319 protein-coding genes, 1 tRNA gene and 1 pseudogene (1 of these 321 only partly in view) are annotated in these 338,765 nt (G+C 61.4%); 176 read left to right on the forward strand and 145 right to left on the reverse strand.

The features are described from left to right. From AC1DON_RS08405 to AC1DON_RS08415, 3 genes are all read right to left on the reverse strand, one after another. On the reverse strand, positions 1–392 hold the 5' portion of the coding sequence (locus AC1DON_RS08405; protein WP_476934336.1) for an FKBP-type peptidyl-prolyl cis-trans isomerase. It extends 64 nt beyond the left edge of the window; the window shows 392 of its 456 coding nt (coding positions 1–392); its start codon is at positions 390–392; its stop codon lies beyond the left edge, outside the window. Between the two features lie 70 nt (positions 393–462). Further along, positions 463–915, reverse strand: coding sequence for an FKBP-type peptidyl-prolyl cis-trans isomerase (locus tag AC1DON_RS08410; RefSeq protein ID WP_476934337.1), 453 nt, complete (start codon positions 913–915; stop codon positions 463–465). Positions 916–919: 4 nt separating this feature from the next. Continuing rightward, complete coding sequence (locus AC1DON_RS08415) at positions 920–2,122, reverse strand: threonine ammonia-lyase (RefSeq protein WP_476934338.1); 1,203 nt, start codon at positions 2,120–2,122, stop codon at positions 920–922. A gap of 220 nt (positions 2,123–2,342) precedes the next feature. On the opposite strand from AC1DON_RS08415, the gene AC1DON_RS08420 reads away from it, so the two are divergent. The 4 genes from AC1DON_RS08420 to AC1DON_RS08435 all read left to right on the forward strand — a co-directional run bounded on the left by AC1DON_RS08420 (position 2,343) and on the right by AC1DON_RS08435 (position 9,131). Beyond that, positions 2,343–4,385 carry an NAD(+) synthase gene (locus AC1DON_RS08420; RefSeq protein ID WP_476934339.1) on the forward strand — a complete coding sequence of 681 codons (2,043 nt, stop codon included), beginning with the start codon at positions 2,343–2,345 and terminating at the stop codon, positions 4,383–4,385. A gap of 482 nt (positions 4,386–4,867) precedes the next feature. Further along, positions 4,868–5,299, forward strand: coding sequence for a hypothetical protein (locus AC1DON_RS08425; RefSeq protein WP_476934340.1), 432 nt, complete (start codon positions 4,868–4,870; stop codon positions 5,297–5,299). A 27-nt stretch (positions 5,300–5,326) separates the two neighbouring features. Next, positions 5,327–7,330, forward strand: coding sequence for a TonB-dependent receptor plug domain-containing protein (locus tag AC1DON_RS08430; protein WP_476934341.1), 2,004 nt, complete (start codon positions 5,327–5,329; stop codon positions 7,328–7,330). Positions 7,331–7,403: 73 nt separating this feature from the next. Beyond that, on the forward strand, positions 7,404–9,131 hold the full coding sequence (locus tag AC1DON_RS08435; RefSeq protein ID WP_476934342.1) for a methyl-accepting chemotaxis protein: 1,728 nt from the start codon (positions 7,404–7,406) through the stop codon (positions 9,129–9,131). 214 nt (positions 9,132–9,345) lie between these two features. Here AC1DON_RS08435 and AC1DON_RS08440 read toward each other — a convergent pair whose 3' ends face one another. After that, positions 9,346–9,756 (reverse strand): hypothetical protein, encoded by a 411-nt coding sequence (locus AC1DON_RS08440; RefSeq protein ID WP_476934343.1) that lies wholly within the window; start codon positions 9,754–9,756, stop codon positions 9,346–9,348. After that, the gene (locus AC1DON_RS08445) at positions 9,753–10,685 is read right to left on the reverse strand and encodes a hydrogen peroxide-inducible genes activator (protein WP_476934344.1); all 933 of its coding nucleotides are present in this window, start codon (positions 10,683–10,685) and stop codon (positions 9,753–9,755) included. Before AC1DON_RS08445 ends, AC1DON_RS08440 begins: the two co-directional genes overlap by 4 nt. Before the next feature lie 71 nt (positions 10,686–10,756). Between AC1DON_RS08445 and ahpD the strand changes: the two genes are divergently transcribed. From ahpD to ahpF, 3 genes are all read left to right on the forward strand, one after another. Continuing rightward, positions 10,757–11,293 (forward strand): alkylhydroperoxidase, AhpD family, encoded by a 537-nt coding sequence (gene ahpD / locus AC1DON_RS08450; RefSeq protein ID WP_476934345.1) that lies wholly within the window; start codon positions 10,757–10,759, stop codon positions 11,291–11,293. Between the two features lie 106 nt (positions 11,294–11,399). Beyond that, positions 11,400–11,963, forward strand: a complete 564-nt coding sequence (gene ahpC, locus AC1DON_RS08455) for an alkyl hydroperoxide reductase subunit C (RefSeq protein ID WP_476934346.1) — start codon at positions 11,400–11,402, stop codon at positions 11,961–11,963. 145 nt (positions 11,964–12,108) lie between these two features. Continuing rightward, complete coding sequence (gene ahpF / locus AC1DON_RS08460; RefSeq protein WP_476934347.1) at positions 12,109–13,695, forward strand: alkyl hydroperoxide reductase subunit F; 1,587 nt, start codon at positions 12,109–12,111, stop codon at positions 13,693–13,695. A 158-nt stretch (positions 13,696–13,853) separates the two neighbouring features. On the opposite strand, the gene AC1DON_RS08465 is transcribed toward ahpF, so the two are convergent. From AC1DON_RS08465 to murI, 5 genes are read right to left on the reverse strand one after another with little or no spacing between them, the layout of a single operon-like run. After that, positions 13,854–14,135 carry a type II toxin-antitoxin system RelE/ParE family toxin gene (locus AC1DON_RS08465; RefSeq protein ID WP_476934348.1) on the reverse strand — a complete coding sequence of 94 codons (282 nt, stop codon included), beginning with the start codon at positions 14,133–14,135 and terminating at the stop codon, positions 13,854–13,856. Beyond that, positions 14,132–14,431 carry a type II toxin-antitoxin system RelB/DinJ family antitoxin gene (locus AC1DON_RS08470; RefSeq protein ID WP_476934349.1) on the reverse strand — a complete coding sequence of 100 codons (300 nt, stop codon included), beginning with the start codon at positions 14,429–14,431 and terminating at the stop codon, positions 14,132–14,134. The genes AC1DON_RS08465 and AC1DON_RS08470 overlap by 4 nt, the downstream gene beginning before the upstream one ends. 53 nt (positions 14,432–14,484) lie before the next feature. Then, complete coding sequence (locus AC1DON_RS08475; protein ID WP_476934350.1) at positions 14,485–15,402, reverse strand: TraB/GumN family protein; 918 nt, start codon at positions 15,400–15,402, stop codon at positions 14,485–14,487. 32 nt (positions 15,403–15,434) lie between these two features. Beyond that, the gene (locus tag AC1DON_RS08480; protein ID WP_476934351.1) at positions 15,435–15,899 is read right to left on the reverse strand and encodes a GNAT family N-acetyltransferase; all 465 of its coding nucleotides are present in this window, start codon (positions 15,897–15,899) and stop codon (positions 15,435–15,437) included. Beyond that, positions 15,899–16,768, reverse strand: a complete 870-nt coding sequence (gene murI / locus AC1DON_RS08485) for a glutamate racemase (RefSeq protein WP_476934352.1) — start codon at positions 16,766–16,768, stop codon at positions 15,899–15,901. The genes AC1DON_RS08480 and murI overlap by 1 nt, the downstream gene beginning before the upstream one ends. Positions 16,769–16,900: 132 nt before the next feature. On the opposite strand from murI, the gene AC1DON_RS08490 reads away from it, so the two are divergent. Continuing rightward, on the forward strand, positions 16,901–19,012 hold the full coding sequence (locus AC1DON_RS08490) for a M3 family metallopeptidase (RefSeq protein WP_476934353.1): 2,112 nt from the start codon (positions 16,901–16,903) through the stop codon (positions 19,010–19,012). 124 nt (positions 19,013–19,136) lie between these two features. Here the strand turns inward: AC1DON_RS08490 and AC1DON_RS08495 are convergent, their stop codons facing one another. Further along, positions 19,137–19,712: a helix-turn-helix domain-containing protein gene (locus AC1DON_RS08495; protein ID WP_476934354.1), complete on the reverse strand. Its 576-nt coding sequence runs from the start codon at positions 19,710–19,712 to the stop codon at positions 19,137–19,139. 215 nt (positions 19,713–19,927) lie between these two features. On the opposite strand from AC1DON_RS08495, the gene dapF reads away from it, so the two are divergent. The 5 genes from dapF to AC1DON_RS08520 all read left to right on the forward strand — a co-directional run bounded on the left by dapF (position 19,928) and on the right by AC1DON_RS08520 (position 24,486). After that, positions 19,928–20,761 carry a diaminopimelate epimerase gene (gene dapF, locus AC1DON_RS08500; protein ID WP_476934355.1) on the forward strand — a complete coding sequence of 278 codons (834 nt, stop codon included), beginning with the start codon at positions 19,928–19,930 and terminating at the stop codon, positions 20,759–20,761. After that, on the forward strand, positions 20,758–22,035 hold the full coding sequence (gene mtaB, locus AC1DON_RS08505; protein WP_476934356.1) for a tRNA (N(6)-L-threonylcarbamoyladenosine(37)-C(2))-methylthiotransferase MtaB: 1,278 nt from the start codon (positions 20,758–20,760) through the stop codon (positions 22,033–22,035). The genes dapF and mtaB overlap by 4 nt, the downstream gene beginning before the upstream one ends. Positions 22,036–22,044: 9 nt before the next feature. Continuing rightward, positions 22,045–22,998 (forward strand): signal recognition particle-docking protein FtsY, encoded by a 954-nt coding sequence (gene ftsY, locus AC1DON_RS08510; protein ID WP_476934357.1) that lies wholly within the window; start codon positions 22,045–22,047, stop codon positions 22,996–22,998. Further along, complete coding sequence (locus AC1DON_RS08515) at positions 22,995–23,708, forward strand: inner membrane-spanning protein YciB (protein WP_476934358.1); 714 nt, start codon at positions 22,995–22,997, stop codon at positions 23,706–23,708. The genes ftsY and AC1DON_RS08515 overlap by 4 nt, the downstream gene beginning before the upstream one ends. A 103-nt stretch (positions 23,709–23,811) precedes the next feature. Further along, a complete protein-coding gene (locus AC1DON_RS08520; RefSeq protein WP_476934359.1) occupies positions 23,812–24,486 on the forward strand; it encodes a MarR family winged helix-turn-helix transcriptional regulator in 675 nt (224 codons plus the stop codon). Between the two features lie 99 nt (positions 24,487–24,585). Here the strand turns inward: AC1DON_RS08520 and AC1DON_RS08525 are convergent, their stop codons facing one another. Next, on the reverse strand, positions 24,586–24,867 hold the full coding sequence (locus AC1DON_RS08525) for a hypothetical protein (protein ID WP_476934360.1): 282 nt from the start codon (positions 24,865–24,867) through the stop codon (positions 24,586–24,588). A gap of 232 nt (positions 24,868–25,099) precedes the next feature. On the opposite strand from AC1DON_RS08525, the gene pbpC reads away from it, so the two are divergent. Together pbpC and AC1DON_RS08535 are read left to right on the forward strand one after the other, a co-directional pair. Then, positions 25,100–27,196, forward strand: coding sequence for a penicillin-binding protein 1C (gene pbpC, locus AC1DON_RS08530; RefSeq protein ID WP_476934361.1), 2,097 nt, complete (start codon positions 25,100–25,102; stop codon positions 27,194–27,196). A gap of 88 nt (positions 27,197–27,284) precedes the next feature. Then, entirely contained in the window at positions 27,285–28,397 is a 1,113-nt protein-coding gene (locus tag AC1DON_RS08535) for an alpha/beta hydrolase (RefSeq protein ID WP_476934362.1), read from the forward strand. A 3-nt stretch (positions 28,398–28,400) separates the two neighbouring features. Here the strand turns inward: AC1DON_RS08535 and AC1DON_RS08540 are convergent, their stop codons facing one another. Together AC1DON_RS08540 and AC1DON_RS08545 are read right to left on the reverse strand one after the other, a co-directional pair. Next, entirely contained in the window at positions 28,401–29,168 is a 768-nt protein-coding gene (locus AC1DON_RS08540; RefSeq protein WP_476934363.1) for a polysaccharide deacetylase family protein, read from the reverse strand. A 2-nt stretch (positions 29,169–29,170) separates the two neighbouring features. Beyond that, positions 29,171–30,826: an MFS transporter gene (locus tag AC1DON_RS08545; RefSeq protein WP_476934364.1), complete on the reverse strand. Its 1,656-nt coding sequence runs from the start codon at positions 30,824–30,826 to the stop codon at positions 29,171–29,173. 410 nt (positions 30,827–31,236) lie between these two features. Here AC1DON_RS08545 and AC1DON_RS08550 point away from each other — a divergent pair, with 410 nt between their 5' ends. From AC1DON_RS08550 to AC1DON_RS08610, 13 genes are all read left to right on the forward strand, one after another. Continuing rightward, positions 31,237–31,503 carry a hypothetical protein gene (locus tag AC1DON_RS08550; protein ID WP_476934365.1) on the forward strand — a complete coding sequence of 89 codons (267 nt, stop codon included), beginning with the start codon at positions 31,237–31,239 and terminating at the stop codon, positions 31,501–31,503. Positions 31,504–31,592: 89 nt separating this feature from the next. Further along, the gene (locus AC1DON_RS08555; RefSeq protein WP_476934366.1) at positions 31,593–32,213 is read left to right on the forward strand and encodes a carbonic anhydrase; all 621 of its coding nucleotides are present in this window, start codon (positions 31,593–31,595) and stop codon (positions 32,211–32,213) included. A 305-nt stretch (positions 32,214–32,518) separates the two neighbouring features. Then, the gene (locus AC1DON_RS08560; RefSeq protein ID WP_476934367.1) at positions 32,519–33,424 is read left to right on the forward strand and encodes an aldo/keto reductase; all 906 of its coding nucleotides are present in this window, start codon (positions 32,519–32,521) and stop codon (positions 33,422–33,424) included. A 194-nt stretch (positions 33,425–33,618) separates the two neighbouring features. Beyond that, the gene (mutM, locus tag AC1DON_RS08565) at positions 33,619–34,485 is read left to right on the forward strand and encodes a bifunctional DNA-formamidopyrimidine glycosylase/DNA-(apurinic or apyrimidinic site) lyase (RefSeq protein ID WP_476934368.1); all 867 of its coding nucleotides are present in this window, start codon (positions 33,619–33,621) and stop codon (positions 34,483–34,485) included. Between the two features lie 111 nt (positions 34,486–34,596). Next, a complete protein-coding gene (locus AC1DON_RS08570; protein WP_476934369.1) occupies positions 34,597–35,613 on the forward strand; it encodes an NAD-dependent epimerase/dehydratase family protein in 1,017 nt (338 codons plus the stop codon). Between the two features lie 175 nt (positions 35,614–35,788). Beyond that, complete coding sequence (gene rpsT / locus AC1DON_RS08575) at positions 35,789–36,058, forward strand: 30S ribosomal protein S20 (protein WP_476934370.1); 270 nt, start codon at positions 35,789–35,791, stop codon at positions 36,056–36,058. Positions 36,059–36,883: 825 nt separating this feature from the next. Further along, the gene (gene dnaA, locus AC1DON_RS08580) at positions 36,884–38,347 is read left to right on the forward strand and encodes a chromosomal replication initiator protein DnaA (protein WP_476934645.1); all 1,464 of its coding nucleotides are present in this window, start codon (positions 36,884–36,886) and stop codon (positions 38,345–38,347) included. A 210-nt stretch (positions 38,348–38,557) separates the two neighbouring features. Next, positions 38,558–39,679: a DNA polymerase III subunit beta gene (gene dnaN, locus AC1DON_RS08585; RefSeq protein WP_476934371.1), complete on the forward strand. Its 1,122-nt coding sequence runs from the start codon at positions 38,558–38,560 to the stop codon at positions 39,677–39,679. 251 nt (positions 39,680–39,930) lie between these two features. Beyond that, positions 39,931–41,043: a DNA replication/repair protein RecF gene (gene recF / locus AC1DON_RS08590; RefSeq protein WP_476934372.1), complete on the forward strand. Its 1,113-nt coding sequence runs from the start codon at positions 39,931–39,933 to the stop codon at positions 41,041–41,043. 12 nt (positions 41,044–41,055) lie between these two features. Next, positions 41,056–43,515, forward strand: coding sequence for a DNA topoisomerase (ATP-hydrolyzing) subunit B (gene gyrB, locus AC1DON_RS08595; RefSeq protein WP_476934373.1), 2,460 nt, complete (start codon positions 41,056–41,058; stop codon positions 43,513–43,515). 80 nt (positions 43,516–43,595) lie between these two features. Beyond that, on the forward strand, positions 43,596–44,279 hold the full coding sequence (locus AC1DON_RS08600) for a DUF4062 domain-containing protein (protein WP_476934374.1): 684 nt from the start codon (positions 43,596–43,598) through the stop codon (positions 44,277–44,279). 18 nt (positions 44,280–44,297) lie between these two features. Continuing rightward, positions 44,298–44,624 carry a hypothetical protein gene (locus AC1DON_RS08605; RefSeq protein ID WP_476934375.1) on the forward strand — a complete coding sequence of 109 codons (327 nt, stop codon included), beginning with the start codon at positions 44,298–44,300 and terminating at the stop codon, positions 44,622–44,624. A 44-nt stretch (positions 44,625–44,668) separates the two neighbouring features. Beyond that, complete coding sequence (locus AC1DON_RS08610; RefSeq protein WP_476934376.1) at positions 44,669–45,199, forward strand: NUDIX hydrolase; 531 nt, start codon at positions 44,669–44,671, stop codon at positions 45,197–45,199. On the opposite strand, the gene AC1DON_RS08615 is transcribed toward AC1DON_RS08610, so the two are convergent. The 3 genes from AC1DON_RS08615 to AC1DON_RS08625 form a co-directional block, all read right to left on the reverse strand. After that, complete coding sequence (locus tag AC1DON_RS08615) at positions 45,196–46,512, reverse strand: OmpA family protein (RefSeq protein ID WP_476934377.1); 1,317 nt, start codon at positions 46,510–46,512, stop codon at positions 45,196–45,198. The two genes, AC1DON_RS08610 and AC1DON_RS08615, sit on opposite strands and share 4 nt — an antisense overlap. A gap of 253 nt (positions 46,513–46,765) precedes the next feature. After that, on the reverse strand, positions 46,766–47,503 hold the full coding sequence (locus AC1DON_RS08620) for a VWA domain-containing protein (protein ID WP_476934378.1): 738 nt from the start codon (positions 47,501–47,503) through the stop codon (positions 46,766–46,768). Between the two features lie 378 nt (positions 47,504–47,881). Continuing rightward, positions 47,882–50,419, reverse strand: coding sequence for a family 20 glycosylhydrolase (locus AC1DON_RS08625; RefSeq protein WP_476934379.1), 2,538 nt, complete (start codon positions 50,417–50,419; stop codon positions 47,882–47,884). A 203-nt stretch (positions 50,420–50,622) separates the two neighbouring features. On the opposite strand from AC1DON_RS08625, the gene AC1DON_RS08630 reads away from it, so the two are divergent. Beyond that, positions 50,623–51,156, forward strand: a complete 534-nt coding sequence (locus AC1DON_RS08630) for a PadR family transcriptional regulator (RefSeq protein ID WP_476934380.1) — start codon at positions 50,623–50,625, stop codon at positions 51,154–51,156. After that, positions 51,156–51,980: a hypothetical protein gene (locus AC1DON_RS08635; protein ID WP_476934381.1), complete on the forward strand. Its 825-nt coding sequence runs from the start codon at positions 51,156–51,158 to the stop codon at positions 51,978–51,980. Before AC1DON_RS08630 ends, AC1DON_RS08635 begins: the two co-directional genes overlap by 1 nt. On the opposite strand, the gene AC1DON_RS08640 is transcribed toward AC1DON_RS08635, so the two are convergent. Continuing rightward, on the reverse strand, positions 51,952–53,520 hold the full coding sequence (locus AC1DON_RS08640) for a RecQ family ATP-dependent DNA helicase (RefSeq protein ID WP_476934382.1): 1,569 nt from the start codon (positions 53,518–53,520) through the stop codon (positions 51,952–51,954). The genes AC1DON_RS08635 and AC1DON_RS08640 overlap by 29 nt on opposite strands. A gap of 356 nt (positions 53,521–53,876) precedes the next feature. On the opposite strand from AC1DON_RS08640, the gene AC1DON_RS08645 reads away from it, so the two are divergent. After that, positions 53,877–55,931 (forward strand): transglycosylase domain-containing protein, encoded by a 2,055-nt coding sequence (locus AC1DON_RS08645; protein ID WP_476934383.1) that lies wholly within the window; start codon positions 53,877–53,879, stop codon positions 55,929–55,931. Between the two features lie 168 nt (positions 55,932–56,099). Here the strand turns inward: AC1DON_RS08645 and AC1DON_RS08650 are convergent, their stop codons facing one another. From AC1DON_RS08650 to AC1DON_RS08660, 3 genes are all read right to left on the reverse strand, one after another. Continuing rightward, entirely contained in the window at positions 56,100–56,828 is a 729-nt protein-coding gene (locus tag AC1DON_RS08650; RefSeq protein WP_476934384.1) for a M48 family metallopeptidase, read from the reverse strand. A gap of 45 nt (positions 56,829–56,873) precedes the next feature. After that, complete coding sequence (locus tag AC1DON_RS08655; protein ID WP_476934385.1) at positions 56,874–58,124, reverse strand: polyhydroxyalkanoate depolymerase; 1,251 nt, start codon at positions 58,122–58,124, stop codon at positions 56,874–56,876. Positions 58,125–58,251: 127 nt separating this feature from the next. Further along, positions 58,252–58,869, reverse strand: coding sequence for an SCO family protein (locus AC1DON_RS08660; protein WP_476934386.1), 618 nt, complete (start codon positions 58,867–58,869; stop codon positions 58,252–58,254). A gap of 56 nt (positions 58,870–58,925) precedes the next feature. Between AC1DON_RS08660 and AC1DON_RS08665 the strand changes: the two genes are divergently transcribed. Continuing rightward, positions 58,926–60,308, forward strand: coding sequence for an ActS/PrrB/RegB family redox-sensitive histidine kinase (locus tag AC1DON_RS08665; RefSeq protein WP_476934387.1), 1,383 nt, complete (start codon positions 58,926–58,928; stop codon positions 60,306–60,308). 66 nt (positions 60,309–60,374) lie between these two features. Beyond that, positions 60,375–60,911: an ActR/PrrA/RegA family redox response regulator transcription factor gene (locus AC1DON_RS08670; protein WP_476934646.1), complete on the forward strand. Its 537-nt coding sequence runs from the start codon at positions 60,375–60,377 to the stop codon at positions 60,909–60,911. Between the two features lie 122 nt (positions 60,912–61,033). Here the strand turns inward: AC1DON_RS08670 and AC1DON_RS08675 are convergent, their stop codons facing one another. Then, entirely contained in the window at positions 61,034–61,603 is a 570-nt protein-coding gene (locus tag AC1DON_RS08675; RefSeq protein ID WP_476934388.1) for a hypothetical protein, read from the reverse strand. Between the two features lie 149 nt (positions 61,604–61,752). On the opposite strand from AC1DON_RS08675, the gene AC1DON_RS08680 reads away from it, so the two are divergent. Continuing rightward, positions 61,753–64,170: a PAS domain-containing sensor histidine kinase gene (locus AC1DON_RS08680; RefSeq protein WP_476934389.1), complete on the forward strand. Its 2,418-nt coding sequence runs from the start codon at positions 61,753–61,755 to the stop codon at positions 64,168–64,170. On the opposite strand, the gene AC1DON_RS08685 is transcribed toward AC1DON_RS08680, so the two are convergent. From AC1DON_RS08685 to sdhC, 7 genes are all read right to left on the reverse strand, one after another. Then, a complete protein-coding gene (locus AC1DON_RS08685) occupies positions 64,167–65,225 on the reverse strand; it encodes an HPP family protein (RefSeq protein ID WP_476934390.1) in 1,059 nt (352 codons plus the stop codon). The genes AC1DON_RS08680 and AC1DON_RS08685 overlap by 4 nt on opposite strands. A 187-nt stretch (positions 65,226–65,412) precedes the next feature. Next, positions 65,413–66,861, reverse strand: a complete 1,449-nt coding sequence (locus AC1DON_RS08690) for a hypothetical protein (protein ID WP_476934391.1) — start codon at positions 66,859–66,861, stop codon at positions 65,413–65,415. Between the two features lie 216 nt (positions 66,862–67,077). Continuing rightward, complete coding sequence (locus AC1DON_RS08695) at positions 67,078–67,398, reverse strand: 2Fe-2S iron-sulfur cluster-binding protein (protein ID WP_476934392.1); 321 nt, start codon at positions 67,396–67,398, stop codon at positions 67,078–67,080. Positions 67,399–67,546: 148 nt separating this feature from the next. After that, positions 67,547–68,323: a succinate dehydrogenase iron-sulfur subunit gene (locus tag AC1DON_RS08700; RefSeq protein WP_476934393.1), complete on the reverse strand. Its 777-nt coding sequence runs from the start codon at positions 68,321–68,323 to the stop codon at positions 67,547–67,549. A gap of 1 nt (position 68,324) precedes the next feature. Further along, a complete protein-coding gene (gene sdhA / locus AC1DON_RS08705; protein WP_476934394.1) occupies positions 68,325–70,118 on the reverse strand; it encodes a succinate dehydrogenase flavoprotein subunit in 1,794 nt (597 codons plus the stop codon). Beyond that, positions 70,119–70,502 carry a succinate dehydrogenase, hydrophobic membrane anchor protein gene (sdhD, locus tag AC1DON_RS08710; protein WP_476934395.1) on the reverse strand — a complete coding sequence of 128 codons (384 nt, stop codon included), beginning with the start codon at positions 70,500–70,502 and terminating at the stop codon, positions 70,119–70,121. Continuing rightward, the gene (gene sdhC, locus AC1DON_RS08715) at positions 70,499–70,903 is read right to left on the reverse strand and encodes a succinate dehydrogenase, cytochrome b556 subunit (RefSeq protein WP_476934396.1); all 405 of its coding nucleotides are present in this window, start codon (positions 70,901–70,903) and stop codon (positions 70,499–70,501) included. The genes sdhD and sdhC overlap by 4 nt, the downstream gene beginning before the upstream one ends. A gap of 373 nt (positions 70,904–71,276) precedes the next feature. On the opposite strand from sdhC, the gene AC1DON_RS08720 reads away from it, so the two are divergent. From AC1DON_RS08720 to AC1DON_RS08760, 9 genes are all read left to right on the forward strand, one after another. Next, complete coding sequence (locus AC1DON_RS08720; protein WP_476934397.1) at positions 71,277–71,777, forward strand: hypothetical protein; 501 nt, start codon at positions 71,277–71,279, stop codon at positions 71,775–71,777. A 117-nt stretch (positions 71,778–71,894) separates the two neighbouring features. Continuing rightward, positions 71,895–72,857: a malate dehydrogenase gene (gene mdh / locus AC1DON_RS08725; RefSeq protein WP_476934398.1), complete on the forward strand. Its 963-nt coding sequence runs from the start codon at positions 71,895–71,897 to the stop codon at positions 72,855–72,857. 130 nt (positions 72,858–72,987) lie between these two features. Continuing rightward, positions 72,988–73,707, forward strand: a complete 720-nt coding sequence (locus AC1DON_RS08730) for an MliC family protein (protein ID WP_476934399.1) — start codon at positions 72,988–72,990, stop codon at positions 73,705–73,707. A gap of 28 nt (positions 73,708–73,735) precedes the next feature. Next, positions 73,736–74,080 carry a hypothetical protein gene (locus AC1DON_RS08735; RefSeq protein WP_476934400.1) on the forward strand — a complete coding sequence of 115 codons (345 nt, stop codon included), beginning with the start codon at positions 73,736–73,738 and terminating at the stop codon, positions 74,078–74,080. Positions 74,081–74,095: 15 nt separating this feature from the next. Beyond that, the gene (locus AC1DON_RS08740; RefSeq protein WP_476934401.1) at positions 74,096–75,097 is read left to right on the forward strand and encodes a GNAT family N-acetyltransferase; all 1,002 of its coding nucleotides are present in this window, start codon (positions 74,096–74,098) and stop codon (positions 75,095–75,097) included. 14 nt (positions 75,098–75,111) lie between these two features. Next, complete coding sequence (locus tag AC1DON_RS08745) at positions 75,112–75,624, forward strand: SRPBCC family protein (protein ID WP_476934402.1); 513 nt, start codon at positions 75,112–75,114, stop codon at positions 75,622–75,624. A gap of 102 nt (positions 75,625–75,726) precedes the next feature. Further along, the gene (locus AC1DON_RS08750; RefSeq protein ID WP_476934403.1) at positions 75,727–76,137 is read left to right on the forward strand and encodes a VOC family protein; all 411 of its coding nucleotides are present in this window, start codon (positions 75,727–75,729) and stop codon (positions 76,135–76,137) included. 36 nt (positions 76,138–76,173) lie between these two features. Beyond that, complete coding sequence (locus tag AC1DON_RS08755; protein ID WP_476934404.1) at positions 76,174–76,707, forward strand: SRPBCC family protein; 534 nt, start codon at positions 76,174–76,176, stop codon at positions 76,705–76,707. Positions 76,708–76,834: 127 nt separating this feature from the next. After that, positions 76,835–77,368, forward strand: a complete 534-nt coding sequence (locus tag AC1DON_RS08760) for an SRPBCC family protein (RefSeq protein ID WP_476934405.1) — start codon at positions 76,835–76,837, stop codon at positions 77,366–77,368. Here the strand turns inward: AC1DON_RS08760 and AC1DON_RS08765 are convergent. Then, complete coding sequence (locus AC1DON_RS08765) at positions 77,365–78,192, reverse strand: LytTR family DNA-binding domain-containing protein (protein ID WP_476934406.1); 828 nt, start codon at positions 78,190–78,192, stop codon at positions 77,365–77,367. The two genes, AC1DON_RS08760 and AC1DON_RS08765, sit on opposite strands and share 4 nt — an antisense overlap. 70 nt (positions 78,193–78,262) lie before the next feature. On the opposite strand from AC1DON_RS08765, the gene AC1DON_RS08770 reads away from it, so the two are divergent. The 6 genes from AC1DON_RS08770 to AC1DON_RS08795 all read left to right on the forward strand — a co-directional run bounded on the left by AC1DON_RS08770 (position 78,263) and on the right by AC1DON_RS08795 (position 87,367). After that, positions 78,263–78,694, forward strand: a complete 432-nt coding sequence (locus tag AC1DON_RS08770) for a DUF2306 domain-containing protein (RefSeq protein ID WP_476934407.1) — start codon at positions 78,263–78,265, stop codon at positions 78,692–78,694. 364 nt (positions 78,695–79,058) lie between these two features. Then, positions 79,059–80,264 (forward strand): ADP-forming succinate--CoA ligase subunit beta, encoded by a 1,206-nt coding sequence (sucC, locus tag AC1DON_RS08775; RefSeq protein ID WP_476934408.1) that lies wholly within the window; start codon positions 79,059–79,061, stop codon positions 80,262–80,264. 6 nt (positions 80,265–80,270) lie between these two features. Then, a complete protein-coding gene (gene sucD / locus AC1DON_RS08780; RefSeq protein WP_476934409.1) occupies positions 80,271–81,158 on the forward strand; it encodes a succinate--CoA ligase subunit alpha in 888 nt (295 codons plus the stop codon). 253 nt (positions 81,159–81,411) lie between these two features. Next, positions 81,412–84,366, forward strand: coding sequence for a 2-oxoglutarate dehydrogenase E1 component (locus AC1DON_RS08785; protein ID WP_476934410.1), 2,955 nt, complete (start codon positions 81,412–81,414; stop codon positions 84,364–84,366). Positions 84,367–84,439: 73 nt separating this feature from the next. Then, entirely contained in the window at positions 84,440–85,978 is a 1,539-nt protein-coding gene (gene odhB, locus AC1DON_RS08790; protein ID WP_476934411.1) for a 2-oxoglutarate dehydrogenase complex dihydrolipoyllysine-residue succinyltransferase, read from the forward strand. Between the two features lie 270 nt (positions 85,979–86,248). Then, the gene (locus tag AC1DON_RS08795) at positions 86,249–87,367 is read left to right on the forward strand and encodes a patatin-like phospholipase family protein (protein WP_476934412.1); all 1,119 of its coding nucleotides are present in this window, start codon (positions 86,249–86,251) and stop codon (positions 87,365–87,367) included. Here the strand turns inward: AC1DON_RS08795 and AC1DON_RS08800 are convergent. Further along, positions 87,319–88,365: a sterol desaturase family protein gene (locus AC1DON_RS08800; RefSeq protein WP_476934413.1), complete on the reverse strand. Its 1,047-nt coding sequence runs from the start codon at positions 88,363–88,365 to the stop codon at positions 87,319–87,321. The genes AC1DON_RS08795 and AC1DON_RS08800 overlap by 49 nt on opposite strands. Positions 88,366–88,474: 109 nt before the next feature. On the opposite strand from AC1DON_RS08800, the gene AC1DON_RS08805 reads away from it, so the two are divergent. The 3 genes from AC1DON_RS08805 (at position 88,475) to lpdA (ending at position 91,528) form a co-directional block, all read left to right on the forward strand. Continuing rightward, a complete protein-coding gene (locus tag AC1DON_RS08805) occupies positions 88,475–89,353 on the forward strand; it encodes a hypothetical protein (RefSeq protein WP_476934414.1) in 879 nt (292 codons plus the stop codon). 102 nt (positions 89,354–89,455) lie between these two features. Beyond that, positions 89,456–89,989, forward strand: a complete 534-nt coding sequence (locus tag AC1DON_RS08810; RefSeq protein ID WP_476934415.1) for a hypothetical protein — start codon at positions 89,456–89,458, stop codon at positions 89,987–89,989. Positions 89,990–90,118: 129 nt separating this feature from the next. Continuing rightward, complete coding sequence (gene lpdA, locus AC1DON_RS08815) at positions 90,119–91,528, forward strand: dihydrolipoyl dehydrogenase (RefSeq protein ID WP_476934416.1); 1,410 nt, start codon at positions 90,119–90,121, stop codon at positions 91,526–91,528. Positions 91,529–91,669: 141 nt separating this feature from the next. Here the strand turns inward: lpdA and AC1DON_RS08820 are convergent, their stop codons facing one another. The 3 genes from AC1DON_RS08820 to AC1DON_RS08830 form a co-directional block, all read right to left on the reverse strand. After that, complete coding sequence (locus tag AC1DON_RS08820; RefSeq protein ID WP_476934417.1) at positions 91,670–92,617, reverse strand: c-type cytochrome; 948 nt, start codon at positions 92,615–92,617, stop codon at positions 91,670–91,672. Positions 92,618–92,671: 54 nt separating this feature from the next. Further along, positions 92,672–93,589: a tyrosine recombinase XerC gene (locus tag AC1DON_RS08825; RefSeq protein ID WP_476934418.1), complete on the reverse strand. Its 918-nt coding sequence runs from the start codon at positions 93,587–93,589 to the stop codon at positions 92,672–92,674. A gap of 251 nt (positions 93,590–93,840) precedes the next feature. After that, complete coding sequence (locus tag AC1DON_RS08830; protein WP_476934419.1) at positions 93,841–94,533, reverse strand: DUF484 family protein; 693 nt, start codon at positions 94,531–94,533, stop codon at positions 93,841–93,843. Positions 94,534–94,624: 91 nt separating this feature from the next. On the opposite strand from AC1DON_RS08830, the gene AC1DON_RS08835 reads away from it, so the two are divergent. From AC1DON_RS08835 to AC1DON_RS08845, 3 genes are read left to right on the forward strand one after another with little or no spacing between them, the layout of a single operon-like run. Further along, positions 94,625–96,823, forward strand: coding sequence for a primosomal protein N' (locus AC1DON_RS08835; protein ID WP_476934420.1), 2,199 nt, complete (start codon positions 94,625–94,627; stop codon positions 96,821–96,823). A 27-nt stretch (positions 96,824–96,850) separates the two neighbouring features. Continuing rightward, positions 96,851–97,108, forward strand: coding sequence for a type II toxin-antitoxin system ParD family antitoxin (locus AC1DON_RS08840; RefSeq protein WP_476934647.1), 258 nt, complete (start codon positions 96,851–96,853; stop codon positions 97,106–97,108). After that, positions 97,105–97,395 carry a type II toxin-antitoxin system RelE/ParE family toxin gene (locus AC1DON_RS08845; protein WP_476934421.1) on the forward strand — a complete coding sequence of 97 codons (291 nt, stop codon included), beginning with the start codon at positions 97,105–97,107 and terminating at the stop codon, positions 97,393–97,395. Before AC1DON_RS08840 ends, AC1DON_RS08845 begins: the two co-directional genes overlap by 4 nt. Here the strand turns inward: AC1DON_RS08845 and AC1DON_RS08850 are convergent. Both AC1DON_RS08850 and AC1DON_RS08855 read right to left on the reverse strand, forming a co-directional pair. Then, the gene (locus tag AC1DON_RS08850) at positions 97,392–98,201 is read right to left on the reverse strand and encodes a hypothetical protein (RefSeq protein ID WP_476934422.1); all 810 of its coding nucleotides are present in this window, start codon (positions 98,199–98,201) and stop codon (positions 97,392–97,394) included. The genes AC1DON_RS08845 and AC1DON_RS08850 overlap by 4 nt on opposite strands. A 124-nt stretch (positions 98,202–98,325) precedes the next feature. After that, on the reverse strand, positions 98,326–99,123 hold the full coding sequence (locus AC1DON_RS08855; protein ID WP_476934423.1) for a TerC family protein: 798 nt from the start codon (positions 99,121–99,123) through the stop codon (positions 98,326–98,328). 285 nt (positions 99,124–99,408) lie between these two features. Here AC1DON_RS08855 and AC1DON_RS08860 point away from each other — a divergent pair, with 285 nt between their 5' ends. From AC1DON_RS08860 to AC1DON_RS08880, 5 genes are read left to right on the forward strand one after another with little or no spacing between them, the layout of a single operon-like run. Then, positions 99,409–99,963 carry a F0F1 ATP synthase subunit delta gene (locus tag AC1DON_RS08860; protein WP_476934424.1) on the forward strand — a complete coding sequence of 185 codons (555 nt, stop codon included), beginning with the start codon at positions 99,409–99,411 and terminating at the stop codon, positions 99,961–99,963. A 5-nt stretch (positions 99,964–99,968) separates the two neighbouring features. After that, on the forward strand, positions 99,969–101,501 hold the full coding sequence (gene atpA / locus AC1DON_RS08865; RefSeq protein WP_476934425.1) for a F0F1 ATP synthase subunit alpha: 1,533 nt from the start codon (positions 99,969–99,971) through the stop codon (positions 101,499–101,501). 22 nt (positions 101,502–101,523) lie between these two features. Further along, complete coding sequence (locus tag AC1DON_RS08870; protein WP_476934426.1) at positions 101,524–102,405, forward strand: F0F1 ATP synthase subunit gamma; 882 nt, start codon at positions 101,524–101,526, stop codon at positions 102,403–102,405. Between the two features lie 9 nt (positions 102,406–102,414). Further along, positions 102,415–103,863 (forward strand): F0F1 ATP synthase subunit beta, encoded by a 1,449-nt coding sequence (atpD, locus tag AC1DON_RS08875; RefSeq protein WP_476934427.1) that lies wholly within the window; start codon positions 102,415–102,417, stop codon positions 103,861–103,863. A gap of 1 nt (position 103,864) precedes the next feature. Continuing rightward, positions 103,865–104,140, forward strand: coding sequence for an ATP synthase F1 subunit epsilon (locus AC1DON_RS08880; protein ID WP_476934428.1), 276 nt, complete (start codon positions 103,865–103,867; stop codon positions 104,138–104,140). A gap of 140 nt (positions 104,141–104,280) precedes the next feature. Here the strand turns inward: AC1DON_RS08880 and AC1DON_RS08885 are convergent, their stop codons facing one another. The 5 genes from AC1DON_RS08885 to AC1DON_RS08905 form a co-directional block, all read right to left on the reverse strand. Next, complete coding sequence (locus AC1DON_RS08885; protein ID WP_476934429.1) at positions 104,281–104,625, reverse strand: DUF1428 domain-containing protein; 345 nt, start codon at positions 104,623–104,625, stop codon at positions 104,281–104,283. 92 nt (positions 104,626–104,717) lie between these two features. Next, a complete protein-coding gene (locus AC1DON_RS08890) occupies positions 104,718–105,200 on the reverse strand; it encodes an RNA pyrophosphohydrolase (RefSeq protein WP_476934430.1) in 483 nt (160 codons plus the stop codon). A gap of 3 nt (positions 105,201–105,203) precedes the next feature. Next, positions 105,204–106,406 (reverse strand): divergent polysaccharide deacetylase family protein, encoded by a 1,203-nt coding sequence (locus tag AC1DON_RS08895; protein WP_476934431.1) that lies wholly within the window; start codon positions 106,404–106,406, stop codon positions 105,204–105,206. A 110-nt stretch (positions 106,407–106,516) separates the two neighbouring features. Then, positions 106,517–107,980, reverse strand: a complete 1,464-nt coding sequence (locus AC1DON_RS08900) for a S41 family peptidase (protein WP_476934432.1) — start codon at positions 107,978–107,980, stop codon at positions 106,517–106,519. Between the two features lie 102 nt (positions 107,981–108,082). Next, positions 108,083–109,234 carry a murein hydrolase activator EnvC family protein gene (locus AC1DON_RS08905; protein ID WP_476934433.1) on the reverse strand — a complete coding sequence of 384 codons (1,152 nt, stop codon included), beginning with the start codon at positions 109,232–109,234 and terminating at the stop codon, positions 108,083–108,085. Between the two features lie 132 nt (positions 109,235–109,366). Here AC1DON_RS08905 and AC1DON_RS08910 point away from each other — a divergent pair, with 132 nt between their 5' ends. Beyond that, the gene (locus tag AC1DON_RS08910; protein ID WP_476934434.1) at positions 109,367–110,608 is read left to right on the forward strand and encodes an ankyrin repeat domain-containing protein; all 1,242 of its coding nucleotides are present in this window, start codon (positions 109,367–109,369) and stop codon (positions 110,606–110,608) included. Positions 110,609–110,668: 60 nt separating this feature from the next. Here the strand turns inward: AC1DON_RS08910 and rlmH are convergent, their stop codons facing one another. The 9 genes from rlmH to AC1DON_RS08955 form a co-directional block, all read right to left on the reverse strand. Continuing rightward, positions 110,669–111,157: a 23S rRNA (pseudouridine(1915)-N(3))-methyltransferase RlmH gene (gene rlmH, locus AC1DON_RS08915; protein ID WP_476934435.1), complete on the reverse strand. Its 489-nt coding sequence runs from the start codon at positions 111,155–111,157 to the stop codon at positions 110,669–110,671. A gap of 1 nt (position 111,158) precedes the next feature. Continuing rightward, complete coding sequence (locus AC1DON_RS08920; protein WP_476934436.1) at positions 111,159–111,578, reverse strand: hypothetical protein; 420 nt, start codon at positions 111,576–111,578, stop codon at positions 111,159–111,161. 23 nt (positions 111,579–111,601) lie between these two features. After that, complete coding sequence (rsfS, locus tag AC1DON_RS08925; RefSeq protein ID WP_476934437.1) at positions 111,602–112,114, reverse strand: ribosome silencing factor; 513 nt, start codon at positions 112,112–112,114, stop codon at positions 111,602–111,604. 179 nt (positions 112,115–112,293) lie between these two features. Then, positions 112,294–112,944, reverse strand: a complete 651-nt coding sequence (locus tag AC1DON_RS08930; RefSeq protein ID WP_476934438.1) for a nicotinate-nucleotide adenylyltransferase — start codon at positions 112,942–112,944, stop codon at positions 112,294–112,296. 7 nt (positions 112,945–112,951) lie between these two features. Further along, on the reverse strand, positions 112,952–114,007 hold the full coding sequence (gene obgE, locus AC1DON_RS08935) for a GTPase ObgE (protein ID WP_476934439.1): 1,056 nt from the start codon (positions 114,005–114,007) through the stop codon (positions 112,952–112,954). Between the two features lie 105 nt (positions 114,008–114,112). Next, positions 114,113–114,694, reverse strand: a complete 582-nt coding sequence (locus AC1DON_RS08940; RefSeq protein WP_476934440.1) for a GNAT family N-acetyltransferase — start codon at positions 114,692–114,694, stop codon at positions 114,113–114,115. A gap of 239 nt (positions 114,695–114,933) precedes the next feature. After that, positions 114,934–115,203 (reverse strand): 50S ribosomal protein L27, encoded by a 270-nt coding sequence (rpmA, locus tag AC1DON_RS08945; protein WP_476934441.1) that lies wholly within the window; start codon positions 115,201–115,203, stop codon positions 114,934–114,936. A gap of 25 nt (positions 115,204–115,228) precedes the next feature. Next, positions 115,229–115,738, reverse strand: a complete 510-nt coding sequence (gene rplU, locus AC1DON_RS08950; protein ID WP_476934442.1) for a 50S ribosomal protein L21 — start codon at positions 115,736–115,738, stop codon at positions 115,229–115,231. 182 nt (positions 115,739–115,920) lie between these two features. Next, positions 115,921–116,217 carry a hypothetical protein gene (locus tag AC1DON_RS08955; RefSeq protein WP_476934443.1) on the reverse strand — a complete coding sequence of 99 codons (297 nt, stop codon included), beginning with the start codon at positions 116,215–116,217 and terminating at the stop codon, positions 115,921–115,923. 206 nt (positions 116,218–116,423) lie between these two features. On the opposite strand from AC1DON_RS08955, the gene AC1DON_RS08960 reads away from it, so the two are divergent. The 5 genes from AC1DON_RS08960 to AC1DON_RS08980 all read left to right on the forward strand — a co-directional run bounded on the left by AC1DON_RS08960 (position 116,424) and on the right by AC1DON_RS08980 (position 123,779). Continuing rightward, positions 116,424–117,593, forward strand: coding sequence for a CobW family GTP-binding protein (locus tag AC1DON_RS08960; protein ID WP_476934444.1), 1,170 nt, complete (start codon positions 116,424–116,426; stop codon positions 117,591–117,593). Between the two features lie 164 nt (positions 117,594–117,757). After that, on the forward strand, positions 117,758–118,744 hold the full coding sequence (locus AC1DON_RS08965; RefSeq protein ID WP_476934445.1) for a WD40 repeat domain-containing protein: 987 nt from the start codon (positions 117,758–117,760) through the stop codon (positions 118,742–118,744). 20 nt (positions 118,745–118,764) lie between these two features. Next, complete coding sequence (gene mtgA / locus AC1DON_RS08970; protein WP_476934446.1) at positions 118,765–119,604, forward strand: monofunctional biosynthetic peptidoglycan transglycosylase; 840 nt, start codon at positions 118,765–118,767, stop codon at positions 119,602–119,604. A 96-nt stretch (positions 119,605–119,700) separates the two neighbouring features. After that, complete coding sequence (locus tag AC1DON_RS08975) at positions 119,701–121,569, forward strand: M2 family metallopeptidase (RefSeq protein WP_476934447.1); 1,869 nt, start codon at positions 119,701–119,703, stop codon at positions 121,567–121,569. A gap of 128 nt (positions 121,570–121,697) precedes the next feature. After that, complete coding sequence (locus AC1DON_RS08980; protein WP_476934448.1) at positions 121,698–123,779, forward strand: methyl-accepting chemotaxis protein; 2,082 nt, start codon at positions 121,698–121,700, stop codon at positions 123,777–123,779. Between the two features lie 136 nt (positions 123,780–123,915). Here the strand turns inward: AC1DON_RS08980 and AC1DON_RS08985 are convergent, their stop codons facing one another. Continuing rightward, positions 123,916–124,914 (reverse strand): alpha/beta fold hydrolase, encoded by a 999-nt coding sequence (locus tag AC1DON_RS08985; RefSeq protein WP_476934449.1) that lies wholly within the window; start codon positions 124,912–124,914, stop codon positions 123,916–123,918. A 142-nt stretch (positions 124,915–125,056) separates the two neighbouring features. Here AC1DON_RS08985 and AC1DON_RS08990 point away from each other — a divergent pair, with 142 nt between their 5' ends. Continuing rightward, positions 125,057–125,824 (forward strand): LytTR family DNA-binding domain-containing protein, encoded by a 768-nt coding sequence (locus tag AC1DON_RS08990; protein ID WP_476934450.1) that lies wholly within the window; start codon positions 125,057–125,059, stop codon positions 125,822–125,824. Here AC1DON_RS08990 and AC1DON_RS08995 read toward each other — a convergent pair. Next, entirely contained in the window at positions 125,811–126,749 is a 939-nt protein-coding gene (locus tag AC1DON_RS08995) for an isopenicillin N synthase family dioxygenase (RefSeq protein WP_476934451.1), read from the reverse strand. The two genes, AC1DON_RS08990 and AC1DON_RS08995, sit on opposite strands and share 14 nt — an antisense overlap. Before the next feature lie 267 nt (positions 126,750–127,016). On the opposite strand from AC1DON_RS08995, the gene AC1DON_RS09000 reads away from it, so the two are divergent. The 5 genes from AC1DON_RS09000 to pseI all read left to right on the forward strand — a co-directional run bounded on the left by AC1DON_RS09000 (position 127,017) and on the right by pseI (position 133,045). Continuing rightward, positions 127,017–128,771: a S1C family serine protease gene (locus AC1DON_RS09000; RefSeq protein WP_476934452.1), complete on the forward strand. Its 1,755-nt coding sequence runs from the start codon at positions 127,017–127,019 to the stop codon at positions 128,769–128,771. A gap of 182 nt (positions 128,772–128,953) precedes the next feature. Then, positions 128,954–129,616 carry a YiaD family glycine zipper/OmpA-like lipoprotein gene (locus AC1DON_RS09005; protein ID WP_476934453.1) on the forward strand — a complete coding sequence of 221 codons (663 nt, stop codon included), beginning with the start codon at positions 128,954–128,956 and terminating at the stop codon, positions 129,614–129,616. A 142-nt stretch (positions 129,617–129,758) separates the two neighbouring features. After that, entirely contained in the window at positions 129,759–130,811 is a 1,053-nt protein-coding gene (pseB, locus tag AC1DON_RS09010; RefSeq protein ID WP_476934454.1) for a UDP-N-acetylglucosamine 4,6-dehydratase (inverting), read from the forward strand. Next, complete coding sequence (gene pseC / locus AC1DON_RS09015; protein WP_476934455.1) at positions 130,804–132,006, forward strand: UDP-4-amino-4,6-dideoxy-N-acetyl-beta-L-altrosamine transaminase; 1,203 nt, start codon at positions 130,804–130,806, stop codon at positions 132,004–132,006. The genes pseB and pseC overlap by 8 nt, the downstream gene beginning before the upstream one ends. Then, positions 131,996–133,045 (forward strand): pseudaminic acid synthase, encoded by a 1,050-nt coding sequence (gene pseI / locus AC1DON_RS09020; protein ID WP_476934456.1) that lies wholly within the window; start codon positions 131,996–131,998, stop codon positions 133,043–133,045. Before pseC ends, pseI begins: the two co-directional genes overlap by 11 nt. Here pseI and AC1DON_RS09025 read toward each other — a convergent pair. After that, on the reverse strand, positions 133,042–133,674 hold the full coding sequence (locus AC1DON_RS09025) for a hypothetical protein (protein ID WP_476934457.1): 633 nt from the start codon (positions 133,672–133,674) through the stop codon (positions 133,042–133,044). The two genes, pseI and AC1DON_RS09025, sit on opposite strands and share 4 nt — an antisense overlap. After that, the gene (locus tag AC1DON_RS09030) at positions 133,674–134,519 is read right to left on the reverse strand and encodes a pirin family protein (RefSeq protein ID WP_476934458.1); all 846 of its coding nucleotides are present in this window, start codon (positions 134,517–134,519) and stop codon (positions 133,674–133,676) included. Before AC1DON_RS09030 ends, AC1DON_RS09025 begins: the two co-directional genes overlap by 1 nt. Before the next feature lie 46 nt (positions 134,520–134,565). On the opposite strand from AC1DON_RS09030, the gene AC1DON_RS09035 reads away from it, so the two are divergent. Both AC1DON_RS09035 and AC1DON_RS09040 read left to right on the forward strand, forming a co-directional pair. Then, positions 134,566–135,195: a trimeric intracellular cation channel family protein gene (locus AC1DON_RS09035; protein WP_476934459.1), complete on the forward strand. Its 630-nt coding sequence runs from the start codon at positions 134,566–134,568 to the stop codon at positions 135,193–135,195. Between the two features lie 161 nt (positions 135,196–135,356). Continuing rightward, a complete protein-coding gene (locus tag AC1DON_RS09040; RefSeq protein ID WP_476934460.1) occupies positions 135,357–135,998 on the forward strand; it encodes a hypothetical protein in 642 nt (213 codons plus the stop codon). A gap of 65 nt (positions 135,999–136,063) precedes the next feature. Here the strand turns inward: AC1DON_RS09040 and pseF are convergent, their stop codons facing one another. Then, positions 136,064–136,756, reverse strand: coding sequence for a pseudaminic acid cytidylyltransferase (pseF, locus tag AC1DON_RS09045; RefSeq protein ID WP_476934461.1), 693 nt, complete (start codon positions 136,754–136,756; stop codon positions 136,064–136,066). Positions 136,757–136,864: 108 nt separating this feature from the next. On the opposite strand from pseF, the gene pseG reads away from it, so the two are divergent. The 3 genes from pseG (at position 136,865) to AC1DON_RS09060 (ending at position 140,668) form a co-directional block, all read left to right on the forward strand. Further along, complete coding sequence (gene pseG / locus AC1DON_RS09050; RefSeq protein WP_476934462.1) at positions 136,865–137,863, forward strand: UDP-2,4-diacetamido-2,4,6-trideoxy-beta-L-altropyranose hydrolase; 999 nt, start codon at positions 136,865–136,867, stop codon at positions 137,861–137,863. A gap of 62 nt (positions 137,864–137,925) precedes the next feature. Next, positions 137,926–138,402, forward strand: a complete 477-nt coding sequence (gene msrB, locus AC1DON_RS09055; RefSeq protein ID WP_476934463.1) for a peptide-methionine (R)-S-oxide reductase MsrB — start codon at positions 137,926–137,928, stop codon at positions 138,400–138,402. A gap of 94 nt (positions 138,403–138,496) precedes the next feature. After that, positions 138,497–140,668, forward strand: a complete 2,172-nt coding sequence (locus AC1DON_RS09060) for a bifunctional diguanylate cyclase/phosphodiesterase (RefSeq protein WP_476934464.1) — start codon at positions 138,497–138,499, stop codon at positions 140,666–140,668. A 7-nt stretch (positions 140,669–140,675) separates the two neighbouring features. Here AC1DON_RS09060 and AC1DON_RS09065 read toward each other — a convergent pair whose 3' ends face one another. Further along, on the reverse strand, positions 140,676–141,077 hold the full coding sequence (locus AC1DON_RS09065; protein WP_476934465.1) for a hypothetical protein: 402 nt from the start codon (positions 141,075–141,077) through the stop codon (positions 140,676–140,678). A gap of 339 nt (positions 141,078–141,416) precedes the next feature. Between AC1DON_RS09065 and AC1DON_RS09070 the strand changes: the two genes are divergently transcribed. Further along, a complete protein-coding gene (locus AC1DON_RS09070) occupies positions 141,417–141,779 on the forward strand; it encodes a hypothetical protein (protein ID WP_476934466.1) in 363 nt (120 codons plus the stop codon). Between the two features lie 132 nt (positions 141,780–141,911). Here AC1DON_RS09070 and AC1DON_RS09075 read toward each other — a convergent pair whose 3' ends face one another. Continuing rightward, positions 141,912–143,345, reverse strand: a complete 1,434-nt coding sequence (locus tag AC1DON_RS09075; RefSeq protein ID WP_476934467.1) for an aldehyde dehydrogenase family protein — start codon at positions 143,343–143,345, stop codon at positions 141,912–141,914. 239 nt (positions 143,346–143,584) lie between these two features. Between AC1DON_RS09075 and AC1DON_RS09080 the strand changes: the two genes are divergently transcribed. The 5 genes from AC1DON_RS09080 to AC1DON_RS09100 all read left to right on the forward strand — a co-directional run bounded on the left by AC1DON_RS09080 (position 143,585) and on the right by AC1DON_RS09100 (position 154,027). Further along, positions 143,585–144,745, forward strand: a complete 1,161-nt coding sequence (locus AC1DON_RS09080) for a DegT/DnrJ/EryC1/StrS family aminotransferase (RefSeq protein ID WP_476934468.1) — start codon at positions 143,585–143,587, stop codon at positions 144,743–144,745. Positions 144,746–145,042: 297 nt separating this feature from the next. Then, positions 145,043–146,362 carry an ammonium transporter gene (locus AC1DON_RS09085; protein ID WP_476934469.1) on the forward strand — a complete coding sequence of 440 codons (1,320 nt, stop codon included), beginning with the start codon at positions 145,043–145,045 and terminating at the stop codon, positions 146,360–146,362. Between the two features lie 349 nt (positions 146,363–146,711). After that, a complete protein-coding gene (locus AC1DON_RS09090) occupies positions 146,712–148,181 on the forward strand; it encodes an NAD(P)-dependent oxidoreductase (RefSeq protein WP_476934470.1) in 1,470 nt (489 codons plus the stop codon). Next, entirely contained in the window at positions 148,181–152,701 is a 4,521-nt protein-coding gene (gltB, locus tag AC1DON_RS09095) for a glutamate synthase large subunit (protein ID WP_476934471.1), read from the forward strand. The genes AC1DON_RS09090 and gltB overlap by 1 nt, the downstream gene beginning before the upstream one ends. 240 nt (positions 152,702–152,941) lie before the next feature. Further along, positions 152,942–154,027: a helix-turn-helix transcriptional regulator gene (locus tag AC1DON_RS09100; protein WP_476934472.1), complete on the forward strand. Its 1,086-nt coding sequence runs from the start codon at positions 152,942–152,944 to the stop codon at positions 154,025–154,027. A gap of 162 nt (positions 154,028–154,189) precedes the next feature. On the opposite strand, the gene AC1DON_RS09105 is transcribed toward AC1DON_RS09100, so the two are convergent. After that, on the reverse strand, positions 154,190–154,969 hold the full coding sequence (locus AC1DON_RS09105; protein ID WP_476934473.1) for an aspartyl protease family protein: 780 nt from the start codon (positions 154,967–154,969) through the stop codon (positions 154,190–154,192). Between the two features lie 193 nt (positions 154,970–155,162). Here AC1DON_RS09105 and AC1DON_RS09110 point away from each other — a divergent pair, with 193 nt between their 5' ends. After that, positions 155,163–155,714, forward strand: coding sequence for a lipocalin family protein (locus AC1DON_RS09110; protein WP_476934474.1), 552 nt, complete (start codon positions 155,163–155,165; stop codon positions 155,712–155,714). 141 nt (positions 155,715–155,855) lie between these two features. Here AC1DON_RS09110 and AC1DON_RS09115 read toward each other — a convergent pair whose 3' ends face one another. The 7 genes from AC1DON_RS09115 to AC1DON_RS09145 form a co-directional block, all read right to left on the reverse strand. Next, positions 155,856–156,602, reverse strand: coding sequence for a phosphoadenylyl-sulfate reductase (locus AC1DON_RS09115; protein ID WP_476934475.1), 747 nt, complete (start codon positions 156,600–156,602; stop codon positions 155,856–155,858). A gap of 37 nt (positions 156,603–156,639) precedes the next feature. Beyond that, entirely contained in the window at positions 156,640–157,161 is a 522-nt protein-coding gene (locus tag AC1DON_RS09120) for a DUF934 domain-containing protein (RefSeq protein WP_476934476.1), read from the reverse strand. Then, a complete protein-coding gene (locus AC1DON_RS09125) occupies positions 157,148–158,788 on the reverse strand; it encodes a nitrite/sulfite reductase (RefSeq protein WP_476934648.1) in 1,641 nt (546 codons plus the stop codon). The genes AC1DON_RS09120 and AC1DON_RS09125 overlap by 14 nt, the downstream gene beginning before the upstream one ends. 18 nt (positions 158,789–158,806) lie before the next feature. Beyond that, positions 158,807–159,112, reverse strand: coding sequence for a DUF2849 domain-containing protein (locus tag AC1DON_RS09130; protein ID WP_476934477.1), 306 nt, complete (start codon positions 159,110–159,112; stop codon positions 158,807–158,809). Further along, positions 159,109–160,503, reverse strand: coding sequence for a siroheme synthase CysG (cysG, locus tag AC1DON_RS09135; protein WP_476934478.1), 1,395 nt, complete (start codon positions 160,501–160,503; stop codon positions 159,109–159,111). Before cysG ends, AC1DON_RS09130 begins: the two co-directional genes overlap by 4 nt. A gap of 103 nt (positions 160,504–160,606) precedes the next feature. Then, positions 160,607–160,879 carry a hypothetical protein gene (locus AC1DON_RS09140; RefSeq protein WP_476934479.1) on the reverse strand — a complete coding sequence of 91 codons (273 nt, stop codon included), beginning with the start codon at positions 160,877–160,879 and terminating at the stop codon, positions 160,607–160,609. Between the two features lie 103 nt (positions 160,880–160,982). Further along, a complete protein-coding gene (locus AC1DON_RS09145) occupies positions 160,983–161,330 on the reverse strand; it encodes a GFA family protein (protein WP_476934480.1) in 348 nt (115 codons plus the stop codon). A 76-nt stretch (positions 161,331–161,406) separates the two neighbouring features. Between AC1DON_RS09145 and AC1DON_RS09150 the strand changes: the two genes are divergently transcribed. After that, the gene (locus AC1DON_RS09150; RefSeq protein ID WP_476934481.1) at positions 161,407–161,823 is read left to right on the forward strand and encodes a group III truncated hemoglobin; all 417 of its coding nucleotides are present in this window, start codon (positions 161,407–161,409) and stop codon (positions 161,821–161,823) included. Here the strand turns inward: AC1DON_RS09150 and AC1DON_RS09155 are convergent. Then, complete coding sequence (locus AC1DON_RS09155) at positions 161,813–162,580, reverse strand: hypothetical protein (protein ID WP_476934482.1); 768 nt, start codon at positions 162,578–162,580, stop codon at positions 161,813–161,815. The genes AC1DON_RS09150 and AC1DON_RS09155 overlap by 11 nt on opposite strands. Before the next feature lie 280 nt (positions 162,581–162,860). Next, complete coding sequence (locus tag AC1DON_RS09160; RefSeq protein ID WP_476934483.1) at positions 162,861–163,961, reverse strand: NAD(P)/FAD-dependent oxidoreductase; 1,101 nt, start codon at positions 163,959–163,961, stop codon at positions 162,861–162,863. Positions 163,962–164,044: 83 nt separating this feature from the next. Between AC1DON_RS09160 and gcvA the strand changes: the two genes are divergently transcribed. Next, positions 164,045–165,007 carry a transcriptional regulator GcvA gene (gcvA, locus tag AC1DON_RS09165; protein ID WP_476934484.1) on the forward strand — a complete coding sequence of 321 codons (963 nt, stop codon included), beginning with the start codon at positions 164,045–164,047 and terminating at the stop codon, positions 165,005–165,007. 182 nt (positions 165,008–165,189) lie between these two features. On the opposite strand, the gene AC1DON_RS09170 is transcribed toward gcvA, so the two are convergent. Then, positions 165,190–166,194: a cysteine synthase A gene (locus tag AC1DON_RS09170; protein WP_476934485.1), complete on the reverse strand. Its 1,005-nt coding sequence runs from the start codon at positions 166,192–166,194 to the stop codon at positions 165,190–165,192. A gap of 309 nt (positions 166,195–166,503) precedes the next feature. On the opposite strand from AC1DON_RS09170, the gene AC1DON_RS09175 reads away from it, so the two are divergent. Then, positions 166,504–166,668, forward strand: a complete 165-nt coding sequence (locus tag AC1DON_RS09175; RefSeq protein ID WP_476934486.1) for a hypothetical protein — start codon at positions 166,504–166,506, stop codon at positions 166,666–166,668. Positions 166,669–166,744: 76 nt separating this feature from the next. After that, the gene (thrB, locus tag AC1DON_RS09180; protein WP_476934487.1) at positions 166,745–167,716 is read left to right on the forward strand and encodes a homoserine kinase; all 972 of its coding nucleotides are present in this window, start codon (positions 166,745–166,747) and stop codon (positions 167,714–167,716) included. On the opposite strand, the gene AC1DON_RS09185 is transcribed toward thrB, so the two are convergent. Next, a complete protein-coding gene (locus AC1DON_RS09185; RefSeq protein WP_476934488.1) occupies positions 167,701–168,960 on the reverse strand; it encodes a tetratricopeptide repeat protein in 1,260 nt (419 codons plus the stop codon). The two genes, thrB and AC1DON_RS09185, sit on opposite strands and share 16 nt — an antisense overlap. A gap of 399 nt (positions 168,961–169,359) precedes the next feature. On the opposite strand from AC1DON_RS09185, the gene AC1DON_RS09190 reads away from it, so the two are divergent. Both AC1DON_RS09190 and AC1DON_RS09195 read left to right on the forward strand, forming a co-directional pair. Continuing rightward, complete coding sequence (locus tag AC1DON_RS09190; protein WP_476934489.1) at positions 169,360–170,586, forward strand: RtcB family protein; 1,227 nt, start codon at positions 169,360–169,362, stop codon at positions 170,584–170,586. Positions 170,587–170,646: 60 nt separating this feature from the next. Continuing rightward, on the forward strand, positions 170,647–171,576 hold the full coding sequence (locus AC1DON_RS09195) for an aspartyl protease family protein (RefSeq protein ID WP_476934490.1): 930 nt from the start codon (positions 170,647–170,649) through the stop codon (positions 171,574–171,576). Here the strand turns inward: AC1DON_RS09195 and thrC are convergent. Further along, entirely contained in the window at positions 171,557–172,939 is a 1,383-nt protein-coding gene (gene thrC / locus AC1DON_RS09200; protein ID WP_476934491.1) for a threonine synthase, read from the reverse strand. The genes AC1DON_RS09195 and thrC overlap by 20 nt on opposite strands. Positions 172,940–173,055: 116 nt before the next feature. On the opposite strand from thrC, the gene proB reads away from it, so the two are divergent. The 5 genes from proB (at position 173,056) to phoB (ending at position 178,874) form a co-directional block, all read left to right on the forward strand. Next, positions 173,056–174,219, forward strand: a complete 1,164-nt coding sequence (proB, locus tag AC1DON_RS09205) for a glutamate 5-kinase (RefSeq protein WP_476934492.1) — start codon at positions 173,056–173,058, stop codon at positions 174,217–174,219. A gap of 281 nt (positions 174,220–174,500) precedes the next feature. Beyond that, entirely contained in the window at positions 174,501–175,775 is a 1,275-nt protein-coding gene (locus tag AC1DON_RS09210; protein WP_476934493.1) for a glutamate-5-semialdehyde dehydrogenase, read from the forward strand. Positions 175,776–175,877: 102 nt separating this feature from the next. Continuing rightward, a complete protein-coding gene (locus AC1DON_RS09215; protein WP_476934494.1) occupies positions 175,878–177,359 on the forward strand; it encodes a histidine kinase dimerization/phospho-acceptor domain-containing protein in 1,482 nt (493 codons plus the stop codon). A 120-nt stretch (positions 177,360–177,479) separates the two neighbouring features. Further along, positions 177,480–178,175 carry a phosphate signaling complex protein PhoU gene (gene phoU / locus AC1DON_RS09220; protein WP_476934649.1) on the forward strand — a complete coding sequence of 232 codons (696 nt, stop codon included), beginning with the start codon at positions 177,480–177,482 and terminating at the stop codon, positions 178,173–178,175. 9 nt (positions 178,176–178,184) lie between these two features. Then, complete coding sequence (phoB, locus tag AC1DON_RS09225) at positions 178,185–178,874, forward strand: phosphate regulon transcriptional regulator PhoB (RefSeq protein ID WP_476934495.1); 690 nt, start codon at positions 178,185–178,187, stop codon at positions 178,872–178,874. Between the two features lie 79 nt (positions 178,875–178,953). Here the strand turns inward: phoB and AC1DON_RS09230 are convergent, their stop codons facing one another. Next, positions 178,954–179,862, reverse strand: a complete 909-nt coding sequence (locus AC1DON_RS09230; RefSeq protein ID WP_476934496.1) for an Hsp33 family molecular chaperone — start codon at positions 179,860–179,862, stop codon at positions 178,954–178,956. 217 nt (positions 179,863–180,079) lie between these two features. On the opposite strand from AC1DON_RS09230, the gene serA reads away from it, so the two are divergent. Beyond that, entirely contained in the window at positions 180,080–182,005 is a 1,926-nt protein-coding gene (gene serA / locus AC1DON_RS09235; RefSeq protein WP_476934497.1) for a phosphoglycerate dehydrogenase, read from the forward strand. A gap of 141 nt (positions 182,006–182,146) precedes the next feature. Here serA and AC1DON_RS09240 read toward each other — a convergent pair whose 3' ends face one another. After that, on the reverse strand, positions 182,147–182,704 hold the full coding sequence (locus tag AC1DON_RS09240) for a demethoxyubiquinone hydroxylase family protein (protein ID WP_476934498.1): 558 nt from the start codon (positions 182,702–182,704) through the stop codon (positions 182,147–182,149). 27 nt (positions 182,705–182,731) lie between these two features. Further along, positions 182,732–183,229, reverse strand: a complete 498-nt coding sequence (locus AC1DON_RS09245; protein ID WP_476934499.1) for a hypothetical protein — start codon at positions 183,227–183,229, stop codon at positions 182,732–182,734. Positions 183,230–183,651: 422 nt separating this feature from the next. On the opposite strand from AC1DON_RS09245, the gene AC1DON_RS09250 reads away from it, so the two are divergent. The 3 genes from AC1DON_RS09250 (at position 183,652) to AC1DON_RS09260 (ending at position 188,113) form a co-directional block, all read left to right on the forward strand. Beyond that, complete coding sequence (locus AC1DON_RS09250; RefSeq protein WP_476934500.1) at positions 183,652–185,466, forward strand: DEAD/DEAH box helicase; 1,815 nt, start codon at positions 183,652–183,654, stop codon at positions 185,464–185,466. 150 nt (positions 185,467–185,616) lie between these two features. Beyond that, a complete protein-coding gene (locus tag AC1DON_RS09255; RefSeq protein ID WP_476934501.1) occupies positions 185,617–187,566 on the forward strand; it encodes a M1 family metallopeptidase in 1,950 nt (649 codons plus the stop codon). A 148-nt stretch (positions 187,567–187,714) separates the two neighbouring features. Next, a complete protein-coding gene (locus AC1DON_RS09260; protein ID WP_476934502.1) occupies positions 187,715–188,113 on the forward strand; it encodes a response regulator in 399 nt (132 codons plus the stop codon). Here AC1DON_RS09260 and AC1DON_RS09265 read toward each other — a convergent pair. From AC1DON_RS09265 to AC1DON_RS09305, 9 genes are all read right to left on the reverse strand, one after another. Further along, on the reverse strand, positions 188,103–189,146 hold the full coding sequence (locus AC1DON_RS09265) for a sugar kinase (protein WP_476934503.1): 1,044 nt from the start codon (positions 189,144–189,146) through the stop codon (positions 188,103–188,105). The two genes, AC1DON_RS09260 and AC1DON_RS09265, sit on opposite strands and share 11 nt — an antisense overlap. A 224-nt stretch (positions 189,147–189,370) precedes the next feature. Then, positions 189,371–192,343, reverse strand: a complete 2,973-nt coding sequence (locus AC1DON_RS09270; protein WP_476934504.1) for a TonB-dependent receptor — start codon at positions 192,341–192,343, stop codon at positions 189,371–189,373. A 290-nt stretch (positions 192,344–192,633) separates the two neighbouring features. Continuing rightward, positions 192,634–193,482 (reverse strand): 2-keto-4-pentenoate hydratase, encoded by an 849-nt coding sequence (locus AC1DON_RS09275; RefSeq protein ID WP_476934505.1) that lies wholly within the window; start codon positions 193,480–193,482, stop codon positions 192,634–192,636. Positions 193,483–193,598: 116 nt separating this feature from the next. Beyond that, the gene (locus AC1DON_RS09280) at positions 193,599–194,363 is read right to left on the reverse strand and encodes an SRPBCC domain-containing protein (protein ID WP_476934506.1); all 765 of its coding nucleotides are present in this window, start codon (positions 194,361–194,363) and stop codon (positions 193,599–193,601) included. Beyond that, positions 194,356–194,712 (reverse strand): ArsR/SmtB family transcription factor, encoded by a 357-nt coding sequence (locus AC1DON_RS09285; RefSeq protein ID WP_476934507.1) that lies wholly within the window; start codon positions 194,710–194,712, stop codon positions 194,356–194,358. The genes AC1DON_RS09280 and AC1DON_RS09285 overlap by 8 nt, the downstream gene beginning before the upstream one ends. A gap of 284 nt (positions 194,713–194,996) precedes the next feature. Further along, positions 194,997–195,755: a 2-dehydro-3-deoxy-D-gluconate 5-dehydrogenase KduD gene (gene kduD, locus AC1DON_RS09290; protein ID WP_476934508.1), complete on the reverse strand. Its 759-nt coding sequence runs from the start codon at positions 195,753–195,755 to the stop codon at positions 194,997–194,999. A gap of 34 nt (positions 195,756–195,789) precedes the next feature. Then, positions 195,790–196,638 carry a 5-dehydro-4-deoxy-D-glucuronate isomerase gene (gene kduI, locus AC1DON_RS09295; RefSeq protein WP_476934650.1) on the reverse strand — a complete coding sequence of 283 codons (849 nt, stop codon included), beginning with the start codon at positions 196,636–196,638 and terminating at the stop codon, positions 195,790–195,792. Positions 196,639–196,715: 77 nt separating this feature from the next. Continuing rightward, on the reverse strand, positions 196,716–198,128 hold the full coding sequence (gene uxaC, locus AC1DON_RS09300) for a glucuronate isomerase (protein ID WP_476934509.1): 1,413 nt from the start codon (positions 198,126–198,128) through the stop codon (positions 196,716–196,718). Between the two features lie 238 nt (positions 198,129–198,366). Next, positions 198,367–199,491, reverse strand: a complete 1,125-nt coding sequence (locus AC1DON_RS09305) for a LacI family DNA-binding transcriptional regulator (RefSeq protein ID WP_476934510.1) — start codon at positions 199,489–199,491, stop codon at positions 198,367–198,369. Positions 199,492–199,761: 270 nt separating this feature from the next. On the opposite strand from AC1DON_RS09305, the gene AC1DON_RS09310 reads away from it, so the two are divergent. Next, positions 199,762–201,195 (forward strand): mannitol dehydrogenase family protein, encoded by a 1,434-nt coding sequence (locus AC1DON_RS09310; protein WP_476934511.1) that lies wholly within the window; start codon positions 199,762–199,764, stop codon positions 201,193–201,195. A 17-nt stretch (positions 201,196–201,212) separates the two neighbouring features. Then, positions 201,213–201,515: a hypothetical protein gene (locus AC1DON_RS09315; RefSeq protein WP_476934512.1), complete on the forward strand. Its 303-nt coding sequence runs from the start codon at positions 201,213–201,215 to the stop codon at positions 201,513–201,515. Here AC1DON_RS09315 and AC1DON_RS09320 read toward each other — a convergent pair. Beyond that, positions 201,512–203,107, reverse strand: a complete 1,596-nt coding sequence (locus AC1DON_RS09320) for a carboxylesterase/lipase family protein (RefSeq protein ID WP_476934513.1) — start codon at positions 203,105–203,107, stop codon at positions 201,512–201,514. The two genes, AC1DON_RS09315 and AC1DON_RS09320, sit on opposite strands and share 4 nt — an antisense overlap. A gap of 101 nt (positions 203,108–203,208) precedes the next feature. Between AC1DON_RS09320 and moaA the strand changes: the two genes are divergently transcribed. The 3 genes from moaA to AC1DON_RS09335 are packed head-to-tail and all read left to right on the forward strand — an operon-like array spanning position 203,209 to position 206,026. Then, positions 203,209–204,231, forward strand: a complete 1,023-nt coding sequence (moaA, locus tag AC1DON_RS09325; protein ID WP_476934514.1) for a GTP 3',8-cyclase MoaA — start codon at positions 203,209–203,211, stop codon at positions 204,229–204,231. A gap of 10 nt (positions 204,232–204,241) precedes the next feature. Next, on the forward strand, positions 204,242–204,811 hold the full coding sequence (moaB, locus tag AC1DON_RS09330) for a molybdenum cofactor biosynthesis protein B (RefSeq protein ID WP_476934515.1): 570 nt from the start codon (positions 204,242–204,244) through the stop codon (positions 204,809–204,811). Next, a complete protein-coding gene (locus AC1DON_RS09335) occupies positions 204,812–206,026 on the forward strand; it encodes a molybdopterin molybdotransferase MoeA (protein WP_476934516.1) in 1,215 nt (404 codons plus the stop codon). Here the strand turns inward: AC1DON_RS09335 and AC1DON_RS09340 are convergent. Together AC1DON_RS09340 and AC1DON_RS09345 are read right to left on the reverse strand one after the other, a co-directional pair. Continuing rightward, positions 206,023–206,475: a group I truncated hemoglobin gene (locus tag AC1DON_RS09340; protein WP_476934517.1), complete on the reverse strand. Its 453-nt coding sequence runs from the start codon at positions 206,473–206,475 to the stop codon at positions 206,023–206,025. The genes AC1DON_RS09335 and AC1DON_RS09340 overlap by 4 nt on opposite strands. Before the next feature lie 2 nt (positions 206,476–206,477). Continuing rightward, entirely contained in the window at positions 206,478–207,347 is an 870-nt protein-coding gene (locus AC1DON_RS09345; RefSeq protein ID WP_476934518.1) for a DUF3034 family protein, read from the reverse strand. A 238-nt stretch (positions 207,348–207,585) separates the two neighbouring features. On the opposite strand from AC1DON_RS09345, the gene AC1DON_RS09350 reads away from it, so the two are divergent. Next, the gene (locus AC1DON_RS09350) at positions 207,586–208,791 is read left to right on the forward strand and encodes a Yip1 family protein (RefSeq protein ID WP_476934519.1); all 1,206 of its coding nucleotides are present in this window, start codon (positions 207,586–207,588) and stop codon (positions 208,789–208,791) included. 36 nt (positions 208,792–208,827) lie between these two features. On the opposite strand, the gene AC1DON_RS09355 is transcribed toward AC1DON_RS09350, so the two are convergent. Both AC1DON_RS09355 and AC1DON_RS09360 read right to left on the reverse strand, forming a co-directional pair. Continuing rightward, a complete protein-coding gene (locus tag AC1DON_RS09355) occupies positions 208,828–210,555 on the reverse strand; it encodes a cation:proton antiporter domain-containing protein (RefSeq protein ID WP_476934520.1) in 1,728 nt (575 codons plus the stop codon). 215 nt (positions 210,556–210,770) lie between these two features. Further along, positions 210,771–211,835, reverse strand: coding sequence for a 2'-deoxycytidine 5'-triphosphate deaminase (locus AC1DON_RS09360; RefSeq protein WP_476934521.1), 1,065 nt, complete (start codon positions 211,833–211,835; stop codon positions 210,771–210,773). A gap of 230 nt (positions 211,836–212,065) precedes the next feature. On the opposite strand from AC1DON_RS09360, the gene apaG reads away from it, so the two are divergent. Then, positions 212,066–212,461, forward strand: coding sequence for a Co2+/Mg2+ efflux protein ApaG (gene apaG / locus AC1DON_RS09365; RefSeq protein WP_476934522.1), 396 nt, complete (start codon positions 212,066–212,068; stop codon positions 212,459–212,461). A 160-nt stretch (positions 212,462–212,621) separates the two neighbouring features. On the opposite strand, the gene gcrA is transcribed toward apaG, so the two are convergent. Next, on the reverse strand, positions 212,622–213,149 hold the full coding sequence (gene gcrA / locus AC1DON_RS09370; protein ID WP_476934523.1) for a cell cycle sigma 70 cofactor GcrA: 528 nt from the start codon (positions 213,147–213,149) through the stop codon (positions 212,622–212,624). Positions 213,150–213,530: 381 nt separating this feature from the next. Between gcrA and AC1DON_RS09375 the strand changes: the two genes are divergently transcribed. Beyond that, a complete protein-coding gene (locus tag AC1DON_RS09375) occupies positions 213,531–214,589 on the forward strand; it encodes a LacI family DNA-binding transcriptional regulator (RefSeq protein WP_476934524.1) in 1,059 nt (352 codons plus the stop codon). Positions 214,590–214,643: 54 nt separating this feature from the next. Next, positions 214,644–214,717 (forward strand) — tRNA-Gly (locus tag AC1DON_RS09380). Between the two features lie 41 nt (positions 214,718–214,758). Here AC1DON_RS09380 and AC1DON_RS09385 read toward each other — a convergent pair. The 3 genes from AC1DON_RS09385 to AC1DON_RS09395 form a co-directional block, all read right to left on the reverse strand. Then, a complete protein-coding gene (locus tag AC1DON_RS09385; RefSeq protein WP_476934525.1) occupies positions 214,759–215,292 on the reverse strand; it encodes an SRPBCC family protein in 534 nt (177 codons plus the stop codon). Next, complete coding sequence (locus AC1DON_RS09390) at positions 215,289–215,588, reverse strand: ArsR/SmtB family transcription factor (RefSeq protein ID WP_476934526.1); 300 nt, start codon at positions 215,586–215,588, stop codon at positions 215,289–215,291. The genes AC1DON_RS09385 and AC1DON_RS09390 overlap by 4 nt, the downstream gene beginning before the upstream one ends. A gap of 123 nt (positions 215,589–215,711) precedes the next feature. After that, positions 215,712–217,748 carry a TonB-dependent receptor gene (locus tag AC1DON_RS09395; RefSeq protein WP_476934527.1) on the reverse strand — a complete coding sequence of 679 codons (2,037 nt, stop codon included), beginning with the start codon at positions 217,746–217,748 and terminating at the stop codon, positions 215,712–215,714. An 86-nt stretch (positions 217,749–217,834) separates the two neighbouring features. Here AC1DON_RS09395 and AC1DON_RS09400 point away from each other — a divergent pair, with 86 nt between their 5' ends. Further along, complete coding sequence (locus AC1DON_RS09400) at positions 217,835–218,671, forward strand: SDR family NAD(P)-dependent oxidoreductase (RefSeq protein ID WP_476934528.1); 837 nt, start codon at positions 217,835–217,837, stop codon at positions 218,669–218,671. A 119-nt stretch (positions 218,672–218,790) separates the two neighbouring features. On the opposite strand, the gene kdsA is transcribed toward AC1DON_RS09400, so the two are convergent. From kdsA to AC1DON_RS09435, 7 genes are all read right to left on the reverse strand, one after another. Then, the gene (gene kdsA, locus AC1DON_RS09405; RefSeq protein WP_476934529.1) at positions 218,791–219,639 is read right to left on the reverse strand and encodes a 3-deoxy-8-phosphooctulonate synthase; all 849 of its coding nucleotides are present in this window, start codon (positions 219,637–219,639) and stop codon (positions 218,791–218,793) included. Next, the gene (locus AC1DON_RS09410; protein WP_476934530.1) at positions 219,639–220,421 is read right to left on the reverse strand and encodes a 3-deoxy-manno-octulosonate cytidylyltransferase; all 783 of its coding nucleotides are present in this window, start codon (positions 220,419–220,421) and stop codon (positions 219,639–219,641) included. Before AC1DON_RS09410 ends, kdsA begins: the two co-directional genes overlap by 1 nt. 101 nt (positions 220,422–220,522) lie before the next feature. Further along, positions 220,523–221,506: a KpsF/GutQ family sugar-phosphate isomerase gene (locus AC1DON_RS09415; RefSeq protein ID WP_476934531.1), complete on the reverse strand. Its 984-nt coding sequence runs from the start codon at positions 221,504–221,506 to the stop codon at positions 220,523–220,525. Between the two features lie 896 nt (positions 221,507–222,402). Next, positions 222,403–222,702, reverse strand: a complete 300-nt coding sequence (locus AC1DON_RS09420; RefSeq protein ID WP_476934532.1) for a winged helix-turn-helix domain-containing protein — start codon at positions 222,700–222,702, stop codon at positions 222,403–222,405. A gap of 3 nt (positions 222,703–222,705) precedes the next feature. Further along, positions 222,706–223,317, reverse strand: coding sequence for a hypothetical protein (locus tag AC1DON_RS09425; protein ID WP_476934533.1), 612 nt, complete (start codon positions 223,315–223,317; stop codon positions 222,706–222,708). Beyond that, a complete protein-coding gene (locus AC1DON_RS09430; protein WP_476934534.1) occupies positions 223,304–224,011 on the reverse strand; it encodes a hypothetical protein in 708 nt (235 codons plus the stop codon). The genes AC1DON_RS09425 and AC1DON_RS09430 overlap by 14 nt, the downstream gene beginning before the upstream one ends. Further along, entirely contained in the window at positions 224,011–225,231 is a 1,221-nt protein-coding gene (locus AC1DON_RS09435) for an acyltransferase family protein (RefSeq protein WP_476934535.1), read from the reverse strand. Before AC1DON_RS09435 ends, AC1DON_RS09430 begins: the two co-directional genes overlap by 1 nt. Positions 225,232–225,399: 168 nt before the next feature. On the opposite strand from AC1DON_RS09435, the gene AC1DON_RS09440 reads away from it, so the two are divergent. Further along, positions 225,400–226,263, forward strand: coding sequence for an alpha/beta hydrolase (locus AC1DON_RS09440; RefSeq protein WP_476934536.1), 864 nt, complete (start codon positions 225,400–225,402; stop codon positions 226,261–226,263). Positions 226,264–226,353: 90 nt separating this feature from the next. Here the strand turns inward: AC1DON_RS09440 and AC1DON_RS09445 are convergent, their stop codons facing one another. Both AC1DON_RS09445 and AC1DON_RS09450 read right to left on the reverse strand, forming a co-directional pair. Further along, complete coding sequence (locus AC1DON_RS09445; protein ID WP_476934537.1) at positions 226,354–227,229, reverse strand: MBL fold metallo-hydrolase; 876 nt, start codon at positions 227,227–227,229, stop codon at positions 226,354–226,356. A gap of 43 nt (positions 227,230–227,272) precedes the next feature. Beyond that, positions 227,273–227,917: a DsbA family protein gene (locus AC1DON_RS09450; RefSeq protein ID WP_476934538.1), complete on the reverse strand. Its 645-nt coding sequence runs from the start codon at positions 227,915–227,917 to the stop codon at positions 227,273–227,275. A gap of 98 nt (positions 227,918–228,015) precedes the next feature. Between AC1DON_RS09450 and AC1DON_RS09455 the strand changes: the two genes are divergently transcribed. Then, positions 228,016–228,912, forward strand: coding sequence for a LysR substrate-binding domain-containing protein (locus tag AC1DON_RS09455; RefSeq protein WP_476934539.1), 897 nt, complete (start codon positions 228,016–228,018; stop codon positions 228,910–228,912). 95 nt (positions 228,913–229,007) lie between these two features. On the opposite strand, the gene AC1DON_RS09460 is transcribed toward AC1DON_RS09455, so the two are convergent. The 3 genes from AC1DON_RS09460 to AC1DON_RS09470 all read right to left on the reverse strand — a co-directional run bounded on the left by AC1DON_RS09460 (position 229,008) and on the right by AC1DON_RS09470 (position 233,975). Next, entirely contained in the window at positions 229,008–229,727 is a 720-nt protein-coding gene (locus AC1DON_RS09460) for a FadR/GntR family transcriptional regulator (protein WP_476934540.1), read from the reverse strand. 117 nt (positions 229,728–229,844) lie between these two features. Continuing rightward, the gene (locus AC1DON_RS09465) at positions 229,845–232,709 is read right to left on the reverse strand and encodes a sugar-binding domain-containing protein (protein ID WP_476934541.1); all 2,865 of its coding nucleotides are present in this window, start codon (positions 232,707–232,709) and stop codon (positions 229,845–229,847) included. 141 nt (positions 232,710–232,850) lie between these two features. Next, positions 232,851–233,975 carry a PA0069 family radical SAM protein gene (locus AC1DON_RS09470; protein ID WP_476934542.1) on the reverse strand — a complete coding sequence of 375 codons (1,125 nt, stop codon included), beginning with the start codon at positions 233,973–233,975 and terminating at the stop codon, positions 232,851–232,853. A gap of 97 nt (positions 233,976–234,072) precedes the next feature. Here AC1DON_RS09470 and AC1DON_RS09475 point away from each other — a divergent pair, with 97 nt between their 5' ends. Next, positions 234,073–234,690 carry a peptidylprolyl isomerase gene (locus tag AC1DON_RS09475; protein ID WP_476934543.1) on the forward strand — a complete coding sequence of 206 codons (618 nt, stop codon included), beginning with the start codon at positions 234,073–234,075 and terminating at the stop codon, positions 234,688–234,690. Here the strand turns inward: AC1DON_RS09475 and AC1DON_RS09480 are convergent, their stop codons facing one another. The 3 genes from AC1DON_RS09480 to AC1DON_RS09490 are packed head-to-tail and all read right to left on the reverse strand — an operon-like array spanning position 234,691 to position 237,821. After that, complete coding sequence (locus AC1DON_RS09480) at positions 234,691–235,668, reverse strand: hypothetical protein (RefSeq protein ID WP_476934544.1); 978 nt, start codon at positions 235,666–235,668, stop codon at positions 234,691–234,693. Between the two features lie 2 nt (positions 235,669–235,670). After that, positions 235,671–236,669, reverse strand: coding sequence for a glycosyltransferase (locus AC1DON_RS09485; RefSeq protein WP_476934545.1), 999 nt, complete (start codon positions 236,667–236,669; stop codon positions 235,671–235,673). A gap of 9 nt (positions 236,670–236,678) precedes the next feature. Further along, complete coding sequence (locus AC1DON_RS09490; RefSeq protein WP_476934546.1) at positions 236,679–237,821, reverse strand: GNAT family N-acetyltransferase; 1,143 nt, start codon at positions 237,819–237,821, stop codon at positions 236,679–236,681. Positions 237,822–238,029: 208 nt separating this feature from the next. Between AC1DON_RS09490 and AC1DON_RS09495 the strand changes: the two genes are divergently transcribed. The 7 genes from AC1DON_RS09495 (at position 238,030) to argF (ending at position 243,795) form a co-directional block, all read left to right on the forward strand. Then, positions 238,030–238,428: a hypothetical protein gene (locus tag AC1DON_RS09495; protein ID WP_476934547.1), complete on the forward strand. Its 399-nt coding sequence runs from the start codon at positions 238,030–238,032 to the stop codon at positions 238,426–238,428. A gap of 16 nt (positions 238,429–238,444) precedes the next feature. Next, positions 238,445–238,924, forward strand: coding sequence for a hypothetical protein (locus tag AC1DON_RS09500; protein WP_476934548.1), 480 nt, complete (start codon positions 238,445–238,447; stop codon positions 238,922–238,924). A 1-nt stretch (position 238,925) separates the two neighbouring features. After that, the gene (locus AC1DON_RS09505) at positions 238,926–239,117 is read left to right on the forward strand and encodes a helix-turn-helix transcriptional regulator (RefSeq protein ID WP_476934549.1); all 192 of its coding nucleotides are present in this window, start codon (positions 238,926–238,928) and stop codon (positions 239,115–239,117) included. Between the two features lie 31 nt (positions 239,118–239,148). Further along, positions 239,149–240,072, forward strand: coding sequence for a TraB/GumN family protein (locus AC1DON_RS09510; protein WP_476934550.1), 924 nt, complete (start codon positions 239,149–239,151; stop codon positions 240,070–240,072). Positions 240,073–240,138: 66 nt separating this feature from the next. Continuing rightward, positions 240,139–241,167 (forward strand): TraB/GumN family protein, encoded by a 1,029-nt coding sequence (locus AC1DON_RS09515; RefSeq protein ID WP_476934551.1) that lies wholly within the window; start codon positions 240,139–240,141, stop codon positions 241,165–241,167. A 339-nt stretch (positions 241,168–241,506) separates the two neighbouring features. Then, a complete protein-coding gene (locus AC1DON_RS09520; protein WP_476934552.1) occupies positions 241,507–242,727 on the forward strand; it encodes an acetylornithine transaminase in 1,221 nt (406 codons plus the stop codon). Positions 242,728–242,856: 129 nt separating this feature from the next. Further along, positions 242,857–243,795 (forward strand): ornithine carbamoyltransferase, encoded by a 939-nt coding sequence (gene argF, locus AC1DON_RS09525; protein WP_476934553.1) that lies wholly within the window; start codon positions 242,857–242,859, stop codon positions 243,793–243,795. A gap of 105 nt (positions 243,796–243,900) precedes the next feature. Here the strand turns inward: argF and AC1DON_RS09530 are convergent, their stop codons facing one another. Beyond that, positions 243,901–244,122: a hypothetical protein gene (locus AC1DON_RS09530; RefSeq protein WP_476934554.1), complete on the reverse strand. Its 222-nt coding sequence runs from the start codon at positions 244,120–244,122 to the stop codon at positions 243,901–243,903. A gap of 226 nt (positions 244,123–244,348) precedes the next feature. Between AC1DON_RS09530 and AC1DON_RS09535 the strand changes: the two are divergent. The 6 genes and pseudogenes from AC1DON_RS09535 to AC1DON_RS09560 all read left to right on the forward strand — a co-directional run. Next, positions 244,349–247,339 (forward strand): annotated as a pseudogene (locus AC1DON_RS09535) (SEL1-like repeat protein); the annotation flags it as partial. Positions 247,340–247,682: 343 nt separating this feature from the next. Next, on the forward strand, positions 247,683–250,625 hold the full coding sequence (locus AC1DON_RS09540; RefSeq protein WP_476934555.1) for an ATP-dependent DNA helicase: 2,943 nt from the start codon (positions 247,683–247,685) through the stop codon (positions 250,623–250,625). Between the two features lie 112 nt (positions 250,626–250,737). Next, on the forward strand, positions 250,738–251,799 hold the full coding sequence (locus AC1DON_RS09545; RefSeq protein ID WP_476934556.1) for a DUF2125 domain-containing protein: 1,062 nt from the start codon (positions 250,738–250,740) through the stop codon (positions 251,797–251,799). Positions 251,800–251,959: 160 nt separating this feature from the next. Then, on the forward strand, positions 251,960–252,760 hold the full coding sequence (locus AC1DON_RS09550; RefSeq protein ID WP_476934557.1) for a chorismate mutase: 801 nt from the start codon (positions 251,960–251,962) through the stop codon (positions 252,758–252,760). A gap of 88 nt (positions 252,761–252,848) precedes the next feature. Next, positions 252,849–253,952: a histidinol-phosphate transaminase gene (gene hisC, locus AC1DON_RS09555; RefSeq protein ID WP_476934558.1), complete on the forward strand. Its 1,104-nt coding sequence runs from the start codon at positions 252,849–252,851 to the stop codon at positions 253,950–253,952. 131 nt (positions 253,953–254,083) lie between these two features. Continuing rightward, positions 254,084–255,178 (forward strand): Rieske 2Fe-2S domain-containing protein, encoded by a 1,095-nt coding sequence (locus tag AC1DON_RS09560; protein WP_476934559.1) that lies wholly within the window; start codon positions 254,084–254,086, stop codon positions 255,176–255,178. Positions 255,179–255,247: 69 nt separating this feature from the next. On the opposite strand, the gene AC1DON_RS09565 is transcribed toward AC1DON_RS09560, so the two are convergent. After that, entirely contained in the window at positions 255,248–255,868 is a 621-nt protein-coding gene (locus tag AC1DON_RS09565; protein ID WP_476934560.1) for a TetR/AcrR family transcriptional regulator, read from the reverse strand. 266 nt (positions 255,869–256,134) lie between these two features. On the opposite strand from AC1DON_RS09565, the gene AC1DON_RS09570 reads away from it, so the two are divergent. Together AC1DON_RS09570 and AC1DON_RS09575 are read left to right on the forward strand one after the other, a co-directional pair. After that, positions 256,135–256,338: a twin transmembrane helix small protein gene (locus tag AC1DON_RS09570; protein ID WP_476934561.1), complete on the forward strand. Its 204-nt coding sequence runs from the start codon at positions 256,135–256,137 to the stop codon at positions 256,336–256,338. Between the two features lie 10 nt (positions 256,339–256,348). After that, the gene (locus tag AC1DON_RS09575; protein WP_476934562.1) at positions 256,349–256,903 is read left to right on the forward strand and encodes a cob(I)yrinic acid a,c-diamide adenosyltransferase; all 555 of its coding nucleotides are present in this window, start codon (positions 256,349–256,351) and stop codon (positions 256,901–256,903) included. Between the two features lie 86 nt (positions 256,904–256,989). Here AC1DON_RS09575 and AC1DON_RS09580 read toward each other — a convergent pair whose 3' ends face one another. Next, a complete protein-coding gene (locus AC1DON_RS09580) occupies positions 256,990–257,238 on the reverse strand; it encodes a hypothetical protein (protein ID WP_476934563.1) in 249 nt (82 codons plus the stop codon). A 262-nt stretch (positions 257,239–257,500) separates the two neighbouring features. Here AC1DON_RS09580 and AC1DON_RS09585 point away from each other — a divergent pair, with 262 nt between their 5' ends. The 6 genes from AC1DON_RS09585 to AC1DON_RS09610 all read left to right on the forward strand — a co-directional run bounded on the left by AC1DON_RS09585 (position 257,501) and on the right by AC1DON_RS09610 (position 262,415). Further along, on the forward strand, positions 257,501–258,247 hold the full coding sequence (locus AC1DON_RS09585; protein WP_476934564.1) for an electron transfer flavoprotein subunit beta/FixA family protein: 747 nt from the start codon (positions 257,501–257,503) through the stop codon (positions 258,245–258,247). A gap of 1 nt (position 258,248) precedes the next feature. After that, complete coding sequence (locus AC1DON_RS09590; protein WP_476934565.1) at positions 258,249–259,181, forward strand: electron transfer flavoprotein subunit alpha/FixB family protein; 933 nt, start codon at positions 258,249–258,251, stop codon at positions 259,179–259,181. Positions 259,182–259,318: 137 nt separating this feature from the next. Continuing rightward, positions 259,319–260,194 (forward strand): 3-hydroxybutyryl-CoA dehydrogenase, encoded by an 876-nt coding sequence (locus tag AC1DON_RS09595; protein WP_476934566.1) that lies wholly within the window; start codon positions 259,319–259,321, stop codon positions 260,192–260,194. Then, positions 260,194–260,637, forward strand: a complete 444-nt coding sequence (locus AC1DON_RS09600) for a hypothetical protein (RefSeq protein WP_476934567.1) — start codon at positions 260,194–260,196, stop codon at positions 260,635–260,637. The genes AC1DON_RS09595 and AC1DON_RS09600 overlap by 1 nt, the downstream gene beginning before the upstream one ends. Before the next feature lie 18 nt (positions 260,638–260,655). Then, a complete protein-coding gene (locus tag AC1DON_RS09605) occupies positions 260,656–261,837 on the forward strand; it encodes a DUF418 domain-containing protein (RefSeq protein ID WP_476934568.1) in 1,182 nt (393 codons plus the stop codon). A 41-nt stretch (positions 261,838–261,878) separates the two neighbouring features. Next, a complete protein-coding gene (locus AC1DON_RS09610) occupies positions 261,879–262,415 on the forward strand; it encodes a hypothetical protein (protein ID WP_476934569.1) in 537 nt (178 codons plus the stop codon). Here AC1DON_RS09610 and AC1DON_RS09615 read toward each other — a convergent pair whose 3' ends face one another. Then, complete coding sequence (locus AC1DON_RS09615; RefSeq protein WP_476934570.1) at positions 262,416–263,165, reverse strand: TlpA family protein disulfide reductase; 750 nt, start codon at positions 263,163–263,165, stop codon at positions 262,416–262,418. Positions 263,166–263,229: 64 nt separating this feature from the next. Between AC1DON_RS09615 and argH the strand changes: the two genes are divergently transcribed. Genes argH through AC1DON_RS09635 form a run of 4 tightly spaced genes read left to right on the forward strand, consistent with a single transcriptional unit; the run spans position 263,230 to position 266,853 of the window. Further along, positions 263,230–264,597, forward strand: coding sequence for an argininosuccinate lyase (argH, locus tag AC1DON_RS09620; RefSeq protein ID WP_476934651.1), 1,368 nt, complete (start codon positions 263,230–263,232; stop codon positions 264,595–264,597). After that, a complete protein-coding gene (locus AC1DON_RS09625) occupies positions 264,594–264,959 on the forward strand; it encodes a hypothetical protein (RefSeq protein WP_476934571.1) in 366 nt (121 codons plus the stop codon). Before argH ends, AC1DON_RS09625 begins: the two co-directional genes overlap by 4 nt. An 11-nt stretch (positions 264,960–264,970) precedes the next feature. After that, positions 264,971–266,290, forward strand: a complete 1,320-nt coding sequence (gene lysA / locus AC1DON_RS09630) for a diaminopimelate decarboxylase (protein WP_476934572.1) — start codon at positions 264,971–264,973, stop codon at positions 266,288–266,290. Positions 266,291–266,316: 26 nt separating this feature from the next. Further along, positions 266,317–266,853, forward strand: coding sequence for a DUF4175 family protein (locus tag AC1DON_RS09635; RefSeq protein WP_476934573.1), 537 nt, complete (start codon positions 266,317–266,319; stop codon positions 266,851–266,853). Here the strand turns inward: AC1DON_RS09635 and AC1DON_RS09640 are convergent. Further along, complete coding sequence (locus tag AC1DON_RS09640) at positions 266,850–267,389, reverse strand: phosphoribosyltransferase (protein ID WP_476934574.1); 540 nt, start codon at positions 267,387–267,389, stop codon at positions 266,850–266,852. The genes AC1DON_RS09635 and AC1DON_RS09640 overlap by 4 nt on opposite strands. Positions 267,390–267,428: 39 nt before the next feature. Next, entirely contained in the window at positions 267,429–268,529 is a 1,101-nt protein-coding gene (locus AC1DON_RS09645) for an MJ0042-type zinc finger domain-containing protein (protein WP_476934575.1), read from the reverse strand. A 110-nt stretch (positions 268,530–268,639) separates the two neighbouring features. On the opposite strand from AC1DON_RS09645, the gene AC1DON_RS09650 reads away from it, so the two are divergent. The 4 genes from AC1DON_RS09650 to AC1DON_RS09665 are packed head-to-tail and all read left to right on the forward strand — an operon-like array spanning position 268,640 to position 271,783. Further along, entirely contained in the window at positions 268,640–269,395 is a 756-nt protein-coding gene (locus AC1DON_RS09650; RefSeq protein ID WP_476934576.1) for a cell division ATP-binding protein FtsE, read from the forward strand. Next, positions 269,392–270,312: a cell division protein FtsX gene (locus AC1DON_RS09655; RefSeq protein WP_476934577.1), complete on the forward strand. Its 921-nt coding sequence runs from the start codon at positions 269,392–269,394 to the stop codon at positions 270,310–270,312. Before AC1DON_RS09650 ends, AC1DON_RS09655 begins: the two co-directional genes overlap by 4 nt. Before the next feature lie 33 nt (positions 270,313–270,345). Beyond that, entirely contained in the window at positions 270,346–271,032 is a 687-nt protein-coding gene (locus AC1DON_RS09660; protein WP_476934578.1) for a YdcF family protein, read from the forward strand. 22 nt (positions 271,033–271,054) lie between these two features. Then, positions 271,055–271,783, forward strand: a complete 729-nt coding sequence (locus AC1DON_RS09665; RefSeq protein WP_476934652.1) for a lysophospholipid acyltransferase family protein — start codon at positions 271,055–271,057, stop codon at positions 271,781–271,783. Between the two features lie 122 nt (positions 271,784–271,905). Here the strand turns inward: AC1DON_RS09665 and AC1DON_RS09670 are convergent, their stop codons facing one another. The 4 genes from AC1DON_RS09670 to secA all read right to left on the reverse strand — a co-directional run bounded on the left by AC1DON_RS09670 (position 271,906) and on the right by secA (position 276,589). Then, a complete protein-coding gene (locus AC1DON_RS09670; RefSeq protein WP_476934579.1) occupies positions 271,906–272,760 on the reverse strand; it encodes a hypothetical protein in 855 nt (284 codons plus the stop codon). 121 nt (positions 272,761–272,881) lie between these two features. After that, entirely contained in the window at positions 272,882–273,460 is a 579-nt protein-coding gene (locus AC1DON_RS09675) for a hypothetical protein (RefSeq protein WP_476934580.1), read from the reverse strand. Between the two features lie 114 nt (positions 273,461–273,574). Then, positions 273,575–273,664 (reverse strand): SEC-C metal-binding domain-containing protein, encoded by a 90-nt coding sequence (locus AC1DON_RS09680; protein WP_476934581.1) that lies wholly within the window; start codon positions 273,662–273,664, stop codon positions 273,575–273,577. Between the two features lie 42 nt (positions 273,665–273,706). Beyond that, entirely contained in the window at positions 273,707–276,589 is a 2,883-nt protein-coding gene (secA, locus tag AC1DON_RS09685) for a preprotein translocase subunit SecA (protein WP_476934582.1), read from the reverse strand. Between the two features lie 239 nt (positions 276,590–276,828). Between secA and AC1DON_RS09690 the strand changes: the two genes are divergently transcribed. The 7 genes from AC1DON_RS09690 (at position 276,829) to AC1DON_RS09720 (ending at position 281,343) form a co-directional block, all read left to right on the forward strand. Beyond that, entirely contained in the window at positions 276,829–277,881 is a 1,053-nt protein-coding gene (locus tag AC1DON_RS09690) for a peptidyl-prolyl cis-trans isomerase (RefSeq protein WP_476934583.1), read from the forward strand. A 110-nt stretch (positions 277,882–277,991) separates the two neighbouring features. Next, a complete protein-coding gene (argJ, locus tag AC1DON_RS09695) occupies positions 277,992–279,392 on the forward strand; it encodes a bifunctional glutamate N-acetyltransferase/amino-acid acetyltransferase ArgJ (RefSeq protein ID WP_476934584.1) in 1,401 nt (466 codons plus the stop codon). A gap of 2 nt (positions 279,393–279,394) precedes the next feature. Beyond that, positions 279,395–279,823: a DUF3806 domain-containing protein gene (locus AC1DON_RS09700; RefSeq protein WP_476934585.1), complete on the forward strand. Its 429-nt coding sequence runs from the start codon at positions 279,395–279,397 to the stop codon at positions 279,821–279,823. A 50-nt stretch (positions 279,824–279,873) separates the two neighbouring features. Further along, complete coding sequence (locus tag AC1DON_RS09705) at positions 279,874–280,131, forward strand: type II toxin-antitoxin system Phd/YefM family antitoxin (protein ID WP_476934586.1); 258 nt, start codon at positions 279,874–279,876, stop codon at positions 280,129–280,131. Continuing rightward, positions 280,128–280,511, forward strand: coding sequence for a type II toxin-antitoxin system VapC family toxin (locus AC1DON_RS09710; protein ID WP_476934587.1), 384 nt, complete (start codon positions 280,128–280,130; stop codon positions 280,509–280,511). The genes AC1DON_RS09705 and AC1DON_RS09710 overlap by 4 nt, the downstream gene beginning before the upstream one ends. Further along, the gene (gene mutT / locus AC1DON_RS09715; RefSeq protein ID WP_476934588.1) at positions 280,508–280,906 is read left to right on the forward strand and encodes an 8-oxo-dGTP diphosphatase MutT; all 399 of its coding nucleotides are present in this window, start codon (positions 280,508–280,510) and stop codon (positions 280,904–280,906) included. The genes AC1DON_RS09710 and mutT overlap by 4 nt, the downstream gene beginning before the upstream one ends. Before the next feature lie 134 nt (positions 280,907–281,040). Continuing rightward, positions 281,041–281,343 carry an excalibur calcium-binding domain-containing protein gene (locus tag AC1DON_RS09720; protein ID WP_476934589.1) on the forward strand — a complete coding sequence of 101 codons (303 nt, stop codon included), beginning with the start codon at positions 281,041–281,043 and terminating at the stop codon, positions 281,341–281,343. A 30-nt stretch (positions 281,344–281,373) separates the two neighbouring features. On the opposite strand, the gene AC1DON_RS09725 is transcribed toward AC1DON_RS09720, so the two are convergent. Further along, positions 281,374–282,261 carry a methyltransferase domain-containing protein gene (locus AC1DON_RS09725; RefSeq protein WP_476934590.1) on the reverse strand — a complete coding sequence of 296 codons (888 nt, stop codon included), beginning with the start codon at positions 282,259–282,261 and terminating at the stop codon, positions 281,374–281,376. A 27-nt stretch (positions 282,262–282,288) separates the two neighbouring features. On the opposite strand from AC1DON_RS09725, the gene AC1DON_RS09730 reads away from it, so the two are divergent. The 4 genes from AC1DON_RS09730 to AC1DON_RS09745 all read left to right on the forward strand — a co-directional run bounded on the left by AC1DON_RS09730 (position 282,289) and on the right by AC1DON_RS09745 (position 284,684). Continuing rightward, positions 282,289–283,095, forward strand: coding sequence for a ComF family protein (locus AC1DON_RS09730; RefSeq protein WP_476934591.1), 807 nt, complete (start codon positions 282,289–282,291; stop codon positions 283,093–283,095). Between the two features lie 82 nt (positions 283,096–283,177). Continuing rightward, entirely contained in the window at positions 283,178–283,432 is a 255-nt protein-coding gene (gene grxC / locus AC1DON_RS09735) for a glutaredoxin 3 (protein ID WP_476934592.1), read from the forward strand. A gap of 2 nt (positions 283,433–283,434) precedes the next feature. Next, a complete protein-coding gene (locus AC1DON_RS09740; protein WP_476934593.1) occupies positions 283,435–284,250 on the forward strand; it encodes a carbon-nitrogen hydrolase family protein in 816 nt (271 codons plus the stop codon). After that, positions 284,247–284,684 carry a DUF1178 family protein gene (locus AC1DON_RS09745; protein WP_476934594.1) on the forward strand — a complete coding sequence of 146 codons (438 nt, stop codon included), beginning with the start codon at positions 284,247–284,249 and terminating at the stop codon, positions 284,682–284,684. The genes AC1DON_RS09740 and AC1DON_RS09745 overlap by 4 nt, the downstream gene beginning before the upstream one ends. A gap of 57 nt (positions 284,685–284,741) precedes the next feature. Here AC1DON_RS09745 and AC1DON_RS09750 read toward each other — a convergent pair whose 3' ends face one another. The 3 genes from AC1DON_RS09750 to ubiG form a co-directional block, all read right to left on the reverse strand. Next, a complete protein-coding gene (locus AC1DON_RS09750; RefSeq protein ID WP_476934595.1) occupies positions 284,742–285,734 on the reverse strand; it encodes a DUF4167 domain-containing protein in 993 nt (330 codons plus the stop codon). Between the two features lie 323 nt (positions 285,735–286,057). Continuing rightward, positions 286,058–286,912: a peptide chain release factor N(5)-glutamine methyltransferase gene (gene prmC, locus AC1DON_RS09755; protein ID WP_476934596.1), complete on the reverse strand. Its 855-nt coding sequence runs from the start codon at positions 286,910–286,912 to the stop codon at positions 286,058–286,060. Between the two features lie 132 nt (positions 286,913–287,044). Next, complete coding sequence (gene ubiG / locus AC1DON_RS09760) at positions 287,045–287,845, reverse strand: bifunctional 2-polyprenyl-6-hydroxyphenol methylase/3-demethylubiquinol 3-O-methyltransferase UbiG (protein WP_476934597.1); 801 nt, start codon at positions 287,843–287,845, stop codon at positions 287,045–287,047. A 122-nt stretch (positions 287,846–287,967) separates the two neighbouring features. On the opposite strand from ubiG, the gene AC1DON_RS09765 reads away from it, so the two are divergent. From AC1DON_RS09765 to AC1DON_RS09780, 4 genes are all read left to right on the forward strand, one after another. After that, positions 287,968–289,224, forward strand: coding sequence for an aspartate kinase (locus tag AC1DON_RS09765; protein ID WP_476934598.1), 1,257 nt, complete (start codon positions 287,968–287,970; stop codon positions 289,222–289,224). A 156-nt stretch (positions 289,225–289,380) separates the two neighbouring features. Further along, the gene (locus AC1DON_RS09770; RefSeq protein ID WP_476934599.1) at positions 289,381–291,069 is read left to right on the forward strand and encodes a methyl-accepting chemotaxis protein; all 1,689 of its coding nucleotides are present in this window, start codon (positions 289,381–289,383) and stop codon (positions 291,067–291,069) included. 270 nt (positions 291,070–291,339) lie between these two features. Then, complete coding sequence (gene ptsP, locus AC1DON_RS09775) at positions 291,340–293,541, forward strand: phosphoenolpyruvate--protein phosphotransferase (protein ID WP_476934653.1); 2,202 nt, start codon at positions 291,340–291,342, stop codon at positions 293,539–293,541. A gap of 128 nt (positions 293,542–293,669) precedes the next feature. Next, positions 293,670–294,140: a hypothetical protein gene (locus tag AC1DON_RS09780; RefSeq protein ID WP_476934600.1), complete on the forward strand. Its 471-nt coding sequence runs from the start codon at positions 293,670–293,672 to the stop codon at positions 294,138–294,140. Between the two features lie 393 nt (positions 294,141–294,533). Here the strand turns inward: AC1DON_RS09780 and hisS are convergent, their stop codons facing one another. Then, entirely contained in the window at positions 294,534–296,006 is a 1,473-nt protein-coding gene (gene hisS, locus AC1DON_RS09785; RefSeq protein ID WP_476934601.1) for a histidine--tRNA ligase, read from the reverse strand. A 201-nt stretch (positions 296,007–296,207) separates the two neighbouring features. Between hisS and AC1DON_RS09790 the strand changes: the two genes are divergently transcribed. Next, positions 296,208–296,381 carry a hypothetical protein gene (locus AC1DON_RS09790; protein ID WP_476934602.1) on the forward strand — a complete coding sequence of 58 codons (174 nt, stop codon included), beginning with the start codon at positions 296,208–296,210 and terminating at the stop codon, positions 296,379–296,381. A 111-nt stretch (positions 296,382–296,492) separates the two neighbouring features. After that, the gene (locus AC1DON_RS09795; RefSeq protein WP_476934603.1) at positions 296,493–297,008 is read left to right on the forward strand and encodes a hypothetical protein; all 516 of its coding nucleotides are present in this window, start codon (positions 296,493–296,495) and stop codon (positions 297,006–297,008) included. Positions 297,009–297,069: 61 nt separating this feature from the next. Here AC1DON_RS09795 and AC1DON_RS09800 read toward each other — a convergent pair whose 3' ends face one another. After that, positions 297,070–299,175 (reverse strand): protein-disulfide reductase DsbD family protein, encoded by a 2,106-nt coding sequence (locus tag AC1DON_RS09800; protein WP_476934604.1) that lies wholly within the window; start codon positions 299,173–299,175, stop codon positions 297,070–297,072. Between the two features lie 201 nt (positions 299,176–299,376). Between AC1DON_RS09800 and AC1DON_RS09805 the strand changes: the two genes are divergently transcribed. Next, on the forward strand, positions 299,377–301,491 hold the full coding sequence (locus AC1DON_RS09805; RefSeq protein WP_476934605.1) for a M13 family metallopeptidase: 2,115 nt from the start codon (positions 299,377–299,379) through the stop codon (positions 301,489–301,491). Between the two features lie 135 nt (positions 301,492–301,626). Here AC1DON_RS09805 and AC1DON_RS09810 read toward each other — a convergent pair whose 3' ends face one another. Further along, positions 301,627–301,842, reverse strand: a complete 216-nt coding sequence (locus AC1DON_RS09810; protein ID WP_476934606.1) for a hypothetical protein — start codon at positions 301,840–301,842, stop codon at positions 301,627–301,629. A 285-nt stretch (positions 301,843–302,127) separates the two neighbouring features. Between AC1DON_RS09810 and AC1DON_RS09815 the strand changes: the two genes are divergently transcribed. Continuing rightward, positions 302,128–302,730 carry a TetR/AcrR family transcriptional regulator gene (locus AC1DON_RS09815; RefSeq protein ID WP_476934607.1) on the forward strand — a complete coding sequence of 201 codons (603 nt, stop codon included), beginning with the start codon at positions 302,128–302,130 and terminating at the stop codon, positions 302,728–302,730. A gap of 115 nt (positions 302,731–302,845) precedes the next feature. Here the strand turns inward: AC1DON_RS09815 and AC1DON_RS09820 are convergent, their stop codons facing one another. Next, positions 302,846–304,972 carry a M13 family metallopeptidase gene (locus AC1DON_RS09820; protein WP_476934608.1) on the reverse strand — a complete coding sequence of 709 codons (2,127 nt, stop codon included), beginning with the start codon at positions 304,970–304,972 and terminating at the stop codon, positions 302,846–302,848. 319 nt (positions 304,973–305,291) lie between these two features. On the opposite strand from AC1DON_RS09820, the gene AC1DON_RS09825 reads away from it, so the two are divergent. Continuing rightward, on the forward strand, positions 305,292–307,133 hold the full coding sequence (locus tag AC1DON_RS09825) for a cation:proton antiporter domain-containing protein (protein WP_476934609.1): 1,842 nt from the start codon (positions 305,292–305,294) through the stop codon (positions 307,131–307,133). Here the strand turns inward: AC1DON_RS09825 and AC1DON_RS09830 are convergent. The 4 genes from AC1DON_RS09830 to gstA are packed head-to-tail and all read right to left on the reverse strand — an operon-like array spanning position 307,130 to position 308,762. Next, complete coding sequence (locus tag AC1DON_RS09830; protein WP_476934610.1) at positions 307,130–307,573, reverse strand: DMT family transporter; 444 nt, start codon at positions 307,571–307,573, stop codon at positions 307,130–307,132. The two genes, AC1DON_RS09825 and AC1DON_RS09830, sit on opposite strands and share 4 nt — an antisense overlap. Positions 307,574–307,576: 3 nt before the next feature. Then, the gene (locus AC1DON_RS09835; protein ID WP_476934611.1) at positions 307,577–307,777 is read right to left on the reverse strand and encodes a tautomerase family protein; all 201 of its coding nucleotides are present in this window, start codon (positions 307,775–307,777) and stop codon (positions 307,577–307,579) included. Between the two features lie 2 nt (positions 307,778–307,779). Further along, complete coding sequence (locus AC1DON_RS09840) at positions 307,780–308,154, reverse strand: nuclear transport factor 2 family protein (protein ID WP_476934612.1); 375 nt, start codon at positions 308,152–308,154, stop codon at positions 307,780–307,782. Then, on the reverse strand, positions 308,151–308,762 hold the full coding sequence (gstA, locus tag AC1DON_RS09845; RefSeq protein WP_476934613.1) for a glutathione transferase GstA: 612 nt from the start codon (positions 308,760–308,762) through the stop codon (positions 308,151–308,153). Before gstA ends, AC1DON_RS09840 begins: the two co-directional genes overlap by 4 nt. Positions 308,763–308,876: 114 nt before the next feature. Here gstA and AC1DON_RS09850 point away from each other — a divergent pair, with 114 nt between their 5' ends. After that, positions 308,877–309,290, forward strand: a complete 414-nt coding sequence (locus AC1DON_RS09850; protein ID WP_476934614.1) for a winged helix-turn-helix transcriptional regulator — start codon at positions 308,877–308,879, stop codon at positions 309,288–309,290. Between the two features lie 7 nt (positions 309,291–309,297). Further along, a complete protein-coding gene (gene cimA / locus AC1DON_RS09855) occupies positions 309,298–310,890 on the forward strand; it encodes a citramalate synthase (RefSeq protein ID WP_476934615.1) in 1,593 nt (530 codons plus the stop codon). Between the two features lie 186 nt (positions 310,891–311,076). Here the strand turns inward: cimA and AC1DON_RS09860 are convergent, their stop codons facing one another. The 7 genes from AC1DON_RS09860 to AC1DON_RS09890 form a co-directional block, all read right to left on the reverse strand. Beyond that, positions 311,077–311,835, reverse strand: a complete 759-nt coding sequence (locus AC1DON_RS09860) for a prephenate dehydrogenase/arogenate dehydrogenase family protein (RefSeq protein WP_476934616.1) — start codon at positions 311,833–311,835, stop codon at positions 311,077–311,079. A 168-nt stretch (positions 311,836–312,003) separates the two neighbouring features. Next, the gene (locus AC1DON_RS09865) at positions 312,004–312,717 is read right to left on the reverse strand and encodes an EF-hand domain-containing protein (protein ID WP_476934617.1); all 714 of its coding nucleotides are present in this window, start codon (positions 312,715–312,717) and stop codon (positions 312,004–312,006) included. A gap of 146 nt (positions 312,718–312,863) precedes the next feature. Beyond that, positions 312,864–313,256 carry a DUF805 domain-containing protein gene (locus AC1DON_RS09870; RefSeq protein WP_476934618.1) on the reverse strand — a complete coding sequence of 131 codons (393 nt, stop codon included), beginning with the start codon at positions 313,254–313,256 and terminating at the stop codon, positions 312,864–312,866. Between the two features lie 172 nt (positions 313,257–313,428). Next, complete coding sequence (locus tag AC1DON_RS09875; protein ID WP_476934619.1) at positions 313,429–316,275, reverse strand: M16 family metallopeptidase; 2,847 nt, start codon at positions 316,273–316,275, stop codon at positions 313,429–313,431. A gap of 156 nt (positions 316,276–316,431) precedes the next feature. Then, positions 316,432–316,866: a pyridoxamine 5'-phosphate oxidase family protein gene (locus AC1DON_RS09880; RefSeq protein ID WP_476934620.1), complete on the reverse strand. Its 435-nt coding sequence runs from the start codon at positions 316,864–316,866 to the stop codon at positions 316,432–316,434. A gap of 94 nt (positions 316,867–316,960) precedes the next feature. Further along, positions 316,961–317,167, reverse strand: a complete 207-nt coding sequence (locus tag AC1DON_RS09885; protein WP_476934621.1) for a hypothetical protein — start codon at positions 317,165–317,167, stop codon at positions 316,961–316,963. A gap of 184 nt (positions 317,168–317,351) precedes the next feature. After that, on the reverse strand, positions 317,352–317,672 hold the full coding sequence (locus tag AC1DON_RS09890; protein ID WP_476934622.1) for a hypothetical protein: 321 nt from the start codon (positions 317,670–317,672) through the stop codon (positions 317,352–317,354). A gap of 193 nt (positions 317,673–317,865) precedes the next feature. Between AC1DON_RS09890 and AC1DON_RS09895 the strand changes: the two genes are divergently transcribed. After that, positions 317,866–318,309, forward strand: coding sequence for a response regulator (locus AC1DON_RS09895; protein ID WP_476934623.1), 444 nt, complete (start codon positions 317,866–317,868; stop codon positions 318,307–318,309). 99 nt (positions 318,310–318,408) lie between these two features. On the opposite strand, the gene AC1DON_RS09900 is transcribed toward AC1DON_RS09895, so the two are convergent. From AC1DON_RS09900 to AC1DON_RS09910, 3 genes are all read right to left on the reverse strand, one after another. Continuing rightward, positions 318,409–319,089 carry a peptidylprolyl isomerase gene (locus AC1DON_RS09900; RefSeq protein ID WP_476934624.1) on the reverse strand — a complete coding sequence of 227 codons (681 nt, stop codon included), beginning with the start codon at positions 319,087–319,089 and terminating at the stop codon, positions 318,409–318,411. Between the two features lie 122 nt (positions 319,090–319,211). Then, entirely contained in the window at positions 319,212–319,547 is a 336-nt protein-coding gene (locus AC1DON_RS09905; RefSeq protein ID WP_476934625.1) for a hypothetical protein, read from the reverse strand. Beyond that, positions 319,544–319,879, reverse strand: coding sequence for a YciI-like protein (locus AC1DON_RS09910; protein ID WP_476934626.1), 336 nt, complete (start codon positions 319,877–319,879; stop codon positions 319,544–319,546). The genes AC1DON_RS09905 and AC1DON_RS09910 overlap by 4 nt, the downstream gene beginning before the upstream one ends. A gap of 87 nt (positions 319,880–319,966) precedes the next feature. On the opposite strand from AC1DON_RS09910, the gene AC1DON_RS09915 reads away from it, so the two are divergent. After that, entirely contained in the window at positions 319,967–320,974 is a 1,008-nt protein-coding gene (locus tag AC1DON_RS09915) for an aspartyl protease family protein (protein WP_476934627.1), read from the forward strand. 3 nt (positions 320,975–320,977) lie between these two features. On the opposite strand, the gene AC1DON_RS09920 is transcribed toward AC1DON_RS09915, so the two are convergent. Further along, the gene (locus AC1DON_RS09920) at positions 320,978–321,175 is read right to left on the reverse strand and encodes a hypothetical protein (RefSeq protein ID WP_476934628.1); all 198 of its coding nucleotides are present in this window, start codon (positions 321,173–321,175) and stop codon (positions 320,978–320,980) included. 148 nt (positions 321,176–321,323) lie between these two features. On the opposite strand from AC1DON_RS09920, the gene AC1DON_RS09925 reads away from it, so the two are divergent. Then, positions 321,324–321,746: a hypothetical protein gene (locus tag AC1DON_RS09925; RefSeq protein WP_476934629.1), complete on the forward strand. Its 423-nt coding sequence runs from the start codon at positions 321,324–321,326 to the stop codon at positions 321,744–321,746. A 4-nt stretch (positions 321,747–321,750) separates the two neighbouring features. Further along, positions 321,751–322,110: a hypothetical protein gene (locus AC1DON_RS09930; protein WP_476934630.1), complete on the forward strand. Its 360-nt coding sequence runs from the start codon at positions 321,751–321,753 to the stop codon at positions 322,108–322,110. 3 nt (positions 322,111–322,113) lie between these two features. Here AC1DON_RS09930 and gnd read toward each other — a convergent pair whose 3' ends face one another. Then, complete coding sequence (gnd, locus tag AC1DON_RS09935) at positions 322,114–323,124, reverse strand: phosphogluconate dehydrogenase (NAD(+)-dependent, decarboxylating) (RefSeq protein ID WP_476934631.1); 1,011 nt, start codon at positions 323,122–323,124, stop codon at positions 322,114–322,116. 275 nt (positions 323,125–323,399) lie between these two features. On the opposite strand from gnd, the gene AC1DON_RS09940 reads away from it, so the two are divergent. Continuing rightward, positions 323,400–323,825 (forward strand): hypothetical protein, encoded by a 426-nt coding sequence (locus tag AC1DON_RS09940; protein ID WP_476934632.1) that lies wholly within the window; start codon positions 323,400–323,402, stop codon positions 323,823–323,825. A gap of 59 nt (positions 323,826–323,884) precedes the next feature. Here the strand turns inward: AC1DON_RS09940 and groL are convergent, their stop codons facing one another. Together groL and groES are read right to left on the reverse strand one after the other, a co-directional pair. After that, the gene (gene groL / locus AC1DON_RS09945) at positions 323,885–325,534 is read right to left on the reverse strand and encodes a chaperonin GroEL (protein WP_476934633.1); all 1,650 of its coding nucleotides are present in this window, start codon (positions 325,532–325,534) and stop codon (positions 323,885–323,887) included. A gap of 37 nt (positions 325,535–325,571) precedes the next feature. Next, positions 325,572–325,859 carry a co-chaperone GroES gene (gene groES / locus AC1DON_RS09950; protein ID WP_192621960.1) on the reverse strand — a complete coding sequence of 96 codons (288 nt, stop codon included), beginning with the start codon at positions 325,857–325,859 and terminating at the stop codon, positions 325,572–325,574. 379 nt (positions 325,860–326,238) lie between these two features. Between groES and AC1DON_RS09955 the strand changes: the two genes are divergently transcribed. Then, a complete protein-coding gene (locus AC1DON_RS09955; RefSeq protein WP_476934634.1) occupies positions 326,239–327,354 on the forward strand; it encodes a hypothetical protein in 1,116 nt (371 codons plus the stop codon). Here the strand turns inward: AC1DON_RS09955 and AC1DON_RS09960 are convergent. The 3 genes from AC1DON_RS09960 to AC1DON_RS09970 are packed head-to-tail and all read right to left on the reverse strand — an operon-like array spanning position 327,341 to position 328,941. After that, positions 327,341–328,189, reverse strand: a complete 849-nt coding sequence (locus AC1DON_RS09960) for an endonuclease/exonuclease/phosphatase family protein (protein ID WP_476934635.1) — start codon at positions 328,187–328,189, stop codon at positions 327,341–327,343. The two genes, AC1DON_RS09955 and AC1DON_RS09960, sit on opposite strands and share 14 nt — an antisense overlap. A 33-nt stretch (positions 328,190–328,222) precedes the next feature. Next, positions 328,223–328,459 carry a helix-turn-helix domain-containing protein gene (locus AC1DON_RS09965; protein ID WP_476934636.1) on the reverse strand — a complete coding sequence of 79 codons (237 nt, stop codon included), beginning with the start codon at positions 328,457–328,459 and terminating at the stop codon, positions 328,223–328,225. Further along, positions 328,459–328,941 carry a DUF2975 domain-containing protein gene (locus tag AC1DON_RS09970; protein ID WP_476934637.1) on the reverse strand — a complete coding sequence of 161 codons (483 nt, stop codon included), beginning with the start codon at positions 328,939–328,941 and terminating at the stop codon, positions 328,459–328,461. The genes AC1DON_RS09965 and AC1DON_RS09970 overlap by 1 nt, the downstream gene beginning before the upstream one ends. Before the next feature lie 240 nt (positions 328,942–329,181). Here AC1DON_RS09970 and AC1DON_RS09975 point away from each other — a divergent pair, with 240 nt between their 5' ends. The 7 genes from AC1DON_RS09975 to AC1DON_RS10005 form a co-directional block, all read left to right on the forward strand. Beyond that, on the forward strand, positions 329,182–329,772 hold the full coding sequence (locus AC1DON_RS09975; RefSeq protein WP_476934638.1) for a gluconate 2-dehydrogenase subunit 3 family protein: 591 nt from the start codon (positions 329,182–329,184) through the stop codon (positions 329,770–329,772). 107 nt (positions 329,773–329,879) lie between these two features. Next, on the forward strand, positions 329,880–331,574 hold the full coding sequence (locus AC1DON_RS09980; RefSeq protein ID WP_476934639.1) for a GMC oxidoreductase: 1,695 nt from the start codon (positions 329,880–329,882) through the stop codon (positions 331,572–331,574). 17 nt (positions 331,575–331,591) lie between these two features. After that, positions 331,592–332,416, forward strand: a complete 825-nt coding sequence (locus AC1DON_RS09985) for a sugar phosphate isomerase/epimerase family protein (protein ID WP_476934640.1) — start codon at positions 331,592–331,594, stop codon at positions 332,414–332,416. Between the two features lie 53 nt (positions 332,417–332,469). Further along, a complete protein-coding gene (locus tag AC1DON_RS09990; RefSeq protein WP_476934641.1) occupies positions 332,470–334,179 on the forward strand; it encodes a GMC family oxidoreductase in 1,710 nt (569 codons plus the stop codon). Next, entirely contained in the window at positions 334,176–334,877 is a 702-nt protein-coding gene (locus AC1DON_RS09995; protein ID WP_476934642.1) for a gluconate 2-dehydrogenase subunit 3 family protein, read from the forward strand. The genes AC1DON_RS09990 and AC1DON_RS09995 overlap by 4 nt, the downstream gene beginning before the upstream one ends. Before the next feature lie 9 nt (positions 334,878–334,886). Further along, the gene (locus AC1DON_RS10000; RefSeq protein WP_476934643.1) at positions 334,887–335,567 is read left to right on the forward strand and encodes a 3-keto-disaccharide hydrolase; all 681 of its coding nucleotides are present in this window, start codon (positions 334,887–334,889) and stop codon (positions 335,565–335,567) included. A gap of 700 nt (positions 335,568–336,267) precedes the next feature. Then, a partial coding sequence (locus tag AC1DON_RS10005; RefSeq protein ID WP_476934644.1) for a TonB-dependent receptor occupies positions 336,268–338,765 on the forward strand: 2,498 nt, incomplete at its 3' end.

Here is a 338,765-nt window from a genome sequence, read left to right on the forward strand (position 1 = left end):
CCCATATCGGCTTCGCCATAGGCCTGACTGGGGGGCGTATAGAGCATGACTTCATCACCCGCTTTCAGCAATGGGATGACTTCCTGCCACGCCGGTACGAGGCGGCCAAGCGGAAACTCGGCGGGCTGATTGCGGGCATAGGACGAATCGAAGACGTGTCCGTTCAGCAGCTTGCCCTCGTAATTGATCGTGACCGTGTCGCTGACCAGGGGTTGTGGGCCGGGGGCCGCGGCGCGCGACACGACCTTGTACATCACGCCCGACGGCAGGACGATCATGCCGGGTTCCTTGGCGCGATCGGCCAGGAACTTTTCGCCTTCGACCAGGTTGGCGGCGGCCATGGAGGTCTGGGCGGCTTCGCGTGCAGCCATTTCCTGTTCGATCTTGTCCATGGATTCACCACAACCGGTAAGCGCCATCGCCATCGCGGCGGTGGGGAGGAGGAAGAGTTTGCGCGCCATATTACTGCTGACCGATGCTGAAGAGACGGACGCGGAAGATCAGGGTCGAGTTGGGCGGGATGTCCGGGCTCATGTCGCGTTCGCCATAGGCTTCAGACGCCGGTGTATAGAGGATGATCTCGTCGCCGACATGCATCTGCGGGATCGCCTGCTGCCACGCGGGAACCAGACGGCCGAGCGGGAAGGTGGCCGGTTCGTTGCGGGCGTAGGATGAATCGAAGACGCTGCCGTTGATCAGCTTGCCTTCGTAATGAAGGGTCACAACGTCCTGGACGGTCGGTTGCGCGCCCGGGTTCTTGGAGCGCGAGATGACGCGGTACATGACGCCCGACGGTAGCTTGACGACGCCCGGCTGCTTTTCGACCTTGGCCAGGAAGTCCTGGCCGGTCTTCAGGTTCTCTTCGGCGGTTTGGGCGATTGCCGCGGGCGCGACGAGTGCCAGAGACAAATTCAATACTTTAATCCATGCGGATCGCATAACCTGTGCTCCTGAGGGCTTCTGCAATTTCAAAGGCGTGGGCGGGGCCTTGGGTTTCGACCATGATATCGAACTCGGCGCCCTTGGCAGGCACGTCGAGAACCAGGCGGTTGTGCGCGACATCGACGATATTGCCCCCTTTGCTGGCGATGGCCGCGGCCATCAGCGACAGCATGCCGGGGCGATCGTCGCCCAGGATTCGATAGGTGACAAGCCGTTTTTCACGTACCAACTCACGTTGTAACACGCTGGCCAGAAGGCGCAGGTCGATATTGCCGCCGCACAGGATCAGGCCGGCCTTGCGGCCCTGGAAACGTTCTGGGAAGCGCATGACGGCAGCGAGGCCAGCGGCGCCGGCGCCTTCGGTCACGGTCTTTTCGATATTGATGAAGGCGGCGACGGCGCGTTCGAAATCGGCTTCGTCGATGACCAGGACGTCGTCGACCAAAGGATTGGCAATGGCGAAGGGGATGTCACCCACGCCCTTGACGGCGATGCCTTCGGCAATGGTCGAGCCGCCGGTGGGCAGGTCAAGGCCATTACGGCGGGCGTGGAAGGACGGGAACATGGCGGCTTCGACGCCGATGATCTGGATCGACGGCTTGATGGTCTTGGCGGCAAGGGCGATGCCGGCGATCAGCCCGCCACCGCCGATCGGTACGACCAGGGTGTCAAGCTCGGGCGCCTGTTCCAGCATCTCGATGGCGATGGTGCCCTGCCCGGTGAGGACGGCGTTGTCGTCGAAGGCGTGAACGTAGACGCCGCCGGCCTTTTGGCACAGGTCGATGGCGTGAGCCGAGGCCTCGTCATAGGTCTCGCCTTCGATGACAACTTGTGCACCAAAGCCTTGCGTCTTCTGCATTTTGACGAAGGGCGTGCCCTTGGGCATGACGATGGTGGCGGGGATGCCGAGACGCCGGGCGTGATAGGCCAGGCCTTGGGCGTGATTGCCGGCCGACGCCGTATAGACGCCGCGTGCGCGTTCGGCGTCGCTTAACTGCAGCAGCTTGTTGAGGGCGCCGCGTTCCTTGAAGGTCGAGGTGTATTGCTGGTTCTCGCCCTTTAGCCACAGCGCAATGCCCGTTGCATCGGTAAGCCTCTGCGAGAAGGTGCAGGGAGTACGGACGACGTGGCCATCAATGCGGCTTGCAGCCGCCTGGATATCGGCAAAGGTAACGCTCATGGCGGCCTCCTTAACAGAGGTGAGGGGTCAGACAAAGAACAACTTATGAGGTGCAGGAGGCCGGGCCTCCTGGATATAATTTCCGTTGAAACTTATTTTCAGAATTTGTCTCTGAATTTTTCCATCTGACGAATTTTATCGCATATTTTCTGATTTCTTACGCGAATGATGGGCAGTTTTGCTCTAGAAATGCCGGATGATTTTTTATTGAGGCCGCCCCATGCCAAATTCCGTCAAAAATTTCGCATCTCCCGCATCGCACGGCTTTGTGCGTGTCGCCTGCGTGACGCCGAAAGTGCATATTGCCGATCCAACGGCGAACCTGGCCGAACATCTCGACCTGGCGCGGCGTAGTGAAGCTGCCGGTGCCGACCTGGTCGTGTTTCCGGAACTGAGCCTCACGGGATATACGCTCGACGACCTGTTCATGCAGGAACTGGTGATCGACGCGGCGAAAAAGGCACTGGATGAGCTGATCCGGGAATCGACGCATATCCGCACCGTCATGGTCGTCGGCGCGCCGCTGCGTATTCTCGAAGCCGTCTATAACTGCGCTATCGTCATCCATCGCGGCCGGGCACTGGGTGTGGTGCCGAAATCCTTCCTGCCGAACTACCGTGAATTCTATGAGAAGCGCTGGTTTGCGACGGCGTTCGACCTCAAGACCGGCTTCGTGACGCTGAACCAGCAGGCAACGGCGGTAGGCGTCGATCTGGTTTTTCAGGCGACGGGGTTCGAGGCTTTCCGGTTTGGCGTCGAAATCTGCGAAGATATGTGGGCGCCGGTGACACCATCGACGCGGCTGGCGCTATCGGGCGCGCATCTGATCGTCAACCTGTCGGCCTCGCCGGTGACGGTCGGCAAGTCCCGAACGCGCAAACGTATATGCGCGGCGATCTCGGAACGGCTGATGTGCGCCTACGCCTTTACGGCGGCGGGGCCGGGGGAATCGACGACGGACCTGGCCTGGGACGGCCAGTCACTGATCTATGAGATGGGCGACCTGCTGGCCGAAGGCGAGCGCTTTCACTCCGGCACGTTGACCCTGGCGGATGTCGATGTGGAACGCATTGCCTCGGAACGCCTGCGCACCGGCACCTTCAACGATGCGCGAAAGGGCGAGGACGTCGTGCCGCGTCCGCTGTTGTTTGCCTGTGAGCCGCACGGTCTGACCGATTTCCATCGCGACGTGCCGCGCTTCCCGTTCGTCCCGGTCGAAGCCGGCCGACTGGATGAAGACTGCTATGAGGCCTTTAATATCCAGGTCCACGGCCTGATGCAGCGGCTGGAAAGCACGGGCACGAAGAATCTGGTCATCGGTATCTCTGGCGGACTGGATTCGACCCATGCCGTGATCGTCGCCTGCAAGGCCTTCGATCGCCTTGGCATTCCGCGCGCCAATATCCACGGCTACACCATGCCCGGCTTTGGCACGACGACGGGTTCGAAGAACGATGCGCTTCGGCTGATGAAGGCGCTGGGGATAAGTGCAGAGACAATCGACATCCGCCCGGCGGCCAAACGCATGCTGATGGACATCAATCACCCCTTTTCGCGCGGTGAGAAGGTCTACGACGTCAATTTCGAGAATGTGCAGGCCGGTCTGCGTACCGACTTCCTGTTCCGGCTGGCGGGCGAGAAGCGCGGGTTTGTCGTCGGCACGGGCGATCTGTCCGAACTGGCGCTCGGCTGGTGTACCTATGGCGTCGGCGATCATATGAGCCATTACAATGTCAATTGCGGCGCGCCCAAGACGCTGATCCAGCATCTGATCCGCTGGGCGGCGGTCAAGGAGTTCGACGTGAAGACCGGCCGTATCCTGCAGTCTGTGCTTGAACGCGAGATTTCACCCGAACTGATCCCTGTCGAAGACGGCAAGTTGCAGAAGACCGAGGACAAGGTCGGGCCATACGAGCTTCAGGATTTTTCGCTCTACTATATCACCCGCTATGGTCTGCGGCCGTCCAAGGTCGCTTTTCTGGCGTGGCGGGCGTGGCGTGATGCCGCAGCCGGCGAATGGCCGGCTGATTTCCCCGAGGCCAAGCGCCGGGCCTATGACCTGGCCGAGATCAAGAAATGGCTTGAGATCTTTGTGTGGCGCTTTTTTGCCACATCCCAGTTCAAACGGTCTGCGGTGCCCAATGGCCCCAAGCTGATTTCCGGCGGTGCGCTGTCACCGCGCGGCGACTGGCGGATGCCGTCGGACGCCTCCGCAAAGCTGTGGCTGGAAGAGCTGCGTATAGGTGTACCGGACGGAGAGTAAAACATTCCATTATTACAATCATTTTTGCGCGAATATTTCCACAAACTCGCCTTTAACGACTTGTTAATTTGATAATGTCATGATTTCACAGTGAAAAGGGGCGGCGGCATACCGCGCAATCAGCGTCATTATGGTACAGTATAGGACGGTATTGCGGGGAGTATGACTCCGGTAGTTCTGCGGGTAATTCCTGGAACTACCGGTAATCCAACGATATTTTTACCCCTGCGGCCATCGTGACCCAAGGGTGGGAAAAACGGGGTCTGCAAGATGAAATCGCCTCTATGCAATCGTTTCTATAATTTATGTCTGATTAACCCTTTCGTTTTACTCATGGCCTCAGTTCAGTTAGTGAGGCTTACATCATGACAAAACGTCATCCGCGTTCCGAGGCTTATATAGCCGTTGCCGGAGCGCTTTTTTTATCCCTCTTATCTTTAGCGGCCGTACCCGCCCTTGCGGACGGCGCGCGTGAAATTCAGGTGGCAGGGCGCACCCTGACCTTCCTGGATGGCGGTCCCACCGGCAAGGTGGTCTTTGCAATCGTTTATGACTCTTCCAAGCCCGCATCTGTCGCCGAAAAGGACCAGATCATGGCCGCGCTCGGGTCCGGCATGGCCGCCGGTGGCGCTACCGTCGTCGGTAAACCTGTCGAAGCCGGCGCAGCCGCTTCCGCCGGTGATGTCGGCGCCTTCTATATGACCCAGGGCGTCAACTACGCCGCGGTCGGCGCCGTCGCCAAGAGCAAGAAGGCCCTGAGCATCAGCTCCGACATGGCCTGCGTCAAATCCGGCGCCTGCGTCATGGGTGTGGCTGCCACGCCCAAGGTCGAAATCGTCGTCAACTCGGCTACTGCCGCCGCCGTCGGCGCCAGGTTCAAGGCCGCCTTCAAAATGATGATCAAGGAAATTTAAGCGCCCGGCGCTTCGGAGTATATTCACATGCGTAAATTCTATACCCTCCTGTCGGCGGCCCTTGCCGCCCTGCCGTTCGTTGCCGGCGCCGCCGGCGCCCAGTCGATCGACTACGGTTCACTGGAAAGCCTGTTCGGCGAAGCCGTCACCACCTCGGCCACTGGATCACCCCAGCGTTCGACCGAAGTCCCGGTTGATATGACGATCATCTCGGCCGATGACATCAAACGCTCCGGCGCCCACGACCTGCAAACCCTGATCGGCCGCGTCCCGGGCATCGACGTCCTCAACTGGTCGACCTACGGTGCCGATGTCGGTGTGCGCGGCTATAACCAGCCAATGTCGCCGCGCCTTCTGGTGCTGATCAACGGCCGCCAAGTCTATCTCGACCACTATGGCTACACCGCCTGGTCGACCATCCCGGTACAGCTGTCGGAAATCCGCCAGATCGAAGTGGTCAAGGGCCCGAACGCCGCCCTGTTTGGCTTCAATGCCGTGTCGGGCGTGGTCAACATCATCACCTATAACCCGAAGTACGACTCTGTCAGCAGTGGTTCGGTCTCCGTCGCTTCGCGCAATGGCAAGGAAGCCTCGATCGTCTCCACGATCCGTCTGTCACCTAAGATTGCCGCCCGCGTCTCGGGCGGTATATCCAAGGCCGACGAATGGGCAGACACGGTCGGCCTGCTCGCTGTGCAGTATCGTGCCGAACCATCGCGCGCCAATATCAATGTCGATGCTGTAGCCTCATTGACGGAAAAGACCGAGCTGCGGTTTGAGTCTTCGCTGTCTAACGTCCAGGTCAATGACGCCGTGTCGAACTACGATCCGGCGGCCAGCAAGTACGTCACGGGTTCGGTCAAGGCCGACCTGACCTCCGACACGAAGCTTGGTCTGGTGACGGCAACCGCCTATCGCAACACCATGCGCAGCACCAGCGATATCGCCGGTACGGTCAGCCTGCGCAATACGATCTCGGTCATGAGCATCCAGGATCTGATCAAGGTCGGTCCGCACACCTTCCGCTTTGGCCTCGAGTCGCGCAACAACGAGATGGAAACGGCGCCGATCACCGGTGGCGAAGTCAGCTATAAAGTCCTGGCGCCGTCGGCCATGTGGAACTGGGCGGTTTCGGACACGTTCAGCACGGCCGTCGCCGTGCGTTCGGACAATCTGTCGCTGAAGCGCACGGGCACCTTCTCCCCCGGCTTCCCGCTGGCTGATAACGCCAACTGGGATCGTGACATAAGTGAGCTCAGCTTCAATGCTGGCGCTGTCTGGCGCCTGAGCGACAAGGACACGGTCCGCCTGATGACGGCGCGTGGTGTCCAGGCGCCGACCCTGATCGAACTGGGCGGCTTCCAGCTGGCCGTGCCGCAGCCCGGCTTCACCCTTGTTGTCATGGGCAATCCGTTCATCGAACCCAGCATCGTCAAGAACACCGAAGTCTCCTACGACCGCAACTTTGGCAAGGTGAAGGCCGGCATCAAGCTGTTCAGTCAGACGACCGACGGCGTCAAGGGCCAGCCTGGCGCCGCCGCTCTGTTCCAGATGCCGACGATGACGACCTATCCGGCCATCAGCTGGACCAATGTCGCCGATTCGAAGATGACCGGCTTTGAACTGTCGGCTTCGGGTACGTTCGGCGCCGGCTTCCACTGGAACGGCGACTACACGGCGACCGACGTCAAGGACACGGCCCTGGCCGGTCAGGACCTCACCGTCCTGCGCGCCAACTTCGCCGACATGACGCCGAAGAGCCGCGGCAACCTGAATGTCGGATGGACTGGCGGCAAGTGGAGCATCGATGCCTTTGTCCACCATACGGACGACTTCAAGTCCTTCGCCCCGCTGACCTACGTCCTGACGACGGTCCCGGCACACACCACTCTGGCCGCCAATGTCAATTACGACCTCGGTCACGCCATGACACTGTCGTTGAGCGGCAAGAATCTCGGCAATGCCAAGGTTCAGACCGCTGGCCTCAAGGTGCCGTCGACCGTTTACCTCTCGGTTAGTAAGCATTGGTAACCTTATTTCGCCGCCGGAGTTACACAGCCCCGGCGGCGGCTCATTCTGCTACAATTCCGATCGCGAGCACGTCATGACCTCCCCGTCACACAGCCAAAAGCCGAACTGGGCCCGTCCGTCGGACTGGCCGTTCATCTGGAAGTTCCTCGTCCCGTCTCTGGTGGCGATGGCCCTGATCGCCGTCCTGGCGACCGCCGCGACCATGGCCCTGCATTCGCAGACCAAACGCATGGACGCCGTCGTCAACGGCGCCATGGAAAACGCCTTGTTCCTGGGTGAGGTCCGTGCCGAACTGCGGGGCGATGCCCGCGATCTCTATAACGCCCTGGCCGCCCGCGCCGGCGGCGACACGACGACGGGCAGCGCGGCCTATACGGCCCAGATCGCTGAACGCCTCAAGGTACTGCAGGACAAGGTCAAGGCGCGCGCCGCCAAGGCGACCGACGCCGAGGACAAGAAGGCTTATGACGAACTGGGCAAGGAGATCGAAGGTCAGAAGGGGGCCATCGAGTTCGTGTCCTCCATGCTGGAAATCGACCTGAATGCCGCCATTTCCTTCCTGGGGCCTTACGCGGCTTCGGAACAGAATACCGATGCCATCGTGCAGAAGGTGCTGAAGCGCACCGACGAACGCGCCAAGGCCATGGCCGCCGAAAGCGTCAAGGGTGCGCAGAACGACACCATGCTGATCATCATTATTGCCGCCATTGCGGCCCTGGGCACCGGTGCTCTGGGTATCTTTATCGGCCGCTCGACCTCCAAGTCGATCAATGTCATTGCCGATGCCACGCACCGCCTGGCCGCTGCCGACATGAGCGTCGATCCGGGTAAGCTTCATCGCGGCGATGAACTGGGCCTGGTCGTCGAAGCGCTTCAGGTCTTCAAGGACGTCACCGGCCAGAGCCGCACATTGAGTGCAGAGCAGGAAGAGGCGGGACGTGCCCGTCTGGAGCGCGCCGCTGAAATGGAGCGTCTGATCAGCAGCTTCAACACCGACTTCGCGGGCCTTATCCGTGGAGTAGAAAAGGCGTCGAGCCATCTCGAGCAGTCCGCTGCCATCCTGACCTCGGCTTCGTCGGAAAACGCCAGCCGGGCCCATTCGGCGGTCAATTCGATCTTCTCGGTGCGCGATTCGATGAGCACGGTCGCGGCCGCGTCGGAAGAACTGGGCGCCACGATTTCGGAAGTCGACCGTCAGGCTTCGGCTTCGGCCGATGTCGCTCGCGATGCCACCAACAGCGCTCAGCAGACCCAGGCCGCCGTCAGCGAACTGACCCACGCCGTGGCGCGTATAAACGAGATCGTCGACCTGATCTCGTCAGTCGCCAAGCAGACCAACCTGCTGGCGCTGAACGCCACCATCGAAGCCGCTCGCGCCGGTGACGCCGGTCGTGGTTTCGCGGTCGTCGCCCATGAGGTCAAGAGCCTGGCCGACCAGACGTCGAAAGCCACCGAGGAAATTCGCAACCGCATCGGCGATGTTCGCCGCGCTGCCGACCGCACAAGCAGTGAAATCGGCAGCATTGCGGGTGTCATCAGCCAGATGCAGGGCATTTCCGAAAATACGTCGGAGTCGGTGCGTCAGCAGGTCCAGGCGACGCGTGAGATCACGCAAAGCCTGTCTACCGCCTTGCAGGGCGCCGGTGAAGCTTCGGCAACCATCGAGCAACTGAACCATTCGGCGGAAGAAGCCGGTATCGTATCGGGTGACGTGACTGAGGCGTCGCACACCCTGGCGCGCCAGGCCGACCAGATGAAGGACGTCGTCGAGACCTTCCTGAAGCGCGCCGCCACGATGTAAGACGCGAATATCGACTAAAGGTCAGTCCCTCCCTCGCACCGCTTTCCCTTCTCCCCACCTGAGGGGAGAAGGTGGTCGAGCTTGCTCGACCGGATGAGGGGTTAACCGCATATTCCGCACGCGTATCTTCTGACAATTTACCCCTCACCTTGGCGCTGCGCGCCTTTCCTCTCCCCTCAAGCGGGGAGAGGAGACGTCTTACCGGCTGGAGGGCTTATTTTGTGCGGGTAACCGTGCCGTTGAAGCTGCATGTCGCGCCGTGATAGGCGCCACAGTCGCCGGCTTCGACCACGGTCAGGGTATTGCCCGCCTTGCGGATATTGATCGTGCAGGTCAGCGCCGGCTCCGGATGCAGGATCAGTTGCAGTTCGTTTTCAGACAGTGCGTTGCTCACCAGTCCGCCTTCGACGACGCCGAGATCGCCCGCACAGCCGTCTGTGGCCGCTTCGATCAGTGTCACCTCGTGCGTGGCGTCGATGCGGACGATCAGATCGCCGGAATATTTGCCGGCCCATGTGTCCTGAACGGGAGGCGGGGCGGCTGAAACCGGTTCAGGTGCGGGGGCTTCCTTGGGCTTGGAGCAGGCACACAGCAGGAGCAGCGGGACAAGGATGAGACGTTTCATGCGGCGGCCTCTTCCGGTTCGGCTTTCTTGAGATGTTGCGCCAGCAGGCGCGCTTCGGCGGCGCGGCTCGATCCGGCGCGCCATACGACGACGATATCGCGCCAGGCGTGGTCGGATTTCAGCGGACGCACGGAAATCTCATCGCTGCGCGCAAGGCCGGCTTCGACCGCCATGGCGGGCAGTAATGAGACGCCAAGGCCCGACCCGACCATCTGCACCAGCGTATTGAGCGAGGTGGCGGCAAACCCGCCGTTCTGCGAACCCAGTGTCTCGATCCCGCCGCCTGGATTGTTCCAGGTGCAGGCCGCCAGGGCGTGATCGCGCAGGCAGTGGCCGTCTTCAAGCAGGATCAGCTCTTCGTTTTTCAGGTCTTCCGGGGCGATACGTTCTTCGTGCGCGAGGCGGTGGTTGAGCGGCGTGGCGGCGACGATGGCGTCCTTACAGATAAAGGCGCAGTCGAGCCCTTGAAGGTCGTAGGGCAGGGCGATAACGGCGGCGTCCAGCGCGCCGGATTTCAGCGCCGCGATCAGCCGCGCCGTCTGGTCTTCGCGCAGGAACAGCCGCAGGTCCGGGAATGCCTCGCGGATCTTCAGCAGCGCCTTCGGCAGCAAAAACGGCGCGACCGTCGGAATAACGCCCAAACGGAAGCGGCCCGTCAACGGCCGGTTGGCGCCACGCGCCGCTTCGACCAGGTCTTCGGTGCGCGCAAGGATGTCTTCGGCGCGTTTCAGCGTTTCTTCACCGACCGCTGTCAGGATGACCTGGCCGCGCGACCGATCGACCAACCGCGCGCCCAAAGCCTTTTCCAGTTCGGCTATGCCCGATGACAGGGCCGGTTGTGACACGAAGGCCTTCTCGGCCGCGGCCATGAAGCTCTTATGCTCGGCAAGCAGCTTTAGATATTGCAGTTGGCGTAAGGTGGGCAGCATGGCTTGAATATAGGCCGAACCGTCATAAATTCAATTTATAGATTTCGCTGAAATACGAAACTGGAGTTCGCATGTCGATCGACGCCCTGCAATCGCTCATCCCTGCCTATGGTCAGGACCTGTCGCGCAACCTGACCGTCCTGCTAGCCGAAACCTTTTTGAACGAACAGCAGAAGTGGGGCACGTTTCTGGCCTCGGCGCATGCCATCGGTGTGCCGCAAGTCGTGCGCAACGTCGAAGCGGCGGCCGCAGTCGTCCTGTCGCCCGAAGCGGTCAATGCCGCTAAGACCGCTTCGGCGATCATGGCGATGAACAACGTCTATTACCGTGCCCTGCACCTGATGGAGAACCGCGAATACCAGACTCTGCGTTCAGGTCTGCGCATGAACCTGCTGACCAATCCGGGCGTCGACAAGCTGGACTTCGAGCTGTGGTCGTTTGCCGTGTCGGCGATCAATGGCTGCGCGGTATGTATGGATAGTCACGAAAAGGTGTTACGCGATCACGGCATTTCGGATGTCCAGGTCCAGACCGCATTGCGTATAGCGGCGACCGTCAACGCCATTTCGGCCGTTGTCCGCGCCGAAGCAGCACTCATCGCAATATAAGAAAAATCTATACAAAAATAAAATAAAACAGATTTGCCTTATTGTGCGCCATGAGCGAATGTCCGCGGCGTCGGACCCGACTCACAACTTGCTAAGGAGATATTTCATGGGCCTCATCAACACCACCATCAAGCCGTTCAAAGCCACTGGCTTCAAGGAAGGCAAGTTTATCGACGTCACGGACGCCGACCTGAAGGGCAAGTGGTCGATCTTCTTCTTCTATCCGGCCGACTTCACTTTCGTCTGCCCGACCGAGCTGGAAGATCTGGCTGACAACTACGACACCTTCCAGAAGCTGGGCGTTGAAGTCTACAGCGTCTCGACCGACACGCACTTCTCGCACAAGGCCTGGCACGACACGTCGCCGGCCATCGGCAAGATCAAGTACACCATGCTGGGCGATCCGTCGGGCGTCGTGACCACCAACTTCGATGTCATGCGCGAAGGCGTTGGCCTGGCTGACCGCGGCACCTTCCTGGTCGATCCGGACGGCGTCATTCAGTTTTCGGAAGTCACTGCCGAAGGCATCGGCCGTAATGCTTCGGAACTGCTGCGTAAGGTGAAGGCCGCGCAATACGTCGCTTCGCACCCCGGCGAAGTCTGCCCGGCCAAGTGGGAAGAGGGTGAAAAGACCCTGGCCCCGTCGCTTGACCTCGTCGGCAAGATCTAATGACTAAGTCATGGGGGGAGCAAGCTCCCCCCATGTACCCCCCTCATTCTCCTTATGCGGGCTTTCGTAGCGCATGACGCTGCAAAACAAACAAGAGCCCGCATATGGACAATGATTTTCCCTAAAGTTTCAAAGGAGTACAGCCATGCTTGACGCGGGTATGAAGACTCAACTGAAAGCCTATCTCGAAAACCTGCGCATGCCGATCGAACTGGTGGCGTCTGTCGATGACGGCCCAAAGTCGCGCGAACTGCTCGAACTGCTGAACGACATCGTTGCGGCATCGGACAAGGTGTCGCTGAAGACCGATGGCTCGGACGCGCGCAAGCCGTCCTTTGCCATCGTTCGTCCGGGTACGGATATTTCGGTCACCTTCGCCGGCCTGCCGATGGGCCACGAGTTTACGTCGCTGGTTCTTGGCTTGCTGCAAGTTGGGGGTCACCCGCCGCGCGTCGAGGCCGATATCATCGAACAGGTCAAGGCGCTGGAGATCGACAGTGAACTGCGGTTCGAAACCTACTTCTCGCTGTCGTGCCAGAACTGTCCTGACGTGGTTCAGGCGCTGAATCTGATGAGCGTGCTGAACCCCAGGATCAAGCACGTCGCCATCGACGGCGCCCTGTTCAAGGACGAGGTCGAAAAGCGCCAGATCATGGCGGTGCCGACCGTCTTGTTGAACGGCGAAGTCTTTGCGCAGGGCCGCATGGGCGTGGAAGAGATCCTGGCCAAGGTCGATACAGGCGCGCAAACGCGTGAAGCGGCGAAGATCGATGCCAAGTCGGAGTTTGACGTTCTGGTCGTCGGCGGCGGTCCTGCCGGCGCTTCGGCCGCCATCTATGCCGCACGTAAGGGCATCCGCACTGGCGTCGTCACTGAACGCTTTGGTGGCCAGGTGCTCGACACGATGGATATCGAAAACTTCATCTCGGTGTCGCGTACCGAGGGACCAAAGCTCGTCGCAGCCCTCGAACAGCACGTCAAGGACTACGAAGTTGAAATCATGAACCTGCAAAAGGCTGTTCAGCTGATCCCGGCCGCAACGCCCGACGGCCTGACCGAGGTCAAGCTCGAAAGCGGCGCCTCTGTCAAAGCCCGCACTGTCATCCTGTCGACAGGGGCCCGCTGGCGCCAGATGGGTGTGCCGGGCGAAGCCGAGTATCGCAACAAAGGCGTGGCCTACTGCCCGCACTGCGACGGTCCGCTGTTCAAGGGCAAGCGCGTGTCGGTCGTTGGCGGCGGCAATTCGGGCGTCGAAGCGGCTATCGACCTGGCCGGCCTGGCTTCGGAAGTCACGCTGCTGGAGTTCGCGGCCGAGCTGCGTGCCGATGCGGTCCTGCAACGCAAGCTCTACAGCCTGCCGAATGTCCGTGTGCTGACGAATGCGCAGACAACCGAAGTTCTGGGCGATGGCAATAAGGTCATCGGCCTGACCTACAAGGACCGTATCCACGAGACGGTGCACACGATCGACCTGGAAGGTATCTTCGTTCAGATTGGTTTGCTGCCGAACACCGAGTTCCTGAAGGGCACGATTGCCTTGTCAAAGCACGGTGAGATCGAGGTCAACGCCAAGGGTGAAACGTCTGTGCCGGGTGTATTTGCGGCCGGCGACTGTACGACCGTGCCGTACAAGCAGATCGTCATTGCCATGGGCGAAGGCTCGAAAGCCGCTTTGTCGGCATTCGATCACCTGATCCGCGTCTCGGCGCCGGTGGACATCGCTGCGGAGTAGGAAGGCCAGGGGTCACAGACCCCTTGACTCCGTAACTCGGTAGAGTCTAACCTATTGAATAACAAAAGACCGGGCACCCTTTGGGCGCCCGGTCTTTTGTTATATAAAGCGATTAAACGCTGTCGCATTCTGAGGTCCAGGAGGCTGTGCCTCCTGGTCTATCCTTCTGGCCATTCCATCGCGTGGTGAATAACGCGCAGGACCAGCACGGCGTCTTCATCTACGCGATAAACGACAGTGTAGGGATAGGCGACCAGCACAAGTTCGCGTGTCGCAGTTACTCGGCCCGGCCGGCCGCTTTCCGGAAATTCCGTAAGTCGATGCGTTTGCGTTTCGATAGCCTCATCGACGCGGAAAGCTGCGTGAATATTGTCCGCGGCGATGAACTCGAATATCCGGATGCGATCTTCAAGGGCGAGAGGTGACCACTCCAGTCTCACGCATCCCCCGCGCGTTTGAGTGCATCAGCTCGGACCTTTGCCATCCTGGCCTTGACCTCATCGTTGGACAGAGCCGGGCGAGGATCGTCCAAAGCCTCCTGCACCTTGGCGCGGAACCATGAGTCATAGGCATCTTGATCCACGGTCAGGCCTGCGGGCAATGCGCCTTCGTTGGCAATCCGAGTTAACAGGATGCGAACGGCGTCAGAAACCGTCAGGCCCATTTTTTCAAGAACGGCCCCAGCGCGATCTTTAACGTCTGAATCGACGCGGGTTTGAACAGGAACAGTCGCCATAGGACACCTCGCTGACACCGAGTGTATTGCAAATGCAATACGATGGCTAGCGCTTAGTCTTCCGGGCTTGTGACACTCACACCGCGCGCCCGCAACCTATCCAACGCGCCGCCTTTTCGCAGCCACGGCGACAGCGGAACGACAGCGATGGTCTTGCCCGGGCGGCTGAGCGCGGCATTGATGGCGAAAGCGGTGTCGCTGACCGACTGTTCAATAAGCGCGGAACCTTTGCCGGAGCCTTCGAGGCAATCGGCCAGGGCCGAGCCACGGTAATTGCCAAGGACGGTGCTCATGTCGCCGGTTGACCAGGCATTGGCCGAGGCCGGCAGTTTATCGAGCACGAAGTCGATATTGTCGAGCGTCCGGCGCATGCAATTGGTTTGCGCGGCCATGCTCATGGCGTTGACGTCCTTCAGGACGGGTTTGAGTTTGTAGCGGCCGAATGGCTTTACCGAGACGCCCTGACGGCGGGCGAGGCGAGTGATGGTGTCGGTGGGTTCATCCCCGGTAACACCGCGCCTTTCCAGCACTTCGCGACGCAGGCGGGCACCAGCCCAGACGGGTTTGTCGCGCTCGAAGTCTTTCACGGAAATACCGGCGCGCGCGGCCGTTGCGGTGTAGCGCGCGTAGAGATCAGTTGGTAGGACCTCTTTCAGCGTACGTTTTTCCGGCAAGCCCTTGCTCGACATCAGGCTGAGCATATCGCCGGTCGTGGCCTTGACGGCTTGCGGCACCATCAGGCCATTGGCGCCTTTGAGCGCATTCTCGATGCGGCGGGTGCGCCAGGTCTGCTTCTTCGGGAAGCTCGGCAGGACGCCGATGACGATGACCTCGGACTGCCCGCGGCGGAGACGCCACATGGCAGGACCCGACGCCTTGGCGGAGATGACGACGTCTTCGCTCCATACCTCCTGGGCGGCGGCGGGTATGGCGAACAGCAGGATTAGCGCAGTAATCAGACAACGGAGCATAGGCGCACCATAGGCTGGGTGTGTGACGCTTTTTATAAACGCCGTTCCATGAAAACGGAAAGCGGATCGGGTTTGTATTCGCCAAATGCGGGAATATTAACGAAACCGAAGCGCGCGTAAAGCCCAAGGGCCTCGGGCTGTGAAATGCCAGTCTCAAGCCGTAACACCGGCAGTTTCAGACGCCTGGCCTCATCGATGAGTGCCTCGAGAATGCGAATGCCCAATCTGTGGCCGCGCAAGGCGGGATCGACCCACATGCGCTTCAGTTCGCCGTAGCCGTCCGCGATCCGGATTGCGCCACAACCGACGGCCGCGTCCGCCCGCTCGACGATCAGGAAACGGATATCCGGCTGGCGAAGAGCATCGACGTCCAGCATGTGGTTGCTTTCGGCCGGATAAAGCGCCGCCATATAGGCGTCACTGGCCGTCAAAAGCGCGATGACGTCGTCGCGCTGCGGGTCACCGAAGGCAAAGCTCAGATCGTCTCCGCCATCCATCAGGCGGCTTGGCCCTTGGAGACGGCGCCGAAGGTCAGGGGTGCGCCCCAAAAGGCTTCGATCAGGGCCGACTGGCTGCGCGGCTCGCCGGTGGTCAGGAAGATGCGGCGGGCCGAAGTCCCGACATCGTATTCGGAGTGGCGCTCGACATACTGCCCCATCGCCCGGGCGACCGAAGGCGGCTGATGAATGATCGGTGTGCCGGCGGGCAGAGCTTCGCGGAACAGGTCGGCGACCAGCTCATAATGTGTGCAGCCCAGGATGGCGCGGTCGGGATAGCGGCCGATGCGCAGGCGCAAGGATTCCACATGGCCCTTGATTTTGGCAGCCAGGGCGTCACGCGGTGCTGCCTGCTCGATCATATCGGCCAGACCGGAACAGGCCTCGGTAAAGACGGCGATGTCCTGGCGGCGCTTGTCGATTTCGATTTCGTAGACGCGCGACCGGGCTGTGGCGACGGTGGCGAAGACGCCGATTACGTCCAGCTTCTCGATCTTTTCGCCGCGTCGTTCGGCTTCGTGTTCCCACGGCAGGCCGGTGGCGGCTTCGATGGTCGGCACGATAATGCCCAACACGTTGACTGGGCGCTTATAGGTTTTGCGGTACTGCGCCAGCCAGTTCGATTGCAGGCGGCGCAGGGCGACTGCGGACGCCGTATTGCACGCCAGGACGACCAGAGAGGCTCCGGCTTCGAACAGGGTCTCACAGCCCTCACGCGTCATCTCGACAATCTGCTCGCCGGACTTGTCGCCATAGGGGGTGTTGGCCTGGTCGGCGAGGTAGATGAAATCGGCCTGCGGCAAACGGTTGACAAGTGCGTGGTGGATGCTCAGCCCGCCCACGCCGGAATCGAAAACGCCAATGGCCATTGAAAGTCGTTCCAGAATGAACAATTGTTAATTAGGTGGACGCAAATATGCGCCTAGCTTGATCAATTACGCTTTTTGGCCCGTGCCGTAAACGCTGATCCTGTAACGTTTGCGACAAAATCCGGAGTTCCGATGTCCGACAATTCTATCGACCGCCGCACTGTTGTGGCCCTGATGGCCGCGACGGCCCTGACCCCCGCCGTGGCCGTGTCCGCGGAGAATGGCGCGGCGCTTTTGCTGACAGCGGAATGGCAGGGGCCGTATGGTGGCGTGCCGCCGTTCGACAAGGTCGACATCAAGACGTTCGAGGCTTCGTTCGATCAGGCGATTGCCTCGCAGCGCCAGGAAATCAACGCCATCACGGCGAATACGGCGCCCGCAACCTTTGATAACACCATCGTGCCCTATGAGCGCTCCGGTCAGGCCCTGGGTCGCGTATCGACCGTATACGGCATCTGGAGCGGCGGGCTGAATAATCCCGAACTCCAGGCCATGGGCAAGACCATCCAGCCGAAGCTGGCGGCGTTCTCGGATGAGATCAGTCAGAACCAGAAGCTCTTCAAGCGCGTGAAGTCGGTCTACGACAACAAGGCGCAGTTTAACCTGACGCCCGAGCAGGACCGCCTGCTGTGGCTGAACTATACCGGCTTCGTGCGCGCCGGTGCTGCCTTGTCGGCCAAGGACAAGAAGCGCGTTGCGGCGATCAATCAGGAACTGTCGCTGCTGTTCAAATCGTTCTCCGACAACCTGTTGCACGACGAAGAACAGGTGATGATCGTCAGCGAGGCCGATCTGGCTGGCGTACCGGATGGCGTCAAGGCGTCGATCAAGCGCTCCGATGGCACCTATGGTATCGCCAATACGCGTTCGGTCATGGAACCGGTGACGACCTTTGGCACCAACCGCGCTTTGCGTGAGAAGGTGTGGCGCGCCTATGTCAATCGCGGCGACAATGGCGATCAGTGGGACAACAATGCGACGATCAGCAAGATCCTGAAGCTGCGTTATGAGCGCGCGCGCCTGCGTGGCTATGAGACCCACGCGCACTGGCGTCTCGAAAACGCCATGGCCAAGACGCCTGAAAACGCCATGGCGCTGATGGAGGCTGTGTGGACGCCGGCCGTGGCGCGCGTCAAGGAAGAGGTGGCCGATATGCAGGCCATCGCCGACAAGGAAGGTGCCGGCATTACGATCGAGCCTTGGGACTATCGTTTCTACGCTGAGAAGGTGCGCAAGGCGAAGTACGACCTCGATGAGAATGAGATCAAGCCGTACATGCAGCTGGAAAAGCTCAGCGAAGGCATGATGTGGGCCGCCGGCCAGATCTATGGCTTTGAATTTACGCCTGTGACCGACGTGCCGGTCTTCCATCCGGACGTGCGGGTGTGGAAGGTGACGCGCAATGGCAAGGCCAATGGCCTGTTCTACTTCGATCCGTATGCTCGCGCGGGCAAGCGGTCCGGCGCCTGGATGAATGCCTATCGCAGCCAGCAGCGCATGGACGGCAAGGATATCCTGCCGCTGGTGTCGAACAATTCCAACTTCGTAAAGGCCGCGCCGGGCGAGCCGATCCTGATTTCCTGGGATGACGCAACGACGCTGTTCCACGAATTCGGCCACGCCATCCACGGCCTGTCGTCGAACGTCACCTATCCGTCGTTGTCGGGTACGTCGGTGGCGCGTGACTATGTCGAGTTCCCGTCGCAGCTCAATGAGCACTGGCTGCCAACCAATGAGGTGCTGTCGCGCTTTGCCACACACTATAAGACCGGCGAGGCTATGCCGCAGGCTCTGCTCGACAAGATCAAGAAGGCCGATACCTTCAACCAGGGCTTTGCGACGGTCGAGTATCTGTCGTCGGCCCTGATCGACATGAAGTATCACCTGGCCGGTGGCGCCGATATCAATGCCGATACGTTCGAGCGTGAGGAACTGACCAAGCTGGGCATGCCGAAGGAAATCGTCATGCGCCACCGTTCGCCGCAGTTCGCGCACGTTTTCTCGTCGGATGGCTATTCGGCGGGCTATTACAGCTATCTTTGGTCGGACACGCTGACGGCCGATTGCGCCGAAGCCTTTACCGAGGCTGGCGGTTTCTACGACAAGGCTGTGGCCGATCGCCTACAGAAACACGTGCTGAGCGTCGGCAATACGATCGATCCGGCGGATGGCTATCGGGCGTTCCGCGGCCGCGATCCGAACCGCGATGCCTTGATGCGCAAGCGGGGATTTCCGGTAACGTAACGGGGTTTGGGGCCTGCGGCCCCAAGTCTTCCCTGCTCCAACATAAAAGCCCCGCCCTTTTAAGGGGGCGGGGCTTTTATGTTGGAAAAGAAAAGGTTTGTGGGGTCGCGGACCCCAAACCCCATTAGTTTCGGGTCTCGACTGTTTGCATGCGCGTAGCGTCATCAAGGAAGTCAAAGCGGCAAAGCGTGGTGGGAAATTGTTGTGGGTGGCCTTCCTGCCAGAACAGCATCCCATGTTTTTCGGCTAAAGAGTTGATTTCACTTACTTGCTCGAGCCAATTGCTCCATGAGGTTTCGGGCTGATACCTGAATTCGTAGGGCCAATCTTGACCTTCGCGAAGCATCTCCAAAAGCCTGCTGGCACCGTATGTAGGCGTCATACCGTTAGCAATATTGAATAGAGCATATCGCCAGCCACCTGGAATTCGCATCCCTGTGTCACGCTCCCACTTTTCAACTGCTTGAGGCGTTAAGCCTAGTTTGCGAGCCAGCTCAGAGCGCGACAAGTTAAGCTTTTGTCGGAAAGCGATAATCTCTATAGAGGATAAAGGATTTTCACCCATATCTTGCATGACATCGACCATATGAAATTTACAACTTAGTTGGTTATATTTACAACTGAGTTGTAAGTCAAGCGTGACGGAAAAATTCGACGGTTCGAGTTTCAGCCGGCTTTCGTCTAATTCATCGACTCTCACGAACTTCGAGTTCGGCGAGTTTGCGGTAGACGTCGCCAAATCGCTCAATGCTTTTCAGGTGTGCCTTCTGCACTTTGCTTAACGTGATTTGGCTGGAAGAAGGTGTGAATGTTCTGGGTGTCTTTGGCATGGCAATTACTCTGAAGCGCAATAGTTGATACGCTAAAGCGTCATAAAGTTCTACCTTTAGCCCGATTTTGCACTATATAGCCCCCATGAACCGTCCGTTTCTCAAGATGAACGGGCTCGGTAACGACTTCATCGTCGTCGATGCCCGCCAGAACGCCTTTGCTCCCGCGCCCGATCAAATCCGCGCGTGGTCCGACCGCGCGTCCGGCGTTGGTTTCGACCAGCTCATCGCGATTGAAGACAGCACAGATGGCGACGCCTTTATGCGCGTGTGGAATGCCGACGGTGGCACGGTCGAAACCTGCGGCAATGCCCTGCGCTGCGTCGCCTGGGTGCTGAACCGCGACACACCGGACCGGATGCTGAAGATCAACACCTTGGGTGGGTTGACGCGGGCTAATATCCTGCGCGCCGATGACACAACCGGCACGGCTAGCGTCGATATGGGCACGCCGCGCCTGAACTGGCAGGACATTCCGCTGTCGGAAGAGATGGACACGCTGCGTCTGGAGCTTCAGGTCGGGCCGATCGACAATCCGCTCTATCATACGCCCTGCGCCGTCTCGATGGGCAATCCCCACGTCGTCTTCTTTGTCGATGATATCGCCAAGGTCGATGTCGCCCCCACCGGTTCGCTGATTGAAAACCACCCGCTCTTCCCGGAAGGTGTGAACGTCGAGTTCGCGCAAATCCTCGACCGCGAAACCATCCGTATGCGCGTCTGGGAACGCGGCTCCGGCATCACCCAGGCCTGCGGCACCGGCGCCTGCGCCACCCTGGTGGCAGCCGCGCGTCGTGGCCTGACGGAACGCTCAGGCACCGTCATCATGGACGGTGGACCACTGCACATCGCCTGGGCCGAAAACGACCACGTCATCATGACCGGGCCGGTCGAGCTTGAGTTCACGGGTGAGCTGTGAGCGACGATAGTAAGCCAATTTCAAGCGTAGATGTGGTCACCTTCGGGTGCCGCCTGAATTCCTATGAGAGCGAGGTCATCCGCAAGACCGCTGCCGACGACGGCCTGCAAGACGCCATCATCTTCAACACCTGTGCCGTCACCGGCGAAGCGGTGCGCCAGGCGCGCCAGGCTATCCGCCGTGCCCGCAAGGAAAACCCCGACCGCAAGCTGATCGTCACCGGCTGCGCGGCCCAGACCGATCCCGGCATGTTCGCCGAAATGACCGAGGTCGATTTCGTCATCGGCAATGCCGACAAGCAGAGGAAGGGCGCCTATGCACTGACGGCCGACAGTGCCCGTGTCGTCGTCAATAACGTCTTTTCGGTCAAGGAAACCGCGGGCCACCTGATCGATGGCCTGAAGGACCGCGCCCGCGCCTTTGTCGAGGTCCAGAACGGCTGCGATCACCGCTGTACCTTCTGCATCATCCCCTATGGCCGCGGCAATTCGCGCTCGGCCGCCGCCGGCGATATCATCAGCCAGACGGAAAAGCTGGTGGCGCAGGGCTATAACGAAATCGTCCTGACCGGCGTCGACCTGACGTCGTGGGGCACGGACCTGCCGGGCACGCCGCAACTGGGCCATCTGGTCGCGCGTATCCTCAAGCTGGTGCCGGACCTGAAGCGCTTGCGCCTGTCATCCATCGATGCCGCCGAAATCGACGAGACCCTGCTGCGTGTCTTTGCCGACGAAGAGCGCCTGGCGCCCTATCTGCACCTGTCCTTGCAACACGGTGACGATCTGATCCTTAAGCGCATGAAGCGCCGCCACCTGCGCGACGACGCCATCAAGCTGGTTGAGACTGTCCGCGCCATTCGTCCGGACATCTCCTTCGGTGCCGACATGATCGCCGGCTTCCCGACCGAAACCGAAGAGCACTTCGCCAATGCCGTGGCCCTGGTTGACGACTGCGACCTCAGCTTCCTGCACGTCTTCCCGTATAGCCCGCGCCCGCAGACCCCGGCGGCCAAGATGCCGCAACTGCCGCGTCCGCTGATTAAGGAGCGCGCCGAACGCCTGCGCGCCAAGGGGACGGAGGCACTGACCCGCCACCTCAACCGCCAGACCGGCCGCACACTAAACTGTGTTGTCGAAAAGCCTGGTTTCGCGCGCGCCGCCGACTTTACCGAGGTCGTGTTTGAAGGTCATGCAGTGCCCGGACAATTGGCCGACATTGCCATCACCGGGCACGACGGCAAGCACGCCATTGGAAACTTAGACAAACTGGGCTAAACGCCGATCATGGCTGAAGAAAAGAAAAAAGGTTGGTTCCAGCGGCTGACCGACGGTCTGTCGAAGACCTCGCAAAACCTGACCGAGCAGGTGACCCAGGTCTTCGTTCAGAAGGAGGCGCTGAATGACGCCGACCTGGAAGAACTCGAAGACCTGCTGATCGAAAGCGATCTGGGTCCGGCGGTCGCCGCCACCATCGCGCAGAAAATGTCGCAGGCGCGTTTCAACTCCGCCAAGGACTCGACGGCCGTGCGCACGGTGCTGGCCGATGCCCTGGCCGACGAACTGGTTGGCCACGAAGGCACTTTCGATCCCCTTTCCGGCCCCAAGCCCTATATCGTCCTGTTCGTCGGGGTGAACGGATCGGGCAAGACGACGACGCTGGGCAAGATCGCCGCCTCACTAACGCGTAAAGGCGCCAAGGTGCTGATCGTCGCCGGTGACACCTTCCGTGCTGCCGCCGTCGAGCAGCTGAAGGTGTGGGCACAGCGCGCCAAGGCTGATTTCATGGGCCGCAAGACGGGGGCCGATGCGGCGGGGCTCGCCTTTGACTCGGTCACCAAGGCGAAGGAAGAAGGCTACGACGTCGTCCTGATCGACACCGCCGGCCGCTTGCAGAACAAGCAGGCGCTGATGGACGAACTGCTCAAGATCGTCCGGGTGATCAAACGGATTGATCCGGAGGCCCCGCATGAGACCCTGCTGGTGCTCGACGCGACGGTTGGCCGTAATGCGCTCAGCCAGGAGCAGATTTTCGGCCGCCAGGCGTTTGTCTCCGGGCTGGTCATGACCAAGCTGGACGGTACGGCCCGAGGGGGTATCCTGATCCCAATCGCCAAGGCCTCCGACGCCCCGATCAAGCTGATCGGTGTCGGTGAGGACATCGAAGACCTGCACGATTTCAAGGCGCGCGACTTTGCCCGTTCGATGGTCGGACTAGAGCCCGTTGGAGACAGTCAATGACCGAGAAGCCGACCGAAGAGCAATTGGTCGCCGCGACCGAAGCCACGGACAAGGCGACGGAAAAGCTGATGGAGACGGCGCTCAAGGCCGATCCGGAACTGGCGATCAATCCGACGCAACCCAAGCAGAACTGGATCAAGACCGGGGTCGATTACGGTCCTTTGCTGGCCTTTGGCGCGGCGTTTTTAGCCGCAAAGGTTTTGAAGCTGGGAGCTGATCCCACGCCTTTGATTTACGCAGCGGGCGCTTTAGCCGTGACCTCGATCATAGCGGTAATTGTCGGGTTCGCCTTCGAGAAGCGCATTGCCTGGATTCCGCTGGTCGCAGCGGTCATTACTATTCCGTTTGCGATCCTCACGGTGGTTTTCAAGGATCCGATTTTCATCAAGATCAAGATGACTATCGTAAATGTTCTGATTGCAGGCGTATTGCTGGGCGGTGTAGCCTTAAAGAAGCAGCCCTTGAAGGCCGTTATTGGTGAGGCGCTCAACCTTCGTGAGGAGGCGTGGCCAAAGCTGACTGTTTATTACGCCCTGTTCTATCTCGCGATGGCAGCGATCAACGAATTCATCTGGCGCACCCAGACCGATAGTGTTTGGACGATCTGGAAAATGGTGTCGATCGTCGGTGGGCCGGTCGTTTTCTCCATAGCGCTTCTGCCTTTCCTGATGAAAAACATGGTGTCAGCGGAAGGCCCGGCGGCCAAATAATCCGTACCCGGATGGAAATGTCGCAAAAATGTTGTATTTGTCTGTCATGGTGCAAATGAGATTTTAGTTTTGCGCGTTTGACCCAGCTATGACAGGGCGTCACATGAAGAAGTCAAAACAGGGCGATACATCGTCTACCCGTGCATTGTTCGAGGATTCGCCCTCGCACCTTTTGCACCGCGTTCTGCAAATCGCACTCGATATCTATAATGCCGAAGCCGGTGAGGGCGCGCTGACCCAGCGTCAGTACGCGGTCCTGAAGGCGCTGGACGGCACCGAAGGCCTGTCACAGACCGACCTGGTTCGTTTGACCGGCATCGATCGCTCGACCCTGGCCGATCTGGTCGCGCGTATGCTGACCAAGGGGCTGCTGAAGCGCGAACGCTCCACCACAGACGCCCGCGCCAACCTGGTTCAGATCGACGAAGGCGGCGCCGCCGCTCTGGCGGACATGGAGCCGCGTGTCGTCGCCGCCGACGGCAAGATCCTGGCCCTGTTGTCGCCACCCAAGCGCGACAGCTTCGTCAAGCTGCTGCGCAAGATTACCTCGGCGCGCGAAGCCGAACTAAGCGGCGAACCGGTTGCCCGTAAGGAGCATTCCGACGCGCAGAAGGTTGCCCGTGCCGAAAAGAAGGCGCGCAAGAAGGGTCACAAGAAGGACGATGGCAAGAAGCTGGCCAAGAAGATTAAGAAGCTGCCGATGCCGGCCATGTCCGAAGGCGCCAGTGGTCAGGTCGAAAGCGACCCTGTGACCGCGCCAGTGGCCGTGGCTGAGTAGGACTTTCTCTTGCCGCGCTCTTTATCCGAAACGCAGTTCGACGCAGCCAAAACCGCTTCACACTTTTGACTGCGTCGAACTGCGTTTCGGAAAGCGCCTTTAGACCACGATATTTAGGAAAGACCCCGGCCGTCTCAGCGGCTGGTTGGGGTCCACGCTGGCTGGCGTCGGATTGGAAACCGGCGCAGCACGCGCGATATCGGCTGCCGTATAGGTCGCCGGCGTGATCTTGGGCTCGGTTACTTGCTGGAAAAAGGCGCGTTGTGCCTGAAGCGCACTCGTAAAGCCGTTTTGCTGCGCGGGTGCTTGCGCAGCCGGGCGCGGCGCCGCTTGCGGCGTGTTCAGCAGTTGGGCGAGGGACGGACGAATCTCTGTAGCCATGGCCGCACACTGCACCAAATCAGGTATTTAAATGGTTAATGGCGGTTAAATACATCCTTCTCCCTGTTTGCGGGGAGAAGGTGGTCCGAAGGACCGGATGAGGGGCAAACTATTTCCGCAAGCGCAACTTTGTTCAAAATGCCCCTCACCCCAACCCTCTCCCCGTAAACGGGGAGAGGGGGCTAAATTGCGACCTTGACACGAACGACCAAAAAACGAGACGGTCCTGCCTGTGAAATTCCAGCCGGACAAATATATCGCACCACTCGTCAAAACCCTGATCGGGGTCTTGGCGGCGCAAGTCGTGCTGGCTGCCGTCAACCTCGTCCTGCCGCCGGATATGACACGGGCCAAAGAGGCGTCGGCCGTGGCGCTCGACCGTAATGGCGCGTGGCTCAGGGCCCTGCCGGTCGAAGACGGGCGCTGGCGTATCCGGGCCGACCTCGATCGTACCGATCCGGCCTTTGTCCACAACCTGCTGAGGGTCGAGGATGAGCGCTTTCATCTGCATCCCGGCGTCGACGGTGCGGCGGTGGTCCGCGCGCTTTTGTCGAACATCCACGCCGGCAATATCGTTTCTGGTGGCTCAACGATCACCATGCAGACGGCGCGCCTGTTGTCGCCGCATCCGCGCGACTACGGCAACAAGGCGCTGGAAGCCTTGCGCGCCCTGCAACTGGAACTTCGCTATTCAAAGCGCGAAATTTTGTCGATCTACCTGTCGCTGGCGCCGTACGGCGGCAATCTCGAAGGTGTGCGTGCCGCTTCGCTGAGCTATTTTGGGCATGAGCCGGAAAGCCTGACGCTCGGCGAGCAGGCCCTCCTTATTTCGCTTCCGCAAGCGCCCGAAGCGCGCCGCCCCGATCGGCGCCCGCAAGCCGCACGCAATGGCCGCGACGACGTCCTGCGCCGCCTGGAACGCGCCAATGCCGCCGGTAGCGCCCTGATCGACGAAGCGATCAACGAACCTCTGCCCGCGCGGCGTTTTGCCTTTCCAGCCGTGGCCTGGCACGCCGCCGGACGATTGGCACACGACGCCAGGGGCTTGCAACCGACTGTACTGACGACGATCGACGCCGACCTGCAAAAGCGGCTGGAACTGATGGCGGCAGCGACGGCACGGCAACAAGGGCCAAGCAGTTCCGTGGCCATTCTGGTCGTCGATATCAAGACGCGCGGCGTGCGCGCCAGCGTCGGCTCAGGCGGTCTGGATCGGCCGGGCGGCTGGGTGGACATGACGCGCGCTTTGCGGTCGCCGGGCTCGGCGCTGAAACCCTTTGTCTATGGCTTCGGCTTCGAGGACGGCGTTATTGCACCCGACACGCGGCTGATGGACGTGCCGACGCGCTTTGGCGACTATCAGCCTGAGGATTTCGAGCGCGTCTTCCACGGCGAGGTGTCGGTCAAGGAAGCGCTGATCAATTCGTTGAATGTCCCGGCTGTGGCCGTGCTCAATCGCGTCGGGCCGGAAGCCTTCGAGGGGCGGCTGGAGGCGGCGGGCGTCAAGCTGGTGCGGCCGAAGTCGCGGCTGAAGCAGGCGGGCCTGGCCCTGGCGCTGGGTGGCAACGGCATCCGGCTCGACGATCTGGCGCTATTGTATACGGCGCTTGGCGATCACGGCGTTGCCAAGCCACTGGCCTATACCCTGGCTGAGGAGCGCAGCCGCGCGCGTGACGGCGGTAGCCGGCTGATGCGTGCCGAAGCCGCCGACAAGGTGATCGACATCCTGCGCGAAACACCGCCACCGGCAGGGCGCCTGCCGGGACCGTTGATGCGCGCCGGCAATCGTCCGGCCTTCAAGACCGGCACCTCCTACGGTTTCCGCGACGCATTGGCGGTGGGTGTCGCCGGGGGTTACGTGGTCATGGTGTGGACCGGACGGCCGGATGGCGGCGCACGCGCCGACCAGACCGGCCGCGAAGCCGCAGCGCCGCTTTTGTTCGACGTCTTCGACCAGATCTATACGCCGTCGCAATTGCCGAAGGCGCTGACGCCAAACGGCGCTCCGCAGGCGCTCAGGGTGTTGGATTCCCAGGACACCAAGGCTTCGATCCTGTTTCCGCCCAAGGGCGCCACCGTCTATGTCGAGCGCATAGGCGGCGGACAATCAGGCTTGAAACTGGCGCGGCCGCTGAAACTGTCGGCGCACGGACAAAGGCCGGTTAACTGGTATGTTGACGGCAAGCCGGTCCTGGAAGACGCCAATGGCGAATTCAGCTGGGCGCCAGCAGCGGAGGGCTTCTACGACCTAACCGTGGTGGATGCGCTGGGCCAGAGGGATCGCAGCCGGGTCCGGATCGTGGCGATCGACGGCGCCCGACCGGAGTAACGCCGATATCGCCGGTTGACCCTGTCGCTGGGCGGTCGTAGCCTCCACCGACACACGCGCGGCAAGACGCTTTCGACGGGGACAACAGATGAGATTGCGATATTGGCTTGCGGCCAGCCTGTCTGTGCTGCTGACGTCTGGATCGGCCTATGCGGTGCCGGAAAGACCGCCGGTGCCGGTGCGGGACCCGTTGGCGCCGGACTTTGTCACGGCGACCGAGTTGCCGGATGGCATGGCTCAGCCTGCCGACAAGAATGGCAACTTCATTATTGGCCCCACCCACACGCCCGCGCCGGAAATGATGGTCTCGGCGGATGCGCTGCAGGGCACAATCCATACCTTTACGATGAGCTCGGCGGACAGCAGGATTTATCCCGGCATAGCCCGGGACGCCGATACGTTCGGCACGGTCGACCCGACAGATCCGGCAAAACTGATCGTCACGACCAGCCGCCCGGCGCCCTATACGCGCAAGGTCACGGTCTACGTGCCGAAACAGTATGTGCCGGGCACACCAGCGCCCTTCATTGTCGGTGCGGATGGCCCTGACATGCTCCTGTTCACGGCGCTCGACAGCCTGATCGCGCAAAAACGCGTGCCGGCGATGATCGCTATTTCAATCGGCAATGGCAGCGGCGACGCCCAGGGCAGCCAGCGCGGGCTGGAATACGACACCATGTCGGGGCTGTACGCCGAGTTTGTCGAGACCGAAGTGCTGCCGCTTGTCGAAAAGCAGTACAATGTGCGGCTGACACGTGATCCTGACGGCCGGGCGACCATGGGCACCAGCTCGGGCGGTTCCGCAGCCCTGATCATGGCCTGGTATCGCAATGACCTCTATCACCGCGTACTGACCTATTCGGGGACCTTCATCAACCAGCAATGGCCGTACGATCCGAAGACGCCGCACGGCGCCTGGGGCTTCCATGAAACCCTGATCCCTAATTCCCCGGTCAAGCCGATCCGGCTGTGGCTCGAGGTCGGTGACCGCGACTTCCTGAATCCGAATGTCATGCGCGACGACATGCACGACTGGGTGGCCGCCAACGAAAACATGGCGAAGGTGCTGGCCGCCAAGGGCTATCGCTATCAGTTCGTCTTCGCGCGCAATGCCGGTCATGGCGACCGTGCCGTCAAGCAACAGACCCTGCCCAATGCGCTGGAGTGGCTGTGGAAGGACTACAAACCCTCCGGCAAATAAGCTTCAGTGCGTGACGACGTAATCCATCACGTCCTGAAATGTCCCGACCCAGATATCCGGGTCGCTGCGCAGATAGTCGACCAGTTCCTGATGCGCTTCGGCGGACACGGACAGGTATTCGCCGCCGACGCCGTGGAACACCAGAATGCTCAGGCCGCCGGCATCCTCGACGCGCTTGACATGGGCGATCAGCTCGGCGCTGTCAGTCGAGCCGGAGGCGGGGATGTTGAGTGGGTCGATCGCGGCGGCATCCGTGATGATGGAAGCGTCCAGATCGCCGCCATTACGGGCGTACTTCACCAGACCTGAACGCCGCAGGGCATCCCGGTAGTCCTGACCGCCGACAAGCGTCTGGGCGCAAGGATAGGCCAGGTTGCGCGGCTTTTTACCGTCGATGGCATTCAGCGCGCTGTTCATTGTGGCAATTTCGCCGAGAATCCGCTGTTGCGTATAGGTGTCGGTGGCGTTTTGCCGTCCGGGCAGGATGGCCAGCGGGCAGGGGTGGGTTTCGGTGTGATTGCCTAGCTCATGACCGTTCTGACTGACGGCCCGCCAGCGCAGAAGATCCGTGGGGGCCTTCATATTCAGAAAGAAGGTGCCTTTCAGGCCTGCTTCGTCGAGCTGTGGGAGCGCATTGTCCAGTTGTGACGTCATGGTGTCGTCATAAGTCAGGACGATGGCGGCCTTTTTGCCGGCCGGCCACTGTATGGGCTCGGCCGCCGCTGGCAAGGCCAGCAACACAAGTGCTGAGACAAAGGCGAATTTCAACATCGTCACTCCACCGTATGCAGGTCGCGGCCCTTGGTTTCTTTCATGAAGATCAGCGCCACCACGACTGCCAGGGCGCCGGTGATGACCGGATACCACAGGCCATAATAGATATTGCCGGCGCCGGCGACCATGGCGAAGCTCAGGGCCGGTTGCAGTCCGCCGAACCAGCCGGTGCCGATATTGTACGGCAGGCTCATGGCCGTATAGCGCACGCGGGTCGGGAACATCTCGACCAGGGCCGAGGCCATTGGGCCATAAAGCGCAGTGGCGGCAAAAGCGAAGACGCACAGTACGGCGAACATGGCCCACAGATTGGCCTTTTTCGGATCGGCTTTTTCGGGGTAGCCGGCGGCCGTGAGTGCCGCCTTGATCTCGGTGGTCGCCTTGGCGCGCAACGCCTTGACGCCAGCCTTGTCCTGGCCTGCGCCAGAGTCGATCGCGATGCGCTGGCCGCCGATTTCGACGACAGCCGTCGCCGTGCCGGCTGCGGCCGCCTGGCTTTCGTAGGGAACGCCGACATTGGACACGACGCTCTTGGCCAGGTCACAGGCGGTGGTGAATTGCGCCGTGCCGGTCAGGTCAAACTGGAAAGTGCATTGCGCCGGGTCGGCGACAATATGCACTGGCGCCGTGCGATAGGCGGCATCGAGATCGGGATTGCCGAATTTGAGCAAGGCCTGGAAGCCTGGGAAGAAGGTCAGGCAAGCCAGGGCAATACCGAAGATCATCACCGGCTTGCGGCCCAACTTGTCCGACAGGCGGGCAAACAGGATATAGAGGGGCGCCGACACCAGGGTCATGCCGATGATCAGCGTGTCCTTTTGCGAAGGATCGAGGCGAACCATCTTTTCCAGGAAGACCTGGGTATAGAAGAAGCTGGTGTACCAGACGACACCCTGGGCGGTCATGAAGCCGAAGAGCGCAATCAGCATGCCTTTCAGGTTCGACCACTTCGTGAATATTTCCGACAGGGGCGACTTGGCGATCTGGCCCTGGTCGTGCAGCGCCTTGAAGGCCGGGCTTTCGGCCGTCTTGGCGCGGATATAGACGCTGACGATCAAAAGGCCTGTCGAGATAAGGAAGGGAATGCGCCAGCCCCAGTCAGCAAAGGCGGGCTCGCCGATGCTCTTGCGCGTGACCAGGATGACGGCCAGGGCGGCGATCAGGCCGAAAGCGGCACTGGACTGAATCCAGCTGGTATAGCCGCCGCGCTTGTCGGGCGGGGCATGCTCGGCGACATAGATGGCCGCGCCACCATATTCACCGCCCAGCGCAAAGCCCTGAACGACGCGCAGGGCAACCAGCAGGATAGGGGCCAGCGGTCCGGCCTGGGCATAGGTCGGCAGACACCCGATCAGGATAGTGGCGATACCCATGACCAGTATGGTCCACAGGAAGGTGCCCTTGCGGCCCTTCTTGTCGCCGATATGGCCAAAGACAAGCGCGCCGACCGGGCGGGCAATGAAGCCGACGGCAAAGGTCAGGAGCGTCAGGATGGTGCCAAGCGTGCCGGACACGCCTGCATAGAAGTTCTGGGCAATGATGCTGGTCAGGGCGCCGAAGATAAAGAAATCGTACCATTCGAAGGTCGTGCCGGCGGCCGATGCCGCCACAATGGTCCTGAGGCCGCTATCCGCGCCCTTTTCCTTATCAGCCATAAGCTGGTTCCCTGTTCTGCCTTGCCTGTATTCAGGCATTACCCTGTTACGGCATTTGACCCAAAGGCAGCCAATTGACAAGGTTCTTGATGGTTTCGGGGGAAAGGAGAGGGGGAGAAAAAGGCCGCCCTCCATCCTGGACAATCAATGGATGGAGAGCGGCAGAACAAGCCAGACTGCATTCGAGGGTGGTGAGGGGGATACAACCCGAATCATGCAATCGTTTTCAATTTGACGTGCATTTGTGAACAAATCAACAATAAAGCGAAGTGCCGGTGGTAAATATCGCGTTTTAGGCGTAAAGCGCTGGAAAGCGTTGTGCTAAAATCGTTTTATGGCGATAGTCACGCCGAAGATGGCCGGCCGTTGACATTAAACTATGTGGCGGCGCATCGCTCCAGGGGGTTGTCATGAAGTTTTCCGAACCGGTTCGTGCGCCTGAAGGGCTGAGCACCTACGCCAGGGTCAATCGCGTCCGCCCCGTGCACCTGCTGATCACCGTATTCGAGGCGCTGCTGGCGCTGCTGGGCGTCATCGTGCTGGTACTGCTGGTCCGTTACGGCTCGTTCGAAGCGGCCGGCCGGGCCATTGATGGCGCTGTCGGCTGTGTTCATGGCCAGGTGACCAAGCTGCTGGGCGGCAAGACTGACCCTGCCAAGGATACGCATTCGATCTGAGGGCTTGCCATCTGGAGAGCTTGCCACATAAGACTTGATTGGCAGGGGCCGCCGGTCCATAAGACGCCGCGTTTTGTGCGGAGTTGGACATGCTGGACGACCTGATCGAGAACAATCGCCGTTGGGCACGGGAAAAGACCCAGGTCGATCCCGATTTCTTCAAACGCCTGGTCCGGCAGCAATCACCGGAATATTTCTGGATCGGTTGCGCCGACAGCCGCGTGCCGGCGAATGAAATCGTCAATCTTGATCCCGGCGAGATGTTCGTTCACCGCAATGTCGCCAACCTGGCGCCGCCGCAGGATGCCAACTATCTCAGCACACTGCAGTATGCCGTTCACGTCCTTAAGGTGAAGCACGTGCTGGTCGTAGGCCATTATGGCTGTGGCGGTGTGCGCACGGCGATCGAGTCGGAGGATCACGGGCTGATCGATCACTGGCTGACGCCGATCCGCGATGTCGCTCATACGCATAAACATGAGCTGGATGCCTGTCCCAGCCTGTCGGCCAAGGTCGATCGCTTGTGCGAGTTGAACGTGACGGCGCAGGTGCGCAATGTCTCTACCAACCCGATCACGGTGGGAGCGTGGCGGTCGGGCCAGTCCCTGACGATCCATGGCTGGGTCTATGAGCTGAGCACTGGCCTTGTGAATGACTTAGGGATCAGCGTCGGAAGTGTGGAAGAGCGCGAGACGCTGTTTGGAATCTAAAGCGATATGTCGAAAAGTGTGCAGAGGTTTTAGCTGCGCCGAACGTTGTTTCGACTAAATATCGCGACTCTCAATGTCTTAAAGACTTATCCACACTTTGGCAGGATTATGCACTTCGCACCGGCGGTACGGTGGGGTAAAAGGCTTCTTTTCCGGTCAAGCGTTTACTATTCCTAACAGCATTTTAATAAAAATTAACGCGCCGCCACACCGGTTTTTTATTTCCCGTCAGAGGTTCGTTAAGACTTACCCGCCAAACTGAAGCCACCTTATGGTTAAGGTTTTCGGTTAAGGCTACGCCCCGTATGGTTGCGACTTTAGGTCTTGGTACAGCACAGTTCGGCCGTGATTACGGCATCTCGAACACACGCGGTCGTGTGGGCGAGGAAGAGGTGCGTCAGATCCTGAGCCTGGCCGGCGACTGCAAGATCAAGCACATCGACGCCGCCCATTATGATGGCGATATCGAACGGATTCTGGGCCGCTGCTGGCCATTTCCATCGCCTTTCAAACCGCAGGTCCGGACCTTGCGTCTGGAAAAAGGTCTCGACTGGCTAGAGTCGCGTCTGCGCCGCTCCGTCGATCATATGGGGCTGGTACGGGTGCATTCGGCCCTGGTCGATTCCGCTGAAGATCTGACGGGGCCCGAAGGCGACGCCCTGTGGGAGCGTCTCGAAAAGCTGAAGGCCGAAGGGCTGATCAACAAGATCGGGATTTCCGCGACCTACAAGGACCAGCCGCTGCTGCTGGCCCGCCGTTTCAAGCCCGATGTCGTCCAGGTGCCATGTTCGATCCTCGATCAGCGCCTGGTGCACAATGGCGATATCAACGCCATGGCCGAGATGGGCATCGAGGTTCAGATTCGCTCGGTCTTCCTGCAAGGTCTGCTGTTCCTGCCGCGCGAGTCGCTGCCGGGCAATCTGGTGGCCATCGGTCCGCACCTGTCGAAGGTCCGCCGGATCATGATGGAGCAGGGCGCCGATCCGCTGCACGCGGCCTTGAGTTTTGCATTGAACCTGAGCGGGGTATCGACGGTTGTGGTCGGTGTGACTTCGGCCGCAGAGCTGCGCGCGATTATCGCGGCATCGGAGCGCAAGGCGCCGAAGCTGAACTGGGACGCCATGGCGCTGAATGATGATATCGCGCTGGATCCGGCGCAGTGGTACGCCGATCTGGGGGATGTCAGCCGTCGGTTGATCCGGGTGGCTTAAAGGATTTGCAGGGGGCGCGGACCCCTGCACCCCGTAACGCGACGGTGTTTAATCATTTCAATAACAAATAGCCGGGCCCCTTAAAGGCCCGGCTATTTGTTATTGAGACAAGTAATCGCTATCGAGTATCGAGGTGCAGGAGCCAAAGAACGTTTCTTGGGCCTCCTGCGAGCCTTAACCCCACGGAACACCCGATGCCCGAACTTCCCGAAGTCGAAACCGTCCGGCGTGGGCTCGACCCCTATCTTACCAGCGCCAAACTCTCGGACACCCGGCTGAACCGCGCCAATCTGCGCTACCCGTTTCCGGAGCGCTTCACGGACCGGCTGAATGGTGCCACGGTGGTGCGCCTTGAGCGGCGGGCCAAGTACCTGCTGGCCTATATGGACACCCAGGAGGTCTGGGTGACACATCTGGGCATGACTGGCCGGTTCCAGATCGACGACAGCGACGACGGCCTGGGCGCCTACTACCACCAGGTCACTCCCGCTGAAAAACACCTGCACTTCCAGACCGTCGCCACACAACCGGATGGCAAAAAGGCGCGCATCGATTTCTACGACCCGCGCCGGTTCGGCTTCATGCTGTTGATGAGCCCGGCGGAGCTTTACGCTTCCAAATGGTACGCCGGCCTCGGCGTCGAGCCGCTGTCGGACGACCTCAATGCCGATTACCTGCTGTCGAAGGCCAAGGGCCGCGGCGTGAACCTCAAGGCGCTGCTGATGGCCCAGGCGGGCATTGCCGGCCTGGGCAACATCTATGTCTGCGAAGCCCTGTGGCGCGCCCGGTTGAGTCCCGACCGCAAGGCGGCAGACCTGAAGCCAAAAGAAGCCGGGGCCCTGACCGATGCCATCAAGACGGTGCTCAGCGACGCCATTGCGTCCGGCGGTTCATCGATCAGCGATTTCGCCGCCGCATCGGGTGAGCTTGGCTACTTCCAGCACCGCTTCTGCGTGTACGACCGCAAGGGTAAGCCGTGCCCGCGTGACGACGGCGGTACGATCGCGCGCAAGGTCCATCAAGGACGATCGACTTTTTATTGCGGAGTATGCCAAATATGATGGAGATGAAAAACACCGCGTTAACAAAGGATTAACCACAAATTTGATAACCGCGTTTTTTCGGCCTATAGTGTTCCGGAAGGCTCTGGGACAGGGCAACGGGGATCGTGAATGGCTAACCGCACGGTACTGGTGACAGGGGCTGACGGTTTTATCGCTCGTCAGTTGATCGTTAATCTGCTTGGCAAGGGCTACGGCGTACGTGGCGCCCTGCGCGACCTCGACCGCTCAGAGGCCCTGAAAGAGACGCTGGCGCCTTACGCACCCGCAAAGACCCTGTCGTTTGTCGCAGCCGACCCGATGTCGTCGGCGGGCTGGGCAGATGCCATGAACAGCGTCGACGCTGTCTTCTACCTGGCTTCCTATGATGACATCCCCGACTGGCTCAATCCGGTGCGGCCGGCGCTGGAAAGCGTGCTCAGGGTCCTCAAGGCCGCGCGCGATGCCGGCGTGACGCGTGTAATCGTCACCTCGTCGGTCGCCGCTGTCGTCTATGGCCATGGCTCCAAGACGCGGATCGACCCGTTCAGCGAAAGTGACTGGTCCAATCTGCACAACGGCCACGTCTCGACCCATCACGAGGCCATGACGCGCGCCGAGCTGGCCGTGTGGGACTTCGCCATGGATTACCCTGAGATGGAGATCACCACCATCAATCCGGGCGAGGTCTTCGGGCCGCTGCTGGGTGAGGACGTCGCCTTCAGCTCGAACATCGTGCGCGATCTGTTGGTGGGCGAATATAACGGCGGCCTGCCGCGCGTCGGCTTCGAAGGCGTTGATGTCCGCGATGTCGCCGAATTGCATGAGCGGGCGCTGACCAATGACCTGAGCATCGGCAACCGCTACCTGTGCACGGCCGGCTTCCTGTGGCTGCGCGACGTTGCCGAGGTCCTGCGCGGGGAGTTCAGCGACCACGCGGACAAGGTGCCAACGCATGACCTGTCGGATATCGCCGTGCGGTTAGGCGCTTTGTTCGATCGCAAGGCATCGCGTACGGCCACCGAGCTTGGGCTTTACACGCCCTGTTCGACGGCCAAGGCATGCAGTGACCTGGGCTGGCAACCCCAGCCGGCGCTGGACGCCGTCCGGGCGACAGCGCATAGCCTGATCGCCGCAAATCTGGTCTGACCTGTTGGATTCTCAAGCCCTGTGCATAAATTTTACGCTGTGGGTGCGAAAAGCGCAGTCCGGCCGTTGACCGGGGGGAGTCTATCAGTTATATCCCGCCGCCTTGAATTTAGCGCTCTGGCTGAGACCAGTCCGGGCCTTTTTGTTACAATCTTCTCGTCCAGTCAGGTGATGAATGGCCAATAACCCCGGCGCCCGCAAGGCAATCCGCAAGATCGCTCGTCGTACCGAAGTCAACAAGGCGCGTCGTTCGCGCGTCCGTACCTTCCTGCGCAAGTTTGAAGAAGCGATCGCTGCCGGTGATGCCTCGATCGCCAAGTCGGCCTTTGTCGAGGCGCAGTCCGAACTTATGCGCGCCGTTTCCAAGGGCGTGGTCCACAAGAACACGGGCTCGCGCAAGGTGTCGCGCCTGGCTGCTCAGCTGAAGAAGCTGGCGACCGCCTAATCCATCGATACGCAGCAATAGGGCTGGTTAATTCCAGCCCTTTTTGTTTGTCCGATATCCGGTTCGCCGGAGGCAATGCCATGCCGCATTGCCTTTTTTTTGCCCGAATTCGCTTGAAATGCCACACGTGGCATTCGAGGTAATTTTTACGTAAGTCATTATTTTATTTAAATAAATGGCTCGTAAGCGTCTTTGTGTCCGTTCACAAAATGGTTAATTAAAGACTAAAAATTGATTAATTCCCGTTGCCAGCGAAGAGGTTGTGAGAGTCAACATATTTATCAGCGCTGGGACGAAAATAACGGGATTGACGCTGGCTCCAAGGTGGCTAATTTGAGGACAGTGCCTCACTGGGTTTCATCACAATACGGATGAATTCAGGAGGCGTCCGCACAGACTGCGCACGCTGGGAGGCTTCAGCCTTTTTTTGGGATGCATCTGGCCGGTCTGGCCACTTTCGTCCTTAAGTCCACCGCTGGTGAGGTTGTTGACCTCTCGAGCGCCGGGATGGCTGTTACGCTGAGTTAGGTTCGCCCGTTGGGCGAAGAAAAGGGGATTAAGCGCCCAGGATGAACGACCTGGGTTGCATTTACAGAGTTTGGCCGTCGTGGCGTCTGGGCAGAAGCTCCGGCGTGCGAAGGCCAGGATGAATGCCCTTGCAAGGGCCGACATCCGAAGCTTGCGCCCAAGGCCTGGGCTAGGGTTTGCGCGGGGGCTAAAAAAGCGGCTGACGTTCAGGAGAATTCCTGACCGGCAGGGAGGTTTAGGTATGTGTAGAGTACAGGGTATTGGGCAAATGGTTGGGGCGATAAAAAAATGCCAAGCATGACAAGCTGGTCGCCGATCCTACCTGAGATGGTATGGTCCAAAGTAGCGCCTGTTCTTCGCCGTGAATTGGGTGAGGGCGCTTATAATTCCTACGTCGCGCCTTCGAGCGTGAGACCCGGCCTTTATGGCGATCCGGTTCTGGTGACGCCAACGGCCTATGCGCGCGACTGGATTTCGCGCAATGCCATTCGCCGCGCGCAGGAGCTGTGGTCCCAGCACGATCCGGACGCAAGAATTCTCGACGTCAAATCGCGCGTCGAATACGAAGATCAGGCGCGCGCCACAGGGCAGGAGCCTGCCCCTGCGCCGGTCAGCAATGTTCAGGCAATCGGGGCTCAGGCCGCCAGCGCAGCCATTCAGATGCCGGGCATTGTCCAGAACATCCAATCCGTGGTGACGACACCGGTATCGCGTATCAACGGTCTGCAGGATCGCCTGACCTTTGAAAGTTTTGTGTCTGGCCGTGGCAATGAATTTGCCTATACCATGTCGCGCCAGGTGGCGTCATGGGCGGACGGGCACTTCAATCCGGTGTTTTTTCACGGCCCTTACGGCTACGGCAAGACCCACCTTCTGAACGCCATCGGCTGGGAAGCGCATGCGCGCCGTCCCGACGCCCGCATCGTCTATCTGACGGCCGAGAAGTTTACCTCGACCTTCGTCAAGGCGCTGATGGACAAGTCGACCTCAGCATTCAAGGACGAGATCCGCAGCGCCGACCTGCTGCTGGTGGACGATGTCCACTTTATCGGCGGCAAGACGTCGTCGCAGGAAGAGCTGTTCCACACCCTGACCTCGCTGATCGAGAACAATCGTCGCGTGGTCTTCACGGCCGACCGTCCGCCGTCGCAGCTGACCGAGATCGAGGCGCGCCTGCGGTCGCACCTGTCGTCGGGCCTCGTGTGCGCACTGGACGTCGCCGACCAATCCTTACGTATCGGCATCATCGAACGTAAGCTGGCGCAACTGGCCCAAAGAGGCCAGGCGTCCGGACAAAATCCCAGGGGGGATGTAATGCAATTTCTGGCCGAGCGTGTGCCGGGGTCGATCCGTGAGCTTGAAGGCGCGGTCAATACCCTGGTGGCGTCCGCCGGCCCTAGACTTGGGAGTTTGACTTTGGAAGAAGCTATGGCCTTGCTGCAACCGAACCTGAAGGTGTCGGTGGAGCGCCGCGTAACCGTTGATGAGATTCAAAAGCTGACGGCTGATCATTTCGGTCTGAAGCAGGCGGACCTTCTGTCGGAGCGCCGGACCCGCAGCGTGGCGCGTCCGCGTCAGGTGGCCATGTGGCTGTGCAAGCAGCATACGACGCGTTCCTACCCGGATATCGGTCGCCGTTTCGGTGGCCGTGACCACACGACGGTTCTGCATGCTGTGAAGAAGGTCGAAGAGCTGCTGACGTCGGATGACCAGATCGCGCGCGATGTTGAGGCGTTGACGCGCAAGCTCAGGAGCAACTAGTGGGGCGTGGGGTCTTGACCCCACAATCTTTAATTTCCTTTGGCTTTTTGGCCCTGAAGGGGCCAGAAGCCAAAGGAAGTGAAAAAGGCTTGGGGCCACGGGCCCCGAACCCCATTAGTCGTTCTTGATCTTTGCCCGTAATGCCTTAATGTCCGCCCCCCGACGGCAGAATACCCTCGGGCGAATCGAGCAAAACAGGACTCCGTAGAGATGCAATTCACGATCGAACGTGGTGCGCTATTGAAAGCGCTGGGCCATGTCCAAAGCGTCGTCGAACGCCGCAACACCATCCCCATACTCTCGAACGTTCTGTTGTCAGCCGAACGCGGCACGGTGTCGTTTTCCGCCACCGATCTCGACATGGAAATCGTCGATACGGCTGACGCCACCGTCCAGGTGCCAGGCCAGATCACAGCCCCCGCTCATACCCTCTACGAAATCGTCCGCAAGCTGCCCGAAGGCGCCGACGTCGAACTGCGCTACGCCGCCGGTGACGATCCCCGCCTGGCCGTTTCGGCCGGCCGTTCGCGCTTCGCCCTCCCGGTCCTGCCGGCCGGCGATTTCCCGATCATGTCGAGCGACCACGAAGGCGTCACCTACCAGATCCTGCGCGACGACCTGAAACGCCTGATCGACAAGACGCGCTTTGCCGTCTCGACCGAAGAAACCCGCTACTACCTCAATGGCATGTACCTGCACACGCTGGCCGAGGAAGGCTCAAGCTACCTGCGCGCCGTGGCAACCGATGGTCACCGTCTGGCCCTGGCCGAAATGCCCGCGCCCGAAGGCGCCATGGGCGGCGCCGGCATCATCGTCCCGCGCAAGACCGTCGACCAGGCGCGCCGCCTGCTCGACGATGGCACAGGTTATGTCGACCTGACGGTCAGCCCGGCCAAGATCCGCTTCCAGTTCGGCAATGCCTCGCTGACGTCGAAGATCATCGATGGCTCGTTCCCGGACTACGGCCGCGTCATTCCGCGCGGCAACGACAAGGTCATGCTGGTCGATACCGGCGTGCTGGCCAAGGCTGTCGACCGGGTCTCGACCATCTCGGCAGAAAAGTCGCGCTCGGTGAAGATGGCGATCGAAACCGGCCGCCTGACCCTGTCCGTACGCAATATCGAAGCCGGCCAGGCCGTCGAAGAAGCCGAGATCGATTATGATAACGAGTCGCTCGATATCGGCTTCAATGCCCGTTACATCCTGGACGTCATGGGCCAGATCGGCGGCGATATGGTCGAACTGCGCTTCTCGGATGCCTCGTCGCCGACCCTGGTGCTCGACCCGTCGGACAATGGCGTCCAGTACGTGCTGATGCCGCTACGCGTCTAAGGACGATAGTGAACAGTCCAAGCCTTCTTCGCCCTCCCTGCTTGCGGGGAGGGGGGACCATCTGCGGAGCAGATGGTGGGCGGGGCTTTCTTACCGACCAACTCACTCCGGCGTATGTTTTGTCTTCCGAGGGGCCCCGCCCACCATCCTGCGGATGGTCCCCCCTCCCCGCAAGCAGGGAGGGCGAAAGCAATCCTGCCTCGAGACAACTAGTTCTTGTGAATGAGTTGCGCGAAGGAAGGGGCTGACCCGTGTCCAGTGCCCTCCAATCCCTCTCGCTGACCGAGTTTCGCTCCTACGAACGGCTCGACTTTGCTGTCGATGGCCGCAGCGTTTACCTCCATGGAGCCAACGGTGCCGGCAAGACCAACCTGCTCGAAGCCATCAGCGTCCTCAATCCCGGCAAGGGCCTGCGTGGCGCCGGTTTCAGCGACCTTGGCCGCCGCCTGCCCCACGAAGCGCATGGCCGCGCCTGGGGCGTCGCAGCCAAGTTCGGCGAAGGCGAGGACGAAACCCATCTCGGCACCGGCTCCGATCCGCGCGACCTGAACAAACGCGTGGTGCGGCTCGACGGCCAAAACGTCACCGCCGCACGGCTGCTGGAACACGTTCGGCTGATCTGGCTGACCCCGGCGCAAGATCGCCTGTTTATCGAATCCCGCTCCGAACGCCTGCGCTTTTTCGACCGCCTGACCTATGCCGCTGAACACCGCCATGCCGCCGTCGTCACCGCCTACGAAAAGGCGCTGCGTGAACGTCTCAAGCTCCTGACCGACGGTCCGGCCGACGACGCCTGGCTGTCGCTGCTCGAGCAAAAACTGGCTGAGACCGGCATCCAGATGATCGAGGCCCGCCGTCGTGCGACCGCCGCGCTCCAGGCCGAGATCGAACTGCACCAGGGGCCGTTTCCCAAGGCAGACCTTATCCTGGCCGGCGACATTGAAGACGCCGATCTGAACACGTATATTATCAATGGCTTCCGGCAATCGCGCAGCCGCGATAGTGCCGCCGGCCGGTCGCTGTTCGGGCCGCATCGCATGGATTTTACGGTCATCCACCGCGATAAGAATCGCCCCGCCGCCGAAGGTTCCACAGGCGAGCAAAAGGCGCTTCTGCTCAACATCATCCTGGCGCAGGGCGCGCGTCTGGCAAAGGATACTTCCGCTGCAAAACCAATTCTTTTGCTGGACGAGGTCGCAGCCCATCTTGACCCTGCGCGACGGCACGCTTTGTTTGACGAGACCCATGCTTTGGGCCTACAAACATTCTTTACAGGGACCGATTTGGGCCTGTTCGACGGCCTTCGTAACCGCGCGCTGGGTGTGCGCGTCGAAGGCGGCCAATTTATTGAATTTACTGAGTAAATGGACCCGCGAATGAGCGATGAAAATTCCCAAGACCATCCTGAGATCGTAACCAATGCCTATGGAGCTGATTCGATCAAGGTTTTGAAAGGTCTGGATGCCGTTCGCAAGCGCCCGGGCATGTATATCGGCGACACCGATGATGGCTCAGGCCTGCATCACATGGTCTACGAAGTCGTTGATAACGCCATCGACGAAGCCCTGGCCGGCCACGCCACGCGCGTTGGCGTCACCCTGAATGCCGACGGCTCGTGCTCGGTGTCGGACGACGGCCGCGGCATGCCGGTCGGCATCCATGAAGGCGAAGGCGTATCGGCGGCCGAGGTCATCATGACCCAGCTCCACGCCGGCGGTAAATTCGACCAGAACAGCTACAAGGTCTCGGGCGGCCTGCACGGCGTCGGCGTCTCGGTCGTCAACGCCCTGTCCGACTATGTCGAGCTGATCATCTATCGCGATGGCAAGCGCTATGAATCGCGCTTCGAGCTGGGTGAGACGGTCACCTCCGTCCACGTCACCGGCGATGCGCCGATCCGCGAAGAAGGCCCCAAGACTGGCGAAGTGCTGACCGGCACGACGGTCAAGTTCCTGCCTTCGCTGAAGACGGGCCCGGATACCGGTACCTTTGCCTTCATCGATTTCGATCGCAAGACGCTGGAACACCGCCTGCGCGAACTGGCCTTCCTTAATTCCGGCGTCTACATTCGTTTCGCCGATATGCGCGAGGCCGAGCCCTACGAAATCGTCCTGCATTACGACGGCGGCGTGGTAGAGTTCGTCAAGCACCTCGACAAGGCCAAGAGTGCGATCACTAAGGCGCCGGTATCGGTACGCGGTGTGCGCGACAAGATCGAGGTCGACCTGGCCTTGCAGTGGAACGACAGCTACCACGAGACGATGTTGTGCTTCACCAACAACATCCCGCAGCGCGACGGCGGCACCCACCTGGCGGCCTTCCGTGGCGCCCTGACGCGGGTGATGACGCAGTACATGGAATCGTCCGGCGCCGCCAAGCGCGAGAAGGTCTCGGTTTCGGGCGAAGACGCCCGTGAAGGCCTGACCTGCGTCCTGTCGGTCAAGGTGCCGGACCCAAAATTTTCGTCGCAGACCAAGGACAAGCTGGTCTCGTCCGAAGTCCGCCCGGCCGTCGAAGGCCTGGTCTACGACAAGCTGGCGCAATGGTTCGAAGAAAATCCGACGGAAGCCAAGGCGATCGTCTCCAAGATCGTCGAAGCCGCCGCCGCCCGCGAAGCCGCCCGCAAGGCGCGCGAACTGACCCGGCGCAAGTCGGCGCTCGATATCTCGTCCCTGCCGGGCAAGCTTGCCGATTGCCAGGAACGCGATCCCGCCAAGTCCGAAATCTTCATCGTTGAGGGTGACTCGGCCGGCGGCTCGGCCAAGCAGGCGCGGAACCGTGAAAACCAGGCCATCCTGCCTCTGCGCGGCAAGGTGCTGAACGTCGAGCGCGCCCGCTTCGACAAGATGCTGTCGTCCGAACAGATCGGCACGCTGATTACGGCCCTGGGCGCTGGTATCGGCCGCGACGACTTCAACATCGAAAAAGTGCGCTACCACAAGATCATCATCATGACCGATGCCGACGTCGACGGCGCGCACATCCGGACCCTGCTCCTGACCTTCTTCTATCGCCAGATGCCGGAGATAATCGAAAAGGGTTACCTCTATATCGCCCAGCCGCCGCTGTATAAGGTCGCCAAGGGCAAGTCGTCGCGCTACCTTAAGGACGATACCGAACTCGACGCCTATCTCATCGAAGAAGGCATCAATGATGCCGTGCTGGAACTGCGCACGGGTGAACGCATTACCGGCAACGACCTCGATGCCCAGGTGCGCGCCGCCAAGTCATTCAAGTCCAGCGTCGATCGTCTGTCGTTGCGCGCCCCGGCCTTCGCCATCGAACAGGCGGCCCTGGGCGGCCTGTTCGGCACGCATCCCGACCTTGAGAAGGTCGCTGTCTCGCTGACACGCCTCAACCAGGAAGGCGATGGTCCGTGGAGTGTCGACACCGGCGTCGGTGGCGGCTATGTCTTTGAACGCATCCGTCGTGGCGTCACCGAAAAGATCGTGCTCGACGAAGCCATGATGCATTCGCTCGATGCGCGCCGTCTGGCGGAACGTACCGACGCACTGGTCAGCATCTACAACCAGCTCGCCATCTTCACGCGCAAGGACAAGGCGACCGACATTCGCGGTCCGCTGGATTTGGTGTCTGCCGTGCTCGATGCCGGCCGCAAGGGCCTGACCATCCAGCGCTATAAAGGCCTGGGCGAAATGAATGCCGAGCAGCTGTGGGAAACCACGCTCGACAAGGACGCGCGCACCCTGTTGCAGGTCAAGGTCAACCACGCCGACGAAGCCGACGAGATGTTCTCCAAGCTGATGGGCGACCTGGTCGAACCGCGCCGCGAATTCATTCAGGAAAACGCGCTCGACGCCGAGGTCGACGCCTAGCCAGGGTCGTAACGACCCTGGACCCATAAGTTGTTCTTTCACCCCGTCAGGCAACTGGCGGGGTGTTTATCGAGGGGAATATGGAGAAGCGATATCAGGTCTTTGTAAGTTCGACTTATGCTGATCTCAAGGAAGAGCGGCAGCATGTAATGCAGACGCTTATGGAAATGGATTGTATCCCCGCGGGGATGGAATTATTTCCTGCTGCTGACGAAGAGCAGTTAAATTTCATAAAGAAAATAATCGATGATTCAGATTATTATTTGCTAATTATCGGTGGACGTTATGGCAGTACGACCTCTGAGGGAATCAGTTACACAGAAAAAGAATATAATTATGCTCTTGATAGAGATTTGAAAGTTATTGCTTTTGTTCATAAGAATCCGGAAGAGCTTGCTGTCAATAAAACGGATAATGATCCTGAAGCTGCAAAAAAATTAATAGAATTCACGGAGCGCGTTAAGGCCGGACGGTTAGTAAAATTCTGGTCGTCTCCTGATCAGCTTCCGGGACTGGTTTCGCTCAGCCTTGCAAAGACAATTAAGACTTATCCAGCTGTTGGGTGGGTAAGAGCCAATATTGTATCCAGTGCCGACACTCTTTCCGAAATTAATGAATTACGTAAAGAAAATCATGAACTAAAGCAGAAGATTGTTGAAAATGAAGAAAATGCGTTGAGTGATTCAATTTTTGAAAATTTAGCTGATCTATCAGAAAAATTTCCCCTTAAAGGAAAACTTATAAAAACAAAGGGCGATGAATGATTAAGATACTCATTAAAGATGTCTTGGCATGACATATTTTTAATAATAGCGCCCCATTTAATGTTTTATATTCAAGAATCAAAGGCGAAAATTGCTTTAAACAAAGGCATTACAGAATTGAAATATCAGTCATATTACTCAACATCTATGGATGACTACACATTTCAAACAATAAGATTGCAATTATCAGCTTATGGGTTGGTAAAAATAACCCAGAGAAATCCAGGATATTATGCTCAGACATTTTGGGAATTGACTGATGATGGTGCTCAATATGCGCTTGAGCATCGAACAATGAAAACGCAGCTCTCCTCAGAAAAGATAATTGAAGATGAGGCTGATTAAGTGCAAAGCGATGTGCCTTGCCACGATCGGGTAAGTAGTGTGCTGTGAACCTTGATATTGGCAGTATCTGCGATCAGTACACCTCCCGCTTTTCCGATGAGCGCGACACTGCGCTGCGCAGTCTGGAGAAGCTTCAAGCCGTGCCAGATATGCTGGCACGGTCGAGCTTTCCTGCTCATGTCACGGCCTCGGTGCTGATCGTCCAGCGCGACGCATTGCTGACCATCTGGCATCCCTATCTCAAGGCGTGGATTCAGCCCGGCGGCCACGTCGATCCTGGTGAAACCGTCGTCGGAGCGGCTTTGCGTGAAGCCCGCGAAGAAACCGGCCTTGCGTGTGAGCTGATCGAGGATGAGCCGTTCGATATCGACTGCCTGTTGGTGCCGGCCAATCCAGAGAAGGGCGAGCCCGAGCACTGGCATATCGACTTCCGCTACTTGATGCGGCCGGTCGCCCAGGTTGGCGAGCCGGAATTGCCGACCGCCTGCATTCCGTTCAGGCATCTGGGCGATATGTCGCCTTCGCTGGCACGGCTGGCGATCAAGATGGAAAGCTACCTGCGCGTACCGGCCTAGAAGCTGACGTCGATCGTGGTGCGGCGGTTTTTCGCATTGGCCACGCCGTCGCGTGTCCGCACGGCCAAGTCCTTTTCGCCCTTCCAGCGGACGGTGATGGCTGAAGACGGAATACCTTCATTTCTGAGCCCGCCAGCCACGACATTGGCACGTTTGCGCGACAGGGCCATGTTGTAGGCCGATGAGCCCGACGTATCGGCGTGTCCGGTAACCGTCAGGGTGGGGGCGGGTGCCGATTTGGCGTACTGCGCGGCAGTGGCGATAACGGACTGGGCCGCAGCGTTAAGGCGCAGGCTGTTGAGCGGGAAATAGACATTATAGCGCTTGGGCGCCGGAATCGCCATGACCGGCGGTTGCGCGTCGGAGCCAGCGGAACCTGACGGCGCTGCCGGAGCGGGCAGGGCGGCGACAGCGACGGGCGGGGACGATGCCGGGCCAGGGGCTTGTGCCACCGGCGCAGAGTTGACCGACAGGCTGTTGGGCACGCCGGCATTGGCAGTGCTAAGCGGAGCGGCAGGGGCCGAGGCAACCGACGAAGGACGCGACTTGACCGGCGCGCCGAAGCTCCAGCGCAGACCGACGCTCAACGAGTGGTCGCTGAAATGACCGGCGGTCTTGGCGGTGTAGATGTCGGTCGCCGGTGCAGATGCGTTCGGTGGTGTGTGCGTATCCGTCACGGCGACGTCATAGGACGTGTTGCCGGTCCGCATGAAGCGGTAGATCATCTCGAAGTTCAGACGCTTGGTGAGGCGCCAATTGGCGCCGGCCAGCGCCTGGGCCGCGGGTACGGCCTGTTCGGACGTTACGCTGTAGGTGCGTGAGTGGCCGTTGGTGCTCGATGGACCCGAATAGCTCGTCCTGGCCTGTACAACACCGGCGCCAATACCGACGAAGGGATGCAGCGGCAGGTCCGGCCGGATATCATAGATCAGGTTGACCATGGCCGACGCCTTGTCGACCTTGCCGATGCCCGGATTGTGCTCGCCCGCCAGGCCGTCGGTGATGACGCCCGGGCGCGTGCCAAACTCGGCCTCGGCGCGCAGATTGGGGGTGAACTGGTAGCCGAGACGGGCGAAGCCGGCAGCGCCGCGATCGATTTTTAGCGAGGCCTCGTCGCCCAGCGGCGAGACGGAGGACGAAGAGGCAGTGCCTTTCAGCGTGACGTCTGTGACGTCGAGCGTCTGGGTCGCGCCCGGCGTCTGGCCGGCTTCGACGGCAGCGTACCAGCCGATATGTGTGTCGGCGGCGGCAGTCTGGGCAAGCGCAGCACCGGCCAGGGTCAAGGCCGTGCCTGCCAGAAGTTTCAGTTTCATCCCCGCCATGCCGCCTAAGTCCATCTACTCATTCAGAAAAATGAGCGGCCAAGATATCACGTTCCCGTCAAATGACACGGCGGGACACGTAACAGCCGAAGAATTCGGCCAAGCGCGGCAAATTTGTTGGTTCGACACCGCAGGCGGGTAAAGTGGCTGGCCGGGTTTCGCCAGCCAGCCGAATCCGTCTCAGATCGGCTTTGAGACACAATAATCCGAGCCGAAACCGCCCGCCTTTCAGCGGATTGCGCGCCTATTTCTTCTTTTTGACCTCTTCTTCCTTGGCGACGGCGCGATCTTCGGCGTTGAAGGTCACCGGGGCTGCTGCGCTATAGCCATAGTCGCGGCTCTTCTTGGCCAGGCGCTGCATGGTCGATTTCATGCCATCCTTGCCGACTGCCATGGTCTTTTCGGTTGTGACGCCCATGGCGCCGGCATCGGTGAACTTGGCGAACTCCGCGCCCAGGAAGACGACCTCCCAACCCTTGGCACGTGCACGGTCGAGCGCTGCGCGGGCGCCGGCTTGCGTGACTTCGCGGCTGGAATTCTCCTCACCATCGGTCATGATGACCAGGACGGCCTTTTTCGGATTGTCCTGCTCGGCGACCGAGACGATGCGGCCGATGGCATCATACAGCGGCGTCATCCCGCGCGGGCTGGCCTCCGCCGTCGTGACATTGCGCCAGCCGGTTGCGGGCACCTTTTTGCGCAGCACATCGAACTGCAGGCCGTTCTGTGCATCGAAGACGGCGAGGGTGACCGAAGCTCGCAGTGCGCCGTCGCCTTCGCCAAGCGCTTCGGCATAGGCGTTGACCGAGGTCAGGGCCTCGTCCCAGATGTCCTGCATCGAGCCGGTCCGGTCGAGCAGGATGTAGGTATTGACGCTGGCATTTGGGGCTATGCGCGTGGTGGGCGCGCTTTCGGCGAACGCCGGGCTTGCGGCCAGCGGCAGTGCCGCCAGCGCCAAGGAAAGCCAAAGGATTTTAGGCATGACGACCTCCTGTTACGGCGAGGTCCATCTGTTTTCCCTGCCCCGCCGACTACAGAAGAGCGCGCCGTTTTCGTCCGGCGCGTGTCCAAATAACGGCGTTCCGCATACATTTTGCAGGCGGAATTGTGTTCGGTGCTGTTGGGCGTGCACGGCTTCGTGCGCGTTTGTGAGTTTCGCGTGACTGGAGAATTTGTTATAGTCAATGCACGGGAAATGACCCGTATTAACTCCCTGGACTCTTGTCAAAGGGCGACACGGCGTCAGAGCAGACGGCCATATCATCAAAGGATATGGAGAAAACGTCAGGCTAAAGCGCCAAATATGAAAGACCCTCCGAGAAATCGGAGGGTCTTCGTCATTTTGGCTGTAAGGCTAAGGCTACTTCACCACGGCTTCGCGGCTGAAGCGCTTGCCGTCTGGCGAGACGGTGCGAACGCGAACCTCGCCCTTGACGGCCGTGGGGCCTGAATATGCCGTCCAGCTGCCGGCCTTGGTGCGGTACTGGATTTTCAGGCTGGCGGGAACCGCATTGGCTTCGAGCCTGCCGTCCTTGACGCGCGCACCCGGCAGGGGCAGGCGGTACTTGACGCCGGCCTTGTCGAGCGCCGGCAGTTGCGCCGAGACGCGCGCCTGGAAGCCCTGCCAGTCGGCCTGGACCGCCGCCTTGTCGACGCTGCCGTCATCGAACGCATAGGACTTGCCGGGGACATAGGTGGGTTCCCACGACGCCCGGTGCCAGGCGCGTTCGGCCACGGCCAGGGTGCGCGGGAACAGCATGTAGTCGGCGATCTGCGGCGTCCGGACGACCTCGCTCCACAGCTGACCCTGCATGCCGGTGATTGTATGGCCGGGCGTAAGCGGGACGGTGTCACTGATCTTGCCCTGCTGGTTGGCAGGGGTAAGCATGACGGCGCCATTGGCCGGCAGGTTCTCCGGCATGAAGGCGAAGATCTTGTAGAGATCCGTAGCGCGCGACGCCCAGTCATAACCGCGTTCATGGCCGTCGGCGGCGTACGGCATGTCGAGATACATGACGTCCGGGTTGGAGAGGACGATGTTCCAGCCCTGGTTGGCTTGTTTATGTGCTTCGGCAATGCCGCCGCTGAACAGGCCGCCCCAGGTGTTAGACTGGACGCTTTTGGGCATTGTGGCCGGATCGACGTGACCCATGCCGTCGCTCCAGCCGGCAGGTTCGATGCCTTTGTCGGTCAGGAGCCTGGTGACGCGGGTGATGAACTGTGGGCCCAGTTGCTCGTACGTCAGATTCTGCCCGGCCATCAGCTTTTTGCAGGACGGAGAGTCCTTCCATGCACCGGCGGTTTCGTCGAGGCCGAGGTGATAGATGTGCAGCGGCGCGCCGGCTTCTTCGTGCATGCCCTTGATGTCGGTCAGCACGGCGTCGATGAAGGTGTAGGTCGATGGGAGGCAGACATCGAGCGTATTGTCGTTATAGCTCTGGATCGAGTCGTAGACGGTTGTGTCGCCTGGATCGACCAGGCGGAAGCGCGCGGCGTCCTCGGGCTTGCCCTCGGCGATCAGGCGACGGGCGCGGGCCTCCATGGCCCGAATCGAGGCGCGGCTGTGGCCCGGCATGTCGAAGGACGGGATGACCTCGATCTGGCGTGCCCTGGCGAACTTGAGCAGCTCGATATAGTCGGCGCGCGTCAGATAGCCATTGACCGAAGTGCTCGCGTCGGGACCGGCGCCCAGTTGCGGCAGCAGGCAGGTATTTTCGGACGGATCGTGGCAACGCTTCGAACCGATATCGGTCAGCTCCGGCAGGCCTGAAATCGCCAGGCGCCAGCCCTCGTCGTCGCCAAGATGCAGGTGCAGGCGGTTGAGCTTATAGGCGGCCATCTGTTCGACGACCTTGAAGATCTGCGCCTTGGGGTGGAAGTTACGCGCGACATCGAGATGCAGGCCGCGGAAGCCGAAGCGCGGGGCGTCCTCAATATGCAGGGGCTTGAGCAGGCCCTTGTCGAAGGCGGCCTGTTGGCTCAGCGAGCGCAGGGCGTAGGAGGCGCCGGCTGCGTCTGCCGCGGTGATCGTAATGGCGCCGTCCCTGGCGACCAGTGTGTAGGATTCCGCTTTACCGGCAACGATAGTTACAGTCAGCGGCACACCGGTGTCGGCCAGCTTGAGACCGGCCAGGGCAGGCGCGACATCGGCAGCAGCAACGCCGTTAAGCTTGACCGCCACACCCTTGGTAAGGTCGAGCGCGGGTCCCTCTAACTGTTCGGCCTTGACCGGGGTCGGCAGGATGATGATTCCGGAGACGGGTGCATTTACTGCCTGGCGTGACGCGGTCTGCTCGAACAGGCGTTCAGGCGTCAGCCACGGTGTCTCAGGATGGTTGTTCTGGCGGGTTTCGTCGCTATAGGCCGTAACGAAGGGCAGGGTTTCTTCGCCGGTCACCGGGTCGACTGTGGTGCGCGCCGAGGCGATAACGCGCGGCTTTAAGCCGTCGGCCAGGACATAGGCGTTGGGAAGCAGGAAATAGGGCGAGTTGACATTGCCCGGCGAAATCAGGCGCAGGGTGTATTTTGTGCCGGCTTTAAGTGTCACGCCTGGCTTGGGGGTGAACCGCACCAGGTCGCCATTGAGAATTTCCATATCGAAGGCGTCGCTTTTCAGCGGCAGCAGCGTGGTGACGAAGCTGGCATAGATGGCGAAGTCACCTGACGCGACCGCCGGCGGCAGGGTCTTCGGCATGGTCAAGTCGAGATCGAGCCGCAGGCAGCCCTTAGGTGTCGGGCATCCGGCCGATGCATGTGTCTCGGCTAAGGTTAGATGGTACCCGAGCCCGCCGGCAAAGGCGTCGATCTGGCCTTGCGTTGCCGCAGGCTTGGCGTGGCCGAGAGACGGAGCGGACAGCAGGGTCGCACCCAGCAGAAGACCACGCAGCAGTTTCGACATTTCGTCCCTCGATCCTATAGTGTGATTGCAGGTAAGGTGACGCAGGGCAGCCGGCTTGTCAATGCACCGAAGCAGGCCAGTGTGATATCATTTAAATACCAATATATATCCAAAAGGCCGAAATATCGCTTCAGGTATCGAAATAACGCCACTTTACAATAATACGATTCGTACTATTGTATCTTTAATACGAAACGTATCAAATGACCAAATCTGTTACCTCCCTGGGCTACGCCCTCCTCGGCCTGATCAATGAAGAGCCGCGATCAGGCTACGCCTTGCGCAAGGTGTTCGAAACGACGCCGATGGGGAGCTATTCGAGCAGTCCGGGCAGTATCTATCCGGCGTTGGAATCGCTGCGCAAGGCGGGGTTGGCCGAGACTTCCGGAGAGGGAAGGGGGAAGGGCGCGTTTCATCTGACGGCCGCGGGCTCAGAGGCTTTTCAGGCCTGGCTGCGGGCGCCGGTGGAAGCCAGCGACCTGTCGCAGGCCATGCTGCGCTTCGCCTTCCTGCACGGTCACGCCGACCGGTCGCTAACGCGCGCCTTTCTCGACTCGTTCGAGGCGGCTGCGGGCGGGGTGGCGGCGTCGCTGGCGGATTTTGTCGCGGGCGAGGCCGGCCAGGCCCTGCCGGTACAGGCGCGGGTGGCGGTCGAACATGGGCGCAGACAACACGAAGCCTCGGCCGCCTGGGCAGCCTGGGCTCGGGAAACACTGGAAGCCAAAGGGGAACTGTAATGAAGGCAAGCATAATTTGGGTGGCAAAGGCCTTTGGTCTGTGGCTGGTACTGATGATCGGCATGGTCGCGGGAGGCATGCTGTTTTTCCGCGACGCGCCGGCGATCGCGCCGGACGGGCCGTTCGATGCGGGTCAGGCCATGCTGGTGGTCAATGCCTGCGTGGCGGTGACGCTGGCCGTGCTGGCGCAGAAGATGCGCCTGCGTGGGCCAGCGCTTGGGCTCACCCTGGCCGCGGCCTTGTTCGGCATAGAGACCGTCATGTCGCTAATCGAGGCGGTGGTCTTCAACAACGACCTGAAGATGTCGATGGACAGTATCTGGAAGGGTGCGCTCAGCAACCTGCTGCGCGACGTCCTGGCAGGGGTGGCGATCGCGCTGATGTGGCGCGGTCAGTCGGTGGAGGCGCCGCCGGTGTTGCGTGGATTTGCCTGGAAGTTTCCGGCCATCGCGGTGCTGTATGTCGTCTGCTATTTCGTGGCGGGCGCCTTCATCGCCTGGCAGAGCGTGGAGGTGCGCGCCTTCTATGCCAATATAGGCGATATTTCCCTGCCGTACCTATTGGCGGTGCAGTTCGTGCGCGGCCTGATGTGGGCGGCAATTGTGCTTCTGCTGGTGCGCGCCATGCGTGGCAGCCTGTGGTCGAAGGCTCTGCTGTCCGGTCTGGCGCTCAGCGTCATCATGGATCTGCAACTGCTCTACCCCAATCCGGTCATGCCGTGGCCTGTGCGCAGCGTTCACATGGTCGAGGTCGGTGTATCCAACTTTGTCTTCGGTGCTTTGGCGGCTCTGATTCTTACCGCAGGGAGGGCGCGATCAGCCTGAGGTCGCCGCGAAACAGCGATTTCAAAAGCGCCGGATCGCGCAGGCCGACGATCGGCATCTTCTCTTGCCACAGGGTTTCCTCGATCACGCCATAGGCTTCGCACAGGTCGAGCGCGTGAGTCAGCACGCCGGCATTATAGGCCTTGGCGATCCCGAACGTCTGCACGCGCGTCGTGAAGTCCGGACCGTTGGCCTTACCCATGACGTGGTCGATCAGCTTCTTGCGGCCGCGCGGACCGTTGAGGCGGTAAAGCGCCGACATCAGCATCTGGGCAGGTTCGGTGACGTCGCTCGACTTGCCGTTGCCCAGGCAGTTGTCGCAGGTGCCGCACGGCCCAATGCCTTCTTCACCGAAATAGCTACGCACGGCCTGTTTGCGGCAGGACTGGCCCAGGACCATCTGGAAGAAGTCACGCGCCTTTTCCTTCTGGATGGTTTGATCGGGTGCGCCCTCGTTCTCGCGCATCGTCATGCGGCGCAGCGCCCAGCCGAGGTCGCCGGAATTGTAGAAGCAGACGCCGGACGCCGGCTTGCCGTCGCGGCCGGCGCGGCCGACCTCCTGCCAGTAGGCCTCCATCGAGGACGGCGGGTCGGCGTGGATGACGAAGCGGACATCGGCCTTGTTGATGCCCATGCCAAACGCGATGGTCGCGACCATGATCTTCGACTTGCCGCTGAGAAACGCGGTCAGCCGTTCGTCACGCGTCTTGGACGGCAGGCCGGCGTGATAGGCGGCGGCGATAAAGCCTTCCTTCTTCAGGGTTTCCGCCAGCTTTTCGGTGCCATCGCGCGATCCGCAATAGATGATGCCGGACGCGCCCTTCTGTTTGGCGATCAGCTCAACGATCGACTTGGCGACCGTCCCCTTGCGGCGAACGAAACGCAGGGAAAGGTTCGGCCGGTCGAAGGTGGCGACGACTTCGACCGCGTCTTCGATATGCAGGGCGGCCTTGATGTCGGCGCGGGTGTGGGCGTCGGCGGTGGCCGTCATGGCCATGGTCGGTACGCCGGGGAAGAGCGCCTTGACCTGGCCGAGCGTCCGGTATTCCGGCCGGAAATCGTGGCCCCACTGGCTGATACAGTGCGCTTCGTCGATGGCGACCAGGTTGATAGGCATGCGTCGCAGGCGGTCCAGCACAAAGGGCTGGTTGAAGGCTTCGGGCGAAAGATAAAGCAGGTCGAGCTGGCCGCCGCGTGCCGCATCCCAGATGTCGTTGCGTTCGCCGAGGTTCTGCGTCGAGTCGAGCTTGGCGGCGCGCACGCCGCGCGCTTCCAGCGCCTGGACCTGGTCGCTCATCAGGGCGATCAGCGGCGAGATGACGATACCTAAACCCGGACGCAGGATGGCGGGGATCTGATAACAGAGACTTTTCCCACCACCGGTCGGCAGGACGGCCAGGACGTCGTCGCCTTGCAGGACGGCGGTGATGACGGCGGATTGCTGGCCGCGAAAGGCGTCATAGCCGAAGACGGATTTCAGCGTCGCTTCCGCGTCACTGAGGGTTGGGGCGTCGGCGAGGGTAAGCAGGTCGGCGGACATTCAGGCCTTACGCGGAGAACAGGGGAATAGCTTCACCCCGCTTTTTGCGGGTATTGTGCCGGAATACACATTCGCGATTGCAAACTGGGCGTCTTCGAAAAATAGCGAGGTCCCAGCAAAGCGCAAGGGGCAGATTAACGATTAACCTGTCGCGATATTTAGCCGAAAACCGCTGCACACTTTTCGGCATATCGCTTTAATTTCGCCAAAAACCTCGGGCTAAGCTTGATGTTTGCGGCCAGGGTGTTGCAAAGGTTTAACGCGACAGGTGCGCAGACATTGGCTATAAAGCTGGCTTATCGGGGCGATGGTTTGGCCGTGCGGATGACGGCCATTTCAGTGAGGATTATATAATTATGGCTATGGGCAAGTTCCCGGGTTCGGGAAAAGGCGGCCGTTCACCGCTGCAGGCCGTGTTGTACTGGGGAACCGTGGGACTGATCTGGATGGTCATGTTCGGCGTCGTCTTCCTGGGCGTCATGGCGCTTGATCTTCCCGATACGTCGTCGCTCTACAAGACCGAGCGCCAGCCTTCGATCACCTATCTCGACCGTTCCGGCGCCTTGATCGCCGTGCGCGGCAGCCAGTACGCGCCGCCGGTCGACGTCACCGAGCTGCCGCACTATGTGCCCATGGCCTTCGTGGTTATCGAGGACAAGCGCTTCTTCCACCATATCGGTTTCGACCCGATGGGCATGGGCCGCGCCGTCGTGCGCAACCTGTTCAAGCGCAAGGGCGCCAACCTCGCCGGCGGCTCGACCATCACTCAGCAGCTGGCGCGCAACCTGTTCCTCAGCGCCAATCAGAATGTGAAGCGCAAGGTCCAGGAACTGATGCTGGCCGTCTGGCTTGAGCACAAGTTCACCAAGAAGGAAATCCTCGGCCTCTACCTCAACCGTGTCTATTTCGGCGGCGGCGCCTATGGCATCGAGGCGGCGGCGCAGCGCTACTTCAACAAGGAAGCCAAGGACCTGACCGTCGGCGAAGCCGCCATGCTGGCCGGCCTGATGAAAGCGCCCAACTCCTATTCGCCGCTGTCGGACAAGGAACGCGCCGGCAAGCGCGCCACCATCGTGCTCAAGGAAATGCTGGATGATAAGGTCATCACGCAGGAAGAGTATGAAGGCGCCCTGTCCAAGCCGATCAATGTCTCGAAGACGCTGGCGACCTCGCACGCCCAGTATTTCATCGACTGGCTCGACTCGAACATCCGTGGCCTGGTTGGCGAACCTAAGGAAGACCTGATCGTCGAAACGACGCTGGACCTGCCGATCCAGACCGACGCTGAGCGCGCCGTCCAGCAGATCATGGCGCGCGACGCCAAGAAGGGCGTCGAGCAGGCCGCCGTGGTCTCGGTCGATGGCGAAGGCCGTATCCGCGCCCTGATCGGTGGCGTGTCCTATGCGGAATCGCAGTTCAACCGTGCTACCAACGCCTATCGTCAGGCCGGTTCGTCGTGGAAGCCGTTCGTCTATCTGACGGCCATGGAGGCCGGGTATCAGCCGACGACGCCGGTGGTCGATGAGCCCTACAGCATCGGTGACTGGTCGCCGGAAAACTACACCAAGAAATATATGGGTCTGATCGATCTCCAGACCGCCCTGGCGCAGTCTATCAATACAGTCGCTGCCCGTCTGGCCAATGATGTCGGCCGCGATCGCGTCGCCTCGGTTGCCCGACGCATGGGTATCACCTCAAAGATCAACACCGACCCGGCCATGGCGCTGGGGACATCGGAAGTGTCGCCAATCGAAATGGCGCAGGCCTATGTGCCGTTCTCCAATGGCGGCTTCAAGGCGACGGCGCACGGCATCATCCGTATCCGCACCGCCCAGGGTAAGCTGTTGTATCAGTACCGCGAGTCGAACCAGGACGGCGGCCGTGTCCAGGTCGTCAACAACCCGCCGCTGGTCTACATGAACCAGATGATGCGCGGCGTCGTTCAGCACGGCTCAGGTTCGGGCGTCAACATGCCGGGCTACGACCTGGCCGGCAAGACGGGTACGACCAGCGACTATCGCGATGCGTGGTTTGCCGGCTATACCGGCGGCTTCGTCACCGTGGTCTGGGTCGGCCGCGATGACAATACGCCGATGAAGGGCAAGGTCACCGGTGGCGGCACGCCCGCGGCGATCTGGAAGACCTATATGAATTCAGCTCTGCGTCGTATCCAGGTCAGCCCGATCCCGGTCGGCCCGGCGGATTCGCAGCTTGGCAATGTGGCCCAGGACGCGCTCGATGCGCTGTTGGGGACGCAGGCCGGCCAGGTCCAGTCGTCACAGGCGGCCAATGACAATGGCCTGCCACCGGTCGTCACAATGAAGCCTATTCCGAATCCGGAAGAGAAGGATGAAAAGAGGGACCCGTCGCTGGACGACGTGTTCTCGAGAGCGCAGCAGGGCAATCAGTAAAGGTTTTGTGGGGCCACAGGCCCCACACCCCGATCGTTGTCCGCGTCTGGTTCATCTGAATAGCTCAATAAAAAACGGATCCTTTTGGGGGTCCGTTTTTTATTGAGCTATTCAGATCATTCAAGCTCCAACAATGAATGGGGTGCGGGTCCGCGACCCCGCGAAGCCTTACTGATACCTGAACAGCTCGTGCCCGCGTTTCTTCAGCCAGTCGCGATGCGGTTTATACGCACCGCCGAACACTTCGGTCACGCAGTTCCAGAAGGCCGGACTGTGGTCGGGATGCCGAAGGTGCGAGACCTCGTGCGCCACAAGGTACTGCCGGACCTGCGGCGGCGCCATGATGATGCGCCAACTATAGCGTATGGTCTTGCGGCTGGGGGTGCACGATCCCCAGCGGCCTTTCGGATCGTTGAGCGATACCTTCACGCCTGACACGCCTAGTCTTAAGGCATAGGTGTCGGTTTCCGTCTGAAGCGTCTTGGCCGCAAGCTGCCGCAAATAGCGCTCGACCCGCTTGGCATAGGTCGCGCCGTCGCCGCTTGAAACAAGCAACCACGTCCCATCCGCGGCCTGCTCAGCCTTGGGCGTAATCACACCGGTCCGTTCTGCCAGGGTCACGGCATGGCCTTTAATCGAAATCACGGTACCCGGCGCAAATGGCTGAGGCCGCTCCTGGCCACGCCGGGTCTGCAGGATCCAGTCGTGACGCGTACGGGCGAACTCAACCGCGTCCTTCAGATGCTTGGGGCGCGGCGCGGTAACGATGGCGTCGCCGGTCTTGTTATCGATGCGCAAGGATATGCGACGTGCGCGGGCATTGACCTTCAGGCGCAGCGTATAATCGCCGAAATCGAGGCTCTCACCAGGTTGATACTCAGTAGAGTTGATTCTCATACGCGCATTCTATCCGAAAACCGCTGCGCACTTTTCGGAATGCGCTTAGCTGAGAACATCATTCTTGGCGATAAAATCGCGGATGCGCGGATAGATCTCGTCGCGGAACCGCCGGCCATTGAAGACGCCGTAGTGGCCGGCGCCCTTCTGGACGTACAGTTCCTTCTTCTCTTCCGGAATGTTCGGACACATGGCGTGTGCTGCCTGGGTCTGGCCGACGCCCGAAATATCGTCCTTTTCGCCTTCAACCGTCATCAGTGCGATGTCGGTGATAAGCTTGGTGTCGACGACACGGCCGTCGTGGACCAGTTCGCCTTTGGGCAGGGCGAATGTCTGGAATACCAGGTTGATGGTCTGGAGGTAGAATTCTTCTGTCAGGTCCAGCACCGACAGATATTCGTCATAGAATTCCAGGTGCTTTTGCGTACCGTCGCCGTCGCTTTCGACCAGCGAATTGAAATATTCCCAGTGGGCGTCGGTGTGGCGCTCTTCGTTCATGCTCATGAACGAATAGAGCTGGACGAAGCCCGGATAGACGCGGCGGCCAACGCCCGGATAGGGCGGCGGCACAGTATGGATCATGTTCGACCGGAACCAGGTGAACGGCTTTTCCTGGGCCAGGTTATTGGTCACGGTCGGGTTGAAGCGCGCGTCGATCGGCGAGCCCATGAAGGTCATCGAGGCCGGGCGGCACGGATCATTATCCTGCGACATCAAGCAGGCGGCCGCCAGTACCGGCGGTCCAGGCTGGCAAACGGCGACAACGTGAACGCGGCTGCCGATGGCGGTTAGTATGTCGCGGATGTGGTCCATGAAGGAGTGGAAGTCAAAACGGCCTTCCAGCACCGGCACCTGACGGGCATTGGCCCAGTCGGTGATGTAGACGTCATGGTCGACCAGGAACTGCTGGACCGTGCCGCGCAGCAGGGTCGCATAGTGGCCCGACAAGGGCGCGACGATCAGGACGGCGGGCGCGGCCGTACTTTTGCCGGCGCGGCGCAGGTCGGAATTGTCACGCTGGAAACGCAGCAGGCGACACCACGGGCTGTCCCAGTCCTGAATGACCGAGACGCGGACGTCCTTGTCATTGATGATGATCTTGTCGAAGCCCCATTCGGGCTTGCCGTAGCGCTTGGTGACGTTGGAGAACAGCTCGGCCGAAGCGTAGAGGGTACGCCCGATCGCCGTGTCCGAAGCCGGATTAAGCTTGGAACCCCAGAAGTCCCGGGTCATCTGCGCCAGGGCGCGGAACGGGGCCGCGCCGTAATAGGCATATTCGTGCAGGGAATAGAGCATCTGGAATGTCACACCGGTTACTGAACGTATAGCTAACACTATCATGGCCGTGCTGCCAAATGGTTACACGGTCGTTCAAATTATATTGTGGTGCAGCATATCGAAAATAAGTGGCGGAATTCTTTGCTCAGTAAGGCGAGCGCATGATTTCACGCAGCATCTTCGCGCTCTTTTCCGGCGGCAGGTCCTCGGTCAGCGGCGCATTGAAATTGCCCTTGGGGTCCATCAGATAGACAAGCGCGGTATGGTTAAACGTGTAACTGTCGGCATCACCCTTGCGGGTGGCGGTGGCGCCGTAAGCCTTGGTGACCGCATCGATCTGGGCTTGTGTACCCGTCAGGCCGATGACGCCCTTCGGGAAGCCACCGCTCTCAAGATAGGCCTTGAGGTTCGCTGGTGTATCGCGCGCCGGATCGACGGAGATAAAGACGATCTGCAGGTCCTTGGCCTTGTCACCCATGGCGGCCTTGGTGCGCGCCAGCGATTGCAGTGTCAGGGGACAGATGTCAGGGCAATAGGTGTAGCCGAAGAAGACCGCCGTCCATTTGCCCTTCAGGATCGATTCGTTGACCGTGCGGCCATTCTGGTCGGTCAGGGTGAAGGCGCCGCCCAGTTGCCGGGCATTAGGGTCGATCTCGCTCGTAACAACGCGCGGTCCGGTCAGGGTCTGGTACCAGCTGAAAGCCGCCAGCCCCGCAAGAAGGACGAAAGCCGCGGCGATGATGCCGATGCGTATTTTTGTCATCTGTTTCACGGGCGCCGCTTCGGTTTATAAGGAAAGATCAAACTAAGGACGTAACGATGTCAGGCCGGACCCTAAATCGCCTTCAGGCCTTTTTCAACGGCGACGATGCCGCACCCCTGACCCTGACCGAAGGCCGTGACCACTTGCGCCTGCGCACCCTGGTGCTGCTGCGCTGGCTGGCGATCCTCGGCCAGACGGGCATGGTGCTGTTGATCGCTTATGTTTTCGGCTTCCAGATCCGGCTGTGGACCTGCCTGGCCATCATCATGGCCAGTGCCTGGCTGAACCTGGTCCTAACGATCAATCGCCGCAACGCCCATCGCATGCACGGCTGGGAAGCGGCGATCCAGCTGTCGTTCGACGCCCTGCAACTGACGGCGCTGCTGGGCGTGACCGGCGGGCTTAACAATCCGTTCTGCCTGATGCTGGTGGCGCCGGCGACGGTCGCCGCCGCCAACCTGCCGACGCGCTTTGCCCTGCCGGTCATCGGGGTTGCCATCGCTTCGGCTTTCGGGCTGGCCTTCTGGTCGCTGGAACTGCCATGGCTGCCGGGCGAAAGCTTTGCCCTGCCTGACATCTACCGCTACGGTTTCCTGAGCGCCATCATCGTCGGCATCGCGTTTACCGCCGGCTACGCCTGGCAGGCGGCACTCGAAGCGACCAAGATGGAGCAGGCCCTCAGCGCCACCCAGGCAGTGCTGGAAAAGGAACACCGCCTGAGCGCGCTTGGCAGCCTGGCGGCGGCGGCGGCGCACGAACTGGGTACCCCGCTTGGCACCATCCAGGTCGTCGCCAAGGAGATGTTGCGCAGCCTGAAGAAAAACGACCCGCTCTATGAGGACGCCCAGCTCCTGGTCTCGCAAAGCCAGCGCTGCCGCGACATCTTAAAATCGTTGTCGACCAAGCCGGAGCAGCGCGATTCGGTCTATGACGAAATTCCGCTCAAGACCTTTCTTGAAGCCGCCGCAGCGCCTTACGCCGCCAGCCGTCGCAAGTTCGTCATTTCTGTCACCTCTGAAGACGGCGACGCTGACGCATACCGTATTCGCCGCCGTCCCGAATGGCTGCACGCCGTCTCGGCCTTTGTCGAAAATTCGACCGACTTTGCCCGCACGACGGTGTTTCTGACCTTTGACGTCACCCGCTCCTTCGTCAGCCTGACGATCGAGGACGATGGCGCGGGCTTTTCGCCGGACATATTGTCGCGTCTCGGCGAGCCCTATATCTCGTCGCGCGTCTATGGCGAGGACGACGAGCTGCCGGCTGGAAAGGCTGCCGGGCAAAGCCATTCCGGTATGGGTCTGGGCTTTTTTATCGCCAAGACCCTGTGCGAACATACCGGGGCCACGGTGACTTTCGGTAACCGCGAAGAAGGCGGCGCCTACGTCCGGGCCTTGTGGCGGCGTGAGCCGATAGATATCTTGTCTACAGATACTTAGCAGGAACACACCATGAGTGACGATCCGCACCACACCGACAGCCTGGCGGCAGCGATTTCTACCCGCATGGCCGAGCTGACCGACAAGTCTCTGTTATTGATGGATGACGACGCACCGTTTCGGAACCGACTGGCGCGCGCCCTGGAAACCCGTGGCTTTGCGGTGACCATGGCCGAAAGCGTCCACGAAGCGCTCGACATCATCGAGAAGACGCCGCCGGCTTTCGCCGTCATGGACATGCGCCTGGAAGACGGCAATGGCCTCAAAGCCGTCGAGGCGCTGAACAAGAAGCGCCCCGACGCGCGGGCGATCATGCTGACGGGCTACGGCAATATCGCTACGGCGGTGGCTGCGGTGAAATCCGGCGCCATCGACTATCTGTCCAAGCCTGCCGATGCCGACGACGTCGTCAAGGCGCTGCTGGTGGTTGAAGACCACGCGCCGCCGCCACCGGAAAATCCGATGTCGGCCGATCGTGTGCGCTGGGAACACATCCAGCGGGTCTATGCCTTATGCGGCCAGAACGTATCCGAGACCGCCCGCCGGCTGAATATGCATCGCCGGACCCTACAGCGCATTCTGGCGAAGCGCGCGCCAAAGTGAAATCCAACCTGACGGGCTGCAAACCGTCATCTTCCTGCGATACGGTGCTCACGTACTTAAGTACGCTCCGCTCCGTTTCTCGGAAGCTAACGGTTTTCGCCTCGCCATCTTGAATTTCTGTCCTATTCGTCCGCGATCACGATGCCCGGATTGTCCGGCGGAATGAAATCGAACAGACCGAAATCCAAAGCCTTCTGCGGCCGGGCGGCAGTCATAGGCGTGTCCATCAGCGCCAGGATCTGCTCGCGCGTCAGCTCCAGGCCTTTGGCGTTTTTGCGCAAACGGCGCGCCTGACCGCTCGGTGCCTGACCTCCAGCCGAACGCGCAGCTGGTTGTGGCTTCCAGTAGCTGACCGACAACTGCCAGACGCTGTCCACCGGCACAGGCACCTTGGGCCAACGCACGCCGTTTTCCAGCACGGGCTCGACCGACACGCGCTTCTTCGGCGGGGACGATTTGCGCCGGCAGGTCAGGACGCAGACCCGGCTGTCATCCAGCACGGATGCATAGGTTTTCCGCGCCTCGTCCTCGCTGTCGTAAAGCGGCCCGATCGACTGGGTGACGAAATCGACCCGGCCGTTCGCCGCGATTTCGGCTTCCTTTTCGCGGGCAAACCGGACGCCGTCGCCCTGCCGCAACTGGGCAAGGGCATCGTGGCCATCAGAAGCGACAGGATAGAGCGGCAGGGCCATGAGTACCGATGTTCATGATTTGATCCGTTGCATCCTAACCCTCTGATCCGTTACGCGCAATCGCGGTTTTCTTTTTTCCAGCCTTGTCAGGCAAGTTGATTTATAGTGAAGGATCAAGTTGATTCGGACGAGTACTGGCGGACGCTTTTATGGCCATGGAGTCAATAGCCTATACGGCGGCAGCGGGAGCCATGGCGCTTGCGCTCTCCACTACCTACCTGGCGTGGCGGTTGCGGAAACGCACGACGGTGGCGCGTGAAGCCCTGCGTGCCGACCTGGCCTTGCGCGATGTGACTTTAAGCGAACTCGATGCCGCGACCTCGGCCTTCGATGAGGCCTTCCTTGCCGTCGAAGGCGATGCCGTCCGCCTGGTCTGGGGCGATGACACCCTGAAACATTGTGCCGAGGCCCTGGGCCTGAAGGGCGTCAAGGAAAGCGAATTTGCGCCGCGCGTCGTCGAAGCGCTGGGCGAGACCTCACCAGAAGCCGCGCAAGGCCTGCAAAACCTGATTTCCGAAGGCCGCTCGTGCCGCTTCGAAGTGTTTGCCGAAGGTTCCGGAACTTTTGTCGGCGCGCCCGCCGGTGTCACCCTGGTCGTCGAAGGCAAGTCGTCCGGCGCCACGGCGTGGATTCGCCTGGCCATCGCCGGCGCCAAGGCGTCGCTGTCGTCGGGTCCGTTCGCCCAGATGGCCGAGCACCTGCCGGCGCCGTGCTGGATCTGTGCCCGCGACAGCCGCATCGTCTGGGCCAATAGCGCCTTCCTGAAGGCAACCGAGATGCCGAACCTGGAAGAGGCGCTCAGGACCAATGCCACGCTTGACCGCAGCGCCGATGCGCTGGTGGAAGAGGCGGTCGGTGGCCATGCGCGCCGCGAAGGTTTCCGCTGGATCACCGTCAACGGCCAGCGCCGGTCCTTCCATATCATCGCCGAGCCGCTGAACGACGCCTATACCTGCGCTTACGCCATCGACGTCACCGAGGCCGAGGAAAGCCGCGAAGCGTTGAAGCGCCACGCCAAGGCGCACGATGAGACACTGGATGCGCTCGAAGACGCCGTCGCCATCTTCGGCCCGGAAAAGCAGCTGACCTTTCATAACCGCGCATTTGAAAAACTGTGGGAACTGGAACCGGCCTGGCTGGCCGAACGCCCGACCCACGGCGAATGGCTCGATCGCCTGCGCCAGAAGCGTCGCCTGCCGGAAACCTCTGACTACAGCGCCTTCAAGGTGCGCGAACTGGAATTCTACGGCCTGACCCAGACGGCCGCCGACGAGATGTGGACCCTGCCTGACGGCCGCTCGATGCGGGTGGTGCGTCAGCCACACCCGCTGGGTGGCTTGCTGTTGCTGTTCAGCGACAAGACTGGCGAGCTGAAGCTCAAGGCTCAGTTCAACTCGCTGATCCAGGTGCAGAAATCGACACTGGACCAACTGAACGACGCCGTCATCGTCTTCGGCAGTGACGGGCGCCTGCGCCTGCGCAACCAGTCGTTCGACAGGTTCTGGGAACTGGGCAGCGACGATATCAATCCGGTCATGGATTTTGGCCAGGTCGCCGAGCTGTGCCTGCCGCTGGTCCACGATCGCGGCTTCTGGTCCGAGCTGAAGGCCCGCGTCACCGACACCGACCCGCTGGCGCGCGCGCCGCAGTTGGGTGAGATTCGCATCTCCGATGGCCGGCTGGCACAATGGCGGACGCAACCCCTGCCGGATGGCGCGACGCTTGTGGCATTTTCCGACATCACCGCGACGCGCCAGCTTGAAAAGGCCATCGATGCCCGCGACGAGGCGCTGAACGAGTCGGTGCGCCTGAAGCGCGACTTCGTCGCCAACGTCTCCTACGAACTGCGCACGCCGCTGACGACGATCGTCGGCTATGCCGACCTGCTGCACGCCCAGAACAAGGGCCAGGACACCAAGCAAAAGGCCTTCCTCGAGTCGATCCAGTCGGCCGCCCAGGAGCTGGCACGATCGATCGATGACGTGCTTGATATGGCGCAGATCGATGCCGGCGAAATGTCGGTCGCGCCGGCCGATGTCCGGCTCCTCAACATCGTCGTGGAATCGGGCACACGCCAGGCCGAGATGTTCAAGGCGCGTGGTGTCAACTTCGACTATGAAGGCGTCCTGGAGGCGGATACCGTCCATGTCGACGCGCGCCGCCTGGGGCAGTGTCTCGATCATCTGCTCAGCAATGCCATCCGCAACGCCGCGTCAGGCAGCACGGTCAACCTCAGGGCCAACAAGCAAGGCGACACTCTCGAGCTTGAGGTTGCCTATGCCGGCCGTGGCATCCCCTATCACGTCCAGGCGCACATCTTCGACCGCTATGTCGGCCGTGAGCGCGGTGGTCCGGGGCTGGGCCTGGCCCTGGTCAAGGCATTGGTCGAACTGCACGACGGCTGGATCACGCTCGAATCCGAGCCGACCGAAGGCGCCAGCTTCAAAATCCACCTGCCGAACCAGAGCCGCGCCGGACAGAGCGTTCCGCAGCCAGAGCACACGCCTGAGCCGCTTAGCATCGTCGATACGCTGGAAGATGGCGGCGACGTCGAGGACGTGGCTTAAGCCGCGTGGAACACGGCGCGCATCAGGTCTGACGTGCTGATAATCCCAACCAGCTTGCGATCCGCGTCCAGCACCAGGACGTGGCGGCGATCGCCCTTTGAGAACAGTGGCATCAGCCCATCCAAAGCATCCGTGTCGCGCGCCGTGACATAGTCTTCGCTCATCACCTGGACGGCGGCTTCCGGCATTTCGGAATGGGCCGTGCCTCTGGGCGCCAGCATCGCCTTGAGCCCGCCGTGTTTTTCAGCCTCGGTTGCGATCATAGCCGGCGTAATGATGCCGTGGACACGGTGCTTGCGGTCGATCACCGGCACGGCCTTGATGTCGTGGGTCTGGAATAGAGCCCAGACGTCGCGAAGATGGCTGCCGAAGTGGGCGGTGTGTACAGGGGAGGTCATGATACCGGCGCAGGTCTTGTTGCCGGCCATGCGCTGCCATGCGCGGACTTCGCTGCGCTCCAGGATGCGGCTAAGCGTATCGGGCGCGATGACCTGGGTTTCATCCTCTTCGGCCAGTGCCAGGGCCAGGTCGGCTTCGCTGATGCGCATAAGGCCGGATGCCGTCGCGGCCGGAGCGGTGGCCACCAGGTGCGGATAGGCCTTCTTGGTGAGGGAGTTATAGGCGACGCCCGCCGCGACCAGCAGTATGGAATTGGTCAGGGCCGGGAAGAGGGCGAACTCCCAGGCCTTGGTGTGCGTCAGGACGACCAGCAAGGCCATGGCGCCACCGGGCGGGTGGAGGCAGCGCGTGGCAAACATAGCCCCTATGGCGCAGCCGACGGCCAGCGCCGCTGCAACGACCGGGTCCGGGATCAGGTTGCACATCAGAAGGCCGACCAGAGCCGAAACCGTATTGCCGCCTACGACGGACCAGGGCTGGGCCAGGGGCGAGGACGGCACGGCAAAAACCAGCACGGCGCTGGCGCCTAAGGGTGCGACCAGCCACGGCGACAGGCCGAGCGACCTGGCGATCGCCAGGCTGAGGAAGGCGGTAACCGCAATGCCGATGCCGCCACCCGCAGCCGCACGTATGCGCTCGGTGGTGCTGACGGCCATGGGGCGGGGCAGGTAAGCTTTGAGAGACAGGGGCATCGCGTGCAATCAGGTGTGGTAAGGCAGGCTTAAAGCGCATTCGGAAAAGTGGGAAGCGAAATTGCACGTGCTCAAAAACCACCCGCCCACGCAGGCCAGAACGACGAACGCCGCCTTGCTGGCGGCGTTGTGTGTGTGACGATCGGTGGGCTTAGACGAACTTTCCAACGACCTTGTCAACGGCCTTGCCGGCTATCGTGTTGCCGTAGGCCGAGCGGTGCAGTGGTACGCCGGTAATGATAAACGGTGACGCCTGAATGTATTTACGGCAGGTGTCGAGCACCGGATTGATGTGCTTTTTGACCATCTCTTCGACACTGTCCATCCAGCCGTTGGCGCCAAAGGTTTCGTACCAGAATGCGACGATGTCCGAGGTGTTGGAGCATGCCAGCATGTAGGCGCCCATCAGGGGCGCCTCAGCAAAGACGCTGGCGTCGAGTTTCGCCGGGTTCTTCAGGATCCTGCGGATACGCAGGGTTTCGCGGATCTTGATGGCGAACATGGTGATGACGCGGATGGCATTGGCTGCGGCGCCGGCGGCAGACACGACGGGGGACAACGCGGAGCCGACCCCATGAGCCGCAGTCAGGGCCAGATTGGCGCCGAACTGGGCGCCATCGATGGCGGCCTTGGCGACCGCATCGCGGGTGTCGCGGCGCAGCAGGATCTGCACGGCTTCGAACGCCTTGGCCGGCGCGCCAGGTTCGATGGCAAACGAATGCTTGCCGAAGCTGCGTTGCTTATAGGCCCGGTAAACGGCTGTGCCGGCCGAGACGAGCGCCTTGATGCCGCCTGAGACCAGCGACAGCAGGGGCAGCATGTCGGCGATCTTCTCAGCCGTATGCAGCAGGCTGCTCATGCCGTTTTCCATCAGCAGATTGCGCAGGAAGCCCATGACATCGCGGACCGGCTCACCAAACATCTCGCTCAGGGCGGAGCGAATTTCACCCAGCTGCGCGGAAAATGCGCCGTTGGCCGCCTCCTTGACGCTTTCCTTGCCGGCTTCCTTGCCGACAGCCTTGATGGCGGTGACCGCCTTCTTGCTGGCTGTCGTGACCTTCTTCACTTCCTTGTAAATCTTATGATTGCCTTGCAAGGACGCCGTGGTGTGCTGCAGTGCGTTTTTCTTGGCCTTTTCCCTGTCGGCCGGATAGTTGCTCTCGACGCTGCCCTTAAGGTCGTTGGACACGGCGCGGACCTGGTTCTGGATGTCCATCATGCGCAGGTTGATCTCCGCGTGGGCAAAGATTTGGCGCATGCGGCGCTCGCGGTCTTCGGCGATATAGTCGAGCGCGGCCTTCTCTTCGGGGCTGAGGCCGGCCGTCGCCGCCGTTTTCAACGCCTGGTCCAGCGCAGAGATCGGCTTGACGGGTGGCTTGTTGCGCTCGGAGCTTTCCCATGCCGCGCCCTTGGTCTTCTTCCAGGCCTCAAGCGCAAAGCGGATATTGCGCAGGTTGGTGGCAGCGGCAGCCGAGGCTGCGGCACCGCTCTTCCAATAGGTGTCGATGGCCTTGTCGATGGCCTTCATCTCGCTGCTGCGCGGTTTCCACGACAGCTTGGTGGTACTGAGCCAGGTATCCAGAGTGGGTATCGTCGCCATGTTTCGCCCCTATTTCCCGCCGCGTTTACCGCGGCGGTGCCCGTCAGGTCTGTTGTTTGTTGAAACGCCTGCGGCTCGCCGGACCGCATACACATAGGCATATGTAGTTGAACGGCAGAGGCCGGATAATGTCAACACAATCAGTGTCGAGTAGTGCGCTTAGCGCAGGCCGCGATATGTCGCCAAATACCGCTTCACACTTTTTGGCATATCGCTTTAGTGCTGGTCCGCCGGCATGCGGACGATCAGGCCGTCGAATTCATCCTTGACGATGATCTGGCATGACAGGCGTGAGGTTGGCTGAAGCTCCTGGGCGAAGTCGAGCATCGACTCTTCCATGACCGAGGCCGTGCCGGTCTTTTCGCTCCAGGCGTCATCGACATAGACGTGGCAGGTGGCGCAGGCGCAGGCGCCGCCGCAATCGGCGTCGATACCGGGAATGTTGTTCTTGACGGCACCTTCCATGACGCTCTGGCCGACCTTGACCTCGATCGTGTGCTCTTTGCCGTTATGTTCGATGTAGGTGATCTTGGGCATGGAAGGTCTCAGACGGTAATGACTGCCTTCCTTCCCTGTTTACGGGGAAGGTGGCATTTGCGTAAGCAAATGACGGAGGATTGCCCCTCCCACCGCCTTCGGCGGTCCCCCCTCCCCGCTGCGCAGGGAGGGAAAAGCGAATAGCGGATTAGCCCTTCGCGGGCATCATCTTCTTGATTTCGGCGATGGCCTTGGCCGGGTTGAGACCCTTGGGGCAGACCTGCGCGCAGTTCATGATGGTGTGGCAGCGATAGAGCTTGAAGGGGTCTTCCAGCGCTTCAAGGCGTTCTTTGGTGTTCTCATCGCGGCTGTCGGCCAGCCAGCGATAGGATTGCAGAAGCGCCGCAGGGCCAAGATACTTGTCCTGGTTCCACCAGTAGCTGGGGCACGAGGTCGAGCAGCAGGCGCACAGGATGCACTCATATAGGCCGTCCAGCTTGTCGCGGGCCTTCGGTGTCTGCAGGCGTTCTTTTTCAGGATCCGGCGTCTTCGACTGCAGGTACGGCTCGATCGAGGCGTACTGGTTGTAGAAGCCCGTCAGGTCCGGGACCAGATCCTTGACGACCGGCATGTGCGGCAGGGGTGCTACGGTAATGTCGCCCGGGAACTCGTCGTGGCCCTTGATACAGGCCAGGGTGTTGCGGCCGCCGATATTCATGGCGCACGATCCGCAAATGCCTTCGCGGCACGAGCGGCGGAAGCTGAGCGTCGAGTCGATCGTGTTCTTGATGTGGATCAGGCTGTCGAGCAGCATCGGGCCGTGGTCGGCCGAATCGACCTCATAGGTGTCCCAGCTCGGGTTCTCGCCGGTCGCCGGGTCGAAACGGTAGATCTTGTAGGTGCGCGTCGTCTTCGTCCGCTTGGCGGCCTTGTACGTCTTGCCTTTTTTGATCTTCGAATTCTTGGGGAGGGTTAACTCTACCATTTTAATAGACCCGTGCCTTGGGCGCGATGTACGCGATGTCGTTGGTCATGGTGTAGGTGTGGACCGGACGATAGTCGATGGTGGTCACGCCCGACTTCAGGTCGATCCAGGTCAGGGTGTGCTTCATCCACTCGTCGTCGTTGCGGTTCGGGAAGTCCTCGCGGGCGTGGGCGCCGCGGCTCTCTTTCCGGTTCAACGCCGAGTCGACGGTGACGACGGCCTGGCTGATCAGGTTGTCGTATTCCAGCGCTTCGACCAGGTCGGTGTTCCAGATCATGCCGCGATCCTTGATGCCGATATAGTCGGATTCCTTGAAGATCGCGGTCAGGCTCTTCGAGCCCTGTTCCAGGGTTTCGCCGGTGCGGAAGACGGCGGCGTCGGCCTGCATGGCGGCCTGCATCTTGTCGCGCAGAACCGCGGTCGGCGTGCCGCCCGAGGCATTGCGGAAGCTGTCGAGGCGGTCGAGGTGGGCATCGACGGCCGTCGAGCCGAGCGCCTTGTGCGGCGTGTTCGGCTGGACCAGTTCCTTGGAACGCAGGCCGGCGGCGCGACCGAAGACGACGAGGTCGATCAAAGAGTTCGAACCCAGGCGGTTGGCGCCATGCACCGACACGCAGGCCGCTTCGCCGACGGCCATCAGGCCCGGCACGACCGTGTCGGCATTGTCGCCCTTCTTGGTCAGGACTTCGCCATGATAGTTGGTCGGGATACCGCCCATGTTGTAGTGGACGGTCGGGATGACCGGGATCGGTTCCTTGGTCACGTCGACGCCGGCGAAGATCTTGGCGCTTTCCGAGATGCCCGGCAGGCGCTTGTGCAGGATTTCCGGCGGCAGATGGTCGAGGTGCAGGTGGATGTGGTCCTTCTTGGGACCCACGCCGCGGCCTTCGCGAATTTCCATGGTCATCGAACGCGAAACGACGTCGCGTGACGCCAGGTCCTTGGCGGACGGCGCATAGCGTTCCATGAAGCGTTCACCGGCCGAGTTGGTCAGGTAACCGCCTTCGCCGCGTGCGCCTTCGGTGATCAGGCAACCCGAACCGTAGATGCCGGTCGGGTGGAACTGGACGAATTCCATGTCCTGAAGCGGCAGGCCGGCGCGCAGCACCATGGCATTGCCGTCGCCGGTACAGGTGTGAGCCGAGGTCGCCGAGAAGTAGGCGCGACCGTAACCGCCGGTCGCCAGGATGACGAGGTGGGCGCGGAAGACGTGGATGTCGCCATTGTCGAGCTGCCAGGTGGTGACACCACGGCAGACGCCGTCGTCCATGATCAGGTCGAGGGCGAAGTGCTCGATGAAGAATTCGACATTGTTACGCACCGACTGGCCGTACAGGGTGTGCAACATGGCGTGGCCGGTGCGGTCGGCGGCGGCGCAGGTGCGCTGGACCGGGCCTTCGCCGAAGTTCTTGGTCATGCCGCCGAACGGGCGCTGATAGATCTTGCCGTCTTCGGTGCGCGAGAAGGGCACGCCCCAGTGTTCAAGCTCGTAAACGGCCTTGGGCGCGTTGCGCACCAGATATTCGATGGCGTCCTGGTCGCCCAGCCAGTCCGACCCCTTGACGGTGTCGTACATGTGCCATTCCCACTTGTCCTCGCCCATATTGCCGAGCGAAGCGGCAACGCCGCCCTGGGCTGCGACGGTGTGCGAACGCGTCGGGAAGACCTTGGTGATACAGGCGGTCTTGAGGCCAGCCTGACCGGCGCCGAGCGCTGCACGGAGACCCGAGCCGCCCGCGCCGACGACGACCACGTCATATTCGTGGTTGATGATATTGTACTTGCCGGCAGCCATTTACGCCCCCTGAGTATACAAGAGATAGAGCGCACCGAGGCTGCCGAACACGACAGCTGCACTCAGGAGAAAGGTGAGGAAGATGCAGACGCCGCGCATCGGGCCCTGCAGGTAGTCGTCGATGATGACCTTCAGGCCCATATACATGTGCCAGACCGCCAGGACGACGCTGACGGCGATGGCCGCCATGTTGAACGGGTTCTCGACGAAGTCGAGCGCGGCGTCGAAGCCGCCGCCTGAGATCGTGTAGGCGCCCCAGGCGGCCCACAGGGTCAGCGGGATCAGGGCCAGCGAGGTAAAGCGTTCGGCCAGCCACTCACCGGCGCCGTGCTTTTCGGATTTTTTCCAGCTCTGCGATGAGCGCGATACGTCGAGATTGCTCACAGCGTCACCTTTCCGGTCGTGAACAGAACCGCCCAGAAGGCGATCGTCAGGGCGACACCCAGAAGCATGGTCCAGGTCGCCAGCGCATCGGCGTCCTTGGGCTTGAAGCTGAGGCCCAGGTCCCAGATCAGGTGGCGCAGGCCGCCGGTCAGGTGGACGAAGCCGGCCAGTGACAGGCCGAACCAGACCAGCAGGCCCAACGGCGAGGCGGCGTACTGGACGAACACCGTGTAGGTTTCACGTCCCAGCGCCAGGCAGATCAGCCAGGCGGCGATCAGGACGATGCCGGCGACCGACGCCGAACCCGTGACGCGGTGCAGGATCGAGCTGAGCATAGTCACGTGCCAGCGCCAGATCTGAAGGTGGGGGGAAAGCGGCCGAGTTGGCGTGGTATTGGACATGTGCAGAGCCCTGGACCCGGAGGTTCTAAGCGACAAACTGTAAAATCTGTGTGACCGGCATGTTACCGGGCGACAAAGTCGGGGCCTTTTTAGCCCCAAAGGGTGTCATGTCAATAAAGCAATGCCCTCTAAAGGGTCTTTTTGCCTTATCTGCTATGCGTTTGCGACAGGTTCTCAATTGCCGCGGTAACGACACGCCGGATGAGGCGAGCAGTCGCGGCGACTGAGGCAAATGTCAAAGCTTCGACAAATTCCTGTTGTTCACTTGTCAGGTGAATGAATTCTTAAGGGACGGGCGCATATGCCTAATAATGCGGTAATGCCGCGTCCCGGAGGCATCATTCGAACCTATTCCTGACAGGTGAGTGTAGACGTGTTTTCTGTTTTGCTGATGGCTGCCGCCCTGCTGGCTCAGGACGGCGCACCCCAGACCACCGAATCCGGTGCTGTCCGGGTCGAAGAATATTCCCGCGATTACGAAGGCCCAAAGAGTGACGCCGAGGCGCGTTACGATTCCACTATCCTGTCGGCCTATTCGTCCAAGGTTGGCCAGATGGAAGGCTCGTGGGAGGTCTCGTCCGCCGATGGCCGTAAGCTGGTGGGGCTTGAGCTGCGCAACGAAGGTGGCGCGCGGGGCCGTCTGGAAGGCGCCTGGCGCTCGATGGTCGCGGGCCTGGGCCTGAACGAGACCGGCTTTGTCTCCGATATCAGCCTGGTCGGCAACGACATGGAGGTCAACTACTTCCAGGGCCGCGCCCGTTCCCCGACCATCCTGCATCTGCGCAAGGAAACCGAGGGCCGCTGGCGTGGTACCCTGATGGATGTCGCCGGCCGCAAGGTGCCGATCGTCATGGCGCGGGCTGTGGTCCGTTAAGCCGCTACGCAACACGCGCGATCAATATCGGCCGCATTGCAGCAAACACTTGCCCTCCGGGCCGTCAGGGTTTAGATGGCCGCAAGTTTAATATAGCTGCATGCAGAGGGAGTTCTCATGGCGCGGGCGAAAATTGCTTTGATTGGTGCGGGCATGATCGGGGGCACTCTGGCCCACATCTGCGCGCGTGAGGAATTGGGCGACGTCGTCCTGTTCGACATCTCGGAAGGTACGCCGCAGGGCAAGGCGCTCGACATCGCCGAAGCCACGACGGTCTTTGGTTCGGACGTTGCCCTGAAGGGCGCCAACGATTACGCTGACATCGCCGACGCCGACGTCTGCATCGTCACCGCTGGCGTGCCGCGCAAGCCCGGCATGAGCCGCGATGACCTGCTGGGCATCAACCTGAAGGTCATGAAGGCCGTCGGTGAAGGCATCAAGAAGTACGCCCCGAACGCGTTCGTCATCTGCATTACCAACCCGCTTGACGCCATGGTGTGGGCGCTGCGCGAATTCTCGGGCCTGCCGCACAACAAGGTCATCGGCATGGCCGGCGTGCTCGACTCGGGCCGCTTCGCCTACTTCCTGTCTGAAAAGACCGGCGTGTCGGTCGAAGACATCCACGCCTGGACGCTAGGCGGCCACGGCGACGACATGGTCCCGATGGTGCGCCACTCGACGATCGGCGGCCTGAGCCTGCCGGAATGCGTCGCGCAAGGCTTCTTCACCCAGGACGAACTCGACGCCATCGTGAAGCGTACGCGCGGCGGCGGCGGTGAAATCGTTGCCCTGCTGAAGACCGGCTCGGCCTTCTATGCGCCGGCGGAATCGGCTGTCGCCATGGCGACGTCGTACCTGAAGGACAAGAAGCGCGTCCTGCCGTGCGCCGCCTACCTGTCGGGCGAATACGGCCTGCGCGGCCTCTATGTCGGCGTGCCGGTTGTGATCGGCAAGGACGGTGCGGAGCGCATCATCAACTTCACGCTGAACGACGACGAAAAGGCGATGTTCGCCAAGTCAGTCGAGTCGGTTCAGGGCCTGATTGCCGCCTGTAAGACGATCGATCCGTCGCTGGCGTAACCTCGGCCTAAGCGTACGAGTATACATAAATCCCCATCGGGATTTTACAGAAGCCGCCCTGAAACCGGGGCGGCTTTTTTATGCGCCGGGTGATAGTCGATTGGGGAAGAGCCGAGAGAGGGTATCCGTCATGAAGTCCATCTGCCTGCTGCCGATCCTGGTCGGCGTCGCCGTGTCAATGACCGCCTGCAATCAACGCGACAGCGCGACTGAGACCAGCACGACGACAACGACAACCACTATGTCGGCGGTAGCGCCCCAGGCGTCGACAAGCGCCAGCATTGCCGCGCGCGCCAGCTTCGACTGCAACCGCGCCCTGCCGGGCGGCGAAACAGCCGTATGCGCCAATCCCGAGGTTGCCGAACTGGATGTCGAACTGGCCCGCCTCTACAAGGTCGTCGACGCCAAGGTGTCGGACGCCGAACGCACGACCCTGCACCGCCTCCAGGGCGGCTGGCTGCAAAAGCGCGACGCCTGCACAGATACGGTCGACGTCAAGGCGTGCCTCAAGACGGCCTATACGGACCGGATCGCCGATTTACGCGCGGGCTACGCGCCGGCGCGTGCCGATACAGCCGGCATCAGCGCCGGTCCGGTCAGCTGGCGCTGTCCCGGTACGACCAGGCTGATGACCTCGACCTTCGTCAACAGCACGACGCCGGTCGTCATCCTGAAGCGCGACGACAGTTCGGTCGTGCTGACCGGATCGGCGGCGGCTTCGGGCGCGCGCTACCAATCGGCGACGCCTGACGGGGCTTATGAGTTCTGGACGAAGGGTTCCGAAACCCAGCTAACCGTGCCTGGTTCCGCGACTGTGACTTGCAGCCTGGCCGATACGGCGGCAGGATAGGTGCAAACAAAGCTGAGGAGGGCTCGATATGAAGGTTTCGCGTATAGTCTTTGCGGCCGGACTGGGGCTCGCCATGATAAGCCTTGCGGCTTGCGCCGAGCGGCCCATGGGACATTCGGGCGATCCCGCCTTTGTACGCGGTCTGATCGACGGGCTGCTGGCGCCGATCTCCTTCGCGCTTAGCCTGTTTTCCGACAGCATCCGCATGTACGCCTTTCCGAATGTCGGGCGGTGGTATGATTTCGGCTTCTTGATCGGGCTTGGCGTCTGGGGTGGGGGCGGCGGGACAGCGGTGCGCTATGTCTATGTCGACCGCGTTTCGCGCCGCCGGATACCGCCCGACGACGTCATTATTGACGACCGCCGGGTATGAGCCTAACCCGGCGTCATGATTAAATCCTCGCCGCTTGGCCCTACGCTTGAAACCGCGCGCCTGATCCTGCGCCCGCCTGTCCGTGCCGACTTCGAAAGCCTGTGCGCCTTCCACGCCGATCCGGAAACCATGAAGCATCTGGGCGGCGTCCAGTCGCCGGCCATGGTGTGGCGGACCATGTGCATGATGGCCGGCGCCTGGCACCTTGACGGCTTTCACATGTTCAGCGTCCTCAACAAGGAAACCGGCGAGTGGCTGGGGCGGATCGGGCCGCTTTATCCGGAGCAGTGGCCAGACCGCGAAGTCGGCTGGGGCCTGATGGCGCGTCACTGGGGCAAGGGCTATGCCCGCGAAGCCGCCGCGGCCGCCATGGACTATGTCTTTGATGTGCTCAATTGGGACCGCGTGGTCCATACGATCGCTCCAGAGAATCTGGCCTCGGCTGGCGTCGCGAAAAGCCTCGGCTCGTACGATCAGGGGCCAGGGCGGCTGCCGGATCCGCATGCCGCCGTAGCCGTCAATATCTGGGGCCAGACGCGCGCGGAATGGCAGGTCAACCGGTTGCGCCCCAAGGCGAAATTCACCGGCATCGAGGTCGTCAATGAGCGGGTGATGGCTCATGCGCCGGAGCGCGTCCGTGACGCCTTTGCTGATCCCGCCAAGCTGGTGCACTGGTGGGGGCCGCATGGCTTTACCAACACGATCGAAGCCTTCGATCTCAAGCCCGGTGGCGCCTTCCGCATCACCATGCGCAATGAAAACGACAAGGACTTTCCGAACGAAAAGACCTTTCACGAAGTCTCGCCCCGCCGCATCGTCCTTGAGCACCTTCAGCCGGTGCATCACTTCCTGATGACCATGACCTTCGAGTCTGAAGGTCCGGGCACGCGGCTTGGCTGGCGGATGCAGTTCGCGCCGTCACAGTACGCAGATGAGCTCGGCGACGATCTGGCGCGTTTTCTCGAGGCCGCCAACGAACAGAATTTTGATCGGCTTGAGGATTTCCTCAGCCGCTGACCAAGGAATATCCGATGTCTGAACAACCCAATTCCGAAACAGAAGTCTTCAAGCTGACGCGCACCTTCGAAGCCGCGCCGATGGTCGTTTGGGCGGTGTGGACCGAAGCCGATCATCTTGCCAAATGGTTCGGTCCCGCCGGCTTGAAGCTGGTGGTGCGTGCGCTCGACCTGACACCGGGCGGCACATTTCTCTATGGCATGCAGATGCCGACCGGCGTGACCATGTGGGGCAAGTGGGTGTTCCGCGCCATCGAGAAGCCCAACCGTCTGTCCTACGTCGTTTCGTTCTGCAACGAGGCCGGTGACCCGGTTCGCCATCCGATGGCGCCGCTGTGGCCGCTGGAGGTGCTGGTCGAGCAGTCGTTCAGCGAGAGCAATGGCAAGACCGTTTTTGAGAGCCGCTCGTGGCCGATCAACGCCACGGCCGAGGAACGCGCCGTCTTTATCGGTGGCCATGCCGGCATGCAGGCGGCCTTTGGCGGGACTTTCGCGCAACTCGATGCCCATCTGGCCAGCCTGGCCTGACGTTTCTACGTCAAATCCCTTATGGGTTGAATATGGGTGCTTGCCAAAACGGCGCTTCGGGCATTGAATACCGAAGCGCCGTTATCGTCAGGAACCGACCCTATGAAGATCAACGCCTATCTCCATTTTAACGGCACATGTGCCGAAGCCCTCGCCTTCTATGAGCAGACGTTCAACGGCAAGGTCATCTTCCAGCAGACCTTTGGCGAGTCGCCCATGAAGGACGACTTCGGGCCGGAAATGCAGAACGGCATCATGCACGCCACCCTGCAGATCGGCGACGACATCCTCCAGGCCAGTGATTCACCGCCGGGGATGTTCAAGCCGCCCCAGGGCTTTTCCATCAGCTACGCCACGACCGATACGGTCGCGGCCGAACGTATTTTTGCCGCCCTGGCCGAGGGCGGCAGCGTCTTCATGCCTTTGGCCCAGACCTTCTGGGCTGAGCGCTTTGGCATGGTGACCGACCGTTTCGGCACACCTTGGATGATCAATTGCGATAAGCCGGCCTGAGACCAAGAGCCGGCGACTTACCGGGAGGAGTCACCGATGACTACGATCATACTTGTTATCCTTGTCCTGCTGGTCGCGTTTTTTGCCTTCGTGGCGACGCGACCCGATACCTTTACCGTCAAGCGTTCCCAGCTTATTCGCGCCAAACCCGCCGACATCTATCCCTTGATCGCCAACTTCCAGCCCGAGGGCTGGGGCAAGTGGTCGCCGTGGGAGGACCTCGATCCGGACCTGCGCCGGGCCTATTCCGGTCCGCCGTCGGGCGTCGGTGCTATTTACGAATGGGAAGGCAATAAGCGCGTCGGCGCCGGGCGCATGGAGATCCATCATGCCGAAGCGCCGTCTTCAGTCGATATCAAGCTCGACTTCCTGCGCCCGTTCAAGGCGACCAATGACACCCTGTTCCATCTGATCGACGAGGGCGAAGAAACGCTCGTCACCTGGAAGATGACCGGGCCGGTGCCCTATCCGGCCAAGATCATGCACCTGTTCATGGACATGGACACTCTGGTTGGCAACGACTTCGAAAAGGGCCTCGGCCGCCTGAAGGCCCTGGCCGAAAAGAAATAGCGACGGACCTGACCTGAGCGCCGCATTGTTTTTTTAGACGGCGGCGCTCAAATCTCTGCCTGGTCGCGCATCTGCTCCAAAAAACCGCTTTCACACTTTTTGGGATGCGCTCGCCGGAGCAAGGACCATGGCTGACACAAGCTTTACCCGCACGGATATTTCTGTCGTGATGAGCCGGACCTTCGACGCCGGGATCGCGGAGGTGTGGCGCGCCTGGACGGACGAGGCACTAATTGGGCGGTGGTGGGGACCGCACGGTTTTACCACAGACGCGAAGCTGGATGTGCGGCCGGCGGGGCGGTTTGCGCTTATCATGTACGGCGCTGATGACGACGCCTATCCGCTTCAAGGGGAATATCTGGAGGTCGCAGAGCAGAGCCGTCTCGTCATGGAGATGCACCACGACGACCATCCGGCCAACTGGCACGACTACCTCGCCTTGCAGTTCACCAGGGCTGGGGGTGACGAAGATACCCTTCCATCCCTGACGGTCATCACAAAGGTCAGCTTCCAGGCGCTCGGTGATCGGGAAACGCAAACGACGGTCGAGCAGGTCTTCGCCACCCAGGTCGAGCGCGACGCCTTTGACGGCATGGGCTCGACCGAAGGCTGGCGGCAGAGCTTCGAGAAGCTCGACAAGGTGCTGGCGCCGTTAGCTTAAAACCAGCCTTCAGCCTTTAACACCTTGGCGTAGCTGCGGCTGACGGGGGCTTCGACCTCGCCCTTGATGTCCAGGGTCAACCGGCCGTCGCCGCGCATGACGTTGCGGACGGCGTCCTTGGCCACCCACCAGGACCGATGCACCTGCGAGCCTTCGATGCCGTCAAGCTCGCGGATAGCATCGTACAGCCGCATCAGGACAAGGGTCTGGCCGGCAGACGTGTGCACCCGAAGATAATGATCTTCCGCCGACAGGGCGTGGATGTCCGCCTTTTGGTACTTGAACGGCAGCCGTTCGCGAAAGGCCAGGGCTGGTTCCGCGCTCGAAGCCGGGTGGACGTGGCTCTGGCGCGGCGTGCGTTCCAGCATATATTGCAGGCCCGACATGGCGAAGGTGATGATAATGACCGGGCCGATCAGAAATCTCAGCGCGGTGGGATTGGGCGCATGGCTGAAATAGAGGCTCTCGGTCAGCCATACGGTCAGTGTCACCGCCGGAAGAGACAGCGCGAACTGCACGATCGCTCCGGTCAGGGGCTCCAGCGTGCGAAAGCGACCCATGAGCAGACTGACCAACTGAACCGCGACCGTGCCGGCCAGCATCACGGTTAGCCAATAACCCATACGCATCAGGATCGGCGCATTATTGCTGCCCATGGCGCCGGTAAAGCTGAGGAACAGCGCCATGGCGATCGTGATCGTATAGACGCGCAGCCACGTCCGTTCGCCCCACGGGCTGGTCACGATGCCGATCAGGCCTGCAAGTGGCGAAGCGCCAACGGCGGGGACGGGCATTTCACGCATCTGGTTGGGTGTTTCGCGCATCGTTTCGGACGTGGGCAGGGAAGACTGTTTCTTATGCGGCAATTCCTTCCGCAAAGAAAGGCCGTTCCCAATGACCGCATTCTTCGATCATTTCGCCCATCCGCACTGGCCAGACCTGACCCCGTTCGCCGAAGCCTCACTGGTTATCAAGGTGCATCTGCTGGCCGCGCTGGTCGCTTTTGTCATCGCCACGATCCAGATTGTTGGACCCAAAGGCACGGTGCCGCATCGCCTGATGGGCTGGATCTGGGTGATCTTCATGTTCACCGTGGCGGTGTCGAGCTTCTTCATTCAGCTGATCAATCCGCACGGCTTCAGTTTCATCCATATCCTGTCGGCTATCACCCTGATCGCGCTGCCGCTGATGGTCTTCGCCGCCCGCCGTCATGACGTGAAGGCTCATAAGCACCACGCGATCCAGCTCTATGTCGGTGCGCTGCTTATCGCCGGAACTTTCACATTCATGCCGGGCCGGCTGATGTGGCAGGTCTTCTTCGGCTAAAAAGATGTTGTCCCGGAATGTCTCGCATAAGCGTTTGAAACTGCTTGCATAGCCTGACAGCGTTGTCTTTGCGATAGCGGTAACATGCTTTACAAATCAACGACATTGCGTTTTCGGCGAAAACTCGGCGTGACTCAAATTTCTGTGATTGAGCGGTTGCACAAAGAGGTCGTGGTCTTTATAAAGCCGCCCATCTTTGGACGAGCAACGGCGTTCGCCCTGATGTCGACGGTGGGAAGTTCGCGCTAACATTAGCGCTTTCGATCTGCCGCCAACGCACACATCAGAGCCTTTCACGCTCAATTTGTCATGAATTGAACGGGACCGGCTCTGCCGTTCATTTCACTATTGCAAGACCGGTTCCATGAACATTCACGAGCATCAAGCCAAGGCCGTCCTGAAGCAGTTCGGCGTGGCCGTCCCGCGCGGCTATCCCGCCTTCTCTCCGCAAGAGGCCGAAAAGGCCGCCAAGGACCTCGCCAAGGAGGCCGGTTCCAAGGTCTTCGTCGTCAAGTCGCAGATCCACGCCGGTGGCCGTGGCAAGGGCCGTTTCGAAGGCCTGGGCCCCGACGCCAAGGGCGGCGTCCGCGTCGTCATGTCGCCTGAGGCCGTCAAGGCCAATGCCGACGAAATGCTGGGTCGCGTCCTGGTCACCATCCAGACCGGCGACAAGGGCAAACAGGTCAATCGCCTCTACATCGAAGAAGGCGCCGACATCGTCAAGGAACTGTACCTGTCGCTGCTGGTCGACCGCGAAACCTCCAAGGTCTCGGTCGTCGCTTCGACCGAAGGCGGCATGAGCATCGAAGACGTTGCCCACGACACGCCGGAAAAGATCCACACCTTCACCATCGACCCCGCCACCGGCGTCTTCCCGACCCACGCCCGCACGCTGGCGGCGTCCCTGGGCCTGAAGGGTGACTTGGCCAAGCAGGGCGCAAAGCTCCTCGGTCAACTGTACGCGGCGTTCAACGCCAAGGACATGGACATGCTGGAAATCAACCCGCTGATCATCACGGGTGACGATCGCCTGCTGGTCCTGGACGCCAAGATGTCCTTCGACAGCAACGCCCTGTTCCGTCACCCGGACATCGTTGAACTGCGCGACACGACCGAAGAAGACGAGAAGGAAATCGAAGCCTCGAAGTTCGACCTGTCCTACATCGCCCTTGACGGCGAAATCGGCTGCATGGTCAACGGCGCCGGCCTGGCCATGGCCACGCTCGACATCATCAAGCTGTATGGCTCCGAGCCCGCCAACTTCCTCGACGTCGGCGGCGGCGCCACGACCGAAAAGGTCACGGCAGCCTTCAAGATCATCACCTCGGATCCCAAGGTCAAGGGCATACTGGTCAACATCTTCGGCGGCATCATGAAGTGCGACATCATCGCCCAAGGCGTGATCGCGGCTGTTAAGGAAGTCGGCCTGAAGGTGCCTCTGGTTGTCCGTCTCGAAGGCACCAATGTCGAGCTCGGCAAGAAAATCATCAATGAAAGCGGTCTGAACGTGATCGCCGCCGACGATCTGGCCGATGCGGCCGCCAAGATCGTCAAAGCCGTCAAGGGTTAAGCGCTTATGTCAGTCCTCATTACCAGAAACACCAAGGTCATCACGCAGGGTTTCACCGGCGCGCAAGGTACCTTCCACTCCGAACAGGCTATCGCTTACGGCACCAAGGTTGTTGGCGGCGTGACCCCCGGCAAGGGCGGCACCACGCACATCGGCCTGCCGGTCTTCGACAGCGTTGCCGAAGCCAAGGACCGTACCGGTGCTGACGCGTCGGCCATCTACGTCCCGCCGCCCTTCGCGGCCGACGCCATCCTGGAAGCCATCGAAGCGGAAATCCCGCTGATCGTCTGCATCACCGAAGGCATTCCGGTGCTGGACATGGTCAAGGTGAAGAAGGCGCTGCAAGGCTCCAAGTCGCGCCTGATCGGGCCGAACTGCCCGGGCGTCCTGACGCCAAACGAATGCAAGATCGGCATCATGCCGGGCAACATCTTCTCCAAGGGTTCGGTGGGCGTTGTTTCGCGCTCGGGAACGCTTACCTATGAAGCCGTGTTCCAGACGACCAATGCCGGTCTCGGTCAAACCACCGCTGTTGGCATCGGCGGCGACCCGGTCAAGGGCACCGAGTTCATCGACGTCCTGGAAATGTTCCTGGCCGACGACGAAACCAAGTCGATCATCATGATCGGCGAAATCGGTGGTTCGGCTGAAGAAGACGCCGCCCAGTTCCTGCGTGACGAAGCCAAGCGCGGCCGTAAGAAGCCGATGGCCGGCTTTATCGCGGGCCGCACGGCGCCTCCGGGCCGCCGCATGGGCCACGCCGGCGCCATCATCTCCGGCGGCAAGGGCGGTGCGGAAGACAAGATCGCAGCCATGGAAGCGGCTGGTATCAAGGTCGCCCCGTCGCCTGCAGCGCTGGGCGAGACCCTGCTTGCAGTCCTGAAGGGCCTGTAACAAACGATAGCTTTGTTTGTCGGACTATTAATACTTTTCCGGCTAAACAGGGCATTAGAAAACTGGTATGCGTACCCTGTACTGCGTGCGGTGAGGAGAAACCGCCTCACCGCGACGCGCGGTACAGGAGCAAGAACGGACGGTGTCGTGATTGGCCGTCCACACCTTGAAACAACTGCATCGGCGTTCCGGTGCATACAAAATGTGTGAAAGGCAGGCGGTGTCGTAGTTGGCCGTCTGACAGGCAAACACCATGGCGGACGATTCCGGCCGGCTCAATCAGGTCTTCGCGGAGACCTCTTTCCTCTACGGCGCAAACGCCGTCTTCATCGAAATGATGCAGGAGAGGTGGGCCGAAGATCCCAACTCCGTGCCGCCGGAATGGCGGGCATTCTTCGATCAGCTGCTCGACCGCCCCGACAATGTGAAGGCCAACGCCAATGTTGCCGCCTGGGCCAATCCTGGCCAGGGTCCGCGCGACGAACTGATTTCTGCCATGGACGGCTTCTGGCCGGCGGTTGCCGCCAAGGTCGAAAAGGGCATCCAGCAGCGCAATCCGCAAGCCTCGGTCGCCGATACGCAGAGCGCCGCGCGCGACTCGATCCGCGCCCTGATGCTGGTCCGCGCCTTCCGTATCCGTGGCCACCTGCAATCCAACCTCGACCCGCTGGGCATCGAGCCGCCGATCCAGAATCCGGAACTGACGCCGGAATACTGGGGCTTCACGGCTGCCGACCAGGACCGTCCGATCTTCATCGACGGCGTGCTGGGTCTCGAGACGGCGACCCTCAAGGAAATCCTCGCCATCGTGCGCCGCACCTACTGCGGCAATATCGGTGTCCAGTACATGCACATTTCCGATCCGGCCGAAAAGGCGTGGGTCCAGGAGCGCATCGAGGGCCGCGATAAGGAAATCACCTTCACCAAGGAAGGCAAGATCGCCATCCTGAAGAAGCTGGTCGAGACCGAAGGCTTCGAACGCTTCTGTCACCGCCGCTTCCCGGGCACCAAGCGCTTTGGCCTCGATGGCGGTGAAGCCATGATCCCGGCGCTTGAGCAGATCATCAAGCGTGGCGGCGCGCTTGGCGTCAAGGACATCATCTTCGGCATGGCCCACCGCGGCCGCCTGAACGTGCTGGCCGGCGTCATGGGCAAGCCCTACCGCGCCATCTTCCACGAGTTCCAGGGTGGTTCGACCCTGCCGTCGGACATCGAAGGCTCGTCGGACGTCAAGTATCACATGGGCGCCTCGTCGGACCGGTCGTTCGACGGCAACAACGTCCACCTGTCCCTGACGGCCAACCCGTCGCACCTGGAAATCGTCAACCCGGTTGTCCTGGGCAAGACGCGCGCCAAGCAGGCGTTCCAGAACAAGGACAAGCACGATGCTTCGCCCGATCGCGGCGGCGCTGTCGGCCTGCTGATCCACGGCGACGCGGCCTTTGCTGGCCAGGGCGTCGGCATGGAATGCTTCGCGCTGATGGGCCTGAAGGGCTACAAGACGGGGGGCACGCTGCACTTCGTCATCAACAACCAGATCGGCTTTACGACAAGCCCACGCTTCTCGCGCTCGACACCGTATCCGTCGGACGTGGCGCTGATGGCGCAGGCGCCGATCCTGCACTGTAACGGTGACGATCCCGAAGCCGTCGTCTTCGCGGCCAAGATGGCGACTGAGTTCCGCCAGAAGTTCGCCAAGGACGTGGTCGTGGACATGTTCTGTTACCGCCGCTTCGGTCACAACGAAGGCGACGATCCTACGTTCACCCAGCCGATCATGTACGCCAAGATCAAGAACCATCCGTCGACGCGCGAACTGTACGCGCAGCGCCTGGTTCAGGAAGGCGTCGTGACGCAGGCCGAAGCCGACGGCTTTGTCGCGGACTTCGACAAGTTCCTCGATGAAGAGTTCGAGGCCGGGAAGGCCTACCGCGCCACCAAGGCCGACTGGCTTGACGGCAAGTGGCAAGGCCTGGGCCTGCCCGAAGAAGACGAGCGCCGTGGCACCACCTCGGTTCCGCGCGCCAAGCTGGTCGAAATCGGCAAGAAGATCACCACCATCCCGAACGATATCGACGCCCACAAGACGTTGAAGCGCGTCATCGAGGCGCGTCAGCAGATGATCGCCAGCGGCGAAGGCCTCGACTGGGCCACCGCCGAATCCCTGGCCTTCTGCTCACTGCTCGATGAAGGCTTTCCGGTACGCCTGTCGGGCCAGGACTCGATCCGCGGCACCTTCTCGCAGCGCCATTCGGGCTTTGTCGATCAGACGACGGAAGAACGCTACTTCCCGTTCAACCACATCCGCGAGGGCCAGGCCCTGTACGAAGGCATCGACTCGGCCCTATCTGAAGAAGCGGTGTTGGGTTACGAATACGGCTACAGCCTCGCCGACCCGAACACCCTGACCCTTTGGGAAGGCCAGTTCGGCGACTTCGTCAACGGCGCCCAGGTCATCATCGACCAGTTCATCACCTCGGGTGAACGCAAGTGGCTGCGTATGTCGGGTCTTGTCATGCTGCTGCCGCATGGCTACGAAGGGCAGGGGCCGGAGCACTCGTCCGCACGCCTCGAACGCTTCCTGCAACAGTGCGCCGAGGACAATATCCAGGTCGCCAACTGCACGACGCCGTCGAACTACTTCCACATCCTGCGCCGCCAGATCCACCGGCCGTTCCGCAAGCCGCTGATCCTGATGACGCCGAAGTCGCTGCTGCGTCACAAGAAGGCGATTTCGTCGCTGTCGGAAATCGCGGAAGGCTCGAGCTTCCACCGCGTCCTGCACGACGACGCCGAGCGCAAGCCCGAAATGGCCGGCATCAAGCTGGTTGCCGACGACAAGATCCGTCGGGTTATCCTGTGTTCGGGCAAGGTCTATTACGACCTGCTGGAAGATCGCGAAAAGAAGGGCATCAAGGACGTCTACCTGATGCGTCTGGAACAGTTCTATCCGTGGCCGATGAAGTCACTGATGACGGAACTGGGCCGCTTCGCCAATGCTGAACTGGTCTGGTGCCAGGAAGAGCCGAAGAACATGGGCGGCTGGTCATTCGTTGACCCGTGGCTGGAACTGACGCTCGAACGCCTCAAGATCAAGGCCAAGCGCGCCCGCTATGTCGGTCGCCCGGCTTCGGCCTCGACGGCAGCGGGTCAGATGAGCCGCCACCTCAAGGAACTCGAAACGTTCCTCAACGACGCGTTCGCATAAACCCTTCTCCCCGAACTTGCCCGCCGCCAATGCGCGGCGGGCTTACAAAACATGCTGAAATTGGAGCCTGACAATGGCTGACATCCTCGTTCCCGTTCTGGGAGAATCCGTAACCGAAGCCACCGTCGCCAAGTGGACAAAGAAGAATGGCGACGCCGTCAAGAAGGACGAAGTGCTGGTCGAGCTGGAAACCGACAAGGTTTCGCTCGAAGTCGCTTCGCCCGCTGACGGCACGCTGCAAATCCTGGTCGGCGAAGGCGAAACCGTCGTTCCGGGCACCAAGCTCGGCACCGTTGGTGGCGCTGGCGCGACAGCTGCGCCTGCGGCTCCTGCCGCTGCTGCCGCCCCCGCTGCCAAGACCGCCGGGCCGGCACCGGCTGCTGCACCTGCCGCTTCGGGTGGCGCGGCCCTGCTCGACGTCAAGACCCCGGTCATGGGCGAAAGCGTCGCTGAAGGCACCATCTCGACGTGGCGCAAGAAGAAGGGCGACGCCGTCAAGAAGGACGAAGTCCTGGTCGAAATCGAAACCGATAAGGTTGCTGTTGAAGTGGCATCTCCAGCCGATGGTACGTTGGCTGACATCCTGGCCGGTGACGGTGCGACTGTGACGCCGGGCCAGGTCATTGCCAAGATCTCGACCGATGGTTCGGTTGCCGCGACTTCGGCGCCTGCCGCAGCCGCCGCTCCGGCACCTGTCGCCGCGGCTGCGACTGCCGATACCGGCAAGCCGCTGTCGCCCGCCGTCCAGCGCATCGTCTCCGAAACCGGTCTCGACCCGAACAAGGTCGACGGCACGGGCAAGGACGGCCGCATCACCAAGGGCGACGCCTTGGCGGCCCTGTCTTCGCCGGCCCCGACGCCGGTTGCCGTCGCGCCGGTGCCTTCGGCTCCTGTCGCGCCGCGCCCGGTTGGCGCCCGTGAGGACCGTGTGAAGATGACGCGTCTGCGTCAGACGATTGCGCGCCGCCTGAAGGAATCGCAGAACACCGCCGCCCAGCTGACGACGTTCAACGAAGTCGACATGACGGCCATCATGACGATGCGCAACGCATACAAGGACGTGTTCGAGAAGCGCCACGGCGTGAAGCTCGGCTTCATGTCCTTCTTTGCCAAGGCGGTTGTCGCCGCGCTGAAGGACATTCCGGCGGTCAACGCCGAAATTGAAGGCACGGACATCATCTACAAGAACCACTATGACCTGGGCGTTGCAGTCGGCACCGACAAGGGCCTGGTCGTTCCGGTCCTGCGCGATGTCGACACCCTGTCGCTGGCCGGTATCGAAAAGGGCATCGCGGCCCTGGGCAAGCAGGCGCGCGATGGCACCCTGTCGATCGACCAGTTGCAAGGCGGTACCTTCACCATCACCAACGGCGGCATCTACGGTTCGTTGATGTCGACGCCGATCCTGAACATGCCGCAGGTCGGCATCCTGGGGATGCACTCGATCAAGGAACGCCCGATGGCGGTCAATGGTCAGGTGGTTATCCGTCCGATGATGTATCTGGCCCTGTCCTACGATCACCGGATTGTCGACGGCAAGGAAGCCGTGACATTCCTGGTCCGTGTCAAGGAAGGCCTGGAAGATCCGCAAAGGTTTGTGCTTGACGTGTAAGCACGAATTAGTATCGGGGTTTGCGGGTGTGCCGAGGCGAAAGTACAGCTTTCGCCCGCCACGGGCCCCAAGTCTTCCCTAATTCAATAAAAAACCTCGCCCTTGAAAGGGCGGGGTTTTTTATTGAAAAAGAAWGGTTGTGGGGTCGCGGACCCCACGCCCCGGTACATATCCGCGCTTCACCGGCCACCCCCAACTATGGTAATCACAGCCATGCAGCGCCTCCTCCTCCTTCTCTGTGCATGTCTCTCGCTGACCGGTTGCCTCAGCATGCCGCGCGAACTCTTCGACGACACGGCGCAGAAACAGGCCCAGCCCGTCGGCTTCACCGCCATCCGCATGACCTCCGACGACAACCAGCTGACCGAACGGCTAGAACAGGATCTGCGCACCCAAAGACAGGCCCGCACCACTTCCGGTCCCTTGTCGATCCTGGCGCTGTCCGGTGGTGGTGCGGACGGAGCCTTCGGCGCCGGCGTGCTCAACGGCTGGACCAAGCGCGGCGACCGGCCCGAGTTCGATGTAGTGACTGGCGTATCGACCGGGGCACTGATCGCACCCTTCGCCTATCTCGGCAGCGCCTATGACGACCGTCTACGCGAAGCCTACACCAGCGGCATCGCGACCGAAGCCATGTCGAAACGGGGGGTCGGCGCCCTGTTCACACCGGGTATGTTCAGCTCACGACGATTTGCTGCCCTGGTCGAATACTTCGTCGATGTGCCGATGATCGAAGCCATCGCCGCCAAGACCGGTCGCGGTGGCCGGCTCTATGTCGCCACGACCAATCTCGATACCCAAAGTGGCGTCATCTGGGACATCGGCGCCATCGCGACCCAAGGCGTTGGCCGCGACAAGCGCGACGGCGGCGACAAGGGCCGAACGGAGGCCTGCACCCTGATCCGCCAGATTCTGGCCGCGTCCGCCAGCGTGCCGGGCGCCTTTGCGCCTGTGATGATCAGCACCCAAACGCCGGACGGCACCCGGATCGAAGAGATGCATGTCGACGGCAGTGTCACCATGCCCTTCTTCGTCCTGCCGGAATCGATGCTGAGCTGGACCGTGCCGCAGGACCTCCGCACCAACGCGCGCATCTATGTCCTGATCAATGGCAATGTCAGCCCGCACTTCGCCGTCACCCGCAATCGCAGCCTGGATGTGGCGGCGCGCAGTCTCGACACTCTGACCCGGGCTCAGGCGCGCACGACGCTGATCTCCATTCGTGGGTTCGCCGCGCGTAACGGGGTGAGTGTACTGACTGCCAGCATTCCGGACGACTTCACCGGCGGCGGTCTGCTGGCCTTTGACCAGAACAGCATGAAGCGCGTTTTCGCGCTGGGCTATGCCCGCGGCGTAGCAGGTGAGGCCTTCACGCCTGACGGCGTATAACCACGGGTAATCGCGTGCCAGGCCAGCGCGAACGGATGAAGCAGGCTGCCGGTCGCGCTGTGCACGTCTTCCTCGCCCGGAGAGCCAAAGCGCAGACGCTGTTTCGCGACGGGGAGGCGCAATGTCCCGAATATCCGGTCCCATACCGCCAGGCACGAGCCAAGATTGCAGTCGTAGTGCGCCGGATCGTCTGAATGGTGCAGGTGGTGGTGGCCGGGGCTAAGGAACCATTTCCCGAGCGTGCCCGTAAACGCAATGCGGATGTGCGAATGCTGTAGGTGGACAATGGTATACATGAACGCCACCAGGATAATGTTCGTTCCGGAAACCTGTGCAACGTGCGCATTACCCAGCATGTATTGCCCCACGCCTTGCACGGTGCCGATCGTCAGCGCCAGGATGTTGGCGAAGATCAGGCTGTCAACCGGATGCATGCGGGCGGCCGTCAAAGGCGTCAGGACTTCGGCCGTATGATGGACGCGGTGAAATGGCCATAACCACGCCGTCCGGTGCTTGAGCCAGTGATCGAACCAGTAGCCGAAATCGTAGGCCAGGAAGGTAGCGACGGTCAGGATGACCATGCCTGCCCAGTCCGGCAGGATGGCCGGAACCGCCCCGAATGTATCCCGCAGCAGGCTGCCGACCAGATGGTTGATGCTGCCCGCCGAGATCAGGCCCCAGCCGATCAGGGTGGCCGTGACGAAGGTGTTGAGCAGGAACATGCCAATATCGGCGCGCGTCGAACGATGCACCCAGATGCTGCCGGGAAATAGCGCCCGCGTCAAGGCCTTGAGGGACAAGGCATGACGGCGCCGCCGGCGCAGGCCGAGAAAAGCTATCGAAATCACCAGGGCGGACATCAGGGACATCAGCGAATAGGTCGACCCCGCGGCCAGGAAAACACGGGCGAGCACGCCACCGACGGCGGCAAGGCGATCAAAAAAAAGGGACGCGGCATCAGGCGGCATGGCGGCACTATAGGGCGTCGTATTTGACATTGACTTAATCGCCACGGTCGCTCGCGAAAAATTCCGGCAACAGAGAAAATTGAGACAAATCCGACGCCTTGTGATTAGTCTATTTGAAATAATAAATCCGGGGAATTGCATGACCATTCGTACTTTTCTGGCGTCAGCCATAGCCGTCGCGACCGTCTTGTCGCTCGCCGCACCACTGCATGCCGAGACCCGGTCGCAGGCTATGCGCCGCAAGGAAGTCTTCACGGACCTGGATGCGGAAAAGGGCCAGGCCCACGTCAAGGCGGCCATGACCGTGCCGATGGAAACGCTCCTGGCCAAGGCCGACATCCAGCACCCGCAGAATATGCTGCAATATGGTCTGGGACTCTATCTTGGCCGCCCGACGGCGACGGCGTCGATGCCCAAGGGCGAGAAGGAAAAGCTGAAGGCCGCCTATCGCGCCCTGCTTGATCAGTACCTGACGGCCAGCGACAAGTTCGGCAGCGTTACCTTCGACGAAGATGCGATGCTCGATAATGGTGACTTCTGGGTCTATCTGGCCCAGCACATAGGCAGACCGAAAGAGCGCCAGCCGGTTAATCAGGTCGGTGCGGGCGTCGATTCGACAGGGGCTGCGACCAATATGTTTATGGTCGACCGGATGGAAAACGATGCCGACGACTATAATCTGGTCACCGAGCCGATCATCCGCCGCCAGGTGGCCAACGCCGCCATTACCTGCTCCACGACGGCGCGTTCGTTCGCGCGCATGAAGAAGGCGCAAACGGTTGCCATCGCCGAGACCAAGCTGACGCCGGAAAAATACGCCGAAATGCGCGTGACGGCGGCGCGGATCTACCGCACCTCCTACGTCCTGGGCGTCCGTGCCTGCGCGACCGAGGCCAACTTCGTGTCTGCCGCCGACTTTGCTGGCCAGAACCTGGGGACGCTGGGCGGGTTGAAGGATGATCCGGAGGCGAAGCTGGCCGAGCTGCAGGGTGCAGACGCGCCGCAACTCGAGGAATAACTCCAAAATACGAGGAATAGCCAGGATGTGCGGTTTAGGTTAATATCGCCGTTAACCGAAACCGCGACGCCCCGTGCGGGCCTGCGACCCGAGGGGGGAATCATGAAGTTTTTCCGGTATTTGCTCGTCGCCATCACGGTACTTTACGCGGCATGGATCGCCTTCCCGGTGGCCAAGAATTTCCTGTTCCCGCCGGATATGGGCCAGTCGGTGCCGTCGATGCAGGCCGATCGCATGGATCATTCGGCAGACTCCGGGCCAATGGACGGTGACTCGGCTATGCCGATCGACTCGATCCAGGGGGACACGGCTGTCGAAGCTATCGAGACACAGAATACGCCGGTGATTGCGCTGTGGGCGGGAGTCATCATGCTCTATCTGGTCGCGGCCCTGCTGCACGCCAACGGCAATGTCCGCGCGGCCCTGACCTATGCCCTCGGTTTCCTGGCTGACCTAGCCCTGACCTACCTGACTTCGGGCAGCCCCCGGTTCGGCATTACCGATAAGATTTTCGACGTCCTGTCGACGTGGGATCCGCGCTATGTGCTGACCCTGCTGGCGCTTGTGCTGGGCTTGATGATCTACGCTTCACGCCTGCGTCCCAAGCCCAAGATGATGCGCGCCGAGCTGGATTAGTTTGAGTTGTTACGTCTTCAAGCCAGTGCCTCGAAGATTCGCCATATCGCTTGAGTTTTGACTTGACCCGATGGCCTTGGGCTCCTACGTGCTGGGCATCCGAATTCCTTGACGTGAGAGGGCTTTGACGTGGCCGAGGATCAGAATTTCGACGTAGTCATCATTGGTGGCGGACCGGGTGGATACAATGCCGCCGTTCGTGCCGGGCAACTGGGTCTGAAGACCGCTATTGTCGAAATGCGCGGCGTCCTGGGCGGCACCTGCCTGAACGTCGGCTGCATGCCGTCGAAGGCGCTGCTGCACGCTTCGGAACTGTTCGAAGCGGCGTCGTCCGAATTCGCCAATATCGGCATCGAGGTGCCGGCGCCGAAGCTCAACCTCGTCCAGATGATGAAGGCCAAGCAGGACAGCGTCACCGCCCTGACCAAGGGCGTAGAGTTCCTCATGAAGAAGAACAAGGTGACCTATTTCGCCGGTCGCGGCACCATCGCCGGCCAGGGCCGTGTAGCGGTTGCGGGCAATGACGGTTCGAACCAGACCCTGATCACCAAGAATATCGTCATCGCCACCGGCTCCGAGCCTACGCCGCTGCCGGGCGTCGATGTCGACCAGAAGCAGATTGTCGATTCCACAGGCGCCCTGTCGCTGTCGGCCGTACCGAAGTCACTGGTCGTCGTCGGCGCCGGCATTATCGGTCTGGAACTGGGTTCGGTTTGGCGCCGGCTGGGCGCGCAGGTCACCGTCGTCGAATTCCTCGACCGCATCACGCCGGGCATGGACACCGAAGTCGCGACCGCCTTCCAGAAGGCGCTGGTCAAGCAGGGCGTCAGCTTCAAGCTCGGCACCAAGGTGACCAAGGCCGTCACCGGTTCGAAGGGCGTTGAACTGACGCTGGAACCGGCTGCTGGCGGTGCGCAGGAAAAGCTGACCGCCGACGTCGTGCTGGTCGCCATCGGCCGCCGCCCCTTCACCAAGGGTCTGGGCCTGGAAGCGGTTGGCGTTACGACCGATCAACGCGGCTTTATCCCGACCAACCACTTCAAGACAGCCGCGCCGGGCGTATGGGCCATCGGTGACGTCATCACCGGTCCGATGCTGGCGCACAAGGCTGAAGAAGATGCGGTGGCTTGTATCGAACTGATCGCCGGCAAGGCGGGTCACGTCGATTACAACCTGGTCCCGAGCGTCGTTTACACCTTCCCGGAAGTTGCCTGGGTCGGCCAGACCGAAGACCAGCTCAAGGCTGCCGGCGTGCAGTACAAGACGGGCAAGTTCCCGTTCATCGCCAACAGCCGCGCCAAGATCAACCACGAGACTGAGGGCTTTGTGAAGTTCCTGGCCGACGCCAAGACCGACAAGGTCCTGGGCGTGCACATGATGGGCCCGCAGGTCGGCGAAATGGTCGGCGAAGTCTGCGTGCTGATGGCATTCGGCGGCGCTTCGGAAGACCTGGCGCGTACCTGCCACCCGCACCCGACGCGTTCGGAAGCGGTGCGCCAGGCGGCCATGGGCGTCGAAGGCTGGACGATGCAAGCTTAACTTATGGGGTTTGGGGCCCGCGGCCCCAAGTCTTACAAAATCAAAGAAAAAGCCTGGCCTCAAAAAGGCCAGGCTTTTTCTTTAATATCAGGAAGGTCTATGGGGACACAGCCCCCAACCCCATAAGTTAGGGCTGTGTCATCACGGCTGCAGGCTCCCGAGATAGGCCGCGATGTTGAGGCGATCCGCAGCCGTCAATGCCTCGGAAATGGGTTTCATGGGCGCACTGCCCGGGTTTGCCCGTGCACCTGAGCGGAAATCATAGAGCTGACGGACAATATAGGTCGGAGACCGGCCGGCAATGCCGGGAACGCCGCCGCTGCCCTTGAGATCATTTCCGTGGCAGCTGATGCATGCGGCGTCTGCCACCCGTGCCTCACCTTTTTGGATGCTGCCGACGGGGACATAGGCGGTGAAGGTAACCCGATTGTCGCGCAGTTCGAAGCGCTCGAAATCATCCGGAACTTCGATGATGCGATCACCCAAGGGCTCGGTGCCGCCTGCGGCCGAGCGCTTTAAAATCCAGGCAGCCAGCTCTGTCTTTGGGGCATCGCGGGTCTCCACCACACGCAGGAAGGATCGTGGTTTAAGCGCTGCGAAATAGTCTGCGGCCGCTTCGGTATCCTTCATGCTGGTCCCGATGGCGGCTTTTGCCATGTTTTCCGTAGGGGCGCGGTGGACGGAAGATGTCCGGCTGCCGTCGCGAAACGCGTCCATCTGCGCGATAATGTAAGACCTCGGCAGGCCGGCGATACTGGCGTTTTCTGGACGGCCCACACCGGTTGGCAGGTGGCAATACCCACACGCTGCTGCGCCATTGCCGCCGCCATGCACGACCACTTCTGGCATGAAGGGGTGGTCTTCCGGATGCCAGTCGGGCGCGGAGGCAAGGTTCTTCACATCCGCCTTGTGGAAAGCCGCTTTGCTGTCGGGCACGTGATAAAGCGCGGTGTCGACCGGGGCAGGGGCGGTCGCATCCGGCTTCATCGGATAGGCCCAATCCGGCGGCCCGCTGGCTTCGGGCTTCGGTGAGCAGCCCCACAGAACACTCACGCACACGAAAATGGCTAGGCGGTGTGATACACCCATGGACGCCCCCTGTTTTTCAGACGAGGAGGCGCCGGTCAGAGGGCTATGTCAAGCCTACCCTTTCGGATGCGCGGCCGCATAGGCGCTGAGCAGCTTTTCGGTATCGACCTGGGTGTACTTCTGCGTTGTCGACAGCGAGGCGTGCCCCAGCAGTTCCTGGATCGAGCGCAGGTCGGCGCCGGAGCCGAGGAGATGGGTGGCGAACGAATGGCGCAGGGCGTGCGGTGTGGCGCGATCGCTCAAGCCCAGGCGCGAGCGCATATGCTGGACGCTGGCCTGAACATGGCGCGGCGACAGCTCGCCGCCGCGTTTGGCGCGAAACACCTTGTCGGACGGCTGCAAAGTAAAGGGCTGCTTGGCTTTATAAGCCTCGATGGCGTCGCGCACTGTCGGCAGGACGGGCAGGACGCGCATCTTGTTGCCCTTGCCGGTAACGCGCAGTGTATCGGTCAATGGCGTTTCGGCCACCGTCAGGGCCAGGGCCTCGGAAATCCGCAAACCAAGCCCGTACAGAAGCATATAGACGGCTTCGTCGCGGAGGTTTTCCCAGTCATCGCGATCGGCGTCCATGTGCGTTTCGGTAATCAGGCCGATGGCTTGGTCCGGATTGAGCGGGCGGGGCAGGGTGGCTTTCAGGCGCGGGCCGCGCAGCATCGCGACCTGGGCATTGGCGAGGTCGTGGTGCAGGTCCAGCCATTTGTGGAAGGTCTTGATCGCCGACACGTGTTGTGCCACCGATCTTGGCGACAACGGCGGGTCCTTGGCGCGCAGATGCGCCATCCAGCCACGCAGATCTGCTGACGATATCGACACGACATCGTCCAGCGTCGGTTCTGCACTCAGAGTCCGCGCCAGATGTCCCAGATACTGTTTGAGGGCATGGCCATAGGCCTCAAGGGTGCGCGGCGAACACCGACGCTGCCCTTTAAGCCATTGGAACCATTGTAATTGCGCGTCGGCGAGGGTGATCATCGGGCCGGCGGACAACGCTTCACGTTTTGGGCGGCCTCCCTGCCCCGCCGCAAAGAATGCCGGAGACGGTGAGAGGGCTTACTCCAAACAACACCTTGTTGGGTCGGGGAGGGAGACCAAAACGACGCAAAGCGCCCGTCCGCTTATACTCCTTACGAGAACAGGTTGGGATAAGTTAAGCGTAAAGAATAAGCAAAGATTTGCTAAGTGCGCGTTACCGAACCGTGATGACGATTACAGAACGCGCAGGATTACAGAACGGGCCAGCGGTCAGCGACACGCTCGACGACGCGGGCGACAAAAGCGACCAGTTCTGCGCCCATTTCCGGCGAGAAGCCGTCAAAGTCATTGGAACCGAAGGCGACTATTCCTGGCCGGCCTTCACGCCACAGAGCGATGCGCAGGACGGCGGCCGATTTGATCCGGCGGACCTCGTCGTCGAAGAGAACGCGGCAGACGCCGTCGGGCCCTAGAAGGCTCAGGCCCTGCTCGCCAATAATGTAATCGACACCACCGTCGTCGAGTGTCTTCCAACCCAGGGGCACAGGGCCGGTATTTTCCAGTGCGATCGACGCGGCGACCAGGCCGAAGCGGTTGCGCGCTTCTTCGTGCAGGCGTCGCGCCAGATCGGACAGATTGCGGGCCTCCATCAGGCTGAGGCTTAAGGCGTGGGTCTGGCCCTGGGCATCGAAATTGGCCTTGGCTGTCGCTTCCAACTGGCGGCGGACATCGAAGTCCTTGAGCGCACGCTGCTCCAGCTTGGCCAGGGCCGCTGGGCCGAAATCGATGAGATGGCGCGACTTGGGCTGGAGCCCCATGGCTTCGAGCAGGGCCTTGTCGTGCAGGATGGCATCGGCGTGCGCGACCATGTGGCGGCGCACGGCCTGCCAGTCGTCGAGATCGAGCGTCGGACTGCCGGTTTCGGTGTTCATCGCTGCCGCCATAAGAAAGTTCCTCGAAACTGTAGCCCGGCATCCGGCATCTGTGAAGCGCTTTTGCAGGTGACCTGTGTCGATTCATGCTAGAGGTGAGCCGATGACTACGTCCGCGCCCCAATTGAGACTGCCGGTTAACCAAAGCCTTAGGGTGGCAAAGGTTGTGGTGCTGGCACCGATGGACGCAGCGCTCGATTATCTGATCCCGGAAGGTATGGATGTAGCGCCCGGCGACCACGTCCAGGTGCCGCTGGGCCACGCGAAAGTGCGGGGTCTGGTTATCGGTTTCGAAACCACTCCAGACGAAGATCTAAAGCTCAAAGCCATCCAGTTGAGGCTTGACGATCCGCCGGTGCCAGAGGCGTCGCTGACCTTCTGGCTGTGGGCGTCGCAATGGACGCTGACGCCGCCGGGCGTATTTCTGGTCGGTTGCCTGAGGGCTCTGCGGGCCACCAAGGGGCAGGCGCGGATGGGCTATGTCCGCAGCGACCAGGCACCGACGCGCATGACCAAGGCGCGCGAGCGGGTGCTGGAAACGGCTGTCCTGCCCATGGGGCTGAGCGAACTGGCCTTTGCTTCCGGTGTGTCACCGGGTGTGGTCACGGCGCTGGAAAAGGACGGCGCGCTCCTAAAGGTCGAGATGCGCGATGAAGACCCGCCGCAACCCAACCCGGACTTTGCGCCGGCCAAGCTCAGCGAAGGCCAGGCGGCGGCGCACAGTCTGATGCGTGACGAGCAGGTGAAGCGGGCGTTCGCGCCAGTGCTGCTCGACGGTGTCACCGGTTCGGGCAAGACCGAGGTGTATCTTGAGACCGTTGCCGATGTGCTGCGCGACGATCCTGAGGCACAGGTCCTAGTCCTGCTGCCGGAAATCGCTTTGACGCAAGCCGTCATGGGCCGTCTGCAGGCGCGCTTTGGCGTCGAGGTGGCGCAATGGCACGCCAACATCTCCAATGGCTCGCGCCGCCGCATCTGGGAAGGCGTGGCGGCCGGCAAGGTTCGGCTGGTGGTCGGCGCGCGTTCGGCCCTGTTCCTGCCCTATAGGCGGCTGGGCCTGATCGTCGTCGACGAGGAACACGACAGCTCATACAAACAGGAAGAGGGCGTGCGCTATCATGCCCGCGACCTGGCGGTGTTCCGCGCCCGGCTTGACGGCGCCATGATCATCCTGGCCTCGGCGACGCCGTCGCTCGAGACCCTGACCAATGCCGAAAAAGGCCGCTATACCTGGATACGGTTGGAGCAGCGCCACGGCACGGCGCAACTGCCTGACATCGCCTTGATCGACATGAAGGCGCACGCCCCCGACAAAGGGCGCTGGCTGTCCGATACGCTGGTGGGCGCCATCATCGCCACCCTGAAACGCGGTGAGCAGGTCATGCTGTTCCTCAATCGCCGCGGCTATGCGCCCTTGGTGCTGTGCAAGGCGTGCGGCGAGAAGATGACTTCGCCCAAGACCGATTCGTGGCTGGTCGAACATCGCTCTTCGGGGCGTCTGGTCTGTCACCTGACAGGCTTTTCGATGAAGAAGCCGGCGCGTTGTCCGCACTGCGGCGCGATGGACAGCCTGATTTCCGTTGGACCGGGCGTCGAGCGTATCCTCGAGGAAGTTCAGGAACGCTTCCCCGAGGCGCGCTCCGAAGTGTTCAGCTCGGACACGACGCCGGATGCCGCGACCTCGGCCGATCTGGTCCGACGGATTGAAGATCATGAGATCGATATCGTCATCGCCACCCAGGCTGCGGCCAAGGGGCACAACTTCCCGAACCTGACGCTTGTCGGCATTGTCGATGCCGATCTGGGCCTGAAAGGCGGGGACCTGCGTGCGGCGGAGCGGACCTTCCAGTTGCTGGCCCAGGCGACCGGCCGGGCGGGACGCAAGGTCAAGGCGGGGCGGGCGATGATCCAGACCTATTCGCCAGAGCACCCGGTCATGCAGGCCTTGGCACGGCAAGACCGCGAGGCCTTCTACGCCTACGAATCGATGTCGCGCGAGATGGCCAAGTTCCCGCCGTTCGGCCGCCTGGGAGCCGTGATCCTTCAAGCCCGCGACCAGCCCCTGCTCAACCGGTTCGCGCGCGAACTGGCCTTGTTTATTCCAAACAGCGAAGGCATCGACGTCTATGGCCCTGCCGACGCGCCGCTGGCGCTTGTGCGCGGGCAGTGGCGCAAACGCTTCTTGGTCCGCGCCGATCGTAACCGTGACCTTCAGGCCTTCCTCAGTCACTGGCTGGGGGCGATCAAACGCCCTAACGCCATTCGCATGATCGTCGATATCGACCCGTACAGCTTTCTGTGATATACCAAGCTTTGGTAATGGAGCGCAATCATGGGAAAGAATACGTCCTTCGCCTTGGGCGATCACTTTGTTAGCTTTATCGATACGCAGGTGGCGGAAGGTCGATATAGCTCGGCGAGCGACGTCGTTCGGGCGGGCCTGCGTTTGCTTGAAGCCGAAGAAGCCAAGCTCAATGCGCTGCGGGCAGCATTGATTGCAGGTGAAGAAAGCGGGCCGGGCGAAGAATTTGATATCGACCAGTTTCTGGCTGAGATGAACGCGGAGCACGCGGCTTTACCGGAATGAGTCGCTTTATTCTCAGGCCATTGGCGCGCAAAGATTTAAGGGCAATCTGGCGTTATAGCGCGGAAAACTGGGGAACGGCGAAAGCCGATGTCTATATCCGCGACATCAATAAGTTCATCGCGCGTACGGCAGCTAAGCCGGATGCCGGGAAATCGTGCGAACACATTCGCGCGGGATATTTCAAAGCCAATATCGGCTCACATGTCGTGTTCTTTACGCAGATACCGGAAGGTATAATGGTTGAGCGCGTGCTCCATCAATCGATGGATTTCACTCGCCACCTTTAAGCGCGCATATCCAGGAACATGCCCGTCTCCGGCGCATCCTGTTTCAGGTCGCGCTCCATGTCGGACATGGCCTTGCGCAGTTCCTTCAGTTCCTTATCCATATCCTCGAAGACCTTATCGGTGTCTTCGTCGGGCTTTTGCGCGGCCTTTTGGATGCGGGCGGGCGCCAGCATCTTTTCGTCGATATGCTTCAGTATGCCTTTCAGTTCCTTCAGGAATTCCATGCCGTCTTCGCCAAGCGACTTGCGCATCGAACCCATCAGTTCGTCGTGCGTAACGGTATTGGCGGCGGCATCTGCTGTCTTGCTCTCGGCTTCAGCGGCCTTGATCTCGTCCTCGGGCTTGGCGGGATCGGCGGCGCCCGGGGTCGTGGGCGGCGCGATCGCTGCGGCGGATGACGCGACCGCGTCCATCTGCGTCTTGCCGGCTTCCTTGAACTCCTTGAGCGCAGCCTTCAGTTCCTTGAAGACCTGCGTCATGGCGCGCGCCATCTCCTTGGCATTACCGGAGAAGAGCTTCTTGAGGATCTTCAGCTTCTCGACAATCGCCTTGAGCTTTTCGCGTGCGCGCGTCTTGGCGTCGTTCTGGACGCGCATTTCCGGCGTATCCATGGCCTTCGACGTCTTGTCCTGCAATTCCTTGCGGTGGTCATCGGCCTTTTTCAGAAGGGCGTATTTTTCGTTGGACATGCCGCGCGCAAGCGGGCGCTCGACCGCCTTCGCGGCGGGGTTGGGCGCCTCCGGGAATGGCGGCGGCGCGGGGCGGCGCACGAATGCGCTGACGATATAACCGTTGTCTACGTTCATGTCCTTCGCCTTCTGCGAATGCTGGCACTGTACAACAACAGCCTTAAAACGATGTTATTGTCGGCAAAAAGAAACGCCCGCTTCGGTGAAGCGGGCGTTTCTCAAGGCAAAATGTCCTGTCTAATCAGTGCAGCTTGGCCTTCGCCTGTGACTTGGCCTTGGCGCTGCGTGACATCATGTTCAGGCCTTCGACCAAGGCCGAGAAGGCCATGGCGGCGTAGATATAACCCTTGGGGACGTGGACGCCGAAACCGTCGGCGATCAGCACCGTGCCGATCATCAGCAGGAAGCCGAGCGCCAGCATGACGACCGTCGGGTTCTTTTCGATGAAGTTGGCCAGTGGGTCCGACGCCAGCAGCATGACGAGGACAGCGATGACGACAGCGGTCATCATGACCGGGATGTGATCGGTCATGCCGACGGCCGTCAGGATCGAATCGATCGAGAAGACGAGGTCGAGCAGGATGATCTGGACGATGGCCGCGCCGGCATTGCTGATGACGGCGTTCTTGGCGTCCATCATGTCATGGGTCGGCGCGGTATCGACCGTGTGGTGGATTTCCTTGGTCGCTTTCCAGACCAGGAACAGGCCACCGGCGATCAGGATCAGGTCTTTCCACGAGAAGGCTGTGTCGAACATCGGCTCGCCGTGTTCGCCGATCGGGCCTGTGATGCCCAGATTGAACACTTCCGCCTTCAGGCCGATGATCCAGCCGATGGTCAGAAGCAGACCGAGGCGCATGATCAGGGCCAGGCCGATACCGATACGGCGGGTTTTCTGGCGATCCTTCTCCGGCAGCTTGTTGGACAGAATGGAGATGAAGACCAGATTGTCGATACCCAGCACGACTTCCATCACGATCAAGGTGACGAGCGCCGCCCATACGCCGGGATCTGCGAGCAGGGCTGTTATAGCTTCCATTTAATAAGTCTCATCTGTTTGATTGCTTTGATAATACATAGAAGAATCGCGTTAAATCTCAAGGCGCGTCGTCAAAAGATATTGCGGCATCGGCAAGAGATATTTTGTCGCACCCTGTTGTTGCCGAATCTTCACAAAGCCCGGCCTTCGTCGGTTGCGGTGCCGAAATCCCTATGCTAATGAGCCCGCGCTCTGAGGCACTTGTAGCGCTTGTTTGCGCTCGCGACCTCGTGTCCGGCGTGTTTCGCGCCGACAGACAATATAAATGCCAATCTGGACGTGCACGTGAACGAACAATTTCGAGAAACGGAAGCCGGCGACCGTTACGCCAAGGCCGCTTTTGAACTGGCCCAGGACCAGAAGGTTCTGGATGCGGTTCACGGCGACCTGACGAACGTCAAGGCCCTGCTGCTGAGCAGCGCTGAGCTGCGCACCTTCGTTTCGTCCTATGTCTACACTTCGGACATCAAGCTGAAGGGCCTGCTGGCCGTCACCGACAAGCTGAAGCTGAACCCGCTCACCAAGAAGATCTTCGGTGTGCTGGCCGCCAATCGCCGTGTCGATCAGCTGTTTCCGCTCCTCAACGCTTTCAGCAAGCTTTACGATGCGCAAAAGGGCATTGTGAACGCCGAAGTCGTTACTGCCGTGCCGCTCAGCGATGAACAGCTTTCCGCGCTGAAGGATCAACTCGGCAAGTCGCTCGGCCAATCGGCCTCTATCGCTACCTCGGTCGATCCGGCCATTCTGGGTGGCCTCAAAGTTCGCGTAGGCTCGCGTCTGTTCGATGCCTCGCTCAAGACCAAACTCGATTCCCTTAAATTCGCCCTGAAGAGAGCGTAACACTCATGGATATTCGCGCTGCCGAAATCTCGGCCATTCTCAAGCAACAAATCGCTGGTTTCGGTGAGGAAGCCGACGTTTCGGACGTCGGTCAGGTCCTGTCGGTCGGTGACGGTATCGCCCGTGTCTACGGCCTCGACAAGGTCCAGGCCGGTGAAATGGTGCTGTTCTCCAAGTCCGGCGTCAAGGGCATGGCTCTGAACCTGGAAAAGGACAATGTCGGCGTCGTTATCTTCGGCGAAGACAGCGGCATCCGTGAAGGCGACGAAGTCCGCCGCCTCGGCGAAATCGTCGATGTGCCGGTCGGCAAGGGCCTGCTGGGCCGCGTCGTCAACCCGCTGGGTGAGCCGATCGACGGCAAGGGCCCGATCGTCTCGGACGAGCGTCGCCGCGTTGACGTCAAGGCGCCGGGCATCATCCCGCGCAAGTCGGTGCACGAGCCCGTGCAGACCGGCATCAAGGCGATCGACACCCTGATCCCCGTTGGCCGTGGCCAGCGCGAACTGGTCATCGGCGACCGTCAGACCGGCAAGACCGCTGTCTGTATCGACGCCATCCTGAACCAGAAGGCCGCCAACGCCGGCACCGACGAAAAGGCGAAGCTGTACTGCATCTACGTCGCCATCGGCCAGAAGCGTTCGACCGTCGCCCAGATCGTCAAGTCGCTGGAAGAAAACGGCGCGCTGGAATACACCATCGTCGTCGCCGCTACCGCTTCGGAACCCGCCCCGCTGCAATACCTGGCGCCGTTCGCCGGTTGCGCCATGGGTGAGTTTTTCCGTGACAACGGCATGCACTCGCTGATCATCTATGACGATCTGTCGAAGCAGGCCGTTGCCTACCGTCAAATGTCGCTGCTGCTGCGCCGTCCGCCGGGCCGTGAAGCCTATCCGGGCGACGTCTTCTACCTGCACTCGCGCCTGCTGGAACGCGCCGCGAAGCTGAACGAAGACAATGGCGCGGGCTCCATGACCGCCCTGCCGATCATCGAAACGCAAGCCAACGACGTTTCGGCCTACATTCCGACCAACGTGATCTCGATCACCGACGGCCAGATCTTCCTCGAAACCGACCTGTTCTATCAGGGCATCCGTCCGGCCGTGAACGTCGGTCTGTCGGTGTCGCGCGTCGGTTCGTCGGCCCAGATCAAGGCGATGAAGCAGGTTGCCGGCGCCATCAAGGGCGACCTGGCCCAGTATCGCGAAATGGCCGCCTTCGCCAAGTTCGGTTCGGACCTGGACGCCGCTACGCAACGTCTTCTCGCACGTGGCGCCCGTCTGACGGAACTGTTGAAGCAGCCGCAATATTCGCCGCTGAAGGTTGAAGAGCAAGTCGCGGTCATCTACGCCGGTACGCGTGGCTACCTCGACAAGGTGGCCGTCGGTGACGTCGGCCGCTACGAAAAGGACCTGCTGTCGCTGCTGCGCACCCGTCACGTCGACCTGCTGAGCGCCATCCGCGACCAGAAGGCCCTGTCGGCCGATCTCGAAGACAAGCTGAAGACGATCGTCACCGACTTCACCGCCAACTTCGCTTAAGGCCTGAAGGGAACCTCACTTCATGCCCAGCTTGAAGGACATGCGCAATCAGATCGGAAGCGTGAAAGCCACGCAGAAGATCACGAAAGCGATGCAAATGGTGGCCGCGGCCAAGCTCAAGCGCGCAACGGACGCGGCGGAAAACGCCCGTCCCTACGCCAAGCGCATGGCGGCGGTGATCGCCAGCCTGGCCAGCCGTATTTCGGGCGGTGACGCCCCCAAGATGCTGACCGGCAATGGCGCGCAACACAATCAACTCGTCGTCGTCGCGACGGCGGATCGCGGTCTGGCGGGTGGTTTCAACACCGCCATCGTCCGCGCCGCCCGCGACTTCATCGATGCCCAGATTGAGCAGGGCCGTAACGTCCGCATTATCTCGGTCGGCCGCAAGGGCCGCGACCAGCTGAAGCGCATGTACGGTGACCGCGTCGTCGAATCCTACGACCTGTCGGGCACCAAGGTGCTGACGCTGGACGTGGTGGCGCCGATCTCGGAACTGGTCACGGCCGAATTCAACGAAGGCCGCGCCGACGTCGTCACGCTGTTCTATTCGCAGTACAAGTCGGTCATCAGCCAGGTTCCGGCGTCCAAGCGCCTGATCCCGGCCGAAATCGACGCGAGTGCTGCGGAAGCGGCCGCCGGTGGTAACGCCGTCTACGAATATGAGCCCAGCGAAGAGGAAATCCTCGAAGTGCTGCTGCCGCGCAACCTGTCGGTACAGCTTCTGTCGGCGTTGTTCGAAAACAATGCCGGCTTCTATGCCGCTCAGATGAGCGCGATGGACAATGCCACGCGCAATGCCGGCGAAATGATCAAAGCCTTGCAGCTGAAGTACAACCGTTCGCGCCAGGCCCAGATCACCAAGGAACTGATCGAAATTATCTCGGGCGCCGAAGCCCTGTAGGAACTGAACATGACCGTCCATCAAACCATTGCTACCGCCAAGGGTCGCATCTCGCAGATCATCGGCGCCGTTGTCGACGTCGAGTTCGACGGCAACCTGCCGGCCATCCTGAACGCGCTCGAAACCACCAACACCGCTTCGGGCGCACGTCTCGTGCTCGAAGTCGCCCAGCACCTGGGTGAAAACACCGTCCGCACTATCGCCATGGACGCGACCGAAGGTCTGGTCCGGGGCCAGGACGTCACCGACCTGGGCAGCCCGATCACCGTGCCTGTCGGCCCGGCAACGCTCGGCCGCATCATGAACGTCATCGGCGAGCCGATCGACGAAGCCGGTCCGATCGACACCAAGTTCTTCAACCCGATCCATGCCGACGCACCGGCCTTCGCCGACCAGGCGACTTCGGCTGAGCTGCTGGTTACGGGCATCAAGGTCGTCGACCTGATCTGCCCGTACGCCAAGGGCGGCAAGATCGGCCTGTTCGGCGGCGCCGGCGTCGGCAAGACCGTTACGATCCAGGAACTGATCAACAACATCGCCAAGGCCTACGGCGGTTACTCGGTGTTCGCCGGCGTTGGTGAACGGACCCGTGAAGGCAACGACCTGTATCACGAAATGATCGAGTCGAACGTGAACCAGCACGGCGGTGGCGGTACCTCGCGCTGCACCCTGGTTTACGGCCAGATGAACGAGCCTCCCGGCGCCCGCGCCCGCGTCGCCCTGACCGGCCTGGCCCAGGCCGAGTACTTCCGCGACGTCGAAGGCAAGGATGTTCTGTTCTTCGTCGACAACATCTTCCGCTTCACGCAGGCCGGTTCGGAAGTGTCGGCTCTGCTAGGCCGTATTCCTTCGGCCGTGGGTTATCAGCCGACGCTGGCGACCGAAATGGGCCGTCTGCAAGAGCGTATCACCTCGACCAACAAGGGCTCGATCACCTCGGTTCAGGCCGTGTACGTTCCGGCCGATGACTTGACCGACCCGGCGCCTGCCACCTCGTTCGCCCACCTTGACGCCACGACCGTTCTGTCGCGTTCGATCGCCGAACAGGGCATCTATCCGGCCGTTGACCCGCTCGACTCGACCTCGCGTATCCTCGATCCGCGCATCGTCGGCGAAGAGCACTACACGGTCGCCACGCGCGTTCAGGAAATCCTGCAGCAGTACAAGGCCCTGAAGGACATCATCGCCATCCTGGGCATGGACGAACTGTCGGAAGAAGACAAGCTGACGGTCGCCCGCGCCCGTAAGATCCAGCGCTTCATGTCGCAACCCTTCCACGTCGCTGAAATCTTCACGGGTACTCCAGGGGTTCTCATGTCGATCGAAGATACGATCAAGGGCTTCAAGGGCATCGCCAACGGTGATTACGATCACCTGCCGGAAGCGGCCTTCTACATGGTCGGCACGATCGAAGACGCTATCGCCAAGGCCGAGCGCCTGGCCGGCGAAGGCAAGTAAGATGGCTGAGAAGCTCCACGTCTCGCTGGTTACACCGGAAGCCGAGCTGTTCTCGGGCGACGTCGATCAGGTCGTCGCTCCGGGCGTTGAAGGCCAGTTCGGCGTTCTGGCGCGCCATGCGCCGTTCATGACTATCCTGGCCGAAGGCGAGGTCATTGTCATGAACGACGGGACGACGCGTATCTTTCAGGTGCGCGGCGGCTTTGCCGACGTTAACGCCGAGGGCATGACCATCCTGGCCGAGCATGCCAGCGAGTACCTCGAAAGCGTGCACTAAAAACGAATGGGGTTTGGGGCCTGAGGCCCCAAGTCTTCCTAGAACCAAAGAAAAAGCCTGGCCTTTTGGGGCCAGGCTTTTTCTTTGGTATCAGCAAGGTTTGTGGGGTCACGGACCCCACGCCCCATTCGTTTATCAGCTCACACTTCGCGCAACGGCTGGAAGCCGCCATAGATCATGCGCTTGCCGTCAAACGGCATCTCCATCTTCGCCATCTCGGGGTCGTTCATCATCTTCTGGTTGGCAGCATCGCGCGTCGCCTTGTCCGGCCATTCCACCCACGAAAACACAACGACTTCGCCTTCCTCAAGCTTCACCGCCATCGGGAAAGAGGTGATCTTGCCATCCGGCACATCGTCGCCCCAGCACTCGACGATCTTGATCGCGCCCAGGCCTTTGCAGTAGTCCGCATAGCCTTTCGACATTTCTATATACTTGTCCTTATTGGCGGCAGGCACTGCCGCGACAAATCCATCGATATACATATGTAGCTCCTTGGGTGAGGTGGGCACCCACACCTATCCGCCGCAACATGCCAGGAACAGTCAGCATTGCCCGCCAAACGGACACAACAGCGTTACCCTTGAATGACAGGGCCGAACTCCGCGATCACCTGGCGGTAGCTGTCGCGCTTGAAATGGACGACGCGATCGATGACGCTGTCGAGCGCGCACCATTCCCAGCGCGAGAACTCCTGCTCGTGATGGCCGGCCAGGTCGATCTCACTGTCGTCGCCGGTAAAGCGCAGGGCGTACCACACCTGCTTCTGGCCAACGAAGTTGCGGCCGATGCGGCCCTGCGCCAGCACCTCGGGTGGGAAATCGTAATAGATCCAGTCGGCGGTCCGGGCCGCGATCTCGACTGAGCGAATGCCGGTCTCTTCAAACAGTTCGCGCAGGGCGGCGGCTTCGAGGTCCTCCCCGTCATCGACCCCGCCTTGCGGAAACTGCCAGCTGTGATCGCCGGTCATGCCGTAACGGTGACCCAGCCAGACCTTGCCCTCTGCATTGAAGACGACGATGCCGACATTAGGGCGGTAGTTCTTAGGCGCTTCGGTCATCGATTAGTGCTTGAGCAGGGCAGAGGCAGGTGCCAGTTGCAGCCCGCGGCCGTCAAGTTCCTGTGTCCACTTCAAGGCCACTGCCAAGGTCACGGGATAGGCGAAGCCGGTGCCGAGTGCCGCGCCACGCGACTTGGCCTGCTGTTCCAACCCCATGAGCTGGGCGCTGATGGCCGTGGCGTTGATCTGGCTGTCGACGACGCGGTCGGCCGAAACCCGGCCCCAGGCGCCGGCTGTGCCGCGCAACTGGCCATCGTCAACAAAGGCGATGCCGCGCGCTTCCAGGTTTTGCATGAAGGTGCCGAGCGCCGCCTTGTCCTTGAAGAAGGCGCCACCCTGATAGTTCGACAGGGCGAAGTAACCGCTGGCGCGGCTCATCACCCAGTTCATGCGCGCCATCAGGTCTTCCATGCGGCTGTTGGCCATCAGGGTCTGCGGGCCGGTATCGTTGTCGGGATAGTTGGTCGGCTGCATTGGCACTTCGACGATGACCTCGTGGCCATTGGCGCGCGCCAGGTCGATCCAGCCTTGCAGGCCCGGCGTGTAGGGCACGAAAGACAGGGTGACCTGTGGCGGCAGGCTCTCGATGGCTTCGCGCGTAGTTGTCGGGTTGAGGCCGAGGCCACCGACGATCAGCGACACCATCGGCCGGCCATCGCTCCTGAACGGACGCGCGTAGGCCGACGACACGGTCATGCCGTTCGCGGCAATGATCGGCATCGGCCCGCCCGGGCTCTGCTGGGACAGGCCGGCGATCGGTGTCTGCGGCAGCGGCGTGACACCAGGCTTGGGCGCCTTGATGGCTTTTTCGGCGAGGTCGCCGGGCAGCGTGATGACGGCGGGGCCATCGGCGGGTGTCGCATAGCCATTGGCGAAGGCATCGGCGCCGGCTTCCGGGAACATGCCCATGGCGTCGAGCGTGAAGGCCTGTTCGGGTTCGGAATTATAGGTGTTGACGTGTGCCGAGGTCGCTTTTTCGCGGTCGAGCTTGATGCGCACCGACGGCGAGGCGGCATCCGGATCGCCGGCCAGGGTCAGGAAGGCAATCAGGCACAGGGCGAATGCGCCCAAGGCCGTGAGCGGCGCGACATAGGGCTTCTTGAACAGCGCGATCGTCTTGTCGAGCACGGCGCGCGGGTCGATCCTGGCGGCCGCTTTAAAGGCGCTGGCGCTTGGAAACGACGGGAGTTTGGGCTTGGCGAACATGACGGGATTCCTCCCCCGCAATGTGCCGGAATTCGGTTAACAAAGACTAACGAATGGAAAAGACGCGGTCTCCACGGACCGCGTCTTTAAGGATAGCTCTAGGCGATCGATCAGTTCTTCGAGGTGCCGGACGACGAAGATGACGACGAAGACGAGGCCGATGAAGCGTCTTTCGGCTTTGCATCGCCCGTGGCGCCGGCCTTGGTCAGGTTCTCAAAGCGCTTGCCCGGCTTGTCGATCAGGTCGGCGTCGGCCAGGGCCTGGCCGCGCGGATGTGCCGCTGCGATTTTGACGTCGCCACCATAACCTAGGACGTCGAGGCCGCGCGTCAGGATGAAGTCCCCGGCCTTGGTATCGAAGCTTTCCGGCGGCACTTCCTGAACGTTGTGCGAAGCGCGGCGCGCCTTGCCTTCGTCGGAATCGAGTGCGTTGCTATAGGCCGCTTCGGAGTACTGCATCGAAGCCGTGGCGATGTACTTGGCCTGCTCCTTCGAAGCCGCGACTTCCAGATCGGGCTCAATGCCCGTCTTCTGGATCGAACGGCCCGACGGCGTATAGTAGCGCGCGGTCGTCAGCTTGACGGCGCGGTTCTCACCGAGCGGAATGACGCTCTGGACCGAACCCTTGCCGAAGGTCGTCAGGCCGACGATCGAGGCACGGTGATGATCCTGAAGCGCACCGGCGACGATTTCCGCCGCCGAGGCCGAGCCCGGATTGGTCAGCACGACCATCGGCATGCCCTTGAGCATATCGCCCTTCTTGGCCTGGTAGCGGATGATGTCCTTGGGGTCGCGGCCGCGCTGAGAGACAATCTCGCCGCCGTCGATGAACAGGTCGGCGACGCCAACCGATTGATCGAGCAGGCCGCCCGGATTGTTGCGCAGGTCGAGGACCAGGCCCTTCATGTTCTTGTTCTCGGCCATCAGCTTGGCCAGGGCGTCGCGTGTATCGTTGGCCGTCGTTTCCGAGAAGCTGGCGATGCGCAGATAGCCGAAATTGCCTTCCATGCGCGCCTTGACCGAGCGGACCTTGATGATTTCGCGGGTCAGGGTGACGTCGAACGGCTCGTCCTTGCCGGTGCGCACCAGGGTCAGAGTGACCTTGGTTTCGGGATCGCCCTTCATCTTGGTGACGGCGTCATTGAGGCGCATGCCCAGGATGCTGGTGCCGTTAATAGCAGTGATGTAGTCGCCCGACTGGAGCCCGGCCTTCTGGGCAGGGGTATCGTCGATCGGCGTGACGACCTTGACCGCGCCGTCCTCGCTCTGGACTTCCAGTCCGATGCCGCCGTAATTGCCGCGCGTCTTTTCCTGGAGTTCCTTGTAATCCTCGTCCGACAGATAGTTGGAGTGCGGATCGAGGCTGGCCAGCATGCCTTCCAGCGCCGACTGGATCAGCTTCTTGCTGTCGGTCTTGACGACATAGTCCTGCTGGACAATGGCCATCACATTGCCGAACAGCTCAAGCTGCCGATAAGTGTCGGAACGAGGCGAAAAGACCGGCTGGTTGGCATAAGCCACGGCGCCGATGCTGAGAGCCAGGGCGGCAACGCCACCCAGAACGTAATTCTTCATGCGATCCTCAGGGGACGGGGTACTCAACTTAACTTCTCATATAAGAGTGTGAGTGTGGCGTAAACGGGGCGGGGCAGGCTGTGAATAAATTCTCTGCAAGTGTCAGCGCGAAGACACTTTCAGCGAGGTCGCGGGATTGACCGGCGTCTCTCCGTGCCTCAGTTCCATATAGAGAGCGACCTTGCGTTCCGAAAGGTTCGGCATGCGGCCAATCGGCTCATGGCGCCGGAGAGTCTGGCCCTTGTCGACGAACACCCGGCCAATACCTGTCAGCACGACGTGATAATTGTTGCCGGCATTGAGAATGACCACCTGGCCGTACGATTCGACCGGGCCGGCGAACTCGACCTCGCCTTCGACCGGCGCCGTGACCTGCGCGCCCGGCTGGACGGCGAAACGCACGCCGCGTTCGGTCCGGCCGCCCCCTGTCTGCCCACCTAAAGCCTGGCCGAAATCCGAGACTTTTTCGCCGACGACCGGCTGCTGCAACTGGCTTGAGTCCTTCTGGCCGACGCCCAGCAGGCCACGCAGGGGCAGGTCGCCGCGCATGCGGTTCTCACGCGCCTTCAGCTCCTCCGCATGGGCCTCCAGCTTGTCGGCCTGGCTCAGCAACTGGTCTTCCAGCGCCAGCTTCTGGCTGATCAGGGCCTCGATCTCGGAACGCTGGCGCGATACGTCGCTTTCGGCGACGAACAGCGATTCGTTCTGCAAGGCGGCCTGCCGGCGCAGGCGGACCAGCTCGGCGTTCTGGGCCGCCAGGGCCTGGGTGCGCTTTTGCAGTTCCGGCGTGATCTCGCGCATGATGATGGCGGCGACGACGGCGTCATTGGCGCGCCGTGTCGAGATGAAGATGGCCGGCGGCGGATTGCGCGTATAGATTTGCAGGGCCGACAGCAGCCGCGCCTCCTTGGCGCGCATCGCCGTCAGCTTACGCGTAATGTCGGCTTCCTGGAGGTTCAGGGTTTCCAGCCGGGCACGGAAGACGGCCGAACGCGTCTCGGACGTGCCTTGCCGGCGTGAAATGTCGATGATGCGCTGCTTCAGGTCCTCGACCTCGCGGCCGATCTGGCGCGCCGTCTGGCGCGTGGCGTCGCGTTTGCGCGTATTGGCGCGGACCTCGGCCGACAGCCGCTCCAGCTCTTCCTGCTCCTGGATCGTCAGGGCGCGCGTCCGCTGCTGGGCATCGCCCTGCGCAACCGTTCCCAGCAGGAACAGGCAGGTGACGGTCAGGAACAGGGCGGAGGCGCGCTTCATGGTTATGAATCTAGGCCAGGCCGCATTAACCTTCAATAAACGTAAGCCACTTGTCACAACAAGTTTGCCTTGCGTCCAGCGTGTTTTCGGCGTTCTCTCCGCTCCCGACCACTGACGATTCCGACAATGCCAATGGACAGCCTGCGTCAGGCGCTCTTTCGCGCCCTAGCCAAATCCCATCTGCCGATGCTGCGCTCAGCGCTGGGGCTGGGTGTGTCTCTGGCCTATGAGCCCGGCGATCCTGCGCCGGTCTTCCATGCGGCCCTGAGCGGTCCGTTTGCCGATTTAGGCGTGCTGCAAACGCTTGAAGCCTCAGGCGCCGACCCGGCCACCTGCGACGCTTATGACGGCACATCACCCCTGCACCTGGCGATCGCCACGCCCGATGAGCGTGTGCTCAGCTGGTTCCTGGCGCAGGGCTTGGACGTCAATGTCCGCACCCACGCCGGCGAGACGCCGCTGATGCGCGCTGCCAGCGTTACGAAAGACGAAGACTGTGAACCCGCCGCTGGCGAATGGGCGCTGCGCGACGCCCGCGCACTGGTCGCGACGGGCGTGGACGTCAACCTGACCGACGACGCGGGCCGTTCGGCCCTGCACCGTGCCTGCGAAGCCGGGGCAGGCGACATGGCGGCGCTTCTGGTCATGGCGGGCGCGGACCTGTCGCTGCCTGACAGCAATGACGATACCGCCCTGCACCTGGCCGTCAGCGGTGGTTATGACGGCATCGTCCGGCTTTTGCTAGAAAACGGCGCCGATCCGTTGGCGATCAACGCCCTGGGCTTCAGCGGCCTGCATATCCTGGCCGAACACACCAGCCTCGACATGACGCCGGCCCATCTGCGCATCGCCGATGCGCTGATCCAGGCGGGCGCCGACCTGATGCAGCACGACAACCGCGGTTTTACGCCGCTTGTGGCAGCGGCTGCCAGCGGCAATATCCCGATCGCAGCGGTATTCGTGGCGCGCCATGCCGATGTCAGCGCCGAAGAGGGCGCGGCTTTGCGTCAGGCCGTGATGTTTGAAGACGACGACATGACCGACCTGCTCATTAAGGCAGGCGCCGGCGTCGCCCAGCCGTCCTTCCCCGATCAGGACCAGCCGCTGCATACGGCGGCCCAGGAGGGCTTCGCTCATGGTGTGAAGGTCCTGCTCGACAAGGGCGCAGACATCGAAGCGCGCAATATCGACGGCGAGACGCCGCTACTGGTCGCGGCGCGTTGCCGCAAGTACGAGGTCGTTTCGCTGCTACTGGCCCGCGGCGCGTCGGCTGCCGCCGAGGACCATTACGGCGTCACCCCTCTGGCGTCGGCCCAGCAAAGGCGCGATCAGGTTCTGCTGCGGCTATTGGCGCCGGTCGAAGAGCTGCATTAGCGTTATTTTTTGCCGCAATGTTAAGCCAAAAACCGCTGCACACTTTTTGGCACATGGCGCTTAATCCCGGTGATACGGCAGGCCGGCCAATATGGTCACGGCGCGGTACATCTGTTCAGCTAGCATGACGCGCACCAAGGCATGCGGCCAGGTCTGCGCCCCGAAGGCGAGCGAAAAGGCGGCTGTGTTTCGCAATTCCGGATCAAGCCCATCGGCGCCGCCGATCAGGAAGGTGACACGGCGCTCGCCGCGGTCCTTGTATTTTTCAACGCGTTGCGCGATGGCGCGTGAGGTCAGCTGTTCACCGCGCTCATCGCAGGCGATCAATATGCCGCCATCGGCCAGGGCCGCGCGGATGGCCTCGGCTTCGGCGGCTTTCAACTGCGCGGATGTAAGATTTTTCGCCTTCTTCGCCTCGACCTCGATCAGGTCGGCGGGACCCAGGCCCAACGATCGGCCTGTTTGCGTGGCGCGGCTGAGATAATCGCGCGCCATGGCGTTTTCAGTGGTCGCGCCGAGCTTGCCGACGGCGCACAGTATCAGCTTCATATCAGTTTTTCAGGACCGAACGGTAAAGGCTACGCAACAGTTGCTCGCGGCCTTCGGTCGTCTCAACCTTGCATCGCAACGGTTCCGCGACGGCCAGAGTGCCTTCGCTGTAGAACTTCTCGACCGCGTTGCAGGTCAGGTTCATTTCCTTGAGCCAGAAGTCATGGGCGGAGTCGAACGTCTTGGCTGCCGTGCCGTCCGGGTCGAACTTGCCCTTAAGCTTGATCTCGCTGATCGTGGATTCCAGCGACGTCGTCGCCTTGTCAAGCCGCGTAGCGTAGCACGCAGCAGCCTGCTGGCTATTGCTGAAGCCCGAGCATGAAGCGGGAAGCTTGATAACCTTGACCGGCCGCCGAGCGGAGAGGGCAGGGGGCGCAGTGCACAGCGCGAAACCTGCCAGCACCAGTGCCAGACGTTTCATAAGCTTCCCTCAACCTTTGCGGATCAGGACAGGCTGTGCTCGGACGGCGACAGCGACCAGATCTTTTCGATATTGTAGAAGGCGCGGACTTCCGGACGGAAGACGTGGACGACGACGTCGCCGGCGTCGATCAGCACCCAGTCGCAGGCCGGCAGGCCTTCGACCTTGGCCTTGCCATAGCCGGCTTCCTTGAGCGCGCGCAGGACGTGGTCTGCAAGCGCGCCGACGTGGCGGTGCGAGCGCCCCGATGCGATGATTAGGGTGTCGGCGACCGATGACTTGCCTTTGAGGTCGATGCAGACAATGTCCTGCGCCTTGTCATCGTCGAGACGATTGACGATCAGCGTTTCCAGTGACATGTCGGAATTCTGGCCTGCGGCCTCCCCTTCGGCCAGCGTGCTCAGAGTGGTGGTCTCAAGCGATTGAGACTCGATAACGGGCTTTTGCGCGTCGTGCGCGGGTTGAAGAGACAGGGTCAGGGTTCCTTTTAAAACTGTATTGAGAGTGACCTTATCACAAACCTGCTTGCTGGTCATCCCTCGTTGACGGCAACAGCTTCACATTTAAGTTCTGCAAGCATTTGCCGTTACTTAGAGCATGCTCCGAAAAGTGGAAACCGGTTTTCGGGCCAAGCATGCGACAAGCATGGAATCTAAACGGTGCTCCGTTTCCTTCAAAATGGAGCACCGTTTAGAGCGTTGAATCAAAGCTGAATTTATTCCACGACGACCTTGCGCTGTGCGCGGATCGCGGATGACGAATGGCCGTGCAGGGGGCCTTTGATGTAGCTCCAGGCTGGTGCCTGGCGATAGGGCAGGATGTGTCCGGCCCGTTCCGGGTGGCGGTAGCGGCCAAAGCGCTTGGCGGCCGGCGACAGGCGGGCCTTCATCAAAACGCCGGGGCGCGACACGACGACGACCGGGACCATGTGCATGATCTGCACCCAGCCGCGCCAGCCGTGGAAGCTGGCCAGCGAGTCGCCGCCCATGATCCAGACGAAGTGCACGCCGGGATAACGGGTCTTCAGGGCGCGCAGGGTATCGAGCGTATAGGTGGCGCCGATCCGGGTCTCAAAATCCGAGATGACGTCGTTCGGGCCGATGAAGGGTTTGAGCTGGGCGATGCGTTCGCTGAGCGGCGCCGTCTCATGGCGGCTTTTCAGCGGATTCTGCGGTGATACCAGCCAGATGATCCGGTCCAGCCCCAGGCGCGCACGGGCTGTGTCGGCAACGTGGCGGTGGCCTTCATGCGCCGGATTGAACGAGCCGCCGAACAGGCCGACTGTCATGCCGCGTTCCAGATGCGGTCCGCTGCGCAGGGCAGAGCCCATGGCGGGCGACATCGGGGCGGGGCCGGCAAACCACATCAGCGGATCATTTGTCCCACGGGCTGTATGGCGTAGAGGCCTGCGTCTCTTCGTCTTTGTCCTTGTCCGTAACCTTGCCCTGGATGGTTTCGAGCGCGGCGAACAGAAGCTCGCGTACGCCTTCGCCGGACACGCCCGAAATCATGTGCGGTGTCTGGCCTGAAGCACGCTTGAGCTTCTGCTTCAGGGATTTGCGCAGCTCGGCATCCATGGCGTCGATCTTGTTGATCGCCACGATTTCCGGCCGCTCGGCCAGGTCCTCGGCATAGGCTTTCAGTTCGCGGCGGATGACCTTGTAAGCCTCGACCGGATTGTCCTGCGTGCCATCGACCAGGTGGATCAGCACCTTGGTGCGTTCGACGTGACCCAGGAACTTGGTGCCGAGGCCGGCGCCTTCGGACGCGCCCTCGATCAGCCCAGGGATGTCGGCCAGGACGAAGCGCTGCTCGGGGCCCAGGTCGATGACGCCGAGATTGGGGACAAGCGTGGTGAACGGGTAATCGGCGATCTTCGGCTTGGCCGCACTCGATGCGGCCAGGAAGGTCGACTTGCCGGCATTGGGCAGGCCAAGCAGGCCAGCGTCGGCGATGAGTTTCAGGCGCAGCCACAGCCACTTTTCCTCGCCGTCCTGGCCGGGCAGGGCGAAGGTCGGCGCCTGATTGATCGGCCCCTTGAAACGGGTATTGCCCCAGCCGCCATTTCCGCCCTTGGCCAGCAGGTAACGCTTGCCGGCTTCGTCGAGGTCGATGATCAGGGTTTCGAAATCTTCCTCGAACACCTCCGTGCCGACGGGAACCCTGAGGACGATGTCTTCGGAATTGGCGCCGTGCATCTGGCGGCCCTTGCCGTGCTCGCCGGTCCTGGCCTTGAAGTGCTGCTGGTAGCGATAGTCGATCAGGGTGTTCAATCCGTCGACGGCTTCGATCCAGACGTCGCCGCCCTTGCCGCCGTCACCGCCGTCGGGTCCGCCATTGGGGATGAACTTTTCCCGGCGGAAAGAGACGCTGCCGGCGCCGCCATTACCGGAACGAATAAAAATCTTGCACTGATCGAGGAATTTCATGGGCGTTACTTGTACGAAAACGAGCACAAGATCAACGACCTTGTGCTCATGGGGAGAATAAGCAGGTAGAAAGCCCCGCCGTTGTTAACGGCGGAGCTGTTAAAACTAAAGAATCCGGATCATGTGCAGCGCCTGATGTTCGCCATCACGCGCCTGCGACGTCTCCATGGTCTTGCGACCGGTGTAGAGGAAGTCGGCACTGACCAGCAGACGCGCCGACGGTTCATTGTCGACAAAGTGCGCCGCCTGGATTATGCGATGCAGCCTGCGCTTTTTGACCCAGCGCAGCAGGCCGTCGATAGCCTCCAGCGCATAACCATTACCCTGATGCGCCGGCGCGATGAAGACGCTCAGGTTGGGGCCGAAAGTGTGCATGCCGGGTGCCTTGCCGCAGGTGGACTTGGTCAGCGAAATGACGCCGATCAGCTGGTCGTCCTCGACGCGGATGGCCCAGTAGGTCAGCCTGGAGGCCGCCATGTCGGTCAGTAGCCGAAAGGCTTCGTCTCGGCTGAGCGGGTGGGGTATGGCATGGGTCATGCGCGCCGCGTCTTCGCCAGCGAACACGGCCATGAAGTTGTCGATGTCGGCGGGCTTCAGCGGTGTCAGGCTGAGACGCGACGTCTCGATGCTGATCTGCTCGGGTCTGCCGGTTGGGGGCTGCCGGTCAATGTCATGTCTGGTGATCATTGCTCATCTCCTTTGGCCTTTTATCCCGCCCTTATGCGGGTGGGATGCGGCCTATTTAGGGTCGAACTGTGTCAGTTCGAGAGGGGGTGTCTCTGAGCGGGATCACTTTTTTGATTTCAGGCTTTTTTTCTGAAATCCAAATGCGAAAACGGGAGCCCGGTAAATCCGGACTCCCGCTCAAATCAAGGTCCGGATCGGCTTAGTTGGCTAAGCACGATCCGAAATGTTCTGATCAGTGCTTATTCGGCGGCCACTGCGGCCGGGATGATCGACACATAACAGCGGTTATCGCGCTTGGTCGTGAACTTCACGGCGCCTGTCGCTGTCGCGAAGAGCGTGTGATCGCGGCCGAGGCCGACATTGGTGCCCGGCCAGAACTTGGTGCCGCGTTGACGGACAAGGATGTTACCGGCGAGAACGTTTTCGCCGCCGAAGCGCTTTACGCCAAGGCGTTTGGCTTCTGAATCGCGGCCGTTGCGCGACGAACCGCCAGATTTTTTGTGTGCCATGAGACTAGCTCCTCAAATCTTGTTCTTACGCTTCGTCAGCGTTGGTTTCGGTCTTCTTCTTCGGTGCGGCCTTCTTCTTGGGGGCCGGAGCCTCCTCAGCAGCGACCGGAGCCGTTTCGACGACCGGGGCTTCAACCGCAGCAGCCAGACCACGCGGAGCGAGGTTACGGGCGCGGGTGTTCAGTTCCAGCTTGGTCGTCAGCGAGACAACGCCATCCCAGTTCGACGTCTTGCCGGCGCCGGAGATGCCGGTGACACGCAGGACGGTTTCGAACTGGCGGTGACCGGTCGTGCGGCGATAGCCCTGACGACGGATCTTCTTGAAGATGCGGACCTTCTCGCCCTTGCGGGTTTCGATCAGGGTCGCGGTGACCGCAGCGCCGTCAACCAGCGGCGCGCCAACGACGTCGCCGAGCATCAGCACTTCGTTGAAGGTCACGGCAGCGCCGGGTTCGCCTTCGAGCTTTTCGACCTTGATCAGGTCGCCGGCGGCGACACGGTATTGCTTACCGCCTGTTTTGATGACCGCGTACATGGTCAAGTGCCTCATATATGGCGCAGGCGTTGTGAGCGATGTGCCCAACTGTCCACGCGAGAAATGGAAAAACCGCCCCATGGACCGGGTAGGCCCTGGGCGAGAGGGCGCGACTTATACCCGGATGCGTCATGGAGTCAACGCTGGATACCGGAATTTCGTCAATTATTGTCGGTTCGGAATCACGCCGGATGGCTGGCCAGCGTGGTCGCCACTTTCATCAGCAGATCGGCATTGGCGTACATGCGCTCATTGGCGAGCTTCAGCGCCTGGGCGATGCGGTCCGCCGGCGCCGGGTGTGCGTCGTCCTTCAGCCAGCGCTCGACCGAGCTTTCCGAGACGCCGATGGCTTCGGATATCTGTTTGGCGAGGCTCTTGCGCGGATCGGTGCGCCAGGCCAGGTCGGCCAGGCGGGCGAATTCGGACGCGGTCAGCAGCAGGGGGCGGTCTTTGGCGGGAAGGGTAATGGTCTCGGTCATAAGCTCTATACGAATAATATTGTGCGGCGCAATATAACGCATGTTCCGTCAAAACCGAAGAAAAATTATATCACGAGGTGATAGGCGCGATGACTTTTACAGTCTGTCCGTCACTTCCGCTTGATTTCATCCGACAAAGGCATACTTAGACCGGATACAAAGTAACACCCCCCAGACTTTCAAGACCTGACATTCAAGAGATGACCATGGCCGACACTGCCGCTGTTTCCCAGAAGACCCCCGTCACCGTGCTCACCGGTTATCTTGGCGCCGGCAAGACGACGCTGCTGAACCGCATCCTGTCGGAAAACCACGGCCAGAAGTATGCGGTCATCGTCAATGAGTTCGGCGAAATCGGCATCGACAACGACCTGATCGTCGGCGCCGATGAAGAAGTGTTCGAGATGAACAATGGCTGCGTCTGCTGCACGGTGCGCGGCGACCTGATCCGCATCCTGTCGGGTCTTATGAAGCGCAAGGGCAGGTTCGACGCGATCATTGTCGAAACGACCGGCCTGGCCGATCCTGGCCCGGTGGCGCAAACCTTTTTCGTCGACGAAGAGATCAAGGCCAAGACCTATCTCGATTCGGTAACGGCCCTGGTCGATGCACGTCACTTCGAACAGGCGCTGAAGGACGGCAAGGAAGCCAAGGAACAGGTGGCGTTTGCGGACCACATCATTCTCAACAAGACCGATCTGGTCAGCCCGGAAAAGCTCGACGAGATCGAAGGGCGCCTGAAGGGCTTGAACCCGCTGGCCTCGATCCAGCGCGCCCAGCGTTCGGACGTGCCGATCAAGAGCCTGCTCAACCAGCACCGCTTTGACCTGGCCAAGATGGAAACGGTCGAGAACCATGCCCATCACGACCATGATCATGACCACCATCATCATGGTCACGCGCACGACAATCCGGCGCACGGCGAGGCGGGCCATGTCCATGACGAGCACTGCGGTCATCACCATCATGACCACGGTCACGATCATGGGCATGACCACCATCACCACAATCCGGCCCATGGCGAAGCCGGCCACGTCCACGACGCGCATTGCAGCCACACTATCAATCCGATCCACGACGAAGAGATCAAGAGCGTGTCGCTCAGCTCGGATCGCCAGGTCGACGGCATGAAGTTCACCCAGTGGCTGGACAAGCTGCTGGCGGAAAAGGGCCAGGACATCCTGCGCGCCAAGGGCATTCTCAACGTCAAGGGCGAGGATAAGCGCCTGGTCTTCCAGGCTGTGCACATGATCCTGGAAGGTGAGCTGCAGCAGGAGTGGCGCGAGGGTGAGAAGCGTGTGTCGCGGGCCGTGTTTATCGGCCGTCATCTAGATGAAGCTGCGCTGCGCGCCGGTTTTGAAGCGTCGTTGGTGTGATTTTACATTCCTTCTCCCCGTTTACGTGGAGAAGGTGTTCGTCTTGGCAACCGGATGAGGGGCAAAAAACGCTTCCCCAGACACTGTCTCCGGTCTATTGCCCCTCACCCTAGCCCTCTCCCCGCACGCAGGGAGAGGGGATTTATGAAGCTATAAGCCCTGACATGACCCTGACGACCAAATCCTACGACGAATTCGTCGTCGCCGCCCTGTTTGATACCGTTGACGAAGCCATTGTCGCGCTTGGCGACGGTCGCGTCGTGTTTCCAGACTCGGACAAGAGCTTCGAGGCTCACCCCAATGCCGGCCTGCTGACCGCCGTCGTCCATCCAACCGGCGTCGGCATCATCACCGGCGGTGACGATGGCCGCGTGGTGTGGACGACGAAAGAGTCCGGCCCCGTCGAACTGGTGGCCCACAAGGGCGCGTGGATTGACCGTGTCGCGGTTGCTGGTGAAAGCCAGACGATCGCCTATGTCGCGTCGAAGAAGGTCTTTGTCCGCGACCTGCTGAAAAAGGCCGAGCACATCTTTACACACGATCATTCGGTGTCGGACCTGGCTTTTTCGCCCGACGGCCGCAAGCTCTACTGCGCTACCTATAACGGTGTGAATGTCTGGTTCACGCGCGTCGCCCAGCAAAAGCCCACCAAGCTGAAGTGGCCAGGATCGCATACACGCCTGGCCATGTCGCCCAAGGGTGACTACGTCGTCACCGCCATGCAGGAAAACGCCCTGCACGGCTGGCGGCTGAAGGACAGCAAGGACATGCGCATGGGCGGTTATCCCGCCAAGATCAAGTCGCTGCAGTTCTTTGCCCAGGGCAAACTTCTGGCTACGTCCGGCGCCAATGGCGCGGTCGTATGGCCGTTCCTTGGGCCAAACGGGCCGATGGGCCAGGAAGCTTCCGAGATCAATCCCGAGACCTCGACCATGGTGTCGGTCGTCGCGGGCGCCGTCGAAGACACGCTGCTGGCCGCCGGCACCGAAGACGGCCGCGTCTGGCTGGGTGAGCTGCAATCGACCGGCATCGAATGGATCAAGCGCGAAAAAGGCAGCGCCATCACGGCGATGGCCTTGTCAGAAACCGGCACGCGCATACTGTTTGGCGATGAGGACGGTTTCGTTTATATCTACGAAGTGGAAGCATAGGGGCTACCAGGGGCGAGTAGATGAGTAACGAAGACGAGGGCGGCGAAGCCAAGGGCGCGCCGGACGCCGAAGTTCTTTACGACAAGGTGCCAGATGACCAGTTATCTGGCGACAAGGTTCAGGAGACGGAGCCGGTGGAGACACCGGAAGCACCCGAGCCTGCACCAAAGCCGAAGCGCAAGATTCGCTGGTTCCGCCTGATCGGGCTGGTGATCGCCGGCTTCTTTGCCTTTTCGATCCTGTCCGTCGCTCTTCACCGCTTCGTGCCGGTGCCGGTGACCTTCCTGATGCTGCAACGCCTGACCGAGGGCAGGGGGTTGGACCATCGCTGGGTGTCGGCTGACGACATCAGCCCGTATCTCAAGGCCGCGGTCATCGCCGCCGAAGATGCCAAGTTCTGCACGCATGACGGCTTCGATTACGAGGCTATAGAGAAGGCGCAGAAGTATAATGCCAGGCACAAGCGCAAGCGCGGCGCCTCGACCATCTCGCAGCAGACGGCCAAGAATGTCTTCCTGTGGCCGTCGCGGTCGTGGGTACGCAAGGGCGCCGAGGTCTATTACACCTTCCTGATCGAGGTCATGTGGCCCAAGGACCGTATCCTCGAGGTCTATCTCAACAGCGTCGAATGGGGCCCGGGTGTCTATGGCGCCGAATCGGCTTCGCGCTACTGGTTCGGCAAGAGCGCCAAGAACCTGACGCGCGCCGAAGCGGCCCGTCTGGCCGCCATCCTGCCCAGCCCGCTGAAGTGGAAGGCCGCCAATTCCGGCAAGTATGTCCGCAAGCGCTCCGGCAGCATCCAGTCGCGCGCCCGCGTCGTCGATGCCGGCGGCTATAATGCCTGCCTGTCTGTAGAGTGATGTTTCATCGGAGACTTTTTTAGGTTCTCCCTTGACGCTTATTCAGAAATAGCCTTCCCTTCCCGCCAATTAACCATTGCGGAAATGAGGGCTGTCATGAAGCATCTGTTATTGTCGGCGGCGTGTATCGCGCTGCTTACCGGTTGTGCCACCACGTCGAACACGACCCCTGCCCCGGTGACTGAGACGCCAAAGCCGGTCGCGCAGGATACAACGCCTCCGGCGCCCGCAAAGCCAACCGCTGCCGAAGCCAAGGCCTATGCCGATGACGCCGAAGCGCAACTGGCAGCCTTGAGCGAAGCCGCCAACCACGCGCAGTGGGCGCGGGCGACCTATATCATCCACGACACCGAATGGCTGGAGACCAAGGCCAATGCGGCGCTGACAGAAGCGACCGTCAAGCTGGCTCTGGGCGCCGCCAAGTTCAACGATGTCGCGGTCGATGCCGATACCCGGCGCAAGCTGGATCTGCTGCGTCTGTCGCAGGTCCTGCCGGCAGCCGATCGTCCGGGCGCGGCCGAGGAACTGGCGGGCCTGACGACCAAGCTCGATTCGATCTACTCGACGGGCAAGTTCAGCTACAAGCAGAAGACCTATAACCTGACGGATGCGTCGAATGTGATGGCGACCAGCCGCGATCCGGTCATGACACGCGCCATGTGGGAAGGCTGGATGGGCATCGCCCGTCCGATGAAGTCCGACTACACCAGGCTGGTCGCCGCGGCCAATACCGGTGCGCAGGGCCTGGGCTATAAGGACACCGGCGCCCTGTGGCGGTCAGGCTACGACATGGAGCCCGATGCCTTTGCCGCCGAAACGGATCGTCTCTGGGGCCAGATCAAGCCGTTCTATAACAACCTGCACTGCTTCACGCGTCGCAAGCTGAACGAAAAGTACGGCGACATGGTCCAGCCCAAGACCGGGCCGATCCGCGCCGACCTGCTCGGCAATATGTGGGCCCAGGACTGGTCGAACATCTATGACGTTGTGGCGCCGAAGACGATCCGGTCGAGCTACAATTTCGACAAGCTGCTGACCAACAAGAAGTATACCGAGGTCAAGCTGGTCAAGACGGGTGAGGGTTTCTACACTTCGTTGGGGCTGAAGCCGCTGCCGCAGACCTTCTGGGAGCGGTCGCAGATCGTCCGTCCCAAGGACCGCGAAGTCGTTTGCCATGCTTCGGCCTGGGACGTTGATAACCGCGAAGACCTGCGCATCAAGATGTGCACCCAGGTCAATGCCGAGGACTTCTATACCGTCCACCACGAGCTGGGTCACAACTACTATCAGCGGGCCTATATGGACCAGCCTTATCTGTTCAAGAACGGCGCCAATGACGGTTTCCACGAAGCGATCGGCGATTTCGTCGGCCTGAGCTCGGTGACTCCGACCTATCTCAACCAGATCGGCCTGCTGGACAAGGTGCCGGCCGAGTCCGAGGACATTCCGTTCCTGCTCAAGATGGCGCTGCAGAAGGTCGCCTTCCTGCCGTTCGGCATAATGGTCGACCGCTGGCGCTGGGAAGCCTTCTCGGGCAAGATCACCGAGGCGGAGTATAACCAGCGCTGGTGGGAGCTGATCAATCAGTACCAGGGCCTGATGCCGCCGGGTGAACGTCCGGCCTCCAGCTTCGATCCGGGCGCCAAGTACCACGTGCCGGCGTCGGTGCCCTATACGCGCTATTTCCTGGCGCATGTGCTGCAGTTCCAGTTCCAGCAGGCGGCGTGCGCGCAGACCGGCTGGAAGGGGCCGCTGCACCGTTGTTCGATCTACGGCGAAAAGGCTGTCGGCGAGCGGCTGGAGAACATGCTGGAAATGGGCCAGTCGAAGCCTTGGCCGGATGCGCTGGAAGCCTTTACGGGCACGCGTGAGATGGACGCCAAGGCGGTGCTCGACTATTTCGCGCCGCTGGATGCGTGGCTGCAGGAGCAGAACAAGGGACAGACGTGCGGCTGGGAGGCGTAAACACGGATAAGTTCCGGGGTTTGTGGGGTCGCGGACCCCACGCCCATAAGCTATTCGTGTTCACACGTTTAAGTCTATGGTAACCATGATCCGCTACCCAAGTGTATAAGTACACCTGGGGTAAAGCCATGTTCGCAAAATCGCTCCCGCTTAAACTCGCGGCTTTTGGTGGTCTGGCGCTTTCGGCCGTGTTCGGTATCGGCGCCTTCGTGATCACCAGTCAGAGCGCCGAGGCACTGCACAAACAGAACGACGAGATCCAGGCGAATGTGGCCGCAAGTCAGGCTCAGGCCGTGTCGCGCCGTCTGGACACGGCCGCCAAGGCTGCCGAAGAGATCGGTTCGGCCGCTCTGGCGCTGAAACAGAGCGGTGCGATCAGCCGCACCACCCAGGACACTCTGCTCAGATCCGTTCTGGAGCGTAATACCGAGCTTATCGGCACCTACTCCGCCTATGAGCCCAATGCGCTTGACGGCAAGGATGCCGACAATGCCAATGTCAGCGGCTCTGATGCCTCTGGCCGGTTTATCTCCTACTGGAACCGTGGCTCGGGCACCATCATTCGCGAGGTGCTTGCCGACTATGACAAGCCGGGGGCCGGAGACTATTATCAGCGGCCGAAAACGGAAGGTCGCGCGGTGGCCATTGAGCCGTATATTTACCCTGTCGCGGGCAAGGACGTCCTGCTGACCTCATTTACTCATCCGTTGAAGGTTGACGGGCAGTTCATCGGTATTTCCGGCGTCGATATCGATCTCAGCAGCCTCAATGCAGAGTTGGCAAAGGCAAAGCCGTTCGGCACTGGTTTCGTGGCACTGGTCTCTGCCGGTGGGCTGGCGATCAGTTATCCGGACGCCAAGGCACTTGGAAAGCCTCTGGCCGGCATAGACGCTGACACCGCGCGCGCTGCCAAGGAAGCGATCACCACCGGCAAGCAGGTCTCGTTCGATGGCAAGGGCCTTGACGGCAAGGCCTGGCGTTATCTGGCGGTACCGATTGCGGCTGGCGAGACGAAAGACACATGGGCAGTTGTCGTCGAAGTGCCGATGGCAACCCTGAATGCTGACATCAATGCCAGCATCCGCAACATGATCATCATCTCGTTGATCAGCATCCTGGGAGCGGTTGTCGCGCTGTATGTATTGGTCAGCCGTATGGTCGGAGCACCGCTTGGCAATCTTGGCCGTGTGATCGAACGCATGGCTGCCGGCGATCACAATGCTGATGTCCCCGAAGCCCGACGTTCGGATGAGGTCGGTACGATCGGCAAGGCGGTGATGACCTTCCGCGAAAGCCTGCGGGGCAAGGCCGAGCAGGACGCCGAGCGCGAACGCGATGCCCGGGGTGAACAGGCCCGTCAACGTCAGGAAGCAATGAATGGTCTGGCCGCACAGTTCGAAGGCGCGGTTGGCGGCATTGTTGAGATGGTATCTTCGGCCGCGACCGAAATGCAGGCGACGGCGCAACAACTGACGTCTACAGCGCAGGAATCAGCCTCTCAGGCACGCTCGGTATCTGTGGCAGCCGAAGAAGCCGGCACCAATGTCACTTCGGTGGCGGGGGCTGCGGAAGAGCTCGGCGCTTCGGTGTCCGAGATCAGCCGTCAGGTCGAGCATTCGCTGACCAAGGCCCGTGAGGCTGTGACCGAAGCAGATACGACCATGGCCATTGTGTATGAACTGTCGGAAGCTGCCGGCCGGATCACCAGTATTGTCGACATGATTTCCGGCATTGCCGCCCAGACCAACCTCCTGGCGCTGAATGCGACCATCGAATCGGCGCGCGCCGGTGAGGCCGGTCGTGGCTTCGCGGTCGTGGCGTCCGAGGTCAAGACTCTGGCGCAACAGACGGCCAAGGCGACCGATGACATTAACCAGCAGATCGCCGCCATCCAGTCAACGACAGACAAGGCCGTCACGGCGATCGAGAATATCTCCACCACCATCCGCATCATCAACGAGTCGTCGTCGACCATCGCGGCCGCCGTCGAGCAGCAGGGCGGGGCGACCAATGAAATTGTTCACGCCGTCAATCAGGCGTCGGTCGGCACGACGGAAGTCACAATGAACATTACGGGCGTGGCCCGGATGGCGGAAGAGACGGGGACTGGGGCTTCACAAGTGCTGAGTGCCTCCTCGGAACTGGCGCAACAGGCGGAACAGCTGCGTTATCAGGTCAACGCCTTTCTGGCGCAGGTGCGTTCGGCGTAGCGCGATAACGTCGGGTTTGGGGCCTGCGGCCCCAAGACTTCCCATTAAAAAGAAAAGCCTGGCCCCAAAAGGCCAGGCTTTTCTATTGAAAAATGAAGGTTTGGGGGGGCGCGGACCCCACGCCCCGGACGTTTTTCTACTTCGCCAACATTTCCCCTGCCGTGTTTCCGACGACTTCCAGCGCTTCCGGCTGATAGACCATGCCCATATGGCCAACACCAGGCAGGAGTGTCACGGGGATATGCGCATTCACCTTGCCCAGTTCCGCCGGATAGGCTTCGGCACGGAACAGTTCGTCATTGGCGCCGATCAGGACACGCGTCGGCGCTGTGATGGCGGCGATCGTGGGTTGCCAGGGGCGCGGCAGGTTGGCCGAGGCCAGCAGCGCGTGCGAATAGCTGCGCGGACGCAGGTTATTGTCGGTTTCCGGCACGGCCATGGCCAGAACCGTCATGTGATCGAAAGCTGAAATGCCAAAGCGGTTGAGGATGCTCAACACCACGATGCGCGGCACGCTGACCGAGGTCCAGCCACCCTGGTTGGGGCGGTCCATCGCCGATCCCGGTGCGATCAGCGGCGATAGGGCCAGATAGCCGTCGAAATTCTTTGCATAGGCGGGCAGACCGGCGGTGCGCAGGATCGTCGCCCCGCCCATGGAGTGCCCGACGAGCAGGCGCTTCTCACCGGGATGTTCGCGTGCCGCCAGTTTGGCGAAGTCGGCAATGTCATCCTCGTACTGGCCGCGATAGACGACATCGCCCAAGCGGCCTTCCGGGCCCTTGCTCAGGCCATGACCGCGCAGGTCGATCGAATAGACGGTGGCGCCGCGCGCCGACAGCGTACTGGCCACGCCCTGCATGGCGACCGTGGTGCCGGACGAGCCGTGAACAGCTACAACCACACCACCGCCGGGTTTGCCAGGATAGAGGCGGTACGACAGCCTGGCGCCGTCGCGCGCCGTCAGATACTGGGCCGGTGGCTGTTGCATGGCAAAGGCGGCCATCGGATCGCTGGCGCTTTCAATGGCGGCGATCGGCGGTGGTGACTTCGGCGCGGTAAAGATCAGAACACCTGCGGCGACAGTTGCCATGACGACCGGTGTAATGATCAGTCCCCGGATAATGTGTTTGAACATGTGGGCTTCCCCTGGATTGGCGTGGTTGACCGGTCTTGCCTAGCCGCCAGAGGACCGCTAAGTCTGCCGTGTTTTCGCCGGTGGTGGCTTTCATGCGCCAGTGGCGGCTTTGTTTCGCCAGTGGCTTTTCCGGGGGATGTCGATGTCGCTGCTGACCTATCGTTCGGCGCCGCTGCTGCGCTGGCAGGCGCTGATCTGGATGCCGGTGGCCGGCATTATCCTGGGGCTGATTGGCCCGTTCGGCAGCTATACCGGCATGACGATCGCCGATCGGATCGGTCACTTTGTCCTGTGTGTGACGCTGATCGGCGGCTGCTCGCTGATCCTATCCTACGACGTGGCGCGGCGCTTCTTTCAGGGCTACTGGCCGCTATGGGCGGCTTTGTGCGTCGATCTGGGCCTGACGCTTCCGGGCGCTGCGGTCGTCTATGGAAGCCTCAGCCTGTTCGCTCCCGGTGTCGTGACCAATGTCCAGCCGGTCAGCCTGATCTGGCAGAACCTGCTGATGACGCTGATCTTCCGCGTGATTAGCCTGGCCCTGTCGTGGCAACGTATCCGCGAAGGCGGCCAGGTCGAGATGCCGCCTGAGGTAGTCCAAGAGGCGCCAGCCTTTCACGCGCGGCTGCCGCGCGGTTTGCGCACTCAGCCGATCCTGGCCCTGTCGTCGGAAGATCACTATCTGCGCGTCCATACGCCGAAGGGCGAGGCGCTGATCCTGATGACCATGGCCGAAGCCGTCGCCCAACTGCCGCATGGCTTTCAGATTCATCGCTCGCATTGGGTCGCGGATACGGCCATCAAGGACACGCGCAACGACAAGGTCGAACTGGTGACGGGCCTCAGCCTGCCGCTCAGCCGCCATCGGCGAAAGGCGTTCGATGCCTGGTTAGATCAGGTTAAGCCAGCTTGATTTCGCGCAGACGCTGCTGCAGGAAGTCCTCTGCCGTAATGGGCTCGGGGAACTGGTTCGGGCGGTCTTCCGAGACGCAGTTTTCCAGGGTCTCAATCACATACGGCGGATTGAAGTGCAGGAAGAACGGCGTCGAATAGCGCGCGAAGTCCTTGCGCGCCTCGGCCGGATTGATGACGCGGTGCTGGGTCGACGGCAAGACGCCATTGGTCAGACGCGACAGCATATCGCCGATATTGCAGACGATGCAGTTTTCCGGCGGGGTGATCGGCAGCCATTGGCCGTCGCGGTCGAGGATCTGCAGGCCGGGCTCTTCGGCGCCGAGCAGCAGGGTAATGACATTGATATCGCCGTGGGCGCCGGCGCGCACGGATTCGCCCGCCGATGTCACCGGCGGGTAGTGCAACAGGCGCAGCACCGAATTGCCGCGATCGACCTTGTCTTCGAAAAAGCCGGGATCGAGTTTGAGATAGAGCGCAATGGCGCGTAGGACCTTCTTGCCGAGGGCATCGAGGTCTTCGTAAAGCGCCAGCACGCTGTCATGGAAGTCGGCGACCTCGGCCGGCCAGACATTGTCCGGCATGAAGTCGCGATACGCATGGCCTTCGGGCAGTTCGCGGCCGGTGTGCCAGAACTCCTTCAGGTCGTGGTGGGTGTGACCTTTGGCGGTCTCGATACCGAACGGCGTATAGCCGCGCGCGCCGCCCTTGCCCTTGACGTGATAGGCGTGCTTGACCTCTTCCGGCAAGGCGAAGAAGGCCTTGGTAGCGGCCAGCGCGCGGTCGAGCAGTTGCGGGTCCAGTCCATGTCCGCCCAGAACCGCAAAGCCGTAGCGCTCGAATGCCGCGCCAAGCTGGGCGGAAAAGGCAGCGAAATCCTCATCGTAGAGGGCGAGCGGGACGGGCGGAATGGCAGAGACGGACATGAGCGGTCCTTACAAAAAAACGGAAGCTCCGCTTAGCGCCGCAACCCGCCGAAGGCAAGCCGTAGCATAGGGCAACATCTATTATGCCACAGTTACTCAAAAGCAGCGCTTGAGGGGTGATTTTGTCACAGAACTCCGCTATTAACCAATCCTAAACACGCTTTCGGTCAAAGCGTGGGGATGGGCATATAGTGTGATCACGCACTGAGCCGGGACAGAGTGGGAATAGTGTCAGTGGCGTCCAGTTCAGACGCAGGTCGAACAAGTGTGAAAGCGCGCTGGATCGCGCTTGCGCTGGTGCTTTGCCTGGGCGTAATCATCGGCATCGGCCTCAACCATCACGCGGCTGCCGACGACGCCAAGACCAGCGCTTCGGCCACCCCGATCGTCAACCCGGACCTGCAACCCGTCAATTCGACCAAGGCGCTCCAGACTGCCGAGCAGTCGGTTGTGCGCGTCCTGGTCGTTTATCGTGGCTATGGCGGCACACCGCTCGATTCGGTCGGCATGGGCTCGGGCTTCGTCGTGGCGCCCGGCTATATCATCACTAACTATCACGTCGTCGAAGTCCCGGCCGAAGCATCGAGCGCCGATGTCTATATCGTGCCGCACAAGGACGCCGGCGCCGGCTATCAGCGCGTCGAGCTGGTCAAGACCTGGACCGAGGGTGATCTGGCCCTGCTGCGCGCTGACGGGCTCAAGATCCCGCCGCTCAAGCTGTTCGCCAAGCCCAACAAGAATGAACGCGTCGTGTCGATGGGCTATCCCGACGCGACCGACCACCTGCTCAACCGCTCAGGCACGCAACTGCTGGAGCCGAGCGACGCCTATGTGACGCAGGGCTCGATCGCGCTGTTCGCATCGACCAATCCGGACGGCAGCCGCATCGACACCCTGTTCCACACGGCGCCCATCAATCACGGCAATTCCGGCGGGCCGCTGATGAACGAATGCGGACAGGTCGTTGGCGTCAACACCTGGACGGCGCCATCCACCATGTCGGCCGGCGGTGATCTCGACATCGCCACGGGCCAATATGTCGCGACGCGCGTGACCGCGGTCCAGACCTTCCTGGCCTCGGCCGGCGTGACGCCGTCTATGGCGGCCAAACCTTGCTACGCCAAGAGCGAAGACGAGATCGTCAAGGATGACGCCCTGACCAACGCGCTGGCCGCCGCTGCCGAGGCCCAGGCCGCCCGCGTCGAAGAGCAGCGCAAGGCGGAAACCGACCGCGCTGCGCTTGAACGCTGGCAACTGGGGACGCTGGTCCTGCTGTCGGTTCTGGTCCTGATCCTGATCGGGCTGATTATCCGCCGCGAAATGCGCCACCGCCACGAGATCCATATGAAGGAGCGCGACGTCGCCCCCACCGCTTTCTCGAACGAGGCGGCGCCCAAGGCCAAGCCGGCGCAGAGCATGCTCGACAAGAAGGTCAAGGTGCCGGGCGTCAAGCATCCCATTCCGTGGGGCTGGATCGCACTGGGCCTAGTCATCATCGCTGCCGTCGCATTCCTGCTGGTCAAGGACCGCGATACAGCCCGCCGGCTGACGGCGCCTTTGGCTGCTACTGCGGCGCCCGCCGGCGTCGTCCATATGGCCTGCACGGTCGATTCTGCGGCTTCGCCCAATCCGATCGCCGCCGCCGGACCGATCGAGTTCGATTTCGACGCCCAGAATGCCTGCGTCAGCGGCAAGACCGCCTATGAGCGCCAAACCGACGGCACCCTGGTGCGTTTTGCCGTCAATGAAGGCACCCAGATGGCCGCGCGCCTGGAACTGTCGGCAGATGGCCAGCTGTTCAAGCGCAGCGAGTTCCGCCTTGAGCCCGATCTGCACAAGGAATATGTCACACAGCGCAACGCGCTCGGTGACCTGCGCTGCGCGTCCAAGGCCGGCAGCGGTGCGGCGACCGCGCTCAACCAGAACCTGGTCAAGGTTCGCCTGCTGTCGCAAAGCTATTTGAACATGCCGCCGGAAACCCAAACGGTGTGGCGGTGTAAGAAGGCCGATGCCAAGTCGTGAACGCAGACGATATAGTCTCCTTCATGCTGCGTTCAGTTTAAAAGATCTACCTTCGCCGTTGTGGTACAGGCTTCGGGTGAAAAGCACTGATTTTTTATCCGGCCTTTGCGTTCATCGCAGTCACGACTTGGAATATGGCCGCGCAAGCGGCGTAAGTATTTGTTTGTGAGAGGACAAATCCTATGCGTAAGTTCATTATGGTTTCCGCCCTGGCCGCCTTTGCTCTGGCCGGCTGTACGACGATCGAAGACAGCAGCGGCATGAAGGTGTCGAGCCGCACCAAGACCGGTGCGCTGATTGGCGCCGGCGTGGGTGCCGCCGTCGGTGCCCTGTCCAACAAGAAGGGCGATCAGGCCCGCAAGAACGCCATGATCGGCGCGGGTATCGGCGCCCTGGCCGGCGCGGGTGTCGGCAACTATATGGACCGCCAGCAGCAGGAACTGCGCGACCAACTGCGTGGCAGCGGTGTGTCGGTGCAGCGCGTTGGCGACACCATCGTGCTCAACATGCCGTCGGACGTCACCTTCTCGACCGCCTCGGCCGATATCGACGCCAGGTTCTTCCCGGTGCTGGACGAGGTTGCGCAGATCCTGAACCAGTACCCGGCGACCTATATCGACGTCGTCGGTCATGCCGACAGCCAGGGCAGCGACGAATTCAACCTCGACCTGTCGGAACGCCGCGCCAACTCGGCGGCGGGCTACCTGTCCAACCACAAGGTCAAGTCCGAACGCATCTACATCGCCGGCATGGGCGAGCGCGTTCCGGTGGCCAGCAATGACACTGCCGAAGGCCGTGCCAAGAACCGCCGCGTTGAAATCACCCTGCGTCCGATGGTCGACTAAGTCCATCGGCCCAATCCGAAAAGAGGAACAGCCCCGCGGTATGCGGGGCTGTTTTTTTGGCGGCACAGGCGTGACGACCATTAACGTCATTTTAGCCGCGATCATTCACCATGCCGGTCAAACAGTTTCGGGTTAGGAACCTATGACCACGCCCTCCCTTCGTGATTTCGCACCCCAGATCGATCCGGTACGTGGCAAGACCGTCCTGATCACCGGCGGCACCGGCAGCTTCGGCCGCAAAATGGTGCAGACCCTGCTCAACGACTTCGATCCGAAGAAGATCATCATCCTGTCGCGTGACGAGCTCAAGCAGTACGAGATGCGCGGTGAGCTGGAAGAGATGTTCCCCGCTGACAAGATGGCGCGCCTGCGCTTTTTCCTCGGCGATGTCCGCGACCGCAACCGTCTTGAGCTCGCCTTCCGGTCTGTGGATATCGTCATCCATGCGGCCGCTCTGAAACAGGTGCCGGCGGCCGAATATAACCCATCGGAATGCATCGCGACCAATATAACCGGCGCCGAGAACGTTGTGGCCGCCTGTTTGTCCAACCGCGTCCAGCGTGTCGTGGCCCTGTCGACGGACAAGGCGTGTTCGCCGATAAACCTCTACGGCGCGACCAAGCTGGCGTCTGACAAGATCTTCGTCGCCGCCAACAACCTGTCGGGCGATATCGGTACGCGCTTCTGCGTCGTGCGCTACGGCAATGTTGTCGGCTCACGCGGTTCGGTGGTGCCCTTCTTCAAGCGGCTGCTGGCCCAGGGCGCCAAGGAACTGCCGATTACCGACGACCGCATGACGCGATTCTGGATATCGCTCGACCAGGGCGTCGCCTTCGTGCTGTCGTGCCTGGAATTGAGCCAGGGCGGTGAGATCTTCGTGCCGAAGATTCCAGCGACCCTGGTGACCGATCTGGCGACCGCCATGGCGCCCAAGCACAAGCAGACCATTGTCGGCATTCGCCCCGGCGAGAAGCTGCACGAGATGATGATTTCGGCCGATGATTCGCGCTCGACCTACGAGCTCGACGACCGCTATGTCATCGAGCCGGAATTCGCCGAATATACCCGCAAGTCCTTCGCCAAGGTGCGCGGCATCAAGAAGGTGCCCGAGGGCTTCTCCTATGCCAGCGACAACAATCCTGAGCGCCTCGATGCCGACGGTATCAAGTCGATGATGAAGGTCTATCTTGAGTAGCTTCCTCCCTTATGGCCGACAATCGATCAGCGACGCCGATATCGAAGCGGTCGTCGAGGTTCTGCGTTCCGACTACCTGACGACCGGCCCCAGCGTCGACCGCTTCGAAGCCGACCTCGCCACCTCGGTTGGCGCCAGGGAAGCGGTGGTCGTGGCTAATGGCACGGCGGCCCTGCATATCGCCGCCCTGACACAGAACCTGACGGCCAATGACGCGGTGGTCGTGCCGTCCATAACCTTTACCGCCTCGGCCAACTGCGTCGCCTTCTGCGGCGCACAGGTCGTGTTCGCCGATGTCGATCCGACGACCGGCCTGATGACCGACGCGACTTTCGATGAGGCGCTCGACGTCCTCAAGACGCACCATCCTCAGCGTCGTTTTGCCGGGGTTATACCCGTGCACTACTCGGGCCGACCGGTAGCACTAGACTACATCTCGAAAGTCTGTGCTGAGCGCGATGCCTTCTTACTCGAAGATGCCTGTCACGCCATTGGGACTGATGGGCCCGACGGCAAGGCTGGCGCTTGCGCAAAGTCCGACATGGCGGTTTTCTCGTTTCACCCGGTAAAGACGCTGACGACGGGTGAGGGCGGCGCGGTCACGACGAATGATCCGGCTTTGGCGCGGCAGTTGCGCAGCCTGCGCAGCCACGGCATCGAGCGCGATCCGTCGCGTTTTGAGGGGCTGGGTTTTGGTGGCGATAACGATACCGGGCCGTGGATCTACGAGATGCACGGCTTGGGTTATAACTATCGTTTGCCGGATTTGAATTGTGCCTTGGGTATCTCACAGCTTAAGCGTCTGCCGCATTTTCTTGCGCGGCGTGAAGTATTGGTAGGTGCTTATCAGGCGGCACTGGCAAAGCGCAACCTTCCGGTTGCGTGGGTTGCGCCTGAAGCCGGCACGCGACCGGCCTTCCACCTGTTCGCAGTCACCATTGATTTCGAAGCCTTGGGCACGACGCGCACCGCAGTTACGGCGGGTCTCAAGGCGCGAGGCATCGGCACCCAGGTTCACTACATCCCGGTGCACCGGCAGCCATGGTGGCGTGATCGCGCACTGGCTAATCGCGACCTGGCCGGGGCTGACCAGTACTACCGCACCACCGTGTCTCTGCCGTTGTATGCCGATATGGGCGACGATGATCCGGAGCGGGTGATCGTGGCTTTGGAGGAGGTGTTGGATGGCCTTTGAAGTCACTATCGATGGCCGCAAGATCGGCGCTGACCACGCGCCCTACATCATCTGCGAGCTGTCGGGGAACCATAATGGCAGCCTCGATCGTGCACTGACCATGATCGACGCTGCGGCCGATACCGGCTGCGACGCCATCAAGCTGCAGACCTATACGGCCGACACCATTACGCTGAAATCCGATCGTCCGGAGTTCCAGCTGAAGGGGGGCTTATGGGACGGCTATTCGCTTTACGCCCTCTACGATGAAGCCCACACGCCATGGGACTGGCACCCGGCCCTGTTTGCGCGGGCAAAGGCCCGTGGGGTCACCATTTTCTCGTCGCCGTTCGACGACACGGCGGTTGACCTGCTCGACAGCCTGGGCGCGCCGGCTTTCAAGATCGCCTCGTTCGAACTTATCGACCTGCCGCTGGTCGCCCATGCGGCGTCGAAGGGCAAACCGCTGATCATGTCGACCGGCATGGCCAACGACGCCGAAATTGCCGCTGCCGCCGCTACCGCGCGCAAATATGGTTCCGGTGAGATCATCCTGCTGCATTGTGTCAGCGAATACCCCGCTAATATCGCCGACGCCAATGTCCGCACCGTGCCCGATCTTGGCCGCAAGTTCGAATGCGTGTCGGGCCTGTCCGACCACACCTTCGGTACCGCGGCTTCTGTCGCTTCGGTGGCGCTGGGTGGGTCGGTGATCGAAAAGCACTTCACCCTGGCGCGCGCCGATGGCGGTCCGGATTCGGGCTTCTCGCTCGAGCCGGCCGAGTTCACCGCGCTTACGCGCGACTGCAAGGACGCCTGGAAGGCGCTTGGCCGCGTCCATTACGATACGCTGGGATCCGAACGCGCCTCCAAGACCTTCCGGCGCTCGCTCTATGTCGTCCAGGACGTGAAGAAGGGTGAGGCCCTGACCAAGGACAATGTACGCTCGATCCGCCCGGGCCTCGGTCTGCCGCCTGTACGGTTGTGGGACGTGCTGGGCAAGACGGCCAGCCGCGACCTGTCGCGCGGCGAACCACTCAGCGACGAGATGATTGGCTAATCAAATTCGGCGAACGCCGCTTCGCAGGTAAAGATGGAGCCGTACCATCTCACAACAAATCTGGGAGAGAAGAGGTTGCTTCCTTTCAGTTGGTAATAACTCACCGCCTGCGAATCGAGATCGGCGCAAATGAAAGCGGCGATTTTATGAGGCGCCTTGGCAACAACGTAGTGCGAACTGCTGGTAAGGACCGCGAACCGGCTGAGTTTGCCCGGCGGGCAGTTCAGGACGTCGCGCGGGCCTAACGCGATGTCGTGATATTGAAGGAAGCTATGCATCCTCGCATACAGGCCCAGAGGATCGGGCAAGGCTGATTGGCATATAATGGAAACTTCCGTCTTGTCCGTCCAATCACCGGGTTCATTAGCCGTGATCGAAAAGTCTTCAAGAACTTCATTGCTGTAAGTTTCGTTCAAGGTGCTAACGACCTGCAAGTCCAACTGCCCGGACTCAATGCCTTCAAATACAAAGCGTATCCGGCCGTCAGAGGTCGGTTGAATAGCGTTTTTCCACCAGGGATAACCTTCTAGGCTCAGACTTACCGTCTTTGATGCGAGTTCAATACCGACGAGTCTCGTTGGATGGCTAATCGCATGCTGATCCAGGAAGCTTTTCAGCTCGACGCGCATCAGCCAAACTTCCCAGCTTGATAGTCAGCATAGGCCTGGTGGATTTCCTGCGCCGTGTTCATAACAAACGGGCCATGGGCCACGATGGGTTCGCGAAGGGCCTCGGCATGGCCGAACAGTACCACCGACTCCGTTGTAGCTTCGATATCGATCAGGTCGCCCTCACCGAATTCGACCAGTTGCCATTTGGCGGCATCGACGCCGTTCACCGCTACGTCGCCGCGCGCCACGTAAAAGAAGACGTCGCGGCCGCTTAAGCCTTCGAAGACGACACGGCCTTCTGCCTTGAGCGCAAGCGTCGTCATGAAGATGCCGGTCAGCGAGGTTATCGGTCCGGTCTGCCCCTGCCAGTTGCCTGAGATCAGGTTGACCATGGCGCGGCCTTCATCGGTTGAGATCGTTGGGATGACCTCCTGCTGCACACCGGTATAGGCGGGCGCGGTCATCTTCAGCCGCGCCGGCAGGTTGACCCACAACTGCAGGATTTCCATCGGCCCGCCGCTGCGCTTGAAACGCTCGGGCGAAACTTCCTCGTGGACCAGGCCGCTGCCGGCCGTCATCCACTGCACGCCGCCAGCCTCGATAATGCTCTCATGGCCGGCCGAGTCGCGGTGCGCCAGTTCGCCTTCGAGGATGAAGGTCACGGTCTCAAAACCGCGATGCGGGTGCGGGCCAAACGGCAGGCCGCGATTATTGGGCTGATAGGTCTGCGGCCCGTGGTGATTGAGAAACAGAAAGGCGCCGATATTGTTCAACTCGCGCGACGGCAAGGGCCGGCGGGTGACAAGATCGCCGATATCGTCGCGATAGGCGCCATGCAGACGCAAAACGGGCTTCTGAGGCATCGAACTATCCTTTGGAACACAGCGACCGCCTGTGATATGGCGCGGCATGGACGCGCTTACAACTGCTTTGTTCTGGCTGGATTACGCCGCCGTTGCCGTATTCGCGGCGACGGGCGCGCTGGCGGCTGCGCACCGCAAGCACGATATCATCACCTTCTGCTTTTTCGCGGCCATTACCGGCGTTGGCGGTGGCACGCTGCGCGACTTGCTGATCGGAGCGCCGGTCTTCTGGGTCAACCGTCCCGGCTATATTATCGTCAGTCTTGCCACCGCCGTTATCGTTTGGCTGATGGGCAAGCGGGGTTGGCGGTTTCGGGCCCTGTTGTGGCTCGATGCCCTTGGCCTGGCCGGCTTCGCGGTGGTTGGTACGGCCAAGGCACTGAACCTGGGGGTGCCCGCGGTGTCGGCGGTCATCATGGGCGTTCTGACGACGACGTTTGGCGGCATTGTCCGCGACGTCCTGGCGGGTGAGCCCAACCTGCTGCTGCGACGGGAAATCTATGTGACGGCGGCTTTGCTGGGCGCCATAGTCTTTGCGGCCCTGCAGGGACTGGGCCTGGCCTTCTGGCCGTCGGCACTCGTGGCCTTTGCCGGGGCTTTTGCCTTACGCGCCGCTGCCATCCGATTTGACCTGGCGCTGCCGGGATTTCCCGGATCGAAGAGCCCGGTCGAGTAGTTTGCTTTGTCGCGATGTTTATGCGGAAAACCCCAGAAACGCTTCTTGGCACTTTTCCGCACATCGCTCCGGCACATAATAAGTTCGCGGAAATGGTTAATAAGGTTTAGTCGTTGGCGGGCGCGTAATAGGTTAACGCGCGCCCATCAGGAGATTGCGACATGACCAGACCCGCCCTCATTCTCGGTATCTCTGCCGCCTTCGTATTGTCCCTCCTGCCACTGGCGGTTTCGGCCGGCGCGGCGCATTCCGGCTATCGCCCCGCGACGTGGCAGCGCTCGCATGACGGCCAGGGCGTGATGCGCGTCTATGGCGGCGATGTCTACCGCACGCCTGAAGCTTATGCCGGTGGCGAGTTCCGTGGTGGGCTGAATGTCCAGACGGCGTCTGAGTACGCCGAAACCCGGGACGAGCGCTACAGTGAAGAATACTATGAAGACTCCGACCGGTATGTCGCGCCTCAGGCGCCGTGCCGTTCGGTGTGCGTGACGGCCTATGCCCCACCTCCGCCTCCGCCGTGCGTCACCGAAGCCCGCCGCGAGGTCCGCTATGCCGGACCCCGGGTCGCGTCGCGCGCCATCGTGGTCGAGGAAGAGGAAAGCCGCGACGACTATCGCGAATATCACCGGTCGTCGTCGCGTGATTACGATGATCGCCGCAACTTTGCTCTTTCCGAAGACTGCCCGTGTCACCACGCGCACCACGACGACCGGTATGATGATCGTCACGATGACAGATACGACGATCGCCACGATGACGATTATCGTGGACGCGGTTCGCGCGACGTCTTCGGGCGGTATTAAAGCATTTCCAGGTGAAGTGCCAAAGACCGCTTCTGGCGGTTCGCCGTTCGGAAATGCGACAGGAACTAAAGTCCTTTGAGGACTCGATAGGTAACCTCGGCGACCTCCCAGTCCTCGGGCGTGTCGACATCGACCACGTGCGTGCGCGGGAGGATGACCGGCGCTGAAATCGGCGAGAAGATGATTTCGCCGTTCAGCCAGGCGTCGGACCAACCCCAGTAGAACTGTGCGGCGTCGTGATAGGCGTGTTCCAGGTCCTGCGACCTTTTTGTGCGGTTTTCCGGCCAGAACATGTCGACGCTGCCGTCGGGTGTCTGTTTCAGGGCGCGCTGGATGGGGAAGGGGAAGGACGTCACCGCGAAGGCGAATCGCCGGCCGGGTTCGCACAGGCGGTCCCAGCCGTTTTTAATCCGTTCCGGATCGATCAGGGGGGCGGTGGCGTAGATGCAGCACGCAGCGTCGAAGACCATACCCTGGTCGCGGAACCAGTTGATGGCGTGGACGACGACAGCATCGGTGCCGATATGGTCATTGCCGAGTTCGGGCGGGCGTACGAAAGGCGTCTCGGCGCCGTGGGCGCGCGCCACTTCGGCAACGTCGTCGTCATCGGTCGATACGACAATGGTGTCGAACAGTCCGCACGCTTGCGCCGCGCGAATCGAGTAGCTAACCATGGGTTGGCCGTGGAACAGCTTGATGTTCTTGCGCGGGATGCGTTTGGAGCCGCCGCGGGCGGGAATGACGCAGAGCTTTTTCAACGGACGGTTTGCCTGCCGGAGTGCGTGCGCGTCTGAAAGTGGCGCGCAGGGTTAATCAAGCGCAGTTGCGTCAACATTCCCTTAAACCGCAGATGCGAGGCTGTTTGCATGAAGTTGTTTATCCGCACGGAAGCCTCGGCGCAGATCGGCATGGGCCATTTCATGCGCTGTTTCGCCGTGGCCGAAGAGGCCCGCCGGCGCGATATTCCGGTTACCTTCCTGATGCGTACGGATGATGCGGGCGTCTCTGCCCGTGCTGTCGCGATCGGCGCCGGGGTGTGCGTGATCCCTGACGCACTGGGTGAGGACGTCGCGGCCATCGCCGCCTCCGGGATAACGGCCGAAGACTGGTTGATCATCGACAGTTACAAGATTAGCGAGGCCTATCTGAGTGGCCTGCATGGGCTGGCGCGGCTGGCGGTGGTTGATGACCTCAATGCCTGCGACGCCTATGACTGCGACTTGCTGATCAATGCCGCCGACGCGGCCTTCGACATGGGCTATGGCCTGAAGACGCGCGCCGGCCTATTGCTGGGCGCTGACTACGCCATGATCCGCCAGGAGTTCCTGGCACCTCGCACCCTTACGGACGCGGCGCGCACAATCGCCGTTACCTTCGGCGGGAGCGATCCGGCTGGGCTGACCGTGGTGGTGGCCGAGCGCCTGCGTCACGCCTTTGCTGATGTCCATATCCGCGCCCTGGCGGGGCCGGCCAACATGCATGTCGGGCTGTTGCGCGACACGGCGCGCGATCTTGGCAATATCGATGTGTGCGTCGATCCGCCCAGCGTGGCAGAGGCACTCGCGGGCGCAACCCTGGTCGTGACGGCCGCCGGTGGCAGTGTCGGCGAGCTTGCCGCCATGGCGCTGCCCGCCCTGGTCCTGGTCGTGTACGATAATCAGGCCGCCTTCCTGCACGCATGCCCGTTTCCGGCGATCGACGTCCGCAAGGGGCTGCCTGACGACCTCGAAACACGTATTGGCGCCATGATGAACGATGTGCAGGGGCTGAAGGACAACGCCGCGCGTGCACATGCCAGGGTCGACGGCCAGGGGGCACAGCGCATCGTCGCTGCCATGTTCGGTAAGCTGAAAAAAAATTCGTGAGGACTGTAACGGTTACTGTGCGGAGACCGTATATAGACGGCTACGCACGAAAGGACCGCGCCATGACCAAGTCCGCCATCGGTTTCGACCTGACCCCGCCAACCTCCGGACAGATTACGGAACTGGCCGCCCGGCTCGATCCCGAAGCCCGCCGGATCCTGCTCGACCACGGCACCGAACCGCCCTTCTGCGGCCGGTTCGACGAGTACGAGGACGAGGGGACCTATGTCTGCAATCTCTGCGGCCTGCCCTTGTTTTCATCCCACACCAAGTTCCATTCCGGCTCGGGCTGGCCCAGCTTTTTCGAATGTATCGACGCCGACCATATCCGTAATATTCGCGACACGTCGCATGGCATGATTCGTATCGAAATCCGCTGTGGCCGCTGCGATTCGCATCTGGGTCACGTCTTCGAAGATGGTCCGCGTCCGACCGGACTGCGCTACTGCCTGAACTCGGTGGCGATGGAGTTCGTCGCCGAAGGTGATCCGTTGCCGGATCGTCTGCATCTCGGCGCGCCGGAAGGCCACGCGATATAAGCCCCGGCTTGTAAGCGAGAAATTCACGTTTTTACCGCATGATGCCCTGAGTATTGAGGACGCGCGAAATGCGTCCTGGCGAATTGGTGGCAGAATGCAGAAGTTGTTCTCGGGGTGGAGAATCGAGCCCAAGGCACGAACCCTGTTTGGGTTGGTGGCGTTGGGCTGTGTCGGCTTCATGGTGGCGATCATCGCTTTGATGTATTCGTCCCTGGCCGTCGTGACCGACAAGGCCAACGAGATCTATGCCGTTCGTTCGATCGAATCCGTTCAGGGCGCGATCCAGACCACCATCGAGCGCATGAATTCGCAGGTCGAGGACAATACGGTGTGGGATGACGCCGTCGAACGCCTTTATGCGCGGAAGCTGGATCGCGCCTGGGTCTACTCGACCTGGGGCGCCGTGGCGCAGGACGACTATGGTTATGACGGCGTCTATGTCCTCGATGAGAATTTTCGCGTGCTTGAGGGCTATCGCAATGGACAGCGGCAGCCTGACGCCCGGCTCGACATGTTCGGCAACGGCTTTGCCTCGCTGATCGGTCTGCACACCGAAGCCCTGCGCACTGGCACTAAGTCGATCGCCGGCCTGACCTATATGAAGGATGGCGTCGCCATCGTCGGGATCAGCCTGGTCCGTCCGACCAAGGGTGGCCTGACAGGTCACGGCACGACAAAACGCTATTTGGTCATGACGCGCCACATGTCGGTCACCATGCTCAAAGACTTGTCGGCGACCTTCCGGATCGACGGCATCAAGCTGACCCCCACGACGACGACGACCGAGCCGTATCTCAAGCTCGTGGACGCCAGCAATCAGGAGGTCGGCCGTCTGACCTGGACTCTGCGCCAGCCGGGCGTCGAAGCCGTGCGCGCCGCCGGTCCGCATATCCAGATGATCGCCTGGCTGATCGGTGGCATTGTCCTGCTGGTCTTCGCCGTCGCCGGCTACAGCCTCTTCAGGCTGGCCAAGAACGAACAGGTGGCGCGGATCTTCGCCCTGACCGACAATCTCAGCGGCCTGCCCAATCGGCGCGCCCTGTTTGAACGCCTGCAGACCTTCGGCGCCATGCGCGGCCCGGTGCACAAGTGCGTCGTCTTCATCGACCTCGACGGCTTCAAGGACGTCAACGACGTCTACGGCCATTCGACCGGCGACAAGCTGATCATGATCGTGGCGGCGGCGCTGAAGGAATTCCTGCCCAAAGACGGTGTCCTGGCGCGCATGGGCGGTGATGAATTCGCCATGCTGCTGGGCGGCAAGAATGCCGATGAAAAGTGCCAGGCCTTTGCCGAAACCGCCCTGAGCTTCCTGACCAAGCCGATCCGTATCGGTGAGCGCACCGTTCAGATCGGCGCCAGTATCGGCATCGCCGCCGGCGACCTGAAGACCTGCCGCAGCCAGGAACTTTTCCGCCGCGCCGACATGGCGATGTATCATTCGAAAAGCACCGGCAAGGCGCGTATCACCTGGTACGATGGCGAACTGGACGCAACCCGGCTGCGCAAACAGGCCATCGAAACGGGCATGCGCAGCGGCTTGACACGCGACGAATTCGACGTCGTCTATCAGCCGATCGTCGAGGCCCGCACGCAAGGCATCATAGCCGTCGAAGCCCTGGTCCGCTGGCCGCGCCGCCCCGAGGGCGAGCTTTATCCCGATCAATTCATTTCCCTGGCCGAATCGAGTGGCCTGATCCATCCGCTGGGTCAGTTCGTGCTGCGCAAGGCATGCCAGGATATTCTTCACATGCCGGGTCTGCGTCTCTCGGTGAACATCTCCCCAGCTCAGTTCCGCGACGCCGAATTTGAAAGCAAGGTCGCGAGTATCCTGGCCGAAACCGGCTTCCCGGCCGAGCGCCTGGAGCTTGAAGTCACCGAAGGCTATCTGATCGAAAATCCGGACCGGGCCATTGCCGCTGTCGGCACGCTGAAGTCACTGGGCGTATCGATCGCGCTCGACGATTTCGGCACCGGCTATTCCAGCATCGGCTATCTGCGCCGCTACAACTTCGACAAGATCAAGATCGACAAGTCGCTGGCCGGCAAGGTCGACCGTGATCCGCAGGCGGCGGCGCTGGTCGCCGGCACCGTCAATATCGCCAACGCCCTGGGTCTGGCCGTGACGGCCGAAGGCGTCGAGACCGAAGACCACGTTCGCCTGCTCAAGCTGGCGGGCTGTCACTTCCTTCAGGGCTATTATTTCAGCCGCCCGAAGGGGCTGGCCGACCTTCAGGACTTGCTGTCAGCCCGCGCGGTCGCGTAAGCTTCAATCAGGGCAGGTTGACCGCCGCGATAACCGCCTTGAAGGTCGCGGCATCCTTGCGCCTTAAATCCAGCAGGTCCCCGACCAACCGGTCCTGACGCGTCCGGCGGGCCTCTGTCTTTTCCTGGTCGATCCGAGCCTTCAACTCCATGAGGTCGCTGACACACTTGTCCTTCGACAGCGCAGGATCTCCTTTTGCTTCGCGTTCGACCAGCAGCGCCACCACGTCCATCAGCCGGCCAATTTGCCGGCCATAGGAGTCCTGCGCCAATATCCGCCGCTCGGTATCGGGCGCCGACGAATTGGCTTGGTTGATCGTCGTGGAGAAGGTGATGGGGAGAATCGGCTGCTCGAGCTTTTCGGGTGCGAGATTCGGCCACATGGGCCAGAAGGCGGACATTGATGGCATGGCAAACTCCAGATTGAGGCAATTCCACTATAGCCTGTGCAGCGAATTTTGGCTTTGCCAACCTGATTTTCGCGATTTTGCCTCAGAATGCGAAGCCACCTTCTGTTGTCATTTTAAAACAAGTTCGTGCGCTCAATCCTAAGATATTCAATATTCTGATAAAAATATTGATCCGTATAAGGATTAAAGCTGCCGATTCAAATTTTCGTGAAAATGTTCCGTTAGCTGACAAAATTTACTTGAAAATCGCCAAAAAGAGCGCAGCCTTAGGGGGCAGTATTCAGGCTGTGCCGGAACAGGCTTTAAGCCCAAGACCAAAAAAATCGGAGTGAAACCCCTATGACGAAATCGGTTCTTCTTGTCTCATTGACCCTTGCGGGCCTCACCGTGGCGTCCAGTCCGGCGTGGGCCGAGTGTGACAGCCGCCAGGAGGAAATGGTCGGCCGCGCCATCGCGCAGAAGGTCGAGAAGAATATTCCGGCTGAGGAACGTCAGGGGGCGCGCGCCATCGATCTCGATCGCTGCGAAGGCGGCAGCACCAAGTTCCGTGCCAAATTCCGCTATCATGTCGAACGCGAAGGCCAGAAGACCTGGGTCGTCGAAGGCGAGGCCAACGGCAAGGATGACGACGTCCGCGACGTGCGCGTGGTGCGTTCGGCGCCGGAAACACCGCGTCAGTACGCGCGCGCCGACAACTGGTAATCTCAAAAGACAAGGCATGGCTTTGTCTTATTTCCGGGCGAACCGGTCTCCACTTCACCGGGAAATGCTTGGCAATAAAAAAGGCGGCGCTTCTTTCGAAGCGCCGCCAGTTTGTCTGGATATTAGGTTCCCTTACAGCGGGAACTGGTACGCGGTCTTCACAATTGTGTAGAATTCCTTGGCGTAGGCGCCTTGTTCGCGCGGGCCGAAGGAGGAGGCTTTGCGGCCGCCGAACGGAACATGGTAGTCAACGCCGGCAGTCGGCAGATTGACCATCACCATGCCCGATTGGATGCGGCGCTTGAACGTCTCGGCGGCCTTCAACGACTTGGTGCAGATGCCGGCCGACAGACCCATTTCGGTGTCGTTGGCGACCTTGATGGCTTCTTCCAGGTCCTTGACGCGGATGACCGAGGCGACGGGTCCGAAGACCTCTTCCTTGTTGATCGACATGTCGGGCGACGTCTTATCGATCAGGGTCGGGGCGTAATAGTAGCCCGGCGTGCCGAACGTCAGGTCTTCGCCGCCGGCGACGACGACGCCGCCTTCGGACTTGGCCTTGGCGACGGCGTCACGCGCGATGTCGAGCTGTTCCTGGGAAGCGATCGGGCCCATCTGGACGCCGTCGGCGCGGCTGTCACCGACCTTGATCGCCTTGGTGGCGGCGGCAAGCGCTTCGACGAACTTGTCAGCGATGCCTTCGGTGACGATGATGCGCGAAGACGCCGTGCAGCGGTGGCCCGATGAGAAGAAGGAAGAGTTCAGCACGGAGTTGACGGCGTTGTCGAGGTCGGCGTCATCGAGGACGACGACCGGGTTCTTGCCGCCCATTTCGCACTGGACGCGCTTGCCCTTGGCCACGGCCTGGTCGCGAACGCGCGTGCCGGTCGGAACCGAGCCGGTGAAGGAGATGGCGTCACAGCCGTCGATCATCAGCGGGCCGGCGACCGAGCCGCGGGCAAAGACAACGTTCAGCACGCCCTTGGGCAGGCCGGCACGGTTCAGGATGTCGGCCAGCTCCCAGGCGCAGCCAGGCGTCAGTTCTGCGGGCTTGCAGACGACGGTGTTACCAAAGGCGATAGCCGGGGCCATCTTCCAGGCCGGGATGGCGATCGGGAAGTTCCACGGGCAGATCAGACCGATGACGCCGACCGGCTCACGGGTGATCTCGACCTTGACGCCCGGACGGACGCTGTCCAGCACTTCGCCGTGGGCGCGCAGGGCTTCACCGGCGAAATACTTGAAGATGTGACCGGCGCGGGTGACTTCGCCGATACCTTCCGGTAGGGTCTTGCCTTCTTCGCGCGACAAAAGCGCGCCGAGCTCGGCCTTGCGGGCCAGAATTTCGGTGCCGGCGTTGTCGAGCACGTCAAAACGCTGCTGCGGCGTCGAGAACTGCCAGGTCTCGAACGCGGCCTTGGCGGCGGCGATGGCGGCCTTGACCTCGGCTTCGCCGGCGGTCGAATAGGTACCGATAACGTCGTTGGTGTCGGAGGGGTTGATGTCGTTGAAGGTCTTGTCCGTTGTGACCCATTCGCCGTTGATCAGGTTGCCTTTAAGCGCCATTTGGCCTCTCCTAGCTATTATATGATGGCATGATGTGTGGCTCTATAGGCCACTATGTTAGCGCTCACAAGAGTCATGTAGGCGCGTTGTTGGCGCTTATATAGTCAGACAATTGCCCTTTGTAACCCCTGTTAACGTACTTACTTGTGAAACCTTGGGTAACGCCTTTTGAGGTGCATTATCCTCACGCCCTGTTTAAAGCCGGAAATCAAATAGTTACCGATCAAAGGCGCTTAATCATGGCTATCCCGTTTATCGATCTCGGCATTCAGCGTCAACGCATCGGAGCTGCGATCGAAGCCTCCGTCCTCAAGGTCATCAACCACGGCGCCTATATCATGGGCCCTGAGGTTAAAACCTTCGAAGCCGACATGAACGTGTTCGCCCAATCGAAGCACTGCCTGTCGTGCGCCAACGGCACTGACGCCATCGAATTGATCCTGCTAGGTCTGGGTGTCGGCAAGGGCGATGCTGTTTTCGTCCCGGCCTTTACCTTTGTCGCCACGGCCGAGGTCGTCCCGATGACGGGCGCTGAGCCCGTCTTTGTCGATATCGAGCCCGATACCTATAATATCGACGTCGCCAAGCTCGATGCCGCCATTGCAGCCGTGGCCAAGGAAGGCCGGCTGAAGCCCGCCGCTATTATCGCCGTCGATCTGTTCGGCCAGCCCGCCGACTATCCCGCCCTGTCAGCTATCGCGAAGAAGCACGGCTTGCCGCTGATCTCGGACGCAGCCCAGGGCTTCGGCGGCACGATCGATGGCAAACAGTCGCTGGAATGGTGCATTGCAACCGCGACCAGCTTCTATCCCGCCAAGCCCCTTGGCTGCTATGGCGACGGCGGCGCGGTCGTCACCAATGACGACGCCCTGATGGAGCGCATGGTGTCGTTCCGCGTCCACGGCGGCGCGACGGCGACCGACATGGCTGAACACAAATTCGACCACGAGGCGAAGTACCTCAATGTCCGCGTCGGCATGAATTCGCGCCTCGACACCATCCAGGCGGCGGTGCTGATCGAAAAGCTGCGTATCTTCGGCGAAGAAATCACGCTGCGTCAAAAGGTTGCCGCGCGCTACAACGCGCTTCTGGCGGGCCGGGTGACCAGTGTTCCAGTCGTCAGGGACGGCTTTGTCTCGACCTGGGCGCAGTACACGATCGAGCACGAAAATCGCGATGCGCTTCAGGTCCATCTGCGCAATGCCGGCGTACCAACAGCGGTCTATTACCCGATCCCACTGCATCAGCAGCCGGGCTATGCCGCGTTCACGGCGGGCCCGCGCGACCTGGGCGTGTCGGAAGCGAAAGCAAAAGCCGTCATCAGCCTGCCGTTCAGCCCATATCTCGACGAGGCGACGCAGGACCAGATTATTGCGGCTGTAACCGCATTCGGTGGGTAATCTTGCCCCAATAGTCGGCGGGGTGCGCAATTTTTGACCTTCGGGGCAACTATTTTTGCCGCCAATTGAGAAAATTTCTCAAAAATTGTCGGGCGGTGGGAAAAATTTCACTTTGACTCCGCCGAGAGTCTTGCTATGGACTGAAAAAATAACGTCACATTTCGCACCTGCACACTGACTGAGACTTCGGTGTGCTTGATGCTGTGGCTTTAGAGCATGCTTCGAAAAAGTGGACACCGGTTTTTCGGACCAAGCATGCGACCACTAAAAATATGCGGCTAGGGATATCGGCGACAGATGACAGTAGCTTCGGCAGTAGCTTCGGTAAGCGCGCAGGCGGCGGTGGCACCGGCCGCGACGGCCACGACTGTGCCGCAACTGCTGGCGCACCAAAAGGTCCTGGAGCTGAGCGCCGGTGACGCCGGCTGGATGATCGTTGCCACCTGTCTGGTCCTGTTCATGACCCTGCCGGGCCTGGCCCTGTTCTACGGCGGCATGGTCCGCAAAAAGAACCTGCTGTCGACCCTGGCGCAGTCGGTCGCTGTGACCGCCGTCGTTACCATCCTGTGGATACTGGTCGGCTATTCGCTGGCCTTTGGTGTCGCGCCAGGCAGCGCCAACCAGTTTATCGGCAGTCTCGACGCCGTCCTGCTCAAGGGCGTGACGACCTCGACGGCCTATTCGGCCGCGCCCCATCTGCCGGAATTCCTGTGGATCGCGTATCAGATGACGTTCGCCATCATCACGCCCGCCCTGATCGCCGGCTCGATCGCCGAACGCATGAAGTTTTCGGCCTTTGTGCTGTTTACCGCCCTGTGGTCACTGCTGGTCTATGCGCCGGTCTGTCACTGGGTGTGGGGCGGTGGCTTCCTGGGCGCCATGGGCGTCCTCGACTTCGCCGGCGGTGCCGTCGTTCACGTCAATTCGGGTGTTGCAGGCCTGGTCTGCGCCCTGGTTCTCAAGCCGCGCCGCGGTTTCGGCCGCGACAACATGGCGCCGCATAATCTGGGCTACACCATGATCGGCGCTTCGATGCTGCTGGTCGGCTGGATCGGCTTCAACGCCGGCTCGGAATGGGCGGCGGATGGTCTGGCCTCGGTTGCCATGCTGAACACCATCGTAGCCTCTATGACTGGCATTATCGGCTGGATCGTGCCGGAGTGGATCGAGCGCAAGCAGCCGACCCTGCTTGGCATGCTGTCGGGCCTGGTCGCCGGCCTGGTCGCCATTACCCCGGCCGCCGGCTTTGTCGGCCCGGGCGGCGCCATGCTGATCGGCCTGATCACCGGCCCGATCTGCTACGTCGCCTCGACCTACATCAAGAACATGTTCAAGTACGACGACAGCCTCGACGCTTTCGGCGTGCACGGCGTGGGCGGTTTCACCGGCGCCCTGCTGACGGCTGTCTTCGTCGACAAGACAATCAATACATCCGACGCTGCCGCCAACGCCACAATCTTCAAACAGTTCATTGGACTGGTGGTGGTGATCGGCTGGAGCGCGGTTCTCACCTTCCTCATTCTCATGGTCTGCAAATACACAACAGGCCTGCGCGTGACAGAGGAAGAGGAAATCGAAGGCCTCGACATGTCGCAACACGGGGAGACCCTGCACTAGAAAAGCAGGGTTCAAAGGCCGGAAAAATGGCTCCCCCTCGATGCGACGAAAGTCCGCCGAGGGGGTTTGCATGTCATGAACCCGAATTTTGACCTCACATTTGGCAAGGTCTTTACCATCAAAGTCTGACTCACCGGGTCATTCCGTGGTAAAAGCCTCACCTGCCAGACAATAGAATTGGTATCTTTTGATATCGGAACGGCATTTTTGCCAACAGACCGGAAAAACCGGCAGGGCACGAAGGCAAGACTACGGAATTCACTTTCCCAGGCGTGGCTTTTCCGCTTTTGGAACGCGCGTGGATAGCGCCGGGACTTCACCCGGAAGTAAAGTAAGAAGGCAGTTGGCCATGACCGGCGAAACGAACCGCTTTGTGATCGAGAAGAAGAAGACGCCGCAGAAGACGGATGCGAAGACACGCATCACGAATTTCAACGAGATCTATGCCGACTTCAAGACAACAGAAGCCTCGCACCAGTCGTCGCGCTGCGCCCAGTGTGGCGTGCCCTTCTGTCAGCACGGCTGCCCGTTGCAGAACAACATCCCTGACTGGCTGCGCCTGACGGCGGAAGGCCGGATCGAAGAGGCCTACCTGATCTCGTCGGCGACTTCGACCCTGCCGGAAATCTGCGGCCGCATCTGCCCGCAGGACCGCCTGTGCGAAGGCTCATGCGTTCTGGAACAGTCGGGCTGGGAAAACGTCACCATCGGCAGCGTCGAGCGCTATATCAACGACATGGCCTTCGAGAACGGCTGGATAGAGCCTATTCAGCCGGATGTCGAACGCAGCCAGTCGATCGGCATCATAGGTTCGGGCCCCGCCGGCATCGCCGCCGCCGACCGCCTGCGTACGCTCGGCTATAAGGTCACCATCTACGATCGCTACGACCGCGCCGGCGGCTTGCTGACCTACGGCATTCCGTCGTTCAAGCTGGAAAAGCACGTTGTCGCCCGCCGCACCGACCGCCTGGCGGAGTCTGGCGTCGAATTCGTCATGAACTGCGACATCGGCAATGATGTCACCTTCGAAGAGCTGCGCGCCAAGCACGACGCCATCCTGGTCGCTACCGGCGTCTACAAGGCGCGCTCGCTTAGCGTGCCGGGCTGTGGGTCGCGTGGCGTCGTCCAGGCACTCGACTACCTGATCACCGCCAATAAGGTCGGCTTCGGCGACGAGATCGCCGACTTCACCTCCGGCCGTCTCAACGCCAAGGGCAAGACCGTCGTCGTCATCGGCGGCGGCGACACCGCCATGGACTGCGTGCGCACAGCGACGCGCCAGGGCGCCAAGGCCGTCTCCTGCGTCTATCGCCGCGACCGCGCCAACATGCCGGGCTCTGACCGCGAAGTCTCGAACGCCGAAGAAGAAGGTGTCCGTTTCGAATGGCTGTCGGCCCCCAAGGCCGTGCTCGGCGATGCCGATAAGGTTGAAGGCCTGAAGGTTCAGCGCATGCGCCTGACGACGCCAGACGCGCAGGGCCGCCAGGGCATCGAAGACATCCACGGCGCCGAAAACGACCTGCCGGCCGACCTGATCATCGAGGCGCTCGGCTTCGAGCCGGAAAACCTGCCGGTCATGTTCAATGAGCCAGGCCTGGAAGTGACCCGCTGGGGCACGCTCCGCGTCATGACGGGCGAGTTCCAGACCATGGTGCCGGGCGTGTTCGCCGCCGGCGACATTGTCCGCGGCGCTTCGCTCGTCGTCTGGGCCGTTCGTGAAGGCCAGGACGCCGCTGCCGACATCCACCACTATCTGAAGACCCAGTTGCTTGCTGCCGCCAACGACGGCGATGCCCAGCTCGCGGGAGTTGCCGAATAATGACCCAAGTCACTGAAAAGTTCGATTCCTATAAGCACTATCTCTCGCAGCGTCAGGCCCTGATCGACGGCAATGCCTACGATCCGGCCATGGAACGCGATGCCTGCGGCGTCGGCGTGGTCTGTTCGATCGACGGCACGCCGCGTCGTGACGTCGTCGAGCTGGCCGTCAAGGCGCTCAAGGCCCTGTTCCACCGCGGGGCTGTCGACGCCGACGGCAAGTCGGGTGACGGCGCCGGCATCATGATCAATGTGCCACAGGACTTCTTCCGCGAGCAGGTCCGCAATATCGGTCACAACCCGCGCCCGGGTCCCGTCCTGGTCGGCCAGGTCTTCCTTCCGCGTTCGGATATCGGTGCCCAGGAATCCGCGCGCACGATCGTCGAATCGGAAATCCTGCGTTCGGGCTTCTACCTCTATGGTTGGCGCCAGCCGCCGGTCGACGTGTCGCAACTGGGCCAGCGCGCCTCGGCGACGCGCCCGGAAATCGAACAGATCATGATGGCGGCGCCGGAAGGCCTGTCGGGCGAAGCGCTGGAACGCGCCATGTTCCTGTGCCGCCGCCGCATCGAAAAGCGCGTCGATGAAGCCAATCTCGACTGCTACATCTGTTCGTTCTCGGCCAAGACCCTGATCTACAAGGGCATGTTCCGCGCAGAACTGGTCGACGACTTCTATCTCGACCTGAAGGACCCGCGCATCGTCTCCAGCGTCGCGATCTTCCACCAGCGTTTCTCGACCAACACCTTCCCCGAATGGCGTCTGGCACAGCCCTTCCGCATGCTGGCGCACAACGGTGAAATCAACACGCTGCGCGGCAATGTCAACTGGATGAAGTCGCACGAAATCCGCATGGCGGCCGCGACGTTCGGCGACAATGACCGCGATGTGAAGCCGGTCATCCAGCCACGCGGTTCGGACTCCGCCGGCCTCGACAACGTCTATGAACTGCTGGTTCGCGCCGGTCGTTCGGCGCCGATGGCCAAGGCCCTGCTGATCCCGGAAGCCGTCGCCCAGAACACGACAGTGTCCGACGCCCATAAGGCGCTCTACGCCTACTGCAATGCCGTTATGGAGCCGTGGGACGGTCCGGCCGCCATTTGCGCGACCGACGGCCGCTGGGTCGTGGCCGGCAAGGACCGCAACGGCCTGCGCCCGCTGCGCGTCGCCGAAACCAATGACGGCCTGCTGATCGTCGGCTCTGAAGCCGGCATGACCGGCGTCTCGGAAGACCGCATCGCGCGTCGCATCCACATCGCGCCGGGCCGCATGATCGCGGTCGACCTCGAGGAAGGCCGCCTCTACCAGGAAAACGAAGTCATAGATGCCCTGTCGTCGAAGAACGATTACAAGGCTTGGCTGGAAAACATCATCGAGCTGGAACCGCTGATCGCACCGGGTCCTGAGCCGCGCGTCCTGCACGGCGAAGAGCTGGCGCGCCGCCAGATCGCCGCCGGCTTCACGCTCGAAGACCTCGACACCGTGCTCGATGCCATGGTCAAGGACGGCAAGGAAGCCATCGGCTCGATGGGCGACGACACGCCTCTGGCCGTGCTGTCGGAGCAGTGGCGCCCGCTGGCGCATTACTTCCGCCAGAACTTCGCCCAGGTCACCAACCCGCCGATCGACCCGTTGCGCGAAGCCTCGGGCATGAGCCTGCGCACGCGCTTCAAGAACCTCGGCAACATCCTGGCCGAAGACGAAGCGCAGACCAATGTCTTCGTGCTCGAATCGCCCTTCCTGACGACGCTAATGTACGAGCGGATGATCCGCTTCGACAGCGCCGGCAAAGTCGCGACTTTGGATGCCACCTTCGCCATTCCGCAAGACGGCGACGTCGCCGGCAACGGCCTGCGCGATGCGCTGGAACGCCTGCGTGACGAAGCCGTCGCCGCCGCCGAAGACGGTTCATCGATGATCGTCCTGACCGACGAACAGCTGGGCACCGACAAGATCGGCGTGCCAATGATCCTGGCCGCCGCCGCGGTCCATTCGCGCCTGGTCGCGAAGGGCCTGCGTTCGTTCGTCTCGATCGTCGTGCGTTCCTCCGAAGCCATGGACCCGCACGCCTTTGCGGTGCTGGTCGGCGTCGGCGCCACGGCCATCAACCCGTACCTGTCGCTGGAACTGCTGCAGGAACGCCTGGCCCAGGGCCGCTATCCAGGCCTGGACGAGCACAAGGCCTTCCTGAACTACAAGAAGGCCATCGAAGCCGGTCTGATGAAGATCCTGGCCAAGAAGGGCATTTCGGTCATCTCGTCCTACCGCGGCGGCTATGAATTCGAAGCGCTGGGCCTGTCGCGCGCCCTGGTCGCCGAATACTTTCCGGGCGTCACCTCGCGCATTTCCGGCATTGGTCTGTCGGGAATAGAGCAGAAGCTGTCGGAACTGCACGCTAAGGCGTTTGCGTCTAAGCGTCCGGTCCCGCACATCGGCGGTTTCTACAAGCTGCGTGCTGCCGGCGAGACCCACTATTATCAGCCCAAACTGATCCACCTGCTGCAGGACGCGACGACGCGCGACGACTACGACACCTTCAAGACCTATTCGGGTCTGGTCGCCAAGATGTCGAAGACCGCGCCGACCTCGCCGCGCGACCTGCTGGCGATCCAGCCCAAGCAACCGGGCATCGCCATCGAGGAAGTCGAAAGCGTCAACGAGATCCGCAAGCGTTTCGTCACGCCGGGCATGTCGCTGGGCGCGCTCAGCCCCGAAGCCCACGAGACGCTGAACATCGCCATGAACCGCATCGGCGCCCGTTCGGTGTCGGGCGAGGGCGGCGAGGACCCCGAACGCTATCAGCGCCGTCCGAACGGTGACAACCCGAACTCGGCCATCAAGCAGATCGCTTCGGGCCGCTTTGGCGTCACCGCGGAATACCTGAACCAGTGCCAGGAAATCGAGATCAAGGTCGCACAGGGCGCCAAGCCCGGCGAAGGCGGTCAGCTTCCGGGCTTCAAGGTCACGGAATTCATCGCCCGCATGCGTCACTCGACGCCGGGCGTCGGCCTGATCAGCCCGCCGCCGCACCACGACATCTACTCGATCGAAGACCTGGCGCAGCTCATCTACGACCTGAAGCAGATCAACCCGACCGCCCGCGTCACCGTCAAGCTGGTGTCGCAGTCGGGCATCGGCGCGGTTGCCGCAGGTGTTGCCAAGGCCAAGGCCGATGCCATCCTGGTGTCGGGTCAGGTCGGCGGTACCGGCGCGTCTCCGCTGTCGTCGATCAAGTTCGCCGGCTTGCCGTTCGAACTGGGCCTGTCGGAAGCCCACCAGGTGCTGACGCTCAACAACCTGCGCGGCCAGATCCGTCTGCGCGCGGACGGCGGTATGCGTACCGGCCGCGACATCGTCGTGGCGGCCCTGCTGGGTGCCGAAGAGTTCGGCATCGGCACGGCCTCGCTGGTCGCCATCGGCTGTCTGATGGTTCGCCAGTGCCAGTCGAACACCTGCCCGGTCGGGGTATGCGTCCAGGACGAGCGCCTGCGCGCCAAGTTCACCGGCACGCCGGAAAAGGTCATCAATCTCTTCACCTTCATCGCCACCGAAGTGCGTGAAATCCTGGCTTCGCTGGGCCTGCGCACGCTTCAGGAAGCGGTCGGCCGCACCGATCTGCTGCAGCAGATTTCGCGCGGTGGCATCCACCTCGACGATCTCGACCTCAACCCGCTGCTGGTCAAGGTCGAGATGGACGAGAACGCCATTATCACCCCGCCGACCGAACGCAATGCCGTGGCCGACACGTTGGACGCCAAGATCGTCCAGGATGCGGCCTACGTGCTTCAGCGCAAGGAAAAGATGACCCTGACCTATGATGTCCGCAACACCATGCGCGCCATCGGTACGCGGACGTCGTCGCATCTGGTGCGTCAGTTCGGCAGCACGCTGGACGAAGGTCACCTGACGCTGGAACTGCGCGGTTCGGCCGGCCAGTCGCTGGGCGCATTTGCCGTCAAGGGCCTGACGATCAACCTGATCGGCGAAGCCAACGACTATGTCGGCAAGGGCCTGTCGGGTGCCACCATCATCGTCCGTCCGAAGGTCTGGCACGAAGGCCAGGCTTTGGCCGGCAACACTATCCTGTACGGTGCGACCTCGGGCAAGCTGTTCGTTGCCGGGTCAGTCGGTGAGCGTTTCGGCGTCCGTAACTCGGGCGCCACGACCGTCATCGAAGGCGTCGGCGCCCACGGTTGTGAGTACATGACCGGCGGCAAGGTGGTCATCCTGGGTAAGGTCGGCCAGAACTTCGGCGCCGGCATGACCGGCGGTATCGCCTATGTCTATGATCCGGATGCGTGCCTGGCTTCGTGCGTCAACGGCGAGGGCATCACGCTTCGTCCAGTGCTTGATGGCAACGTCGCCGGCCTGAAGGCGCTGATCGGCGAGCACTATGAGAAGACCCTGTCGCCCAAGGCCAAGACCCTGCTGGACGACTGGGACAACAGCCTGAAGGCCTTTGTTGAAATCATGCCAAACGAGATATTGGCGATCCAGCAAAAGCAGGCCAAGATCGCCTAGCCGCCCGCCTTGATGAGCTGCAAACCGCAGTCTTGCTGCGATACGATGCTCACGTACTCAAGTACGCTTCGCTTCGTGTCTCGCAAGCCCACGATTTTCGCCACATCATGACGAACAGCGTTAAGATTAAGCGGCTCTTCGGGGCCGCTTTTTACTATGGCCAAAAGCGTGATCGACACGTGACCGGAACCGTATTGCTATCGCGGTTACGCCGCGCCATGATCGCGGCGGAGGTGTGCGATGGGCCTGCCGCTCAGCCAGGATTTGATCTACGAAGCGATTCTCGATGACGAGGCGTTCGCCGAACTGCCGCAGGCCCTGGCCAGTGCCGCCGGCGGCCGGTCGGCGCTGCTGCAGTGGCGTCATGCCCACGGCGGCGCGGAGGTTCTGGCGCACAGCCGCTACTTCACTGACGACATTATGCAGGCCTATGCCGATCATTTTGCCGGTGATGATCTCTGGATGAATTCCGGACTGGCCTCAGGCATCCGCAATCAGGCTGTTTCCATGAACACGCTGGTGGCGGATGACGTCTTCGCCCGCAGCGTCATCTACAATGAACTTATCCGGCCCATGGATGACGACACTTTCCGTTGCATGGGCATTATCTTTGATTCGCCTTTTGGGATGGGTGCCCTGGGTATTCAGCGCGGCCGGCATCACGACGTGTTCGACACGGAGGCGGTGGCCCGCATCAACCAGTACAGTCCCGCGCTCAGGCGGATGATGGCGGTGCGTGGTGAGCTGATGTCGGCGCGAACCGACCGGCATGCCGCGCGCAGCAGCTTTGACAGCATGGAGCTGGCGATCCTGCAGGTTGACGAGGCCGGCAAGGTGCTGGACGGCAATGCCCAGGCCGACGAGTTGCTGCGCGGTCAAATGGGCCTGCGTCAGGTGCGGGGCCATTTGCGCGCCGGTGGCGGAGACGCCGAGGTCCTGAAGCGCGCCATTGCGCGGGCGACGGATTCCACCACTCCGGAGGCATCCCTGCTGTCGGTCGGCGAAGCCCCGCTGAGTGTCACCGTGTCGCCCCTGATGGTGCCGGGGGCAAAGCGGCGGGCCCTGGTCATGGTCAAACGGCCGTTCGGGCGTCAGCGCGACCTCGACCGGCACCTGATGCAGTTGTTCGGCCTGTCGCAGGCCGAGGCGCAAATCAGTATCAGCTTGGCGGAAGGGTTGAGCCCGGCAGACATAGCGGAGCAGCGTCAGGTGGCCGAAGGTACCGTGCGGGTGCAGGTCAAGACGATCATGGCCAAGCTGGGGTGCCGGCGGCAGACGCAAATTGCCGCCGCGGTTCTGTCATTGCCGCCATTGCGGCTGTCCTAGAGCCACGGGCCTCGCGATAAGCAAAAAAGGCGGCCCCGGGAGAGACCGCCTTTTTCTTTCTTCCCGCCGCGTTGAAAACGCGCGGTCGGAACCAGGAAGCTCAATCCGTAAACGGTTGCATGAGGGCCGTCATATCCCAAATGGGATAGGTGGCGTACTTTTTCACTCCAGCCGAACCTTCCGTGCCCGATAATTCAGTGTCACGCGGTAGTCCTTGAGAAACATCGCGCCCAAGGCGGCCTGGGATTTCAATGGAGAAGTACCGAACGCCCCGTAGACAGTCGAAGGATTATACCGCCGGATAGATCCGACAGTGACGTCGGGTGCTTTACCGACCTTCACGGTTTGGGCACCGGCATAGCCGTAGCTGGTGCGCGGTTTAGCGGCTTCGGCATAGGCCTGCAGGCCGGCTGCTCGGATGCCGGCGGGCGTAACCAGCAGTTCATACATGCCGCCGCTGTCGATCAGAGCGGTCATGCGCCGGCCGGCGATTGTCACCGGCACGGTCGGGATGTTGAAGTCCTCACCCATGGCCAGGTCGCAGCCGCAGGGTTCGAGGCGCGTGGTGAACCAGACGCGGTCTTGCGGATAGTCGATGACCACGATCCTGCCTGCCAGGAAGCTGTGGCCCAGCACACCGGCCAACGGCCTGCCGTCCGGCCCGGTCATCCCATCCAGCCGGCTGGCGGCGAAGTCGATGCGGCGCGTAGCTTCGCCCGCGGTGACTTCCGCCTTTGTATTGAAGAACTCGACCGGCTTGTGGCCGATACCCGTGCCCCAGCCTGCCGCCTTGTCGAGCCTGAGGCCCAGGTTGCGGGCATAGTCGAGGCTTATGGCTGATGGCGAGGTGCCGTTGTCGAGGTTCATCCATACTGGTTCGGCGCCGTTGATCGAGATCCTGAGATAGACCAGGCCGTCATGAAAGGCGGCGGGCAGTTCCACCTCGGCGGCCTTGGCAGGACTTATCAGAAAAAGGGAAAGGAGGAGGGCGGCAAGGGCGTGTTTCATGCCGAGAGGCTAAGCGGCCGGGATGCAAGGGAACAATAGGGAGGTTACATCGGCAGTGCAGTCCAGTGATCGCATCCTTATCGCACGACGTACATGGTCAGGATCATCATAACTGGAGTGATTTCCGATGAAGCCGCGCGATTTTGCCATTCCTGTCGCCCTGTTGTCCATTGCCGCAGTGGCGGTTGGGGCCAACATCGCCACCGCCATGCCGGTTGGCAATACGTCCGTCCCACAGCCTGCCAAGCCGGTCGAGCTTAAGTCGTATCTCGGCAAGTGGTACGAACTGGGCCGCTACGAAAACCGCTTCGAGAAGGGCTGCGACGGCGTCACCGCCGAATACAGCCTGGCCGACGACGGACAGGTCACTATCCTCAACACCTGCGGCCAGCGCAATGGCAGGCCGGGTAAATCATCCGAGGGCAAGGCCAGGATCGTGCCCGACAGCAATAACGCCAAGCTGAAGGTGTCCTTCTTCGGCCCCTTCTATTTGGGCGACTACTGGGTGCTGGATCACGCCGACGACTATACGTGGTCGATTGTCGGCGAGCCGTCGGGCAAGTATCTGTGGATTTTGAGCCGCAACGCCCATCCGTCGCAAGGCTTCCGCGATGAGTTGGTCAAGCGGGTTGCGGAACTTGGCTACGACACCAAGCTGATCCGCGAGACGAAACACTGACAGAATTCTGACGGCATCCCCTTCCGTCAGCCTCGCTTATGCTCGCTGCCGCCTTCCCCGGTTGCGCGGGTTTGGCGACAGCGAAAGTATAGCTTTCGCAAGCCATGGGCATTTGCGGAGCAAATGACGAAAGGGGATTTTTTAAATCCCGTCGCCGCCATAGATCGGGTTGTGGATGCCGCATTCGACCTTTTCGGTCCCGGCCCAGCGGCCAGCGCGGGCGTCCTGGCCCTTTTCCACCGGCTTGGTGCAGGTGAAGCAGCCGATCGACGGAAAGCCCTGGTCGACCAGCGGGTGGGCCGGCAGGTCGTGCGCAGCGAAATAGGCGTCGAGATCGGCCTGGCCCCACTTGGCCAGCGGATTGACCTTGAAGTGACGGCCATCCCATTCGACGATGGGCAGGTTTGTGCGCGTCTTCGACTGGTGACGCTTGCGGCCGGAAATCCAGGCGCCGTAGCTCTCCATGACCTTGTTCAGCGGCCGGACCTTGCGCAGCTCGCAGCACTGGTCGGGATGGGTCCGCCACAGCGTGTTTTTGCCATCTTCCTCGACGGCTTCTTTTTCATCCGCCTTGAGGTTGATGATGTTGGTCAGGCCCAGGCGCCCAGCCAGTTCATCGCGGTATTGCAGGGTCTGGAAAAAGTGCCGGTCGGTGTCGAGGAACAGCACCGGCAGGTTGGAATCGATCTCCGACACCATGTGCAGAAGCACGGCCGAGTCGGCGCCGAACGACGACGACAGGGTGATGTCGCCGAAGAACTGGTTACGGATGGCGTCGCGCAGGATCTCCTGCGGCGTCATGTCTTCATAGCGTGCGCTCAGTTCAGCGGCGCGCTGGCCGTTTTCCGACCTTTGCAGGTCGCGGGCAATGTCGATCAGGACCGTCATGGTCTTGCGTCCTTTAAGCGCGTTTCATGCGCCTTGATTAAACCCCGGCGTGGCGCAGAGCCCAGGCCGGACGGGCGGAATCGGCCGCCCCCTGATAGGTCGTTGAAAAGCGTTTGGCCGCCGACGTAATGGCCTCGGCCGGGTCCTTGTCCTTGACCAGGAATTCGTCGAAACCACATCGCAGCATGTAGAAGAGCTGGTCGCGCAGCACGTCGCCGACAGCGCGCAGAACCTGGGTATAGCCCAGGTCTTCGCGCAGGATGCGGGCGGTCGAATAACCACGGCCGTCGCGGAAGCCCGGGAAGGCGACCTCGATCAGGGTCAGCTTCTCAATGAAAGGCTCCAGCAGGCGGACGTCGTCGCCCGGATTTATGCGGACGCCATAGTGTCCGTTCAGTCCGTCGAGTTCACGCAATGCACGGTCGAAGCCGAGCACGACGGGGCCGTCGACACCATGGGTTTCGTCGTCGGCCAGCAGGCGCCAGCCATTGGGGATGACGTCGCCGGCGTTGGTGACCAGCTGCGGATCGTAGGTCGAATTAGCCTTAGGCGTGCTCATGAAGGGCCCCTGCGAAGGCGTCGCGGCCAACGCGTTCCAAAGTGTCAATAAAGCGCTCGGTTTCGTTCAAACGCAGGTCAAGGTACAGGCGCACGACGCGCTCGATGGCGGCGGGCACGGCTTCGGCAGGCATGCCCTTGCCGGTGATCTGACCCAAAGCCGCCTTCTCATCGGCGCGGCCGCCCAGCAGGATCTGGTAGAATTCGATGCCCTGCTTGTCGACACCCAGAATGCCGATATGACCGACATGGTGGTGGCCACAGGCGTTGATGCAACCCGAAATCTTGATCTGCAGATCGCCGATCTGGTCGGTCAGCCTGGCATCTTCGAAACGCTGCGAAATGTCCTGGGCCAGCGGGATCGAACGCGCATTGGCCAGCGAGCAGTAGTCGAGGCCGGGGCAGGCGATCATGTCGGTGATCTTGCCGACATTGGCGGTGCCAAGACCGGCGGCGTCGAGCTTTTCATAGAGCGCGTAGAGGTCGTTCTTCGCGACGTGCGGCAGGATGATGTTCTGCTCGTGGCTGACGCGCAGTTCGGCGTAACCATAGGCATCTGCGACATCGGCCATGACGTCCATCTGGGCCGACGAGGCATCGCCTGGCGGCAGGGCCACCGGCTTCAGCGAGATCGTCACCGAGACGTGGTTGTCGCGCTTGTGCGGGTTGGTGTTGTTCTTCACCCAGCGGGCAAAGCCGGCATCGGCCGTCTTGGCGCGCTCAAAGGCCGCGCTGTCGAAGCCGTCGACAAAGGCCGGATCGGGGAAGAAGCTCTGGATGCGGCTGATCTCGGCAGCCGGAGCATCGACTTTTGCCTTGTCGAGACGCGCCCATTCCTCTTCGACCTGACGGCCGTACTCTGCGGCGCCGAGCGCAGAGACGAGGATCTTGATCCGCGCCTTGTAGATATTGTCGCGACGGCCATAGCGGTTGTAGACGCGCAGGCAGGCTTCGAGATAGCTCAGCAGTTGTTCCGGGGCCAAACCGCTCTTGATCAGTGGCGCGACGTAGGGCGTGCGGCCCATGCCACCGCCGACATAGACGTCGAAGCCCGACGGCTTCAGGTGCAGGCCGATATCATGGACGCGGATGGCGGCGCGGTCCTTGGTGGCGCCAGTGATGGCGATCTTGAACTTGCGCGGCAGGAAGGTGAATTCCGGGTGGTTGGACGACCACTGGCGGATGACTTCGGCCCACGGGCGCGGGTCGGCGATTTCGTCGCGGGCAGCGCCGGCGAACTGATCGGTCGTGGTGTTGCGGATGCAGTTGCCCGAGGTCTGCAGGGCGTGCATCTCGACCTCGGCCAGTTCTTCCAGGATCTTCGGCGCGTCGGGCAGTTTGATCCAGTTGAACTGCAGGTTCTGGCGCGTGGTGAAGTGGCCGAAATCGCGGTCATAGGTGCGCGCGATATGGGCGAACTTGCGCATCTGCTTCGACGACAGCACGCCGTAGGGCACGGCGATACGCAGCATGTAGGCGTGCAGTTGCAGGTACAGGCCGTTCATCAGGCGCAGCGGCTTGAACTGGTCTTCGGTGATTTCACCGGCCAGACGGCGGGCGACCTGGCCGGCGAATTCCGCGTTACGCTCACGGACGAAGGCGTGGTCGAAAGCGTCGTACTGGTACATAGTTGGCGTGGTCATGCCTTAGTCCTCAAAGATGGCGGCGCGGCCATGTTCTTTAGCCACTGCATCGGTCGTCTGACCGATGGTCGGGCCGTTAGCGCGGACGAATTCGCGCACGTGTTCGCGTTGCACCGGATTGCCGGTATCGGTCAGCGGGATCAGATAGGGCGCGACGACTTCGGTCTCGCGCAGCTTCCATGCGATCAGCAGAGTGTCGGCGTCGTCATCAGACAGTTTTGCAGCCTGGGCGGCGTCCTCGACCCAGTCCGAGCCGGAATACCAGAGCGTCAGGCCGTCGGTCAGACGGTTGGCGGTGAGCAGTTTCATGGGTTTACCTGTTGGGCGGTCTCTATGAGGCCGGCGACTTCGGGAGCGTAGAGCGAGGCGACCTCGCCGATGATCAGCAGGGCCGGACCCTGGGGTGGAGTGGCCGCTATAACGGCTTCGAGCGTGTCGAGGTCGGCGAGGGTGCGGCGTTCATCGGCGCGCGTGCCGTTCTCGATGATCAGCACCGGCGTCTCGGGCATGCGGCCGTGGTGCATCAGCTTGCCGGCGATCTCGCTGGCGGTGGCAACGCCCATATAGATGACCAGAGTGTGGTGCGGGGCCGACAGGGCTGACCAGTCGAGCTGAAGCGGATTGCTGTGATCGCCGTCCTTGAGATGGCCGGTGACGAAGGTGACGCTCTGGGCATGGTCGCGGTGGGTCAGCGGCACGCCGGCCGAAGCCGCGCAGCCCAGCGCCGCGGTAATGCCCGGCGTAACATGGACGTCGATGCCCGCCTGGCGCAGGGCTTCGACCTCTTCACCGCCGCGGCCAAAGACGAAAGGATCGCCGCCTTTCAGGCGCACGACGCGCTTGCCGAGGCGGGCCTGTTCGACCAGAAGATCATGAATCTCCTCCTGCGGAACCGAGTGGTTCGAGCGTGCCTTGCCGACGTAGAAGCGTTCGGAATCGCGGCGGGCCAGGTCCATGATCTGGGCGCCGACCAGGCGGTCATATACGATGACATCGGCCTCGGAGAGCAGGCGCAGCGCCTTCAGTGTCAGCAGTTCCGGATCGCCGGGACCGGCGCCGACGAGGTGGACGACGCCTGCACGTTCGATCTTATATTGGGTGGCTTTGACAGCTTCGACGGCCTCGGCAATGCGGCCTTCGCGCGCCAGTTCGGCGGCGGGCGATTGCAGCACGTCTTCCCAGAAGCGGCGGCGGTCATCGACATTGCCGATGGCTTCGCGCAGCAGCGGACTGATGGCCAGGGCAAATTCGGCGATGTGCGTGTCGGACGGCGGCACGGCAGCTTCGATCTTGCGGCGGGTTTCGCGCGCCAAGACGGGCGCGGTGCCGCCGGTGGCAACGCCGATGCTCAACGGGCCGCGATCGATGATCGCCGGGAAATGGAAGTCGCTGAGATCAGGATAGTCGACGACGTTGAGTGGCGCGCGGGCGGTGCGCGCCAGCGCCGCGCCTTGTTCAGCCAGGGCGCGGTCCTCAAACGCGACGACGATCAGGGCGGCATCGCTCAGTTCGGCGGCCTCGGGCCAGCGAGTATGGACCGTGGCTTCAGCTTCGACCTGGGTAGGCTCGATGGGAGTGAAGACGCTCAGTTGCGCCGGCGTGCGGGCAAAAAGATTGAGCTTACGCGTCAGCCACGCGCCTTCGCCGATCAGGACGACCTGACGGTTTTCCAGTGGCCATGACAAGGGGAGGGCTAACATCGCTTATACTCGTACTTCGACAGTCCTGAATGTAAGGTTTCAGAACCGCGAAATAAAGCGATGGTTTGTGGTTGGAAGCTTTAGGGCGACTAACGCGATTTTGTCAGGCCGACCGCGCCGCGTTCCACGTGCCGAACGGCCGGATAGGCAGGGTGTCGGCGTCCGAGACGTGGCTGAACGAATGGGTCAGGCGCTGGCGATTGAAATGCGGGGCGTGAACGCCAGGTACATCGACCGTCAGGCCGTCGCGCGAAGCAAAAGCCAGGAGGCTGGAATGCGGCCGGCACAAGGCGCAACTGCAATCCGTGCCATCTATGAAGTCGGCATCGATTTCGAAGGCGATATTGTTGCCGTGGTAAAACTGTTCATGACGCATGATTCTGGCTCCTGCCCGGACTGTCTGAGGCTAGGAGGGCGGAAATAAGGAAACAATGCGCGCAAACCTTGGCGAACGCAGTTTTGTAGACCGGTGGTGTCGGCTAGTGTTTGGCGCCGTCCCATTTGCGAATCTTCAGGCCGTCGAGATCAAGGTCAGGCAAGCAGCGCAGGTTGATGGCGCGCGTGGCTGTGCCGTCGGGGCGACTTCCTTCTGAAAACGGCGCGACGCCGCAGGTGCCGCAAAAATGGTGCTGAAGCTTGTGCGAATTGAAGGTGTAGGTCTTGAGGTCCGATTCCGGCGTCTTCAACGTAAAGGCCGGAGCGCCAACAAAGGCCAGCAGGCTGCCGCGCCTCCGGCACAATGAACAGTTGCAGTCGATGGCGGTGTCAAAATCACCCTCGACCTCAAAGGCGATCTTGCCGCAATGGCAGCTTCCCTGATGCAACATGGCGCTTTCTTCCTTTTGTTCCGCCGAGACAAGCCGCCGCATGGGCGGGGTCTGATCGGCATGTTATGGTCCGGATATGACGTCAGAACACGCATTGGCCGCAAGGGAAAAGATCCGCCGTGACGCGGCCGCGATCGGCGTAGACGAAGCCTTTATTGACCGGCTGGTCGAAGAGTTCTACGCCCGGGTGCGTACGCACGAACGGCTGGGGCCGGTGTTCAATGGCGCGGTCGAGGACTGGCCGGATCATCTGGCGAAACTGAAATCGTTCTGGGCGTCGGTGGCGCTGCACTCCGGCGGCTATTCCGGCCGGCCGATGCAGGCACATATGCGCGTGTCATCGATCGAGCCGGCACATTTCGGCGAGTGGCTTTACTTGTTCGAGCAGACCCTGCGCGACATTGCGCCGAATGAGGCCGCCGTCGAATACTTCATGGTTCGCGCCCAGCGGATTGGCGAGAGCCTGAAGCTGGGCTTGTTCTTCAAGCCTTGAAGCCTTCTTTTTCGGCCTTTTTGCGGATGTGTTCGATCAGGTGGCGTGCCGGATGTGCGCCTGGACGGTTCAGGTGTACGAATTCCGTGTCATTTGTATTGCAATAAATGACCAGCCGGATCCCATCGTGGATCGTGTAGCGTTCCGCCATGTCCATCCATTCGGCACCCATGATTGCGGTTAATATATTGTACATCCAGGGCAGGACGTGCCGCGGATCCGTCTTTCCGGTCTTGAGAATTTCCGCGTATATTTTGGAATAGATTTTTTCGACCTTGGGAAATTCGGCGTCCGGGAATGTGATGCGATCAAGCGTGCAGTCGTTGAGAAAGGAAACGCCTATGTCTCCTTCCTGCCCAAGACAGAACTGGACATTGCGGAGCTTCGACGTGTTGAACGAGGCCATCATGTGCATTCTGGAAAAGTCGATATCCGTGAACTCACATTGGCTCACGCTCCATCGGCAGAGGATATCACCCTCAAAGCTGCAGTTTCTCATCTGGCAGGCGTGCATGCTCCAGCTCGCAAAGCTGGAAGCCTGAGTGAAGGTGAGGCCTTCGAAAATGCAGTTTCTGAACGCCAGATTATCGAAACTGAATCCGTGAAAATGGGCGTCCTTCAGGTGCAGGTTTTCTGCCTTCCCGCCATTTTGCCCAAGGTATTTTTCCAAGACGATCTGCAAGCCGTGTTCAGGCTTGGCGTCCTTGACCTCAGCGGAAAAAACGATGTTTCCACTGGTGTCGCGAAGATGATGCATCTGTGTCTCCCCCGAAATTTGCACCTTTATTGTATAAGAGAACTCGTAAATACCTACCGTTGACGCATAATGCCGGTGGCGGCGTGGATGGCGATCGCCATAGCCACCATTGTCGCCATTGCGTTGATTGGTGCGGTGTGGCCGTTTTGATCTAAAGTAACGAGGTGTGGGGTCCGCGACCCCACAAAACCTTTCAGAACAAAAAAAGGCCTGCCCCTCAATAGGGCAGGCCTTTTCTTTGTTTTTAAAGACTTGGGGCCTCAGGCCCCAAACCCGACAATTATTTTACGCCGAGCTTCTTCTGCAGGTCGCTCGACGACGTCGTGTACTGGAAACGCAGCTTGCGGTCCGGGTGGACGTAGCGGTGCGCCTGCTGCGCCATCAGGGCTGCTTCGTGGAAGCCCGACAGGATCAGCTTCAGCTTGCCGGGATAGTGGTTGATGTCACCGATGGCGAAGATGCCAGGCGTCGAAGTTTCGAACTTTTCCGTATCCACCGGGATCAGATTTTCGTGCAGGTTCAGGCCGAACTCCGCCACCGGACCCAGCTTCATCGTCAGGCCGAAGAAGGGCAAGAAGGCATCGGCCTCGAGATGCGATTCATTGCCGTCAGCGTCTTCGATCAGCACCGACTCGAGGAAGTGGCCGGTTTCGCCCTTCAAAGCCGTGGCCTGCGAGATAACCAGGTCCATCTTGCCGTCGGCAACCAGCTGGCGCATCTGGGCGACGCTATGCGGCGCGGCGCGGAAGTCGTCGCGGCGGTGGATCAGGGTAACGCGTTCGGCGATCGGCTGCAGGTTCAGCGTCCAGTCGAGCGCGGAGTCGCCGCCGCCCGAAATGACGATCTTCTTGCCGCGGAAGGTTTCCATCTTGCGCACGGCATAGTGGACGCCCTTGCCCGGCCCGATGTTTTCAAAGCCTTCGATGCCTGGGATCGGGGGCTTTTTCGGCTGGAAGGAACCGCCGCCGGCAGCGATGATGATCGCCTTGGCGCGCACGACCGTCTTCTGGTCGGTGGTGACTTCCCACAGGCCGGCGTCGTCTTCGCCCTCTTCGATCTTGCGCACGGCCACGGCCATTTCGCCGAGGTGATACTTGGCGCCGAAGGGATGAATCTGCTCCAGCAGGCGCTTGGTCAGGTCGTCGCCTGAGATGATCGGCCAGGCCGGAATGTCGTAGATGGGCTTTTCCGGATACAGCTCGGCGCACTGGCCGCCGACCTTGTCGAGAATGTCGATCAGGTGGGCCTTGATGTCGAGCAGGCCCAGTTCAAAGACGCTGAACAGGCCGACCGGTCCGGCGCCGATGACGACGACGTCCGTTGTCCAGGTCTGACCCGCTTCCAGCGCGTCGACTTGGTGCAGGGGGTTTACGTCGGTCATTATTTGTCTCCAGAAGCAGATAGATAGTTTTGTTAAACTGAAAAGCGCTATATTAGGGCGCTGAATTTAGCAGGGGTAGAGGCATGTCCAGGGATAGACTGCCGCCGCTGTCGGCGCTTCGCGTGTTCGAAGCGGCGGCGCGGCACGAAAGTTTCAAGCAGGCGGCCGAAGAGCTGTTCGTCACGCCGGGTGCGGTGTCGCAGCAGATCCGCCTTCTGGAAGAACATGTCGGTGTCGAACTGTTCGTCCGCGACGGCCGCCGCGTGGTCCTGAGCGATGCGGGCAAGGCGTCTGCCCTGATCCTGAAAGAAGCCTTCGAGAAGATGTTCGAGGCGACGCGCCTTATGAAGGCCGGCATCAGCAAGGGTCGTGTCACGGTCTCCGCTGCGCCCAGCTTCGCCGCCAAGTGGCTGATGCCGCGTCTCTACGAGTTTAGCGCCGCTAACGAAGACATCGACGTCTGGGTGAGCGCCGACATGCAACCCGTCGATTTCGCTGTCTCCGACATCGACCTGGCCGTGCGCTACGGCAATGGCCACTACAACGGGCTGCACGTCGAGCATCTGCTGGCCGAAGCCGTTGTGCCGGTGTGCTCGCCGCTTTTGTTCGAAGCCGCGCCGATGAAGAAGCCCGCCGACCTGGGCCACCATGTCCTGCTGCACGATGTCGGTTTCGAAGCCGACCCCAGCTGCCCGGACTGGGCCATGTGGCTGAAGGCGCATGGCGTCGAAGGCGTCGATGCGTCGCGCGGTCCGCGTTTCAACCAGTCGTCCATGGTGATCGAGGCCGCGGTTGCTGGTCGTGGCGTGGCCCTGGCCAAGCGCACGATTGCCGAGGCCGATCTCCAGGCCGGGCGATTGAAGGTGTTGTTCGACGAGGCCGATGCGCCCTTGAACTTTGGCTATTACCTGGTGTGGCCGCAGACGCGCGAACCCAGCCCGGCGCAGTTGCGCTTCATGGACTGGCTGCGCAGCGAAGCGAGAAACGCCGAGCCCGTTGCGGGTGGCGCAAAGGAACGCCCGGTCTTCGCGGCTCAGGATATCTAACCTTTTCTCCGCCCCACGAAGTGGGGAGGGGGACCGCAAGCGCAGCGCAGCGGTGGAGGGGTATACGCCGGCAGGAATTACCCCTCCGTCATCCGACGCTTGACGCGTCGGCTGCCACCTCCCCATCGCACGCGATAGGGAGGAGAGAAAGCGCTGATCCTGACGGCGAGACACGCTCACAATTACGCAGCAGCCCCCGTATCCGGGAACCACGGCGGGGTCGGCAGGCCTTTTTCTTTGAGGAAGGCCGGATTGAAGATCTTCGACGCATAGCGGTTGCCGTAGTCGCACAGCACGGTGACGATCGTCTTGCCCGGGCCCAGGTCCTTGGCCATCTTCATGGCGCCAACGACATTCAGCGCAGCCGAGGTGCCCAGACACAGGCCTTCCGTCTGGATCATGTCGTAGAGCACCGGCAACCACTCCTCGTCCGACACCTGATACGAACGGTCGACCTGAATGCCTTCGAGATTGGCGGTGATGCGGCCCTGGCCGATGCCTTCGGTGATCGAGGTGCCTTCGGATTTCAGTTCGCCGGTCGTGTAATAGCTGTAGAGCGCCGCGCCGAACGGATCCGCCAGGCCGATCTGGATGTCGGGGTTCTGGCTCTTCAGATACTGGCTCATACCGCCCAGCGTGCCGCCAGAACCAACGGAGCAGATAAAGGCGTCGAGCTTGCCGTCGAGCGCTTTCAAGACTTCCGGGCCGGTGCCGTCGATGTGCGCCTGGCGGTTGGCGACATTGTCGAACTGATTGGCCCACACGGCCCCCAGCTCCTGCGCCAGGGTGCCGGAATAGCGGACATAGTTGTTCGGATTGGCGTAGGGCACCGCGTCGACTTCGATCAGTTCGGCGCCAAGCTGGCGGATAGCGTCCTTCTTTTCCTGCGCCTGGGTGCGGGGAATGACGATGACGCACTTGTAGCCCAGGGCATTGGCGACCATGGCCAGTCCGATACCGGTATTGCCGGCCGTGCCTTCGACAATCGTCCCGCCGGGCTTGAGGCGGCCATTCTTTTCGTGGTCGCGGATGATCCAAAGCGCGGCCCGATCCTTGATCGACTGGCCGGGATTGAGGAACTCGGCCTTGCCGTAGATGTCGCAGCCGGTGGCGTCCGAGGCCGCCTTCAGGCGGATCAGCGGCGTGTTACCGATCAGGTCGACGACGGAGGTTACAGGTGCGGACATGGGATCAGGTCTCGAAAAAGGTCAGGCTAGCTAACAAATTGGCGCCGTTTGCCCAAGCGATGGATTCTAATCGCGCGATTTAGTCGTCCTGCCACGTTACGGCAATAGGGGGGGCGGCAAGAGGCAGTCGTATTTATGTTACCGGTTACAAAGGCATGGCCTTTTTATTTTTAAGACGGTTATTTCGGCCGGCGGCTGGGCAACATGGTTATGGAGTTGTTAATGGCCGTCCTAAGCTTTATAATATCCATTATCGCCGGATTGGCGGCGGGATGGGTCGTTTACTATATACTGGTGGGAGGGCTTCGCATGTCGGACAACGATAACAAAAACAAGATGGTGCAGGAGAGCGAGAGCCTGCTGGATCGCTTCGGCGTCATGTGCTTCCGTGTGGCCAATCGCTTTGTGATTTCGACGCTTGGCGGCGCACTCGTGAAGCTTGTACTCGGCAATCCAAAAACCCGTAAAGCCTGATTGACCTTGCGCGGACGGTAAGCCTCGCTCTATAGCAGGCGCCATTACGTTCCCATGGATGCAGGTCCGCGCCAAAATGGCTGTTTTCACTCCCGTTTCGCTGGACGATGCCAGGACCTACCTGCGTGATTACGATATCGGTGAGCTGATCCACCTCGAAGGCATCGAGGAAGGCGTTTCCAACACCAATTTCAAGGTCGAAACGACAACGGGCCTGTACGCCCTGACCCTGTTCGAAGCCGCGACGCCGTGGGACGACCTGCCGTGGTTCATGGACTATACGCTGTATCTCGACCGCAAGGGCTATCCGGCGCCGGGGCCTGCGTTGAAACGTGATGGCCAGTCCCTGGGTGAAATCAACGGCAAGCCGTGTGCCTTGATCAAATGGCTGCCGGGGCGGTGGCCGCGCAACCCCGACGTCCGTCACGCGGCCTCGGCCGGCGAATATCTGGCCAGGCTGCACCTGATCGGCGGCGACTTTCCGCAGGTTCGTGAAAACAGCATGGGGCCACAGGCCTGGCCCGGCCTGATCGAACGCTGCGTGCCGAAGGCTGCGACCTCGCCGCGCGCTACGCAGGTGCTCGAGGACTTCCGGCAGGAACTACAATGGTTGCGTGAGCGTTGGCCAGGTGATTTACCGGCTGGCGCTATCCACGCCGACTATTTTACCGACAATGTGCTGATGAGCGACGACGGCGAAGTCACAGGCGTCATCGACTACTACTACGCCTGCACGGATTTTTACGCCTACGATCTGGCGGTGTCGCTCAATGCTTGGGGGTTCACGCCGGGCGGGCAGCCGTTGCCGGAGATGATCAGCGCCTTCGCCAATGCCTATAATGCGGTGCGGCCGCTGTCCGAGGCGGAGATCGCGGCCCTGCCGCTGTTCGCGCGCGGCTCGGCGGTGCGTTTTACCCTGACGCGGCTCTATGACCTGCTCAACCACGATCCGTCATGGGTGGTGAAGCCAAAGGACCCGGAAGCCTTTTATCGCCGGCTGGACTATCACCGCGCAATCAAGAGCGGCCACGATTACTTCAAAGCGTAGGCTGGCGGATCGTAGCGGCCGTGCCAGACGCGCACGGCGCTGGCATTGTCCTGCTTCTGCAAGTCGTTGAGTTGGCTTTGCAGCTTCGCCTGAAGGTCCAATTGATCCGCAATATCGGCCTCGCCGCGATTGTCTAAGCCGAGTTGCAGCCAGTAGTCGGCCTGGGCTTGATCCCCGCTCGCCATCAGAACCTTCGCCAGTTCCAACTGATAGGCCGATACGGCGCGAGCATTGTCGTCGCCGGTCAAGCGATGGCCGTTATTGTTGGCGGCCCGTCTCAGCCAGTCGAGCCCTGCATCTGCGTCCTGTGCTGTGCCGCGACCATTCAGCAGCGCCTGGCCGACGGCAGCTTGCGCTTCGACATCGCCTGAGGCGGCAGCGCGGCTATACCATTGGAACGCCTGGCCGGCCGTGTTGACCGCGCCCAGCCGGTCGTCAGCATAGAGCCTGGCCAGTTGCACCTGCGCGTCGCGGTCGCCGGCTTCGGCGCGGCTGCGGACGCTGTCGGCGGCGCGGGTGTAGTAGATGACCGCCATGCCGCGGCGCTGGTCACCCAACTCGCCGGCTTCGTAGTGCCGGGCGGTGATGAGCTGGTGGTAGTATTCACCGTCGTCGGCCACGGCCTGAAACCATTTTTCGGCGTTTTGGATATCCGGCCTGACGCCTTCGCCTGTCAGGTAGCGATAGGCGACGGCTTCGGCGGCGCGGGCGTCACCGTCTTCGGCCGCCTTCAGGTCTTCGAGATAGGCTGCGCGCCATTCGGCGATGTCGGCGCCGTAACCAGCCGTGTTGAGTGCGGCGATTTCACCGTCGAACCGGGTGTCGTCGCTGTTGGCGTCCTTGACGCGCAAGGCCCAGCGCAGGCGCTCAACGCCGGTCGCGGGCGGTGTATAGGCCTGGGGTGTATCGCAGCAGGTGTTCAGCTCGTAGATGGCGTTGCCGCTGCCCATCAGGGCGGCCTTTTGCAGAAGGCTCATGCCGCCATTCCAGTCGGCGGCGACACCCAGTTCGCCGTCTCTCCGGACTATACCCATCAGATAGGTGGCTTCGGCGTCGCCATGTGCCACCGCCTTGTTAAGCCACGGTACGGCGGCCTTGTCGTCGCGGTTGTAGAGCCAAATGCCGAGTTCTGAGGTTGCGGTGTCATCGCCAGCATTGGCGCGGTCCAGCAGGTTTTCGGGCGCAGCGTCTGCCATAGCCGCAGACGCCGTCAGCCACAGTCCGGCCAGAAGGGCCGCGCGCATAGGTCCGGTTATGGTGTGCAATGTTAAGCCCCGCCCCCGCCGTTAACCATTGGAAACTGACACGGATAGGGGGCAGAGTCCAGATAGTGAGATGCGGCTTTCGCGTCACACTTGTTGCACGTGCAACTTTAGCGGCTTGACCGGTGCTGACGGATGGTAAATAAGGCCCGCATGTTTACGCAAGCTAGCCATACCCAGATGAGCAAAACGACCGTCTCGCAAGAGAACGGCGTCGACGCACGCCTGCTGCGCCAGACCCCCGATTACATTCCGGGCTGTATCCGAAAACCATAGGACCTGTGTCGTCCGATGTTTCGCATCCAGCCCTTTCGACCCGGTCGAAAGGGCTTTTTCCATTTATTTTTATCTTTTGAAAACGAGCAGAAAAGGAGAAAACACATGCAAGTTTTCCAAGGCGCCCGTGGAGGCCTGATCAAGGCGTGGATCGACGGCGTGGCTGTCGAGGACCAGGCGCGCAAGCAGCTCGACAATATTGCCGCCATGCCCTTCATCCATAAGCACGTCGCCATCATGCCGGACGTTCACTGGGGCATGGGCGCCACCATTGGTTCGGTGATCCCGACCAAGGGCGCGATCATCCCGGCGGCAGTCGGGGTCGACCTCGGCTGCGGCATGATGGCGGTGCGGACGACGCTGACCGCTTCGGACCTGCCGGACAACCTGTCGGGGCTGCGGACGGCGATCGAGCAACGGATCCCGCACGGCCGGACCGACAATGGTGGTGCCAACGACCGGGGTGCGTGGGGCGAAGCGACGGAAGGCGCCAATGCCGAATTTTCGAAGCTGTCCGGCGAACTGCAAAAGATCGTCGCCAAGCACCCGAAGATTTCGCAGGCCGCGCAGCGGGCACAGAACCACTTAGGCACGCTCGGCACCGGCAACCACTTCGTCGAGGTCTGCCTCGATGAAAACGATGCCGTGTGGATCATGCTGCATTCGGGTTCCCGGGGTATCGGCAACAAGATCGGCGGGTACTTCATCGAGCGCGCCAAGCATGAGATGAAGCGGTGGTTCGTCAACCTGCCGGACGAAGACCTGGCCTACCTGCCGGAAGGGTCGGAGCTGTTCGGCGACTATATGGGCGCGGTATCGTGGGCTCAGCGGTTCGCACGGACCAACCGGGAACTGATGATGACGGCCGCACTTGAAGCGCTGTCGGTCTCCGTACCGAAGCGGTTCACCTGCGACTGCGAAGCCGTGAACTGCCACCACAACTACGTGGCGCACGAACGGCACTTCGGTTCGGACGTATTGGTGACCCGGAAGGGCGCCGTGCGTATCACGCCGGAGACGCTGGGCATCATTCCGGGTTCGATGGGTGCTAAGTCATTCATCGTGCGGGGGATCGCGGGCCAGCCTATGGCCGAAGCCCTGTGTTCGTGTTCGCACGGGGCGGGGCGGGCCATGTCGCGGGCCGAAGCCAAGCGGCGGTTCACTCTGGAAGACCACGCCCTTGCCACGGCGGGTGTGGAATGCCGGAAGGACTCCGAGGTGATCGACGAAACGCCGGCGGCGTACAAGGACATCGACGCGGTCATGAAGGCCCAGGCCGACCACGTCGAGATCGTCCATACGCTGAAGCAGGTCGTTTGCGTCAAAGGTTGATAGAGGGAGGTGGTAGCAATACCGCCTCCTTTTTGCCGTTTGTGGTGCTATAGTCCGGCCATGCTGTCGCGCCGCCATTGTCTGCTGGGCCTGTCGGGTCTTCTTCTGCCGCAGGTCGCGCAGGCGAAGGGCGTGCTGCGCGTTCCCATCCGGTTCAATGCGGCAGGCCTTCCCCATGTTCCGGTCTCGATCGGTGACAAAGGGCCCTACCGGTTGGTTATCGACAGTGGAGCGGCGGTCAACGGCATCAGCGTCAGCTTGGCGCCGGAGCTGGGTCTGCTGGCCAGAACCAAGGTGCGGATCAGTGGCGTAGGCGGCAGCGAAGCCACACCTGTTTATCTCATTCGCGGTCTGGAGATAGACGCGTCTCATACCTACCCGGAACTGATTTTCGTCGGGCTGCGTAAGCCGCCCTTCGATGGTGCGCAAGGCATGCTGGGCGCGGCCTTCATCACCGGCCGGCCGACAGAGCTCGATTTCGATGCGGCCGAATTGCGTATTTATGAGAGCGGACGTCCGGATTTCAGCGCCTATTACATGCTGCCGTCGCGCCACCTGTCGCCCGGGCCCAGCGATCACAGGGTCCTGGTCGAGGTCACACTCGACAACATGAATTTGACATTGGTCGTCGATACCGGCGCCAGCGCCGAGGTCAGCCTCAACAGCGCTTGCGTTAAGCGCCTGAAGCTATGGGATCGCTATCCGGTCCTGGCGTCGGGGCACACGGTCGACATCAACAGCGCGCGAGTTCAGCGGCGGACGGTCAAGATTCCCGCTTTCAAACTGGGGGATTTTGCCATCGCGGCGACGCCTGTCAGCCTGGCGCCGCCGGGTGTGCAGCGCTCCGACATTTCCGATGGTGTCATCGGCATGCGCACGCTGAGGCGTTTCGGCGTCTGTTTTGACGGTGAGGGCGGTGTCGGTCTCAAGACGCGTAGTGGCGCAAAAACCCTGCCCTATCTCTGGGAATTCAAGCCGAAAAGCCCTTGACGAGGTCGAGGGCTGCGGCCTCGTCCATTTTTAGTTCGGTGATGCGCTCGGGCAGGCCATGGAGTGCCTGGATGGCTTCGGGCACTTCGGGCGCGAAACCAAGCGCCTTTTGCACGAAGTCCGGGAACTTGGCGGCATGGGCGGTGGACAGGAAGATCTGCGGCTTGCCGGGTTCGCGGCGTTCCAACGCGGCGCCCAAAGCCACGGCGGTGTGCGGACAGATGACCTTGCCGTAGGCCTTGTAGGCATGGGCGATGGTGTCGCGCGTCTTGTCTTCGCTGATCGTCGAGGCGGTGACCTCGGCCTTCAGCGCCGATTGCAGTTCGGGCGACAGGGTGACCGCGCCGGTGGTGGCAAAGGTATCGAACAGGCCCTTGGTCGTGGCAGGGCTACGGCCGGACGCTTCGTATACCAGGCGCTCGAAGTTCGAAGGCGCCTGGACGTCCATGCTGACGCTCGCGGATTCCACGGCCTGGCGGCGGATATAGCGCCCGTCATTGATTGCCTGGTTGAGCGCGTCGTTCTGGTTCACCGCGGCGTGCAGGTGGCCGATATTGCCACCGATGCGGCGGGCGACCCAGCCGGCGAAGGCATCGCCGAAATTGCCGGTCGGCACAACGAATTCCGGCTTGTCGGCGCCGGAAGCGGCGGCGGCGGCGAGATAGTAGGGCACCTGGCCCAGCAGACGGCCCCAGTTGATCGAGTTGACCGAGCTGATCAGGCCGCGTTCCTTCAGGGCTGCGTTGCCAAGCAGGGTCTTGACGATCTTCTGGCAGTCGTCGAAATCGCCTTCGATGCCGACATTCAGCACATTGTCGGCCTCGACCGTCGTCATTTGCAGACGCTGGACCGGCGACACGCGGCCGAGCGGATGGAAGACGACCAGGCGGACGCGATCGGCGCCGGCAAAGGCGCGCACGGCGGCGGCGCCCGTATCGCCAGACGTGGCGGTGACAAGAGTCAGGGTCTCGTTGCGTTCACGCAGGGCGCCGCTGGTCAGCTCGGCCATCATCTGCATGGCCATGTCCTTGAAGGCCAGGGTCGGGCCGTGCCACAGCTCCAGCATCCACAGATTGTCGTCGAGCTGCGTCAGCGGCACCTGGCCGTCGGCGCGCAGAAAGGCGTTGGTTGTGGCGGTGACAGCGGCCTTGGCGGCTTCGGCGCCGACCGTATCGGCCTGGAAATCATCGAGCAGGGTCTGGGTCAGCTTGCTATAGTCGCGCGCCAGGTCCGACCATTGCGCAGCATCGCGCGTCGGGTAGCTGTCCGGCAGGTACAGGCCGCCATCGGGCGATAGGCCGTCGAGCAGGGCATCGGCAAAGGTCTTCGAACCCGTAAATCCGCGTGTGCCGATATAGTTCATTTTGTTACCAGTTCCGCTTGATTCCTAAGGCCTTGCGAAGGCTGCGCCATGTCAGTACAAGCGCGCCCAGCACGGCGCCGCCGTAACATTTTCAATCCGCTTAGAAAAGGCGAAACATGGCCGGTCAGACGAATATGGGCGCGCCTGTGCCTCTGCCCGACGTTTTGCTGAACGCGCAACGGATCGTCATCAAGGTCGGCTCGGCCCTGGTGGTCGAAAAGACTTCCGGCGGCACCAACGGTGTGTGGATGGCCGGCTTGGCGCGCGATATCGCATCGCTGACGGCGACGGGCAAATCGGTTGTTCTGGTGTCGTCGGGTGCGGTTGCGCTGGGGCGCCGCTATCTGGGCATTACGCGCGCCAAGCTGAAACTCGAAGAAAAACAGGCCTGTGCTGCCGCGGGTCAGCCACTTTTGATGAGTGCCTGGGACGAGGCGTTTCGCGCCGTGGGGCTGAAAACAGCACAGGTCCTGTTGACGCGCGAAGACACCGAAAAGCGCAAGCGATGGCTCAATGCCCGCGCCACGGTCGAGACCCTGTTCGACGTCAAATGCGTGCCGATCGTCAATGAAAACGACACGGTGGTGACCGAAGAAATCCGCTATGGCGACAATGACCGGCTCGCGGCGCGCACCGCGCAGCTGGTCAAGGCCGAAGCCCTGATCCTGCTGTCGGACATAGATGGTCTGTATACGGACGATCCGCGCCGCAATCCGGACGCCCAGCATATCTCGTTCGTTGAAAAGCTCGACCCGTCGATCGAGGCCATGGCCGGTGGCGCAAATGCGCAGGCCGGTGTCGGTACGGGCGGCATGGCGACCAAGATTGCCGCGGCCAAGATCGCAGGGTCGGCCGGGTGTGCGACCCTGATTGCCTTTGGTGCCGTGGTGCAGCCGCTGTCGTCGCTGAGCGGCCCAATGGGCGCGCGGTTTACCCTGTTCAAGCCGCAGGCTTCCTTGAGCGCGGCTTACAAGGCATGGATCGCCGGGACTGTCGTGCCGGCCGGCAAGCTGATGCTGGATGAAGGCGCCGTGCGAGCGCTGCATAATGGCAAGTCTTTGCTGCCGTCGGGGATTGTCGAGGTCACGGGCAGTTTCGACAAGGGTGATACGGTATCGATCGTCTCATGCGCCGGGCACGAAGTCGCGCGCGGTATTGTCGGTTATAATGCTGAAGACATCCGCGCCATTCGCGGCCGGGGCAGCAAGGATATCGAGGCCATCCTAGGCTACACTTCGGGGGATGAAGTCATCCATCGCGACGACATGGTGATGGTATAATCCCTTCTCCCCGCGGAGAGGAGAGAAGGTGGTTGAGCTTGCTCAACCGGATGAGGAGTTACTGCCGGTTCCGCGTGCGTATCTGCTGACGATTTACCCCTCACCTTGGCGCTGCGCGCCTGTCCTCTCCCCTTTTCATGGGGAGAGGAGAAAGAAAGCGGGATAGAGACAAAGGCGCCAAAACGCCATCAGATTTCCGCCAATCTGCTTGATTTCCGATGAAACGGTCGTTTTTTGCCGCGTTTGCGCTATATAGCCTTTGACTGACAAGGGGTATTGAGATGGACGACCAGAGCACACGCACGCTGAATGACCTGATGACCGACATGGCCGCCAAGGCCAAGCTCGGCGCCGAGGCCCTGCGTCTGGCCGGCCCGGAAGTGCGCACGCGCGCCATTGTTGAGGCCGCCAAGGCCATCCGTGCCCGCGAAGCCGACATCCTGGCCGCTAACGTCAAGGACCAGCAGTTCGCCCGCGACAAGGGGCTGACCGACGCCATGATCGAGCGCCTGATCCTCAACCCGGCGCGCGTCGAAGCCATGGCGAAAGGTCTGGAAGAGGTCGCCGCGCTGCCCGATCCTGTCGGCCGCGACCTGGCGCGCTGGACGCGTCCCAATGGCCTCGATATCGCCCGTGTCTCGACGCCGATCGGCGTCATCGCCATCATCTATGAAAGCCGCCCGAACGTAACGGCCGACGCTGCCGCCCTGTGCATCCGTTCGTCGAACGCGGCCATCCTGCGCACCGGTTCGGAAGCGCTGAATTCGGCGCTGGCCATCTACGCTGCCTTCGAAGACGGTTTCCGCGCCGCCGGCCTGCCCGACACCTGCGTGCAGCTGGTGCCGACTTCCGATCGCGACGCTGTCGGCCTGATCCTCGGCGGACTGAACGGAACGATTAACCTGATCATTCCGCGCGGTGGCCGCTCATTGGTCGAGCGCGTCCAGAAGGAGGCGCGTGCGCCGGTCCTGGCCCACTTGGAAGGCTTGAACCACACCTATGTGCATACCGCCGCCGATCCGGAAAAAGCCGTGGCGGTGACGCTGAACGCCAAGATGCGCCGTGTGTCGGTGTGCGGCGCGACTGAAACCCTGCTGATCGATGAAGCGGTCGCTGAAACGCTCCTGCCGGCCATTGCGCAAGCTTTAGAGGCCAAGGGCTGTGAACTGCGTGGCGATGAGCGCGCCCGCGCCATCCACGCCATGGCGGCCGCGACTGAAGAAGACTGGAAGACCGAATACCTGCTGCCGATCATCTCGATCCGCGTCGTCAAGGACGAAGCCGAAGCCATCGCCCACATCCGGACCTATGGCTCGGGCCACACCGAAGCCATTATCACCGAAGATACGCGCGCCGCCGAAACCTTCCTGAACGAGGTCGATTCGGCCATCGTCATCTGGAACGCTTCGACGCAATACGCCGATGGCGGCGAATTCGGGCTCGGCGCGGAAATCGGCATCTCGACCGACCGCCTGCACGCGCGCGGTCCGGTCGGCGCCGAGCAACTAACGACGTTTAAATACGTCGTGCGTGGGGATGGCCAGGTCAGGCCTTAACCCTGGGTTCCAAATTTTGCCCTTACAATCCTGTCACGGAACTGTCGTGAAATCGCTTTAAGGCCTGCTTCCTTTCCGCCATAATACGGCCAGCGAGGTCTGATGGACGAACGGCGAACCTTTCTGAGCGCAATTCCGGTCGGAACCCTGATTGGGGTCGCTGTGCTGATTGGCATGGCGCTGATCGCACCGCTCCGGCCCTTCGTAATCTTCGCGGCGCTGGCGGTCATTGGCTATACCCTGGTCGAGATGTGGCTGCGCCAGGGCGAACTGCATGAACGGTTTGCACCAAAGCCCTTGCGCTCCGAACCGATCATTCAAAAAGGGCCGGATTTTCGCGAAGCCCTGGCCGCCATGCCCGATCCGGTGGTGATTGTTTCCGGTTTCGAGCCCCACGACATTGCCGGCCGCTGGATCGTCTTCGCCAATTCGGCCGCGCAGAAGGTCTTTCAGATTGAAAATCTCGGTGGCCTGCTGGTCAGCGCCATTCGTACCCCGGAAGTCCTGGAATGCGTCGATGAGGCGCTGTTCGGAGGTATTTCGCGTTCGGCGACCTTCGATACGACGGGCGGGGCCCGTGAACAGTACTGGCGCGCCTTCGCAAGCCCCCTGCCGGTTGAAGGCGAGGAGCAAAGGCTGGCCCTGCTGGTTGTACGCGATGAAACCGACATGCGGCGCATGGAGAAGATGCGCGCTGACTTCCTAGCCAATGCCAGTCATGAGCTGCGCACACCGCTGGCGTCGTTGTCCGGCTTTATCGAGACTCTGCGTGGGCCGGCGCGCGACGACGAGAAGGCGCGTGAGAAATTCCTGACTATCATGGCAACGCAGGCCGATCGTATGGGGCGTCTTATTCACGACCTGCTGTCTCTGTCGCGCATCGAACTGAACGAGCACGTGCCGCCATCGGGCGAAGCCGACCTGGTTCTGGCGGTCAAGGACGTCGTCGATGGCCTGAGCCTGATCGCGCAGCAAAAGGGTGTGGCCTTCCGCATCGAGGCACCAAAGCCTGGCCTGTATCCGATCATCGGCGATCGCGACCAGATACTTCAGGTCGCACAGAACCTGATCGACAATGCGCTGAAATATGCGCCTCGCGGCTCGGAGGTCATCATCGAGATCGACATCGACCGGACGCTGTCGCAGGCTATCGCGGCAACCGACGTCAGGGCTGCCAAACTGGTCTTGCTCAGACCTGACCGCAATGTCCACGAACACTATGCCATCCTGCGTGTGCGCGACGCCGGACCGGGCATTCGCCGCGAGCACCTGCCGCGTTTGGCGGAGCGCTTTTATCGCGTTGAGGGCCAGAAGAGCGGCGACCGCCTGGGCACTGGCCTGGGGCTGGCCATCGTCAAGCACATCATCAACCGCCATCGCGGTGGTCTGGTGGTCGAATCGATCGGTGTGCAAGGAGCCGCCGAAGACCTGGTCATGATCGAGCCAGCCAGCGACAATGTCGCTCCACTTCCGGCATCGGGCATTGCGACCTTTACCGCCTTTACGGCCTATTTCCCGCAGAGCCGTGCGTTCGGCGCGGTGACTGGCCCCCGGCTTGTCGAGCCGCTGAAGGACGCCGGCTAGATCAGGCCGATATTCATCATGTTTTCATGGTTTTTTCACATGCAGCCGTGCGTATAATAAAACTGTCACAGAATTCGCCTACACGCCCGAAGGAATACAGCCGTGGTACAGTTCAGCAAGATGAATCCGCACATCGTCAAGACCTACGAAGAAGAGCTGGATCAGCTGAGCGCTGAGGTGGTTCTGATGGGTGGTCTGGCCGAAGCCCAGGTCGCCGACGCCGTCGAAGCCGTCGCCCGGCGCGATGTCGCCCTGGCGCAAAGCGTCGTTCAACGCGATCATCGCCTCGATGAGCTGGAAAAGGACGTCGAGCGCAAGTGCATCCGTCTGATTGCCCTGCGCCAGCCCATGGCCAACGACCTGCGCAAGACCGTAGCCGCCATGAAGATCGCCACCTCGCTGGAACGTACCGGCGACCTGGCCAAGAATATCGCCAAGCGCGCCATCGTCATTTCCGAAGCCGAACCGATGACGCCGATCACCCGTTCGATCGAGCGCATGGGCAAGCTGGTTTCGTCGCGGCTGCGCGACGTGCTGGATGCCTACAAGGGCGGCAAGCTCGACCTGGCCCAGAGTGTCTGGACGACCGATACCGAAGTCGATGAGCACTACAACGCCCTGTTCCGCGAGCTGCTGACCTACATGATGGGCGATCCGCGCACCATCTCGGCCTGCACGCACCTTTTGTTCATGGCCAAGAACCTGGAACGCATCGGCGACCACGCAACGAACGTGGCCGAGCATATCCACTACGAACTGACAGGCGAAGATTACGTCGAGGACCGCCCCAAAGGCGATACTCTAAGCCCAACCTGATGTGAGACCATGAAGCCCTATATCATCATTGCCGAAGACGAAGACGCCCTGTCGACCCTGCTCAATTACAATCTTGAGAAGGAAGGCTATGAGGTCGGAGTCGCCAGCGACGGCGACGAGGCCTTGATGATGATAAAGGAACGCCAGCCGGACCTTCTGGTCTGTGACTGGATGATGCCCAAGGTGTCGGGCATCGAGGTCTGCCGTCGCCTGCGTCAGCAATCGACCACCCGCAACCTGCCAATCGTCATGCTGACGGCGCGCTCCGAAGAAAGCGACCGCATCCGCGGCCTTGATACGGGTGCCGACGACTATGTCGTCAAGCCGTTCTCGATGGTCGAGCTGATGGCGCGCATCCGCGCTGTCCTGCGGCGCATCCGTCCGGGCCTCAGCGAAGACCGCGTCGAGTTCGGCGAAATTTCGGTCGATCGCCTGTCGCACCGCGTCCAGCGCGCCGGACGCGACATTCACTTAGGCCCGACGGAATACAAGCTGCTCGACCACTTCATGCAGTACCCCAAGCGCGTCTTCTCGCGTGAGCAACTGCTGGACGCCGTCTGGGGCAATGACGTCTATGTCGAAGCCCGCACGGTCGACGTCCATATCGGCCGCCTGCGCAAGGCGCTGAACGACAAGGAAGAGTTCGATCCTATTAGAACGGTTCGCTCAGCAGGCTATTCTTTGGATATACAAGGGTAATTCCTTCTCCCCTCTTGAGGGGAGAAGGTGGTTCGCTTTGGCGAACCGGATGAGGGGCAAGCGCCATTTCCGGGCAAAGCTATTCCGGCACATCCACAAAGAATGTCTTCGAACAATATTCGCAGGTGATGTGCACCTTGCCGTCGGGTTCGAGCATGTCCTTCTGTTCCTGCTCGGTGAAGGATTGCACCAGTCCCTCGACGCGATCCTGTGAACAGCGGCACAGCTTGTAGACGTTTTTAAGCGCGCTGAGGCGCACGCCGTCCTCGTGGAACAGCCGATAGAGCAGACGATCGGCAGGCAGGCTGAAATCAGTCAGTTCCTCTTCACCCAAAGTGGCGAACAGGGCGCGGATATGGTCGAACGACTCTTTCGTTTCACCGCGGGTGGCGTCGCCGGCGATCGCCTGGATAATCGCGCCGGCAGCACGCCATTGCGGCCCGCCGGGGCCTGTGACCTCGCTGACGGCCAGCTTGACCTGGGTCGGCACCTGTTCGGATTGCGCGAAATAATGCTCAGCGCAAAGTGATAGGCTTTCACCTTCGATCGGAGTAATGCCCTGGTAGCGCTCGGCATTGTTTTCCGGATCGAGCGTCATGATGAAGGTGCCCTTGCCGAGCAGTGCCTGCGCGCCCAGGCTCTGGAACTTGCCTTCGTTCGAAGCAATCAGGTCGTTCAACTCGCCTTCGTCGTAACGGCAGAAGCCGCGCAGGCCGCCGCGCGTGTCATAGTCAGCCACGACGTAGCGCACAGCGCCGTCGCCCTGGGCCTGGAGAATCAGCCGGCCTTCGAACTTCAGCGATGCGCCGACCAGCACGGCCAGCACGCAGGCTTCGCCCAAAAGGTTGGCAATGACGTCCGGATAGTCGTGCGCCTTCAGGATCTGGTCCAGCGTGTCGCCCAGCCGCACCAGGCGGCCGTGGACGGGATGCGTTTCGATGACGAAGCGCGCGGAATAGTCTTCAACAACAGGGGACGGATCAGACATGGAAACGCATGAAACCTTTAGGGCCGTTACAGATATTACCTGTTTTCGGGATTTGCCGTCAGACAGGGCCGGAATTTAGAGAATTGCACCGCGAACTGCCACAATAAAGGGTTAAGCCGGTTGTGCAGACCTCGCTTTTATCTTATCTGCGGCGCAAATGTATCGGGGCGGGCACAGCTGCCTGCGCTCGAAGTTTTTCCATATGGGCGTTTCGGTCATGAATGCAAGTTTCAATCAGCCTAACCTTGCCACCCTGGTGCTCGACTTCGATTCGACCTTTACCCAGGTCGAGGCGCTCGACATCCTGGCCGAGTTGCTGTCCGCTGCCGATCCGGCGCGCGCCGCCGATGTCGAACAGATCCGTACCCTGACCGATCAGGCCATGTCGGGCGAGATCAGCTTCTCCGACGCCCTGCAACGCCGCGTCCGCATCCTGAAGCCCACCCGCGACGACATCGCCTCGCTGGTCGAGGTGCTGAAGACCAAGATCAGCGCGTCGATCGAACGCAACCGTGCCGTCTTCGCCGAGCATCCTGGCAAGATCCGTATCATCTCGGGCGGTTTCCATGATTTCATCGATCCGGTCGTCGCCGAATTCGGCATCGCGCCGGAATACGTCCTGGCCAACCGACTGACCTGGAACGAAGACGGCGTGGCCATCGGCCTCGACCTGACCAACCCGCTCAGCCAGGACGGCGGCAAGATCGTCGCCGTGCGCGGCCTGACGCTGGATGGCGACGTCGTCATGGTCGGCGACGGCTGGACGGATTATGAAGTCTATAAGGGCGGCGCGGCCGAGCGCTTCTACGCCTTCACCGAAAACGTGGCGCGCCCCAAGGTCGTCGCTGCCACCGAGGGCTGCGACGCCACGCAAGTGGCAGCTTCGTTCGACGAGGTGCTGCACACCGAAGGTTATCAGGGTCGTTACTCCTTCCCGCGCTCGAAGCTGAAGGTCCTGCTGCTCGAAAACATCCACCCCGAGGCCGTCCGCCGCTTTCGCGAAGAAGGCTACGACGTCACGACCGTCAAGGGCGCCCTCGATGAGGATGACTTGATTCAAGCGTTGCAGGGTGTGCACATCCTGGGCCTGCGCTCCAAGACCAATCTGACGGCCAAGGCGGTCGAGGCCGCCGACAAGCTGATGGCCGTTGGTGCCTTCTGCATCGGCACCAACCAGATCGATCTCAAGGCCTGCTCGCAAAAGGGCATCGCCGTCTTCAATGCGCCCTATTCCAACACGCGTTCGGTGGTGGAAATGGTCATCGGCCTGATCGTCATGCTGACCCGCAACATTCCGGATAAGTCTGTCGGCATGCACAAGGGCAAGTGGGACAAGTCGGCGACAGGCGCTCACGAAGTCCGCGGCAAGACGCTGGGTATCATCGGTTACGGTGCCATCGGTTCGCAACTGTCGATCCTGGCCGAAGCCTTCGGCATGCGCGTTATATATTACGACCTGGCCGAAAAGCTGAGCCTGGGCAATGCGCGCCGTTATCGCTCGCTCGATGCGCTGCTGGCCGAGGCCGATGTGATTTCGCTGCACGTTGATGGCCGCGCCGAGAACAAGAACCTGTTCGGCGCCCAACAGTTCGCGCGCATGAAGGACGGGGTGATCTTCATCAACCTGTCGCGGGGCCATATCGTCGATATCGAGGCTCTGGCGGCTGCGATCGACAGCGGCAAGATCTATGGTTCCGCTATCGACGTCTTCCCGGAAGAGCCGCGCACCAATGACGATCCGTTCGATAGCGCGCTGATCGGCCGCCGCAATACGGTCCTGTCGCCGCATATCGGCGGTTCGACCGAAGAAGCGCAGGAAGCGATTGCCGAATTCGCCTCGGAGCGCCTGCTAGGCTTCCTGAACCGTGGCGACACGACGTTCAGCGTGAACATGCCGCACGTACAGCTCTCGGAAGTCGATGGCCGTCACCGCTTCCTGCACCTGCACCGTAACGTGCCGGGCGTCTTGGCGGCGATCAACCAGATCATGGCCAAGTACGAATTGAATGTTCTGGCGCAGCACCTGAAGACCAGCGAGACCCTGGGTTACGTCATTGTCGATATCGACAAGGGCTATCCGAAGGAGGCGCTCGAGGATCTCAAAGCGGTCAACGGGACCCTGCGCTTCCGCTCTCTCGTGTAAGCCACACTGACGGTCTGCAAACCGTCATCTTCCTGCGATACGGTGCTCACGTACTCAAGTACGCTCCGCTCCGTTTCTCGGAAGCTAACAATTTTCGCCACGCCATTGCGGCTTACAGGTTCGGAGCGTGCTACCGGAGTTTCAGTTTCCGCCGCTCCGGATTCCCCGCACCATGCGTGTGACGGCGCCTTGGGTAGACAGCCAGATCACCACTTCGGTGCTGACACAGATCAGCGCTTTCAGGGCACCATTGAGTGGTGAGGGGCGTACATGACTTTGCGCAAAGCGCAGGTGCTGGACTTCCTCGACCTGAATCTCAGCGACCATCTCGCGCAAGGCTTCATCGCGCCCTGTAAGATAATGCATTTGCTCATCGAGATGGCGGTGTACCGTTTCCTCGACGGCTTCGGTGCAGACCATGACGGCGTTGCGGCCCATCAGTGATGTTGCCAGTCCCAGGATGGATCCACCGATGCCCCACAGCGGCATGGCGTTGCACGGTCGTGCATCGCGCGACGGCATGGCGTCGAGAAAGCGCTGGCAATGCACCATTTCGTGCGACAGGGTTTCCAGCAGGAAGGGCACAAGGTCGCTGGTGGTCTTTTGCGCATACCACAGCTGGGCACGGTAAATGCGGATCGCGCCGAACTCGCCGGCGTGATTGACCTTGAGAATACGCGCTATGGTGCGGTCGGACATGGCGTAACGGTCACGCCATGGCGGCAATTAGTCCAGGAAAAAGACGTTGTCGTCGCCGGACGTATCGTCGCGGGGGGCTTCCGCCGGCGTCTGGCCACTGAGCTTCATCCAGGCTTCGAAGACGGGCTCAGGCACCTTGGCCGGACGGGCATGGCCGGGAACCAGGGTCTGGACAAAGTTGAACTTCAGGCCCATCCGCGTCGGTGTCGACCAGGCGGAGCTGCCACGGCGGACCATATTGGTATCCAGGTCGATCAGCCACAGTTCCGCAGGCACAGGACTGTTGTTCTCGAACGCCACGCGCGCGCCGCTGGGGCTCTGGTCGAGGATGCGGCACTGGATGACCGCCTGGCTGGAGAGGAAGAGCAGGGCGCCGCGATCGTCGCAGGCGGCACGCGGTTCGGCGCGGCGGTCGCTATAGTCCGAAGGCTGAATGATCTCGACCTTGGCCGCAGCCGATACCCGTGTGCCGCCGGGCGTCATGGCGGGCGTGGAACGGTTGACAGGGCGCAGCGGCGAAGACATTCGGACTCCTTAAAATTCTCTGGATGCTGGGCACCTGGCGCGAAAATGCGCAGCCTTAAGGTCTACTCTGCCCGTTCACCACATTACGCCCGTAAAGTTTACAAAGCGTTGGCATGTGCGAACTTTGCATAATCATTGACCTTGACATTTGGCTGTCGCACAGGCATTTAGGCGTTCTCGCATCCGCGAGATAACCCTTCGTGACGGTTCGTCTGTCACGATTAGCGCTGGCCGCGTGAGATATGCCCATCTTTTCGGGTACATATCGCCAGCGACAAAAGGCCGTCAGAGTTTAAAGACGTCCTGCTCTTTTTCTTTCGAAGTCCGTGACACGCGCATGCTTCGTCCCACCCGGCCTGTTTTCACAGGCGCGGGCGAGGCGCGTTTGTTTGTCCTTGCCCGAATTTGAAAGCGCACGTTACGTGACCAAGACCACCAACAAGACTTTTGCCGAACTGGGCCTCAGTTCGACCCTGCTGCTGACGCTGGAACGCGAAGGCTATACCAACCCGACGCCGATCCAGGCCCAGGCCATCCCCATCTTGCTGAACGGCAACGACCTGCTGGGTATCGCCCAGACCGGCACCGGCAAGACGGCTGCCTTCGCCCTGCCGATCGTGCAAGGCCTGATGCGCAACCGCATCATCCCGGCGCCCAAGTCGGTCCGCACCTTGATCCTGTCGCCGACGCGCGAACTGGCCTCGCAGATCGCCCAAAGCTTCGAAACTTATTCCAAGGGCATGGGCCTGCACATCGCCACCATCTATGGCGGCGTCAAGTACGGCCCGCAGTACAAGGCCCTGTCGCGCGGCGTCGACGTCCTGGTCGCCACGCCGGGCCGCCTGATCGACCATATCGAACAGAAGACCGTCGACCTGCGCGGCGTTGAATTCTTCGTCCTCGACGAAGCCGACCAGATGCTGGACCTGGGCTTCGTCAAGCCGATCCGTCAGGTCGCCGCCAAGCTGCCACACAAGCGTCAGAACCTGTTCTTCTCGGCCACCATGCCGAAGGAAATCGGTGCTCTGGCCTCCGAGCTGCTGACCGAGCCTAAGCGCGTCGAAATCACGCCAGAAGCCACCACGGCCGAGCGCGTCGAACAAAGCGTCATCTTCATTGAGTCGCTGCGCAAGCGTGCCCTGCTGACGGAAATGTACGCCGAAGACGCCCTGGCCCGTACGCTGGTCTTCACCCGCACCAAGCGCGCCGCCGACAAGGTCGCCGCCTACCTGCAGGCCGGCGGCATCGAAACCGCTGCCATTCACGGCGACAAGAACCAGAGCCAGCGCGAACGCGCCCTGCAGGCCTTCAAGGCCGGCAAGCTGCGCGCACTGGTCGCCACCGATATCGCCGCGCGCGGTATCGACGTCGACAATGTCAGCCACGTCATCAACTATGAACTGCCGAACGTGCCGGAAGCCTATGTCCACCGCATCGGCCGTACCGCGCGCGCTGGCCGCGCCGGTATCTCGATCACGCTGTGCGCCGATGATGAACGCAAGTACCTGAAGGACATCGAGCGCATCACGCGTCAGCGCATTCCGTCGTTCGACCGCCGCAAGGACCAGGCGCTGAAGCTGCTCGACGAAGCCATGCTGGCCTCGGGTGTTGCAGACAAGCCTGCCACGCCGGACCGTCTGCCGGAACACCGCAAGAAGGGTGATCCGAAGCCGGGCAAGGGCTGGCGCGCCGGTGAGGGCGAAGCCCGCCACAGCGATCCGGACGCAGAATTCGTGCAAAAGCGCAGCCGCAACCGGTCCGGTTCCGGCGCGCCCGGCAAGCCGCGTGGCGGCAAGCCTTTCGGCGATCGTGCGGCACCGGCTGCGCGTCCCGACCGTTACGATCCCATGACGGCCGAGCGCGGCCCTGTGGCTTCGACCAAGCCATTCAAGCCCGCTCCCGGCCGGCCTGGCCCGCGCGACGACAATCGCGGTGAGCGCCGCTTCGACCAGCCGCGTGGCGAACGCCGTGAGCATGCGCCCCGCGAACATGCCTCTCGTGACCATGCCCCGCGTGGCGATCGTCCACACACCGATCGTCCCCATGGCGAGCGTACGGACAGCCGTCCAGGCGCCCGTAAGGGTCCAGGTGGTTTCGGCGGCAAGCCCAGCGGCAAGCCGAACTTCTTCAAAGGACCGAAGACTGGCGGCAAGCCTGCTTTCAAGGGCCCCCGCCCTGCGGAAGGCGAAATCAATCGCTCCGAAGGCGCCCAGTTCAAGCGCCGCAAGCAGTCCTAACACAATTGAACCTCCCCGGACCCAGGTCCGGGGAGGTTTTTTCTTATCTTTCCTCGTCCGCGTGCACGCCGGATGGGGGAATTTCACGGGTTGTGTGATCCTGTCCTTTCCAGCTACAGTGTAGGCCTTACCCAGGGGCCAGGCTTTTTAATGAGTCACACCATTTTGCGCACGTCCGCGACTGTCCAGCGGCTGGCGGCCGCGGCCGCGGCGGTCCTGATGCTTGGCGCCGGTGCGGCGGGTCTCATCGGCTGTCAGCCCAAGCCGTCTGGCCGTGCGACTCCGGAAGCCATGGTCGAACGGTCTGTCGATGACCACTCCTATGCCCGACCCCAGGAAGCGCGCGTGCGCCATGTCGATCTCGACCTCACCGCCGACTTCACGAAGAAGGTCCTGCGCGGTACGGCCAGCCTGCAGCTCGAGACCGAGGCCAATGCCAAGCGCGTTGTCCTCGATACGCGTGCGCTTGACATTGAAAAGGTCACCGACGGCTCTGGCGCACCGCTGAAATACACCATCGGCAAGAATGACCCGATGATGGGCGCGCCGCTGACCGTGGAACTGCCGCAGGGCGCGCAGAAGGTCGTCATCCATTATCAGACGACTCCCGAAGGCACCGCCCTGCAATGGCTCAGCCCCGCCCAGACGGCCGGCAAGCAGAAGCCCTTCCTGTTCAGCCAGGGCCAGGAAATCCACACGCGCACCTGGGTGCCGACCCAGGACAGCCCGGCGATCCGCCAGACCTTCAAGGCGCGCATCGTCGTGCCTGCCGACCTGACCGCTGTCATGGCCGCCAGGCAACTGACGCCGAAGGGCGAGGCCGTACCCGGCCAGCCGCGTCAGCGCGCCTTCCGCTTCGAGCTGGATAAGCCGGTGGCGCCCTATCTGATCGCGCTGGCGGTCGGCGATATCGGCTTCAAGGCGGTCGGCAATCGGACGGGCGTGTTCGCCGAGAAGGTAACGCTCGATAAGGCCGCGACTGAACTCAGCGACATGGAAGCCATGCTCGACGCCGCCGAAAAAATCTATGGCGACTATCGCTGGGACCGCTACGACGTGCTGATCCTGCCGCCGTCCTTCCCGTTCGGCGGCATGGAAAACCCGATGGTGACCTTCGCCACGCCAACTATCCTGGCGGGCGACAAGTCGCTGGTCTCGCTGATCGCGCATGAGCTGGCCCATTCGTGGTCGGGCAATCTGGTGACCAACGCTACCTGGGAAGACTTCTGGCTGAACGAGGGCTTCACCACCTATTTCGAAAACCGGATCATGGAGCAGGTCTATGGGCCCGAGCGCGCGCGCATGCTCCAGGTCCTCGGCTATCACGACCTGCAGGATACCCTGAGCGAGTTGAAAGAGGCCGGCACGCCCGACTTCACCCGGCTGCGGCCCGATCTCAAGGGCATCAGTCCCGATGACTATTTCTCGGATATCCCATATGAAAAGGGGGCGGCCTTCCTGCGCATGCTGGAGGCGCGTTTCGGCCGCAAGAAGTTCGACGCCTATGTCAGGGGTTATTTCGAGCGCTACAAGTTCCAGAGCATGACGACCGACGCCTTCCTGGTCGATCTGCGCACCTATCTGCTCAACAACAATGCCGACCTGGAAAAGCAGCTCCAGATCCATGAATGGCTGTACGAGCGCGACCTGCCGTCCAATGCCATCGTGCCGACCTCGCCGGCGCTGGACCAGGTGATGGCGCAGGTGCAGGCCTTTGCCGGTGGCGCCGACGCTAAGACATTGGACGTCAGTGATTACAGTACGCAGCACTGGCAGTATTTCCTGACCCAGATGCCGGATACCATCACGCTTGAGCAGATGGCGGCGCTGGACGGGCAGTTCAAATTCACCGACAGCCAGAACGCGGAAATCCGCGCCGCTTGGCTGGTCCTGGCGATCAAGAAGCACTACCTGCCGGCCATGACGTCGGTGCGTGACTTCCTGCTGTCGCAAGGCCGGGCCAAGTTCTGCAAGCCCCTCTATGCCGAGCTGATGAAGCAGCCGGGCTGGGGCGTGGACATGGCGCGCCGCATCTATGCCGAGGCGCGGCCGGGCTACCACGACGTCACCCGGATCGCCGTCGACAAGATTGTTAAATAAGAATCTTTACACTTAAAGCGGGCAATATCTAGATTGTGACCCGGCGCTTGGTGTCATTTTCAATAAAAATGCATCTTTAGCGCGTAATCTTGCTCAATTGTTAAGACTTCGGGCATAGGCTTCTCCCAGGTTTCGGGGAGGCGTGGCTGTGCAAGAGTCCGAGTTTCATGTGCTGATCGTCGATGATCACGAGATCAACCGGCGTATCGTCTCACTTTTCCTGAAGCCAACAGGCTGGCTGTGGACGATGGCGTGCAATGGCGAGGAGGCGGTTGCCTACTGTCATGCCCGCCGCTTTGACGTCATCCTGATGGACATGCTGATGCCTGGCCTCGACGGGCTGGCAGCGACCTGCCGCATCCGTGCCAATGGTCAGAACCGCGATACGCCGGTCATAGCGTTGACCGCCAATGCCATGGAATGCCACAAGGCCCGGTGGGCCGAGATCGGCGTGAACGACTTCATGACCAAGCCGGTGGATGCCGACGCACTGCTCGCGGCCATAGCGGCCAAGCTGCCGCAAAAGCAGACTAGGGCTAGCGCTTAACGTCGAAGCTGCCGCCGTCGAGGAAATCGACCAGTTCACCATGCGTCGCCAGGCTGATATCACCGGGCTGGGCGTGCTTCAGGCAACCACAGGCAATGCCGTAGTTCAGCGCCTGCTGGTCGCTGTCGCCGTTCAGGATGCCGTGGAAGACGCCGGCCGCAAACGCGTCGCCGCCGCCGATGCGATCGACTATGCCAACGATATCGTAGGTCTCGGTTTCCAGCGAGGTCTCGCGCGTGAACATCTGGCCCGCCAGGCGGTTGTGGTCCGCCGTGACCTGGGTGCGGCGCGTCGAGACCATGCGCTGCAGGTTGGGGAACTGGCTGAAGGCGTGGTCGGCGGCGGCGCGTTCGCGGGCCGTGGTGCCGTCGTCACCCGCGAATTTCGTGCCGAAGACCAGTTCGATGTCGCGATAGCCGCCGAACATCATGTCGGCTTCGGCCATCAGGCTGCGGATAAGCGTCGGTGCGTCGCCGCCCCAGGCCTGCCACAGGGTCGGGCGGTAGTTGCAGTCGAACGAGACCTTGACGCCCAGCTTGCGCGCCGTCTGCATGGCCTTGAGCGCCGCCGCGACGCTGTTGGCGCCTAATGCGGCCGTCACGCCCGAAACGTGCAGCCAGCCGGCGCCCTTCAACAGGCGCGTCCAGTTGAGTTTCGAGAAGCGCGCGGTGGCGAAGGCCGAGCCGGCGCGGTCATAAACGATGTCCGAGCGGCGGTGAATGGCGCCCGGCGTCAGGAAGTAGAGGCCCATGCGACCGGGGGCGGTGTAGACGCCAGAGGTATCGACGCCCCAGCGCCGCAGCTCATTGACGGCGCCCGCGCCCAAGGCGTTTTCAGGCACGACGCTGACCATGGACGCCGGGTGGCCCAGCCGGCGGACACCAACCGCCACATTGGCTTCGGCGCCGGCGATATGAAGCTGCAATTGCGGCAGTTCTTCCAGCATCCGGCCGCTCATCGTGTTGAGCCGGATCATCAGCTCCCCGAAGCAGACGAGCGGGGCGGAGGCAGCGGCGGCGGGCGGTGTAGGCATGGGGCGGCGAATCTTCTGTGGCATGAATGGCGAACCGGCAGTGTTGTAAAGGCTGAGCGCCACAGGGTCGAGACCTGAATGCGCAAACCGTGCGGGCAAAATGAGGCCTGACAAAAAAAGGGCGCCGGATGAACCGGCGCCCCAAGTGGCGGCTTATTGGGAGAATGCGCTCGCAGCCGCATTTGGGAGGTGTGCCGGCTGTGAAGCCGGCGCACCAGATGCGATTAGTACTTGTAGCGGAAGCCGGCGTAATACTGGCGGCCCGACTTCGAGTAATCGTACAGCAGGTTCTGGGCGGTGTTGCCCTGAGCCGTGTTGTAGGAGATGAAGCGGTCGTCGGCTTCGTCCGTCAGGTTGATGCCTTCGAAGATGAGGGTCAGGCTCTTGTTGATTTTCCAGGTCATCTGAGCGTCGATATTGAACGTCTCGTGCTTGCCCCAGAAGTCAGCCGAAGAGCCCGGGCTCAACTGCGACAGGTAGCCGTCGCGGTAAGCAAAGGCCACGCGGCCGGCCAGGACATCACCTTCATAATAGGCCGTGATGTTCCAGGCTTCCGGCGACAGGCCCAGCAGGTTGGCCGTCGTCGTCGTCGTAGCGCCAGCGGTCGTGTAGTACTGGATCTCCGACTCGACGTGGGTGTAGTTCAGGATACCGCCCGTCTTGGACAGGAAGCCCGGCAGGAAGGTGAAGGGCTTCTGCAGCGAGATTTCGTAGCCCTTGAGATCGCCGCCCGGCGTGTTGATCGGGGTGGTGACGTTATAGACTTCGTCGGCAGTTTCGCCGAGGTCAGCATAGTTATAGCCCAGCTCGCTCAGCTTGTAAGGCACGGTGCGCGACTGGATGTACGACTTGATTTCCTTTTGGAACAAGGAAACCGTGAACAGAGTATCCTTATCCGGATACCATTCGAAGCTCAGGTCGGTGGTGTTGGCGCGTACAGGATCAAGTGCCGGGTTACCCGTGGTGATCGTGTTCGCGCCGGTGCTGATAGCGCCGCCACCCGGTGTCAGACTGAGCAGGGTCGGGCGTGCCATGGTCTTGGCCGTGGCGAAACGGACATAGACGTTATCCATCGGCTCGATCATGAAGTTGAACGACGGCAGCGAGTCCTTGTAGCTGCGCTGGATCGTGGTCATCTTCGAACCGGTCGAGTTGACAGTGGTCGCGACGCCGATGAAGCCGGAAACCTCGATGTCGGTAGTGACTTCACGCAGGCCGATATTACCGCGGTAAGGCATGGTGCCCAGGTCGCCACGGAAGTCAGCCTGTATGAACACGCCGGTGTCGCGCTCGTTGGCGATACGGTTGTTGGTACGCGAGCTGGAATTTTCCTTGTTGACCGTGAAGGTGCCCCACGCATTGGTGCAGCGGCAGTCATAATTGAAGGTTTCGCGGATCAGATCCAGGTTGGGGATCAGGTAGCTGGTGCCGCCAACGGTAACCGTTTCCGCGTACTTGGCGAGGTTGTTCTTGATTTCCGGAGCAATCGCGCCGCCGGCATTTTCGTCGCGTGCGGCATTGGCTGCGCTGGTGGAAACGCGGCCGTACTCTTCGGAGTAGAAGTCGTATTCCTTGACCGAATAGCCGCCCTTCAGGGTGATGTGGTCATTCAGGTCGAACTTGACGTCCAGCTTGGCTGTCGAGAACTCGTTTTCGACCAGCTGCGGACGAATACGGATGAGCGATGCATCGCCGGCCAGGGCCGGATCACCCGTAATAGGCGTCCGGGTATAGCTCCAGTAGCAGGCCTGGTCGGGCGTACAGTTGGTCGAGGACTTGCCGTAGTTGAAGACCGGGGCCGTCGGATCGGTGTAGTCGTACGAATAGCCGTCGACGTCGTAGGAATCGAAGGTGAAGGTCGTTTGCTCCGGCGTTTCCTGCGACGACTTCGAGTGGCCGAGGAAGAACTTGGAGGTCAGGCGATCGCCCCAGTTCTGATCCCAGGTCAGGTTCAGCTGGTTGAAGGTCGTGGTCAGTTCGTCGAAACGGTGTTCGGAACGGATATCGACGTCATTGAACGACGCCTTGGTGATGGTGCCTTCGCCGTCGATCTCATAGTTATAGATATCGGTTTGCGGCAGGCCGACCGTACCGCGGCTGAACGAGATGGCTTCAATTTCCCACTCGTCGCGGTTCGCACCAAAGCTGGCGTGCATGGCGTCGAGCGTGATCAGGGTGCCTTCAAACGGGCGCATCTGGAAGGCGCCGGTGATGCCGAGGCGCTTCTGTTCGGTCTCAAAGTGGTTGTAGCGCGGAATACGCGGGTGCAGGCCGTTGGAAATCTTGGCCGAGTTCGCCAAGTTGGCTGCCGAGCCGCCTGTGGCCGCCGAGCAGGCCCCCGTCGTCGTTGCTGCGGCGCAGTTGGTGATAAAGGTCGTGCCGCCGTCAAGGCTGTAGCTTTGGAAACGACCGGCGGTACCGGCCGAGGACGAGTTTTCCCAACGCGTCGAGTTGGTCGAGTCTTCGACGACGTTGCGCGAACCCCAGGCCACCGAAAGCAGGGCGCCCAGCTTGCCGTCCGCCCAACGGTTGGAGATCATGAAGGTGCCACGCTTGGCGACGTCTTCGCTCAGGTCGTTGTAGCCGAGCTGACCGCCGGCCGCCATGGTGAAGCCCTTGTAGTCAAAGGGGCGGGCGGTTTGCAGGTCGACGGTGGCGCCGAGTGAGCCTTCTTCGATTTCAGCCGACAGCGATTTGCGGACGGTGATCGAGTTGAACAGGTCGGCGGCGAAGACGTTGAAGTCGAAGCCGCGGGTACGGTTGGTGCCGCCCGAAGAATCCTTGGCGCCAGTCGTAGCCAGGGCTTCCATGCCGTTCAGGCGGGTACGCGAGAATTCCGCGTTCAGGCCGCGCACGGTGATCTGCTTGCCTTCACCGCCATCGCGGTCGATCGACACGCCCGGGATACGCTGCAGCGATTCCGCCAGGTTCAGATCCGGGAATTGCCCGATGTCTTCGGCCTTGATGACATCGACCATGTCGGTCGACTTCTTCTTTTCGCTGATGGCAGTCTGCAGCGAGCTGCGGAAGCCGGTAACAACGACGACATCGGTGTCATCGGTAGCCGGAACAGGCGCCGCATCTTGTGCATGAGCGCCGGCGGCCACGGCCATCAACGTGCCGAGCGAAGCGCCCAGAAGGGCGATCTTGCGGCTGAGTTTGGGCGCAATCGTGGCGCCGTTCGACTTGGACTTCATAAGGTTACTCCCCGTTTTGCCAACTTGCGGCCTGTTTTTAATATGGCGGCCGACAAGAATGATCATATAGACAGTTGATTAACACAGATTTACTGTGTGAATGACCATCTGACACCGGTGTCATGAGTGGTTGTTGCCTACTCGACGCCAATACACTAATTACTCACAGTTCTGAAACGCACACAAGCCGGAAAGACACCGGTAGCATCATGCGGACAAAGAAGTTTCGCACCTGCGTTATTTTTGCCATAGGTCCCTGGCAGGCGTAAAAAAGGGTTAAGGCGTCTTCGTTATTGAGAAAGCTCACGGCTGTTCTGGCTGGCGGCTTCGGTCTTCAGCTCAAGGACGATGTTGTCGCGGCCGTCCGTGCTGAAGATGACGCGCGAGGTCTGGCCCGCAGCGATATCGTGGATGCCGGTGGTGGCGCCGGATGAGATCAGCTGGCCCTTGGTCAGCGGCCGGCCGCGCTGGGCCAGGTGGCCGGCCAGCCAGGCAATGGCCTTGAGCGGGCCGCCCGGCATGGTGAACAGGCCGCCTTCGCCGACAACGACGCCGTCGATCTCCGTGCGCGCTTTGTAGGCCTTGACGGCATCGGCGCCGAGCGTGTCGACGGTGGAATCGCTGTCGAACTCGGCCAGGCGTTCTGAGAGGATCAGGCCGAAATTATTGCCGAAATCCGAGGCGACGACCGTTGGCCCCAGCTTGTTGATCGTGGCCAGCGGCGAGCCGGCCATTTCGATGCCGGCGAATACGCCGTCGATCAGGCGCAGGGCCTCTTCCTCGCTGTACTCCGTCTTGGCCGGATCGGTGTCGTGGGCGATGCGAAAGATGTATTCGGCTTCGACTGCCGCAAAGCCGCCGGTAAACACGGGCAGGGTGACGGCCGTGCCGTCATAGTCCTTGTAGGTCGGGGCGAAGATCGGGCCGGCCAGGCGTTCCGTGCCGTGCTCGGCTTGCCTTTCCGGCGCCAGGCGGCCGATCTTCCAGCCGATGACCGGGCGGTCCCAAAGCGTGATGGCGCGTTCCTGGATGGCATAAGAGTCTTCGAGCTTCGACGGAATCTCACCGGGATAGCCCTCAAGCGCCGTAGCCGAGCGGCGGGCGGTCACGAAGCGGTTGGCGATGTCGTCGAAAGTCATTGGCGGGTCTCCATTTACTTAGGCGCTACCTAGCGGAAACCGGTGTCACGAGCAACTCTTTTTGCCAGAACGCGGCTTTTGCGAGGCTATGTTGCGGCCGGATCGTTGAGCGCGGACTATGGTGTCATCAGGCGCAGCATGGGCGATGTTTCATAGCGGAAGCCGCGCCCAGACAGGATGATTGGATCCCCGGCCTGCAGGTCCTGCAGTTCAGTGTCGGCCAGGCCGCGGATCACGCCCAGGCCGTAGGCGCCGGCGCTGTCGGCCACAGGGCCGAGAGCAATGACCGCACCCTGCTTGACCCAGGGCTGCCAATGGGCGACGTGCGCCTGCATATCAGCCATTTCTTCGGGCGTGGCGTCGAACGGGAAGGTCGCGCGCGGCGGGATCAGGCGCATAACGAAGGCCGGTGCGGGCGCCTGTTCGATAACGAAGTAGCCGTTGAGCCAGCCCAGAACGCGTTCCCAGCCCGAGGCGTGGCTGCTGCACGACGCAGCGTGTTCGCCGAAGCCCGAGTGGCGCGCCGTGACACGCGTTCCGCCATCTACAGTCGTCAGTGTGTAGCTGACGTGGCTTTCGAAGGTCTCCCAACTGGGGCGCCATGTCATCTCCAGGTGGTGGGGCGGCTGGACGCGGGTATACATGCCGCCGACCTCGAAGGCCGTGCCGTCGGCGCCCTGACCTGAGCTCTTCCATTCGCCGCCTTCGCGCAGGTCGGAGACCAGGGCGGTCGTGCGGTACAGGTCATCGGAACCCCACCACTTCGGCAGCTGTTCCGGATCGGTCAGAGCGGCGAAGACACGCTCGATCGGCGCCTGGATATCGACGGTGGCAAGCACGAGGCCTTCATTGATATCGGCAATGGCGCGGGCGTCAGGCATCGGAAGTCTCCACAAAGGCTTTGAGTGCATTGAGATGGCCGGCCCAGAACCGGCGATAGGTCAATATCCAGTGGTCAACCGGTTCGAGTTTGGCGGGCTTAAGGCGATAGAGCCGCTCACGGCCTTGGCGGGTCTCTTCGACAACACCGGCCTCGCGCAGGATGCGCAGGTGCTTGGATATGGCCGGCCGTGAAACCGGAAAGGCGCCGGCGACGGTGTTCACCGGCTTGGGCCCACTGCGCAGGGCATCGAGGATGGCGCGCCGCGTCGGATCGGCGATGGCGCGAAAGATGTCGTCTTCATTACCGCCTTCGTTGTCCGCTGCCTGGATTTTTCGTGCCGCCGTCATATTGCCTCAATCCGTAACCAATTGGTTACTTATATGACAAAAAATAACAGCGCGTCAAGCGCCGGTACGTCGCGTGATTGCAGGGAAAAGATGAGAGGGCCGGCCGCCGTTTGGCGGGAGAAAGATCGTTTCACCGGTAGCCTTTGTTTGCCGCGCACCTTGCCCCAAAACCGTTGAACACTTTTGGGGGTGCGCGGGCGGCCCTCGTCAACCTGGTCAAGGTCCGGCGGGTGTGAGGTGCCCGCCGGGTTACCAGGATTTTTTACGTGTTTGGTGACCTACGCTTAGCGCGCCAGCCAGCCGCCATCGACGGGGATGACCGCGCCGTTGACGTAGTCCGAAGCCGCTGCAGCGAGGAAGACCGCCGTGCCGCCGAGGTCGGCCGGCAGGCCCCAGCGATTGGCCGGGATGCGGTCGAGGATGGCCTTTTCACGGACTTCATCGGCGCGGATCTGCGCCGTGTTGTCGGTGGCCATGTAGCCGGGCGCGATGGCGTTGATATTGATGCCCTTGGCGCCCCATTCGTTGGCCAGCAGGCGCGTGATGCCGGCGATACCGGACTTCGACGCGGTGTAGCTGGGGACGCGGATGCCGCCCTGGAACGACAGCATCGAGGCGATGTTGATGATCTTGCCGCGGCCCTGGGCGATCATGTGCTTGCCGGCGGCCTGGGCCATGAAGAAGGCGCCCTTGATGTTGACGTTCATCACGTCGTCCCAGTCCTTTTCGGAGAACTCAACGGCGTCGGCGCGACGGATCAGGCCCGCATTGTTGACCAGGATGTCGAGGCCGCCAAGGCCTTCGATGGTTTCCTTGACGATGCGGTCGACCGGCTCGATGCTGATCAGGTTGGCATCGATATTGAGAAACTTGCGGCCGAGCGCCTTGATCTTTTCACCGGTTTCATCGGCAGGCACGATGCCGGCAGCGGCGATATCGGCACCGGCTTCGGCCAGGGCCAGGGCAATGCCCTGACCGAGGCCGGTATTGGCACCGGTTACCAGGGCAACCTTGCCCGTCAGATCGAATGCTTGAAGTCCCATTATTTGTGTTTCCTGTTCGGGGCTTGGGTCGGGATTAGGCCAGCTGGCAGATGTCGAGGACCTTCATGTCGGTATAGTCGAGGTTTTCCCCGCCCATGGCCCAGATGAAGGCGTAGTTCGACGTGCCGCAGCCCATGTGGATCGACCACGGCGGCGACACCACGGCCTCGTTGTTCTGGATGACGATATGGCGCGCCTTGTCGGGCTCGCCCATGAAGTGGAACACACGGTCGTTGTCGCCGAGATTGAAGTAGAAATAGACTTCCGAGCGGCGGTCATGGAGGTGCGGCGGCATGGTGTTCCACACGCTGCCCGGCGACAGGATGGTCAGGCCCAGCAGCAGCTGGCACGACTTGGCGGTTGTCGGCACGATGTACTGGTAGATAACGCGTTCATTGGATTGCTCCAGCGAACCGCGCGCCAGCGGCACGGCCTGATCGATCGAGATCTTGACCGTCTCATAGCGCTGGTGCGCCGGGGTCGAGGTCAGGTAGAACAGAGCCGGATTGGCGGCGTCGTCCGACGAGAACAGCACTTCCTTGGTGCCCATCGGGATGTAGAGGCCGTCCTTCAGGCCCAGGTCGTAGACCGTGCCGTCGACGCTGACCTTGCCCGAACCGCTGCCGACATTGATGACGCCCAGTTCGCGGCGCTCAAGGAAGGGGTGTCCGGCGGCCGAAGCCGGCTCCGTCTGGTCGGGCAGCTTGAGCTGGCCGTTGACCGGGGCAGCGCCACCGACGACGAAGCGTTCGAAGTGAGTATAGTTGAGCACTACCGCGCCGGGCGCGAACAGGCCGCCCATCAGGTATTTTTCGCGCAGATCCTGCGTGTCCGCGCCGGCCATCATGTCGGGATGGGTGGCGTGGTAGATCTTTTGGTACAGCGAATTCTGGCACATGGCGCGGTAGGCTCCGATAGTTTTCTGATCAGAATTGATCAATAGGTGTCATTTTCAATCCCTTACAGCTTGTAGGCCGCTTTGGGAAGATTGTAGGTGAGGTCTTTGATGACTTCGGCTGCGTCTTCCATCGCGATGCGATGTTCCGCGACCAGCCTGGCCAGGAAGTGGGCGTCCATGCGGCGGGCGACGTCGTGGCGCGCCGGGATGGACAGGAAGGCGCGGGTATCGTCGTTGAACCCGACCGTATTGTAGAATCCACCGGTTTCCGTGACCTGCTCGCGGAAGCGCATCATGCCTTCCGGGCTGTCGTGGAACCACCAGGACGGGCCCAGCTTCAGGACCGGATAGTGGCCGGCCAGAGGCGCCAGTTCACGGGCATAGTTGGTCTCGTCCAGGGTGAACAGAATGATCGTCAGGTTCTTCTCGTTGCCATAGGCATCGAGCAGCGGCTTCAGCGCATGGACGTAATTGGTCGGCAAAGGGATATCGCAGCCCTTGTCACGGCCGAAGGTCTCAAAGACCTTTTGATTGTGGTTGCGGAAAGAGCCCGGGTGAATCTGCATCGTCATGCCGTCGTCGAGCGACATGCGCGCCATTTCGGTCAGCATCTGGGCACGGAACAGCTCTGCGTCGGCGGCCGTGACCTGCGGGCTCAGGACGCGCTTGAACAGTGCTTCGGCGTCGGCGCCTGAAAGGTTCGCCGTCTGGGCGGTGGGGTGGCCGTGGTCGCTGGACGTCGCGCCCATGGTCATGAAGAAGTCACGACGAACGCGGTGTGCCTTCAGGTAACCCTGCCAGTTATAGACGTCCTCGCCCGACAGGTCGGCAAAGACCTTCAGCTTGTCGTGGAACTCTTCGTGTTCCGGATCGATGACCGGGTCGGGGCGATAGGCGGTGACGACCCGGCCCTTCCAGCCGGACGCCTTGATAGCCTGATGATGTTCCAGCGTGTCCGTCGGGCTTTCCGTCGTTGCCAGAAGCTCGATGTTGAAGCGTTCGAACAGGGCGCGCGGACGGTAGGCTTCAGACGCCAGAAGCTCCCCGATACGGTCGAAATACAGGTCCGAGGTTTCCGCATCGAGCGCGACGTCGAAGCCCATGATCGAACCAAAGACATGGTTCATCCAGATCGAGGTCGGTGTGCCGCGGAACAGGTGTTGGTTCGACGCGAATATACGCCAGGCTTCGCGCGGATCGGCAGGGGACGGGCCGGCCTTGGTGGCCACACCGACGGACTGCATGTCGATGCCCTGCGAGTAGAGCATGCGGAAGATGTAGTGGTCGGGGCTCAGGAACAGGGCGGTGGCGTTCTCGAACGGTTCGTTTCCGGCGAACCAGGACGGATCAGTATGGCCGTGCGGGCTGAGGATCGGGAAGTCCTTGACCAGCGCATACAGCTCACGCGCCAGCTTGCGCTGGGTCGGATCGCTCGGCAACAGGCGATCCTCATGAAGAAAGAGGGGCTTTGGCATTTTTGTCGTTTCGTTCTGGAATTGGCCGGGGACCCGCATATTGCCCGCAGATTGGTCCGGTCGCACTCCCTAATTATCCTGTTATTGCCAAAGGTAACCGGTGTCATAGCTTTTGACAACAGATTTTTTGCGACAATTTCGCTAAAAAACGCAAAATCTGAGCAGGCTACGAAAAAGTGGAAAGCCGTTTTTTGTGCCAAGCATGCGACCACCAACGCAGCGCTCGTGATTTTTGGCCTTACCGCTTTGCCGGGCCGGACGAGCCCCGAATGATCAGTTTCGACTCGAAGACGATCGAGGTGCGCTCGTTCATCTCGCCAGTCATCAGGGTTTCGGTGGCGGTGCGCGCCATGTCGCGAACCGGCAAGCGGACGGTCGTCAGCGGCGGATAGATGCGCGTGGCGACATCGGCGTCGTCGAAGCCGATAATGGTCAGGTCTTCCGGAATCTTCAGGCCCAGGCTGTAGGCCGCGTGATAGGCCCCGGCGGCCATCTGGTCATTACAGGCAATGATGGCGGTTGGAGGATTGGCGTTGTTCAGCAAGCGCGTGGCGGCGGCGATCCCGCCTTCGAAGCTGTAGTCGCCCGGCTCATCCAGGTCGGCTGCAATTGTCAGTCCGTTGCGGTGCAGGCCTTCTTCGAAGCCGGCGCGGCGTTCGTGTGCTGACGGGTACGCCGGGTTGCCGTTGATAAAGGCGATGCGCGTATGGCCGAGCTTCGCCAGATGGTCACTGCCCTCGGCGCAGCCGGCGCGGTCGTTGGACACGATTTGGGCGGTGCGGATCGGCGGATCATTGCGCTCGCCCGGGCGGGCGGTGACGCGGATGACGGGCGTTTCCAGCTCCTCCATCAGCGCCAGCAGCTTGGGGTCTTCGGCGATCGGCGGCAGCAGGATGACGCCCGCCAGGCGCTGCATCTCGATGAATTCGCGAATGTCGTCGAGGAAGTTGTCGGCATGGCGGTCACACGGGTGCACGACCAGGTCGAGGCCCGAGCCGCGAAGGCTGTCGAGCGCGCCCATCTGCATATTGACGACGTAGGTAGCGTTTGGATTGTCGTAGATCAGGCCGAACAGGAAGGAGCGGCGAAACGCCAGGCCACGCGCCTGCGGATCAGGCCTGAAGCCGATGCGGGCGATGATCTCATTGACTTGGTCACGCGTGTCCGGCCGCACCGACGGCGAATTGTTGATAACGCGTGATACCGTTTTTTTCGACACGCGGGCCAGGCTTGCGACGTCGTTGATCGTCGCCTTCTTGCGACGCCGGATGAAGTCCTCGATGGCGTCGCCGATATCGCGGCCGAATTCGCGGCTGGAAGCCAAAGGCTGGCTGAAAGGTTTCGGTGCGGGGGATCGGGCCATATGGGCTTTTTGTTATGTTATCGAATCAGAACGGCGGCACTTGCACAGGTTTTGTGTCACAGGAAAGCAGTTTTGCCAAATCCACTCGCCGGAGACGACCTGTGCTACAGGTGACACCGGTTACCATAGCGAAGAATATTGTAAAACGCATCTTCTTTCCATGATAGTGGGTTTTATCGGTAAAAATTGGAAACGATACGATTTGGTCTTGCATGCCTTCAGAGGTCAGGCCAATAGCGTGGTTATTCACCTGTAACCTTGGGATCTATTATGACGCGTCTTAATCTGGCCAATCTTGACCTGTTGTCACCAGCCGCCGCCAAGCCGGCCTACGACCCGTCCACGCTCGCCATCGGTGTGGTCCATTTCGGGCCTGGCGCCTTTCACCGCGCCCACCAGGCGGCCTATTTCGACGCACTGGCGACGACGGACGCGCGTTGGGGGATCTGCGGCGTGTCTTTGCATTCCGCCGGTGTGCGCGACGCGCTGACGCCGCAGGATGGGCTGTACACCCTGGCCATTCTTGACGCGGAAATCCGCTACCAGATCATCGGTTCGATGCGCGAAGTACTGGTCGCGCACGACGATATCGAAGCCGTGTTCGCGCGCCTGACGCGCGCCTCGGTCGAGCTGGTGACCTCGACCGTGACCGAAAAGGGCTACTGCCTGGCGCCCGACTGGACGCTCGACTTCGGTCACGCCGACATTGTCCATGACCTGGCGAACCCCAAGACGCCGAAGTCGTTTATCGGCTATGTCACCGAAGGCCTGCGCCGCCGTAAAGCCGCGGGCGTGCAGCCCTTCGTGCTGATCCCGTGCGACAACCTGCCGAAGAACGGCGAGCGTCTCAAGGCGGCGGTCGTCGCCTTTGCCGCGCGCGGCGATGCCGATCTCGCTGCCTGGATCGAGGCGAACCTTCAGTGCCCGTGCACCATGGTCGACTCGATCACCCCGGCGACCGACGATGCTCTGCGGGCTCGCGTGGCCGAGGCGATCGGTCTCGAGGACGCCTGGCCGATCCAGCGCGAAGCCTTTACCCAGTGGGTGATCGAGGAGCACGTTCACGACGGCGGCCCGGACTGGGCCAGCGTCGGCGTCACCCTGACCGACAATGTGCCGGCCTATGAGCGCGCCAAGCTGCGCCTGTTGAACGGCCCGCACTCGACTCTTGCGTACGCAGGCCTGCACAAGGGCTATGAGAGCGTGTCACAGGCCGTCGGCGACGCCGAACTGGAGCAACTGGTTCGCGACCTGATGCTGAAGGACGTCGTGCCGCTGCTGGAGGCGCCGAAGGGCATGGACCTGCCGGCTTACTGCGAAGCTATTTTGCAACGCTTCCGCAATCCGGCGATCAAGCACCTGCTGTCGCAAATTGCCTGGGACGGCTCGCAGAAGCTGCCGATCCGTATCCTGAGTTCGCTGAACGAGGCGCTGGAGCGCGGCCAGGACATTTCGCGCTTTGGCGTGCCGCTGGCGGCGTGGATGCGCTTTGTTCGCGCCAAGGCGGTCAAGGGCGAGGCGATCACCGATCCGCTGGCGAGCGAACTGCTGGCGCTGGGCGCGACGCTGAAGGACGATGTGTCGGACGTGAAGGCGGTTCTTGCCCTACGTTCGGTGTTCCCGGAAGCGCTGGCGGGCAATTCCAAAGTCGTTGCCGGGATTGAGAAGGCCTACAGCGAACTGCTGGTGACGAAGCTGGCATAGTTGCGAGGCAAGCCACTATGTTGCGCTGCTACAAAGGACGGTGGCCTGAAGAACAGGTTCCCGTAGAAAGTCCGATCTGGCTTTACTATGAACTCGACGTTGAAGCGGACAACGTCTTGCGAACGGTCGAAATCTATCAAGACGGTCATTCCGAGCGAAATAGCCTGGCGCTGGAAATGCGAGATGGCTGGCCGTGCATAACCTTGGTTCATGGCCCCTTTTGGGAGACGGTTGGTGACTGGCTTTTAGCGGAAATTTCCAACGAAGAGTTTGATCGTTTTTGGCTGCAGGCGTTAGACAAGCCTGCACCCCGATCTTAAGTTCCCTGCTGGATAAACGGCACCTTGCTGAACAGCTTGCGTTCCTCGCCACGTGGATCAAGCGCCAGTTCCGGCTTGAGATTCCACACCATCGTCTCGCGCTTTTCCAGCGTATAGCCCTTCCACTCCGGCAAGGCAGGGGTCTGCGGTGATCCTGTCCGGGCAAAGGCAATAAAGGCATCCGAGATCAGGTCGGCCATCTGTCTTGCCTCGGCCGAGTCCGTCGTGATGGCGTCCGGCACGTGGGTATTGCGGAAGACCAATGGAATTTCGATCGTGTGCGGCGCACCCAGCCGTCCGCCGTTCTTCGGCGTCGCCCAATCGAACTGATAGGCAAAGGCCGGCGCGCCTTGCCGTGCCCGGGCCTCGACTTCCTCGATTGCGCCGCGCCATGACCGGCCGGCGGTGGTGGCGGCGAAGAAGACGTCCGACGGTGACATCTGCGGGTATAGCTTCCGGTAGGTGTCGATCACCAGATAGGGATCGATATCGACGCGGTATTCCGGCGGCATCTTCGCCGGCAGGTCTTCCCAGTTGAGCGCGAAATTCTTCAGGTCTCCGCCTAAAAAGGCGCGGGTTTCATCGTGGGTGTTGCCGACGATCATCGGGATATAACGCGACTGATCGGGCGCGTCCGGCCAGAAGGGATGGCGGAAGAGGATGGTCTCGTCCAGCACCGGGCCCATATAGACGCCGCCCTTGCCGAGCACCGGATCGGTGACTCTCAGCGCGGCGACCAGTTCTTCCATCTGCAGGGTCTGGACCTTTGCCAGGCCGTCAGCATCCGGATTGAGGCCCAGCGCTTTGAGATATGCTGTGGCGCGCAGGGTTGCATTGCCGGGACCTGACGCCGTCACCTGCTGGCCGCTCATGGTGGCAGCGCGGTGGAACAGGCCCTTGGCCGATGGCGTGGCCATCATGGTAGCGATTTTGGCGCCACCGCCGGATTGTCCGAAGACCATGACGCAGTTGGGATCGCCGCCAAAATTGCGGATATTGTCGCGCACCCATTCCAGCGCCAGATGCAGGTCCAGCTGCCCGCAATTGCCGGAATAGCGCAGTGGACCGGGGGCGCCGGTCAAAGCCCGTTCCAGACGCGCCAGGAACAGATACCCGAAGGCGTTCAGGCGGTGATTGACGGTGACGACGACGACATCGCCGGCGATGGCCAGATTGGTGCCGTCGTAAAGCGCGTCACCGCCCGAGCCGTTACTATAGGCGCCGCCGTGGATATAGAACATGACCGGCCGGGCCTTTTTGGTGTTGGCTTCCGGCGTCCAGACGTTGAGGAAGAGGCAGTCCTCGCTCTTGCCCCATGGATCAGGCGTGCTGCCTTGCGGCGAGGCCGGGCCGTAATGATCAGCCTTGTAAGGCGTTTCCCATGGTGTGGGCTTCACCGGCGGCTGAAAGCGCGCCTTGCCCGTATCCGCACCATAACGCAGGCCGAGAAACACCTGAACGCCGCCCTTGCTCTGGCCCGTTACCAGCCCGGCGGTAGTCGCGACCGACGGCGGTTTCGTCTTTGCCCATCCTGATACCGGTGTCACAGCGGCGGCTGTACTCAGGCCCAAAAGCGCGTCACGGCGGTTCATCGCATCACGTCCCTGTAATTTTTCGTTGTAAGCCTAGTCTGGCTGTGAAGCCTCCCCAAGTAAAGCTTTGACGTTTCAGACATTGCGGCTAAATTTCCACCATGAGTTTGCCTGCCCCCCTCATTGATGCCTTTGGACGCCGCATTTCCTATGTGCGCCTGTCGGTGACGGACCGCTGTGACCTGCGCTGCACCTATTGCATGAGCGAGCACCAGACCTTTCTGCCGCGCAAGGACCTGCTGACCTGGGAAGAGATGGAGCGGCTCAGCCGCTTCCTGATCGCGCGCGGTGTGGACAAGCTGCGCATCACTGGCGGTGAGCCCCTGGTGCGCAAGGGCGTACTCGATTTCCTGCGCCGCATCGGTGAAGAGGTTCACGCCGGACGCCTGAAGGAACTGACGCTGACGACCAATGGCACGCTGCTGAAAGGCGCGGTGCCGGCGCTGGTCGACGCAGGCGTCAAACGCATCAATGTGTCGTGCGATACGCTTAAAGCCGATGCCTATCGCCGCATCACGCGCGGTGGCGACCTGGCGAAGGTGCTGGACGGCATCGAAGCAGCGCAGGACGCCGGTATCCGCATCAAGCTGAACGTCGTGGCGCTTGCCCAGGACAACCGCGCTGAGTTGCCCGACATCATCAGTTTTGCCCATGGACGCGGCATCGACGTGTCGCTGATCGAGACCATGCCGATGGGCGAGGAGATCGATCGCGAAGCGCAGTTCGTGTCGCTGGCCGATGTCCTCAGCGACCTGCAAAGCTTCTGGCGGGTAACGCCTGTGGCGGACACGACAGCCGGACCGGCGCGCTATTACCGTATCGACGAGACGGGCGGGCGGCTGGGCCTGATCACGCCGCTCAGCCATAATTTTTGCGATACCTGCAACCGGGTCCGCGTCACCTGCACAGGTCGGCTGTATATGTGCTTGGGCCAGGACGACCATGTTGATCTGCGCGCTGCCCTGCGCGAAGATGCGACCGATGCAGGGCTGGAAACGGCACTCAGCCAGGCACTGGTGCAAAAGCCGCGTCGCCACGATTTTGTCATTGCCTCGTCCTCGCTTTTGGCCCAGGACACGCCCGGATATCGCCCGGCGCGCACCATGTCGCTGACCGGCGGTTAAGGGGTAAGGCATGAGCGAAATCAGCGAAAACGATCTGAAATATCTCGGTGGCGGGCGCATCGACGCCGAGCGGCCGTTTCGCGTCGTAAATATCGCCGTGCTGACCGTCTCGGACACGCGCACCGAAGAAAACGACACTTCGGGTGATGTGCTTGCGGCGCGGATCACGCAGGCCGGCCATCATCTGGCGGCGCGCGCCATTGTTCGCGACGATGTCGATGCGATCCGCACCCATATCAAGAACTGGGTCGGCTCCGGCAATATCGACGCCATCATCTCGACCGGCGGGACGGGCATTACCGGCCGCGATGTCACGCCTGAAGCCGTCGAGCCATTGCTGCATAAGCGGATCGAAGGCTTCTCGACCATCTTCCATATGTTGAGCTATCAGACGGTCGGCCTGTCGACTCTGCAATCGCGGGCTCTGGCCGGCATTATCGACGGCGTCTTCATCTTCTGCCTGCCGGGCTCGAACGGCGCGGTCAAGGACGGCTGGGACAAGGTCATCCGCTGGCAGCTCGACAGCCGCCATGGCCCCTGCAACATGGTCGAGCTGATGCCGCGGCTCAAAGAAAAGTAGATGCCGGCGCGCCGTAATGTGCCGATGAGTGAAGCGGTCGCGATCGTCCGCTCGGGTGCTTTGACCCCGCGTACCGAAACCGTGGGACTGAACGCTGCCTTGGGGCGTGTGCTGGCGGCGGATGTTGTAGCCACGCGCGACCAGCCGCCCTTCCGCAGCAGCGCCATGGACGGCTATGCTGTGCGCAAGGTCGACCTGTCCCGCGAAACCCTCGCTGTTATTGGTGAAAGCGCGGCCGGTGCTCGCTTTGAGGCTGCGGTCGGCGAAGGGCAGGCGGTGCGGATCTTTACCGGCGCACCGGTGCCGGACGACTGCGACGCGGTAGTCATCCAGGAAAATACGGAAAAAATAGACAGCGGTATCCGCCTTTTGCCCGACGCCGTGACAGCGAAGAGCGACAACATTCGCGCTCAAGGCGGAGATTTCCGCATTTCTGATCCGCTTTTGTACAAGGGCGATCGGCTCGATCCGTGGCGGTTGTCGCTGGCTGCCGCAGCCGGACGTGCGGAACTTGGCGTTGTAAAGCGTCCGCGCATCGCCGTCCTGTGTACCGGCGATGAGCTAGTCTTGCCAGGGCAGGCGCCGGGACCGGATCAGATTTTCGAGTCCGGCTCACTGGCCCTGATGGCCTTGATCGCACAGTGGGGCGGGGAGGCCGCCTATCTCGGCGTCGAAGGCGACGGCGAAGCGGCGATTATCGAGGCCGTGCGCCATGCGGAGGCGGATATGATCGCCACGGTCGGTGGCGCCAGTGTCGGCGATTACGATCTGGTCAAGCCGGCGCTTGGCGCCTTGGGGCTGGCGCTGGAGTTTGAGACGCTCAATCTGCGTCCCGGCAAGCCCACGGCCTTCGGACAACTGGCGGATGGGCGCAGGACCTTGAGCCTGCCCGGCAATCCAGCTTCCGCTTTTGTGGTGGCGCAGTTGCTGCTCAAGCCGTGGATCGAAGCGTCGCTGGGTATGGCGGCGAAATCGCCCTTTATGAACGCCGTGCTGGCCGTCGACGTCGGCCCGGCCGGTCCGCGTGAAACCTATATGCGGGCGCAGTTGAGCACATCGGATGATGGCCGTCTGATGGTGATGCCTTTCCGCGATCAGGACTCGTCGCTAGTCAGTGTCTTTGCCCGCGCCAATGCGTTGTTGCGCCTGCCGGCCAATACCGAGGCCCAGGCGGCCGGCGCCGTAGTAGAGGTTATTCGGCTCGACCGCGCTTAGTTGGCAGGCTTTTCGACGATGTCGCGGTGCTGCGGCGCCAGTGCGGCCAGAAGCTTGTTCTGTGCCGAGAACGGCACCCCGTTCTTGTCCATCGCCTTTTGCAGGTTCTCGATCAGCGCGAAGACGTCCGCCTTCTGGACGCCTAGGTCCTTGTGCGCCGCCTTCATGTCCTTGCCGGTATAGGTGCAGCCGCCGCCGAGCACGACGCAGAACTGTTCGACCAGCATGGCTTTGGTATGCTCGCGCTTCTTGGGGTCGAAGAAGGTGTTGATGCGCGGGTCGGCGTCGACATTGACGAACATGTCGTCGACGATCTTCACCAGCCCTGCGCGGCCACCGAATTCGGCGAACAGCTTGCTGTCAGTGGCGATCACGGGCGCCGTGGCGGCGCTGGGTTGGCCGGTCACAGGCGCGGCCACCAGAAGCAGGGCGAGGGCGATAAAGGTCATGGTCAGAATCCTACCTGAAGCGAGGCATAAAGGCCGGTCTGGCGGCGGGTGACAACGTGGCCGAGATCGGCGTAGGCTAGCGTCAGCGAGATGTTCTTCGTGGCGGCATAGGCGGCGAAGATGTCGAAGGCAGCGCCTTCCTTGGCGATGGCTAGGTTATCCGGCTTGGTGCGGACCTCGGCGCCCACCGCCAGCCTGCGATTGATGAGATAGGCCGCCGAGCCTTCAAACTGCATGTGACGCTTGTCATCTATGCCGCCGAAGCCCAGGATGCCGTACTGGTTGGCACGGGTGCTGCGCAGCGTGCCGTTCAGCAGGATACCTTGCGCCAGATAGAGCTTGGTGGCGCTGATATAATAATCGGTATCCTTGCCGCGCCGCGCACCGAGGGCCGTCACCAGAGCGGCCTTGTCGTTTGTTTTGAACTGCGCGCCTATACTGACCTGAGGCCACCAATGATCCTGATCGAGGACCGCGTCGCCCAGGACCTTGACCTTTACGCCAAGCGTATCCTGGTTGATCGTATAGCCCTTGCCGAGGCCCAAGGCTGCGCCCACATCCTGCGTGTTGAAGGCCTGGCGCGAATAAGACAGTTCGACGCGGTCATAGAGGCCAACCAGAACGCCCGTCGAACGGATATCGAAATCGGTGGTGTTGACGTCGGTCGCATAGGCATTGGCGCCGATCTGGCGCGCCGAACCGTAGCCGCCAATGACGGCCCATGGCGTCAGGCCGCCGCCGGCAGAGCCTTCGATCTGGCTGACGCCACCGGTCAGCAACAGCTTGCCACTGCCGGTTATGGACTGTGCGTGGGCCGAACCGGCCGCCAGCAGGACGAGAAGGGTGAGCGCGCCGTATAAACGGGTGAGCATGGTGACAATCCACAGACAATAAGCTGCAAACGTTTTAACACCCAGGTTTTAAGGTTGAATTTATGGTCATATAAAAAAGCAATCCCTTGCCCACGCGGGATTTTCGTGATCACGATAATGCCTTGGTATGCGTATCAGTCGCGACGCGCGGGCGCTGAGCCTGCGGCGTCATAGCATTTTTGTTACGCATACCGGTTCGCTGACAGAATCCGGATGCGTCTCCACACCGGGAGTTGTCATGTCCGAAACCGTATCGAAGCCGTCCCAGCCGGCTCCGCCGCTGATTGAGCGCGTCAAGAACATCCTTTTGAAGCCGTCTCCCACCTGGGATGTCATCGCCGACGAGCCGGCCGACGTCAAATCGCTCTATCTCGGCTACATTATTCCGTTGGCCGCCATCGGCCCGATTGCAAATGCGATCGGCATGAGCGTGTTCGGTGCTGGTATCCCCGGCTTACTCATCGTTAAGACGCCCTTGTTAGCCGCCGTCTCCAGCGCCATCGTTCAATTTGTACTGACCCTCGTCATGGTTTTCGTCATGGCACTGGTCATAGACGGACTAGCGCCGTCCTTTGGCGCTCAAAAGAACCAGTTACGCGCTTTCAAGGTCGCGGCGTATTCGAGCACGGCCGGCTGGCTGGCCGGTATTTTTACGATTTTACCCGCGCTAAGTGTGCTGGGCATTCTTGGATTTTACGGCATTTACTTGCTGTATGTCGGGCTACCGAAGCTCATGGGAGCCCCGAAGGAAAAGGCCGTGGGGTACACGGCCGTAACGGTCATTGTCACGATCGTCTTGGTCCTTGCCGTCGGCGCCGTGGCCGCCGCCGTGAAAGGGGTGGGTACACTGGGCTTGATGGGCAGCGCTGCCCCGACGGCTACAGGCGCGGCGGTAGGAACGGTCGTCGTACCGGGTGCGGGCTCACTTGATCTCGCCAAGCTGGAAGCGGCCGCCAAGAATGCGGAAGCCCAGGCGTCTGCCATGCAGAACGGGCAGGTCGCCGTCCAGACCGTTGATCCGACTCAGCTTCTGGCCCTGATGCCCGAAAACTACCGCGGCGCCGCGCGCTCCGATACCAGCACCAGCGCCAACCAGGCCGGCGGCGTAGCAGTCTCCAATGCCAAGGCAACCTATAATGTCGGGGGCGGCACCATTAATCTCGAGGTCAGCGATCTCGGATCGTTAAGCGGCATCACCGCCATGGGCCAGGCCTTCAACGTCAACAGCACGGAAACAACCGCGACCGGCTATGAGAAGGTTGTCTCCAAGGACGGTCGCATGATCTCGGAAAAATACGACAACAGCTCGAAGAGTGGTTCCTACTCCGTGCTGGTCGGGCCGCGCATGAGTATCGAGGCGCACGGCGACAATGTCGACATGGCCACCATCAAGGGGCTGGTCGATGGCATGGACCTTGGCCGTGCCGAAAACCTGGTAAAATAAGAAAAAGGGGCCGTCCGAAAAGACGGCCCCTAAATTCTAGGCAGCGGCAGGTTTGGGTGCAAACCGCTCAAGAATGTGCCGGGTCATGCCCTTGGCCAGTTCCTCCTCGCCGAAGAAGACTGCGCCCAGCTTCTCACTCCTCAGGAACTGAACCTCGCCTTCGCTGTGGGTGCGCAGGACGACCTCTATGCCCGGATTGACCCGGCGAGCGGTATCGACCATCTGGCGGACGTGCAGAATTTCGGGCGTCGCGATGACCAGCATGGCGGCATGCAGCACGTGCGCCTGGGCCAGCACGACGGGCTCGGCGGCATTGCCGTAGACGGCCGCCTTGCCGTTATTGCGCAGGTCTTCGATCCGTTCGCGGTTCTGGTCGACCACCACATAGGCGATGCCTTGCGTTTCGAGCGCCCCGGCAATGCGTTTTCCGACGCGGCCATAGCCGACCAGGATGACCTGGCCCTTCAGGTAGCGATCGTCGATTGCCGTCGGCAGTTCAGCCAGCGGTTCGACGCGCTCGTCCATCCTGCGGACGGTTTTGGAGCGCTTGACCGCCCAGGCGGCAAGGGGTTTCATGGCGTTGAAGATAAACGGATTGGCGGCGATCGAGATGATGGCGCCCGCCAGGATCAGGTTCATCCCCTCCTGCGGCAACAGCCCCAGACTGACGCCCAGTCCCCCCATGATGAACGAGAATTCGCCGATCTGCGCCAGGCTGGCCGACACTGTCAGGGCGGTGTTGAGCGGGTAACGGAAGGCCAGCACCAGGGCTGCAGCGGCAAGGCCCTTGCCGGCGATGATGATGGCGACGACCGCCAGAACCTCGACGGGTTTGTCCAGCAGGACCATTGGGTCGAACAACATGCCGACAGAGACGAAGAACAGCACCGAGAAGGCATCGCGCAACGGCAGCGACTCCTCGGCGGCGCGATGGCTGAACTTGGATTCGCGCATCACCATGCCAGCGAAGAAGGCGCCGAGCGCAAAGGACACGCTGAACAGTTCGGCGGCGCCCCAGGCTATGCTGATGGCTGCGGCAACGACCGACAGGGTGAACAGTTCGCGCGAGCCGGTCTTGGCGACCTGCCAAAGGATCCATGGCATGACCTTGCGGCCGACCAGCAGCATCAGGGCAATAAAGGCGCCAACGCTGAGCAGGGTGGTGGCAATGGACACCCACAGGTTCTGCGTCGGGGCTGCGTGACCTGCGGCTTGAACCGCACCGTCGGCATTGAGAATATGGGCCAGTGGCGGCAGCAGCACTAGCACAAGCACGGTGACCAGGTCTTCGACTACCAGCCAGCCAATGGCGATGCGGCCGTTCATCGTCTCGGTGGCGTCGGCTGCCTCCAGCGCTTTCAGCAGCACGACGGTACTGGCGCACGACAGGCAGAGACCAAAAACGATGGCCGGGCCAAGTGCCCAGCCCCACAGGCCCATGGTCAGGGCCATGCCGAGCAACGTTGCCAGCGACATCTGCACGATGGCGCCGGGCAGGGCGATCTTGCGCACCGACATCAGGTCGTCGATCGAGAAGTGCAGGCCGACGCCGAACATCAGCAGCATGACGCCGATTTCGGAGAGCTGGGCGGCGATGCCGGAATCAGCAACGAAGCCAGGGGTAAACGGCCCGACCAGAATGCCGGCCAGCAGATAGCCGACAAGTGGCGGCAGCTTTACGCGCGCAGCCAGAAAGCCGAAGACGAGCGCCAGGCCGAAACCGGACGCAAGAGTGGTGATAAGCGAAATATTATGATGGTCCATGCCTGGCCTTTAGAGTTCGTGTGAAACAGAAAAGGCCCGCAAAACCGGCCAGAAGCTTAAGGCCAGAGTGTCAAACACGCGTCGGAAGACGCGCAATAAACAGCTAAAATTGCGGATTGATTGCATTTTCAGGGTTTGACGCGCACGCGTCAACCCCGATCACAGCTTTGCTATGACATTGTGACCGTGACGGTTACGGATGCCGCCGCTGGTGGTTACGGATGCGTGCCGTCCCATGGCCGGAAGTGCTTGGACAGCTTCAGTCCCTGGCCCTGATAGTGCGAGCCGCTCTGGCCATAGAGCTGGACCGGGCGTTCCGTCAGGGGTTCATAGACCAGGCGCGCGACGGTCTGGCCGTCTTCCAAGAGGAACGGGGTGTCGAAGCAACGGACCTCAAGCACGCCGCGCGATCCCTTGGCGCCGGCTTCGTCCGTGCCGAAGCCAGGATCGAAGAAGCCGGCATAGTGGACGCGGAATTCGCCGACACTGGGATCGATCGGCAGCATTTCGGCGGCTTCCATGACCGGGATTTCGACAGCGCCCTTGGAGGCCAGGATATAGAACTCGCCTGGATCCAGCAGCAGCTGGCCGTTGTTCTGGTACAATGGCTCCCAGTATTTCCTGGGGTCGTGGCCGTCGATATTATCGAGGTCGATGATGCCGGCGTGGCGGCGGGCGCGATAGCCGACCAGGTCACCGGTCAGGTCGACGCCGCAGTCGGCGGTATAGAGCTTGGGCGAATTGCCACGTTTGATGCGCAACTGGTTCAGGCGGGTGCCGGTACGCGCCAGCACCGAGAAGGTCTGCGGCGCGATCTCGACATAGATGGGACCAGTGTAGCCAGCGGCGACGTCGTCGAACAGATCGCCATAGTCGGACAGCAGGCGAACGAAGACGTCGACGCGGCCGGTTGAGGACTTGGGATTGGCGCGGGCTGAAATGCCGGCGGGCAGGTTCAGACTTTCCTGAAGTTCAGCGATGTAGACGCAGCCGGATTCGAAGACGGCCCCTTTTGACAGGTCCATCTCGTGCATGACGACGTCGGGCAGGCGTTCGGAGACCTTGCGGCCGCGCGGAAGATAAGAGGCGCGGACGCGCCATGCCCGGGCACCAAGGCGCAAATCTATGCTGGCCGGTTGAATCTGGTCGTGGTCGAGTGGGCCTTGGCTCTTGACGACGCCCTGCTCGACCAGTTCAGCCAGGCTCTGCATGGGCAGGATGCCGTGTTTCAACTCGGTCGGTGCCGCGATGGCGTCCGCGGTCAGGGGCGTGGCAGTCATGAAGTCTGGCTTGTCTCTATCTTTACCGTTTTTGAGGCGTTTCGTGTCCAACAAAAACTTTGTGCGTCGTGGCGAATTGATTAATATGCCGCGCAGACGGGGGACGGGTAATCTAGAGCTTCATGCCGGAAAGTGGAAGCCACTTTTTTGGGCAAAGGTGCGGCTTTGGAAGGAGATTTTCGGTGTCGGGGAGAGATGCCTCGCGTAGGACAATAGGATTGAGGCCGATCGTGTACAGTCATACCACCCACGGCATAACCATCAGCGTCGAGGTTGAATATCTGGCGGCAGGCTTGCATGACTACGGTCCGGACCAGTTCGCCTGGGCCTATCACATCACCATGCGCAATTCGTCGGACGAAGTGGTGCAGCTCAAAACCCGCCATTGGACGATCACAGACGGCTTCGGCCGCGCGCATAAGGTCAATGGCGAAGGCGTGGTTGGTCAGAAGCCGCGTCTGCAACCGGGTCAGAAATACACCTACACTTCGGGCTGTCCGCTGCCGACGCCGTCCGGATCGATGAGCGGCTACTATGTCTTTGTCCGCGAAGACGGTGCGCCGCTGAAGGTGATCATCCCGACGTTTTCGCTGGATCTGCCCGATCCGGGGCGTGTCCTGAACTAAGTATCGGGGCGTGGGGTCCACGACCCCACAACCTTTGGATATCAACAAAAAGCCTGGCCCCAAAAGGCCAGGCTTTTTGTTGATTTTATAAGACTTGGGGCCCGTGGCGGGCGAAAGCTATACTTTCGCCACGGCACACCCGCAAACCCCATTACTATTCTTACAGGTAGCGACGCAGGTTGCGCGACAGGTCCGCGCCAGTATCGCGCTTCTTGGTCTTCTGCGACGGCTGATAGGCTACGCGCGCATGTTCCACACAATAGGGCGTGCCGTCATCCGAACGGCGGCCGCAGAACGAGAAGCTGTCCGACGACGGATCGCCGATCGGCCACTTGCACATCTTCGAACCCAGGGTCAGCACGGTCGCCGTACCGGGGGACTCGACATACGGCACCACGGGTTGGCTGATGACCGGGCGCGCCAGAACCGGATCGGTGCGGCGCAGCGGCGCGGACGCCATGGCCGGCGCATGCTGCGGCGTCGAAACGGTGCGCGGCGGACGCTGCGGTTTGTACAGGGGGCGGGCGGGCTGCGACGGCGCCGCGCGGCCCGACAGGCCAAGGCGGTGCACCTTGCCGATCACGGCGTTACGCGTCACGCCACCCAGCGTTTTGGCAATCTGACTGGCGGAATGGCCTTCCTGCCAGAGCTTCTTCAAGGTTTCTACCCGTTCGTCAGTCCAGCTCATGCTTTCTACTCCCTGAAAAACCTATATAACTTGCGATTTGCAAGCAAGCAGACCGCAACATATAGACTATGCCCCGTGGGATATTCTCCCAGCCGTCTAGCAATGGTAAACGAAACGTTAAAAGACGCAACATATGGTGTTAGGGGAATTTCATCTGTCCACATAAAATCAATATGTAGTGTCGAAAACATTCACACGTGTGGATAAATTCCGCTATGGTGAGCCCTGCAAAAAAGGGGCGTTTTGCCCTGAATTGCGAATTGCCAAGACGCCTTGCATCTGTACAGTAAGGATGGGGATGCTACCGGTAGCTGGGGAGTTAACGGTTTTTTGCCGTTTTTTGCACATTGCTAGACACTCGTAATTTTTGAGGCCTTGAGTATGCGTGCCAACCCGGACACCACCGTCGCCGCCCGCCCCGAGCGGCTGAAGATGGCTGATATTGCCCGCCTTGCCGAAGTTTCCGTATCCACAGTCTCGCGCGCCCTGGCCGGCAGCCCGCTGATCCCGCAGGCATCGCGCGAGAAAATCGAAGCCATAGCCCGTGAGCATGGCTATGTCGTCAACGCTTCGGCGCGCAATCTGCGCCTGCAGACGACGCGTGCGGTGGGCCTGGTCCTGCCGATGACGCGCGAAGACGGTCGTCACGTCACCGACCCCTTCCTCCTCGAATTCATCGGCCATCTGTCAGATGCGGTGGTGACGCGTGGCTACGACCTGCTGCTGACCCGCCTGACCCAGCCGCGCGAAGGCTGGCTGAATGAGCTGGTCCAGTCGCACCGTTTCGACGGTATGCTGGTTATCGGTCAGTACGAACAGCACGCGGCGCTCAATGATATCGCCCGGCGCTACAGGCCGATGGTGGTGTGGGGTGAGCAGCAGCCCGATCAGAGCTATTGCACGGTCGGCAGCGACAACCTGGCCGGTGGCCGCATGGCGGTCGAGCACCTGCTGGCTTCGGGTCGCAAGCGCATCCGTTTCCTGGGGGATGTCACGGCACCCGAGATGAACAGCCGTTATAACGGTTATCTTGAGGCCATGAAGGCCGCAGGGGCGGATGTTGACGAGGACTTCCTCGAGCCGATTTCCACGCGTCCGACCGAGTCTGCCGCCTACGCCGCCATGCGCAGCGTATTGGCGCGCAAGGGCGATTTTGACGCGATCTTCGCCGGTTCGGACGTTATTGCTCACGGCGCGCGCCGCGCTTTCGCCGACTGGGGCGGGAAGGTGCCGGACGATTGCGCCTTTGTCGGTTTCGATGACGTGTCGCTGGCCAAGTTCCTGACGCCGCCCTTGACGACCGTGCGCCAGGACCTGGCGTCGGCGGCCGGCATGATGGTCGACATGCTGATGCAGCGCCTGTCGGGCAAGGAGACGCCGTCGCATATCATCCCGGTCAATCTGATCGCCCGCGAAAGTTCCGCGCCCCCTCGCGGGTAGCGGCTTTCTAACCGTTGACGCCGTCGCTGCACCTGTGGCACTAGCGGTGGTAATGCGGGTGTAGCTCAATGGTAGAGCAGCAGCTTCCCAAGCTGAATACGAGGGTTCGATTCCCTTCACCCGCTCCAGATTCAAAAACGCCGCCCGTGACAAACGGGCGGCGTTTTGTCTAAGCCGGAAGGCGCTGATCGTATTCGTCGCGCAAGCGCTGCCAGCCTGGCCAGAAGGCGGGGGCCGGCTGGCCATTGGCGCGCGCCGTCAGGATATCCAGGTGCATGTGCCAGCCGGCGCCGACCATCAGCATCGTGCCGCGTTCCGGGATGCGGCTGTGCGTGACGGTGAGCAGGACGTCATCGTCCTTTTGCGCCAGGTCGAATGACACATTGCCCGTCCCTTGCCAGGTGAAGGACAGCTTGCGAGGCGGGTCGCAGACGACGATGCAGCTTGTCATGCGCTGTTCTTCGGCAAAGCCCGGAAGGCGTGCACTCGGTGGATCTGACAGTTCGTCATTGCGCCAGATGAATTCGAACGGCAGGCCGTCCTGCAGGTCCATATCGCCGGCCGCCAGCCATGTTTTGCGTAGGTCGCTGTCGGTGAGGTAGGCCCAGACGCGCTCGATCGGCCCGGGCAGCAGGCGTTCCAGTTTCAACGTTGCGGGTTCGACCAGGACGCCAAAAGCGTCGAGGGTTGCGGTGTCGGTCATGTCTTCTCTCCTTCTGGGGTTTGGGATTGTTTGCGCGCGTCGTCTTCGCGCAGACGCTGTTCGAGCAGGTCGAGGCGGCTGGTCCAGAAGCGCTCGTAAGTGCTGAGCCACTGGTGGGCGTTGGCCATCGGGCCCGGGTCGAGGCGGCACATATGGGTGCGGCCGCGGACCTCGCGCCGGATCAGGCCGGCGGCTTCCAGCGCCTTGATGTGCTTGGAGGCCGCCGCCAGTGAGATGTCGAACGGCTCGGCCAGTTCGCTGACCGTACGTTCGCCGCCCGAGAGCTGGCGGAGCATGTGTCGCCGCGTCACGTCGCCCAGCGCATGAAAGACAGCATTAAGTTGGGGGGATTCTAATTCAACCATGTGGTTGAATATATGCGCGCGCAAAATAATAGTCAACCAGTTGGTTGAATAATTTTATTGGCGGTATGTGAGACCGATGCTGACAGCGCGGCGATTGTCGTAATTGATGATGCCGTCACCAGCGCGCTGGATCATGATGGCGTCATCCAGAGCGTTTTCGACCGACAGGTTCAGCGTCAGGTGATCACTGAGGGGATAGCCGATATCTATGGCCACGCGCGTCGAAGGGGCGAGTTTTAGCGTGTTGAGGTCGTCCTCGAAAATTTCGCCGTCGTGAATTACATCGGCGGTGACTTCAGTCTTGCCGATCTGCGATCTCAAGCCCAGCGACAGGCTGTATTCCGGCGCCTGGGCCGGGCGTTTGCCATCGGCCGGCTGGCCGGGGGCATCAACGCGGGCATGCGTCCAGGTTGCAGAGCTGCTCACCGTCAGCCGGTCGCTGAAGGTATAGAGGCCGCGCATTTCGGCGCCATGGGCATTGATCTGGCCCAGGTTGCGGCGTTGGCGCAAGGTCCCGCCGGCTGGGATAAACCCTGCGGTCGGGAAGGTGCCGGGGCCAGTACCGATGGTGACATTGGTGATCGGGTCCTTGAGTGTATTGACGAACAGGGTCGCATCGACAAAACGTTCGCGGCCTGGTGTGCGCAGTCCGATCTCGAAACCGGTCAGGGTTTCGGGCTTGAGGTCGGCATTGGCTTCGGTGACGTCATTGCCGACCCGGAAAGGGCGATAAAGCTCATTCAGCGACGGCGGCCGGAAGCCGTTATAGGCGGCGGCGCGGGCTATGATCCGATCGAACGTATAGGCGACACCCAGCCGCGCTGACAGGAGGCTTTCGTCCTTGTCTGTCGGGTTCTGTTGCAGAGTCGGCAGGCCTGTCGCTGTGTCGGTTTCGGTTCGGTGCGCGTCCGACGCCTTCCATGTATCAGCGCGTAGGGCGGCGGCCAGGGTCCAGGGCCCTTGGGTGTGTGAACCTTCGGCATACAAGCCAGTCAGCGCCGTCTTGCCGCCGGCGACGCGGTAGCGGGTCGGAGCGCCCGACATGTAGCGATAGAATTCGCGCGACTCGCCTTCGGTGACACGCGCGTCTAGGCCGATCTCCCACTCGGTGCCGCCGCTTTGGCGGCGGAGCGCCGCGTTGATACCGTCGCCGGTGGCGGGCGTCTTGACCTGGTCGGCAGCGATGCTGGTGCCGCTGCGGCCGGCGGCGACGGAAACCGAGCGATTGCTGAGGCCAGAATCGCGGTGCCAGACCTGAAGCCGCCAACCAAGTGCTTCTGGCGTGGGCTGTTTGGTCAGACTGGCGGCCAGTTGCGCGCCGGTCGAGGTGGCGGTGGCGCCGACCAGCCCGGTATCGCGACGGCTTTCGTAGGTGCCGGCGATGACGCTCAAAGTGCCGCAGCCGTCGCAGAGATCAAAGCTGCCGTTTACCAGCCAGGCACTGTCGCGTCCGGTGACCGGGCCGTCAGCAGCGCCGGCTTGTGGGGCGCGCACGGCCGTGTCGCCGTTAAGATTGCGGGCACTGTAGTGGACCGCGACATCGCCGAGGCCCAGGCCGCCGGCGACCAGCCAGTTTTCGTCTTCGCCTGCGCGGACGCGGCCGTATTGCGTGCCGCGCGCAGGCGCCAGCGACATGTCGATAACGCCGGTAAGTGCCCCCGCTCCGTAGGCGCCACCGCCTGCGCCTTTCAGGACGTGGACATTATCGATGGCGTCCTGGGGCAGGGCGGCCCAGATGACCCAGCCGCCGAATGGATCGTTTTGTGGTACGCCATCGAGCGTTACCAAAGCGCGGCCGGCGCCGGACGGACCGATAGCGCGCAAGCTGATCCCCTGGATGGTCGGGTTGGCGGTCAGGCTCGATTGACGGCGGAACAGCGAGGCCTGGGTTTCGCGCTTCAGGGTCTGGTCGAGGCCGGCGCGTTGCAGGGTATCCTGGCTCAGGTCGGTGACGGCAAAGGCCGCGTCGCCGCGATAGGCGCTAAGGCGATTTGCACGGATGATCACTTCGCCGTCGTCCGCTAGGGTAGGCGTGGCTACCGCCGAGATACCGAGCGCAAGAAGGGTCATTCGCACGGTATGCGGTTTCATATGCCAGTCCATGTTTTCAGATATTGCTTTTACGGTTGAGGAGGCTGTAGTCCGTCGCCCTATCAGAAGTCTATACGGAGGCTGACATGACCCACCCTGCGCTGCAATCCGGCAACACTGCACTGATTACCGGCGGTGCCTCGGGCATAGGCCTGGCCGCCGCTCGGCGCTTTGCGGGGCTGGGTTTGAACGTCGTGCTGGTCGATCTGGGGAGCGACCGGCTGGACGCGGCGGTGCGGACGATCATCCATGATGGTGTGGCCGCCAGTCATATTCGCGCCATCGAAGCCGATGTCAGCGATGCCGAGGCGGTGCAGGGCTTGGCCAAGACGGTGCGCGAAGTCGATGTGCTGATGAACAATGCCGCCATCGGGCCAGGCTCAAGTGTGCTCGATCCGGCCAATTGGCATAAGGTCCTGGGCGCCAACCTGTGGGGTGTCGTGCACGGCACCCAGGCTTTCGTTCCGCAGATGGTGATGCGCGGCAAGCCGGGGCTGGTAATCAATACTGGCTCCAAGCAGGGCATCACCACACCGCCAGGCGATCCGGCCTATAATGTCTCAAAGGCCGGCGTGAAGGTATTTACCGAAGCGCTTCAGCACGAGTTGCGCAACGGGGTGAATCCGGCTGTGACGGCGCATCTGCTGATCCCCGGCTTTGTGTGGACGGGGATGACGGCGCGCGGCCAGACGGAAAAGCCCGCCGGCGCGTGGACGGCGGAAGAAACTGTCGATTTCATGATCGAGAGCATCGGGCGCGGGGACTTCTATATCCTGTGTCCCGACAATGATGTGCCGCGCGCGCTCGATGAAAAGCGCATGGCCTGGGCGATTGGAGATATTATCGAGAATCGCCCGCCGTTATCGCGCTGGCATCCGGACTATGCGGAAGCGTTTCGGATGTCCCTCACGAAGGACAACTAATGGGCGTGGGGTCCGTGACCCCACAAACCTTTCTTATTCCAAAAGAAAAGCCCTCGCCCTGTAGGGGCGGGGCTTTCTTTTGGATTAGGAAGACTTGGGGCCGCAGGCCCCAAACCCCATTATTTGCCTTTGGCGAGGTCATCGAACGCTCTCAGCGTTCCGATCAGCGCTTCCATCTGGTCGATATAGATCATGTTCGGGCCATCCGACGGCGCATGATCCGGGTCCTGGTGCGTTTCGATAAACACCGCCGACACCCCGACCGCACAGGCCGCACGCGCCAGAATCGGCGCAAACTCGCGCTGGCCGCCCGAGGTCGTACCCTGGCCGCCTGGCTGCTGCACGCTGTGGGTCGCGTCGAACACGATCGGATAGCCGGTCTGCGCCATGATCGGCAGGCCGCGGAAATCGGTCACCAGCGTGTTGTAGCCGAACGACGTGCCGCGATCGCACAGCAGGATTTTCTCATTGCCGGTCGACGCGATCTTGTTGGCGACGTTCTTCATGTCCCAGGGCGCCAGGAACTGGCCCTTCTTGACATTGATCGCCTTGCCGGTCGCGCCGGCGGCCAGCAAAAGATCGGTCTGGCGGCACAGGAAGGCTGGGATCTGCACGACATCGACGACCTTGCCGACCGGTTCGCACTGGTCAGCCGCATGGACATCGGTGAGGACCGGGCAGCCGAACTTGTCGCGGACGGCCGCCAGGATATCGAGGCCTTCCTCGATGCCGATGCCGCGCGCCGTGCCGATCGAAGACCGGTTGGCCTTGTCATAGCTCGACTTGTAAATGAACTTCGTACCCGTCGGTGCGCAAGCCTCGGCGATCTTCTCGGCCATCATTAAGGCGTGCTCGAGGCTTTCGATCTGGCACGGGCCTGCGATCAGGGCGAACGGCTCGTCGCCACCGACCTTGATATTGCCGACTTCGACGATGCGGGTTTTGACGTGCTGGGGAGCAATGGACATCAGATGACACTTTCAATTCTGGCGACGTCGACAGGGTTGTTCAGTTCCCAGAAGACGCGGCCCTGGCCGTCGACTTCGACGCAGCGGATAGGCATGCCGTTTTCCAGGAAACGCAGTTGCTCAAGGCCTTCCAGCGTCTCCAGCGGCCCGACCGGCCATGAGCCATAGGCCGTGAGCGCCTCGGGGCGATAGGCGTAGACACCGACATGGTGGAAGACGGGGACGACGTCTCCGGGACCGAAGCTGCGGCCCGTATATGGAATGACTTCCTTGGAAAAATAGAGGGCGTTCATGTGGCGATCGAAGACAGCCGTCGTGCCGCCGACACGGCCATTGAGACGGTCTTCGACAAAATTGGCGTGGGTCTGGTAATCGCAGCGCAGGACCGGCGTCGCCATCTGGACTTCGGGATTGGCCTTCATCTCGCGGATCAGGTCTTCGACGAACCAGGCAGGGGTCAGAGGCGCGTCGCCCTGAAGATTGACATAGAGATCCGCGGTCTCGCCAAGATTGGTCAATGCATCGGCCAGGCGTTCGGTGCCGTTGGCGCAGTCTTCCGAGGTCATGACCACCTTGGCGCCAAAGGCTTCGGCGGCTTCGCGGATACGGTCGTCATCGGTGGCGACATAGACTGAAGCCACGTCCTTGACCGCCATGGCGGCTTCCCAGGAGCGCTGGATCAGCGACTTCGGCACGCCATCCTTGCCGGTCAGCACGACCAGAGGCTTACCGGGATAGCGGGTCGACGCATAACGCGCGGGGATGATGATGATGGTCTTCATAAGCATTTTAGGAAAAGTGGATGCCGCTTTTCCGTTAAGAAATGCGACAAGCTAAAACTATAGAGCGTTTCGCAGATGTGCAAACACTCTGGCGAAACGCTTTATTGCACTCCGGCGCGCAGGCAGTCGTGGATATGGATCAGGCCGACGGGCATATTGCCATCGACGACGAACAGACAGGTGATCTTGCGCGCATTCATGATGCCGAGCGCTTCGGCGGCCAAGGCGTCCGGTGCGATAGTCCGCGGTCCTTTGTGCATGACATCGGCGGCCGTCTTTTCCATCAGGCCGGTCATATTACGGCGCAGGTCGCCGTCGGTGATGATGCCCGTCAGTGCGCCCGCTGCATCGGTAATGCCAACGACGCCGAAGCTCTTGGCGGTCATCACTAATAATGTGTCGCTCATCGGTGTTTGTTCGGCCGTCAGCGGCAAACTATCACCGGAGTGCATCAGGGCGCTGACCAGCAACAATTGCGCGCCCAGCTTGCCACCCGGATGGAAGATCTTGAAATCAAGAGGCTGGAAGCCACGCCTTTCCATGACGGCCACGGCCAGGGCATCGCCCAACGCCAGGGTCATGGTGGTTGACGTCGTTGGCGCCATACCGATCGAACAGGCTTCCGGCGCGTTCGGTAGCGTCAGGGCAATGTCGGCGGCCTTGAGCAGGGTCGAGCCCGGGCGTGAGGCGACACCGATCAAAGGGATCTTGAAGCGGCGGGTATGGGCGATGATGTCGCTGAGTTCCGACGTCTCGCCGGAATTGCTGAGCACGATACAGACGTCATCGGGGGTGACCATGCCGAGGTCGCCGTGGCTGGCTTCGGCCGGGTGGACGAAGTAGGCCGGCGTGCCGGTCGACGCCAGTGTCGCGGCGATCTTGCGCGCGATATGGCCGGACTTTCCCATACCGGACAGGATGACGCGGCCCTTCGACGCCAGGATGGTCTCGACCGCATCGGCAAAGCTGTCAGGCAGGCCTTGCGCAAAGGTCAGCAGGGCTTCGCCTTCGGTGCGCAGGACGCGGGCGCCGGTGGCCATGATGTCGGCGTGGGTGTCAGACGAGGTCTTGGGTATGGAACGCATTGTGTACCATATGAAAATGTCTGCCCCCTTTAGCAAGGTCGGCGGCGTTGAACAATGATTTGATCCTGACAGCATGGCTATAGTCTTCGGCGCGGGTGCACTTCACCGTGTCGTTACATTTGCCGCGAGCGTCAAATTTTTTTTCACCGCGAAGAATCGTCGGCCCGGAACGGCCATTTTTTTGAGCGACCCTTGTCATTTTCTCAGGCTTTGATGGCTTCGCTGTGCCTATAAAGATCATCCCGTATCGGTTTTTTACCCACGTAACAGCCCGCCTGGAGGGCTGAAACGCGCCGCTCTTCCACGCGAACAGAATTCACGGGGCAGTGAATACTGTTCATCTCGGCGGCGGCGATGATGGTGCGTGGCTTAGAATGCTGTAAAGAATATTTTCCTTATATTCAATGATATACATAAATTTTAGAGCGAAATGAAAAGCGGGATAAGGGAATTTTTTGCCCCGTACGAATGGCTATAACAGGGGAGGCCACATCATGTTGTGGCCATATTCTGGGATTAAGACCGGATATGGATCGGAATACCGTGAAATAAGGAAATCGACACTTGCGTCGAAAACGATTGCGTTGTAGGCTTTTCAACGAGGAAGCGAATTTCAGTTTTGGTGAGACATATAAAAGGTACGTCTTCACCGTTAGTAAGGGGCGTTGAGTCTAATGCAACCATCATCTGCTGTGTCTGTTCAAGATGTTCAAACCATGACCCTGAGTAACCCCATGGGTTGGGTCTATGCATTTTCGTTCGCTTCGGTTTTCTGGGTGGCCTTCGCGATGCTTGTCTTCGCTGTGACGCACTCGCCGTTTTTCGGCTAAAATCCCCTATACATCGCAACCGTACACGCCACGGCCTGGGATCCTCCGGCTGTGCGTCGTGTTCTGTCAGCGCTTTTCAACCAGTTTCGACAGGGTTTCGAGATATTCGGCAAAGGCCTTGCGGCCGGCCGGCGTGATCTGGGCGCGGGTCAGCGGCTTGCGGCCCTGGAAGCTCTTGACGATCTCGATATAGCCAGCGTCTTCCAGCTTGCGCAGATGGACTGACAGGTTGCCCTGGGTCGCGTCCAGCAGATCCTTCAATTCGTTGAAATCGGCGGCCTCGGCGTCGGCAAGGTACGCCATGATCCCCAGCCGCATGCGGCCGTGAATGGCGTCGTCCAGGCGATTGACATCGAAGGCGCTCATGACTCAGTCGGCCTTGCTCTGTTGCATCATGGCGTAACCGGGTGCGGCCATCAGGACGAACATGGCTGCGGCAAACACCAGCAGATAGCTGCCGGTATCGCGGATGAGGAAGCCCAGCGCGACCGATGTCGCGAACCAGCCGGCGGACACGCCCGCCAGCCACAGCTTCTTGCGGATCATGTAGGCGACGTACCAGCACGCGCCCTGCAAGGCGGCGACGACGGCAGGGTACAAGAGCCAGATCAGGAAGTTTTTCTCGGTGATTGATACCCAGCCGATGGCGACGCACATGCTGAGATTGGCGAGGCCGGCGCTGGTGAAGGCGGCATTCATGGCGCGCGTCGCGACGCCCTGCATCTTGTCATGGCGATTGCGCCACGCCAGCCAGATAATCCAGCCGACGAATACGACGGTCGGCAGGATACCGTTGATGAGATAGAATGGTGCCGGCAATTCAAGTTTCAAAAGGATCGGCACGGCGTTCAGCAGGCATTGCAGCCCGTAGGCGACGCCGCCGACCAGGAACAGTTCACCGGCCGATCTCTGCGTTTTTGGGCCTTCGTTGACAAGGCTCTTTAGAAACGCCAGGTCCTTTTGGGCTTCATTGACGTCCATGACGGTCTCCTTCCTGGCGCGACATCGCGTAGCCCGGCGCCACCATCAGGACAAACAGCGCGATACCCAGCAGCAACAGGTAGTTGGCGATGTCGCGAATGAGAAAGCCCAGCGCCATCGCCGTGACGAACCAGCCGGCGGACACGGCGCCCAGCCACAGCTTCTTGCGGATCATGAAGGCGACGTACCAGCACGCGCCCTGCAGGGCTGCGGTCACCGGGGGATAAAGCAGCCAGATCAGGAAATTCTTTTCGCTTGAAGACACATAACCGAAGACCAGGCACATGGCGAGATTGGCCAGGCCCGCGCCGCCGAAGGCGGCGTTCATCGCCCGCGTTGCCACGCCGTGCTGGCTGTCCTTGCGGCCGTGCCACAGCATCCAGATTATGTAGGCGGTGAAGATGACCACGGGCCCAAAGCCGACCAGTAGATAGGCCAGCGGCGGCCAGGCCAGGTTAAACGTGATCTGTAGCCAGTAAAGTACGCATTGCAGGCCATAGCAGATGCCCGCGACCATGAAGATGTGCCCGGCGGTCGCCTGGGCCTTCGGTCCTTCATTGACCAGCGCCTTGAGGAAGGCGAGGTCCTTGTGGGCATTATCGGCTTCGGCGTTCATGCGCGTCGTCTTCCTCTGGGAAGCGCCCGCGTCGAAATCGGCGCAGGCGCTTAGGCGATAGTGAGCCGGACTGGCCATCAGGCTTCCTGAGGCATGCCGGACAGTTTCTTTTGCCGGCGACGGCGTCCGTTGAGAATCGTACCAATGAAAGTGTAGCGCACGATCAGGCTATAGCTCAACAGAGCGGTAAATAGCGTACCGAAGAGGACGATGCAGACCTTGTAAGCGATGTGCCACTCGTAGTCCTTCACCAGGAGCTGGAGCAGCATGACCAGCGGGATGTGGACGATATAGACCCAGTAGGAGGCGTCGGACAGGTAGCGGATCAGGGCATTCTCCTTTTTCAGCACGATGCGCGCGCCGCCGATCAGGAAGAAGGCATAGGCCCAGGCGGTCATGGGATAGACGATGCAGTAGAGCGCGTGATCCGAACCCTTGACCAGTTCGCCGGTCGGGGCCGAGCCGCCGTTGAGGGAGAGGCAGGCCCAGGTGCCGGCAACGGCGGCGATACCGTAGAGCCAGGTGCGGCTGGCCAGGTGGTCGAGCAGATCGGCGCGACGATGCAGCCACCAGCCGAAAGCGAAAGCGGTGGTGTAACCGGCGATCGCCATGGTGTTGGGAACTATGCCCGTGTCAGGCGTCTTGATGCCAAGCCACATATTCCACTCGCTGTTCAGATAGAAGGTGGCGGCAAGCGGCAGAGCCAGGAAGGGAATGATCATGTCGGCCTTGGTCAGCAGCCCCGTCAGCTTATCGAACAGACGGCCGAGTGGCGCGCCGAGACGGGTGACGTCGGTGACGACCTTGATGACCGCCATGCCGGCGTAGAGCAGCAGCAGCGCATAGAGGAACCACAGATGGGTCAGTGGAAACGTATCCGCGGTTATGGCCGGCGGCGGAGGAGGCGGTGCGGCCGCGGCGGCAGAGCCCGGCGCCGGCATGTTGGCGAAGATGACGACGGCGATGATGGCCGCCAGGACCAGTGGCCAGAAGACAACCAGCGGAATACCGACGCGCTTCAGGCGATTGCCGAGGAAGGCACCGACATTTCCATCGCGCTTTTGCAGCAGCATGCGGGCGAAGAAGCCAGCCAGGACGAAGAAGGTCGTCATGCGGAAGATGTGGATGACGTAGAAGGCGAGATTGGCGCCCGGATCGGTTGCGACATCGCCGACGACCCAGAACCGCGGCTCCATGAACGACATGACGCCGTGAAGGACGATGCCCAGCAGCAGGGCAAATGCGCGGACTGCGTCAAGGTCGTGCCAGCGCGCTCCGTTACTCTCAACTGTGGTCATGGCGGTCTCTCCAGTTTCCATGATGAAGGGGCGTCCGACAAGGGGGACGTCCGATAACGACGATATACGCCAACTAGTTTGTTTTGTAAACTGGTTTAATAACGGTGAGATTTCCGTTGTCGCAAACCTCTGCTACAGAAAGGAAATCGCGATGCGGGGAGGGTGATAATGACTGCCAAGGGCAATATTTTCGTGCGCCGTCTGATGATGGCGCTGGGTGTTCTGGCCGCGGTTTTCGCGGTCGCCTATCTTGGGGCGGTCGGATATCTCTACGTCAACCAGCGCAATATCCTCTATACCATCAAGCCGGTGCCGGCGGTCCGCGACACCGGCGGACTGCCCATCCAGCAGGTCGTGCTGCATACGCCAGACTTTGAAACACTGAATGCCTGGTACGAGCCGCCGCAGCCGGGACAGCCGGTCTTTTTGTTCTTCCATGGCCAGGGCGGGACGCTTGACATGGGCAAGTGGCGCTATATCCGCATGCACAATCAGGGCGCCGGCTATCTCGCCGTCTCCTACCGTGGCTATTCCAATTCGACCGGCAAACCTTCCGAACAAGGCCTGTTTACCGATGGATTGACCGGCTATGACTGGCTGAAGGCGCAGGGCTATAAGCCGCAAGACATCGTCATCCATGGTCATTCGCTGGGCACTGGCGTAGCGACCTATGTGGCGACGCAGCGCCCGGCGCGCGCCCTTATCCTGGAAGCGCCGTTTACCGCCACGGTCGACGTGGCATCCGAGCGCTATCCGTTTGTGCCGGTATCATGGCTGATGCGGGACCAGTTCCGCAGCCGTGACCGCATCAAGGACGTCCATATGCCGCTGCTGATCATCCATGGCGACCGCGACAGCGTCGTGCCTTTCCACCATGGCCAGCGTCTGTTCGCTATGGCCAATGAGCCGAAGACCTTCATCCGCATGCCGGGATCGGAGCACAATACGCTGACGCGCGACGGCGCCTACGTGCACTACTGGAAGTTCCTTGGCCTCAAGCCGGTTCCATACCCGCCCGGCTCAGAAGACTGACGGCTGAGGGGCATTGTGGTGACAGCCGCATCCCGGAGCGGAAAAGTCACTTTTGATCATTCGGGGGCCTCCAGGGACGGGTGGACTCCGTCACCACTTCATTTCGCCTGTCGCGACCTTGGCGCCGATATCGAGGGCGACGCCCATGCCGAGATTGGGGAAGCGCGCTTCCATGGCGGTTTTCAGCGCCGAGGAGTCCTTCGCCTTGGCGAGCTCCTCTTCGAACGCGGTCAGATAGACCCTGGTGTGCATGATGCCGGACAGGTCCGTCTTCGCATCCGATGTCATGTGCCCGGGGACGACGATGGCGAGCTTTCGCTCTGCGATCCTGTCGAGTTCCGCGATCCAGGCGGCGCGGGCTTCCTTGGTTGGCGTATCGGCGGTCCAGACGTGAACGCCCGAAAAGACCAGGACGCCACCGAACACCGCCTGAAGGGATGGTGCCCACAGGTAATAGCGGTTGCCCAGGCCCTGGGCCTCGACGACCTCGATGGCCTGGCCATCGACTGTCAGACTGGTGCCATTGAAGACCTCGGGCATCACAATGTCCGCCAGGCTCTGTGGGCCGTTTTCCTTGAGCTGCGGTCCCCAGACAGCCAGCTTCTTCTCGACATTGCCCTTTATGGCGTCGATCGTCGCCGCCGCCGCCAGGACCTTTGCGTCGGGGAAGGCCTGCTTTATCGGCTTGAGGCTGAAATAATAGTCGGGATCGGATTGGGTGACGTAGATGGCAGTCAGCTTTTTGCCGCGGGCCCGGATAGCTTCCGCGACGGCGTGGCCGTCGGGATAGGAGAAGCCGCCGTCAATCAGCAGGGCTTCCGTCGCGCCGCTTACCAGTACGGGAGCGCGGAAGAAGCCGGTTTCGCCGGCGGGAAAATGCTGCCAGTGCAGGGGGTGGCTTGCGGCGTGGCCGGCTTCGGCGCCGGTCATGAACACTAGGGCGCCGGATGCGAGGCTCGATTTCATGATGTGTCTCCTTGTAAACATTCGACTTTCCTACGGATGCATGTCAGGCGGTGGCCAGGGCCGAAAAGACGGCTTCCGGGCTCGTGAACAGGGTTTGGCCCTTAAGGGGGCGACGCTGCTGTCCCTGGCCGGCGATAAGGGCGGGAACCCCTTCGAGACCGAAATGGCGCATGTCGGCTTTTGCCGCGGCCGTCCGCTCGCGGTAAGCCTTCAGGAGTTCCGCATCCGGCACGGCAAGCCGGCCTGCCGCGTCTTCAAAGCCCATGTCGCGCAAAACGCCAATGAGTATGGAGGTGTCTGTATTGTCGCGCCCATCGACATAACGCAGGCGCTGAATGGCTTTCAGGGCAGCGAATTCCTTGTCCGGGGCCGTTACGGACACAGCCATCAGCGCCAGTGTCGCCGGTGCGGAATCGAACAGCCCGTCGGAGTGGGCCAGCACATTGCGGCGGTAGTCGTCGCTGAAGACCTGGCCGGTCAGGCGTTCGATACGCTGGTCGTTGGACCAGGCATAGGCGGCGAAGTTCGCGTCCATCGGCCGCGCGCCTTCGCCCGCGAAAAGGCCGGTGGGCGCCAGGGTCAGCGACACGTTCGGGGTAGCGATCAGCTTTTCCAGTACCGGGGAGGCGCCGTAGCACCATCCACACAGAGGGTCGAAAAGATAGGTGAGGTGTATTGCGGTGATCATCTCTGCCTCCAGACGACAGAGATTACGTGAATTCTATTTTTCGAAAAATACTGCCTAATTAAACAGAATGTGTATTATTAACTTACAATGGAGCTGCTGTGACCGAAGCCATCAATCTTAACCGGCTGGCCTATTTCGCGGCTGTGGTGGACGCAGGGTCCTTCACCCGAGCGGCAGAACGGCTGGGCGTCACCAAGACTGTTGTCAGCCAGCAGGTCGCGCGGCTGGAATCCGAAGCGGGAACCAGCTTGCTGGTTCGCACCACGCGACGGGTTGAGCCGACGGAGGCAGGACGGATGCTGCACGCCCGCTGCGTGATGATTTTCCGCGAGGCGGACGACGCATTCAGCGAGATGGCGCAGGCCAATGCCGAACCGCGCGGACTTGTGCGCATCACGGCGCCGATCGACTTTGGTGCGTACGTTGTGTCACCGGTTGCGGCGCGGTTTACCCGACGCTATCCCGCATGCCGGGTCGAGCTCGTGCTGTCCGACGCCAAGCTCGACCTGATCCAGAACCAGATCGACCTGTCGATCCGCGTTGGCTGGCTCGACGATTCCAGCCTTCAGGCCCGGCGCATCGGGACCTTCCGGCAAATCCTTGTGGCGGAACCGGAGTTGGCCCGGCAACATGCCGGCGTTGAACCGGAAGCGCTTGCGGCGCTGCCATTCATCGCCAATGCGGCGTTGCGTGAACCGCTGAAGTGGCACTTTTCGCGCGGTGACCTGGAACGGAAAACCGTACGCATGCAGGCGGCGCTCAGCATGAACTCGTCGCCGGCCATTCGGGCAGCAACGCTTGCTGGCGGCGGTATTTCCGTCCTGCCGGACTACCATCTGGCGGACGATCTGCGAACCGGACGCCTGGTGCATCTCGTGCCGGACTGGGACCTGCCATCCGGAGGCATTCACGTCGTCTATCCGGCCGCGCGGTTTCGCCAGCCCAAGGTTACGGCATTCGTCGCCATGCTGTCCGACACTGTAAAAACGCTGTGAAGCTTCACCATCCAGCAGGCAGCCCTCGCACGGCGTGTTGCCGCGGCCCAATATGTACGTCGAAGATTATGTAATATATATTGGTGTCGCTGCGACTATTCTGCTTTTTTGCGTTTTTCGTCGCCTTGGACGCGCAGCATCAGGTCTAGGGCGCCGCCAATCAGCTCGCGCATCCGGGTTTCCGCGTCCTGTACCTTACCAGCCAGGATGGCATCGGCGACGCGCTTGTGGTCCTTCGCGCTGGCAAAGCGTCCTTTGAGTTCGTTCGTCTTGCGGATGCTGAAACGAAGGGCCGTTTCGATCATGTCGCGGTGCTGCCGGTAGAAGCGGTTGCCGCTGGCCTGGAGCACGGCCAGGTGGAAGGCGATATCCGAGGCCAGGGCGTCGTCCTCGCCCTTGTCAGCGGCAAACATGCGCTTGATTGCGTCGTCGATGGCTGCGCGCTCCGTCCCCGTCCCCCGTCTGGCCGCAAGCGCTGCGGCGCCGGGCTCGATACTCAGGCGAATCTCCGTGAATTCGATCAGGAGCGCCCACGAGAACTTGCGCTCGAGAAGCCAGCGCATGACGTCCGGATCCAGCAGGTTCCACTGTTCTTCGTCATTGACCACAATGCCCCGGCGGCGGCGCGACGTCAGAAGACCTTTCGAGGTCAGCATTTTCACGGCTTCGCGCGTCACGGTCCGGGCCGCCCCGAATTGTTCACAAAGCTCTATTTCCTTTGGAAAGGGTTTGTCGTCAAACTGGCCGGTAACAATGGCCACACCCAGTTCGCGAACGATTGAACCCGTAACGTTTGACGAAGAGCTGGGGAGCATGCATTTCCTCGGATGGCCGGTCTCTATAGCGCAGAACAGGCAATGCCACGCAAGATTTTCATATCCGCGCAAGCTCTCGTTGTCAGTGCGCCGACGGCTCGGGCGATGCCCTTTCTGTCAAATCGTCAAGGCGCGCAACGCGGTGGCATCGATCGCTGTCCGCGGGGCGCAGGCGCTCGACTGAGCATATTGGACAAGGCTAGACCGCATTTGCTTTGAAACCAGGTCGCTCTCGTCGATCTGCGTCAGATCGAAACCGCAAATGATGAGCTTGCCGGCGCCGCACCTCATCTCCGTAATAAGGGCCAGGCTCCGGGCGGTGAACCAATCGTCGATGACGCGCACGAGGGGTTCGGTACCGGCCGGCATGAGGTCCATGCGCAGCGGCGTGGCCTTATGCACGATATACCACCACTGCCAGTTCGTGTGCGATTCCGTCGGGAAGGCCGTCAGAGCAGGATGCTTGGGATCGCAAAAAATGCCAAGCGTTGTCGGCGCCTGGCGGTTTGTCCAACCGGTGTTCCAGAAAATGGTTGAAAAGCCGAATTTGACAGGCTTGTCGTCGTAATTCCGAACAGCGGAACTTGGCAGCGACAGAATGACCGTCTTGCCGTCTCCGGTCAGTTTCAGCGCCTCGTCAATCGTATTGACGACTGAAACCTCAGCGGCCGGCGTTTGCATCTCACGCGGATAGACCCAAATGTCCCAGTCATTTTCGCAGTCGCTGGAGAGGCCGTCCGCCTTGATGCTGACGGAAAGCTTGCCGGCCGAAGCCTTGGCAATCCCGTCCAGCTTCACCTCGATGCGGCCAATGGACTGCCCGCCGGCAACCGCGATACTCATGGGTGCCAACTGCCCTTTGGCAAAGGGAGCCCCATCGATCTCCAGCTGCCAGGAGACGCGCGCACCGTCGAGCTGACGCGCTCCGAAGTGGGAAACATCGATGTTTGCTGTCAGAGGTTCCGACGTAGTGAAGACGCGTTTCTCAAAGCGGACCAGCGGAACCGTCGCGTTGCAAAAACGGCTGTATTCCGCAGCCGTTACATAGCCCTTTTCCCGCCAGAACGGATTTAACACCCCGACCAGAGCTGTGCCCTGACCCGGGAAATCGTGGATGTCCAGAAGCTGGAAACCGGCCATATTGGGGGTTCTGAGCGACGATTCTATCTCCTCCTTGTAGAGAAGGGTCTGCAACCTGCCTGAGGCTAACAAAAAGGCGGGCGCGAGATCGGCAATACCGTTCTGTTGAAGGCGGTCGTGAAAAATCTCGAAATTCCTGGGCTTCAGGTAGCCCGTATATTGATCGACCTCTTTGAAGTCGGGGTAGACGCACCATTCTCCGATCTCGTGGCTCATGACGGGAACAGTTCGCTTGGCCATAAAGGCGGAATAGTCGGTAACCGTCTCGGGCGGCCGCCCGTTGACGCGCGAATTAAGACCCGCGCCCCAGTGTTGAATACGGGGCTCCGGCACCAGGTGGAATTCGTTCTCGGGCAGTTCCGGCCATCCGGCTCCACCGCTCCATAAACGCCGGGAATCTACGGCCTTGTAGTGAGCGACATAGGCGCTGAGATAGGGGTTGCGGTCTTTCGGGCCGCTGGGCTCGTTGCCATACAGCATGAAAACAAAGGAGGGATGATTGCCATAGGCCTTCAGGATGCGGTCGGTCTCATCCTTGACCCATTGGTCCACCGGCTTGCCGTCACCGAGTGTGACGGATTGGTTCGCCCAGCAGGTTTCAACCTGGCAATAAAAGCCGGCCTCGTCTGCGGCCTCGAAAGCGGCCTTCGGGGGGCAATACGAGTGAAACCGCATCATGTTCAGCCCAAACGACCGCGCGATCTTGAATATGCGCCCCCACGCGGCTTTTTCGGTCGGCGGGTGGCCGGTGTCCGGAAACACGCAGCACTCAAGCGTTCCACGCATGAAGGCCGGTCGTCCGTTTATGATAATGTGGGTTTGCGTGGTGCCCAGATCCCGGAAACCAAATTTCACGACGACCGGTTCGGATGTGCCAAGATGCGCCGTGACAGTGTGGAGGGACGGGGAAAACTCATCCCAGAGTTCCGCGTTCTTGGGGAATTGCACGACGGTTTCGAAATGGCCACCTTGTGACGACCCACCTTCTGATGACCACGTCACCGGAACGGCGATTGCGTGTGATGCAAAGCCTATGGTCGCCTGTTTGACTTCTGCGCCGTCACCCAGGCGTTTGACAACGCCCTTGACCTGGACGGACCTGGTGCTGGCATTGGGGTAAAGCTGCAGATCGTCGATCCATGTCGATGGGGTTGCCTTCAGCAGGATGTCGCCGGCAAGACCGTTCCAGTTGCCCTGCGTATGGTCGGTAATGGCATGAGAGTTGACGCCGATATCGTGGATCAGGCTGTTGTCGACGCGGATGGAGAGGCGGTGCTTTCCCGCCGCCAGTTGTCCCAGGTCGTAGTCGTGCGGTGTTGACAGGCTTTCGCAACGGCCGATGGCCTTGCCGTCCAGCCAGACTTGCGTTTCCCAGTGCGCGCGTTCAAGCGACAGGACGATACGGCGGCCAGCCCAGGTCTTGGGAATAGTGATGTCACGCTGATACCAGGCAGCGCCTGTATAATACCCCTCTGGCTGGAGGAAGAACGGGACCTTGACGTTACCGGCTTCCCGGTAAGGCGCATAGTCGGCGGAATTGAAATAGTCCCGGCTTTCAAGCGTGCCGGTCCAGGGGGTATCGACGGTGATGGCGTTGCCGAGACCAAGGGCCGGCAGGCTGTTTCCCCGGCGCGTCGCGGATGCCAGGGGCGCCAAATACCAAGCCTGACGGATACCGGCATTTTCAGGATCGAGCCGAACCGACCAGTCATTGCCGATGGCTACCCCGCCACTGATCGCCCTGGCGAGTACCGACGGTCCCAGGCCTGCGGTTGTAAGCGCCACGCCGGCGCCGATGGATTTCAAGAATGCCCGGCGCTTCAAGGAGGTGTGAGTCGACATAACATTTTCCCTGCATTATGTATTACATATTGGGCACAATGCGAGAGGTGGAGCAACTGGTTTTTTTAAGGGGCCCGCGCCGTTCCGCCACGGTGCTGCCTGTGGGCGCGACTGGAACTGTCCTTGCCTCTTTTGCCCGGTTCAGAAGAGTGACATCTGCCGGTCGCCGCCGCGAAACAGGCTGAAATCCTTCTCGTGGCGCCATTGGTCCAGCCCGTATTTGCGCACGGCGAGTTCGAACCGCTTGGCGATCAGGGCGGCATAAACGCCGGTGCCGTTCATGCGTTGACCGAAGCTTGAGTCGTTAAGCTTGCCACCACGGATTTCACGGATGTGGTTCAGTACCTTTTGCGCCCGGTCGGGAAAGTGTTCGCGCAGCCACTCTTCGAACAGGATCTTGATCTCGTAGGGCAGGCGAACCAACGTATAGCCGGCGCGGTCGGCACCAGCCTCGGCGGCCGCCTTCAATATCCCTTCCAGTTCGTGGCAGGTCAGGCCGGGTATAAGCGGCGCCGCCAGCACGCCCACAGGGATGCCCGCGGCTTTCAGCGACCGGATGACATCGATGCGCCGTAGGGGCGTAGCAGCGCGCGGCTCCATGACACGGGCGATATCGCGATCGAGCGTGGTGACCGACAGGGTGACGGTCACCAGCCGCATCTGCGCCATCGGCACCAGAAGGTCGAGATCGCGCAGGATCAGGGCGGACTTGGTAATCAGGCTGATCGGGTGGCGCAGGTCGAGCAGGACTTCGAGGCAGGACCGGGTGATCTTTTCCGTGCGCTCGACCGGTTGATAGGCGTCGGTATTGATGCCCAGCACCATGGGCGCGGCCTTGTACGTCGGCGCTGTCAGCTCTGCGCGCAGCAATTTCGCGGCATCGGGCTTGCGGAAGATGCGCGTCTCGAAATCGAGCCCGGGTGACAGGTCGAGGAAGGCATGGCTCGGCCGCGCGAAACAGTAGATGCAGCCGTGTTCGCAACCCCTGTAGGGATTGATCGACTGGCTGAAGCCGATATCGGGCGAGGTGTTGCGGCTGATAATGCTGCGCGCCGTGTCAATGCCGAGAATGGTCTTGCGGCGTTCGAGTTGCCGGCGGTCCTCGTGCGTCCAGCCGTCATCCCAACCATCGTGGATTTCGTACCGGTCGGCGGCGTTGAAGCGCTGGCTCGGCCGATTGGATACCGAGCCGCGTCCCTTGTGTGTGCGCTGCAGGAGGGCATTGTCGTCGTTGACGTCGGGATGATGGGTGACGGCCTTGGGCATGGTGCAAGGCTAAAGTCTCAATAAGAACAAATCAAGAACAAAATGGACTTGCGATCCTCCGCCGAACGTCGGATAGTGCCCGCAAGAGGAGATGCTTATGAGACGGAATTTTCTGGCAGGCAGCCTGTCACTGATGGGCCTGGCCATGCTGAGCGGCAAGGCGTCGGCGCAAGATGTGCCGGCTGAAAAGCCTGTCGAAAAACTGGTGCGCGTCCGCATGACAACCGGTCTGGGCGACATCGTTCTTGATCTCGATGCCGGCCGGGCGCCTCTGACGACGGCCAACTTCCTCCGCTATGTCGACCAGAAGCGGCTCGACACCAGCGTCTTTTACCGCGCCATGAAAAGCCCGAACGATCGCGGCCTGGTCCAGGGTGGCGACAGCCGCCGGGCTTTGGCACCCGTGGCCCACGAACCGACCAGCCAGACTGGATTATCTCACACCGACGGCACGATTTCGCTGGTGCGCGGGGCGGCAGCCGGGTCTGGAAAGGGCGATTTTTTTATCTGCGTCGGTGACATGACCTTCCTCGATGCCGGTCCGGACGGCACCGACGACAAGCTGGGATTTGCGGCTTTCGGCAAGGTGGTCGAGGGCATGGATGTCGTCCGCGCCATTCTCGGCGCGCCGGTGTCCGCGACCGAAGGCGTCGGCGCCATGCAGGGCCAGATGCTGGCGCCAAAGGTGCCGATTATCAAGACGAAAAGAGTCTGACTATTCCGCTGCGATCGGCGCGGCGGGAGGTTCCGGCGGGGTGACGCCGTCGTCGAACAGGATGGTGCCTGGGTGGCTGGCATCGAGGTAGAAGCTCGGCTTCAACGGGCTCTTGTTGCCCTTGTAGCCGCCGCGCAGCTTGACGAAGCGGGCATAGGCGATCTTGAACGGTTCCAGCCAGGTGTTGCGGTTCGCCAGGCTGGGTTTAAGCCCTAAGACGCGGCGGAGCAGGCCGTTGGCGTAAATCAGGTTGGCTCGCCAGATCGCCTTGGGTGTCATGAACTCGATCGACAGCGAGACATTGACCATGTCGCGGTTGACGATGCGGTGCGGGGCGTTCTGGACCCAGGTCAGCATTTCGCCAGGCTTGAGGTCATGGACATAGGCCAGACGGTCAAAAGTCGGATCGAAGGGCATCTGTTCGTCGGATTCACGCAGCGCGATGCCTTCCAGGGCAGTGTCGCCGACGCACGGCGCCTGGGGCGGATAGAGATAGACTGTCTTCACGCCGCGGATCTGCCACAGCATGACCAGCGGAATATCGAGGTGATAGAAGACGTGGCCATTGGGCGACGAGATCAGCAGGCCGAGGTCGGGTTTAAGCGTCGACACACCGGTCCGGGCGGTGATTTCCTCGAACATGCGGTCACACAGGGCGCCGACCGACGGATCGTAATGATTGACCTTGCGCAGGTTCAGCCACAGCCGGCCGGCGCGCACGCCTTCCATCAGCTGGCGCCCATCGAGATCGCTGCCGTCTTTATTGCTGCGGCGACCGAAGAACCACTGTTTCCAGTTGGTCGGGTCGTAGCCCATGGTGAAAACTTCGACGCCTTCGCGCGGAAAGCGGTCGATCAGTGAGATCAGGGCCTCGTCGGAGAACAGTTCCGAGGTGTGCAGGTCGTGATTGAACAAAAGATTGTCGCGCGTGAAGCGCTTCTGATGTTCGGGCGTCCAGTGAAGCAGGTCGTTTTGCATGTCTATCTCCCCGGCGCATTGGCGCGTAGCAGGGCCTGGCCGTAGAAGCCGATCTTGAACGGCGGGAACCACATCAGCTTGCCGAAGCCGCGCGCCGCCTTGTCGAGGCGCGGGGCGCTGTCGCGGCTGCCCATCAGGTACAAGACGCCGCCGATGACGGAGAAGAGCACGCCTTGCACCACGCCTTGCAGCATCCAGCCTATACAGGTCAGCGGCTTGTGGCCCAGGGCTGCCGAAAAGCTCGGGCCCTGGCCATAGGCGAAGGCGCGGCGGAGCGTATAGTGAAGCGTCGAGCGCGATGGCGGCACGTCCTCGAAGACGGTGGCTTCGGCCGACCAGGCCATGCGTGCGCCCTTGGCCTGCAGGCCGTAGAACAGCTTGTCGTCCTCGCCGCCCATATCGTTGTGCTCGGTGCAGAACGGCTTGTTGGCCGGCATGACGGCGCGGCGGATCAGGCTGTTGCCACAGCCATAATAGACGTCGATGGTCTGCGACGCATTCGGACCGCGGCGCGAAAAGAAGGCTTCGAAATAGGTTGGAAAGCGCACGTCGCTGGCCATCAGGCGCGCCGAGACCGGGCCGAAGACAACATCGGCGTCAAACTGCGTCTGGGTGCTGAGCAGCGCGGCTAGCCAGCTGGCCGGGGCTTCCTCATCGTCATCGAGAAAGGCGATAAAGTCGCTATGCGCGGCAGCTACGGCCGAATTGCGGGCATTGGCGACGCCGGTCTTCGGCTCATGGACATAGGTGACGGCGATCGGCGCCGCGGCTGCGAACGCAGCGACCTGGGCGCGGGCCGAGGCTTCGGGGCTGTTATCGCAGATAATCAGGCTGAGGCCGATATCGTCCAGCCCCGTTTGAGCGACGGCTGAATTCATGGCCAGGGCCAGGCCCTGCGGGCGGCGGAAGGTCGGGATGATGACGCTGACGCTGCGCACCGGCGTGCGGCCGGAGACGGAGCTGGCGGGAAACGGGAGGGTGTCCATCGTCACAGTATGCACGAACTCCGTTTAGCCTTGGTGAACCCGCTGACGTTTTGCGGCGCTGGAAAAGGCGAAGGCGACGCCGCGCATCCGGCTGAGCGTATCCAGCTCCAGCGTAGCGATATGGTCGAAGCGACGGTTGAGGCGGGCGACAGCATCATCGATGCGCGTGCCCAGCGCCTTGCGGGTATCGAGGGTGATGCGCTCGATGCGGGCCTGGAGGCGAGCCGGCGGCGCGTCGGAATAGACGCGGGCATGGCGGACCGGAAAGGTCGTATTGGAAAAGATCGCCTTGTACTTCTGGTCGCCGGTCGACAGGTCGTAATAGTTGACACCGGCTTCGCGCAAGGGCTCGGGACACAGGTTCAGGAACAGCTGGCCGGGTGAGAAGGTGGAAAAGGCAGGATCGTAGCTCGACACCCACGGATGGGCGCGGTCGCCGAGGCGGACGCCGAAATGGTAAAGTATAGGCGTGTCGCCCGTCATCAGGGTCAGCATGAAACCGTGCAGACCGCTTTCCGGCGCGGCCTGGAGGTTTTTGAACAGATGCTGGACCCAGTCGGCGGCCAGAAAGTCGTGCAGGCCGGTGTCGCGGGTCTGCTGGCGTTTCAGCCTGATCATGGTCTCGAAACGTGCCGGGTCACGATCGCCGACGACGAAGCTTAAAGGTCCGTGTGCCTCCTCGATGTGACGCGTCAGCCGGCGGATATTCTTCAGAAGCTTCTTGAAGGCGTTGTTGGACGCCTCGCCCTGCGACATGTCGATGGCAAAGGCTTCGTCATTTTCGGCGCCAGGCATCTCGCCAAAGACGTTGTACGGGTCGACCAGTCCGATGGCCTGGTACGAGTTGATGCCGGCGGCTTTCAGCACCTCGCCGATGCGTAAGCCTGGCAGTGGGTGGGTGATCAGGGCGCTGTAGTCGGAAAACGGCGCACCGGCCGGGCGGGCAAAGGCGCCGGGGCGAATATGGACGGGCAGGAAGCCGACGGTCTTGCCGCTACGGCGCACGACCAGCACACGGACGTCGTCACGCACGCTGGCAACCGCGCGAGCAAACTCCGGCGAAAGAAGCGGTGAGCGGAAGGCCGGGGTCTCGGCCTGCATGGTGTGCCAAAGGGCTACGTCGTGATCCGTGAGATCACTTGCCCGAACGCGTTCACAGGTAAGCATGCCAGCCTTTTGGTACAGTCATTGTCGTCAGTCCGTAAACTGCAAGACCCGGGCCATTGTGTGCACCATAACACGTGCATTTCGATATAAAATGCTGCGCCGCATAAAAAGCAGGCAACATGTCAATGTCACGCGACTTTTTGACAAGTGACCTTGACACGTGTAGCGATCGGGATGTAAAGGATGCTTGTCAAACGGGGAGGCAAGCATGAAGCAATCTGTATCGGGCGGCGGCAGCCATATTCTAAAGACAGGGCTGGCCATTGCGTACACAGCCATCTGCGCGGTTATCGAACGCTCGACCTTCATCGGCTTCGGACCCGCGACGGCTCCCATGATTGCGGTCGTCGTGCTGTTGCCGCTCATACTGGCCGGCATCAGCTACGCCATCTGGTGGAAGACGGCGGACGAGTTTCAGAAGTCCAATGAGTACAAGGCCATGGCTCGCGCTGCCATCGGCGGAATCTTTTTCCTGCTGGCGGCGAAACTCGTGACCTATTTCTACCCCGCCGCCGATCATATCCCGTCCTTCGCTGTCGCCGGCATGGCGCTGGTGTACTGGATCAACAACAGCCGCCGGCTTTACGTCGATGCGATGAAAGCCTGAGACTCGAAGGACCGTTATGAGCCAAAATATTGAAATGAAGCTGTGGCGGCAGTCGATGAAGAAATGGCTGCTCCTGGCAGGCTGTGCCGGTGCGTCAGTCCTCTTTGCCATTCTCTCTGTCAATTTGGTCGGTGTCGGCGGCCTGATGAAGCCGGAGGTGCCGATTTGGGCCAAGGCGCTCGTGCTTGGCGGGGCAGCCCTGTTTATCGTAGGCGTTCTCGTCCTTATGCGCTGGCATTGGCAATTGAACGACGAAGCCGTTCGCGAGGCTCATAAATCGGCGTGGTTCTGGGGAGGAAGCTGCGGTCTCTTATTCATCCTGCCCCTGGCGGCTGCCTTTGTCCTGACGAAATGGACCTTTTATGGAGCCTACCTTTCCTTTCTTCGTCTTGGCAGCGGCTTCGGCGAATTCACAGCAGGCTTCATCACCGCAATGCTATGCATGATGATCGGGTATGCAATTGCCTGGACGTGGTGGTGGTGGAAGCGCCGGTAATATGAATAACCGTCTCAAGATCCTGCGCGCTGAACGGAACTGGTCTCAGGCCGAGCTGGCCGACCAGCTCAAGGTCTCGCGCCAGACCGTCAACGCCATCGAAACAGGCAAGTACGATCCGTCGCTGCCGCTGGCCTTTGCCATCGCCGGCCTGTTCGGGCTCAGGATCGAAGACATCTTTTCGCCGGAATGAACCGGCACCACGTCTCAAAAGGGGATATTCCATGACTATCAGAACCTTCGTGGCCAGCAGCCTGCACCGGGCGGCCGGTCTGGTGCTCGGCTTCGCGGCGCTCGGCATGGCCTTCACCGGGCTGGCGCCCGTCGAGGCGCGCGCTGAAACGCCGACGCCGATGATGTGGGTCGTCAGGGACGCGGATTCGACCGTCTACCTGTTCGGCAGCATCCACCTGATGAAGCCGGGCACAGAGTGGCAGACGCCGAAGGTGAAGGACGCCTTCGCGAAATCAGGGACGCTGTGGCTGGAACTGACCGACATGGACGATCAGGCCAAGATGATGGGCCTCGTCCGGCAGTACGGTTTCGACCCCAGCCGCAAGGTGACCGATGGTCTGACGCCGGACGAGGTCGCAAAGCTGGAAAGCGTTCTGGCGTCCAAAGGCATGACTCTGCAGCCGCTCATGCCGATGCGCAAGTGGATGCTCAGCCTGGTGTTGCTGCAACTGGAATCGGCGCGGCTGGGTTATGACCCGCTGACGGGCGTCGACCTGACCCTGTTGAAGCTGGCGCGTGAACGCCAGATGCCCATATCGGGGTTTGAAACGGCCGAAGACCAGATGAAGATGCTGGCGGCGGGCAGCGAGGAAGAGGATCTGGTCGGTCTGCGCCAGATGCTGTCCGAAGTGGGGCAGGCGGACAATACGCTCGATCGTCTATTTAACGCCTGGCAGCGCGGCGACGAGGCGGGGCTGAACGCTGAAATGAACAAGTTCGACGCTGAGAACGATCCAGCTCTTTACCAACGCCTGCTGGTCGATCGCAATGCCAAGTGGGTACCGCAGATCGAGCAGATCCTGGCCGGCAAGGGTACCGTTTTCGTCGCCGTCGGCGGCGGCCATCTGGTCGGCAAGGACAGCGTCATCGCCATGCTCAAGGCGCGCGGCATCGTCGCCGAAAAGGTAAACTAAAGCTTAACGTCCGGCATCCGGCTTGCAGGCACGCCCTTCGTCTTCCACCGACGAAGGGCGTTTTGCATGAATACGAGCCAGATTCGCCAACGGATACGTGTTGGCGTGGCGGGCACCCCCGAATGGGTGCGCGATGCCTGTATCGGACTGCTGGCCGGCGGGCTGGCGGTGACGGCCTGGGCCGCGTTGCAGCCCTCCGATGCCGCAGTGTCCCGCACCGTTCCTACGGTCCTGACGGCGCCTGTGTCCCTTGATGCACGCGAAGCTGAGGCCGGCCCTATCGGCGCACCGCTGCTGTGGAGGGTGTCCAGCGGCAAGGCGACGGTCTACCTCTTCGGCAGCGTCCATGCTCTGCCGCCCGGTGTCGAATGGATGGACGCGCGTCTTTTTCAGGCCTTCGATACGGCTGACGCCGTATGGTTCGAGGTCCCGGATCTCGACAAGATGCCGAAGTTCAGAGGCTTTGAGGAAAAGGCCTTCTCGGCGCGGCCGGGTCTTACCAAGGGCTTGAGCGATATCGAAATCCACGAGCTGGAAACCCTGCTGCATCGCTATAACTACACATTGAAAGACGTCGAGCGCGTCCGCCCGGGCGTAATGGCGGCAGTGGTCGGACAGCTCAGCTCCGCCGCCGGCGGGTTCGATACCGATCGCGGCGTCGACTGGGCACTGTTCAATCGCGCCAGGAACCTCAAGATAAAGACGGGGGGCTTTGAGAGCCACAAGGTGCACTACGACTATCTTTACGCCTTGGGCAGGAGCGCGGACGAAGGTGGCACTGCGGCATTGAAACGCGCCCTGGCCGTACATTTCGGCCGCGATCACGACAGTCTCGAAGTCCTGGTCAAGACGTGGCGCACCGGCGATCAGCGCGCCATGACGCAAAGCCTGGCTGAGGAAAAAGCGCGCGGTCCTGAGAGCTATGATCTGCTGCTCACCGGCCGGAATGCCAAGTGGGTACCGCAGATAGAGACCATGCTGAAGGGCGACCAGACGACCTTTGTCGTCGCCGGCGCCGCGCACTTCACCGGCCCCGACAGCGTCATCGCCATGCTGCGCCAGCGTGGCTTTACGGTCGACAGGGTTGATCCTTAATTTCTTCTGGGTAGCGCCCTCAAGTAGGCTTTCAAGGTCCTTGAATCCTGGAATTCCGTGTAGTCGCCGCGTTCTATAGCCCTTATGCCGACGGCTACTGCTTCTTGCAGAGCCTGAAGTTTCAGGGCATCCTCAATGTCTTGGTTTTCCATGGGCGTCATTTGAGGGGCGGCAAGCAATTGGTGTTCCCAAACAATATACCGATCGCAATATTCACAAAGCCAATATTGACTTTGCCGCCTGTTTTCCTCAAAAGGCCCGCCTAAGCCCCAATCAGCTTAGACGTCTGTCCCTTCCGTTATGTAACGGAGGGGATTTCTCTTTGGGGAGTCCACGGCCATGAACCAGTCGGCCAATACGTCGGAAGATCATCTGTTCGGAGTCTATGCGCGCGCGCCTATCGAGGTCGAGCGCGGCGAGGGCGCCCGCCTGTATGACCGACGCGGCCGCATGTTCCTGGATTTCGTGCAGGGCATCGCCACCAATGGCCTGGGCCACGCCAATCCGGTCCTGATCGAAGCGATGACCGCCCAGGCAAAGAAGCTGTGGCACGTCTCCAACATATTCACCATTCCGGGTCAGCAGGAACTGGCGGCGAAACTGTGTGCGCACAGCTTTGCCGACCAGGTCTTCTTTACCAATTCTGGCACTGAAGCGGTCGAGTGTGCTTTGAAGCTGGCGCGCAAATATCACGCCGCGCGCGGCAACGAAGAGCGCATCGATATCATCGGCTTTGCCGGCGCCTTCCACGGCCGGACCTATGCGGCCGTGACCGCGGCGGGCAACGAGACCTATCTGGCGGGCTTCGGTCCGAAACTGCCGGGTTACGTCAATGTCTCGCTCGACGATCCCGACGCCATCCGCGCGGCGGCTGAGGCCCCGACGGCGGCGGCGATTATCGTCGAGCCGGTCCAGGGCGAAGGTGGCGCCCGCGCCCTGACCGATGCCGAGTTGCAAAACCTGCGCGACCTGTGCGACGCCAATGGCCTGCTGCTGATCTTCGACGAAATCCAGTGCGGCATGGGCCGCTCAGGCAAGCTGTGGGCCTATGAATATTCGGGCGTCGAACCCGATGTCATGACGATCGCCAAGGCGCTGGGCGGCGGTTTCCCGATCGGGGCCTGCCTGGCGACGCGCGATGCGGCGTCCGGCATGACGGTCGGCGCTCACGGCTCGACCTTCGGCGGCAACCCGCTGGCCATGGCGGTCGGTGAGGCGGCGTTCAACGAGATCGTCCGTCCCGAGCTGCTCGAAAACGTCAACCGCATTTCCGGCTATCTGCGCCAGCAACTGGCAGGCCTGCGCGACGCTTATCCGGATATGGTCGAGGACGTGCGCGGCAAGGGCCTGCTGGTCGGTATCAAGGTCAAGCCGAACAATCGTGAGATCATGATGCTGGCCCGCGACAACGGTCTGTTGATCGCCGGCGGTTCGGACAACTGCGTCCGGTTGCTGCCGCCGCTCAATGTCACCGAGGACGAGGCACGTGAAGCCATCGGCCTGCTGGAAAAGACATTCCTGGCCGCCCGCGAAGCCGCAAAAGCAAAAGAAACCGCATAACGTATAAAGAACGCTCTTCGCCCTCCCTACGAAGTGGGGAGGGGGGACCATCTGCGGAGCAGATGGTGGGCGGGGCCTCTTTTGCCTCAGCGCCCCCTTGGTGGTGAAGAAGATAACAGGGACTAACCGATGACCCGTCATTTTCTCGATATCTGCGACCTGACGACCGAAGAGCTGCGCTCAATCGTCGACGACGCTCACGCCCGCAAAAAGTTGCGCCAGGGCTGGCCGAAGGGCCGCGTTGATGCCGACGCGCCCGCCAGGGACAATGTCCTGGCCATGATCTTCCAGAAGAACTCGACGCGCACCCGGTTCTCGTTCGACGCCGCCATGCGCCAGCTCGGCGGCCAGGCAATCATCTCGACCGCATCGGACATGCAACTCGGTCGTGGTGAACCGATCGAAGATACCGCCAAGGTGCTGTCGCGCATGGTCGACGCCATCATGATCCGCGCCAATGAGCACGACGACGTGCTGCGCCTGGCGCGCGCCTCGACCATTCCGGTGATCAACGGCCTGACCAATTTCAGCCACCCTTGCCAGATCCTGGCCGACATCCAGACGATCGAAGAGCATCGGGGCGCTATCGAGAACAAGACCCTCGCCTGGATCGGCGACGGCAACAATGTCTGCAATAGCTTAATACACGCTGCGGCGCGTTTCGGCTTCACGCTGAACATTGCCTGTCCTGACGCCTATAAGCCGGCCATGGCCGCCATGGTCTTCGCCTCGGAAACGCGCGCGAAAGTCACCGTGACCAACGATCCCTTCGCCGCCACCAAGGGCGCCGACGTCGTCCTGTCCGACACCTGGGTGTCGATGGGCGACCTCGACCACGACGAACGCCTGGCCGCTTTCCAGCCCTACCAGGTCAATGCCGAGCTGATGAAATGGGCGCGTTCGGACGCCCTGTTCCTGCATTGCCTGCCGGCCCACCGTGGCGAAGAGGTGACCGACGAGGTCATCGACGGTCCGCAATCCGTCATCTGGGACGAGGCCGAGAACCGGATTCATGCGCAGAAAGCTATCATCTCCTGGTGCTTAAACGCGCCATCCTTGGCCGACTAATACGCAGTCTGCGCTTGCAGGTACAAGAGTACCTGCGGCGCTAGCCGGCAATTATTCGACTCAAGGCTGACGGTTTAAGCGGCCGGAGTTATTGAGCCTTGAAGGCTAATAAGGCCGGTCATGGCCGGTGGTGAAGCCCAGCTCGTTCAGCAGGTGGACAAGCATGACAAGGGCGGCGGTGAAGGACAGCATCATCAGGAACCGCCACGGGATCATACGTGGGGTGGTGCGGCGCAGGTCGTGCGGCCGGGCGCCCATGAATCCACAGGCGGCCGTCAAAAGACTGGAAACAGCGAACAGAATCACGGTAGTGGGCAAGGATAGCATGGGGCCCATATGCAGGCTCAAACTGGCTGCGGCAAGAACACACCCGATTTATTTGTCATCGGACGGACGATCGTGCTATGCGCCACACCACTTCTCCTTTTGCGCGAAACGCATCGGTACAGTTTCCACAGAAGAATGCATGATCCCCACATCTAGTAGTTAACAAATGGTTTACACTCAACATAATGCGGTCTACGCTTTCGGCTCGTACCGGTAGGGGAATCGCATGAGCGCGAATGCACCTTGGAGTGTAAAGGGAATCGATGCCAAGGCGCGCGAAGTCGCCAAGGATCTGGCGCGCCGTTCGGGCATGACGCTCGGCGAGTGGCTGAACCAGATGATTCTCGAAGGTGAAGACGTCGGCGCTGCGATCAATCGCGAACGCGAGCGCGAACAGGCGCCTCAGCAATCCCATCCGCAATCGTCTCAGGCGGGCCTGATCCGTCGCCGCCCCCCCGTATTTCGCGAAACCCAGAACGATATCGACGAGGCGCCGCGCCGCGCCGCGCCGTTTTCGTCCGGTTCGCGCCCCCTGGCTGGTCGTGAAATCTCCTCGGCCGATCTGCGCCGTCATTCGATCTTTGACAGCCGCCCGCGCGAGGACGACGATCGCGGTGCGTCCGGTGAACTGGGCCGGGTCGCCAATGCGCTGGAAACCCTGAGTGACCGCATTGAAGGCTCCGAAACCCGCTCGGCCAACGCCGTACGTGGTGTCTCTTCGGCGGTCGAATCGTTGCTGGGCCGCCTTGAGCGCAGCGAGGCAGGCCTTGCTGCCGCCCAGGCCGAGACGCGTGATCGACTGGAAGAGCATACGCTCGACCTGCAGTCATCGCTGGAACGCCACGAAGAGAGCCGCGAGGCCCTGGCGGGACGTCTGGAACAGGCGGAGCGCCTGATCGACGCCCAGGCTGAGCGTCTGGAAGGCCTGTCCGGCCACCTGCGCGAGGAGCGCGAACACGTTTCGCGCCTTGAAACCCAATTGAAAAACCCGGCCGTGCAGGAGACAGTCCGCACGGTCGAGGGCGCGCTCGGCAAGCTGGCCAACCAGCTTTACGAAGGCGAGCAGCGCCACCGCGACGTCGTCAAGGACGTCCGCGAGGACATGGTCGGCCTGTCGCACCGTCTGGCTCAGCTTGAGCTGCGTGACCCGGAGCGCGCCGCGCAAGGCGTGATCGACAAGGTCGTATCGCGCATGGCCGAGCGCCTTGAGCAGGCGGAAGCCCGCACCTCGACGGCTATCCGCGCGCTGGAGCAGGCCTTCACTACGCTCGATGCCCGTCTCAACCGCGCCGAAGAGCGCGGCGACGTGACCGATCCAGAACAGGTCGCTTCGCTGAAGCGCTTGGCCACCGACCTGTCGCGCCGCGTCGATGACAGCCGCGCCGAACTGCTGAATGCCCTGCAGGACCGCAGCAATGCTTCAGCCGATCAAATGCTGCGCACCCTGTCGGAACGCGTTGATCAATCCGAGCGTCGCTCCGCCCAGGCCATCGAGCGCCTGGGGCAGGACGTGCTGCGCGTCGCCGACACCATCAATCGTCGCGTCGCCGGCGTCGAGGCCGCTCAGGATGGCCACCGCGAAGCCTTCGAGCGTATCGGCCGGGAAGTCGGACGCGTCCAGGAAACGGTCGATCAGCGCTTCGGTCGCACCGAGGCCAGCCACGCCCAGGCGCTGGAGCGTCTTGGTTCCGAGATCGCGCGCATTTCCGAACGCCTGTCGCAACGCATGTCCGAAACGGAGCGCCGTGTCGGCCTGGCCGTCGAAGGCGTCGGCCAGATCATCGAGCAGCACCGTGACCAGTCGCGCAGTGAGCTGGGCGATCGCATCCGTCAGTCGGAAGAGCGCACCGCCAAGCTGCTGGAAGAGGCGCGCAACCGCATCGACCAGAAGCTGGCTCAGGTCCAGACGCAGAGCCTGCTGTCGGAAAGCGGCCTGAACGCCGGGCCGCGCACACCGCGTCCGGTCGCCAGTGACCTGCCCAATCCGTTCGCTTTTGATGAACCCGAAGCTGAAGTCGCGGCAGTACCGAAGCCGGCCGCCCCCGTGCAGCAGGTTTGGCGCGACGATGTACTCAAGGGCGCGCACCTGCCCGACGATGAAGACGAAGCGCTGGACCTGACCGGGCAATTGCTTGAAAGCGTCACGACGCCGGAGCCGGCACCCGCGCCGGTGTCGATCGCCAAGACGGAAGCGCCTGCAAAGGAAGCGGCTGCGCAGGACTTCGATCCGTTCACCGAGGAAGACCTCGAGTACGATCTGGTTCCGGTCGGCAAGACGAATAGTGAAGACGAGAGCGATCCTTTCGCCGATATCGATGTCTCGAAAAAGACGGCTCCGCGTTTCGAGAACCAGCGCTTCGAAGGCGCCCGTGCGGCCGCTGCGGCATCGCCGCGCGCCACCTTCGAACTCGAAGACGAAGTCATCGAGGCTGCACCCAAGGCGTTCGGTGGCCGCGACTTCGTGAGCGAAGACGCTGATGGCGGCGTGTCGGTCTCGACGCGCGATGCCCTGGCGGCGGCGCGCGCTGCGGTTCGCGCCACGATGGTCGATGAGCAGGAACGCCGTCCGGGCGCCCTGAGCGGCCTGGGACTCAAGCCTGCCGTTCGGCGCGGCATCGGTCAGCCGCGCGGCGGCAAGGACAATACGGTTGCCAATGCCTTCAAGGCTTCGGCCGTCGCTGTCCTGGTTGTTGGTGCTGGCGTCGGCGGCTATGCCGTGCTCCGCCAGGAGCCGGTTGCCGCTACGGCGCCGCAGGGCGTGAAGACCCCGGTCGCGGCGGTCGTTACTCAGCGCGCCGACGAAGGCCTGCTGCGCGCCAAGTACCAGTCGGCGACGCGCCTGCTCGATGCCCGCGCGCCTGGCGCCGTCGACAAGCTCCAGGAAGTCGCCAACCAGGGCTATGCCCCGGCTCAGTTCATGCTGAGCGGCATCTATTCCGGCGAGGGCGCCTACACTGAGCCGAACCCGCAGGAAGCCCGCAAGTGGGCGCAACGCGCGGCCGACGGCGGCGTAGCGCGCGCCATGTTCAACCTCGGCACCATGTATTACAACGGCACGGGTGGTCCGCGTAACCAGATCACCGCCGCCATGTGGTTCCGCCGCGCCGCCGAACGCGGCGTCAGCGACAGCCAGTACAATCTGGGCCTGCTCTACGCCCAGGGCGATGCCATGCCGCTCAATCCGGCCGAGGCGTACAAGTGGTTTACGATCGCAGCCGATGCTGGCGACAAGGATGCGGCGCGTGAAGCCGCAGCCATTCGCGAAAATCTGACGCCCGACCAGCGCCAGAAGGCCGAAGCGGCTGCGGCCACCTTCAAGCCCTTGGGCGAAGGGGCGGTCGGCGAAGCTTCCGCAGCCACGCGCGGCTAGAGCGATATGGCAAAAAGTGTAGGCGGTTTTTGCCTTAAATATCGCGACAAAACAAAAGATCAGATCGGAATGATTGCTTCCACCTAAAATCATTCCGATCTGATCCGCAAACACTTCACACTTTTCGGAAAGCGCCAGGCTTGCGCACTCTGATCTTGGCCCGGCGCGCGGCGCAGGATAAACATTCGCTGTGAGTGAAGATGTAACCCTGTCGCAGCCGCCGGACGTCTGGTGGCGTGCCCTGATTCCCGAACAGGCCCTGGGCTTTTCCGCCGTCCATTCGCATGTCGGGGACGGTGTGGTGACGCGTGCCATCCCAACCCAGGAACTGCGTGAGCTCTGGGGGCGTGCCCCGCTGATCGTTGCGAATGCGCCTCTGGTGCGCAACCGGCTGTTCAGCAATCGCGGCCACCGCGAAGCTGGCCATTTCGACGTCCTGGAACTGTTCGCCTTTGTCCGTCCGGCCCAGTTCTGCGCGCCGTCGCCGGCGGGGTTGGCCCTGGCCTGCGGCTTTGCCGAACCCGAAGACGCTCGTGCCCGCGCTCTGGTCCTGTTTGACGTCATTTCAGCGCTTCTGGAAACCTTGGCGCAGTCGCCGCTCGGCTTCCGGCTGGCGGCGCAATCGGGCGTCAAGCTGATGATGCGCCACGGTTGGGCGTGGGGGGCGCTGGTCCAGGCGGCGCTCGACCGGACCGAGCTGCCGGCCGACTATGTGGCACCGCCGCCGCTCGAAATGTGGTCACTTCTGGAAGAGTGGGAGGATCAGGCGCCTGAGGGCAATCCGCGCGCTGTCGCCCTGTCCGAGGACGAAGTTGTCGAGGAGCTTGACGCCGGCCTGACGCGGGCGAAACTGGCCGAGCGCCGCCCGGAACAGCGCGAGTTCGCCGTCCGGATGCGAGAAATCTTTGCGCCGAAATGGGTGAAGGATCAGCCGAACATGCTGCTGGCCGAGGCGGGCACCGGTGTCGGCAAGACGCTCGGCTATCTGGCGCCGGCCCACGCCTGGGCGCGCAAGGCGCAGGGCCAGGTTTGGGTCTCGACCTATACCCGTGCACTGCAAAAGCAGATCTATCACGATACGCGCGCCCTGTTCGATCGCGAGGCCGAGCGCCAGGAACAGGTGGTGGTCCGCAAGGGCCGTGAAAACTACATGTGCCTGCTGAACTTCCAGGAACGGCTGGTCTCGGCGCAGACCGGCCCCGAAGTCATTATGGCCGTGCTGATCGCGCGCTGGGTGCTCTATACGCGCGACGGGGATATCATCGGCGGCGACTTTCCAACCTGGCTGCCGTCGCTTCTGCCGGTGACCTCGCCGGCCGCCGTTTTCCAGACGCTTACGCCATCGGCCCTGGTCGACCGGCGCGGCGAATGCACCTATGCGGCGTGCCAGCATTACCGCGTCTGTTTCATTGAAAAGTCGGTGCGCAAGGCGCGCTCGGCCTCGATCGTCGTCGCAAACCACGCCCTCGTCATGGCGCAGGCAGCCTATGACCTCAGGGACCGCGCGCGCGCTGAAATGGCGGCCGAAATGAACGGCGAAGACGTCCAGGGCGATGTCGAGCCGCAGCCCGCCCTGTCGCGCATCATTTTCGACGAAGGCCACCACGTCTTCGAAGCCGCAGACAGCGCCTTTGCGACCCGGCTGTCGGGGCTCGAAGCCTTCGAACTGCGGCGCTGGATCCGCGGCAATGAAGGCCGGTCGCGGCGGGGCCGGGGGCTGGAATCGCGCATTGGCGACCTGCTCAAGACCGATGCCGCCAAGGACGCCATGCGTGAACTGATCCGCGCCGCCGCCGTCCTGCCGGCCGACGGCTTCTCGCAGCGCATCACCGTGCGCACCCAGAACGGCAACGGCCTGGAGCCGGTGGGCCCGATTGAGGCCCTGCTTGTCGAGGTGCTGGGGCAGATCGATATCCGCCAGGGCGAGGCGCGCACGCGCACGCGCTTCGTGCCGGACAATGACCTTGGCGGCGAATGCGAAGCGCATCCGTGCCTGGAGACTGTCGGTGTCGCCGCCAAGCTGGCCGCGCGTGCCCTGGCCGGGATCGAAGCGCCGCTGCTGGCGCTGTGCCGGGCGCTGGAAGACATTCTCAACGACGCTTCCGGAGAACTGGAAGCGCCGGAACGCGTACGTATCGAAGGCATATTGCGCGGGCTGGAACGGCGCGCCCGCATGCTGCTGCCGGCGTGGCGATCGCTGCTTCAGCAACTGGCGCTGGAAGACGGGGACATTACGGATGATAAGAACAAGCCGATGACGATCGACTGGTTCTCGACCGAGGTCCATCGCGGCCGGATCGTCGATGTCACCCTTAACCGCCATTATGTCGATCCCAGCCTGCCCCTGGCCGAGTTCGTCCTCAAGCCGGCGCATGGCGTACTTGTGGCCTCGGCGACGCTTAGCGACGGCACGCGCGACGAGACGACCGAGGATGTTTTTTCTTTGGCGCGGCAAAGATCGGGCGCCAATCATCTGGTCATGGGCGCCAAGACGGCGCGCATCGCTTCACCGTTCGACTATGCCAATCAGGCGCGGCTGTTCGTCGTTACCGATGTCGGCCGCGACGATCCGCGCGCGACCGCCGCCGCTATGCAGAAGCTGTTCCTGGCCGCCCAGGGCGGGGCGCTTGGCCTGTTTACCGCCATCCGCCGGCTGCGCGCCGTCTACGAGCAGATCAACCTGCCGCTGGCCGAGGCCGGCCTGTCGCTCTACGCCCAGCACGTCGATCCGCTCGATGTGTCGGACCTGATCAGCATCTTCCGCGCCGAGCACCATTCGTGCCTGCTGGGGACCGACGCGGTGCGTGACGGCATTGATGTGCCGGGCAGCGCCTTGCGGCTTATCGCGTTTGATCGTGTGCCGTGGCCCAGGCCGGATACGCTGCATAAGGCCCGGCGCCAGCATTTCGGTAACAAGCTCTATGACGACGCCCTGACGCGTGCGCGCCTCGCCCAGGCCTTCGGCCGGTTGATCCGCAAGAAGGACGATCGCGGCGTCTTCGTTATGCTGGACTCAGCCGCGCCGACGCGGATGTTCTCAAGCCTGCCGGAAGGCGTAACCCTGCAGCGCTGCACGCTGGCCGAGGCGATCGACTCGATTCAGCGTTTCCTGTTTCCGCCGGATATCCAGTAGCATTGCGGTTTTATCCGTCACATGATCTGTCTATGTACCTGCCGCGCATCTTACCCGAAAACCGCTGACACGTTTCGGGATGCTCGGTGCCCAATATTCGAGAGAACCGGAAATGCCCGACACGCACGCCGATCTGACGCCAGCCTCGCCGCAACCGACGCGCAAACGCGGCCGCATAGGGTTGTTCGGTCCCGCCCTGGCGGTCGTCCTGCTGGCTGTCGGTTGGAGCGGCTACTGGTTTTATGTCGCGCACAACGTTGAAACGACGTTGAAGGCCCAGCAGGACGGTCTGGTCAAGCAGGGGTATCGCGTCAGCGTCGCGCCTTATCAGGTTGGCGGCTATCCCTTCCGCGTCACCGTCAATCTCCGTGACCTCAGCATCATCGCGCCGTCGGGACGTGGCGTCGATTTCCCCGAACTGGATGTTGCTGCCAACGCCTACATGATCACCAAATGGGTGGCAGTGGCGCCTAGGGGGGCAACCCTGCACCGCGGCGGCGACCTCGGCACACTGGCGGTCAGCGGTTCCTCCTTGCGGGCAAGCCTGTCGGGCATCACGCGAGCCGTCCCGAATATCGCTATCGAAGCCAATGATCTCAGCCTGGTACCGTCTGATGCGGCCAAGCCCTTCACTTTCGATTCGGCAAAAAAATTCGAAGCCTATATCCGCCCGAACACCGCTGCATCGGACAGCGCCGACGTGCTGGTGCGCGTCGCCCAGGCACACGGCCAGGCCAGCCGTTTTGTCGGCGACTTCAGCCCTGGCAAGCCGCTCGACATGCACGTCGAAGCGACGCTCAACAAAGTTGCCGCCTTCCAGGGACGCGATTTCGCCACCGGCCTGAAGGCGTGGAAACAGGCGGGATCGGTGACGGCCTTCAAGAGTGAACTGAAAAACGCCGAACTGCGCGTCATGGCGACAAGTGACAAGCTGACCTATGATCTCGCCGGCAAGCCGGTCGGCCGCCTGAACGCCGAAATGACCGGCACCTTCCGGCCGCTCGATGTGCTGGCGGCGGCAGGGCTTCTGTCGCGTGAGAACATGACGGCCATGGCGCCGTTACTCAACATGACCCTGGCGACCGTCGGTGATCAGAAGCTGGCGATCGATTTCCGCGATGGCGGCGCCTATGTCGGCCCGCTCAAGGTCTCGGATGCACCGAACCTGCCGTAACTTGTGACCCGGAATCTGGTATAGTCTGAAACCATAAAACCTTTATGGAATATGGACTTGCGGTCGCGCGGCCATGGGCATACTGTCGTCGGCTTGTTACGCTGAGGCAGGCACCGCCTGATTATTCGTCCTTCCGCAGCGCCTATGCCCGGAGACCCGTGTGGATATCGAAAATCCGCTGACGCTTGCCGATCTGCGCCTGAAGATCGACGCCCTCGATAGCGAGCTGTTGCGGTTGGTCGATGAGCGCGCCGCGCTCGGTAAGGCAATCGGCGAGGCCAAGGCGCGCGAAGAGGGCGGGCCATCGACCGTGCTGCTGCGTCCCGACCGTGAAGCCATGCTGATCCGTAAGCTTTTAAAGATGCCGCGCAAGGCCGCTTCCGACGGCATCGTAGTGCGGGTTTGGCGTGAACTGATTTCTGAAAACCTGCGCATCCAGGGCCAGGCGGCCGGTGGTCTCCACCTCACCTTGAGCGCCAGCGACCAGTCCCGCGAAGTTCTGGTGTGGGCGCGCGAACGCTTCGGCTTTGCGCCGAGTTATGGCTATGTCAACGATCCGGTCGCCGTCATCGCTGCCGCGCGTGATGCCCGCAACCTCGGCGTCGTCAGCCTCGATCCGCGTGGCGGGCCGTGGTGGGCACGCTTGCTGGCCGAGCCGAAGGTGCGTGTTATTGCCGCGCTTCCGGAACTGTCGACGAGTCGCCCGCACGCCTTGGCCGTTGCCGCCATAACGCCGGAGCCGACGGGCGACGACCTGACCTTCTGGGTCAGTGATTCGCCCGCGCGCGAGAACGCCCTGGTCGAAACCCTGTCGGAACGCGGCTTTGCGGCCGAATGGCTGTGCACGGCCCAAGGCCTGAAACTGTTCGCGCTCAGCGGCTACGTCCAGGAACACGATCCGCGCCTCGGCGGCGCCCTGGGCTCGCTGAGTGGCATTATTGGCGCAGCACCCAGAATATAGTTTCCTTTGTAACTTTAGCGGCAAAATTTCCGTGCGTTCGTCGCCGTGGGTGGCTAAAAGCCAGACACCAAAAGACGCAAGGCGCCACATGACTGACATGGTAATGGATAAACCCACCCCGAAAACCGGCATTCTGGACATCGCCCCCTATGTCGGCGGCAAGTCGAAGATCGATGGTGTCGCAGAGCCCATCAAGCTGTCGTCCAACGAGAACCCGCTCGGCTGTTCGCCCAAGGCGCTCGCCGCCTATCAGGAGGCGTCGGCCAAGCTGTTCCGTTATCCTGATGGCCATGCCAACCCCTTGCGCGCGGCGGTGTCCGAATATCACGGCCTTGAAGCGGATCGCCTCGTCTTCGGTAATGGTTCGGACGAAGTCTTTTCGCTGCTGAACCAGGTCTATCTCGAAGCCGGCGACAATATCGTTACCGGTGAGCACGGCTTCCTGGCTTATCGCATCTCGGCCCTGGCCTGTCAGGCCGAGGTCAAGCTGGCGCCTGAGCCGGACCAGCGGATGGAGATCGCGGAACTGCTCAAGCTGGTCGATGCGCGCACCAAGATCGTCTATCTGTCCAACCCGGCCAATCCTACGGGGACCTGGAACACGCCGGAAGAGATCGCCGAACTGCGCGACGCGCTGCCTCCGCACATTCTTTTGTGCGTCGATGAGGCCTATGCCGAGTTTGTCGATGCCCCGACCTGGGAAACCAGTTTCGAAATGGCGCGTGCATCCGACAACGTCATCGTCACGCGCACCTTCTCGAAGATCCATGGTCTGGCCGGCCTGCGCATCGGTTTCGGCTATTGCCCCAAGGCGGTGATCGAGGCGATCGAGCGCATCCGCCTGCCGTTCAACATCAACCTGCCGGCGCAGTTTGCCGCGATCGCGGCCTTGCAGGATGCCGCGCACATCGAAGCCTCGCGTCAGCTGGTGCTGAACTGGCAACCGCGCATGGTCCAGCAGATCCGGGCAATGGGTTACGTGGTGCGTCCGTCGGCGGGCAATTTCCTGCTGATCAATTTCCGTGATCGCGCCGAAGCTGAAGCCGCCAATGAATACCTGATGACACAGGGGCTGATCGTGCGTCATGTTGCGAACTATGGTCTGGCGCAGGCCCTGCGCGTGACCATCGGCAAGGACGCGGAAAACACGGCCTTCCTTGAAGCGCTGGGTCGTTTTGCGGCGCAGGCTTAAAAATTCGAACTGGTGTACCGGGCCATCTCAGGGCGGACAAACTCAGTCGTTGCCGTTTAGCGCAAACGTGTCGCACTTTGTTTCTGTTCGCGTTATGCTAAATGCTTGGCAAGTATAAGCCGGATATGACGATGCCCGATCAAAGCGCCACAACGCCTGCCGCCCGTATTGTTTTCGGCCAGGGCCTGCTCAAGGACTGCTGGTGGTTCGCGGCCCTGGCCGGTGACCTGAAACCCGGCAAGCTGCAGCGTTACGTCATCCTGGGCGAGCCGGTCCTGCTCGGCCGCGATCTCGACGGCAAGGCCTACGCCATCCGCGACATCTGCCCGCATCGCGCAGCCCCTTTGTCCGCGGGCCAGATGGTGCGCTCCGAAAAGGGCTGCGTCGTGCAGTGCCCCTATCACGGCTGGACTTTCGACACGTCGGGCACCTGCACCTCGGTGCCGTCCCTCACGTCGGATCAGGCGATGGACGTCGAGCGCATCAAGGTCCGCGACTATGCCATCTGCGAACAGCAAGGCATTGTCTGGATCTACGTCACAGCCGACGCCCGCCGCCCGGCCGCGCCCGATCACGAGCCGCCCGCTCTGCCAGGCGTGGTCGGCGGCGCTCCCCTGATTGTCGAGACCATGGATTTCGACAGCCATATCGATCACGCCGTCGTCGGCCTCATGGACCCGGCGCATGGACCCTATGTCCATCAGCAGTGGTGGTGGCGTTCGGCCAAGAAGCAGTTGTCGAAGATCAAGCAGTTCGAGCCGCGCGAATTCGGCTTCGCCATGGTGCGTCATGCGCCGTCGTCGAACAGCCGTGCCTACAAGATCCTCGGCGGTGCGCCGGCGACCGAGATTACCTTCCGTCTGCCGGGCATCCGCTATGAGCATATCCAGGTGGGAGACAAGCAGGTGCTGGGCCTGACCTGCCTGACGCCGGTCGACGACAAGACGACGCGCATCACGCAAATCTTCTGGTCGGATCACAGCCTGTTCCGGCTGATATCGCCGATCTTCCGCTATGGCGCCAAGGCCTTCCTCAAGCAGGACGGCGACATGGTCAATCTGCAGAACGAAGGCCTGAAATACGATCCGTCACTGTTGTGGATCGACGACGCCGACACCCAGGCCAAGTGGTATCAGCAGCTCAAGAAGGAGTGGCTGGCCCATCGTTCTGAGGAGCGGCCCTTCGTTAATCCGGTCAAACCTGTCACGCTGAAGTGGACGAGTTGATCCTCTCCTTACAAAACAAAAAAGCCCGGCATGGGAGATGCCGGGCTTTTTTGTTTTGAAGCCTTGGCGTTACGCCTTGGCGCTCTTCAAGCCGGCGACGACCAAGCCGATCTGCACCGACAGGCTGTCGGACAGCTGGGCGACATCGAAGCCCGCGCCGTTATCGGACTTCTGGAAGGCCCGGCGGAGGTTGGCGAAACACAGGTCCTCAAGGATTTCGGCGGCGCAGTCAATGCGCGCGTCGGCGGGAATTTCCTTGGCAAGCTGGGCCGCCTTCAGGGTATCGAAGAGGGTCTCGCGCACCATGTCGGACAGGCGAGCCACTTCGGTAAGGCTGGATTGTTCGGCGCTCCACCGCATGACGAAGGCCGACAGAATAAGGCGCGCATTCACCTGAGCGGCCTCATAACCGCGCATCAGCTGCTGGTGCAGCCGTTGCACGAGGTCCAGCGACGTATCGCGTGCGTCCTGCATCACACGAATAACGCGGCTGTTTTCTTCCTCGACCACGGTCAGGAAGATTTCGTTCTTGTCCGCAAAATTCGCGAACAGAGCCCCCGTCGAGAGGCCTGCGCCGCGGGCAATGTCGCGCAAGGTCGCAGCTTCGAAGCCGCGCTCACGAAACAGCGCCATGGCCGATTCAAGAATCTTGAGACGGTTACGCTCCTTGGACTGGGCTCGGGTGCCCATAGGAAGCGCTTCGGCGGTATTTTTCATTCTACTGCTGTCACTCTGATCGTACATCTTACTACACACACAACTTTCCCTAAGGTCAACTTCCCCCTCGGGTTAAACACTCTTAGTATGGCCTAAACGCTTGTGCAATCCGCATCCGTCGAATTTTCCTCGACGTAATCTCGCCTTAATTCAATGACTTCGTGCCATTTTGAGATTATGCGACTTGCCGCTACCATATAGGTCTCGACATTTACCCGCGAAAGGGGAATAGAGGCGTCATGAGTACTTTTCTTTTCATCCTGGCGTTGATTGCCATGCTGGCCGTGGCCGGAATCCTGTTCACAGGAATCTTCGGCATGGTGCGCGGCGGCGATTTTAACGCCAAGTGGGGCAACAAGCTGATGCGTTGGCGCGTCATGGCCCAGGGCATAGCCATCGTCCTGCTGGTCGCCCTGGCGTGGGCATGGCAGCACGGCAAATAACCGTAACCCCTTGGTCAAGCTCAACAAGATTTACACCCGTACCGGCGACGACGGTACAACCGGCCTGGCGGATGGTTCGCGCCGGTCGAAAGCCGATGCACGGCTGATCGCCATTGGCAGCGTCGATGAAGCCAATGCATCTGTTGGTGTGGCGCGGCTTTATGCCGCAGGTGCGATAGACGCGTTGCTGGCACAGGTGCAGAATGATCTTTTTGATCTCGGCGCCGACCTGGCTACGCCTTCGGATGAGGTTTCCTGGACGCCTCTGCGCATCAAGGCGTTTCAGGTCGATGCGCTCGAAACTGCGCTCGATGCCCACAATGCCGATCTGTCGCCGCTGACTTCGTTCATTCTGCCGGCCGGAACGCACCTGAGCGCGCACCTGCATGTGGCGCGCACCATCGTTCGCCGCGCCGAGCGCGATACGGTCGCCATGGATGAGCCGGTCAATCCTGAGGTGGTGAAGTACCTGAACCGCCTGTCGGACCTTTTGTTTGTCCTGGCGCGGCACGCCAATGACCTTGGCCGTGGCGATGTCCTGTGGGTCCCGTCTAAATCGGATTGATTTAGACTTTTTGCTGATCGCGATATTAAGGCCAAAACCCCAGAAGCGCTTCTTGACACTTTTGGCCATATCGCTCTGGCCTTAGACTACTTCTTCGCAGCCGTTGCGGCGGCGGGCGCAGCCTTGTCCGTCGTGGTGTCGATCGGGCGCTGGGTGAAGTTGGTGATATTGACCGGCGTGTAGCACTTCCAGTCCTTGTTCGACCACCACTTGGCGGTTTCGTCGCACTTCTTCTTTGGCTTCGTATACAGCATGTCATAGGCCGCGACGCCGGTCGAGGCGACGAGGAAGATGCCCAGGAAGATGTATTTCAGATACGGGATATAGCTTTTCATGGGCCTTACGAACTGGCGGGATACTGCGGCTGGTTATGCTCTAAACCTGGAGTGAGAGCAATGTGCGCATCCCAAAAAGTGTGCGACGGTTTTAGGTCAATATGCGCGGAAAGCAAAGACGTCTCGCTTTATCCGTAAGCGAATGATTGACATTGGACGCTTCGAGCGTCACTTATCGGCCCAACCGCGTATATTGACGCGAACGTCAACTTTTGTTAAGGCTGAATGAAAGACCGAAGGGTCTGGAAACAGAGGTAACGTCATGAAGATACTCGTGCCCGTCAAACGGGTTCTGGACTACAACGTCAAGGTCCGCGTCAAGGCTGACCAGTCGGGCGTCGACCTGTCCAACGTCAAGATGTCGATGAACCCGTTCGATGAAATCGCCGTCGAGGAAGCGACCCGCCTGAAGGAAAAAGGCGTCGCCACCGAGATCGTGGCCGTCTCCATCGGGCCTGCGCAGGCGAAGGACACGATCATCACGGCGCTGACGATTGGTGCCGATCGCGGCATCCTGATCCAGACCGACGTTGACGTCGAACCTCTGGCGGTTGCCAAGCTGCTGAAGGCCGTGGTCGAGCAGGAAAATCCCGACATGGTCATCATGGGCAAGCAGGCGATCGACGGCGACAACAATGCCACGGGCCAGATGCTGTCCACGCTGCTCGGCTGGCCGCAGGCGACCTTCGCCTCGAAGGTCGTCGTCGAAGGCGGCGAAGCCCTAGTAACGCGCGAAGTCGATGGCGGCTTGCAGACGCTGGGCGTCAAGCTGCCGGCGGTCATTACGACCGACCTGCGCCTCAACGAGCCGCGCTATGCCTCTCTGCCCAACATCATGAAGGCCAAGAAGAAGCCGCTGGATATGAAGACGGTCGCCGACTACGGCGTCGATGTCACGCCGCGACTGAAAGTGGTCAAGGTCACCGAGCCGCCGAAGCGCGGCGCGGGCGTAAAAGTCAAGGACGCGGCCGAACTGGTCGCCAGCCTCAAGTCGGCGGGAGTGCTCTGATATGGCGGTTCTGGTTATTGCGGATCACGACGGCGCGCACCTGCGCGACACGACCAACAAGACGGTAACGGCGGCCAAGGCCCTGTCCGGCGATGTCGATGTGCTGGTCTACGGCGACGGCGCGCAAGGCGTCGCCGATGCGGCTGCAAAGATCGACGGCGTGCGCAAGGTCCTTCTGTCGCAGTCGGCCGGTCTGAAGGCCGAGATCGCCGAGGACGTGGCGGCTTTGATTGCTGGCCTTGCCGGTAATTATGACGCCGTGGCCATTCCGGCCTCGGCCTCGGGCAAGAACTTCGCGCCGCGCGTCGCGGCCCTGCTTGACGTCTCGCTGCTGTCGGACGTCATCGAAGTCGTTGATGCCAGCACCTTTGTCCGTCCGATCTATGCCGGCAACGCCCTGGAAACCGTCCAGACCAGCGAAGCCAAGAAGGTCCTGACCGTGCGCACGACCGCTTTCAAGGCGGCAGGCGAGGGCGGATCGGCTGCGGTCGAGACGGTTGCGGCCCCGGCTGCCGCAACGACGACGCGCTTTGTCGGTGAAGAAAAGGTCGTCTCCGACCGTCCGGAACTGGGTGCGGCCAAGGTCGTTGTCTCCGGTGGCCGGGCGCTGGGTTCCGCCGAAGAGTTCAAGGCGGTCATCGATCCACTGGCCGACAAGCTCGGCGCCGCCGTCGGTGCCTCGCGCGCAGCTGTCGATGCCGGCTATGCGCCTAACGATTATCAGGTCGGCCAGACCGGCAAGGTCGTGGCGCCAGGTCTCTATATCGCAGTCGGTATTTCGGGCGCCATCCAGCATCTGGCGGGCATGAAGGATAGCAAGATCATCGTCGCTATCAACAAGGACCCGGAAGCGCCGATCTTCAGCATCGCCGACTACGGTCTGGTCGAGGACTACAAGACGGCCATTCCGGCGCTGATGGGCGCCCTGGGCTAAGCCTTTCAAAAGACGGTTCTGCGATCACACCTCTCCGGTAATCCGGGGAGGTGTGATCACTTACAGCTTTTCATATTGCATTGCGCAAAAAGGCGTCCTATCCGGTAATAAGCGCTTTTGTTTGTAAGGATTCCGCCATGGACATCAAATCAGTCGGCATTATCGGCGCCGGTCAGATGGGCGCGGGGATCGCCCAGGTCTGTGCCCAGTCGGGCTATGCGGTCGTCCTGTTCGATCAATCGGCCGATGCGGTCAAAAAGGCCTTTGAGCGCATCGAAAAAAGCGTCAATCGCCTGGTCGAAAAAGAGACCCTCTCCGCCGACGACGCCAAGGCCGCGCTCAGCCGCCTCACGCCCGCCGGGTCCGTCAACGAACTGTCGGATTGCGACCTGGTCATCGAGGCCGCGACCGAGAACGAGCAGGTCAAGAACGCCATCTTCAAGTCGGTGTGCGAGCACCTGAAGCCCGAAGCCATGCTGGCTTCGAACACATCATCGATCTCGATTACCCGCCTGGCGGCGGCGACCGACCGGCCGGGCCGTTTCATCGGCCTGCACTTCATGAATCCCGTACCGATCATGAAGCTGGTCGAGATCATCCGCGGCATCGCCACCGAGCCGGAAACCTATGCCGCCGCGGTCGCCTTTGCCCGCAGCCTGGGCAAGACGACGGCCAATTCCGAAGACTTCCCGGCTTTCATCGTCAACCGCATCCTGATCCCGATGATCAATGAGGCGATCTACACGTTGTATGAAGGCGTCGGCACGGTCGAGGCCATCGACACCGGCATGAAGCTGGGCACCAACCACCCGATGGGGCCTCTGGAGCTGGCTGACTTCATCGGTCTGGACACCGTGCTGGCGGTCATGAACGTCCTCTATGACGGCCTGTCGGACAGCAAGTACCGTCCATGCCCGCTGCTGGTGAAATATGTCGAGGCCGGCTGGCTGGGCCGCAAGGTCGGGCGTGGCTTCTACGACTATCGCGGTGAGAAGCCGATCCCGACACGCTGATGGCCGCAACTGCACTGGAATTCCGTAAGCCGGTCACGACGTGGAATATCACGGCGGTCTTCCTGGCGCTTGTCGCGCACGGGATCATGTGGTTCGTGGCGCGCCTGGTGTTCGGCGACAGTCAGGCCGTCTCCGCGGCGCAAGGTCAAATGATTCTGGCGCTGATGTGGATGATCGGCGCCATCGCCATCTGGTGGATCAAGCCGCCGCCGTCGCGCCTTCACGCCGTGTTGCTGGTGCTGGCGTGCGCGCTGTTCGTCACCGTGCTGGGCAGCGTCGTCGCCTTCATGAAGTTCACCGTGCTGGACGGCGGTCGTGCGACGCAGGAACTGTTTTCCTCCTTCGTTATCTGGGGCGGACTGATGATCCTGGCGCAGATCGTCCTGGCCGTACCTTCAGCGATCCTGTTGCAGATGGTGGCCTTGAAGCGTAGCCTGACTTAAGTTTTTAGGGGGCGGGGCATGGACAGGCCGCAACGACTGGTGAGCCTGGACACGATCCGGGGCCTGAGTATTCTCGGCATACTCGCCGTCAATGCGCTCGATTTCGCCCAGCCGCTGGCGGTCTACGGCAATCCGACGCTGTCGCCAGTGCCGCTGACATCCAATGACGGCCTTGCCTATTTCTTTGTCGAAACCTTCGCGCGCGAAAAATTTGTCACCCTGTTTTCACTGCTGTTCGGCGCCAGTCTCTTTCTGGTCGGCGAGAGCGATCCAAAGGCGCCGCGCCGCCGCCTGATCTGGCTGGCCATATTTGGCCTGATCCATGGAGCGCTGATCTGGCACGGCGATATCCTGCTGCTCTACGCCCTGACCGGGCTCGTCTTCATGCAATGGCGAGATTGGCCGGCGCGCCGGCTGCTGATTACTGGCATGGTCGTCTTTGGCGTCAGTGTGACCGGCATGACGCTGCTCGAATTCGTTTCGGCGATGGTCACCCAGCAGATCGATACGCCCCGACCCGGCATAGATGCGCTGGTGACGTTGGTGCGCTCGGGGCTCTGGGGCGGTGTAGAAGGCAACTTCCAGCAATGGAGCGGGCTGATCGTCGCCGAGATCATCGTCTACCTGCCGGTGACGCTCGGCCTGATGATGATCGGGCTTGGCCTGTTCAAGTCGGGCTTTCTCAAGGGCGAAGCGCCTCTTTGGGTCTATGGCGTGGCGGTCATGGTCGGCGCGGTCTGCCTGGTTGCGACGGCGTGGGTACAACTGCGTTTTGTCATGGCGGGCTACAGCGCCGCCGGTTCCGCCGCCGTCTACCACTTCGTCACCAGCCTGACGCCGGTCTTCATATCGCTGAGCTATGCCAGCCTGTTGATGTTGCTGCTGAAGGTCGGGCCGCTGCGCCTGCTGCTCTATCCGCTGCAATGCGCCGGCAAGATGGCCTTCACCAACTATCTGGTTCAGTCACTGGTCATGACGTCGCTGTTCTTTGGCGGACGCGCGCCGCAGGTCTTGTCGGAGGCCTGGGGGCTGCCGTGGTTCGGTCAGATGAACATGGCGGCTCTGATGCCGATCGTCATGACGATCTGGATCGCGCAACTGATCGTCTCGACCGCGTGGATGTCGGCCTTCCGTTACGGGCCGTTCGAATGGCTGTGGCGCAGCCTGACTCAGCAGCGGCTGGTGTCGATCCGGAAGTAGCCGCCGTTGACGGAAGGCCAGGGCCGTGCGTTCCTGTTGTCATGAAGGGCCTGATCAAGATCGTAGCGGTGTGTCTGGTTGTGCCGATTTGCGGCTTCGCAATGTGGTTCGTCAGCCTGTTGTGGATATCGCCGCGTTACGCTGAAGTGGGTTCCTGCTCAGCGGAGCAGATCGAAAAGACCTTTGCCATCCTCAAGAGCGAGCACTTGATCCTTGAAGCGGCGAGGTCGCGGGCAAGGTATGAGGACAGTCAGTTCCGTTCAAGGTCCCGGACAATGCAGTCTGCTTTGGAACGTGCGGCAAACCTGCTGCCGTTTATCAGTTGGGACAAGAAAAATACGGCGGCTTTCTATTGCAACCATGCCTACGTCCGGTTCTCAGGCGAAAGACCGTTTCGTCAATTGCCGCCCGCAGTCGAATGGCTGGCGCCCCGCGTCCAGAATGAAGATGAGGCTTGGCGGTTGGCGGCCTGTCTGTCTTATTCCTATTGGTCTCAGCAAGGAGCTACCACTGACGTGACGGGACTTCGCCAACGATGTGAACTCCGCAAGACCAGCAGGATCAAACGTGGCGAATAATTACTCCGCCAGCAGCTTGTCGATCAGCGCCTTGACCTCGGGCGTGTCCCAGGTCGCTTCGCCATCAAGACGCGCAACGGCGCGGCCCTGCTTGTCGATGATCAGCGTTGCTGGCATGCCCTGGACTTCCAGCTTGGACGGCGCGGCGAACTTGGTGTCGACATAGACTTCCAGCGGTTCCTGCACGTCGATGAAGGACTTGACGTCGTTGAACTTGGGCTCTTCGTCGACGCTGAGCGGCACGACCTTCACGCTCTTGCCGGCATAGTCGCGTTGCAGGTTGGCAAGTGTTGGCATTTCGAAACGGCACGGTGCGCACCATGTCGCCCAGACGTTCAGCACTACGACTTGGCCCTTGAAATCCGAAAGTTTTACCGGCTTGCGGTCGCGGTCGATGAACGGCACGTCGGCCACGGTCCGGCGGTCGGCATAGGTCACCAGGTGGGCGATCGAGCCCGTCGCATAGCCCTTCAGCGGGCCTGCAGCCTCTTCGGAAGGACCGCCCTTGACCTGGTCGGGCAGCTTCATGTTGGTGGCGAAATAGAAGGCGCCGCCACCGGCTGCGGCCAGTACCACGGCGACGATGGCGACATAGAGCCAGGTGTTGGCGCGCTTTTTCGGCGGTTTTCCGCCGCCATGCCCCTTGGGTTCGGCGATAGGCTCGGCTATAGGCGTGTCGGCCGTGCTCACCGGAGCGGGCTTCGGCGCGGGTTGAGCCGCCAAACCGTCATTATCCAAAGGGTTATCCATGACCGATCATTCCGACGCGAAGGCCCCCCAGACTCCCGCGCGCGTCAACTCGCAGGGCCAGGACATGTGGGGCGGACGGTTCAGCGCCCGGCCCGATGAAATCATGCAAGCCATCAATGTTTCCATCGATGTCGATAAGCGCCTGTGGCAGCAGGACCTAGCCGGTTCCCGCGCGCACTGCGCCATGCTTGCCGCGCAAGGTATCATAAGTTTTGAGGATGCCAAAACAATCGCAACCGGACTGGATACGATCGAAGCGGAAATTACCTCCGGCGTGTTTCCTTTCCGCCACGAATACGAAGATATTCACATGAATGTCGAGGCGCGCCTGCGCGAACTGGTTGGGCCGGCGGCGGGCCGACTGCACACCGCGCGGTCGCGAAACGACCAGGTGGCGACCGATTTCCGTCTGTGGGTGCGCGAAACCGTCGATCGCACCGTCGGGCAGCTCAGCGACCTTCAGTCTGCCCTTTTGCAGCGTGCCGAACAATATGCCGACGCCCTGATGCCGGGCTTTACCCACTTGCAACCCGCTCAGCCGGTGACCTTCGGCCACCACCTGATGGCCTATGTCGAAATGTTCGGCCGCGACCGTTCGCGCTTCATCGACGCGCGCAACCGCATGAACGAAAACCCGCTGGGTTCGGCGGCCCTGGCCGGTTCGCCGTTCCCGATCGACCGCTTCCATACCTCGAAGGCGCTTGGCTTCGACCGGCCGACGGGCAATTCGCTGGACGGTGTGTCGGCGCGCGACTTCGCGCTCGAATCCTTAGGCCACGCGTCCATCTGCGCCGGCCACCTGTCGCGCCTGGCCGAAGAAATCGTCATCTGGACGACACCGCAGTTCGGCTTTGTGAAGCTGTCGGACAGTTTCTCGACAGGTTCGTCGATTATGCCGCAAAAGCGCAACCCCGACGCCGCCGAGCTGGTGCGCGCCAAGACCGGCCGTATCAACGGTGCGCTGATCGCCCTGACGACGGTTATGAAGGGGTTGCCGCTGGCCTATTCCAAGGACATGCAGGAGGACAAGCCGCCGGTTTTCGAAGCCTTTGACGCGCTTGACCTGGCGCTGCGGGCCATGACCGGAATGGTGTTGGATCTTGACGCCAATACCGACAAAATGCGGGCGGCCGCCGGCGCGGGCTTCTCGACAGCAACGGACCTGGCCGACTGGTTGGTCCGTACGCTGAACATTCCGTTCCGTGATGCGCACCATATTACCGGCGCAGCGGTTAAGCTGGCCGATGGACGAGGTGTGGATTTGGCGCAACTCCCCCTTATAGACCTGCAAAATCTGGAAGCCAGGATCACGGATGATGTGTATAAGGTGTTAACACCCGAAGCCTCGGCCGCTTCCCGCCAGTCGTATGGCGGCACGGCGCCGGATCAGGTCAGGCTGCAAATCCAGCGCTGGAAGGAAATTCGCTCATGATGACGCCCGCAAAAACCCGTCTTGTCACGACCCTGGCACTGGGGGCTGTTTTGATAGCGGCATCGTCCTTGAGCGCCTGCGGCAAGCTTGGCACGCTCGAGCAGGCCCAGCCTCTGTTCGGCCGTGGCGCGTCTTCCGCCTCTTCATCGTCGGGTCCGGCGGTGTCGAAAAATGCGACGGGCGGGGATACGGCGACGCTATATGACACGAACGCCAAGCGCGAAACCGAACGCGCCACGCCGGAAAAGAATGCCCGCCCGAAGGCGTCCGAATATTACACCCAGAACCAGCGCGTCCAGGATGCGCCCCTGGAAGGCTTCGGCAACGCTGCCCGCGTCGACAATAACAATCCGAACAAGTAAGCCCGCCCTTAATGAACCACTTCGACTACCGCGACGGAAACTTGCATTGCGAAGGGGTGTCGCTGGCCGACATCGCGCGCGAAGTGGGCACGCCGGCCTATGTCTACAGCTCGGCAACGCTTGAGCGGCACTACGCGATCTTTGCCGGTGCGCTCGACGCCCAGCCGGCGTTGAAGAGCCCAAAGGGTGAAAGCCCGCTCGTCGCCTATGCCATGAAGGCCAATTCGAACCTGGCCGTGCTGACGACGCTGGCGGCCAAGGGATGCGGCGCCGATACGGTCTCCGAAGGCGAAATCCGCAAGGCGCTCAAGGCCGGCATCCCGGCGCACAAGATCGTCTTTTCCGGCGTCGGCAAGACCGACGCTGAGATGGCGTTTGCCCTCAAGGCTGGCATCTATCAGCTGAACGTCGAATCGGCGCCCGAGCTGGAACGCCTGGCCAAGGTGGCGGCTTCGCTCGACATGGTCGCGCCGATCGTCATCCGTATCAATCCCGGCGTCGGCGCCGGTGGCCATGCCAAGATCACCACGGGCGGCGCCAAGGACAAGTTCGGCGTCTCGGCCGAAGAAGCCCTGCGCATCTATGCCGAGGCCGCCGCGCAGACCCATATCGCGCCCATGGGCATAGCCTGCCATATCGGCTCGCAGATTACCGACCTGACGCCGATGCAGGCAGCCTTTTCGCGCATGAAGGGCTGGGTCGAGGATCTTCGGGCGAGTGGCCTGAGTGTCGAGCGCCTCGACCTCGGCGGCGGCCTGGGTGTGCCCTATTTCAACCAGAAAGAACCGCCGAGCCCGCAGGACTTTGCCGACATGGTCGCCCTGACGGTCGGCAATCTCGATGTCCGCTATGCGTTCGAACCTGGCCGTCTGATCGCCGCCAATGCCGGTGTGCTGATCTCGCGCGTCATCCACATCCATGAACGCGCCGATTCCGGCCAGAAGTTCGTGGTTCTGGACGCGGCCATGAATGACCTGCTGCGCCCGGCGCTGTACGATGCCTATCATGACATCCGCCCGGTCGCTGCGCCGCAAACCGACGCCACCGAAGTCTATGACGTCGTCGGTCCTGTGTGCGAAACGGGCGATACCTTCAGCCGCGATCGCGCCCTGCCGCGCCTCCAGGCCAATGATCTCGTCGCCTTCATGACCGCCGGCGCCTACGGAGCCGTCATGGGAAGCGAATACAATACCCGCCCGCTCGCCCCTGAGGTGTTGGTGCGTGACGCGGATTGGTCCGTCGTGCGTGCTCGGCCCAGTTACGAGCAGATGATGGCGGACGAAGCCATTCCAGCCTGGTTTACACCGGCGCCGCGTGCCGTATCCGCGTGAATGTGATGAAGGGGGGAGCAGTCGTCATGTCGTCGGTCAAGAGGCCTTCTTCGTTCTCGAACCTCAGCCGCGCCCTGTTCTGGACCCGGACCGTCATGGTCTGGGAGCGGGTCCTGCCTGCCATATTCCCCTTCGTTCTGTTCGTCCTGCTGGTCGCCGTCGCGGCGCAGTGGGGCCTGTTCCTGCATATGTCGCAGCTGGCGCATCTGGCGGTTCTAAGTGCCGGCCTGGTGGCTGCGGGTGTCGCCTCGGTGCGGGCGATCCTGCGCTTCCGTAACCCGACCTTTACCGAGGTGAATACGCGACTGGCCGTTGACAACGGCGTCAAGCCGGAGCGCCTGCTGGCCATGCGCCACGAGGCCTCTCAGCCGCATCTGCGTATCGGCAAGGCCAAGGCCGGCATCGCGGCGGCGGATCCGTTCGCCCTGCGCTTTGTGGCGCTGGTGGCGGCGATGCTGGGTTTCCTGATCTTCGGACCCGTGCCAGTAAGCCAGGTCGTAAACGGCTTCCTGCCCTTCGACGCAGCAAAGACCTTCGTCGACACCACTTTGGCAGCTAATTAATCCATCGCGCCGATATAGGGCAGGGCGCGGTAAAGCCCGCCGCTGTCGAGACCATAGCCGACCAGATAGCGGTCAGGCGCTTCCCAGGCCGCAAAATCGACATCGGTCTGGCGCGTTTGTCCGTCTTGAGCCGGGTCCGGCTTGCGCGCGAAGACCGCTGTCAGCACCTCGGTAGCGCCGGCCTCACGGCAGATGTCGCCAGCAATTGTCAGCGATTTTCCGGTATCAAGCACATCGTCGATGATCAGGACCTGGCGGCCTTCGACCGGGCGCTGCAACGGCGCGCGGATCAGGAGGGTGCCGCTTTCGCGACTGTCGCCGTAGGAGGACAGCCACAGGGCGTCGAAGGCCAGATTGTGGCCCAGCCGGAACAGAGCGCGTGTCAGGTCAGCGGCGAACCAGATACCGCCGGTCAAAAGACAGACTCCGACACAATCAGGTCTTAGCCGCTGGGCAATCGTCTGCGCGACGCCTTTAACGCGGTTGCGCACCTCGTCTTCGGTCAACAGGACGGTCGGCATGGAGATACTGGTCATTGCCAAGCTTTTTCACGGCATTTGACGGTGCGCAAGCGTTTAGTGGTGTCCGGCCGCGGCGGCCGGCGCATGAGTCTCGGCCTTTTTGGCAGGCGCCAGACTGTGCGCCGACGTCGGTTGCGCTGAACGCAGCGCCGTTGCCGGTTGGGTCGAGATCGGCGCTGGCGCGGTATCGTCGTGCTGCGCGGCGGCGGCGGCGTGAGCATCGGCCGGCTGGGTAGCGTGGTCTTCCGAACCGGCGGCAGGCGTGCCATGTGCATCGGCTTCGGCAGGGGCCTCATGACCTTCACCGGCGGCGGGCGTGGCGTGATCGCCGGCGGCTTCGGCATGTTCCGCGGGCGCGCCGTGAGCGGCCTCCGTACCATGTCCAGTGGCTTCGCCGTGGCTATCCTCTTCGCCGTGCTCAGCCTTGTGGCCCTTGCCCGACTTCATCGCCTTCATGGCTTCGAGGTCGAATTTGAGATCGAGCGTCGAGACCAGGTTTCTGGGATCGGCGACGTCGAAGGTCAGGGTCTGGACAGCATGCGGTTCGACCATCAGGTCACCCGGCGGCATCAGGACCGAATCGAAGGGTTGTTGCGTCGAATCGTAGAGGGTGACGCGCACCGGCGGAACCGGCACCGCCTTGTTGCTCAAATTCTTGATCTGGGCCTTTACCGTGACGACGAAGCGGCCGCCCTTGAAGGCGACCTCGGCCGTGTGCTTTTCGAACTCCAGGTGCGTCGGATTGACCTTGAGGCCGACCATGGCATAGGCGCCGGCAATGCGCGGGAAGGCCTTGACGATATCGACCCGCAGCACATAGGCCAGGACGAAGGTGGCGATGGCAACCGCAGCCAGGCCGCCCCACACCATGCCTTCGACAGCCAGAGCGCGCAGGCGCTTCTTGTCTTCCAGCATGGCGCGGTACTTGCCGGGCAGCTTCTTGGCCTTGACCTGGAAGAGTTCTTCCTTGGCCTTGGGCGCTTCTTCCTTCAGCTCTAATTCTTTATCGCGTCCTTCGGAGTAACGCAGGTCGATCGGCGTTTCCGCGTGCCAGGTCGTCTTGCAGGCCGTGCAGCGGACAGTACGTCCCCGAACGCCGATAGCGGCTTCGTTCACCGTGTATTGCGTTGCGCAATTTGGGCAGCTGAGGATCATGGGCACGGGTGCAGAAGGGGCGATTTGCCGTGTCCGTGACACGGGTTCTTAACCTTATTCCCTCAAAAGTCTTAACAACTGATCAAGCCGCCGGAAGCGCGCCTTTGCCGATGACACCACCCCCTGCAGACAGCCGCCTTACCCCCGCCGGCGACACCGTGGTCGATTTCCGCGATGTCAGCCTGGGCTATGGCAATATGGCGTCTTCGGACGACCCTTTGATACTGAAATCGCTGAACTTTCAGTTATCCGCCGGGTCGTTTCATTTCCTGACCGGACCGTCCGGCGCGGGCAAGACTTCGCTGCTCAAGATGATCTATCTGGCACAGACCCCGTCGTCCGGCGAGATCGCGCTCTTCGGTGAAACCATCCGCTCTGGAGACCGTCTGCAGAGCGCAACATTGCGTCGGCGGTTAGGCATAGTTTTTCAGGAATTCCGCCTGCTCGAGCACCTGAATGTTTTTGATAACGCCGCCCTGCCGCTGGTCGTCCACGGCCAGTCGCGCAAGCAATATCATGAGGACGTATCAGAACTGCTGAGCTGGGTGGGGCTGAGCCATCGCCTGACCGCCATGCCGCACATCCTGTCCGGTGGCGAAAAGCAGCGCCTGGCGATTGCGCGGGCCGTCGTGACGCGGCCAACCCTGATCCTGGCCGACGAGCCGACCGGCAATATCGACTACGCCATGGGCATGCGGATCATGCGCCTGTTCATCGAACTGAACCGCCTGGGTGCGACCGTGCTGATCGCCACCCACGACGAAAGCCTGGTCCGCGCCTCAGGCATGCCCGTCCTGGAGCTCAAGGGCGGCGAACTGTATCGCCGCGACCTGCGCGTCCCCCGGCCGGCCGGGGGTGACACATGACGGGGCGCTTAAAGGGCCAAATAAAAGGACTGGGCAGCCTGTGGCAGGCGCCGGAATCCGGCGCGCGCAACCTTCTGCCGTCGCAGGATGAGCGCGAGGTCGCGCTGCACTACGTCATCGGTTTCCTGTGCTTTTTGTCATGCATGGCGCTCTTGATCGTCATGGCATCGGACCGCGCGGCGCAGGGCTGGGCGCGCGATATCCGCGCCGAGGTGACCATCCAGGTCCGCCCGACGGGCCTGGAAAGCGGATCCGTCGCCGCAGCGGCGGCTGCCGAGGTGTTGGCCGGCGTCAAGGGCGTCGACGAGGCGCGTGCCATCGAGCCCGAGCGCGCCAAGGACCTGCTGAAGCCATGGCTTGGCGATGTCGTGCTTGACGACCTGCCGATTCCCAACCTGGTCGAGGTCAGGCTGACCCCCAAAACCCCGGCCAAGCCGCGCGCCATGATGGACGCGCTGGCCAATGCCAATATCGATGCGACACTGGATGACCACTCTGTGTGGCTCAAGGATATCGAGAAAAGCGCCCTGATCATCCGGTTGATTTTCATGAGTATTTTCCTGATGATCGGCTCGGCCGCCGCCGCTGTCGTGGCCTTTGCCACCCGGGCGGGGTTGGCGGCGCGCGGCAACGTCGTCGAGGTCCTGTCGCTGTGCGGCGCCACCGACACCTTCATCGCCGAACGGTTCCAGTATCGCTTCGCCCGCATGGCGTTTCAATCGGGCCTGCTGGGGGCAGCGGCGGCGGCGATCGTGATGGCGTTAATAAAGGTGACCGGTCCGTCGCAAAGCTTCGCAATGGCTCTTCCCTTTTCGTGGCATGACCTGTTAGTATTAATACCTTGCCCGGTTCTGGTCGCCATGATCGCCATGGTCACCGCCAGACTGGTGACCCTGCGCCTGCTGGGTCGTTCGTGAACAGGTTGACGAAGGGGAGAGGGCGTTAAACCTATGCGGCCATTGATCGCTATCGGTGTCGTGCTTCTGGTGTGGCTGGCGGGTCTGTTCGCCTTTGCCGGCCGGGTCATCGACTCAACGCCTGCCATCGACCCGGAACAGCCGGCCGACGCCATCGTCGTGCTGACGGGCGCCTCGGACATGCGGCTGAAGGAGGGCATGCGCCTGCTGGAACGCCGCAAGGGCCAGCGCCTGTTCATTTCCGGCGTCAACCGCGAGGTCAAGCGCGCCGAGCTGCTGAACGTGACCGAAGGCTCCCGGCGCCTTTACGAATGCTGCGTCGACCTGGGCTACGAAGCCGAAAACACCGTCGGCAATGCCCGCGAAATTGCCGACTGGGCGCGCGGCCACGATTTCTACAAGCTGATCGTCGTCACTTCGGACTACCATATGCCGCGTTCGCTGCTGGAGCTGAAGGCCGACATGCCCGACGCCGAGTTCGTGGCCTTCCCGGTGCAGTCGCCGGACCTCGATACGCGCAAGTGGTGGAAGTCACCGAAGGGCACGCGCGTGCTGGTACTGGAGTACACCAAGTACCTGGCCATTCTCGGCCGCGACTTCATCCTGTCGATTTCGCGTGCTTTCGGTGACAAGGGCGCGCATAACAAGGTCGAAGCCGGTTCGGAAGACGGCGCCGCCGCCAGCCTCGCTGCATCCTCACAGGCGGCACCAGCCAAGTGAGTCCCCAAAAGTGCGTGCTGTGATTACGCGACTTCGGTCGCTCCTGTTCATATTCTGGCTCTATGCTTCGATGGCGTTTATCGCCGTCGTATGCTCGCCCATCCTTCTCCTGCCGCACAAGGCGTCGATGTGGGTCATCCGCACCTGGGCGGCCAGCGTGCTATGGGGCGCGCGCTGGATCGTCGGCGTCAAGGTCGAGTTTCGCGGCCTGGAGCATCGCCCCGCCGGCCCGGCCCTGGTCGCCGGCAAGCACCTCAGCATGCTCGATACTATCGCACCGTTTGCGATCATGGACTGTCCGGCCTATGTGCTTAAACAGTCGCTGATGTACCTGCCGTTCCTGGGCTGGTACGCCTGGCGGACACGCATGGTCGCCATCAGGCGTGAGGATGCCGCCAAAGCATTGAAAGGCATGGTCGCCGCCTGCCGTGAGCGCCTGAAGGACGGTCGCCAGATCATCATCTTTCCGGAAGGCACGCGTTCAGAGGTGGGTGAAGACGCGGCCTACAAGCCGGGTGTGGCGGCGCTCTATCGCGACCTCGATGTCCCCTGCCATCTGCTGGCGACCAATTCGGGGCAGTTCTGGCCGGCACACGGCATCGACCGCAAGCCCGGCACCGTGGTGTTCGAGTTCCTGCCGCCGATTCCGGCCGGCCTGAAACGCGGTGAATTCATGACCGAGATGAAGGCACGGCTGGAAAGCGAGTCGAACCGTCTGATCGCGCAACATGCCGTACCGGAAAGGCCCTAGGGCGATATGCCAAAAAGTGTGCAGCGGTTTTGGCATAATATCGCGACTAAACAAAAACCTAGAGCATGATGGCGGTTCGACCTAAACGCATCATGCTCTAGGTCTTACTGGGTGTTCAGGCGCTATTCGCCGTCTTCGTATCGCTGAAGAATCTGGATCTGGGCCGCGGCGATGTTCAGCTCGATGCGGCGATCCAGCTTGCCGTCGTCCTTGAGACGCAGCTCGGTCAGCTTGCGCTGGGCTTCGCTGTCGAAGGCGGCAATCAGTTGCATGAGTTCCGGCTTGCTGAGGCTTTGGGCCTGCAGGCGGGCGTCCATGTTGAGAACCTTGTCTTCAAGCTCGGTCTGGGCGGCGGCAGCGATTGCGGCCAGCCGGTACTTTTCGGGGTCCGAAAGACCGGCGATGTTCACATGGTTGTTCACCTCAGTAATGATGAGGCGCATGTGCTGGGTGGATATAAAATGCCGGACCAGGGCGTCGGTGCCGTCGACGCGATAGATGGTGCGGACAAGCGCGATGCGCTCTTCCAGGTCGGCATCGGCCGCGCTGGTCGCCGCGATCTGGGCCTTGTCATAGGCGGTCAGTCCGCCCGGTGTCTGAAAGGCTTCGACGACGGCGCGTGCCGTGGCGCGGTCGAGATTTTGTGTGGTCGGAATGGCTGGGGTGCGGGCGGCGCCGGCAGCCAGGCCGCGCGATACAGCCGCGTCGTCGATGCTTCCAGAGGTCAGGCTCAGCACGCGGTCGATGGCGTCGGCGCTGGCCTTGGGCAAGGGCTTGGCGGTGTCCACGCGGGGCGCTGAGGCGACGTCCATGACGCTGCCGGAACCCTGGGCGGTCAGGGAGCCCGGCGCCTGCGGGTTGTTGTCATGCAGCAGCTTGCTCTGGGCCAAAAACTTCTGCAGGTCGAGCGGAGGCGGCGTCAGGTCCGGCGTAACGGATGTCTGGGCGTGCACCGTCGATGCGGTCAGCGCGGCCAAAAGCGCCGTGCCGGTAAGTAGCAAACGAAAAGCTGCGAGCCGCAAAACGGTTCCCCCGAAAATGGTTTAATGTCGTCAGCCGCCCCGCCGAATGACGGCGGTCCCCTCAAGCTGTCGAGTATTAGCTGGCGACCGAATCCTTGAAGGTCTTGATGATCTTGACCACGGCCTGCACCATGTAGCTCTGGACCTCTTCCGTGCCGTCCTGTGCCGTGACGAACTTGCCGGCGTTATACTTGGCGGCGGCGACCGATGCATTGGCATTGATCAGTTGCTGGATTTCGTCGGCGCTGAACGATTGCGACTGGCTGCGGGCGATGCTGTCGAGGACGTTGGCTTCAGTTTCCTTCAGCACGGCATCGGCGACGGTGTTGTAGCGGGCTTCCTCGACGGGCGTCATGGCTGCCTTGCCTGCGCGCTCCAGCACCACAAGGCGCGTCTGGGCCTTGGTCGCGTCCAGCGCAGTGCGGACACCGCGCGTGATGCCGTTCAACTGCATCAGTTGCTTGTAGAGGTCGATCTTCTTCTGGGCGGCGGCGCTGTCGGCGGCGTCATTGAGCTGTGCCAGGGCGGGCTTGGCCATGTCGCCGGCGGCGACAGGCACGTCCGAATAGGCGACGGCTTCCTGAGCCGCGACCGGGCTCGATACGACGAGGATAGCGGCTGCAGCCAATGCAAATCCAGCAGCAGGTATGCGCATGCAGATTTCCCCTAACCAAAAAAGTTAAGAGACGATACCGAAAGCAGGCCTGTGTGGCAATGATTGAATCGGAGACGCCGGATCACAAAGGCGATGGTGTTGCCGTGAGATCGCTTAAGGGGCCATCTCCCCGCCTTGGCGGGGAGATGAATATTGAACCAGCGTGCCGTGGCAGTGCTTGAACTTTTTGCCGGAGCCGCCCAAAGGGCTGCGTTGCGCAGCCCGTCTTAAGCTAAAATCTTGCGGCTATACCAGCGTGCCATGGCAGTGCTTGAACTTCTTGCCCGAGCCGCAAGGGCACAAACCGTTGCGCGGCGTGCCTTCCCAGCCGGCCGGCAGGGCGGCGTGCGGCAGTTGTTCGCGCTGTTGCGGCGTCAGGTCGCTGGAGAGCGTCGGGGCGCGTTCGTTCTCGCCGGTCAGCGGATCGAGGTGCACTTCCTGGAACTGACGGCCCGATGGCGACATGCCCGGCAGCGGCATGGGGGGCGCCGACAGCTCTTCTTCCTGCGGCTGGAAGCGGATTTCCATGGTCATCAGCCAGCGCGTGACCGAGTGGCGCAGGTTGACCAGCAGGCCTTCGAACTGTTCGAACGCTTCGCTCTTGTATTCGTTCAGCGGATCGCGCTGGCCGTAGCCACGCAGGCCGATGACGGCGCGCAGGTGGTCGAGATACATCAGGTGCTCGCGCCAGTGCATGTCGATCATCTGGAGCAGGAACTGCTTTTCCAGCGACTTCATCTGCTCATCGCCCAGCATCTGCAGGCGCTCTTCCATCTTGGTCGCGGCCAGTTCCTGGATGCGCTCCTCGATTTCCTCGTTGGCGATGCCTTCCTCGGCCGCCCAAACTTCCACCGGCAGGTCGAGGCCGGTCAGGGCCAGGACCTGTTCCTTGAGGCCCTGGACGTCCCACTGTTCGGCATAGGCCTTGGGCGGCAGGTGGCGCTCGACCAGGTCTGCGATCGTCTCCTGGCGCATGTCGCCGATCGTCTCGGACAGGTCCTCGGCGTCCATGAATTCCTGACGGTGCTGGAACACGGCCTTGCGCTGGTCGTTGACCACGTCGTCGTATTTCAGCAGGTTCTTGCGGATTTCATAGTTGCGCTGCTCGACGCGCTTTTGCGCCGTGGCGATGGCGCCGTTGAGCAGCGGATGGGTAATGGCTTCACCCTCTTCGACGCCCAGCGTCTTCATCATCGAATTCAGGCGGTCGCCGGCGAAGATGCGCATCAGGTCGTCTTCGCACGACAGGAAGAACTTCGAGCGGCCAGGGTCGCCCTGACGGCCGGTACGGCCGCGCAGCTGGTTGTCGATACGGCGGCTTTCGTGACGTTCGGTGCCGAGCACGAACAGGCCGCCGGCAGCCAGGGCGCGTTGCTTGAGATCAGCCACCTGGCCTTCGATCTCGGCCTTCTTGGCCAGGATCTGCTCGGCCGTCACCGGGGTCCCTGCAGCGTCCTGCTGGCTGATCCAGGCCTGGACGCGCATGTCGACATTACCGCCGAGCTGGATGTCGGTGCCGCGGCCGGCCATGTTGGTGGCGATGGTTACCGCGCCCGGAACACCGGCATCGGCGACGATTTCGGATTCCTGTTCGTGGAAGCGCGCGTTCAGGACGTTGTGCGGAATGCCCTTGCCGGACTTGGACACGATGTCATAGGCGTCCTCGCCGAGCTTCAGCAGTTCCTTCTTGTCGGCATTGGCATATTGGGGTTTGAGGGTACGCGACTGCTCAACCTTGTAATTGTAGCTGTTGAGGAACTTCGACAGCTCCTCCGACTTTTCGATCGAGGCGGTGCCGACCAGGATCGGCTGGCCCTTGACGAAGCAGTGGGCGACCTGGGCGGCGATGGCGGTGAACTTTTCCACCTCGGTCCGGTAGACTTCGTCGTTGTCGTCGAGGCGCTGGATCGGGCGGTTGGTCGGGATTTCCAGCACATCCATCTTGTAGATGTCGCCGAATTCCTGCGCTTCGGTCGCCGCCGTGCCGGTCATGCCGGACAGCTTCTTGTACATGCGGAAATAGTTCTGGATGGTCACCGAGGCCAGGGTCTGGTTTTCCGGCTGGATCTCGACGTGTTCCTTGGCTTCGATCGCCTGGTGCAGACCTTCCGACAGACGGCGGCCCGTCATCATACGGCCGGTGAATTCGTCGATCAGGATGATTTCGCCGTCCTTGACGATGTAGTCCTTGTTCAGCGTGTAGAGCGTATTGGCGCGCAGGGCCTGGTTGGCGTGGTGCACGAGTGAGACGTTGACCGAGTCGTAAAGACCGGTCGAGTCTTCAGCCAGGTAACCGCCGGCCATCAGGATTTCCTCGAGCTCCTCGGTGCCCTTTTCCGACAGCAGGACCTGGCGCTGCTTTTCGTCGAGTTCGTAAGTGTCCGGGTCCTGGATCAGGTCGCGGATGGTCACGTCGAGGATCTTGTACAGTTCCGAGCGGTCTTCGGTCGGGCCGGAGATAATCAGTGGCGTGCGGGCTTCGTCGATCAGGATCGAGTCGACTTCGTCGACGATGCAGAAGTTGTGGCCGCGCTGGACCATTTCGTTGCGGCTATAGGCCAGGTTGTCGCGCAGGTAGTCGAAGCCGAATTCGTTATTGGTGCCGTAGGTGACGTCGGAATTGTAGGCCTGCTTGCGCTGGCCCTGCGACAGGCCCTGGACGATGACGCCTGTCGACATGCCGAGGAAACGGTAGACGCGGCCCATCCATTCGGCGTCGCGCTTGGCCAGGTAGTCGTTGACGGTAATCAGGTGGACGCCCTTGCCTTCGAGCGCGTTCAGGTAGACCGGCGCGGTCCCGACCAGCGTCTTGCCTTCACCGGTGCGCATTTCGGCGATGCCGCCCTTGTGCAGAATCATGCCGCCGACCAGCTGGACGTCATAGTGGCGCTGGCCGATTGAGCGCCAGGCGGCTTCACGGGTAACCGCAAAGGCTTCGTCCATAATGTGATCGAGCGTTTGTCCCTTGGCCAGGCGTTCCTTGAACAGGACCGTCTGGTGCCCCAGCTCCTCATCGCTCATCGCCTTGTACCTGGGCTCCAGCGTGCTGATCTTCTGGGCGCGGGTCATGAAACCCTTGACCTTGCGATCGTTGGAAGAACCGAACAGCATTTTGGCGATAGCCAGCATGGGAAACCCTAAGGAACAGAGATGGAAAAGCGCTTTTCAGGCCTTGCCTCGACGGGCATTTTTCTGGCTTATTTCTTGCTTATGAAGCAATCGGCCGTCAAAATGCTCTTGAACAGGTAAGGGGTGAAAACCGCTTTTCAAGCGCGGGAATGACTTAAGCGGCGGAATGGTGTATGTCAACGCGGCAGCCGTTAACGGCTCCGGCATTTAAAGTGTTCATGGCGATTGGGGCGGTACTCATGTCATTGAAATCAAACTTCGGACGCATGTTCATGCTGTCCGTGCTTGTGGCTGGCAGCCTCGCGGTAGCGTCTTGCCAGAAGCCACAGCAGACCGAGCGCCCGCCGGAGCCCGGCGATATGGCCGTGGCCAGGGTCGACGGTCACACCATCTGGTCGTCGGACGTCCGTAACGAAGCGATTGCGCAAGGCCAGATCGGACCGGGTGAGCCGCTCGACATGACGTCGGACCTGTTCAGCCGCACTCTGGAAGAAGTGATCGATCAGCGCCTGCTGGCGCGCGCCGCATCGCAAAAGGGCCTCGACCGCTCGATCGCCGCCCAGCGCCGTCTCGATGCTGCGCGTGATCGGATTCTCGGGGACATGCTGGTCGAAAACACAATCGACCGCGATGTCGACGAGAAGGCTGTCAAGACGCACTACGATGAGCAGGTCAAGCTGTCGAAGCAGTCGGAAGAGATCCGCGCCCGTATCATCCTGGTCAAGAGCAAGGCCGACGCCGAAACCATCCTGAAACAGATTCAGGGCGGCGGTATCTTCGAAGCCCTGGCCATGGAACGTTCGATCGACCAGGCGACCCGCTTCAACGGCGGCGACATGGGCTATTTCACCACGGACATCATGCCGTCTTCGTTCAAGCCGGTGCTGGCCACCGCCAAGACCGGCGATACGGTTGGTCCGGTCCAGGCCGAAGGCGGCTGGGCGCTGTTGCGCGTCGAGGATCGCCGTCCGGAGCAGTTGCCGACGCTCGAGGAAGAGCGCCCCGTCATCATGCGCTTCCTGATCTACAACCAGGTGGCGGGCCTTTTGAGCAACCTGCGCAAGAAGTCCAAGGTCGATTATCTGGTGCCTAAGGGCCTGAGCGGCGGCGACGACCAGGAGCCAGCCGGTGCGGCAGCGACCGCCGCCGACAGCCAGGCGTCAGATGCGGCGGTGGAAACGTCGCAAAGCGCATCGGCGGGCGGTGTTGCGGTTGCCCAGCCGTTGGGTACCTCCAAGCCGGGGACATCTCAGCTTCTGGCGGCGACCCCGCCGTTACCGAAGAAGAATTAAAATAAGAAATCAGGGACCGCTGCTCCATCAGCTGTCTTTTTTTATGTGTGCGGTTGCAAAGGCTGCGAAGCCCGATTAAGGCCGGATGCTGGATTTACGGGAGCGCGCACATGGCCAAGACACCCCCCAAGAGCGAGACATCGGCCAAGCTGGAACGCGCGCTTGACCCGCTGACCAATGCGATCAAAAGCGCCGTGCAACAGGGCGCCGACCTCGTGTCGTCGTTGACGCCCCATAGCGAACCCGCCAAGCCCGCGGCAGCGCCGGGCAAGCCTGGCCTGGCGGTATCGCCTTTGGCCGTGCCGCTGCCCTCCATGCCGCCGGTAGGCGGTGTCGTCATGGCGACCGACCGCGCCGGCTTTTACAAGCACGATCGCAAGGACGTGCTGCTGATGCAGTTCGCTGAAGGCACGACCTGTGCTGGCGTCTTCACGCGTCATACCATCGGCTCGGCGCCGGTCGACTGGTGCAAGAAGCAGCTCGAAGCCAATGAAGGCCATGATGTGCGCGCCCTGGTCGTCAATGCCGGCTGCGCCAACGCCTTTACAGGCAAGCTGGGCGCCGACGCTGCCCGTCGCACGGCTTCGGCCCTATCGCGCCGCATCGACTGCCGTCAGCGCGACATCATGCTGGCTTCGACCGGTGTCATAGGCGTCGTGCTCGACGACGCCAAGATTTCCGCCCGTCTGTATGAACTGGAAAAGAACCTGCGCGCCGACGCCTGGCACGACGCGGCCCAGACGATCATGACGACCGACACCTTCCCGAAGGGCGCCTATGAGGTCGCCGAGATCGACGGTGTCAGCGTCCGCATCGCCGGGATCGCCAAGGGCTCAGGCATGATCGCGCCGGACATGGCGACCATGCTGGCCTTTATCGTCACCGATGCCACCTTGTCACCCGGCGTGCTGCAAAGCCTGCTGGCACTGTATACGCGCACGACCTTCAACTCGGTGACGGTCGACGGCGACACCTCGACCAACGACACCTGCCTGCTGTTCGCCACGGGGGCAGCCGGAGCGCCACGCATCGCCCGCGCTGGAGATAAGCGCCTGGCCGACTTCAAGGACAAGCTGGAGCGCGTCATGCATTCGCTGGCGACGCAGCTGATCCGCGACGGCGAAGGCGCCACCAAGTTCGTCAAGATCAATGTGACGGGCGCATCCAACCCGGCGTCGGCGCGCAAGATCGCCAAGTCGATCGCCGAAAGCCCGCTGGTCAAGACGGCGATTGCCGGTGAAGACGCCAATTGGGGCCGCATCGTCATGGCGGTCGGCAAGACCGAGGAGCCGGTCGAGCGCGATCGGCTGGGCATCAAATTTGGCAATCTGGTGGCGGCGGAACACGGTGCGGTGTCGCTGAACTACGACGAAGCGGCCATGAGCGCCTATATGAAGAACCAGGAGCTGGAGATCAGCGTCGATGTCGGCGTCGGCAGGGCATCCGCGCACGTTTATACCTGCGATCTGACGCATGGCTATATCAGTATTAATGGCGATTACAGAAGCTAGCCGTGGAAGAAAAGGTCGAGCCACTTTCAGAAGATGACCTGGTCCATCTTGAAAAGCAGCGCTCATGGGTTAGAGACCACTTCGAACCCGAAGCTCGCCACAAGTACGATACGGTTGAAGGCAAGTTGCGTCTGATTGACACGATCCTGGCGAACGGCTGGATCGAGGCCGATGAAACCTGGAAGCTGCAAAGTCTTGGTGTGACCTTAGGTGATGTGCTCGTGCAAAGCCAAGGTTTCGAGTGGGTGATGATCGATGACGAATATGGGCGGAGTCCAACGGTGTGCGTACCGGGCACAACGATAAAACTTCACGCTCTTACGATGATCTCCAAACGTGTCGAAGATGGCGAAGAGATAGATATTCACGATCTATTTGAACTGCTCTGCGAGCGCGTTGGCGAACTGAAGCGCGAATTTCCGATCCATTAAATGGAAACGTCCTGATTGATTTGGACCATTAAATGGTCTAAAATTTAGGCATGCATATTTCCGTTTCAGACGCTAAGGCGCAATTGACCGAGCTTGTTCGCAGGGCTGAAGCCGGCGATGAGGTGGTGCTGACGCGCCACGGCAATCCGGCGGTGCGTCTGGTGGCGGTCAAGCCGAAGCTGACGCGCGAGCAACGGCGGCAGATTCTCGAAGACTTTCAGAAGGCCGCGAGCGCCAAGGTGACCCCGGGGCCGGACGCGGCGCATTCCGCCGATTTTCTGTATGGCGATGGTGGCCTGCCTGAATGATCGCGGTCGATAGCTCGGCCCTGATGGCAATCGTTTTGCGGGAGCCCGCCGCCACGGCATGCAAGGAGGCGCTCAACGAAGCAGACCGGCTGCTTATGTCGGCGGCTGTACTGGCCGAAGTCTCGGTCGTGGCGGGGCATCGTGGCTTCTTTTCGGATCTGCAAACCCTGATGGATCAGCTGGATATCGAGATCGTTCCGGCCGATCAGGACACCGCCGAAATGGTGACCGCGGCCTACATGGCCTGGGGCAAGGGCAGGCACAGGGCCTCGCTCAATCTGATGGATTGTTTCTCTTACGCCATCGCCAAGGCCAACAGTTGTCCGCTCCTGTTTGTCGGCAACGACTTCAGCCAGACCGATATCGAAAGCGCTCTATGAAAACCGTTCTTGTTGTTGCCGCTGCCCTGGTCGATTCCGATGGCCGGGTGCTGATCGCCCAGCGTCCCGACGGCAAGCAGTTGGCGGGCCAGTGGGAGTTTCCAGGCGGCAAGGTCGAGCCCGGCGAAACGCCTGAGGCGGCGCTGATCCGCGAGCTTGAGGAAGAACTGGGCATCACGGTCAAGCAGGCCTGCCTAGCGCCGTTCGTCTTCGCCTCGCACACCTATGAGACCTTTCACCTGCTGATGCCGCTCTACCTCATCCGCCGCTGGGAGGGTGAGCCCGAGGCTCGCGAGCACAAGGCGCTAAAGTGGGTCAGGCCCAACGACATGCGCAATTACGAGATGCCGCCGGCCGACCTGCCGCTGGTGGCATGGCTACAGGATTTCATCTGAGCGATATGCCGAGAAGTGTGTAGCGGTTTTGACCTAAATATCGCGACAATATAGAAAACGAACGTTAACGCCTTCCGCACACGGAGCGTTAGGCCAACAGGCGCACAGTGAGGCATCATCGGGGAGGTGATGCCATGTCTGCACCTATCTATTCCGAACCTCGGGAGAGGGCTCGCGCGCCTGAACACAGCAGGGGTCTGGTCAGAACCCTGGCGCTGGTTAGCGTAGTCGTTGCTGGCGCGTCGCTTTTGACCAGCCTGCAATACGGCTCACGTGATGGCGCTGTCGTCCAGATCCAGCACCGCATCGCCTATTTCAATTGCGGCGCGGCGCGTGCGGTCAAGCTGGCGCCGGCGCGGATCGGTCAGCCGGGCTATTGGCGGCACCTGGATACGAACAATGACGGCATATCGTGTGAGCCGTCCGACAAAGGGTAACGCTTTGTCGCGCATTTTTTGAAAACCGCTTCAGATCTTGCCTTCCTTGACGCCAAGCGCATCGGCCAGGCGCATCTTGGCGGAACCGGGCCGTAGCGGCTTCTGCTGCGACTCGTGAGGCTTCCAGCCCGACAGGGTGATGATCTCGAAGGTCGCGGTAATGCGGCCTTCGTCGTCGGCGAAGCGTTTGAAATAAAGTTCCGACGCACGGGCCAGAATAGCGCGATTTAGCCCCTTGCGCGGCCGGTCGATCAGCACATTGCTTTCGCCCATGGCGCGCAGATCCGCCATTAGCTTCAGCGGATGCTCATAGGAGACGACAACGCGATCGGAATCGACGACCGGCATGTTGAAGCCCGTGCGGCGCAGCAGGTCGATCAGGTCGGGACCTTCGGCAAAGGGCGCGATGCGCGGGCCATAGCCGCCGCGTACCTCGAGCTCAGCGTCCATCAGGCAACCGCGCAACTCTTTCAGGGTCTCACCGCCGAACAGCGAAGCGATGAACAGGCCGTCGGGTTTCAACGCCCGGCGGATTTGCACCATAACGCCCGGCAGGTCGTTGGCGGTGTGCAGTGCCAGGATGCTGACGACGAGATTGAGGCTGTCATCGCCGAACGGCAGTTGCTCCTCGTCCATCACCAGGCGCGACTGGCCGCCGGTAAAGCACTCCGACAGATCGCCCTCGATCAATACGCCGATCTTGCCGGCAGCCGGCGAGCCCGTCAGTTCGCGGCGAAAGACGCCGTCACGCGCGCCGATTTCCAGCGCCACGTCGAAGTGCCGGTTGATGCCGCTGAGCGAGTGTATGAGGTCTTCGATGGCGCGGTCGCGCAGGAAAGAGGCTTGCGCAAAGTCCTTGGCCGCGCGATCAAGACGGCGGGCCAGCAGCGAACGGTCGAACAGGCGGGGCGGGGACATGAACCTCTATATAGGACGGGTGGGCGCGTGCCGAAACTGCTGAACCGTCTAGGCCATATTGCGTCAGAGGTTAAGGACTTTGTCGCGGGCCTTAGTTTTGCGCCTTTGCGGCTGGTTGCGACCGACGCGGTCGACCTGGTCTTTCCGCCGCCGGGCGATGATGATCTGTTGCTTCAGGGCGGCATGGCGGCGGGTCCCTGGGCACGCATCCGCTTCCTGGCCGACGAAGGCTGCGACATGTGTGCCCGGCCATTCGATGGCGGCCTGCATTACGGCAAGGGCGCCCTGTGCAGCGATTGCGCCGATACACCCTTTCCGTTCACGCGGACGCGCGCAGCCTGTCTTTACGGTGAGGCGTCGAAGGACCTGATCCTCGGCTTCAAGCACGGCGACCGGCTCGATCTCGCGCCTATGCTGTCACGCTGGCTGGAGCGGGCAGGGGCCGATCTGCTGGCCGATAGCGATATCGTCGTCCCGGTGCCACTGCATTCGTCGCGCTTGCGGGAACGCAGGTACAATCAGGCAGCTGAACTGGCCCGGCCGATTGCCCGGCGCATTGGGCGCGTTTACGCCGCCGACGCCCTGGCGCGGGTCAAGGCGACCAAGTCACAGGGCCACGCCAGCGCCCGGATGCGCTGGGACAATGTCCGGGGTGCCTTCGCCGTGACAGCTTCTGGTCGCAAGCAGGTAACGGGCAAACGCGTCGTGCTGATCGACGACGTCTTTACCACGGGGGCGACGTTACGCGCTTGCGCCGACACTTTAAAGGCTGCCGGTGCGCGCCGGGTCGATACCCTGGTCATCGCCCGTGCCGTCCCCCAACCAGAACTTTAAAATTTCCGGAAATACCCTATATTGAATGTGTATCGGAGTGGCTTCACAATGGTTTTTGTTGAAGCATCAAAGAGTTAGTCATATGGCCAAGATCGAAATCTACACCAAGCCCTATTGCCCCTATTGCGAACGCGCCAAGGCGCTGCTGGACGACAAGGGCGCGGACTACAAGGAAATTGTCGCGTCCGGTGATCCTGAGCTGCGGGCCGAGATGAATGAACGCTCCGGCCGCCTGACCTATCCGCAAATCTTCATTGACGATCTGCACGTCGGGGGTTGTGACGACCTGATGGCGCTCAATCTGCGCGGCGGCCTCGATCCGCTGCTGGCCGCCTGACCGTGGCCAGGTTCGCGCTCGTCCAGACCTGTACACCCGCCTGGCAACAGGCGGCGCTGGATCATGCACGGCCGTTGATCGTCGAGGCCGCTGACGGTGCGGACTTCGTGCTGCTGCCGGAATGCGCCAACCTGGTCGAGCAACGCCGGGAATTGAAGGCCGGCAAGCTGTCATCGGAAAGCGATGACGTCTTCGTGCAAGGCGTGCGGCAGCTGGCGCGCGATCTGAAGACGCCTGTCCTCATCGGATCGGTGATCATCAAGGCCGAGAACAGTGACAAGTCCGCCAATCGCTCGCTTATGATCGATGACGGCGGCGAGATCACCGCACGCTACGACAAGGTGCACCTGTTTGACGCAGATACGCCCGACGGCAAGTCCTACCGCGAAAGCGCCACCATGCGCCCGGGTACGGAAGCGGTCGTTGCCGATACGCCGTGGGGCGGGCTGGGGCTCAGTATTTGCTACGACGTGCGCTTCGCCTATCTCTACCGCACGCTGGCGCGACGCGATGTGAATATGATTTCAGTGCCGGCGGCCTTTACGGTGCCGACCGGCAAGGCGCACTGGGAAGTGATGCTGAGGGCGCGAGCGATCGAAACCGGCGCCTTTGTCTTGGCGCCGGCCCAGGGTGGTGCGCATGAAGACGGCCGGCACACCTGGGGCCATTCGATGATCGTCGGCCCATGGGGCGAGGTGATTGCAGTCCTCGACCACGACCGCCCGGCGGTGCTTAGGGCTGAACTGGATTTTAGTTCGGTCTTGAGGGCGCGGCAGGCTCTGCCGCAGCTCCTTCATGACCGGGAGTATAGCGTATGATCAAGTATGCGTTGAAGTGCGAAGTCGATCACGGCTTCGAAGCCTGGTTCCCGTCGTCGGACGGATTCGACGATCAGGTCCGGCAAGGACTGGTACAGTGCCCGATGTGCGGTTCCTCGGCCGTCAGCAAGGCGATCATGGCGCCGATGGTGCGCACGTCCAAGGAAATCCCGTCGCCGCATCAGGTGATGGCAGAGATGCTCTATAAGGTGCGCAAGCACGTTGAGAGCACGCACGACTATGTTGGCTCAGGCTTCGCTGCCGAGGCGCGAGACATGCACGAAGGGCTGACGCCCGAGCGGCCGATCTACGGCGAGGCGACACCGGATGAGGTCAAGGCGTTGGTCGATGACGGCGTGCCAGTGGCGGCGCTGCCGGTCATCGAGCGCAAGGATGAGGCGAAAAAGATCGAAGGCCAGAAGAAGTTGAACTGATTTCCCCAGCCAAAGGCAGAAAGAAAAAGCCCTCCGGCGGACCGGAGGGTTTTCCAGTTAGGCTTCTTCAGTCGCCGCTTCGGTCTTGCGCTTGGGGCGGCCGCGCTTTGGCTTGACCACTTCCTCGGCGGGGGCATCTTCAGCGGCCGGAGCAGCTGTCACGGGCGTCGGCGTGCGCAGGAAGGCGGGCAGATCGTCGCGAATAGCCGGTTGCTCGGTGGCTTCCGGCTGCGGTGCCGAACGGGCGGCAGGCGCCCCAAGCGGTTCCGTTGAGGCGATAAAGCCATTGCCGGCAGGCGCCGCGTTTACATTCTGCTCCTGCTCGCTCAGGCGTTGCTGGCGTCGGCGCTCATAGCGTTCACGGCGGCTTTCGCGGCGGCCATCGAATTCGCCCAGAGGCTCTTCGGTTTCGCTGCGTATTTCAGCGGCGCGCGGTTCGAAGACACGGGGTTCGCGGGGCTCGCGCGGTTCGAAAGGCGGGCGGTCGCTGCGCATGTTGTCACGGGCATTGTCGCGCGGCGTGTTATCACGATCGCGATTGCGGTCATTCCGCTCGTTGCGGTCGCGATCCCGGTTACGCTCATTACGGTCGTTCCGGTCGCGATTGCGGTCGTTCCGGTCATTACGATCGAAGCGGTCGCGGTTGCGGTTGTTGTCACGGGCCTCACGATCCTCGACCGAAGGCTGATCGCCTTCGCCGGGCACAGTGGCCTCGGCTTCGGTGTCAGAGCCTTCCATCATGTCGATATCGTCATCGAAGTCGTCATAGCCGTTGGAGAACGGATCGCGCTGGACGAATTCCGACACCGGACGCGTGGGCTGCATCTGACGGATCAGGCGGAAATAATGCTCGGCGTGCTGCAGGTGGTTTTCGGCCAGGACGCGGTCGCCCGACGAGTTGGCGTCGCGCGCCAGCTGCTGATACTTTTCGTAAATCGTCTGGGCGTTGCCGCGGACCTTGGTACCTTCCGGACCGTTCGACTCGTAGGCCCGGTTCGGATTGTTCTGGTTGCCAGAGGGTTTGCGGTTACGGCTGCGTTGCCGTTTCATGCCCCTGAAATCTTTCATGTGATGCGACTTCTCTCTACGCTCCGTCCGGTTCGTTGCGGGACGGCGAAATGTCATAAATGTCTGCACAGGTGCCGCTGGTGACCTTCAGCATAGAAGCGGGCTTCAACCTTGCATTTTGTCTTGGCTTTATCTGGTCAGGCGCGTGGACCGTTTACGATCCGAAACATCGGGCGCCTGAGCCCTTTACCCCTTGCCACGATATTGCCCGCGACTTTCTTAAGAAAGTATATCGGACGACGCTCGCGATGGGGGAAGACGTATTATGCTTAGCGGATAAGGACTGGTCTGCCAAGTCCATTTTTTCAATGCTGTGGCTTTTTCCCAACGACGACGCGCGGAAGGTTCGAAAGGTCCAGATAGGTGGAAACGTCATCGAAACCGGCATTTTTCATAAGTGCTTCAACCTCTTGCGCCTGATCGAAGCCGATCTCAAGCCACGCCCGGCCGCCCTTTTTAAGCAATCTGAAGATTTCGGGCGCCAGTTCGATATAGGCCTCAAGCCCCGATTCGCCGCCGTCGAGCGCCAGGCGCGGGTCGTGATGCTGCACTTCGGGCTCGAGGGTGGGAATCACATCGCTGCGGATATAGGGCGGGTTAGACGCCACGAAGTCGAATGATTCGTCGGCCAGGCCGGACCCCCACGAGGTGCGTAAAAATGCCGCACGGTTGGCGATGCCGAGGCCGGCCGCATTGTCGCGCGCCACGGCCAGGGCCTCTTCGGACACGTCGGTGCCGACCCCCTTGGCTGCCGGGCGTTCTGCCAGGACGGACAGCAGGATGGCGCCGGAACCAACGCCCAGATCGGCGAGCGTGAAGGCCTCGGTCTCCTGCGTCGTCTTCAGGATCATGTCGACGATCACCTCGGTTTCGGGACGCGGGATCAGGACGTGTTCATTGAGGTTGAGCAGAAGCTTCCAGAAGCCCTTCCGGCCGAGAATCCGCGCCACCGGCTCGCGCTTTTCGCGACGTGCCAGGAAGGTCTCCAACGTCGTTTCCTGCTCTTCCGTCAGCTCGCGATAGGGATCGGTGATGATGTCGGTGCGCGTGGCGCCGGTCGCCGCTTCCAGCAGCAGGCGGGCGTCGATGGCGGGGCTGTCGATGTTGCGGGCCTTGAGGCGCTGCTGCGCTCCGGTCCAGGCTTTGACGAGTGTGGTCATGGTTCTGGTTTTCAGTTCAGGAAGCAAGAAGCCCACCGCCGCAGTCGGTGACGTGTTCCCTTTTTCCATACCTCCCCAGCTTGCCGGGGAGGGGGACCATTGGCGGAGCCAATGGTGGTTGGGGCTCTTGCTTTAATTAAAGTATTTCGCAACGACCATGTAGTTGACATCGGTATCGTCCGACAAGCTCCATTTATCGTTCAAGGGGCTATAGCTGACGCCGACGGCGGGCTCAGCCGTAAGCGGGGTGTCCGCCAGAAACGCATGGATTTCCGCCGGCGACAGGAACTTATTCCAGTCGTGCGTGCCGGCCGGCACCCAGCGCAATATGTATTCGGCGCCGACGATCGCAAGGGCATGGCTCTTGAGCGTCCGGTTGAGCGTGGCGCAGACCAGAATGCCGCCTGGCTTGACCAGCGAGGCGCAGGTTTGCAGGAAGCTCTTCGGATCGGTGACGTGCTCGATCACCTCCATGCACAGGACGACGTCGTAGAGCACCTCGCCGGCAGCGGCCAACTGCTCGACCGTCTGGTTGAGATAGCGGATATCTAGGCCGCCTTCCTGGGCATGCGCGCTGGCCGTGCCTATATTCTTCTCGGAAGCATCCAGCCCCGTGACCTGGAAACCCATGCGGCACATGGGTTCGCTGAGCAGCCCACCGCCGCAGCCGACATCGAGCAGTCTCAACCCCTTGAACGGTGCGCGCTCACGCGCATCCAGATTGTAATGCTCCAGGCAGGTCTCACGCACAAAGCCGACACGCGTCGGATTGAACTTATGAAGCGGCGCAAACTCGCCCTTCACGTCCCACCACTTGGCGGCTAAGGCGGAAAAGCGAGAGACTTCGCCCTGATCGATACTAAAGCCTTCGGCGCTTCCCGCATCGGAAGTTCTGGTATCGGACGTAACGGAATTGTTTAGGTTTTCAGGCATTTCGGCCGCCTATTTCTCTTCAGCTGTCGCCGTTTTGTTTCTTGCGGTAGCGAACATTGGGGGCTAGATATGCGCCGCTTTAAAGTCAGGGGTCAATGACCCGCAACAAGGATTTTGTCTTTATGTCCCGTTTGGTGATGAAGTTCGGCGGCACCTCCATGGCCGATCTCGAACGCATCCGCAGGGCCGCCAGGCTCGTCGCCGCCGAGTATGATGCCGGCCATAAGGTCGCCGTTGTCGTGTCCGCCATGTCGGGCAAGACCAATGAGCTGGTCACCTGGACGGATGGCGCCGGCAAGGCGACAGGCAAGGGCATCGAAGGCGACGACGAATACGATGTCGTCGTGGCTTCGGGCGAGCAGGTGACCGCTGGTCTCCTGTCCATGACCCTGCGCAATATGGGTTATGATGCCGTCACCATGATGGGCTGGCAGGTGCCGATCATTACGTCCGACGTACACGGCAAGGCGCGCATCCTCGACATCCCGCCGGCCAAGCTGGAAACGGCGCTCGATGCCGGCCAGATCGTCGTCGTGCCGGGCTTCCAGGGTGTAACCGAGTCGGGCCGCATCACCACGCTGGGCCGCGGCGGTTCGGACACCTCGGCTGTGGCGGTCGCCGCCGCCGTCAAGGCCATCCGCTGCGACATCTATACCGACGTCGACGGCGTCTACACGACCGATCCGCGCATCGAGTCGAAGGCCCGCCGCCTTAAGAAGATATCGTTCGAAGAAATGCTGGAAATGGCGTCCCTGGGCGCCAAGGTGCTCCAGACGCGTTCGGTCGAACTGGCCATGGGCCAGCGCATGCCCGTGCGCGTCCTGTCCAGCTTCGTCGAACCCGGCGAAACCGTAGATCAAGGCACCATCGTGTGCGACGAGGAAGAAATCGTGGAAAAGCACATCATTTCCGGCGTGGCCTTCAGCCGTGATGAAGCCAAGATCACCCTGTTGGGCGTTCCGAACAAGGTCGGCGTCTCGGCCGCCATCTTCGGCAAGCTGGCAGCTGCCAACATCAATGTCGACATGATTGTCCAGTCGGAAAAGCGCTCGGGTGAATACGCCAACCAGCTGTTCACCGTCGGCCGCCGCGACGCCAAGGCCGCGGGTGACCTAATGGAAGCCGCCCGGGAAGAGATCGGCTTTGATACACTTAAGGTCGACGAAAACGTCGCCAAGGTGTCGATCGTCGGCGTTGGTATGCGTTCGCACACGGGTGTAGCCGAGACCATGTTCCGCGCGCTGTCGGAAAAAGGCATCAATATTCAGGTCATATCGACTTCGGAAATCAAGATCAGCGTGCTGATCGACGAAGCCTATACCGAATTGGCTGTTCGCGCCCTGCACGCCGCCTATGGTCTGGACAAGATTGGCGCCTGATCCGGCGTCTGATTACCTTAGACATTGTTACTTATAAAATAAAAGCGCCCGGCATCCGGGCGCTTTTATTGTGTCGTCAGCTTTTGTTAACCCTCTGGGACCATCCTCACCTCTACCGTGCGTCTGCATGCGAGAGTTGCGTAGAGGTGGCGCGCCATGTCTCTTAAAAACATGCCGATGCTGGCCAAGGTGCTGGCGCTGATATCCCTGATGGCCTGTGTGTCGGTGGCGGCCGCCGGCTTTTCGTCCTGGCAGATCAACGCGATTACTCGCGATTATGACGAGGCCCTGGTCGGGCCGGCGCGTGCCAATGTTGCCTTGTCGCGGGCAGGCCATCACGCCGTCTGGACGTCGCGCTCGATCCTGAAGCTGGTGACTGCCGAGACGGCGCAAGGCGCCGATGCCGCCCACAGCGATATTGGAGAAGGCCAAAGCTCCTTCGACAGCGAGATGACGCTGGCCAAGGAGCTCATGCCGCACAAGCGCGCCGAGCTGGATGCCCTGCACACGACCTACAAGGACATCATGTCGAGCGGTTGCCTCCAGACCATCAACATGGCCAAGGCGCAGGCGCGCGAGGCGGCTGCCACACATATGAACGCCGAATGTGGCCCCAGCCTGGTGAAGGTCATCAAGGACCTGTCGAAGCTGGTCGATGAAACCATCACCCACAATGAGGCCCTGGTCGGCAAGCTGGACCGTCAGGCCGATGAAGTGATCCTCGTCACCGCCCTGTCGGTGCTGGGGGGGCTGATAGTGGTTATGGCGATCGCCGTATGGATGACGACCGCTGGCATCGTCTCGCCGCTCAAACGCCTCAACAGCGTGATGGAGGGCATGGCCGGCGGGCGCCTGTCGGACGTGGTTCCTGGGCAGGACCGCCGTGATGAGTTGGGGCTGATGGCGCGTACCGCCGAAGTCTTTCGTCAAGGGCTGGCCGAGACCGAGCGCCTGCGTGCCCTGGCCGACGATACCGAAAAGGCCAATGCCGGACGGTTGAAGGCCGAGCGCAATGCCATTGCCGACGCCTTCCAGTTACGCATGGGCGCCCTGGCTTCGGCCTTCGTCAAGTCGTCGGGAGAGGTCTCCGAGGCCGCGCAGAGCCTGTCCGCGACCGCTGAAGAGACCAGCCGGCAGACCCAGGTCGTCAGCATTGCTGCCGAAGCCGCCGCCACCAATGTCCAGACGGCGGCCGCCGCCACGGAAGAGATGAGTGTGTCGATCCGCGAGATTAACACGCAGGTCACCACGGCAGCCCGGATCAGCTCAGCCGCCGCCGATGACGCCGCCGGCACCGAGGCCGAAATCCGCGAGCTGTCGGGCGCCGCCGCCAGTATTGGCGAGGTCGTCAACCTGATTGCCAGTATTGCGTCGCAGACCAACCTGCTGGCCCTCAACGCCACGATTGAGGCGGCGCGTGCCGGCGAAGCCGGCAAGGGCTTTGCCGTCGTCGCCTCCGAAGTCAAGCAGTTGGCCACCCAGACGGCACGTGCCACCGACGAGATCGGCCGCAAGGTCGGTGAAATCCAGGGCGCGACCCAGCGCACGGTCGACTCCATTGCCCGCATTGTCGCCACGATCGGCGAGGTCCGCGCCATCTCGACGGCGATTGCCTCAGCGATCGAACAACAGGGCGCGGCGACCGGCGAAATCGCCGCCAACACGGCCCGCGCCGCTGAAGGCACCAGCCAGGTGACGCAGACCATCTTCGGCGTAGACCGCGCAGCCGAAATGACCGGCGCGGCCTCGACCCAGCTGATGGCGCTGTCGGGCAGCCTGTCGCAACGGGCAGGCGAACTCGACGAGGCCGTACAGCAGTTCGTCGGTGAGTTGCGCGCGGCATAACGTCACCTTAGCGGGTACGCGATTGTATCGGACTGTTAAACCATTGTGATTATAACCCTTTCGTGAGTTGCCGGATGACGTGCCTGACGGCTAGACAGCGCGGCAAAACCGGCGGACAATAAAAGTTGTTTTGTCGCGATATGAAGTCGAAAACCGCTACACACTTTTCGACATATCGCTCCGGGGATTAGACGGCGAGAGGGCGATTTGGTGACGAAGCAAGGTCCGGTGCGCGGCCAGCGCGGGTTGCTGCGGCAAATCCGTGAAATCATGGAGGACGATCAGTCCGCCCAGGCGCGGCTTGACGCCGTCGTGCGCATTATTGCGTCCAGCATGGTCGCCGAAGTCTGCTCCATCTATCTGCGCCGCACGTCCGAAGAACTGGAACTATTTGCCACCGAAGGCCTGAACAGCGACGCCGTCCACAAGACGCGGATGCGTCTCTCCGAAGGCCTGGTCGGTGAAGTCGCCCGTGTCGGTGCGCCGCTGAACCTGATGGACGCCCCGGACCATCCAAGCTTCTCGTATCGGCCGGAAACCGGCGAAGACCCTTTCCGTTCCTTCCTGGGCGTGCCACTGCTGCGCGGCGGCCGGACGATCGGCGTCCTGGTCGTGCAGAACAAGGCGGCGCGCGGCTATGAGGATGAGGAGGTCGAGGACCTCCAGATCATCGCCATGGTGCTGGCCGAAATCGTCACGGCCGGCGAACTGGTCGGCCTTGAGGAACTCAAGGACATCGAACTTGCCCCCAGCCGCCCTGAGCGGCTGAAGGGCTCGCTCTTCGCCGACGGTCTGGCCATCGGCGTCGTTGTCCTGCACGACGTGCCGGTGACGCCCGAACACCTGCTGACCGACGATCCCGTAGCTGAGGAAAAGCGGCTGCTGGCCGGCATCAATGCCCTGCGCGAGCAGATCGACCAGATGTTCGAAGGCCAGCACGGCCTGGCCGGCCCGACCTTCGACGTGCTTGAAACCTATCGCATGTTCGCGCACGATCGTGGCTGGACGCGCAACCTGGTCGAGGCCGTGCGCAACGGCCTGACCGCCGAAGCTGCTGTCGAGCGCGTCCGCAACGAACAGCGCGCCCGTCTCAACAATGCCCGCGACGCCTATCTGCGCGAACGCGTGCACGACCTTGAAGACCTCGGCAACCGGCTGCTGCGCGTCCTGGCGGGCAAGAACACGACGGCGCGTGACATTCCCCACGAGTCGATCCTGGTGGCCCGTGACCTCGGGCCCGCCGACCTGCTCGAATACGACCGGACGCGCCTGAAAGGCATTTTGCTCGAAGAAGGCTCGGCGTCAAATCACGCCGCCATCGTTGCGCGTGCCCTGCAGATCCCTTGCGTTGGCCGCCTGCAAAACCTGCGCGACAAGGTCAATCAGGGCGATCCGGTCATTGTCGACGGTGAAACCGGCGAAGCCTATCTGCGCCCGCGTCCCGACATTATTGGCGCCGCGCTGGCGCGTATCGACGTGCGCACCCAGCGCCGTGTCGAGTTTTCGCGCATTAAGGACGTCCCCGCCGTCACCAGGGACGGTCAGCGGGTCACGCTTCTGATGAATGCCGGTCTTGAATTCGATATCGAGATCATGGACGAGGTCGGCGCCGAAGGTATCGGCCTGTTCCGCACCGAGTTCCAGTTCATGGTCTCCGAAGACCTGCCGCGCCTGAAACGCCAGACCGAGCTCTATCAGCGCATCATGGACGGCGCCGGCGACCGCCCCGTGACCTTCCGCACGCTCGACCTGGGCGGCGACAAGATCCTGCCCTATATGGAGATGGAGCGCGAAGAGAACCCGGCGCTTGGCTGGCGTGCCATCCGCATGGGACTGGACCGTCCGGCGCTCCTGCGCATGCAGATCCGGGCGCTGCTGACCGCCGCCAATGGCCGCGAGCTGCGCATCATGTTCCCTATGGTCGCCTCGATCGACGAATTCCGCACCGCGCGCGAAATGGTCGATATCGAAATGGCCTGGGCCAAGCGGCGCGGCCGCGCTCTGCCCTCGCTGCTGCGCGTCGGCGCCATGATCGAATGCCCATCCCTGCTGTGGCACCTCGATGCGCTTTTGCCGCTGGTCGACTTTGCCAGTGTCGGCACCAATGACCTGACCCAGTATCTGTTTGCCGCTGACCGCACCAATCCGAAGATGAGCGATCGCTACGACGTCCTGTCACCGCCCTTCCTGCGGGCGCTGGCCAGCATCCAGCGTGCCGCCGAGGAATCGGGCACGCCGGTATCGGTCTGCGGCGAAATCGCCGGCAAGCCACTGGAAGCCTTCGTGCTGATCGCGCTCGGCTTCAACCGCCTGTCCATGCCCCCGGCCGGTCTCGGCCAGGTCAAGCGCATGATCCTGTCGTGCGACCGCGACGCGGCTTTCAAGGCGATCAACAAGCTGATGAGCAGCTCAAACGGCAGCCTGCGCAGCGAAATCCTGTCGCTGGCGCGCAAACTGGATATCGACCTTTAGGTGGGGCGCTCGGGCAAGGGCTTTGACAAGGCATGGCAGCCTGTTACACCTTGCCTGTTCGTTTTGTTGTCGCAACGCTGACCGGAAAACCGCCGCACGCTTTTCCACAGATTGCGTGGGGAGGTTACATGAAATATTTCAAAGCTTTGGCGGTCCTGCCGCTCATCCTTCTGCTCAGCCAGTGCGAGCAGAAGCCGACGGGGCCTTCGCCCTACGCCTTCGACCTGAAACTCGACATCACGCCGGAAGCCACCGCGTTGATGAAGGCGAAGGATAGCCACCTCGTTGCCGCCGCGACCTATTTTGGCCGGCCCAAGGCGGAGGCGCGCACCGAGGCCAATGCCCAGGGGCGCATCAGGCTGGGTTACGAACAGATCGGCCTGGCGCCTGGCGCCACCCAGATCCATTTGACGGCAGCGGATTTCGACGCCAGCAAACTGGGGTCGATCAACGGAGACCCGCAGGTCATGGTCATCATTTTTTCGGCTAACGAGGTCGGCGCGCGCGACGATCTGGCCCGCTGCAAGACCTATTTCGGTATTATCAAGACCGCCCAGGCGCAGACACCGGCTGTGCCCTGCGACGTCAACCGGCCCTGACCGTCGGTGCTAGCGGCTTGACCAGCCCGGTATGAAAACGCCGGGCGGGAGGCCTATGTGTCCGATTGCTAAAGAAGGTGATGTTTAACACGTCATTAACTGACATCGGTGTCAGTTTGCCGGTTGAATTTCGGCCAAGAAAAAGCCCGCTCAGGGGGGATAATGACCTGGCGGGCTTCTTTGTTTTATAAAGCGAGCGTTTCCTCCCCGAAACGCTGGAACTGACCTCTCTCTTCGGGGGAGGTTCCGTTCTCATGACGGGGATATAGCCGGGTTTTTCCAGGGTGGTCAACTCATTTTATAAGGTCGCGTCAAAATTTTTCCGCAATTTTTTCCCTTATGCAAACGATGCGCAGAATTATGTCTGGTAATGTCCATATTTTGACAACGTTGTCAGGCGTTATTCATTATAGATTTCAAGTGGTTGATAGCATCTTGGCGGGGCAGCGTGACCTGTCCGGGACGGGCTTCGCGCCACTGCTGATTGTCACTAATTTGTAACGCTGCCTGGCGTCCGGCATCGAGATCCTTGATGGTCACCGTGCCGTTTGCCAGCTCGTCGCCGCCCAGCATGACGGCGGCCGGTGAAACGCGGCGATCGGCATACTTCATCTGGGCTTTCATGCCTGAACGGCCAACATAAACCTCGGCCGGCATGCCTGCGGCGCGAATTTCAGCGGCCAGCTTGAAGTACTCGCCCATGTCGCTGTCGGAGAAGGCGATGATGACGATGGGGCCGCGCGCGCGGGTCGTGTGGCTGTCGCCGACCAGGGCAAGCGCCGCCGCCAGACGCGACACGCCAAAGGAGAAGCCGGTCGCCGGCGTCTTTTCGCCGGTGAAGCGCGCCACGAGGTCGTCGTAACGTCCGCCGCCGCCGACGCTGCCGAACTGGACCAGATTGCCCTTTTCGTCGCGCGTTTCCAACAACAGCTCCGCTTCGAACACCGGGCCGGTATAGTATTCCAGGCCGCGGACTATGCCAGGATCGAAGACAGCCGAGACTTCATCGACGCCCATGGCGCTCAGGGCTGTGCCGATGCGGCCGAGGTCTTCGACGCCGGCCAGGCCTTCAGGCGAATTGGCCAGCACATTGGCAAGGCGGTTCAGCACTTCGGAACGCGTGTCCGCGCCGCCTGCCGACACGAAGTCGAGCACCGGCTGGATAGCCGACGACGGCAGGCCGGCGCCCTTGGTGAAGTCGCCGCTTTCGTCCTTGCGGCCGGCGCCCAACAGCAGCTCGACGCCCGGCAGGCCGAAGCGGTCCAGCTTGTCGATGGCGCGCAGCACGCCCAGTTGTTGCGCAGGGTCGGCAACGCCCAGCGAGGTCAGCAGACCGTTCAGGAGCTTGCGGTTATTGATGCGGATGCGGGTCGGGATATCCAGTGCCTTGAAGCCGGCGACGGCCAGGGCAATGATCTCGGCGTCGGCCTCGGGACGGTCGGTGCCGACAATGTCGGCATCGCATTGCATGAATTCGCGCAGGCGGCCGGGGCCGGGCTTTTCGTTGCGCCATACCGGACCATAGGCATAGCGGCGGTAGGGCTTGGGCAGGGTTTCCCAGTTCTGCGCAGCGAAGCGGGCCAGCGGCGCGGTCAGGTCGTAGCGCAGCGCCATCCATTGATCGTCGTCGTCCTGGAGCGCGAAGACGCCGACATTGGGCCGGTCCGAGTCGGGCAGGAACTTGCCGAGCGCATCGGCATATTCGAAGGCCGGCGTCTGCAGCGCTTCGAAGCCGAAGGATTCATAGACCTTCGACACCGTCTCGATCAGGCGGCGCTCAATGGCGATCTGCGCATTGCGCTTGTCGATGAAGCCGCGCGGGCTGCGGGCTTCGGGGCGAAACGGGGTGTCTGGGTTTTCGGTCATGCGGGCGCGATAGACTATCACGTGAAAAGTGACAACCGAAATTGCCGTGTCCAGGCTTTGGAAATCGCGCTAACCGTTCTCCTTACAGGGGAAATTGGAAAAACACAGGTATATTGACACCTATGTCAAAAATGCTGACAATAAGGCGGTAGAGTGTTATGATTAAGGCCGCTAAAACCCAAAACTAACAAGGAGGAAGTCATGTCCAAGCGTTCTCATGCCGCGGAAACCTTTTCTCATTTTGTCATCGCGCTGATCGGCGCGACTGTAATCATTGGTGGCGCGGCCTGGGCCTTTATGGCGTTCGACAACGGCGGCTGCTCCGGCGGGATTCAATGCCGCACAGCGGAACAGATGGCTCAGGTCAATTACTAATCGTCTGCATGCGCGCCTGCCGGGAAATCAGGCGCGCCATTAACCCTGCCATTTAACGGATTGTTGGCCGGGAGATTGCATGATGGGCCCATTCGACACGGAGCGCCCGTTATGAAACGTGCTGTCACTGCCAGCCTGTTATGTCTGTTTCTTTCCAGCCAGGGTTTGACCGGTCAGGCCGTCGCCATGCCGGCGGAGCCGTTTGCTGTTGAGAATGTCAGCCTGCTGGCGAGTGAGCCATTCTATTCCGGGATTGTCGCCGATGCGTCGCGTCTGCGCGCCCAGACCGAGGACTTTGCCGCCCGGCCTTCGCTGCAGTGGCTGAAGAGCCAGCATTTCCGCAGCTATGCCGAAGCCGTCACTGAACTGGCGGTGCGCGACATGAAGGGCCACGATGACCTGAAGGCGCGCGGCACTGACAACGATCTCAAATGCATTCTCAAAGGCGTGTCGATCGACTTGCGCCTCAAACTCGACGCCATGCGCTCGGCGCGCACGGACCACGATCTCGGCCGGGTGCTCGAAGATATGACCCTGTTGCTTGACGACAATATCGACGTCGTCACTACGCCGGCTACGTCTGTCTCTGGTCTCGATTGTGTCATCGAGTTCGGGCCTGACGCCTAACGAGCGATGTGCGGAAAAGTGTCAGCGGTTTTCCGCTTAAACATCGCGACAAAGCAAAAGCCTACCTCGCGCCGTCCTTCAGCATCTTGATCACCGCCGCCTTGTCCAGCATCTGCGGCAGAACCTTCGGCTCGGCCTTGCCTGCGCCGTAATAGACGTAGAGCGGCACGCCCGAGCGGCCATAAAGCTGGAGGTAGCGCGAAATCTCCGCATCCTGATTGGTCCAGTCGCCGACCATATAGGTCGTCTTCGTCGCCTTGAGGGTGTCGGCAACGTCCCGGGTTTGCAGCACCAGCCGCTCATTAACCTTGCACGTCACGCACCACGCCGCCGTCATGTCGACCAGAATGGGCTGACCCGCGGCGCGTAGCTCCGTGAGTTTTTGCACGCCGAAGGCCGTGTGCGGCGTTTCCGCGGCGGCAGTCGCATTGTCGGGAGCGCGCTCGACCGGCGGCAAGGCGCCGGCGCCGACCGCCAGGACCAGGCCCGCGCCCAACAAGCCGGCCTTGATCATCTTCGGAATAGTGCGGATCGGCAGGACGGCGGCGACAATCGCTGCAAAAGCCAGGAGCAGTAGCCACACGCCCGTCATCTGGACCTGCTGGGCGAATACCCAGACGAGCCACAGGGCCGCGCCATACATCAACAGTGACAGGGCGATCTTCAGCCAGTTCATCCAGGCGCCTGGCTTTGGCAGGACCTTGGCGAAACCAGGCACCAGGGTGACGAGGAAGGTCAGAAGTACGATCGGCAAGGCGAAGCCAACGCCTAAGGCCGCAAAGATCGCGAAGCCCGTCAATCCGCCTTGCGCCAGGGCGACACCGATCGCGGTCGCCATGAACGGCGCGGTGCAAGGCGCTGCGACGACCACGGCCAACACGCCGGTCAGGAAGGCCGAAAGCAGCGGGCGTTTCTGATCGAACGCGCCGGCGCCGACACCTTGCAGCGAGGAACCGATATTGAAGACGCCCGACATGTTGAGCGCCACCAGCAGCATGACCACGGCCAGGGCGGCAACGACAAAGGGCGATTGCAGCTGAAAGCCCCAGCCCAGCGACGTACCCGCACCCTGCGCCACTTGCAGCAGCCCAGCCAGCGCAACGAAACTTAAGACCGCGCCTGCGCCATAGATCAGCGACTCGGTGCGCGCCAGCCTTGTGTCATGGCCGGCGCGCGACAGGGCCAGCAGCTTCATCGACAGGACCGGGAAGACGCACGGCATCAGGTTGAGGATCAGCCCGCCGAGAAACGCCAGCCCCATGGCGACAAACAGCCCGCCCGACGCCAGTTCGGGTGCGGGCGCGGCGCCCAGGCCGTAGGTGCCTGCCGGCAAGTCCGCGCGCGTCAGTGTGACATTATAGGCCTTGTCACCGAGCGATAGCACGCCCTGAAGCGTGCCTTCGGGCAGGGCAGGGCCGCCCGGCCGGGTGCGCAGGGCAAAGCCCTCCGCGCCCATGTCGAGGACCTGCGGCGCCTGCGCGCTCAGTAGTTTCTCCTGCACCGGAAAGAAGTAGGCACCCTGCGGCCGCGCCAGGACATCACGCGCAGCGGCGTCGCCCGCCTTGAAGCCCAGTTCCGCCTTGCCGTGGTTCAGCGCGATCGTGCCGGTAATATTCGCGTTCTGGGGCAGGGCGGCAACGGCCTTGGCGACCACGCCCGCATCGGGGCCGGGCTTGGCAGGGCCAACGGTCAGGCGCGTCGAGACCTCCAGCGTTTCGGGGATGCACTGGCTTTCGCAGACCAGGAAATTGACGCGCGCCGTAACCGGCAGGGTCTCGCCAACCGCCAGCCCCGACCTGTTCGTCACCACGATCACGGCCGACGTCTTGCCATCGTAACCGAAGCTGTTGAGGCCGAGCGTCGGCAGCATCTTCGGCGCTGGCCACGCCGCGTCGCCCGCCGTCATGCCGTCCGGCAGGTTCCAGCTGATGCGCGTCGGCAGGCCTGCGTCGCCGGCATTGACCCAGTAGGTGTGCCACTTCGGAGACGGCGTGTGCTCCAGCACCAGCCGCACCTTCCCGCCTTCGGGCACCGAGGCGGACTCCGCAACCAGCCGTGCCTTGACGTGAGCGCTCTCGCCCTCGGCCGCAAAACCCGGCGAGGCAAGGGACAGCGCCGCCATTACGGTCAGCAGAAAACGGGCAATCGGTCCGGCCAGAAAACGCACGCGTCACCTTCTTGATGGGTCTGTCCATCTTGTGCCGCGCCGCGTGGCCCGCGTAAAGCCCCACCAGCCGCAAAACCGCCGGATGCGACATCCGGAACATTAAGAAAAATTCAGAATACAAACAGTTTCATCTGTATCATGGTTTGCGCCCTGGGGGCGGCGCATGGCGCGCGCCCGTGTCTGTATTTCGCGAGAGACCTTATGCGCATCCTCCGCACGCTGCTTGTCACCACCGCCCTTGTCGTGCCGCTGGCCGCGCCGGCCATCGCCGTCGTCACCGCGGACGAGCGGGCGCCCGTCCATCAGCCACGCACCTATCTCCAGGACACGTTGAGCGCCGAAGACAGCGCACGCATGGCCGAACTCGGCAAAAGCTACGGCGTCTGGGGCTTCGATACGACGGGCATGGACACGGCGGTGAAGCCGGGCGACGACTTCAACCTCTACGCCAATGGCAAGGCCCTGGCCGCAATGAAGATCCCGGGCGATCAGCCGGGCTATGGCAGCTTCAACCGTCTGGCCGACCTGTCCGAACTTCAGCTCAAGGCGATGGTCACCACCCTGGCGGCGCGCAACGACCTGACCGGCTCAGACCTCAAGGTCGCCGACCTCTATCGCAGCGCGGCCAACGAAGCCCTGAAGAACAAGCTGGGTGCGACGCCCCTGGCGCCGGAACTGACCCGTATCCGCAACATCGCCAACAAGTCGGACATGGCGAAGTTCATGGGCTGGACGTCCGAAGGCTTCGGCTCCGCCTTCTTCAGTCTCTATGTCTACGACGACGCCAAGAAGCCCGGCTACTACGCCCTGCAACTGTCGCAGGGTGGTCTGGGGCTGCCCGACCGCGACTACTATCTGGTCGATACCTACGCCGACAAGAAGGCCGGCTACGAGGCCTATGTCACCGACATGCTGCGCCTGGTCGGCTGGCCCGACGCCGGCAAGGCAGCCAAGGATATCGTGGCCATGGAAACGAAGATCGCCGAGGCGCACTGGACGCGCATCGAAAGCCGCGACGACACCAAGACCTACAACCCCATGAAGCTGTCGGACCTGCCGGCCTATGCCCCTGGCTTCGACTGGAAAGCCTTCTTCGCCGGCGCGCGCGTCACGACCGCGAAAAAGGTCGTCGTCGCCCAGAATACGGCCTTCCCGAAGATCGCCCGGATCTATGCCGATGCGCCGCTCGAGACGCTCAAGGCCTGGGCCGCCTTCCGCTCCGTCGACCAGGCCGCGCCCTACCTGTCGGATGCCTTTGTCGACCGCCGTTTCCAATTCCGCCTCAAGTCGCTTTACGGCATCGAGGAACAGCGTCCGTTGTGGAAGCGTGCCCTTGGGGTCACCGACGAACGCATGGGCGAGGCGCTGGGCAAGGCCTATGTTGCCACCTACTTCCCGGCCGACTCCAAGGCCAAGATGGAAGGCCTGGTCCAGGACCTGCTGTCGGCCATGAAGGTCCGCATTGAAAAGCTCGACTGGATGAGTGCGCCGACCAAGGCCAAGGCGCTGGAGAAGCTGTCCACCTTCGGCGTCAAGATCGGCTACCAGAACAAGTGGCGCGACTATACGTCCCTCGTCATCAAGCCGGACGATCTGGTCGGAAACCTCAACCGCTCCAGCGTCTTTGAGTGGGATTACCAGCGCGCCCGCATCGACAACAAGATCGACGAAGATGTCTGGGAGATGACGCCGCAAACGGTGAACGCCTACTATTCGCCGACCAAGAACGAGATCGTTTTCCCGGCCGCCATCCTGCAACCGCCCTTCTTCGATCCGAAAGCCGACATGGCCGTCAACTATGGCGGTATCGGCGCCGTTATCGGCCATGAAATCAGCCACGGCTTCGACGACCAGGGCCGTAACTACGATTCGACCGGCGCACTGACGGACTGGTGGCAGAAGGAAGACGCCGACAAGTTCAATGTCCAGGCCAAGAAGCTGGGTGACCAGTTCGACGCCTACGAAGTTGCGCCGGGCGTCAAGGTTCAGGGCGGCCTGACCATGGGCGAAAACATTGGGGACCTGGCAGGCCTGACGATCGCGCTTGACGCCTATCACTTGTCGCTGGCCGGCAAGGAAGCGCCGGTGATCGACGGCTTCAGCGGCGACCAGCGCTTCTTCCTCGGCTTCGCCCAGGTGTGGCAGTCGAAGTACCAACCTGATTTCCTGAAGTTCCTGGTCGCCTCCGACCCGCACGCGCCGGACCAGTTCCGCGCCATGTCCGCCCCGCGCAACATGGACGCCTGGTACAAGGCGTTCAACGTGACCGACGGCAAATACTATCTGAAACCCGAAGACCGCGTCCGCATCTGGTGAGGGTGCGAGGCACCCTCAACCCGGAATCGTGACGTCACGCGGGGAGGGGCCGCAGGCTCATGTCCTCTACGATACAAATAAAAAGCCCGTCTCGTCAGAGGCGGGCTTTGCATTGTGAAGGTAGCGTTTCGAAGACTATGCAACGCCGTCAATGACGCTCTTGCGCACCTTGCCGCCATGGCTGTCGCCATCCGTCGGCTGGTATTTCAGGAAGGTCGCCACACCTTTTCCGCCTTTCGCCATTTCCTGCTCCCAGTCGCGATCAGGTCCCTGCGTGAAGCTGTGGGCCGCAAACATCAGGGCGGCAACGGCAGCAAAAGCGGCGATAACGGTGGTGAAAAGGCCCTTCATTGTCCATCTCCATTGTTGGACGGTGAAATTGGGACGCAACTGGTAGAAATGTGGGGCGGAAAAGTCGGATTTCCTTTTCCGCCCCGGTAGTCTTCCCCCCCTCGGTCCCCCCGAGGTGCGCTCAGAGGGCAATTGCCCGCCCTATGAGCGCATAAGATGTGAAAAACGCTTTCATCATCGGGGCTGTTGATGATATGAACGTCGTTCACGAGATCTGTATAGCAGCGACGTGAACAACGTTCAACAATTATTTTGAACGATGTTCAAATATTTTTTGGAGCAGATATGGCGCAGACATCCAGAACGGCCGATAAACGGCAAGCGCAGCTTGAAGCCCTTATGGAGGCTGCGGAAAAGCGTATCTGTGAAGATGGACTGGCAAGTTTGAAGGCGCGCGACCTGGCGGCCGATATCGGTGTGGCCCTGGGCGGACTTTATAATATCGTGGCCGATATGGACACGCTCCTACTGTTGATCACGGCGCGGACGCAAAAGCGGCTGGATGCGGCGTTTGATGCGGCGACCGGACATCTGAAAATCGCAACGCCTGCCGAGGCGATCAACTGCCTGGTGGTTATCGCCCACACCTACCTGATCTTCGCGCGGGAGAATCTGCGGCTATGGCGGATGATGTTCGAGGTGCGGATTTCGGCGCCTCTGCCGGATTGGGCTGTACAGGATCAACTGCGGCTGTTCCGGCATATCGCCGGGCCGTTGCGCGTGATCGCGCCTGACATGGATGACAGCGCGCTGACGGTTCGCGCCCGGACCCTCTTCGCCGCCGTCCACGGAATCGTCAGTATCGGGCTGGAGGAGCGCCTGATCGCCGTGCCAGTGCAGAAACTGTCGGACGAAGTGGAATGGCTGACCCGGGCAGCCTGCCGGTAAACGAAAGCCCGCCTCAGACGAGACGGGCTTTTATTTTGAACCATGGGAGTTGTGAGCCCGCGGCCTGTCAACCCGTGACATCACGATTCCGGGTCCAGGGTGCCTCGCACCCTGATTACCAGATGCGGACGCGGTCTTCGGGTTTGACGTAATATTTGTCACCCGGCTTGACGCCGAAGGCATCGTACCAGGCATCGATATTGCGGATCGGGCCGATGGCGCGGAAGACCGCGGGCGAGTGCGGATCGGCGGTGACCTGCTGCTTCAGCGTATCGTCACGGTACTTCGAGCGCCAGACCTGCGCAAAGCCCATGAAGACGCGCTGGTCGCCGGTAAAGCCGTCGAGGACAGGCGAGGGCTTGCCATTGAGCGACAGGCGGTAAGCGTCGAGCCCCAGCAGGTTGCCGGCCAGATCGCCGATATTCTCGCCCATGGTCAGGCCGCCCTGGACGTGTACGCCCGGCAGGACTTCGAACGCGTCGTACTGGGCGCCGAGCTTGGTGGCCTGGACGGTGAACTTTGCGGCATCTTCGGCGGTCCACCAGTCGGTGAGCACGCCGTTGCCGTCGTAGTTGCGGCCCTGGTCATCGAAGCCGTGGCCGATTTCGTGGCCAATGACGCCGCCGATGCCGCCATAGTTGACGGCCGGATCGGCATCCGGATCAAAGAAGGGCGGCTGCAGGATGGCGGCCGGGAAGACGATCTCGTTCTCGGTCGGCGAGTAGTAGGCATTGACGGTTTGCGGTGTCAGGCCCCATTCCAGCGGGTCCGTGGGCTTGTCGATCTTGGCTGTCTGATAAGCCCAGTCAAAGGCGCTGGAGCGTTCTGCATTGCCGTAGAGATCGTTGGCCTTGACGGTTAGGCCGGAATAGTCGCGCCATTTTTCGGGATAGCCGATCTTGACGCCGAACTTGCTGAGCTTTTCCTGCGCCTTGACCTTGGTGGTGTCGGACATCCAGGTCAGGTTGTCGATGCGGATCTTGAGCGCAGCCCGCAGGTCGGCGACCAGGGTTTCCATCTTCGCCTTGGACTCGGGCGGGAAGTAGGTGGCAACGTAGGTGCGGCCGAGCGCTTCGCCGAGGCTGCCTTCGACAGCGCCGATGGCGCGTTTCCAGCGTGGGCGCTGAGCCTGGGCGCCGCTGAGATCGCGAGAGCGAAATGCCCACGCGCGATCGACAAAGGCCTTCGACAGGTACGGCGCCGCCTGGTCGGCGGTGCGGAAGGTCTCCCACGCCTTGAGCGTCTCAAGCGGGGTGTCGGCGAAGATTTTGGCGATCTTGGGGAAGGCGGTATTTTCATTGACGATGATCTTGCTGGCTTGGCCGGCGTGGGCGCCGTCGAGGAAGCCGTTCCAGTCGAAGCCGGGCGCAAAGCTTGCCAGCTCCGCCTTGGTCATCGGGTTATAGGTCTTGGTCGAGTCGCGGCGCTCGATGCGCGTCCAGTGGGCTTCAGCGATCTTTGTTTCCAGCGCCAGGATGTCCTTGGCGGACTGTTCCGGATTTGCGTGGCCGACCAGGCGCAGCATGTCGGCAATGTAGGTTTCGTACTTGGCCTTCTTATCGGCGAAACCGTCCTTGAGATAGTAGTCGCGGTCCGGCAGACCCAGGCCGCCCTGGGCCATCAGCAGGACCTGAAGCTTCGGGTTCTTTTCATCGGAGGCGACGTACGGATTGAAGAAGGCCGAACCGAAAGCACCGCTGGTCTGGCCCATATACTTCGCCATTTCCGCCTTGGTTTTGATCGCCTTGATCGTTGCCAGGCGCGGCTTGAGCGGCGCGGCTCCCAGCTTTTCGGCGGCTGCCTCGTCCATGAAGGCGTTGTAGACCGCGGCGATCTTGGCGTCGTCCCCGGTCAGGTCCTTGCGCGCTGCCAGGTCGGTGACGATGGCGTTGGAACGAGCTTCGGACAGGTCGCGCAGCATGGCGGAGCTGCCGATCGAGGTCTTATCGGCCGGGATGACCAGGTTCTTGACGGCCGTGCCGTTGACGTAATTGAAGAAGCTGTCGCCTGGCTTGACCGAGGTGTCCATGCCGGCCGTATCGATGCCCCAGGCCCCATAGCGCTTGGCGGCGGTCGAGACTTCGCCGCCCTGGCTGTCCGCGCCGGCGAAAAAGCCGTCGAGGCTGTGCAGGCTCAGCATCCGGCAGTGCGCGTCGATGCACCGGTCGGGCGTTTCGGCGGCGGCGCCAAGCGCCAGGCCGCTCATCAGGGTGGTGGTGAGGAGGAGTTTGGACAGTCGCATGAGGGGCACCCACTACGCGCGGCATTTCGCCGTCGTTAAAAAAGATACGATCTGTACACTAACCAATAATCCACAGCTGCCACATGAATTATTTGTCATGTTTGGATAGGCGCCTATCCGTCGGGAAAAGTGATGTTTTTGGACGCTTTTCGCATTTTTGGGGTTTTCAAATCGTACCTGTGCGGGTTTTAATAGACATACGGCCGCGCCGTTTCCAAAATCGTTGAAATGCCAATGCCCTCCGCCGTGTCCGACGGAAATGGGGCGCGACGTTATTTGCCGGGACAGTGGCTGCACAACCGATGAAAAAGGAAGACCTATGCTGCATGCCCAACAGGCCCCGCCCGCTATCAGCGCCATGGCCGCCGATACCGCCCATAAGGCTGCCAATGCTTCCCAAGGTTATGAAGTCGTCATTATCGTCTTCCTGCTGGCTTCGGCCGTAGTAGTTCCTATTTTTCAGAAATATAGAGTTTCCGGCGTTCTCGGTTTCCTGCTGGTCGGAGTCCTGCTCGGGCCTGACGGCGTGGGCCGGCTGGCCGATGTCTCCCCGGTCTTTGACAGTTTCGCGCTCATGCGCTCGCACAGCACACACACGCTGGCTGAGCTGGGTGTTGTCTTCCTTTTGTTTTCCATTGGTCTGGAACTGACGTTTGAGCGCCTGAAATCGATGCGGCGCATGATCTTCGGTTTCGGCGCCGCGCAGATGACGCTGTGTTCCGTCGTATTGGCCGCCCTGTTCTTCGTTCTGGGCCGCAGCGTGTCCGGTGCCGCAACGCTCGGCATGGCGCTGGCCATGTCCTCCACCGCCGTCGTCATCCCGGTCCTGTCCGACCGCAAGCAGTTGCGCACGGCGTCCGGCCGCAGCGTCTTCGCCGTCCTGCTGGCCCAGGACGTGGCGGTCGCCCCTATCCTGATCACCGTCGCCATCCTGGCCGGAACCAGCGCCGGGACCGGCGTCGGCTGGCAGGGGCTGCTGGCGCTCATTCCCGCCCTGATCGGCATGGGAGTCATTATTATCGGCGGCCGTTTCCTGCTGCGTCCGCTGTTCAAACTGGTTGCCGCCGGCAAGAGCCGCGAACTGTTCATGGCGGCTTGCCTGCTGGTCGTCCTGCTGTCCGGCCAGGTGGCGGTCGTTGCCGGCCTGAGCATGGGCCTGGGGGCCTTTGTCGCCGGTGTGCTGCTGGCCGAAACCGAATACCGCCGTGAGGTCGAAGTCCTGATCGACCCGTTCAAAGGGCTCCTGCTGGGGCTATTCTTCGTGACGGTCGGGGCGCGCCTGGAGCTGTCGGCCGTCTTCGCCGAGCCGACGCTGATCCTCGGTCTCGTCGTGGCTATGGTCGCCATCAAGGCCGTGCTGGTCTATCCGCTGGCGCGCGCCTTTGGCCTGGGTCATATCGCCGCCATCGAAACCGCCGCGGTTCTGGGGCCGGCGGGCGAGTTCGCATTTGTCATCATCGACCAGGCTGTCGGCAACAAGGCGCTGGATGCCGATTTCGGCCAGGCCGTGATCCTGTCGGCGACGCTCAGCCTGTTCCTGGTGCCGATCCTGGCATCCCTGGCCGGCCGCTTTGGCCGTATGACCGCAAAGCCGGGCGTCCAGACCGCCGAGGCGCCGGAGGTCGTCAGCGAAGGCAGTCCGGTGATCATCGTCGGCTATGGCCGCGTCGGCGCCCTGGTCGCTGATATGCTCAAGGTCCACGACATCCCGTTCACCGTGATTGACTTCAATCCGAACGTCACCTCGCGCGCCCGCGCAGCCGGGGTCGAAGCGTGGTATGGCGATGCATCGGTGCCGGACTTCCTGACGCGGATGGGTATCGACCGGGCGCGCGCCGTCGTGGTGACGGCATCGACGACGGCCTTTACCGACTCGGTGGTCAAGACGATCCGGTCTTTGCGCGAAGACGTGCATATCATCGCCCGCGCCCGCGACGCCGGCCATGCCCAGAAGCTCTACCAGATGGGCGCGACCGACGCCGTGCCGGAGACGATCGAAGCCAGTCTGCAACTGGCGGAGAACACGCTGATCGATCTGGGCGTTCCGATGGGGTTGGTCCTGGCCAGCGTCCACGAACAGCGTGACGTCTTCCGCCGCCAGTTCGGGGTGCGCGAAGGCGCCACGCCGGTGCTGCGGCCAAGGATGCAGGGAGAAGCTTAAACCCTTTTGACCTGCGTCACGAACAAACCCGCCAGCAGCAGGGCCAGGCCAGCGGCGCGGACCAGGTCCACCGGCTTTTGCGCCGCGCCGAACAGGCCGAAGTGGTCGATAACGGCGCTCATGACAATCTGGCCGGCGACGGCGCAGGTTATGGTGCTGACGACTCCGATGCGGGGCGTCAGCACCGACACGCTCAGCACATAGAAGGCGACGATCAGCCCGCCGCAGAACAGATAGGGCGGTGCGCTCATGAGGGTAGCCGCACCTTTGAGGCCATTGATGGTCGTGACGACCGCCGTGGCCAGCAATCCGACCGCGAAGACGCTCAGCGTCACCGGCGCCGGATTGCCGGTCAGCCGTGTCAGTGCGCCATTGCTGGCCGCCATGACGGGGATAAGCACACCCGCCACAAACGCCCAGCCCAGATATCCCGCCTGCATGGTTTAGCCCTTTCGTTGTCGCCTTACCGTGACGGTTTCGCCACCTATCCCCCAGTTATCGCTGTCGATTTCGTCGATCACGACAAAGGTCGTTTCAGGGTTCTTGTTGAGCACCGTCACCAGCAGATCGGTGACGCCCTTGATCAGCGCGGCCTTCTGCTCAGGCGTAGCCGCCGGGGTAATCTTGATGTTTACATAGGGCATAATCACTCCTTGAGATCGTAGTGGAAGACTTTTGATATGATCCGCCATTCGCCATCATCGCGGATCAGGGTGAGAAAGTCGGTGAAAAATTTCGGCCCGATACGGCATTCGACATGCGCCCGAGCCGTCACCGGCCCGGCAAAGTCCAGCGACACGATCCGATCGGCACGAACCTCATTGCGGCTGGCGGGTGAGGAGCGGGCAGCGACGATCGGCAGATAGGTTTCGACCGTATGATAGGTCAGGCTGTCGTCCGTCACCGTTACATAGTGGGCGCGCGGGTGGAGGACATCGCGCAACTGGTTCGCGTCACTGTGGTAAAGGCCGTCGAAATAGCGGTTCAGCACGGCCTCGACAGCGACGCGATCCGGCGTCATGCCGCGATGCCTTCGGCAGCCATGGCAGCCTTCACCGATGGACGTTCAGCGATGCGGGCGACCAGGGCCTTAAGGCGCGGCCAGTCATCGAGGCCGATGCCCGTTGGTGTTGCCCAATTTGCGACCGTGAAGAGATACGCGTCGGCAACGCTGAAATCCGGCCCCATCAGATAGTCGCGGCCGTCTTCGAGTTGTTGCTCGATCTGACCGAGGCGGCGCCGGACATTGGCCACGGCGGCGGTTCTGACCTCTTCGCTCGACTCCACCTTGAACAGCGGCGTAAAGGCCTTGTGCAGTTCCGAGGCGATAAAGTTCAGGTGCTCCTGAAGGCGCGCGCGCTCCAGAGTGCCGGCGGCCGGGGCCAGTTTCGCATCGGGATGCTGGTCGGCAATAAACTGAACCACGGCTGCACCCTCAGTCAGGACCACGCCATCTTCGATCTGCAGCGCCGGGACATAGCCCTTGGCGTTGATCCGGCTATAGTCGGCGCCGCTTTCGGTTTTACCCGCCTTGGTGTCGACCTTTTCGAGCGTGAACGTCACGCCGGCTTCGCGCAGGACGATATGGGGCGACAACGAGCAGGCGCCCGGTGCGTAAAAAAGCTTCATAATCAGAGCCTTATTTGAGTTGAAAAGCGAGCAGACAATAGGCGCCAAGACTAACATTTGTAAACCTGATTACTTTAGGTTACTGCATTATCGAGTATCCCGCAGGTAACCGCCATGCCCCTGAAAATGCGCAAGAACACTTCGCCAACCCCACCGCCGCGCTGCGCGGTCGGGGAATGCATGGCCATACTTGGCGGGACATGGACGCCCAATGTCATCTGGTATCTGAGTGGCGGACCGCGCCGCTTCAGTGAATTGAAAGCCGATATGCCACCGATCTCGGCCAAGATGCTGAGCACGCGGCTCAAGGACCTCGAAGACATGGGCGTGCTCACGCGGACGGTGGTGGCGACATCGCCGCCATCGGTCGAATATGCGCTAACGGCGCTCGGCCATGAATTCGTGCCGATTATCCATAAGATCGTCGAAGTCGGCGAGCGCCTGAAACTGCGCCAAGCCGGGGTTCAAACCACTGGCACAGTTATTGAAAACCGGAATCCGGTTGCCGAATTGGCGGCAGAGCTATAGATGGGCCATGGGCGAACGCATCTACCTTTATGACTCCACTCTGCGCGACGGTGCGCAGGCGCAAGGCATCGACTTCACGGTAGCCGACAAGCAGGCGATTACCGCCGCGCTTGACGCGTTCGGTATTGACTATATCGAAGGCGGTTGGCCCGGCGCCAATCCGACCGACGACGCCTTTTTCGCGGCCCTGCCGGCGGTGAAGACATCGAAGATTTCGGCCTTTGGCATGACGCGCCGCGCTGGCCGTTCGGCGTCCAACGACCCGGGGCTTCAAGACCTGCTGGCGGTCAATACACCGGCCATCTGCCTGGTCGGCAAGAGCTGGGACTGGCAGGTCGAAACGGCGCTGAAGGTCTCCAAGTCCGAAAACCTGCGCATGGTCGGCGAATCCCTGGCGCACGTAAAGGCGCAAGGCCGCGAGGCGGTCTTCGATTCCGAGCATTTCTTCGATGGCTACAAGGCCAATCCGGTCTACGCCCTGGAAGTCCTGGAAGCCGCCTATGAGGCTGGCGCAAGCTGGCTTGTGCTGTGCGACACCAATGGCGGGTCTCTGCCGGCCGAAGTTCGCCGCATTGTCTCCGAGGTCAAGAACGCCCTGCCGGACGCCAATCTCGGTATCCACTGTCACAACGACACCGAACAGGCGGTCGCCAATTCGCTGGCGGCGGTCGATGCCGGCGTGCGCCACATCCAGGGCACGATCAATGGCATCGGCGAGCGCTGCGGCAATGCCAACCTGATCGCCATCATCCCGACCCTGATGCTGAAGATGGGCTTTGATACCGGCATCAGTGCCGAGCAACTGACCCATATCGGCCAACTGTCGCGTATGGTCGACGACCGCCTGAACCGCGCGCCCAACCGCTATGCCGCCTATGTCGGCGCCTCGGCTTTCGCGCACAAGGGCGGCCTGCACGTCAGCGCGATGAACAAGGACAGCCGGTCCTACGAACATATCGACCCGGCGCTGGTCGGCAACAGCCGCCTGATCCTGGTGTCGGACAAGGCCGGCCGCGCCAACATCCTCAGCCGCTTCGAGCAGATGGGCATCGAAGTGTCACCGGACGACGACCGCATCGGCGACCTGGTCAAGGCGGTCAAGGAGCGCGAAGCGCTGGGCTATGCCTATGAAGATGCCAGCGCCAGCTTCGAGCTGATGGCGCGTGAGCTTCTGGGCGTGCTGCCGAAATTCTACGATCTGCACTCCTATCGCACGCTCGATGACTGCCGTGTCGACGCCAAGGGCCGGCATAACACTGTCGCCGAGGCGACCGTAAAGCTCAGCGTGGGCGGCGAGACGGTCATGACGGTCGCCGAAGGCAACGGTCCGGTCAATGCGCTCGATGCCGCGTTGCGCAAGGCGTTGCTCCCGCACTATCCGGAACTGGAAGCCATGCATCTGGCCGACTACAAGGTGCGCATCCTGACGCCTTCGGAGGCGACGGCGGCCCTGACGCGCGTCATGATCGAAAGCCGCGACGACCAGGGCCATAGCTGGAATACGCTCGGCGTCAGCCACAACATCATCGACGCCTCGAACAATGCCCTGTTCGACGCCGTGACCTATCACCTGCTCAAGCGCGGCGCGAAGGTGAAGTAGTATTCCTTCTCCCTGCTTGCGGGGTATAGCGTAGCGAAAGTATAGCTTTCGCAAGCGGTGGGTGGTCCGAAGGACTGGATGAGGGGCAATTCCACGCTCGGCTTTGGGGCAGACTATAGTTTGCCCCTCAGGCTCGCCGCCCGGCGCCTACCCTCTCCCCTTAAACGGAGAGCGGGGACTTTTAGCTTACTTCCCGACCGTCTCGTGAGCTTCAAGGCGGGCGCGCAAGACATCGATCTCGTGGAAGAATCGCTTGCGCACCTCGGCGGCGAACGGGTTATCGCGTTCGATCGACAGGAACAGCTCATCTGAATCGCCCTGGACCAGACCGATCCCCTGCATCATCAGGTCATAGGACTTGGTCGTATGGACGCGGGGCAGGGGTTCCAGCCCGCTCATCACCTTGGCGATCAGGTGCGTCAGGCCCTGTACGGCAGCCAGGGCCTTGTCGTGCTCTTCCGGGGTAGCGATCGTCACCCTGAGATCAAGCATCTCTAGGAAGCGGATGATCGGCTTCATGCGGCGGATGCGCACAGGGCAAATGACGATTTCATGGTCGTGCAGACCCTTGCGCGCCGATTGCGGCCCGAACAAGGGGTGGGTGCACAGGATGTAGACGCCCTCCGGCAGGGCGGCCTTCAGCCATGCCGCCGGCTTCATCTTCACCGAGCCGACGTCGATGACGAGGGCGTGCGGATGGACGTGCGGAGCGATCTTTTCAGCCAGGGCCTTCAACGTGCGGATCGGCGTCGCCAGGACGACGATGCGGCAAGCCGCGGCTTCTTCAAGGCTGCATAAAGTGACATTATGCCGGTGCGCGAAGGCGCGCGCTTCCGGCGACGGGTCGCAGGCATGGATGTCGAAATAGGGGGCAAGATGCTTGACGATAAGGCGGCCAAATGCCCCCAGACCAAAAAGACCGAGCTTATGTACTGTCTTGCCCACGAATGCCGTCGCGTTGCTTGTCAAACCGAAGCAGCGCCCGTAACACACTCAAACCTGCATGGCGAGGTAAAACGTGCCTTGCGTGCAATTTACAGCCGACTTTCACGTTTTCCCAAGGTTCTATTGCGCTTGAAACAAGGTTCGCGCAATAATTAACCCTGAAAATGGCTACCAGCCGAAACGTTTTTTCTTATCCCCTTTGCCCTTGTCGCCCTTGCCCTTTTCATCCTTGGGCGCTTCCAGGGCGATTTGCAGCGGCGTCTTGGGCAGTTCATCCGGTGTCAGGAAACCGTCGGCATTCTTGTCAAGCATCTCGAAGCGCTGGCTGGTTGCGTTCATCCATTCGGCGCCCGAAACGCGGAAATCGAGATTGCCATCAGCGGCGCGCACGGGCTGGGGCTCGTTGATCAGGCCGTATTGCGCAGCACCCTGCAGCGACTTTTGATAGCGGCCTTTTGTCGGGTCCTGATCGACGCCCATGCTCGAGTCGTACTGGGCACGGAAGTTCTTAGGCTGGTTGACGCGTGGATCGAGGCGGGTGATTTCCGGCACGATCTTGGTCTCGAATACCGTGTTTTCCGGCGAGTTGATGTAGCCGTCCTTGCTGGTGTCGAGGCGCAGGAAGAAGGCCTTGGCGTCGTTGTCGAATTCCTCGTGGCTGATCTTGCCGTCCTTGTCGGCATCGGTTGCGGCGAACCAGGCGGCGACGGGATAGGGCTTATCGGCCGTGGCGCGGAAGGGCTGGCCCGACGGCGAGGTAAAGATCTGGCTGTTCACGCTGGTGACGATCTGCGCACTCGCCACACTGGCAAGGGCTCCCGTAAGGCTCAGAGCCGCCAGGCTGGCGATGACGATCAGGGAAGGCCGGAGCGGGTGAGGCATGGTACGATCTCGCGCGACTGGAACTGCGCCACAAGCGTTATTGAGGCTTTATGGTCAATTTGGGGCTGGATTATTGAGTAGCCGCAATCATTCCCGCAAGCAAGCGGTCACAAAAAAGGCGGGTCGTTGGACCCGCCTTTGAACACTCAGGAAAAGGTTTCCGCGACGCCTTTTGCGCCGGGGCGCGCGCCGAATTTGTTCGGGCCAGGCGTGCTGTCCAGGCAGGTGAAGACCAGCAGGACGATGCTGCCGAACGGAATGAAGCTGAGCAGGATCCACCAGGCGCTGCGATCGGTGTCGTGCAGGCGGCGGAACAGCAGGCCGAGCGCCGGCAGGATCATGCCCAGGGCGGCGATGATGTACAGAAAGCCGAATATGCCGCCAAGGGCGTTGTCGCTGAACACGACCATGGGGATCGCCAGGACGATCAGGACCAGGGCTTCAAACAATGCAAACCACCAGTATTCCGACCGCGAGGCGCGGCCGTCGAACTTGGCGTAATTCTTAAACGCACTTTTGACAGCTTCAGGAAAAGTCATTGGGTAACCTTTGGATGGAGGAAAGGGTTACGCGCACAGGTACTGTTTTTTTACGCACATCAGGCCGAAAACGCTTCATGTTTCGGGACACGCTCTGTCAGGACTTTGGGCGACAAAGTCTTAACAGAGTATGCACAATTTGACCGAAGCCGGAAGAGGCCTGTGTACGGTGTTATTTTACCGCCTTTAGTGTCGGACTGTCGAGGTCGAGCGCGGTAACCGGGATGACTTCCGCCTTGGGCAGGGCGGCCGTAATCGCGTCGCCCATCTTTGACTTGTCACCGACGATGATGACGCTGGCCTTGGCTGGATCAAGCACCGTGCCGGCAAAGGCCGAGACCTGGGCCGGGGTGACGGCGGTGACATTGGCCGTATAGCTCTGGATTTCCTTCAGATTGATCTTGTAGAAGGACAGATCACCCAGGATGCCCGCCAAACCGTCGGCCGTGCCCAGGCTGCGGCCGTAATTGCCGATCAGCGCCGATTTGCGCGCCGTCAGTTCGTCGGCCGGGACCGGCGCGGTCGCCAGACGGCTCAGTTCGCTGCGGATCAGGCCGACGACCTCGGCCGCGGATTCGTTCTTGGTCTGGGCCGAGGCCGTGAACCCGCCGGTCGTCAGACGCGGGGTGAGCCCGGCACTGGCGCCGTAGCTAAGCCCGCGCTTGATGCGGATTTCCTGGTTGAGGCGTGCCGAATAGCCGCCACCCAGCACACTGGCCGTGACGATGCCGGGATAGTAGTTAGGATCGTTGCGGGCGATTGTCGTCTTGGCCAGCATGACCGCAGTCTGGCCGGTGCCAGGCAGGTCGACGATAACGTCGCGCGCCGCGCCCGACGGGGTAATGGCCGGGGCAGTCAGGGCGGTGCCTGTTGACTTCGTCCAGCTTCCGAACGCGGCCTTCGCCAGGGCAAAGCCTTCCTGCGGCGTGATATCGCCGGTCAGGACCAGGACGGCGTTGTCCGGGCGCCAGGCCGCCTTGTGTGCCGTCGTCAGGTCGTCGCGCGTGACCTTGGGCAGCGAGTTGGGTGTGCCGCCGGCGACGTGGCCCATGGCGGTGCCGGCATATATGACAGGTGCGGTGACGTAGCCGGCCAGTGCGCCCGGCTGCTGGAAATTGACCTTGAGACCGTCGAGCGACTGGGTGCGGACGCGATCGATCTCTTCCGCCGCAAAGGCCGGATTCTGCGCCACATCGGCCAGGATGCCGAGTGCGGGCGTCAGGTTGCTTTTCACCACGGTCAGCTTGAGCGACGACTGCTCCCACTCGGATCCTGAGGCGATCGAAGTGCCGAGCGACTCTGTCTGGGCGGCAATGTCCTGCGCCGAGCGCGTGGCCGTGCCTTCGGTGATGACGTCGGACATCAGGCTCATTGTGCCGGCCTTGCCCGACGGGTCGGAGGAGGCGCCGGCGCGCGCGATCAGCTTGACGGCGACCAGCGGCAGGTCCGAGCTCTTGGCGACCACGACCTTCAGGCCGTTGGGCAGGGTGGTTTCGGCGGGCGCCGGCAGGACCGGGTCGACGGCCTTGCCAACAGGCGGCAGGGCTTCGCGCTGGCCTTCAGGGCGCAGGGTCACGACATCGCCGGTGAATTTGACGCTGGCGACTTTCGGGATGTCGGGTGTGGTGGCGGCTTCACCAGTTGGGCGTTGCGATTCCGCCAGGTAGCGGATGGTCAGGGCGCGGTCTTCGCGCAGATACTTCTTCGCGGCGGCCTGGACGTCAGCGGCGGTCACGGCCTGAAGTTCGGCGATGGCGGTATTGGCCTTGGCGGCGTCGCCTTCGGTCAACAGGGCATAGCCGAGCGCAAAGGCGCGATCGTCGATCGATTCCCGCGACGCCACGGCGGCGGCGATCAGTTCGGTCTTGGCCTCGTTCAGTTCGGCGGTGCTGACAGGTTCATTGCGGACGCGGGCGATCTCGGCCTTAAGCAGCGGCTCGACCTCGTCCAGCGTCTTGCCGTCGGACAGGATGGCGCCGGCATAGACCAGACCCGGCTGGGCTGGCAGGTCGGCGGTCGAGAAGACCTCGGCGGCAACCTGCTTGTCATAGACCAGGCTGTTATACAGGCGCGACGACTTGCCGGACGACAGGATGGCGTTGAGCACGGCGGTTGCGGCGGCGTCCTTATCCGATGCCTTCGGCCCCAGCCAGGTGATGATGAAGGCGGGAAGGGGCACGTTCGGGCCGTAGGTGGTGACGGTCTTCGATCCGGTGCGCTGGGGCTCAACGGCGTAGGTGCGCGGCGCCTGAGGACCGGCCGACGCGATTGGCGCCAGGTACTTGTCGGTCCAGGCGTTGAACTGCGCTTCGTCGAAATTACCGACGACGATCAGGGCGGCGTTTTCAGGACGGTAGAATGTCTGGTGGAAGGCGCGGACATCGTCGATGGTCGCGGCGTCCAGTTCCTCGATCGAGCCGATGCCCGGGCGCTTGTAGGGATGGGCAGCATAGGAATATTGCGGAATGTAGAGGCCGAACAGGCGGCCGTAGGGCGAGGCGAGGATGCGCTGGCGCAGCTCTTCCTTTACGACGTCGCGTTCCGACTTGAAGATGGCGTCATCCACGACCAGGGCGCCGAGGCGCTGGCTTTCGGCCCAGATCAGTCGTTCCAGGCTGGCCGACGGCACCACCTCGTAATAGTTGGTGAAATCGTCATAGGTCGAGGCGTTGTTGAAACCGCCGACGTCCTCGGTCAGGCGGTCGAGCGTTTCCGACGGCATGTCGCGTGTCGCCTTGAACATCATGTGTTCGAACAGGTGGGCGAAGCCGGAACGGCCGTGCGGATCGTCCTTCGAGCCGACATTGTACCAGACCTGAACCGTGACGTTCGGCGTGGTGGTGTCGCGCGACCAATAGACCTTCATGCCGTTCTTCAGCGTCCGCGTCTTGTAGGCGATCGGCGGCACGGTGATGCCGGCTTCGGCCTTGGGAGCGGCCTGGGCCAGGGGCGCGGCGACAAGGGTGGCGACAACGGCCAGGCTGGCGCGGGACAGAAGGGATTTGCGGGAAAGAATCATGGCGAGCGCGCCCCTGAAAAGGTCCGGTGATAATTCCGGAAACTATTTCACATGGCGCCTCGCCGGAAAAGTTACAAGAAAGTTAGACGAGCGCTTTCCAAAAAGTGTGCAGCGGTTTTTGGACAGAAAGCGCGACAAAACAATCTTGCGCGGAAGCTATAGAACCCGCAGTTCGCCTTCATCGTGGCCGTCCCAATATTTGACGCTGGAGGCGTGGACGTGAATCAGGACCAGGCCCGGCGTGTCGAGCCCGTCCTTGAACCAGATCTCGATATCCTTGTCCCAGTGCTTTTCCATCTCAGCGCGGTCGGTGACCAGTTCGGCCTGCCCCGTTACCGACAGGAAGACCGGCTTCTGCAGCAGCCCCGGCTCCTTGGAGAAGGCGACATTGACCTGAGGGTTGGAGGCAATGTCCTGGGCGGCAGAGGAAGACCCGTCGGCGAAGAACCAGTTGTCGCCGTCCCAGTCGACATTCCTGTTATTGCTCATCGGCCGCGACTCAAGCGCGCCGGCCGGTGACTGTGTCGTCAGCATGCAGATGTCGATATCGCGCATGCGCTTGGCGACGTCCTGAAGCGACAGATTTCCCATGGTAACCTCCTGTGTATGAGGCACGCACGGTGACGCAGGGCTGCTAATGGTGAAATCCGCAGACGATTGGAAGGCTGCAAAGAGCCGGTAAGGCCTACTTGGTCTCGTTGCTGAAGAATTCGCGGCGCACCGACGTCCAGACGTATTCCAGCACCAGGAAGTAGAGGACGGTCTTGACCAGTTTGAAGGTCGGCCAGTCGGTGAAATACTCGACGCCGATCGCGACCCACAGGGTCAGCATCATCACATAGGCTGCGACCAGCAGCTTTTTCGGCATAATCAGCTTGTCAGCCAAAGACATAAAACGCGTCCCAATGTACAGAAATGATCGCCCGGACCGTACGCCATGGCGGTTTAATAAAAGTTAACACTTATGGCTTGCTTATAAAAGTAACGATTTGTCCGCGTTTGAAAGAAAAAGAGAGCGGATCGAATGACCCGCTCTCCCTTGATCTGCAAAACGTGTAGATTAAATTTCCGATTACTCAGAAATAAAGGTCATCGAGACCGGCTTCGAAAGTTGCGGTTAGTTCTTCGTGCCCAAGAGGCGCGGCAAGCGCGGCGGCCGTGAAACGGTTAAGCGCTTCGGGGAAGGTAATGACGCGGCGGTCGAGCGCCACGAGATTGGCCCGGACGAAGAAACCCAGGACGCCGACCTGGTAGTCCTCGCGCGAACACATGCGCGTCGCAATGAGTTCGACGATGTCGAGGGCAACGGCTTCGCCGCCTTCTACACCCGTCTCGAAGTTGACGAGATAGGCGGCCATTTGCGCCTTGACGAGATTGGAACTGCATTCGACAAACATGGCAGACCTCCGTGGCTTAACTGACAACCAGCTTAGCTTCACACCTGTAAGGCGACAGCACTATGTGGCGCGACGCGGGGCAAGAAGTCGATGAGGCGCACCTTCTCATGGAAAACTTACGCGAACGGCAGTTTCGGCAAACGGTCGCGTAACCATTTTGGCGTAGACTGCGCGGGTAAACATGAGTTCCAAGATGTCCCAATCGCCGAATTTTTCTGACCAGGGCGGCCCCTTTGCCGCATCACGCCGTCCGACCTCTCTCGCCGGACTGAAGGTTCTTGTTGCCGAGGACCAGGAGATGGTGCGCGACCTGATCACCATCCTGCTGATGCGCGAAAAGGCGGTGGTGACCGCGGTCAATGATGGCGCGGCAGCGCTGCGCGCGCTCGATACCCAGGTATTCGACGTCGTGCTTATGGATATGAACATGCCGGTAATGAGCGGCTTCGAGGCGACGCGCCGTATCCGTCATTCGGGTCTGGCCACTGCCGATGTGCCGATCCTGGCCCTGACCGCCAATGTGCAGAAGGCCGAAATCGCCCAGTGCCAGCGCGCCGGCATGGATGGTCACATCGCCAAACCGTTTACCAGTGATGTCCTCGTCTCAGCTATCGCCAATGCGGTGGCAGGGCGCTAGATCGGAATGATTTTAGATGGAAGCATCATTCCGATCTAATCTTTTGTTTTGTCGCGATATCTAAGGCGAAAACCGCTTCACACTTTTCGCCATATCGCTCTAACCCGCCTGAGACGCTGAGGCTGAGGCCGCCACCGGCGGTGCCGTCTCACTGACCCGGACGGCGGAATTGATCAGCACCTGTTCGGCCAGCATCTGGCCATCCCAGCCGCCCTCGATCTTCTCCTTGCGGATCTTGCCATGCAGGATCGACTTCACTACGTCCATGCCTTCGATGACATAGCCGAAGGCGGCATAGCCCTGGTTGTCGCCCTTGGGATCGCGGCCGGCGTCCATGTAGGTCATGTCGCCGACGCAGATGACAAATTCATTGGTGGCGGTATTGAGATCGTAGCGGCCCATCGAAATGGCGCCATTGGTATGGCTCAGGCCGGTCTGCTTGGTGGATTCATGTTGGATCGGCGGATATTTCAGGCCGACGGCCGAGGCCTGGATGAAGCCCGAGCCCTGATAGCCCCTCATGGCGCGCCAGAAATAGGCGCCGTTCAGCTTCTTGGCGTCGAGATAGCGCAAGAAGTTGGCGGTGGTAATCGGCGCCTTCTTGGCCTCAAGGCGAAGAACGATCGGTCCCTTGGCGGTTTCGATACGCACCGTCACGGTTTCGGGCGGCGGAGGCGGGGGCGGCGGTGGAGGCGGAGCCTTCTTTTCGGGCGGTTTGGAACACGCCAGCAGGGTCGTGGTCGCAAGGGCCAGTCCGGCCGCCAGAAATTTCCGTCTCATAGTGCCTCGCCAAAAGTCTTTGGTACTTGTTGGCACAAACCCGATCCGTCGTAAAGCGTCGCCAAGCCTGCCGCAATTTCTCCAAGCGTTCGCAGACCGGGTATATGATTTCATGATAGAGGCTATCTGCCCCCGGTAGATGTCCAGCCACGTGCAAACGCCCATTTCCGGTAAATTTGCAGGATTTCAGAACGATTGACGTCAGCGATAATGGTGAAGTCCTCGTCTGTAAGACCCACGCCGTGGAGGAAATCATTCAAAGTGTTGTTTATCGCGAGCGCTGCCTGTCCGTCGTCATCTGAGTCATCGATATCGGGCCACGCCGCGATCAGGCGATGCATATCTTCTGGGTCAATACCCAGGCGAGCATCGAAGTCGAAATCGAAGTACTGAAATGTCGCTGACAAAGCCTTCAGGACTATGTCACGCTCTTCCGACGAGAGGGCACGAATTGTCATGTCTCCTCGATAGTCCCCTTTTTATCAGACGTAAATAACAAGGGCCGTGCCGCATCCGGTCCGACGACGGTCGTCCATTCGCGGACATGCCAGGCGGTGACCAGCCCTTGGGTGACGTAAGGATCGGCCCTGGCAAAGGCTTCGGCGCCTTGCGCGGTTTCGCCCTTGAACAGCAACAGGCCGCCGTCGACGGGATCCGCCAGGGCGCCGCCCAGCAGCAGTTCGCCGTTTTCCGCTGACTGCCAGGCAAGCTTCAGGTGCGCGTCGCGGAATTGCGCGCGACGATCGAGATAGTCGGGAACGAAGCTGTAGAAGAGAAGGAAGTGTTTCATGAGGGCACCGGACGGTAAACGGATAACGCTCTTGTTCTGATGGGGATCGTGCCTATACTGGCCGCAATTATAATAAAGGGGGATATCATGGCTCAGGACAAGCCACGCGGCGCATTGCTCCGTCGTCAGTTTCTTGCAGGCGCCGCCGGTCTGGCCGCATTGACGCCATCGGCGGGCTGGTCCCAGACCGTCATCACGCCCAATGCTGGTGTGCTCCCCGGCGCCGTAGCCGACGGCGAAAGCGCCAAGGTCGCTGCGGGGCGTAATGCCTCACAGCACTTGACGATCAAGGTCATGGTCAATGGCAAAGGCCCCTTTAACTTCATTGTCGACACAGGGGCGGAACTGAGCGTCTTGGCCGACGATGTCGCTGCTGCGCTCAACCTGCCCGAGGGCGCGCCCATCACGGTTGAGGGCGTTACCGGACGTATCAAGACGCGGTTGGTTCCGGTTGACCAACTCAGCGTCGGACCCCTTGTCCACAACAACCTGAAACTGCCCATTCTGCCGCGCGCCTTTCTGAGAGCGGATGGCTTCCTGGGGCTCGATGTCATCAACGGCACCCGGGTCACGTTTGATTTTCTGGGCAAGACATTGAAGATCGAACGGTCCAGAAACCGTTTTGATGCCGACGACAAGTTGACGACGCGGGTCAGGACATCGGGCCGGGACGGCCGTCTGAAGGCGACCAATGCCCGCGTCGATAATGTGCAGACCACGGCCTTCATCGATACGGGTGCGGAAATTTCGGTTGGTAATCCCGCTCTGGAAGCAGCCTTGCGCAAACGTCGCAAGGGCGTGCACGTCTATGGTCCAGCGATCCTGACCGATATTACCGGAACGCAGATCAGCGGTGACGTCATTGCCATCAATGGCATCACCCTCCAGAACCTGCATTTTACCAGCGGAGCGCTGGTGATTGCCGATGTGCCAAGCTTCGATACCTTCCACTTGAATGAAAATCCGGCGCTATTGATCGGAATGGATTACCTCCGTCAATTCGCCACAGTTTCCATCGATTACCGCCTGAAGGAAATCCGCTTCGAACTGGCCGAGATGATGCCTCCAGCGCCGATCCGTATCGAGAGAGCGTAAGTCTTAACGCGCCTTTTCCAGCAATGGCTCGACGCGCATCGACACTACGTCGGTGCGGGCGGATCGCGTCAGCGTAAACAGGATGGTCTCGGCCAGTTCCTCGGCGTAGAACATCTCCATCTTTTCGATCGCCTGCCGCTGTTCTTCAGGACTCTTTTCCTGCCTATCCGCGCCGAAGGAGCCTGGCTCGATCAGGGTCATCTTGACCTTCTTCTCCTGCACTTCCTTGCGCAGAGTTTCTGCAAAGACCCTTACGCAACCCTTAGGGGCTGCGGGAGCACCCGCATGGCACCATTACCTCGCAAGGTGTAAATTCTGGTGATAGTCCTTGTTATTCAGGAGGTTCACTATGAACGACCAGAATCGCATCGTTCCCGGTGACCGCACCATCGCCGCTGTGTTTCACAGCCAGGGCGAGGCGGAGAGCGCCCACGATGCCCTCTATACGGCAGGGTTTCATGACACCACCCTGTCACGGATGACCTCTGGTGAGGACGACAAGGGGCTGTGGCAGTCGATCAAGGACTTTTTCACCGACGACCAGGATGTCACCATCTACGGCGAAGCGGTGCGCCGCGGCAAGGTGCTGCTGACGGTTCATACGCGCGCAGATCGCGCGGCAGAGGTGGTCGATATTCTTGATCGCTATGCGCCAATCGATCTCGATGCCCACGAGAAAAGCTGGCGGGAAGAGGGCTGGAGCGGCGGCATGGCACAGGGCCTGGAGGGCGGAAATGTCCGGGTCCACAACTATGTCCGTGCATTAGGATAGCGCCATGGCTACCTTACACCATCCACACGACCATATATCGTCCCACCGCAACCTGCGCACGGTCCTTATCGTGCTGGCGCTGATCGTCGCCGTGGCGATCGTCTACAGTGTCGCCTCGGTGGTCAGCCGCAGCGGACCATCCGATGCCGTCCTGCCGGCCGATCAGCCGGTGACCGGCGGGTTTGATCGCGACGGCGGGATTGTCGACACCCAGCCGGCGGCAGAAACCACACCAGCGGCCACTGAAACACCGCTTCCGGGCAAGGCTGTGACGGATGGCGCAGGGACGGGCACGGTCACGGACCCGACGACGGGGCCGACGGAGAATGGCATGACGAACGGTGCGCGGCCGACCGACGGCTAAAACCTACTTTGTCTCGACGTGGCCGCCGAAGCCGAAGCGCATGGCCGACAACACTTTTTCGCCAAATGTATTGCCGGTGCGCGAGCGATAACGGGCGTAGAGCGCAGCCGTCAGCACATGCGCCGGCACAGCCTCTTCCATGGCGGCTTCGATGGTCCACTGACCTTCGCCGCTGTCGGCGACCTGGCCTGAGAAGCCCTCGAGCTTGCCATCCTTGGCCAGGGCCTGGGACGTCAGGTCCAGCAACCACGACGACACCACGCTGCCGCGGCGCCAGACTTCGGCGATGTCGGGGAGATTCAGGTCGAAGCGCTCGTCTTCGGGCAGGCGCGACGAGGTCTTGTTGGCCATGATGTCGAAGCCTTCGGCGAAGGCCTGCATCATGCCGTATTCGATGCCATTGTGGATCATCTTGACGAAGTGGCCGGCGCCGGCGGGACCGGCGTGGATATAGCCGCGTTCGGCGCGATCATCGTGTCCTTCACGATGCGGCGTACGCGGAATGTCGCCATAGCCGGGTGCTAGGGTCGCGAAGATCGGATCCAGCGCTGACACGACCGTGTCCTTGCCGCCGATCATCATGCAGTAGCCGCGTTCCAGACCCCAGACGCCGCCCGATGTGCCGACATCGACATAGTCGACGCCGCGCTTGGCCAGGACCTTGGCGCGGCGGATATCGTCCTTATAGTTGGTGTTGCCGCCGTCGATGACGACGTCGCCAGGCTGCGCCATGTCGGCCAGCTCCGCGATCGTGTCTTCGGTGGGTTTTCCGGCCGGCAGCATGACCCACATGATGGCCTGGCTCTTCTTGCCCATGCCAAGAAAGGCGCTGGTCGGCGCGCTCAGGCGGCGGTGCAGGTCGAACAGCCCTTCGGCAGCGACTGCGCCTTCGGATGCCAATTGGCGCAACAAGGCCGGATCGCGGTCAAATACGACCACCTCATGTCCATCGCGCATCAATCTGCGCGCGATATTGCCACCCATTCGGCCCAAGCCGATCATCCCCAGCCGCATAACGCCACCACCCTTTACCGCATATGTGCGCAAGACATGATTGGTTAGCGGGCCAGAGTCGAATCACAAACACTGTTCGGCTGAGACGCGAGCGAAAACGTTGATTTCAGGTAACGGTCCGACCGTTGAAAACGGCGACAAACGCACATTCTAATCCACTTTTTATGTCAGGCCGGATAGCCTGCAGACTTCAGGTGGTCAAACTGGATGGGCTGCACCCGCCGGCGGAGGTTCCGTGGGCGGATATTTCATGCCTTTGCTTCCCCGGGTCCGCCATGATCACACAGTACCGCGTTCTTGTTGCCGATGCGCCGGATGGCGCCGAACTGATTGCCCGGGCGCTGCGTGGCGCCGCTGGAGTCCTGCCGGTGGCAACGGGTGACGAAGTCATCAACCGTCTGCGTGAGGCGCATCTGCTGGCGCTCAGCATCCATTTCAACAATTACCGTATTTTCGATGTCATCCGCATGACGAAGTCGAACCCTGTAACGCGCGACACGCCCCTGCTGTGTTTTCGGGCGAACGACCAGGCTATTCCGTTGAAGGTGCTGGAAGCGCTGGATCTGGCGCAGACCCTCTTTGGCCATATCGAGTTTCTCGATGTCGCCGCCGCGCGCCAGTTGCACGGCGATGACAAGGCGCTCAGACTCCTGCGGGCGGCCCTGCTGATGCCGCTGCAAGCACGAATGGCAGTGGAATAAAAAAGAGCGGGCCTTGCGACCCGCTCTTTCCATTTTCAGCTGAGTGCTGAGAGGCTGGATTAGAAATCCATACCGCCCATGCCGCCCATGCCGCCACCGCCGCCACCCATGGACTGGGGAGCGTCCTTCTTCGGGCTTTCGACCACGGCGGCTTCCGTCGTGATCAGCAGGCCCGAAACCGAAGCGGCGTCTTGCAGAGCCGTGCGGACAACCTTGGCCGGGTCGATGACGCCATCGGCAACCAGGTCGACATACTTTTCCGTCTGGGCGTTGAAGCCAAAGGTCGGGCTGGTGTTGGCCAGCACGGCGTTGACAACGACCGAGCCTTCGACGCCGGCGTTTTCGGCGATCTGACGGATCGGGGCTTGCAGGGCGCGACGCACGATGGCGATACCGGCCGTCTGGTCGTCATTGGCGCCGGTCAGGTCGTTCAGGGCTTGCGAAGCCTTGAGCAGAGCCGTGCCACCGCCTGGAACGATGCCTTCGTCCACGGCAGCGCGCGTGGCGTTCAGGGCGTCGTCGACGCGGTCCTTCTTTTCCTTCACTTCGACTTCGGTCGAGCCACCGACGCGGATAACCGCGACGCCGCCGGCCAGCTTGGCCAGACGCTCTTGCAGCTTTTCACGGTCGTAGTCCGAAGTGGTTTCTTCGATCTGCTTCTTGATCTGCGAAACGCGGCCTTCGATCTCGGACTTTTCACCAACGCCGTCGACGATAGTGGTGTTTTCCTTGGTGATCGTGACCTTCTTGGCGCGGCCAAGCATGTCGAGCGCGACGGTTTCAAGCTTGATGCCGAGGTCTTCGCTGATGACCTGACCGGCGGTCAGGACTGCGATGTCTTCCAGCATGGCCTTGCGGCGGTCGCCGAAGCCAGGAGCCTTAACGGCAGCGACGCGCAGGCCGCCACGCAGACGGTTGACGACCAGGGTCGCCAGGGCTTCGCCTTCGACGTCCTCAGCGATGATCAGGAGCGGACGGCCCGACTGGACGACGGCTTCCAGGATCGGCAGCATGGGCTGCAGCGAGGAGATCTTCTTGTCGAAGATCAGGATGTAAGGGTCTTCGAGGACCGCTTCCATCTTGTCCGGGTTGGTGATGAAGTACGGCGACAGGTAGCCGCGGTCGAACTGCATGCCTTCGACGACATCCAGCTCGGTTTCGGCCGTCTTGGCTTCTTCGACGGTGATGACACCTTCGTTGCCGACCTTTTCCATGGCCTTGGCGATCATTTCACCGACTTCGGTGTCGCCATTGGCCGAGATGGTGCCGACCTGAGCGATTTCCGCATTGGTCGTGACCTTCTTGGACACCTTCTTGATTTCTTCGACGACGACCAGAACGGCCTTGTCGATGCCGCGCTTCAGGTCCATCGGGTTACGGCCCGAGGCAACCGACTTCAGGCCTTCGACGGCGATCGACTGCGCCAGGACCGTAGCGGTCGTGGTGCCGTCACCGGCCTTGTCGTTGGTCTTGGAAGCGACTTCGCGGATCAGCTGGGCGCCGAGGTTCTCGAAGCGGTCGGAAAGTTCGATCTCCTTGGCGACCGAGACACCGTCCTTGGTCGAGCGCGGGGCGCCGAAGGACTTTTCCAGGATGACATTGCGGCCCTTGGGGCCCAGGGTGACCTTCACCGCATTGGCGAGGATGTTGACGCCGCGCAGGATCTTGTCGCGCGCGTCCGAAGCAAACAGTACGTCTTTAGCAGCCATTGTTCGTGACTCCTTTAAAAGTTCAGAATTTCAGGGATTAGGAAACGATGCCGAGGATGTCGGATTCTTTCAGGATCAGCAGGTCTTCGCCGTTCAGCTTGACCTCGGTGCCGCCCCACTTGCCGAACAGGATGCGGTCGCCGGCCTTGACGTCGAGAGCGACTTGCTCGCCCTTGTCGTTACGGGCGCCGGGGCCAACGGCGACCACTTCGCCTTCTTGCGGCTTTTCCTTGGCAGTGTCCGGAATGATGATGCCGCCCTTGGTCTTGGCTTCTTCTTCAACGCGCTTGACCAGGACACGGTCGCCTAACGGGCGAAAGCTCATGGGATATCCTCCAGATGAAATGTAAGTGTGTTAGCACTCGATAGGTATGAGTGCTAATGCGCTCTCGAGGTAGTCATGAGGGCAGTCCGAGTCAAGGTGCGTACGCTCGAATTTTTTACGAACCTCGCGACGACAGGCTGCGCCCTCCGGCGACTGAAAAATAATGACATACCACACAGTCCTTTTTTGAAATGGTAGGATTTTGTTTACCACGCCGGGCGTATCGGACTCAGGCAATCGTTATCTGTGATCACATATCGAGATTTGACGCGCCCTTTGTGCGTACAGGCAGAAAACGATCGGCGGGGGCTGATGTGGCAGTGACTTTTTCGGTGTGCAGTAGTGTCCGGATTGCGCGTGCTGGCGGGGCGGATCGGTCGTGAACGCCAACAGATCCAAGCGCGATTTTCGCAACCTTGCCAATATCACGGAAACGGCGTCAACCAGCCGTATCCTGAACCTGGCGATGGTTAACAGCCAGAGCGCCAGCGATCCGGAATACAGTAGCAAGCCTTTCTTCCGAAATCCCAAGCTGAACAAGGCTGTCCTTATCAAGCATACCTTGCGGCCGAACGAGCTGGAGCTGTTCCAGAAGGAGCGCAGGTCGGCAACCAAGGTCATCATGCCGTTCGACCCCAATGACCTGCGGCTGGGTGGCGAGTCTTTCTTCGTCAATCAGAACGGTTATGACCGCAGCCTGCGCACACTGCTGAGCATGAGTGACAGTGAAAGCCAGAGGGATCTCGAAACCCTGGCGGTGCTCGACACCCTGCCGTCGCTTGATCCGTTTCTGCTGCGCGAATCGCTGGCGCGCAAGGGCATCGCGCCAGCGGCCTGTTACCTGCGGATTTCGGCCAACGACATTTCCAGCATGATTACCTTTGCCAACACGGAAATCGAGCGGCTGATCAACATCGCCTATCAGGACGGCGCCAAGACGGCATCGATGCGCTTTACCGGCAAGATCCTGTCCGACAGTCTCGACAAGGAACTGGAGCCCCTGAAGGCGACGTTGCGGCTTAGCGCGAGCCAGTTCGCCGACGGCATCTTTTCGTGGCGCGGTTTCCTGTACTTCAAATGGCGGCATCTCGACCTGCAGTCGGAGTTGCGCGCCGTCATCGACGGCCTGGCGAAATACCAGCCGATTGGACTGATCGACACAGAGGTCAAGGAGTTCCTCAAGCAAGTGCGGCCGCGCCTGGCCAAGCGCATCCTGACGGCGCTCAGCAATGTCGGCAACATTCTGCATCATTACGATGCATCCTATTCGGCGCTGATCGATGGTCACGATCCCGCGCCGTTCCGCCAGTTTCTGCTCGATGGACCCAAGATGTTCTTCGAACTGGGCGAACACGTCGGCATATTGACGCATATCGCATCGTTCTGGTCATACCGGATGACAGGTGGGCCGACGCGTCGGCTGTCGCCCATCGACTATGCCGACACCCTGCTCGATTTCGACGAAAGCCTGGCCTGCGTCTTTATCGGTGAGTAGGAAAGGTTAGATCCGTCACGACTGGAAAGTGGTCCGAGATCACCTTGCCGTTCGTTGAGTCGGTGAGCACGCCGTAACGAATGACCTCTGTCTGGCGGCCGACGAAGATGTGGTCGATGGCGTCGCCCGACTTCGAGATGTCGAAGCCGTTGAATGTGCCGCGTGGGCCAAAGTCTACCTTGGCCAGTTTACGGGCATCGGCCAGTTTCAGGCCCCGGTCGTCGGTCAACACGCGATAGGGTGCACTGTCGGGGCCGCTGTTGAAATCCCCCAGCACGACGATAGCGGCTTTGGGCCAGACAGGTGCCGCCTCGATCTGTTCAGCACATTTTTCGCGCGCCACGACGCCTACGTGGTCGAAATGCGTATTGCGCACATCCAGCAACCGGCCTGACGTCTTGTCGCGCAGGATGATGCGGGTGATGGTGCGTGGGTAGGCGGCGTCATAGTCCTTGCCGGGCGTTTGAGGTGCGCGCGAACACCACGCGGTGGTCTGTTGCAGTGCTTCGAAACGATCCGCCCGCCAGAAGATGGTCGTCGTCTCCCCGACCTTGCCGTCGTCGCGGCCCAGGCCATAATGCGAATACTCCGGCAGTTGCGCCGCCAGGTCGGCAACGGCGGTCTGCTGGGCTTCCTGAATGCCCAGTATGTCCGGGGCCAGGAAGGCGATCTGGCTGATCATTGGCCCTTTGCGCTCGGCCCAGCGCGGCACGTCGCCGGCGACATCGATACGGATATTGTAGCTCATGACCCGTATGGGCGTGTCTTTGGCAGGTCCGGCGGCGGCGGGGAGGGCGAAGGCAAGAGCCATCAGACAGACAAGGAAACGGATCATGGCGGACCTCAGGGACGATGCCCGGATTCTATTCTACGCTTCGTCGCGTGTATTCAAATCACTTTCGTCGCGGTCGTATTCGAGAATATCGGCCGGCTGGCAGTCGAGGATCAGGCACAGCTTGGACAGGGTATCGAAGCGCATGCCCTTGACCTTGCCGGTACGCAACAGGCTGAGCTGTGTTTCCGACAAGCCGATCTGGGCCGCGATGTCCTTGGCCCGGACCTTGCGGCGGGCCAGCATGACATCGAGAGTGACACGGACAGGCATTAAACGAACTGTTCCAACTCGGCTTTAAGCGACTGCCCCTGCTTGGCGAGAATGTACAGGACGACGCCAACTAGGCCGATCGTCACGCTTTCAATGTCGGGATCGTAGCGCATGCCGCGAAAGCGATCGTCAGCCCACGGCGTAATGGTCGGGACCAGGACAATGGCGGCGATGGCGCCCCACATCAGGTTCCGGCCGACCTCGCGCACGCCCTTGATCAGGGACGGTGTAAACGGTGTGCCCTTGTTGAGGCGGCCCAAAACGTCTGCGGCGGCCCAGGCCGCTATGAGGTAGAACCCCGGGGCCAGCAGGGATAGCCAGAAGGAGAAGATAACCGCGCCATTCTGCCGCCAGTCGCCGGCCTCCCAGACAAGGCTGGTCAGTTGGGCGGACTGTTCCTTGATGAAGGCCATGGCCAGCACGGCTATGACAACCTTGATGACAATACTGGCGGGACCTTGCGGCACAGCAAACTTTGACATGAGGAGCGGCTTTCGATTAAAGGCTAATTTCATTAGGCTAGATATATATAAATTTAAATAAAACTTAAAGTCAAGTGCCGAGCTGATATTGGCGACGGCTATGCCATCATTGTCTTGTGGCTGCGGAGAATCCATGCTTGTATGCCGACGGGATGCGGGGGAGACGCGTCTCCACCAAGTTGGACGGGCTCCGGGACGCCCGCCGATAATACGTTAAACAAGCGAGGAAGCGGCCCGCGAATGTCCTTTGATTCAACCCCACAGGGGGACTCCCTGCATCTGAACCGGCGCGGCCTTCTAGGCGCCGCCGCCTTTGTCACCCTCTTCGGTTCCGCCCTGATTGCGCCTCTGGCGCGCGCCGCTGAAGCGAATGTGACGGGCCTGACCGGTGGCTTTGCGCCATCGCGCAAGATACTTAATCCAGCCCAGCGCGCCGTTCTTGAAGCCGCCAGCGAGCGCATCGTGCCGACAACCGACACGCCCGGCGCCATCGCCGCCGGCGTGCCCGACTATATCGAAATGATGCTGGTCGATTTTTTCACCGCGCCCGAACGCGGCGACTTCATCAAGGGCCTGGACGCGCTTGCTGCGCATAGCAGTGGTTTCGCCAAGGCTAAGCCGGCGGATCAGGACGCAGCCCTGACGGCATTGATGACCGGCAAGGTGACGAACGCGCCGGCCGACTTCTGGGCTTCGCTGCGCCAGATGGTACTGACCGGCTACTACACGTCGGAAACCGGTGTGACGATCGAGCGCTCATATCTGCCGGTGCCCGGCGAATATGACGGCCACTATCCTTACGCCAAGGTCGGCCGCATCTTCGCCGGCTGATATTTCATCTCGTCCGCCGCCAGCCATATCCCGTTTCAGGCCGTGCGGCTGAAAATTGTAATCGAATACAAGGCTCGCGAAGACGGGCTTCCCGGAGGACTAATCGCATGGCTCAGGCCGGTACATATGATTTCGACGCCATCGTCATCGGATCGGGCATCAGCGGCGGCTGGGCCGCCAAGGAACTGACCGAAAAGGGGCTGAAGGTCCTGATGCTCGATCGCGGCCGCATGGTCGAACACGGTGACTACCCGTATGACGGCAAGGGATCGTGGGAAATGCCGTATCGCGGCCGGGTGCCAAAGGAGCTCGTCGCCAGCGACTATTTCCAGAGCCGTTTCGGCGGCGCCGACGGTTCCGACCGCGTCCAGTATTTCAACAATGACCGCCTCAATCCCTACGCCTATGAGGACTCCAAAGCCTATCGCTGGGTGCGTCCGGCCATCTTCGGCGGCAAGTCGATCACCTGGGGCCGCGTTAGCTTGCGCTGGAACGCCGTCGACTTCGAAGCCAACAAGAAGGACGGCAACGGCAATGACTGGCCGGTGCGCTATGAAGACATCGCGCCGTGGTATTCCTACGTCGAAAAATGGGCAGGCATCGCCGGCAACAAGGACGGCCTGGAAGAACTGCCCGATGGCGAGTTTCAGCCGCCGCACCCGATGAACATCGCCGAAGAGTGGGTCAAGCCGCGCTTCGAAGCTGCCAATCCCGGCCGCAAGCTGATCCACATCCGCAATGCCAACATGACCGAGGACAAGCCGGAGCAGGGGCGCACGCGCTGCCAGAACCGGTCGCAATGCTCGCGCGGCTGTAGTTTTGGCGCCTATTTCTCGACCCAGGCCTCGACCCTGCCGGCGGCCATGGCGACCGGCAACCTGACCGTCATGCCGGACTCGGTGGTGACCAGCCTGGAATACGACGAAAAGGCCAGGCGCGTCACTGGCGTGCGTGTCGTCGATGCCAATACCAAGGTCGGCAAGATCTATCGCTCGCGCATCGTCTTTGTCTGCGCATCTTCCAACTCGTCGGTCCATCTGCTGCTCAACTCGCGCGCCGAAGGCCGCCAGGACAGCTTCGCCAACCGTTCGGGGGCACTGGGCCGTTATGTCATGGACCACATCTTCCGCGTCTCGGTCGGTGGTCAGGTGCCGGGATTTGAAGACACGATCGAATATGGCCGCCGGCCGGGCGGCATCTATGTGCCACGCTTCCGCAACCTCGGCCGCGCCGGCGAAGATGAGGTCGGCTACCTGCGTGGCTTCGGCTATCAGGGGGGCGCCGGGCGCGGCCCGGCTGATCCGGGCGGTTTCGGTGCCGCGATGAAGGATGGCATGCGCAAGTACGGTCCGTGGAACTTCGGCATGACGGCCTTTGGCGAATGCCTGCCGTACAAGGACAATACGATTACCCTGCACCCGACCAAGGTCGATCGCTATGGTGTGCCGCAGGCCGTGTTTAACGTCACCTTCCGTGACAATGAACACAAGATGATGGCTGACGCCCTGGAAACCGGCAAGAAGATGCTGACGGCCGCGGGTCTCAAGAACGTCTATGGCAATCAGGATGTCCATGTGCCCGGTGACGCCATTCACGAAATGGGCGGGGCTCGCATGGGCAATGACCCGAACGATTCGGTGGTCAATAAGTGGAGCCAGCTCCATGATGCGCCGAATGTCTTTGTTACCGATGGTGCGCAGATGGCTTCAACCTCCTGCGTCAACCCGTCCCTGACCTTCATGGCCTTTACCGCCCGCGCCGCCGACTATGCCGCCAAGCAGTTCAAGGCTGGCGTAATTTAATCCGAGGAACCGAATCCATGACCATGCAACTTTCCCGCCGTCACTTCTTCGCAGGCGCCGCCGCCCTGTCCGCCGCTGCGCTTGGCACCGGCGCCCTGGCCGGTCTTGGCAGCCAGCCGTTCAAAAAGATCGGCCTCCAGCTCTACACCGTCCGTGACGCCTTCAACGCCGATCCGGCCGCGACTCTCGCCAAGGTGCGCGGCATCGGCTTTGACGAAGTCGAAACCGCGGGTTTCGCCGGCCGCTCGGCCAAGGAACTGCGCGCCATGCTCGACAGCTCGGGCCTCAAGTGCGTCTCCGGCCACGTCGGCTATGACGACTGGCTCAAGCGCCCCGAAGCTGCGCTCGACGACATGGCGGCGCTGGGCGCCAAATACGCGGTTCTGGCCTGGCTCCAGCCCGACCAGCGCAAGGAATGGGTCGCGCTGGGCCAGAAGATGAATAGCTGGGGCGAACTGTGCAAGGCGCGCGGCCTGCAGATGACCTATCACAACCACGATTTCGAGTTCCAGAATACGCCGGAAGGCCTGCCCTTCCACCTGCTGCTGAAAAACACCGATCCTAAGCTCGTGGCGTTCGAACTGGACTGCTACTGGGCCAGTTTCGCCAATCACGATCCCGTCCACGTCCTGCATGAACATGGCGACCGCATCCGTCTGCTGCACATCAAGGACAAGGGCGCCGATGGCAAGATGACACCCGTCGGCCAGGGGACGATCGATTGGGGCAAGGTTTTGCCGGCCGGCAAGCAGGCGGGCGTGACCAATATCTTCGTCGAGCACGATAACCCTGCCGATCCGTTCGCCAGCATCACGGCCAGCATCAAGTACCTGAAGGGCTAAGGCTGGGCTTACAACAGCAAGGCCTGGAAAGGGCCACTCGGGGGATCGAAAATATGGCTGCGGCACCGTTCAATGCAGACGTTATCATCGTGGGTTCGGGCGCGGGCGGTGGCATGACCGCCTACGCCCTGACCCGGGCTGGCATTCGTTGCCTGCTGCTCGAGGCCGGGCGGACATACGACCCGGCGACCGAGATCAACATGCTGGGCCAGGACCACGAGGCGCCGCTGCGTGGCCAGGGCACGACTGACAAGCCGTTCGGCTTTTACGATGCCACGATCGACGGCGGCTGGCGCGTACCGGGGGAGCCTTACTCGGTCGCCCAAGGCTCTAAGTTCGAATGGTGGCGGGCGCGGATGCTGGGCGGACGCACCAATCACTGGGCGCGGCATGTGCCGCGCTTCGGGCCCTACGATTTCAAGCCGTTTTCTCGCGATGGCCTGGGCGTCGACTGGCCGATCTCTTATGACGATGTCGCGCCCTGGTACGACAGGACCGAGGAGGTCGTCGGCATCTGGGGCGCGCCGAACGGGCTGGAAAATCACCCCGACTCGCCGCCGGGCATTGCGCACACGCCACCCAAGCCGCGCGCCTACGAGCTGCTGATCAAGGCTGCGGCCGGTGAACTGGGCATTCCCGTCGTGCCGTCGCGCTATGCCATCCTGACCAAGGACAAGCCCGACAAGGTGGCGCCGCGCAGCGCCTGTTATTACGCCAGTCCGTGCGGGCGTGGCTGCAATATCGGCGCGGCCTTCCAGACGACGACCTCGCTGCTGCCGATGGCCATGGCTACCGGGCGCTTGAAGATCATCACCAATGCCATGGTCTCGAAAGTCCTGATGAAGGGCAAGGACCGCGCTGAGGGTGTCGAATATATCGACAAGGCGACGGGGAAGACCCACCAGTTACGTGCCAAGGCGGTGGTTCTGGCCGCCAGTGCGTGCGAAACCTCACGCCTGCTGCTCAATTCGCGCAATGCCGACTATCCAAACGGACTGGCCAATACGTCGGGCCAGGTCGGGCGTAACCTGGTCGATACGGTCGGCGGTGGCGTCTCGGGCTTTGTACCGGGGCTGGAGGGCCGTCCGGTCTACAACGAAGAAGGCGCCGACCAGGCGCACATGTATATCCCGTGGTGGCTCTACAAAGAACAGGCCGAGGGCAAGCTCAACTTCGCGCGCGGTTATCATTACGAAATCGGCGGCGGCTTCCGCGTGCCGGGGCCATGGACGGGCGGGGCCGACCTGCCCAACGTCAATGGCCATGACCTGCGGGCCGCTTTGAAGCGCAAGATGGGCAGCCGCGTCAGCCTGACCGTGCGTGGCGAGATGATCCCCAATAACGACTGCTATGCCGAAATCGATCCGTCTCTGCGCGACAAGTGGGGCATCCCGGTGCTGAAATATCACTGGAAGTGGTCGAAGCAGGAACTGAACATGGTCCAGCACGGGCTGGAGACAGCGCGCGCGATTATCCGGCGCATGGGCGGAACGGTGTACAGGCCCGAAGATACCGCCGAGACGAATATCAAGGATGGTGGCGTCATCATCCACGAAGGTGGCACGGCGCGTATGGGCGCAGACCCCAGGACGTCAGTGCTCGACAGCTACAACCAATGCTGGGACGTGCCGAACCTGCTGGTCACGGACGGTGCGATGCTGGCGTCCAACCCGCACAAGAATCCGACCCTGACCATCATGGCCCTGGCCTGGCGCGCCAGCGAAAACCTGGCGGCCAAGCTCAAGGGAGGGGCGTTCGCATGACCCTTACCCCCACACGCAGGCGCAGCCTGCAATGGATGTTCGCTGGCCTGGCCGCAGTGCCCGCCTTGCCGCAACTGGCCCTGGCAGCGGATGGCGTCACAGGCGCGCTCGATCCGAAGATCGCCTGGCCCAACCTGATCCTGCCGGTCAATGCGTCCATAGGCTACGGCAGCGATCCAAATCTGATGGAGCCGTCCGTTCCCTGGACGCTGATCCTCAGCACGCGGCAAAAGGCGGTGCTGAACCTGATCGGCGACATCGTCCTGCCGCGCGAAGGCGAGGATCCCGGCGCTGGCGAGCTGATGATCGCTGACTTTGTCGATGAGTGGGTCAGTTCGCCATACGAAGGTCAGGCGTGGGATCGCGGGCTGATCATGAATCTGCTGGCCTGGCTCGACCTGCAGGGCCGCAGCCTGTCGGGCAAGGACTTCCTCGAGGCCGGAAAACCGGCGCAGGGGCTTATTGTAGCTGAGTTGATGCGCGATCCGGTGCCGCAGCACCTGTTCCAGGCGTCGTCGGCGTTTCAACGCCTGCGCGGCCTGATCGTCGGCGGGTATTGCACGACGCCCGAAGGCAAGGCGGCGCTGGGCTATCAGGGCAATACCCCGGTCATCGGCGAATGGCCGGGACCGACCGACGAAGCCATGGCGCATCTGCGCGGCCTGCTGAAAGATTTGAAACTGCCGGTGACGGTTTAGGAGGTTAAGATGACCACACGACGTTCGATGATTCTGATGGCGTCTGCTGCTGTGCTGGCCGCACCGGTGGTGGCCTGCGCCGCGCCTGCGGCGTGGACACCGCTGTTCAATGGCAAGGACCTCAGCGGCTGGCGGGTATACAAGGGCGGTGCGGCCGGCGATGGCTGGGCGGTCGAAGACGGCGCCCTGACTTTGAAGCACGCCGGTGGCGGCAATATCGTCACCGAGGCCGAGTATGGCGACTTCGAGTTGGAGTTCGACTGGAAGATATCGAAGAACGGCAATAGCGGCGTCATGTACTTCGTCCGCGAATTGCCGCAGGCGTCAGAGCCTTACCACACCGGGCCGGAATACCAGGTGCTCGACAATGCCGGCCATGCCGACGGCAAGATTCCGTCGCATACGGCCGGCGCCATATATGACCTGGTCACGCCATCGGCCGACGTCAGCAAGCCTGTCGGTGAATGGAACCACGCCAGGATCGTGGTCAAGGCGGGGCATATCGCACACTGGTTGAACGGCAAGCTTGTGGCGGAGTCGTCCTACGGCGACGCGAAGTGGAAGGCGCTTGTCGCCGGTTCGAAGTTCAAGTCGATGCCCGACTTCGCGACGGAACCGAAGGGACATATCTGTCTCCAGGACCACGGCGATCCCGTCTGGTATCGCAATATCCGCATCCGCCGGCTTTAAGCGGACAATCTTTCTGTCGCGAAGAAAGCGCCGTCCTGATCAGGGCGGCGTTATCGCTTTTGGCTGCCTGAAACGTGCTTTACCGCGGCGAAATGAGGCGCCGCATGGCCTGCCATGTATCGAACCTGACAGCAAGTTCGCCGGGAAGGCGAGCAATTCGACATATAAACGCTTTCTTAACACTTCAAACGGATATCGTTTCACATGTTACCGCTCACTGCGTCACAAATGTAACAGATAGCGAAAGTGTGAATGCGTGCGCCTCTGGGTGGATAAATGGGAATTGACAGCGCAGTCATTTCGCCTTATCTCAACAATAACAGTGGTACCGCTCTCAAAACAGGTATCCTGACGACGAAGACAGAACTACCCGCCGGGAAGATGCGGGATGGAAATATAAAAGTTTGGGAGACGATCAAAAATGGAGACCTCTGTAGACATTTGACCTTATCAATTCTGAGTCCGCACGGATTCAGAAAGAATTGATAGCGCTAACATGAGCATTTCGTGACGTGTGGTCATGATGCTGATGCGTTGCGCCGTCTGCAGTACTTTCCGAAATCTTTCCAAATTTTAAAAAGAGCTTCGCCCGCGCAGCGGGATGAAGATGTGCGCATCGTCGCGGTTTGCCTAAGAAGCCGGGAAAAAAAAGCGACCCGGCGAGCGCGCGGGTAAAACAGAGAAATGGGAGACAGATCCAATGACTACTGTATCGCGTAGTAAAATGAAGAGCGCCGTGCGCGGCGTCTTCCTGGGCGGCGTGTCCACGCTGGCCCTCGTTGCCATGGCCGGCACGGCCATGGCCCAAGACGCCGCTCCGGCCGCTCCGGCGGATTCGGACGTCGTCGTTGTCACCGGCGTTCGCGGCTCGCTGCAACGCTCGATGAACATCAAGAAGAACGCCACCGGCGTTGTCGACGCCATCTCGGCGGAAGACATCGGTAAGTATCCGGATACCAACCTGGCCGAGTCGGTCCAGCGCATTCCGGGTGTCTCGATCGACCGCGTCAACGGCGAAGGCTCCAAGGTTACGGTTCGTGGTTTCGGCCCTGGCTTCAACCTGGTGACGCTGAACGGCCGCACCATGCCGACGGCCTCGATCGACCTGATCGGTACCGGCAACACAGGCGCTGGCGGTGGTTCGCGTAACTTCGACTTCTCGAACATCGCTGCCGACAGCGTTTCGGGCTTCGAAGTCTACAAGACCGGCAAGGCCAATGTCGCTTCGGGCGGCATCGGCGCGACCCTGAACATCAAGACCCTGCGTCCGATCAACAAGGCCGGCTCGACCGGTTCGCTTGGTATCAAGGCACTGCACGCCGACAACCTGGTTGACGGCAAGGACTGGACTCCGGAAATTACCGGCGCCTACAGCTGGACTAACGATGCAAAGACGTTCGGCCTGGCCCTGTTTGGCCAGTACACCGAGCGTGACAATGCGACCCGCCAGGCGACCCAGAACGCCTGGAACCTCGATACCCGGGCCCAGTTCTATGATCCGAACAGCGGCCGCCTGCGTTATGCTTCGGACAAGACGACCCTGCAAACGGTGATCACCAACCCGCCACCGGCCGGTGCCCTGATCGCCTATCCGAACGACAGCCGCTACGCCCTGTCGCAGACCCACAACAAGCGCACCAATATCGGCGCGACGGCCCAGTTCCGTCCGGCTGAAAACTGGCTGCTGACGGTCGACGCCGTGTACGTCGAAAACCAGGGTTCGGAACAGCGCGCGGAACAGACCAACTGGTTCAACCGTCCGTTCGACCAGATCAAGTTCGAGCAGGGTGAATCGGGCATCTACAACGCCCTGTACCTGCAAGAAAACGAAAACGGCACCAAGGACATTGGCTTCGAGCAGCAGCTTCTCGGCCAGAAGAATACCCTGCAGTCGATCGGCTTCAACGCCAAGTGGGACATCAACGATCGCGCGTCTCTGACCTTCGACGTCCACAGCTCCGAAGGCAAGGCAACGCCGAACAACGCCAATGGCACCAGCGCAGTCTCAATCTCGATCGGCGCGCCGGTCGTGAAGGACCACTCGGTCGACTTCACCGGCGACATTCCTGTCCAGAAGTACACGGTGTGGGACGGCAACCCTGTCTACCAGACCAACTCTGCCGGCCAGCTGACCAACTCGGCCGGTACGGTCATCGTTGACGCCAACGGCGCCTATCTGCCGGGCTTCTCGGCCGCCAACCGCGTCATCACCGGCTACCGTGGCAACAATAACGGCAAGCTGGATGTGGGCGATCTCGGCAGCCAGGTTGCGCGTATGAATACGAACAGCCAGACCCACAAGATCGATGAAGCCAAGGTTGACTTCACCTACGACTTCGACGGTGAAAGCCGTTTCGACGCCGGTATCGATCTGATCAAGTCGAAGATGGAAACCACCACAGGCAGCACCTATCAGGCGCTGGGTGACTGGGGTATCGGCAATCCGGGCGACATCGCCCAGTACGCGCCGGGCCTGGTCGAGACCTATAACCTCGGCGAACTGTTCGAAGACTTCACTCCGGGTCAGTCGGACATCGCGTTCCGCGGCAATGCCCTGGACATCTACACGGCGCTGGCGGCGTCTTCGCTCTACAAGGCGACGATCCCGACGGCTGCTCTGACCTCGAACACGGTCGAAGAGCAGATTACCGCTGCATACGGCCAGTTCACCATGAAGGGCGACTTCCTGGGCCGCCGCGCTACCGTACTTGCCGGTCTGCGCTACGAAAAGACAGAGGTCACGGCTTCGGCGCTGCAAAGCACCCCGGTCGCGATCCGCTGGACGGCTGACAACGACTTTACGGTCGACAGCAGCTCGACGATTGTCAGCCAGGAATATCAAGCTGACTACGACAACTGGCTGCCGAACCTCGACATCTCGTGGGAAGCCATGGATGACGTGATCGTGCGTGCATCGTTCTCGAAGACGATTGCCCGCGCCGCTTATGGCAGCCTGTACGCCACGACGAACCCGGGCACGCCGCCGCGTCCGACCGCCAACGGCACCAACCCAACGGCAACACGCGGCAACCCCGCCCTGCTGCCGCTGGAATCGTCGAACGTCGACTTCTCCGCTGAATGGTACTACGGCAGCGATTCCTACGTGTCGCTCGGCTTCTACAACAAGGACGTCAGCAACTTCGTCGGCACCGGCCGCATCCAGGCGAACCCGTTCGCCCTGCGTGACCCGTCGTCTGG

This window comes from Asticcacaulis sp. P4_H10 (genome assembly GCF_056400965.1).

Coding starts and splice junctions, on each gene's coding strand:
- AC1DON_RS08515 (WP_476934358.1), top strand. CDS start 22,995: ATGACCGAGAAGCCGACCGAAGAGCAATTGGTCGCCGCGACCGAAGCC.
- cimA (WP_476934615.1), top strand. CDS start 309,298: ATGGGCGAACGCATCTACCTTTATGACTCCACTCTGCGCGACGGTGCG.
- AC1DON_RS08525 (WP_476934360.1), bottom strand. CDS start 24,867: ATGGCTACAGAGATTCGTCCGTCCCTCGCCCAACTGCTGAACACGCCG.
- gcrA (WP_476934523.1), bottom strand. CDS start 213,149: ATGAGCTGGACTGACGAACGGGTAGAAACCTTGAAGAAGCTCTGGCAG.
- gstA (WP_476934613.1), bottom strand. CDS start 308,762: ATGAAGCTTTTTTACGCACCGGGCGCCTGCTCGTTGTCGCCCCATATC.
- AC1DON_RS08635 (WP_476934381.1), top strand. CDS start 51,156: ATGAAGGCAAGCATAATTTGGGTGGCAAAGGCCTTTGGTCTGTGGCTG.
- pseB (WP_476934454.1), top strand. CDS start 129,759: ATGACCACGCCCTCCCTTCGTGATTTCGCACCCCAGATCGATCCGGTA.
- AC1DON_RS09560 (WP_476934559.1), top strand. CDS start 254,084: ATGCCCGATCAAAGCGCCACAACGCCTGCCGCCCGTATTGTTTTCGGC.
- AC1DON_RS08470 (WP_476934349.1), bottom strand. CDS start 14,431: ATGGCGACTGTTCCTGTTCAAACCCGCGTCGATTCAGACGTTAAAGAT.
- AC1DON_RS09745 (WP_476934594.1), top strand. CDS start 284,247: ATGATCAAGTATGCGTTGAAGTGCGAAGTCGATCACGGCTTCGAAGCC.
- AC1DON_RS09335 (WP_476934516.1), top strand. CDS start 204,812: ATGCCGGCGCGCCGTAATGTGCCGATGAGTGAAGCGGTCGCGATCGTC.
- AC1DON_RS09710 (WP_476934587.1), top strand. CDS start 280,128: ATGATCGCGGTCGATAGCTCGGCCCTGATGGCAATCGTTTTGCGGGAG.
- AC1DON_RS09515 (WP_476934551.1), top strand. CDS start 240,139: ATGAATACGAGCCAGATTCGCCAACGGATACGTGTTGGCGTGGCGGGC.
- AC1DON_RS09975 (WP_476934638.1), top strand. CDS start 329,182: ATGTCCTTTGATTCAACCCCACAGGGGGACTCCCTGCATCTGAACCGG.
- sdhC (WP_476934396.1), bottom strand. CDS start 70,903: ATGTCCAATACCACGCCAACTCGGCCGCTTTCCCCCCACCTTCAGATC.
- lysA (WP_476934572.1), top strand. CDS start 264,971: ATGAACCACTTCGACTACCGCGACGGAAACTTGCATTGCGAAGGGGTG.
- AC1DON_RS08870 (WP_476934426.1), top strand. CDS start 101,524: ATGCCCAGCTTGAAGGACATGCGCAATCAGATCGGAAGCGTGAAAGCC.
- AC1DON_RS09170 (WP_476934485.1), bottom strand. CDS start 166,194: ATGTCCGCACCTGTAACCTCCGTCGTCGACCTGATCGGTAACACGCCG.
- AC1DON_RS09895 (WP_476934623.1), top strand. CDS start 317,866: ATGTCCCAATCGCCGAATTTTTCTGACCAGGGCGGCCCCTTTGCCGCA.
- AC1DON_RS09920 (WP_476934628.1), bottom strand. CDS start 321,175: ATGACCCTGATCGAGCCAGGCTCCTTCGGCGCGGATAGGCAGGAAAAG.
- sucD (WP_476934409.1), top strand. CDS start 80,271: ATGTCAGTCCTCATTACCAGAAACACCAAGGTCATCACGCAGGGTTTC.
- cysG (WP_476934478.1), bottom strand. CDS start 160,503: ATGTTAGCCCTCCCCTTGTCATGGCCACTGGAAAACCGTCAGGTCGTC.
- AC1DON_RS09230 (WP_476934496.1), bottom strand. CDS start 179,862: ATGTCTGATCCGTCCCCTGTTGTTGAAGACTATTCCGCGCGCTTCGTC.
- AC1DON_RS08985 (WP_476934449.1), bottom strand. CDS start 124,914: ATGTTCAAACACATTATCCGGGGACTGATCATTACACCGGTCGTCATG.
- rpmA (WP_476934441.1), bottom strand. CDS start 115,203: ATGGCACACAAAAAATCTGGCGGTTCGTCGCGCAACGGCCGCGATTCA.
- AC1DON_RS09340 (WP_476934517.1), bottom strand. CDS start 206,475: ATGACCTTTATCGCCCTCGCCCTGCTTCTGGTGGCCGCGCCTGTGACC.
- atpD (WP_476934427.1), top strand. CDS start 102,415: ATGACCGTCCATCAAACCATTGCTACCGCCAAGGGTCGCATCTCGCAG.
- AC1DON_RS09780 (WP_476934600.1), top strand. CDS start 293,670: ATGAAATATTTCAAAGCTTTGGCGGTCCTGCCGCTCATCCTTCTGCTC.
- AC1DON_RS09810 (WP_476934606.1), bottom strand. CDS start 301,842: ATGAAGGGCCTTTTCACCACCGTTATCGCCGCTTTTGCTGCCGTTGCC.
- AC1DON_RS09490 (WP_476934546.1), bottom strand. CDS start 237,821: ATGCTTACCTGTGAACGCGTTCGGGCAAGTGATCTCACGGATCACGAC.
- AC1DON_RS09255 (WP_476934501.1), top strand. CDS start 185,617: ATGAGTCACACCATTTTGCGCACGTCCGCGACTGTCCAGCGGCTGGCG.
- AC1DON_RS09545 (WP_476934556.1), top strand. CDS start 250,738: ATGCCCGACACGCACGCCGATCTGACGCCAGCCTCGCCGCAACCGACG.
- AC1DON_RS09820 (WP_476934608.1), bottom strand. CDS start 304,972: ATGCGACTGTCCAAACTCCTCCTCACCACCACCCTGATGAGCGGCCTG.
- AC1DON_RS09880 (WP_476934620.1), bottom strand. CDS start 316,866: ATGGGAAATCTGTCGCTTCAGGACGTCGCCAAGCGCATGCGCGATATC.
- AC1DON_RS09005 (WP_476934453.1), top strand. CDS start 128,954: ATGCGTAAGTTCATTATGGTTTCCGCCCTGGCCGCCTTTGCTCTGGCC.
- AC1DON_RS09590 (WP_476934565.1), top strand. CDS start 258,249: ATGGCGGTTCTGGTTATTGCGGATCACGACGGCGCGCACCTGCGCGAC.
- AC1DON_RS08685 (WP_476934390.1), bottom strand. CDS start 65,225: ATGGCCGTCAGCACCACCGAGCGCATACGTGCGGCTGCGGGTGGCGGC.
- AC1DON_RS08755 (WP_476934404.1), top strand. CDS start 76,174: ATGACTACGATCATACTTGTTATCCTTGTCCTGCTGGTCGCGTTTTTT.
- proB (WP_476934492.1), top strand. CDS start 173,056: ATGGCCGGTCAGACGAATATGGGCGCGCCTGTGCCTCTGCCCGACGTT.
- AC1DON_RS09035 (WP_476934459.1), top strand. CDS start 134,566: ATGGACGCGCTTACAACTGCTTTGTTCTGGCTGGATTACGCCGCCGTT.
- AC1DON_RS08560 (WP_476934367.1), top strand. CDS start 32,519: ATGGTTGCGACTTTAGGTCTTGGTACAGCACAGTTCGGCCGTGATTAC.
- AC1DON_RS09840 (WP_476934612.1), bottom strand. CDS start 308,154: ATGACGCCGGATCGCGTCGCTGTCGAGGCCGTGCTGAACCGCTATTTC.
- AC1DON_RS09625 (WP_476934571.1), top strand. CDS start 264,594: ATGATGACGCCCGCAAAAACCCGTCTTGTCACGACCCTGGCACTGGGG.
- AC1DON_RS09080 (WP_476934468.1), top strand. CDS start 143,585: ATGGCTATCCCGTTTATCGATCTCGGCATTCAGCGTCAACGCATCGGA.
- dnaA (WP_476934645.1), top strand. CDS start 36,884: ATGACAAGCTGGTCGCCGATCCTACCTGAGATGGTATGGTCCAAAGTA.
- prmC (WP_476934596.1), bottom strand. CDS start 286,912: ATGACCACACTCGTCAAAGCCTGGACCGGAGCGCAGCAGCGCCTCAAG.
- AC1DON_RS09500 (WP_476934548.1), top strand. CDS start 238,445: ATGAGCCAAAATATTGAAATGAAGCTGTGGCGGCAGTCGATGAAGAAA.
- AC1DON_RS08480 (WP_476934351.1), bottom strand. CDS start 15,899: ATGGATGGCGGAGACGATCTGAGCTTTGCCTTCGGTGACCCGCAGCGC.
- AC1DON_RS09475 (WP_476934543.1), top strand. CDS start 234,073: ATGAGACGGAATTTTCTGGCAGGCAGCCTGTCACTGATGGGCCTGGCC.
- AC1DON_RS08445 (WP_476934344.1), bottom strand. CDS start 10,685: ATGCTGCCCACCTTACGCCAACTGCAATATCTAAAGCTGCTTGCCGAG.
- AC1DON_RS09360 (WP_476934521.1), bottom strand. CDS start 211,835: ATGACTGCCACGCCCCTGACCGCGGACGCCATCGCGGCACCGACCGAG.
- AC1DON_RS09415 (WP_476934531.1), bottom strand. CDS start 221,506: ATGCGTTCCATACCCAAGACCTCGTCTGACACCCACGCCGACATCATG.
- AC1DON_RS08845 (WP_476934421.1), top strand. CDS start 97,105: ATGAGTCGCTTTATTCTCAGGCCATTGGCGCGCAAAGATTTAAGGGCA.
- AC1DON_RS09285 (WP_476934507.1), bottom strand. CDS start 194,712: ATGACGGCGGCACGAAAAATCCAGGCAGCGGACAACGAAGGCGGTAAT.
- AC1DON_RS09390 (WP_476934526.1), bottom strand. CDS start 215,588: ATGCTCCGCCAGCTCTCGGGCGGCGAACGTACGGTCAGCGAACTGGCC.
- AC1DON_RS09770 (WP_476934599.1), top strand. CDS start 289,381: ATGTCTCTTAAAAACATGCCGATGCTGGCCAAGGTGCTGGCGCTGATA.
- AC1DON_RS09120 (WP_476934476.1), bottom strand. CDS start 157,161: ATGAGCACGCCTAAGGCTAATTCGACCTACGATCCGCAGCTGGTCACC.
- AC1DON_RS09110 (WP_476934474.1), top strand. CDS start 155,163: ATGAAGCCGCGCGATTTTGCCATTCCTGTCGCCCTGTTGTCCATTGCC.
- AC1DON_RS08910 (WP_476934434.1), top strand. CDS start 109,367: ATGGACAGCCTGCGTCAGGCGCTCTTTCGCGCCCTAGCCAAATCCCAT.
- ubiG (WP_476934597.1), bottom strand. CDS start 287,845: ATGCCTGAAAACCTAAACAATTCCGTTACGTCCGATACCAGAACTTCC.
- rlmH (WP_476934435.1), bottom strand. CDS start 111,157: ATGAAGCTGATACTGTGCGCCGTCGGCAAGCTCGGCGCGACCACTGAA.
- AC1DON_RS08490 (WP_476934353.1), top strand. CDS start 16,901: ATGTCCGACAATTCTATCGACCGCCGCACTGTTGTGGCCCTGATGGCC.
- AC1DON_RS09155 (WP_476934482.1), bottom strand. CDS start 162,580: ATGCATCATCTTCGCGACACCAGTGGAAACATCGTTTTTTCCGCTGAG.
- dnaN (WP_476934371.1), top strand. CDS start 38,558: ATGCAATTCACGATCGAACGTGGTGCGCTATTGAAAGCGCTGGGCCAT.
- AC1DON_RS09980 (WP_476934639.1), top strand. CDS start 329,880: ATGGCTCAGGCCGGTACATATGATTTCGACGCCATCGTCATCGGATCG.
- AC1DON_RS08965 (WP_476934445.1), top strand. CDS start 117,758: ATGACCCTGACGACCAAATCCTACGACGAATTCGTCGTCGCCGCCCTG.
- phoU (WP_476934649.1), top strand. CDS start 177,480: ATGAATCCGCACATCGTCAAGACCTACGAAGAAGAGCTGGATCAGCTG.
- AC1DON_RS08605 (WP_476934375.1), top strand. CDS start 44,298: ATGTCTTGGCATGACATATTTTTAATAATAGCGCCCCATTTAATGTTT.
- AC1DON_RS09610 (WP_476934569.1), top strand. CDS start 261,879: ATGAAGGGCCTGATCAAGATCGTAGCGGTGTGTCTGGTTGTGCCGATT.
- AC1DON_RS09460 (WP_476934540.1), bottom strand. CDS start 229,727: ATGCTCCCCAGCTCTTCGTCAAACGTTACGGGTTCAATCGTTCGCGAA.
- AC1DON_RS10000 (WP_476934643.1), top strand. CDS start 334,887: ATGACCACACGACGTTCGATGATTCTGATGGCGTCTGCTGCTGTGCTG.
- serA (WP_476934497.1), top strand. CDS start 180,080: ATGAATGCAAGTTTCAATCAGCCTAACCTTGCCACCCTGGTGCTCGAC.
- AC1DON_RS08625 (WP_476934379.1), bottom strand. CDS start 50,419: ATGTCGAAACTGCTGCGTGGTCTTCTGCTGGGTGCGACCCTGCTGTCC.
- AC1DON_RS09580 (WP_476934563.1), bottom strand. CDS start 257,238: ATGAAAAGCTATATCCCGTATCTGAAATACATCTTCCTGGGCATCTTC.
- AC1DON_RS09530 (WP_476934554.1), bottom strand. CDS start 244,122: ATGCTATCCTTGCCCACTACCGTGATTCTGTTCGCTGTTTCCAGTCTT.
- AC1DON_RS08830 (WP_476934419.1), bottom strand. CDS start 94,533: ATGGCGGCAGCGATGAACACCGAAACCGGCAGTCCGACGCTCGATCTC.
- AC1DON_RS09060 (WP_476934464.1), top strand. CDS start 138,497: ATGCAGAAGTTGTTCTCGGGGTGGAGAATCGAGCCCAAGGCACGAACC.
- AC1DON_RS09675 (WP_476934580.1), bottom strand. CDS start 273,460: ATGCGCATACCTGCTGCTGGATTTGCATTGGCTGCAGCCGCTATCCTC.
- AC1DON_RS09320 (WP_476934513.1), bottom strand. CDS start 203,107: ATGAACCGCCGTGACGCGCTTTTGGGCCTGAGTACAGCCGCCGCTGTG.
- AC1DON_RS08765 (WP_476934406.1), bottom strand. CDS start 78,192: ATGCGCGAAACACCCAACCAGATGCGTGAAATGCCCGTCCCCGCCGTT.
- groL (WP_476934633.1), bottom strand. CDS start 325,534: ATGGCTGCTAAAGACGTACTGTTTGCTTCGGACGCGCGCGACAAGATC.
- AC1DON_RS08835 (WP_476934420.1), top strand. CDS start 94,625: ATGACTACGTCCGCGCCCCAATTGAGACTGCCGGTTAACCAAAGCCTT.
- AC1DON_RS09125 (WP_476934648.1), bottom strand. CDS start 158,788: ATGTACCAGTACGACGCTTTCGACCACGCCTTCGTCCGTGAGCGTAAC.
- AC1DON_RS09350 (WP_476934519.1), top strand. CDS start 207,586: ATGTCCGAAACCGTATCGAAGCCGTCCCAGCCGGCTCCGCCGCTGATT.
- AC1DON_RS09510 (WP_476934550.1), top strand. CDS start 239,149: ATGACTATCAGAACCTTCGTGGCCAGCAGCCTGCACCGGGCGGCCGGT.
- AC1DON_RS08885 (WP_476934429.1), bottom strand. CDS start 104,625: ATGTATATCGATGGATTTGTCGCGGCAGTGCCTGCCGCCAATAAGGAC.
- AC1DON_RS09425 (WP_476934533.1), bottom strand. CDS start 223,317: ATGGACGTCAATGAAGCCCAAAAGGACCTGGCGTTTCTAAAGAGCCTT.
- AC1DON_RS09595 (WP_476934566.1), top strand. CDS start 259,319: ATGGACATCAAATCAGTCGGCATTATCGGCGCCGGTCAGATGGGCGCG.
- murI (WP_476934352.1), bottom strand. CDS start 16,768: ATGGCCATTGGCGTTTTCGATTCCGGCGTGGGCGGGCTGAGCATCCAC.
- AC1DON_RS09240 (WP_476934498.1), bottom strand. CDS start 182,704: ATGTCCGACCGCACCATAGCGCGTATTCTCAAGGTCAATCACGCCGGC.
- AC1DON_RS08920 (WP_476934436.1), bottom strand. CDS start 111,578: ATGAAACGTCTGGCACTGGTGCTGGCAGGTTTCGCGCTGTGCACTGCG.
- kdsA (WP_476934529.1), bottom strand. CDS start 219,639: ATGTCCATTGCTCCCCAGCACGTCAAAACCCGCATCGTCGAAGTCGGC.
- hisC (WP_476934558.1), top strand. CDS start 252,849: ATGACTGACATGGTAATGGATAAACCCACCCCGAAAACCGGCATTCTG.
- AC1DON_RS09115 (WP_476934475.1), bottom strand. CDS start 156,602: ATGACGGTCCTGATCGACATTGCCCGCGACCTGCAAAGGTCGGAAAAC.
- AC1DON_RS09565 (WP_476934560.1), bottom strand. CDS start 255,868: ATGGGCACCCGAGCCCAGTCCAAGGAGCGTAACCGTCTCAAGATTCTT.
- AC1DON_RS09030 (WP_476934458.1), bottom strand. CDS start 134,519: ATGCCTCAGAAGCCCGTTTTGCGTCTGCATGGCGCCTATCGCGACGAT.
- AC1DON_RS09660 (WP_476934578.1), top strand. CDS start 270,346: ATGCGGCCATTGATCGCTATCGGTGTCGTGCTTCTGGTGTGGCTGGCG.
- AC1DON_RS08630 (WP_476934380.1), top strand. CDS start 50,623: ATGACCAAATCTGTTACCTCCCTGGGCTACGCCCTCCTCGGCCTGATC.
- AC1DON_RS09315 (WP_476934512.1), top strand. CDS start 201,213: ATGTTGCGCTGCTACAAAGGACGGTGGCCTGAAGAACAGGTTCCCGTA.
- AC1DON_RS08570 (WP_476934369.1), top strand. CDS start 34,597: ATGGCTAACCGCACGGTACTGGTGACAGGGGCTGACGGTTTTATCGCT.
- AC1DON_RS09885 (WP_476934621.1), bottom strand. CDS start 317,167: ATGTCTTTGGCTGACAAGCTGATTATGCCGAAAAAGCTGCTGGTCGCA.
- ahpF (WP_476934347.1), top strand. CDS start 12,109: ATGCTTGACGCGGGTATGAAGACTCAACTGAAAGCCTATCTCGAAAAC.
- AC1DON_RS09025 (WP_476934457.1), bottom strand. CDS start 133,674: ATGCGCGTCGAGCTGAAAAGCTTCCTGGATCAGCATGCGATTAGCCAT.
- AC1DON_RS08930 (WP_476934438.1), bottom strand. CDS start 112,944: ATGTGGTTTGCCGGCCCCGCCCCGATGTCGCCCGCCATGGGCTCTGCC.
- AC1DON_RS08600 (WP_476934374.1), top strand. CDS start 43,596: ATGGAGAAGCGATATCAGGTCTTTGTAAGTTCGACTTATGCTGATCTC.
- AC1DON_RS09965 (WP_476934636.1), bottom strand. CDS start 328,459: ATGCCTGTCCGTGTCACTCTCGATGTCATGCTGGCCCGCCGCAAGGTC.
- AC1DON_RS08735 (WP_476934400.1), top strand. CDS start 73,736: ATGAAGGTTTCGCGTATAGTCTTTGCGGCCGGACTGGGGCTCGCCATG.
- AC1DON_RS08555 (WP_476934366.1), top strand. CDS start 31,593: ATGCTGGACGACCTGATCGAGAACAATCGCCGTTGGGCACGGGAAAAG.
- AC1DON_RS08955 (WP_476934443.1), bottom strand. CDS start 116,217: ATGACCGAGACCATTACCCTTCCCGCCAAAGACCGCCCCCTGCTGCTG.
- AC1DON_RS09985 (WP_476934640.1), top strand. CDS start 331,592: ATGACCATGCAACTTTCCCGCCGTCACTTCTTCGCAGGCGCCGCCGCC.
- mutT (WP_476934588.1), top strand. CDS start 280,508: ATGAAAACCGTTCTTGTTGTTGCCGCTGCCCTGGTCGATTCCGATGGC.
- AC1DON_RS09505 (WP_476934549.1), top strand. CDS start 238,926: ATGAATAACCGTCTCAAGATCCTGCGCGCTGAACGGAACTGGTCTCAG.
- AC1DON_RS08695 (WP_476934392.1), bottom strand. CDS start 67,398: ATGCCCAAGATCACCTACATCGAACATAACGGCAAAGAGCACACGATC.
- pseI (WP_476934456.1), top strand. CDS start 131,996: ATGGCCTTTGAAGTCACTATCGATGGCCGCAAGATCGGCGCTGACCAC.
- AC1DON_RS09990 (WP_476934641.1), top strand. CDS start 332,470: ATGGCTGCGGCACCGTTCAATGCAGACGTTATCATCGTGGGTTCGGGC.
- AC1DON_RS08660 (WP_476934386.1), bottom strand. CDS start 58,869: ATGACAAAAATACGCATCGGCATCATCGCCGCGGCTTTCGTCCTTCTT.
- argF (WP_476934553.1), top strand. CDS start 242,857: ATGACCCGTCATTTTCTCGATATCTGCGACCTGACGACCGAAGAGCTG.
- AC1DON_RS09875 (WP_476934619.1), bottom strand. CDS start 316,275: ATGATTCTTTCCCGCAAATCCCTTCTGTCCCGCGCCAGCCTGGCCGTT.
- AC1DON_RS09815 (WP_476934607.1), top strand. CDS start 302,128: ATGGCGCAGACATCCAGAACGGCCGATAAACGGCAAGCGCAGCTTGAA.
- AC1DON_RS09470 (WP_476934542.1), bottom strand. CDS start 233,975: ATGCCCAAGGCCGTCACCCATCATCCCGACGTCAACGACGACAATGCC.
- AC1DON_RS09645 (WP_476934575.1), bottom strand. CDS start 268,529: ATGATCCTCAGCTGCCCAAATTGCGCAACGCAATACACGGTGAACGAA.
- atpA (WP_476934425.1), top strand. CDS start 99,969: ATGGATATTCGCGCTGCCGAAATCTCGGCCATTCTCAAGCAACAAATC.
- AC1DON_RS09720 (WP_476934589.1), top strand. CDS start 281,041: ATGTCTGCACCTATCTATTCCGAACCTCGGGAGAGGGCTCGCGCGCCT.
- AC1DON_RS09905 (WP_476934625.1), bottom strand. CDS start 319,547: ATGACAATTCGTGCCCTCTCGTCGGAAGAGCGTGACATAGTCCTGAAG.
- AC1DON_RS09185 (WP_476934488.1), bottom strand. CDS start 168,960: ATGCGCGCGGCCCTTCTGGCCGGACTGTGGCTGACGGCGTCTGCGGCT.
- thrC (WP_476934491.1), bottom strand. CDS start 172,939: ATGAACTATATCGGCACACGCGGATTTACGGGTTCGAAGACCTTTGCC.
- AC1DON_RS09385 (WP_476934525.1), bottom strand. CDS start 215,292: ATGACCGACACCGCAACCCTCGACGCTTTTGGCGTCCTGGTCGAACCC.
- AC1DON_RS08785 (WP_476934410.1), top strand. CDS start 81,412: ATGGCGGACGATTCCGGCCGGCTCAATCAGGTCTTCGCGGAGACCTCT.
- gltB (WP_476934471.1), top strand. CDS start 148,181: ATGACCCAAGTCACTGAAAAGTTCGATTCCTATAAGCACTATCTCTCG.
- AC1DON_RS08825 (WP_476934418.1), bottom strand. CDS start 93,589: ATGATCACCCTCGCCGACGCGCAATTACAATGGTTCCAATGGCTTAAA.
- AC1DON_RS08665 (WP_476934387.1), top strand. CDS start 58,926: ATGTCAGGCCGGACCCTAAATCGCCTTCAGGCCTTTTTCAACGGCGAC.
- AC1DON_RS08655 (WP_476934385.1), bottom strand. CDS start 58,124: ATGCTCTATTCCCTGCACGAATATGCCTATTACGGCGCGGCCCCGTTC.
- dapF (WP_476934355.1), top strand. CDS start 19,928: ATGAACCGTCCGTTTCTCAAGATGAACGGGCTCGGTAACGACTTCATC.
- gcvA (WP_476934484.1), top strand. CDS start 164,045: ATGTCCAGGGATAGACTGCCGCCGCTGTCGGCGCTTCGCGTGTTCGAA.
- AC1DON_RS08820 (WP_476934417.1), bottom strand. CDS start 92,617: ATGGGTGTATCACACCGCCTAGCCATTTTCGTGTGCGTGAGTGTTCTG.
- AC1DON_RS09835 (WP_476934611.1), bottom strand. CDS start 307,777: ATGCCCTATGTAAACATCAAGATTACCCCGGCGGCTACGCCTGAGCAG.
- obgE (WP_476934439.1), bottom strand. CDS start 114,007: ATGAAATTCCTCGATCAGTGCAAGATTTTTATTCGTTCCGGTAATGGC.
- AC1DON_RS09215 (WP_476934494.1), top strand. CDS start 175,878: ATGGACGAACGGCGAACCTTTCTGAGCGCAATTCCGGTCGGAACCCTG.
- AC1DON_RS09495 (WP_476934547.1), top strand. CDS start 238,030: ATGAAGCAATCTGTATCGGGCGGCGGCAGCCATATTCTAAAGACAGGG.
- AC1DON_RS08980 (WP_476934448.1), top strand. CDS start 121,698: ATGTTCGCAAAATCGCTCCCGCTTAAACTCGCGGCTTTTGGTGGTCTG.
- AC1DON_RS09960 (WP_476934635.1), bottom strand. CDS start 328,189: ATGATCCGTTTCCTTGTCTGTCTGATGGCTCTTGCCTTCGCCCTCCCC.
- AC1DON_RS09915 (WP_476934627.1), top strand. CDS start 319,967: ATGGCTCAGGACAAGCCACGCGGCGCATTGCTCCGTCGTCAGTTTCTT.
- AC1DON_RS08540 (WP_476934363.1), bottom strand. CDS start 29,168: ATGTTGAAATTCGCCTTTGTCTCAGCACTTGTGTTGCTGGCCTTGCCA.
- AC1DON_RS08730 (WP_476934399.1), top strand. CDS start 72,988: ATGAAGTCCATCTGCCTGCTGCCGATCCTGGTCGGCGTCGCCGTGTCA.
- AC1DON_RS08900 (WP_476934432.1), bottom strand. CDS start 107,980: ATGAAGAATTACGTTCTGGGTGGCGTTGCCGCCCTGGCTCTCAGCATC.
- AC1DON_RS09310 (WP_476934511.1), top strand. CDS start 199,762: ATGACGCGTCTTAATCTGGCCAATCTTGACCTGTTGTCACCAGCCGCC.
- phoB (WP_476934495.1), top strand. CDS start 178,185: ATGAAGCCCTATATCATCATTGCCGAAGACGAAGACGCCCTGTCGACC.
- AC1DON_RS08675 (WP_476934388.1), bottom strand. CDS start 61,603: ATGGCCCTGCCGCTCTATCCTGTCGCTTCTGATGGCCACGATGCCCTT.
- gyrB (WP_476934373.1), top strand. CDS start 41,056: ATGAGCGATGAAAATTCCCAAGACCATCCTGAGATCGTAACCAATGCC.
- AC1DON_RS08430 (WP_476934341.1), top strand. CDS start 5,327: ATGCGTAAATTCTATACCCTCCTGTCGGCGGCCCTTGCCGCCCTGCCG.
- AC1DON_RS09245 (WP_476934499.1), bottom strand. CDS start 183,229: ATGTCTTCGCCGCTGCGCCCTGTCAACCGTTCCACGCCCGCCATGACG.
- AC1DON_RS09650 (WP_476934576.1), top strand. CDS start 268,640: ATGACACCACCCCCTGCAGACAGCCGCCTTACCCCCGCCGGCGACACC.
- AC1DON_RS09090 (WP_476934470.1), top strand. CDS start 146,712: ATGACCGGCGAAACGAACCGCTTTGTGATCGAGAAGAAGAAGACGCCG.
- groES (WP_192621960.1), bottom strand. CDS start 325,859: ATGAGCTTTCGCCCGTTAGGCGACCGTGTCCTGGTCAAGCGCGTTGAA.
- AC1DON_RS08645 (WP_476934383.1), top strand. CDS start 53,877: ATGGCTATGGGCAAGTTCCCGGGTTCGGGAAAAGGCGGCCGTTCACCG.
- AC1DON_RS09280 (WP_476934506.1), bottom strand. CDS start 194,363: ATGCCTGACGCCCGCGCCATTGCCGATATCAATGAAGGCCTCGTGCTT.
- AC1DON_RS09355 (WP_476934520.1), bottom strand. CDS start 210,555: ATGGACCATCATAATATTTCGCTTATCACCACTCTTGCGTCCGGTTTC.
- AC1DON_RS09040 (WP_476934460.1), top strand. CDS start 135,357: ATGACCAGACCCGCCCTCATTCTCGGTATCTCTGCCGCCTTCGTATTG.
- AC1DON_RS08960 (WP_476934444.1), top strand. CDS start 116,424: ATGGCCGACACTGCCGCTGTTTCCCAGAAGACCCCCGTCACCGTGCTC.
- AC1DON_RS09395 (WP_476934527.1), bottom strand. CDS start 217,748: ATGAAACCGCATACCGTGCGAATGACCCTTCTTGCGCTCGGTATCTCG.
- mtgA (WP_476934446.1), top strand. CDS start 118,765: ATGAGTAACGAAGACGAGGGCGGCGAAGCCAAGGGCGCGCCGGACGCC.
- AC1DON_RS08545 (WP_476934364.1), bottom strand. CDS start 30,826: ATGGCTGATAAGGAAAAGGGCGCGGATAGCGGCCTCAGGACCATTGTG.
- gnd (WP_476934631.1), bottom strand. CDS start 323,124: ATGCGGCTGGGGATGATCGGCTTGGGCCGAATGGGTGGCAATATCGCG.
- AC1DON_RS08650 (WP_476934384.1), bottom strand. CDS start 56,828: ATGAGAATCAACTCTACTGAGTATCAACCTGGTGAGAGCCTCGATTTC.
- AC1DON_RS09850 (WP_476934614.1), top strand. CDS start 308,877: ATGCCCCTGAAAATGCGCAAGAACACTTCGCCAACCCCACCGCCGCGC.
- kduD (WP_476934508.1), bottom strand. CDS start 195,755: ATGGGACTTCAAGCATTCGATCTGACGGGCAAGGTTGCCCTGGTAACC.
- AC1DON_RS09100 (WP_476934472.1), top strand. CDS start 152,942: ATGGGCCTGCCGCTCAGCCAGGATTTGATCTACGAAGCGATTCTCGAT.
- AC1DON_RS08800 (WP_476934413.1), bottom strand. CDS start 88,365: ATGTCAAATACGACGCCCTATAGTGCCGCCATGCCGCCTGATGCCGCG.
- AC1DON_RS09265 (WP_476934503.1), bottom strand. CDS start 189,146: ATGCCTACACCGCCCGCCGCCGCTGCCTCCGCCCCGCTCGTCTGCTTC.
- AC1DON_RS08745 (WP_476934402.1), top strand. CDS start 75,112: ATGTCTGAACAACCCAATTCCGAAACAGAAGTCTTCAAGCTGACGCGC.
- thrB (WP_476934487.1), top strand. CDS start 166,745: ATGGCTGTTTTCACTCCCGTTTCGCTGGACGATGCCAGGACCTACCTG.
- AC1DON_RS09970 (WP_476934637.1), bottom strand. CDS start 328,941: ATGTCAAAGTTTGCTGTGCCGCAAGGTCCCGCCAGTATTGTCATCAAG.
- AC1DON_RS08520 (WP_476934359.1), top strand. CDS start 23,812: ATGAAGAAGTCAAAACAGGGCGATACATCGTCTACCCGTGCATTGTTC.
- AC1DON_RS08680 (WP_476934389.1), top strand. CDS start 61,753: ATGGCCATGGAGTCAATAGCCTATACGGCGGCAGCGGGAGCCATGGCG.
- sdhA (WP_476934394.1), bottom strand. CDS start 70,118: ATGGCTGCCGGCAAGTACAATATCATCAACCACGAATATGACGTGGTC.
- AC1DON_RS08995 (WP_476934451.1), bottom strand. CDS start 126,749: ATGTCCGTCTCTGCCATTCCGCCCGTCCCGCTCGCCCTCTACGATGAG.
- AC1DON_RS09805 (WP_476934605.1), top strand. CDS start 299,377: ATGCGCATCCTCCGCACGCTGCTTGTCACCACCGCCCTTGTCGTGCCG.
- AC1DON_RS09175 (WP_476934486.1), top strand. CDS start 166,504: ATGTCGGACAACGATAACAAAAACAAGATGGTGCAGGAGAGCGAGAGC.
- AC1DON_RS08760 (WP_476934405.1), top strand. CDS start 76,835: ATGGCTGACACAAGCTTTACCCGCACGGATATTTCTGTCGTGATGAGC.
- AC1DON_RS09440 (WP_476934536.1), top strand. CDS start 225,400: ATGACTGCCAAGGGCAATATTTTCGTGCGCCGTCTGATGATGGCGCTG.
- AC1DON_RS09655 (WP_476934577.1), top strand. CDS start 269,392: ATGACGGGGCGCTTAAAGGGCCAAATAAAAGGACTGGGCAGCCTGTGG.
- AC1DON_RS09600 (WP_476934567.1), top strand. CDS start 260,194: ATGGCCGCAACTGCACTGGAATTCCGTAAGCCGGTCACGACGTGGAAT.
- AC1DON_RS09065 (WP_476934465.1), bottom strand. CDS start 141,077: ATGCCATCAATGTCCGCCTTCTGGCCCATGTGGCCGAATCTCGCACCC.
- AC1DON_RS09635 (WP_476934573.1), top strand. CDS start 266,317: ATGTCGTCGGTCAAGAGGCCTTCTTCGTTCTCGAACCTCAGCCGCGCC.
- AC1DON_RS09830 (WP_476934610.1), bottom strand. CDS start 307,573: ATGCAGGCGGGATATCTGGGCTGGGCGTTTGTGGCGGGTGTGCTTATC.
- AC1DON_RS09375 (WP_476934524.1), top strand. CDS start 213,531: ATGCGTGCCAACCCGGACACCACCGTCGCCGCCCGCCCCGAGCGGCTG.
- AC1DON_RS08850 (WP_476934422.1), bottom strand. CDS start 98,201: ATGAACGTAGACAACGGTTATATCGTCAGCGCATTCGTGCGCCGCCCC.
- ptsP (WP_476934653.1), top strand. CDS start 291,340: ATGGAGGACGATCAGTCCGCCCAGGCGCGGCTTGACGCCGTCGTGCGC.
- mutM (WP_476934368.1), top strand. CDS start 33,619: ATGCCCGAACTTCCCGAAGTCGAAACCGTCCGGCGTGGGCTCGACCCC.
- pseG (WP_476934462.1), top strand. CDS start 136,865: ATGAAGTTGTTTATCCGCACGGAAGCCTCGGCGCAGATCGGCATGGGC.
- AC1DON_RS08415 (WP_476934338.1), bottom strand. CDS start 2,122: ATGAGCGTTACCTTTGCCGATATCCAGGCGGCTGCAAGCCGCATTGAT.
- rsfS (WP_476934437.1), bottom strand. CDS start 112,114: ATGACCAGCAAGCAGGTTTGTGATAAGGTCACTCTCAATACAGTTTTA.
- AC1DON_RS08615 (WP_476934377.1), bottom strand. CDS start 46,512: ATGAAACTGAAACTTCTGGCAGGCACGGCCTTGACCCTGGCCGGTGCT.
- AC1DON_RS08740 (WP_476934401.1), top strand. CDS start 74,096: ATGATTAAATCCTCGCCGCTTGGCCCTACGCTTGAAACCGCGCGCCTG.
- AC1DON_RS08440 (WP_476934343.1), bottom strand. CDS start 9,756: ATGAAACGTCTCATCCTTGTCCCGCTGCTCCTGCTGTGTGCCTGCTCC.
- AC1DON_RS09940 (WP_476934632.1), top strand. CDS start 323,400: ATGATCACACAGTACCGCGTTCTTGTTGCCGATGCGCCGGATGGCGCC.
- AC1DON_RS09400 (WP_476934528.1), top strand. CDS start 217,835: ATGACCCACCCTGCGCTGCAATCCGGCAACACTGCACTGATTACCGGC.
- AC1DON_RS09190 (WP_476934489.1), top strand. CDS start 169,360: ATGCAAGTTTTCCAAGGCGCCCGTGGAGGCCTGATCAAGGCGTGGATC.
- rplU (WP_476934442.1), bottom strand. CDS start 115,738: ATGTACGCGGTCATCAAAACAGGCGGTAAGCAATACCGTGTCGCCGCC.
- AC1DON_RS09585 (WP_476934564.1), top strand. CDS start 257,501: ATGAAGATACTCGTGCCCGTCAAACGGGTTCTGGACTACAACGTCAAG.
- AC1DON_RS08640 (WP_476934382.1), bottom strand. CDS start 53,520: ATGTCCGCCGACCTGCTTACCCTCGCCGACGCCCCAACCCTCAGTGAC.
- AC1DON_RS08810 (WP_476934415.1), top strand. CDS start 89,456: ATGAAGTTTTTCCGGTATTTGCTCGTCGCCATCACGGTACTTTACGCG.
- AC1DON_RS09520 (WP_476934552.1), top strand. CDS start 241,507: ATGAACCAGTCGGCCAATACGTCGGAAGATCATCTGTTCGGAGTCTAT.
- AC1DON_RS08855 (WP_476934423.1), bottom strand. CDS start 99,123: ATGGAAGCTATAACAGCCCTGCTCGCAGATCCCGGCGTATGGGCGGCG.
- moaA (WP_476934514.1), top strand. CDS start 203,209: ATGAGTTTGCCTGCCCCCCTCATTGATGCCTTTGGACGCCGCATTTCC.
- AC1DON_RS09570 (WP_476934561.1), top strand. CDS start 256,135: ATGAGTACTTTTCTTTTCATCCTGGCGTTGATTGCCATGCTGGCCGTG.
- AC1DON_RS08975 (WP_476934447.1), top strand. CDS start 119,701: ATGAAGCATCTGTTATTGTCGGCGGCGTGTATCGCGCTGCTTACCGGT.
- AC1DON_RS09605 (WP_476934568.1), top strand. CDS start 260,656: ATGGACAGGCCGCAACGACTGGTGAGCCTGGACACGATCCGGGGCCTG.
- AC1DON_RS09865 (WP_476934617.1), bottom strand. CDS start 312,717: ATGCCTCACCCGCTCCGGCCTTCCCTGATCGTCATCGCCAGCCTGGCG.
- AC1DON_RS09345 (WP_476934518.1), bottom strand. CDS start 207,347: ATGCTCACCCGTTTATACGGCGCGCTCACCCTTCTCGTCCTGCTGGCG.
- AC1DON_RS09070 (WP_476934466.1), top strand. CDS start 141,417: ATGACGAAATCGGTTCTTCTTGTCTCATTGACCCTTGCGGGCCTCACC.
- AC1DON_RS09705 (WP_476934586.1), top strand. CDS start 279,874: ATGCATATTTCCGTTTCAGACGCTAAGGCGCAATTGACCGAGCTTGTT.
- AC1DON_RS09910 (WP_476934626.1), bottom strand. CDS start 319,879: ATGAAACACTTCCTTCTCTTCTACAGCTTCGTTCCCGACTATCTCGAT.
- AC1DON_RS09075 (WP_476934467.1), bottom strand. CDS start 143,345: ATGGCGCTTAAAGGCAACCTGATCAACGGCGAATGGGTCACAACGGAC.
- mdh (WP_476934398.1), top strand. CDS start 71,895: ATGGCGCGGGCGAAAATTGCTTTGATTGGTGCGGGCATGATCGGGGGC.
- uxaC (WP_476934509.1), bottom strand. CDS start 198,128: ATGCCAAAGCCCCTCTTTCTTCATGAGGATCGCCTGTTGCCGAGCGAT.
- AC1DON_RS09690 (WP_476934583.1), top strand. CDS start 276,829: ATGTCATTGAAATCAAACTTCGGACGCATGTTCATGCTGTCCGTGCTT.
- AC1DON_RS09195 (WP_476934490.1), top strand. CDS start 170,647: ATGCTGTCGCGCCGCCATTGTCTGCTGGGCCTGTCGGGTCTTCTTCTG.
- AC1DON_RS08420 (WP_476934339.1), top strand. CDS start 2,343: ATGCCAAATTCCGTCAAAAATTTCGCATCTCCCGCATCGCACGGCTTT.
- AC1DON_RS09430 (WP_476934534.1), bottom strand. CDS start 224,011: ATGGCCAGTCCGGCTCACTATCGCCTAAGCGCCTGCGCCGATTTCGAC.
- AC1DON_RS08795 (WP_476934412.1), top strand. CDS start 86,249: ATGCCGCGCGAACTCTTCGACGACACGGCGCAGAAACAGGCCCAGCCC.
- AC1DON_RS08880 (WP_476934428.1), top strand. CDS start 103,865: ATGGCTGAGAAGCTCCACGTCTCGCTGGTTACACCGGAAGCCGAGCTG.
- AC1DON_RS09420 (WP_476934532.1), bottom strand. CDS start 222,702: ATGAGCGCCTTCGATGTCAATCGCCTGGACGACGCCATTCACGGCCGC.
- AC1DON_RS08435 (WP_476934342.1), top strand. CDS start 7,404: ATGACCTCCCCGTCACACAGCCAAAAGCCGAACTGGGCCCGTCCGTCG.
- AC1DON_RS09160 (WP_476934483.1), bottom strand. CDS start 163,961: ATGACCGACGTAAACCCCCTGCACCAAGTCGACGCGCTGGAAGCGGGT.
- AC1DON_RS08475 (WP_476934350.1), bottom strand. CDS start 15,402: ATGCTCCGTTGTCTGATTACTGCGCTAATCCTGCTGTTCGCCATACCC.
- AC1DON_RS09900 (WP_476934624.1), bottom strand. CDS start 319,089: ATGAGACGGAAATTTCTGGCGGCCGGACTGGCCCTTGCGACCACGACC.
- AC1DON_RS09270 (WP_476934504.1), bottom strand. CDS start 192,343: ATGAAGTCCAAGTCGAACGGCGCCACGATTGCGCCCAAACTCAGCCGC.
- AC1DON_RS09085 (WP_476934469.1), top strand. CDS start 145,043: ATGACAGTAGCTTCGGCAGTAGCTTCGGTAAGCGCGCAGGCGGCGGTG.
- AC1DON_RS09145 (WP_476934480.1), bottom strand. CDS start 161,330: ATGTTGCATCAGGGAAGCTGCCATTGCGGCAAGATCGCCTTTGAGGTC.
- AC1DON_RS09725 (WP_476934590.1), bottom strand. CDS start 282,261: ATGTCCCCGCCCCGCCTGTTCGACCGTTCGCTGCTGGCCCGCCGTCTT.
- AC1DON_RS09150 (WP_476934481.1), top strand. CDS start 161,407: ATGACGTCAGAACACGCATTGGCCGCAAGGGAAAAGATCCGCCGTGAC.
- AC1DON_RS09795 (WP_476934603.1), top strand. CDS start 296,493: ATGAAACGTGCTGTCACTGCCAGCCTGTTATGTCTGTTTCTTTCCAGC.
- AC1DON_RS08890 (WP_476934430.1), bottom strand. CDS start 105,200: ATGACCGAAGCGCCTAAGAACTACCGCCCTAATGTCGGCATCGTCGTC.
- AC1DON_RS08550 (WP_476934365.1), top strand. CDS start 31,237: ATGAAGTTTTCCGAACCGGTTCGTGCGCCTGAAGGGCTGAGCACCTAC.
- ahpC (WP_476934346.1), top strand. CDS start 11,400: ATGGGCCTCATCAACACCACCATCAAGCCGTTCAAAGCCACTGGCTTC.
- AC1DON_RS08770 (WP_476934407.1), top strand. CDS start 78,263: ATGACCGCATTCTTCGATCATTTCGCCCATCCGCACTGGCCAGACCTG.
- AC1DON_RS09480 (WP_476934544.1), bottom strand. CDS start 235,668: ATGCAAAACGACCTGCTTCACTGGACGCCCGAACATCAGAAGCGCTTC.
- argJ (WP_476934584.1), top strand. CDS start 277,992: ATGGCCAAGACACCCCCCAAGAGCGAGACATCGGCCAAGCTGGAACGC.
- AC1DON_RS09925 (WP_476934629.1), top strand. CDS start 321,324: ATGAACGACCAGAATCGCATCGTTCCCGGTGACCGCACCATCGCCGCT.
- AC1DON_RS09750 (WP_476934595.1), bottom strand. CDS start 285,734: ATGAAACGGCAACGCAGCCGTAACCGCAAACCCTCTGGCAACCAGAAC.
- AC1DON_RS09790 (WP_476934602.1), top strand. CDS start 296,208: ATGTCCAAGCGTTCTCATGCCGCGGAAACCTTTTCTCATTTTGTCATC.
- sucC (WP_476934408.1), top strand. CDS start 79,059: ATGAACATTCACGAGCATCAAGCCAAGGCCGTCCTGAAGCAGTTCGGC.
- AC1DON_RS08990 (WP_476934450.1), top strand. CDS start 125,057: ATGTCGCTGCTGACCTATCGTTCGGCGCCGCTGCTGCGCTGGCAGGCG.
- AC1DON_RS09140 (WP_476934479.1), bottom strand. CDS start 160,879: ATGCGTCATGAACAGTTTTACCACGGCAACAATATCGCCTTCGAAATC.
- AC1DON_RS09640 (WP_476934574.1), bottom strand. CDS start 267,389: ATGACCAGTATCTCCATGCCGACCGTCCTGTTGACCGAAGACGAGGTG.
- AC1DON_RS08700 (WP_476934393.1), bottom strand. CDS start 68,323: ATGGTAGAGTTAACCCTCCCCAAGAATTCGAAGATCAAAAAAGGCAAG.
- secA (WP_476934582.1), bottom strand. CDS start 276,589: ATGCTGGCTATCGCCAAAATGCTGTTCGGTTCTTCCAACGATCGCAAG.
- odhB (WP_476934411.1), top strand. CDS start 84,440: ATGGCTGACATCCTCGTTCCCGTTCTGGGAGAATCCGTAACCGAAGCC.
- AC1DON_RS08620 (WP_476934378.1), bottom strand. CDS start 47,503: ATGCCTAAAATCCTTTGGCTTTCCTTGGCGCTGGCGGCACTGCCGCTG.
- AC1DON_RS09825 (WP_476934609.1), top strand. CDS start 305,292: ATGCTGCATGCCCAACAGGCCCCGCCCGCTATCAGCGCCATGGCCGCC.
- grxC (WP_476934592.1), top strand. CDS start 283,178: ATGGCCAAGATCGAAATCTACACCAAGCCCTATTGCCCCTATTGCGAA.
- AC1DON_RS09130 (WP_476934477.1), bottom strand. CDS start 159,112: ATGAAACTGCTCACCGCCAACCGTCTGACCGACGGCCTGACGCTCTGG.
- ftsY (WP_476934357.1), top strand. CDS start 22,045: ATGGCTGAAGAAAAGAAAAAAGGTTGGTTCCAGCGGCTGACCGACGGT.
- AC1DON_RS08670 (WP_476934646.1), top strand. CDS start 60,375: ATGGCCGAGCTGACCGACAAGTCTCTGTTATTGATGGATGACGACGCA.
- AC1DON_RS09870 (WP_476934618.1), bottom strand. CDS start 313,256: ATGACTTTTCCTGAAGCTGTCAAAAGTGCGTTTAAGAATTACGCCAAG.
- AC1DON_RS09465 (WP_476934541.1), bottom strand. CDS start 232,709: ATGTCGACTCACACCTCCTTGAAGCGCCGGGCATTCTTGAAATCCATC.
- AC1DON_RS08750 (WP_476934403.1), top strand. CDS start 75,727: ATGAAGATCAACGCCTATCTCCATTTTAACGGCACATGTGCCGAAGCC.
- AC1DON_RS09305 (WP_476934510.1), bottom strand. CDS start 199,491: ATGGCCCGATCCCCCGCACCGAAACCTTTCAGCCAGCCTTTGGCTTCC.
- AC1DON_RS09930 (WP_476934630.1), top strand. CDS start 321,751: ATGGCTACCTTACACCATCCACACGACCATATATCGTCCCACCGCAAC.
- AC1DON_RS09890 (WP_476934622.1), bottom strand. CDS start 317,672: ATGTTTGTCGAATGCAGTTCCAATCTCGTCAAGGCGCAAATGGCCGCC.
- AC1DON_RS08690 (WP_476934391.1), bottom strand. CDS start 66,861: ATGGCGACGATACCCACTCTGGATACCTGGCTCAGTACCACCAAGCTG.
- AC1DON_RS08905 (WP_476934433.1), bottom strand. CDS start 109,234: ATGAAGCGCGCCTCCGCCCTGTTCCTGACCGTCACCTGCCTGTTCCTG.
- AC1DON_RS09765 (WP_476934598.1), top strand. CDS start 287,968: ATGTCCCGTTTGGTGATGAAGTTCGGCGGCACCTCCATGGCCGATCTC.
- AC1DON_RS09445 (WP_476934537.1), bottom strand. CDS start 227,229: ATGAAATCGAGCCTCGCATCCGGCGCCCTAGTGTTCATGACCGGCGCC.
- AC1DON_RS08895 (WP_476934431.1), bottom strand. CDS start 106,406: ATGTTCGCCAAGCCCAAACTCCCGTCGTTTCCAAGCGCCAGCGCCTTT.
- hisS (WP_476934601.1), bottom strand. CDS start 296,006: ATGACCGAAAACCCAGACACCCCGTTTCGCCCCGAAGCCCGCAGCCCG.
- msrB (WP_476934463.1), top strand. CDS start 137,926: ATGACCAAGTCCGCCATCGGTTTCGACCTGACCCCGCCAACCTCCGGA.
- AC1DON_RS08805 (WP_476934414.1), top strand. CDS start 88,475: ATGACCATTCGTACTTTTCTGGCGTCAGCCATAGCCGTCGCGACCGTC.
- AC1DON_RS09450 (WP_476934538.1), bottom strand. CDS start 227,917: ATGATCACCGCAATACACCTCACCTATCTTTTCGACCCTCTGTGTGGA.
- AC1DON_RS08535 (WP_476934362.1), top strand. CDS start 27,285: ATGAGATTGCGATATTGGCTTGCGGCCAGCCTGTCTGTGCTGCTGACG.
- AC1DON_RS09995 (WP_476934642.1), top strand. CDS start 334,176: ATGACCCTTACCCCCACACGCAGGCGCAGCCTGCAATGGATGTTCGCT.
- AC1DON_RS09410 (WP_476934530.1), bottom strand. CDS start 220,421: ATGAAGACCATCATCATCATCCCCGCGCGTTATGCGTCGACCCGCTAT.
- rpsT (WP_476934370.1), top strand. CDS start 35,789: ATGGCCAATAACCCCGGCGCCCGCAAGGCAATCCGCAAGATCGCTCGT.
- AC1DON_RS09275 (WP_476934505.1), bottom strand. CDS start 193,482: ATGACTTTCGACGACATCGCCAACCGCTTCGTGACCGCCCGCCGCTCG.
- moaB (WP_476934515.1), top strand. CDS start 204,242: ATGAGCGAAATCAGCGAAAACGATCTGAAATATCTCGGTGGCGGGCGC.
- AC1DON_RS09210 (WP_476934493.1), top strand. CDS start 174,501: ATGGACGACCAGAGCACACGCACGCTGAATGACCTGATGACCGACATG.
- argH (WP_476934651.1), top strand. CDS start 263,230: ATGTGGGGCGGACGGTTCAGCGCCCGGCCCGATGAAATCATGCAAGCC.
- AC1DON_RS09435 (WP_476934535.1), bottom strand. CDS start 225,231: ATGACCACAGTTGAGAGTAACGGAGCGCGCTGGCACGACCTTGACGCA.
- ahpD (WP_476934345.1), top strand. CDS start 10,757: ATGTCGATCGACGCCCTGCAATCGCTCATCCCTGCCTATGGTCAGGAC.
- AC1DON_RS09615 (WP_476934570.1), bottom strand. CDS start 263,165: ATGGATAACCCTTTGGATAATGACGGTTTGGCGGCTCAACCCGCGCCG.
- AC1DON_RS08940 (WP_476934440.1), bottom strand. CDS start 114,694: ATGATCACCAGACATGACATTGACCGGCAGCCCCCAACCGGCAGACCC.